393 protein-coding genes, 15 tRNA genes, 3 rRNA genes and 3 pseudogenes (2 of these 414 running past the window's edge) are annotated in these 461373 nt (G+C 57.3%); 241 read left to right on the forward strand and 173 right to left on the reverse strand.

What is annotated here, in order from left to right; translation table 11 throughout:
- Nucleotides 1-555, forward strand: the 3' portion of a protein-coding gene (locus tag FE795_RS04155; protein ID WP_003803379.1) for an SDR family oxidoreductase. Its footprint begins 216 nt before the window's first position; only the last 555 of its 771 coding nucleotides appear in the window; its start codon lies off the left edge, out of view; it ends in the stop codon at nucleotides 553-555.
- Nucleotides 556-603: 48 nt separating this feature from the next.
- Here the strand turns inward: FE795_RS04155 and FE795_RS04160 are convergent, their stop codons facing one another.
- The gene (locus tag FE795_RS04160; RefSeq protein WP_131071351.1) at nucleotides 604-1242 is read right to left on the reverse strand and encodes a histidine phosphatase family protein; all 639 of its coding nucleotides are present in this window, start codon (nucleotides 1240-1242) and stop codon (nucleotides 604-606) included.
- 320 nt (nucleotides 1243-1562) lie between these two features.
- On the opposite strand from FE795_RS04160, the gene FE795_RS04165 reads away from it, so the two are divergent.
- Both FE795_RS04165 and greA read left to right on the forward strand, forming a co-directional pair.
- On the forward strand, nucleotides 1563-2888 hold the full coding sequence (locus tag FE795_RS04165; protein WP_003803372.1) for a solute carrier family 23 protein: 1326 nt from the start codon (nucleotides 1563-1565) through the stop codon (nucleotides 2886-2888).
- A gap of 398 nt (nucleotides 2889-3286) precedes the next feature.
- Complete coding sequence (gene greA, locus FE795_RS04170) at nucleotides 3287-3763, forward strand: transcription elongation factor GreA (protein ID WP_003803370.1); 477 nt, start codon at nucleotides 3287-3289, stop codon at nucleotides 3761-3763.
- Between the two features lie 96 nt (nucleotides 3764-3859).
- Here greA and FE795_RS04175 read toward each other — a convergent pair whose 3' ends face one another.
- Nucleotides 3860-4456, reverse strand: a complete 597-nt coding sequence (locus tag FE795_RS04175; RefSeq protein WP_003803369.1) for a YhbY family RNA-binding protein — start codon at nucleotides 4454-4456, stop codon at nucleotides 3860-3862.
- Between the two features lie 17 nt (nucleotides 4457-4473).
- On the opposite strand from FE795_RS04175, the gene FE795_RS04180 reads away from it, so the two are divergent.
- The 5 genes from FE795_RS04180 (at nucleotide 4474) to FE795_RS04200 (ending at nucleotide 10194) form a co-directional block, all read left to right on the forward strand.
- Nucleotides 4474-5112 (forward strand): RlmE family RNA methyltransferase, encoded by a 639-nt coding sequence (locus FE795_RS04180; RefSeq protein WP_003803365.1) that lies wholly within the window; start codon nucleotides 4474-4476, stop codon nucleotides 5110-5112.
- A 107-nt stretch (nucleotides 5113-5219) separates the two neighbouring features.
- Complete coding sequence (ftsH, locus tag FE795_RS04185; protein WP_003803362.1) at nucleotides 5220-7133, forward strand: ATP-dependent zinc metalloprotease FtsH; 1914 nt, start codon at nucleotides 5220-5222, stop codon at nucleotides 7131-7133.
- Nucleotides 7134-7160: 27 nt separating this feature from the next.
- On the forward strand, nucleotides 7161-8003 hold the full coding sequence (gene folP, locus FE795_RS04190) for a dihydropteroate synthase (protein WP_165477538.1): 843 nt from the start codon (nucleotides 7161-7163) through the stop codon (nucleotides 8001-8003).
- The gene (glmM, locus tag FE795_RS04195; RefSeq protein WP_003803357.1) at nucleotides 8000-9343 is read left to right on the forward strand and encodes a phosphoglucosamine mutase; all 1344 of its coding nucleotides are present in this window, start codon (nucleotides 8000-8002) and stop codon (nucleotides 9341-9343) included. Before folP ends, glmM begins: the two co-directional genes overlap by 4 nt.
- Before the next feature lie 68 nt (nucleotides 9344-9411).
- A complete protein-coding gene (locus FE795_RS04200) occupies nucleotides 9412-10194 on the forward strand; it encodes a GNAT family N-acetyltransferase (RefSeq protein ID WP_003803355.1) in 783 nt (260 codons plus the stop codon).
- A gap of 217 nt (nucleotides 10195-10411) precedes the next feature.
- Here FE795_RS04200 and FE795_RS04205 read toward each other — a convergent pair whose 3' ends face one another.
- Complete coding sequence (locus tag FE795_RS04205; RefSeq protein ID WP_059318721.1) at nucleotides 10412-11902, reverse strand: Ppx/GppA phosphatase family protein; 1491 nt, start codon at nucleotides 11900-11902, stop codon at nucleotides 10412-10414.
- A gap of 238 nt (nucleotides 11903-12140) precedes the next feature.
- On the opposite strand from FE795_RS04205, the gene ppk1 reads away from it, so the two are divergent.
- The 5 genes from ppk1 to pstB all read left to right on the forward strand — a co-directional run bounded on the left by ppk1 (nucleotide 12141) and on the right by pstB (nucleotide 18200).
- A complete protein-coding gene (ppk1, locus tag FE795_RS04210) occupies nucleotides 12141-14213 on the forward strand; it encodes a polyphosphate kinase 1 (RefSeq protein ID WP_131071352.1) in 2073 nt (690 codons plus the stop codon).
- A 96-nt stretch (nucleotides 14214-14309) separates the two neighbouring features.
- Complete coding sequence (pstS, locus tag FE795_RS04215) at nucleotides 14310-15353, forward strand: phosphate ABC transporter substrate-binding protein PstS (RefSeq protein WP_003803350.1); 1044 nt, start codon at nucleotides 14310-14312, stop codon at nucleotides 15351-15353.
- A gap of 219 nt (nucleotides 15354-15572) precedes the next feature.
- Nucleotides 15573-16511 carry a phosphate ABC transporter permease subunit PstC gene (gene pstC / locus FE795_RS04220; protein ID WP_003802770.1) on the forward strand — a complete coding sequence of 313 codons (939 nt, stop codon included), beginning with the start codon at nucleotides 15573-15575 and terminating at the stop codon, nucleotides 16509-16511.
- A 12-nt stretch (nucleotides 16512-16523) separates the two neighbouring features.
- Nucleotides 16524-17387, forward strand: coding sequence for a phosphate ABC transporter permease PstA (pstA, locus tag FE795_RS04225; protein ID WP_003802768.1), 864 nt, complete (start codon nucleotides 16524-16526; stop codon nucleotides 17385-17387).
- 33 nt (nucleotides 17388-17420) lie between these two features.
- Nucleotides 17421-18200, forward strand: coding sequence for a phosphate ABC transporter ATP-binding protein PstB (gene pstB, locus FE795_RS04230; RefSeq protein ID WP_003802766.1), 780 nt, complete (start codon nucleotides 17421-17423; stop codon nucleotides 18198-18200).
- 169 nt (nucleotides 18201-18369) lie between these two features.
- On the opposite strand, the gene FE795_RS04235 is transcribed toward pstB, so the two are convergent.
- Both FE795_RS04235 and FE795_RS04240 read right to left on the reverse strand, forming a co-directional pair.
- Nucleotides 18370-19995 carry an acyl-CoA synthetase gene (locus FE795_RS04235; protein ID WP_219235742.1) on the reverse strand — a complete coding sequence of 542 codons (1626 nt, stop codon included), beginning with the start codon at nucleotides 19993-19995 and terminating at the stop codon, nucleotides 18370-18372.
- A 241-nt stretch (nucleotides 19996-20236) separates the two neighbouring features.
- Nucleotides 20237-20653, reverse strand: a complete 417-nt coding sequence (locus tag FE795_RS04240; RefSeq protein ID WP_219235743.1) for a hypothetical protein — start codon at nucleotides 20651-20653, stop codon at nucleotides 20237-20239.
- Between the two features lie 225 nt (nucleotides 20654-20878).
- Here FE795_RS04240 and FE795_RS04245 point away from each other — a divergent pair, with 225 nt between their 5' ends.
- The 3 genes from FE795_RS04245 to FE795_RS04255 are packed head-to-tail and all read left to right on the forward strand — an operon-like array spanning nucleotide 20879 to nucleotide 23454.
- The gene (locus FE795_RS04245) at nucleotides 20879-21427 is read left to right on the forward strand and encodes a PepSY domain-containing protein (RefSeq protein WP_003802760.1); all 549 of its coding nucleotides are present in this window, start codon (nucleotides 20879-20881) and stop codon (nucleotides 21425-21427) included.
- Between the two features lie 3 nt (nucleotides 21428-21430).
- Nucleotides 21431-22096 carry a response regulator transcription factor gene (locus FE795_RS04250; RefSeq protein ID WP_131071354.1) on the forward strand — a complete coding sequence of 222 codons (666 nt, stop codon included), beginning with the start codon at nucleotides 21431-21433 and terminating at the stop codon, nucleotides 22094-22096.
- Nucleotides 22093-23454: a sensor histidine kinase gene (locus FE795_RS04255; protein WP_003802757.1), complete on the forward strand. Its 1362-nt coding sequence runs from the start codon at nucleotides 22093-22095 to the stop codon at nucleotides 23452-23454. The genes FE795_RS04250 and FE795_RS04255 overlap by 4 nt, the downstream gene beginning before the upstream one ends.
- Nucleotides 23455-23580: 126 nt before the next feature.
- Here FE795_RS04255 and FE795_RS04260 read toward each other — a convergent pair whose 3' ends face one another.
- Nucleotides 23581-23982, reverse strand: a complete 402-nt coding sequence (locus FE795_RS04260) for a DoxX family protein (protein ID WP_131071355.1) — start codon at nucleotides 23980-23982, stop codon at nucleotides 23581-23583.
- Nucleotides 23983-24065: 83 nt separating this feature from the next.
- On the opposite strand from FE795_RS04260, the gene FE795_RS04265 reads away from it, so the two are divergent.
- On the forward strand, nucleotides 24066-24791 hold the full coding sequence (locus FE795_RS04265; RefSeq protein WP_003802752.1) for a transporter substrate-binding domain-containing protein: 726 nt from the start codon (nucleotides 24066-24068) through the stop codon (nucleotides 24789-24791).
- Here FE795_RS04265 and FE795_RS04270 read toward each other — a convergent pair.
- Entirely contained in the window at nucleotides 24775-25680 is a 906-nt protein-coding gene (locus tag FE795_RS04270; protein ID WP_219235745.1) for a LysR family transcriptional regulator, read from the reverse strand. The genes FE795_RS04265 and FE795_RS04270 overlap by 17 nt on opposite strands.
- A gap of 97 nt (nucleotides 25681-25777) precedes the next feature.
- On the opposite strand from FE795_RS04270, the gene FE795_RS04275 reads away from it, so the two are divergent.
- Entirely contained in the window at nucleotides 25778-26218 is a 441-nt protein-coding gene (locus FE795_RS04275; RefSeq protein WP_039943594.1) for a PACE efflux transporter, read from the forward strand.
- A gap of 100 nt (nucleotides 26219-26318) precedes the next feature.
- Here FE795_RS04275 and FE795_RS04280 read toward each other — a convergent pair.
- Nucleotides 26319-26395 (reverse strand) — tRNA-Pro (locus tag FE795_RS04280).
- A 284-nt stretch (nucleotides 26396-26679) separates the two neighbouring features.
- Here FE795_RS04280 and FE795_RS04285 point away from each other — a divergent pair.
- From FE795_RS04285 to FE795_RS04295, 3 genes are read left to right on the forward strand one after another with little or no spacing between them, the layout of a single operon-like run.
- Nucleotides 26680-28308, forward strand: a complete 1629-nt coding sequence (locus tag FE795_RS04285; protein ID WP_131071357.1) for a flavin monoamine oxidase family protein — start codon at nucleotides 26680-26682, stop codon at nucleotides 28306-28308.
- Nucleotides 28305-28721, forward strand: a complete 417-nt coding sequence (locus tag FE795_RS04290; RefSeq protein WP_081050103.1) for a c-type cytochrome — start codon at nucleotides 28305-28307, stop codon at nucleotides 28719-28721. Before FE795_RS04285 ends, FE795_RS04290 begins: the two co-directional genes overlap by 4 nt.
- Before the next feature lie 6 nt (nucleotides 28722-28727).
- Nucleotides 28728-29249 (forward strand): DUF421 domain-containing protein, encoded by a 522-nt coding sequence (locus FE795_RS04295; RefSeq protein ID WP_230406260.1) that lies wholly within the window; start codon nucleotides 28728-28730, stop codon nucleotides 29247-29249.
- A gap of 57 nt (nucleotides 29250-29306) precedes the next feature.
- Here the strand turns inward: FE795_RS04295 and FE795_RS04300 are convergent.
- The 3 genes from FE795_RS04300 to FE795_RS04310 all read right to left on the reverse strand — a co-directional run bounded on the left by FE795_RS04300 (nucleotide 29307) and on the right by FE795_RS04310 (nucleotide 35133).
- A tRNA-Pro gene (locus FE795_RS04300) sits at nucleotides 29307-29383 on the reverse strand.
- Between the two features lie 59 nt (nucleotides 29384-29442).
- Nucleotides 29443-31332 (reverse strand): LTA synthase family protein, encoded by a 1890-nt coding sequence (locus tag FE795_RS04305; RefSeq protein WP_219235747.1) that lies wholly within the window; start codon nucleotides 31330-31332, stop codon nucleotides 29443-29445.
- A gap of 243 nt (nucleotides 31333-31575) precedes the next feature.
- Nucleotides 31576-35133 (reverse strand): indolepyruvate ferredoxin oxidoreductase family protein, encoded by a 3558-nt coding sequence (locus FE795_RS04310; protein WP_219235749.1) that lies wholly within the window; start codon nucleotides 35131-35133, stop codon nucleotides 31576-31578.
- 127 nt (nucleotides 35134-35260) lie between these two features.
- Between FE795_RS04310 and FE795_RS04315 the strand changes: the two genes are divergently transcribed.
- The gene (locus FE795_RS04315; protein ID WP_202801533.1) at nucleotides 35261-36214 is read left to right on the forward strand and encodes a LysR family transcriptional regulator; all 954 of its coding nucleotides are present in this window, start codon (nucleotides 35261-35263) and stop codon (nucleotides 36212-36214) included.
- Nucleotides 36215-36220: 6 nt separating this feature from the next.
- Here the strand turns inward: FE795_RS04315 and FE795_RS04320 are convergent, their stop codons facing one another.
- Nucleotides 36221-37462, reverse strand: a complete 1242-nt coding sequence (locus tag FE795_RS04320; RefSeq protein ID WP_230406261.1) for a phospholipase A — start codon at nucleotides 37460-37462, stop codon at nucleotides 36221-36223.
- A gap of 327 nt (nucleotides 37463-37789) precedes the next feature.
- On the opposite strand from FE795_RS04320, the gene FE795_RS04325 reads away from it, so the two are divergent.
- From FE795_RS04325 to FE795_RS04335, 3 genes are all read left to right on the forward strand, one after another.
- Nucleotides 37790-37866: transfer RNA gene (locus tag FE795_RS04325), tRNA-Arg, on the forward strand.
- A 336-nt stretch (nucleotides 37867-38202) separates the two neighbouring features.
- A complete protein-coding gene (locus FE795_RS04330; protein WP_003802727.1) occupies nucleotides 38203-38511 on the forward strand; it encodes a DUF485 domain-containing protein in 309 nt (102 codons plus the stop codon).
- A complete protein-coding gene (locus tag FE795_RS04335; RefSeq protein ID WP_003802726.1) occupies nucleotides 38508-40226 on the forward strand; it encodes a cation acetate symporter in 1719 nt (572 codons plus the stop codon). Before FE795_RS04330 ends, FE795_RS04335 begins: the two co-directional genes overlap by 4 nt.
- 458 nt (nucleotides 40227-40684) lie before the next feature.
- On the opposite strand, the gene paaX is transcribed toward FE795_RS04335, so the two are convergent.
- The 3 genes from paaX to FE795_RS04350 form a co-directional block, all read right to left on the reverse strand.
- The gene (gene paaX, locus FE795_RS04340) at nucleotides 40685-41644 is read right to left on the reverse strand and encodes a phenylacetic acid degradation operon negative regulatory protein PaaX (protein ID WP_003802725.1); all 960 of its coding nucleotides are present in this window, start codon (nucleotides 41642-41644) and stop codon (nucleotides 40685-40687) included.
- 159 nt (nucleotides 41645-41803) lie between these two features.
- On the reverse strand, nucleotides 41804-43273 hold the full coding sequence (locus FE795_RS04345) for a phospholipase D-like domain-containing protein (RefSeq protein ID WP_003802724.1): 1470 nt from the start codon (nucleotides 43271-43273) through the stop codon (nucleotides 41804-41806).
- Between the two features lie 597 nt (nucleotides 43274-43870).
- A tRNA-His gene (locus FE795_RS04350) sits at nucleotides 43871-43946 on the reverse strand.
- A gap of 239 nt (nucleotides 43947-44185) precedes the next feature.
- Here FE795_RS04350 and FE795_RS04355 point away from each other — a divergent pair.
- The 6 genes from FE795_RS04355 (at nucleotide 44186) to FE795_RS04380 (ending at nucleotide 48808) form a co-directional block, all read left to right on the forward strand.
- Complete coding sequence (locus FE795_RS04355; protein ID WP_131071360.1) at nucleotides 44186-44812, forward strand: L-threonylcarbamoyladenylate synthase; 627 nt, start codon at nucleotides 44186-44188, stop codon at nucleotides 44810-44812.
- 160 nt (nucleotides 44813-44972) lie between these two features.
- Complete coding sequence (locus FE795_RS04360) at nucleotides 44973-45623, forward strand: site-2 protease family protein (protein ID WP_003802722.1); 651 nt, start codon at nucleotides 44973-44975, stop codon at nucleotides 45621-45623.
- Nucleotides 45624-45702: 79 nt separating this feature from the next.
- Nucleotides 45703-46608, forward strand: a complete 906-nt coding sequence (gene dapA / locus FE795_RS04365; protein WP_003802721.1) for a 4-hydroxy-tetrahydrodipicolinate synthase — start codon at nucleotides 45703-45705, stop codon at nucleotides 46606-46608.
- Complete coding sequence (bamC, locus tag FE795_RS04370; protein WP_003802720.1) at nucleotides 46605-47738, forward strand: outer membrane protein assembly factor BamC; 1134 nt, start codon at nucleotides 46605-46607, stop codon at nucleotides 47736-47738. The genes dapA and bamC overlap by 4 nt, the downstream gene beginning before the upstream one ends.
- A 364-nt stretch (nucleotides 47739-48102) precedes the next feature.
- On the forward strand, nucleotides 48103-48423 hold the full coding sequence (locus FE795_RS04375) for a sigma factor-like helix-turn-helix DNA-binding protein (protein ID WP_131071361.1): 321 nt from the start codon (nucleotides 48103-48105) through the stop codon (nucleotides 48421-48423).
- Nucleotides 48416-48808 (forward strand): FecR/PupR family sigma factor regulator, encoded by a 393-nt coding sequence (locus FE795_RS04380; RefSeq protein WP_059318730.1) that lies wholly within the window; start codon nucleotides 48416-48418, stop codon nucleotides 48806-48808. The genes FE795_RS04375 and FE795_RS04380 overlap by 8 nt, the downstream gene beginning before the upstream one ends.
- Here FE795_RS04380 and bioD read toward each other — a convergent pair.
- From bioD to mutS, 7 genes are all read right to left on the reverse strand, one after another.
- Nucleotides 48717-49517, reverse strand: coding sequence for a dethiobiotin synthase (bioD, locus tag FE795_RS04385; RefSeq protein WP_131071362.1), 801 nt, complete (start codon nucleotides 49515-49517; stop codon nucleotides 48717-48719). The two genes, FE795_RS04380 and bioD, sit on opposite strands and share 92 nt — an antisense overlap.
- Nucleotides 49514-50854 carry an adenosylmethionine--8-amino-7-oxononanoate transaminase gene (gene bioA, locus FE795_RS04390; RefSeq protein WP_059318732.1) on the reverse strand — a complete coding sequence of 447 codons (1341 nt, stop codon included), beginning with the start codon at nucleotides 50852-50854 and terminating at the stop codon, nucleotides 49514-49516. The genes bioD and bioA overlap by 4 nt, the downstream gene beginning before the upstream one ends.
- A 6-nt stretch (nucleotides 50855-50860) precedes the next feature.
- A complete protein-coding gene (locus FE795_RS04395; RefSeq protein ID WP_003802715.1) occupies nucleotides 50861-52027 on the reverse strand; it encodes an aminotransferase class I/II-fold pyridoxal phosphate-dependent enzyme in 1167 nt (388 codons plus the stop codon).
- Entirely contained in the window at nucleotides 52024-53262 is a 1239-nt protein-coding gene (locus FE795_RS04400) for a cytochrome P450 (RefSeq protein WP_230406262.1), read from the reverse strand. The genes FE795_RS04395 and FE795_RS04400 overlap by 4 nt, the downstream gene beginning before the upstream one ends.
- 578 nt (nucleotides 53263-53840) lie before the next feature.
- On the reverse strand, nucleotides 53841-55085 hold the full coding sequence (locus FE795_RS04405) for a benzoate/H(+) symporter BenE family transporter (RefSeq protein WP_003802709.1): 1245 nt from the start codon (nucleotides 55083-55085) through the stop codon (nucleotides 53841-53843).
- Between the two features lie 433 nt (nucleotides 55086-55518).
- Nucleotides 55519-56709, reverse strand: a complete 1191-nt coding sequence (locus FE795_RS04410) for a JmjC domain-containing protein (protein ID WP_131071365.1) — start codon at nucleotides 56707-56709, stop codon at nucleotides 55519-55521.
- Nucleotides 56710-56946: 237 nt separating this feature from the next.
- Complete coding sequence (mutS, locus tag FE795_RS04415) at nucleotides 56947-59583, reverse strand: DNA mismatch repair protein MutS (protein WP_131071366.1); 2637 nt, start codon at nucleotides 59581-59583, stop codon at nucleotides 56947-56949.
- Between the two features lie 252 nt (nucleotides 59584-59835).
- Between mutS and FE795_RS04420 the strand changes: the two genes are divergently transcribed.
- The 6 genes from FE795_RS04420 to FE795_RS04445 all read left to right on the forward strand — a co-directional run bounded on the left by FE795_RS04420 (nucleotide 59836) and on the right by FE795_RS04445 (nucleotide 68417).
- Nucleotides 59836-60306, forward strand: a complete 471-nt coding sequence (locus tag FE795_RS04420) for an RNA polymerase sigma factor (RefSeq protein ID WP_003802702.1) — start codon at nucleotides 59836-59838, stop codon at nucleotides 60304-60306.
- 12 nt (nucleotides 60307-60318) lie between these two features.
- Nucleotides 60319-61296, forward strand: a complete 978-nt coding sequence (locus FE795_RS04425) for a FecR family protein (RefSeq protein WP_131071367.1) — start codon at nucleotides 60319-60321, stop codon at nucleotides 61294-61296.
- 62 nt (nucleotides 61297-61358) lie between these two features.
- Nucleotides 61359-63842 (forward strand): TonB-dependent siderophore receptor, encoded by a 2484-nt coding sequence (locus FE795_RS04430; protein WP_219235751.1) that lies wholly within the window; start codon nucleotides 61359-61361, stop codon nucleotides 63840-63842.
- An 11-nt stretch (nucleotides 63843-63853) separates the two neighbouring features.
- Entirely contained in the window at nucleotides 63854-65032 is a 1179-nt protein-coding gene (locus FE795_RS04435; RefSeq protein WP_131071369.1) for an efflux RND transporter periplasmic adaptor subunit, read from the forward strand.
- Complete coding sequence (locus FE795_RS04440; RefSeq protein ID WP_131071370.1) at nucleotides 65026-66984, forward strand: ABC transporter permease; 1959 nt, start codon at nucleotides 65026-65028, stop codon at nucleotides 66982-66984. Before FE795_RS04435 ends, FE795_RS04440 begins: the two co-directional genes overlap by 7 nt.
- A 32-nt stretch (nucleotides 66985-67016) precedes the next feature.
- Nucleotides 67017-68417, forward strand: coding sequence for an efflux transporter outer membrane subunit (locus FE795_RS04445; RefSeq protein WP_003802693.1), 1401 nt, complete (start codon nucleotides 67017-67019; stop codon nucleotides 68415-68417).
- Here the strand turns inward: FE795_RS04445 and FE795_RS04450 are convergent.
- From FE795_RS04450 to FE795_RS04475, 6 genes are all read right to left on the reverse strand, one after another.
- Nucleotides 68370-69134: a glucosamine-6-phosphate deaminase gene (locus FE795_RS04450; protein ID WP_219235752.1), complete on the reverse strand. Its 765-nt coding sequence runs from the start codon at nucleotides 69132-69134 to the stop codon at nucleotides 68370-68372. The two genes, FE795_RS04445 and FE795_RS04450, sit on opposite strands and share 48 nt — an antisense overlap.
- A gap of 132 nt (nucleotides 69135-69266) precedes the next feature.
- A complete protein-coding gene (locus FE795_RS04455; RefSeq protein ID WP_003802689.1) occupies nucleotides 69267-71111 on the reverse strand; it encodes an ABC transporter ATP-binding protein in 1845 nt (614 codons plus the stop codon).
- A 409-nt stretch (nucleotides 71112-71520) separates the two neighbouring features.
- A complete protein-coding gene (locus tag FE795_RS04460; RefSeq protein WP_131071371.1) occupies nucleotides 71521-73128 on the reverse strand; it encodes a gamma-glutamyltransferase family protein in 1608 nt (535 codons plus the stop codon).
- A complete protein-coding gene (locus FE795_RS04465; RefSeq protein WP_059318742.1) occupies nucleotides 73125-74141 on the reverse strand; it encodes a Bug family tripartite tricarboxylate transporter substrate binding protein in 1017 nt (338 codons plus the stop codon). Before FE795_RS04465 ends, FE795_RS04460 begins: the two co-directional genes overlap by 4 nt.
- A gap of 90 nt (nucleotides 74142-74231) precedes the next feature.
- Nucleotides 74232-75143 carry a LysR substrate-binding domain-containing protein gene (locus FE795_RS04470; RefSeq protein WP_131071372.1) on the reverse strand — a complete coding sequence of 304 codons (912 nt, stop codon included), beginning with the start codon at nucleotides 75141-75143 and terminating at the stop codon, nucleotides 74232-74234.
- Complete coding sequence (locus FE795_RS04475) at nucleotides 75140-76138, reverse strand: LLM class flavin-dependent oxidoreductase (RefSeq protein ID WP_219235754.1); 999 nt, start codon at nucleotides 76136-76138, stop codon at nucleotides 75140-75142. Before FE795_RS04475 ends, FE795_RS04470 begins: the two co-directional genes overlap by 4 nt.
- Nucleotides 76139-76226: 88 nt before the next feature.
- On the opposite strand from FE795_RS04475, the gene FE795_RS04480 reads away from it, so the two are divergent.
- The 3 genes from FE795_RS04480 (at nucleotide 76227) to FE795_RS04490 (ending at nucleotide 79318) form a co-directional block, all read left to right on the forward strand.
- Nucleotides 76227-76838, forward strand: a complete 612-nt coding sequence (locus tag FE795_RS04480; RefSeq protein WP_059318745.1) for a class I SAM-dependent methyltransferase — start codon at nucleotides 76227-76229, stop codon at nucleotides 76836-76838.
- Nucleotides 76839-77364: 526 nt separating this feature from the next.
- On the forward strand, nucleotides 77365-78177 hold the full coding sequence (locus tag FE795_RS04485) for a mechanosensitive ion channel family protein (RefSeq protein ID WP_039943581.1): 813 nt from the start codon (nucleotides 77365-77367) through the stop codon (nucleotides 78175-78177).
- 208 nt (nucleotides 78178-78385) lie between these two features.
- A complete protein-coding gene (locus tag FE795_RS04490; protein WP_059318812.1) occupies nucleotides 78386-79318 on the forward strand; it encodes a LysR substrate-binding domain-containing protein in 933 nt (310 codons plus the stop codon).
- Between the two features lie 122 nt (nucleotides 79319-79440).
- Here the strand turns inward: FE795_RS04490 and FE795_RS04495 are convergent, their stop codons facing one another.
- From FE795_RS04495 to FE795_RS04545, 11 genes are all read right to left on the reverse strand, one after another.
- Entirely contained in the window at nucleotides 79441-80367 is a 927-nt protein-coding gene (locus FE795_RS04495; protein WP_003802674.1) for an acyltransferase domain-containing protein, read from the reverse strand.
- Nucleotides 80368-80369: 2 nt separating this feature from the next.
- On the reverse strand, nucleotides 80370-81332 hold the full coding sequence (locus FE795_RS04500) for a triphosphoribosyl-dephospho-CoA synthase (protein WP_131071374.1): 963 nt from the start codon (nucleotides 81330-81332) through the stop codon (nucleotides 80370-80372).
- On the reverse strand, nucleotides 81322-82026 hold the full coding sequence (gene mdcG / locus FE795_RS04505) for a malonate decarboxylase holo-[acyl-carrier-protein] synthase (protein WP_059318747.1): 705 nt from the start codon (nucleotides 82024-82026) through the stop codon (nucleotides 81322-81324). The genes FE795_RS04500 and mdcG overlap by 11 nt, the downstream gene beginning before the upstream one ends.
- Nucleotides 82026-82739 (reverse strand): biotin-independent malonate decarboxylase subunit gamma, encoded by a 714-nt coding sequence (mdcE, locus tag FE795_RS04510; RefSeq protein ID WP_059318748.1) that lies wholly within the window; start codon nucleotides 82737-82739, stop codon nucleotides 82026-82028. Before mdcE ends, mdcG begins: the two co-directional genes overlap by 1 nt.
- Nucleotides 82736-83638 (reverse strand): biotin-independent malonate decarboxylase subunit beta, encoded by a 903-nt coding sequence (locus tag FE795_RS04515; protein WP_131071376.1) that lies wholly within the window; start codon nucleotides 83636-83638, stop codon nucleotides 82736-82738. Before FE795_RS04515 ends, mdcE begins: the two co-directional genes overlap by 4 nt.
- Complete coding sequence (mdcC, locus tag FE795_RS04520; protein ID WP_003802665.1) at nucleotides 83635-83985, reverse strand: malonate decarboxylase acyl carrier protein; 351 nt, start codon at nucleotides 83983-83985, stop codon at nucleotides 83635-83637. The genes FE795_RS04515 and mdcC overlap by 4 nt, the downstream gene beginning before the upstream one ends.
- A 34-nt stretch (nucleotides 83986-84019) precedes the next feature.
- A complete protein-coding gene (gene mdcA / locus FE795_RS04525) occupies nucleotides 84020-85702 on the reverse strand; it encodes a malonate decarboxylase subunit alpha (protein WP_131071377.1) in 1683 nt (560 codons plus the stop codon).
- A 58-nt stretch (nucleotides 85703-85760) separates the two neighbouring features.
- Entirely contained in the window at nucleotides 85761-87041 is a 1281-nt protein-coding gene (locus FE795_RS04530) for an amidase (RefSeq protein ID WP_131071378.1), read from the reverse strand.
- Between the two features lie 9 nt (nucleotides 87042-87050).
- Nucleotides 87051-88460, reverse strand: coding sequence for a short-chain fatty acid transporter (locus FE795_RS04535; protein ID WP_219235756.1), 1410 nt, complete (start codon nucleotides 88458-88460; stop codon nucleotides 87051-87053).
- 510 nt (nucleotides 88461-88970) lie between these two features.
- Nucleotides 88971-89741 (reverse strand): IclR family transcriptional regulator, encoded by a 771-nt coding sequence (locus tag FE795_RS04540; protein WP_059318751.1) that lies wholly within the window; start codon nucleotides 89739-89741, stop codon nucleotides 88971-88973.
- Nucleotides 89742-89885: 144 nt separating this feature from the next.
- A complete protein-coding gene (locus FE795_RS04545; protein ID WP_003802655.1) occupies nucleotides 89886-90734 on the reverse strand; it encodes an RNA methyltransferase in 849 nt (282 codons plus the stop codon).
- Nucleotides 90735-90842: 108 nt separating this feature from the next.
- On the opposite strand from FE795_RS04545, the gene FE795_RS04550 reads away from it, so the two are divergent.
- From FE795_RS04550 to FE795_RS04560, 3 genes and pseudogenes are all read left to right on the forward strand, one after another.
- Complete coding sequence (locus FE795_RS04550) at nucleotides 90843-91634, forward strand: inositol monophosphatase family protein (protein WP_003802652.1); 792 nt, start codon at nucleotides 90843-90845, stop codon at nucleotides 91632-91634.
- A 58-nt stretch (nucleotides 91635-91692) separates the two neighbouring features.
- On the forward strand, nucleotides 91693-93276 hold the full coding sequence (locus tag FE795_RS04555) for a TerC family protein (RefSeq protein ID WP_003802650.1): 1584 nt from the start codon (nucleotides 91693-91695) through the stop codon (nucleotides 93274-93276).
- 26 nt (nucleotides 93277-93302) lie between these two features.
- Nucleotides 93303-94162: pseudogene (locus FE795_RS04560) on the forward strand (undecaprenyl-diphosphate phosphatase).
- A 1080-nt stretch (nucleotides 94163-95242) separates the two neighbouring features.
- Here FE795_RS04560 and FE795_RS04565 read toward each other — a convergent pair.
- The 3 genes from FE795_RS04565 to FE795_RS04575 all read right to left on the reverse strand — a co-directional run bounded on the left by FE795_RS04565 (nucleotide 95243) and on the right by FE795_RS04575 (nucleotide 97320).
- Complete coding sequence (locus tag FE795_RS04565) at nucleotides 95243-96040, reverse strand: UDP-2,3-diacylglucosamine diphosphatase (protein WP_131071379.1); 798 nt, start codon at nucleotides 96038-96040, stop codon at nucleotides 95243-95245.
- Nucleotides 96030-96539: a peptidylprolyl isomerase gene (locus FE795_RS04570; protein ID WP_039943527.1), complete on the reverse strand. Its 510-nt coding sequence runs from the start codon at nucleotides 96537-96539 to the stop codon at nucleotides 96030-96032. The genes FE795_RS04565 and FE795_RS04570 overlap by 11 nt, the downstream gene beginning before the upstream one ends.
- 169 nt (nucleotides 96540-96708) lie before the next feature.
- On the reverse strand, nucleotides 96709-97320 hold the full coding sequence (locus FE795_RS04575; protein ID WP_230406263.1) for a tetratricopeptide repeat protein: 612 nt from the start codon (nucleotides 97318-97320) through the stop codon (nucleotides 96709-96711).
- Nucleotides 97321-97584: 264 nt separating this feature from the next.
- On the opposite strand from FE795_RS04575, the gene cysS reads away from it, so the two are divergent.
- The 10 genes from cysS (at nucleotide 97585) to FE795_RS04625 (ending at nucleotide 105970) form a co-directional block, all read left to right on the forward strand.
- Nucleotides 97585-99036 (forward strand): cysteine--tRNA ligase, encoded by a 1452-nt coding sequence (gene cysS, locus FE795_RS04580; RefSeq protein WP_059318754.1) that lies wholly within the window; start codon nucleotides 97585-97587, stop codon nucleotides 99034-99036.
- Nucleotides 99021-99692 carry a DNA-3-methyladenine glycosylase family protein gene (locus tag FE795_RS04585; RefSeq protein WP_003802640.1) on the forward strand — a complete coding sequence of 224 codons (672 nt, stop codon included), beginning with the start codon at nucleotides 99021-99023 and terminating at the stop codon, nucleotides 99690-99692. Before cysS ends, FE795_RS04585 begins: the two co-directional genes overlap by 16 nt.
- Before the next feature lie 26 nt (nucleotides 99693-99718).
- Complete coding sequence (locus FE795_RS04590; RefSeq protein WP_003802638.1) at nucleotides 99719-100684, forward strand: acetyl-CoA carboxylase carboxyltransferase subunit alpha; 966 nt, start codon at nucleotides 99719-99721, stop codon at nucleotides 100682-100684.
- Nucleotides 100685-100814: 130 nt separating this feature from the next.
- Nucleotides 100815-101762 (forward strand): tRNA lysidine(34) synthetase TilS, encoded by a 948-nt coding sequence (tilS, locus tag FE795_RS04595; protein WP_003802637.1) that lies wholly within the window; start codon nucleotides 100815-100817, stop codon nucleotides 101760-101762.
- Between the two features lie 168 nt (nucleotides 101763-101930).
- Nucleotides 101931-103184 carry an aspartate kinase gene (locus FE795_RS04600; protein ID WP_131071380.1) on the forward strand — a complete coding sequence of 418 codons (1254 nt, stop codon included), beginning with the start codon at nucleotides 101931-101933 and terminating at the stop codon, nucleotides 103182-103184.
- Between the two features lie 60 nt (nucleotides 103185-103244).
- Nucleotides 103245-103337, forward strand: a tRNA-Ser gene (locus FE795_RS04605).
- 409 nt (nucleotides 103338-103746) lie between these two features.
- Entirely contained in the window at nucleotides 103747-104307 is a 561-nt protein-coding gene (locus tag FE795_RS04610) for a hypothetical protein (protein ID WP_230406265.1), read from the forward strand.
- Nucleotides 104308-104476: 169 nt separating this feature from the next.
- Nucleotides 104477-104617, forward strand: coding sequence for a hypothetical protein (locus tag FE795_RS04615; RefSeq protein WP_162829359.1), 141 nt, complete (start codon nucleotides 104477-104479; stop codon nucleotides 104615-104617).
- The gene (locus FE795_RS04620) at nucleotides 104607-105527 is read left to right on the forward strand and encodes a prohibitin family protein (protein WP_131071381.1); all 921 of its coding nucleotides are present in this window, start codon (nucleotides 104607-104609) and stop codon (nucleotides 105525-105527) included. Before FE795_RS04615 ends, FE795_RS04620 begins: the two co-directional genes overlap by 11 nt.
- An 83-nt stretch (nucleotides 105528-105610) precedes the next feature.
- The gene (locus FE795_RS04625; RefSeq protein ID WP_131071382.1) at nucleotides 105611-105970 is read left to right on the forward strand and encodes a DUF4870 family protein; all 360 of its coding nucleotides are present in this window, start codon (nucleotides 105611-105613) and stop codon (nucleotides 105968-105970) included.
- Here the strand turns inward: FE795_RS04625 and FE795_RS04630 are convergent, their stop codons facing one another.
- From FE795_RS04630 to FE795_RS04640, 3 genes are all read right to left on the reverse strand, one after another.
- On the reverse strand, nucleotides 105971-106954 hold the full coding sequence (locus tag FE795_RS04630) for an AraC-like ligand-binding domain-containing protein (RefSeq protein WP_039943525.1): 984 nt from the start codon (nucleotides 106952-106954) through the stop codon (nucleotides 105971-105973).
- 229 nt (nucleotides 106955-107183) lie between these two features.
- Nucleotides 107184-108254, reverse strand: a complete 1071-nt coding sequence (locus FE795_RS04635; RefSeq protein WP_131071383.1) for a nitrilase — start codon at nucleotides 108252-108254, stop codon at nucleotides 107184-107186.
- A gap of 221 nt (nucleotides 108255-108475) precedes the next feature.
- Nucleotides 108476-108733 carry a hypothetical protein gene (locus tag FE795_RS04640; protein WP_131071384.1) on the reverse strand — a complete coding sequence of 86 codons (258 nt, stop codon included), beginning with the start codon at nucleotides 108731-108733 and terminating at the stop codon, nucleotides 108476-108478.
- A gap of 109 nt (nucleotides 108734-108842) precedes the next feature.
- Here FE795_RS04640 and FE795_RS04645 point away from each other — a divergent pair, with 109 nt between their 5' ends.
- Entirely contained in the window at nucleotides 108843-109442 is a 600-nt protein-coding gene (locus tag FE795_RS04645; protein WP_131071385.1) for a phenylacetic acid degradation protein PaaY, read from the forward strand.
- Nucleotides 109443-109690: 248 nt separating this feature from the next.
- On the opposite strand, the gene FE795_RS04650 is transcribed toward FE795_RS04645, so the two are convergent.
- The 3 genes from FE795_RS04650 to FE795_RS04660 are packed head-to-tail and all read right to left on the reverse strand — an operon-like array spanning nucleotide 109691 to nucleotide 113434.
- A complete protein-coding gene (locus tag FE795_RS04650) occupies nucleotides 109691-110695 on the reverse strand; it encodes an extracellular solute-binding protein (protein ID WP_131071386.1) in 1005 nt (334 codons plus the stop codon).
- Between the two features lie 16 nt (nucleotides 110696-110711).
- Entirely contained in the window at nucleotides 110712-112379 is a 1668-nt protein-coding gene (locus tag FE795_RS04655) for an ABC transporter permease (RefSeq protein WP_003802619.1), read from the reverse strand.
- Between the two features lie 5 nt (nucleotides 112380-112384).
- Nucleotides 112385-113434 (reverse strand): ABC transporter ATP-binding protein, encoded by a 1050-nt coding sequence (locus FE795_RS04660; protein WP_003802617.1) that lies wholly within the window; start codon nucleotides 113432-113434, stop codon nucleotides 112385-112387.
- Nucleotides 113435-114089: 655 nt separating this feature from the next.
- On the opposite strand from FE795_RS04660, the gene FE795_RS04665 reads away from it, so the two are divergent.
- Genes FE795_RS04665 through FE795_RS04675 form a run of 3 tightly spaced genes read left to right on the forward strand, consistent with a single transcriptional unit; the run spans nucleotide 114090 to nucleotide 116966 of the window.
- Nucleotides 114090-115208 (forward strand): NAD(P) transhydrogenase subunit alpha, encoded by a 1119-nt coding sequence (locus FE795_RS04665; RefSeq protein ID WP_003802615.1) that lies wholly within the window; start codon nucleotides 114090-114092, stop codon nucleotides 115206-115208.
- A gap of 4 nt (nucleotides 115209-115212) precedes the next feature.
- Nucleotides 115213-115533 carry an NAD(P) transhydrogenase subunit alpha gene (locus FE795_RS04670; protein ID WP_003802613.1) on the forward strand — a complete coding sequence of 107 codons (321 nt, stop codon included), beginning with the start codon at nucleotides 115213-115215 and terminating at the stop codon, nucleotides 115531-115533.
- Nucleotides 115530-116966, forward strand: coding sequence for an NAD(P)(+) transhydrogenase (Re/Si-specific) subunit beta (locus tag FE795_RS04675; RefSeq protein WP_003802611.1), 1437 nt, complete (start codon nucleotides 115530-115532; stop codon nucleotides 116964-116966). The genes FE795_RS04670 and FE795_RS04675 overlap by 4 nt, the downstream gene beginning before the upstream one ends.
- A gap of 85 nt (nucleotides 116967-117051) precedes the next feature.
- Here the strand turns inward: FE795_RS04675 and FE795_RS04680 are convergent, their stop codons facing one another.
- The 4 genes from FE795_RS04680 to FE795_RS04695 all read right to left on the reverse strand — a co-directional run bounded on the left by FE795_RS04680 (nucleotide 117052) and on the right by FE795_RS04695 (nucleotide 118982).
- Entirely contained in the window at nucleotides 117052-117384 is a 333-nt protein-coding gene (locus FE795_RS04680; protein WP_003802608.1) for a hypothetical protein, read from the reverse strand.
- Nucleotides 117385-117469: 85 nt separating this feature from the next.
- Nucleotides 117470-117853, reverse strand: coding sequence for a hypothetical protein (locus tag FE795_RS04685; RefSeq protein ID WP_003802606.1), 384 nt, complete (start codon nucleotides 117851-117853; stop codon nucleotides 117470-117472).
- Between the two features lie 517 nt (nucleotides 117854-118370).
- Nucleotides 118371-118447, reverse strand: a tRNA-Arg gene (locus tag FE795_RS04690).
- Nucleotides 118448-118905: 458 nt separating this feature from the next.
- Nucleotides 118906-118982: transfer RNA gene (locus tag FE795_RS04695), tRNA-Arg, on the reverse strand.
- A 483-nt stretch (nucleotides 118983-119465) separates the two neighbouring features.
- Here FE795_RS04695 and FE795_RS04700 point away from each other — a divergent pair.
- Nucleotides 119466-120635, forward strand: coding sequence for an alpha-hydroxy acid oxidase (locus tag FE795_RS04700; RefSeq protein WP_003802604.1), 1170 nt, complete (start codon nucleotides 119466-119468; stop codon nucleotides 120633-120635).
- Here the strand turns inward: FE795_RS04700 and FE795_RS04705 are convergent.
- The 7 genes from FE795_RS04705 to FE795_RS04735 all read right to left on the reverse strand — a co-directional run bounded on the left by FE795_RS04705 (nucleotide 120629) and on the right by FE795_RS04735 (nucleotide 125301).
- Nucleotides 120629-121642: a glutathione S-transferase family protein gene (locus FE795_RS04705; protein ID WP_059318760.1), complete on the reverse strand. Its 1014-nt coding sequence runs from the start codon at nucleotides 121640-121642 to the stop codon at nucleotides 120629-120631. The genes FE795_RS04700 and FE795_RS04705 overlap by 7 nt on opposite strands.
- Before the next feature lie 14 nt (nucleotides 121643-121656).
- A complete protein-coding gene (wrbA, locus tag FE795_RS04710; RefSeq protein WP_003802600.1) occupies nucleotides 121657-122256 on the reverse strand; it encodes an NAD(P)H:quinone oxidoreductase in 600 nt (199 codons plus the stop codon).
- A 171-nt stretch (nucleotides 122257-122427) separates the two neighbouring features.
- Nucleotides 122428-122835, reverse strand: coding sequence for a PaaI family thioesterase (locus FE795_RS04715; RefSeq protein WP_003802598.1), 408 nt, complete (start codon nucleotides 122833-122835; stop codon nucleotides 122428-122430).
- Between the two features lie 5 nt (nucleotides 122836-122840).
- Nucleotides 122841-123155 carry an I78 family peptidase inhibitor gene (locus FE795_RS04720; protein WP_003802596.1) on the reverse strand — a complete coding sequence of 105 codons (315 nt, stop codon included), beginning with the start codon at nucleotides 123153-123155 and terminating at the stop codon, nucleotides 122841-122843.
- 60 nt (nucleotides 123156-123215) lie between these two features.
- Nucleotides 123216-123833 carry a DNA-3-methyladenine glycosylase gene (locus FE795_RS04725; RefSeq protein WP_081050106.1) on the reverse strand — a complete coding sequence of 206 codons (618 nt, stop codon included), beginning with the start codon at nucleotides 123831-123833 and terminating at the stop codon, nucleotides 123216-123218.
- Nucleotides 123826-124863, reverse strand: coding sequence for an adenosine deaminase (locus FE795_RS04730; protein ID WP_131071387.1), 1038 nt, complete (start codon nucleotides 124861-124863; stop codon nucleotides 123826-123828). The genes FE795_RS04725 and FE795_RS04730 overlap by 8 nt, the downstream gene beginning before the upstream one ends.
- Nucleotides 124864-124920: 57 nt before the next feature.
- The gene (locus tag FE795_RS04735) at nucleotides 124921-125301 is read right to left on the reverse strand and encodes a DUF423 domain-containing protein (RefSeq protein ID WP_059318762.1); all 381 of its coding nucleotides are present in this window, start codon (nucleotides 125299-125301) and stop codon (nucleotides 124921-124923) included.
- Between the two features lie 92 nt (nucleotides 125302-125393).
- Here FE795_RS04735 and FE795_RS04740 point away from each other — a divergent pair, with 92 nt between their 5' ends.
- From FE795_RS04740 to FE795_RS04775, 8 genes are all read left to right on the forward strand, one after another.
- Complete coding sequence (locus tag FE795_RS04740; RefSeq protein WP_059318763.1) at nucleotides 125394-126398, forward strand: magnesium and cobalt transport protein CorA; 1005 nt, start codon at nucleotides 125394-125396, stop codon at nucleotides 126396-126398.
- A 41-nt stretch (nucleotides 126399-126439) separates the two neighbouring features.
- Complete coding sequence (locus FE795_RS04745) at nucleotides 126440-128032, forward strand: acyl-CoA dehydrogenase family protein (protein WP_059318764.1); 1593 nt, start codon at nucleotides 126440-126442, stop codon at nucleotides 128030-128032.
- A gap of 48 nt (nucleotides 128033-128080) precedes the next feature.
- Nucleotides 128081-128716 (forward strand): thermonuclease family protein, encoded by a 636-nt coding sequence (locus FE795_RS04750; protein ID WP_003802584.1) that lies wholly within the window; start codon nucleotides 128081-128083, stop codon nucleotides 128714-128716.
- A complete protein-coding gene (locus FE795_RS04755) occupies nucleotides 128710-130896 on the forward strand; it encodes an ABC transporter substrate-binding protein (protein ID WP_219235758.1) in 2187 nt (728 codons plus the stop codon). The genes FE795_RS04750 and FE795_RS04755 overlap by 7 nt, the downstream gene beginning before the upstream one ends.
- On the forward strand, nucleotides 130896-131873 hold the full coding sequence (locus tag FE795_RS04760; RefSeq protein WP_003802581.1) for an ABC transporter permease: 978 nt from the start codon (nucleotides 130896-130898) through the stop codon (nucleotides 131871-131873). The genes FE795_RS04755 and FE795_RS04760 overlap by 1 nt, the downstream gene beginning before the upstream one ends.
- A 7-nt stretch (nucleotides 131874-131880) precedes the next feature.
- On the forward strand, nucleotides 131881-133335 hold the full coding sequence (locus FE795_RS04765; protein ID WP_003802579.1) for an ABC transporter permease: 1455 nt from the start codon (nucleotides 131881-131883) through the stop codon (nucleotides 133333-133335).
- Complete coding sequence (locus tag FE795_RS04770; RefSeq protein WP_219235761.1) at nucleotides 133332-135017, forward strand: ABC transporter ATP-binding protein; 1686 nt, start codon at nucleotides 133332-133334, stop codon at nucleotides 135015-135017. The genes FE795_RS04765 and FE795_RS04770 overlap by 4 nt, the downstream gene beginning before the upstream one ends.
- 86 nt (nucleotides 135018-135103) lie before the next feature.
- Nucleotides 135104-135568, forward strand: coding sequence for a DUF1178 family protein (locus FE795_RS04775; RefSeq protein ID WP_039943557.1), 465 nt, complete (start codon nucleotides 135104-135106; stop codon nucleotides 135566-135568).
- On the opposite strand, the gene FE795_RS04780 is transcribed toward FE795_RS04775, so the two are convergent.
- Nucleotides 135519-137402 carry a sigma-54-dependent Fis family transcriptional regulator gene (locus FE795_RS04780; protein ID WP_219235763.1) on the reverse strand — a complete coding sequence of 628 codons (1884 nt, stop codon included), beginning with the start codon at nucleotides 137400-137402 and terminating at the stop codon, nucleotides 135519-135521. The two genes, FE795_RS04775 and FE795_RS04780, sit on opposite strands and share 50 nt — an antisense overlap.
- 243 nt (nucleotides 137403-137645) lie before the next feature.
- On the opposite strand from FE795_RS04780, the gene exaC reads away from it, so the two are divergent.
- Complete coding sequence (gene exaC / locus FE795_RS04785; protein ID WP_059318770.1) at nucleotides 137646-139172, forward strand: acetaldehyde dehydrogenase ExaC; 1527 nt, start codon at nucleotides 137646-137648, stop codon at nucleotides 139170-139172.
- A gap of 134 nt (nucleotides 139173-139306) precedes the next feature.
- Nucleotides 139307-140455, forward strand: coding sequence for an iron-containing alcohol dehydrogenase (locus FE795_RS04790; RefSeq protein WP_003802565.1), 1149 nt, complete (start codon nucleotides 139307-139309; stop codon nucleotides 140453-140455).
- 152 nt (nucleotides 140456-140607) lie between these two features.
- Here FE795_RS04790 and efp read toward each other — a convergent pair whose 3' ends face one another.
- From efp to prpB, 9 genes are all read right to left on the reverse strand, one after another.
- Entirely contained in the window at nucleotides 140608-141165 is a 558-nt protein-coding gene (gene efp, locus FE795_RS04795) for an elongation factor P (protein WP_003802564.1), read from the reverse strand.
- A gap of 72 nt (nucleotides 141166-141237) precedes the next feature.
- Nucleotides 141238-142377 (reverse strand): elongation factor P maturation arginine rhamnosyltransferase EarP, encoded by a 1140-nt coding sequence (earP, locus tag FE795_RS04800; RefSeq protein WP_165477539.1) that lies wholly within the window; start codon nucleotides 142375-142377, stop codon nucleotides 141238-141240.
- A 1-nt stretch (nucleotide 142378) separates the two neighbouring features.
- Nucleotides 142379-143590: a DUF2863 family protein gene (locus tag FE795_RS04805; protein ID WP_230406266.1), complete on the reverse strand. Its 1212-nt coding sequence runs from the start codon at nucleotides 143588-143590 to the stop codon at nucleotides 142379-142381.
- Between the two features lie 156 nt (nucleotides 143591-143746).
- On the reverse strand, nucleotides 143747-146332 hold the full coding sequence (gene acnB / locus FE795_RS04810; RefSeq protein ID WP_219235766.1) for a bifunctional aconitate hydratase 2/2-methylisocitrate dehydratase: 2586 nt from the start codon (nucleotides 146330-146332) through the stop codon (nucleotides 143747-143749).
- A 139-nt stretch (nucleotides 146333-146471) separates the two neighbouring features.
- Complete coding sequence (locus FE795_RS04815; protein WP_059318773.1) at nucleotides 146472-146747, reverse strand: GNAT family N-acetyltransferase; 276 nt, start codon at nucleotides 146745-146747, stop codon at nucleotides 146472-146474.
- An 11-nt stretch (nucleotides 146748-146758) separates the two neighbouring features.
- Nucleotides 146759-146953, reverse strand: coding sequence for a hypothetical protein (locus FE795_RS17225; RefSeq protein ID WP_230406267.1), 195 nt, complete (start codon nucleotides 146951-146953; stop codon nucleotides 146759-146761).
- A complete protein-coding gene (locus tag FE795_RS17230; protein ID WP_230406268.1) occupies nucleotides 146944-147159 on the reverse strand; it encodes a hypothetical protein in 216 nt (71 codons plus the stop codon). The genes FE795_RS17225 and FE795_RS17230 overlap by 10 nt, the downstream gene beginning before the upstream one ends.
- 212 nt (nucleotides 147160-147371) lie before the next feature.
- Nucleotides 147372-148535 carry a bifunctional 2-methylcitrate synthase/citrate synthase gene (gene prpC / locus FE795_RS04825; RefSeq protein ID WP_003802550.1) on the reverse strand — a complete coding sequence of 388 codons (1164 nt, stop codon included), beginning with the start codon at nucleotides 148533-148535 and terminating at the stop codon, nucleotides 147372-147374.
- Nucleotides 148536-148640: 105 nt separating this feature from the next.
- A complete protein-coding gene (gene prpB, locus FE795_RS04830; protein WP_003802547.1) occupies nucleotides 148641-149540 on the reverse strand; it encodes a methylisocitrate lyase in 900 nt (299 codons plus the stop codon).
- 254 nt (nucleotides 149541-149794) lie between these two features.
- Here prpB and prpR point away from each other — a divergent pair, with 254 nt between their 5' ends.
- Nucleotides 149795-151708: a propionate catabolism operon regulatory protein PrpR gene (gene prpR, locus FE795_RS04835; RefSeq protein ID WP_003802545.1), complete on the forward strand. Its 1914-nt coding sequence runs from the start codon at nucleotides 149795-149797 to the stop codon at nucleotides 151706-151708.
- Between the two features lie 55 nt (nucleotides 151709-151763).
- On the opposite strand, the gene FE795_RS04840 is transcribed toward prpR, so the two are convergent.
- On the reverse strand, nucleotides 151764-153224 hold the full coding sequence (locus FE795_RS04840) for an MFS transporter (protein ID WP_039943522.1): 1461 nt from the start codon (nucleotides 153222-153224) through the stop codon (nucleotides 151764-151766).
- Nucleotides 153225-153325: 101 nt separating this feature from the next.
- On the opposite strand from FE795_RS04840, the gene FE795_RS04845 reads away from it, so the two are divergent.
- Nucleotides 153326-154150 carry a helix-turn-helix transcriptional regulator gene (locus tag FE795_RS04845; RefSeq protein ID WP_131071394.1) on the forward strand — a complete coding sequence of 275 codons (825 nt, stop codon included), beginning with the start codon at nucleotides 153326-153328 and terminating at the stop codon, nucleotides 154148-154150.
- Nucleotides 154151-154277: 127 nt separating this feature from the next.
- Here FE795_RS04845 and FE795_RS04850 read toward each other — a convergent pair whose 3' ends face one another.
- Nucleotides 154278-155267, reverse strand: coding sequence for a malate dehydrogenase (locus FE795_RS04850; protein ID WP_003802540.1), 990 nt, complete (start codon nucleotides 155265-155267; stop codon nucleotides 154278-154280).
- A gap of 288 nt (nucleotides 155268-155555) precedes the next feature.
- On the opposite strand from FE795_RS04850, the gene FE795_RS04855 reads away from it, so the two are divergent.
- The 7 genes from FE795_RS04855 (at nucleotide 155556) to gltA (ending at nucleotide 161339) form a co-directional block, all read left to right on the forward strand.
- The gene (locus FE795_RS04855) at nucleotides 155556-156326 is read left to right on the forward strand and encodes a GntR family transcriptional regulator (protein ID WP_039943554.1); all 771 of its coding nucleotides are present in this window, start codon (nucleotides 155556-155558) and stop codon (nucleotides 156324-156326) included.
- Nucleotides 156327-156428: 102 nt separating this feature from the next.
- Entirely contained in the window at nucleotides 156429-156842 is a 414-nt protein-coding gene (sdhC, locus tag FE795_RS04860; RefSeq protein WP_003802537.1) for a succinate dehydrogenase, cytochrome b556 subunit, read from the forward strand.
- On the forward strand, nucleotides 156842-157225 hold the full coding sequence (gene sdhD, locus FE795_RS04865) for a succinate dehydrogenase, hydrophobic membrane anchor protein (protein WP_003802535.1): 384 nt from the start codon (nucleotides 156842-156844) through the stop codon (nucleotides 157223-157225). The genes sdhC and sdhD overlap by 1 nt, the downstream gene beginning before the upstream one ends.
- 3 nt (nucleotides 157226-157228) lie before the next feature.
- Complete coding sequence (sdhA, locus tag FE795_RS04870; protein ID WP_003802531.1) at nucleotides 157229-159007, forward strand: succinate dehydrogenase flavoprotein subunit; 1779 nt, start codon at nucleotides 157229-157231, stop codon at nucleotides 159005-159007.
- A gap of 13 nt (nucleotides 159008-159020) precedes the next feature.
- Entirely contained in the window at nucleotides 159021-159737 is a 717-nt protein-coding gene (locus FE795_RS04875) for a succinate dehydrogenase iron-sulfur subunit (protein ID WP_003802530.1), read from the forward strand.
- 18 nt (nucleotides 159738-159755) lie between these two features.
- Nucleotides 159756-160016, forward strand: coding sequence for an FAD assembly factor SdhE (locus tag FE795_RS04880; RefSeq protein ID WP_003802528.1), 261 nt, complete (start codon nucleotides 159756-159758; stop codon nucleotides 160014-160016).
- A gap of 18 nt (nucleotides 160017-160034) precedes the next feature.
- Nucleotides 160035-161339: a citrate synthase gene (gene gltA, locus FE795_RS04885; protein ID WP_039943520.1), complete on the forward strand. Its 1305-nt coding sequence runs from the start codon at nucleotides 160035-160037 to the stop codon at nucleotides 161337-161339.
- Between the two features lie 185 nt (nucleotides 161340-161524).
- Here gltA and lldR read toward each other — a convergent pair whose 3' ends face one another.
- On the reverse strand, nucleotides 161525-162304 hold the full coding sequence (gene lldR / locus FE795_RS04890; RefSeq protein WP_003802524.1) for a transcriptional regulator LldR: 780 nt from the start codon (nucleotides 162302-162304) through the stop codon (nucleotides 161525-161527).
- 243 nt (nucleotides 162305-162547) lie between these two features.
- Here lldR and FE795_RS04895 point away from each other — a divergent pair, with 243 nt between their 5' ends.
- Nucleotides 162548-164311 (forward strand): L-lactate permease, encoded by a 1764-nt coding sequence (locus tag FE795_RS04895; protein ID WP_219235768.1) that lies wholly within the window; start codon nucleotides 162548-162550, stop codon nucleotides 164309-164311.
- A gap of 259 nt (nucleotides 164312-164570) precedes the next feature.
- Here FE795_RS04895 and FE795_RS04900 read toward each other — a convergent pair whose 3' ends face one another.
- The gene (locus FE795_RS04900) at nucleotides 164571-166865 is read right to left on the reverse strand and encodes an NADP-dependent malic enzyme (RefSeq protein ID WP_131071396.1); all 2295 of its coding nucleotides are present in this window, start codon (nucleotides 166863-166865) and stop codon (nucleotides 164571-164573) included.
- A 520-nt stretch (nucleotides 166866-167385) separates the two neighbouring features.
- On the opposite strand from FE795_RS04900, the gene FE795_RS04905 reads away from it, so the two are divergent.
- The 5 genes from FE795_RS04905 (at nucleotide 167386) to FE795_RS04925 (ending at nucleotide 175799) form a co-directional block, all read left to right on the forward strand.
- Nucleotides 167386-170253, forward strand: a complete 2868-nt coding sequence (locus tag FE795_RS04905; protein WP_131071397.1) for a 2-oxoglutarate dehydrogenase E1 component — start codon at nucleotides 167386-167388, stop codon at nucleotides 170251-170253.
- A gap of 34 nt (nucleotides 170254-170287) precedes the next feature.
- Nucleotides 170288-171502 carry a 2-oxoglutarate dehydrogenase complex dihydrolipoyllysine-residue succinyltransferase gene (odhB, locus tag FE795_RS04910; RefSeq protein WP_003802515.1) on the forward strand — a complete coding sequence of 405 codons (1215 nt, stop codon included), beginning with the start codon at nucleotides 170288-170290 and terminating at the stop codon, nucleotides 171500-171502.
- A gap of 163 nt (nucleotides 171503-171665) precedes the next feature.
- Nucleotides 171666-173093 (forward strand): dihydrolipoyl dehydrogenase, encoded by a 1428-nt coding sequence (gene lpdA, locus FE795_RS04915; protein WP_003802513.1) that lies wholly within the window; start codon nucleotides 171666-171668, stop codon nucleotides 173091-173093.
- Between the two features lie 217 nt (nucleotides 173094-173310).
- Nucleotides 173311-174402: a cell division protein ZapE gene (gene zapE, locus FE795_RS04920; protein WP_003802510.1), complete on the forward strand. Its 1092-nt coding sequence runs from the start codon at nucleotides 173311-173313 to the stop codon at nucleotides 174400-174402.
- Nucleotides 174403-174476: 74 nt separating this feature from the next.
- On the forward strand, nucleotides 174477-175799 hold the full coding sequence (locus FE795_RS04925) for a tryptophan--tRNA ligase (RefSeq protein ID WP_003802508.1): 1323 nt from the start codon (nucleotides 174477-174479) through the stop codon (nucleotides 175797-175799).
- A 243-nt stretch (nucleotides 175800-176042) separates the two neighbouring features.
- Here the strand turns inward: FE795_RS04925 and FE795_RS04930 are convergent, their stop codons facing one another.
- Complete coding sequence (locus tag FE795_RS04930; RefSeq protein ID WP_131071398.1) at nucleotides 176043-176555, reverse strand: hypothetical protein; 513 nt, start codon at nucleotides 176553-176555, stop codon at nucleotides 176043-176045.
- Nucleotides 176556-176558: 3 nt separating this feature from the next.
- The gene (locus tag FE795_RS04935; protein WP_003802503.1) at nucleotides 176559-178907 is read right to left on the reverse strand and encodes a Tex family protein; all 2349 of its coding nucleotides are present in this window, start codon (nucleotides 178905-178907) and stop codon (nucleotides 176559-176561) included.
- Between the two features lie 160 nt (nucleotides 178908-179067).
- Here FE795_RS04935 and FE795_RS04940 point away from each other — a divergent pair, with 160 nt between their 5' ends.
- From FE795_RS04940 to FE795_RS04975, 8 genes are all read left to right on the forward strand, one after another.
- Nucleotides 179068-181122: an ATP-dependent DNA helicase gene (locus FE795_RS04940; protein WP_131071399.1), complete on the forward strand. Its 2055-nt coding sequence runs from the start codon at nucleotides 179068-179070 to the stop codon at nucleotides 181120-181122.
- Nucleotides 181123-181529: 407 nt separating this feature from the next.
- Nucleotides 181530-183011, forward strand: coding sequence for a SulP family inorganic anion transporter (locus FE795_RS04945; RefSeq protein WP_003802500.1), 1482 nt, complete (start codon nucleotides 181530-181532; stop codon nucleotides 183009-183011).
- A gap of 263 nt (nucleotides 183012-183274) precedes the next feature.
- Nucleotides 183275-183640, forward strand: a complete 366-nt coding sequence (locus FE795_RS04950; RefSeq protein ID WP_230406269.1) for a cupin domain-containing protein — start codon at nucleotides 183275-183277, stop codon at nucleotides 183638-183640.
- A complete protein-coding gene (locus FE795_RS04955; protein ID WP_059318783.1) occupies nucleotides 183637-184962 on the forward strand; it encodes an NAD(P)/FAD-dependent oxidoreductase in 1326 nt (441 codons plus the stop codon). Before FE795_RS04950 ends, FE795_RS04955 begins: the two co-directional genes overlap by 4 nt.
- A gap of 48 nt (nucleotides 184963-185010) precedes the next feature.
- Entirely contained in the window at nucleotides 185011-186003 is a 993-nt protein-coding gene (dctP, locus tag FE795_RS04960; protein WP_131071400.1) for a TRAP transporter substrate-binding protein DctP, read from the forward strand.
- 20 nt (nucleotides 186004-186023) lie between these two features.
- Nucleotides 186024-186530, forward strand: a complete 507-nt coding sequence (locus tag FE795_RS04965; RefSeq protein ID WP_219235771.1) for a TRAP transporter small permease — start codon at nucleotides 186024-186026, stop codon at nucleotides 186528-186530.
- A 2-nt stretch (nucleotides 186531-186532) separates the two neighbouring features.
- Complete coding sequence (locus FE795_RS04970) at nucleotides 186533-187828, forward strand: TRAP transporter large permease (protein WP_003802490.1); 1296 nt, start codon at nucleotides 186533-186535, stop codon at nucleotides 187826-187828.
- A gap of 51 nt (nucleotides 187829-187879) precedes the next feature.
- Nucleotides 187880-188560, forward strand: a complete 681-nt coding sequence (locus tag FE795_RS04975; protein ID WP_003802488.1) for a TetR/AcrR family transcriptional regulator — start codon at nucleotides 187880-187882, stop codon at nucleotides 188558-188560.
- A gap of 271 nt (nucleotides 188561-188831) precedes the next feature.
- Here the strand turns inward: FE795_RS04975 and FE795_RS04980 are convergent, their stop codons facing one another.
- Nucleotides 188832-189665 carry an outer membrane protein assembly factor BamD gene (locus FE795_RS04980; RefSeq protein WP_080584985.1) on the reverse strand — a complete coding sequence of 278 codons (834 nt, stop codon included), beginning with the start codon at nucleotides 189663-189665 and terminating at the stop codon, nucleotides 188832-188834.
- A 59-nt stretch (nucleotides 189666-189724) separates the two neighbouring features.
- Here FE795_RS04980 and FE795_RS04985 point away from each other — a divergent pair, with 59 nt between their 5' ends.
- From FE795_RS04985 to phaR, 5 genes are all read left to right on the forward strand, one after another.
- Entirely contained in the window at nucleotides 189725-190690 is a 966-nt protein-coding gene (locus FE795_RS04985; RefSeq protein ID WP_059318785.1) for an RluA family pseudouridine synthase, read from the forward strand.
- Nucleotides 190672-191439, forward strand: a complete 768-nt coding sequence (gene pgeF / locus FE795_RS04990; RefSeq protein WP_131071401.1) for a peptidoglycan editing factor PgeF — start codon at nucleotides 190672-190674, stop codon at nucleotides 191437-191439. The genes FE795_RS04985 and pgeF overlap by 19 nt, the downstream gene beginning before the upstream one ends.
- Nucleotides 191440-191581: 142 nt before the next feature.
- Nucleotides 191582-193213: a PHA/PHB synthase family protein gene (locus FE795_RS04995; RefSeq protein WP_059318787.1), complete on the forward strand. Its 1632-nt coding sequence runs from the start codon at nucleotides 191582-191584 to the stop codon at nucleotides 193211-193213.
- A gap of 126 nt (nucleotides 193214-193339) precedes the next feature.
- Nucleotides 193340-194077, forward strand: coding sequence for an acetoacetyl-CoA reductase (phbB, locus tag FE795_RS05000; RefSeq protein WP_003802477.1), 738 nt, complete (start codon nucleotides 193340-193342; stop codon nucleotides 194075-194077).
- A gap of 58 nt (nucleotides 194078-194135) precedes the next feature.
- Nucleotides 194136-194678: a polyhydroxyalkanoate synthesis repressor PhaR gene (phaR, locus tag FE795_RS05005; RefSeq protein ID WP_003802475.1), complete on the forward strand. Its 543-nt coding sequence runs from the start codon at nucleotides 194136-194138 to the stop codon at nucleotides 194676-194678.
- Between the two features lie 4 nt (nucleotides 194679-194682).
- Here the strand turns inward: phaR and FE795_RS05010 are convergent.
- Nucleotides 194683-195824, reverse strand: a pseudogene (locus FE795_RS05010) (GNAT family N-acetyltransferase).
- 139 nt (nucleotides 195825-195963) lie between these two features.
- Here FE795_RS05010 and FE795_RS05015 point away from each other — a divergent pair.
- Both FE795_RS05015 and FE795_RS05020 read left to right on the forward strand, forming a co-directional pair.
- On the forward strand, nucleotides 195964-196926 hold the full coding sequence (locus FE795_RS05015; RefSeq protein ID WP_003802472.1) for a hypothetical protein: 963 nt from the start codon (nucleotides 195964-195966) through the stop codon (nucleotides 196924-196926).
- A gap of 404 nt (nucleotides 196927-197330) precedes the next feature.
- Complete coding sequence (locus FE795_RS05020; protein ID WP_219235773.1) at nucleotides 197331-197720, forward strand: hypothetical protein; 390 nt, start codon at nucleotides 197331-197333, stop codon at nucleotides 197718-197720.
- Between the two features lie 81 nt (nucleotides 197721-197801).
- On the opposite strand, the gene FE795_RS05025 is transcribed toward FE795_RS05020, so the two are convergent.
- From FE795_RS05025 to FE795_RS05045, 5 genes are read right to left on the reverse strand one after another with little or no spacing between them, the layout of a single operon-like run.
- A complete protein-coding gene (locus FE795_RS05025) occupies nucleotides 197802-198281 on the reverse strand; it encodes a DUF2514 family protein (protein WP_219235775.1) in 480 nt (159 codons plus the stop codon).
- Nucleotides 198260-198718, reverse strand: coding sequence for a lysozyme (locus FE795_RS05030; RefSeq protein WP_219235777.1), 459 nt, complete (start codon nucleotides 198716-198718; stop codon nucleotides 198260-198262). The genes FE795_RS05025 and FE795_RS05030 overlap by 22 nt, the downstream gene beginning before the upstream one ends.
- Entirely contained in the window at nucleotides 198702-198926 is a 225-nt protein-coding gene (locus FE795_RS05035; protein ID WP_219235780.1) for a hypothetical protein, read from the reverse strand. The genes FE795_RS05030 and FE795_RS05035 overlap by 17 nt, the downstream gene beginning before the upstream one ends.
- A gap of 41 nt (nucleotides 198927-198967) precedes the next feature.
- Nucleotides 198968-199783 (reverse strand): hypothetical protein, encoded by an 816-nt coding sequence (locus tag FE795_RS05040; RefSeq protein ID WP_219235782.1) that lies wholly within the window; start codon nucleotides 199781-199783, stop codon nucleotides 198968-198970.
- 3 nt (nucleotides 199784-199786) lie between these two features.
- On the reverse strand, nucleotides 199787-202123 hold the full coding sequence (locus FE795_RS05045) for a hypothetical protein (protein WP_219235784.1): 2337 nt from the start codon (nucleotides 202121-202123) through the stop codon (nucleotides 199787-199789).
- A 99-nt stretch (nucleotides 202124-202222) separates the two neighbouring features.
- On the opposite strand from FE795_RS05045, the gene FE795_RS05050 reads away from it, so the two are divergent.
- Nucleotides 202223-202849 (forward strand): hypothetical protein, encoded by a 627-nt coding sequence (locus tag FE795_RS05050; RefSeq protein WP_219235786.1) that lies wholly within the window; start codon nucleotides 202223-202225, stop codon nucleotides 202847-202849.
- 2 nt (nucleotides 202850-202851) lie between these two features.
- Here FE795_RS05050 and FE795_RS05055 read toward each other — a convergent pair whose 3' ends face one another.
- From FE795_RS05055 to FE795_RS05115, 13 genes are read right to left on the reverse strand one after another with little or no spacing between them, the layout of a single operon-like run.
- The gene (locus FE795_RS05055; RefSeq protein ID WP_219235788.1) at nucleotides 202852-205401 is read right to left on the reverse strand and encodes a hypothetical protein; all 2550 of its coding nucleotides are present in this window, start codon (nucleotides 205399-205401) and stop codon (nucleotides 202852-202854) included.
- 2 nt (nucleotides 205402-205403) lie between these two features.
- On the reverse strand, nucleotides 205404-207926 hold the full coding sequence (locus tag FE795_RS05060) for a lytic transglycosylase domain-containing protein (RefSeq protein WP_219235790.1): 2523 nt from the start codon (nucleotides 207924-207926) through the stop codon (nucleotides 205404-205406).
- Complete coding sequence (locus FE795_RS05065; RefSeq protein WP_219235792.1) at nucleotides 207923-210094, reverse strand: hypothetical protein; 2172 nt, start codon at nucleotides 210092-210094, stop codon at nucleotides 207923-207925. The genes FE795_RS05060 and FE795_RS05065 overlap by 4 nt, the downstream gene beginning before the upstream one ends.
- 4 nt (nucleotides 210095-210098) lie before the next feature.
- A complete protein-coding gene (locus FE795_RS05070; RefSeq protein ID WP_219235794.1) occupies nucleotides 210099-210683 on the reverse strand; it encodes a hypothetical protein in 585 nt (194 codons plus the stop codon).
- Nucleotides 210683-211111 carry a GNAT family N-acetyltransferase gene (locus tag FE795_RS05075; protein WP_219235796.1) on the reverse strand — a complete coding sequence of 143 codons (429 nt, stop codon included), beginning with the start codon at nucleotides 211109-211111 and terminating at the stop codon, nucleotides 210683-210685. The genes FE795_RS05070 and FE795_RS05075 overlap by 1 nt, the downstream gene beginning before the upstream one ends.
- Nucleotides 211108-213675: a hypothetical protein gene (locus FE795_RS05080; RefSeq protein ID WP_219235798.1), complete on the reverse strand. Its 2568-nt coding sequence runs from the start codon at nucleotides 213673-213675 to the stop codon at nucleotides 211108-211110. Before FE795_RS05080 ends, FE795_RS05075 begins: the two co-directional genes overlap by 4 nt.
- On the reverse strand, nucleotides 213675-214262 hold the full coding sequence (locus tag FE795_RS05085; protein WP_219235800.1) for a hypothetical protein: 588 nt from the start codon (nucleotides 214260-214262) through the stop codon (nucleotides 213675-213677). Before FE795_RS05085 ends, FE795_RS05080 begins: the two co-directional genes overlap by 1 nt.
- 12 nt (nucleotides 214263-214274) lie before the next feature.
- Entirely contained in the window at nucleotides 214275-214592 is a 318-nt protein-coding gene (locus FE795_RS05090) for a hypothetical protein (protein ID WP_219235803.1), read from the reverse strand.
- 3 nt (nucleotides 214593-214595) lie between these two features.
- Nucleotides 214596-215042 (reverse strand): Bbp16 family capsid cement protein, encoded by a 447-nt coding sequence (locus FE795_RS05095; RefSeq protein ID WP_219235805.1) that lies wholly within the window; start codon nucleotides 215040-215042, stop codon nucleotides 214596-214598.
- A gap of 54 nt (nucleotides 215043-215096) precedes the next feature.
- On the reverse strand, nucleotides 215097-216110 hold the full coding sequence (locus tag FE795_RS05100; RefSeq protein WP_219235807.1) for a major capsid protein: 1014 nt from the start codon (nucleotides 216108-216110) through the stop codon (nucleotides 215097-215099).
- A gap of 18 nt (nucleotides 216111-216128) precedes the next feature.
- Nucleotides 216129-216869, reverse strand: coding sequence for a hypothetical protein (locus tag FE795_RS05105; RefSeq protein ID WP_219235809.1), 741 nt, complete (start codon nucleotides 216867-216869; stop codon nucleotides 216129-216131).
- Nucleotides 216853-217146, reverse strand: coding sequence for a Bbp19 family protein (locus tag FE795_RS05110; protein WP_219235810.1), 294 nt, complete (start codon nucleotides 217144-217146; stop codon nucleotides 216853-216855). The genes FE795_RS05105 and FE795_RS05110 overlap by 17 nt, the downstream gene beginning before the upstream one ends.
- Entirely contained in the window at nucleotides 217143-218792 is a 1650-nt protein-coding gene (locus FE795_RS05115; RefSeq protein ID WP_219235813.1) for a portal protein, read from the reverse strand. The genes FE795_RS05110 and FE795_RS05115 overlap by 4 nt, the downstream gene beginning before the upstream one ends.
- A 303-nt stretch (nucleotides 218793-219095) precedes the next feature.
- On the opposite strand from FE795_RS05115, the gene FE795_RS05120 reads away from it, so the two are divergent.
- Nucleotides 219096-219569, forward strand: a complete 474-nt coding sequence (locus FE795_RS05120) for a hypothetical protein (RefSeq protein ID WP_219235814.1) — start codon at nucleotides 219096-219098, stop codon at nucleotides 219567-219569.
- Between the two features lie 5 nt (nucleotides 219570-219574).
- On the opposite strand, the gene FE795_RS05125 is transcribed toward FE795_RS05120, so the two are convergent.
- The 6 genes from FE795_RS05125 to FE795_RS05150 all read right to left on the reverse strand — a co-directional run bounded on the left by FE795_RS05125 (nucleotide 219575) and on the right by FE795_RS05150 (nucleotide 224196).
- Nucleotides 219575-221005 carry a TerL gene (locus FE795_RS05125; protein ID WP_219235815.1) on the reverse strand — a complete coding sequence of 477 codons (1431 nt, stop codon included), beginning with the start codon at nucleotides 221003-221005 and terminating at the stop codon, nucleotides 219575-219577.
- On the reverse strand, nucleotides 221002-221493 hold the full coding sequence (locus FE795_RS05130) for a terminase small subunit (protein ID WP_219235816.1): 492 nt from the start codon (nucleotides 221491-221493) through the stop codon (nucleotides 221002-221004). Before FE795_RS05130 ends, FE795_RS05125 begins: the two co-directional genes overlap by 4 nt.
- Complete coding sequence (locus tag FE795_RS05135; protein WP_219235818.1) at nucleotides 221490-221915, reverse strand: hypothetical protein; 426 nt, start codon at nucleotides 221913-221915, stop codon at nucleotides 221490-221492. Before FE795_RS05135 ends, FE795_RS05130 begins: the two co-directional genes overlap by 4 nt.
- The gene (locus FE795_RS05140) at nucleotides 221916-222368 is read right to left on the reverse strand and encodes a RusA family crossover junction endodeoxyribonuclease (protein WP_219235819.1); all 453 of its coding nucleotides are present in this window, start codon (nucleotides 222366-222368) and stop codon (nucleotides 221916-221918) included.
- A gap of 223 nt (nucleotides 222369-222591) precedes the next feature.
- On the reverse strand, nucleotides 222592-223671 hold the full coding sequence (locus FE795_RS05145) for a YdaU family protein (RefSeq protein ID WP_219235820.1): 1080 nt from the start codon (nucleotides 223669-223671) through the stop codon (nucleotides 222592-222594).
- A 228-nt stretch (nucleotides 223672-223899) separates the two neighbouring features.
- Nucleotides 223900-224196, reverse strand: coding sequence for a DNA-binding protein (locus tag FE795_RS05150; protein WP_376913186.1), 297 nt, complete (start codon nucleotides 224194-224196; stop codon nucleotides 223900-223902).
- A 192-nt stretch (nucleotides 224197-224388) separates the two neighbouring features.
- On the opposite strand from FE795_RS05150, the gene FE795_RS05155 reads away from it, so the two are divergent.
- Nucleotides 224389-224655: a hypothetical protein gene (locus tag FE795_RS05155; RefSeq protein WP_219235822.1), complete on the forward strand. Its 267-nt coding sequence runs from the start codon at nucleotides 224389-224391 to the stop codon at nucleotides 224653-224655.
- Nucleotides 224656-224726: 71 nt separating this feature from the next.
- On the opposite strand, the gene FE795_RS05160 is transcribed toward FE795_RS05155, so the two are convergent.
- Entirely contained in the window at nucleotides 224727-224966 is a 240-nt protein-coding gene (locus tag FE795_RS05160) for a transcriptional regulator (RefSeq protein WP_219235823.1), read from the reverse strand.
- Nucleotides 224967-225051: 85 nt separating this feature from the next.
- On the opposite strand from FE795_RS05160, the gene FE795_RS05165 reads away from it, so the two are divergent.
- From FE795_RS05165 to FE795_RS05195, 7 genes are all read left to right on the forward strand, one after another.
- Nucleotides 225052-225762, forward strand: coding sequence for a S24 family peptidase (locus FE795_RS05165; RefSeq protein WP_219235824.1), 711 nt, complete (start codon nucleotides 225052-225054; stop codon nucleotides 225760-225762).
- A 1004-nt stretch (nucleotides 225763-226766) separates the two neighbouring features.
- Nucleotides 226767-226991 (forward strand): Acb2/Tad1 domain-containing protein, encoded by a 225-nt coding sequence (locus tag FE795_RS05170; RefSeq protein WP_219235826.1) that lies wholly within the window; start codon nucleotides 226767-226769, stop codon nucleotides 226989-226991.
- A 311-nt stretch (nucleotides 226992-227302) separates the two neighbouring features.
- Nucleotides 227303-227596, forward strand: coding sequence for a hypothetical protein (locus FE795_RS05175; RefSeq protein WP_219235828.1), 294 nt, complete (start codon nucleotides 227303-227305; stop codon nucleotides 227594-227596).
- 13 nt (nucleotides 227597-227609) lie between these two features.
- Complete coding sequence (locus FE795_RS05180; protein WP_219235829.1) at nucleotides 227610-228425, forward strand: RecB family exonuclease; 816 nt, start codon at nucleotides 227610-227612, stop codon at nucleotides 228423-228425.
- A 5-nt stretch (nucleotides 228426-228430) separates the two neighbouring features.
- Entirely contained in the window at nucleotides 228431-229441 is a 1011-nt protein-coding gene (locus FE795_RS05185) for a hypothetical protein (RefSeq protein WP_219235830.1), read from the forward strand.
- 5 nt (nucleotides 229442-229446) lie between these two features.
- Entirely contained in the window at nucleotides 229447-230133 is a 687-nt protein-coding gene (locus FE795_RS05190) for a cell division protein FtsK (protein ID WP_219235831.1), read from the forward strand.
- Nucleotides 230114-231931: an AAA family ATPase gene (locus tag FE795_RS05195; RefSeq protein WP_219235832.1), complete on the forward strand. Its 1818-nt coding sequence runs from the start codon at nucleotides 230114-230116 to the stop codon at nucleotides 231929-231931. The genes FE795_RS05190 and FE795_RS05195 overlap by 20 nt, the downstream gene beginning before the upstream one ends.
- Nucleotides 231932-232010: 79 nt before the next feature.
- Here FE795_RS05195 and FE795_RS05200 read toward each other — a convergent pair whose 3' ends face one another.
- Entirely contained in the window at nucleotides 232011-232688 is a 678-nt protein-coding gene (locus FE795_RS05200) for a hypothetical protein (RefSeq protein ID WP_219235833.1), read from the reverse strand.
- Between the two features lie 167 nt (nucleotides 232689-232855).
- Here FE795_RS05200 and FE795_RS05205 point away from each other — a divergent pair, with 167 nt between their 5' ends.
- From FE795_RS05205 to FE795_RS05220, 4 genes are all read left to right on the forward strand, one after another.
- Nucleotides 232856-234514, forward strand: a complete 1659-nt coding sequence (locus FE795_RS05205) for a DNA cytosine methyltransferase (RefSeq protein ID WP_219235834.1) — start codon at nucleotides 232856-232858, stop codon at nucleotides 234512-234514.
- Nucleotides 234515-234589: 75 nt separating this feature from the next.
- Nucleotides 234590-235069 carry a hypothetical protein gene (locus FE795_RS05210; protein WP_219235835.1) on the forward strand — a complete coding sequence of 160 codons (480 nt, stop codon included), beginning with the start codon at nucleotides 234590-234592 and terminating at the stop codon, nucleotides 235067-235069.
- Nucleotides 235066-235254: a helix-turn-helix domain-containing protein gene (locus FE795_RS05215; protein WP_219235836.1), complete on the forward strand. Its 189-nt coding sequence runs from the start codon at nucleotides 235066-235068 to the stop codon at nucleotides 235252-235254. Before FE795_RS05210 ends, FE795_RS05215 begins: the two co-directional genes overlap by 4 nt.
- A 75-nt stretch (nucleotides 235255-235329) precedes the next feature.
- The gene (locus FE795_RS05220; protein WP_219235837.1) at nucleotides 235330-236910 is read left to right on the forward strand and encodes a recombinase family protein; all 1581 of its coding nucleotides are present in this window, start codon (nucleotides 235330-235332) and stop codon (nucleotides 236908-236910) included.
- Here the strand turns inward: FE795_RS05220 and FE795_RS05225 are convergent.
- Both FE795_RS05225 and FE795_RS05230 read right to left on the reverse strand, forming a co-directional pair.
- Nucleotides 236889-236965, reverse strand: a tRNA-Met gene (locus FE795_RS05225). The genes FE795_RS05220 and FE795_RS05225 overlap by 22 nt on opposite strands.
- An 815-nt stretch (nucleotides 236966-237780) precedes the next feature.
- Nucleotides 237781-237857 (reverse strand) — tRNA-Met (locus tag FE795_RS05230).
- 72 nt (nucleotides 237858-237929) lie between these two features.
- Between FE795_RS05230 and scpB the strand changes: the two genes are divergently transcribed.
- The 10 genes from scpB (at nucleotide 237930) to FE795_RS05280 (ending at nucleotide 251216) form a co-directional block, all read left to right on the forward strand.
- Nucleotides 237930-238925, forward strand: a complete 996-nt coding sequence (gene scpB / locus FE795_RS05235; RefSeq protein WP_080584984.1) for an SMC-Scp complex subunit ScpB — start codon at nucleotides 237930-237932, stop codon at nucleotides 238923-238925.
- Between the two features lie 2 nt (nucleotides 238926-238927).
- Entirely contained in the window at nucleotides 238928-240745 is a 1818-nt protein-coding gene (gene rluB, locus FE795_RS05240; RefSeq protein ID WP_131071403.1) for a 23S rRNA pseudouridine(2605) synthase RluB, read from the forward strand.
- Between the two features lie 324 nt (nucleotides 240746-241069).
- Nucleotides 241070-241561 carry a ribosome maturation factor RimP gene (gene rimP, locus FE795_RS05245; protein WP_003802469.1) on the forward strand — a complete coding sequence of 164 codons (492 nt, stop codon included), beginning with the start codon at nucleotides 241070-241072 and terminating at the stop codon, nucleotides 241559-241561.
- A complete protein-coding gene (gene nusA / locus FE795_RS05250) occupies nucleotides 241558-243042 on the forward strand; it encodes a transcription termination factor NusA (RefSeq protein WP_003802468.1) in 1485 nt (494 codons plus the stop codon). The genes rimP and nusA overlap by 4 nt, the downstream gene beginning before the upstream one ends.
- A 67-nt stretch (nucleotides 243043-243109) precedes the next feature.
- Nucleotides 243110-246163: a translation initiation factor IF-2 gene (infB, locus tag FE795_RS05255; protein WP_003802467.1), complete on the forward strand. Its 3054-nt coding sequence runs from the start codon at nucleotides 243110-243112 to the stop codon at nucleotides 246161-246163.
- Between the two features lie 3 nt (nucleotides 246164-246166).
- On the forward strand, nucleotides 246167-246580 hold the full coding sequence (gene rbfA / locus FE795_RS05260) for a 30S ribosome-binding factor RbfA (protein ID WP_003802466.1): 414 nt from the start codon (nucleotides 246167-246169) through the stop codon (nucleotides 246578-246580).
- Nucleotides 246581-246613: 33 nt separating this feature from the next.
- A complete protein-coding gene (gene truB, locus FE795_RS05265) occupies nucleotides 246614-247366 on the forward strand; it encodes a tRNA pseudouridine(55) synthase TruB (protein WP_003802465.1) in 753 nt (250 codons plus the stop codon).
- 3 nt (nucleotides 247367-247369) lie between these two features.
- The gene (gene typA, locus FE795_RS05270) at nucleotides 247370-249187 is read left to right on the forward strand and encodes a translational GTPase TypA (RefSeq protein ID WP_003802464.1); all 1818 of its coding nucleotides are present in this window, start codon (nucleotides 247370-247372) and stop codon (nucleotides 249185-249187) included.
- A 365-nt stretch (nucleotides 249188-249552) separates the two neighbouring features.
- The gene (locus FE795_RS05275; RefSeq protein WP_003802463.1) at nucleotides 249553-250743 is read left to right on the forward strand and encodes an NAD(P)/FAD-dependent oxidoreductase; all 1191 of its coding nucleotides are present in this window, start codon (nucleotides 249553-249555) and stop codon (nucleotides 250741-250743) included.
- Nucleotides 250744-250757: 14 nt separating this feature from the next.
- On the forward strand, nucleotides 250758-251216 hold the full coding sequence (locus FE795_RS05280) for a DUF1641 domain-containing protein (RefSeq protein WP_003802462.1): 459 nt from the start codon (nucleotides 250758-250760) through the stop codon (nucleotides 251214-251216).
- A 75-nt stretch (nucleotides 251217-251291) separates the two neighbouring features.
- On the opposite strand, the gene hisM is transcribed toward FE795_RS05280, so the two are convergent.
- The 4 genes from hisM to FE795_RS05300 all read right to left on the reverse strand — a co-directional run bounded on the left by hisM (nucleotide 251292) and on the right by FE795_RS05300 (nucleotide 254261).
- Nucleotides 251292-251993, reverse strand: a complete 702-nt coding sequence (gene hisM / locus FE795_RS05285) for a histidine ABC transporter permease HisM (protein ID WP_003802461.1) — start codon at nucleotides 251991-251993, stop codon at nucleotides 251292-251294.
- Nucleotides 251993-252682, reverse strand: coding sequence for an ABC transporter permease (locus tag FE795_RS05290; RefSeq protein WP_003802460.1), 690 nt, complete (start codon nucleotides 252680-252682; stop codon nucleotides 251993-251995). The genes hisM and FE795_RS05290 overlap by 1 nt, the downstream gene beginning before the upstream one ends.
- Before the next feature lie 16 nt (nucleotides 252683-252698).
- Nucleotides 252699-253490, reverse strand: coding sequence for an ABC transporter substrate-binding protein (locus FE795_RS05295; protein ID WP_003802459.1), 792 nt, complete (start codon nucleotides 253488-253490; stop codon nucleotides 252699-252701).
- Nucleotides 253491-253592: 102 nt separating this feature from the next.
- Nucleotides 253593-254261, reverse strand: coding sequence for an LOG family protein (locus tag FE795_RS05300; protein ID WP_003802458.1), 669 nt, complete (start codon nucleotides 254259-254261; stop codon nucleotides 253593-253595).
- On the opposite strand from FE795_RS05300, the gene polA reads away from it, so the two are divergent.
- Nucleotides 254260-256977 carry a DNA polymerase I gene (polA, locus tag FE795_RS05305; RefSeq protein ID WP_219235838.1) on the forward strand — a complete coding sequence of 906 codons (2718 nt, stop codon included), beginning with the start codon at nucleotides 254260-254262 and terminating at the stop codon, nucleotides 256975-256977. The two genes, FE795_RS05300 and polA, sit on opposite strands and share 2 nt — an antisense overlap.
- Nucleotides 256978-257142: 165 nt before the next feature.
- On the opposite strand, the gene FE795_RS05310 is transcribed toward polA, so the two are convergent.
- Nucleotides 257143-258807: a Na/Pi cotransporter family protein gene (locus FE795_RS05310; protein WP_059318791.1), complete on the reverse strand. Its 1665-nt coding sequence runs from the start codon at nucleotides 258805-258807 to the stop codon at nucleotides 257143-257145.
- A 184-nt stretch (nucleotides 258808-258991) separates the two neighbouring features.
- Nucleotides 258992-259873, reverse strand: coding sequence for a protease HtpX (htpX, locus tag FE795_RS05315; protein WP_131071405.1), 882 nt, complete (start codon nucleotides 259871-259873; stop codon nucleotides 258992-258994).
- Between the two features lie 246 nt (nucleotides 259874-260119).
- Between htpX and FE795_RS05320 the strand changes: the two genes are divergently transcribed.
- The 11 genes from FE795_RS05320 to FE795_RS05370 all read left to right on the forward strand — a co-directional run bounded on the left by FE795_RS05320 (nucleotide 260120) and on the right by FE795_RS05370 (nucleotide 269586).
- The gene (locus FE795_RS05320; RefSeq protein ID WP_051010444.1) at nucleotides 260120-261019 is read left to right on the forward strand and encodes a DMT family transporter; all 900 of its coding nucleotides are present in this window, start codon (nucleotides 260120-260122) and stop codon (nucleotides 261017-261019) included.
- Between the two features lies 1 nt (nucleotide 261020).
- Entirely contained in the window at nucleotides 261021-261872 is an 852-nt protein-coding gene (locus FE795_RS05325; RefSeq protein WP_003802452.1) for a sulfurtransferase, read from the forward strand.
- A gap of 250 nt (nucleotides 261873-262122) precedes the next feature.
- On the forward strand, nucleotides 262123-262389 hold the full coding sequence (locus FE795_RS05330; protein ID WP_003802451.1) for an exodeoxyribonuclease VII small subunit: 267 nt from the start codon (nucleotides 262123-262125) through the stop codon (nucleotides 262387-262389).
- 1 nt (nucleotide 262390) lies between these two features.
- On the forward strand, nucleotides 262391-263299 hold the full coding sequence (locus FE795_RS05335; RefSeq protein ID WP_003802450.1) for a polyprenyl synthetase family protein: 909 nt from the start codon (nucleotides 262391-262393) through the stop codon (nucleotides 263297-263299).
- Between the two features lie 115 nt (nucleotides 263300-263414).
- Complete coding sequence (gene dxs / locus FE795_RS05340; RefSeq protein ID WP_131071406.1) at nucleotides 263415-265280, forward strand: 1-deoxy-D-xylulose-5-phosphate synthase; 1866 nt, start codon at nucleotides 263415-263417, stop codon at nucleotides 265278-265280.
- A 149-nt stretch (nucleotides 265281-265429) separates the two neighbouring features.
- On the forward strand, nucleotides 265430-266233 hold the full coding sequence (gene folE2, locus FE795_RS05345; protein WP_003802447.1) for a GTP cyclohydrolase FolE2: 804 nt from the start codon (nucleotides 265430-265432) through the stop codon (nucleotides 266231-266233).
- A 143-nt stretch (nucleotides 266234-266376) separates the two neighbouring features.
- Entirely contained in the window at nucleotides 266377-266775 is a 399-nt protein-coding gene (rpsF, locus tag FE795_RS05350) for a 30S ribosomal protein S6 (protein ID WP_003802446.1), read from the forward strand.
- Between the two features lie 13 nt (nucleotides 266776-266788).
- The gene (gene priB, locus FE795_RS05355; protein ID WP_003802445.1) at nucleotides 266789-267106 is read left to right on the forward strand and encodes a primosomal replication protein N; all 318 of its coding nucleotides are present in this window, start codon (nucleotides 266789-266791) and stop codon (nucleotides 267104-267106) included.
- Between the two features lie 89 nt (nucleotides 267107-267195).
- A complete protein-coding gene (gene rpsR / locus FE795_RS05360) occupies nucleotides 267196-267468 on the forward strand; it encodes a 30S ribosomal protein S18 (protein WP_003802444.1) in 273 nt (90 codons plus the stop codon).
- 18 nt (nucleotides 267469-267486) lie between these two features.
- Nucleotides 267487-267942 carry a 50S ribosomal protein L9 gene (gene rplI / locus FE795_RS05365; RefSeq protein ID WP_003802443.1) on the forward strand — a complete coding sequence of 152 codons (456 nt, stop codon included), beginning with the start codon at nucleotides 267487-267489 and terminating at the stop codon, nucleotides 267940-267942.
- A 273-nt stretch (nucleotides 267943-268215) separates the two neighbouring features.
- Nucleotides 268216-269586 carry a replicative DNA helicase gene (locus tag FE795_RS05370; RefSeq protein WP_003802442.1) on the forward strand — a complete coding sequence of 457 codons (1371 nt, stop codon included), beginning with the start codon at nucleotides 268216-268218 and terminating at the stop codon, nucleotides 269584-269586.
- 165 nt (nucleotides 269587-269751) lie between these two features.
- Here FE795_RS05370 and FE795_RS05375 read toward each other — a convergent pair whose 3' ends face one another.
- The 5 genes from FE795_RS05375 to FE795_RS05395 all read right to left on the reverse strand — a co-directional run bounded on the left by FE795_RS05375 (nucleotide 269752) and on the right by FE795_RS05395 (nucleotide 274599).
- Complete coding sequence (locus FE795_RS05375; RefSeq protein WP_219235839.1) at nucleotides 269752-270723, reverse strand: bile acid:sodium symporter family protein; 972 nt, start codon at nucleotides 270721-270723, stop codon at nucleotides 269752-269754.
- Entirely contained in the window at nucleotides 270720-271712 is a 993-nt protein-coding gene (pdxA, locus tag FE795_RS05380) for a 4-hydroxythreonine-4-phosphate dehydrogenase PdxA (protein ID WP_219235840.1), read from the reverse strand. The genes FE795_RS05375 and pdxA overlap by 4 nt, the downstream gene beginning before the upstream one ends.
- A 202-nt stretch (nucleotides 271713-271914) precedes the next feature.
- The gene (locus tag FE795_RS05385) at nucleotides 271915-273639 is read right to left on the reverse strand and encodes a PhoH family protein (protein ID WP_219235841.1); all 1725 of its coding nucleotides are present in this window, start codon (nucleotides 273637-273639) and stop codon (nucleotides 271915-271917) included.
- Nucleotides 273640-273691: 52 nt separating this feature from the next.
- Complete coding sequence (locus FE795_RS05390) at nucleotides 273692-274159, reverse strand: peroxiredoxin (protein WP_219235842.1); 468 nt, start codon at nucleotides 274157-274159, stop codon at nucleotides 273692-273694.
- The gene (locus FE795_RS05395) at nucleotides 274156-274599 is read right to left on the reverse strand and encodes an Mth938-like domain-containing protein (protein WP_219235843.1); all 444 of its coding nucleotides are present in this window, start codon (nucleotides 274597-274599) and stop codon (nucleotides 274156-274158) included. Before FE795_RS05395 ends, FE795_RS05390 begins: the two co-directional genes overlap by 4 nt.
- 169 nt (nucleotides 274600-274768) lie before the next feature.
- On the opposite strand from FE795_RS05395, the gene alaC reads away from it, so the two are divergent.
- The 4 genes from alaC (at nucleotide 274769) to speG (ending at nucleotide 279522) form a co-directional block, all read left to right on the forward strand.
- Nucleotides 274769-275956, forward strand: coding sequence for an alanine transaminase (gene alaC, locus FE795_RS05400; protein ID WP_131071410.1), 1188 nt, complete (start codon nucleotides 274769-274771; stop codon nucleotides 275954-275956).
- Nucleotides 275953-277251: a homoserine dehydrogenase gene (locus tag FE795_RS05405; protein WP_003802434.1), complete on the forward strand. Its 1299-nt coding sequence runs from the start codon at nucleotides 275953-275955 to the stop codon at nucleotides 277249-277251. Before alaC ends, FE795_RS05405 begins: the two co-directional genes overlap by 4 nt.
- The gene (gene thrC, locus FE795_RS05410) at nucleotides 277251-278660 is read left to right on the forward strand and encodes a threonine synthase (RefSeq protein ID WP_131071411.1); all 1410 of its coding nucleotides are present in this window, start codon (nucleotides 277251-277253) and stop codon (nucleotides 278658-278660) included. Before FE795_RS05405 ends, thrC begins: the two co-directional genes overlap by 1 nt.
- A gap of 304 nt (nucleotides 278661-278964) precedes the next feature.
- The gene (gene speG / locus FE795_RS05415; RefSeq protein ID WP_219235844.1) at nucleotides 278965-279522 is read left to right on the forward strand and encodes a spermidine N1-acetyltransferase; all 558 of its coding nucleotides are present in this window, start codon (nucleotides 278965-278967) and stop codon (nucleotides 279520-279522) included.
- Between the two features lie 223 nt (nucleotides 279523-279745).
- Here speG and hpnE read toward each other — a convergent pair whose 3' ends face one another.
- From hpnE to hpnC, 3 genes are read right to left on the reverse strand one after another with little or no spacing between them, the layout of a single operon-like run.
- The gene (gene hpnE, locus FE795_RS05420) at nucleotides 279746-281032 is read right to left on the reverse strand and encodes a hydroxysqualene dehydroxylase HpnE (RefSeq protein ID WP_059318556.1); all 1287 of its coding nucleotides are present in this window, start codon (nucleotides 281030-281032) and stop codon (nucleotides 279746-279748) included.
- Nucleotides 281029-281892, reverse strand: a complete 864-nt coding sequence (hpnD, locus tag FE795_RS05425) for a presqualene diphosphate synthase HpnD (RefSeq protein ID WP_003802429.1) — start codon at nucleotides 281890-281892, stop codon at nucleotides 281029-281031. The genes hpnE and hpnD overlap by 4 nt, the downstream gene beginning before the upstream one ends.
- A 6-nt stretch (nucleotides 281893-281898) precedes the next feature.
- Entirely contained in the window at nucleotides 281899-282759 is an 861-nt protein-coding gene (gene hpnC, locus FE795_RS05430; protein ID WP_219235845.1) for a squalene synthase HpnC, read from the reverse strand.
- Nucleotides 282760-282829: 70 nt separating this feature from the next.
- Between hpnC and alr the strand changes: the two genes are divergently transcribed.
- The 12 genes and pseudogenes from alr to phoU all read left to right on the forward strand — a co-directional run bounded on the left by alr (nucleotide 282830) and on the right by phoU (nucleotide 293559).
- Nucleotides 282830-283960 carry an alanine racemase gene (alr, locus tag FE795_RS05435; protein WP_003802426.1) on the forward strand — a complete coding sequence of 377 codons (1131 nt, stop codon included), beginning with the start codon at nucleotides 282830-282832 and terminating at the stop codon, nucleotides 283958-283960.
- Nucleotides 283961-283978: 18 nt separating this feature from the next.
- Complete coding sequence (locus FE795_RS05440) at nucleotides 283979-284695, forward strand: SDR family oxidoreductase (RefSeq protein ID WP_003802425.1); 717 nt, start codon at nucleotides 283979-283981, stop codon at nucleotides 284693-284695.
- Between the two features lie 9 nt (nucleotides 284696-284704).
- Nucleotides 284705-286090, forward strand: a complete 1386-nt coding sequence (gene radA, locus FE795_RS05445) for a DNA repair protein RadA (RefSeq protein WP_059318558.1) — start codon at nucleotides 284705-284707, stop codon at nucleotides 286088-286090.
- 5 nt (nucleotides 286091-286095) lie between these two features.
- Nucleotides 286096-286874, forward strand: a pseudogene (locus FE795_RS05450) (sulfite exporter TauE/SafE family protein).
- Between the two features lie 9 nt (nucleotides 286875-286883).
- Nucleotides 286884-287603, forward strand: coding sequence for a 3-deoxy-D-manno-octulosonic acid kinase (locus FE795_RS05455; protein WP_131071413.1), 720 nt, complete (start codon nucleotides 286884-286886; stop codon nucleotides 287601-287603).
- 89 nt (nucleotides 287604-287692) lie between these two features.
- Nucleotides 287693-288787 carry a polyamine ABC transporter substrate-binding protein gene (locus tag FE795_RS05460; RefSeq protein WP_407927738.1) on the forward strand — a complete coding sequence of 365 codons (1095 nt, stop codon included), beginning with the start codon at nucleotides 287693-287695 and terminating at the stop codon, nucleotides 288785-288787.
- A 5-nt stretch (nucleotides 288788-288792) separates the two neighbouring features.
- Nucleotides 288793-289923 (forward strand): ABC transporter ATP-binding protein, encoded by a 1131-nt coding sequence (locus FE795_RS05465; protein ID WP_059318559.1) that lies wholly within the window; start codon nucleotides 288793-288795, stop codon nucleotides 289921-289923.
- Nucleotides 289920-290840, forward strand: a complete 921-nt coding sequence (locus FE795_RS05470; RefSeq protein ID WP_003802419.1) for an ABC transporter permease subunit — start codon at nucleotides 289920-289922, stop codon at nucleotides 290838-290840. The genes FE795_RS05465 and FE795_RS05470 overlap by 4 nt, the downstream gene beginning before the upstream one ends.
- Nucleotides 290837-291643, forward strand: coding sequence for an ABC transporter permease subunit (locus FE795_RS05475; protein WP_003802418.1), 807 nt, complete (start codon nucleotides 290837-290839; stop codon nucleotides 291641-291643). Before FE795_RS05470 ends, FE795_RS05475 begins: the two co-directional genes overlap by 4 nt.
- Before the next feature lie 18 nt (nucleotides 291644-291661).
- On the forward strand, nucleotides 291662-292015 hold the full coding sequence (locus tag FE795_RS05480) for a Spx/MgsR family RNA polymerase-binding regulatory protein (protein ID WP_003802417.1): 354 nt from the start codon (nucleotides 291662-291664) through the stop codon (nucleotides 292013-292015).
- A 38-nt stretch (nucleotides 292016-292053) separates the two neighbouring features.
- Nucleotides 292054-292737 (forward strand): ribose-5-phosphate isomerase RpiA, encoded by a 684-nt coding sequence (gene rpiA / locus FE795_RS05485; protein WP_003802416.1) that lies wholly within the window; start codon nucleotides 292054-292056, stop codon nucleotides 292735-292737.
- A gap of 87 nt (nucleotides 292738-292824) precedes the next feature.
- Nucleotides 292825-293559, forward strand: a complete 735-nt coding sequence (gene phoU, locus FE795_RS05490) for a phosphate signaling complex protein PhoU (protein WP_003802415.1) — start codon at nucleotides 292825-292827, stop codon at nucleotides 293557-293559.
- 107 nt (nucleotides 293560-293666) lie between these two features.
- Here the strand turns inward: phoU and FE795_RS05495 are convergent, their stop codons facing one another.
- The 3 genes from FE795_RS05495 to argA all read right to left on the reverse strand — a co-directional run bounded on the left by FE795_RS05495 (nucleotide 293667) and on the right by argA (nucleotide 297170).
- Entirely contained in the window at nucleotides 293667-294953 is a 1287-nt protein-coding gene (locus tag FE795_RS05495) for an EAL domain-containing protein (protein WP_131071414.1), read from the reverse strand.
- Between the two features lie 495 nt (nucleotides 294954-295448).
- Nucleotides 295449-295721, reverse strand: a complete 273-nt coding sequence (locus FE795_RS05500; protein ID WP_003802413.1) for an oxidative damage protection protein — start codon at nucleotides 295719-295721, stop codon at nucleotides 295449-295451.
- 93 nt (nucleotides 295722-295814) lie between these two features.
- On the reverse strand, nucleotides 295815-297170 hold the full coding sequence (gene argA, locus FE795_RS05505; protein ID WP_003802412.1) for an amino-acid N-acetyltransferase: 1356 nt from the start codon (nucleotides 297168-297170) through the stop codon (nucleotides 295815-295817).
- 72 nt (nucleotides 297171-297242) lie between these two features.
- Between argA and hrpA the strand changes: the two genes are divergently transcribed.
- The 8 genes from hrpA (at nucleotide 297243) to FE795_RS05545 (ending at nucleotide 310603) form a co-directional block, all read left to right on the forward strand.
- On the forward strand, nucleotides 297243-301034 hold the full coding sequence (gene hrpA / locus FE795_RS05510) for an ATP-dependent RNA helicase HrpA (protein WP_131071415.1): 3792 nt from the start codon (nucleotides 297243-297245) through the stop codon (nucleotides 301032-301034).
- A 163-nt stretch (nucleotides 301035-301197) separates the two neighbouring features.
- Complete coding sequence (gene dnaE, locus FE795_RS05515) at nucleotides 301198-304674, forward strand: DNA polymerase III subunit alpha (RefSeq protein WP_131071416.1); 3477 nt, start codon at nucleotides 301198-301200, stop codon at nucleotides 304672-304674.
- On the forward strand, nucleotides 304671-305777 hold the full coding sequence (locus FE795_RS05520; RefSeq protein ID WP_131071417.1) for a glycosyltransferase family 4 protein: 1107 nt from the start codon (nucleotides 304671-304673) through the stop codon (nucleotides 305775-305777). The genes dnaE and FE795_RS05520 overlap by 4 nt, the downstream gene beginning before the upstream one ends.
- The gene (locus tag FE795_RS05525) at nucleotides 305774-306616 is read left to right on the forward strand and encodes a polysaccharide deacetylase family protein (protein WP_003802408.1); all 843 of its coding nucleotides are present in this window, start codon (nucleotides 305774-305776) and stop codon (nucleotides 306614-306616) included. Before FE795_RS05520 ends, FE795_RS05525 begins: the two co-directional genes overlap by 4 nt.
- Nucleotides 306589-307395, forward strand: coding sequence for a glycosyltransferase family 2 protein (locus FE795_RS05530; protein ID WP_051010442.1), 807 nt, complete (start codon nucleotides 306589-306591; stop codon nucleotides 307393-307395). The genes FE795_RS05525 and FE795_RS05530 overlap by 28 nt, the downstream gene beginning before the upstream one ends.
- Before the next feature lie 33 nt (nucleotides 307396-307428).
- Entirely contained in the window at nucleotides 307429-308145 is a 717-nt protein-coding gene (locus tag FE795_RS05535) for a polysaccharide deacetylase family protein (protein ID WP_003802406.1), read from the forward strand.
- On the forward strand, nucleotides 308142-309326 hold the full coding sequence (locus tag FE795_RS05540) for a glycosyltransferase family 4 protein (RefSeq protein WP_219235846.1): 1185 nt from the start codon (nucleotides 308142-308144) through the stop codon (nucleotides 309324-309326). Before FE795_RS05535 ends, FE795_RS05540 begins: the two co-directional genes overlap by 4 nt.
- A gap of 158 nt (nucleotides 309327-309484) precedes the next feature.
- Nucleotides 309485-310603, forward strand: coding sequence for a glycosyltransferase (locus FE795_RS05545; RefSeq protein WP_003802404.1), 1119 nt, complete (start codon nucleotides 309485-309487; stop codon nucleotides 310601-310603).
- Nucleotides 310604-310657: 54 nt separating this feature from the next.
- Here FE795_RS05545 and FE795_RS05550 read toward each other — a convergent pair whose 3' ends face one another.
- Genes FE795_RS05550 through FE795_RS05560 form a run of 3 tightly spaced genes read right to left on the reverse strand, consistent with a single transcriptional unit; the run spans nucleotide 310658 to nucleotide 312590 of the window.
- On the reverse strand, nucleotides 310658-310924 hold the full coding sequence (locus FE795_RS05550; protein WP_003802403.1) for a YkgJ family cysteine cluster protein: 267 nt from the start codon (nucleotides 310922-310924) through the stop codon (nucleotides 310658-310660).
- On the reverse strand, nucleotides 310921-311688 hold the full coding sequence (locus FE795_RS05555; protein ID WP_003802402.1) for a YdcF family protein: 768 nt from the start codon (nucleotides 311686-311688) through the stop codon (nucleotides 310921-310923). Before FE795_RS05555 ends, FE795_RS05550 begins: the two co-directional genes overlap by 4 nt.
- Nucleotides 311685-312590, reverse strand: a complete 906-nt coding sequence (locus FE795_RS05560; protein WP_059318570.1) for a glycosyltransferase family 9 protein — start codon at nucleotides 312588-312590, stop codon at nucleotides 311685-311687. Before FE795_RS05560 ends, FE795_RS05555 begins: the two co-directional genes overlap by 4 nt.
- A 147-nt stretch (nucleotides 312591-312737) precedes the next feature.
- Here FE795_RS05560 and msbA point away from each other — a divergent pair, with 147 nt between their 5' ends.
- Nucleotides 312738-314537, forward strand: a complete 1800-nt coding sequence (gene msbA, locus FE795_RS05565) for a lipid A export permease/ATP-binding protein MsbA (RefSeq protein ID WP_407927739.1) — start codon at nucleotides 312738-312740, stop codon at nucleotides 314535-314537.
- A 30-nt stretch (nucleotides 314538-314567) separates the two neighbouring features.
- Nucleotides 314568-315026 (forward strand): hypothetical protein, encoded by a 459-nt coding sequence (locus FE795_RS05570; protein WP_003802399.1) that lies wholly within the window; start codon nucleotides 314568-314570, stop codon nucleotides 315024-315026.
- Nucleotides 315027-315294: 268 nt separating this feature from the next.
- Here FE795_RS05570 and rng read toward each other — a convergent pair whose 3' ends face one another.
- Nucleotides 315295-316758: a ribonuclease G gene (rng, locus tag FE795_RS05575; RefSeq protein WP_003802398.1), complete on the reverse strand. Its 1464-nt coding sequence runs from the start codon at nucleotides 316756-316758 to the stop codon at nucleotides 315295-315297.
- 1593 nt (nucleotides 316759-318351) lie between these two features.
- Here rng and FE795_RS05580 point away from each other — a divergent pair.
- From FE795_RS05580 to rrf, 5 genes are all read left to right on the forward strand, one after another.
- Nucleotides 318352-319888 (forward strand): 16S ribosomal RNA (locus tag FE795_RS05580).
- A gap of 93 nt (nucleotides 319889-319981) precedes the next feature.
- A tRNA-Ile gene (locus FE795_RS05585) sits at nucleotides 319982-320058 on the forward strand.
- 11 nt (nucleotides 320059-320069) lie between these two features.
- Nucleotides 320070-320145: transfer RNA gene (locus FE795_RS05590), tRNA-Ala, on the forward strand.
- Nucleotides 320146-320523: 378 nt separating this feature from the next.
- Nucleotides 320524-323408 (forward strand): 23S ribosomal RNA (locus tag FE795_RS05595).
- 179 nt (nucleotides 323409-323587) lie between these two features.
- A 5S ribosomal RNA gene (gene rrf / locus FE795_RS05600) occupies nucleotides 323588-323700 on the forward strand.
- The 16S, 23S and 5S rRNA genes sit together here with 2 tRNA genes alongside, the layout of an rRNA operon.
- A 372-nt stretch (nucleotides 323701-324072) precedes the next feature.
- Here the strand turns inward: rrf and FE795_RS05605 are convergent.
- Entirely contained in the window at nucleotides 324073-324303 is a 231-nt protein-coding gene (locus FE795_RS05605; RefSeq protein WP_219235850.1) for a hypothetical protein, read from the reverse strand.
- A 331-nt stretch (nucleotides 324304-324634) separates the two neighbouring features.
- Here FE795_RS05605 and FE795_RS05610 point away from each other — a divergent pair, with 331 nt between their 5' ends.
- Nucleotides 324635-326215, forward strand: a complete 1581-nt coding sequence (locus FE795_RS05610) for a phytoene desaturase family protein (protein WP_131071423.1) — start codon at nucleotides 324635-324637, stop codon at nucleotides 326213-326215.
- A 2-nt stretch (nucleotides 326216-326217) separates the two neighbouring features.
- Here the strand turns inward: FE795_RS05610 and glcC are convergent, their stop codons facing one another.
- On the reverse strand, nucleotides 326218-326982 hold the full coding sequence (glcC, locus tag FE795_RS05615; protein WP_059317925.1) for a transcriptional regulator GlcC: 765 nt from the start codon (nucleotides 326980-326982) through the stop codon (nucleotides 326218-326220).
- Nucleotides 326983-327176: 194 nt separating this feature from the next.
- On the opposite strand from glcC, the gene glcD reads away from it, so the two are divergent.
- From glcD to glcF, 3 genes are read left to right on the forward strand one after another with little or no spacing between them, the layout of a single operon-like run.
- On the forward strand, nucleotides 327177-328676 hold the full coding sequence (gene glcD, locus FE795_RS05620; protein WP_131071424.1) for a glycolate oxidase subunit GlcD: 1500 nt from the start codon (nucleotides 327177-327179) through the stop codon (nucleotides 328674-328676).
- On the forward strand, nucleotides 328676-329761 hold the full coding sequence (gene glcE / locus FE795_RS05625) for a glycolate oxidase subunit GlcE (RefSeq protein ID WP_003804751.1): 1086 nt from the start codon (nucleotides 328676-328678) through the stop codon (nucleotides 329759-329761). The genes glcD and glcE overlap by 1 nt, the downstream gene beginning before the upstream one ends.
- Nucleotides 329746-330969, forward strand: coding sequence for a glycolate oxidase subunit GlcF (glcF, locus tag FE795_RS05630; RefSeq protein WP_003804749.1), 1224 nt, complete (start codon nucleotides 329746-329748; stop codon nucleotides 330967-330969). The genes glcE and glcF overlap by 16 nt, the downstream gene beginning before the upstream one ends.
- A gap of 116 nt (nucleotides 330970-331085) precedes the next feature.
- Here the strand turns inward: glcF and FE795_RS05635 are convergent, their stop codons facing one another.
- On the reverse strand, nucleotides 331086-332537 hold the full coding sequence (locus FE795_RS05635) for an aldehyde dehydrogenase (protein WP_219236101.1): 1452 nt from the start codon (nucleotides 332535-332537) through the stop codon (nucleotides 331086-331088).
- 329 nt (nucleotides 332538-332866) lie between these two features.
- On the opposite strand from FE795_RS05635, the gene FE795_RS05640 reads away from it, so the two are divergent.
- The 7 genes from FE795_RS05640 (at nucleotide 332867) to FE795_RS05665 (ending at nucleotide 342628) form a co-directional block, all read left to right on the forward strand.
- Nucleotides 332867-334402, forward strand: a complete 1536-nt coding sequence (locus FE795_RS05640; protein ID WP_003804745.1) for a sensor histidine kinase — start codon at nucleotides 332867-332869, stop codon at nucleotides 334400-334402.
- The gene (locus tag FE795_RS17235; RefSeq protein WP_230406271.1) at nucleotides 334399-334755 is read left to right on the forward strand and encodes a response regulator transcription factor; all 357 of its coding nucleotides are present in this window, start codon (nucleotides 334399-334401) and stop codon (nucleotides 334753-334755) included. Before FE795_RS05640 ends, FE795_RS17235 begins: the two co-directional genes overlap by 4 nt.
- Nucleotides 334715-335008, forward strand: coding sequence for a response regulator transcription factor (locus FE795_RS17240; RefSeq protein WP_230406272.1), 294 nt, complete (start codon nucleotides 334715-334717; stop codon nucleotides 335006-335008). Before FE795_RS17235 ends, FE795_RS17240 begins: the two co-directional genes overlap by 41 nt.
- 117 nt (nucleotides 335009-335125) lie before the next feature.
- The gene (locus FE795_RS05650) at nucleotides 335126-335614 is read left to right on the forward strand and encodes a GlcG/HbpS family heme-binding protein (protein WP_003804742.1); all 489 of its coding nucleotides are present in this window, start codon (nucleotides 335126-335128) and stop codon (nucleotides 335612-335614) included.
- A gap of 1169 nt (nucleotides 335615-336783) precedes the next feature.
- On the forward strand, nucleotides 336784-339273 hold the full coding sequence (locus FE795_RS05655; RefSeq protein ID WP_230406273.1) for an aminotransferase class I/II-fold pyridoxal phosphate-dependent enzyme: 2490 nt from the start codon (nucleotides 336784-336786) through the stop codon (nucleotides 339271-339273).
- Nucleotides 339274-339348: 75 nt separating this feature from the next.
- Nucleotides 339349-341040, forward strand: a complete 1692-nt coding sequence (gene aspT, locus FE795_RS05660; protein ID WP_131071428.1) for an aspartate-alanine antiporter — start codon at nucleotides 339349-339351, stop codon at nucleotides 341038-341040.
- A gap of 190 nt (nucleotides 341041-341230) precedes the next feature.
- A complete protein-coding gene (locus tag FE795_RS05665; RefSeq protein ID WP_003804739.1) occupies nucleotides 341231-342628 on the forward strand; it encodes a glutamate decarboxylase in 1398 nt (465 codons plus the stop codon).
- Nucleotides 342629-342954: 326 nt separating this feature from the next.
- Here FE795_RS05665 and FE795_RS05670 read toward each other — a convergent pair.
- Nucleotides 342955-343030: transfer RNA gene (locus tag FE795_RS05670), tRNA-Thr, on the reverse strand.
- Between the two features lie 111 nt (nucleotides 343031-343141).
- Here FE795_RS05670 and FE795_RS05675 point away from each other — a divergent pair.
- Nucleotides 343142-343525 (forward strand): MAPEG family protein, encoded by a 384-nt coding sequence (locus FE795_RS05675; RefSeq protein WP_131071891.1) that lies wholly within the window; start codon nucleotides 343142-343144, stop codon nucleotides 343523-343525.
- 106 nt (nucleotides 343526-343631) lie between these two features.
- Here the strand turns inward: FE795_RS05675 and FE795_RS05680 are convergent, their stop codons facing one another.
- The 3 genes from FE795_RS05680 to FE795_RS05690 form a co-directional block, all read right to left on the reverse strand.
- Nucleotides 343632-344720 (reverse strand): AI-2E family transporter, encoded by a 1089-nt coding sequence (locus FE795_RS05680; protein ID WP_003804737.1) that lies wholly within the window; start codon nucleotides 344718-344720, stop codon nucleotides 343632-343634.
- Nucleotides 344721-344891: 171 nt separating this feature from the next.
- Complete coding sequence (locus FE795_RS05685; RefSeq protein WP_207307397.1) at nucleotides 344892-346469, reverse strand: Na/Pi cotransporter family protein; 1578 nt, start codon at nucleotides 346467-346469, stop codon at nucleotides 344892-344894.
- A 747-nt stretch (nucleotides 346470-347216) separates the two neighbouring features.
- Nucleotides 347217-347292: transfer RNA gene (locus FE795_RS05690), tRNA-Asn, on the reverse strand.
- A 547-nt stretch (nucleotides 347293-347839) separates the two neighbouring features.
- On the opposite strand from FE795_RS05690, the gene FE795_RS05695 reads away from it, so the two are divergent.
- Complete coding sequence (locus FE795_RS05695) at nucleotides 347840-348982, forward strand: porin (protein ID WP_003804735.1); 1143 nt, start codon at nucleotides 347840-347842, stop codon at nucleotides 348980-348982.
- A 257-nt stretch (nucleotides 348983-349239) separates the two neighbouring features.
- On the opposite strand, the gene FE795_RS05700 is transcribed toward FE795_RS05695, so the two are convergent.
- A tRNA-Asn gene (locus tag FE795_RS05700) sits at nucleotides 349240-349315 on the reverse strand.
- A gap of 286 nt (nucleotides 349316-349601) precedes the next feature.
- Between FE795_RS05700 and FE795_RS05705 the strand changes: the two genes are divergently transcribed.
- A complete protein-coding gene (locus tag FE795_RS05705) occupies nucleotides 349602-350522 on the forward strand; it encodes a DMT family transporter (RefSeq protein ID WP_003804734.1) in 921 nt (306 codons plus the stop codon).
- A gap of 18 nt (nucleotides 350523-350540) precedes the next feature.
- On the opposite strand, the gene FE795_RS05710 is transcribed toward FE795_RS05705, so the two are convergent.
- Together FE795_RS05710 and FE795_RS05715 are read right to left on the reverse strand one after the other, a co-directional pair.
- A complete protein-coding gene (locus FE795_RS05710; RefSeq protein WP_219235853.1) occupies nucleotides 350541-351761 on the reverse strand; it encodes a DUF3734 domain-containing protein in 1221 nt (406 codons plus the stop codon).
- A gap of 120 nt (nucleotides 351762-351881) precedes the next feature.
- Entirely contained in the window at nucleotides 351882-352787 is a 906-nt protein-coding gene (locus tag FE795_RS05715; protein WP_003804731.1) for a LysR substrate-binding domain-containing protein, read from the reverse strand.
- A gap of 101 nt (nucleotides 352788-352888) precedes the next feature.
- On the opposite strand from FE795_RS05715, the gene FE795_RS05720 reads away from it, so the two are divergent.
- Nucleotides 352889-353944 (forward strand): YeiH family protein, encoded by a 1056-nt coding sequence (locus tag FE795_RS05720; RefSeq protein WP_003804730.1) that lies wholly within the window; start codon nucleotides 352889-352891, stop codon nucleotides 353942-353944.
- A 76-nt stretch (nucleotides 353945-354020) separates the two neighbouring features.
- Here FE795_RS05720 and FE795_RS05725 read toward each other — a convergent pair whose 3' ends face one another.
- Nucleotides 354021-354401, reverse strand: coding sequence for a SirB2 family protein (locus FE795_RS05725; protein WP_003804729.1), 381 nt, complete (start codon nucleotides 354399-354401; stop codon nucleotides 354021-354023).
- 117 nt (nucleotides 354402-354518) lie between these two features.
- A complete protein-coding gene (locus FE795_RS05730) occupies nucleotides 354519-355385 on the reverse strand; it encodes an MBL fold metallo-hydrolase (RefSeq protein WP_003804728.1) in 867 nt (288 codons plus the stop codon).
- 74 nt (nucleotides 355386-355459) lie between these two features.
- Between FE795_RS05730 and FE795_RS05735 the strand changes: the two genes are divergently transcribed.
- From FE795_RS05735 to FE795_RS05745, 3 genes are read left to right on the forward strand one after another with little or no spacing between them, the layout of a single operon-like run.
- Nucleotides 355460-355786: an ArsR/SmtB family transcription factor gene (locus tag FE795_RS05735; RefSeq protein ID WP_003804727.1), complete on the forward strand. Its 327-nt coding sequence runs from the start codon at nucleotides 355460-355462 to the stop codon at nucleotides 355784-355786.
- Nucleotides 355776-356204: a YeeE/YedE family protein gene (locus FE795_RS05740; protein ID WP_059317953.1), complete on the forward strand. Its 429-nt coding sequence runs from the start codon at nucleotides 355776-355778 to the stop codon at nucleotides 356202-356204. The genes FE795_RS05735 and FE795_RS05740 overlap by 11 nt, the downstream gene beginning before the upstream one ends.
- Before the next feature lie 9 nt (nucleotides 356205-356213).
- Nucleotides 356214-356624, forward strand: a complete 411-nt coding sequence (locus FE795_RS05745) for a DUF6691 family protein (RefSeq protein WP_131071431.1) — start codon at nucleotides 356214-356216, stop codon at nucleotides 356622-356624.
- A gap of 31 nt (nucleotides 356625-356655) precedes the next feature.
- Here the strand turns inward: FE795_RS05745 and cadR are convergent, their stop codons facing one another.
- Nucleotides 356656-357087, reverse strand: a complete 432-nt coding sequence (gene cadR / locus FE795_RS05750; protein WP_003804724.1) for a Cd(II)/Pb(II)-responsive transcriptional regulator — start codon at nucleotides 357085-357087, stop codon at nucleotides 356656-356658.
- A gap of 78 nt (nucleotides 357088-357165) precedes the next feature.
- Here cadR and FE795_RS05755 point away from each other — a divergent pair, with 78 nt between their 5' ends.
- Both FE795_RS05755 and FE795_RS05760 read left to right on the forward strand, forming a co-directional pair.
- Nucleotides 357166-359481, forward strand: coding sequence for a heavy metal translocating P-type ATPase (locus FE795_RS05755; protein WP_230406274.1), 2316 nt, complete (start codon nucleotides 357166-357168; stop codon nucleotides 359479-359481).
- A 357-nt stretch (nucleotides 359482-359838) separates the two neighbouring features.
- Complete coding sequence (locus tag FE795_RS05760; protein ID WP_131071432.1) at nucleotides 359839-361539, forward strand: SulP family inorganic anion transporter; 1701 nt, start codon at nucleotides 359839-359841, stop codon at nucleotides 361537-361539.
- Between the two features lie 50 nt (nucleotides 361540-361589).
- Here FE795_RS05760 and FE795_RS05765 read toward each other — a convergent pair whose 3' ends face one another.
- Both FE795_RS05765 and glpK read right to left on the reverse strand, forming a co-directional pair.
- On the reverse strand, nucleotides 361590-362042 hold the full coding sequence (locus tag FE795_RS05765) for a TM2 domain-containing protein (protein ID WP_003804721.1): 453 nt from the start codon (nucleotides 362040-362042) through the stop codon (nucleotides 361590-361592).
- Between the two features lie 27 nt (nucleotides 362043-362069).
- A complete protein-coding gene (gene glpK / locus FE795_RS05770) occupies nucleotides 362070-363563 on the reverse strand; it encodes a glycerol kinase GlpK (protein ID WP_131071433.1) in 1494 nt (497 codons plus the stop codon).
- 185 nt (nucleotides 363564-363748) lie between these two features.
- On the opposite strand from glpK, the gene FE795_RS05775 reads away from it, so the two are divergent.
- Complete coding sequence (locus FE795_RS05775; protein ID WP_131071434.1) at nucleotides 363749-365347, forward strand: glycerol-3-phosphate dehydrogenase/oxidase; 1599 nt, start codon at nucleotides 363749-363751, stop codon at nucleotides 365345-365347.
- A 99-nt stretch (nucleotides 365348-365446) separates the two neighbouring features.
- Here FE795_RS05775 and FE795_RS05780 read toward each other — a convergent pair whose 3' ends face one another.
- Nucleotides 365447-365944 carry a C40 family peptidase gene (locus FE795_RS05780; protein WP_003804718.1) on the reverse strand — a complete coding sequence of 166 codons (498 nt, stop codon included), beginning with the start codon at nucleotides 365942-365944 and terminating at the stop codon, nucleotides 365447-365449.
- Between the two features lie 438 nt (nucleotides 365945-366382).
- Here FE795_RS05780 and flhD point away from each other — a divergent pair, with 438 nt between their 5' ends.
- From flhD to flhF, 14 genes are all read left to right on the forward strand, one after another.
- Entirely contained in the window at nucleotides 366383-366709 is a 327-nt protein-coding gene (gene flhD, locus FE795_RS05785) for a flagellar transcriptional regulator FlhD (protein WP_003804716.1), read from the forward strand.
- 30 nt (nucleotides 366710-366739) lie between these two features.
- Nucleotides 366740-367390, forward strand: a complete 651-nt coding sequence (flhC, locus tag FE795_RS05790) for a flagellar transcriptional regulator FlhC (RefSeq protein WP_003804715.1) — start codon at nucleotides 366740-366742, stop codon at nucleotides 367388-367390.
- 191 nt (nucleotides 367391-367581) lie between these two features.
- A complete protein-coding gene (motA, locus tag FE795_RS05795) occupies nucleotides 367582-368457 on the forward strand; it encodes a flagellar motor stator protein MotA (protein ID WP_003804713.1) in 876 nt (291 codons plus the stop codon).
- A gap of 12 nt (nucleotides 368458-368469) precedes the next feature.
- Nucleotides 368470-369408, forward strand: coding sequence for a flagellar motor protein MotB (gene motB / locus FE795_RS05800; RefSeq protein ID WP_003804712.1), 939 nt, complete (start codon nucleotides 368470-368472; stop codon nucleotides 369406-369408).
- 87 nt (nucleotides 369409-369495) lie between these two features.
- Nucleotides 369496-371598 carry a chemotaxis protein CheA gene (cheA, locus tag FE795_RS05805; protein WP_219235854.1) on the forward strand — a complete coding sequence of 701 codons (2103 nt, stop codon included), beginning with the start codon at nucleotides 369496-369498 and terminating at the stop codon, nucleotides 371596-371598.
- Nucleotides 371599-371614: 16 nt separating this feature from the next.
- Nucleotides 371615-372115 (forward strand): chemotaxis protein CheW, encoded by a 501-nt coding sequence (locus tag FE795_RS05810; protein ID WP_003804708.1) that lies wholly within the window; start codon nucleotides 371615-371617, stop codon nucleotides 372113-372115.
- Between the two features lie 126 nt (nucleotides 372116-372241).
- Entirely contained in the window at nucleotides 372242-373978 is a 1737-nt protein-coding gene (locus FE795_RS05815) for a methyl-accepting chemotaxis protein (protein WP_131071435.1), read from the forward strand.
- 4 nt (nucleotides 373979-373982) lie between these two features.
- Nucleotides 373983-374825, forward strand: coding sequence for a CheR family methyltransferase (locus FE795_RS05820; RefSeq protein WP_230406275.1), 843 nt, complete (start codon nucleotides 373983-373985; stop codon nucleotides 374823-374825).
- A 64-nt stretch (nucleotides 374826-374889) separates the two neighbouring features.
- Entirely contained in the window at nucleotides 374890-375948 is a 1059-nt protein-coding gene (locus tag FE795_RS05825; protein ID WP_003804702.1) for a protein-glutamate methylesterase/protein-glutamine glutaminase, read from the forward strand.
- A gap of 44 nt (nucleotides 375949-375992) precedes the next feature.
- Nucleotides 375993-376382, forward strand: a complete 390-nt coding sequence (cheY, locus tag FE795_RS05830; protein WP_003804700.1) for a chemotaxis response regulator CheY — start codon at nucleotides 375993-375995, stop codon at nucleotides 376380-376382.
- Between the two features lie 13 nt (nucleotides 376383-376395).
- The gene (gene cheZ, locus FE795_RS05835) at nucleotides 376396-377037 is read left to right on the forward strand and encodes a protein phosphatase CheZ (RefSeq protein WP_003804698.1); all 642 of its coding nucleotides are present in this window, start codon (nucleotides 376396-376398) and stop codon (nucleotides 377035-377037) included.
- A gap of 215 nt (nucleotides 377038-377252) precedes the next feature.
- Nucleotides 377253-378404: a flagellar biosynthesis protein FlhB gene (gene flhB / locus FE795_RS05840; RefSeq protein WP_003804696.1), complete on the forward strand. Its 1152-nt coding sequence runs from the start codon at nucleotides 377253-377255 to the stop codon at nucleotides 378402-378404.
- Nucleotides 378405-378409: 5 nt separating this feature from the next.
- Nucleotides 378410-380521, forward strand: coding sequence for a flagellar biosynthesis protein FlhA (gene flhA, locus FE795_RS05845; RefSeq protein ID WP_003804694.1), 2112 nt, complete (start codon nucleotides 378410-378412; stop codon nucleotides 380519-380521).
- The gene (flhF, locus tag FE795_RS05850) at nucleotides 380518-382866 is read left to right on the forward strand and encodes a flagellar biosynthesis protein FlhF (protein ID WP_131071436.1); all 2349 of its coding nucleotides are present in this window, start codon (nucleotides 380518-380520) and stop codon (nucleotides 382864-382866) included. Before flhA ends, flhF begins: the two co-directional genes overlap by 4 nt.
- Nucleotides 382867-383114: 248 nt before the next feature.
- Here flhF and FE795_RS05855 read toward each other — a convergent pair whose 3' ends face one another.
- The 3 genes from FE795_RS05855 to flgA all read right to left on the reverse strand — a co-directional run bounded on the left by FE795_RS05855 (nucleotide 383115) and on the right by flgA (nucleotide 384657).
- Nucleotides 383115-383564, reverse strand: coding sequence for a flagella synthesis protein FlgN (locus tag FE795_RS05855; protein ID WP_003804691.1), 450 nt, complete (start codon nucleotides 383562-383564; stop codon nucleotides 383115-383117).
- A 16-nt stretch (nucleotides 383565-383580) separates the two neighbouring features.
- Nucleotides 383581-383868, reverse strand: coding sequence for a flagellar biosynthesis anti-sigma factor FlgM (flgM, locus tag FE795_RS05860; RefSeq protein ID WP_003804690.1), 288 nt, complete (start codon nucleotides 383866-383868; stop codon nucleotides 383581-383583).
- Nucleotides 383869-383952: 84 nt separating this feature from the next.
- Nucleotides 383953-384657: a flagellar basal body P-ring formation chaperone FlgA gene (gene flgA, locus FE795_RS05865; RefSeq protein WP_039943991.1), complete on the reverse strand. Its 705-nt coding sequence runs from the start codon at nucleotides 384655-384657 to the stop codon at nucleotides 383953-383955.
- Nucleotides 384658-384831: 174 nt separating this feature from the next.
- On the opposite strand from flgA, the gene flgB reads away from it, so the two are divergent.
- The 16 genes from flgB (at nucleotide 384832) to FE795_RS05945 (ending at nucleotide 401543) form a co-directional block, all read left to right on the forward strand.
- Nucleotides 384832-385248: a flagellar basal body rod protein FlgB gene (gene flgB / locus FE795_RS05870; RefSeq protein ID WP_003804685.1), complete on the forward strand. Its 417-nt coding sequence runs from the start codon at nucleotides 384832-384834 to the stop codon at nucleotides 385246-385248.
- 12 nt (nucleotides 385249-385260) lie between these two features.
- Entirely contained in the window at nucleotides 385261-385665 is a 405-nt protein-coding gene (flgC, locus tag FE795_RS05875; RefSeq protein WP_003804683.1) for a flagellar basal body rod protein FlgC, read from the forward strand.
- A gap of 23 nt (nucleotides 385666-385688) precedes the next feature.
- The gene (locus FE795_RS05880; protein ID WP_219235856.1) at nucleotides 385689-386381 is read left to right on the forward strand and encodes a flagellar hook capping FlgD N-terminal domain-containing protein; all 693 of its coding nucleotides are present in this window, start codon (nucleotides 385689-385691) and stop codon (nucleotides 386379-386381) included.
- 54 nt (nucleotides 386382-386435) lie between these two features.
- Nucleotides 386436-387668, forward strand: a complete 1233-nt coding sequence (gene flgE, locus FE795_RS05885; protein ID WP_003804679.1) for a flagellar hook protein FlgE — start codon at nucleotides 386436-386438, stop codon at nucleotides 387666-387668.
- An 8-nt stretch (nucleotides 387669-387676) separates the two neighbouring features.
- Nucleotides 387677-388426, forward strand: coding sequence for a flagellar basal-body rod protein FlgF (gene flgF / locus FE795_RS05890; protein ID WP_131071437.1), 750 nt, complete (start codon nucleotides 387677-387679; stop codon nucleotides 388424-388426).
- A gap of 44 nt (nucleotides 388427-388470) precedes the next feature.
- Nucleotides 388471-389256: a flagellar basal-body rod protein FlgG gene (gene flgG / locus FE795_RS05895; RefSeq protein ID WP_003804676.1), complete on the forward strand. Its 786-nt coding sequence runs from the start codon at nucleotides 388471-388473 to the stop codon at nucleotides 389254-389256.
- 19 nt (nucleotides 389257-389275) lie between these two features.
- Entirely contained in the window at nucleotides 389276-389962 is a 687-nt protein-coding gene (locus FE795_RS05900; protein ID WP_003804673.1) for a flagellar basal body L-ring protein FlgH, read from the forward strand.
- Nucleotides 389963-389988: 26 nt separating this feature from the next.
- The gene (locus tag FE795_RS05905; RefSeq protein ID WP_080585005.1) at nucleotides 389989-391119 is read left to right on the forward strand and encodes a flagellar basal body P-ring protein FlgI; all 1131 of its coding nucleotides are present in this window, start codon (nucleotides 389989-389991) and stop codon (nucleotides 391117-391119) included.
- A complete protein-coding gene (flgJ, locus tag FE795_RS05910; RefSeq protein WP_003804669.1) occupies nucleotides 391119-392084 on the forward strand; it encodes a flagellar assembly peptidoglycan hydrolase FlgJ in 966 nt (321 codons plus the stop codon). Before FE795_RS05905 ends, flgJ begins: the two co-directional genes overlap by 1 nt.
- A 105-nt stretch (nucleotides 392085-392189) precedes the next feature.
- Nucleotides 392190-393905 carry a flagellar hook-associated protein FlgK gene (gene flgK / locus FE795_RS05915; protein ID WP_003804667.1) on the forward strand — a complete coding sequence of 572 codons (1716 nt, stop codon included), beginning with the start codon at nucleotides 392190-392192 and terminating at the stop codon, nucleotides 393903-393905.
- Nucleotides 393906-393940: 35 nt separating this feature from the next.
- On the forward strand, nucleotides 393941-395158 hold the full coding sequence (gene flgL / locus FE795_RS05920) for a flagellar hook-associated protein FlgL (RefSeq protein ID WP_003804665.1): 1218 nt from the start codon (nucleotides 393941-393943) through the stop codon (nucleotides 395156-395158).
- Nucleotides 395159-395282: 124 nt separating this feature from the next.
- On the forward strand, nucleotides 395283-396662 hold the full coding sequence (locus FE795_RS05925; protein WP_329956484.1) for a methyl-accepting chemotaxis protein: 1380 nt from the start codon (nucleotides 395283-395285) through the stop codon (nucleotides 396660-396662).
- Complete coding sequence (locus FE795_RS05930; protein ID WP_219235860.1) at nucleotides 396662-397099, forward strand: hypothetical protein; 438 nt, start codon at nucleotides 396662-396664, stop codon at nucleotides 397097-397099. Before FE795_RS05925 ends, FE795_RS05930 begins: the two co-directional genes overlap by 1 nt.
- Nucleotides 397100-397120: 21 nt before the next feature.
- Nucleotides 397121-398827, forward strand: a complete 1707-nt coding sequence (locus FE795_RS05935) for a methyl-accepting chemotaxis protein (protein ID WP_003804659.1) — start codon at nucleotides 397121-397123, stop codon at nucleotides 398825-398827.
- A gap of 119 nt (nucleotides 398828-398946) precedes the next feature.
- On the forward strand, nucleotides 398947-400857 hold the full coding sequence (locus FE795_RS05940; RefSeq protein ID WP_219235862.1) for a DUF294 nucleotidyltransferase-like domain-containing protein: 1911 nt from the start codon (nucleotides 398947-398949) through the stop codon (nucleotides 400855-400857).
- Nucleotides 400854-401543, forward strand: coding sequence for a 3'-5' exonuclease (locus FE795_RS05945; RefSeq protein WP_059317901.1), 690 nt, complete (start codon nucleotides 400854-400856; stop codon nucleotides 401541-401543). The genes FE795_RS05940 and FE795_RS05945 overlap by 4 nt, the downstream gene beginning before the upstream one ends.
- On the opposite strand, the gene fliR is transcribed toward FE795_RS05945, so the two are convergent.
- From fliR to FE795_RS06045, 20 genes are all read right to left on the reverse strand, one after another.
- Nucleotides 401540-402325: a flagellar biosynthetic protein FliR gene (fliR, locus tag FE795_RS05950; RefSeq protein WP_039943987.1), complete on the reverse strand. Its 786-nt coding sequence runs from the start codon at nucleotides 402323-402325 to the stop codon at nucleotides 401540-401542. The genes FE795_RS05945 and fliR overlap by 4 nt on opposite strands.
- Before the next feature lie 92 nt (nucleotides 402326-402417).
- Nucleotides 402418-402687, reverse strand: a complete 270-nt coding sequence (gene fliQ / locus FE795_RS05955) for a flagellar biosynthesis protein FliQ (RefSeq protein WP_003804652.1) — start codon at nucleotides 402685-402687, stop codon at nucleotides 402418-402420.
- Nucleotides 402688-402696: 9 nt separating this feature from the next.
- A complete protein-coding gene (gene fliP / locus FE795_RS05960; protein WP_131071440.1) occupies nucleotides 402697-403467 on the reverse strand; it encodes a flagellar type III secretion system pore protein FliP in 771 nt (256 codons plus the stop codon).
- 7 nt (nucleotides 403468-403474) lie between these two features.
- Nucleotides 403475-403750 carry a flagellar biosynthetic protein FliO gene (gene fliO / locus FE795_RS05965; protein ID WP_003804646.1) on the reverse strand — a complete coding sequence of 92 codons (276 nt, stop codon included), beginning with the start codon at nucleotides 403748-403750 and terminating at the stop codon, nucleotides 403475-403477.
- Nucleotides 403751-403780: 30 nt separating this feature from the next.
- Complete coding sequence (gene fliN / locus FE795_RS05970; protein ID WP_003804644.1) at nucleotides 403781-404284, reverse strand: flagellar motor switch protein FliN; 504 nt, start codon at nucleotides 404282-404284, stop codon at nucleotides 403781-403783.
- Nucleotides 404281-405288 (reverse strand): flagellar motor switch protein FliM, encoded by a 1008-nt coding sequence (gene fliM, locus FE795_RS05975; RefSeq protein WP_059317899.1) that lies wholly within the window; start codon nucleotides 405286-405288, stop codon nucleotides 404281-404283. The genes fliN and fliM overlap by 4 nt, the downstream gene beginning before the upstream one ends.
- Nucleotides 405289-405774 carry a flagellar basal body-associated FliL family protein gene (locus FE795_RS05980; RefSeq protein WP_230406276.1) on the reverse strand — a complete coding sequence of 162 codons (486 nt, stop codon included), beginning with the start codon at nucleotides 405772-405774 and terminating at the stop codon, nucleotides 405289-405291. It abuts the gene before it with no gap.
- Between the two features lie 212 nt (nucleotides 405775-405986).
- Nucleotides 405987-407339: a flagellar hook-length control protein FliK gene (locus FE795_RS05985; RefSeq protein ID WP_219235864.1), complete on the reverse strand. Its 1353-nt coding sequence runs from the start codon at nucleotides 407337-407339 to the stop codon at nucleotides 405987-405989.
- A gap of 12 nt (nucleotides 407340-407351) precedes the next feature.
- Complete coding sequence (gene fliJ / locus FE795_RS05990) at nucleotides 407352-407801, reverse strand: flagellar export protein FliJ (protein ID WP_003804635.1); 450 nt, start codon at nucleotides 407799-407801, stop codon at nucleotides 407352-407354.
- 2 nt (nucleotides 407802-407803) lie between these two features.
- Nucleotides 407804-409246 carry a flagellar protein export ATPase FliI gene (gene fliI, locus FE795_RS05995; RefSeq protein ID WP_003804631.1) on the reverse strand — a complete coding sequence of 481 codons (1443 nt, stop codon included), beginning with the start codon at nucleotides 409244-409246 and terminating at the stop codon, nucleotides 407804-407806.
- Nucleotides 409247-409987: a flagellar assembly protein FliH gene (fliH, locus tag FE795_RS06000; RefSeq protein WP_219235866.1), complete on the reverse strand. Its 741-nt coding sequence runs from the start codon at nucleotides 409985-409987 to the stop codon at nucleotides 409247-409249.
- 91 nt (nucleotides 409988-410078) lie between these two features.
- Nucleotides 410079-411089, reverse strand: a complete 1011-nt coding sequence (gene fliG / locus FE795_RS06005) for a flagellar motor switch protein FliG (protein WP_039943984.1) — start codon at nucleotides 411087-411089, stop codon at nucleotides 410079-410081.
- Nucleotides 411076-412800 carry a flagellar basal-body MS-ring/collar protein FliF gene (gene fliF, locus FE795_RS06010; protein WP_003804626.1) on the reverse strand — a complete coding sequence of 575 codons (1725 nt, stop codon included), beginning with the start codon at nucleotides 412798-412800 and terminating at the stop codon, nucleotides 411076-411078. Before fliF ends, fliG begins: the two co-directional genes overlap by 14 nt.
- 114 nt (nucleotides 412801-412914) lie before the next feature.
- The gene (fliE, locus tag FE795_RS06015) at nucleotides 412915-413250 is read right to left on the reverse strand and encodes a flagellar hook-basal body complex protein FliE (RefSeq protein WP_003804624.1); all 336 of its coding nucleotides are present in this window, start codon (nucleotides 413248-413250) and stop codon (nucleotides 412915-412917) included.
- Nucleotides 413251-413392: 142 nt separating this feature from the next.
- Nucleotides 413393-413713: an EscU/YscU/HrcU family type III secretion system export apparatus switch protein gene (locus FE795_RS06020; protein WP_219235867.1), complete on the reverse strand. Its 321-nt coding sequence runs from the start codon at nucleotides 413711-413713 to the stop codon at nucleotides 413393-413395.
- Entirely contained in the window at nucleotides 413703-414986 is a 1284-nt protein-coding gene (locus FE795_RS06025; RefSeq protein WP_219235869.1) for a flagellar hook-length control protein FliK, read from the reverse strand. Before FE795_RS06025 ends, FE795_RS06020 begins: the two co-directional genes overlap by 11 nt.
- Entirely contained in the window at nucleotides 414983-415318 is a 336-nt protein-coding gene (locus tag FE795_RS06030; protein WP_003804618.1) for a flagellar protein FliT, read from the reverse strand. Before FE795_RS06030 ends, FE795_RS06025 begins: the two co-directional genes overlap by 4 nt.
- A 78-nt stretch (nucleotides 415319-415396) precedes the next feature.
- Nucleotides 415397-415828 (reverse strand): flagellar export chaperone FliS, encoded by a 432-nt coding sequence (fliS, locus tag FE795_RS06035; RefSeq protein ID WP_003804615.1) that lies wholly within the window; start codon nucleotides 415826-415828, stop codon nucleotides 415397-415399.
- A gap of 6 nt (nucleotides 415829-415834) precedes the next feature.
- The gene (fliD, locus tag FE795_RS06040; protein WP_219235871.1) at nucleotides 415835-417229 is read right to left on the reverse strand and encodes a flagellar filament capping protein FliD; all 1395 of its coding nucleotides are present in this window, start codon (nucleotides 417227-417229) and stop codon (nucleotides 415835-415837) included.
- Nucleotides 417230-417318: 89 nt separating this feature from the next.
- Nucleotides 417319-417720 (reverse strand): flagellar protein FlaG, encoded by a 402-nt coding sequence (locus FE795_RS06045; protein ID WP_230406277.1) that lies wholly within the window; start codon nucleotides 417718-417720, stop codon nucleotides 417319-417321.
- A gap of 237 nt (nucleotides 417721-417957) precedes the next feature.
- On the opposite strand from FE795_RS06045, the gene FE795_RS06050 reads away from it, so the two are divergent.
- Together FE795_RS06050 and FE795_RS06055 are read left to right on the forward strand one after the other, a co-directional pair.
- Nucleotides 417958-418719, forward strand: coding sequence for an RNA polymerase sigma factor FliA (locus FE795_RS06050; protein ID WP_219235873.1), 762 nt, complete (start codon nucleotides 417958-417960; stop codon nucleotides 418717-418719).
- A gap of 55 nt (nucleotides 418720-418774) precedes the next feature.
- On the forward strand, nucleotides 418775-418993 hold the full coding sequence (locus tag FE795_RS06055; RefSeq protein ID WP_219235875.1) for a type II toxin-antitoxin system Phd/YefM family antitoxin: 219 nt from the start codon (nucleotides 418775-418777) through the stop codon (nucleotides 418991-418993).
- A 464-nt stretch (nucleotides 418994-419457) separates the two neighbouring features.
- On the opposite strand, the gene FE795_RS06060 is transcribed toward FE795_RS06055, so the two are convergent.
- Nucleotides 419458-420726 carry a FliC/FljB family flagellin gene (locus tag FE795_RS06060; protein WP_219235877.1) on the reverse strand — a complete coding sequence of 423 codons (1269 nt, stop codon included), beginning with the start codon at nucleotides 420724-420726 and terminating at the stop codon, nucleotides 419458-419460.
- Between the two features lie 462 nt (nucleotides 420727-421188).
- Nucleotides 421189-423285, reverse strand: coding sequence for a PhoX family protein (locus FE795_RS06065; protein ID WP_131071447.1), 2097 nt, complete (start codon nucleotides 423283-423285; stop codon nucleotides 421189-421191).
- 501 nt (nucleotides 423286-423786) lie between these two features.
- Here FE795_RS06065 and FE795_RS06070 point away from each other — a divergent pair.
- The 13 genes from FE795_RS06070 (at nucleotide 423787) to FE795_RS06130 (ending at nucleotide 441849) form a co-directional block, all read left to right on the forward strand.
- Nucleotides 423787-425028 carry an SrfA family protein gene (locus tag FE795_RS06070; RefSeq protein WP_219235879.1) on the forward strand — a complete coding sequence of 414 codons (1242 nt, stop codon included), beginning with the start codon at nucleotides 423787-423789 and terminating at the stop codon, nucleotides 425026-425028.
- Nucleotides 425007-425273, forward strand: coding sequence for a hypothetical protein (locus FE795_RS06075; RefSeq protein ID WP_219235881.1), 267 nt, complete (start codon nucleotides 425007-425009; stop codon nucleotides 425271-425273). Before FE795_RS06070 ends, FE795_RS06075 begins: the two co-directional genes overlap by 22 nt.
- 16 nt (nucleotides 425274-425289) lie before the next feature.
- A complete protein-coding gene (locus FE795_RS06080) occupies nucleotides 425290-428508 on the forward strand; it encodes a virulence factor SrfB (RefSeq protein ID WP_059317891.1) in 3219 nt (1072 codons plus the stop codon).
- A gap of 5 nt (nucleotides 428509-428513) precedes the next feature.
- Nucleotides 428514-431084 (forward strand): virulence factor SrfC family protein, encoded by a 2571-nt coding sequence (locus FE795_RS06085; protein WP_219235883.1) that lies wholly within the window; start codon nucleotides 428514-428516, stop codon nucleotides 431082-431084.
- Nucleotides 431081-432124 (forward strand): hypothetical protein, encoded by a 1044-nt coding sequence (locus FE795_RS06090; RefSeq protein ID WP_059317889.1) that lies wholly within the window; start codon nucleotides 431081-431083, stop codon nucleotides 432122-432124. Before FE795_RS06085 ends, FE795_RS06090 begins: the two co-directional genes overlap by 4 nt.
- Nucleotides 432121-434106, forward strand: a complete 1986-nt coding sequence (locus tag FE795_RS06095) for a vWA domain-containing protein (protein ID WP_153008893.1) — start codon at nucleotides 432121-432123, stop codon at nucleotides 434104-434106. Before FE795_RS06090 ends, FE795_RS06095 begins: the two co-directional genes overlap by 4 nt.
- A gap of 1 nt (nucleotide 434107) precedes the next feature.
- Complete coding sequence (locus tag FE795_RS06100; protein WP_003804594.1) at nucleotides 434108-434821, forward strand: ABC transporter ATP-binding protein; 714 nt, start codon at nucleotides 434108-434110, stop codon at nucleotides 434819-434821.
- On the forward strand, nucleotides 434812-436020 hold the full coding sequence (locus FE795_RS06105; protein WP_003804592.1) for an ABC transporter permease: 1209 nt from the start codon (nucleotides 434812-434814) through the stop codon (nucleotides 436018-436020). The genes FE795_RS06100 and FE795_RS06105 overlap by 10 nt, the downstream gene beginning before the upstream one ends.
- A complete protein-coding gene (locus FE795_RS06110; protein ID WP_003804591.1) occupies nucleotides 436010-437566 on the forward strand; it encodes a formylglycine-generating enzyme family protein in 1557 nt (518 codons plus the stop codon). Before FE795_RS06105 ends, FE795_RS06110 begins: the two co-directional genes overlap by 11 nt.
- A 48-nt stretch (nucleotides 437567-437614) precedes the next feature.
- Complete coding sequence (locus FE795_RS06115; protein ID WP_003804589.1) at nucleotides 437615-438346, forward strand: hypothetical protein; 732 nt, start codon at nucleotides 437615-437617, stop codon at nucleotides 438344-438346.
- Nucleotides 438347-438358: 12 nt separating this feature from the next.
- The gene (locus tag FE795_RS06120; protein WP_003804587.1) at nucleotides 438359-438865 is read left to right on the forward strand and encodes a hypothetical protein; all 507 of its coding nucleotides are present in this window, start codon (nucleotides 438359-438361) and stop codon (nucleotides 438863-438865) included.
- Between the two features lie 6 nt (nucleotides 438866-438871).
- Complete coding sequence (locus FE795_RS06125) at nucleotides 438872-440410, forward strand: vWA domain-containing protein (RefSeq protein ID WP_219235885.1); 1539 nt, start codon at nucleotides 438872-438874, stop codon at nucleotides 440408-440410.
- Between the two features lie 122 nt (nucleotides 440411-440532).
- Nucleotides 440533-441849 carry a DUF445 domain-containing protein gene (locus tag FE795_RS06130; protein ID WP_219235886.1) on the forward strand — a complete coding sequence of 439 codons (1317 nt, stop codon included), beginning with the start codon at nucleotides 440533-440535 and terminating at the stop codon, nucleotides 441847-441849.
- Between the two features lie 165 nt (nucleotides 441850-442014).
- Here the strand turns inward: FE795_RS06130 and FE795_RS06135 are convergent, their stop codons facing one another.
- Complete coding sequence (locus tag FE795_RS06135) at nucleotides 442015-443670, reverse strand: methyl-accepting chemotaxis protein (protein ID WP_059317884.1); 1656 nt, start codon at nucleotides 443668-443670, stop codon at nucleotides 442015-442017.
- Nucleotides 443671-443954: 284 nt separating this feature from the next.
- Entirely contained in the window at nucleotides 443955-445688 is a 1734-nt protein-coding gene (locus FE795_RS06140; protein WP_059317883.1) for a methyl-accepting chemotaxis protein, read from the reverse strand.
- A 408-nt stretch (nucleotides 445689-446096) separates the two neighbouring features.
- On the opposite strand from FE795_RS06140, the gene FE795_RS06145 reads away from it, so the two are divergent.
- The 3 genes from FE795_RS06145 to FE795_RS06155 all read left to right on the forward strand — a co-directional run bounded on the left by FE795_RS06145 (nucleotide 446097) and on the right by FE795_RS06155 (nucleotide 449076).
- Entirely contained in the window at nucleotides 446097-447041 is a 945-nt protein-coding gene (locus FE795_RS06145; RefSeq protein ID WP_003804578.1) for an NUDIX hydrolase, read from the forward strand.
- 95 nt (nucleotides 447042-447136) lie between these two features.
- The gene (nadC, locus tag FE795_RS06150; protein ID WP_059317882.1) at nucleotides 447137-448036 is read left to right on the forward strand and encodes a carboxylating nicotinate-nucleotide diphosphorylase; all 900 of its coding nucleotides are present in this window, start codon (nucleotides 447137-447139) and stop codon (nucleotides 448034-448036) included.
- Between the two features lie 20 nt (nucleotides 448037-448056).
- Complete coding sequence (locus tag FE795_RS06155; RefSeq protein ID WP_059317950.1) at nucleotides 448057-449076, forward strand: tripartite tricarboxylate transporter substrate binding protein; 1020 nt, start codon at nucleotides 448057-448059, stop codon at nucleotides 449074-449076.
- Between the two features lie 199 nt (nucleotides 449077-449275).
- Here the strand turns inward: FE795_RS06155 and FE795_RS06160 are convergent, their stop codons facing one another.
- Nucleotides 449276-449548: a hypothetical protein gene (locus FE795_RS06160; RefSeq protein ID WP_003804572.1), complete on the reverse strand. Its 273-nt coding sequence runs from the start codon at nucleotides 449546-449548 to the stop codon at nucleotides 449276-449278.
- Nucleotides 449549-449711: 163 nt separating this feature from the next.
- The gene (locus FE795_RS06165) at nucleotides 449712-451115 is read right to left on the reverse strand and encodes a GntP family permease (protein WP_003804570.1); all 1404 of its coding nucleotides are present in this window, start codon (nucleotides 451113-451115) and stop codon (nucleotides 449712-449714) included.
- 322 nt (nucleotides 451116-451437) lie between these two features.
- On the opposite strand from FE795_RS06165, the gene FE795_RS06170 reads away from it, so the two are divergent.
- A tRNA-Met gene (locus tag FE795_RS06170) sits at nucleotides 451438-451514 on the forward strand.
- Between the two features lie 1322 nt (nucleotides 451515-452836).
- Here the strand turns inward: FE795_RS06170 and FE795_RS06175 are convergent.
- The gene (locus tag FE795_RS06175; RefSeq protein WP_131071457.1) at nucleotides 452837-453541 is read right to left on the reverse strand and encodes an SDR family oxidoreductase; all 705 of its coding nucleotides are present in this window, start codon (nucleotides 453539-453541) and stop codon (nucleotides 452837-452839) included.
- A gap of 104 nt (nucleotides 453542-453645) precedes the next feature.
- Here FE795_RS06175 and FE795_RS06180 point away from each other — a divergent pair, with 104 nt between their 5' ends.
- The 6 genes from FE795_RS06180 to FE795_RS06205 all read left to right on the forward strand — a co-directional run bounded on the left by FE795_RS06180 (nucleotide 453646) and on the right by FE795_RS06205 (nucleotide 460661).
- Complete coding sequence (locus FE795_RS06180) at nucleotides 453646-454539, forward strand: LysR substrate-binding domain-containing protein (protein WP_131071458.1); 894 nt, start codon at nucleotides 453646-453648, stop codon at nucleotides 454537-454539.
- A gap of 149 nt (nucleotides 454540-454688) precedes the next feature.
- Entirely contained in the window at nucleotides 454689-455033 is a 345-nt protein-coding gene (locus tag FE795_RS06185; protein ID WP_131071459.1) for a zinc ribbon domain-containing protein YjdM, read from the forward strand.
- Nucleotides 455034-455213: 180 nt separating this feature from the next.
- The gene (locus FE795_RS06190; protein WP_131071460.1) at nucleotides 455214-455708 is read left to right on the forward strand and encodes an RNA polymerase sigma factor; all 495 of its coding nucleotides are present in this window, start codon (nucleotides 455214-455216) and stop codon (nucleotides 455706-455708) included.
- A complete protein-coding gene (locus FE795_RS06195) occupies nucleotides 455705-456640 on the forward strand; it encodes a FecR family protein (protein ID WP_131071461.1) in 936 nt (311 codons plus the stop codon). Before FE795_RS06190 ends, FE795_RS06195 begins: the two co-directional genes overlap by 4 nt.
- 101 nt (nucleotides 456641-456741) lie before the next feature.
- The gene (locus tag FE795_RS06200) at nucleotides 456742-459459 is read left to right on the forward strand and encodes a secretin and TonB N-terminal domain-containing protein (protein WP_230406279.1); all 2718 of its coding nucleotides are present in this window, start codon (nucleotides 456742-456744) and stop codon (nucleotides 459457-459459) included.
- Nucleotides 459432-460661 (forward strand): cytochrome-c peroxidase, encoded by a 1230-nt coding sequence (locus FE795_RS06205; protein WP_131071462.1) that lies wholly within the window; start codon nucleotides 459432-459434, stop codon nucleotides 460659-460661. The genes FE795_RS06200 and FE795_RS06205 overlap by 28 nt, the downstream gene beginning before the upstream one ends.
- A 141-nt stretch (nucleotides 460662-460802) precedes the next feature.
- On the opposite strand, the gene dctP (FE795_RS06210) is transcribed toward FE795_RS06205, so the two are convergent.
- Nucleotides 460803-461373, reverse strand: the 3' portion of a protein-coding gene (dctP, locus tag FE795_RS06210) for a TRAP transporter substrate-binding protein DctP (RefSeq protein WP_003804550.1). The gene runs 527 nt beyond the window's last position; the window shows 571 of its 1098 coding nt (coding positions 528-1098); its start codon lies off the right edge, out of view; the stop codon is at nucleotides 460803-460805.

The following is a 461373-nucleotide window of genomic DNA, read 5'->3' on the forward strand; positions in this document are numbered from 1 at the left end:
ACGGGCCAGAGAATTGACGTGGTTATTGCCAGTGCGGGGATCAGTGCGGGGACTTTGACGGAAGAAACGGAAGACTTTGCTGTATTCAAGGCCATTGTGGAGACAAATCTGCTGGCGATGGTGGCAACCTTTGAACCGTTTATCAGCACCATGAAAACGGCAGGCAAGGGCTCATTGGTCGGTATTGCCAGCGTGGCGGGTATTCGTGGGTTGCCCGGTGCGGGTGCGTACAGCAGCTCCAAGGCTGCGGTTATCGCTTATTGCGAAAGCTTGCGTCTGGAGTTGTCGCCTTACGGCGTGTCCGTCGTGACAATTACGCCGGGTTATATCCGCACGGCCATGACGGCCCATAATCCTTACGCCATGCCTTTCTTGATGCCGGCCCAAGACTTTGCCCGCAAAGCCCGCAAGACCATTGAGCAGGGTGTTTCCTACCGGGTTATTCCTTGGCAAATGGGGATTGTGTCGCGGCTGATGCGTCTTTTGCCTGACTGGCTCTACGACCGTCTTGCGCGCGGGGCTCCTCGCAAGCCACGGCTGAACAACAAGGCCTGATCACCTTCCTCTGGCTGCTGCCTGGCGCTACCGAGGCCTGGTGGTGGCTCAGGCTTGCTCGTCCAGCGCCGTATTCAGATGAGGCAGTTGCCCCCATTGCGTGCAGGTCCAGTTCAGGTCCTCATCAATATTGAAGAAGTTCAAACTGGTATTCAGAATGGCATGAGTGCGTTTGGCATTGAGTGCCTGTTGGTTCAGTTTTCGCCAGACCATATCAATGACGCCACCATGGGCGAAGACCAGCAGGTTCTTGCCGGCATGTGTCTGGGACAGCGTCTCAAAGCAGTCCAAAACCCGGGTTTGAAACTGGCGCAGTGATTCGCCGCCTTCTACCGCATAATCAATATCAACCGTGTCGTCGGGCTGGTCGGGACCATGTCGGCCTGCCGCATCCCAGGCCTGACCTTCCAGTTTGCCAAAGCCACGCTCGCGCAATCCGGGCAGCCGCTCAATGGTGATGTCCCAGTGCTGACAGGCTATCTCGGCGGTTTCCCAGGCGCGTTGCAGATCACTGCTGATGACGGCGTCCACGGACTGTTGAAATGCCGGAGAGCTCAGGTAACTGTGCAGGGCCCGGGCCTGCTCCCGCCCGGTCTCGTTCAGGGCGATATCCTGCCAGCCCTGTAAGCGACGTACAGCGTTCCAGGCGGTTTCACCGTGGCGGATCAGACAAATAGACGTACTCATGCTTGCGGCCATTATTCAGGTAGGGAATCTGACTGCCAAAGGCAGGCTGATTCGCTATTGTAACGGGCCGGTCAAGCACAAGCAGATAGAGAGGGTATATACCGCATATAGCCTGAGGACGGAGGCAGAAACCGTGGTGAAACCTGCTTCTGCTTGGTCCAACGTGGTGTTTATCGCGTGCAGCCTTATTTTCAGGTGCCTTGTTGGGTCTTTCACGTTTAAAATCATGCCTCAATGAATCCGCCGGTGCTTCTGGAAGCGCTGGTGCGAGCGTAGGCCGAATTCAGCGGTATTTCTTTATTCCTTTTCTGGAACCCTCTATGTCTCAGTCTTACTTTCCGCGTTGGCGCCGTGTGTCCGGCAGCGAACCGGGTGCGGTTGTGCAACCTGACGAGTGTCTGGCAACGCCGCAAAACATTGCGATGGGCGCCCAGCACGTGGTGGCCATGTTCGGTTCCACCATTCTGGCCCCCTTGTTGATGGGCTTTGATCCCAACTTGGCTATTTTGATGTCGGGTATTGGCACCCTGATCTTTTTCGTGTTTGTAGGTGGCCGCGTCCCCAGTTACCTTGGGTCCAGTTTTGCGTTTATTGGTGGGGTGATTGCGGTGACCGGTTATGCCGGTAGCGGTCCCAATCCCAATATTGGTGTGGCTCTCGGGGCCATTATCATCTGCGGTCTGGTCTATACGCTGATCGGTGCGCTGGTCTGGGTATTTAATGCGCGCACTCACGGTGGCGCGGCACGTCTGATCAACCAGTGGATGCCGCCAGTGGTTACCGGCTCCATTGTGGCCGTGATCGGCCTGAATCTGGCACCCATTGCTGCCAAGGGCGCCATGGGTGCCGGTACTTTTGATTCCCTGATGGCTTTGATGACGGTGCTGTGTGTAGGCGGGATTGCCGTCTATACGCGGGGTGTGGCTCAGCGCCTGTTGATTCTGGTGGGTCTGCTTCTGGCCTGCGTGCTGTATTGGCTGTTCACCAACGTGATGGGCTACGGCACCCCGATCAATTTCGCGCCGGTTGCCCAGGCGGCCTGGTTGGGCCTGCCCACCTTCTCCACGCCCGTATTTCAGGCGCACGCCATGACCGTGATTGTGCCGGTGGCCATTATTCTGGTGGCCGAGAACCTGGGTCACATCAAAGCCGTGAGTGCCATGACGGGCCAGGATCTGGACGGTTATCTGGGGCGAGCTTTTGTGGGAGATGGGGTGGCCACTATGCTGTCCGGCTCGGTAGGGGGAACCGGAGTCACCACGTACGCTGAAAATATTGGTGTCATGGCGGCCACGCGCATTTACTCGACGCTGGTATTTGCCTTTGCCGCGGTGATTGCGATTTTTCTGGGCTTCTCGCCCAAATTCGGTGCTGTCATTCAATCCATTCCCGGTCCGGTGCTGGGGGGCATGTCCATCGTCGTGTTTGGTCTGATTGCGATTGCCGGTGCCCGTATCTGGGTGGTGAACCAGGTGGACTTCAGCGATAACCGCAACCTGCTGGTCGCCGCGGTCACGCTCATCCTGGGGGCCGGTAACTTCTCCTTGCAGTTTGGTGTGATCCGGCTCGATGGGATCGGCTGTGCCACCTTTGGCGCCATTTTGCTCCACGCCTTGTTGCGAGGTTCTGGCCGAAACAAGGGCTAGTCGCCCGTAGAGCCAATCCCTTTTGCTGTGGCCCTCAGCGGCCCGGCAAACTCCCTGACCGGTGAGATGGCCAGCCTTCCCGCTTCTCAGACCTCTGTTTTTTTACACAGGGGTTAGAGGGGCTTGCTATTTTCAGGCAGTTTGCCGACAATAGATCTCACACCCCGGTTCTTCGCGGGGTTTTTTTCTGCCGCGGAAGTTCTCCGTGATGGAAAAGCCTTATTGGGGCAGTCGGCAGCTTAAGGCCTGGGCAGTGTGTTTGATGTACGCTGCACGGTCGGCAGGTCTTTCAGGTCAGCCGATCCGGCCTGTTTGATTGTTTGCCCCATCATCGTTATCCCCCTATCTTCCAGGCGCTCCTGCTACGGAGCGTCTTTTACTTGTTGAGCAGGAATACTATGTCTGCGATCCCATTGACTGCGCAGGGCGCACAACGTTTGCAAGTCGAATTACACCGCCTCAAGACGGTGGAACGTCCGGATGTGATTAACGCCATCGCTGAGGCGCGAGCACAAGGCGATTTGTCCGAGAACGCCGAGTATGATGCCGCGCGTGAGCGCCAGGGCTTTATCGAGGGGCGGATCGCCGAACTGGAAGGCACCTTGTCCAACGCCCAGATTATCGAGCCTGCCGCCCTGGAAGCCGATGGTCGCATCGTGTTTGGCGCCACGGTTGAAATCGAGGACCTGGAGTCAGGCAATACAGTGACTTACCAGATTGTGGGTGATGTTGAAGCGGATATCCGCGCCAACAAAATCTCCATCTCCAGCCCTGTTGCGCGCGCCCTGATCGGCAAGAGCGAGGGCGATGTGGTTGAGGTCAAGGCGCCAGCCGGCATTCGTGAATACGAAATCCTGTCGATCAAATACATTTGATCGGGCGTTGAGCGGCGGGTTTATCCCGCTGCTGCTGACTGCACGCAAAAGAAAGGCCCCTGTACATTCTGCCGGGGCCTTATAATTTACGGGCGCTTAGCGTTTGCCCGAACCGCCCAGTCCACGACGGGCGCCAGCTCGCAAGGACATGGCACTGCCCGGACGACTGGTGCTACGACGTGGCGCAGCAGCCGGTTTGACTGCGGTGAACTTCTGAACGCTGCGCGGGGCGGCCGAGGCTTTTTTCTCCTGGGTGCTGCTGCGTTCAGCCTTCATTTCCGCACGGCGAGCCCGTTCGGTGCTGCGTGTGCGTTGGACGCCGGATGCGGCCAGTTTCTTGGGCGTGTAAGGCTCCGAGGGCTTACGCACCGCGCGAGTAGGTTTTTCGATGGGCGCTCCCAAAACAGGGGGGCGTTCAATATTGGGTCTGTAGATCGTCAGGATTTTGCCCAGATGGTGAATAGGGGCAGCATCGAGCGCATCGCAGATTTGTTCTAACATGGTCAGACGAGCCTGACGGTCATCACCGGCCACGCGAATCTTGATGAGTTGGTGGGCTTGCAGGTGGACGGTGATTTCTTTGAGCACAGCGTCAGTCAGGCCATTGTCTCCAATCAGGACAACTGGGCGCAAAGCGTGAGCAGCAGCACGAAGGTCGCTGCGCTCATGAGGTGTAAGGTTGAGTTTTGGCATAAAGAGATTGTACGGGAATGGCCAAGAAAAAATTCTCTAAAGAGTGGGTTCAGCAGCATATAAATGACCCCTACGTCAAATTGGCGCAACAAAAGGGGTATCGTGCGCGTGCGGCCTTCAAGCTCAGTGAAATATTGGATCTGGAGAAGATTCAGGTTCAGGGCAAGGTCGTGGTGGACCTGGGGTCGACGCCGGGCAGTTGGTCGCAACTGATACGTGAACGCATGGTCGGCCCCGGCGGTGTGCTCAATGGTCGCATTATCGCACTGGATATATTGGAAATGGAACCCATTGCGGGGGTGGAATTCATGCAAGGCGATTTTCGCGAGGACTCGGTGCTGGCGCAGTTGCAGGATTCTTTAAAAGGCGCTGCAGTAGATCTTGTGATTTCGGATATGGCCCCCAACTTGTCTGGTGTGGCATCGGCCGATTCCGCCCGCATCCAGCATTTATGCGAGCTGGCGCAGGAATTTGCCTTGCAGCATCTGACCGATGAGGGTGTCTTGATTGTCAAAGCCTTCCATGGCAGCGGGTTTTCCCAGATCGTGGAATCTTTCAAACAGAATTTTGTCAGAGTCGTCGAGCGTAAACCCAAGGCTTCGCGCGATAAATCCGCCGAGACCTTTCTCGTTGCCCGTGGTGTAAAGCGCAGGTAATTTATGACTTGCCGGTCCTTGAATCGGGTAGAATGAACTATGTATGGCGCTTGTTCAGCTATGTGTAAGCATATCGGACAAGTTATCGCAATCGCAGGAGATTGGCTTTGAACAATTCGTTTTCCAAAGTCGCGATCTGGATGGTTATTGCGCTGGTGCTGTTTACTGTTTTCAAGCAGTTTGACGGCCGGCCGCCAGCCACTGATGGCGTCACTTACACGCAATTCATGAATGATGCCCGTTCCGGACGCATCAGCAAGGTGGATATTCAGGGTGATACCCTGCATGTCACGCCGGATTCCGGTCGCAGCTACACGCTGACGTCCCCCGGTGACCTGTGGATGGTCCCTGAACTGGTGAAATCCGGTGTGCAGGTATCGGGCAAGGCCCGTGAAGAGCCTTCCTTCCTGACCAGCCTGTTCATCTCCTGGTTCCCCATGCTCCTGTTGATTGGTGTGTGGGTGTTCTTCATGCGCCAGATGCAAGGTGGTGGCAAGGGCGGGGCGTTCAGCTTTGGTAAATCGCGTGCCCGTTTGCTGGACGAGAACTCCAATCCTGTGACCTTTGCTGACGTAGCCGGTTGCGACGAAGCCAAGGAAGACGTACAGGAGCTGGTGGACTTTCTGCGCGATCCAAGCCGCTTTCAGCGTCTGGGTGGTCGCATTCCTCGCGGAATCCTGATGGTCGGCTCGCCCGGTACCGGTAAGACCCTGTTGGCCCGTGCCATTGCGGGTGAGGCCAAAGTGCCGTTTTTCAGCATTTCCGGTTCGGACTTCGTGGAAATGTTTGTCGGTGTGGGTGCTTCTCGCGTTCGCGACATGTTCGAAACCGCCAAGAAGCAATCGCCTTGCATTATCTTTATCGACGAAATTGATGCTGTCGGCCGTCAGCGTGGTGCTGGCCTAGGCGGTGGCAACGACGAACGCGAACAGACACTGAACCAGTTGCTGGTTGAGATGGACGGTTTTGAAACGGGCCAGGGTGTGCTGGTGATTGCCGCTACCAACCGTCCTGACGTGCTGGACCCCGCTTTGCTGCGTCCAGGCCGTTTCGACCGCCAGGTCGTTGTCGGTCTGCCTGACATCCGTGGTCGCGAGCAGATTCTGAAAGTTCACATGCGTAAAGTGCCTTTGGCACCCAACGTGGACGCTGTGGTGCTGGCTCGCGGTACGCCCGGTTTCTCCGGCGCCGATCTGGCCAACCTGGTCAACGAAGCCGCCCTGTTTGCAGCGCGCCGTAACGGTCGCACCGTGGATATGCAGGACTTCGAGCGCGCCAAGGACAAGATCATCATGGGTGCAGAACGTCGCACCATGATCATGCCCGAGGAAGAGCGTCGCAATACGGCCTACCACGAAGCGGGTCACGCGCTGGTGGCTTGCATGCTCCCCAAGACAGATCCGGTTCACAAGGTCACGATCATCCCTCGTGGTCGTGCCCTGGGCGTCACCATGCAATTGCCGGAAGGTGATCGTTACAGCATGGACAAAGAGCGCCTGTTGAACATGATTGCCGTGCTGTTTGGGGGACGTATTGCTGAAGAAGTGTTCATGAATCAAATGACCACTGGCGCGTCGAACGACTTTGAGCGGGCTACGCAGATTGCTCGCGACATTGTGACGCGCTACGGTATGACCGACTCCCTGGGCCCGGTTGTCTACGCCGAAAACGAAGGTGAAGTGTTTCTGGGTCGTAGCGTGACCAAGACCACGCACGTATCCGAAGCCACCATGCAGAAAGTGGATTCCGAAATCCGCAAGATCATCGATGAGCAGTACGCTGTTGCGCGCAAGCTGATCGAGGACAATAGCGACAAGATGCATGCCATGGCCAAGGCTTTGCTGGAATGGGAAACCATTGATGCCGATCAGATCGACGACATCATGAAAGGTTTGCCGCCACGGGCGCCACACGTGCCCAACAGCAATGACAACACGCCTTCCGATGGCGCCACGCCTCCCGCAGCGGGTCCCAGCCCAGCGGATGACAAAGGTGCCGCGGCGTCAACGCCTGTTGCTTAACTTACTTACCTAGGCCACGCCTATTTCATGAATTACCCTGAGTGGTCTTGTGGGCGCTTCCAGTTTGGGCTGGAGCGCCCTTTGGTTATGGGGATTGTGAATGTCACCCCAGACTCCTTTTATGATGGCAATACTCACAATGACTTGCCTCGGGCGCTGGACCACGCCCGTCAATTAATCGCCGAAGGCGCAGACATTCTGGATATCGGTGGCGAGTCCACTCGCCCTGGTGCCGAGCCCGTTTCCCTGGAACAAGAACTTGAGCGTGTGATTCCTCTGATCGAGGGCCTGCACGAGAGTGGTGTGGCTTTGTCGGTGGACACCTTCAAGCCAGAGGTCATGCGTGCCAGCCTGGCTGCCGGTGCCGATATGATCAATGACATCTACGCCTTGCGCATGCCCGGCGCCATCGAGGCTGTCCGGGACTCGGGTTGCGGCTTATGCGTCATGCATATGCAGGGTGAACCGAGAACCATGCAAGAGCAGATTCACTATGATGATGTTGTCGTTGATGTACGTCATTTTTTGCAACAACGATGTGACGCCTTAGTAAGCGCAGGCATTGAATCCAAGCGTATCATGCTGGATCCCGGCTTCGGCTTTGGTAAAACAGCAGCCCACAACTATCAGTTGTTACGTGGTTTGCAGCAGGCGGCAGTACCTGGTTACCCCTGGTTGATCGGTTTGTCGCGTAAATCCATGATTGGCCATGTCACGGGAAAACCCGCCAGTGAGCGTTTGATTGGCAGTCTATCGGCAGCCCTTGCCTGCGTGGCGCGGGGCGCAAAAATTGTCCGTGTCCATGATGTAGCCGCCACGCGCGAAGCGTTGGATGTGTGGAATGCGGTTGAATGTGGAGTCTCTGAATGAGCGATCGTAAATATTTCGGCACCGATGGTGTCCGCGGTGAAGTAGGTGGTCCAACCATTAACCCGGAGTTCGCCTTGCGTTTGGGTTACGCAGCTGGACAGGTGCTGGCCGCCCAGTACGAGGGTAGCGGTCGCCCCACTGTTGTAATTGGCAAGGACACGCGGATTTCCGGCTATATGCTGGAATCGGCGCTGGAAGCGGGCTTGTCGGCTGCTGGCATCGACGTCTTGCTGGCAGGGCCTGTGCCTACGCCTGCGGTGGCGTATCTGACACGTACGCTGCGTCTGGCAGCCGGTATCGTAATCTCCGCCTCGCACAATCCGTACTACGACAATGGCATCAAATTTTTCTCCGCTCAAGGCACCAAGTTGCCGGACGAGGTCGAGTTGAAGATTGAGCAGGCCATTGACCAGCCCATGCATTGGGTCAAGTCCGAGTCCTTGGGGCGTGCCCGCCGTCTGGCCGACTCGGCCGGCCGCTATATCGAATTTTGCAAGAGCGCTTTTCCCAATGACCTGAACCTGGATGGGCTGCGGATTGTGGTGGATGCGGCGCACGGTGCGGCTTACAACATTGCTCCGCATGTGTTTCGCGAGCTGGGTGCAGAGGTAATTGCCGTGGGCGTGCAGCCCGATGGCTTTAACATCAACCAGGAAGTGGGCGCTACCTATCCCGAGAAGCTGGCCGAAGAGGTGCGCAAGCATGGCGCTGATCTGGGTATCGCACTGGATGGCGACGCCGACCGTCTGCAGATGGTCGACTCGCAAGGGCGCATCTACAATGGTGACGAACTGTTGTATCTAATTGTTGCGGATCATCTGCAGACTCAGCCCGTTAAAGGGGTCGTGGGTACGCTGATGACCAACCTGGGTTTCGAGAAGAAGATGCAGGAACTGGGTGTGGAATTTGCCCGTGCCAAAGTGGGCGACCGCTATGTGCTGGAACTGATGCAGCAGAAAGGGTGGGTTTTCGGTGGCGAAAGCTCGGGTCATTTGTTGTGTCTGGAATGGCACACAACGGGCGATGGCATCATTGCCGCCCTGCAGGTCCTGACCGCTCTGTGTCACAGCGGCAAGAGCCTGCCTGAATTGACCCAAGGCCTGAAGATGTATCCGCAGATCATGGTTAACGTTCCTTTACAGCCCGGTCAGGACTGGAAGAACCATGCTGGTTTGCAACAAGCTACCCGAGAAGTCGAAGAAATGCTGGGCGATCGCGGTCGTGTGCTGATACGCGCCTCGGGCACCGAACCCAAGCTGCGTCTGATGGTGGAAGCAGAACAAACCGAGCTGGCTCAAGCAGGCATTGATACCTTGCTTGCAGTAGATTTAATGAAATAGTAATGTGGCTATCAAATACCTGAAACATTGTTTGTGCATGATGCACGAAAGTGTTTGGAGTCATCACGATGCTAAATCTTGAGCGCGAACGTACTGAAGTGGATTGGGGAAATACTTGGGCGGGTCATACTGTAGGAGGCTTGGCCTTGCGTCTGGCGCGCACCCAGGCCGAGCTCGAATGCCTTCAGCGCTTGCGTTTTCAGGTTTTCACTCAGGAAATGAACGCAGTCTTTCCAGACCAGCACAATGGTCTGGATATAGATCGCTTTGATCCCTGGTGCGAGCATTTCATGGTTACCGAGCCCGAAGAAAATCGGGTTGTCGGTACTTATCGCTTGCTCACCCCTGAAAATGCCTATAAAGCGGGCGGCTATTACTCAGAGTCCGAATTTGATATCAGTGCCCTGGATGGGCTGCGTCCCAGCCTGGTTGAGGTGGGGCGCTCCTGCATCCACCCCGACTATCGCAACGGGTCGGCCATCATGATGTTGTGGGGTGGTATTGCGGCATTGACACGGGTGGGGGGCTATCGCTATTTGCTGGGCTGCGCCAGCGTCAGCCTGCGCGATGATGGTGTTACGGCAGCCGAAGTTTGGCGTGTGGCCCAAAAGTCCATGCAGGACAATCCGCAGCTCCCTCGTGTGCAACCCTTGAACCGCTACCCGGTCGAGCGTTTGAACAGCGATTTGCCGGCGCGCATCCCCCCGCTGATCAAAGGATATTTGAAGCTGGGTGCCACCATTTGTGGTGAACCGGCCTGGGACCCCGATTTCAATACGGCGGACTTTCCCGTCCTGCTGGATCTGGAGGCCATGGACGAGCGCTACAAACGTCATTTTGGTCTGGTCTAGGCCGGGTCGGCTCCAAGCTGTTTGAGACGGGCCGGGGTTGCTTGCCTGGATTTGAAAAAACCCCCGAAAGTTGGATGACGATCCGACTTTCGGGGGTTTTTTTGAGTGGGCGGGCCGACGGGAGCCCACAGACTTTTGACTTTGTTCCGGGCAGCAATCCCGATCCACCGTGGTGACTGTCTGGCCGTGTCTGGGCAGGGGCCGGGCGGCAAGGTGCTTAGACTAACTCCAGGCTCAGGTCATTGATGTCACTTTGCCAGGCTTGGACTTCAGCCTGCAAGGAGGCCTGCGTCAAAGGGTGATTGGCCATCCAGTCGTGATCGACATGAATCAGGACAGTTTTGCCACGGGCTTCCAGTCTGAGCGGCAACGTCTCTCTGTCCTCCCGGCGACGCATGAGCATGACCGCCAGGCGCAGGCTCAGTAAAGTCAGCCACCAGGCATTGGTGCTTTCAAAACGCTTCAGCTTGCCCAGCTTGCCTTGGTGACCCAAGCTCAGGAAACTGAGCAAGGCCTGGTCATCGTTGGAAAAGCCGGGCATATCGGCATGTTCCAGTACGTAAGCGGTGTGCTTGTGATAATCGGCATGCGCGATGCTCAGACCCACTTCATGCAGATCGGCGGCCCAGCCCAACTGGCGTTGCAGCTCCTGAACTTCGGGCGTATCGGGCAGTTTCAACTGGTCGAAAAACTGCAGGGCGGCATCGTGAACCCGGTGAGACTGGCGCGTATCTACCTGATAACGCTTCATCATCTGCTGAACAGTCTGGTCGCGTTGATCGTGCTCTGATTCGCGCCCGAGCATGTCGTAGAGAACCCCTACTCGCAAGGCTCCTTCGCCGGGCAGCATCTGGCGGATCTTAAGCTCCTGAAAGGCGGCCATCATGATGGCCAGACCTGCTGCCAGTACCGGCGCGCGGTGCGGCTTGATGCCGCTCAGGTTGCGCATGTCCACCTTGCCATCCTGGATCAGGCGTTTGCGCAGCAATTCCATGCCTTCCAGGGTGATGCCCTTTTTGGACATGCCATTTTCCTGCAGGATGGCGATCAGTCCCTTGGCGGTGCCCGAGGAGCCGTAAGCTTCCTGCCAGCCAGTTTTGCGGTACTGACGCGTGATCCCTTCCAGTTCCCGGCGTGCCGCCAGAATGGCATGGTTCATGCGTTCTTCGGTAATGAGGCCGTCCGCAAAGAATTTGTCGGTGTAGCTGACACAGCCCATATAAAGCGACGACAGCAGCAAGGGCTTGAGACCTTTGCCAATAATGACTTCTGTCGAACCGCCACCAATATCAATCATCAGGCGGCGATTGGGGGAAGGGGGCAGCTCGTTGCTGATCCCCGAGAAAATCAGTCGGGCCTCTTCGTGGCCGGAGATGACCTCGATGGGAAAGCCAAAGGCTGCTTCGGCAGCGGGCAGTACTTCGCTCAAATTGCGTGCAACCCGAAAGGTGTTGGTGGCAACGGCACGAACACGATTGGGGTGAAAGCCGGCCAGGCGTTCGTTAAAGCGTTTCAGGATGACTACCGCACGTTCAATGGCATCGGGGCTGATGTACTTGTCGGGGCCCATGCCGGCGGCGAGTCGGACAGATTCGTTAAGGCGGTCAATGGTGTAGATCTGGGCATGACCGTTGTGCTGAACCACACGTCCAATGGATAAACGAAAGCTGTTGGAGCCCAGGTCCACAGCGGCAAGAAGTTGTTCCATGAGGCATCGCTCGGGATGATTACTGTGCGATTATAAGGACATTAATCATGGCTTTTGTTACATAAACAGGAAAATTAAGAAAAGTTAGCTTAAACCTGTGGGGAAGGCGATAGCCGGTCGTCTCTTTTGCTAGGCAGGCGTGAGTGGCACCCGGATGGCATCTGGGTCATAGAGCTGTAACATTCATGTAGTAAAAGTCTGACACTCCCCTCTTTTTTGGCTTTTTAACGACCTCACCATGCTGCCTTCCCCAGATTCAACCTTGCTAAACCGTGAGTTGTCCTTGCTCAAGTTCAATGAGCGAGTGCTGGCCATGGCCGAAAACCCAACTACGCCTTTGCTGGAGCGCTTGCGCTATATCTGTATTGTCAGTTCGAACATTGACGAGTTTTTCGAAATTCGCATCTCCAGCCTGAAAGAGCAGATTTTGCAGAATCCTCATCAAGTGGGGGATGACGGGTTTTTGCCTCAACAGGCGTTTGACAAGGTGCAGGCGGCCGCCCATCAACTGGTTGAGAAGCAAAACGATTTGTTGATGGACGATGTATTGCCAGCACTTATGGAGGAGGGCATTGGCTTACTACTGACCGCGCTATGGACACCGGCCCAGCGCGAGTGGGCTTATCAGACTTTTTTGCGTGATGTCATGCCTTTGCTCACGCCGATTGGCCTGGACCCGGCCCATCCCTTTCCCCGTGTCTATAACAAAAGCCTGAACTACATTGTGGAGCTCAGTGGCGAGGATGCTTTTGCCCGCAGCGGCACCATTGCCATTGTGCAGGCCCCCCGTGCCCTGCCGCGGGTAATCCGGGTCCCCGACGATATAGCGGGGATTCCTCAGGGCTATATGCTCTTGACCTCCCTGATCAGTGTATTTGTGGGGGAGCTGTTTCCCGGTATGGATGTAAAGGGCTGTTATCAGTGGCGGGTTACGCGCAACAGTGATCTGTTTGTGGACGAAGAAGAGGTCACCAATTTGCGCGCCGCCCTGCAAGGCGAGCTGTCGCAACGCAACTTTGGTGCAGCGGTACGCCTGGAAATTGACCGCTCCATGCCCGAGCGCCTGGAGCGCTTTTTGCAAAGCGAGTTTTCGCTGGATGTCCCTGATACCTACCGAGTCAGCGGCCCGGTCAACCTGACCCGTTTGATGCAGCTGTGCAATGTGCCGGATCGCCCTGATCTTCTGTTTCCGGATTACCGCGCTCCGATTCCTGCGCCTTTTGATTCAACGTTTGAGTCTCCGGCCCAGTTTTTCGAGGCGATTTCCCGCAAGGATCAGTTGCTGCACCATCCCTACCAGTCATTTCAGCCTGTCTTGAGCTTTTTGCGGGCTGCCGCAGCGGACCCGGCTGTGGTGGGTATCAAGCAGACCATTTATCGTACCGGTGAAGACTCGGAACTGATGAACATTCTCCTGTCGGCTGCGCGTGCAGGCAAGGAGGTGACGGTGGTGGTCGAGCTCATGGCCCGCTTTGATGAGCAGACCAATATCAATTGGGCGGCCAAGCTGGAAGAGGTGGGCGCGCATGTCAGTTACGGGGTGGTGGGGCACAAAACCCATGCCAAAATGGCGCTGGTCCTGCGTCGTGAAGCAGGAGCCATCCGTCGCTATGGCCATTTGGGGACGGGAAACTATCATCCACGTACCGCTCGCCTGTATACGGACTTCGGTTTGCTGACCGCCAATCAGGAAGTTTGCGAGGACATGGACAAGGTGTTTTCCATGCTGACCGGTCTGGGCGCCTGGCGTCCCTTAAAGCGCTTGCTGCAGTCGCCCTTTACCCTGCACGACAGCATGATGGACCGGATTCAGGCCGAAACCGAGCGCGCGTTGGCAGGCAAGAAAGCCCGTATCATGGCCAAGATGAATTCCTTGCTGGAGCCCAAGATCATTCAGGCGCTCTATGACGCCAGCCAGGCAGGGGTCAAGGTGGATCTGATTGTGCGTGGCGCTTGCGCGCTGCGTGCCGGCGTAAAGGGCTTGTCGGAGAACATCCAGGTGCGTTCGATTATCGGACGCTTTTTGGAGCACTCACGGGTTTTCTATTTCTACAATGGTGGGCAGGAAGAAGTCTTTATTTCTTCGGCCGACTGGATGGACCGAAACTTCTTTCGCCGGGTCGAACTGGGTGTGCCCGTACTGGATCGCAGCCTGAAAAAGCGGGTGATTGCCGAAGCCTTTACCTACGCCTTGCGCGACAATCAATTGTCCTGGAAGGCCAGCCCGGACGGGACGTATAACCGTATTCGCAGCCGTGGGGCGCCATTTAACCTGCACCAGAACCTGATGCAACGACTGGGTGCTGGATGAAATACAGACTGTCATGAACATGTCATATAGCCTGTTTATGATGACGTTACATACAGGGTGGGCCTGTCTTCTGACTATCATCAAGAGGATTTCTCGATGTTAAAACGTGTATTCAACAAGGTAAGTATTGCTCTGGCGTTCAGCGCTTTTGCGGCCACTGCCACAGCTGCAGACGTCACCGGTGCGGGTGCGTCGTTCCCTTACCCAATCTATGCCAAATGGGCGGCTGAATACGCCAAGCAAACCAATAACCGCGTCAACTACCAGTCGATTGGTTCGGGTGGTGGTCAGCAGCAGATTATTGCCAAGACGGTGGATTTCGGTGCTTCGGATGACCCGATGAAGGTCGAGACGCTGGAAAAAGAAAACCTGTTGCAGTTCCCCGCCGTCATCGGTGGTGTGGTGCCTGTGATCAACGTGGAAGGCATCGAGCCTGGCAAGCTGAAACTGTCGGGCAAAGTGCTGGCTGACATCTATCTGGCCAAGATCACCAAGTGGGACGATGCAGCCATCAAAGAGCTGAATCCTGATCTGACTCTGCCTAACAAAGACATCGTGGTGGTTCACCGCTCCGACGGTTCGGGCACCACCTTTGGCTGGACCAACTACCTGTCCAAAGTGTCCCCCGACTGGAAATCCCAGGTTGGTGAAGGCAAGGCTGTGAAGTGGCCTACCGGTCAAGGTGGCAAGGGTAACGAAGGCGTGGCCGCTTACGTGCGTCAGCTGCAGAACTCGATCGGCTACGTGGAATACGCCTACGCCAAGCAGAACAAACTGTCCTGGACCCAGTTGCAGAACAAGGACGGCCAGTTCGTCCAGCCTGGTCAGGAAAGCTTTGCGGCCGCCGCTGCCAATGCAGACTGGGCCGGTACGCCTGGCATGGGTGTGATCCTGACTGAAGAGCCTGGCGCCAAGTCCTGGCCCATCACGTCGGCGACCTTCATCCTGATGCACAAGGTGCAGGACAAGCCTGAAAATGGTAAAGAAGTGTTGAACTTCTTTAACTGGGCCTTCGAGAACGGCGCCAAGTCTGCTGAAGAACTGGATTACGTGGCTCTGCCCAAAGACGTCACCGACAAGATCAAGGCGGCTTGGGCTGCTGAAATCAAGACCAAAGACGGCGCTGCGGTCTGGAAGTAAGATTCGTGTTCAAATATAGGTCAGTTGTAAATTGATCTTGCGAGACGGCCCACCTCTAGGTGGCGCCGTCTTTATTATGTAAAAATTACGGTTTTGTCTTGAACGCACAGCGCGTGACCTTATCGGTTTGCCGGACCTGTCCAGCCCTGGCTGTTACAGAATCCATAAATCGGTTGCAGTGCGTTTGTCCCATTCCGGCCTGACCCTTCATCTGTCTACATGAAATCAAATCAGAACGCCTTTATGGACGGCATTTTCAAGAACATGACGCGCTCGTTTGCGTTTCTCGTGTTCATTTTGCTGGCTGCCATCTCTATTTCCCTGATCTATGGAAGCCGGGAATCCATTGCCGAATACGGTTTCTCTTTTCTCTGGACGAATAATTGGGATCCGGTCAATAACGAATATGGCGCATTGGTACCTATTGCCGGTACCTTGCTGACCTCTTTTATCGCCCTGTGTATTGCCGTGCCAGTCTCGTTCGGGATTGCCATGTTCCTGACGGAACTGTCGCCGGCGTGGTTGCGTCGTCCCTTGGGGACGGCCATTGAAATGCTGGCTGCCATCCCGTCCATTATTTATGGCATGTGGGGCCTGTTTGTCTTTGTGCCCCTGTTTCAGCGCTATGTTCAGCCTGGCCTGATCTCCTTTTTTGAGGGGGTGCCCGTGCTGGGCCAGATCTTTGCGGGTCCTCCCTTCGGCATCGGTGTGTTCACCGCGGGGCTGATTCTGTCCATCATGGTGATCCCCTTCATTACCGCGGTGATGCGTGACGTGTTCGAGCTGGTTCCTCCCATGCTCAAAGAGTCCGCCTATGGCTTGGGCAGCACTACCTGGGAAGTGATGTGGCGGGTGGTTCTGCCATTCACCAAGAACGGGGTGATTGGCGGGATCATGTTGGGTCTGGGGCGCGCACTGGGTGAAACCATGGCCGTCACCTTTGTGATTGGGAACTCCTTTAACTTGCCCAGCTCGCTGTTTTCGCCCTCGAACTCGATTGCATCGGCACTGGCCAACGAGTTTAACGAAGCCGGTGGCATGCAGAAATCCGCCTTGCTGGAGCTGGGTCTGATCCTGTTCCTGATCACCACGGTTGTGTTGGCGATCTCCAAGCTGCTCTTGTTGCGTCTGGCCAAGAACGAAGGCACCTCGCGCTAAGGATCACCTACCATGTTTGATAAAAAATCTGCAATTAGTCTGAGCAACCCGATCTACAAACGCAGGCAGGTATTTAACCGTCTGATGCTGGGTGTGTCTTTTGCTGCCTTGATCTTTGGCCTGTTCTGGTTGTTCTGGATTATCTGGACCCTGATCGAGAAGGGCAGCAGTGCCATGGCCTGGTCCCTCTTGTTTGAAAGCACACCGCCTCCGGGTGGCGAGGGGGGGCTGCTCAACGCCATCGTCGGCAGTGTCATGATGGCTGGCGTCGGTACCCTGATCGGCACGCCGATTGGCATTCTGGCCGGGACCTATCTGGCCGAGTACGGTCAGCGCGGCTGGCTGGCCCCGGCGACCCGCTTTCTGAACGACGTGTTGTTATCGGCACCGTCCATCATTATTGGTTTGTTCATCTACGCCGTGTACGTGGCTCAGGTAGGACACTATTCGGGTTGGGCCGGTTCTTTGGCTCTGGCCATTCTGGTGATCCCCGTAGTAGTGCGCTCTACCGACAATATGCTGATGCTGGTCCCCAATGGCCTGCGTGAAGCGGCCGCGGCACTGGGCTGCCCCAAGTGGAAGATCGTGATGTCCATTTCCTACCGAGCCGCTTTGCCCGGTATCGTGACGGGGGTTCTTCTGGCCGTCGCCCGGATTGCGGGTGAAACGGCTCCCTTGTTGTTCACTGCCTTGAACAACCAGTTCATGTCCATGAATATGAACGCGCCGCTGGCCAACCTGCCAGTGGTCATTTTCCAATATGCTGCCAGCCCCTTTGAGGACTGGAACCGTCTGGCCTGGGCAGGTGCGGTGTTGATTACCTTGCTGGTGTTGGGTATCAATATCCTGGCTCGAAGCCTTTTCCGCCAAAAATAACGTTTTCACGGAGCGCCCTAGTCGGCCAACGCTATGAGTCAAATTATTACCTCCGACGAATCGACCAAGATTGAAATCCGTAATCTGAATTTCTTCTATGGCAAATTCCATGCCCTGCGCAATGTGAACATGTCTATCAAGGAAAAGAAGGTCACGGCCTTTATCGGACCATCCGGTTGCGGTAAATCCACCTTGCTGCGCACGCTGAACCGCATGTACGAGCTGTATCCCGGCCAACGTGCTGAAGGCGAAATCCTGCTGGACAATGAAAACCTTCTGACCTCCAAACAGGACATTTCCCTGATCCGTGCCAAGGTGGGCATGGTGTTTCAGAAGCCGACGCCGTTTCCCATGAGCATTTATGACAACGTGGCCTTTGGCGTGCGTTTGTTCGAGCGCCTGAGCAAAGGTGAAATGGATGAGCGTGTGGAATGGGCCCTGTCCAAAGCCGCATTGTGGAATGAGGTGAAAGACAAGCTGCATCAAAGCGGTAACGGTTTGTCCGGTGGTCAGCAGCAGCGTCTGTGTATCGCTCGCGGTGTGGCGATCAAGCCCGAGGTTCTGTTGCTGGACGAGCCCTGCTCGGCGCTGGACCCTATTTCCACGGCCAAGATTGAAGAGCTGATTGCCGAGCTGAAAACCGATTACACCGTGGTCATTGTGACCCACAATATGCAGCAGGCCGCACGCTGCTCGGATTACACCGCCTACATGTACCTGGGCGAGCTGATGGAATTTGGTGAAACCGACCAGATTTTCGTCAAACCAGCCCGCAAGGAAACCGAAGACTACATCACGGGTCGTTTCGGTTAATCAGACACGGGCAGATCCCCTTGCCTTGGTGGCATGGACGAGCGTCTGTGCCACCGCCCCCTGCCTGTAGATTGCACAAGGGCTTTTTCCGTGCTGACACGGTAGGTAAGCAGCGTCGGGCTCAGGCGAGCGCTCATCGAGGATTGGCGATCGCCCGGCACCCGTGCGGCTATTGGCTTAATTTGCGTAATGCGTGGCGAATGACCTTGCCGGTGGTCGTCATGGGCAGGGCATCCACAAACTCAATCAAGCGGGGATACTCATGCGCTGCGACCCGTCGCTTGATGTGCTCCTGAATTTCCTTGATCAGATTCTGTGATGGTTCGACGTCCTCTTTGAGGACAATAAAGGCCTTTACGACTTCGGTGCGTTCCGGGTCGGGTACTCCGATCACGGCCGCCATCGCCACTGCCGGGTGCCCCATCAGACCATCCTCAATCGGGCCAGGGCCGATTCGGTAGCCGGAGCTGGTAATGACATCGTCGTCCCGGCCCACGAACTGGATATAGCCGTGCTCATCCTGCGTGCCTTTATCGCCGGTCAGTAGCCAGTTTCCTACAAATTTTTCTTTAGTGGCTTCAGGTCGCTGCCAGTAACCCAGAAACATGACTGGGTCAGGAGCCTGGACAGCAATATGGCCTTCGACACCGGCTTTTTGAATTTGCCCCTGGTCATCCACAATCGCCACCCTGTGGCCGGGCACGGGCTTGCCGATTTTACCTGCCTGACCGGGAAACCAGGCCGAGCAGGAGGACACGATCATATTGCACTCGGTCTGCCCGTAGAACTCGTTGATGGTGATACCCAGTTCCTGTTTGGCCCAATCCAGCAGTTGTGCGCCCAGTGACTCTCCGCCGCTGGCAATGGACCGCAGCTTCAAAGGCCATTGTTCGCGCGACCACTGGCTGCGGCGCAGCATTTTTAGGGCAGTAGGCGGCAGGAAGGTATGCGTTACACCCTGTTCGGACATCAACCTCCAGGTCGCCTCGGCATCGAACTTGGGAAAACGGTATGCCAGCACAGGGATACCGTGATGCCAGGCGGGCAGCAGGACATCGAGCAGGCCGCCAATCCAGGCCCAGTCAGCGGGTGTCCACATCAGCCCCTCGCCTGTGGGCAGGAAGTTGTGGGACATTTCCACGCCAGGCAAATGCCCCAGCAGGACCCGGTGGGCATGCAAGGCTCCTTTGGCCGACCCCGTGGTGCCGGAGGTGTAGATCAGCAGCGCCGGGTCGTCGGCGCGAGTAGTCAGTGTGCGCGGTGCTGGCTCAGGATGGGTGTGAATGGCGTGCCACAAGGACAGAGCCTGCTCCTGATCTTGCTGGCTGTCAGTCTGATAAAGATGCTTGAGCTGCGGCAGATGTTCGCGCAAAGGCAGTACCGTCTCCAGGCCCTGTTGATCGGTAATCAACGTGCTGGCGCCCGAGTCATTCAAGCGATAACGCAGGGCCTCGGTGCCGAACAGGGTAAATAAAGGCATGGCGATGGCGCCAATCTTGTAAGTCGCCAAGTGAGCCAGGGCAGTTTCCAGACCTTGAGCCAGGAAAATGGCGATTCTATCGCCGGGCTGAATGCCTTGTGCCTGCCAGGCGGCCGTCAGGGAGTCGGACCAGGCCTTGAGCTGATCGAATGTGTAGCGTTTGACCTGCCCATCGGACAGTTGCTGGATCAGCGCCAGGCGCCCGGAGCCATCGGCCCACTTGTCGCAGGCATCATGGGCAATATTGTAGTGTTCAGGAATGGACCAGTGAAATTCCGAGTAGCTTTGTGAATAGGCAGAATCAGCAGACAGCATGAGAGGCACTTTTCCCGTAGGTAAGACAGACCTTCATCCTAACGTCTTGTGCGGGATGACCCTATCGGTACTAGCCAGTAGACACGAGAAACGGCGCTGGGCAGGCGCCGTTTCTCGTTCCGCTTTTTTTGCGATTAGAGCAATGACAAAGGACAAGCATCGATGGTTGAGGCTAGCCCTGTGTCGCGAGTCGCCCGCGCGGAGGGGGACGTCAGGGGAATCATGCGATTTGCGGGTGGTTTTAGCTCTTTTGCTGCTCGCTGGCAGGGGTTTGAGTTTGTTGACCCTTGCCATCGCGATGGCCGCGGCGGTGCTGGCCATCAGCTTTGCGCTCGACCACGGTGAAAGCACCGTTTTCACCTTCAGAGCGAACCCGGACCACTTTGCCGTCTTTATCCACGACCATGGCCATAATGCGATCGCCCCGCTGATGCAGGCTGCCCACCTTGGTATAGCCGGCCTCTTTCAGACGCTGGTAGGCCGGACCGATATCGGTGACTTCGTCGGCCGTCAGCGGCTTGTGGTCGCGGGCCTGGCGAGTTTGTGTCTGGGTGCTTTGCGTTGGGGCCGCGCCCGTGGTTTCTTGAGCGATGGCAGCGGTGCCGCCCAACAGACTTGCGCTCACTACCAGGGCAGAAAAAAGGGACATACGTTTCATATAAAGCTCCTTCATGTAATCAACAAGTAGTGCTGTCAGATTCCTGGGTAGCTTCCTTTTAAGAGGGAAGATGTGTGTGTCCTGTCAGCTTGGTGCCCATTATGGACAAGGGGCTCTGAATCTAAACTGAAGTTGCTGTTCATGTTATGTTCATCCGCAGCTTGCTATATAAGGGGAGAGTGACTTTGTTGATCCCTCTTTTTTGTTCTGCACGTACCGGTTCGTATGACCTCCATTAAACAGTCCGCACTGCTGATGTGTCTGGCCGCCGTTTGGGCGGCTGTGGCGCCTGGGGCGGCGGCTCACGCTCACGACTCTTCCGCCTGCGACCGTCAGAAACGGCAAGGCGTGCCCGCGTGGGACAGGACGGAGCATTCGGATTGGTCAGGGCATGATTATCTGGGCGATGACGATTGCCTGCGCCGTTTGCCGGCCGCTCCCCCCGCACCCGCAGCACCGCCTCCCAATGAGCGTTTTGGTCCCAGTCCCTACTGGCCACCGGGCCCGGCCTATCGGGGGCATGACCAGGCGCGTGAAGCGGTGCGTCGGGGCGAGGCTTTGCCACTGCGGGAGGTCTTGCGCCGGGTTCGGGAAGATTATCCGGGGCGGGTGCTGCGCGTGCAGTTTGAATATGACGAGCGTCTTGAACTATGGGTGTATGACTTGCGCATGCTGGTCGATGACAACCGCCTGTTGCGCCTGAAAGTGGATGCCTTGAGTGCCGAAGTGCTGCTGGTGCGTGGGGTCAAGCGTTCTCATTCGAAAGGACATTGAATAATGCGGATACTGGTTGTCGAAGATGAACCGACCCTGGCGGGGCAGTTGCAACAGGCTCTGGAGCGGGCGGGCTATGCCGTTCAGGTCGCTCATGATGGCGAGCAGGGTCATTATCAGGGTGAGGTGGAAGCTTTTGATGCGGTGGTGCTGGACCTGGGTCTGCCTGGCATGGATGGCGTGTCGGTGCTGCGGCGTTGGCGCGCCTCGGACCTGACCATGCCCGTGCTTATTTTGACCGCCCGTAATGACTGGCATGACAAAGTCGAGGGAATGGACGCGGGCGCAGACGACTATGTTGCCAAGCCCTTTCACATGGAAGAGCTGTTAGCCCGCATTCGCGCCTTGCTGCGCCGTGCCGCGGGACAGGTGAATCCGCGCTTGCAACTGGGCCAACTGGAGCTGGATGCGCGTTCGTCTTCAATTACCTGTGCAGGCATGGTGCTGTCGCTGACCAGCCATGAATATCGCTTGCTGGCTTTCATGATGCACCATCCTGCCCAAGTCCTGTCGCGTACCCAACTGACCGAGCATATTTATTCGCAGGACTTTGAGCGCGACTCCAACACCATCGAGGTGTTCATTGGCCGTCTACGCAAAAAGCTGCCGCCCGGCTATATCGAAACCGTGCGCGGCATGGGCTACCGTTTGGTAGACCCGCAAGCATGATTGCCGGGCGTGGTCGGGCCACCCTGGGCTCCTTGCGCAGCCGGCTCTTGCTGGGAACCCTGGCCTGGATCTTGCTCAGTATCATTCTGGCCGGGCTGGGGCTGAACCGTTTGTTTCAGGACCATGTGTATCGCCAGTTCGAGCAGCGTTTGCAGACTCATCTGGACCAGATCATGGCAGACGTCAATCTGGACGCGGCCGATGGTGTCACTTTGCAGTCGCGCCTGAGCGATCCCTTGTTTGAGCAACCTTATTCGGGCATGTACTGGCAAATTGCCCGGCGCGAGGCCGGCAGCCCGCAATGGACGGTGGCTTTGCGCTCGACCTCCTTATGGGATGAGGCCCTGGATGTGAACGCGCCCGATGCGCCCGGGGGCGTGTTGTCTTTGCCCGGCCCGGAAAAGCAGCGCTTGGTGGTGTTGCGCCAGGAGCTGGACGAGGTTAACGACAAGGGCCAAAGCCTGCAGATCATGGTGGCAGGCAACCGGGAGCTGCTGGCCGAGCCCTTGGCCCGTTTTGAGCGGATTCTGTTCCTGTCTCTGGGCGGTTTGGCCGTGGGCCTGATTTTGGCGGCCATCTTGCAGGTGGTGCTGGCCTTGTATCCCTTGCATCTGTTGCGACGCCGTTTGCTGGATGTGCAGGAAGGGCGCGAACCGCAAGTCAGCGGCAATTTTCCTAGCGAAATTCAGCCCTTGGTGGACGATTTCAATGCAGTGCTCAGTGCGAATGCAGGCATGGTGGACCGCGCACGGGCTCAGGCTGGCAACCTGGCCCATGCCGTCAAAACCCCGTTGACGATTATGGGCAACGCTGCTCAGGCGCACGATCCGCATCTGGCAGCATTGGTCAGCGAGCAGGTGGCCTTGGCCCAGCGACAGGTGGACCACCACTTGTCGCGGGCAAGGGCCATGGCGGTACGCGCCATTGGTGTGCGTACGGATGTGTCGGCCTGCCTGCAGTCCCTGTGTCGGGTGATGGGGCGTTTGCATAGCGACAAGCAGATCCATCTGAATCTGCCTGATCAGGAACTGCTTTTTAAAGGCGAGGAGCAGGACCTGCAGGAGATGGCCGGGAATTTGCTGGATAACGCCTGCAAGTGGGCGACGCAGAATGTGTGGTGCCAGGTGTGGCAGCAGGACAATGTGCTGCATCTGGTGGTGGAAGATGATGGCCCCGGCCTGGACCCGGAGCAACTGGAGCGTGTGTTTGGCCGTGGTCAGCGCGCAGATGAACGACACCCCGGTTTCGGTTTGGGACTGGATATTGTCCGTGAGCTGGCGCGCAGCTATCAGGGCAAGGTGCAAGCCAGCGCATCGGAGAAGGGGGGGTTGCGGCTGGATTTGACCTTGGCGAGTTAGGGCAGGAAGTGGAGGTGGTTCGCGGATGGAGTGGCGGGTGCGGTCAGGGCTAGGGGCGGTACTAATCACCCATGAAAAACGCCCGGCGAAGCGGGCGTTTTTTAAAGATCTGACCTCAGGCCAGCATTAGTTCCACGGGCCAGCATCGCCGCCCAGGCTGTAGCGTCCGGCACCAATCAAGCCTACGGTCAATGCGCCGATCAAGAACATGCCTTGTAGCTCCAGAACCCAGATGCCTTGGGCGTTAAAGCTGCCGATCTGGGTGCTGTGGGCCAGGAGCAAGGCAATAAGCATGTTCATGGCTACAATCAAACCGCCTGCACGAGCATAAAAACCCAGGATCATCAGGACAGGAGCAATCACTTCGCCTATGTACACGCCCCAGGCCAGAAAGCCGGGCATATTATTGGCGATCAGCATTTTTTCGATGCCTCCAATGCCATAACGTATCTTGGCAACGCCGTGCAGCAGGATCAGTACACCGACCGTGACACGCAGCAAGAGTTTTCCAAGGTCATCGCGAGACATAGAGACGCTCCATTCATGTTGTGGGACAGCAAGGTGCGTTATTGTAGAAGACCGGGTTCTTAAAAGTATGACGGAGCATTTACATGACACAAAAGCAGGCTGTCGCAGCAGAACTGGCCCCCAGCGGGGTTTTGCGTGTTGCCATGAATTACGGCAATCCCGTCCTGGCCCAGCGCGGTGCCCATGAGCAGTCCCCTAAAGGTGTTTCAGCGGATCTGGCTCGCAGTGTGGCTCAGGAGCTGGGCCTGCCGGTGCAGTTCCATGGCTATGATGCAGCCCAGGCCGTGGTTGAGGCGGTGTACCGTGACGAGTGGGATCTGGCCTTTCTGGCGATTGATCCCAAGCGTGCGGAGAAGATCCGCTTTAGCGAGGCTTATGTGCATATTGAAGGCACGTATCTGGTACGCGAGGAGTCTGCCTTTCAGACCGTGGACCAGCTGGATCGGCAGGGCGTGTGCATTGCGGTGGGCAAAGGCGCAGCCTACGACCTGTTTCTGAGCCGACATTTGAACCACGCAGATCTGGTGCGGGCGACAACCTCTGCCGATGCGATTGATCTGTTTGTGGAGCAGGAGCTGGATGCCGCTGCCGGTGTGCGTCAGCCTCTGGAGCGCTATGCGCGTTCCCGCAGCGGTTTGCGTGTATTGCCTGATAGTTTCACCGTGATTCGTCAGGCCATGGCGGTGCCATCGGAACGTACGCTGGCCCATGCCTGGATCGAGGCTTTTATTGCCCGGCAGAAAAAAGAAGGGATGGTGGCGCAGTTTCTGGCGGACAGTGGTCAGGCCAACGTCACCGTGCCGGAGTAGGGTGAAGGCGGGTGTGGAGCGCGTTTTGCAGCGCCTGCCTGAACAGGGCTTGAGCCTTGCCGGCTTCCTGACCCTTGGCTTGCAGCAGATAAATGGGCAAGTCCAGGCCATTGCTGCCCGTTGAAAACTGGATTCGTGCCAAACGCCCAGACTTCAATGAGGGACCCAGGCACGACAAGGGAAGATTAGCCCATCCCAGCCCCCGTTCCACCAGTTCCAGTGTCATGGCCAAACTATCCGTTTTCCATTGACGAAGGCTGAGCATGGATCGGTCTTTGCCGGTGTCGTTCTGCGGGCTGCTGATCACGATTTGTCTGTGGGCTTTCAACTCTTCCAGCGGGCGGGGGCCATTTTGCAGCAGGGGATGGCCGGGCGCAGCCACTGCGCTGATCGTTTCGGTCCACAGGGACTGAACAATTCCCACACTTTCCAGCTCCAGTCCGCCATAGGCAATGCACAAGTCCAGCTCGCGTTTTTTCAAGGCCTCGATCAAGGTGTCTTGCGCTGCCGTTCGCAGTTCGATGTCCAGGCCGGGATAGTGTTGCTCCAGAGCTTGCAGGGCGGTCAACGCGGGCTTGGGGTCGACATCACAGACCAGGCCCAGGCGCAAATAGCTTTCCAGACCTCCCGACAGTTCCTGCAGGTGAAGGCGTAAGGCCTGAAGGCGGCTGGCGATCAGTCTGGCATCGGGCAGCATGGCCAGCAGCTCGGCGGTGGGGACGGGTTCTCGACGGCTGCGATCAAACAGGGTCAGGTCCAGCTCTGCCTCCAGATTGGCGATGGCCATACTGACGGCGGACTGGGTGCGCCGCAACGTCCGTGCCGCTGCGGAGAAAGAACCGTGCTCCACCACGGCTAACAACAGTTCAAGATGGTCACTGGTAAGCATGGCTAAATCATCAGAAAAATTGATGGAATCTGACTTTTTCTAAAAGCTGTACTGCGGATAATCATGCTTTCTACGGTTTTAAGCAAGGATGTGTATCGTGCAGGGATGGAAAAGAAGAGTGGTGTATATCGGCCTGTTTGAATTGCTGGGCATGATGGTAGCGGCGACGGTCCTGGCTCAGTTAAGCGGCGCGGGGCCCATGCAAAGCGGTGTGCTTTCGTTCATGATCAGCACTTGCGCGGTAACGGTAAACCTGTTCTACAACATGATGTTTGAGGCCTGGGAGCGTCGTCGCCATATACAGGCTCGTACGTTCTGGCACCGGGTAGTGCATGTGGCCGGTTTCCAGCTTGTGCTGGTGTCCTTGCTGATCCCCTTAATCGCCTGGTGGCTGGATATCAGCTTGTGGAAGGCGTTTTTAATGGAGGCGGTATTGCTGGCGTTCTTTCCGCTGTTTGCCTTTTTCTATAACTGGGCATTTGATTGTATTTTTGGTCTGCCCGATTCGGTCGGCCTGAGCCCCAGCCAGACCCGCTAAGGACAAAAAGCTCCTATCCCCGTGGTTAAGGTGGGGCAAGGCTTAAGAGAACCAAAACAAAAAGGCCTTGCAGATTGCTCTGCAAGGCCTTTGAATTTTTTGGTCGGGGCGGCGGGATTCGAACTCGCGACCCTCTGGTCCCAAACCAGATGCGCTACCAGGCTGCGCTACGCCCCGACTAAGAAAAAAATTATAGCGTGTGAGAGTGAACTTGGCAAGCAAATGAGTTCTGAGTACGTAAGAAACCAAGGGTGACAGGGGGTCAGTGAACCTTGAGTGCGGTAAACGTATGTTTCTATTGAGGGATTAACTATTTTAGGTGCTTATAGTTAAGTGGCAATTTGATAACAAAGCAAGGTGTTCTTTGTTGTTTTCCATAGGGGCAGCATTCATGCACCGGGGGTAGATAAAAAAGTTGGGGGTGAATGCTGCTCATCATTTTTCCAAGAGGAGAACGCACGATGAGCCAAGTTTCACAGGGTGGGAGACTGACACGACGACACTTTCTGACCATGGTTGGGTACGCTGCGGGTGGCGCAGCGATGTATCAAGCCATGATGCGCCTGGGGCATGCCGCAGAGGGTAGTTATGACGGGCCGATTCGCCTGGAGGGTAAACCCAGGCCCGGGACCTCTGTCGTCATTCTGGGAGCGGGTCTGGCCGGTATGGTGGCCGCGTTAGAGCTGCGCAATGCCGGCTATCAGGTCAAGATTCTGGAATATCGCCACAAGGTCGGGGGACGCAACTGGACCTTGCACGGTGGGGACAGCTATACCGAGTTGGGGGGCGCCAGGCAGGATGTCAAGTTCGACAAGGATCAGTACATCAACCCTGGTCCGTGGCGCATACCCTTCCATCACCGGGCCTTGCTGGACTACTGCAAGCGGCTCAAGGTCAAGCTGGAGCCGTTTATCCAGTACAACTACAACGCTTATCTGCATAGCAAAGACCACTTCAATGGCAAGCCCCAGCGCTTTCGCCACATTCATGCAGATTTTCAGGGGCAGGTCTCCGAGCTTTTGTCCAAAGCCATCCATACCCACTTGCTGGATGCCCCCTTGTCCACAGAGGATCAGGAGAAATTGCTGGAAGCCTTGCGGAGCTGGGGCGCGTTGGACAAGAACATGGCGTATGTGAAAGGCCATACCAGTTCCGAGGTACGTGGTTTCGAGCGTGATCCGGGAGGTGGCCTGCATGCTCAACCCGAGTTTTCCGAACCGTTGAAGCTGGCTGATATTGTGCGCTCCAGCGTTTGGCACAATATGGGTATTCATGATTTGTACGAGTTCCAGCAGACCATGTTTCAGCCGGTCGGCGGCATGGATCAGATTGGCGCTGCGTTTGGTAACGAGCTGGAGGGGCTATTTACGTTTAATGCCAAGGTCACGGCCATCAAACAGAACGATGGCAAGGTGACGGTCGGCTACAAGGATCAAATCACGGGCCGTGAGCACACCGAAATGGCCGACTGGTGTGTCTGCACGATTCCCTTATCCATCCTCAGCCAGATTGATCTGGATGCCAGCAAGGCACTGCATGCTGCCATCGATGCCGTCCCTTATGCCCCTTCAGTCAAGGTCGGACTGCAGTTCAAACGCCGTTTCTGGGAGGATGACGAAGCGATTTATGGAGGTATCAGCTACACCGATTTGCCGATTACACAGATTTCCTACCCGAGCGCGGGCATGATGGCGGGCGGAAAAGGTGTTTTGCTGGGCGGTTACATGTTCGGGCCCAGCGCGGTGGAGTGGACGTCGCTCAGTCCGGAGGATCGGATCAGGAAAGCCGTGGAGTATGGCGCGCAGATTCATCCTCAGTACAAGGACGAGTTCGAGAGCGGGGTGGCCGTAGCCTGGCACCGCGTACCCTGGACACTGGGTTGCTACGGCATGTGGACGGATCAGACACGGGCTGCTCATTACGAGAACCTGTGCCAGATTGATGGTCGCCTGGTCCTGGCCGGTGAGCACGCCTCTTATGTCAACGCCTGGCAGGAAGGGGCCGTGCTGTCGGCCCTCAATGCTATTACCCGCCTGCACAGTCGGATTGTGGGCGAGCAACACGCTGATTCCCAAGGAGGGCAGTCATGATGATACGAGCACTCACGGTTTTTCTGGCTTGGGGGCTGATGAGCGCCAGTCATGCTGATACGGCAGTAGTGGGGGGCGATAAAGTGGTATTTACCCAGACTAGCGGTCAGGAAATTTATGAGCAAGTGTGTGCTTCCTGCCATATGATCGATGGCAAGGGCGCTCAGGGGGCCGGAATTTATCCGTCTTTGTCCCAGAACCCGAAACTGGGCGCACCTGCCTATGTGGTGTTTATGGTGAACCAGGGTAACAAGGGTATGCCTGGTTTTGGTGGTGTGCTCAATGACGAGCAGATAGCCCAGGTCGTCAATTACGTGCGCTCCCATTTGGGTAACGAGTTCAATGACACGGTCACGGCCAAGGAGGTGGCCGCGCAGCGCCCCAAGGAGCATCAGTATTTCGACCTGAACTAAATATGGATGGTTGACGCTATGCAGGCGATGGGTTGGAGCACGGTCTTTGCTGTGGAAATCCCCGTGATGGAGTCGGTGTTGCGGGGCACCGTGGTTTATTTCGTTCTGTTTATTCTGCTGCGCCTGGCGGGGCGGCGTGAGCTGGGGTCGTTAGGCGTTGCCGATCTGCTCATACTTTTGTTGATTGCCGATGCCAGCGGCAATGCCATGACGGGAGGCAGCAACTCCTTGACTGACGGCTTGCTGGTGGCGGCGACGATTGTAGGGTGGGGGTTTGTGGTCGATTGGCTGATGTATCAGTTTCCCGCGCTCAACAAGCTGGTTACACCCCGCAAAGTGTGTGTGGTCAGGGATGGGCAGTACCAGTGGCGGAATATGCGTCGGGAGTTTGTGACCCGCGACGAGATTCTCAGTGAAATGCGGCTGGCTGGCATCAAATCGCTCGATGAGGTCTGCGCCGCGTACATTGAGCCCAATGGCAAACTCAGTTTCTTGAAGGCGGAGCCAACTGAGACGGGTCCAGGGTAAAAGCCAAGGGCCGCAGGCAATAAAAAAGCACCGTTAAACGGTGCTTTTTTAAAATAGTGGTCGGGGCGGCGGGATTCGAACTCGCGACCCTCTGGTCCCAAACCAGATGCGCTACCAGGCTGCGCTACGCCCCGACTAAAGACAAGCATGATAGAACGAATAGCGGAGACGGTCAAGCCCCTGCTGGCAATTTTCAGCGTTTTTGCAGATGGGGCAAGGTGTAGGCTTGGGCGTGATACGCCCAACTGGGCCACAGCACATGGGCCAGGGCTTCTCGGGCCAATGTCTCATCAATCTGTTCCAGCGCTTCGTACTTGTCGGGTGCAGTATAGCGATATTGGCAAGGAGGCAGATGGGGCATCAGCACGGTCAGAATGTCGCCTTTCAGATAGCCGTAGTTCTCGAAGTACTGCATCATGGCCCGGTCGCACTCTTGACGGGTCAGGTCGCGTCCGATCATGGGGTGCTCACTGTCAATACCCATTAAAGACAGCAGGGTGGGAGCCAGATCGATCTGGCTGATAATGCGTTCGTCCTGGCGCTGGGGAACGCCGCCACCCAGAATCAGGGCAGGAATATGAAAATGACGCAAAGGCACCAGGTTGGCGCCGCCTACGCGAGAGTCATGATCGGCAACAATGAGAAATACCGTATTGTCCCAATAGTCTGATTCGCGCGCCTTGTTAAAGAAGTCGCCAATGGCCCAGTCGGCGTACCTTACGGTATTTTCGACGGTCGCGGGATCTCCCTCTACCGGAAAGCGCCCCGCGGGGTATTCCCAAGGTGAGTGGTTGCTGACGGAAAAGGCCAGTGTCAAGGTAGGCTGCTCCTTGTCCTGACTGAGCAGCTCGTGCAGCTTGTTGAACATGTCCTCGTCGCTGGCGCCCCAGGTGCCTACAAACTCAGGAGACTCGAAGCTGGATTGCTCATACAGCTCATCAAAGCCGTTACCCAGAAAAAAGCTCTTCATATTGTCGAAGTGAGCTTCGCCACCATAGATGAAGCGCGAGCGGTAGTTGTGTTCCTTGAGCAATTGGGCCAAGGTAAAAAAGCGGGTTTGCGAGCCGGGCAGGCGTAAGACCGCATCGGCCACCGTAGGGGGGAAACCGGCTGACACGGCTTCCAGGCCGCGTACTGAGCGAGTCCCGGTGGCATAGGCACGTCGAAAGTTCCAGCCCGTTTGTGCCAGCTTGTCCAGTTCGGGCGTCAGATTGGCCCCGCCCAGATTGCCGACATACTGGGCTCCAAGGCTTTCCTCCACAATCAGGACCAGATTAGGTTTGCGTGAGCGGGTTTGGCTGGGCGTTTGACGATGCAGCGTGGGCAGGCTCTCGGGGCCGACCGGCAAGGCAGCCGCATCACACACGATCTGGTTGATTTCTGCTGGGTCCATGCCGCCGTAAATATCCTCGGCAGAACGCTCGTTTTTCATGCTGTAGATAGCGTAGGCCACGTTGTACAGTGAATTGAGTGGCAGCGTGTTGAGCATGCTGTCGCTGCTCCAGGCTACCGAGGAAGGGTTGATGGGGCGGTGCGCTAAGGTACCGCGTATGGCCAGCGCGCACAGGGCGGCTCCCACCAGCATCCAGATGGGGCGCAGCCACCAGCTCATTACCGGATCGGGGGATACCTGCCCGAAGATGGCCCAGCCTGAATACACAATCAGGCCCAGTCCGATCAGGGCGATGCCGATCATCAGTCGGTAGCCTTTCCACAGCATGCCCACCACTTCCTGCGGGTGCTTCAGATAGTCCACATACAGCCGGTTGGGGCGTGTGTCGTACTCAATGATGAACTGGGGCGTGGACACTTCCAGCAAGGTCAACAGGAACCAGGCGAAGGTAAACCAGACGGCGGCGACCGTCGTCATGAGCGGATAGTGTCCCACCCAGGGAGCCAGCAAGACCACGGGGGCGCTCAGGGCGGCAATCATCAGGGCATCAATGCGCAGGCCGCCAATCAGGATAGGCAGCAGGCCACCGGCTTGGCGTACACGTGGCCATTGCCACAATGCGAAGGCCAGCCGAAAGGCGGTCAGCAAGATCAGGGCTGAGGGAACAAATACATAAACTAGATGGCGCATAAGAGTGGGGTCCTGAATCGACCTGAGAGCCACAGGTGGCGGCACGGGCATCGAATTGCACGATTGTATGTCAGTTTGCCAGGCAAGCCATGGGGTGGCGGGGCTTCATACCCTTAACGGCAGGGGACGGTGCCTGTGTGACTGGGGCGTGCCAGACAAAAAAAAGCAGCTCGCCGGAACGGACAAGCTGCTGTCAAGGAGGAGACAAGAGAGCCGGCCCCGCGCTCAGGGCCGGCTGCGGGTTCAGGCGACGCGCTGGCTAGGTTCCGTACGCGCACGGAACTGGCTGCGCTGTTGTTCGCGCAAGGCGTAGGCTTTCACCTGGCCCGCATCCTTGACATGACCATAGCCTCGGATCAGGTCGGGATAGTTGAGCCAGCGCAGAGCCACTTCCAGATTGTCTGCATCCAGGTGCGCACTGACCTCATTCAGGTCGGCCAGATAGTCCTGAATGTTTTGGCGCTCCTGACGACGCTCCTGGGTATAGCCAAATACATCCAGCGCGGTTCCCCGTAAACCTCGCAAACTGGCCAGAATCTTGAACAAGTGGCGGGTTGACGGGCCAAACTTGCTTTTGACGGGCTGGCCCTGATTGTTTTTGCGCCCCAGCAGCGGAGGGGCCAGATGGTACTGAATCTGGTAGTCCTTGCCGGGTTCACCTGCAAATTGCGCTCGCAGCTTGTCCAGAAAGGCCGGGTCGGTGTAGAGACGGGCCACTTCGTACTCGTCCTTGTAGCTCATCAGCTTGGCCAGTTGCGTGGCCGCGATACGCGTCAGCGGCAGTGTCTTGTCCTGGTCCAGACGCGACTCGCGTTCCATGATCGGCTTGATGGCGTCGCGATAACGTTGGGCCCAGGCCGGGTTCTGGTAGGCGCTCAGATGCGCTTCCATGCGCTTGATCAATGCCTGCACGCTCTCGGGAAAGGTGACCGCGCGGGCTTTGGGCGTGGCCCCTTCCATCAAGGTTTCTATGCCTTTTTCTGCAGCAAGACGACCCCATTGGAATGCTTCGCGGTTGGCTTTGACGGCCACTCCGTTCAGTTCGATCGCGCGTAGCAGACTGTCCATGTGTAGTGGAATCCAGCCGCGCTGAAAGGCATAACCCAGCAAGATCGGGTTGGCATACAGGGCGTCTCCCATGACATGTACCGCCAGGGCGTTGGCGTCCAGATAGCGGATGTCTTTGCCTACGGCGTTCTCAATGTCCGTGCAGGCGGTTTGCAATGGAAACTTCCAGTGTGCATTGCCGATCAGATCCGAGGTCGGGCTGGCCGCCGTATTGATAATGGTGTGCGTGCGGTCGCGGCTGACCCGACTCAGGACGTCGGTAGAGGCGCTGACCAGAGCATCACTGCCAATCAGCAAGGACGCCTCGCCGGTTGGAACACGGGTGGCATGCAGTTGATCGGGGCGGCGCGCAATTTGCACATGGCTCAGGACGGCACCGCCTTTTTGCGCCAGACCTGCCATATCCAGAACGCTGACCCCTTTTTGTTCGATATGTGCAGCCATGCCCAGCAAGCCACCGACAGTCACCACCCCGGTGCCGCCAATGCCAGCGATCAAGATGCCGTAGGTTCTGTCCAGGTCAGGCAGTTTGGGTAACGGCAGGTCCGCCAGATTGAAGGACTCCAGGGAGCGACCCTGGGCCTCGGGTTTGCGCACTTGCGCCCCTTTCAGCGTGACAAAGCTGGGGCAAAAACCGTTGACGCACGAAAAGTCCTTGTTGCAGGAAGACTGGTTGATACGACGCTTGGAACCCAGAGGGGTGTCCAGAGGTTCGACAGACAGGCAGTTGGATTTGACCGAGCAGTCACCGCAGCCCTCACAGACCGTGTCATTGATAAAGGCCCGCAAGGCCGGGTCCGGGTACGTTCCCTTTTTGCGGCGACGGCGCTTTTCGGTCGCGCAGGTCTGGTCATAGACCAAAATAGTGGTACCCGGTATTTCGCGCAGTTCGCGTTGGACGCGGTCCAGTTCATCGCGGTGATAAACCGGCGGATTGCCCGCCAGAGTGACGCCCTTGAATTTTTCGGGCTCATCGGTCACCACGACAATTTTGCGCGCGCCCTCGGCATGTACCTGGGCGATGACGTCTGTGACCTTCAAAATGCCATCGACAGGTTGACCGCCCGTCATGGCCACTGCGTCGTTGTACAGAATCTTGTAAGTGATATTGGAGTTGGCGGCGATGGAGGCGCGAATAGCCAGGATGCCGGAATGAAAATAGGTGCCGTCGCCCAGATTGGCGAAAACGTGCTTTTCGTCTGTAAAGGGTTGCTGGCCAATCCACGCGACCCCTTCACCTCCCATATGACTGAAAGTGGACGTGCTGCGATCCATCCAGACGGTCATGTAGTGGCAGCCAATACCGGCCATGGCGCGGGAGCCTTCGGGCACGCGCGTGGAGGTGTTGTGCGGACAACCCGAACAGAACCAGGGTTTGCGCTCGACACTGACGCGGGGCATGCGGGCCTCGCGGTCCTTGGCATCCAGAATCGCCAGGCGGGCCTGAATGCGGGCACGCAATTCCTCGGAAATATCCATGGTGCAGAGCCGACGGGCAATAGCGCGCGCAATAATCGCCGGAGACAGTTCGCCTTGCGGGGGCAGCAGCCAGGGGGAGCGCGATAGCGACCACTCGCCGCCGCCGTGTTCGGTCTCGTCAAACTTGCCGTAGACCTTGGGGCGTACATCATCGCGCCAGTTGTACAGTTCTTCTTTCAGGGCGTATTCCAGGATCTGGCGTTTTTCTTCTACCACCAGAATTTCGGTCAGACCTGTTGCGAACTGGCGAGCATCCTGGCCGTCCAGAGGCCAGATACAGCCTACTTTGAACAGCCGGATACCCAGCTCGGCACACAGCTCGTCAGACAGGCCCAGATCGGCCAGGGCCTGCCGCGTATCCAGGTAAGCCTTGCCGGCAGTCATGATGCCAAAACGGGCGTCGGGCGAATCAATCTCGACGCGGTTCAGCTTGTTGGCGCGCACATACGCCAACGCGGCGTACCACTTGTGATTCATCATGCGGGCTTCTTGTGCCAGCGGTGGGTCTGGCCAGCGGATATTCAGGCCGTCGGCGGGCATGTCCTCGATTTCGGGCAGGATAATGTTCAGGCTGTCCGGGTCCAGATCCACCGAGGCATTGGATTCCACTACTTCGGTGACACACTTCAAGGCAACCCACAGGCCCGAGAAGCGGCTCATGGCCCAGCCGTGCTGGCCAAAATCCAGATATTCCTGCACGTTGGCCGGGTATAGCACCGGGATGCCTGCCGCGGCGAAAACGTGATCGGACTGGTGGGCCACCGTGGAGGATTTGGCGCCGTGGTCATCGCCGGCCAGTACCAGTACTCCGCCGTAGCGTGAGCTGCCTGCCGAATTGGCGTGTTTGAAGACATCCATGGAGCGGTCCACGCCTGGGCCCTTGCCATACCACATGGCAAAGGTGCCATCGAAGCGGGCGCTGGGATACAGATTGGTCTGCTGGCTACCCCAGACAGCGGTAGCGGCCAGATCTTCGTTCAGACCGGGCTTGAACACGATGTCGTGTTCCTTGAGATGTTTGCTGGCCTGCCATAAAGCTTGGTCTACGCTCCCTAATGGGGAGCCCCGGTAACCAGAGATAAAGCCGGCCGTGTTCAGGCCTGCGCGCCGGTCACGCTCTTTTTGCAGCATGGGCAGGCGCACCAGAGCTTGGGTTCCGCTCATATAGGCGCGCCCCTTGGTGACGGTGTATTTGTCATCCAGGGACACGGATTCCAACATGGCCTTGTAAGGTTTGTTGAGAGGGGCATTCATGAGTTTGTCTCCTGCAGGAAGAAAGGTTTTCGTGCAAGTTGTTTTAGTTTGTGCTTTAGTCTAGGGCAGCTTTTTGTTATCGTAAAATCAAATTTACGAGTACCTGATATCTGAAAAACGGATGGCTATGAAACACGAAGTGACCTTGCGGCAGTTTCGTTATTTCATTGCGGCCGCTGTCAGCGGACAGTTCTCCGCGGCCGCTCAGGCCGAGAATGTCTCACAGTCGGCGATCAGCAATGCAGTCCAGAGCCTGGAGCGGCAGTTGAATGTGGCGCTGTTTGAGCGTTTGCCGCACGGTGTGGAGTTGACTCCGCAAGGGCAGGCGTTTTTTCATCATGCCCATCATGTGATTGATGCCGTCAGTGATGCGCTGAATCACGCCGATTTGCGGCGTCAAAATATTGAAGGACAGATTCGGGTGGCGGCTGGCTACACGGTTCTGGGCTATTTTCTGCCTGACCTTATCAGTCGCTTCAAACATAGCTACCCCAATATCGATATCGAGCTGGTGGACATGGAGCGTCCCGAAATGGAAGCGGCCTTGCAAAGCGAGCGCATCGATCTGGGGGTAGCGATCTTGTCCAATATCAGTGATCTGGCCATGTACGGGCATCATCGACTGAGCAGCTCCCGTCGTCGTTTATGGGTGTCGGACCAGCATGCCCTGGCCAATGAGTCCAGTGTGTCCTTGGCGCAAATCAACCACTACCCTTATATTTTTCTGACTGTGGACGATGCGGATGCGGCCGCCAGGCGTCATTGGGGCAGCCCAGGCTTTCCGGAGCGTGTCGCCATGCGCACGCGCTCTTTGGAAGCCGTGCGGGGGCTGGTGGCTTATGGTTTCGGGGTGACGATTTTGTCGGATATGGTCTATCGTCCCTGGTCACTGGAGGGCAAGCGCATCCAGGCCATCGGCATTCACGATCCGGTGGAGTCTGTGGAGGTGGGCTTGTTGTGGCCGAAAGAGCGGGAGCCCGAAGGACTGGTCGCCTTGTTTCAGCGCTTTCTGATTCAGGCCTGTGACCACGATATGGCCCGCGCCGGCATGGGGAGCCGACGCGGTGGGGGACTGCTGTAAGGGATCTTAGGGTACCAGAGCCAGACCGATGCGAAATTGTGAAGAGCGGTCACGGTAGCCCAGCATGGTTTCTGCATAGCCAGAGAAGTATTGGCCGTAGATATAACCGTTCATGTTCAAGGGGGTACGGTTCAGTGGCCAGGCGATCGAGAACTCATGTGTATTGCGGCTGCCAGCCCCTTTGTTGTACATGCCCGACAACACCAGCCCGTTGTCCTGAGCGTAGCGCAGCTTCCAGTCATAGCGACCCCGATAGTGCGCCCAGTCGGCGTTCTCGCCCATGAACACATAGTGTTTGATACGGGGGGCAAACGTCAGGGTGGCACCGTGGTCAAAGCGGTAATTGAACTCAGGCTGGATAAAGACCTCGTTCATGGAGCGGGAATCGTCGCCTGACTTGCCGTTGGAGGAGTGCTCATACCCGCTTGCCAGGCCCATGAACAGGCGTTTTTGCTCGGACTCCCAGATGGAGTCTTTACGCCAGAACAGGCTGGGGCGGTAGGTGGTGTCGACAAAGGGCTTGGAGTCGGCATGCAAATCCCACAACGCGGTTTGGGTATAACCAATATAGAAGTGGTCGTAGAATTTGGGGTTGCTCGGGTCTTGGGGCGAGTGCAGGCGGTATTTGAAGCTTAGCTGGAAGCGGGCATTGTTGCCGCCTTTGTTGCCGACAATAAAATAGGTCGGGTCATGGGCCGAGATGGCATTGCTGAAGTTTTCAAAGCTGGAGTTGGCAGGTTTGAGCCCTTGTCCGCTGATGATGGCGGGCCCTTCGGGCTGAGCGCCCGCAGCGACGGCCTGAGCGTAGGGCAGGGCAGGATCGACGACTCGTGGGTCGTTTCCGGCGCCTGCATTCACGACCGCGCCATTGGCTGGCTGCGAGGTAATCGGGCTGCGGGCCTGCGGATTGGTGTCCAGAGCCAGCATCACGCGCTCACCTTCAATATTCACTGCTTGCAGGCCCGTCAGCCCATTGGGGACCACGGCGCGCCAACTGTAAGCGGTGAAGTTGTTGGTGGGGATGGAGGCTCGGGGGCGGGCATTGACCAGTTCAGCCAGACTGCGGATCACGTTACCCTTACCGTCGCGCCACTGCAAAACCAGGTTGCGTGGGGCGGTCCAGGTCATCAGACTGCCTGTGTCGTTGTAGACGATGGCGTCAATATTGACGCTTTCGCCCGAACTGGCCTGCACTTGGCGCAACTGGTAGGTAATACCTGCCTGTGCGGTATTCAGAATTGCGCTCAAGATAAAAAGAGGGGCCGATAGTATTAAAGAGTGCTTGCTTAGTTTCTTTGTGGTCGGCATGAAAAAGAGTCCAGGAAAACGGGTTAATCCGTACACGACTGTACCATTTAGGATTAAAAATACTACTTATAATTGTTTTTCTTACAGTATTGACACTCTGACGAGCTTGCGGCTTATCTAAAACTGCTTTTCAGGCTAAAATACTTGATTGTCTTTTGTAGCCACTATTTTCTCAACAATAGGGCTGAAATAAATCCTTGTTCATACAGGACTTTTATTTCGAGACAGTGCATCACCTGATCGTGTGGGTGATGTCGCCATCACCTGGCGGGTGTAGCTCAGTTGGATAGAGCACAGGCCTTCTAAGCCTGGGGCCGGGGGTTCGAACCCCTCCACCCGCGCCAACCTTACCCTTTTCCGTGCACAGTTTGTCCCTTTCCGATCTGGATCGGGGGCTTGTGGCTGCTCGTGTCAACGGGGTCGTTATTTTCTCCAACCCCATGTTGCATAAGGAATATGACCGACTTTATGGCGGTTTTTTCTGGAGGGCATTTAGTCTGTCCTAGGCATAACCCTGAGGAGACGCAGTTAGTAAGTATGGTGTAAGTGTCGAGCTCTAATGTTCACCGCATAGACGTCGGCAGGCGTCTTCATAACGCCGTTTTCAGCCTGTGAGGGCTGGGCCGGTTCAATAAGATACGCCAGCGAACAAGGCGTTCAGAACAATGCGGAGACAAACTATGCAAGACCCCCTTGTAGGTCGGATTACGGCCAATCCTCGCTATCAAAAACTGGTCAAGACCCGGCTGCGGCTGGGCTGGATACTCACCATCGTCATGCTGGTGGCTTACTACAGCTATATCGGCATTATTGCGTTCGACAAGGAGCTGTTTGCCACACGCTTGGGTGAGGGCGTCATGACCCTGGGCATTCCTATCGGTTTTGGCGTGATTGTGTTGGCAATTGTGATTACGGGCATTTATGTCTGGCGCGCCAATACCAAATTCGACCAGATGGCCAAGGAAGTGCTTGAGGAGGTGCGTAAATGAAGCGTTCCTATCTTCGTTCCGGCCTGGCTCTGGGGCTGTTGCTGGCCAGTCCTGCCTTGTGGGCAGCGGGTGGCGATCTGGGCGAGCTGCAAAAGCAGGCGACCAACTGGACGGCCATCGGTATGTTCGCCGTCTTTGTGCTGGCGACGCTGTGGATTACCAAATGGGCGGCAGCGCGCACCAAGTCGGTCTCGGACTTTTATACGGCGGGCGGCGGCATCACCGGCTTTCAAAACGGACTGGCCATTGCCGGTGACTATATGTCCGCGGCGTCCTTTCTGGGTATTTCCGCTGCGGTGATGATCAATGGCTATGATGGCCTGATCTATTCCATCGGTTTTCTGGTGGGCTGGCCCATCATCACGTTCCTGCTGGCAGAAAAGCTGCGTAATCTGGGTAAATTCACCTTTGCAGACGTGGCAGCCTATCGTTTCCGCCAAGGCCCCATTCGTGCCTTTGCGGCGTCCGGCACGCTGGTGGTGGTGCTCTTTTACCTGATTGCCCAGATGGTGGGTGCAGGCCAGTTGATCAAACTGCTGTTTGGTCTGGAATATTGGGTTGCCGTGGTGCTGGTGGGTGTGCTGATGATGGTTTACGTGCTGTTTGGCGGCATGACGGCCACCACCTGGGTACAGATCATCAAGGCGGGCCTGCTGCTGTTTGGCGCCTCTTTTATGGCCATCATGGTGCTGGCGCAATATGGTTTCTCGCCAGAAAAGCTGTTTGCCGCGGCGGTTCAGGTCAAGACCGAGGCCGCGCTTGCTGCCGGCAAGGATGCTGCTCAGGCGGCGACCATCGGCCAGGCCATCATGGGCCCGGGCAATTTCATCAAGGACCCGATCAGCGCGATTTCCTTTGGTATGGCCCTGATGTTCGGTACGGCAGGCCTGCCGCACATTCTGATGCGCTTTTTTACGGTGCCTGATGCTAAGGAAGCACGTAAATCCGTGTTCTGGGCAACCACCTGGATCGGTTACTTTTACATCCTGACCTTCATCATTGGCTTTGGCGCAATCGTGCTGGTGTCGACCAACCCCCGTTTCCTGGAAGTGGGCGGCGACCTGATTGGTGGCTCCAATATGGCTGCTGTGCACCTGGCTGATGCGGTCGGTGGCGATGTATTCCTGGGCTTTATGTCTGCCGTCGCCTTTGCCACGATTCTGGCCGTAGTGGCGGGCTTGACCCTGTCGGGTACGTCGGCTGTGTCGCATGATCTGTATTCCACGCTGATCAAGAAAGGCGAAGCCAGTAATGAGGAAGTCATGCGCGTGTCTCGTGCAACCACCCTGGCGCTGGGGGTGATTGCGGTGTTGTTGGGCATTATTTTCGAGAAACAGAACATTGCTTTCATGGTGTCACTGGCCTTTGCGATTGCCGCCTCGGCCAACTTCCCGGTCTTGTTCCTGTCCATTTTGTGGAAAGGATGTACGACACGTGGCGCCACGATAGGTGGGTTCCTGGGCCTGGTCGTGGCTCTAGTGCTGACGTTGCTCTCCCCCTCGGTATGGGAAGCCACTTTGGGCAATCCTGCCGGCTCCGCGCCCTTCCCATACGCGTCGGCAGCGTTGTTCTCCATGCCATTGGCCTTCCTGGCAATCTGGTTCTTCTCGATCACTGATCGTAGTCCGCGTGCCGAGATTGACCGTGCTGGTTTCGAGGGGCAGTCCGTGCGTTCCGAAACGGGTGTGGGAGCAGAAGCGGCTTCTGCGCATTAAACCTTCCTGCCAGACCGGGCTGAATGCCTGTGTCTGGCGGCCTTAGCTGGTTTTGTGGGTGTAAGAAAAACCGGTAGGTGAACGACACCTCAAAGGTTGGCGACCTGTCCAACTTTTGGGGTGTTTTTTTGTTCGATGTGCGATGCACGCGTCAAGTCGGGCGCGGTAAAGCGCTATTGAAGCGACTGGGCGATGACTGAACGCAATGCGGCCCTGGCGATACGATTGCAACCATGCGGGTCCCAAGCTCAAGCCTCGATCCCAAGCCCAACCGACGACACCCAAACCCAGAACCCGACGCAAAGACCTGGGCTGGGCGTCATGTCACGGCAAGGCCCTTGAAGCTGAGTTTGATTTGAGCCGCACAACCTGATGCGGGCTGCTCCGTGATGGCAATCACAGCCGCCCGTTTTTTTCCGCCTCAATGCCTGGGCCGTGCGCCGGACCAAGTCTTGAGTTCAGCTCTGGGTTTCGCAGGGGACAGGCAGGCCGTCAAAGCGTTCGTAGAAGTAGGCGGCGGCCTCGGGCGCCTGCTCATCCTCGGCACGCAAGGTAGACAGGATATAGCGTTCTGCCTTGCCGCAGACCTGACGATATACATCCCGGCACAGCTCGTAAGCCTGTTTTCCTGCCCAGCCCGTCGGCAACAGTTCGATGGGCAACTGGGGGTCGTGCAGTTGGATGCGACGGAACTCGTGAATCAAGAGCGTGCGAATGACAAAAGCCAACTGGTCATCGTAGGGGTGGCCGGCGTCCAGCATGTTCAGGGCAGGCGCGAAACGTTGTATGAACTGCCCATAGCCGCTGGCAACCTGGGCCAGATCCCAGCTGTCTTGAATAAGTTGCGACAGAGGGCGCGTCTGAGGCAGTTGCGAGGGTTCCAACTTGGCCACATAGACTTGCGACTGGGCCTGTGTGGCCTGCAGGATGTAATCCAGAATCGTGTGATCGGGGTTGGGGTGCAGGAAAGCGGTGGGTGACAAGGCGCAAAAACCTTCCCACAGCAGCTCCTTGCGCAGGTCCGCCCGCTGCTTGGAGTTCATCATCAGGCTGGGCATGCTAAAGACCAGCGTCCATTGGCCATCCCACGCCAGATAGGTTGGGGTGTAAATGCGTTGATACGCATGCTCAAAGCGCTGGCTGGCTTCGGGCCGCAAGGTGTACTGGCTGCGCCGCCCTTCACGTTGCGCGCTCAGCCAGCCCTCCTCGGCCAGTCTGTACACGCTGGTGCGTACCAGCCGGTCGCTGATCCCAAAGGGCGCCAGCAACTGGATCAGGCTGCCCAGCCAGAGTTTACCGCCATGCGGGCGAATCACATCGCCAAACAGGGTCATGACCAGGGACTTGGCACGCGGAGGGCGGTTCTCCAGATGGTGGGCGGCCCAGTGGGCCAGGTCGGAATAAGAAAGCTCGGACATTGTTTTTTTAAAGGCGCTCAAGGCTGTGTGAGAGCGGCACGCCTGTCTGTGTTGACCGGTTAAGCGCTTGATTATAAAGGGTGGGTGTACAAGCGCACTGAAAGATTATGCCAGCCAGGGGCTTTCTTGATCTTTGCAGCAGTTTTGCATGCACGTACCCTACAAATAGGGACTGGCTAACCAGATCAGCCGATTGCGCAAGCGCTTGCCAAAGCCAATGGCATTCAGGGATTCCAGGCTGACGGCTTCGGCGTCTTCAATTTCCAGGTCAATCAGGTTCTGGATCTGGCGTGCGGTGTCTCGGCTGTAGATTTCCACGTCCAGCTCAAAGTTCAAGCGCAGGCTACGAGGGTCCAGATTGGATGAGCCGATATAGGACCAGACGCCATCAATGGTCATGAGTTTGGAATGATTGAATGGCCCCCGGGCGCGCCAGACCCGACAGCCCGCGCGTAGCACCTGGTCGAGCTGGGCCGTCATGGCGTAATTGACCAGACGCAGGTTGTTCTGCCCTGGAATCACGATGTCTACCTGTATGCCACGCCGCGCCGCTGTGTTCAGAGCTCCCAATAGAATCTGGTCGGGCAGGAAATAGGGGGACTGGATACGGATATGGCGTTGTGCGATGGCAAACGCACCTTGCAGCATGTGGTGGGTGCTGGCCATGAAGCGGTCAGGGCCGGAAGCAATGCATCGGGCTGGCACATGAGGCCGGGGGGCGGGCGTGGCGCTGGCATGCCAATAGTCCGGCGACAGATCCTCGCGAGTGGTAAATTGCCAGTCGTGTCGAAATGACGCCAGCAATTGCATGACAGCCGGGCCTTCCAGGCGAAAGTGCGTGTCCTGGGACGGTTTGCCGTCGCTATATTGCGCCATAAAGGACTCGCGCAGGTTCATGCCCCCGGTAAAGCCCACAGTGCCATCCACAATCAGGAGTTTGCGGTGACTGCGCAGATTGGCGTAGGGCATGCGCAAAAAGCCCAGGGGGTTGGTCATGAATAGAGCGCAGCGTATGCCCTCACGGCGCAACAGTCGCACAATGGGGGTGCGTGAGTATTTAGCGCCAATGGCATCGACCAGCACCCGAATCTGCACGCCTCGCTGGTGCGCGCGTGACAGGGCGCTGACAAATTCCTGGCCCAGGCGATCGCTATCAAAAATATAGCTTTGCAAGGCAATCGTGTTGCGAGCCTGTTCGATGGCTTCCAGCATGGCGGGGTAGGCCTGATCGCCACCCAGCAAAACCCGCACATTATTGCCGTTGCGTAGTTGACTGCGGCTGACACGGTCTCCCAGGATCTGCAGGGACCGAAACGGGGCGCCCACCAGTGCGCCAATGTCAGAGACTGGGGGGTGTAAATAGGTAACCTGTTCATAAAACACGTCCGCGCTGTGTTCGAGGCGGCTTTGTCTACGTACCCGGTTGATGCCGGCGATCAGGTACAGAAATGGCCCTAACAAGGGCGACATGATGATGACGCCAACCCAACTGATGGCCGCGCGGACATCGTTTTTGGTCATGGCGGCATGAATGGCTGCAGATGCGCCCAGGATCACGCTGAGTGCCAGCGCCAGGTGCGGCCAGTAGTCGTGCAGCAGGGCGCGCAGATGGATCAAGTGCTCTTGCATGGTGTTAGCTGTTCCGCTTCTGGTCGGGCAGGTCCGGGCGTTGGTAAAGGCTGTGCATCCAGGATGGGTTTGGTTTGCCGCGAGCGGCAAACTGTTGCAGACGGGAAGGGGAGCGCCAGACGCCTCCGCCTATTCCAGGACTGGGCTGGACTCCATACCAAAACCATTGGCCGTCTTCATCTTGTGCAAGCCAGTCCCAGTTAGCGGGTGCCTGATCCCAGCAGGGGAAACCGAATGTCATCAGCAAATTTCCAGAAAATGGGACAGATTAGAGTATAAGAAAGCGTGGTTTTGTGCCAGTTTCTATTACAAAGGGCGAGTGCAGAAAAAAAATGAAGAGGTCCGGGCGCCTTGATATGTCGTACTGTCCCTTCTGATAGAGGCGGAGTGAGCCTTGGGTAGGGCGTGTCCGAGGTTCACAATCGAACACAGTTTATTGTCCAGCCTGAACTTGTCGGGAGTGTGCGAAGGTGCCAAACTTGCTACGATGAACCAACGCAAAAAAGCCCGCTACGAGGCGGGCTTTCAAGTATTTTTCCAGTTCCTGATTTTGTCACCCTTTAAGGAGATACGCAAAACCTGGGAAGCGGTAAATTTTGGGGTGACCGATGGGGCTCGAACCCACGACAACCGGAATCACAATCCGGGACTCTACCAACTGAGCTACGGTCACCACTGTTTGGTGCAGTACGTATTAACAGTACATATTAAGTACTTATTAATTTACTGCTTTTACTTGTTGCTTGCCGTTTAAGGCTTGCTGTGAAGTAAAAAATGTATTCTAGCACGCTTTTTTTAAATAGTGCAACACCTGTGCAAGAATACCTCGACCCTGAACCCCGCCCCGGTCTTGCCGGGCAGTGTGTGACTCAGGTTTAATGTTTTTCCCTCGTAATAGCAAGGAAGCGCGATATGTCTCAATTATTCGTCGTTCATCCCGAAAATCCTCAACCCCGCGCATTGGCCCAGGCCGCCGAACTACTGGCTAAGGGAGGGCTGCTGGCCATTCCTACTGACTCCAGCTATGCCGTAGTCGCCCGTCTGGACGACAAGTCCGCCGCTGATAACCTGCGGCGCCTGCGTGGCTTGGACGATCGCCACCATCTGACCTTGCTGTGCCGTGATCTGGCCGAGATCAGCCACTTTGCCAAAGTGGACAACCCGCAGTACCGCCTGCTGAAAATGGCTACCCCCGGTCCGTGGACATTTATTCTGGAAGCGACCAAGGAGGTGCCCCGTCGCGTGTCCCACCCCTCTCGCAAGACGATCGGTATTCGGGTTCCCAATCAGAAAGTGGCTCTGGCTCTGATGGAACAGGTGGGCAGCCCCTTGATTTCCACCACCCTGATTCCCGAGGGCGAGGACGAGCCCTTAAATGATGCCCAGGAAATTCTGGACCGTTATGCGCATCAGTTGGCCGCGGTTGTGGATGGCGGACCGTGCCCCTTGCAGGCAACCACTGTGATTGATCTGACCGGCCCTACGCCGCAAGTGCAGCGTCATGGTTCGGGTGATCCTGCTACCTTGGGCTTGTCCTGAACTCCGGGTTTGCACAAAACTCGCGTCCAGGTGCCTATCCGTGTTTCAATTCTGAACCTTGAGGCAGCACTCGCTGTCTCAATCAGACGGGCTGTTTGCAGGCGACTGATCCGTGTGTATGCACAATCGGATCAGTTGCCGGCCTGGACCAAGGATCACCATGGACTCTTTTATACAGACCTTGACGGTCTATGCTCTGCCAGTCATTTTCGGCATCACCTTGCATGAAGCGGCTCACGGTTATGTCGCCCGCATGTTTGGCGACCCGACCGCCATGCTGGCCGGACGCATCAGTTTGAACCCCTTGCGCCACATCGACCCTATCGGCACGATTGTGGTGCCTGCCGTGCTCTTGCTGTCCAGCGCACTCATGGGAATGGGCGGCATTTTGTTCGGCTGGGCCAAGCCGGTACCGGTCGATTGGGGGCGCTTGCGCAACCCCAAACGTGACATGCTCTGGGTGGCTCTTGCCGGACCGGCTTCCAATATGCTGATGGCGATTCTGTGGGTCTTGTACGCACACTTGATGGTCAAGCTGGGGCAGGGCGACAGCCGCTTCTGGATGGGTATGGCCATTGCAGGCGTACAGGTCAATCTGGTCTTGATGGCCTTGAATCTGTTGCCCCTGCCTCCCTTGGATGGCGGCCGTATCGTATTTAGTCTCTTGCCGGATCGTTTGGCCTATCATTACTCCCGTATTGAGCCTTACGGCATGGTTATTCTGATCTTGCTGATGTTCACTGGCGTGCTTTGGACCCTGATGCGTCCTTTGATTGCCCTGGGCGAAGGCGTATTGAAATGGTTCTTATGATTTAACGGCTTATCCGTTAAACTTGTGAGTCAATATTTTTTTGGGCTGTTGGGCCTTAAACCCGGAGATTCATCTCATCATGGCAAGTTCGGACTCTGCTATTTCCAATTTTCAGGGCAGCATGGTTGCCCTTGTTACACCCATGGATCCCAATGGGGGTCTGGATTTTGCCGCTTACCGAAAGCTGATCGACTGGCACATACAGGAAGGAACACGTGTGCTGGTGGTCGTTGGAACCTCGGGCGAGTCGCCTACGGTGTCGGTCGATGAGCATGCCGAACTGATCAAGGTGGCTGTAGAGCACGCCGCCGGTCGTGTTCCCGTGATTGCCGGAGTCGGTGGCAACTCCACCCGTGAAGCCATCGAGCTGTCGCGTCATGCGCAGGAAGTGGGTGCAGACGCCGGTTTGTCGGTGGTGCCTTATTACAATCGCCCTACCCAGGAAGGGATGTACCAGCATTTCCGCGCTATTGCAGAAGCGGTGGAATTGCCCCAATTCCTGTATAACGTGCCAGGCCGCACGGTCGCAGACCTGCAAAATGACACCGTGCTGCGTCTTGCGCAGATTCCCAACATCATTGGCATCAAGGATGCAACCGGCGATCTGGCGCGCGGTGGACTGCTGCTGCGTGATGCGCCGGAAGATTTTATTGTGGTCAGCGGCGATGATCCTACGGCTGCTTCGTATATCCTGCTGGGCGCCAAGGGCAATATTTCCGTGACGGCCAACGTGGCGCCACGCCTGATGAGCCAGTTGTGTCAGGCCGCTCTGGATATGGATGTACCCACGGTACGCCGTTTGAATGCCTTTTTGGCAGGTTTGAACAAGAACCTGTTTGTCGAGGCTAACCCCATTCCCGTGAAATGGGCCGTTGCAGAAATGGGCCTTACTCAGCTGGGATATCGTTTACCATTGACGCCGTTAAATGCACAGCATCACGAATTGCTGCGTCAATCCTTGAAACTTGCGGATCTTCTTCCATGATTGCTAAGCCAGTTAATAAAAGCCTGATCGGGCTGTCTCTGAGCCTGTTGGTGCTGTCGGGCTGCTCCACGGTGGACCAGATAATGGGCCGGGGCGAGTCGGTGAATTACAAGAGTACGGTTGCGGGCGATCCCTTGAGCATTCCGCCGGATCTGACCCAGGCCAACCGCGATGCCCACTATCGTGCCCCAGAAGGGGTGACCTCCTATTCGGTTTACTCGCAAGGTCAAAATGCGCAGCAAGCCAAAGGCGGAGCCGATCAGATTTTGCCGCAATCCGACGCTATCAAGGTGATGCGTGACGGTGATCTGCGCTGGCTGGTTGTCGACCGCCCCGTGGAGGATCTGTTTCCCCGTATTATTGATTTCTGGGGTGATAACGGGTTCACCATTCAGTCGCAGGACCCCCGTGCCGGCCTGATCCAGACCGACTGGGCAGAGAACCGGGCCAAGATTCCTGAAAGCTGGATTCGCAGCGCCTTGGGTTCCATTATCGATCAGGTCTTTGACAGCGGTGAACGTGACCGCTTCCGTACCCGCTTTGAGCGTGTTGGCGACAAGACCGAAATCTACGTCTCCCATCAACACATGGAAGAGACGCCCACCGCGGATGGCACCGCCTTTAAATGGGTGTTCGCCAAAGAGGATCCGGGTCTGAACGCGGCCATGCTGGCTCGCATGATGGTCTTCCTGGGATCGGATATTGAAACCGCTCGTGAGCAGGTGGCCAACGCCGCCAAGGACCCGTCCAGCGTTCAGGTTCAGGCTTCGGACAAGGGCGATCAGGCAGAGCTGCTGCTGAACGAGTCCTTTGATCGAGCCTGGCGTCGTGTCGGCGTGGCTATCGATTCGGCCGGCTTCTCGGTTGAGGATCGTGACCGCTCAGCGGGTGAGTTCTTTATTCGCTATCTGGATTCGGATACGGGCGAGAAGATTGAACAGCAAAACATTTTTGGCCGCATCTTTGGCAGTCGCAATACGGCCGAAGCCACGCCGTTCCGCATCAAGCTGCGTGCCCAAGGAGCCGGTACCCGCGTGACCGTGCTGGATCAGCAAGGTCAGGAGCAGACGACAGCGACGGCCAAGCGCATTATCAATGTGCTGTCCACCAATCTGCGTCCCGGTAGTTGATTGTCTTGAGTCGGCCTGCGAGCCGTCTGGAAAAAGCCCTGGTTATTGCCAGGGTTTTTTTTTATGTCCGCCATTCGTCCTGACCGGGCTTGATGCTAAGTCATTGAGTCCACAACCAGTCTGTTCACCTCATGAGTCTGCTGCCGCTCAGGTAAAGACCGCTCAATGGCTGCACGGAATGCCGTTGGGTTAGTTGGGAGTGCCGGTGCGTTTCCGGTGAAGTCTATGACTGCTCGTAAGAAGCCTTGCCTTCGTCCGTTTGGGTGGATGAGCGGGGTGGAGCTTTATCGAGGAGGACTGGACTTTCCATAAGACAGTAAAGATAATAGGAACTATTATCGTTTAGTGTATTGAGGAGTCGTCCATGCTGAAATTGTTTTTCCGTCATGGTTTACGCTTGTGTTGGCCTACGCGGCGGGGCCAACAAGCTGATGATTCCGCTTCTTCAGAGCCGCAGGCTCGACTGCTGGCGCTGATTGAGGCGTTGCCTCGTCGTCACCGCGAAGCTTTTGTGCTGCATCGTTTCGAGGGCCTGAGCTATAAAGAGATCGCCACTCGAATGGGCACAAGTTCACGAGTGGTGGAGCACTATATACGCATGACCATGCGGGCGTGTCGTCATGATCCGGCGCGGTTCCATCGGGTAGATGGGGCGATGCCGCGTTCGGCGGGCTCGTATGTGTAAGGAGGGGCACCTGCAGCACATTGATGAGCAGGCCTTGAATTGGCTGCTCAAACAGCACGAGCCCCAGTATCAGAACGATGCCCGCAGCCAGTCTGCCTTTCGCGCCTGGTTGACGATTGATCCCGAGCATCAGGCTGCTTTTCTGCGCTGGAAGTTGGAGTGGGAAGCCATGGATGCAATCAGTGAGGAGCAGGTGAGTCGCCTGCGTACCCGTTTGCAACAAGAGGCAATGAGCCGCGTGCAGAGACCGTGGCCTCTGCGTTTGTTAAATCGCGGTGTGGACGCCTGGTTCATCAATCCTGCCTGGCGCTTTGCGCTGGGGGGAGCGCTGTGCTTGCTGCTGGGCGTGGCGTTGCTGGGAACCGTGGGCAGCTACTTTGTTTAGGCCTTTTTGAATCTGCCTGGTCTTCATTGTGCCAAGGTGACTGAAGATGCTGTGCCGCTTGCTGAATACGGTCATCCAGCCTTGCAGCGCTCAGTCTGGGAATGACGCCCAGGCAAGGGCCGGGTAGATAGTCATGCAGCGTCTGCAGGTTTTCCTTGGCATAAGGGATCTCCGGGTCGATGAGGTTGGCCACCCAGCCCAGCACGCTCAAACCGCTGGTGCGTATGGCCTGAGCCGTCAGTAGCGCGTGATTCAAAGCGCCCAAACGCAGACCCACCACCAGAACGACAGGGAGCTGCAAAGCCTGTGCTAAATCGATACCTGTTCGCCCCTGTCCCAGGGGCAGCATGAAACCGCCCACTCCTTCCACGATGGCATAGTCGGCATGTTCCGTCGCCGCTTGAACCATGTTTTTGATCAACGCTGGGTCTAGTTCGATTCCCGCTTGATCGGCCAGGATGTGGGGAGCCGCAGCGGGCTCAAACAGGTACGGTGTCAAGGTTGCCGGTGCCAGCTTCAGGCTGGAGTGCCGGGCCAGCGCGTCCACATCTTCGTTATGCAGACGGCCTTCTATTTCCTCGGCTCCCGACGCAATAGGCTTGATGCCCAGCGTGCGTGCGCCGCTTTGGCTTAGCAAATGAAGTAAGGCGGAACTGACCAGTGTTTTGCCAATCTCCGTGTCCGTGCCAGTCACAAAGCAGGCTTTCATGCGTATTCCCTCAACAACTGACCCAAGCCATTCAGACAATGCTCCACCTCTTGCGTGCCCCATAAATAGCCGGGCATCAGGTATACCGTATTGCCGATAGGGCGCAGCATGAGTCCTTGCTGCAGGGCAGAGCGGTAAAAGCGTCGGGCAAAGCCCTGGTGATCGTAACGAGCCGGGCCTGTGTCCAGGTCAAAGGCCCAGATCACCCCGCAGCGGCGCAGATGCTGCATCTTAGGAGAGTGCAGTTTCAGCGTGTGCAAGCCTTCATCAAGTGCTTGAGCCAATGTTTTTTGCAGTTCGTAAACGGGGTATTGCTGGAACAGATCCAGGGTTGCCAACGCAGCGCGGCAGGCCAAGGGATTGCCGGTGTAGGAATGGGAGTGTAAAAACCCGCGGCGCAAATCCGAGTCATAAAACCCTTGATAAATCGTGGGGCTGGAGAGCACCACGGACAAGGGCAGCGTGCCGCCGGTAATTCCCTTGGACAAGCACAGCAAATCAGGCCAGATGCCAGCCTGCTCGCAGGCAAAGAAGGTGCCGGTACGCCCGCAACCCACGGCAATCTCGTCCAGAATCAAATGCACCTGATAGCGGTCGCACAGCTCGCGCACCCCGCGCAGATAGTCGGGGGAGTGCATCTGCATGCCAGCCGCGCATTGCACCAGCGGCTCCAGAATCACGGCGGCAATGTCGTGATGACTCTCCAGAATCTGTTCCAACGATTGCAGTGCCTTTGCGGTGACCGGGGGGTGTTCGTCCGGGCTATGGGCCTGGCGCAGATCGGGACTGGCTGCCGTGTAGTGCTGGCCCAGTTGCGCACCGTAATTTTCCCGGAACAAAGGCACATCGGTGACGGCCAGCGCGCCCAGCGTTTCACCGTGGTATCCCTGCGCGATGCCTACAAAACGGTGCTTGTGTTCCTGCCCCTGGTTACGCCAGTAATGCACGCTCAGTTTCAGAGCAATTTCCACGGCAGAAGCGCCGTCGCTGGCATAAAAAGCATGCCCCAGACGATGGCTGCTCAAGGCGGCCAATCGTTCGGAAAGCTGCACAACCGGCTCATGAGTCAGGCCACAGAGCATGATGTGATCCAGTTGCTGAGCCTGATCGCTAATTGCCTGCACCAGATGCGGGTGGCTATGTCCAAACAGATTCACCCACCAGGAGCTGATGGCGTCCAGATAGGCATTGCCGTCGACATCATATAGCCAGGCACCCGAGGCGCGTTTGATTGCCAGCAGCGGCACACCGTGATCGTGATGCTGCATTTGCGTGCAAGGATGCCAGACAGTCTGCAAACTGCGTTGAGCCAAAGGGGGAAAAGAGTTTGAATTCATGACAAATCACCGTAAAGAGTGGGCGGCTTCATGTAATGCCTGAACCAGTTTTTCAATATCGTGCTGCCGGTGGGCAGCAGACAGGGAAATACGTAAGCGGGCTTGATGGCGGGGGACGGTGGGTGGCCGTATGGCCGGTGCCCAAATCCCTTTTTTCAGGAGGCCGTCGGACAGCTGTAAAGCAGGTTCCACCTCGCCCATTAGCAGGCTTTGCACGGGCGTGTCGGACGGCGTCAGACGCCAGGGCAGATCCTGGCTCAAGCTTTGCAGCGTTTGAATGTGTTCTTTCAGCAAAGCCCGCTGGGGCTGGGCTTGTTTGATCAGTTGCAGGCAAGCCAGCAAGGATGCGCAATGTGCCGGAGCTAGCCCGGTGCTGTACACATAGCTGCGGGCGGATTGAGTGAGCCAGTCAGCCACGTTGTGGGAGCAGGCAATAAAAGCGCCGCCTTGCCCGGCTGCCTTGCCAAAAGTCCCCAGATAAATCAGGCGCTGACGTTGCGTGCTATTGAGCAGGAAATGCTCAGGCGCGCCGCGTCCGGTTTCGCCCAATACCCCCAGACCATGCGCATCGTCCAGATACAACAGGGCATCGTGGCGTTCGCATAAGGTGATCAGCTCATCGACCGGGGCAACAGTCCCGTCCATACTGAACAGGCTGTCCGAGATCACCAGCTTGAACCCTGTCCTTGGACGACTGAGCAAATCATCCAGACGTGCCATGTCTCTATGGGGATACACGCGTAAACGGGCGCCGGACAGACGGCTGGCATCAATCAGGCTGGCGTGGTTCAGCCTGTCACAGAAGATGGTGTCGCCCGTGCCGACCAGCGCGGGAATCACGCCCAGGCTGGCTTGATAACCACTGACAAAAAGACGGCTGGCCTCAAAGCCGCTCCAGTCTGCCAGCTCTTGCTCCAGTCGCTGAGCCAGCGCATGATGCCCACAAATCAGTGGGGAGGCCGTGGCTCCGGCTACATCTTGTGCTGCCAGCAGTTTGAGTTGCGGGTGCTGGCTAAGGCCCAGATAGTCATTGCCTGCGAAACTCAGCAAGACCTGACCATTGCGCTCGATATGCGCGTCCGGCAAGGGGTGGCAGATTGCTCTTTGTCGCCACAGCTTCCGGGCCTTCAAGGCCTCTAGTTGCTGATCCAGGTGAGCGATAAAAGCACTCATGACGGCATGGCCCGGTAGTGAACCAGCAGGCGGTTCCAGCCCCTGTAGGCGGGAAGCTGAATACGCTCTCTTTGAGCCAATTGCAGGCGAGGCAGCAAAGGCAGGAACTGCTCAAGTACCAATTTGGCCTCCAACTGCACCAAACCCGCACCCAGGCAATGATGAATCCCGTAACCCATGGACAATTCGGCCTGATTGTTGCGGCTGAAGTCCAGGTCGTCGGGATGGGAAAAAACTTCCGGGTCCCGGTTAGCAGCACCCAAGAGCAACAGCAGTAGTTGACCTTTGCGCAAATGCTGACCGTGCCAGTGTTGGTCCTGCATCAAGCGTCTTGCCGTGTATTGAATCGGGCTGTCGTAACGCAGCAGCTCTTTGATCGCTGCGGGAATTTTCTGCGGATTCAACAGCAGGTCCTGCAGCTTGCTGGCGTCGTCAAGCAGCGTTTGAAACAGGGAGCTCAGCAGATGCCGGGAGGTTTCATAGCCTGCAAAGAGCAACATACAGGACTGTGCCAAACGCTCGCGCCTGCCTTGAAGGGAGAGCTGCTCGTCATGCAAAAGTCGCCAGGCCAGCCCACCTTCTTGCAGCTTGGCGCTGTTCCCCAGAAAGTCAGCCATATCCAGCAAGGCGTCCTGCGTATCCATTAACAAAGGTAGGTCCGGCGTGGCTTGCCCAATGAAACGTGCCAGTTGCTCTGACCAGGATTGAAAAACAGCTAAAGGCAGTTGCTGCAAACCGAGCAGATCTATCATGACCAAGGCCGGAAGCGGTCGGCAGACCTGCTCAACCAGATCTGCTGGGCCGTGGCGCAGCTGGTTTGTAAAAGCGCTATGAAGGTGCGTCACGCGATTTTCAATGCTGCGGTCTATGTCCCGCAACGCCTGCGGGCTGAAGGCAGCATTTACAACCCGCCTGACGCGGGTATGACGGGGGCGATCCAGGAAAACCAGCGTCCTGGCCATCAAACCCTTGAAAGCCTGTAGACGAGGGGAGGGAGGGGCTCCTGCCTGAGATACCCACCCGCCAACACGGCGCACACTGAGATCGGGATGGCGCAGAGCGGCCTGCACATCCTGATGTCTGTGAACCAGCCAGGCTCCGCCACAGAAATTCGCATCCCACACCAAGGGCGGACCCTGGCGAAGGCGGGCATAAGCCGCATAGGGAGACGCAAGATTGAAATCGCCAAACATGACACCGTATTCCTGAATACCAAAGCCAACGCAGGCTAGCATTTGAGCGGGAAAGAGGCAGTCAGGAGATTGTGTCTATTAATTCTTTCAGGGTGTTTTGGGTGAATTAGAAGTCTGTTTGCTGTTGATGGGTGGAATTGCTTTAGCTTGTGTGACTATTTTTTACAATAAACTTGGTCGGTGAGTTCGGGATGATTATCCTCTGCTTGCAGAACCCTTTTTTATTGATTTTGAGATTTTATTTAAAATCAGATGCTTATGAACTGGGCTGGGAAAAGGGTTTCGGTGGCAGAAAAAGCCATAAGGTAGAACCTGTTTGGCGTTTAGGGATAAACGCTCTAGTTTGCTGCCGTGTAGGCAGCTTAGAAAATCAGGTACAGGGCCCGCACGGCACTTGCAATGTTTGCTGCCTAAGCAGCTTTGAAAAGCTTGTGGGTCACTATCATGCACATGCAAGGTTTTCTGCTATATAAGTCGCTGAAAAGTTTTTTAATTTCAGCAGCTTAGCTGGCTTTGAATAATTGGCTATCAAATGTCCAATTGCTAAGCCGTTGCTGGCGGCGGCCCTGTCGCAAATGCAGGTTAAGACCACAGCCCTAGCCTGCATTCATTCCAATTAGTCACCGAGCATCAGAAGCCGCGGGGACTCCTTCAGTAGCCAGCTTTTCCGTTTTACGCTGCGGCAACGTCCCATTCAAAATGAAGTACGCCAGCAGGCCAATCACCAGTCCCCAGAATGCTCCGCCAATCCCGAACAGGGTGATATTGGCCGCTGAAGCTAAAAAGGTGATCAAGGCTGCTTCACGTGATTTGATATCGGCCATGGCCCCCGCCAGGCTGCCACCTATGGTGCCCAACAGCGCTAATCCCGCCAGCGTGGTGATAAAGGTCGCGGGGAAGGTCATGAATACAGCGGCCAGCGTTAGCCCAAACACACCTACCAGAATGTAGAACACTCCGGCTGCCATGCCGGCTACCCAGCGTTTGGATGGGTCCTGGTGTGCTTCCGGGCCCGTGCAGATGGCCGCGGTAATAGCGGCTACGTTCATGGCGTGGGAGCCGAAGGGGGCCATGATGAGCGAGCCTAGGCCGGTGACCCACACAATTGGGTTGGCGCTGGTACGAAAGCCATCGTTGCGCAAGACCAGCATGCCGGGCATGTATTGGCCGGTCAGCGTGATCAGAAACAAGGGTAAGGCTACGCTCAGCAAGGCATTGAGCGTGAACACCGGCATGGTGAACACGGGCGCGGCCAGCTCCAGTTTCAGGCCGCTCAGGTCGACGCGCTGCTCCAGGAGTAGAAATGTCAGGCCCAGAATCAGAATGCCGACCACGGCATAGCGGGCCGAGAATCGCTTGATGACCAGATAGGCCAGAATCAGCAGGCCTGCCAGTGTCGGGTCCAGCGTCATGCTGCCAAATGCCCCTATGCCAAATTGCAACAGAATCCCCGCCAGCAGACCGGCGGCAATACCGTTGGGAATCAGGCGGATCAGGCGCTCGAAGTAGGATGACAGGCCCAGGACGACAAACGCCGCTGCCGAGATCAGGTAGGCGCCGATTGCTTCCTGATACGGCGTGCTGGCCAGCGCCGTGACCAGAAAGGCGGCGGCCGGAGTGGACCAGGCGGTGATGATGGGCTCGCGCGAGACCCAACTCAGGAGCAGACCTGTCACGCCCACACCAATAGAAATTGACCAGACCCAGGAGGCAGTCAGCTCGGGGCTGAGGCCGGCGACTTTGGCGGCCTGGAAAACCAGAATAAAAGTGCCGCCGTAGTTGACGATGACCGAGATCAGACCGGCTACAATGGGCGGGATCAAATCGCTGACTAAATAGGATGAGGATGATCGTGAGGTAGACATAGTGCTCTGCGCTTTCCAAAAGGAGAGATGACAAACGAGCACTATTTATAGCGATTAAATGGACTGTTCAGATAGGACGCTTTTTGGTTGTATGACAGACCACTTTTGAATTAGGTAGGTGCCTGACTATACGGACTGGAGTGGCTACGTGATTTTTGGGTGTGGCCCGAGCTGGATTGAAGCTGGGCTGCAAAGCCACTAATGGTGGCTTTATGACGAGTTGCTCGTCTTGTGAATCGCGTTTTTCATAATAGTACTTTTTCTTGTTGTACGGCGTGAATAATGTTGCCGCAACCGCAACCGCAACCGCAACCGCAACCGCAACCGCAAATAGTGGGCTTTCGATTCTTTGGTGGCTAGAAATAAAAAAGCGAGGCAGCCTGCAAGCTGCCCCGCTTTTTTGCTGAGTTCGCCAGAGCTAGTGGCTCGGTGCTCAGTTTTCCTTGAACTGCAGCCAGCCGTCGTCCAGCCAGGCATTCAGCATTTCCAGTTCGTCCTCATCCAGCTCTGCAAAAGCATCGCCAGAAGTGGGGAGCTCACGCTGATCAGCCAACAATTTCAGCGCCGGGCTGGCAGGGCAGGGGGCGACTTCACCGTTGATATACAGCTCATCGCCGCGGTACATCATGCGCGAGCAGCGGTCCAAAGCCAAGCGGCCTTCAGGCAGCACGGGATCGTGCAGATCCACCGGGTCTTCGGCAATGTCAAACCAGCTATTACTGGGCAATTCGGTCAGCCAGACGCCCAGGAACCGTGAGGCCAGCGCTTCATCAAAACGAATGGCGTTCAATGCATCCAGCGACTTTTGAATCAGGTTTTCCGGCAAGGCGGCAGGGGTGGTGCTGGCCTGTGCATCCGGGTCGGTGTAGCGCTGCTGCATGGCCTCGGGCATGGGCATCGGTGGGTCGGCGTACAGGCCAAAGCCTTCGCCGCTGGCAGCGGCCAGTTGATCCGATGCGGCATCCATCAAGCCACGGGCCAGCGTTGCCTGAGTAGGCGAGCGAAAGCCGATGGAAATCGTCATGCAGTCGCCAATCGCAATCCCGTCATGTGCTACGTGCGGGGGCAGATACAGCATATCGCCGGGTTCCAGGGTGAACTCTTCTTCTACCTGGAAATTGCGCAAAATCTTCAAGGGCAGGTCAGGCACCAGGCTTAGGTCTTTTTGCTGGCTGATGCGCCAGTGACGCTTGCCGTGGGCTTGCAGCAGGAACACGTCGTAGCTGTCGAAATGCGGGCCTACGCCACCGCCATCAGAGGCGATGCTGATCATGGCATCGTCCAGACGAGCATCACCGATGAAGCGGAACTGTCGCATCAGCGCGGCAGTATTGTCATCGTGCAAATCCACGCTTTGGGCCAGCGCAGTCCAGTTGGGTTGGGAGACAGGCGGCAGCTCGTCAAATGGTCCGGTTTCCATTTCCCAGTCCTCACCGTCATGGATAATCAGACGGGACTCGACTTCTTCGCGTGTCACCAGTTCACGGATATTGTCGATGCTCAGCGAGTGCTTGAAATTAGGGATGGCGCCGCGTATCAATAAGGGTTTACGTTGCCAGTAGGTTTGCATGAACTCATGCGCGCTGATGCCGCCCAAAAGGGTCAATGGCTGGTCGATATTCATGGACTGCCCGAACAAGAATTAAGTAAGTCCGTAGCTTAACTGATCCGGTCTGTCCCGGTGTATGGCTAGCCTGCGTATCAGGCGTATCCAGCGCAAAGAATCCAGAGAAATACTCACGAAATAGAGTGATTGATTCACGGTGGGGAGGCTAAGAATGATTGATTGTCGATCTGCTCGCCAACGGCCCTCGGAAAACTGCATAAAAAAGGGAGCTTCTTGGGCTCCCTTCTGGACTGTTTAACCAGCCGCCTTCATCTCTTTTTTCCAGCGATACAGCAGATCCAGGGCATCGCGTGCGCTCAGGTCATCGACATCCAGTTGCTTGAACTGATCGAGCAAGTCCAGTGCTTTTTCTGTAGTCGGGTCAGGCTCGGCGACCGTGGCTTCCGGAGCGCTGCCCGCATTGAACAAATCCAGTTGTGCACTAGGATCGTTTTGCGCTTCCAGGCGGCTTAGCTCGCGGCTGGCCTGGCGTATAACTGCAGAGGGAATGCCAGCACGCTGTGCAACCTGAATCCCGTAGCTGCGGCTGGCCGGTCCTTCCTGGACCTCATGCAAGAACACGATGCCGGAAGCGGATTCCGCGGCGGCCAAGTGCACGTTGGCAGCGGCAGGCAGCTCGTTGGGCAGGCGGGTAATCTCGAAATAGTGCGTGGCAAACAGGGTCAGCGCCTGGTTGTGGCTGAGCAGGCGATGTGCGATGGACCAAGCCAGGGCTAGTCCGTCATAGGTGGAAGTGCCTCGACCAATTTCATCCATCAGCACCAGGCTGTGGGGGGTGGCGCCAGCCAGAATCGCGGCCGCTTCCGTCATCTCCATCATGAAGGTGGAACGGCCGCCGGCCAGATCGTCGGCGGCACCGATACGGGTGAAGATGCGGTCTATCTGGCCGATACGGGCCCGGCTTGCCGGGACAAAGCTGCCGATGCGGGCCAGCAGGGCAATCAGGGCAACCTGACGCATATAGGTGGACTTGCCCCCCATGTTCGGGCCGGTAATCAAAAGCATGCGGCGTTGCGCATGCATTTCGCAATGGTTGGGCGTGAAGCGTTCGATGCTGTGCTCCACCACAGGGTGACGGCCTGCTTCAATCCAGATGCCAGCCTGCTCGGTCAGCTCGGGAGCGACCCAATTATTGTCCAGTGCGTGCAAGGCCAGGGAGGACAGGGTATCCAGTTCGGCCAGGGCGCTGGAGCACAAGGCCAAGGGGCCTGCGTAGCTTTGCAGCTTGTCCAGCAACGCATCGAACAGGAACTTCTCGCGGCTCAGGCTGCGGTCCTTGGCCGACAGGACCTTGTCTTCCCATTCTTTCAGCTCGGGCGTGATGAAACGCTCGGCATTTTTCAGAGTCTGGCGGCGCCGGTAATCATCGGGAACCTTATCGGCCTGACCGCGGCTGACCTCGATAAAGAAGCCATGTACGCGGTTGTACTCAACACGCAGCGTGGCAATCCCGGTACGCTCGCGTTCGCGGGCCTCGATTTTCAAGAGGACATCACCGCTGTCGCTGGCCAGGCTGCGCAGTTCGTCCAGGTCAGGATCATAGCCATCCGCAATGACCCCACCATCGCGTATCAGCAAAGCGGGCTCGGCGGCGATAGCGGCCTGCAGCAGACGGGCCAGTTCCGGGTCCAGGGCCAGGCTGAGCAAATGTCGATGCAAGTGCTCGGACTGGGCAAAATTGTGTTCCAGCTCCTGACGCAGCTCGGGCAGCGTGGCCAGTGCATCCCGCAGGCTGGCCAGTTCTCGGGGACGTACGCTACGTAGCGATATACGGGTCGCAATCCGCTCAAGGTCAGGGAAGCGACGCAGTGCCTGGCGCAAGGCGCCCAAGGGGTCGCCCGCATTCAGACTGGCGCTTTGCTGGGTCTGGAAAAATAGGGACACCACGTCCTGGCGTTGTTGAACCGTCTGGTTCAAACGCAAGGGGTGATGCAGCCAACGGCGCAGCAAGCGACTGCCCATGGGAGTCTGACAATGATCCAGCGTCGAGAAGAGAGTGGGGCTGGTTTCGCCGCTGATGGTTTCGGTGATTTCCAGATTTTTGCGGGTGATCGCGTCCAGTACCAGAAAGTCCGAGCTGTGCTGCACGCGGATAGCCGTGATATGCACCAGGGACTGGGATTGTGTGCTGCCGACATAGCGTAGCAATGCACCGGCGGCAGCTGTCGCCGCAGGCAGATCGTCCAGGCCAAAACTGGCCAGAGAGTCCAGATCAAAATGATCGAGCAAGGTCTCGCGCGAGCCGTCGGCGGCAAAATGCCAGTCGGGCAAAGTATGGCAACTGGCCTGGGGAAGTTCGGGAGCAGGACGCTGGGACTCGGGATAGACCAGCTCAACGGGGCCGATACGGTTGAGCTCGGTGTCCAGCATATCGGGCTCACACTGGCTGACCAGAAATTCGCCGCTGGCCAGATTCATCCAGGCCAGCCCCACCATTTCCTGACGTTGCACCTTCATGCGAGTGCAAGCGGCGATCAGGCGGTCTGCCTTGGGGGGCAGCAAGGCATCGTCCGTCAGTGTTCCGGGCGTGACAACACGCATGATCTTGCGCTCGACGGGGCCTTTGCTGGTGGCCGGATCGCCTACTTGCTCACAAATCGCGACCGACTCACCCAATGCCACCAAACGCGCCAGATAACCTTCCATGGCGTGAAAAGGCACGCCAGCCATGGGAATCGGTTCGCCGTTGGAGGAACCCCGCTTGGTCAGCGTCAGATTCAGCAAACGCGCGCCGCGCTCGGCATCGGCGTAGAACATCTCATAGAAGTCTCCCATCCGGTAGAACAACAGATGTGAACCAGCCTCCGCTTTGAGCTGAAGGTATTGGCGCATCATGGGCGTGTGGGCGGACAGATCGGCAGCAGAAGTCATAGCGCAGTACAGGTCAGGGAATTCAACAACAAGGCCGCCCAGAAGGCGGCTGAGTGGATATTGTAGCGAGGGCGGTCAAGAGGGGGGGAGGGGGCGTGCTGAATTAGTCCCGCGTACTGACACCTACGCTTGCCAATGGTTCGAAAACGGTAATAGAATTCATTCTCATTCAAAATAATAGTCTCCATTTCTGCAGTCAGTGACCGGTCTGTTTGTGTTCGTTGCGTGCTGGGGGATGGTTTTCAACGTTCGATGGACGCACGGCATTATTCCGAGTTGGTCAATTTCTTTGCCCGCTTTCTCAATGACCGGGAGGCGGCACGAGAGGTGGTGCAGGAAAGCTATGCCCGTGTGTTTGCCGGGGTGTCGCCAGCGCGCCCAGCCCGCAATTTGCGTGCTTTGCTGTTTCGTGCTGGCAAGAATATTGTGATTGATGGCGCCAGGCGTCGGCAGGCGGAACAGGTCATGCTCGATACCTTGACCATGATGACGGCCAGGGAGGCTCCCAGCACGGAGTATCTGGTGCAGGTGCGCCAGCAGCTCCAGGCCCTATTGTCTCGATTGGGGGTCATGCCCCGCAAACGGCGCGAGGTATTCGTTCTGGTGCGCATTTATGGTTTTAGCCATCAGGAGGCGGCCAGCCATTTGGGCCTGTCTTTGGCGTCAATTGAAAAACATGTGGTACGGGCGGTGATGGACTGTCTGGACCTGGCCAACGCGTAGTGAGATTTTTTCATGGCGGCACCGGATCGAATTGCGCGAGCGCGCCTGGAGCAAGCCCTGCTATTGCTGGCTCGCCAGCACGGGGGTGATGAGGCCACGGCGCACGCGGCCAAGACGCAGTTTGAGCGGTGGCGTACGCTCAGTGCCGATCATGCAGCCGCTGCAGAGCTGGCGCTGCGAGCGTGGGAGAGCACGCAGGGCCAGGGCCTGCAAGACCGCGTGGCCCTGCCCGGCCCATACCGGGAGAGCAAGCCTGCACGGCGGCGGGTATTGGCCATGCTAGGCGTGCTCGGCATTGGCCTGGCGGCAGGTACAGGAGCCCAGTGGTATTGGCAGCAGGCGTTGCAAGTATTGGCGTTGCAGACCGGCCATGGCGAGCAGCGTGAATACGATCTGCATGATGGCTCCCGCCTGTCTCTGGCTCCCCACACCCGACTGGAAGTGCGCATGATGCGTACAGTACGCCAAGTGCAGTTAATGGAAGGGATGATGTATGTGTCGGTGAGTAAAGACCCCACACGCCCCTTTTGGGTAGAGACCCCTCAAGGGCGGGTACGCGTCGTGGGCACGGCGTTTTCTGTCCGGGTCAGTCCTCATGCGTTGCAGGTGGCCGTGGCACGCGGGCAGGTGACGTTTTTCCCCCATCGTGAGCGTGACCAACGAATCGATCTGCAGGCTGGCCAGGCCTTGCGTCTGGATGCTGATACACCCGCGACAAGAGTGGCAGTCAATCCGGAGCAGGTTGGCGCCTGGCGTCTGGGCTGGCTGGTTTTTGATCAGACCCCACTGGACAAGGTGGCTGCTCAGTGGAACGACTATTTGTCCCCGGCGCTCAATCTGGCTGATGATCCGCGCCTGCATGAACTGCGGGTGACTGGCAGTTTCCGTTTGCGCGATCCGCGGGCTTTTCTGGACAGTTTGCCGGGAATATTGCCGGTGCAGGTCCAGCGTGATGCAAAAGGGGCTTGGCAGGTGTCCCTGAAAAAATAATTGTCCGGTAAAGAGGCTCTCGCTCGTCTACACATGCAAAGCCTCTACAAGGACCTCTTGCCATGAAATCCCTTTTACGCCGTTGCGGCGACTGTGTTCGTTCTGTTTATGTGGCCGCTGGCCTGGCCGGGATGGCCTTAAGTGCTCCGGGGACCCCCGTGTGGGCGCAGGCTCGCGGGGCGGCGGCCATCATGCTGGACAGTCGTACACTAGCCGTGCCTGCCCAGCCCTTGAGCGCCACCATCAATACCCTGGCGCATCAGTGGGACGTGGCGATTTTATTGGATGCCACGTTGGCTGCCGGGCGGGCGGCGCCTGCCTTGCAAGGCAGGGTCTCCTTGAATGAAGCACTGGAGCAAGCGCTGGCAGGCACTGGCCTGCTAGCATCGCCCAGTGGCTCGGCTGTAATTATCAGTGCCACGCCTTTGCCACCGACCACCAGCAACAGTGAACAGGCCCAGGAGCTGGCCGCTATTCGGGTACAGGGCAAACGATTGGCGCCCGGGGTCACTGAAGGTTCTGAATCTTACCTGGCCGATTCCAATAGCACGTCTACCCGCCTGAACCTGTCTTTGCGCGAAACTCCACAGTCCGTCAGTGTGATGACTCGACAGCGCATGGATGATCAAGGGCTTACCCAGTTGGCTGATGTGGCCGCCCAGACCCCGGGGCTGGTTTATGTCGCAGGCGGTAACTCTGGCTCGGACAGCAGCATGATTTACGCGCGTGGCTTTGTGGTTGAGAACTACATGGTCGATGGCATGGGCCAGACCTACAGTGGCTATCGTTCGCTGTTTCAAAGCAATGACATGGTGCTCTATGACCGGGTCGAAGTTCTGCGCGGGGCCAGTGGCTTGATGAATGGTGTGGGTGAGCCGGGCGCTACCCTGAACATGATGCGCAAGCGTCCGACGCAGGATTTTCAGTTCAGGGCCAAACTGGAAGGGGGGGCCTGGGATTACTACCGGGGCGAAGCGGATCTGTCCACTCCCTTAAATGAGTCCGGCAGCATGCGTTTGCGTACCGTGGCTGCCTGGCAGGATAACCATTCCTTTATTGATCGTCTGCACGAAAAAAAGCAGATCTTTTACGGTATTTTTGAGGCGGATCTGACGCCATCGACCTTGTTCAGTCTGGGATACACCTTTCAGAAGCACAAGAGTACGAATCATGCCGGACGAGGCCTGCCTCTTTTCTATTCTGATGGAGGTCTGATCGACTGGGACCGTTCTACATCCGGCGCAGCCAGATGGGCTTATTCGTCGCGTCGCAATCAACGCTTGTTTGCTTCCTTGGAGCATCGTTTTGATAATGACTGGACCTTAAAAGGCGTCCTGGATCGCTCCGAGACGCGCTACGACGAGGTAGTGGGCTATGCCTCGCAGGGCTTTCCAGATCGTTATACGGGAGCGGGTGTTGGCTTGTGGGCGGGGCGCTGGTCGGGTGAACCCGTGCAGACCAGTCTGGATATCAGTGCCAGCGGGCCGTTCCAATTGCTCGGGCGCGAGCATGAGGCCGTGGTCGGGCTGACCAGCTCACGTACCCGGGATCTGGCGCCAAGCTATACCCTGTGGTGGCACAGGGACTGGAATGCCAGCGTTCAGGATATTTTTAACTGGGACGGTCGCTTCCCCTCGGAACCCGCCAATCCCGCCACCGGCCAGACGCGTTCGGTGGAAAAGATCAACAGCGCTTATGCCACCGTCCGTTTCAAGCCCAGCGACAATCTGGCCGTCTTGCTCGGTGGCCGCATGACCAGTTGGTCGCTCTACAAGAACTCCTTGTCTTACGCCAGTGGCAAACGCACCGAGACAGTGCGTACCGCCAACGACCAGTTCACCCCCTACCTTGGGCTGGTCTATGACTTGTCCGATCACTGGTCGGTGTATGGCAGCTACACCAATATTTTCAAGCCCCAGGAGTATCGCGACGCGGATGGCAATTATCTGGACCCGCGCACTGGCAACAGCATGGAAGTAGGGCTTAAGGGAAGTTATCTGGATGAACAACTGAGTCTGGGCCTGGCCTTGTTCCGTACTCGTCAGGAAAACTTTGCCGTGGTGACTCCCGGCGTATATGGGCCCAGTGGAGATGCCGCCTATGAAGCGGTATCGGGCGCTTTGACCCGGGGGGTGGAGTTGGAGGCCACCGGGCAGCTCAGCCCGCAATGGCAAGCATCGGCCAGTTTTACCCGTGTTCTTGCTCAGGACCGCGATGGCAAGGCATTGCTAACCGGTGTGCCGCAAAACACCTTCAAGTTGTACACCACGTATCACCTGCCCTCGGTGGGACAGGGCCTGACGGTAGGGGGCGGACTGCGTTGGCAAAGTGGTGTGTATGAGGAACAGGCAGGTCCCTTGAAGCAACGTCTGGACCTTCCCAGTGTGGCGGTGTTTGACTTGATGGCCCGCTACACGGTGAACAAGCAGGTCAGCGCCTATCTGAATGTGAACAATGTCTTTGACAAGCATTATCTGACGACCGTCAATACCGCTGTTTACGGTTCGCCACGCGCGATTCGGGCCGGTCTGGATCTCCGGTTTTAAAGGGGACGGTGATGAAGTCCAAAGCAGTGAGGCGCCGCTGGGCGTTTGCCCTGGTTGCGCTGCTGGCGCTCGGTGCGCTGGCAGCGCATGCGGGGCGTTCGTCAGCGCGGTTTGATACGGTGTCTGTGAAACAAGGTGATATTCGTGCCACCGTCGCGGCGGTGGGCACCTTAAAGCCCCGTCGCTATGTGGATGTCGGTGCGCAGGTCTCGGGTCAGATTACCGCATTGCCGGTGGCTCCGGGCGATCAGGTTGAGCAGGGCCAGTTGCTGGTGGAAATTGACCCCAGCGTACAGCAGGCCACAGTCGATGCAGGCCGCGCTTCGTTGGCGGCATTTCGCGCCCAGTTGGCTGAGCAACAGGCCCAGCTTTTGTTGGCACGCCAGCAGTTGACACGTCAGCGTCAGCTGGAGCGTCAGCAGGCCAGCCGTCAGGAAGATATACAGATTGCTCAGGCGAACCTGGCAAGCGCGCAGGCCCGTGTGGCTCATGTGCGGGCGCAGATGGAGCAGACCCAGGCCACGCTGAAAGCCGACGAGGCGCGATTGGGCTACACGCGCATTTACGCGCCCATGAGTGGCACCGTGATTGGTGTGCAGGCCCGTGAAGGCCAGACCTTGAACGCCACGTATCAGACTCCCACCATCCTACGCATCGCTGATTTGAGCACGATGACAGTCTGGACCAGCGTGTCTGAGGCGGATATACGCCGTATCAAACCTGGTATGGCGGTTACGTTCACCACCTTGGGCGAACAGAGTGAGCCCCAGGTGCGCCATTGGCAGGCCACTGTGCGCCAGATCATGCCAGCGCCTGAAGGCAGCACCCAGGAAGAAACGACGGCGGCCACGCCTGCCGCGACGCAGGCCATCATGTATACAGTGGTGTTTGATGTGGACAATGCGGACGGCGAATTGATGCCACAGATGACGGCGCAGGTGCTGTTTGAAATTGCTCGTGCCGACCAGGCTTTGCTGGTGCCCGTGGTGGCCTTGCGGCCTGACCTGCAGCGTGGTCCAGACGCCTTTACAGTGCCTGTGCTGGAGCAGGGCAAGCTGCAGGAAAAGCCGGTCAGCCTGGGGGTGCGCAATCGACATCAGGTGCAGGTTCTGGAGGGGCTGGCCCAAGGTGAGCAGATTGTGTTGGCCGTGGTCGCGGCCGAGCATGGCTGGCGGTGGTTGCAATGGTAGAGGCCGCACCTGCCTTGATTGAGTTGTGCGATATCTGCCGTATTTACGGTGGCCCTCCCAGCGCCAAACCGGCTGTGCAGGTTCTGTTCGATGTCAGCTTTCGCATTGAACCAGGCGACTTTGTGGCGATTGTCGGTGCTTCGGGCTCGGGCAAGTCGACCCTGATGAATCTGCTTGGTTGCCTGGACAAACCCAGCAGCGGCACGTATCTGTTTGAGGGCCGGAATGTGGCGCAGCTAGGCCCGGACGAACTGGCCGCCTTGCGACGGGAAACCTTTGGATTTGTGTTTCAGGGCTATCACCTGATCCCGACCGAAACGGCCAGTGAAAATGTGCAGATGCCCGCAATTTATGCGGGTATGGACGAGGCCAGCCGCGCTGAACGTGCCGCGCGTTTGTTGAGCAGTCTGGGCTTGGTGGACAAGCTGGATAACCGGCCTAACCAGTTGTCCGGCGGTCAGCAGCAGCGCGTCTCCATCGCTCGTGCCCTGATGAATGGCGGCCGGGTCATTCTGGCTGACGAGCCTACGGGTGCGCTGGACTCGGCTAGCGGTGCGGAGGTAATGGCACTGTTGCGTGAGCTGTCCGATTCCGGGCATACCATCATTCTGATTACGCACGACCAGAAAGTGGCCGCGATGGCGGACCGGGTCATCGAGATCCGTGATGGTCGTATCCTGTCTGATAGTCGCCCCGATGCAGCGGCCCCCTCGAAGGCCAGGCAGTCTTTAAGGGAGCCGCAACATCGCCGCTCACCCTGGCTCTCGGAAATCAAGGACGCTGCACGCAGTGCCTTGCGTAGCATGTTCCTTAACCGGCATCGCACTGCTCTGACTTTACTGGGTGTGATTATTGGGGTGGCCTCGGTCATTGTCATGCTGGCGGTGGGCGAGGGTGCACGTCAAAGGGTGATGGATCAGATGGGGACGATGGGCACCACCATCATGTACCTGAGCAGTTCCTCTCCACCCCATGGGCTGCCCAAAGGGCAACTGACGCAGGAGGATCTGGAAGCGATTGGAGAGCTGCCTCTGATACGACGCGTGATGCCGGTGATCGGGGACCCGATTACCGTGCGGCGTGGCAGTGTGGACCGGCAAGTGTATGTGTTTGCCGCCAATGAAACCATGCCGGCCATTCACCGTTGGGAACTGGCCCAGGGCCGTTACTACACCGATGCCGAGGACCGTGATCTGGCGCCTCTGGTGGTGTTGGGGCATCGCGCGGCCCAGCAATTTTTTCCCCATGTCAAACACCCTTTAGGTCAGCAGTTGCTGATCGGCAATTCGCCTTTTGAGGTGATCGGTGTGATGCAGGAGCGCGGGGCGGATTCGGGGGCGCAGGACTATGACGATATGGTTTTTGTACCTTATCAGGCGGCCCGGGCACGGGTGTATCAGGCCCAGACGCAGCCTGATTATGTGGTGATTGATGCGCAGGACAGTTCCACTGTTCTGGAAGCGGAACAGAGCATGCGTCAACTGCTGATCCAACGTCATGGCGGGCGAGAAGACTTTTCGATTGGCAATGCAGCTGCGCGGTTGCAGGCCGAGGCTTCCACGCGGCAGGCCATGAGCATGATGCTGGGTTTGATTGCCGCGGTGTCTTTGTTGGTGGGCGGCATTGGTGTCATGAACGTGATGCTGATGACGGTGCGTGAGCGTACGCGGGAAATTGGTATACGTATGGCAACGGGTGCGCGACAAAGCGACATCCTGCGCCAGTTCTTGACCGAGGCGGTTCTGTTGACGATTACAGGCGGTTGCCTGGGCGTGCTGGCAGGTGCAGTTGTGGGCATTGGCTTGATCGTTGGAGGGGTGGATGTGGTGTTTTCCTTGCGGGCGGCCTTGGGCGCCTTTGGCTGCGCCGTGGTGACGGGCATGGTGTTTGGTTATATGCCAGCACGCACGGCGGCAGCGCTGGACCCCGTGCAGGCTTTGGCTGGAGAGTAGACATGGCTCATTACCGATGGATAGCAGGGGTCATGAGCACGCTTGTGCTGCAGGCTTGCAGCTCCTTGTCCTCCGACCTGGACAAAACCCCACCGACGCTGCCCCAGGCGTATCAACAGCAGGCCAAGGCGACACCCAGCCCTGTACCGGCTCAGGTAGAGCTGCAGTGGTGGCGTGCCTATAACAGCCCCGCCTTGAACAGCCTGATGCAGGAAGCCTTGAAGGATGTGGCGCTGCTGCGTCGGGCCCAGGCCCGGATCTTGCAGGCGCAGGCCCAGGCACGCATTACCGGAGCCAGTTTGCTGCCGGAATTGCAGGGCAATCTGTCTGCGCAACGAGAGGCGCCGGTTTCTTCGTCTCATGGTGAGTCCCGCTCGCACTATGTGACTGGTGTATTCATGAGTTATGAGCTCGATGTGTGGGGGCGCCATCGGGCCCAGGCCGACAGCGCTGTATTCCTGGCTCAGGCGGCGAACTACGAGCTGGATGTGCTGCGTGTCAGCGTGCAGGCGCAGGTGGTGCATTTAAGCCTGCAAGCCTTGGGTGATAAACAGCGGGTGGCAATTGCGCGACAAAACCTGGCTGTTGCACAACGCTTGTTGCGTTTGCTGGAAGCCCGTTTGCAGGCAGGGGCGGCATCTCCTTTGGAGCTGGCACAGCAGCGTCAGTTGCTGGCTGTGCAACAGCGCAAATGGTTGGTGATTGAAGAACAGGCGATTCGCACGCGGGTGGAGTTGGCGACTTTGTTGGGTCGTACTGAAATCCTGCCCGAGCCGCAGGAAGACATTGCCAATTTGCAGGTGCCAGAGCTGGAGGCGGGTTTGCCTTCACAGTTGCTATCGCAACGCCCAGATATTGCGCGCATGGAGGCCCAGTTGTCGGCGGCTCATGCCGATGTGCAGGTGGCTCGCGCTGCCATGTTCCCCAGCCTGACCTTGGGGGCCCGGGCAGGAGCATCGGCTAATCATTGGGAAGAAAGCGTGCGCCATCCGGTCTACAGTCTGATCAGCGGGCTGGTGGCTCCCATCTTCAATGCGGGTCGACTGCAGGCAGACAAGGATTTGAACGAGGCCCGTTTACAGGAATGGCTGGCACAGTATCGCCAGACCATTGTGCAGGCCTATATGGAGGTCGAGGGTGTGCTGGCACAGCTGCAGAGCCTGGATGCCCAGGCACAGACCATGGAACGGGAGTGGGAGCAAGCCAAGCTGGCGTTTCAACTGGCCGAAGCACGTTATCGCTCCGGCTCGGAAACCTTGCTGTCTTTACTGGATGCGCAGCGTACCTTGTACGCCGCTCAGGATGTGCGCGTCAGCTTGCTGCAATCGCGTTTGCAGTCCCGCGCCGCGCTCTTTCGAGCGCTGGGCGGGGGTTGGCAAGCTGGCTCAGGCGGCCTGGCTGATCAGGGGACGGTGGCACAGGCTGGGGTCTAACAGGCTGGCTGCCGCCTCGTCGAGCAGGATATGGGTGTTGGCGTGTTGCTTCAAGGCGGTGAAAGGCAGTTCGGGTGTGATGCCGCCTTGCTGGTAATTGAGCATGGTGCGCGCCTTGTGCTCGCCCGTCACTACCAGGGCAATTTCACGGGCGCTCAGAATATCGGCAATCCCCATGGTGATGGCCGAGGCCGGCACTTCGTCCATGGAGTCAAAAAAACGGCTGTTGTCGATACGGGTCCGCTCGGACAGGGCCACCACATGGGTGTGGCTGTCAAACGGCGTGCCCGGTTCATTAAAACCGATATGACCGTTGGTGCCTACGCCCAGCAGTTGCAAGGCGACGCCGCCGCTGGCAGCAATCGCTGCGGAGTATTGCTGGCAGTGCTGTTCCTGTTCGGTGGCCAGGCCATTGGGCAGATGCAGACGTGTCGCATCAAAAGGCAGTTGGTCAAACAGGTGCTGGCGCATGTAGTAAGCGTAGCTTTGCTCGTGCGTCGCAGACAGGCCTACATATTCATCCAGATTGAAGCTGCTGATACCCGACACATCCAGCCCGTTGGTGCGTACATCCTGTACGAAACGTGCATAAATGGGCTCCATCGTTCCCCCGGTGGCCAGACCCAGCGTCGCTTGCGGGTCCTGACGGATAATGTCCTGAAGGCGGGTGCTCAGGTGTGCTGCAATTGCTGCCGAATCGGGGAAGACTAAAAACATAATCTTGTTCTTCGTAGGGGCGGATTAAGTTGAAAAAAAACTTCGCCGCAAGTACGGCGAAGTTTGATATTCCGAAATTCTAATGGGACAACGATGTAACGTCAGTTTTTTTTTGCAAGCAAGTGACACCTTTTAATCATCTTGCTGGCGACTCTCCCCCAGAAACCCTCCGCTTTGATGTGTCCACAAACGAGCGTACAGGCCTCCCTTTTGCAGCAGCTCCTGGTGGCTGCCCTGTTCGATGATGCGACCCTGATCCAGCACGATCAGTCGGTCCAGCGCCGCAATGGTAGACAGGCGGTGGGCAATGGCGATCACCGTCTTGCCGTGCATCAGGGTATTGAGGCTTTCCTGAATCGCCGCTTCTACCTCGGAATCCAGGGCGCTGGTGGCCTCATCCAGTAACAGGATGGGTGCGTCTTTGAGCATGACCCGGGCAATGGCGACGCGCTGCCGCTGGCCACCGGACAGTTTCACACCGCGTTCGCCTACATGGGCGTCCAGACCCTGACGACCTTCACGGTCATGCAGCTGCGAGATGAAGTCGGCCGCGGCTGCACGTTCTACCGCCTTGTGCAGGAGCTCGTCGCTGGCCTCAGGGCGGCCATACAAAATGTTGTCGCGCATGGAACGGTGCAGCAGGGAAGTGTCCTGCGTGACCATGCCAATGGCGGCCCGCAGGCTGTCTTGCGTGACGTGGGCGATGTCCTGGCCGTCAATGCGGATGGTGCCGCTGTCCACATCATGAAACCGTAATAGCAGATTGACCAAGGTGGATTTGCCTGCGCCAGAACGCCCGATCAGGCCTACCCGTTCGCCTGGCTGGATCACCAGATTGAGCTTGTCAATCACCTGGCGGCTTTTATCGCGGTAGGCAAAGCTGACATCCTGAAACTCGATTCGGCCTTGCCCGATCCGCAAGGGCTTGGCATCGGGCGCATCTACCACCGTGGGCTTTTGCGTCAAGGTATTGATGCCGTCCTGAATCGTGCCCACGTTCTCGAACAGGTTGGTCAGCTCCCACATGAGCCAGTGTGAATGCCCCGAAAGGCGCAAAGCCATGGCGATGACAGCCGCCACCACACCCGCGCTGGACTGGTCTATCGACCACAGGTAAAGGGCCAGGCCCGCCGAGCTGATCAGCAAGAGGGTGGCCAGCACATGGTTGCTCACCTCAAACAGGCTGATCAGGCGCATCTGGGCGTGGCCGGTTTCCTGGAAACGACGCATCGCGTTTTTGGCATGGTCCGCTTCGCGGCGCGTATGGGCAAACAGCTTGACGGTGTTGATGTTGGTGTAGGCGTCGGTGATGCGTCCTGTCATCAGCGCTCGGGCATCAGCCTGCTCGGCGCCCACTTTACCCAGGCGGGGTACAAAAAACACACAGGCCAGTGCATAGCCCACCAGCCAGAACAGGAAGGGCAGAATCAGCAGACGGTCAAAACTGCCGGCCAGAATCAAAATGCCGATCAGGTAGGCGCTCATGCCCACGACCACTTCCACAGCCATGAACAGGGTCTCACGCACTGCCAGAGCGGTTTGCATGATTTTGGTCGTGATGCGACCTGCAAATTCGTCCGCGTAAAAGGACATGCTCTGGTTAAGCATCAGCTTATGAAACAGCCAGCGCAGGCGCATGGGAAAGTTGATGGCCAGCACCTGATGCATGACTACGGTATGCAGACTGATCAGGACCACGCTGCTCAGCAGGATGGCGGCAATGCCCAGAAGCGTGCTGCCGTGCTGGTTCCAGAACTGGGCCGGTTCGATGGAGGGCAGCCAGTCCACGATATAGCTGAGCAGGGCAAACAGCATGGCCTCGTAGGCCGATAAGCCGATCGAGGTCAGCGTCATCAAGCCAATCCAGGCGCGGGAATGTTTCGTGCAGGCCCAGATGAAGGGGAAAAATCCTTTTGGGGGCGGGGCGACCTGCTGTTCGGGATAGGGATTTAATCGACGTTCAAAAAATGACAGCACCGAAGGAGCTCCAGCGGACGGCTTCAGGGATGACAAGCCGTTTGGACAGATGAAAAGCCGCCCTTTGGGTAAGAGGGCGGCGATTTTTTGATGGTACAGCAGTCATTCTGTGTCACGGATGAAAACCTGATAAAAACACAGTTTTTGTGTCCGGGGGGTGTCAGATCTTGGCTACGGTGAACGTTTTCTGATGGGTGGTGCGTGAGCCCGCTTGGGTAGTGAGTGGCTGCTTGCCGAGCCTTGCGGGGTGTTGTGGGAGGCCGAAGGGATAGGGTCTTGACGCAGGTAGCCCTGCTCCGGCCTGCGGTTTGACGAATGAGAGACGAAGACCAAGCGGGGTTTGGGGTCTGAATAAGATCATCCAGACCCCAATCATAGAGCGGTTGCGCGCTCTGGCAGGGAGGTGGACTTAGTAGGCCACCACCTGGCCGTCTTTACGGGGGTCGGAGCCGCCCACGTAGTGATTGCCCTGACGCAGAATCAACTGCGCACCGCCAAAGGCAAAGACACCACTGCCTGGTTCGACCAGCACCTCATGACCACGTTCACGCAGAGCCTGAACCAAAGCGGGATCGAATGTGGGTTCCACCGCCACGCCACGCCCACCGGTGACGCGCCAGCGAGGCGCATCGGCTGCGGCTTGCGGATTCTGGCCGTACAGCAAGACCCGTAAGGCCATTTGCATGTGGCCTTGGGACTGGAAGGGGCCGCCCATCACGCCAAAGGACATTTGTGGCGTGCCGTCGGCATTCATGGCAAAGGCTGGAATGATGGTGTGCGAGGGGCGCTTGCCACCGGCAACCTGATTCACGTGTCCAGGGCGCAGGCTAAACCCATGGCCTCGGTTCTGCAGGCTGATGCCGGTACCTGGCACGACTACGCCGGACCCAAAACCCATGTAGTTGGACTGGATCAGGGAGACCATCATGCCGCTGGAGTCCGCGGCGGTGACATAGACTGTGCCAGAGGGCCCGGGCAGGCCATGCTTGGGGTCCCCTGCCCGGTCCATTTGAATCAGGGCAGCACGCTCGCGCAGATAGGCTGGGTCCAGCAAATGCTCTGGATGATGAATCATGTGCTCCAGATCTGCGTGGTGTTCGTATAGATCGGCAAAGGCCAGTTTCATGGCCTCAATGCTCAAATGCACCGTATCAACGTGATCCAGTGGCTGTTGACCGATGCCTGCCTGCTCCATGATGCCCAGCGCCATCAGCGCGGCAAGGCCTTGGCCGTTCGGTGGGATTTCATGAATGACGGATTGCGCAAACGGATGGCTGATGGTGCCGCACCAGTGGGCACAGTGCTCGGCCAGATCCTGTTCGTCCATGGCGCCGCCATGCTGGCGGGAAAAGTCGGCAATGCGTTTGGCCAGCTCGCCGGTATAGAAGTCCCGACCCTGGGTGGCGGCAATACGCTCCAGCGTGTTGGCCTGGTCCGGATTCTGGTACCACTGTCCGGCAACGGGGGCTTTGCCATCGCGTAAAAAAGCCTCGGCAAAACCGGGCTGATCGCCCAGGCGTTGACGGCCCAGTTCCCACAAGCGGGCAATCACGGGTGAGACAGGAAAGCCGTCACGGGCATAATGAATCGCCGGGGCGGCAACCTGCTCCAGGCTCAGGCGCCCCAGCTTGCTGGACAGCTCGGCCCAGGCAGAGACGGCACCGGGCACGGAGACGCTTTCCCAGCCTTTGTCGGGCATGGCCGTGTGGTCTTTGAATCGATCCGGCGACCAGCCTCGGGGCGAACGTCCGGAAGCGTTCAGGCCATGCAGTTCTTTGCCGTCCCAGACGATGGCAAAGGCGTCACTGCCTATGCCACAACCAGTGGGTTCCACCACGGTCAGGGTAATGGCGGCAGCCAGAGCCGCATCGACCGCGTTGCCCCCGGCTTGCAACATGCGCAGTCCTGCTTGCGCAGCCAGGGGATGGGAGGTGCTGACCATGTTCTGGCCAAGTACGGCAGAGCGGGCGGACGGGTAAGGGTTGTGCCAGTCCATGCCTTTGTCAGTGGTATTCATTGAATCTGTATTCCAGTCAATTTAATCAGGCTTTGCCAGCGTGCGCTGTCTTCGCGTACCAGGGCAATAAAATCTTCCCGGCTGGTGCTGCGAGGTTGGTCCACGCCTAGGGTTTGCAGGCGCGAGCGCACGTTGGGGTCCTGAATGGCATGTGCAAAAGCTTGATAGGCTTTATCACGGATGTCGTCGGGCAGGCCTGCCGGTGCATACAGCCCGAACCAGGTTACCGACTCGTAGCCCGGCAGCCCCGACTCCTGAAAGGTGGGTAAATCGGGAGCCAGCGGCGAGCGCTGTGGACCGGTGACGGCCAGAGCGCGCAACTGACCACTTTTCACATAGGGCATCCCCGTGGGGATCGCATCCAGTAAAACATGGATGGAGCCACCCAGCATATCGTTAATGCCCTGACCGGTGCCACGGTAAGGAACGTGGGACATGACGATATTGGCCTGATTCAAGAAGGCTTCGGTGCCCAGATGCACAATCGTGCCGTTGCCGCTGCTGGCGTAGTTCAACTCATCAGGATGGGCGCGGGCGTAATCAATCAGCTCTGGCAGCGTTTGTGCGGGTACGGACGGGTTCACCAATAAGACGCTGGCGGCATCGCCCAAGTGGGCGATGGGCGTGAAGTCTTTCTCTGCATCGTAGGGCAGGGACTTGTACAGGTGCGGAGCAATCGCGTGGGTGCTGCTGGTGGTGAACAAGAGGGTGTAGCCATCGGGCTTGCTGCGGGCTACCTCGCCAGAGCCAATGGTCCCGCCTGCGCCCGTTCGATTGTCCACCACAATGTTGGTGTTCAGCTCTTTGGCGGCGCTCTCGGCAATCAGGCGGCTGATGACATCGGTGGCGCCCCCCGTGGGGAAAGGCACAATCAGGCGAATGGGGCGCTCGGGCCAATCACTGGCGTGCGCGACCAGGGCGCTGCTCGCCAACAGGGCGCCTGCAAAAGACTGGACAAGCCGCCGCCAGGAACGGCGCGGCGCGGGTAAGGGTTCGGTGCTGGGTCGGGTCATGGCTATCTCCTCAATCAAGAGATGATAGGAAAGGCGATGATGCCGAACCAGCAACAAATAAGCAGGCCAGCGTTGCTATTTCGGCAAGCCTTAAGGCGCGATTTCAAGCTGTGGCAGCAACTCATCCAGAAAGCGGCGAACAATAGAGGGCAAGCGGCGGCCAGCCAGGGCCTGCACTTCAATTTGACGGTTCAGCAAGCCGCGTTCATGGATGAAACTGGCTTGCAGCAAACCTTGCTCAATCAGGTGACGCGCCGAGAGCAAAGCCGACACGGTCACGCCTGCGCCGGACAAGGCAAATTGATGCAGAGACTGCATGTGGTTGCTGCTGAATACGGGGTCCAGGCTGAGGTTTTGCGCGCTGCATGCCACGTCCATCATTTGCCGCACTGTGGTGTCGGGCCCGGGCAAGGCCAAAGGGTGGGCCAGAAGGCTTTTCAGACTGATGCGTTCTGTCCGGGTGACCGGGTGCCCGGGAACGGCCAGGGCCATGACAGGGGCATCGCGTCGAAACAGCGTTTTAATATCTTTCTCGGCCGTCTGCGTAAATTTGATGCCGATATCAATTTGCCCGCTCAGGAGCAGCATGGTGATACGTTGTGGGGGCAACACGTCCAGCTGAAAACGTATGCCTTGATGCTTTTCACGGAATTGCGCGATGCATTGAGGCAGGAGCTGAGCGGCCAGTCCTTCAGAGGACGCAATCCGTATCAGGCCGGTTTGCAGGCCTTGCAGGGCGGCAATATCGTGCAGGGTGCGCTCGGCGTCCAGAGCACTGCGGCGGGCATGAGCCAGCAAAAGCTCGCCCGCCGCTGTCAGGCTCATGCCACGGGCATGGCGTTCGAACAGGGCCATGCCCAGGTTTGTTTCCAGCCCGCTGATCTGACGGCTGATGGCCGAGGTGGCGACATACAGATTGCTGGCCGCCTGCGAGATAGAGCCACAGCGCGCCACTTCCTGAAAGTAGCGCAGTGCGGTCTCTTGGAGATGACGTGGGTTCATACCAGACTGCCGCGCAACTGGGCGGCAATCTCGTAGGAGCGCAAGCGCTTGTTGTGGTCAAAGATATTGGCGTTGATCATCAGCTCGTTGGCGCCCGTCAGTTCGATGAAACCTTTCATCTGTTCAAGCACTTGCGCCGGATTGCCAATGGCCGTACAACTGAGCAGGGAGTCCAGAAGATGCTGTGCGGGTGGGCTGCATTGCTCGTAGTAGTCACGCACGGGCGGCGGCAACTGGCCCGGACGACCGCTGCGCAGGTTCACAAAAGACTGCTGCCAGGAGGAGGCCAGCAACTTGGCTTCGTCTTCGGTGTCGGCGGCAAAGACGTTGTAGCCCAGCATGATGTACGGTTTCTCCAGATGGATCGACGGCTGGAACTGACGGCGGTAAACCTCAATAGCATCCATCAACTGGGCAGGCGCAAAATGCGACGCAAAGGCATAGGGCAAACCCAGCGCGGCCGCCAACTGAGCACCAAACAGGCTGGAGCCAAGAATCCAGACCGGCACGTTCAGGCCACGACCTGGCACGGCCATGATGCGGTTGCGGGGCTCGTCAGACATATAGTCCATCAGCTCGAGCACATCGCGAGGGAACTGGTCCGGGTCGCTGCTCAGATTGCGGCGCAAGGCGCGAGCGGTTTCGGGGTCTGAGCCGGGCGCGCGGCCCAGGCCCAGATCAATCCGGCCCGGGTACAGGCTGGCCAAGGTCCCAAACTGTTCGGCGATCACCAGCGGAGAGTGATTGGGCAGCATGATGCCGCCAGCCCCGACCCGAATGCGGCTGGTCTGGCCGGCAATATGGCCGATCAGTACCGCCGTAGCGGCGCTGGCGATACCGGGCATGCCGTGGTGTTCAGCCAGCCAGTAACGGTGATAGCCCCACTGCTCGGCATGGCGGGCAAGATCGGCAGAACTGCGGAAAGACTGCGCTGCAGTGGAGCCCTGCACAATAGGGGACAGGTCTAGGACGGAGAGCGGATAGCTTGGCTTCATGGCATCAGATTCAAATTGGACTCAGGATATAGTCGATCCATCGTTAGGTAGCGTCAAGTAAACCCATAACACAGGCAAGGATGTTCAGATGAAAGAGACCAGTCGTCGCACCGTCAATCATTATCAGGACCATGCGCAGGCGTACCGTGATGGCACCTGGGACCATGATGTCAGCCAGAACCGGGACGCTTTGCTGGCCGCCATCGGCGCAGCCGGGCCGGTGGATATTCTGGATCTGGGTTGTGGACCCGGCCGTGATCTGGTGGCATTTCAGGCCATGGGTCACCGACCTGTGGGACTGGATGGGTGCGCCGCCTTTGTCGAGATGGCGCGCCAGCAAACCGGTCTGACGGTACTGCATCAGGATATCCTGGATTTGAAATTGCCCGCCGCCGCGTTTGACGGCGTGTTTGCCAATGCCGTGTTATTTCACATACCCAGTGCGCAGCTACCGGCTGTGCTGACAAGCTTGCGGCACAGTCTGCGACCCGGTGGCGTGCTGTTTTCTTCCAATCCGCGCGGTCAGGGGCAAGAAGGCTGGAATGGACAGCGCTATGGGTGTTACTACAGTTGGGAGCAGTGGGCGCAGCGCCTGGAGCATGCAGGTTTTGAGTATATCCATCACTTTTACCGCCCCACGGACAAGCCGCCTCAGGAGCAACATTGGCTGGCGTCTTTGTGGCGCGTGCCGGTCTCCTAAGCAGCCAAATGGTGAATCCCTGACCTGGCTACCTATCTTTTTGTTTTGTAATGGGTTTTTTGGTTAATACAGGGGTTTTCCCTATTTTTATGCACATCTTTTGTGGATAAGCCGATCGATAGCATGAAGGACCAGGTCCGGGGAAAAAAATGGTAAAGAATTGTCGATTCTCTGATCGGGTTTGTTAAGTTGTTGAAATTGTTTAGATAAATGCACTGATTCACGGTTTATCCTGTGACTTGTCCACATTTTATGGGGATAAGATTGCGGGTGTTGAGGCATTTGGCCGTTTTCTGCCCGCCCGTTTTAAGTGGCTGATACTACGAACGGTTTTTCTGATTTGCCCAGTTTTTCCTACGAGCTATCCACAGTTTTCGTGGATAAGATCACGCGTTTGAGCAGCTTGGGTTCCCCTCAGTCTCAAGGCTATGATGCACACGAGCAATGTTGACCTTTAGCGGCCAGTCCCTTCGGTTCTTTGCCATTTTCTTCAGGAGAGTGAAACGTGGAAAAATTGCAAGTCTGGATGACAGAATTTCCCGCTGTGGTCGCGATTGGGCTTAACGTCGTGATCGCGTTGTTGATTCTGATTATTGGCTGGTGGCTGTCAGCCGTTGCCGGCCGGGCCATCAAGCGAATGGCAGCCAGCTCCCCCCGTGTGGACCCCACCATCGTGCCTATGGCCCAGTCGGTCACGGTCTGGACGATCCGTATTTTTGTACTGATTGCGGTGCTGGCACGCTTTGGCGTCCAGACAGCCAGCATTATTGCGGTGCTGGGTGCGGCTGGCCTGGCAGTGGGTTTGGCCCTGCAGAACACCCTGCAAAACATTGCCGCTGGCATCATGTTGTTGATGCTGCGCCCTTTGCGTGCGGGTGAGTTCGTGTCGGTTGTGGGCAAAGGGGATGGTACGGTACAGGAAGTGGGCTTGTTCTTGACCCGCTTCGAGCAGGTCGATGGCATTCAGTTTACGTTGCCCAACAGTCTGATCTGGGGCAATCCCATCATCAATTACAGCCGCAATACGACTCGTCGTCTGGATTTTGGTGTGGGTGTCCGGTACGGTGACGACCTGGATCTGGCCTTGAAGTTGCTGCAAAACCTGCTGGACGAAAACGACAAGGTTTTGAAGGACCCGGCCCCTCAAGTGATGGTTATGGAGTACAAGGATAGCGTCATTACGGTCAATCTGCGTGCCTGGATCAGTGCCGCTGACTTCTGGGATACCCGCTTTCACTTGTTCCGTCGCGCGATTCAAGTGCTGAATGAAGCTGGTTTGCAAACCCCGGTTCCCGTACGGGAAATCGTGCAATCGGGCGGCGATAAAAAAGCGGCCTGAGCCGGATGGCCGCCGAGGCCGGATATCGAGCCGTTTCAGTGGTCAGGATAGCCACGTCTAGTGTGGTTGCAGATAGCAGCAAAAATGCCCCAAGCCTTGCGATCAGCAGCTTGGGGTTTTTTTTTCGGGTTAGCCTGCATTGGAGGCAGAGAGCGCTTCCTCCATACTGTACGCTTTGCCTGAACGCCACCCCTATCGCTCCCCCACGATGTTTCTGATCGACGAAAAAATTACGGTACGACGTTTGGAAGTTTTGTTGGCCTTTTTGGAGGCTGGCACGATTTCCCGTGCGGCGGACCAGTTGGGTACCAGTGCGGTCAGTGTTCATCGGGCATTGAAAAGCCTGGAAGAAGGCTTGCGGTGCCCCTTGTTCTTGCAGGAGGGGCGTAATCTGGTACCTCAGGACTCCGCCCGTGAGCTGGCCGAGGCAGCCAAAGAAACCATACGCACCTTGCAGCAGGGTATTGATGCCGCGCGTGAGGCCGGGGGCTACTCCTCGGATCAACTGCGCATTGGCTCCATGTATTCACTGACAATCCGGCTCGTTCCCCGTCTGTTGGTGGAGCTGAAGATACACAAGCCGTTGTTGCAGATCGATCTGGTGCTGGACTCCAATGAAAAGCTGCTGCAAAAGTTGCGCAGTGGTCATATTGATGCCGCCCTGATCGAACTTCCGCAGGCCCAGCCTGATCTGGAGTTGCTGCCAATCTTTGATGACGAGCTGATGTTTGCCGCGCCGCTGGGCTGGCACGGTGCGCAAGGGTCGGTCGTGGATTTGGCGCGGTGTTCCAAAGAGCGTTTTGTATCGTTGAGCGATGATTTTGCCACTGGGCGTGATATGCAGCGCATGATGGCCAAGGCCGGGTTCGAGCCCGAGATTGTGATGCGTACCGGCGACATCTTTTCGTTGATGAGTCTTATCAGCGGCGGGGTGGGATGCTCTCTATTGCCTGCCCGTGCCAAAGAGGTGTTTTCTGACAAGATCCAGTGGTTAAGCCTGGAGTGGCCGTATCGGCATTCGCAGCGGATTGGTCTGGTTTGCATGAAGTCGCGCGAACGCAGCCCCAATGTGTTGAGTGTGCTGCGGGCGTGCCGTATTGTGCGCAATCAACTGGAGAAAGAAGGGCACAAGCCGGTTTGATAGGAACGCGATGGCCTTGCTGGAGCTCGGTCAGGAGGGAGGGGCTGCCGCTTCCAGATGCTCAGCTCAAGCCCCCAGCGAGTCTGCCAGGGCAGGAGTACACCTGGTGCTGCAACTGACAGTCAGGCCCATCTGGACAGCCAGCGTTGCACGCCATCCAGGGTTTGGAATTCATCCACGCAGCGTGCAGGGATATCGGGATAGCGTTGGTTCCACAGGGTCGCCAGGCTGCGCCCTGGGCCGATTTCCAACACCACATCGGGCTGACGTTCTTCAATCTGTTCCATGCAGGCATCCCATTGCACGGTCTGCATCAGTTGCGCTGCCAAGGCGTGGGCCGCACTTGCCGCGCTGTGTACCCACACACCGGCATTGCTTGGCCAAGGCACATTGGGGGCCGCCAGCCCACTTTGGTTTAGCTGCTCGTGAAAGGCGTGAGCGGCGCTGCTCATCCAATGGGTATGGGATGCAATAGTCACGGCCAAGGGCGTGCAACGCGCCCCCTGTTCTTGAGCGAATGTTTCCAGGGCCGAAAGTTTGTCGCGTGGCCCCGCACAGACGGCGCTCTCCGGACCATTGCGTATGGCCAGGGCAGCGCCTTGTGCCTGGCACCATTGTTCAATTGACCGAATGGAAACCCCACTGATCGCCAGCATGCTGCTGTCTTGTCCGGCCCCGGCCTGATCCATGAGGGCGGCTCGTTGTCCGGCCAGTGTGACCGTGTCGCTGCTGGAGAGCACTCCCGCGACGCATGCAGCCGCCAGTTCGCCAATGCTGTAGCCAGCCACGGCAGCCAGACAAGGGCTGGGCGCCTGCAGGGCAGGGACGCGTTCCTGCAATTGCTGCCAGGCGGCCAAGGCGCAGGCTGTCAGGACGACCTGGGCATGGGCGTTGGTGCTCGCCCAATTGGCATCGCGCATGGCGCTGCGCCAATCGGCAACGTGCAACTGATCCTGCATCTGCAGCAGCAAGGGATGGGTTGGCTTGAGCCAGGGCAGCATGTCCGCGTATTGCATGCCTTGCCCGGAAAACAGCAGGGCGATTTTCATGGTCAGACTCCAGTAGGGCGACGTTGGCGTGCACGGCCGGGAGCCGTGGCTTGCAGGCGGTCCAGCCAATAGCAGGCCGACAAGGTATCGGCAGCGCCTCCAGGGGACAGACGGCGCTGCATAAAGGCGTGATGCAAGGTTTGGGCGCGTTGCACCGCATCCGGGGTAAATGCGCTGCCTGCGTGCAAATACTGTGCGGCGCAGCGGCGCGCGTAGTGCAGCCCCTCCAGTCCGCCACGATGGGCCAGATTGCTATCGTCAAGGACCGCCATCACCGAAAAGAAAGTATGCAAACCCACGGTCTGCAATTGCTGATCGGTAATAGGTGCGCTGTGCGGAGACAAGAGGTTGACAGCGGCTTGCCAGGCGGGCCAGGCCGTTTCAAACAAGGTGGGAAATCCTTGGGCGGCTTCCTGGTTCGCGCCCTGTAAACCATAGCGGCGTACCGCTTGTCCACCCGGCAGTGCGGACGAGGTTTGCTGGCTGCGGGCCTGTAAAGCTGCCCCCCATAATGTTTGAAGTTGGTCCCGAATCGTGGCGGGAGTCAGGGCGCGAAAAGGAAGGCAGGCGCCTGCGGCTGCACACAGCAGGCCGAGCATGAAGATGGCTCCACGGTGCGTATTGATGCCGGCGGTTGCCGCCTGCATGCGAGCCTCCGCTGCCATCCCGCAAGTTTGCAGTTGGCAAAAGGGAGCACGCTGTTGGCCCAGGGCTGCCATGTCAGAAAAATAGTGGCGCAGAGCGAACAGACTGCGGTAGAAGGTGCTGGCGTCCATATCGTCATGGCTGCCGCTGTCGAGCAAGGAAACCAGTCCCGGCTTGGGGGCCAGAATCAGCTCGTCATACAGCGCCAGAACAGCCGCCCGGCCTATGTCCGCACAACGCCAGGAAGGGGATGGGTCCATGAGCTCAGGGGGCGTCGGTGGGGGCGCCCATACCCTTGTTTCAATGGCATCAAGCAGCATGAGAAGACTCCAGGGCAGGGGCGTGCTCAGGCCAGTCCGAGTGCGCCTGAATACGTAAACCATGCGTGTGTTTGATCATGACTTTGCTGCTGGCACCACTGCGCCATTGCTGCCATTCACGCCAGGCGATGGCGGCGTCATCCGGAAACAGCAGCTCGCCATCCAGACGGGGCAAACCCGGCCATTCGCTGGCCGCATGCAAGAGCTGCACCAGACGATCGGCCTGCGTGGCGCACTGCACGGGCAGCAGCAAATCCAGGTCCGAGCCTTCACGCACATAACCTTGCCCCGTGATCAGCTCCCAGCCATAACTGCCATAAACCTGAGCTGTGCAGCCGTGTGCCTGCATCTGCTGGCATAAGCTCAGCCAGTCTTGCGCCAAGGAAACCAGCAGCAAGGTTTGGGCTTCATGGGCGGGGGGGAAACAGCCCCAGGCCAGGCTCCGCGCCTGGGGAACAATCAGAGACAGACGTTGCCGTCCCCAATCGGTCGGTAACGGAATGCCCACTTGCAGCTGCCCGTGACGCAGTTCACCTGGCTGACGGCTGACTACCAGCGGCCAGCCTCGGGCCTGCCATTGCTGCAGGCTCAGACTGGCGTGGCTGCTTGGCTCCAGATCCGCCAGCACCTGATCCCAGGCTGGGCTGTCCAGCGTAATCAGATGGTGACGGCGAGCGGGCAGTGGTGCGGTCATCAGGATGCCTGCAAGACTTGGTCAATGATCTGGGCCGCCAGACGGCGACCACCGCGTTGGGCGCCATCACTGGCACGGCGATCCTGGTGATCGGACTGGGCCAGTGCCGCACGCAATGACGCACGCAGATGCTCAGGCGAACGGTTGTCCCAGACAGCCTGAATACCCCCCATGGCCACATAGTTGTCTACGCCGGGCGCAAAAACCGGATTGGACTGTGCCAGTTCTTCCAGCAGGGCTTCGGGCAGCTTGGTGACGCGGGCCATGGCGGGAATGCGCATGACGCGAATCTCGGCCTCGGGTACGGCATAGCAGGCGTCGGCAATCAGCCCGGAGGTGATGAATCCGCCCGAAAGTGCCTGGTCATAGACCAGTCCAATGACTTTGTGACCTTTGCGTCGGGCCAGATCCAGACACATGCCCAAATGGGCCATGGCGCGGTTGATACCCAGCAGCTCATCGCGGCGGCGCAGTTGCTGGCCTTGGGTATCGACCAAGAGCAGCAGACTGCGGCCAGGATGGTGCCTGATGGTGTCCAGCACCGCCTGAGCCTGGGTCAAAGCCAGGGATACGCCAATAGGCGCGTGTTCGGTGGTTCCAATAACGTTCAGTGTTTGACCCTCAAACTCGGCTGTCCCCTGTAAAAATAAATCCTGTTCGGTGATGGTGTGCTGCGTATCGAACAGCGATTTCACCAGTGCTTCCCATTTCATGACAGCGCCTCCTGGCTGCGTAATGCTTTGACGGCCGCGGCATCCATCTGCCCGACTTGATCGCTGTGCTTCAAACCCAGCGCCTGCCATAAGTGGCGAGCCTGGTTCTCCGTGTGCTCCCATTGTTCGACAGGCAGCAAGGCGGCGCGATGGGCCAGCATCCGGTGTTCCTGTTCCAGTTCTTCCACGGTGACGGGGCCACGGGCTGGTTCTTTCAATCCTTGCACGGCGGCAGCACGGAAAGCTGCCACAGTGTCAGGCACAAGGTCGTCGCAATCGGCGGTCAGCCAGCGATGTTTCCCGCCACTGGTCTGCCAGACCAGCGCACGGTCTTTGGAGTCGTATTCCTCCACACCGTGTGAAGCTTCAATGACTTCGGGGCCGGACATAGCCAGACGGCCTACATCACTCATGATGAGGTGATTGGTGCAGCGAGCCACTATGCCCATGCCGCCAAAACAACCGTTTTGCCCGCCTACCAGGGCAATCACCGGCACCCCGGCATTGCGGGTATCCAGCAGGGCGCGCATCACTTCCGACACGGCGATCAAACCCGCATTGGCTTCGTGCAAGCGCACACCGCCGGACTCCAGTAGCAGCACTACGCCAGCAGGGCGGTCGATCATGGCACGACGCAGCAGGCCCACCAGCTTGGCGCCGTGGACTTCGCCCACACCACCGCCCATGAACTCGCCTTCTTGCGCTGCCACATAAACGGTCTGCCCTTCCAGCAAGGCATGGCCGATGGCCACACCATCATCAAAAGAGGAGGGGACGCCCAACTGAGCCAGGTGCGGGCTGCTGATGCGTTGCGCCGGGGGCAACCACTCATGAAAGCTGTTCGCGTCAAACAGAGTCTGGACGCGCTGGCGGGCAGAACATTCCAGATAACTGCTCATGACTGTGTTCCTTGTGCTTGGCTACGTGCCAGCGCTTCGCTGGCGGCCTGGTCCAGACGCAGGCTGACCACGGCCGGGGTGGCTCCCATATCGTTGATGTCAAAGTGAATGCCGGCCAGCGGATGACGCTGGTGAAAGTCTCGTACCACGGCATCCCAGATGGCGGAAAACCCTCGTGCTGAGGTATGAATGTGAATAGTGCAGTCGGGGCTGTCCTTGGGTTCGGCCAGTACTTCCAGATTGCCCGAACCCACGACGCCAATCAGCACGGGCTGGAAGGGGCCAATGGGCTCTTGCCCCTGAAAACGGTAGGCCAGGGTCTCCAGGCCGTGAGGATGCTGAGTCATCGTGATCTCCTAATGCAAATAGCGGTGCGGGCCCTTACCAATTACGAAAGCGCGCCGGGGGCTGATACAGGCCGCCCGAGGCGTCAACCAGATCCCGCATGCTGCGTGCGGCCAATAGATTGCGAGTGGCCTGACGTGGGTCTATGCCTAAATCCTGCGGTCGCCGGATGATGCCGCGGTCGCGCAGGTTTTCCACCATGCGCACATCGCGGCCCAGGCCTACGGGCGTATACCCGGCTACGCCGCGTATGGCCTGCTCGCGTTCTTCGTCGCTCCGGCACAGCAACAGGTTGGCAATGCCTTCTTCGGTCAGGATGTGGGTGACATCCTCGCCATACACCATGATGGGGGGCAGATCCATGCCGGTCTGCTCCTGCAGGGTCCAGGCATCCAGGGTGTCCACAAAGGCCGGCGTCATGTGTTCGCGGAACGTTTCCACAATCTGCACCACCAGCTTTTGGCCTCGCGGCGTACCGGCCGCCCCCTGGCGTCCTGCGCGGGCTTGTTGACCTGCTTTGAGCCAGGCGGGGCTGGCGTGGCGCCGGCCACGGGCATCGGCCCCCATATTCGGTGCGCCACCAAAACCGGCAATGCGGCCCAGCGTGGCGGTGGAGCTATTGCCCTGCAGATCGATCTGCAAGGTGGAGCCGATGAACAGATCGCAGGCATAGTGACCCGCTGCCTGACAAAAAGCACGATTGCTGCGCATGCTGCCATCGGGACCAGTGAAGAACACATCGGAGCGGGCGCGCAAGTAATTTTCCATGCCAAGCTCGGAACCAAAGGAATGCACGGATTGCACCCAGCCAGCCTCAATCGCGGGGATCAGGGCAGGATGCGGATTCAAGGCCCAGTGCTGGCAAATCTTGCCTTTCAGGCCCAGCGATTGACCGTAGGTGGGCAAGAGCAACTCGATGGCGGCGGTATCAAAACCGATGCCGTGGTTCAGGCGCTGCACGCCGTATTCCGCGTAGATGCCCTTGATCGCCATCATGGCCATCAAGACCTGTATTTCGCTGATCTGCGCCGGGTCGCGGGTAAACAGCGGTTCGATAAAGTGGGGGCGCGGGGCCGGGATGACGAAGTTCACCCAATCTGCGGGGATGTCCACGCGAGGCAGGCGCGTGGTCTTGCTATTGACCAGCTCATTGACCTGAGCAATCACAATGCCGCCCGAAAAAGCGGTGGCTTCCACAATGGCGGGGGTGTCCTCGGTATTGGGACCGGTGTATAGATTGCCGTGCTCATCGGCGGCCTGAGCGGCGATGAGCGCCACATTCGGAGTCAAATCGACAAAGTAACGCGCAAACAACTCCAGATAAGTATGAATAGCACCGATGTTCAGTCGCCCTGCCGATGCCAGCCGGGCCAGGCGTGCACCTTGCGGGCCCGAAAAGCTGAAGTCCAGGCGGCTGGCGATGCCTTTTTCAAACACATCCAGATGCTGGGGCAAGGCCAGCACGGATTGCACCATGTGCAGGTCATGAATCTGTGTGGGATCGACCCCCACCAACGCGTCAGCCAGAAAATCGGCTTGTTTCTGGTTGTTGCCTTCCAGACATACACGATCGCCTGCCTGCAAGACGGCTTCCAGCAATAAGCTGGCTTTATCTGTGCTGCACAGTTTGCCTTGCAGCGAGTCTCCCAGTGCTCGGCTGGCGCGTTGCAGTCTTTGCTGGCGCGCTTGATTCTTAAGATTCCAGTTGCTGTCCGTCATTAGGTTTCCCTGTCATACCTCTGTCGATGTGTTTCTTTAAAGCCTGTTGCCTGAAGTGTCACGAACGCAGCTCAGGCAGCGCGATGGAGCGGGTGCCCAGGTGATGGGCGATGCGAGTGGCTGCTTCCAGCAGCAGGTCATCCTGCCCGGGCCGGGCGGCCAGTTGCAGGCCCAAGGGAAGCCCCTGGCGGCCAAAGCCAATGGGCATGTTCAGACATGGAATGCCCAACGCTGTCCAGGCCCGACACAGCACCGGATCGCCCGTCGTCTCACGTGTAGGGGCTTCGCCCAAGGCCGAGGCGCTCAGGATCAAGTCTGCATCGCCGAAGATCAGCTCGGGCTGGCGCTTGAGCTGATTGACCAGGCCTTGGGCCTGAATCAGTTCAGCCGGCCGAGTCTGCGCACACCGGTCCAGATAGGCCTGCAAAGCCGGTGACAGCAGCTCAAGATGGTGCTGGCGCTCATGGCCTAAATGAATCAGCACTTCAGCGCCCATGATGGCCTGTTGTGCATGAGTCAGCTCGCCAAACAGGCTGTCCTTACCGTTACGTTGGATCTCAAACTGGCCGTCGTTGGCGCTCAGATGGGCTATCACCGCCTTGAGTCGGTCCCGCAGATCGTCTGATAGTTCCTCCCACCACGGGGTCTGTAAAAAACTCAGACGCAAGGGGGCTTGCAACAGGCTGGATGTGATTTCCGGGCTGGTGCGCAGCACATTGAACACGCGCTGTATATCTTCCAGGCGCTGGCCCAGGATTCCCACGGTGTCCAACGAGGGACTGATCGTTTTCAGGCCGTTGCTGGGCAGGACCCCAAAGCTGGGCTTGAAGCCGTAGATACCGCAAAAGGCGGCAGGGCGCACGACAGAGCCGGCGGTTTGGGTACCCAAGGCCACAGGCACCACATTGGCCGCTACGGCGGCGGCCGAGCCTGATGATGAGCCGCCGGGCGTGTGATCCGGATTCCAGGGGTTGCGGGTCTTGGGGGGATGGAACAGAGCGAATTCCGTGGTCACGGTTTTCCCAAAGGGCACCGCAGCGGCCGCGCGAAGAGCTTGCACGATGGGCGCGTCCTCACTGGGCCGGTTGTCCCGGTAAATGGGTGACCCGTAAGTGGCCGGCGCATCGGCCGTATTGATCAGGTCCTTGATGCCGATGAGCAGCCCCTTCAAAGGGCCGCTACGGTTTTCCTGCTCCCGGGCCAGGCGCCGTACCTGCTCCTTGTCCAGATGGGCAAAAGCCTGGATCAGATCCTCGGTTTGTTCGTAGCGGGCAAGAGCAGCTTCCGCCGCCTGCTGGCTGGATGTCGTGTTTCGGGTGGCGAACTCATTCACAGACATGGCATGACCTCAGATCGTGAAAGGAGCAATAAGAATAGCAATCGTCAACACGACGGTGCCAATCAGAAAAGCCACGACGGTAAAGCCCATGACCTGCCGCACATTCAAGCGTGCGATGGCCAGCACGGGCAAGAGCCAGAAGGGTTGGATCATATTGGCAACGGCTTCGCCAAACGCCACGGCCATGGACATCAGGCCCAGATAGGCAGGGCTGTCCTGACCGATGGCCAGAGCTGACTGCACGGCGATGGGGCCTTGCACTCCCCAGTGTCCGCCACCGGAAGGGACAAACAGCGAGATGATGATGGAGGCGATAAAGGTCAGGAAGGGCAGGGTGTATTCATTGGCCCCGGTGACCAGCGCGGAGGACAGGATTTCTTCCAGGGCGCGGCCGCCTTCCATGGGGATATAGGCCAGCAAGCCCATAATGCCGCCATACAGCGGGTATTGCAGAATCAGCGGGCCAGCCGTTTTGGCGGACTCGACAAAGGACTTGATAAAGCGGATAGGCGTCCAGTGCAGCAGGGCACCCGTAACGGTAAACAGCATGATCATGGAGGAGATGTTCAACGCAAAACCGCTGCGCACGAAGTAGTACATACCCGCGGCAAAGAACAGCACATTCAGAATCCACAGGTTTTCCAGCTTTTCAGCCGGAGTGCTAGCCTTGGTTTTGGGCAGGTCTTTCTCAATATCGGCAAAGACGGCCGGGTCGGGCGGCAAGGCATGGTCGGGTTCCATGCGCCAGATCGTCAGAAATAGCAGGATGATCAGGGCCAGCACCGGAATCCAGCTGTAGGGCTGAAAGATGGTCAGGCTGAAAGGCACCGTCATGTTGGTCAACTGGTGGATAACATTGATCGGGCTGTTGGGGTCGGTATTGGCCAGCGCAATCGAGCTGGAGAGCCCTTGAGTCCAGAGTAAATAGCCCATATAGCCCGAGGCAATCAGATAGCCAAAGTGCACGTGAGGCAGACGGCGGGCGACCTGACGCGCGACCAGAGCGCCGGCAACCAGGCCCAGGCCCCAGTTCAGCAGGCAAAAGAGGGAACCTACGGCAAAGCACAGCAGCGCACCTTCAACCTGATTGCGGGCACGAGAGGCCAGCCAGATAATGGCGCGTTTTAAGGGCGGCGCTTCGGCAAGCGTATAGCCGGTCACCAAAATCAACACCATTTGCAGGGCAAAGGTGAAAATGCTTTTCGGCCCCCATACTCCACGGTACCAGGCATCCACCATTCCTCCAGGGGTGGCGCCGTCTACAAACAGGGCGATTAAACCGACAACCAGCAAACTCAGAATGACGGCGAACAGATACGGGTCAGGCATCCATTTTTCTACGTAACGCACGCAGATGTTGGTAAAGCGTGTCAGCAAGTTCGGCCTGGCCTTGGCCGTGAGGGTAGCAGTGGTGTTCATGATGAACTTATCCTTGTTTTTGTCTCCCCGACCTGGCTAGTGGGTCGGCTAAGGGGTAGGGTTGCGTGATGCACCGTTTCGCCAGCACGTGCAGCTGGGTCGGGACGGTTGCCTGCATCTCGCTTTCCTCTTTTGGGTGTGCCCTTGGTGGGCTTATCGTTGTGCTGACAAGATAGCGACAGGCTTGGGCGTGGATCAATAAAGCAAATGTCGCTTTATTTACGCAGGGTGAAACGATGCCGCGTTAACCCTAGGGGAAAACAGGGTTAGCGCAGAGCCAAGCAGTTGCTTTAGATATAAAGCGGCTCGGATTTGTGCAGAGAGGATATTTAGCGAAAACGAACGGATCAGACGATCAGATGTCCAGGCCCGCAAGGGGCTGGATGAGTGGATGACCAGGGAGCGCAGGGGCTCAGAGCTTTAAAGGGTCGGAGTCAGCGGGTGGCGAAAAGGGGCGGCTAGGCGGGAAAGCCCGGCGCGAAGGAAAGAAAGCGGTACCCGCTTCTTTCCTTAAAATTTGTCAGCGACTGAATCCAGTGCATCGCGCAACAGACCGGCGATCTCTTTCTGACGCGGTGCGGGCATGCGTTCGGTAATGGCGGTCACGCTCATGGCCAAAATGGGCCGGCCTTTGTGATCGCAGAGCGCGCAACCTACTCCCAGAGCGCCGCGCACGGCGTAATTGCCGACCACCGAGTAGCCGCGAATCCGGGTGTTGGTGACCAGTTGGCGCATCTCCCGTTGGGTCATGCCCCCATACTGATCCAGTTGATTGGCGTTGCGTTCGATGATCTGCTCGATTGCCTCGTCTCCCAGTGTGGCCAGATAGGCCATGCCGCCTGAGCCCACTCCCAGAGGCTGACGTTTGCCCACATAAGTCGCCAGTATCTGCACCGGATAGGGGCCGATTTCACGCCACAAGCTGACCGAATCGTCGCCATCGCGTCCCACCAGAAAAACAGCATCCCCCGTCAGCTGCGCCAGCTCCTGCATGATGGGTTGCATGATGGTGACCCTGGGGTCCATGCCAAACAAGCCCTGGTCCTGACGTGTGGCGCTGTAGCGGCGGCTGTGACTGCTGTTTTGCACCAGCCCGTGATCGATCAGGGCGGCCAATAGGCGGTAGATCGTGGGACGCTGCAATTGGGTGGCACGCGATAGATCGGTGACGCTCATTCCTTTGCCTTGATGGTTCTGCAAAGTCTTGAGCACCAGCAGGCCGCGTTGCAAGGTGCGCGGCCCGGCCTGATCCTGCGGTTCTACGGTCTCTGGAGTATTCATGCTTGAAAACGGCCGATGTTTACCAAAACGTAACCTACTAAGAATATACGCCAGCTCGGAAAGTGTCCACTGTGTGATCGTTCAATAAAGCAAATGCCCGCTGCGTGCAGCGGGCAGGCGGGAGCGACGGCAGCCGTGGCGCAATCAGCGCTGCTCGGGACCGGCGGATTCCTCTTTGCGTTGCTCGGGGATGGGATGCCCCGCTGCTCTGGCGGTCTTGATCATGGCGGTACACAGACCCCGCAACATATCCACCTCGTCCAGGCTCAGTTGCGCGCGTCCAAACAAATGCTGCATGCGGGGGACCAGTTTTTTGGGATGCTTGGGGTCCAGGAATTTGACGCTTTCAATGGCCTGTTCCCAATGCTGCATCAGGGCTTGCACTTTGGCCTGGGTAGCCAGCGCTTTGCCAGGGTCCACCTTGCCCTCGGTGTGGGGCAAGAGGGGGGCGCCGCTTTCGGCCAGCAAGGCGTAACGCAACTCCCAGGCAGCCAGTTGCAGTGCCTGGGCAACATTCAGTGAGCTGTACTGGGGGTTGGCCGGAATGTGGCAGACGTACTGGCACTGGCTGATATGATCGTTGGTCAGTCCGACGCGCTCAGTGCCCAGCACGATGGCCACCGTACCGGCGTGTTGACGCAGGTGTTCGCGGCTCAGTTCGGCGGTCTGGCGAATATCGGCAGCCGGGGGGCCCAGATAGCGGGGGCGGGCGGTCAGGGCAAACGCCAGGGTGACCGGTTCCAGCGCATGAGCCAGGGTGGGAACGATACTTGCTTGTTCCAAAACGTCCAGGGCGCCGCTGGCCAGCGAGATGGCCTGAGGGTTTTGTACAACGTCCGGGTCCAGCGGGTCGACCAGACATAAGTCGCCAAAGCCCATGGTTTTGATCGCACGGGCCGCTGCGCCCACGTTTCCAGGGTGGCTGGGTTGCACCATAATGAAGCGAACCCGGTGAAAATTATCATCAAATGCCGATGCTTGCGTCTGAGTCATTTAAAATAGCTACTTTGAAGCTACGCTTCCTGTGTCTGCCCATGCGATTTTGCCCTGCGACAGGGCACGCCAGGCAGGCTCAATTATTGTTAAAAAAACGGAATTTCCATGCACCCGATGCTCAATACCGCCATCAAGGCGGCTCGCCGTGCCGGCACCATTATCTCTCGCGCCAGTCTGGACCTCCAGCACCTGTCGGTTGCGCGTAAAGGCCCTAAAGATTATGTCACGGAAGTGGATCGCGCAGCAGAGGAAGCCATCATTGAAGTGTTGAGCGAAGCCTATCCCGATCATGGTTTTATCGGTGAGGAAACGGGCGAGCGCCCACCGCTGGAGCCTGCAGGTGAAGGCACTCCCGAGTACCAGTGGATTATTGATCCGCTCGATGGCACCACCAACTTTATCCACGGTTTTCCGTGCTACGCGATATCGATTGCGCTGATGCACCGTGGCCAGGCTGCCCACGCCGTTATTTACGATACCAACCGCAACGAATTGTTTACAGCCAGCCGGGGGGGCGGTGCCTTCCTGAATGATCGTCGTATCCGTGTCTCGGGCCAGACCCGTTATCACGATGCCCTGATCGGTGCGCACGTTCCCGATTCGGGCGCGGGTGTAAAACCCACGTCTCCGTTCGCCGACATGCTGGCCGATTGCGCCGCCGTGCGTCGCATGGGGGCAACGGTTCTGGATCTGGCCTATGTGGCGGCAGGTCGTCTGGATGGTTTTTGTGCCGTCAACCTCAAATCCTGGGACCTGGCTGCGGGCACCTTGCTGGTTACCGAAGCCGGGGGCCTGGTGGGCGACTTTGAGGGCGAACAAACCTGGAAAGAAACAGGAAATGTGATTGCCGCCAGTCCGAAGATCTTTATTCAGATGCTGTCGCACCTGCAAGATTAAGAACCTAGACCCCGGCATCGCCGGGGTGTTCTTTTAATCACAGCGCCAAGGAGCTGAGATGGAGTGGTTGATGGACCCGACCGTCTGGGTTGGGTTGCTCACACTGGTAATTCTGGAAATTGTTCTGGGCATCGATAATCTGGTGTTCATTGCAATTCTGGTGGACAAGCTGCCGCCGGCACAGCGTGACCGGGCGCGTGTGCTGGGTCTGTCATTGGCCTTGCTGATGCGTCTTGGCCTGTTGACCGTGATGTCTCACCTGGTGCAACTGACAGACCCTCTGGTCTCTGTCATGGGTCTGGCTTTTTCAGGTCGAGACCTGATCATGATCGTGGGCGGATTCTTTCTCTTGCTCAAAGGTACGCTGGAACTGCACGAGCGTATCGAAAACCGCAGCGCGCATGCCTCCGGCTCGCGCATGTATGCCAGTTTCTGGGTCATTGTGGCGCAGATCGTGGTGCTCGATGCCGTGTTCTCCCTGGATGCGGTCATTACCGCGGTGGGCATGGTCGAGCATTTGCCCATCATGATGGCTGCTGTGGTCATCGCCATTGGCATCATGCTGGTGGCCTCCAAGCCGCTGACCGCCTATATCAATAGCCGTCCGACGGTGGTGATCCTGTGCCTGGGCTTTTTGCTCATGATTGGTTTTTCGCTGCTGGTCGAAGGTTTTGGCGTACATGTACCCAAGGGTTACCTGTATGCAGCCATTTCCTTTTCCATCCTGATCGAAATGTTCAACCAGTTGGCGCGTCGCAAGCTGCGTCTGTTGCAAGCGGGGCGTCCGATGCGCGAGCGCACGGCCGAGGCGGTGCTACGCATGCTGGGTAAGCGTCCGGACTCGGGCGATGCGGCGATCGGTCCCGATCTGCCGGGTGTGGCAGCGCAGACCGTGTTCGGTCAGGAAGAGCGCAATATGGTCAGTGGCGTGCTCACCTTGTCCGAGCGAACCGTCCATTCGGTCATGACGCCACGCAATGCCATTACCTGGGTCAACATTCAGGACGATGTCCAGGTCCTTCGCGAGAAAATGACACAGGAGCCTCACAGCATGGTGCCTGTGTGCCGTGGTTCGCTCGATGAGGTGATTGGTATCGGTCGAAGCAAAGAGTTACTGGCAGATTTGCTGATTCATGGTCATATCCGTCTGGACCAGTTGCGTCAGCCGGTGTTTGTGTATGAATCCATCGGAATTTTGGATCTGATGGAAACCATCAAGCAAAGCCGTGGCCAACTGGTTATGGTGACCGACGAGTTTGGGACGATTGAAGGATTGGTGACGCCGCTGGATATTTTCGAGGCGATTGCGGGCGACTTTCCCAGCGAAGATGAAAGTCCCGATATTGTTCAGGAGTCCCAGGATCATTGGTTGCTGGATGGCTCGACGGACTTGCATCATCTGGAGCAGATGCTGGGTGTAGACGGCCTGGTCGATGAGCAGGAAGAGTATGCGACCCTGGCGGGCTACCTTCTGACACGTTTCGGACAATTGCCCAAGGTGGGTGATGTCTGTGAGCTTGAGCAACGCGATGCCGTGTATCGCTTCAAGGTTCAAGAGCTGGAAGGGCGTCGCATTTCCCAAGTCAGCCTGGAGCGTCTGCCCTACGATGAAGAACAAATTGATCCGTTCTTGAACACTTAATTTTTATTGGCGTTGATTGACACAACATGACCGAGCAAACTCTCTATTTGTTGAAAGCCCTGTTTCTGGGGATTGTTGAAGGCATAACGGAATTCATTCCTGTCTCCAGTACCGCGCATTTGTTGATTCTGGGGTCCTGGATTGATTTTTCCTCGGGCGATGCCAAGGTGTTCGAGGTCGTGATTCAGTTCGGTTCGATCCTGGCGGTTATCTGGATTTTTCGCGCCCGCCTGATTCAGCTGATTATGGGGACCTTGCGCGGTGATCGCACGGAGCTGATGTTCACGCGCAATCTGCTGATCGCCTTTTTACCTGCCGCTGTTATTGGTGCCTTGACGATTCAGTACGTGAAAGCCTTGTTCCATCACCAGATTGTGTTTGTGTTCACGCTGGTATTGGGGGGTTATTGATGCTGTGGGTCGAGCGCAAGCCGCAGTACGCAAAAAATACCTCTGAGCTGGATCAGGGTGAAACCGCCACCTCGCAAAAGGCCACGGCCTTTGCCCTGGAGGAGATCACCTGGAAGCAGGCTTTGGTGGTGGGTTTCGCTCAGTGTATTGCCATGGTGCCCGGTACTTCGCGTTCGGGGGCGACGATTATTGGTGGCATGCTGGCCGGTATTCAGCGCAAGACGGCCACGGAGTTTTCTTTCTTCCTGGCGATGCCAACCATGTTGGCTGCCACGGTTTATGACTTGTACCGCAACGGCGCGTCTTTAAGTTCGGACCAGAGCACCGCAATTATCGTGGGCTTTGTGGCTGCCTTCTTTAGCGCACTGTTTCTAGTGAAAGCCGTGCTGCGTTTTGTGTCCAGCCGTACTTATCGTCCTTTTGCCTGGTATCGGATTGCGTTGGGCGGGGTATTGTTTGTGTGGCTGATGACGTAGACCTTTGCCGCCTAAGATGTTTTGAAATCCCCGTTTGGCTTGTTGGCCAGCGGGGATTTTTCTTTTCAGGGAGGCTCGGTCAATGTCGTCTTTGCACACACCTACTTTACCTACCTACTTATCTATCTATTTATCGGTCTGTCTGTCTGTCTGTCTGTCTGTCTGTCTGTCTGTCTGTCTGTCTGTCCGCTTATCTAGCGATGTACCAACTTGATAGGCACGTTTTTGGTGACTATTGTGTTCAAGGGTTTGTTGGCAAATAGCGGGTTTGTCGCCCGTTGTTTGGTCTGGCATGACTTGTCTTGGCTTCGATACGCTGCTGCTTATTGAAGGGAGCTTGGTCTCAGCAAGGCGCCTCTCGGTTCGTCTGCCCCGGTATCCGGGCTGACTACTTGCCGGTGCTGTGCACCGGTACCCTTGTCGGTGTTCGGATACAGGCGCGCCCTTAACTTGCGGGGTGTCTTGTCCACCGGACAAGACACAAGCGTCCCGCTCAAACAGAAGGGCGATTGCACCCCGTATCCGAACACCGCCTGCGGCAAGCAGTCTGAACCGCCCCGGATACCGGGGCAGACGAACCGAGAGGCTCACAGTGAGGAGGGGACAAGCAGCCTTGCTGCTCATGGTGCTAAGAGTCGATGTTCGGACACGAGACCAGCTTTCGATGGTTCTCTTCAGTAGCCGCGAGTGAAAGTATCTTGCTGGCAAAAATCACGGTCTCTTTTGCGTTTTTGAGGGGGTAGTTGGGCTCGACGGGCGAGTCAGGGCTCTGGCCGCAGGCTCTTGCCGTATCCAGGATGCAAGCCCTTTGCTGTTTGAGCGGGGTGCTTGTGGTTCGTCCGGGGGACGAAGGACCCCGCGAGTTCACAGGGCGCCTGGATACGGCAAGAGACCAGGGAGCCCGTGCGCAGCACGGGCCGGAGACCCGCCAAGACGAGCCCAACTGCCCGCTCAAAATGCTCATGCAGCCACCTTGATTCCTGCCACCAGCACCGTGTGAAGAAAAACAGGTTTTATCGTAAGAAGGTATAAAAAGACGGGGAGCTTAAACCTGGCTGGCTGTAGGTGAAGTCACTCTTACTAAGGTCCCAGTGTCTGGCACTGATCCTCTTTACCCCATTGGTGCAAGCAAAGCTGTGTGCCTTCAATACTGATATAGCCGCCACGGCGTCCTCCTTGCGAGGAGTCCGCCTCCCAATCCGGTAGTACCCATCGGCGTACCGGCTCAAAGCCGGGAATGTCATGCACTGCAGGGCGATGTGTATGACCATGAATCAGGGCCTGCACAGGATGGGCCTGGCAGGCAGCAATAATCGCTGCAGGCTGCACATCCATAATCTCTTTGGACTTGTATTGCTTGCCGCGCTGGCTACCGGCGCGGGCCGAGTCGGCAATACGTTGGCGCAGGCTTAAAGGGCAGGCCAGATAGAGCTTTTGCAGCCAGGGTTTGCGTACCCAGTAGCGAAAGCGTTGGTAGTCCAGATCATCCAGACAATACTCATCGCCGTGTGACATCAGAATCAAACCGGCCGAGGTGTCCAGGATGACTTGATCCGGCAATAGCGTGGCGTGGACATGGCGGGCGTAGGTGTCACCCAGCAGAAAGTCGCGATTGCCGCGCATTAGATAAAGCGGATGCTGCTGCGCAAACGTGCGCAGCGCCTCACTGACTTGAGCAAGCCAGGGGGCAGGGCGGGAAATTTGATCGTCACCAATCCAGGCATTGAAAATATCACCGCCCAGAATCAAGACCTGTGCCTGATGCTGGGCGGAGTGCAGAAACTGCAGAAAATCCCGGAGGGTGTCTGGATTGTCCGGACCCAGATGCAGGTCCGCGGCAATCCAGATCTTGCCGGTCAGCGTGGGCTTATTCGACAATCGTGGCTTTTTCCAGAATGACGTCATCAACAGGCACGTCTTGGTGAAAGCCTTTGTTGCCGGTGCGCACGCCCTTGATCTGATCGACCACCTCTGTGCCTTCAATCACACGGCCAAACACGGCGTAGCCCCAGCCGTTGGCGGTGGGCGCGGTGAAGTTCAGGAAATCGTTGTCGGCCACGTTGATGAAGAACTGAGCGGTCGCCGAGTGTGGATCGGAAGTGCGAGCCATGGCCAGGGTGTATTTGTCGTTCTTCAAACCGTTGTCGGCTTCGTTCTTGACGGGCGCATTGGTCGCTTTTTGCTTCATGTCGGCCTCAAAGCCGCCGCCTTGGATCATGAAGTTGTTGATCACACGGTGAAACACGGTGCCATCGTAAAAACCGCTGGTAACGTAGTCCACAAAGTTGGCCACGGTATTGGGGGCTTTTTCTGCGTTCAGCTCGACCAGGATGGTGCCGTAATTCGTCTGCAGTTGGACGCGGGGAGAGGTGCTCATAGAAGTGCCTTCAGAAGAAGTGGAAGAATCTGCTGCCATAGCCGGACTGCTCATCATAGGCATAGCCATACAGGCAGCAATAAGCAGGGTGCGCAAGCCGCGAGCCTGATCACACCATTGAAATGTGCTTGCAAACATAAGATAGGGGCAATCCCGTCAAATAAAAATCTTATTGTTGCAGAATTTGGCCAGTTTGTTGTGCGCGTTGGGCTGCTTTGGGCACACCGCTGGCGGCCGCCTGCCGGTAGGTGTCATTGGCCAGCATGAGCTGGACTTCACCCATATTGGCGCGTGCCAGCGCATAAGACGGATCAGCGGTCAGAGCCATCTTCAGGGCCTCCAGAGCCAGCTCCAGCTTGTCTTGCGCAATGTACTCAGCCGCCAGATTATTCCAGGGCTCGGGAAGCTCTGGATAGTAGGTGGTCATGTCCTGATAAATGCGGATGGCGCCATTGTGATCGCCGCTGGCCGACAGGGCACGCGCCTTCAAAAACAGCAACTGCACATTGGCACCCGGTTCACCCCGGTCCTTGCGTTGCTCCAGCTGTTTCTCGATGGCCTGAAGGGCATCGGCATGACGGCCTTGAGCAATCAGGGTGCTGATGCGCTGGCTGATTTGTGCGCCACTCAGAGGCAAAGCGGTATCGACGCTGGGAGCCAGTACGTCCAGCGCGCGGGCCAGACCCTTCCAGCCACGTTCAGGTTCGGGAGCGATATCCAGCAAGGGATCGTTGACCCGCGCACTGGGCGGGGGCAAATCGGGCAGGGATTGGGCGCTCACGGTGTGGCCCAGGGCCAGCAAAAGGGCCAGGGAGCAAGGAGCGAGAAACCGAGTCCGTCTAGATGTACTGAACACAGAGGGGGCGCCTATAAAATCTGGCTTGAAGACCAGGAAGGTTGGTAGATTGCTGCCTTTAACGAGGTCTGCTTGCTATACTTATTGACCATCATTCTAACCTTGCCTCTTGCCGGGCGGGAAATACGGAACCTCATCCAAGGGCAATTGTTCTGGCACAAGGTTCCGATTTTATGACGATTACAGGCCATGTTGCGCATTTATAACTCGTTGTCACGCTCTAAAGAGGTGTTTTCTCCGGTTGAACCGGGCCACGTACGTATGTACGTCTGTGGCATGACGGTCTACGACTTCTGTCACCTGGGGCACGCGCGAATGCTGGTCAGTTTTGACATCGTGCAGCGCTGGTTGCGAGCAAGTGGTTATCGCGTCACCTATGTGCGCAACATTACTGATATCGACGACAAGATCATCCGTCGCGCCGTCGAGCGCAAGCAGCTCATGTCTGAAGTCACGGACTTCTATATTGACGCCATGCACGCTGACGAAAAGGCCCTGGGTGTGCAAAGTCCGGATTCGGAGCCCCGTGCGACCCAGCACGTGCCTGACATGCTGGGCATTATCGCCAAGCTGGAAGAAAACGGCCTGGCCTATCAGTCTGAAGATGGGGACGTGAACTACGCGGTGCGTCAGTTTCCCGGTTATGGCAAATTGTCAGGCCGCTCTTTGGATGATTTGCGGGCGGGCGAGCGCGTTGCCCTGAATTCTGCCAAGCGTGATCCTCTGGATTTCGTACTCTGGAAATCGGCCAAAGACGATGAGCCGGCCGAGTCCAAATGGGAGTCCTCGTACGGTCTGGGTCGACCAGGCTGGCACATCGAGTGTTCGGCCATGAGCAAGGCGCTGCTGGGTCTGCCCCTGGATATTCACGGCGGTGGCCCGGACCTGAAATTTCCGCACCACGAGAACGAAATCGCCCAAACGGAAGGGGCCTTTGGCGGCCAGTTGGCCAATGTCTGGATGCACTGCGGTCCCCTGATGGTGGACTCGGAAAAAATGTCCAAGTCCCTGGGCAACTTCCGTCGCATTCGCGATACCGTGGCTCCCGAGGGCCTGGCCGACGACCAAAGCAGCTATATCGCCAATCCGCGTGAAGCGGAAATGCTGCGCTTCTTTATTGTGCGCAATCATTACCGCAGCCTGCAAAATTACGCGCCGGACAATCTGCGCGATGCCCAGCAGGCTCTGGATCGTCTGTACCAGACCCTGCAACACGTTCCTGCTGCCGACGTTCAGATCGACTGGACGCAAGGCCCCGCCTTGGCGTTTGCCGAAGCCATGAACGACGATTTCAATACGGCTGGCGCTATTGCCGTTCTGTTTGAACTGGCTGGCCAGGCCAACCGCGACAAGGATGCGCAGGCCGCTGGTCTGATGCGCGCCCTGGGGGGCGTGATCGGCCTGTTGCAAGTGGACCCGGCCGTCTACTGGCGCGCCAGCACACGTTTTGGTCAGGCAGCCAGCGTGGCCGGTGCCGATTCCTTGAGCGACACCCAGATTGACGAGCTTCTGGCTGAGCGCAGCCAGGCCAAGCAGAACCGTGATTTTGCGCGTGCCGATGCTATTCGTGAGCAGCTCAAAGAGCAGGGCGTAGAGCTTGAGGACCGGCCAGGTGGAGCAACACAATGGCGCAGGGCCTAAGCGGCGTTCAATCCGGCCCTCAAGTGCGTTTGGTGGGCAAACCTGACTACTGGGACGACGCGTGCGCCCAGTTGATGAAGCGCGATCGTATCTTGCGCAAGCTCATCCCCCAGCATGGCGATTACTGGTTGCAACATCAGGCGCCGGCTTTTACTACATTGGTGCGCTCCATCGTGGGCCAGCAACTGGCCTCGCGTACAGCAGACCAGTTGTGGGCGAAGTTGCTGGAGGGCTGCGGTCAGGCGCTGTCGCCCCAACTGATTTTGGAGCTGGGCTACGAGACCTTGCATGGATTGGGTTTACCCAAACGCAAGGCCGAATATATCGTTGATTTGGCGACGCACTTCGATGCTCGTAAAATCGACCCCCAGGCATGGCAGTCCCTGTCTGACGAAGCCGTTATTGCTGACCTGTGCGCCATTCGTGGCGTCGGTCGCTGGACGGCGGATATGTTTCTGATTTTCAACTTGCACAGACCCGACGTTCTCCCTTTGGACGATGCGGGTCTGCTCAAGGCAATCTCTCAGCACTATTTCAGCGGCGAACCGGTGTCCCGGTTCGAGGCGCGTGAAGTTGCTCAGGCGTGGGCGCCGTGGTGTACGGTGGCTACCTGGCATCTGTGGCGCAGTCTGAACACAGTTGCGGTACGATATTAAATTAGGCCTAAACCTTAAGAACCGACATGCGAAATACATTCCTGGAATTTGAGCAGCCTTTGGCCGAGCTCGAAGGCAAAATCGAAGAGCTCCGCTATGTGCAATCTGATTCCGCTGTGGATATTTCAGAGGAACTCAGCCGTCTGCAGCAAAAAAGCCAGACGCTGGCCAAAAATATTTATGCCAAGCTCACGCCTTGGCAAACGGCCCTGGTTGCTCGCCATCCACAACGTCCATATACCCTGGACTATGTAAACCAGATTTTTTCGGACTTTCACGAGCTGCACGGCGACCGCATGTATGCGGACGACCTGGCGATCGTGGGGGGGCTGGCACGATTCAATGGCACCCCCTGCATGGTCATTGGCCACCAGAAAGGTCGTGACACCAAAGAGCGCGCCCGTCGCAACTTTGGCATGCCTCGTCCGGAAGGGTATCGCAAGGCCCTGCGACTGATGCGCCTTGCCGAGAAATTTGGTATTCCCGTGTTCACCTTCGTGGATACCCCTGGCGCGTATCCTGGCATTGGCGCTGAGGAGCGGGGTCAGTCCGAGGCAATCGGTCACAACCTGTTTGCCATGGCCAAGCTGCGTGTGCCTATCATCTCCACCATTATTGGTGAGGGCGGCTCGGGCGGTGCCCTGGCCATCGCCGTGGGGGATGTGGTCTCCATGCTGCAGTACTCCACGTATGCCGTGATCTCGCCGGAAGGCTGTGCCTCGATTCTCTGGCGTAGCGCCGACAAGGCTCCCGTCGCTGCCGAGGCTCTGGCCATTACGGCGCCCCGTCTGAAAGAGCTGGGTCTGGTCGATCGCGTGATCAATGAACCGATCGGCGGCGCGCATCGCGACCCCACGATGATGGCTCGTCAGTTGGGCCGTGCCCTGGCCGACGCCTTGCGTCAGGTGTCGGGTCTGACTACCGAGCAATTGCTGGCGCAACGCATGGAACGTCTCCTGGCCTATGGCCGCTATCAGGAAGTACGTGCCTGATCCATTGCCTTGCAGTCCGCTGGGGGGCTTTAGCCCCTCGCCTGCGCTGCTAAAAGCGCTTGACCACCACCTGAGTTTTACAAGCAGCGATAGCATCGCTGTCGCCCTGAGTGGTGGCGCGGACTCGGCTATGCTGGCGGTACATGCCCATTTTTGGGCCAGCCGCCGCAAAGTCACACTTCATTTTTTCCATATTCATCACGGCCTGCAAGCCTTTGCCGATCAGTGGCAAGCGCATGTGCATGACTTGGCGGCGCGTTTGCAGCGACCCTGTCACAGTTTGCGGGTCCAGGTGCAGTCCCGCCGTCTCAGCGCGGATGGCATGGAATCCGCCGCACGTGATGCCCGCTATCAAGGTCTGGCTGAACTGGCGCATTTTGTTGGCTTGCAGCATGTGCTGCTGGCCCATCATCAGGACGATCAGGCTGAAACCGTTTTGATGCGTTTGCTGCGAGGCACGGGCACAACCGGCTTGGGTGCGATGGCACCCCATATGCAGCGTGATGATCTGAGTTACTGGCGACCCTGGCTGGAGCAGCCCAGGGCACTCATTCTTCAAGCCAGTGAACATTTTACGGCGGCCACAGGCTGGCACGCAGTACAAGACCCCACCAATACCAATCCTGATTACACCCGTGGCGCGGTGCGTGACTTGCTCACGCCTGTGCTGGATGCACGCTGGCCCGGTTGGCAAAGCCGTTTGCAAAGACAGGCCCACCTGAGCCGTGAAACGCAGGAGGTCCTGGACAGTGTGGCGCGTCAGGATTGGCTGGGTCTGGAGCCGGATGAAACCGGCCGCAGCTTCAGTTTGAGCGCCTGGCGCGGTCTGGAACCGGCCCGGCAAAGCATGGTGATCCGTTATTGGTTGCAGGAGCAGGGCGCCGGTTTGCCCACGCATGCCCGTCTGGCAGAGCTGCTGCGCCAGCTGCGTGGCGTGCATGCCCAGGGTCACGACAGAAATTTGATGTGGAAGCATGGACCAAACCTGATCCGCTGTGTTCGTGGTCGGGTGCTGATCGAATCTGCCGGTTCAGGCGGGCAGCAAGCCGGCCTGAAGGCCGATCAAGCAAGTAAGTAGTTTTGGGGTGGCCTGTGGCAGGAGCGTGGGCTATGGTGTTGAGTCGACAAAGTATGTGTTTTTTTGCGTGCGCATGTGGTAGAGCCTGCGCTTGGGGCACAGAAAGTCGTTAGAATAGTTGGGTTTTGTGTCTATCCCAGACCTTAGCCCTTTGATGCAGAGTAAAAGATGTCCCTGATCGTACATAAATATGGCGGCACGTCGATGGGCTCGATCGAGCGCATCCAGAATGTGGCGCGTCGGGTTGCCAAATGGCATGCCGCCGGGCACCAGGTGGTGGTGGTTCCTTCGGCCATGTCCGGCGAAACTAACCGCCTGCTAGGCCTGGCCAAAGAACTGAGCGTTCAGCCTGATCCGCGTGAGCTGGATATGCTGGCAGCCACGGGCGAACAGGCCAGTAGCGCCCTGTTGGCCATGGCCCTGGCGGCCCAAGGCGTACCTGCCCGCAGCTATACCGGCTGGCAGGTTCCCGTAAAAACTGACAGCGCCTACACCCGTGCTCGCATTCGTTCTATCGACGACACCCGCATCCGCCAGGATCTGGACGCAGGCCGTGTGGTCGTGGTGACCGGTTTCCAGGGTGTGGATGATGAAGGCAATATCACGACCCTGGGTCGTGGTGGCTCGGACACCTCGGCGGTGGCGGTGGCAGCGGCCATGAAGGCCAGCGAGTGCCTGATCTACACCGATGTGGACGGTGTCTACACGACCGACCCGCGCGTCGTGCCGGAAGCCCGTCGCATGAAAGTGCTGTCTTTTGAAGAAATGTTGGAAATGGCCTCTCTGGGCTCCAAGGTTCTTCAAATCCGGTCCGTGGAATTTGCCGGCAAGTACAAGGTGCCCGTACGCGTCTTGTCGTCCCTGACCGACCCCATGATTCCGCTCGAAGAAGAAATGTCTTCGGGCACGCTGATTACTTTCGAGGAAGACCAAAAAATGGAAGCTGCCGTTGTCTCTGGCATCGCCTTCAGCCGTGATGAAGCCAAGTTCACCCTGCGTGCCGTGCCCGACACCCCTGGCGTGGCCTATTCCATTCTGGGCCCCATTGCCGCCGCCAATATTGAAGTCGACATGATTTTGCAGAACCTGTCGGTTCAAGGCACGACCGACTTCTCCTTTACGGTCAGCCGCAATGATGCACTGCGCACCAAGGAATTGCTGACCAATCAGGTTGGCCCTGCCGTGGGCGCTGGTGAAATCGTGTTTGACGAAGCCGTTTGCAAAGTCTCCATCGTGGGCATCGGCATGCGTAACCACGCCGGTATTGCCAGCTCGATGTTCCGTGCCTTGTCCGAAGAGGGCATCAATATCCAGATGATCAGCACCAGCGAGATCAAGACCTCTGTGATTATTGCCGACAAGTACATGGAATTGGCTGTGCGTGCCTTGCACAAGACTTTCGAGCTGGATCAGGAAAAATAATCTCTTTTGCTATTTGCATTGGTTTTTTATAAATGCTATAGTAGCTTCTTTCCTAGAGCTGGAGACGTGGCCGAGAGGTTGAAGGTACTCCCCTGCTAAGGGAGCATACGGCTTATACCCGTATCGAGGGTTCGAATCCCTCCGTCTCCGCCAGCTGGAATTAAATTAAGCCCTTGTTTTCAAGGGCTTTTTTTATTGCCTGCTGTTTTCTGACGATATGTCGGCCCCTTAATGGCCGGCAGTCACCAGATACTTGCACCACTTTTTTTTGCATCCGCCACGCGGATTGCGCTGTGTTCACTCCGTTCCCGTGATACGTAAAAAACAAGAATTGTTACCTTTCCCTTGCTTCATCCGAATCAGTTGCGGATCTGGGAAGGAGGGATGTTTCAAACAACACGGATTGCAAAGAGTGCAAGACTTTTCAAACAAAGACACTTGAAGAATGAAAAGGCTGTGTCGTTTTTGGCACAGGCCAAGTAAAGCAGCGGGTCTCGTGCTTACAATCAAATAAAGTGTTTTGCGTCGTTCAAGACGGCAGTCTTGTTTTTTAGGGCGAGCGATGATTAAACGAGTCCTCTGTATCTGTGGCATAGCCTTGATGGGCTTGCCGTTTTTGGCGTCTTCAACTGAGCTGGCATTAGATGAGCAGGTGGTGACTCGTTACGTGCAAAGCCTGCGCGATATTTTGCCCGTGCTCCAAACGGTGGAGCGCAGCGAGCCCGTGTGGGACGGGGGGCAGCCGGATGGCTTGCCGCCTGTACTGGAACTTGAGCAGGTGGAGCGCGGCTCGGACTTGTACCGCCAGTTAAATAGTCTGACGCAAAAACATGGCTTCTCCGGACTGGAGCAATGGGACGCCGTGGGCCAGCAGATCTGGCTGACCCGTCTCTATATCCAGGAGCGTGAAGATCTGGATTCGGTCTATGAGCAGCTGGATGTACTGGAAGCCGCTTTGCGTGATAACGCCCGCCAGTATTCCACGGCCGAGCTCGAGCAGTTAATGCGCACGTTCCAGGACAGCAAAAATCATATTCTGCGTTTGATCGCAACGCGCAGTGATGTCCCCCCCGTACAGGCACATATGGCTGATCTGGATGCGGCACTGGCTTCGCTGGAGTAACGAGGCGGCTGTCAGGTACGGGGCAGCACGATGCAATGGTGCTCGTTGGGAATGGATTCCCCGCAATTCGGGCTAGTTGTCATATTTTGACGCTTCTTTTCTGAGCATGACAGAAGGAATCGGGGATAATTGCCGTCTTGTTGAAAACTAGTGGGAAGACTGAAGCGTCATGCGTATCATCTTGATTTTGTTGGGGGCTGCGGTATTGGCCTACCTGATTGCCAAAGGCATACGGCAACTGATGGTGGAACGGCGTCAATTAAAAGACCAGACGCGACAGCCACGCCCAGGAAACCGTGATGAGCACTGATAAAAATCCATTTACTAAACTGGCTGCGAAAACAAAGTCTGAAGGTGGCGCCAATTATTCCAAGGGACTCGGTTTCCTGGGGGCTGCGCTGCTTATTTTCCTGATCCTGATTGTGGCCTCCATGGGCTCATTTCTGCAGGTTGACCAGGGGGAGCGGGGTGTGGTGCTGCGCAACGGCAAGCTGGTGCGCGTGGCCGAACCGGGCCTGGACTTCAAGGTACCGTTCTTTGATACGGTGCGCAAAATTTCGGTGCGTGACCACACAGTTCGCATGCAGCTGGAAGCCTATAGTTATGATCAGCAGTCTGCCTCGATGGTCGCATCGGTCACGTATCGCGTGCCAGAAACCGATGTGGCCCAGCTGTATTCCGAATATGGTTCGCTGGAGGCGTTGGAAACGCGCTTGCTCGAACGCAAGGCGCTGGACGTGATCAAGAACGTGTTTGGTAAATACACGGCCGCCCAGTCGATTCAGAATCGTGAAAAGCTCGGGGCCGATATCAACGAAGCCATGCGGGTGACGCTGGAGTCTGCGCCTTTGCAGATGATGGGCGTGCAGGTTGAGGAAGTGTCCTTCTCCAAGGCTTACGAGCAGTCGATCGAAAACCGTATGCTGGCTCAGGTTCAGATCGAAACCACTCGCCAACAGAAGGAAACCGCCTCCATCCAGGCGGAAATCGAGGTGGTTCAGGCTGAGGCTCAAGCTCGTGCTCAGCGTGAACGGTATATGGCCGAAGCCGACGGCATTCGTTTGCGCGGGGAAGCGGAAGCCAAGGCTATTTCGGCCAAGGCACAGGCACTGGCGCAAAATACGAATCTGGTCAATTTGAATGCCGTGGAGAAGTGGGACGGCAAATTGCCAGAGAGTCTGGTGCCTGGTTCGGCCATGCCTTTTATCGGGTTGCGCTAAGGCAGGGGCTGGCCTGAATGGGCTTTCTTCGGTAGCGTTAGGACAAGCATGACGCTACCGATTGTGTTTCCAAGGAGTGATGGATGAATGAAGAAATGAACCCTGTCCCACAAGGTGGGGGTAGCAATCAACTGGTCAGTCTGCGTAATCTGACACTCATCAATTACGCGCTGTATATCTTGTCCATGTTTGGCGGCATTACCGCCCTGGTTGCCATCATCATCAATTACATCAAACGCGATGAAGTGCGCGGCACGTATCTGGAGTCGCACTTTGACTGGCAAATCCGCACCTTTTGGTGGGGCTTGGCTGGTGTGGCCCTGTCTTTCTTGCTGATGGCGATTCTGATCGGTTTTGTGACGATCGTCATCGTGAGCGTCTGGATCTTGTACCGTCTGATCAAAGGCCTGCTGGCCCTGAGTGACGGCAAGGCGATTGCCTGATCAGCCAGTCATCAAGCGTGGTTGAGAAAGGGCTCGCATCGCTTCGCGGGCCTCTTTGGGCGGTACCCCAAAATGCTGTCGAAAGGCACGGCTGAAATGCGCGGAGCTGCTAAATCCCCAGTGGTAGGCAATCTCGGTAATGGTTCGCTTGTGATGAGCCAGGCGGCGCAAGTCTTGCTCAGCCCCTTGCAGGCGCATGGACCAGATCCAGTTTGTCAGTGAAGTCGCCTCGCCGTCCCAGGCGCGGTGAATCGTGCTGGCGGCCAGCCCCAGACGCTGGGCGATCTTGCCAACGCACAGTTCAGGATCGCGCAGGTTTTCCAGCACATAGGCTTTGATTCGCTCGCGTCGCTGCGAGGCCGTGTGGTCTTTCAAGGGCAGTGTGCTCAGATTGTCAGCCAGTGCCGCCACCAAAATACCCACCAGACTGTCCGCCAGCGAGCGGTCTACCAGATCCCCGCGGGACGGCGGGCTGTTCATCAGCTCGGACACCATATGCGAGAGCAGGCGTGCCGTACCGGATTGGGCGCTACTCATCGTGCAGGCGGTCATGTCTTCGGCATGGTGCAAGCGTTTGCGCAAGATGGAACCGGGCAAGGAGAGCACATATTGCTCAAAATCCTGGTCAAACAAAAGCTGGTAAGGGCGGGTGGAGTCGTACAGGGCCAGATCTCCAGGCTTGAGATGGGCCGTTTTTTGGTCCTGAATCAGCTGCCCGGTGCCCGCGACCTGAATGCTGAGCAGAAAAATATCTTCAGAGGCGCGGGAGATTTGCAATGGTGTGCGCAATACGGTTTGCGTGGTCGAGGTGATTCGGGACAGATTGACGGCGGCCAGTTCGCGACGAGTAATGGCGCCAAAGAAGGGAGCCGTGGAGCGGGAGGGAACGGCACATTCCAGTTGCACATAGGCTTTGTTGACGGCTTCCATCCAGTAAGGGGCGCGCCGTGCGGGGGGAATTGTCGTCGTAGACCATTGCTCCATGGAAGACCTCATCGTCTCAGAACCAGAGGCAGATAGCAAACGCTGCCATCAGCCGAACTGGCTAAGTATCCGGTATGTTCCAGGGTTTGGACCAGACCAGAAAGCGTCCCAGGAGGCGATAATTTCAGACCAGCTGGAGCCCCCGGTGCCTGGCTTACCCCTCAATGAGCGAGCAGCAAGCGCACCGGGCCCTTTCTGTGGGGCGTAAAGGTTGATCGACCTGGACCCGTCAGGATGGCTCGTGCAGCAGTACCGTGTCAGTGCTGTAGTTTGGCTGAGTAGGCTCGGCCGGAGCGCTGCTCAGTGGCGATGGGCTAGCCGTGCTCTCTTTAACGACGCTTTTGTGGTGTAGGCGGGTCATAGGCTCACGATGTCCCAAGTCCAGCACCAGGCGAGTGGCTTCGGGTTTGGAATAGTGCCCCACAGGGTCATTGATGGCCTTGGCGTAGGCAATTTCTTCCATGTCCAGATCAGCGATGATCAGGCCTTCGGCATCATGGGGCAGGTAAGGTGCCAAGGTACGGCCATCAGGGGCAAAGATCATGGAGCTGCCTCCGCCTACGGTCAGTAGATGGGCGTTGTGCTCACCGACTTCCAGCATGTCCAGCGTCTCTTGGGTGACGACACTGCTGGCAGCAATCGTAAAGCACTGACCCTCCACCGAGTAAATCTGTGAAGCGGCCATATTCACCTTGGCGCTCAACGCATGTGCCTGTTCGCTGTACAGTGAAAAAGAGGGCCAGGCAGCAATGTGGATTGCCTCATGCTGGGAGTAGAGTGCGTATTTGCTCAAGGGGGAGAGGTGCTCCCAGCAGCACAAGGCTCCGACCCGCCCCAGCTCGGTATCGGAGACGATCAGGTCGCGGGCATACCCTTCACCAAAGACCGTGCGCTCTACATGCGTGGGTTTGAGTTTGCGGCGCGACCACAACATCTCGCCCTTGTCATCAATCAGGCACTGCCCCAGATACAGGCTGCCGCCACTACGCTCGCTGTAGCCCAGGGCAATAAAAATACCCAAGGTACGCGCGGCCTGGGCAATGTGATGAAATTCTGCACTGTCCAGACAGAGCGAGTTGGCCTGATAACGGGCACTGTATTTGAGTGACCAGGCCGGTGCGCCCAGCCAGACATGAAAAGGGTAGCCCGGTAGCCAGGTCTCGCCAAACACGATCAGGTCGCATCCCTCATCGCGCGCCTGACGGGCAAGTTCAATGGTCTTGTCCACGCCGGCTGCCAGATCGTAATTGGGAGAGGCGGCCTGTACGGCGGCGGCCCGAACGATTTTCCTTGTCTGCATACATCCTCCATGTCGCGGTATTCGCGATCTTGATCCCCATGCCGTGCACAATACCGCACCCGGCCATTATGATTTGACTCAGTGTAGGGCCGGGAGCGGGTGAGGAATTGACTGACCGACGCAGCAAACTTGACTGGTAGGCGCAGGCTCAGGGAGGTTCGGATGAGCGCTTGAAACGGATAGCGACGGGTGCAAGGAGGCGGTCGCCGCGTCTCTGTTACTTATGGTGCGAAGCTGTATTGCACCGTCAAGCCCAGACCCAGGACCCAGAGGATCAAGGGGATTGGACGCATCAGCAGGCTGGGAATGGTGCGCAGGATATAGCCGAGCAGACGGGTAAACAGCCAGAGCAGGGAAGGCGATCTATCTGTTTCTTTCATATAAATCATGCCTTGCGCCAGCAAAAAGGACTGCGACAGGTAGGCGGCGTAAAACACCATGCCCAAGCAAAAGGCCAGCCAGTAATACAACATGCTCATAGGATGCAAAAAGAAAGAGGACGGCGCATTATATCGAGCTGTAGAGGCTATGATCTTCTTTTTGGCCGGACCCCGTGCTGGCCAGGTGCAGGCTTTGTACGAGGCAGGTATGCAAAATATTTATTCTATTGATGGTCTGGTGCCCGTCGTTCATCCTACGGCCTTTGTTCATCCTACCGCCGTGTTGATTGGGGACGTGATTATCGGCGAAGGGGTTTATATCGGCCCCCTGGCGAGTTTGCGTGGCGACTTCGGGCGCATCATCATGAAGGCGGGGTCCAACATTCAGGATACCTGTGTGATCCACGGCACGCCTTACCAGGACACCATCGTGCATGAGGACGGTCACGTCGGACATGGTGCGGTGCTGCACGGATGCGTGATTGGACGCAACGTACTGGTGGGCATGAATGCGGTGGTCATGGACGCGGCGGATATTGGCGCGGACAGTATTATTGGCGCCATGGCCTTTGTTAAAAAAGGCATGCAGGTGCCGCCGCGCAGTCTGGTGGCCGGCTCTCCCGCAGTAATCGTCAAAGAGCTGGATCAGAAGGCCATTGATGGGAAATTTTTCGGAACACGCATGTACCAGCGTCTGGCTCAGCGCTCGCTGGCGACCATGCAGCGTGTTGAACCTTTGACCGAAGTAGAGGCCGATCGCCCACGCCTGCGTGAAGACCAGATTTACCCGGTGGATTGCTCCAAGTAGAAGCTTGAGTGGCACTTTGCTTCTCTCAGCCCCAGACGGTATTGCCGATTTATACGCGGGTTTGAATACGCATAGGGCTGTGTATTGGCATCCTGCGAGTCTTGCTTGCCGCCGTGTGTCGGCAGTAATAATGAAAAAACCCTTGGCATGGAGTGATATCCAGAGACCAAGGGTTTTTTGTGCGTTGAGTCTTCAGGCTGCAAGGTCTGAGCTGCCAAGCAGGACGAGGCAGCCCGTGCTTGCCGGACTTATTTGCCTGCCGCCGCCAAAGCCTGTTTCCAGACGTCGAGCACGGTGTTGTATTCAGCCGCCGCTTTCAAGGGATCGAGAGTGGCCACTTTGATCTGATCCAGGTTTGGCAACTGGGTCAGTTCGGCCACATTGATGTCGCTACGGGTGGGGCGACGGAAGTTTTCTACCAGTTCGGCTTCCTGTACTTCCTTGGACAGCAAAACGTCTACCAGTTTGCGAGCTGCCTCCTGACCGTTCTTAGGATTCTTGATCACGGCCACGCCTTCCGGGGCAACAAAAGTGCCGTCTTCAGGGTAGATCAGCTCAATCCCTTTCTGGCCACCGGCGACGTAGGCGTAAGCGGCGTATTCCATGGTCACGCCCAGTGGGTATTCACCGTTAGCCACACTTTTGTAGACCTGGCCAGAACTCTTGGACACGATGACGTTGGCAGCCAGTTTGTTCAGGCCTTCCGCGCCGTACAGTTGGTAAATACCGTAAACCTGATCGTAGGCACTACCCGAGGAGGCGGGATCACCGATGATGATCTTGCCTTTCCACTGAGGGTCGAACAAATCAGACCAGGTCTTGGGAGCGGCCAGGCCTTTCAGCTGGCGCTCGTTGGCCATGATGACCATGACGTGGGCATTGGAGCTGGTCCACAGGCTGTCCTTGCCGTGGAAGGCCTGCGCAATAGCCTTGTTCTCGGGTGATTCGTAGGGCTCAAAGTTTTGCTGGAAAGCAGCCATGGTGCCGTAACCAGCGCCCCAGACCACATCGCCCAACGGGTTTTGTGCTTCGGCTTCGATACGCTTCATCAAGGCGCCCGCGCCTGAGGTTACTTGTTGAATGGACAGGTCCGGCGCGGTTTTTCGGGCGATTTCCAGGGCCGTATCAATGGTTTGCACATTGTTGGGCGTATACATCACGGCATTGGCGGCCAGAGCGGTACTGGACAGGGACAGGGCGCCGACACTGAGCGAGAGTGCCAGACCTGTTTTCAGGAAACGTGTAGTCAGCATAATGAGCCTTTTTAGATTAGCGGCTGGAAAACAGATCCAGCTTGAGGAAACGGATAGCCAGATAAATAGGCACCAGAATCACGACCATCAAGATCACGCCATAGGCCGAGGCGCGGGCCAGAAAACCGGCGTCAATCTGGCGGAACATCTGGATGGGCATGGTTTCCATCCCACCGTAATACAGCACGATCGTGGCGGAAATTTCGGCCAGGGAAGTCACCCACATCAGGATGGCCGCCCCCAAAATGGCTGGCTTCATCAAGGGCAACACCACCTTGAAGAAACTCTGAAAAGGACTGACACCCAGGTTGATGGAGGCTTCTTCGATCGAGTCGGGAATGTTGTAGAGCGAGGCCGACGCGGAGCGAATGGAAAAGGGCACCTTGCGCACAAAGTAGGCGCCGGCCATGATGACCCAGGTGCCGGTGAGCACCAGCATGCCGCTGTTGTAGGTCTGGATCAGGGCGATACCGAGCACAGTGCCTGAAATGGCCAGGGGCAGCATCACCATATAGTCCAGCGCCGTCACCACGAACAGTCGCTTTTTCACGATCAAGTAACTGCAGATCGTGGCAAAGCAGGTGCCTGCAACGGTGGCGACACTGGCCAGCATCAGCGAGTTCAGGATGGGCTCCGGTGCGTAGCGCAGGGCGCGCTCCATATTGTCCAGGGTGAAGGTCCCGTATTGCATGACCGGGCCGCTGGCTTTGGTGAACGCGCCAATCAGCACGATAAAGGCCGGAATCAGCGAGAAGGTCACAAAGAGCACGGCGCCGATGGTCAGCAAGATGCCGGCCAGGCCTTGGGCGCGTACAGGACGCGGCGCACGGCCTTGCTGCATCTGGAAGGTCTTGCGCTCCAGAACCCGTTTCTGGATGAACAGCACGGCACCGACCAGAATTACCGAGACGACGGCCAGCACGCCTTGCATGGTGGGGTTGCCACTCATTTCGGACAGAAAGGTGGTGTAGGTCAGCGAGGACAGTACATCGACCTGACCGCCCAGAATCATGGGGATGGAGAAGTTGTCCACGGCCAGTGTGAACACAATCATGGCATTGACCAGCAAGGCAGGCATCAGCACCGGAAAGGTGACGCTAAGCGCGCGCTTGAAGTTGCTGGCCCCCAGGTTCACAGCCGCTTCTTCCAGCGTACCGTCAATAGCCTTGAGCGCCGCCAGCATGCCGATATACACATAGGTGTAATCGTTCAGGATCAGCACGTAAGACATGCCAAACCAGCCGTAGAAGCTGGGCAGGTCGATGCCGATGTTCTCCAGCGCCAGACGCACCACGCCGTTATTGCCCAGCAGCATCAGCCAGGCCTGCGAGACAATGATGTCCGGCAGCACAATGGTGGTCAGCGGCAAAATGGCGACAATGGCTTTGCCGGGAAAGTCGTAGCGCGCCACCACATAGGCCAGTGGAGCGCCCAGCAGCAAGGTGCCGATGGTGGAAATCAGCCCCAGCTTGATGGTGTTGAAAAAGGCCTCGACGTAGCGGGGGTCACTGAAAAAGGTTTCAAAGCCGTGCAGGCTGGGCAGGCCCGTTGCCGGATCAACGACACTTTGATAGAACAAGGAAGCCAGTGGCCAGACGACCCAGAAAACCAGTACCACCAGACAAACCAGGGCAGGCAGGAACCAGGGAGAACGAAGGGCCAGGGGTCTTGCAGCAATAGCCATGAGTATTACGCCTCGACCAGACGACATTCAGGGCTAAAGCTCAGGTTCACCGAGCGGCCTGCCAAAAGATGGGGGTCCAGGGCGGCCGCAACGTCAGCAATGATCTGTTTGCCGTCATTGAGCTTCAGGCTGTAGGCCGTTTTGGTCCCCAGATACTGGCGAGCCACCACCTGGGCGGGGATGCTGCCAGCCAGCGCTTGCGTATGCAGCGTGATGTGTTCGGGACGTACCGCCAGCAAGACCTGGCCTGCTGGGGGCGGATTGTTCACCATGATATGGCCGCCTGCGATGCTGACGGTGGTGTGGTCGGGCTCCTGATGAACGCCCAGGGTGTCGATCAGGTTGGCCGCCCCAATAAAGTCGGCAGCATACGCTGTACGTGGGCTGGAGTACATCAGTTCAGGTGTATCGAGCTGGTCGATCCGACCTTGGCGCAACAAAGCGATGCGGTCCGACATGGACAGGGCTTCTTCCTGGTCATGTGTCACGAAAATAGCCGTGATGTTCGATTCCTGTTGCAGTTCACGAATGACCTGACGCATCTGAATGCGCAGCTTGGCATCCAGGTTGGACAGGGGCTCGTCCATCAGCAACACCCGGGGTTCGATCACCAGGGCACGGGCCAGGGCCACACGCTGACGTTGACCGCCTGACAGTTCAGCAGGGTAACGCTGGGCCATGCCGCCCAGCTCGACGCGGTCCAGAATGTAGCCGACTTTTTTCTTTATGTCGCTGCTGCTGACTTTACGTACCCGCAAGCCGTAGGCCACGTTGTCAAAGACGCTCTTGTCCGGAAATAGGGCGTAGTCCTGAAATACCATGCCGGTCTCGCGCTTGTGGGCGGGCAGGTAGGTAATATCTTCTTTGTCCAGATACAGACGGCCTTCATCGGGGATGATGAAACCGGCAATCATGCGTAGCAAGGTGGTTTTGCCACAGCCGCTCGGGCCTAATAATGTGAAGAATTCACCGTGCCGGATTTCCAGGCTCAGTTCATTGATGATGGTGTTGCTGCCGTAGCGTTTAACGACGCGATCGATGTGGATGTCTGCCATGGGGATAGATCAGCCTGGGACTGAATAATGCAGGTAAGCCGCGCTGCAAGAAGGCGGTTGCCTAGGCTTTTAAAGGAAGTGGCTCAGGCGCCGCCGGCGATATAAACCGCCCTGGGGCCTTGGCACAAACAATAATTACAAGTTGATGACATGTTTTATACGAAGTTGCTATCTTAGCAGCAGGTCAATGCTTGTAGTTTTAATTATCAGGCAACTAAGTCTTTGGAAATGGCTGGCCTGGCAGGATGTGCGCGATGCGCAGAGAAAAAAAATCTGCCGCTCACGCCCTCTGTTGCGATAATCAGGTGGTAGTAATGTGTCTTGCGTTTTTGTCTAAAGCGGTCTAGTGCGGGTGCAGATTTCTTGTGTCAAATAAAGGCCCTTATAGTGAGTTCCAAAAAGAATGACTGTTTTTGACAGCGCGCAGGAGAGGGAGAGGGAAACAAAAGGATAGCGTTCTATCCTGTTTAAGCAGGCGTGTCAGACGCCTGTACTTGCGCATCCGAATTTATAGAGAGTGTTCCGGTGTGGTGTGGAAGCACACATCGGGCCGGTGTGGTTGCTGAGTCGCGTCTGAAAAGAGGCAGACTCACCCCGCCGGGTACTGCACGTCGTCAGAGATCGTAGAAGTTAGTTAATTAACTGGAGATTGAAGATGCGACTGGGTGTACTAAGCCCCCGGGGGACCGGGGAAAAGAGGGTAGCGGCCACGCCCGATACCGTCAGGGCCTACCGCAAGGCGGGCCATGATGTGATTGTCGAGGCGGGTGCTGGACAGGGTATTGCCAGCTCGGATGCAGACTACGAGGCGGCAGGGGCTACGATAGGCGATCCCTATCAGGCCACCGTACTGCTGCTTGTAGGGCCAGCCGATGTGGATCTGGCCCGTCTACGTGCCGAACATGTGCTCGTCGGTATGCTGGACCCCTATGAGAGCCAGGGTCTGGATGGACTGGCTGCTTCTGGTTGCCAGGCATTTGCCCTGGAGCTGATCCCGCGTACGACGCGGGCGCAAAGCATGGACGTTCTGTCCTCGCAGGCCAATATCGCAGGGTATGCCGCAGTGCTTAAAGCGGCCACTTTGTATCCCCGATTCTTTCCCATGATGATGACCGCGGCGGGTACCGTCAAAGCAGCCCGTGTCGTGGTGCTGGGCGCGGGGGTGGCCGGTTTGCAGGCGATTGCGACGGCCCGTCGTCTGGGGGCGGTGGTCGAGGCCTCTGACGTGCGTCCGGCTGCCCGTGAGCAGATTGAGTCGCTAGGTGGCAAGTTCATTGACGTACCTTACGAGACTGACGAAGAGCGGGAAGCGGCGCAAGGCGTAGGCGGCTATGCGCGTCCCATGCCTGCTTCCTGGTTGCAACGACAGGCGGCGGTGGTGGCGGCACGTTGCGCTCAGGCCGACGTCATCATCACCACGGCCTTGATTCCGGGGCGTCCCGCCCCGCGCCTGATTGCCGAGGAGGTGGTGCAGTCCATGCGGGCGGGTTCGGTCATTGTTGACCTGGCTGCGGCACGCGGTGGCAACTGCGCCTTGACCGAAGCCGATCGGATTGTGGAAAAGCATGGCGTGACCCTGGTGGGCGAGACCAACTTTCCGGCTCGCGTTGCCGCGGATGCGTCTGCCTTGTATGCCCGCAATATTCAACAGTTTCTGGGCTTGATGCTCAAGGATCAGTCTGACGAGCTGCATATCCCTGCGGACGACGACATTGTGAATGCCAGCCGGGTGGTTCAGGGTGGTAAACGACTCTTTCCACAGCAGGGAGCCTGAGATCATGGATATTATTTCTCCCCTGGTCATTAATCTGATCATCTTTGTACTGGCCATTTACGTGGGTTACCACGTGGTCTGGACAGTGACGCCCGCTTTGCACACCCCCTTGATGGCGGTGACCAACGCCATCTCGGCCATCATCATTGTGGGCGGTATGCTGGCGGCAGCCCTAACCGAAAGCACCTGGGCACAGGTGATGGGCATCATCGCCACCGCGCTGGCCTCGGTTAACGTGTTCGGTGGTTTTCTGGTAACCCGCCGCATGTTGGAAATGTTTAAAAAGAAGGGCGCTAAAAATACGCCCAAGGAAGGGCAATCATGATTTCCATGAATACCGTTACCTTGTGCTATTTACTGGCTTCAGTGTGTTTCATTCAGGCCCTGAAAGGCTTGTCGCATCCAGCCAGTTCGCGTCGTGGCAATCTGTTCGGCATGGTGGGGATGGCCTTGGCCATTGCCACCACCGCCGTGCTGATCTACAGCCTGGCTCCTGAAGGCAAAGAGCTTTCTGGCCTGCTGCGGGTTCTGATCGGTCTGGTCATTGGCGGCGTGCTCGGCACCATCATGGCACGCCGTGTCGAGATGACCAAAATGCCGGAGCTGGTGGCCTTCATGCACAGCATGATTGGTCTGGCTGCGGTCGCCATTGCGATTGCCGTGGTGCTGGAGCCGGTGGCCTTCGGGATTGGTTCGGCCGAGGTGGCGCTGCCCATGGGTAACCGTGTGGAGCTGGCCTTGGGCGCGCTGGTCGGTGCCATTACCTTCTCCGGTTCGGTGATTGCATTTGGCAAGCTGTCGGGCAAATACAAATTCCGACTGTTCCAAGGGGCGCCCGTCACTTTTAAAGGTCAGCACATGCTGAACCTGCTGCTCGGGCTCTTGGCCCTGCTCTGCGGTGCGATCTTTGTGATGACCCAGGCATGGTGGGCCTTTGGCGTGCTGCTGGCCTTGTCCTTCCTGCTGGGCGTGATGTTGATCATCCCGATTGGCGGGGCGGACATGCCGGTGGTGGTCTCCATGCTGAACAGCTATTCGGGCTGGGCCGCAGCAGGGATTGGTTTCTCCCTGAACAACTCCATGCTGATCATTGCCGGTTCGCTGGTGGGTTCTTCCGGTGCAATTCTGTCCTACATCATGTGCAAGGCCATGAACCGTGCCTTCTTCAACGTGATACTGGGCGGTTTTGGTGCCAATCCGGAAGCGGCTGCCGGTGGCGCGGATCAGGGCAATCGTTCGGTGAAATCCGGCAGTGCAGAAGATGCCGCTTTCATGATGAGCAATGCCGAGTCCGTGGTGATTGTGCCCGGTTACGGTTTGGCCGTGGCCCGTGCTCAACACGCCTTGAAAGAGTTGTCGGACAAGCTGACCAGCCAGGGTGTGAATGTGCGATACGCGATTCATCCGGTGGCCGGTCGTATGCCTGGCCATATGAACGTCTTGCTGGCTGAGGCCGAAATGCCTTATGAGCAAGTCTTTGAAATGGACGACATCAATAGCGAGTTTGCGCAGACCGATGTGGTGCTGGTGCTGGGGGCCAATGACGTGGTTAACCCGGCCGCCAAGAACGATCCGGCTTCGCCAATTGCGGGCATGCCGATTCTGGAAGCGTACAAGGCCCGAACCGTGATCGTGAACAAGCGGTCCATGGCCGCCGGTTATGCCGGTCTGGATAACGAGCTGTTCTATATGGACAAGACCATGATGGTGTTTGGCGATGCCAAAAAGACCATCGAAGATATGGTCAAAGCGTTGTAAACCTTTTGGGGTTTTGGCGCTGGCAGTAAAAAAGCGCTCTGGTTCCTTGGGGGGCCGGAGCGCTTTCTGGTTGGGAAGAGCGAATTTAAAACTTGGGGCCGGAGCGCAATTGCTCGCACATTTGTTGGCGCTGCGCTTCGCTGATCGTGGCCATGTCCTTGCTGCCGCGTTCCAGACCTGCATTGAACGCTGCTTCAAAGTCGGCTTCGTTCAGGCCCATCTCTTTCATGGACTGCTGTTGCTTTTCCTTCATTTCTTTCAATTGCGCCTCGGAGTAGTCGCCGCAGACTTTTGCGGCGGCGTGCATGGCACCACCCATTTGGGCAAGCTGGGTCGAGGGAGGCGTGTTTTGCGCGAAGGCCAGGCCGCAGGCCAGAAGCAGGCCGGCGGGCAGTAAACGGAAAGTGCGTGAAGTCATGATGAGTCTCGTTGCCTTGCTGTAAAAAAGCCTGGGCTGACCCGCCCAGGCTTTTGAGTATAGCCAGTCTTAAACCAAGCGGTTTTTAGATCTGCGATAAGCTGTAGTCGGAAACCTTATTGTTTTGAAAATGAATGAACAGCGTGTAGGAATCCGCCGGTGCTGCACCCGTAAGGCTGCTGGCGGCCCCCAGTCCGAAGGCACCCATGGCAGAGGACAGCAAGTCAGCGTTTGCGGTGTTACGGGGAGAGTAGGTCCACATCGATGGTCCGTTTGGGCCTTCTTGAGTGGTATCGGGTTTGCCGTAGAGCTGGCGCACTTGCTCAGAGGTGGTGACGCCTGGTTTCAGGTGTGTTTTTAGGTAGGCGGCAGTGAACTTGTCTTCGCCTCCCGTTCCACCACCCTGTAGGGTCTGGCAGGCAGCAAGTGGAATGGACAGTAAAAGCGCAGCGAGCATGCGACGAGTCATGGGTTTCCTCTTTAGATTAATGAACAGATCTGCTTTGTTTGTTTTTCGGGTCTATTCAAAGATGGGAATAGCCCAAGATGTGCCAACGACAGGCTGCACCGGGATATCGGTTTCAGCAGGTACAAGCCGGACGGCTCAATTTTCTCTGTCGTATGTGACTGCGTGTTGTACGCAGCCCGTGGCATAAGCTCTTGGAATGGTATGTCCCCTCTTTTAATTCGTGTTGGCAATAATAGAGAGGTTTTACCCTAATTTTTTGAAATTAAAAGAATGTTTCAATTGTTACATCTGGTTCGTGGCATTTGTGAAGTTCAGTTTATAAACGCCTGGGCAGGGACTTGAGGATGAGTGTTGTGCTTTTCTGCCTGACAAGGCTGATGGGTGGAAACAATTAACTTTGCCCGCTGCATGCAAATCACAGGAAAAAAGCAGAGAAACCGGGAGAGTCAGGTTGGGTAAAAAAGCGGAAAGACAAACGAAAAAAGCCACTTCCGAAGAAGTGGCTTTTTTCTTTATATGGCGCGGCTGGCAAGATTCGAACTCACGACCCCTTGGTTCGTAGCCAAGTACTCTATCCAACTGAGCTACAGCCGCCAAAGAAATGAAACTATAGCAGACTATTTATCTGCATGGCAAGCCTGTAATACTCTTTTTTTAAAATAAATACGAAAATGGTTCGGCTTGACTGAGCAGCGGGCCAGAGGAAGAGGGGGAGTCCATTACGATTGGTGCCTGAGTTGGCCGCTTGTACTGGTTTTCCTGGAGTCGGATGCGTCCAAAACGTCCCGATGTCATGAAGGGAGCTTGCTTCGGACAGGCGGAAAAGGGCATTGGAGTGTGAAGAATGGCGGGCAGGGCGTGAGTCCGCTTTTCAGTCGAGCAGCTCGCAGCGGCAGAATGCATACGAGGCAAGCGCCAGGACCTGAGAGTAAGGGGCGTGCGCAGTGTGTCATTGATGACAGAAACAAAAAAGCCACAATGAAAATTCATTGTGGCTTTACTTGCCAAGACTGAAGTCTTGAAGACTGTTCTATATAGAACACTCTTGAATATGGCGCGGCTGGCAGGATTCGAACCCACGACCCCTTGGTTCGTAGCCAAGTACTCTATCCAACTGAGCTACAGCCGCTAAAGAAGTAAAACTATAGCACGGCTATTTTTACTTGTCACCACAATATCGAATTTTTTTCGATAAAGTTTCGATGAATAGTCGTTTTTCGGTTGGGCATGTGCTTGGCAAGGGCTGGTTTCAAGGCGATGAGATGGCTGGAGAGGCCAAACGGCTCGCAGTGGCTTCTCGTCGGATCGGCCTGGAGAGGCAACGCAGCTCAACAAAGAGCCAGTCAGCCCTGGGGGAGCTGCGTTAAGAAAGGTTTTGTTCGTGTATCGCGAGTAGTTCGCGCGTCAGGGGGCATTGAGCAGCCTCTTGGGGGAGCGTGCTTTAGCAGGAACAGTGAGCCGTCTATCAGGACTGGTGTGCTCGACTGAGGGCCCTAAGCCATCTCTGGGGGGTGACCCCGTCTATGCGGAACAAGAGCCAGCCGGTCGGGGATGACTTGCCCCCAGGGAAACAAAGTCGCATTATTACGCCATTGTTTTGGAGCTGAATGTCATGGATCTGTCGAAAATTACCTGCACTGAAGATTTCCGCCTGGTGGCTAAACGCCGCGTGCCCAAGATGTTTTATGACTACGCCGACTCTGGCTCTTGGACGCAAGGGACGTATCAGGCTAATGAGCAGGATTTTCACAAGCTGAAATTCAGACAGCGTGTGGCAGTGGATATTGGTCATCGCAGTATAAGGACGACGCTGTTGGGGCAGGACGTGGCCATGCCAGTGGCTATTGCCCCCACAGGCCTGACGGGTATGCAGCATGCCGACGGCGAAATGCTGGCCGCTTTGGCTGCTCGGGACTTTGGTATTCCTTTCACACTGTCCACCATGAGTGTGTGCTCGCTCGAGGATGTGGCTCAGGCGACCCGTAGTCCGTTCTGGTTTCAGCTCTACGTCATGCGTGATCGCAGTTTTATTGAAAACCTGATTGCGCGTGCCAAAGCAGCTCATTGCTCGGCGCTGGTTCTGACTCTGGACTTGCAGGTGCTGGGGCAGCGTCACAAAGACATCAAAAACGGTTTGACGACGCCTCCGCGCCTGACGGTGCCCAATCTGCTCAATCTGGCGACCAAACCATATTGGTGTCGCAACATGTTGCGCACCCATCGCCGCAGTTTTGGCAATATTGTCGGCCATGCCAAGGGCGTTTCGGATTTGCGTTCTTTGGCGACCTGGACCGCTGAGCAGTTTGACCCGAGCTTGAGCTGGAAAGATATCGAGTGGATCAAAAATGCCTGGGGCGGCAAACTGATTGTCAAAGGCATTATGGATGCGGACGATGCTCGCCATGCAGTCGACAGCGGCGCCGATGCGCTGATCGTGTCCAATCACGGCGGTCGTCAGCTCGATGGTGCGCCTTCTTCCATTTCCTGCCTGCCGGCTATCAGCAAGGCGGTGGGTGACAAGATCGAGGTGCTCGTCGACGGAGGAGTTCGCAGTGGTCAGGATGTGTTGCGGGCACGGGCCCTGGGCGCCCAGGGAGCGATGATTGGCCGTGCTTTTCTCTACGCTTTGGGAGCGGCCGGTCAGCCCGGCGTGGCTCGCTTGCTCAAATTGATGGCCAATGAACTGGATGTGTCCATGGCTTTTTGCGGGCGCACCGACATTAATCAGGTTGACCGATCTATTTTGCTCAATCCTGATATTTTTGATCGCCCCGGTTACTGAAGACCAATATGCAAGGGGCCTGGCTGGGCAGGTAAATGGCCGCGTCCGTGGGGCCCGTTCAGATCCATGAGTGGGCCAGCGGGCACAATGCCTGTCGGGTTCAAATGGCTGTGACTGCTGTAGTAATGGGTTTTGATGTGATCCAGATTGACGGTATCGGCGATGCCGGGCATCTGGTACAGCTCCAGCATGTAGTTCCACAGATTCGGATAGTCGATCAAACGGCGCAGATTACATTTGAAGTGGCCGACATAGACCGGATCGAAGCGGATCAAGGTAGTGAACAGACGCCAGTCGGCCTCAGTGAGCCGTGTACCAGTCAGATAGCGCTGCTGGGCCAGTCGGGTTTCCAAGCCGTCCAGACTCTGGAACAGCGCATGCACGGCAGTGTTGTAGGCAGACTGTGAGCGGGCAAAGCCGGCTTTGTACACGCCGTTGTTCACCGTGTCGTAGACATGGCCATTGATCTGCTCGATTTGGGTACGCAAGTCGAGCGGAGCCATATCCAGACTGCGTGCCCCCAAGGTATCGAATGCGTTATTGAAAATACGCATGATCTCGGAGGACTCATTGTTGATGATCGTGGCCCGATGCTTGTCCCACAGCACGGGAACCGTAATGCGGCCGGTAAAGTTCGGATCAGCCTTGGCGTAGAGCTGGTGCAGGAACTGGGCATCCATGACTGGATCGGCGATCACACCTTCAGCCGGCTCAAACGTCCAGCCTTGATCGTCCATGACAGGATTCACAACTGAGACGGAAATCAGTTTGTGCAGTCCTTTCAGTTCGCGCATGATCAAGGTGCGATGCGCCCAAGGGCAGGCCAGCGACACATACAGGTGATAGCGGTTGGCCTGAGCGGGCTGTGCCGCCTGCCCCTGGGGACCGGGGCCGCCATCGGCCGTAATCCAGTCCCGGAAGGTGGACTGGGCACGCTGAAATGTATCGGACTCAGTACGGCTGACTGGCTCTTTGCTGTGCCATTGCCCTTCAATCATCATGCCCATTCTTGTCCTCCGTTTTAGCCTTTCAGCTTCATGGCAATTTCAGCGATATGACGGCCCTGGAAGCGGGCCCCGTCCAGCTCGTTCTGGCTTGGTTGGCGCGATCCGTCGCCACCGGCAATGGTAGAGGCTCCGTAGGGGCTGCCACCGGTTACCTCATCGAGCAGGGTTTGACCCGCAAAGCTGTAGGGCAGGCCCACCACAATCATCCCAAAGTGCATCAGGTTGTGAATAATGGACAGCAGCGTGAGCTCCTGCCCGCCGTGCTGGGTAGCAGTGGACGTAAAGGCGCCACCTACCTTGCCATTGAGGGCGCCGCGTGCCCACAGGCCACCGGCCTGGTCCAGAAAACTGGCCATTTGTGAACTGATACGCCCAAATCGGGTGCCGGTGCCCACAATAATGGCGTCATAGTTTTCCAGGTCGGCAATCGAGGCAACCGGAGCGGCCTGATCCAGCTTGAAATTCGCTTTCTGGGCCACCGCTTCCGGGACCAGTTCGGGGACACGTTTGATATCCACCGTCGCACCAGCGCTTTGCGCACCTTCAGCCACCGCTTGGGCCATTTTCTCAATGTGGCCGTAGGCGGAGTAATAGAGAACCAGGACTTTTGCCATTTGAATGTCTCCAGAAAAGCGATCAACAAGGAATCGGACGGGGCAGCGGCCCCTGGACAAGGCCGGGGACGAGCATGCTATGACGATGATAGTCGGGCCTGCCCTGCTATGACAAACCGCCAGGCTATTTGTTTTGTGTCAGAGTCTGTCTTGTTGTCTGCTCGGCCGCGCTCAACCTGGCAACAGGGCGTAGGTGGTGGTGGCGTGGGCGGCCAGGCGGTCCTGTTCATCAAACAGCTTGATGTCGCCAAAGACCATGCTCTTGCCTCGTTTCAGAACCTGGGCATGGACCAGGACATCGCCTTGGGCAACCGGGCGCACAAAACTGGTGTTCAGTGAAACGGTGGTCATGGGACGGAATTCGCCCAGGCTTTGGCTGATGGCCAGCACCATCGCGGTATCGGCTGCCGCCATATAAACCTGACCGCACACCACCCCCGCGACATGGGTCAATTGTTCTGAAAAGGGCAGGCGCAGCACCACGCCGTCCTCCTGCACCTTTTCCACGCGTAGCTTCAAGGCTTGCACCCAGGGCGCGAACAGCGTGTTCAGCAGGTGTTGGCTTTGCTCGTGAGTCATGGGGCTTAGCCGCAGTAGACCGACAAAATGCGGTTTTGCTCATCGACCCGGATGTTCAGGCGAGTAGGGTCGTAGTCGGTGGTGTACATACGATCCGGAGCCAGAATGCGGGCTTGCGAGGCACCGGCCTGTTTGACAAGACGTTCAATCTGGCTTTGGCTGGCTGTTTGTCCGGCCGGGCTCAGGGAGTCGGCATCGCACAGCCCCCCCGAGGTGTTGCGCAACGACGAACTTGAACCGCTTTGGGCGCTATTGCCCGTGGCCGTGCAGGCGACCAGAAAAACGGCGGGAAGGACGCTAAGAAGTACGGAGAGTCGCATGAGAAATCCTTTAAAGCAGCTGGGAAGCATTCAGAGCTTGAAGGACTAATAATACCTGTTCTAGACGGGGCGTTTAAGGCCCTTTGCGCTGCGTTTTGCAGCGGTTTTACCCGGTTTGACCGAGACCTGCGGGTGCTGTGCGATGGCGTAGCGCAGCGGGGCCGTGGCCCAGTCGCCTGCATAGTCCACGCCGATGCGCGGGCCGATGTGGATCTGCTCGGGCGCCAGAGCGGGAGCGTCCAGCAGATGCAAGGTGGGGGAGCAGGCATCGGCACCGTTATAGGCCTTGTCGATATCCAGCCCTTTGCACAGCCGTCCCGGCCCGGACAGGGAAGGCCCTTCCAGGGGAGAGGCCCATTGGGCGGCTCGCAGCAGCACCGCCGTGCCGTCTCCTTCCACGCCACTGACGATATTCATGCAGTGATGCAGGCCGTAGATCAGATAAATGTAGGCATAGCCGGCCGGGCCGAACATCAGTCGGGTGCGATCGGTGATACCTCGCCGGCTGTGGGCGGCCTGGTCCTGGGGGCCGAGATAGGCCTCGGTTTCCACAATGGTGGCGCAGCGTTGGCCGCGTTCGTCATTCAGCACCAGTGTTTTGCCTAACAACTCCAGGGCGACGTAGCGTGGGTCGCGGGCGAAAAACGCCCGCGGCAGATACAGGGAAGGCTTAGCCATGGCCGGGAATAGACTCCAGCTTGTTCAACCAGAACTGCTGCTTTTCCTTGGGCAAAAAGGAGGCGCGCAGACTATTGGCAGCCAGCGTGCGCAAGTCCGCTTCCTGTAAGCCCAGGGCTTGGGCAGTCTGCATATAGTTATCCAGCAGGTAGCCCCCGAAATAGGCCGGGTCGTCCGAGTTCACGCATACATTCAAGCCGCGATCAAGCAAATGCTTCAGGTTGTGTTGGTCAAGACTATCAAACACCTTGAGCTTGATGTTGGACAGAGGGCAGACCGTCAAGGGAATGGCGTGATCGATCAGGTACTGCATCAAGGCCGGATCATCCTGGCTGCGCACACCATGGTCGATGCGTTCCACGTTCAGAAGCTGCAGCGCATCGCGCACATAGCTGGCCGGGCCTTCCTCGCCGGCATGAGCAACTAGACGAAAGCCCAGTTCACGGCCATGAGCATAGACTTTCTCGAATTTGGCGGGTGGGTTGCCTTTTTCTGAGGAGTCCAGACCAATGGCGACCCACAGATCTGCATACTGTTCGCGCAAGGGCAGGGCCGCTTTCAAGGTCTCAAAGGCGTCCGCCTCGCTGAGGTGACGCAGAAAGCTCAGGATCAGATAGCTGCTGATACCCAGTTCGGATCTGGCTTGGCGTGCCGCCCGCGCAATGCCTGCGAATACGGTTTCCATGGCAACGCCGCGGGCCGTATGTGTCTGCGGGTCAAACATGATTTCGGTGTGGACAATGCCATCGGCCTGGGCGCGTAAAAAGTAGGCCCAGCTCATGTCAAAGAAGTCCTGTTCGTGAATCAGGACACCGGCCCCGGCATAGTACAGATCCAGAAAGGACTGCAGATCAGTGAACTGATAGGCAGCCTGCAGGCTGGCCTGGTCGGGGTAGGGCAAGGTGATCTGGTTGCGCTGGGCCAGCTTGAAGATCAAGTCTGGTTCCAGGGTGCCTTCAATATGAAGGTGCAGTTCGGCCTTGGGAAGTTGGCGGGTAAACTCGCGTAAGGACAAAGCGGGATCGGACACGGGGCGCTCCTGTTAGGCAGACTATGCTCCCCATTATACGAAGGCCAGTGTCCCGGGTCAGGCACCCTGGCCGCGCACGGCGGCAAAAGCCAGACAAAGCCAGGCCAGAATCATCGCAACCCCGCCTATCGGGGTAATGGCCCCCAGCCACTTCACACCGCTCAGCACCAGAATGTACAGGCTTCCACTGAAGATCAGGACGCCGACCAGCATCAGGACGGCGCTGCGAGATTGCCAGGCGGGATGAAGCCGGTTACCCAAGGCGGCGATCAGCAACAGGCCCAGTCCATGCAGCAATTGATACAGGACAGCCGTTTGCCAGGTCGCCAGGGCGGAGGCGTCCACCATGGCGCGCAGGGCGTGGGCACCAAAGGCGCCCAGACCGACGCCTACCGCCATTATCAAGGCCCCCAGGCATAGAATGGTTCGTGATTTCATATTGATCCTTGCTAGTGGCCACCGTCGCGGCGCGTAGGCAGGCCAGTGCTATTATCGAACAAAAAAATTGGCTTTGTCTGCAAGGAGGCAGCATGCAAGAAATAGCTCCGGTCACGCCTGATGTACAGGATATGGTGGTGGCCGCGTATCGCTATCAGTCTGGCCAGCCTGCCATGGCTTTGGATATTCATCATCTGCCTGCCCACGATCCCCTGAAGGATGGCTTTATCTGGATTGGCTTGAAAGATCCCAGCGAGGCGATTTTGCGCGAACTGGGGGTTCAACTGGGCCTGCCGGACAATGCGGTCGAGGAACTGATCGCTCCCCATCGCCGTCCCAAGCTGCTGGAGTTTAGCAATTGTCTGATTGTGGTGGCGGTCACCTTGGGTCTGAAAGATTTGCGTCCCTTGCTGGGCACAACGCAGATTCTGATCGCCCACGGCTTGTTGCTGACGGTGCGGCGAGGTTCCAACAGCAGTTATCTGCAGTTGCGTGCCCGCCTGGAGAGTACCCCTGCCTTGCTGGCACGGGGCAGTGATTTTGTCGCCTCAGAACTGCTGGATCTGATTGTGGATCAGTACCAGACTTCCCTGGAGCAGACTGAGAAGGCGGTCGAGGCGATCGAGCAGCAATTTCTGATTCGCGGCTTCAAGGAAAATGATGTGCGGCGGATTTATCGTTTGCGGCGTGATCTGCTGCGAGTCCATACGGCGGTGTCGCCCCTGGCCGAACTGACGCGCCGCTTGTCACGCATTGAACTTGAGTATGTCGATGCGGAAAGCCGGGCTTATTTTGGCGAGGTGTCGGACCGTATTGCCCGTACGGCCGAGTTCATCAATAGCCAGCGACAAGCGCTGGCTTTTGCCTTTGAAGGCGGTTTGATGATCGGACAGATGCAGCAAACCGACACCACCCGAAAGCTGGCGGCCTGGGCGGCCATTCTGGCTGTACCGACTGCAGTTGCGGGGATTTACGGCATGAACTTCAAGCTCATGCCGGAACTGGAGTGGACACTGGGTTATCCCTATGCCTTGGGTTTGATGGGCAGTGTCTGCGGATTCTTGTACTGGAAATTCAAGAAGGCCAAATGGCTCTAGTCTGAATCAGGGAGCGAGAGGGCCGGTATCAAGGAGGCGTGATGGGTCTGGAGCAGCAGTTACAGAATCAAGTGCCGGATTTGATGGATGATGATCTGTTTGGCGAAGATCCGGCCCTACAGTATTGGCAAGCGATGCTGGCGTCTGAGGAGGCCCGGCAGGCGCTGGCGGAATATGGGCGCACGCTCGGTTGCGCCCATTGGCGCGAGCAGGGTGCCCTGGCCAACCGTCAGCCACCGCAATGGCGTGGCTGGTCCGCCCAGGGCCAGCGCGTGGACCAGGTGGACTTTCATCCTGCCTGGCATCATCTGATGCAACTGGGTATGGAGCAGGGACTGCACATCTGGCCGTCTGAGGCTCGGGCCGGACAGCATCTGCAGCGTGCGATGGGCTTTTACATGCAGGGTCAGATCGAGGCGGGTACCTTGTGTCCTTTGACCATGACGCGGGCGGCCGCCCCTTTGTTGCAGACTGAACCGTTTCAGGACTGGGCCGCCAGGTTGCGCCTTAATCATTATGATCCCTCGGCGCAATGGTTCATGCAAAAAAGCAGTGTGCTTGTGGGCATGGGGATGACGGAAATGCAGGGCGGCTCTGATCTGCGCACCTGCATCACCGAGGCGCACCCCGACTCCCAGGCATTTCGTCTGTACGGGCACAAATGGTTTTTTTCCGTGCCACAGGCGGACGGACATCTGGTGCTGGCTCGTGAGCACGAGCAGTTTTCCTGCTTCCTGATGCCGCGCTATACCGAATATGGGCTGAACCGGCGCTATATACGCCGGCTCAAGGACAAGCTGGGCAATCGTTCCAACGCCAGTGCGGAGATTGATCTTGACGGCGCGCTGGCCTGGCGGGTGGGTCAGGCAGGTCGAGGCATTGCCTTGCTGGCGGCAATGGCGGCCCGTACCCGTATTGATTGCGTGTTGGGCAGCGCCGCCCTGATGCGGCAGGCCTTGGTGCAGTCTTTGCATTATTGTCAGCATCGACGCTCTTTTGGCAAAGCATTAATCGATCAGCCCCTGATGCAGGCCGTTTTGCTGGATATGAGTCTGGAAAGCGAAGCTGCCACTCATCTGGCCTTGTTTCTGGTGGACTTGCAGGAGCGGATCGATGACCCAGTGTCGCAGGCGGTACTGCGTGTCCTGGCTCCAGCGGCCAAGTTCTGGGTGTGCCGTCGGGCCATCGCTCTGTGTGCCGAAGCCATGGAAACCTGGGGGGGCAACGGCTATATCGAGGAAGGACCGATGCCGCGCCTGCTACGGGAAGCCCCTGTCAATTCGATTTGGGAAGGCTCTGGTAATGTGATGTGCCTGGACGTGCAGCGCGCCTTGAGTCAGGAGGGCGTAGGGGAGGCCTTGCAGGCCGATTTGCATGTCCGTACGGGGGATGACGCGGAACTGAGGCAGGCGGCCCAGGATTTATTGAATACGGTTTCTCAGGCTGGGGGCCGTGTCTGGGTGCAGAAGTTGGCTGTTTTGTATCAGGCCTGCCTGATGCGGCAGGTGGCCCCCGATGCTGTGGCGGATCTGTTTGTGGCTCATCGAGTACAACAGGACCCTGCAACCGTGTTCGGCCTGGAGGGCGTCGAGCAGGCCTCCTGGTATTTGCAGCGTGCCCGGCCTCGTCGGTAGGGAGCCCGATGCAGGCGGGCCGCCTAGGGACAATGCTCTGGACAGGCGGTGCGCAGTATCTATAATTTGTTGGCTTGGTTTCTGCAATCCGCCTGGAGTGTTGTCCGTATCATGATCGTGTTTCCGCTGTCCGGCTTTTCTTCTTTGACGCGGCGAGCCGCTGTTTGCGCAGGCCTGACCGCCTTGATGACGGCATGGACCGGGCCGGTTCAGGCGCAAGGGTTTGAGCTGACTGGACGAGTGGTGCGCGTGGCCGATGGAGATACACTGACGATTCTGTCTGGCAACAGAAAGCAGGAGCGAGTGCGTCTGGCCAGTATTGATGCGCCCGAGACGACCAAGGACAGCCGTCGTCCTGGCCAGCCTTTTGCCGAGGCCTCGCGGCGTTTTCTGTCGGATCTGGTCTCCGGTCAACATCTGACCTTGTCATGCCATGAACGGGACCGTCACGGTCGTGCCGTTTGTGATGTACCGCTGGCAGGGGGGGAAACGGCTAACCAGAAACTGGTACGGGCGGGAATGGCCATGGCCAATCGTGAAAAAGGCGGCCGTTTTTTGCGTGATCCACGTATCGCAGAGTTGGAGCGTGAAGCCCAGCAGGCCCGTGTCGGCATCTGGTCTGAACCCAATCCTGTTCCGCCATGGAAATGGCGCTATGACTGTTGGCAGCAAGGGCAATGCTAAGTCCTCTGCGTCAGATTGGGCTGGCCGTGATATGCGTCGCCTTGGCGGCCTGCTCCAAGCCGGTCAATAGTCCTTATCACGAAGGCAGTGCAGCCCAGAACACGCTGTACAGTGCGTTTACGACCCGCTCGCCTAATCATCTGGACCCTGCTTTGTCCTATTCCGGGGACGAGACGCCGTTTACCTATTCCATTTACGAGCCCCTGTACGGCTATCACTATCTGGACCGTCCCTACCGCCTGATACCTAAAGTGGCGCAAGCGTTGGTGGAACCGGTCTACCTGGACGCACAGGGTAATCAGCTGCCTGCAGATGCGCCGGGGGAGCAGGTGGCTATCAGCCGTTACGACATTCCCATTAAGAAAGGCATTGCTTTTCAGCCTCATCCGGCGTTTGCGCTGGATGAGCAGGGTGACTATCGCTACTACCCCATGCGGGCTCCGGACCTGAGCGGGGCGTACAGTATTGCTGACTTTGACCATACGGGTTCGCGCGAGCTGACTGCTCACGATTACGTCTATGCCTTCAAGCGTTTGGCCAGCCCGCGGCTGGCCTCGCCCGTTTTGGGCGTGATGGCCGAGCATATCCGGGGCTTTAAGGAGTTTAGCGAGGAGCTGGCCCGTGTCGACAAACAGGAGCCGCGCCCGCAATGGCTGGATTTGCGACCTTATACGCTGTCAGGAGTACGGGCGCTGGACAAACACACGTTGCGCATCGAGGTCAATGGCAAGTATCCGCAGTTCAAATACTGGTTGGCCATGACATTTACGGCTCCGATGGCCTGGGAGGCCGAGCGTTTCTATAGCCAGCCAGGCATGGCGCAGCACAATCTGACGCTGGACAGTTGGCCCGTGGGTACGGGGCCCTTCATGTTGACCGAGTCCTTGACCAATCGTCGTCATGTTCTGAGCCGCAACCCGAATTACCGGGGCGAACCCTACCCTTGTGTCGGTGAGCCGGGCGATCAGGCGGCCGGGCTGCTGGACGATTGCGGCAAGTCCATGCCTTTTCTGGACAAGGTGGTGTTTTCTCTGGAGAAAGAGGGTGTGCCCCTGATGGGCAAGTTTCTGCAGGGCTATTACGACATTCCGCAAGTGGAGCGGGGTGAGTACGGGGTAGCCATGACGGTTGCCGCTCAGGACTCGGTCGAGAAAGCCAATTTGTATCAGGAGCGCGGCCTGCAACTGCGAACGGCCCCCGAAGCACAATTGTTTTACATGGGTTTTAACTGGCACGACCCGGTGGTCGGGCAGGGCGATACGCCGGAGCAGTTCGAGAGAAACCGCAAGCTGCGTCTGGCCATCAGCATTGTGTTCGACTGGGAGCAGTACGTATCGATCTTCATGAATGACCAAGGGCAGGCTGGACATGGCCCCTTGCCGCCTGGGGTTCCGGGCTATCAGCCTTTGCCGCAAGGCGCCAACCCCTATGTCTACACCAAGGATGACGGCGTGGTGAAGCGACGCAGTCTGGATGAGGCGCGCGAGCTGTTGCGGCAGGCCGGTTATCCTGACGGACGCGACAGCCGCACGGGCAAGCCCTTGATTCTGTATTACGACTCCATGGCGGGCATGGGCTCGGACGCCACGGTGGATTGGATGCGCCGCCAGCTGGCTCAGGTGGGCTTGCAGCTGGAGGTACGCGCCACGGATTACAACCGCTTTCAGGACAAGATGAAGCGCGGCGCCGCCCAGATGTTCCTCTGGGGCTGGGTTGCAGATTACCCGGATGCGGAGAATTTCTTTACCTTGCTGTACGGACCTCAGGCCAAGAAGGATTTTGGGGGCGAGAATGCCGCCAATTATCAAAGTGCCGAGTTCGACCGCCTGTATGAACAGATGCGTTTTTTGAATGATGGCCCGGAAAAGGACGCCGTGGTGCAGGAGATGATTCGTCTGGTGCAGCACGACGCCCCCTGGATGTTTGGCTACGTCCCCAATGCGGGTGGCGCCTATCAAAGCTGGGTGCGCAATGCCAAGCCGTCCTTGATGGTGCGCGACAGTCTGCAGTATTACCGTATCGACCCACAACAGCGTGTTGAGCGTATCGATTGGTGGAATCCGCCTGTATGGTGGCCCGCCATCCCGCTGGGTGTGCTGCTGGTGGTGCTCGTATGGGCGGTGCGTTCGCAGGCGCGGGCGCGACGCCGCCATGTGGCTTTGCGTCAGGAGAAAGATTGATGTTTTCCTACATCGTGCGGCGCATTCTGTATGGCGTACTGATTCTGATCGGGGTCAACCTGCTGACCTTTGTGCTGTTTTTTGCCGTCAACACGCCCGACGACATGGCGCGTTTATCCATCGGCGGGCAGCGTGTCAGCCAGACGGCCATTGATAACTGGAAAGCTGAGCGCGGCTATGACAAGCCCCTGTTCTATAACGCGCAGGCCCAGGGGGCCCAGGCTTTTACCGACACCATCTTTTATGAGCGATCTGTTCCCTTGCTGCGTCTGGATTTTGGTCTGTCCGATCAGGGGCAGGATATTGCCTATCAGATCAAGCAGCGCATGGGGCCCAGTCTGGCGCTGGCCCTACCCACCTTCTTTCTGGGTTTGTGGGTGTGCATCAGCATCGCCTTGCTGATGGTGTTTTTTCGTGGGTCCCGGCTGGACTTTTCTGCCGTCGTGCTATGCGTGGTGTTGATGTCCATTTCGGGCCTGTTCTACATTATTGCCGGGCAGTGGCTGTTCGCACGCGTATTGCGCTGGGTGCCATTTTCCGGCTGGGTGGATGGCTTGGATAACTGGCGCTTTCTGGTCTTGCCGGTGCTGGTGGGCATTTTGTCGCGCGTCGGGGCGGAGTCGCGCTTTTACCGCAGTCTGTTTTTGGAAGAGGCCAGCCGCGATTATGTGCGTACGGCACGTTCCAAGGGTTTGACTGACTCGACGGTTCTGTTTCGTCACGTTTTGCCCAACGCACTGTTGCCTATCCTGACGGGCACGGTCTCTGCCTTGCCCTTGCTGTTCATGGGCAGTCTGATTTCCGAGTCTTTTTTTGGTATTCCGGGTCTGGGCAGCTTCACCATTGATGCCATCAATGCCCAGGACTTCTCCATTGTGCGTGCCATGGTGTTTTTAGGATCGATGCTGTATATCGCCGGTTTGATTCTGGCTGATATCTCCTACACCCTGGTTGACCCCCGCATTCGTTTCAGTTGAGCCCGCCATGCCACAGTTCGTCTTTCTCTGGACCGATACCTTTGTGCTGGCGCTGTTCCTGGCGATGGCAGTCTATACCTGGCGAGTGTTCAAACGCCCGGCTTTGCGGTCGGCCTGGGCCAGTGTGGCCCGTACGCCCTCGGCCATGTGTGCCGCGGTTTTCCTCGTTTTTTTCCTGCTGGTGGGTTTGCTGGACTCGATTCACTATCGGCCACTGTTGCCTGCCGCCCCCGGACAGGAAGTCAGTGCACCTAGCTACGCGCCTGTCGCGCGCTCGGCGCTGGACGATATCCTTAACAAAGCCGGTTTGGCAAAGGTGGAGAAAACCTATTCCGCTCCTTTGGCTCGCTTCCAGCTGACCAAGGAGAGCATGCTGATTGACGGCAAACCCGTGCGGGATTTTCCGCGGCTGGTCAATGCTGGAGTGGGGGTGGACACGCCCGCCGAGCACCGGCGCGATATGCTGCAGCTGGGGGCAACAGGTTTGGCGTGGGGGGCGCTGGGCTGTGTGCTGCTGGCCGTTTTGTTGACCGTATGGGGGCGCAGGCAGTCCATGGCGACGGGTTGGGGCGCTGCCTGGCGTTACTGGTGGCAGGGTCAGGGACTGGTTAACTGGCGGTTGATCTGGTTCAGCGCCTGTCTGCTGGTCATCGTGCTTTGTCTGGTCTGGAGTCTGAGCACAAACTATTATGTGCTGGGCACGGACCGCACGGGTAATGACATTATCTGGCAAGCCCTGAAAAGTGTGCGCACTGCATTGGTGATTGGTACCCTGACCACCTTTGCCATGTTGCCGCCGGCCATTATTCTGGGCTTGGCGGCCGGTTACTTCCGGGGCTGGGTGGACGATGTCATTCAATATATTTACACCACCTTGACGTCCATACCGGGGGTGCTGTTGATTGCCGCCTGCGTGCTGATGATGCAGGTCTATATCGACACCCATCCCGAGAGCTTTGACACCGTGGCGGCCCGCGCGGATTTGCGTTTGTTCATGCTCTGTCTGATTCTGGGACTGACAGGCTGGGCCGGTCTTTGCCGCTTGCTGCGTGCCGAGGTGTTGAAACTGCGTGAGCTGGATTATGTTCAGGCGGCCCAGGCGTTCGGTGTCGGTCACTTTCGCATCATGTTCCGCCACCTCTTGCCCAATGTCATGCATATTGTGCTCATTACCTTGATTCTGGAGTTCTCCGGTCTGGTGCTGTATGAGGCCGTGCTGTCCTATCTGGGTATTGGCGTGGACCCCAGCATGCCGTCCTTTGGCCGCATGATTGATGCTGCCCGTAGCGAGTTGTCCCGCGATCCGATTATCTGGTGGGGTCTGGCTGGGGCCTTTGTGATGATGCTGGGGCTGGTTCTGTCCGCGAATATTTTTGCCGATGCGGTGCAAACGGCTTTTGACCCTCGGACCCGTCGTTTCAAGACGTTGCGGGTGCGCCCAGCAGGGGGAGCCAAGGCATGAGTCAGAATGAAAACCTCGCGACCGGGAAGTCTTCTGACGCTCCTGCCGTACTCAGGATTGAAGATCTGGAGCTGCGCGTGCAGTCTGATGCCGGTGTGCAAAGTGTGGTGCGCAATTTGTCGTTGGCCGTTCAGCGGGGCGAAACCTTTGCCTTGGTGGGCGAGTCGGGCTGCGGCAAGAGCATGACTGCCATGGCGATTCTGCGTCTTTTGCCAGAAGCGGCCTGGATGCAGTCCGGGCAAATTGCGCTGGACGGACTGGAGCTGCCGCTTTTGCCCGAGCAACGTATGCAGGATGTACGTGGCAAGCGCGTCAGCGTGATCTTTCAAGAGCCATCCACCAGTTTGAATCCGGTCATGTCCATTGGCCGTCAGATCAGCGAAGTCATCCGACGTCATGCAGTGGTGCCCGCCGGGCAGGAGCGGGCAAGTGCCATCAAGTGGCTGGAGCGCGTCGGCATCCCCGCTGCAGCCCAGCGTTACGACGACTTTCCGTTCCAGTTCTCCGGCGGGCAAAAACAGCGCATCATGATTGCGATTGCCCTGGCGGCAGAACCCGATTTGCTGGTGGCCGATGAGCCGACCACTGCATTGGATGTGACGGTTCAGGCGCAGATTTTGCAGCTGCTGGCGGATATACAGAAAGAGATGGGACTGGCCATCTTGCTGATCACCCACGACTTGCTGCTGGTGAAACAGTATGCCGATTATGTGGCCTTGATGCGGCATGGGCAAATTGTGGAGTCAGGCCTGGCCAGCCAGTTCTTTCTGCGCCCGACTCACCCTTACGCCCGAGAGTTGCTGGGCGCCATCCCCACATTTGAAAAGCGTGGTCGGCCCTTGTCTCGTGCGGCGGCGCCGATTGAAGCCGTCGCTACCCATAAAGGTGACAAAGAGCGGGTCCTGGACATTCAGGACCTGTCTGTGTCGTACAAACAAGCCGGTTCCTGGTGGCGACGCTCGCCTTCCATTCCTGTGGTCAAGGGCCTGAGCCTGCAACTGCACAAGGGTGAGACGCTGGCTCTGGTGGGCGAATCGGGCTGCGGCAAGAGCACTGTGGCGCGTACCTTGATGCGTTTGCTGGATCGGCAGGCCCAGATCAGTGGTCAAGTCTATCTGCAGGAGCAAGACGTCCTGCGAGTGAAAGGCAAGGCGTTGCGACAGTTGCGCTCGCGCTTGCAGATTATCTTTCAGGACCCCTATGGCTCTCTGGACCCACGCATGATGGTGGGCGATATTCTTTTGGAGGGCCTGACTGCTTTGCGTCCCAACCTGGACGCCAAGGCGCGTCGTCAACGCATTGAAACGTTAGTGGATCAGGTAGGTCTGCCCAAGAATGCCCTGGAGCGTTACGCGCATGAGTTTTCCGGCGGCCAACGCCAGCGCATCGCGATTGCGCGGGCCTTGGCGGTGGAGCCCGCAGTTCTGATTTGCGATGAACCGACCTCGGCCCTGGATGTGTCTGTGCAGGCGCAGATTCTGGACTTGATGCGAGAGTTGCAGCTGGAGCTGGGCCTGGCGTACTTGTTCATCACCCATAATTTCGGGGTCGTGGAGTATTTGGCCGACCGCATCGCTATCATGGCCAAAGGACATATTGTGGAACAGGGCAGCGCGCAGCAGGTGTTGTTCCATCCCCAGCAAGCGTTGACTCAGCGCTTATTGGCCGCTGTTCCCCGTTAAGCGATATTCTGTGCGGGATCGGTATCAATCAGTCTGCACTTCTATGTCACAATATGGCGGTCTGTCCGCCCATTGATACACACATCATGAGTTTGAAGGTTTTTGATCTTGAGTGCGAACACGGCCATGTGTTCGAGGGTTGGTTTAGCTCACGCGAAAGTTACGATGAGCAGCTCGGTCGTGGCCTGCTGTGCTGTCCCGTCTGTGACAGCCACGAGGTCAAACGTAAGCTGTCGGCTCCTCGTATCAATGTCGGGGCCCAGGAAAGCGCCAGTGCGCCGGTTCCCGCACCCTTGCCGTCGGCCATGCCCACTGAAGAGCAAATGCGGGCGATTCAGGGCCAGATCTTGCAGGAATTGCGCTCGGTAATCCGCAAGTCGGACAATGTGGGCACCCAGTTTGCGCGGGAGGCGCGCCGCATGCATGAGGGCGATATCGAGCCGCGTGCCATACGCGGTCAGGCCACGGTGCAGGAATACCAGGACTTGGCTGATGATGGCATTATTGCCATGCCGATTCCGGACTTTCTGGACGATGATCGTCTGCAGTAAAGAAGGAGGACATCGTTTTCAAACGGCGGTGCAGGGTGCTGCGATGCAGACCCAAGGCGCGTGCCGCCTTCGATATATTTCCCTGATGCTGTTTTAAGGCCTGCTGAACGGCGGCGTACTCCTGCTCTCGTAGCGTTTTTGGTGTGGGAGCCGCAGACTGGGCAGTGGCTCTGCTTCTGCTGTGGTCGGCTGTTACGGCAAATGCCGGTTCCTGGGGGGCGGGCGATTCCGCATTCAGGCACGGCAAAGCAGGCAGGTCTTGTATCCGCCAGACACGCCCCGGATAGTCTTGCACCATGATTTGCAGCAGCACCGATCGCAACTGGCGATAATTGCCCGGCCAATCGTAGTCCTGCAGCTTTTTCAAGGCATCGGGGTGCAGTTGCGGTGCCACTTGACCGTGTGACAGGGCGACCAGCTCCCTGGAAATGTAGTCGCCCAGGTCGGGACGCTCTTTCAGGCTGGGGACGGTGCAAATGTAATCCTGCAGCCGGAAATACAGGTCCGCGCGAAAACGTCCCTCGCGCACCAGTTTTTCCAGGGGTTGGTGACTGGCACTGATCAACTGGAAGTCCAAACGGTGAGTACGCTCCGATCCCAAGGCTTGCACTTCACGTTCTTGCAACACACGTAGCAAACGACTTTGCAAACCCACAGGCATATCGCCAATTTCATCCAGAAACAGCACCCCGCCATGCGCCTGACGCAGTTTACCGGCGTAGCCTTGACGGCGGGCACCGGTAAACGCCCCGGCCTCATAGCCAAATAGTTCGGCCTCAATCAGGGTTTCGGGCAGGGCAGCACAGTTGATCGCCACAAAAGGGCCGCCGCGTGAGGGATGGCGACGGTGCAGCTCACGAGCCATCCGCTCTTTACCGGAACCGCTGGGGCCGCTCAGCAGGATGGACAAACCCATTTGCATGGCTCGCAAGGCAGGCGCCAACGCCTGCTCCTGTTGCGGGGACAGGGGCTGGGTTTCCGCTGTTTCAGCCTGAGTGGGGACGGGGCGGGCTGGCGGAGCGGGTTTGGTGGTAGAGCTCAGATGCAGGGTGAGCGCCTCGCTGGTGTTTTTCGCTCGTTCCAGCACGGACTGCAGATCCTGCCCCGGCAGTTCCTGCCAGTGCTGACGCAACATACGGGCGGCAAGCTCATCAGCGGCCACAATAATGTCGTCCTCCAGAACCAGCCGTCCGCTAAACGCGCTATTGAGCAGTCCGGGGTCGGTATGCAGATGTAGCAGACGACGGGCAGGTGAGCAAAGTGACTCCAGCATCTGCCGGTTGATCTGGCGGGCGTAGAGCTGGGCCAGATCCAGCGCATAGTGATGCTCCAGCTCCGCCGGCCCGGAAATATCGAGCACGCCGATAATCTGCCCGTAAGGATCGTAGATCGGCGCAGCATGGCAACTCAAAATCCGGTTGTCAGGCAGATAGTGCTGGCTGCCGTGAATCTTGATGGGTTGTGCGCAAAACAAAGCGGTGCCAATGGCATTGGTGCCCCGATGATTTTCTGCCCAGCTGACTCCAGCCCGCAAGGCAACCTGTTCGGCCCGTCGCAGGAAGTTCGGGTCACCGGCTTGCTGCAGCACGGTGCCTTGCGCATCACACAGCAAGACCAGACTGCGGTGTGGGCGTACCAGTGCGGCCAGATCCTGTACGGCGGCGGCAGAGTGATGCAACAGGTGATGCTGCTGTTCCAGCAACTGTCGCAATGCGCCTTGGCTCATGTCCCGCGGTTCTGCGCTTAACTCGGACTGCATGGTCTGACAGCGCTCCCAGGACTGTCGCCACATGGTTTCGTTGGTCTGCGGGCAAAACGTGTGTCGAAAAGTCATGAAGGTGCTCCGAGGGGGGGTGTTGCAGTCTGCGACAGTGTTCGCGTTTTGCGACAGTCGGTGTCGCAGTCTGCGACTGGAGGTCGTTCCATTATGGAGGGGGGCAGGCCCAGGAGCGAGTCGGGACAATCGCTAATTAGCTTGGCACGCTATTTGCTTTAGTAAAAACAAGACAAAGGAGAACCTTGCCTTTTTCTACGGTGCGCCTTCGGTGACACCACACTAACTAATAAAGGAGACATCATGAATCTGTCCGATCTCAAATCCATGGGCCTGGATCTGGAATTCCCGTTCAAATCCCGCTATGACAACTACATCGGTGGCCGTTGGGTACCGCCTGTCGAGGGCGAATATTTCGATAATGTCTCGCCCGTGACCGGGCAGGTCTTTTGCCAGGTGGCCCGTTCCGGTGCGGCGGACATCGAACTGGCGCTGGATGCCGCTCACAAGGTGCGCCATCAGTGGGCGAATACGGCGCCTGCCGAGCGCTCTGCCGTTCTGCTGCGCATTGCCGACCGTATCGAGCAAAACCTGGAGCGTCTGGCGGTGGCAGAAACCATCGACAATGGCAAACCCATTCGTGAAACCCGCGCTGCTGACTTGCCCCTGGCCGTCGATCACTTCCGTTACTTTGCCGGTTGCCTGCGTGCCCAGGAAGGCAGCATCTCGGACGTGGACAGCACCACGGTCGCCTATCACTTCCACGAGCCAATCGGTGTGGTCGGGCAGATCATCCCCTGGAACTTCCCCTTGCTGATGGCGGCCTGGAAGTTGGCGCCCGCCTTGGCGGCTGGTTGTCCCATCGTGCTCAAGCCTGCCGAGCAAACACCTGCTTCCATCTTGTTGCTGATGGAAATCATCGGTGACCTTCTGCCTGCCGGCGTGCTCAACGTGGTCACCGGCTACGGTAAAGAAGCAGGCCATGCCTTGGCCAACTCCAAGCGCATCGCCAAAATCGCCTTCACCGGCTCCACACCCGTTGGCCGAGAAATCCTGCACGCTGCTGCCGATCGCCTGATTCCCGCTACGGTCGAGCTTGGCGGCAAGAGCCCCAACATCTTCTTTGAAGATGTGATGCAAAGCGATGATGCTTTCCTGGATAAGGCTCTGGAAGGCCTGAGCATGTTTGCCTTGAACCAGGGCGAGATTTGCACCTGCCCATCGCGTATTCTGATTCAGGAATCCATTTATGAGCGATTCATTGAGCGCGCTGTAGAACGCGTCAAACGCATTCAGGCAGGCAATCCGTTGCATGCTGGAACGATGGTCGGCGCCCAGGTGTCGGAGAAGCAAATGGAGCGCATCCTCGGTTACATTGATCTGGGCCGCGAAGAGGGCGCGCAACGCCTGATCGGCGGGGAACGCAATCGTTTGGGTCAGGGCCTGGACGACGGTTTTTATATCAGCCCCACCATGCTGCTGGGCAAAAACAGCATGCGTACCTTCCAGGAAGAAATCTTCGGACCGGTGGCCGCTGTGACCACCTTCAAGGACGAGGAAGAAGCCATCGCTATTGCCAATGACACCGAGTTTGGTCTGGGAGCGGGCGTCTGGAGCCGCGACGGCTCACGTGCCTATCGTGTAGGCCGTGGCATTGAGGCAGGTCGCGTGTGGACCAACTGCTATCACCTGTATCCGGCCCATGCGGCTTTTGGTGGCTACAAACAATCCGGCATTGGTCGAGAAACGCACAAGATGGCCCTCAACAACTACCAGCAAACCAAGTGCCTGCTGGTCAGCTACAGCCCGAACGCCCTGGGTTTCTTCTGATTTATTGATCTATTCGTAGTGTGTCCAAACCTCCCCCCATGCAATATGGGGGGATGCCCTTCTTGCGCGCTTTTGATGTGTCTGCACTGAAAGCGGCAAGGGATTTCTTCGATCATCCATAAGGAATACGCACAATGACCGTTTCGGAATTCTTTATCCCCTCGCACAATATTCTGGGTCCTGGTGCCCTGGATCAAGCCATGCCGATTGTCGGGAAGATGGGCTTTAAAAAGGCGCTGATTATCACTGACGCCGATCTGGCCAAGCTAGGCATGGCCAAGATGGTGGCGGACAAGCTGATTGCACAAGGTATCCATACTGCGATCTTTGATCAGGTACAGCCCAATCCTACGGTCGCTAATGTCAATGCGGGCCTGGAGGCCTTGAAGGTGCAGGGCGCTGACCTGATCGTCTCCCTGGGGGGCGGTTCTTCGCACGACTGTGCTAAAGGTGTGGCGCTGGTCGCCAGCAATGGCGGCAAGATTGCCGACTACGAAGGCGTCGATAAATCTGCCAAGCCGCAACTACCACTGCTGGCTATCAATACGACCGCCGGCACGGCGTCGGAAATGACACGCTTTACCATCATCACCGACGAAACCCGTCACGTAAAAATGGCGATCATCGACCGCCACATCACTCCCTTCCTGTCAGTGAACGACTCAGACCTGATGGAGGGCATGCCGGCATCGCTGACCGCTGCCACCGGCATGGATGCCTTGACCCACGCCGTCGAAGCCTATGTCTCCACCATCGCCACCCCGATTACGGACGCCTGCGCGGTGAAGGTGGTCGAGCTGGTTGCCAAGTATCTACCTGTTGCCGTGCGTGAACCCCATAACAAGAAAGCCCGCGAACAAATGGCGTACGCGCAGTTCCTGGCAGGGATGGCATTCAATAACGCCTCACTGGGCTATGTGCATGCCATGGCGCACCAGCTAGGCGGTTTCTACGACCTGCCGCATGGTGTCTGTAATGCCCTGTTGTTGCCGCATGTGCAGGCTTTCAATATGCAGGTGGCCGGAGAGCGCCTCAATGAAATCGGCAAGCTGCTGTCGGATAACAATGCAGATCTGAAAGGGCTGGATGTCATCGCCGCGATTAAAAAACTGGCGGATATGGTGGGGATTCCGAAGTCGTTGGAAGAGCTGGGTGTGAAGCGGGAAGATTTCCCGGTTCTGGCAGATAACGCGCTCAAGGATGTGTGTGGTGCGACTAACCCGATTCAGACGGACAAGAAGACCATTATGGGAATTTTTGAGGAGGCGTTTGGGAAGCGATAAGAGCGGGTCGTGCAGGAGTGGCCAGAGTGCTGCTTCTGCTATGGATCGGACGCCAAATCGTCTCGAGCACCCATGGTGACAGACAGGAAAAAGGGGCTGTAAAAACAGCCCCTTTTTTTGCGCGTACCGCACTGGGCGGCACGACGACTTTCTTACATCACGCGGCTGCGGTATTCGCCAGTGCGGGTGTCGATTTCGATCTTGTCACCGATGTTGCAGAACAAAGGCACGCTGATTTCGGTGCCTGTGTTGATCTTGGCGGGTTTCAGCACTTTACCGGAGGTATCGCCTTTCACGGCAGGTTCGGTGTAGGTGATTTCGCGCACGATGATGGTGGGCAGCTCAACCGAGATGGCACGACCTTCGTAGAAAACGGCCTCAACGGACATGTTTTCTTCCAGGTAGTCCAGGGCGTCGCCCATGCTTTCGGCTTCGATTTCGTACTGGTTGTACTCTTCGTCCATGAAGACGTACATGGGGTCAGCGAAGTAAGAGTACGTGCATTCGCGCTTTTCCAGCTGAACAACTTCAAATTTTTCGTCGGCTTTGTGCACGGCTTCGCTGTTCGAGCCGGTCAGCAAGTTCTTGAACTTCAGTTTGACAACGGCGGAGTTGCGACCGGATTTGTTGTATTCCGTTTTCTGAACGACCAGAGGGTCGCCATTGACCATAGCGACGTTACCAACGCGCAGTTCTTGTGCGGTTTTCATTAAAAAAACTCCGAATGGGACAGGCTCCGCCAAACGCAGTGTCAGGGAGCTTTTAAGAGGTAATCAGTTATTTTAGCGTTTTCGGGCGACTTGGGTGTAAAAACTCAGCAAACTGCTGGCCAAATCGGCTTGTTCAGCCAGTTTTGCACTATATGCGCGGGCTTCTTGGTGCCATAGACGCAACACCTCAGGCTCCAGGCAGCGGCTCAAGGCAGCGGCAGCACCGGGCTGATCTGCGCTGCTCCAGGCCAGATGCAGGGCTTGAACCGGTTCGGGTAGATTGCCGGTATCCAGCCAGGCTTGAAGCTTGTCCAGATGGGCCTGTTCTTCCTGCACGTAGGGCTGCCACAGCATGGGCTGACCGGCCCAGATGGCGCGCACCAGCGAGTCCTCGCCGCGTACGATATTCAGTGCGCTGCGCCAGAGCAAGGCATCAAAGTCGGCCTGGTTCACAGCAGGGATACGCTGTACCAGCAAGTTGCCTTGCTCCAGATCCGGGATGCGTTGGGCAACCGACTCGGGCACCAGCAGCAAGGTTTTCTGCTGTCGCGTGGATAGCACCTCGGGCAGGGCCAGCACGGGTGCATCGGGATAGCAGAACAGGAACATTTGCTGCATCTCGCCCTGGAGCAAGGCTTGAATGTGTTCCTGCGCCACGCCCAGACGGTTCAGCATGGCCTGGTAGGCGGCATCGTCTTGTTGAAAGGCATCGCGGCGGGCCAGAAGATCGCTTTCACGCAGCAGGCCCCCTGTTTGCGGGACAAATCCGGGGAAAAAGAAATACTTGTTGGCCCCGTTTGCTTGCGGGGAGGGCAGACCGTGACAGCCTTGCACCCAGGGTTCTGCGCTCAGGTAATCCAGATTGATCCATAGATGGCTGTCTGCCGTCAGTTGCCTTGTCATGGCGTCGGGCGGCTCGCAGGCAAAGGCTTCGATCACAAAGGGATGTGGCGCAGGGTAGTCCTGGCGCGCATCGTGCCAGTGTTCTATATCTACACCTTGCAGCTGCTGGCTTTGCAGACCGCTTTGGATTTCGGACTGAATGCGGCTGAAGCTGTGCAGATCATCCACCCACAGGCGCAGCTGAGCGACATCGGGGCTGGCAGCCAGCTGACGGGCCAGCCGCCAGCACACGCCTATATCCCCCAGATTGTCGATAACACGGCAAAACAGGTCTATGGATACAGGCTGAGAAACAGGAGCAGTGTTCAATTTAGTGCAGCTGTACGGGGTCCAGGTCGATTTCGTCCGGCAGTTCCGGGTGTTGCATCTCGCCATTGATATCCGGGAAGAAGGGGGCGTTGCAATCGTCGCAGGTCTCGGTGGAGTGCAGGCCGGGCAAACGCTGGATCTGGACCAGGCCCAAGGTGCTCAGCAGCGCTGCAATCACATCCGGAATATCGATGTGGTCCTCGTTGTGGAACGAGGAATCCGCCTCTTCCTGGCTTAGAACAGGCCAGATACAACCATAAATGACGGTGGGCGAGGAAAGGGTGCTAAAGCCTACCCGGTATTCTTCGACCTGTTCATCCCCGCAGGCCACGATCACCGCGCGTAAATGATCGGGCGAGAGCTTGACTGCGGTTTGCAGCCAGGTCACCCCCGCTTTGAGCGCCAAGGGGCGAATTTCCCGATCAGATTCGCGGTTATTGACGTAGTAGGCATTAGGGGCCAGAAACTGCAGCTGGCAGCCTGTAAACAAAGGAGTGACGATAGCCGAGTAACGCTCCACCCATTGCTCGACATAACGCAGATGGTCCGCGTGCAGATTGTCGCTGGCTTGTTGCCAACGAAACAGGGGCTGGCCGACCGGGGCCATGACAACGCCAATCAGAAAGCGGGCATCTGCGAGCAGGCTGCTGGCTTCTTCGGGCTTGTTCAGCGGCGGCAGTTCCTGACTGCGACCCAAGGCTTGCGCGGTCAGGCTGCGAGTCCAGGTGTAAGCCTGCTGGTACGTCTGGGGCATCTCGTCGTAGTTGACCAGATTGGGCAGCAGTGCACACAGCGTGCCTTCAGCCAGAACGGTTGCGCGCAGGGCATCTTCCAGCTCCTTGTGCTGCTGGGGCTTGAGCACGCCCTGGGGCAACTGATAACGCGTCCAGGCAGTGAGGGGGGCCGAGAACAGCAGCGCATCGTAGCGCACGCCCTCATGTTCGATTTGCTGGCATTCCGCGTGGGATTCGGCCAGTTCCATCAGAATTTCGTAATGCTGGTGTTGCTGCTGGCTGCCCAGCAGTTCCAGCGTTTGTTCCACGGCCGTATTGCGTCGTCCGCTATAGAGCTTGTCCAGCAATTGAGCGGTCAGCCCTTGCCAGTAGCGGTCTTCGATCTGCGAGCCGGAACGGACCAGCGCGTCCGTGTAAGTGAGCAGACGCTGGATTTCTTTGGGTTGTTGGGCGAGCAGTTTGGAGTTGAGTTGCGACATGGACATACAAAGCCGATAGAGGGACAGGCTAGTTTACCCTTTGCCACGACTGGGGTGTGCGAATGAGGGAAGCCCCTAGGGGGCCGGATCAAAAGGACAAACAAAAACGCCCTCACCGCATGGGCGGCGAGGGCGTTTTCAGGCAAAAGCCAGGACTTACAGACCTACGGAGTCGGCAATTTCCTTGAACTCTTCGATCTGGTCGAAGTTCATGTAGCGATAGATGTCCTTGCTATTGGCTTGCAGCACACCCATATCGGCCAGATACTCTTCGCGGGTGGGGATGCGACCCAGACGCGAGCAGATCGCCGCCAACTCAGCCGAACCCAGGAACACGTTGGTGTTCTTGCCCAGACGGTTGGGGAAGTTACGGGTGCTGGTGGACATGACGGTGGCGCCCTCACGAACCTGAGCCTGGTTACCCATGCACAGCGAGCAGCCTGGCATTTCCATACGCGCACCGGCTACACCCAGAACGCCGTAGTGGCCTTCTTCGGTCAGCTGTTGCTGGTCCATCTTGGTCGGAGGAGCGACCCACAGACGGGTTGGAATGTCGCGCTTGCCTTCCAGCAGCTTGGAGGCGGCACGGAAGTGGCCGATGTTGGTCATGCAGCTACCGATAAACACTTCGTCGATCACGGTGCCGGACACGTCGGACAGGGTTTTCACATCGTCAGGGTCGTTCGGGCAGGCCACGATAGGCTCGTGGATTTCAGCCAGGTCGATATCGATGACGGCGGCGTATTCTGCGTCTGCATCGGGTTCGAGCAGTTCTGGATTGGCCAACCAGGCTTCCATGGCCTTGATGCGACGCGAGATGGTGCGCTCGTCTTCGTAGCCATTGGCAATCATCCACTTGAGCAGCGTGATGTTGCTGTTCAGGTATTCGATGATGGGTTCCTTGTTCAGACGCACGGTACATGCGGCGGCAGAACGCTCAGCCGAAGCGTCGGACAGCTCGAAAGCCTGTTCGATCTTCAGGTTGGGCAGGCCTTCGATTTCCAGGATGCGGCCGGAGAAGATGTTCTTCTTGCCGGCTTTTTCCACGGTCAGCAAACCTTGCTTGATGGCGTACAGAGGAATGGCGTTAACCAGGTCACGCAGCGTGACGCCGGGCTGCATTTCGCCCTTGAAGCGCACCAGAACGGATTCTGGCATGTCCAGAGGCATCACACCGGTAGCAGCAGCAAAGGCCACCAAACCGGAACCGGCCGGGAAGCTGATGCCAATCGGGAAACGGGTGTGCGAGTCGCCACCGGTACCGACGGTATCGGGCAACAACATGCGGTTCAGCCAGGAGTGGATGATACCGTCGCCTGGGCGCAGGGAAACACCGCCGCGTGTGCTGATGAAAGCAGGCAGCTCGTGGTGAGTCTTGACGTCAACAGGTTTGGGGTAAGCGGCGGTGTGGCAGAAGGACTGCATCACCAGATCGGACGAGAAGCCCAGGCAAGCCAGGTCTTTGAGTTCGTCGCGCGTCATTGGGCCAGTGGTGTCCTGGCTACCAACGGTGGTCATGCGTGGTTCGCAGTACGTACCGGGACGCACGCCTTGGCCTTCGGGCAGACCGCAAGCACGGCCAACCATCTTCTGGGCCAGGGAGAAGCCTTTGCCGGAATCGGCAGGGCTTTGTGGCAGGCGGAACAGGGTGGTCGGAGGCAGGCCCAGTGCTTCGCGAGCACGGGTGGTCAGGCCACGGCCGATAATCAGTGGGATACGGCCGCCGGCGCGCACTTCGTCAAACAGCACGTCGGACTTGACCTGGAACTCAGCGATCAGCTCGCCGTTCTTGAAGGCCTTGCCTTCGTAGGGGCGCAGTTCGATAACGTCGCCCATTTCCATTTTGGACACGTCCAGTTCGATTGGCAACGCGCCGGCATCTTCCATGGTGTTGTAGAAGATGGGGGCAATTTTGCTGCCCAGGCACACGCCACCGAAACGCTTGTTGGGAACGAAGGGGATGTCTTGGCCGGTGAACCACAGCACGGAGTTGGTGGCCGACTTGCGCGAAGAACCGGTACCCACCACGTCACCCACGTAGGCAACCAGATGGCCTTTTTCTTTCAGGGATTCGATGAAGCTGACAGGACCTTTCTTGCCGGGCTCTTCGGGTTCGATACCGGGGCGCGGATTTTTCAGCATGGCCAGCGCGTGCAGCGGAATGTCCGGGCGGCTCCAGGCGTCGGGGGCGGGCGACAGATCGTCCGTGTTGGTCTCGCCAGTGACCTTGAAAACGGTAACGGTCAGGCTTTCGGGAACTTCAGGACGGCTGGTGAACCATTCGCCGTCAGCCCAGCTTTGCAGGACTTCCTTGGCAAATACATTGCCTTTCTCGGCTTTTTCCTGGACGTCATGGAACGAGTCGAACATCAACAGGGTGTTTTTCAGGCCGTTGGCGGCAATCTGGCCCAGCTCGGGGCTGTCCAGCAATTCGATCAGCGGGCTGATGTTGTAGCCACCCAGCATGGTTCCCAGCAGCTCTGTAGCGCGCTCGCGGCTGATCAAAGCACAGGTTTCTGTGCCCAGCGCGATGGCGGCCAGGTAGGAGGCCTTCACTTTGGTCGCATCGTCCACACCGGCGGGGACGCGGTGCGTCAGCAGGTCGACCAGAAATGCTTCCTCACCGGCAGGTGGGTTCTTGATGAGCTCGATCAGCTCGGCGGTCTGCTGAGCCGACAAAGGCAGCGGGGGAATGCCCAGAGCAGCGCGCTCGGCAACATGTTCGCGGTAAGAGTCCAGCATAGTGCGGGTGCCTATCGGTAAATGGTTGATATGAAAATGCAATAAATCGCGTCTCGCCTCAATTGTAATTTGAAGCGCGCAGTGAAGCAATGGTCTTATATCTTATATAAGACTTACTGAAAGCTGAACGTTCTGGGGTTCAGGCCAGCAGATCGGCGTATTCGGGGTGACGGCGCATATAGACCACCGCGTAACTGCATACGGGCCGCACTTTCCACTGTTGGTTTTTTGCCGTTTCCAGTGCAAAGCGAGTCAGTTGCCCGGCAATGCCACGGCCTTCCAGCTCGGGTGGCACACGCGTGTGGGTGATGCTCATGACTGCATCGGCCAGTTCGTATTCGATGACGCTGCGGCGGTTTTCAATGTCGCAGTAAAACAGACGTGCTTGTGGGTCGTGATGGATGGTGGCCGTCATGGCAGGCTCCCTCAGGTAGGGTTGGAGTGCAGGGCGATCAGAACCCAAACGGCCAGCATGCAGATCATGCCCAGAAAGCAGCCGCCCCACAGTCCCATCAGGGGCCATTTGATGCCCATGGGAACATCGTCGGGTTGTACGTGCTGGAGCAGGCGATTGGCATTGCCAAACAGCGAGCCTTGGCGTTTGGGGAAATTCAGGCGCAAAAAATAATCCAGCAGCACACCGGCTTTGAGGGCAGCGTCAGCTTTTCCCAGGGGTACTGATCCAGATAAGGGTGACGCAACACCTGATGGCTGCGACGCAGATTGAAAAGAAGCAAATAAGCGCCGGAAACCAGGCTGGTCAGGGCACAGGCAATCATCAGGGTGCCGGCCAGTGGCAAGGCATAGCGTACAAAATCAGAGAGCATTGAAGTTACCAGCAAGACGGCCCCGCCTGCGTGATGCAGCGGGGCCGAGAGTGAAGAACCCCGGCCAGAGGGCCGGAGCATCTCCGTCACTATATGGAGGCGCCCCTGGCGCCATTTCCACCTTGCCTCGCTCGGGCTCACCGGAAACGGTGAGGCTTGCGCGTTGGCTTGTGGTCAAGATCACAGGCGAATAATAGCCCAGGATCTATGACTTATGGGCGCTCATCCAGGGGTACGAAGCGCTGATTCTCAGGGCCAATGTAGTTGGCGGTAGGACGGATGATCTTGTTGTCCACGCGCTGCTCGATGATGTGAGCGGCCCAGCCTGCGGTACGCGCAATCACAAACAAGGGCGTGAACATGGCGGTGGGCACGCCCATGGTGTGGTAAGACACGGCCGAGAACCAGTCCAGGTTGGGGAACATTTTTTTCACTTCCCACATCACGCTTTCCAGACGCTCGGCAATTTCATACATGCGAGTGTTGCCATCGGCCTGGGCCAGCTCCTTGGCCACCGATTTGATAACTTCATTGCGGGGGTCAGAAATGGTGTAGACGGGGTGGCCAAAGCCAATAATGACTTCCTTGTTCTCCACGCGCTTGCGGATGTCTTCTTCGGCCTGGTCGGCCGTCTCGTAGCGCTTCTGGATTTCAAAAGCCACTTCGTTGGCACCGCCGTGCTTGGGGCCGCGCAGGGCGCCAATGGCGCCGGAGATCGCGGAATAAAAGTCCGAGCCTGTACCGGCAATGACGCGGCTCGTGAAAGTGGAGGCGTTGAATTCGTGTTCGGCGTACAGGTTCAGCGACACGTGCATGGCTTTTTCCCACTCGGCCGAAGGCTTTTCGCCATGCAGCAGGTGCAGGAAGTGCGCGCCGATGCTGTCATCGTCGGTCTGCACGTCGATCATCTCGCCATTGTGGCTGTAGTGATACCAGTACAGCAGGGCAGAGCCCAGGCAGGCCAGCAGGCGGTCCGCGATGTCGCGGGCGTCGGGCAGGTTGTGGTCGTCCTTTTCAGGCAGCACACAACCCAGCACCGATACGGCCGTGCGCATCACGTCCATGGGGTGGCTGTGGGCGGGCAGGGTTTCCAGTGCGCTTTGCAGGGCCAGGGGCAGGCCGCGCAGACGCTTGAGTTTTTGCTTGTAGGCGCGCAATTCATTGCGGTTAGGCAGCTTGCCGTGAATCAGCAAGTAAGCCACTTCCTCAAATTCGCAAGCCTGGGCCAGGTCCAGGATGTCGTAGCCGCGGTAGTGCAGGTCATTGCCGCTGCGACCGACCGTGCACAAGGCGGTATTACCTGCGACAACGCCAGACAAGGCAACAGATTTCTTGGGCTTGAAGCCAGTGCTAGGGGTGTTCTCGGTACTGCTCATAAAGGTCTCCTGGTTGCTGGGCAGCCCGCGCGAGGCTGGCTGCCAAATGGGGTTTTGACCCGCGCGAGGCCCGGTTTGGCGGGGCTGGCGGGAGCCTGTGATGGCTCAGGACTTCTTGTTTTTCTGGAACAGCTTGTCGAGGCTTTGCTCGTAAGCATGGTAGCCGATACGATCGTACAGTTCCTCGCGAGTCTGCATCAAATCGATGACATTTTTTTGATGCCCGTCACGGCGGATCGCCTGATAGACGGTTTCGGCTGCTTTGTTCATGGCGCGGAATGCGGACAGTGGATAGAGAACCATGGCTACATTGACCGAGGCCAGTTCCTGCACGGTAAACAGTGGGGTTTGTCCAAATTCTGTGATATTGGCCAACACGGGCACATTCAGGGTGTCGGTAAAACGCCGATAGGTGTCCAGATCGTAGCAGGCCTCGGCAAAAATGCCGTCAGCACCAGCCTCCACGCAGGCCTGGGCGCGCTCCAGGGCGGCATCCACGCCCTCCACCGCAATCGCGTCCGTGCGGGCCATGATGAAAAAATCCGGGTCGGTGCGAGCATCCACAGCGGCTTTCACGCGGTCAGCCATTTCCTCCGTGCTGACAATTTCCTTGCCGGGGCGGTGACCGCAACGCTTGGCACCTACCTGATCCTCAATGTGGCAGGCAGCCGCGCCAAACTTGATCAGGCTTTTGATGGTGCGAGCGATGTTGAAGGCCGAGGCGCCAAAGCCGGTGTCAATGTCCACCATCAGGGGCAGATCGCACACATCGGTAATACGACGAATGTCGGTCAGGACATCGTCCAGGGTATTGATACCCAGGTCAGGCAGACCCAGGGACCCGGCAGCCACACCGCCGCCCGACAGATAAATGGCACGGTAATTGGCTCGTTGTGCCAACAAGGCGTGATTGGCGTTGATGGCGCCAATGATTTGCAAAGGCTGCTCGTCGCGCAGGGCCTGGCGGAAACGGGCGCCTGCCGATGTCAGTGGGTTTTGGCTCATTTGGGGCTCCAGATCACAAGATAAAAAAATGTCGTCAGCGTGATGCTGCGATGGGTTGATTTCAATAAAGCAAATGCTGTGCCAGGTTCAGGTATGGGGGCGAGGAAACGCCTGAAGCCAGACTAGGCGGGGATTTCTGCCATGGTTTGCACGCGTCAGTTCTTTTCGTGAATACTGCCTTTCACTGTTTTGTGTTTCAATGTTGAAACGTAATTTGAAACAATGTCGCATTGTTGATGCCTGGATGAAACCACATGCCTTATCCGTCTTCCCTTCCTGCTCGTCTGCGTCTGGTGGCGTTCGGTTTGCACGGACTGCGGTCTCTCTTGGAGGAGCTGGTGCCGCAGTTCCGCGCCCAGGCTGAAATTCTGATCGTGGACAAGGCTTATGGCGAGGCCGTGGAAACCGTGCAGGTTTTGCGACAAACAGGTGAAATCGACGTTCTGGTGTCCGCCGGTTCCAACGGCAGTTATTTGCGTGAGCATCTGGACCTGCCCGTGGTGCTGGTACATCCCGGTGGTTTCGACATTATGGGCAGTCTGGCCTCGGCACAGGCCGAGCGCAAAGCCGTGGTGACCTATGGCGAAATACCGCTTGAGTTGATGGAGTTTGTGCAGCGTTTTGATCTGCCCGTGGAGCTACGCAGCTATCGCAGCGAGGCCGATGCACGTAGCTGTGTTCAGGATTTGAAAGAGCTGGGTGTGGAGTGGGTGCTGGCACCCGGGCTGGTCGTGGATCTGGCGCGTGAGAACCAGATGGAAGGCGTGCTCCTGTATTCACAAGGAGCAGTGCGACAGGCTTTGGAGTCCGCTATCGAACTAGCCCGTGTTGCTCGCGCTGAAGCGGCTCGTCGGGATCGCTTGAATACGATTTTGGCGCAGTTGCGTGACGGTGTGGTGTCAGTCGATAGGGATGAGCGTATTGAAACCGTGAACCCGGCCATGGAAGCCTGGTTGGGTCAGCCTGCTCAGGCCATGATCGGGCGCCGCCTGGGGGCCTTGTATCCCGAGCTGGATCTGGCCGGCACACTGCGCAGTGTGGAAGTAGAGCTTGATACGGTGCAGCAGGTGGGAGGGCGCACGGCGATTGTGACCCGTATGCCGATTCTCGAGCAGGGGCGCCTGAGTGGGGCTGTGTTGATTTGTCAGGACCCGGCAGCCATTCAGCGGCTGGATCGCAGTTTGCGCTCACGTAGCCAGCAGACCGCGTCGCGGCATGCCCGTTATCAACTGGCCGACTTGATAGGGCAGAGTTCGGCCATGCGCACATTACGTGCTCAGGCCCAGGCTTGTGCACAAAGCACGGCCACGACCTTGATCATTGGCGAAAGCGGGACGGGCAAGGAGCTGCTGGCTCAGGGCATTCACAGCGCCAGCGCCCGGCGTGGTCAACCGTTTGTGGCAGTCAACTGTGCCGCTTTTCCCGACAGCCTGCTGGAGAGCGAGCTGTTCGGTTATGTGGAAGGGGCATTTACGGGCTCGAGCCGGGGCGGCAAAGTGGGCCTGGTGGAAGCGGCTCATACCGGTACCTTGTTTCTGGATGAGATCGGGGAAATGCCTTTGCCTTTGCAAACTCGCTTGTTGCGTGTGTTGCAGGAGAAGGAAGTCTTGCGTATCGGGGCGATTGAGCCCACGCCGGTCGATGTGCGTGTGATTGCCGCGACGCATCGCGATTTGGCGGCGCAGGTGAAAGAAGGAGTGTTCCGCCAGGATTTGTTTTATCGCCTGAATATTCTGGTGCTGCGCTTGCCGCCTTTGCGGCTGCGCACCGACGATCTGCCGGAGCTGGTGGAGCATCTTTTGGGGAAAGTAGCCCAGCGTTTAGGCGGCGCGCTTACGTTGCAGCCAACGTGGCTGACGCAATTGTTGAAGCGGGGCCCTGATTACGCCTGGCCCGGTAATATCCGTGAGCTGGAAAACTTGATTGAGCGGCTGATGGTGCTTGGCTCTGTCCAGGGGGAGCAGGCGGTACAGCTGGAGGAAATCGCTCCGGAATTGCAGGCGACCGCCACAGAGAAGGCGGTGCCCGCGCTGCGTGAGCGGCAAGAGCGCAATGAACAGGAGCATGTGGCCCAGGTGCTGCAAGCATGCGGCGGTAATCGTGCTCTGGCTGCCCAGCAACTGGGGATCAGTCGCAGCACCTTGTGGCGTAAATTGCGCAAGAAGTGAGGCAGTGGCTGCCCGCCTGCTCAAGCCAGCCCGTGGGGGAAGGGGCTGTTGGTGGTCAGGGCTGCTCCTGATATTGAGCGAGTTTGCTCAACGCCATCAGTAATAGGCAGACCAGGATGCAGGCCAGCAGGTTATAGCTCATGCCTGCTACAAAGGCCGCCACATATTGTTCGGTCTGGGAGGAGGCAAGACCACCTGCGTTTCGGCCCGCAGTAAAGAGCAGGCCAACCACGGCCACCCCTAGCGCTGCCCCAACTTGCTGGATGCTGGAAATCACCCCGGATGCCATGCCTGCCTGAGCCGCTTTGACAAAACCCAGAACCAGATTCAGCAAAGGAGTCATGATCAGGCCTTGGCTGGCGCCCAGAAAAATCAGGACGGGAATCAGGTGAGCGGGTTCCATCCGGGCTCCTGTCCAGGCGACCTGAGCGATCAGCCAGGCAAAGGACAGCGTATAGCCAAGGGCGCCGGCTGTAATCGCACGGGTGCCATAACGGGCGACCAGGCGTGGTGCACCCAGAGACGCAGCCACAAAGCCTGCGCTGGCGGGCGCGAAAATACTGCCCGCCTGAAACGGACTCAGACCCAGGCCGCTTTGCAACAAAAGGGCAAAGCAGAGAAAGAACGAGCTGGCCGTGGAATACACCAGCAGGACCAGTAAAGCGCCTAAGGCAAAGCGTGGCTGGGCCAGCAGTTGCATATCCACCAGGGGCGACTGCCCCGCCTGTCGGCGTTTTTCCTGCTGTTTGTAGAAAGCCAGAAGCAAAAGTCCGGAGGCCGCCAGGGCGGCCAGGCTGGATGGGGGCCAGCCGTGCTCTGAGCTTTGGATAAGGGGGGTCAGCAGCAGGCTCAGGGCAAGACTGATGAGAACCACGCCCGTGCTGTCCAGCCCCTGGCCCTGGGGCGCACGGGTTTCGGGAATGTAGCGAGCCGCCCCAATCGCCAGCAGACCCACAGGCAGGTTGATCAGAAAGATGCTGCGCCAGCCCAGATCAAACAGGTTGAAATGAACCAGCCATCCTCCCAGCACCTGTCCCGCAATCGCGGCCAGACCCAATGTCATTCCCAACAGACCAAAGGCGCGACGGCTGTTATCACCGTCAAAGTTGACCCGGATGGACGCGTAGACCTGGGGAAAAAGTAGAGCAGCGGCCAGACCCTGCAGCACCCTGGCCAGGATCAGCAAGAAAGCGCTGGGTGCCAGCCCGCATAGTGCCGAGGCTAATGTGAAACCGGCCATGCCAATCTGAAAGAGCCTGCGCCGACCCCATAAATCGCCCAGCCGCCCGCCAGTGATCAGCAGCACCCCAAAGGCCAGTTCATAGCCCGCCACAATAAAACCGATCTGACTAAAGCTTGCTCCCAGCCTGCTTTGCATGTCCGGGATAGCCACATTGACCACGAACAGATCAAAAATGGTTACAAAACCAGCTAGAAGTAAAACGGACAAGCCTAGCCAGGGCGGTGTGTCGGGCGTCGGCGGGGGTGGGGTTTGGCAATAAGAGTTCGAGTTCATGATGCTTGTCTGAATGGAAAACCCGTGTATTCTTGAACTCTTTTTAAACAATTACAATTTAACTGTTTATGCTATTACTTAAAGCAATGGGGTGCTGATTGATGAGGACGCTGGAGCGAACACGCCCGGAGCTGTCTGCCTTTTTGCGCGCATGCCGTGAACGTCTTTTGCCGGAGGAGGTGGGCTTGCCCAGTGGCGGACGGCGCCGCACTCCGGGCTTGCGGCGCGAGGAGGTGGCGGCTTTGGCGGGAGTGGGGCTGACCTGGTACACCTGGTTGGAGCAAGGGCGTGATATTGGCGTATCGGCCAGCTTTCTGGACAATTTGGCCCGTGTTCTGAAACTGGATGCGGCCGAACGCAGACACTTGTTCTTGCTGGCGCATGAGCGCCTGCCTGCCGAGCCAGGAATTACCTGGTGTGTCTTGCCGCCCTTGGTGCGACGCTTGATGCACGACTTGCCGCATCCGGCTTTTGTCTTGAATTTACGCTGGGATGTTCTGGGCTTTAATGCCTTGGCGGATGATCTGCTGGGCTTGGGGGCGTATCCAGATGGGCAGCGCAATCTTCTGTGGCAGATGTTTACGAATCCCGCTTTGCACACCCGCTTTGTCCCTTGGGAATCGCAGGCGCTGGAGATGTTGACCAGTTTTCGTCGCGACTTTGCTCGGGCCACAGACGGAACGGATATTCATGAACTGGCCAATGAGCTCAAACGCGTATCACCGGAGTTCAAGCAGTGGTGGGAGCAACATGATGTGCATTCACCTTGCGGCGCGTTACGCACCGTGCTTGTAGATGGGGAGTTGCGCGAGTTTGAGCAGACCTCGCTCATCATTGATGAGAGTCGTCATTTGCGTATGGTGGTGTATGTGCCGTCTGTGCGGGAAGATTCAGACGACGGGAGCGGCCAGCCTAGGGTTGGATAGGCTTGTGCCGTGTTCCAGCGCACTGGTTCCAGGCGCGAAGTATCGAGCAGCAGGCATCAGTGATAAGGCGACAGGCAAAAAAAATCCCCGCCGATACGGGCGGGGATTGCAGACACTGGCGGTTTAATTAACCCAGCAGGTCTTTCACACCGTCACGTTCTTCCAGCAGTTCGTTCAAGGTGTGGTCCATGCGCTCACGCGAGAAGGCGTCAATTTCCAGGCCTTCCACACGTTTGTACTCGCCGTTTTCGGTGGTGACGGGCACGCCGTAAACGATGCCTTCAGGAATGCCGTAGGAGCCGTCCGAAGGAACGCCCATGGTGACCCATTTGCCGTTCGAGCCCAATACCCAGTCACGCACGTGGTCGATGGCGGCATTGGCAGCCGAAGCCGCCGAGGACAGACCACGGGCTTCGATGATGGCGGCGCCACGTTTGCCCACGGTGGGGATGAAGGTGTCGCGGTTCCAGGCCTGATCGTTGATGATGGCGTCGATCTTCTCACCGTTCACCGTCGCGAAACGGGTGTCAGGGTACATCGTGGGCGAGTGGTTGCCCCAGACGATCAGGTTCTCGATGTCAGCAACGGGCTTGCCGGACTTGGCGGCCAGTTGCGACAGGGCGCGGTTGTGGTCCAGGCGCAGCATGGCGGTGAAGTTCTTGGCTGGCAGATCAGGAGCCGATTTCATGGCGATGTAGGCGTTGGTGTTGGCAGGGTTGCCCACCACCAGAACCTTGACGTCACGGCTGGCAACTTTGTTCAGGGCGCGACCTTGTGCGGTGAAGATCTGGGCATTGAAGGCCAGCAGGTCTTTACGCTCCATGCCGGGGCCACGTGGACGGGCGCCGACCAGCAGGGCGATATCAACATCTTTGAATGCGCTTTCAGGGTCGCTGTGGGCGGACATGCCTTGCAGCAGGGGGAACGCGCAGTCGTCCAGTTCCATCATGACGCCCTTCAGGGCCTTTTGGGCTTTCTCGTCGGGTAGCTCCAGCAACTGCAGGATCACAGGCTGGTCTTTGCCCAGCATTTCGCCAGAAGCGATGCGAAACAGCAGGGCGTAGCCAATCTGGCCAGCAGCGCCGGTAACGGCGACGCGCATTGCGGGTTTGGACATGAGAGTATGACTCCGTTTTTGGGTTTGAAGACGGTGACGAAAAACACAGTTTAAATCTTTTGCGAGCCGGCGGCCGGCTTGGGAAACGGTTTTTCGCAAGAGGAATAGTCTCTTTTTTCACTGCGCAGACTAGACCAAAACGATAAGGACGTCAAACGTCTTATATCTTATATAAGACATAAGAGCGTTAGACATTCGAGGCCGGTCATGCGAAAATTAGCGCACTGTCTATTTTATGAACAAATGCGTGTTCCCCGCTGTATTTATCGCGCATTTTTTATGAGCCCCATGTCTGAGAACGTGCCGCCGCTACGCACCCAGGAAATCGAAAAATCCGCTCCTAGCGCGGCCTATAGCCCTCTGTATCAACAGATTAAGGCTTTGCTGCTGCAGGGGCTGGATCGTGGCGAGTGGAAGCCTGGCGAGGCCATTCCCAGTGAGCTGGAACTGGCCGCACGTTTTCAGGTCAGCCAGGGGACGGTGCGCAAGGCTATCGATGAGCTGGCCGCCGACAATCTTCTGATCCGTCGTCAAGGGAAAGGCACGTTTGTAGCCACCCACCACGAGGCGCGGGTGCGTTTTCGGTTTTTGCGTCTGGCCCCCGATGACGGCAAGCCGGTCGCCTCACAAAGTCGAATCATCGATGTTCGTCGCATGAAGGCTCCCACGGATGTCGCGGTGCTGCTCGATTTGCGCACGTCCGACATGGTGGTGAACTTGCGCCGGGTCCTCTCCTTTGATCAGGTTCCCACCATTTATGACGATATCTGGTTGCCCGGCTCGGTGTTCAAGGGCCTGACCCTGGACGCCGTCGAGCAGAACAAGGGCCCGATGTATGCCTGGTTCGAGAGCAAGTTTGGCGTGAGCATGGTGCGTGCCGATGAAAAGATTGGCGCGGTCAGCGCCACCGAAGAGGCTGCCTCGGTTCTGCAGGTGGCCGCCGGCTCCCCGCTTTTGTATGTAGAGCGTGTGTCCTACACCTATGGTGACCGACCGATGGAGTTGCGCCGGGGTTTATACCTGACTGAGCGCTTCCATTACCGAAACACACTCAGCTAGTACGGCGGCATACGGTATTTGATACTGCATCGTCGTGTCAAATAGGTGAAAATACCAAGGTTAAAAATTTTATGACTTTTTTTTATCTACTTCGAGGCCATCATGTCTGATACCGCACCCAAGCAGCGTCCGCAGTATCGCAATATCAGCGTGCCGCAGATATTGAGCTACCGCTTGCCCCTGGCCGCAAAATCGTCGATTTTGCATCGTGTCAGCGGCGCATTGCTGTTTCTTTGCCTGCCGCTCGTTCTATTGCCACTGTTCTCTTTGAGCGTGAGCTCTCCAGAGTCCTTCGAGACCATGCGCAGCTATGTCGACAACCCTGTCTGTAAGCTGATTCTTCTGGTGCTGATCTGGGGCTATCTGCACCACTTCTGTGCCGGCATCCGCTATCTGGCACTGGACCTGCACCTGGGTAATGACAAAGAGTCCGCCAAGAAATCGGCCGGCATGGTGTTTGGGGTCAGCCTGGCGCTGACTGTTGTGTTTGGTTTGAAACTGTTTGGGGTGTGGTAATGGCTAATCGTGAGCGCATTGGCGCAAACCGCCTGGTAGTGGGTGCCCACTACGGTACCTTGGACTTTCTGGCACAGCGGGTGACTGCAGTCATCATGGCCATCTACACCTTGGTCATCATTGGCGGCATCCTGTTTAGCAGCGAACTGAATTTCGAGACCTGGCGCGGCCTGTTCTCGTTCACGGTCGGCTCCCTGCCTCTGGGTCAGTTGCTGGCAACCCTGTTTTTCCTGTCGTTGTCCTGGCACGCCTGGATCGGTGTGCGTGACATCTGGATGGACTACGTCAAGCCCGCTGGCCTGCGCTTGTTCCTGCAAGTGTTGACCTTGCTGTGGCTGGTGGCCAGTGTCGTCTTTTTTGCAAAAATTATCTGGAGTCTCTAAACCGTGGCTTCCATCACAAAATCTTTGCCCCGCCGTCAGTTTGACGTAGTGGTGGTCGGTGCCGGTGGCGCCGGTATGCGTTGTTCCCTGCAATTGGCTCAGGCCGGCTTGTCCGTGGCTGTGCTCAGCAAGGTGTTCCCAACCCGCTCCCACACGGTGGCCGCCCAAGGTGGCGTCAGTGCCTCCCTGGGTAACATGAGCGAGGACCATTGGTACTGGCACATGTACGACACCGTCAAGGGTTCGGACTGGCTGGGTGACCAGGACGCCATCGAATTCATGTGCCGTGAAGCGCCGCACGCAGTGTACGAGCTCGAGCACTTTGGCATGCCTTTTGACCGCAACCAGGACGGTACGATTTACCAGCGTCCATTTGGTGGTCACACCGCCAACTTTGGTGAAAAACCTGTCCAGCGCGCCTGTGCGGCAGCTGACCGTACCGGTCACGCCATGTTGCACACGCTGTACCAGCGTAACGTTGCTGCCCGCACCCAGTTCTTCGTGGAGTGGATGGCACTGGATCTGCTGCGTAACGAAGCGGGCGACGTCCTGGGCGTGACTGCCCTGGAAATGGAAACCGGCGAAATCTACGTTCTGGAAGGCAAGCGCGTGGTGCTGGCTACCGGCGGTGCTGGCCGTATCTGGGCTGCGTCCACCAACGCCTTCATCAACACGGGCGACGGTCTGGGTATGGCCGCTCGTGCAGGTCTGCCTTTGCAGGACATGGAGTTCTGGCAATTCCACCCCACTGGCGTGGCCGGTGCCGGCGTGCTGATTACCGAGGGCGTGCGCGGTGAAGGCGGTATCCTGTTGAACAAGGACGGCGAGCGCTTCATGGAGCGTTACGCTCCTACCCTGAAAGATCTGGCCCCTCGTGACTTCGTGTCCCGTTCCATGGACCAGGAAATCAAGGAAGGTCGCGGTTGTGGCGACGGCAGCTACGTGGTGCTGAAGCTGGATCACCTGGGTGCCGACGTCATCAAGAAACGTCTGCCCTCGATTCGCGAGATCGCCATCAAGTTCGGTAACGTCGACCCGATCAAGGACCCGATCCCCGTGGTTCCCACCATCCACTACCAGATGGGCGGTATCCCCACGAACTACTACGGTCAGGTGGTGACGCAAACCCCGACCGGCGAGAGCAAGATCGTCAACGGTCTGTACGCGATCGGTGAGTGTGCGGCCACGTCCGTACACGGTGCCAACCGTCTGGGTACAAACTCGCTGCTGGACCTGATCGTGTTCGGTCGCGCTGCCGGCAACCACATTGTGGACTCGCACCCCGAGAAAGATCACGCTCACCAGGAAATCAACGAGTCCTCCATCGAGTTCTCGCTGGACCGCGTCAATCGTCTGGAGTCCCGTACCTCGGGCGAAAAGGCTCAGGATGTGGGCAACAAGATTCGCGTGGCCATGCAGGCTCACTGTGGCGTGTTCCGTACCCTGGATCTGCTGCACAAGGGCGTCGACCAGATCGAATCCCTGGTTCCCGAAGTCAAGGATATTTACTTCAAAGACAAGTCCAAAGTCTTCAATACCGCCCGTATTGAGGCGCTGGAAGTGGCCAACATGATCGAAGTGGCTCGTGCCACGACCAAGTCGGCCGCCAATCGTACGGAAAGTCGCGGCGCTCATGCCCTGAACGACCACCCGGAGCGTGACGACGAGAACTGGCTGCGTCACACCCTGTGGTTCTCGGAAGGCAGCCGTCTGGAGTACAAGCCTGTCCAGATGAAACCGCTGACAGCCGAAACGATTCCGCCCAAGGCCCGGACTTTCTAAGCAGGATACTGACATGAGCCAAAAACGTAAGGTCAAATTTGAAATCTACCGCTACGATCCTGACAAGGACGAGCGTCCCTACATGCAAAAGATCGAAGTCGAGTTGGAACCTACCGACAAGATGCTGCTCGATGCGATCTTGCGCATTAAGAACGATATGGACGACAGCCTGGCGTTGCGTCGTTCCTGCCGCGAAGGTGTGTGCGGTTCCGATGCCATGAACATCAATGGCAAGAACGGTCTGGCCTGCACGACCAATATGCGCGACCTGAAAGAACCTGTGGTCCTGCGCCCATTGCCAGGTCTGCCGGTTATCCGTGACCTGATCGTGGACATGACCCACTTCTTCGATCAGTACCATTCGGTCAAGCCCTTCCTGATCAACGATGCGCCTCCTCCTGAGAAAGAGCGTCTGCAAACGCCTGAAGCTCGTGAGGAACTCGATGGTCTGTACGAGTGCATTCTGTGTGCCTGCTGCTCGACCTCTTGCCCCTCGTTCTGGTGGAACCCCGACAAGTTCGTCGGTCCTGCCGGTTTGTTGCAAGCCTATCGTTTCATTGCCGACTCGCGTGACGAGGCTACTGGCGAGCGTCTGGATAATCTGGAAGATCCTTACCGCTTGTTCCGTTGCCACACGATCATGAACTGTACGGATGTCTGTCCAAAAGGACTGAATCCCTCGCATGCCATCGGCAAGATCAAAGAAATGCTGGTGCGTCGCAGTATCTAAAAAGGTGGGTATGTACCGATGAGAACATTGACGGAATTGGAGCGTGCGCGTCTGCGTTGGCGTGCGCGCCGGGGCTTGCTTGAAAACGACTTGATGATCACCCGTTTTCTGGATCAATACGAAAACGAGCTGACTGATCAGGACGTCTCGGCCCTGACCCGTTTGTTCGAAATGGACGATACAGTTTTGCTGGATGTCCTTCTGGCTCGCTCCGAGCCGGAAGGGCAATACGCCACCCCGGACATCCAGCGACTAGTAGACATTATGCGAAAGCTATAACCATTGAGGAAAAAAGTGATGGAATTGTCAGAAAAAAAAGCCACGCTATCCTTCTCCGACGGTAGCCCTTCGGTTGAGTTCCCTGTACACAAGGGCACCGTAGGTCCGGACGTGATCGATATCCGTAAGCTCTACGGTCAGACAGGTATGTTTACCTATGACCCCGGCTTTATGGCGACGGCGGCGTGCGAATCGGGCATCACCTACATCGACGGCGACAAGGGCCAGTTGATGTACCGTGGTTACCCTATCGACCAGTTGGCACAAAAGTGCGATTTCATGGATGTGTGCTACCTGATCCTGAACGGCGAGCTGCCTAACGCCGAGCAGAAACAGGAGTTCGACTCCCTGGTGACGAACCACACCATGGTTCAGGAACAGATGCAGCACTTCCTGCGCGGCTTCCGTCCGGACGCTCACCCCATGGCAATACTGACTGGCCTGGTCGGTGCCTTGTCGGCGTTCTACCATGATTCCACGGACATCACGAATCCTCATCACCGCCATGTGTCGGCTATTCGCTTGATCGCCAAGCTGCCAACGCTGGTTGCGATGGCGTACAAGTATTCTTTGGGACAGCCATTCATCTATCCCAAGAATGATTTGTCCTACACCGGCAACTTCTTGCGCATGATGTTCGCCACCCCTTGCGAAGACTACAAGGTCAACGAAGTGGTTGAGCGCGCTTTGGATCGTATCTTCATCCTGCATGCAGATCACGAGCAGAACGCCTCGACTTCCACCGTTCGTCTGTGCGGCTCGTCGGGTACCAATCCTTTCGCTGCGATCGCTGCGGGCGTTGCCTGCTTGTGGGGTCCTGCTCACGGTGGTGCAAACGAAGCGTGCCTGAACATGCTGGAAGAGTTGCAAGCCAACGGCGGCATCGACAAGGTTGGCGAGTTCATGGAGAAGGTCAAGGACAAGAACTCGGGCGTGCGCCTGATGGGTTTTGGTCACCGTGTCTACAAGAACTACGATCCACGCGCCAAGCTGATGCAGGAAACCTGCAAGGAAGTTCTGGAAGCCCTGGGCCTGGAGAACGATCCTCTGTTCAAACTGGCCATGGAACTGGAGCGCATCGCTCTGGAAGATCCTTACTTTGTCGAGCGCAAACTGTACCCCAACGTGGACTTCTACTCGGGTATCGTTCAGCGTGCTATTGGCATTCCAACCTCCCTGTTTACCGCTATCTTCGCCCTGGCTCGTACCGTAGGCTGGATTGCGCAGTGGAACGAAATGCTGTCCGATCCTGATTACAAGATCGGCCGTCCACGTCAGTTGTATGTGGGCCCAACCCAGCGCGATGTACCTGCTCAGCGTTAATTCTTGCGGGACCGGGTACCTGGGGCTTGCCCCGGGTGTAGATCTGGCCCGCAGCGCTATTGGGCAGTGACCATAGCGAGAACGCTAAGTGCACCACATGGTGCACTTTTTTTTTTGCTTTTTTCCTTTGTAAACAGTCCGATTTCAGACGCGCGAGTGGATACGGGTGCGTGAGTCAGCTGCACTCACGGTGGAGAGAGAGGGTTACTAAAGCGAAAGATGCGTTGCTCACGTGCTTTGTTTTCTTCTGACAGCCGGACTTTTGCCTGGACGTGATCAAGGTGATGGCCAATCAGCTCGCGTGCCCGGTCTGCGTCCCCGTTCAGAATCGCCTTCATCACTCCCTCATGCTGTTCAGTCAGAATCTCGACTTCACGGGCATTGTCGAACTCGAACATGGCCCGTCGGTTCTCTTTCACTGTCGAGAACACCAGCTGGAATAAACCGTTCATCAGTTGCAGCAGTACGACATTATGCGAGGCCATGGCAATGGCCAGATGAAATTGCGCGTCGGCGCGCGCCGAGAGATCTGCATCCTGATTCTGCTGGTGACGGACCATGACCTGAAAACAGTGCTCAATGCGCTTTTTGTCCGTCTCTGTCGCCCGGTGCGCTGCATGCCAGGCCGTGCTGGCCTCCAGGGCGCGGCGCGCCTCCAGGACATCGTAGCGGTACAGCGGGTCTTCATGGATCAACTCTTCCAGGGGCGCAATGCTTTGGGCCGGCCAGTTCATCAGATCGCTATCCTGAACGTAGGTACCGCCGCCGCGGCGGGTCACCAGCAGGCCTTCAGAGCACAGGGAGCGCAAGGCTTCCCGTATGGGCACGCGCGAGACCTCCAGTTGCTCGGCCAATTGACGCTCTGAGGGGATGCGGTCCCCCGGCTGCAAATGTTTCTCCTGAATCAGCTGACGAATTTTCTCTGCAACCTGGTCTGACAGGCGCGAGCGGGATTGCTTGGTCATGGGAGAGGCTTTCTCGGATATTGGTATTACCACTTTATTTAATTTCACAGGATTTTGGTGAGGGTAGGGGCCAAACTAGTCAGGGTTTGTGCTGGTAATACAAAGGTGGTAATACCGCTATGATGCTCAAAAATACAAAACGGGAAGCGGCCTTTCTGCCCGAAGATCTGTTTCATGCTGGTCTTTTGTCCTTTAACAGAAGTGCTTCCTGCGTACATGTAGTCACACAAAGGAGAATCCGGGATGAGTCTTTTATACACCTTGTTGGCCCTGACGCCATTGCTGGTCGTCTTTCTATTGATGGTGGTGATGGGACGATCAGCCAAGTTGTCGATGGGGGCCGCTTATCTGGTGACGGTTCTACTTGCCTTGTTTGTCTGGGGTAGCCAGACCGCGGTGATTGCAGCCGCTACCGTCAACGGGATTGTGACCGCCTTGACCTTGCTGTTCATTGTATTTGGAGCTGTTCTGCTTTTGAATACGCTCAAGGTGGGCGGTGCCTTGAAAGCGATTCGGCAGGGCTTTATGGATGTGTCGCCCGACCGTCGCATTCAGGTCATTATTGTGGCCTGGCTGTTTGGCTCCCTGATCGAAGGCTCCTCTGGGTTTGGCACGCCATCCGCGGTAGGGGCGCCCTTACTGCTGGCGCTGGGCTTTCCGGCCATGGCTGCCGTCATGTCCGTACTCATCATTCAGTCCACGCCGGTGTCCTTTGGCGCAGTCGGCACGCCTATGCTGGTCGGTGTGCGTTCGGGCATTGATAACAAAGCTGACGTGGCCGCTGCTATTGTGCCCATGCAGCCGATGGAGTATTTGCAGCAGATTGTCGAGAATGTGGCTCTGATCCATGCTCTGACCGGTTTTGTGATTCCCTTGTTGCTCTGCGGTCTGCTGACCCGTTTCTTTGGTGAGCGCCGCTCCTTTGCCGAAGGGCTGGGTGCATGGAAGTTTGCTCTGTTTGCGGGTCTGGCCTTCACGGTTCCTTATTATTTGATTGCCGTCATTCTGGGGCCCGAGTTTCCGTCGATGTTGGGCGCGATGGTGGGGCTGGTGCTGAGCGTGACAGCAGCGCGGAAAGGATGGTTTGCGCCACGTAAGACATTTGATTTTCCCGATCGCAGTCAATGGCCTTCTCATTGGCTGGGCACGGTTGCCATGGACAATACGGAGGCGCCGCAACGATTTTCCGTTTTGCGGGCGTTCTCGCCCTATGTGCTGGTGGTCTTGCTGCTGATCGTTACCCGCACTTTTCCTGCCGTTAAGGCCTGGCTTACCGGTCCGTCCGCGACCATCAGAATTGAAGGCATTTTCGGCACGGGTATTTCCACATCGGCGCAATTGTTGTTCTCACCGGGGGCAATCCTGATTGTGGTGTCCTTGGCATGTATCGCCATCTTCCGCATGAGTGGCCAGCAGTACGTGGTGGGGGTCAAAGACTCGCTGCGCACCATGGGTAGTGCAGCGCCTGCCTTGTTGCTGGCCGTGCCTATGGTTCAGGTGTTCATCAACTCGGCTGCGGCAGATGGTTCTATCGCCAGCATGCCTCTGGTGCTGGCGCAAGGAGCGGCCACCGCGGTAGGGCATGCATGGCCCAGTGTTTCGCCCTGGGTGGGCAGCTTGGGCGCATTTATTGCAGGCTCCAATACCGTGAGCAACATGATGTTCTCCTACTTCCAGTTCTCTACGGCACAGCAGATTGGTTTGAATATCGACCAGTCCGCTGTTGTGGTTGCATTGCAGGCAGTCGGTGGGGCCGCCGGGAACATGATTTGTGTTCATAACGTGGTCGCCGCCGGGGCGGTAGTCGGCATGCTGGGCCGTGAGGGGGAAATTGTCCGCAAGACCCTGATCCCCATGGTGTATTACGTCATTCAGGCAGGGCTGATTGGCCAGGCCTTGATTACCGGGGCGATGGGTTGGTGGATTGCCGCTGCCATTTTCCTGGCACTGACCATTGGTGGCTTGAGTTTGTCTCGTGGACGGCAGATGACTCCTGCTATGGCTTGAGAGCTCTGTCCTCCCCCCCCCCCTCTGGGGGGGGCAGCGCGGCAGCACGGTAAGTCCCTTTGAGTGGGGAGCAGCATTTTCTGTTGCGTGCCGTGTCTTTTGAAGCAGTGGATGAATTGCCTGCAGACACGGGTTTCTGGCCCAGCCTGTAGGCCTTGTTGAGGACAACGTCTGTTTTGATCGTTTTCAGTCCAGCAACACTCCAAAAAAACCGGATGCGGCTTAAAGCGGCATCCGGTTTTCAGTTAGCTAAACAGGTTTAGCTGTTTTGCTGAGCTTCTTGCTGAGCATCTACAACAGCCAGAGCGGTCATGTTGATGATGCGACGCACCGTGGCGCTGGTGGTCAGGATGTGGATGGGGCGAGCCGCACCCAGCAGGATGGGGCCCATGGCCACACCGTTGCTGCCTGTCATCTTCAGCATGTTGTACGTGATGTTGCCGGCGTCCAGGTTAGGAGTGATCAGCAAGTTGGCCGAACCGCGCAGCGTGCTGTCGGGGAAGGCTTTCAGGCGGATCTTCTCGGACAGGGCGGAGTCAGCGTGCATTTCGCCGTCCACTTCCAGGTCAGGAGCGCGTTCAGCCAGGATCTGACGAGCCTTGGCCATCTTGCGCGAGGACTCGGTCTGGCGGCTGCCAAAGTTCGAGTGCGACAAGAGGGCAACGCGAGGCACTACGCCAAAACGACGAACTTCCTCGGCGGCCTGGATCGTCATGTCGGCGACCTGTTCGGCGGTGGGGTTCTCGTTGACGTGGGTGTCGCACACAAACAGAGTCTGTGTCGGCAGCATCAGCACATTCATGGCGGCAAAAGTCTGGGCTTCTTTCTTCAGGCCAATGACTTGTTCGACATAATTGAGCTGACTGTCGTAGTTGCTTGCTACACCGCAGATCATGCCGTCCGCGTCGCCCCGTTGCAGCAGCATCACGCCGATCAGCGAGTTGTGCTTGCGGATCATGGCTTTGGCGATGTCCGGCGTGACGCCTTCACGTGCCTTGAGCTTGTAGTAGGCGGTCCAGGTTTCGGTGAAGCGATCGTCGTCTTCAGGATCAACGATTTGCACGTTCTTGCCGGCTTCCAGACGCAGACCCGCTTTCTTGACGCGCATTTCGATGACGCTGGGGCGGCCAACCAGAATAGGCTGAGCCAGCTTTTCGTCCACCACGGTTTGGACAGCACGCAGGACGCGCTCGTCTTCACCGTCAGCGTAAATGATGCGCTTGGGCGCAGCCTTGGCCTGCATGTACAACGGACGCATCAGCGGGCCGGTGTGGTAGGTCATGGCGATCAGCTTCTGACGGTAGGCGTCCATGTCTTCGATGGGGCGGGCGGCAACGCCAGAATCCATCGCAGCCTGGGCCACAGCCGGAGCGATCTGAACAATCAGACGGGAATCAAACGGCTTGGGAATGATGTACTCAGGCCCGAAGCGCAGATCTTCGCCGCCATACGCGGTGGCCATGTCGTCGCTTTGCTCGACCTGGGCCAGTTCGGCAATTGCTTTCACGCAAGCCAGCTTCATCTCTTCGTTGATCACGCTGGCACCAACGTCCAGGGCGCCACGGAAGATGAAGGGGAAGCACAATACGTTGTTGACCTGGTTCGGGTAGTCCGAGCGGCCGGTGGCGATGATGCAGTCAGGGCGGGCAGCCTTGGCCACTTCAGGGCGGATCTCGGGCTCGGGGTTGGCCAGCGCCAGAATCAGGGGCTTGTCGGCCATGGTCTTGACCATGTCGGCAGACAGCACGCCAGGGGCCGAGCAACCCAGGAACACGTCAGCGCCCACCATGGCGTCAGCCAGTGTGCGGGCGTCGGTTTCCTGAGCGTAGCGAGCCTTGTTGGGCTCCATGTTCTCGTCACGACCTTTCCAGATGATGCCGCGCGAGTCAGCTACGAAGATGTTGCTCAGCTTCACGCCCAGGGCAACCAGCAAGTCCAGGCAGGCAATGGCGGCAGCGCCCGCGCCCGAACAAACCAGCTTGATGTCGGCGATGTTCTTGTTGACGACTTTCAGGCCGTTCAGAACAGCGGAGGACGAAATGATGGCAGTGCCGTGCTGGTCATCATGGAACACGGGTATGCTCATGCGCTCGCGCAGCTTCTTTTCAATATAGAAGCACTCGGGGGCCTTGATGTCTTCCAGGTTCACCCCACCCAAAGTGGGTTCCAGCGCAGCAATGATGTCGACCAGCTTGTCGGGATCAGTTTCGTTCAATTCGATATCGAATACATCGATGCCAGCGAATTTCTTGAACAGGCAGCCTTTGCCTTCCATGACGGGCTTGGCGGCCAGAGGGCCGATATTGCCCAGGCCCAGTACCGCTGTCCCATTGGTGACCACGGCGACCAGGTTGGCGCGCGAGGTGTACTTGGCGGCGGCTTCTTCGCCTTCGGCGTGGATGGCCATGCAAGCAGATGCGACGCCGGGGGAGTAGGCTAGCGAGAGGTCATCTTGATTGGCTAGGGTCTTGGTAGGGACCACCGAGATTTTCCCGGGAGTGGGATACGCGTGATAGTCCAGCGCAAGTTTGGCCAGATCGGCGTTGGCATCCATTTTGGTAAAGCTCCTGATAGGATTTTCTAGTGTAAAAGTGAATCTAATTTATAAGAAATACAGACACCAGGTAGGTGCTGATTTGTTATAGGCAGCATATGTCATGGCAACGCTTGTTGCCTGCCTCAAGGTGACCAAGGGCAGGCTGGGCTCGGTTTGGTGGAAAAGAGGCCGGCGACGCGCGTACTTGCTGCACCCGTTTAGCATATCGGAATTTTTCCATCATGTGGGGCAGGCAAGGGGCGTCAATCATGATTTGGCGCGCTTCTTTTGTAAGAATCCGTCCGCGTGATAGATCGATGTGTTTGTTAATGCCAACGGTCTGGTGCAGTCCCCAAGCATTTTAGATGTCATTAATTGCGCCTTTTGTGTGCGGCGTTATACTAGATCAATACGGCTTGTATAAGGCGTCCCACGTTGCCTTCTGCTCCTGCTATCCGCTAACCGGCGAGGTCCGTGTCGCGGAAGGTTTTCCTGCATCTCAACACGAGTGAAACACTCGGATAGGTGAAGCGTAATAATGTCATCGCAAAAAGAACTGCTCAGTAACTCTTATCTGTTCGGGAGCAATGCTCCTTACGTCGAAGAACTCTACGAGTCCTACCTCGACAATCCGGGCTCCGTCGCCGACCAATGGCGCGAGTACTTCGATCAACTGCAGCATCAGCCAGCTACTGACGGCCGCGACAGCACCCGCGATCAAGCGCACGCGCCTATCGTCGAGTCCTTCGCGCAACGTGCCAAAGCCAATGCCTTCCTGACCAGCGCGCAGGCACCGGATCTGACCGTTGCCATGAAGCAAGTGTCCATCCAGTCCATGATCGCGGCTTATCGCTCCCTGGGCGCACGCATTGCTGATCTGGACCCCCTGAAGCGTTCGGAACGTCCCAACATTCCCGAGCTGGACCCCGCTTTTTACGGCTTGACCGAAGCGGATCTGGATCAGGTCTACTCCGCCACCAACACCTACTTCACCAAAGCCGACACCATGACGCTGCGCGACATGCTCAAGGCCTTGCGTGATACGTATTCCCGTTCGGTGGGCGCAGAATTCATGTATATCTCCGACCCGGTCGTCAAGCGCTGGATTCAGCAGCGTCTGGAGTCGGTGCACGGCACAGGTTCTTTCAGCGTTGAGCAAAAACGCAACATCTTGCAGCAGTTGACCGAAGCCGAAGGCCTGGAGCGCTTCCTGCACACCAAATACGTCGGCCAGAAACGCTTCTCCCTGGAAGGTGGCGAGAGCTTCATCGCATGTATGGATGAAGTCATCAATCACGCAGGCGAGAACGGCGTTCAGGAAATCATCGTGGGCATGGCCCACCGTGGTCGTCTGAACATGCTGGTCAACATCATGGGCAAGATGCCCGGCGACCTGTTTGCCGAATTTGAAGGTCGTCACGCTGAAGGTCTGACCGACGGCGACGTGAAATACCACAATGGTTTCTCCAGCGACCTGTCCACCCGCGGCGGTCCAGTACACCTGTCTCTGGCTTTTAACCCCTCTCACCTGGAAATTGTTAATCCCGTGGTCGAGGGCTCGGTGCGCGCACGTCAGGATCGTCGCAGCGACGAGGACGGCAGTCAGGTTCTGCCCGTACTGGTTCACGGTGATGCGGCGTTTGCCGGTCAGGGCGTTGTCATGGAAACACTGAACCTGGCCCAGACCCGTGGTTACGGTACCGGTGGCACCCTGCACATCGTTATTAACAACCAGATTGGTTTCACGACGTCTGACCCACGCGATACACGCTCCACACTGTATTGCACCGACGTGGTCAAGATGATTGAGGCCCCTGTTTTCCACGTTAACGGTGATGACCCCGAAGCCGTGGTGTTCGTCACTCAGCTGGCACTGGATTTCCGTCGCGAGTTCAAGCACGACGTGGTGATTGACATCGTTTGCTTCCGCAAACTGGGCCACAACGAGCAAGATACGCCCTCGATGACCCAGCCGCTGATGTACAAGAAAATTGGTCAGCACAATGGCACGCGCAAGCTGTACGCCGACAAGCTGGTTGCGCAGGGTGTGTTGTCCGAGAACGAGCCCGAAGATCTGGTTAAAGCCTACCGTCAATTGATGGAAGACGGCAAACGGACGGTGGAACCGGTTCTGACCGATTACAAGAACAAGTACGCTACGGACTGGTCTGCATTCTTGGGCGCAAAATGGACAGACCATGCGGATACCGCACTGCCCATGTCCGAGCTGACCCGCATCGGCGAAAAACTGACCACCGTGCCCGAGGGCTTTACCGTTCACCCGCTGGTCAACCGCATGCTTAACGACCGTCGTGCCATGGCACGGGGCGAGGCACAGGTTGACTGGGGCATGGGCGAACACTTGGCCTTTGCCACCCTGGTCAACAATGGCTATGCCATCCGTATCACCGGTCAGGACTCGGGTCGTGGCACGTTCACGCACCGTCACGCCGTGCTGCACGATCAAAAACGTGAGCGCTGGAACGACGGCACCTATATTCCTTTGCAGAATGTCTCCGAGGGCCAGGCGTCCTTTACGGTGATCGACTCGGTTCTGTCCGAAGAAGCCGTGTTGGCGTTTGAGTATGGCTATGCTTCGGCAGAACCCAATATCCTGACCATCTGGGAAGCCCAGTTCGGTGACTTCGCCAACGGCGCTCAGGTAGTGATCGACCAGTTCATTACCTCGGGTGAAGCCAAGTGGGGCCGTCATTGCGGTCTGACCTTGATGTTGCCACACGGTTATGAAGGTCAGGGTCCGGAGCACTCTTCGGCTCGTATCGAGCGCTTCCTGCAACTGTGTGCAGACAACAATATTCAGGTTGTCCAGCCTACCAATGGCGCCCAGATCTTCCACGTTCTGCGTCGTCAGATGATTCGTCCTTTCCGCAAGCCCTTGGTCATCATGACGCCCAAGTCCTTGCTGCGTAACAAAGACGCCACGTCGCCACTGAGTGATCTGGCTGAAGGCCACTTCATGCCTGTGATCGGTGAAACGGATCAGGCCATTGATGCAGCCGCTGTCAAGCGCGTTCTGGTGTGTTCGGGCAAGATCTACTATGACCTGGTCAACACCCGTAAGGAACAAGAGCGCAGCGACATTGCCATTATCCGTGTGGAGCAGTTGTACCCCTTTGCTCACAAGTCCTTCCAGGCAGAGCTGTCCAAGTACAGCAACGCCAAGGAAGTGATCTGGGTTCAGGACGAGCCACAAAACCAGGGTGCCTGGTTCTACGTTCAGCATCACATCTACGAGAACATGAGCGAAGGTCAGAAATTGGGTTACGCCGGCCGCGCCGCGTCCGCTTCGCCCGCCGTAGGCTACCTGGCCAAGCACCAGGAACAGCACAAGGCGCTGCTGGAGCAGGCTTTCGGCGCTCGCAAAGGCTTCATGCTGACCAAATAACGCACCCAAAATTTTAAATACGGAAAATATAATCATGGCACTTACCGACGTTCTGGTTCCCCAACTCTCTGAATCCATCTCCGAAGCCACTTTGCTGGAGTGGAAAAAACAACCTGGTGAAATGGTCCAGGCTGACGAAATCCTGATCGAAGTCGAAACCGACAAAGTCGTGCTGGAAGTTCCCGCCCCTGCCTCGGGCGTGCTGAGCGAGATCGTCAAAGCCAATGGCAGCACCGTGACCTCCGGTGATGTATTGGCTCGTATCGACACCGAAGGCAAGGCCAGCGCTGCCGCTCCAGCCGCTGCCGCTGAAGCCGCTCCTGCGGCTGCACCTGCAGCCGCTCCCGCCGCTCCTGCTGCATCGGTATCGTCCGTAGCATCGCCTGCGGCCGCCAAGATCCTGGCTGAAAAAGGCGTGGAAGCCAGCTCCGTGGAAGGCTCCGGCCGTGGCGGTCGCATCACCAAGGGTGACGCACTGCAAGCCAACACCGCGTCCGCCAGCAAGCCTGCCGCCGCTCCCGTGGCTCCTCCTACCCTGTCCCTGGATGGTCGTCCAGAACAGCGCGTACCGATGAGCCGCCTGCGTGCCCGTATCGCCGAGCGTCTGTTGCAGTCGCAGTCCGAAAACGCCATGTTGACTACGTTTAACGAAGTCAACATGCAGGCGGTGATGGATCTGCGTAAAAAGTACAAAGACCAGTTCGAGAAAGAGCACGGCGTCAAGCTGGGTTTCATGTCCTTCTTCGTGAAAGCCGCAGTGGCTGCTTTGAAGAAGTACCCCGTGTTGAACGCCTCGGTAGATGGCAAAGACATCATCTATCACGGCTACTTTGACATTGGTGTAGCGGTTGGTAGCCCACGCGGTCTGGTGGTGCCTATCCTGCGCAACGCTGACCAGTTGAGCATTGCTGAAATCGAACAGCAGATTGCTGATTTCGGCGCCCGTGCTCGTGACGGCAAGCTGACTCTGGAAGAGATGACAGGCGGCACTTTCTCGATCTCCAACGGTGGCGTGTTCGGCTCCATGCTGTCCACTCCCATCATCAACCCACCACAGTCCGCCATTCTGGGCATTCACGCCACCAAGGATCGCGCCGTTGTGGAAAATGGTCAGATCGTGGTTCGCCCCATGAACTACCTGGCCATGTCCTACGACCACCGCATCATCGACGGCCGCGAAGCCGTTCTGGGTCTGGTGGCCATGAAGGAAGCCCTGGAAGATCCACAGCGTTTGCTGTTGAACGTCTAAGCACGTGGTAGTTCCGGTCTAGTATGTTTACGGCCAAGTGCTTGCTTCTAAGCCTTGGCCGGCTTTGTTTAAGGCCCTGGGGGCTGGTTTTTCCGGCCTGACTGCTTCCCGTCTGACTCGCAGACGGTCCAGTGTGCCTTTTCACATTTATGGGATTTTTTTTATGGCTAAGCAATTTGATGTTGTCGTGATTGGTGCGGGCCCTGGTGGCTACATCGCCGCCATCCGTGCGGCTCAACTGGGTATGAGCGTTGCTTGTGTGGACGCCTGGTCGACCGCTGAAGGCAAGCCCGCTCCTGGCGGCACCTGCACGAACGTGGGTTGCATTCCTTCCAAGGCCTTGCTGCAATCGTCTGAGCATTTCGAGCACGCCAATCTGCACCTGGCCGAGCACGGTGTGGACGTCAAGGGCGTATCGTTGAACCTGGACAAGCTGATCGGTCGCAAAGATGTGGTCGTCAAGCAAAACAACGATGGCATTTTGTACCTGTTCAAAAAGAACAAGGTGACTTTTTTTCACGGCACCGCCTCCTTTGGCGCCAAAGTGGATGGCGGCTGGTCCGTGAACGTAGCCGGTGCCAATGCTGAAGAGCTGGTTGCCAAAAACGTCATCATTGCGACCGGTAGCTCGGCCCGTGCCTTGCCCGGTGCCGAGTTCGACGAAGAACAAATTCTGTCCAACGATGGCGCATTGCGTCTGCCCAAGGTACCCAAGAAGCTGGCCGTGATTGGCGCCGGCGTGATTGGTCTGGAGCTGGGCAGCGTGTGGCGTCGTCTGGGTGCTGAAGTGACCATTCTGGAAGGGGCTCCCGAGTTCTTGTCCGCTGTGGATCGCGACGTTGCCAAGGAAGCATTGAAGGCTTTCACCAAACAAGGTCTGAAGATCAACGTGGGCGTGAAAGTGGGCGAAATCAAAAAGTCCGCCAAACAGGTCACCATCAACTACGTGGATGCAGCTGGCGCCGAGCAAAAACTGGAAGCCGACAAGCTGATCGTCTCCATTGGCCGTGTTCCTAACACCGCCGGCCTGGGCGCGGAAACCATCGGTCTGAAGCTGGACGAGCGTGGCTTTGTGATTGTGGACGAGGATTGCGCGACCAGCCTGCCCGGTATCTGGGCAGTGGGTGACGTGGTTCGTGGTCCTATGCTGGCGCACAAGGCGGAAGAAGAAGGGGTGGCCGTGGCCGAGCGTCTGGCTGGTCAGCAGCCGCATGTCAACTTCGACACCGTGCCTTGGGTTATCTACACCTCGCCCGAGATCGCCTGGGTTGGCAAGACCGAACAGCAACTGAAGACGGACGGCCGTGCTTACCGCGCTGGCAGCTTCCCCTTCCTGGCTAACGGCCGTGCCCGCGCACTGGGTGATACAACCGGCTTTGTGAAGGTTCTGGCGGATGCCAAGACCGATGAGGTCTTGGGTGTCCACTTTGTGGGTCCTGTGGCTTCCGAACTGGTGGCTGAAGCGGTTGCCATCATGGAATTCCGTGGCGCATCCGAAGATATCGCCCGTATTTGCCATGCACACCCAACCCTGTCCGAAGCCCTGAAAGAAGCGGCTCTCGCAGTGGATAAGCGCGCTCTGAACTTCTGATAGACTTTCAGGGTGTTGTGGGAAAAGGGCGGGCACAGTCTCGCCCTTTTTTTCGCCACCAAAGGCTGTTCACGTCAGTCTGGCAGGGCTGGCATGTGTGTGATAGTGACCGCGCTGCAAGGCTCAGGGCCTGCCTTAATAGCCGTGCTGCGGCGGGCCGCAGCGCAGGCTGGCAGATCACTACCTGTCCTGGACAGGTTCTTTTATTTTCAGTGCTATGAATGTTCGCGAGTATTACCATCAGGCCCTAGCAGAAAAAGGCTACCGTGCCGACCAGGCGCAAGAGCAGGCTATTGAGCGGCTGCAACGCTATTACGACGAGTGGGTGGCCTATCGCAAGATGCGATCCAGCGCCTTGCGCCGTATGTTCTCCCGCCCGGAGGTGCCGCGTGGGGTGTACTTATGGGGAGGCGTAGGACGTGGCAAGAGCTTCCTGATGGACGCTTTCTACCTGACAGTGCCGCTCAAGCGTAAAACCCGGATTCACTTTCATGAATTCATGCGCGGCGTGCACAAAGAGCTCAATCAGGTCAAGGGCATGAGCGACCCGCTGGACGAGGTCGCCAAACGTATCGCCAAGCGTTATCGCCTGATCTGTTTTGACGAGTTCCATGTTTCGGACGTGGCTGACGCCATGATTCTGTACAAGCTGCTGCTGGGCTTGTTCGAGCGCGGCACATCCTTTGTGATGACGTCCAACTACGAGCCCTCCACGCTGTATCCGGAAGGTCTGCACCGCGACCGCATTCTGCCCGCCATTGCGCTGATCCAGAAGAACATGGATATCATGAACGTGGATACCGGCGTGGATTACCGTCGTCGTGCGCTGGAACAGGTGAAAACCTATCTGACGCCCTTGGGGCCGGAGACCACCGCAGAGCTGCAATCCATGTTCACCGCCCTGTCTGACACGGCTCCTCAAGAGCCTGTGCTCAGTATCGAAAATCGGGATGTGAAAGCGGTGGCCTTGTCCGGCTCGGCCGTGTGGTTCGATTTCGAAACCCTGTGCGTGAGCCCACGCTCACAGAACGACTATCTGGAACTGGCCAATCGTTTCCAGACTGTGATCCTGTCCGATGTTCCCCGTATGACGGCCCGTGATGCTTCTGCCGCACGGCGTTTCACCTGGCTGGTCGATGTTTTTTACGACCACAAGGTCAAGTTTATTATGTCCGCGGCGGTGCCCGAGGAACAGTTGTATGTGGATGGCCCCATGGCTAATGAATTTCACCGTACTGTCTCGCGGTTGATGGAAATGCAATCGCGCGAGTACCTGGAGTCAGAACGGCGCCAGGCAGTTATTTTGTAGGAATGGGGTGCGGCCCTGGCCCGGGCACCTGATTCCTGACCCTGACACGTAGTTTTATAAGCGTATTTTTTATCATGACGACACGAGTACTGACCGGTGTTACCACAACCGGTATTCCACATCTGGGTAATTATGCTGGCGCGATTCGTCCCGCCATCCGTGCTAGCCAACAAGCCGATGTCGACGCCTTTTTCTTCATGGCCGATTACCATGCCCTGATCAAATGCGACGATCCAGAGCGCGTGGCCATCTCGCGCCGTGCGATTGCCGCGACGTGGCTGGCCTGCGGCCTGGATGTGGAAAAAGTAACGTTCTACCGTCAATCTGATATTCCGGAGATTCCAGAGCTGGCCTGGATGCTGGGGTGTGTGACCGGCAAAGGCCTGATGAACCGTGCCCATGCCTATAAAGCCGCCGTGGACAAGAATGAGCTGGCGGGGGCCGAGCCTGATGATGGCGTGACCATGGGGTTGTTCAGCTACCCCGTGCTGATGGCGGCCGATATTTTGATGTTCAATGCACACAAAGTGCCAGTGGGCCGCGATCAGGTCCAGCATTTGGAAATGGCCCGTGATATCGCTAAGAGCTTCAACCATCTGTATGGTCGTGGCCAAGAGCTGTTTGTGTTGCCCGAAGTGCAGGTCGAAGAAGACGTGGCACTCTTGCCCGGTCTGGACGGGCGCAAGATGTCCAAGAGCTACGACAACACGATCCCGTTGTTCGAAGGTGGCGCCAAGGCATTGAAGGCAGCCATTGCCCGCATTGTGACGGACTCCAAAGGCCCGGGCGAGCCTAAAGATCCGGATGATTCGCACCTGACAGCCTTGTACAAGGCATTTGCGACACCCGAGCAGACTCAAGCCTTCCGGCAGCAGTTGATCGAGGGCATGGCCTGGGGCGAGGCCAAGGATGCCTTGCACCAGTTGCTGGAAGCCATGATTGCTCCCATGAGGGATCGTTACGAAGCCCTGATGGCTCGTCCTCAAGACATTGAAGACCTGTTGCAAGTTGGCGCCCGTAAGGCCCGTGCCTATGCAACGCCTTTTATCCATGAGTTGAAAGCCGCGGTTGGCTTGCGTGACCCATTGAGCGTGACGGCCGTCAAAACGGAATCCAAGGCTCGCAAAGCTCGCTTCGTGAACTTCCGCGATGAGGATGGTACTTTCCGTTTCCGCCTGCAAGACGCTGCGGGTCAAGCCTTGTTTCTGTCCCGCTCCTATGCGGACCCCAAGCAGGCCGGTGTAGCGATCAAGGCCTTGCAGACGGCGGCATTTGATGAGGTGGTCAGGCAAGAGGGCTCGGAACTGCAGATTCATTGCGCAGGGGAAGAAGTCGCGCGGGTATCGGTCGATCAGCGTGACGCCGTCCACGCCGCTTTGGACTCGATGCGGGACTAGCAGGGATGATGCGCTGCAGGGTTGATCCCTCCTTGGGATGGAGTCTGCAGCTGCCCTGATGGTGGGTTTTATGTCCCGTCCTGACGAGCCAACGCCTCAAGCCACTGGTGCATGGTAAAAGCGCTTGACGAGGGTGAGGTTCAGCCAGGGCTGGGAGTGATGTGCGCCTGGCGCAAAACATCGAGCCCTGCATGAATGCTCACGCAGGGCTCGCTACTTTTGTTCAGATTGTGCAGCTAGTCTTTATTCTGCCGCCTGGGCTGGTATGTCCAGCTGCTCGCAGAGCGTCAGAATTTCGTCCAGGTGCTCACGTTTGACGACGATCAGTTGGAACTCCTCGTCATAGCTCTGGGCAAACTCCAGCAGACAGTAGGAGGGGTGAAACTCCTGCAACTGTTCATTCGCCCACTGAAAAAAGCCGTCCACATCCTGGAAAGGCATGTCGTCGTAAGGAAAAGCGGGCAGGTCCCGGCTTTCAAAAGCGGCCAGAATCTCTTCCCACAGCTCATCGACGGTATCGGCTAGTGCCAGATAGTCATCCAGCTCGTAGCTGATGGCCAGGACCAGAGCGCCATCCGGATCATGTTCCATCAGGTTCTGGGCATGCTTGCCATAGGCCTCACCCATCGCCGCTGTACTGGCGCTGGCAGCCAGAATGGTCTGGCTGATGGCTGCAATCTCCTGCTCCTCCTGATCAAATCCGGTCAGCAGATTGAGCAGACGCGTCAGTTGGGAAAGGCGCTCGGTCTCAGTCATGGCTTATCTCCGAAGTTTGCTAAAGGCCGCTGCCATGGCACCTGTTGGTGCCGGTTCAGCTTGCCGGTTGGGGCGATTGTTTCCGGAACGGCGCTGGGGAGCGTTGCTTGTGCTGCTGGAACCACGCACCGGGGCGCTGTCGTCGTTCAGGCGCATGGTCAAACCAATACGCTTGCGGGCTACATCCACTTCCTGGACTTTAACCTTAACCGTCTGACCTACGCGAACCACATCACGTGGATCTTTCACAAAGGTGTCCGACAGGGCGGAGATATGCACCAGGCCATCCTGATGGACACCCACATCCACAAAGGCACCAAAGTTGGCCACATTGGTGACCACGCCTTCCAGAATCAGACCGGGCGTCAGGTCATTCAGGGAGTTGATGCCTTCCTGGAATTTGGCGGTTGTAAATTCAGGGCGTGGGTCACGACCGGGCTTTTCAATTTCGTTAAAAATATCACGCACGGTGGGTAAACCAAAGCGCTCATCCGTAAAGTCCGAGGGAGACAGGCCTTTGAGGGCGCCTGATTTACCCATGACATCGCTGGCCTGGGCCTGTAAGCGCTCCAGAATACGAGCGGCAACCGGGTAGGCTTCGGGGTGAACGGCAGACGCGTCCAGGGGGTTGGCTGCGCCGGGAATACGCAAGAAGCCCGCTGCCTGCTCAAACGCTTTCTCGCCGAATCGGGGTACTTCGCGCAATTGTTTGCGGCTCTGAAAAGCCCCGTTCTCGTCACGCCAGGTCACGATGTTTTTGGCCAGAGTGTTGTTCAGCCCCGAAACCCGAGCGAGCAGGGGAGCAGAAGCAGTGTTCACGTCCACCCCGACTGCGTTCACACAATCCTCGACTACCGCATCCAGACTGCGGGCCAGCTCGCGTTGGTTGACATCGTGCTGGTACTGCCCGACACCAATGGATTTGGGGTCGATCTTGACCAGCTCGGCCAGGGGGTCTTGCAGGCGGCGGGCGATGGAGACGGCACCACGCAGGCTGACGTCCATATCAGGAAATTCCTGGGCAGCCATTTCCGAAGCAGAGTACACCGATGCCCCTGCCTCGGACACGACCACGCGGGTCAGTGGCAGTTGCGGGAAGGCCGACTGAAGGTCGGCCACCAGTTTTTCTGTTTCACGCGACGCTGTGCCGTTGCCAATGGCTACCAGTTCAACCTGGTGACGGGTAGCCAGACCGGCCAGGGTGCGAATTGCCCCTTCGCGGTCGCGACGAGGCTCAAAGGGGTAGACGGTGGCGGTATCCAGTACCTTGCCGGTGGCATCGATCACAGCGGCTTTGACGCCGGTACGAATGCCAGGGTCCAGGCCCAGAACGGCTTTATTGCCCGCGGGGGCGGCCAAGAGTAAATCGCGCAGGTTGGCGGCAAACACGCGGGTGGATTCCTGCTCGGCTTGTTCGCGCAGACGACCAATCAGCTCGGATTCAAACGCCGTCAGCAACTTGACGCGCCAGGTCCAGCGGCAGACCTCGGCCAACCAGTGATCCCGTGGGCTGGCGTCGGCGGAAAAGTCAGCGCCAATATCGGTCAGTTCCGCCACTTTCAGCACACAAGGGTGCGGCAAAAGCTGATCCTGTTCGGGGTTCAGGCCCAGGCGCAGGTCCAGCGCACCTTGCTGACGACCGCGCAACAAAGCCAGTACGCGGTGAGAAGGTAGTTGGCGCAGCGCTTCGTTAAAGTCGAACCAGTCGCGGAATTTGTCACCTTCCTGTTCCTTGCCTTCGGCAACCTTGGAGTACAGGTGGGCGGACTTCCACAGATAGTCGCGCATGGCTTCCAGCAAATCGGCCTGTTCAGCAAAGCGCTCGGCCAAAATGTCGCGGGCGCCGTCCAAAGCGGCCTTGGCTGTGTCGATTTTGGCCTCGGCATTCAGGTAGCCTTCGGCCAGGGCCAGTGGATCGGCCTCTTTTTGGGCCAGAATGGCGTCTGCCAGCGGCTCCAGACCCGCTTCGCGGGCAATTTGGGCACGGGTGCGACGCTTGGGCTTGTAAGGGGCGTACAAGTCTTCCAGACGCTGCTTAGTGTCCGCTGCCAAAATGGCCTGTTCCAGCTCGGGCGTCAGTTTTTCTTGCTGGCGGATCGATTCCAGAATGGCATGACGACGCGATTGCATATCGCGCAAATAGATCAGGCGCACTTCCAGATCGCGCAGGACATTATCGTCCAGGCCACCGGTGGCTTCCTTGCGGTAACGGGCAATAAAAGGGACCGTGGCCCCGTTGTCCAAGAGCTCGACCGTGGCGGCGGCTTGTTGGATGCGGATGTTCAGTTCAGAGGCCAGTAGCGCCAGAATCTGTTGGTGATCCTGTTGCTGGGCGAGGGTTTCCACAGTCATTTCAGTTATGGGTCCATCGTTGTAAAAGGGTCTGCAAGCGCCGCATTTTGCCATAAAGACCGGCAGCGACCCAGAATTGGCAGGTATCATCTTGTATGTATTCCACTGTGATTGTAGACAGTTCTGTCTTTCATCACCTCACCCTTAGCGGTTTTGCCCCATGTTGTTGCAGGATTATTCCGATATATTTTCCCCTCAGGGCCCCCTGGCAGGGTCTGTCTCGCACTATCGTCCGCGGCAGGCTCAGCTGGAGCTGGCCCAAGCCATCAGCGAAACGGTCGCCGACTCCGGCGTGCTGATCGCCGAGGCCGGTACAGGAACGGGCAAGACCTGGGCCTATCTGGTGCCTGTGTTCATGCAAGGGGGCAAAGCGCTGGTCTCGACCGGCACGCGCACCTTGCAGGATCAATTGTTCCGGCGCGACATTCCCCACTTGCGCAAGGCGCTGGCCCTGCCGGTGGATGTGGCCTTGCTCAAGGGGCGCAGCAACTATGTTTGCCATTACCATCTGGAGCGCCTGGGGCAGGACGACCGAGCCCTGAAGTCCCGTGCGGAGATCGCGTATCTGCGAGCCATCCAGCTTTTTACCGAGCGCAGTCGCAGTGGCGACAAAGGCGAACTGGCCGAAGTCCCTGAGGATGCGGACATCTGGCATCGGGTCACGTCCACACGAGATAATTGCCTGGGGCAGGATTGCCCCTTTGTACGTGACTGTTTCGTGATGAAAGCGCGCCGCCATGCTCAGGATGCCGATGTGGTGGTGGTGAATCATGCCTTGTTCATGGCCGACTTGGCCCTGCGCGAAGAGGGTGTGACGGATTTGCTGCCCAGCGTGGATCTGGTGGTGTTTGACGAAGCCCACCAATTGCCCGACGTGGCCACCCGTTTTCTGGGTAGTAGCGTGTCCTTGTACCAATTGACCGATTTGTGTCGGCAGATTGAAGCGGCAGGTCTGGCCCAGGCGCGCGAGACCGTGGACTGGAGTCAGGTCGCCCGCAAGTTGGAGCAAGCCGCTCGGGATTTGCATTTGCGAACCGCGTCGCTGGCGGCTCAAGGTGGCCGTGCAACGTTCCAGGCCTTGCCCGAGCCGGAGCTGTTTGATGAAGCGCTGGAGCATTTGCTGGAAACCTTCGACAAGGTCATCAAGATGCTGGCCATGGTGGCGGAGCGGCATCCTGATCTGGCCGCGGCTCATAAAAGCGCCTTGGACTTGCGGGCGCGTTTGTTCCAGTGGAGCCAGCCGGATCGTCAGGGGCGCCATGCCTACCTGCCTGAAAGTGAAAAAGAGCAGGACCAGCCCGATGAGTTTGTCCGTTGGGTCGAAAGTGGCCAGCACTATTTGCGTTTGCACAGTGCTCCTTTATCGGTGGCCAAGATTTTTTCGCGCTACAGAGGCAAGGAGCAGTCCTGGGTGCTGACCTCGGCCACCTTGTCGGTGCATGGCGATTTCAACCACTTCAAGCGACAGCTCGGTTTGTTTGATGCTCGCACCGAAGCCTGGGCTTCACCGTTCGACTATCCGAATCAGGCACTGTTTTATGTGCCCAGCACCTTGCCGCTTCCCAGTCATCCGAATTTCAATCAGGCTTTCGTGGATGCGCTCATCCCCCTGATCAAGGCCGGGCAGGGCGGGGTGCTGGTGCTGTGCACCACCTTGCGTTCGGTGGAGCGAATCGCTGAGATGTTGCGGGATCGATTCGATCGGGAAGACATTGAGCGTAACGTGCTGCGCCAGGGAGAGCGATCGCGGCAAGTGCTGCTGGATGAGTTCCGGGCGCGTGGCAATGCGGTGCTGGTGGGCAGCGCCAGTTTCTGGGAAGGGATTGACCTGCCCGGTGATGCACTGACTCTGGTGGCAATCGACAAACTGCCCTTTGCGCCACCTGATGATCCCGTGCTGGAAGCGCGTATCAAGGAGTGCAAGGATCGAGGTGGTAATCCCTTTATGGAATACCAACTGCCAGAAGCCGCGATTGCCTTGAAACAAGGAGCAGGGCGCCTGATCCGTACCGAGCGCGACTGGGGCGTGTTGATGGTGGGTGACACCCGTATTGTCGAGAAACCCTACGGCAAATTGCTGTGGCGGGGTTTGCCACCCTTTGCCCGTACTCGTGATCCTGCCCGTGCTCTGGCGTTTCTGCGGGAGCAGAAAGCCCGGCGGCAAAGCGAGGAAGTGACGGATGTCTCGATGCAAGATGGTCCGGATCAGCGCTGACGGCGCCATTAAGGAGCTGCTTCCGTACACCCGTTCATAGATCAAGATAATGCTGGAGGTCGGTTGTTTGGCCGATTTCCAGTTTAGTCGGGTGCTTGTTTCCAGAGGCAAGAAACGCTTTTGTTTTCTGAGTACAATGACGGCTATGGCTACCCTTGCTTACTTCACATTGGAACCGCTGGATTACCGGGGCGCAGCCATGCCTCGCGGACACTTCCACTCCGTTACACCGCCCTAAGTGGCACTAGCGCTGCAAGAGCGCTCTCTTCTTGCCCCCTACCTGTTTGACTGGTCTGTAGCTATCCATCGCTACGGGCTTGCTCTTGTTTGCCTTGCACGTTCTGCCCTTGTTTGTGGAGTAGGGCGTTGTGAGCGCGTCTATCCCTTGTTTGCTAAGGGCAGTGTTCATGTTTATTGAAAAAATGAGAACGGAGTGGTTCTCCAACGTTCGGGGTGATTTGCTGGCTGGCCTGGTGGTGGCCTTGGCCCTTATTCCTGAAGCGATCGCATTTTCCATTATTGCCGGAGTCGATCCTAAAGTCGGTCTGTATGCCTCTTTCTCTATCGCGACGCTTATTGCTTTTGTTGGCGGGCGACCCGGGATGATTTCGGCAGCGACCGGGGCGATGGCCTTAGTGATGGTGACCTTGGTGAAAGAGCACGGGCTCGACTATCTGTTGGCTGCAACCATTCTGGCAGGAGTACTGCAAATGTTGGCTGGGTTTTTACGCCTCGGCCAGCTTATGCAGTTTGTCTCTCGGTCGGTTATCACGGGCTTCGTCAACGCGTTGGCTATCTTGATTTTTATGGCCCAATTGCCAGAGTTAAGCAATGTCGCCTGGCCCGTTTATGCGATGACTGCGGCAGGTCTGCTTATCATTTATGGATTGCCTTATTTCACCAAGGCGGTGCCTTCGCCCTTGGTGGCCATTGTTGTTCTAAGTATTGTGTACATGGTTTTGGAACTGGATATCCGTACCGTCGGCGATATGGGAGCCTTGCCGGACAGTTTGCCCAGTTTTTTGATCCCACAGGTTCCCTGGACGTGGGAGACCGTGCAAATTGTCTTTCCTTATTCTGCCACCCTATGTGTCGTGGGCCTGCTCGAATCATTGATGACGGCCACCATTGTGGACGATATGACCGACACCACGAGTAACAAGGATAGAGAGTGTGTCGGTCAAGGTATTGCCAATATCGCTACGGGTTTTGTGGGAGGCATGGCTGGTTGCGCCATGATTGGTCAGTCAGTGATCAACGTGAAATCCGGTGGCCGCGGTCGCCTGTCCACCTTAACGGCGGGTGTGGTGCTCTTGATACTGGTTGTGTTCCTGGGGGAGTGGGTGAAGCAGATACCTATGGCGGCCCTGGTCGCTGTGATGGTGATGGTTTCTATCAGCACCTTTAATTGGCGCTCGATCAAGGATCTGGTGGTTCACCCCAAAACATCCAGTGTCGTCATGTTGGCCACGGTGGTGGTAACGGTGGCCACGCATGATTTGGCCAAGGGAGTACTGACAGGCGTTTTGTTTTCTGGCGTGTTCTTTGCACATAAAGTTCGCCGTGTTTTGCAAGTTAGCTCCAGCCTTAGCCAGGATGCCCAGACCCGTACGTATGTCGTGTTTGGGCAGGTGTTTTTTGCTTCTGCAGAGAGCTTTGTTGAGAAGTTCGACTACCAGGAGAAAGTGGCGCGCATTTGCATCGATGTAAGCCAGACACGATTCTGGGACTTAAGCTCGGTCGCAGCGCTGGATCGGGTTGTGCTGAAATTGCGCCGTGGTGGAACCTATGTCGAGGTACACGGTTTGGATGCCAGCAGCACGGCGATGGTGGCGCAATTTGCCAGTTATCCCAGAAATAAGGATATGGATTCCGTAAGCGTTCATTAATTGAAACGGCCGGAGCTGGATGCTCCGGCTTTAAGTTTTATGGATTGGCCATTGTTGCTCCTGATTGAAAGTAGTTAGGCCCCGGCTTTCAGTCTTTTACGGCGCTTCATCTACTGAAAATAATCATTCAGGTTTAAACAAAAAACGTAACTGATCGCAGGGTAATCCCCATACTCCATGTCATTGACTCACCAAATCTGACTCATTACCATCTCAACATACAACTATGTATGTTCTAAAACCACTTGTGTTTGGTGATCCGCATGACAAGAGAAAAAGCGTTGCCGCGAGTAATGCGTTTTGACGATTTGGTCTTTCAGCCTCGGCAGGAAAAGCCAGAGATGGCGCAGTTGGCGGAGATTGTGGGCGAGGATGACGGTACGCCTCTGGGGGCGGGGTATGCACGTTTGAATCAGGCCCGTATTGAATGGACCGTGCTGTATGACGAGGTCGTGACGGTGATTGAGGGCAGCATGCGCATTCACACCCCTGAGGGCATTCTGGAGGCGGGGCCGCGCGATTGCATCTGGCTGCCTGCTGGCACCCCCTTGATCTATGAAGCAGACTCCGCGCTGATTCATTACTGTCTGCACCCCAGCAACTGGGCCAGCGCACGGGCGGCGACATGAGCATCCAGAACATTACGTGTCTGCCCGAGAACGACAAGACCAATGGCTGGAGTCGCTTGCTGGCTCCCCGCACACCCAAGCCCGCCTTGGCTAACGACGTGCACGCTGACTGGGTGGTCGTCGGTGGTGGCCTGGCCGGCTTGGCCGCAGCCCGTCGCCTGGCAGAGAATCGCCCCGGCGATCGCATCGTTGTGCTGGAAGCGGATCAGGTGGGCGAGGGCGCGCAAGGTCGAAACTCCGGCTTTGCAATTGATAGCCCTCATAACGTCGGCAGTTCCATGGGCGAGCTGGATGCCGCCCGCTCGCATGTACGCCTGGCGCGTACCGCGATTGCTTACTTGAAAACCCAGGTCGAGCGTTACGGCATCGAGTGCGACTGGAGTCCCATCGGGAAGTTCCACGCCGCGGTTTCCGAGGAAGGCGTACGCACAACCTTGAAGCCTACGCTGCAAGTGCTGGAGTCCTTGAAGGAACCGCATGAGTGGCTGGACGGCAAGGCGCTGCACGACAAGCTGGGATTCAAGCATTTCCGCACAGGCATTTATACCCCCGGCACCGTGTTGTTGAACCCGGCCGGTCTGTCGCGTGGTCTGGCCGACAATATGCCTCCCAACGTCACCGTCTACGAAAAAACACCTGTGCTGTCCTTGCAGCAAGGCGATGGCGTCACGCTGGAAACACCCGGTGGCAAGGTTCGTGCAGGCAAGATGATTCTGGCCGTGAACGTCTTTGCGGAGCAGTTCGGTTTTTATAGCGGCAAGCTGATGCCGATGGCGGCTCATGCCAGCTTGACCCGTTGCCTGACGGAAAGCGAACAGCGCGAACTGGGTGGTTTGCCCAGCTGGGGTTTGACGCCCGCCAACGCCTTTGTGGGCATTACCATGCGTCGCACCAATGACCAGCGCATTCTGATTCGTCAGCACATGACATACGCTCCCAGTTTGCGTAGCGATGACGAGAGCCGTCGCCGCGTGCGCATTGAGCACAAAACCCTGTTTGACGAGCGTTTCCCGAATCTGAAGAACGTGGAAATGGAGCACACCTGGACGGGCTTCATCTGTCTGTCCCGTAACGGCTCGCCCGGCTTTGGTCAGGTGGCCCCGCATGTGTATTCCGCAGTGTGCCAGAACGGGGTGGGGCTGACCAAGGGCACGATCTCGGGCATGTTGGTCGCGGATCTGGCTTGCGGTCTGGACAATCCCTTGATTGCCGATATGCAGGCTTTGGGGCAACCCGATGCCTTGCCGCCACGCCCGTTTCTGGATATCGGCGTCCGGGCCCGTTTGGGCTGGGAGCTGTGGCGAAACCGGGCGGAAGCCTGATACTCAAAGTGTGAACAATAAATTTAAAAGAGATACCCAGGAGGAGTTATGAAGCTGTTGAGCAAGACTTTGCTGACTGTGATGTTCAGCCTGAGCGCGGCCACCGTGTCCGCGCAAACCATGCGCATTGCGACGGACTCGGGCGCGCAAGGTTCACCCAGTGGTGATGCCATCGAGAAATGGGCGGCTCTGATTAAAGAAGGCACGCAAGGCGCTTTGTCGCCGCGCGTGTTTTATCAAAACCAGTTGGGTGGTCAGGAGGAGGTGTTCGACCAGCATGTGGCTGGTGATGTGCAGTTGATGCTGAACTGGCCCATGACCTCTTACGACAAGCGCATCGCGGTGATCTATACGCCCTATATGTTCACCACCTGGGAGGAGGCGCTGGCCGCTTATCAACCGGGTGGCTGGCTGAATCAAACCCTGGATGGTGTGTATAAGGAAAATGGCTTGAAGTTTTTTGGCGCCTGGCCTGAAGGGTTCAATGGAGTGGCCACCAAAGGCAAACATGCGCTGACCGTGCAGGACGCCAAAAATATCAAGGTGCGCGTGCCTCCTATCGCCCTGATGCAGCAGTCCGTGCAGGCCATGGGTTACCAGACGGCCGCCATTGATTGGGGTGAAGTGTTTACCTCGATTCAGACCGGCGTGGTCGATGGCGATGCAGCCAACGTCATTTATTACGACTACGAGTACTTCCGGGACACGCTGGATTACTACGTGCGCAGCAAGCAGCAGTTTATTACCGGTGTGCTGTCCATGAACCTGGAGGCCTGGGAGGCCTTGAAGCCCGAGCAGCAGCAAGTCGTTCAGGCTTCGGCCATCGCCATCATGAAGGATCAGTTCGCCAAGGCTCAAGAGACCGACGCGGCAGTGGTCGAGAAATGGAAAGCCTTGGGCAAACACTATATCGAACTTGACAAGGATCAACTGGCCGCGCTGGGAGAGCATGTCCGCGCGCAGGTCTGGCCGTCCATGAAGTCGCAGGTAGGCGATAGCATCATGGCGCATATCGAGAAAAATGCCTCGGCGCTGAAGTAAGCAGCGGCGTACAAGGGAGTATGACTGTGAGTGAGGACCTTCCGATCAAGCAAGGCCCGGCCCTGATCGCCCTTCAATGGCTGGCCATTGTGTCCAGCATTGTAGTGGCGGCAGGTTTGGCCTACGTGGTGGCTGCGCGTTATTACCTCCACTGGCCAGCAACCGGTGTCCATACCATTGTGATGGTGGCGGCGATTTGGCTGTACATGACAGGGGCGCTGATCGCCAGCCAGTCCCGTCAGCATCTGGTGGTGGATTACCTGTCCCATCGTTTGAAAACGCCGCGTGCGCGAGCGATTCACCGATTCTGTGTGACAGTGCTGGTGCTGCTAATTGTGGTGGCCTTTGCCTATTGGACCTTGCGCATGTTCATGTGGGGATCGCGTTTTTCCACCACGATGGCCGAGCTGTCTATCCCTGTCTGGGTTCCTCAGTCAGCTATCGGTCTCAATGCCCTCGGCAGTCTGGCCTATGGCTTGCGTGATGTCTATGAGTCCTGGATGGCCTTGCAACGGGGAGAATATTAATCATGCATGCTGGTTTTTCTGTTCTCCTGCTTTTGTTCCTGCTGGGCGTGGGAGTGCCGGTGGCCTGGTCTTTTGCCGGTACGCTTTTGCTGCTGACCTGGGTGTATGACGTCAATCTGAATACGTTGATGCTGCAGGGTTTTCGCTCTTTGAACTCCTTGGTTCTTCTGGCTTTGCCTTTATTTATCATGGCGGGGTATTTGATGCAGGCCGGCGGGATCGCCCACCGGCTGGTTGGCTTTGCCGAAATGCTGGTCAAGAACCGCCGCGGGGGGATGGGGGCCAGCATGGTCCTGGCTTCCGGGGTGTTCGGAGCCATTTCGGGTACGGCTTCTGCAGCGGTTGCCTCGATCGGAACGATTCTGGTCGACCCCATGGAGCAGCGTGGTTATCCGCGCCCCTATTCAGCGGCCTTGCTGGGAATTTCTTCTTTGCTGGGGATTCTGATCCCACCATCGATCACCATGATCTTGTTTGCGGTTGTCACCCAGCAGTCCGTGGTGGCCTGTTTTGCGGCAACAATTGGTCCCGGGCTGCTCCTGATGGTGGGTTTGATCCTGTTTAATTACGTGGTCGCAGGACGTTGGTTCAAAGAGCAGCCCACGCCACCAGCCTCCGATACAGGCCGTCGCTCTGCATTGGGAAGCCTGCTTTTGGCGATTCCCGCCTTATGCATCCCCGTGCTGATTCTGGGGGGGATTTACGGGGGCGTATTCACGCCAACCGAGGCAGCGGCGGTGGCGGTTGTGCTCGTGATTGGGATTGGCTGCTTTGTGTATCGTGAGCTGACTTTGCGCAAGTTATGCGACAGCTTTGTACGCACGGCCGAGACCACAGGCACGGTCATTCTGATCTTGCTGTTCTCTTTCCTGATTGGCCGTATCCTGGTGGCGCAGGGCGTGCCGCAGGACCTGACAACTTTTGTGACAGGACTGGTCGATAGTCCCATCGGCATTTTGTTGATGGTCAATGTGTTTTTGATTCTGGTGGGGATGATTATCGACGACGTGTCGCTGACCGTTGTCGTCGCTCCCTTGCTTCTGCCTTTGGTAGGCGTGGCGGACGTCAATCCGATTCAGTTTGCCGCCATCGTGGCGTGTGCTGTGATTGTGGGTTCCAACAGCCCGCCCATGGCGCCGGTGCTGTACATGTCCTGTCGCATCAGTAAGGTGACAGTCCATCGCTCTTTTGGCCCGGCCATCGCCATGATCGTATTCGTCGCCATTCCGGTTCAATTGATCACTACCTTCGTGCCCGCTGTTTCCTTGGCGTTTCCACGAATGCTGGGTCTGTTATAAGAGGAGCGCCGGTATACTTTGGCGACTAAAGCGACTCTACAAGCAGGCGATATGAGTGATAAGGAACTGATTGAACGGGTGGCCCAGGCCGGGGCCCTGACCGAGCCCAACGTGCATCTGACACGGGCGGACTGGCTGGAAGCCGCTATCCGCCTGTTCATGCAGGAAGGGGTGGAGGCCGTGCGTATCACCCGGCTGGCGCAGCTTATGGCCGTCACGCGAGGCAGTTTTTACTGGCATTTCAAGGACAGGGACGACCTGCTGGACGGGCTGGTTGGTTTTTGGGAGCAAAAGAACATGCGTTCCACCATGCTGGCGCTGGAGAACGTGGACAATTTGCAAGATGGCATGTTGTCCCTGTTCTCCACCTGGCTGGACGTGTCCCGTTTTGAGCCGGGTCTGGATATGGCCATGCGGGATTGGGCAAGGCGCTCCGAGCGGGTGCGGCAAGCCGTCGCGCGGGCGGACAAGGCCTGCATGAACGCCTTGGCCAATTTCTTCCAGCGCATGGGTGTGGAAGAGATCGAAGCCCAGACCCGAGCCCGGACCACGTATTTTTGCCAGATAGGCTATTACCTGATTGGTCTGCAGGAGGATCTGGAGGACCGGATGGTGTATTTGAACGACACCATGAAAATCCTCGGAGGCCAAGCCTTAGACCCGGCCAAGGCCGAGGCTTTTGCCGAGCGCATGTATAGCGTGCAAAAGGACAATGCCAGGAAAGAGCGGTGATACTTAGGATGCTCTGGAGCCAGTGGGGGGATGGGCGGACTCGGATGGCCGCCAGGGCACGGAGCTATCTGATGGATAGTCTTATTGATAGTCCTTGCTCGGATGATTAGGACAACACAAGCTGGCAGGGAACATCAGTTTGAAGGTAGAAAAAAACTAAAAGGGCCGAATCCTGGATGGGATTTGGCCCTTTTTTGGGTTGCGTTCTGCGAGACGTTTTATTGTCGCCTCACAAAGGCAGCGCGTATTGTGCGCTGCTTTGCTTCAAGGCTTAGAACCAGTTGATCGGGTTCCAGTAATTCACCTTGGAATCCAGCCCTTCCTTGAAGTACTTCGAGTCAGGGAAGTTTTCGTCCATCACCCGCTTGGTGGTGTCGCGCAGTTCGGTCTGACCCAACTTGTCGTAGGACAGGTACATCAAGTACAGCGCACGTTCAGCAATGGGCACGCCTTTGAAGTCGGTAATGACGGTCTGCGCACGGTTTACGGCCGCCACGTACGCCCCACGCTTGTAGTAGTACTCGGCCACGTGTACTTCGTTCTGTGCGATGGTGCTGACCAGCCAGGTCAGCCGCTTGGCTGCATCGGGCGCGTAACGGCTGTTAGGGTAGCGTTGCAGCAGATCGTTAAAGGCTTCGTAGGACTCACGCAGACCTTTGGGGTCACGCTCGCTGGGGTCCTGCTGGGTGATATTGGACAGGGCCGCACTGGGAGGCGTAAAAGAAATCAGCCCTTTCAGGTACAACATGTAATCGGTGCCAGGGTGGCTGGGGTATTGCTTCTGAAAGCGGTCAATTGCCGCCAGGGCCTTGGCAGGCTCGTCGTCCTTCCAGTTGATGTAGGCTTGGTCGATCAGCGATTGCTGTGCATAGGTGCCAAAGGGATAGCGGGACTCGACGGCTTCCAGGCGGGTACGCGCGTCTTTCCAGTTGCCGGCCGCCATCTCTTCACGGGCGTCTTTATACAAGCGCTCGGCGGTCCAGCCCGAGGTAGGGTCAACTTCTTTTTTGGTAGTGCCGCAGCCAGCAAGCAATGTGGCAGCCAGCATTAATGCGGCTACGTGGGCCAGCTTGGTACCACGAATACGTGGCAAGTTCAGGTTCATGCGAGTCACAAAAGCGTCCTTGGTGTTAGCATTGCTGCTCAATTATATGATTTGTCGCCATGCCTGACACAGATACTGAAAAAGATAGTGTTGTTTCTTCCGACGCACTGCGTTTTATCCTTCCCATCTCCGCGTCTCCCGATCGTCTGGACAAGACTTTAGCGCGTTTGCTGCCGCAGCATTCGCGCAGCCGTCTGCAGTCCTGGGTCGAGAGCGGGCATGTGCTTGTCAACGGCCAGGTGGTCAAGGTCAAGCATACGGTTTATCCCGGTGACATTGTTCAGGTCTGGGAGCAACAGGCACCCGAAGACATGGCGTTCGAGCCCGATGACGTGGACTTTGAAATTGTGGCTCAAAGCGATTCCTGGCTGGTGGTTAACAAGCCGGTAGGTCTGGTCACGCACCCGGGCGCGGGTAACTGGCGCGGCACCTTGCTCAATGGTCTGCTGTTTCGCTTTCCCGCTTTGCGTCAGGTGCCCCGTGCCGGTGTCGTACACCGGCTGGACAAAGATACGTCCGGCTTGCTGGTTGTCGCTCGCACGGAAGTTGCTCAAACCCACTTTGTCCGACAATTGCAAGAGCGTAGCATGGGACGCCAGTATCTGGCCCTGGTTCATGGCGTATTGCCGGGTCAAGGTTCGGTCGAGGAGCCCATCGGGCGTGACTTGCGCGTTCCCGTACGCATGAGTATCGGGCCCTCTGTCGCTCCCAAGCCGGCAGTAACGCATTATCAGATGCTGCGTCAGGGCTATGCCGGTGACGAGGCGGTGACCGAGGTGGCGTGTCGCTTGGAGACAGGGCGTACCCATCAGATCCGGGTCCACCTGAGTTCGATCAAGCACCCCTTGCTGGCCGATACGCTTTATGGCGGTCGGGCCGTGGCGGGCGCGCAGCGTCAAATGTTGCACGCTCATGTGCTGGAGTTTGAGGACCCCGATACCGGCGAGCGTCGTCGCTTTTCGGCCGAGCCACCGGCTGATTATCAATCTGTTGCAGAGACGATTGAATGGCACACGCACAGCTGATTCCTACGGTTGGCGGCCCCGAACAAGCGGGACTGCTTTATTTCTGTACGACTCGTGCCGGTGGTGTCAGCCAGGGCGAGCGGGAAAGCCTGAACCTGGGGCTGAATACGGGTGATGATCCGCAGCGGGTGCAGGCCAATCGTCAGCGTATGGTGGACTTTTTGGGCGTAGAGCCGATCTGGCTGGCGCAAGTTCATGGCACGGATGTGCTGGATGCCGATCAGGATCTTTTACCCGCCGAGCCTCGGCAGTTTGACGCCGCCGTCACTACCCGTAGCGACCGCACGCTGGCTATCTTGACGGCCGACTGCCTGCCCGTCGTGATCTGGGACGAGCAAGCCCGGGTCGTGGGGGTTGCTCATGCCGGTTGGCGTGGCTTGCAGGCCGGGGTGCTGGAGCGAACCTGGCAGGCGATGGTAAGGCGCTGCCCGCAAGCGGGTTCCTGGCAGGCCTGGATTGGGCCGGCCATCAGCCAGAAGCACTTTGAGGTGGGGCAGGAGGTGTTTGATGTCTATGTCCGGGCGGAACCTGAATTGGCTACTTTTTTTAATGCGGGAAAGCATCCCGGCAAATGGCAGGCAGATTTGCCCGCCATTGCGCGCCATCGCTTGGAACAATTGAGTCCGGGCGCCATGAAGGTGCATCTAAGTGGCTTGTGCACGTTCGAGGATGATGCGCGGTTTTACTCCTATCGCCGTTCGCCGCAAACGGGCCGACAAGTCACCATTGCGCGTCTGGCCCATCGCTAGCCGTTTTTTGTTCCTACGCACTATGAAAAGCAGGCTTTGGTTTCAGTTGATGGTGTGTCAGCCTAATTAATTACCCCAATTGACTGGGTTTGCGACGAACGTCATGCTCTAAGCGTATTTGCAATTCGTTTACAGGTGGCAGATGTCGAGTAACAACCGTGCTTTTCAAGGTTTTGGCAAACCGATCGATGCCGCCCGCTGTGCTGAATTGCAAGCCCATTACCTGCAGCAGTGGCAGAATTTGTGGGAACAGGCCCAGCGTGGCGACTTGCCCCCGGCGAAAGACAGACGGTTTGCCGATGCCGCTTGGCAGAACAATCCTACCGCCCTGTTCAATGCCCATGTCTGGCAACTGAGTGTTCAGGCCATGAACGATATGCTCGGTCTGATGGAGCTGGATGAGGCCCAGCACGAGCGTCTGAGCTTTTCCACCATGCAGTGGGCCGAGGCCATGTCGCCCAGCAACTACCTGATGCTCAATCCCCAGGCCCTGCAGACCATGATGGATACTGGCGGCCAGTCGGTCCTGGAGGGCATGTCCAATTTTATGGAGGACTGGCAAAAAGGACGTTTGACGCAAACGGATGAAAGCCAGTTTCAGCTTGGGGTTAACGTGGGCACCACGCCTGGTGCTGTGGTGTTTCAGAACGATATCTTTCAGTTGATCCAGTACGCGCCCACCACCGCGATGGTGCATGCCGTGCCGTTGCTGATCGTGCCACCGTGCATCAACAAATTCTATATTCTGGATTTGCAGCCTGAGAATTCCTTTGTGCGTCACGCCCTGGATCAGGGCTTGACCGTATATCTGATGTCCTGGCGAAATCCTCAGCCTACCGATGAGCCCCATATTCATGCCCTGAGCTGGCAGGATTATCTGGAGCAAGGCGTGCTCGAGGCGGTTCGTGTCAGTCAGGAGCTATCGGGGCAGGACAAGATCAATACACTGGGTTTTTGCATCGGAGGCACCTTGCTGGCCAGCGCGTTGGCGCTGGCGCGTGCCAAAGGGCAGGAGCCAGCCGCGTCCATGACCCTGCTGACCACCATGCTGGACTTTAGCGATGTCGGCATGCTCAACGTCTTTATCGACGAGGCGCAGGTTGCCTTTCGGGAGTGGCAGTTGGGGCAGGGGGGACTGCTCAATGCCCGTGAACTGGCCAGTACCTTTTCGTTTTTGCGTCCCGCCGAACTGGTTTGGAATTATGTGAGTAGTAATTATTTGCAGGGCAAGAAGCCGCCTGCGTTTGATTTGCTGTATTGGAACTCTGATGGCACGCATCTGCCCGGTCCTTTTTTTACCTGGTATCTGCGTAACACCTACTTGGAAAACCGTCTGATTCAGGATGGGGGAGTGCCGGTCGGTCAGTATCGTGCTGACCTGAGCAGCCTGGCTTTGCCGGTTTATGTGTACGGTTCCAAAGAAGACCATATTGTGCCGTGGCAATCGGCCTATGCTTCTTTGCGGGCGTTGCCTGCTGCCCAAGCTCGTTTTGTGCTGGGAGCATCGGGCCACATCGCTGGCGTCATTAATCCCCCTGCCAAGCAGCGCCGTAACTACTGGGTGCTGCAGGAAGATGAGCCCCTTGCCAGCCTGCAGGCTCAGCAGTACCTGGAGCGGGCCCAGTCTGTTCCCGGCAGTTGGTGGACGGATTGGATTGCCTGGCTTGCGCCCTTGTCGGGATCGCGGCGTCGCGCCAAACGGCGCTTGGGCAATGCGCGCTATCCCGTTCTGGAAGAGGCGCCTGGCAGTTATGTAAAAGTGCGTGCCAGTTAATTTTTCCGTTTTTCAGATTTTGGGAGCAGGGCCGCTGGCCTGCTTCCTTCATCCCGATGTCAGGCTTTCTCATTGCCCGGACTGGCGCAGGGATATGAGCTTTGTCACCCCTTTCTGGAGATGTCTATGAGCAGCAAAGTAGCTTACGTAACTGGTGGTATGGGAGGGATAGGGACAGTCATTTGCCAGCGCCTGGCCAAGGACGGTTTCACCGTGATTGCAGGCTGCGGCCCCAATCGTGATTTTCAGAAATGGTTGGGCGAACAGGCCGAATTGGGTTACGCCTTTCATGCGTCGGTGGGCAACGTAGCAGACTGGGACTCCACTGTCGAGACGTTCAAGAAAGTGTTTGCCGAGTTTGGCCGTGTGGATGTGCTGGTCAACAATGCAGGGATCACGCGCGATGGCACCTTTCGTAAAATGAGTCAGGAAGACTGGCGTGCCGTGATCGACACCAATTTGAACAGCCTGTTCAACGTGACCAAGCAAGTGATCGATGGCATGGTGGAGCGTCAATGGGGGCGTATCATCAATATCAGTTCGGTCAATGGGCAAAAAGGTCAGTTTGGCCAGACCAACTACTCGACAGCCAAAGCCGGTATTCATGGCTTTACGATGGCCTTGGCTCAAGAAGTTGCCAATAAAGGGGTGACAGTCAATACTATTTCCCCCGGATATATTGGCACCGACATGGTCCGGGCGATTCGTCCTGACGTTCTGGAGAAAATCGTCGCTACCATTCCGGTGGGCCGCTTGGGCACCCCCGATGAAATCGGGTCCATGGTTGCCTGGCTGGCGTCGGGTGATTCGGGTTTTGCCACTGGCGCGGATTTCTCCCTGAATGGCGGTCTGCACATGAGCTAAGGCTTGCAGACGTACACAGTGCATGTTTTGTTTTATTGATTAGGAAGTAAGCACCAGCATGGGATCTCCTCGACTCATCAAGAAATACCCCAATCGTCGCTTGTACGACACACAGGCCAGCGCTTACATCACCATGGTTGATGTCAAGCAGCTGGTGCTGTCCGGGGAGGAGTTCGCGGTCGTCGATGCCAAAAGCGGCGAGGACCTGACGCGCAGCATTTTGCTGCAGATCATTCTTGAGGAGGAAAGCGGGGGTATCCCCATGTTCTCCACTCCAGTGCTGATGCAGATCATCCGCTTTTATGGCAATGCCATGCAAGGGGTGATGGGCTCGTATCTGGAAAAGAATATTCAGGCATTCATGGAGATTCAGGAACGCATGACCGAGCAGTCCAAGGGGATGTATGGTGGCCAGTTTGGCCCCGAGGCTTGGGCGCAGTTCATGAGTGTGCAGGCCCCGATCATGCAAACTGTCATGAACAGCTATATTGATCAAAGCAAGAATCTGTTTGTTCAAATGCAGGACCAGATGCAAGATCAGACCCGGCAAATGTTTTCGGTCTTTCCTTTTGCGCCACCGGGCAAAGACAAGAAAGACTGATTGTTCAGTCCACCCGTGTTTTAAACGGGGTGTGTTGGCTGAGCACTTCCTCATAGCGGGCCACATGGCCCGCTTCTTCGTGCAAAAACGCATCAATTGCTTGAGCAAAGCGAGGGTCTGCGATCCAGTGAGCGGAGCAGGTCGGTGTGGGCAACAGGCCGCGCGAGAGTTTGTGTTCCCCTTGTGCGCCGCCTTCAAAAAAGCGCAGTTGCTGCGCAATGCAAAACTGAATCGCCTGGGTATAGCAGGTCTCAAAATGCAGGCCGGGTACGTAGGCAGTACAGCCCCAATAACGTCCGTACAGGGTGTCCTTGTCGCGTAGCGACAGGGCGCAGGCAATATATGCTCCCTGTTGGCGTGCCAGAATCAGTACCAGGGACTCGGGGATCTGGTCGCGCAGGCGGGCAAAGAAGTCTCGGTTCAGATAGGGATGCTGGCCACGCTCCTGGTAGGTATTGGCGTAGCAGCGGTAAAAAAAATCCAGATCCCGCTCGCTGATATCCAGGCCCTGTTTGTGCTCAAACGATAGACCTTGCTCGTAAACCTTGCGGCTGTCCTGCCGCATTTTCTTGCGTTTCTGTTGGGTTAGCGAGGCCAGAAAGTCCTCGTAGCTGGCGTAATCGCGGTTCTGCCAGTGAAACTGCACATCCTGGCGCATCATGAAGCCCGCTTGTTCCAGAGCCCACCGGTCGTCTGCGTGAGGGAACAGCACATGGACAGAGGACAGTTGATTGCTGCGCGTCAGTTCAATGAGCTGCCGTGCCAGCAAGACGCGATCTTCTGGTGTACCGGCCAGCAGACGTGGGCCGCTGACAGGCGTAAACGGAACCGAACACAAGAGCTTGGGGTAGTAGTCCAGACCATGACGTTGATAGGCCTGAGCCCAGCCCTGATCAAACACGTATTCCCCCGGGAGTGATGCTTCAGATACAGCGGCACGGCGCCGCACAGAGTCGCACCACGATGCATCAAGAGGTAATGCGGCGACCAGCCTGTCTGAGGGGTGACGCAACCGCTTTCATGCAAACTCGTTAAAAAAGCATGGCTGACCAGCAGATGATGGCCCGACAAGGTGTCCCAGCCTGCCGCATCGAGCTGGTTCAGTTGCGTGCAAAGGGAAAATTGGAGTGATTCTGTGCTGTCCATGGCAATCGGGGCGGTGGTGAGCCTATTGTGAAACAGAGCAGGGCATACGTCCTGAGGGCTTTGTATACTAGCCAGCGTTTTATGCAAAGGGAAGGCTTGTTTGGCATCGGTGCCCAAACGGGTTCAATTAGAGACATTCATGAAGAAAATTGCCGGTGCGTTGGGCCTTGCGATCATGCTGGCGACCTCAGCTCAAGCAGGCCCGGCCTGTGAGTATCTGCGTCATTACGTGGCTTTGGAGCCGCAGTCGGGTGCCGAGCTGCAGATGCAAGATGAGCAGGGAGCTTGTCGTGTTCACAATGCCCAATGGTCAACAGGGTATTCGTCGATGCTGCTGGCCTTTGATGAGCTGGTTTTGCAAGATAAGGGATTGGCCGATTTTTCGGGGCAGCAAGATATGCCTCAAGCCATAGAAATGGCGATCAGCGGTATTTATGTTTTGACGGGGCGGCTGCCGGGGCAGGACTACATTATGCGCCTGCAAGCCAAGCCGATGGATTTTTCGCTTAAATACCAATGGGACCCAGCCTCGGCCCATCTGTATCTGGAGCAGCTTCGGTTGCGCAGCCAGTCCCTGCGAGAATTTCGGGTTCAGGCGCAGTTTGGCATTGAGTCCGCAGCGGGACGCGCCTTGAGCCAGAGCGAGCTTGAGCAGGCGCAACTGAAAAGCCTGAGGCTGTATCTGGACAATCAGAATCTGATTCAATCCATGGTCATGCCAGTTGTGGTGATGAGCATGAGCATGGATGAGGACCCGCGCCCCTCTATTGATAAGGCTTTGCTGGCGGCACGCACCGCCGTGCGACTTATGCCTGACTCAGTGGCTGATCGGGACAGCCGCCATGCCTTGCTGGCATTTATTGGGCAGTTGCCCGCTCCGCAAGGGCGATTGTCCTTGGATGTCAAGATGGACCCGCCGTGGTCCATGGTGCATCTGGAGCCAGGAGTGTCTGTTGACGGGGTGCGGCAAATGCTTTCTGGTCTGAGACTGCACGCGAAGTTCGAGACGGGGCAGACCCCGGCTGTGTATGCCTGGCTGCGCGATCATGTGCGGTCCGGTTTGCAGTGGTTTGCGCAGCGCAAGACGGCGGTAGCGCCGTAGTGGTCGCTGAACGTGCTGGTTCGTCAAGGCTTTGGGGACGGCCAGGGGGCAGGCCATACGACAAGCCATACGCTTGTCAGGTGATAGGCAGCAGATGATTGCCGGAAAATAAGGACAAAAAAACCGCCGCATAAGCGACGGTTTTTTAAATTTGGTTGCGGGGGCGCGATACAGAACCCGGAACGAAAGTATAGAGTTACATAAAAGTTACAACCCGCCTAGAGCGGGTTTTTTTTGTGTCCACAGCCTGTAACGCATTTGAGTGGCATGAACTTAGTAGATATAAGCTGGTTACTGTGACACTACGTCTGGTTGAACGCATATTGATGGCTTAACTTGGCATAGAATCATGTCTAGTCATTAACTTAATCACCAATACACACTCAGCTAGCGAGAACTTAAAAGTGTCTGATCAAAAAAAACCACCTAGCCACCAGCGTCCGGCTGTGCTTCATATAGAGAACAGTTTAGGCACCCGAGCTTCTATTCGAGTGTTTGGAGACTCTCCTGCTGCAACAGTGATCAATTCGTGGGATACAGATATAAATGCTGTTGTTATCTATCCCGAGGCAATAGAGCAATTTGTTAAAATAGATCAAGCTATCACGCAACTTGCTGTGCCTTCTGATACAAAAGAGGAACTGCTCCGACAAACTGACGATTTGAAAAATAACTTTGGGAAGCCAACTTTTTCTGAAAAATACATGAAACTCATTAGTGCTGTTGGGGCTCATGCAGATGTTCTCAGCTTGCTTGCCGGTTTGGCATCAATAGCGTCCTCGGTCGCTAGCTGAAAAGCAAACTTGTAAAATCATTATGGCTTGGCAAAAATTGGTGGAGTGAGAAATTAATGGCTGCATGATGTTTTGCAATTGCTATCGTACGCCTATATTTTTATATGCTATCTCACAAGCTAATCCAGCTACTCGGCGTCGGTCAGCCTCCGCTGCGTAGACTTCCGCCATTCCATCAAGCCCTCCAAGCAGCTCGGCAAACATTCTGATGGCGGTATCTGCTGCCTGGCGCTCTGCGGCAGCGCTGGCAAGCGCGGTGTCCCGACGATAGCGGTCGGCGTATTTTTCGGCGGACTTGCGCACGCGCTCATCAGCAGTGCGGCGCTCAGCAATAGCAACTTGCTCCAACTGTTCTTGAGTCTCACGGTCTCGAGCCTCCATTTCTTCGGTTAATTTATGTTCGATCTGCCGCGCTCTACTCTCTGCATGGGCGACAGCGACCATGTATTCGGCCTGCGCCTGGCTGTAGCCCTTCTTGTACTGGGCTGAGCTATAGAGCTGCAGCCCAGTAAAAAGGACTGCGAGTGCAGCAGCCCCTGTTACTGCAGATCGGATAGACATATCTTCCTCTCCGCTTCACGCCGCAATTCCAACCCGCGCAGTTTCTTGCCACCGGCATACACCCAACGCGGGAGTTGGTTGCAGGCCCCGGACAAATCACCAGCCTGCAGCTTGCGCACTAGCGTAGATCCGCCATAAGATCCAGGGCCCACGTTGTAGACAAAGCTGGCCAGCGACACACGCACGCTATCGGGCAATGGCTGCGGTACAGAACGATCCACAACAGCCAAGGCCTTGCGCACCTCCTGCTCAGTCAAAGCATCGCATCGCTCAGGGGTGGCCACATCGCCCAGCTTCACGCCATGGGTAAAGCCGTCGCAGATAGTCGGGATGCCCACCGGGTCCACATAGGCAACCAGTGAACGGCCTTCCCAGGCAGCGACCAGACCAATGGCCGCTGCAGTTACCCCAGTACCTACCTTAGTTTTTAGATCCACGTTTCCACTCCTTGAGTCGTTCCCAGCGTTTACCCAGAAACGTGAAAATCTGAACTGACGAGCGCGTGAACTCGGGAAGCTTCGCGACAATCAGCATGAACACATAAGCCCCCCACATAAAGAGAATGATTTCTTGCGCTGTCCATCCGTAAATGACCAGCGCAGAGCCCGTGCTTATCGGAAGATGAGCTGCGTCGTTATCAAACATTCGTAAATTCCTTTGGGGCATAGCGGCCTCCGATGTAGCCGTTAGACGATGCCGTACTTTGCCATTAGGCCGCCCAGGAGAATGTCGGCAGCGCCTTTGTATTCAGGCTTGGAAATGTCTTCTCGTAAAATGAATGACATTCCAAAGTTGCCAAGGGCGGGCGACTGTGCATTCCTGTTGCCCCACAGGGCAAACGTCGTGGCGGTAAGCTGGCGCTTGTCGCTTTCGTTGCGGGCATAGCTTGCAAAGTTGTTCACGAAAGCGGAAATACCTAACTCGACAGAAAAGCACACGCCGGTGATGACCGTTGCCCCGAAGATGGGAACAGTAGAATCGAAAGAGATGCGCGGTGTCGTGACTCCGCCTTGTCGGGAAATTAGTCGCGGCGTGCCACTGGTAGTGGTTTCGGCTGACATTCCCGCGAACACGACGTTTTCTCCAAGACTGCCGGCCCCAATGCCGAAGATGTCTTGCCTGGTGTTGGCGGCAGGCAACGACATTCTCTGGACAGAAATCAGGCTCCAGGCGTTGGCATTGATGCCCGGGGAGCTAAGTATCTGCAGCGATGCCGGATCAGCCACGGTGAACGTGGGCTGACTGTTCAGTGCATTCGTGTGCGCTGGGCGGCCAGCATTGCCACTTTGGATCAACACCCCGTCATGGGCGGCATCACGAAGGCGGAATTGGCCCTCTATCACTGTGCTCAGCGCGGGAGATGGGTCAAACCAGTGCGATATCAGGGGTTGACCGCTTGCCGTCTTGAGCGATGCGGCAGCCGCCAAGAACGGGTCAAATTTGATGGTACCAAGCGCTCCAGCACCAGGGACCGCAATATCCAAAAACTCTACATAGCGCATGATTTACTCCTTGATTTCGTTGAATGATGCTGAATAGCTGGTCGCTGTGACTGGAAGACCGTTGATGCCGATGACCCCCACGCCAAGAACCTCCTTGCCAACCGCCCAGGGAGGGGCCATCAGCCGCCCATCCCCCGCTTGCAACTGAGAAAACCCTAGTTGAGGTATGCCTCGACGGTGAAACGTAATCGCGCAATCCACATCGAAAGCCACCGCGTCAGGGGGGGCCCAGAAGTACCCGCCGTGCCATTCGTATGATTCTCCCGGGGCAAATATTGCGTTCGCGGATAATCCGCTCACAACGCAGGAGTAGAACTTTCCCCCGTCGCCCTTGCGAAAAGCTCCCACTGTGCCTCGGATAAATCTGCCGTCACCCGCCTCGAAGCCTCTATCCATCCAAACCCCGTGGAAGCCATTCTGATCACTACCGAGCACCGTCGCCCAGGATGGATAGGCGCTGAACACGCCAGACGTGAGCGTGCTTCCGTCGGTAGGAATGGGTAGCCGAGCCTCTTGCTCCCCATCCAAAAAGTGATAGGTGTCGTATCCCGACCAAAAAAACTGCGGGCCATTGTCGCGTTCGACATGCACCTCTTCCAACGCGGTTGTGCAAACAAACCCCGATACGTCACCGGGCTTAAAGCTCGCTCTGATTTTCTGCTCGAGCACGTATCGACCCAACGTTATCGTGTTGTACGCCATGATCTCGTTGACCCACTGCACATCAACACAATTTGCATACCCCTCAAATTTCTCTCCAGGAAGTAACCTGCGTCCATCCACCCAAAAAGCAATTGAAGTCATGCGAGCGGTTTTCAGACCGCTTGCGTCACTATTGGAGCCGTGGTTGCCACCGGTATAGATTACAAATGTCGAGCCATCCCCGTTTTGCAGGGCTCGCACAACATAAGGCGGCCAGCAATCCGACGTAGCGGCGTGGATAGTCTGCCAAACGCTATTTGCGGGATCACCCAGTGGCGCCACCTCGGTAGATCGCCAGTTGAAAAGACTGTTGTGCCCATTGGGTAGGTAACGCACCCGTAGCATTTGGTCCTCGCCGTGTTGCCACACGCAGCGAAGATCGGACCCGGACAGTCGCACATACATAGGGCCAGCACCGACCCACTCAGACGGCGTCGGACCGTCTGAGGTCGGCAAAATGCCGCCCTCTACATCAACCGTCACAGCATCGAAGTCATCTGCGAAGAAACGGTAAGGGTAAGCAATGAAGCGGCTGTAGCCGTCGAGTCGGGCGACAATAGCGCCGCGCACGTCTACCTTGTAGCTGTGGAAATCATCACCGAACGCGCAAAATGGGTAGAGCGTATGCCCTACTTCTCCCGAGTAAAGCGAGCTGCTTGAGCCATTGACGTACTTGGCGCGGATAATGCGATACTGTCGATCAGCCACAACCTCGGTCGGCAGGGTCAGGTAATAGTCTGCGTTCGGAAGCGCCCAGACTTGCTGTGCGGCATACGCACGAGCAATGGCGTAATTAGATTTTTTTTCAACCGCCTCACGGTTCGGGTAGGTGTCGATGTAAACGGCAGTACCAGAGACAACACGGTATAGGTCTAAAAACCCATCTTGAAACTGCGACGGGGTTGTCGCGTAATGCCCCTCAGGCACGGGGGGGAAGTCACCGCCACCGTTAATAATTGTGTTGGTGTCTGGGTACAGGCCTGATGCGAGAGTTGCAGCATCGGCGGCCGCTTCTGCTCTGTCGGCATCAATTGCCGCTGTGGCCGCGTCCTGGGACGCTGATAAGGCATCTTCCTCAGCAGACTCGGCGGCTGCCTCGGCTCGCTCCAGGGCATCAACAAGTTGCGGAAGGTCGGACGGAATGGCGACAGGATCGCCATTAGCATCAAACCCAAGTGCATGATTAGCGCGTTGACGACGTAAGGGTAAAAAACCAATGCCACCATCTGAGTCACGGACCATCAGCACGCGACGACCACCCAAAGACGTCATACCGAATATGCTGGCCAGCTGCTGGCAGATCATCGTCAGCTTATCCAGGGCGCGTTCGTGCGCACGCTCTGGAAACGGGTCGTTGCGCTGGTAAGCGGTCTCTTGGGTGATCGAGACGATGCGGTCAATCAGTAGCGTTTGATCTGCAGGATAAGCGGCAGCAGTGGTAAGAGTCCCGCCAGACTGCTGGCCTGCGCCAGTAACGCTATAGTCTGCGTCGAGCGAAAGCTCCTGTTCGTTGCCCTCGCTGTCCACGAGAGTGACCCGCAGATCTCGATTCTGAAGAAACCTGAACGGGACGGGAAAGGACGTAGCCACACCATCGGTGGCGTACTGAACACGGGACTGTTCTGAGGAAACTGTCATGGCAGGCACAATCTGGGGAGATAATGCCGTCCATGGTCTACGCGCGCGCGCGTAGTTTGATGCGAATTACAAGAAGTTAATTACTACAGGAGGAGGGTCATGGATATGAATGAACTTGCAACTCTTCTTTCATCTGCGGCAACGCTTTTAGGTACTGGTATTGCAGGTGTTGCTCTTTACATTTCGGTCAAGGCAAGAAAGGACCAAAAGGTCAGGGACTCTGATGCGCTTTTGATAGAGCAGAGTGAAAATTACTTATCAAGAGCCTTCGCTATTTTAGCAAGCGGTGAAGGTGGCACGACTTTGCCCAGTGCCCCCTCACGGCTCGAATGGGTGTCGGCCGCAAGAATGATTGAAGAGCATAAGAAGATCGTTCCAAAGATTATTTTGGCGCCAAATAAACTAAGGATAGAGGCGCTACAAGAATATTGGCGCACAAGGCTAACACACTTGTTTTTAGAGTTTAATTTCGATGTAACCTACTTCGATCAAACAGAGCTAAATGGTCAATCAATAATGCCAATCTCCCCTTTATCGGCAAGAATAATATTTGACTTTTTGAGCTGGCCAGACACAAAACTTGATGTTCTCGACCAAGTGAATGGTGAAAGTCTGAAGATCCCTGCTGGCTATGGATGGATGATGAATGCCATCGACGCGAATGCCAATCGAACGGTTACACGAGTTATTCGGGGGGCGCGTTTGCCCCCAGACACTTCCAACTGATTTTAATTCCCGAGCGATCTTGCTAGATCCGGCGCACGCAGCCTACGCCCATCTGGTGAAGCAAAGTACTCCTGCTTGAACTCCTTCCGGGCGCGGCGCTCCATGCGACGTAGGTAACCTGGTGACGCCATCTCCTGCAACTGGTTGAAGATCATCCGATCAGTTGCAGCCTTTGTGTACCAGAGGTTGGCGAAGGGGACCTTGCCTTTAAGAAACTGAACTGCAGCACTTCCTTTCAGCTCTTTGCCCTCCGATAGAAGCCATGCATTACCCATGGTTGCACGCATCAAAGTGTCAACATCAGAAAGAATCGGGCCGCCCAGCACGCCAGCTACAGAGGTGCCAAACTGTGTGTAATCGGCAAAAAGAAAGTCGCCATAAAGACCCAGCGCACCACCTTTTAGAAAAGCCTTTGCCCAGAACTTTGGATCGCTCATATTTAATGGATCGCGTCCGGATGCTATCTCATTGGCCTGAACAGCCAGGCCGCCGAATACGGTTGTCAAAGCAACCATCCCCGCTATATAGGATGCTTTGCCTACGCCCGTACTTTGCCCCATAGCTCGTTGGCCATGTCGCATGATTATTGATATAGGGAAGCTTTTGAACTGCATGGCAGAGCGGTACAGCTCTGTGGGTATAGACCCCCGTTGCTGTCCAAAGCTACCGTACATTGCGACTCGCTCTCTCGCCGTTGGGGTTTCCAGTACAGCCATGTTTGTTTCTGAGCTGACAAATGCCATCAATCTGGTTGAGGCCTGATCGCGCAGCGACTGCGTTGAGATGCCTAGTTGTTTGGCTATAGGCTGAAGGGCATCGTCAGATACTCGGTAAATGCTTTGAGCTGTCAGCACCGTATCACCCATGCCGCGCCAGTCCTCTGGCTGAGCTAGTTTCCATACGGCAAAGTCTGTATCGGTGATCCCATATTCTTTGGCTCGCTCAGCCAGCTTTCGGAACGGTCCAGTTTTTGCGTCACCAATCTGGCCCAAGGTGCGGGACATTTCCCCCAGGCTATCCATCATTACCGAGGCATAAGCCTGCTGACCTGCGCGAGACAACGCATTTAGCCCGGATATTTTCATCAATCCAGAAGCTGCCCCTTGTGACCAACGGGACAGGCGATTAGCAACATACGCATCTTGTTGTAGACCATCGGTACCCCAACGACCAATAGAGCCAAGCAGTTGCTGTAAGCCAATCCCAGATCGGTGAGCTGCACGCCTGTCGGCTGCGTTAAGAGGATTTAGGCTCCGCAGCTCATTCATATACACGCGCACCAAAGGAATGCCGTTATAGATCGAGGTCAGTGCCTGTGTGCCTATATCAGAAATGGCAGTCAACGCCGCAGATCCAAGCCGAGCTGCCACATTCAAAAATCGGTAGGTGTCGAATGTCGATGCTACGGCCTCGGATATAACGGTTCGTCTTGCCCCTGCTACTTCGTTATATAGTGTGTTCAGCTTATCTGCCCGGTTGGCAATTTTGTCTGCTGATACGGCGTCCAGGTCCGTCATGTTTTTTTGTGCAATATCCGTCCAGTAACGCATCATTGCGTTTGGATTGGGGCCAAGTGCTTCGACCAATGCGATGTCGCGCGACATCATATCTATGTGGTTGAGCATGGTTTGCAGCATGGGAGTTTCGCTGTACTGCCGTTGATACTCAATAAAGGACTCCGCGTCTTTGAAATGTATCTGGCGCTCAGCGCTACCACGGTTCCCGCGCATGCCGTTCCCTGTCGGCTTACCAGGTTCAATTTTGTTTGCGCCATTTTTAGCAATCGTGTTCCAGGCCTCTTTCAGAAACTCTGTCAGCTGAGCGTCATCCATTAAAGTGCCGTTTGGGTTTGTGTAGCGTTCTCGGTCAATTTTTCCAAGCATGTCCGCGACCCAACGATCTTCACCGGCTTTGGCTACCAGACGCTGGCTATGGGATTGAGGCATACCCCAATCTTCCAGTCTCCCGATGTTGCCACCAGCTCGGTTGAATCGTTGCCGTAAGCGTTCGGTCGTTTCTGCATACTGTTTGGCCCCAGCCTTGGCCAATGGGTTGCCAGAATCACCGCCGCGCAACTCAGTTACCAGATCCAGCACACCCTGCTTATTTGTAAACAGTCCAATTAGCTTTCCTTTGGTCGCGTCAATGGCGTCGAGCACTGAGCCTAGGGCATCATCGCGGATGGCACTGGCCATACTTTCAATAGAAATGGTTCCACTTTGTCCGTCGCTGTGGAACGCAAGCATTCTCTCCAGTGCGCTCAACTCATCATGTTTAGAGTTCTGTAAGTAGCTTTGGACAGCGTCATGCCGTAGAGCTTGTAATGCGACTCGACGCCGCTTTAGTGCCGCATCGGCCGCAACGTCTCGTGCGGCCATGTCAGCGGCAGCCATAAAACGGTCGCCTTCTGTCATACCCAACCAGTTAGCCCGGTCCTGGCTGGCCAGCTTGCGCATGGCCTGCAGAATACGGGCTTCAATATTCGTCGCCTCGGCCTGGGTGATCTGGCGGCCCAGGGCACGGGAAACAGCATCAATACATTCAGCGCGCATTGTTATTCACCTTTGGTCATTGCACACACCACGGCAGCATTGAATGCTTCGGGTGTGCTGTATTTCAGTTCGGCATCTGCTTCGGCAAGGGCGTGGCGCAGGGACACATTTACGACTTCACCGTTTTCCAGCTCCATCGGAACAACGATGTCGCCCTGCTCGTCCAGCAGAGCAAGCCCGGCCTGAGTCTCGGCGTCATCAGCTGCATTGATGATGCGGCTGCCGCTCTGTGTCTGCTGGCGTGCAGGTGGGGTTCCATCTGTCGGGCCGGTGGCATCGACTGCTTGGGTAGACTCTTGTGGAAACGTGGGGGCACGGGTCTGGCCTAGCTGGGCCTGTCCTGCACCCGGTTGACCAGCAGTAGGAGGCCGGGGAGCGCCTGGGGCCTGACCTGCTGGAGTTGGCGCAACGCCGGATTCAGCAGAACCCATTTCAGACAAAGCGCTCCGCACAGCGCCAGGTAACTGCTGCTCAACCAATGGCGGCGTTTCAATCATGGCCCGGTTGTCGCGCAATACGGCGGCCTGCTCATCGATACGGGCTAATTGCTGCGCGGCTTGGTTTGCCTGGGCATTCTCACGCAGCACGCCTTCCAGCCTATTTATGCGTGATTCCAGCTCCATTGCCTCAGATGCCCGTTGGCGACGGGCCATACTCAAAGCTTCCTTGTAGCTGGTACGTGGATTGCTGGCTTGAATCTCCTTTGCAAGGGGCCGCACGTCGGTTTCATCCAAAGTGCTGCGCTGTGCCTGCAGGTCCAGCAGCTCCGAGCGGATCTGCACTATCTGGCCAAGTTCTGCTTCGTTCCCGGCGGTAGCCAGAACTTGTGCACGTTCAGTGTCCAGGGCGGCCAACTCGACATCGATGGCGCGGGCCGCTCTGGCCTGTTCTGGCTGGATAACAGGCATGCGTTCAACGATGGCGCCAGGCTCGACAACTTGCCTGAGCGCTACCGGATCTTGTCCACGCCCAGAACCTTCCCGACCAAGCCACTGGCGGACCCGTCGCAGATAGTCCTGCGTCTCTTTTGCCTTTGGCTGCCGTCCTGCTAGAACTTCTTTGGCTTGCCGTGGCCCGCCGTTGTAGTCGGCAATCACTGCGTCAACGTGGCCACCGTACTGGCGCATGGTGTCACGCAGGTAACGCCCGGCGGCGTCGATCATCTGAACAGGATCTGAGGCGTCAGTAACCCCATACTTGCGCAGGTTCTCCGGCATAAACTGCATTACGCCACGGGCACCGCGCGGGCTTACCTGATAGCTGTTGCTGCGCTCCCCTACGTTTTTCAGCGCATTAATCAGGCCGGGCGGTAGGTTGTATTGCTGTTCGACCTGGGCTGCGTACTCATTGAGCTCAGGGGCATCAAACCGTAAACGTGTACGGCTGACCACAGGCATAGCCGTGAGGCGGTCGCTGGGTAAGTATCGGGCGGCTGGCGGCAGATCCATCAGATACTCAGTGCGTGCCGCATCCGAGATCTCAGGGGATCGTGGGCGGGTGACAAAGGAGCCATCCTCAACGCCAGTCTGCCCAACATCGACACGCTGGCCACTCAATAGCTGCTGTGTGGCGGTTCCCATTGAGCGACTGTGTGCCGCAGCCGATGCTGGGTCAGACGGTACGCCTGGGGCGGTGTCGATGGCTGCGTGCTTGGCATCACGAGCAGTCAGGGCGGCATCAATGGCGGCCTGCTCTCCGGCGTTGGGCAGCCCAGCCCGTGCGCCGACTGCACCAAATGCAGCACCCAGAATCGCCTCGGCAGCCACTGATGCTGTATCCAGTGGCGAGTACTGCTGGGCCATAGTCGTGTAACCGCCTGCTTGCAGGAGCTCATGCGTAGCGCCACGCTGTGCAGCTCCCATTGCGACGTTGGCAGCAGCGCCATAGGCCACGTTCGCGCCGTAATATGTGCCGCGACTTAACCCCACCCCGGCCTGACTCAAAGGCGTGGCTAGTGCCCCAAATCCAATTGAGGCTGGCATAGCAACACCAGCGCCAACAGTAAGGGCGTCAATGAACCCGATGTTCGCGGCGGTACCAGGATCGACGCCTTTTCCCGTCATGTCTTGGAAGGTGGCTCGGCCTGTAGCCGTGCCGGTTGTTGCGGCCCCCGTCAGCATTGCGGTCGTAGCTGTACCTCCTGTAGCCACGCTGGCAGCAGTACCCACGCCCACTTGAGTTAAGACGCGGGACACATCAAACATGATCTGGCCGACCATGCCAGTGGTCATTGGATCTGGCTTGTACTGCTGTGCCCATACATCAGCTTGGCCGCGCAAACTTGTGAATGGGTTCCAAGGCTCAATGCCCGTGGCGCTTTCAAGAGCGTTCAGCACCGGTTGATACGCACGCTCAGCCACCCCAGCAACAAGCCCCTCTACCTGCGCAACGCCGGTCACAACCCCTTGTGGAATTGCCGAAGCCGCGCCGGAGAACACCCCAGGCTCAGACCTGCCCAGGATCTCAGACGGAGTTTTGGCCGCGTCACGAAGGGCTTGCAGTCGCTTCTGATCAGCTCGCATCATTCTGTCGTCCCCGTAATGTTGCTCGGTTGGCGTGGGATCAGATCCGAGGCGGATACGCCAAACGAATCACGCCCAGAGTCTGCATCCGGAGACATCTCAATGATGATTAGGTCGCCAGTGGCTGGATCCATCAGGGGTTGATCCCCTAAGGTAGCTGCGTAAACTCCAGATCCAACGGCGATCAGGCCGATGTTATCTGCTGATTGGGCCAGGTCAGAGCCCAACTGTCGCTCTTTAATTTGGCGATTGATAGCAGAGTTGGCTCTGGCGGTGAATGAATCAGAGTCCATACCCCAGGGGGCCAGGACTCGGCCTTGGCCATTGAAATCGACCGGGGCACCAATCACGGCTGTAATCGCTTGGTCTAACCGATCTGTATCAACATCAGGAGATAGGCTGCCATCCTGCGCGGCCTTGCCCACGTAGTAGGCCTTGATAGCATAGGCGTCCTGCATGAAGTCGGTTGCGGCGCTACTACCAGCACCCAAGCCCCGATAGAGATCCTGTACCTTTTCTTCTAGGGCCTGCACAAACTCGTTATCTTTCGGGACTGGATAGCTGATTGTTCCAGCCTTCCCACCGGCGCGCAGGATCTCATCTCCATGGATTGCGGTAGCTGCCGCATCCCCGGCAGACTGCACCACGTCCTCACTGAACCAATAGTTTGTCAGCTTGGATTGCTCAAAACTGCTGGCCAGCCGTCCCATGCGGGCCATAAAGGCACCAGACTCCCCTAGGGAGTCAATTTGCTCGATGGCTCCTTGGAATGTGTCTGGCTCAGCAGCGACCCAATACAGTGATCCGAGTAACTCCCGCTTCTGCCTAGCGTTTCCTTCTTTGAATGCATTTGATAACGCTTGAGCCTCAGAGGGCTCAAGGGGGCGCATTAATACCGAGCCAGGAGGATTGCGCGCTTGAACTCCCCGGATTAGGTCAGAGCGATCACGCATTTGCTGCCCGAGTACTGCAATACCTTCTTGATTAGCGAGTAAAGACAAATCCAATGGAGCAATCTGTTGTGCGGCTCGTTGTTCAATCCATTTCAAGGGGTTTTCTTGAAGCAGTTTGCTGTTCGATTCGATTGCACGCTCTACTCGGTCCAGGTTAGCAATGGCAGTAGGATTTGCGCCGGCAGTTTGTTGCTGCATTCGGCGCTGCAGTACATATGACTTCTGCTCGGCAATGGGCATGCGTAAAACGTCCTGCACTTCCTGCTGACCTTTGAGCATGTCTCGGTATGATTGCTCGTAGTCGGTGCCAGCAACCATGCTCGACCAGCGGAGCATGTCATCAGCGGTAGCAGGCACACCAGTCGAGATCTGGCGATCAATTTCACCAATGGCACGCTGGCCCCGAGCATCCGCCTTGTCTTGCTCAATCCGGGCTTTATTGTCGATGCGGTCGGCCTGGGTCTGGGCGCGGGTGCGTAGTTGCTGGATTCGGTCAGAGTCCAAACGGTTAATCCAGCGAAACCCGTTTACGGCCTCGCCACGGGAAGCGGCTTCCATTGCTGCCACGGCCCCATGCGGGTCCCGGTCGATCATTGCTGCGCCAGCGGCATAGGCCATGGTAGCTTCAGCATCCCCGATCAGCTTTGTTTTGACTGATGCAGGCAGAGTAGATTCATTCAGCGCTGCCAGTCGTAATGCCCGGCGCTCGTCATATAGAGACGGCTCCAGCGCAATGGAGCGTGCGTCAGAGTCCAGGCCGGTACCGTACTGAGACACAATGTGCTCACTGCGCTTCGTTGCCTCAAAGCTGATGGCGTTGCCACCGAACTGTGTGCGTTGTCGGGTAAGACTTTCACGATAAGCGGCACGCGCAAACTCGGGCGCGTTCTCTACAGCCTGGGCGGCGTAGTCATCAAATTCTTTGATAAAGCGCGGCGTGAAGTCAGGAGCACCGGCTTCTGCTGTTTCTTGCAGCTCGACCATGCGCTGCATCCATTTGATCTGGTCGTCACTGCTGGCCTTGGAAACCCAAGCGATTGCGTCTTCTTTCTGTTGTCGTTTAACTGCATCGCCGATCTGGCCAATTGCTTGGCCGAGCCCAGCAACAGCTCGGCCCGTCTGATCCTCAACAGCCACCATCGGTGCACGGGCGGCAGGCATACCCAGCGGCGTAGACTGACGTTGCTGGCCAAGAGGGATTGGAATACGAGTTGCCATTGTCTTACCCCCAGTATTGATTCACGTTGCCGACGCGCAGCCCGACGCCGCCACCAGCCGCGAGGCCGCCACCGCGTGTGGCCGCACTCGCCGCACCTGCCTTTGTGGCCAGACCATACCCAGCCGCACCAGAAAGTACGCTTGTTGCCGCACTGAGGTATCCGGCTCGGCGGGCATTCTTGCCTGACTGGCGCAGTGTTTTGGCGGCATAGCGATCCATCACCGCCTGTTGTTCAAAGCCTTGCCCCTGTAGCAGCGCCTGGTAACGCGTCTGCAGGGCATCCATTTCCAAGTCACGGGCAGACTGCTCTTGTATCGCCATGGCTGTTCCGCTGCCGGACTCAAAGCCGGATTCGGCGACCGAGGCGCGGACATCTGCTTGTTGTTTGGAGGCGCTACGGCGCTGGGCCAACTCGTTCTGTAGCCCGGCATCGTAGGCTTGGCGGGCTTGGATATCGGACATCTTGGCATTGCGCTCAGCAGCGTTCGCTTGTTGTCCATAGGCTGCGGCCTGCTGGTTGCCCTGCATGATGGCCCCACCAGCCTGCAGCGCTGTAGAGCCAATGATGGCGGCGGTAAATGGATCCATTACTTCACCTTTGCGTAGAGAAAGCAGTCCCGGCCATCCGGGGTATAAGCGGCCATGAGGCCTTCGCATGTAAAGCCCAGTCGTTCAGCCCAAGCGATTCCAGCTGTGTGCCGGCTATCAACCGTCATTTCCAGCCGACGCCAGGGCGCAGATTCGACAACGCGAGACACCACCCGATGAATGGTTTTGAACTGACTGAGTGCTGCATCAGAGAGTAAAGCCCAGGCCATACCGCGCTGAGGGTGCATTTCAACAATCCCCGCGCAGGCTATAGCGGTGCCGCCGTCGTCCAGTGCTGCCCAGCCCACGCCATTCGCTGATACCAAGGCTTGGGCGTGTTCTGGTGTCACAGTCTGGATGGCATAGGCCTGGGCCTGTTGCAGTTGCACAGACAGCAGGTGCTCAGAGGTAAGGGTTACGATTTTCATCGGTCGTCACTTGTAGAAACGACCGGCATCAAAGCCAGCAACGTGACCGGCAACGGCTGGTCGTTCGTGTACCAAATCTTGGCCGAACGCTCGTAACCGCCACGCCATGGAATTGGCTCACTGTCACCGGAGTAAAGAGGCGGCGGATTATTCATGCGCTGGCTGGGCCTACGGAAGTTCAACGTCTCAAGATTGTCAGGAGACGGGCCGAGGTTGCCGCCCAGGCTGCGGTGCATGCGAACAATGACATTGGTTAAGCGTTTGGTCTTTCCCTGCGCGGTACCGTTTGTAGCGCCTGCCTCAACTCCCATGGTCGCCATCGCGCACGGCGCTGGAAGCCCAACATGGACAACCTCGCCGGCGTACTGAAGCTCTATGGCACCATTAGTGACGACACGATCAGGCGAAGCCGCGCCGTCCACTAGCGCCTGCACGGTTTGCCCCTCAAGGTGATCAAGACCTGAAATGACCGTCACCTCAGGGCCGCGATACGTCAGCCCACAATCGACATAAAAGGCTTCGCTAGGGTTCTCAGTGCTTCCCAGTGGATTGCGCAGGAGTTCCACATACCTGACGGTCTGGCCGTTGATCTCGCGCCGTACAATCAGCCACAGATCGCTGCCTTCACCATTGGGGGCGGGCATAGTCTCAATCGACTCCACCCAGCCATTGATCATTGGGTGTGGATGCCAGGCATATACGTCACTGCGGCCAGGCTCTTGGTCATATGTGCAGCCAACAAGCACGCCATCAGCTCGGGCTACCCAGATAATTGAATCCGGCTCCTGCTGGTAGGTCAGATCAATGGCACCCGCACGTAGCACGTGCTCTGCCAGTTTGGTCGTGTCGTTCGAGGCGTAGTTGTTGGTGTCGTAGTTGAAGACGTAATCACGCAGCTTTTGACCAGAAGCCTGGACGAACAGCACGCGGCCGCCCACTTCGACCGGAACGATGGCACGCGATCCGTAGGCGGTACGGCGCTCAGCTCGCACGTTTGCCGGCCCCACGGCTTGGTTTGGTTGAATCGGCCCGATCAGCCACTCGTCGCCGTCGGTACCGATAATGAGCTCGTCCGACTCAGCAACCCACACTGCTCGGTTAATTTGGCGAGCATTCAACGTCTGAACGATTGCCGAATCGGTTTCGACTTCCCCACCGATTTTGGATGCAAAGTTTTCAAAGTCACCTGTGACTGACATGGCGACCTTCCGACCACGTACCAGCACCAGGCGCTGCCGCCAGAAGGCTCCGTGCTCAGGCCACCCATCATCTTGGTTGTAGAGGCTCTTGGCCCATTTATATGTCGCGCCCCCAGCAGGGACTGTTACGACATGCTCAACCTTGGCAATCGAGCCAGGAGAGTATGAAAGTGCAGGCTGGCTGAGCAAGAGCGTTACTCGGAACGTCGTGGGTGTGACTTGGTGCACCTCATAGGTGCCATCAATTGTTGACATGACCGGGGGCGGACCAGCATTCGCCACCACGACTGTTCCGAGCAAGCGCACAGTGTCACCGTTTGACAGGAAGTGTGGGCCATCTGTCGTGAACTCGGCGTAACGCTCAAACATGCTCGAAACAATCTGGCCAGACGCAATGCGTACCTCCCGAGTGATTATCTCGGAGACAGGGACAAGGTCATTGGGCAGCCGCCGAATGACATCGGCAGTTGCTTGCGTGCTGCTTTGCACAGAGGTAATCCGAACTTCGCCTGAACTGTCATGTAGATACTCCCACTCCACGCCAATGGGGCCGCGCTGGTCGTCAGGTACATCAATGCCGTCCCCATCCCAGGCCTTGCCTTCGGTATGAATCGGAGTGTTGTTTCCCGTGACTGGTTCGTTTCCTTCGCCAACAGCGGTGCATTGATACACACGCATATCGACTCGGCGTAGCTCACCAATGTTCACGCGCTGGTATACCGCCCATGGCCTGACTGCAGAGAAGTCCATGGATTCAAGGTAGAAGATATTGCCCACCATGGATTGCGTGAAAATCCCCCAAGAAGAGGTCAGCGTGACTGTTCCAGTCGTGCCGCTGGCCAAAACAGTGGAAGCTTTCTCAGTGTTCAAGTCTTGGTACGGCCCGCCTTGAAAGTCCACGTCTTGTAGCTGAAACTGCTCAGACGTGGTGCGCAGCAATTTACGCGGCCGGTGTCGAGGGTGAAACAGGTACATCGTGTCAGCAGATTGCACAGCACGCAGAGTAAACAGGCCATTCCCGTCTGTCAGATCCTCGGCAGAGTACGGCGTGGCCACCTCTACCGGCACGCCACCAGGCGCAAGCAGACCCCGTCCTGTATAGAAACGGATGTAATACGGGCCAATTTCCAGCATGTAGGAGACACGCTCTGACACTTGGAACCGCAGCAGCCAAGCCCGGCCAGCCTTTACTGGGTTGATGAACTGGGTACCGCCACGGCGCACAAGCGGCCCCTGCACGAGCGGCAGAAAGTTTTGCAGCACGCTGCAGCTATTGAAGTACTTGGCCAAGTCGGTGCGGCCACCCATCAACGGGGACATTTCGCCCCCATCGAAGGTTTGCAGGATCGGAGTTTCTTTCGCCATCAGTTACGAGCCTCCAGCCAGGTGTCATCAGAGATGGCCAGTGCGGGGCGCTCGATGGCATTGGCGCGTCGTGCTGCCTGCAGAGCTTGCTCATATTCTGCCCACATGGCTTGTTTCTTTGTGTTCGATTGCGTCAGTGTCTCGCAAGCTTCGGCTGCAAGGCGGCAGGCCAGCGCTTCGACAAACAGGGCATCAAACAAGGTAGGGTCATCGACCCGTTTGATGTACCTGATTCTCAGGGGGCCTGGATGATCAATCAGGATCCTGTTCCCCTCGATGCTGTACCAGCCGCCAACAGTGGGTCGTGGTGTAGCACGTACATCACTGATCTTGACCAAGCGCAGATAGTCCGAAGGCAACTGAAACTGATGGGTGTAGCCGAAGGCTGGGTGCTCAGATAGAGCGGGCAACTCTGCCCGCGCTTTGGCGAAGTGCCAGAGGTTTGCCCGCAGCTCTGCTTCGCACACGATGTCAAACATGGAGTCCATGGTGTTTGACGATTGGGAGTCATCATCCAGCGCAATAATGCGCGCTTCACCGAGTTTGGTGAGCGCGCGGTTTGCGATGGCTACTTTGGAAACAGCCATGGCGTTACTCCATCACTGCGAGTTGGGGGCGGCGGTTCCGTTGTCGCCCTGTGTCGACTGCGACTCGTCCTGGTTCGTCTGGGAGTTCTCTGGCTTGCCCCCAGATTTTGGGGAGGTCTCGTTTCCCTGGTCACCTTTACTCTTGGCCGTAGACTCTTTCTTGTTGGAAACGAGCTCCATCCATTTCCCAGGTTTGCCATGGAACTCAAACTCTTCACCGGCTTCGACGATACGCATGACGCGTCGATTAGGGGAGGAGTCTGCGCGTTTGACCGGTTTATATGCATCAGCTGGGATTTGACCACGTTGTTTGGCGATGTATCGGGCCATGGTTTACTCCACGATGTAGCCAGATGCATAGGCGCGATTGGCTTGGGCATCTTTAACAATGAAAGCCGAGAACGAACCTGCCGTCAGTGGCCCGGTATCGACCGTGTAACGGATTCCTAGGTATCGCTTGTAGTCGCCACCAGGCAAACGAACTCGTACCAACTCTGCACCTGCAGTGATGTTTGCCAGAGCTTTAGGGCCAGAGTTGTAGTGCACCGTAGGAGAGGACATCCCAGGTGCAGCACTGGACTCCAAGGTAATTGCCACGGTCGCTGCACCTGCCGCAGTAGCTGCTTTGTCGACTTGCACCACCAGCCATACAGGCTCACCTGCACCGATGTCCTGAACAGGATTTTTACCGGACGGGTTCAGGTCGATCACGTTCGTGGAAAGGGCCGAGGCTGTGATTGCTTGGCTGTCCGAGAACTCATTGGATTTATCGAGAATCATGATGTATTGCTCCAAATTGAGGAAAGAGGGCAGGGGCCCAGAGGCCCCGGCCAATTACGCCGTGACTCGCGCCTCGGTGTTCAGCAGTTGGTCCACCGTGCGGATGGGAATGCCGAGGAAGTTGGTTTCGAACTGGTCAGCAGCTTCACGGATGGACAGTGCGTTGTGCGACTTGTTGAGCGCCATCTTGTCCAGAGCTGCGCGTATGGTGCGATTGACGTAGATGCGCGGCTGCACATTGCCGGACAGGCGCGGCAGGCGGTGCTTAAGATCGATTAGCAGCTCAATCAGTTTCTGATCGGCCATGGTGCCAGTGCCCGAGCTGGCGTCGGAGACGTCCACGTTTGCCAGGCGTGCCACATAGCGCCAGTCTTTCACTACCAACCCGCAATCCCACTTGAACAGGTCGCCGTAAGCTCGGTAGCGGTTATTGTTGGTGTCGAACGCGTCGATCTCACCCAGGTCCTGGTGGACGATGCCGGCCTTGGAGTTCTTCGGATAGATGCCGAAAGCCGTGGTTTTGCCCCAGCCGATCAGGTAAATCGAGGTGTTGTCACTGCCGGTGCCACGACCGTCTACCACGTTCTGAGCACTGGACGAATTGCTCGGGTCGGCCAACTCGTTGTATCGAGGTTGCAGGCCGTAGAATTGCTCGGGGTTGATCGAGGTATCGCCGTAGAGCAAGGCAGTGCAGAAGCCCTGGCCCATCGCTTCGATGTGTGTAGAGGCTTCATCCATGCGGAACGTGGCCGGGTTGTTCGCCATGCGTACGGAATCCACATCCGGCTCGCTGCGGGATGTGAGTTGCCCAGTGGTGTCATCGACTTGCGCAGTAGTACTCTTGGACACCGGCACGCCGCCGTACATTTTGCGCCAGGTTGGGGTGGGCAGGCCGGTTCGGATCGTGGTGCGGTTACCGGTCGGCAGGTTACCTTCTACCCAAGGGATGTCTTGAATGATTTCGTTGGTCTGAGCCAAGAGCTCAGCCACGTCGGCTGTGTCGCCATTCGGATCCAGCCGTTTTGCGACATCGATGATGCTGAGGGATTGATTTCCAATGGTGGGCATTTCGGCCTCCTTTGATGATTAACGATTCATGCTCGGAAACATCCGAGCGGCTCGGGCGGCTTCAGGATCAGCCGGAGAGGCTGCGCCGCCACGGTCGCCTCCCTCCGGAGTAAGAGTTCCTTCGCCCAGGTGCTTACCGATTCGGGAGAACAAGCGCAGCGTTTCGGCATCGCCCAGGGCACTGGAGATTTTCTCGATGGCGTCGGCCTCCACTCCGAAGGTGCGAACAGCGCGGCGGCCCAGCTCGGCATTGGCGTCAAACTGTTGGCCCCACTCTTTACGGAGCGTGGCAAGATCGGCCTCGCCCTGTTGCTCACGAGCCAGGTCAGCGGCTTGCTGTTGGGCTGCGGCGTACTCGTTCCACTTGGTAGCCAGGGCCTGGGCCTGTTCGGCTGGCACACCGGCTTCGTGCATCCATTTGGCTGCTTCGGTCGCAAAGGCAGCGTCCTGGCCTTCGGGTATAGGCAACTGGTAGGCTTCGGGCGATTCGGGAACAGCCGTTTTGCCTTCCAGATCCTGCAGCGCCTTGGCGGCTTCGCCTGGATCCTTGAAGCCTTTGCCGGAGATAAAGGCTTTTAGGCCCTCGTCCTGGATGCTGTCGTGCCATGCGGGTTGCGTGCCAGTTTCTTGGCCAGCTGGTGTTGGTGGGGCGGCAGGGGGCGGCGTCTGCTCGCCACCGGAACCACCTTCTGCACCGCCTTCACCTACTTGTTGACGCAGCAAACGAGCAAAAAGCCCACGTTTATTCAGTACGTTCATTCTCACGCTCCATGATTTGATTGATCTGCTCGTCGGTCATGCGTAAGACCTTGGCAATGTGAAAGAAGGCTTCCCGGCGTCCCTCGGCCAGCATGGTGGCGTGGGTATCAACTGAGCCGGTAATTCGGGAGGTGGCAACCGATGAACTGCCCACCTTGCAGAACTTGGCTAGGTCGGCCATCACGGTCTCACCATCTCGACCGGAGAACGTGCGGCGGTAGGCGTTGCGTAGGCCCGTCAACAGGCGCACGCGGCGTGCGATTCGGTCCAGGCTCATATCTGTGCACTCCCTGCTATTTGTTGAGCTTGTGCAATATCTTTGGCGGCACCAGCAGCCACGGGGGCGGCCTCAAGGATCTGTGCGGCCTGCTCTTGCTGTGCCGCCGCTTCATCCGCTGCTTGCACATCTTCTTCGTCCACCATGTATTTCTCGGGGACGCTGAATACACGTCCAAGACCGCGGACAATGGCCGGGGAGTTCATGACGCGTGCTGCGTTCGGGTCGGCCTGAATGAAGGGAGAGGCGGCTTCGGCCCAGCGCAAAACATTTGCGCCTTCTTCGGCGCGCATTGCCTGGTTGAGCGGGCTGTCATATTCAATCTCAATGGCCCCGCCAATTTCCTCCAGCTCCGGTGGCATAGGAGGCAAGGCACCGGCATTTGAAAGAATGTCGATCTCACGGGTGATCTGTGGCCCCAACTGCTCAGACTGGACACGGCCCATGGTGGGGCCCAGCAAGATCCCTTTTTCTTGGGCGCGTTGCAGCACCTCTGTGGCGGTCATCTGGTGGTTGTCGACCAGGATTTGGAAGAGGGTCACGTAGAACGCTAGGTTGATGGCCTCGCGTTTCTGGTCCGCGTAATTGATACCCATGGGCACGTTCTTGCCCAAATCGAGAGGCTTGATAAGCTGCTCACCGCGCTCGTTCAAATACCCGAAGTTCAAAGCGCCAGAGCGCAGATCAAACGACTCAAGGGCACCGTCATCAGCAAGAATCAGTGGTGGGTCAACTGCCTTCTGGGCCGACTTGATGTTGGTCTTCTCGATACGGTTGAGCATGCGCACATCGGGCAATGCTTCCATCGCAGGAGAGTAGCCATAGGCAGAGTCGTCGGCAGCGTAGAAGCGACCAATGGCAAGCGGAAACACGCGGTATCCGCTGTGCTCGACAATCTCACTACCAGCATCCAACGCAATCCAGACGGATTGAATCGGCATGTTCCGGCTACCAACAAGGCCAGATTCACGATCGCGCCGTGGACGAATGGCGTGCAAGAACTCGAACTTGCGCTCCATGTCATTGCGATCAATTGCATTGCGGATTGCCAACGGCAGATCTTCTGCCCCCCAGCGTTGAGCGGCCTGCCGGGCGGTTAACGTCCAGGCAATGTGAGCCTTATCCACGACCCCATAGGCATCCTCGGAGAACCAGAGCCGGTTCAGGCGCAGATTGCGGTACCGGATACCCTGACCAAGAACGTCATCAATCATCAGACCACCGGCACCAAACGAGCCATGGCTGATGTAGGACTCACCAGATTGAGACGCGAAGTTCGCCCGCCACTGGTAGCGCTGGGCAAACAGAATATTGGTTACCTGTTCCAGATACTGGCGCACGGCAGGAGACTCACGCAGGTTCTCATCAGAGACGGTGAGCTTGTGCCAGCGTTGTGTGCGAGGCGTGATCATCGAGTCCATAGCGGCCGCAAAGTGGCGCAACGCCAGCATTGGCGTGGAGTCGTAGATTTCTTGAGTGCGCTTTTCGCCAGGATTGATATTGCTGTCCTGCTTAAACTTGCGATAGCGCGGCAGGACGGTGGAGATCACCTCGTCCCATTGAGACTCAAAGGACCGACGCGCCTGTTTCATAGCTTCGTGATCAGCCAGAATCTCGCGTACCAGATCGACGTCGGCGTTCTGCATTACGAGCCCAGCAGAGTTTTAGTCGCCACAGAGCCGGGCGTGGCAGTAGCGTCACCGGCCAGGACCGTACTTGCAGTCCCACGACGACGGCGCAGGCGTTCAGCCTCTGCAGAGCCTGCGGCAGCCGCGTCCGTAGTGCTAGGCGGCGCAGCTGGTGCTGGTGGGTCAGGGATCTTTGGAGTGCTGGGTTTACTGAAGAAGCTGGACATAACGACATCCGTTAGGGAAGATGCCGTCAGTTTGTGTGCGCGCGCGCGTAGTAATCTACGAGATTTTTAAGGATTAATAAAAAGGCCTGGAAATATGAGCGGAACAGATAGGTTTATGGAGCTACAAAAAACGCTCACTGAAATAAACCAAAAATACACATACTTTTTAATGGCCGCTGTAGGCGCAGCTGTAGGTTTTTCAATTACACAAACCAGTAAAGCTCCGCTTTCTTGGTGGTTTTTGCCTTTAGCATTCGCTCTGTTTCTGTGGGGCACGAGCTTTGTATTTGGGTGTGTGACTTTACAGTTAGTGGTGAGAATGTTTAATTTGAGTATCGCTGGCCTTGATATGAGTGCGGGTAGAAATCCTATATGTAAACATGACCCAGCTGCCATTGAGATTGGCGTGGCTACTCTAAAAAAGGAATTTGATAAGGAGAATGCAAGAGCTACACTTTTTCAACGTTGGCAGTTCTACCTATTTATCTTAGGGGTTGCATTTTTCATAATGTGGCACATCATTGAAATGTGGCGTCGCATTCCAGAGAACATGTGCCTCTGGGTTTGAGGCCATTAGTCCATCCTCGCAAACCGCTGTCTAGGTGCTGCTCCCGCAGGTCTCTTTATCCTAACGAGAGGACGATGCTCACCACCACCGACCAGCAGATATTGAGCAGCTTCCGCAACGTGGGAGTATTCATTTTTCAAGGGTTTGTCTGCAAACCGTTCACCGGACACAGCCAGGCGGCGGTAGCAGTAGCCCCCAGACAGTGCCTTACGCAATGACTTACAGTCAGGGTGCACCACGAGGCCGGGTTCACCGTCAATAATCCTTGTCAGGGCACCGTCAACAGCACCGCAGCGTAGCAGCGGATCGTTTGTTGGTGCCGGTACCGCAGGCAATCCCGCTGCTTTGAGGATCTGGAACGCTGTGCTTTCGTCGCTCTGGGCCCGGTTATCTCCAGAAGGGTCCCCCCAGAATCCGCCAATATGAAACCCTTGGTACTGCTGTGCCAGGTGTAGATGAATTTCATGGGCGAATTTCTCAGCCCCCATGTTGGTGGCCACCAGCTCAGTGCGAATACGCCAGCCCCCCATTTGTCTACGCTGGCCAAACACAGCGGCAGGAGTAAGACCGAAGTCCATGCCCACTAACAGCGGCTCGCGTGGATCCAGCTCAAATGCACGGCAGTGCATGGAATCTTGGTAGTCGGGGTGAATCGGACGGCCATCAACCACAAAGCCGTATTCATTGGCCAGGTTGACCTTGATCCAGTCCAGCTTCTTTCCCTGCATGCCGCGCTCGTAGTAGCCGGGCGGCAGGTTGTGTAGGTTCTCAGCGTTTGGATTGATGGCATAGGAGTCGCCTTGCTTGATAACGCCCCCAGGCTGTCGTAAGAACAACCAACCTTCTGGCTTTTCTTCCTCTGCCAAGCGGTAGTACCAATGGTCGCTATCCGGCGCGTTGGTATCTCCGAATATGCCGAACCATGTGGGGCGTACGTCTTTTGGAAAACGCCCCACGCGCAGGTCCAGCATGTCGATAATCGCCTTGGCCAGTTCCTTGACCTCGTTGACCCATGCAAATGTGAGCTGCAGCCCGCGTAGCTTGCGCTCATGCTCGGGCCGGTCCAGGGCAATGAATACCAACTCGGCTTCTACGCTGGTGCCGTCGTCCAGGTCGAACGAGAGATAGTGTGTTGGTGGTTCCAGACCGCCAGCTACCCAACGCCCCAAGTCTCCGAACATTTCCAGCCAATCCTTGGATGTAGTGCTGATCAGATCCGGGTAGGTGTTTCGCACTGCAGCGCCACGGGTACGCCTTACTCCATCAGCATCTGGCTCCTGTTCACACATGATGTCCATAGCCCGCCAGCAACTGGCGTTGGTCTTACCGCTACCTAGCGGTCCCATGATCATCGTACGAGGTGCACGGGAGGCGATGTATTGAGCCAAGGTCTCGCCTTGGGCGGCATAGTCGTAGTGGATCTCTGGCTGACTCATTTTGTGCCGTTTTCCTTCTTTCTCCCCGTCAGGTCGCGCCGGACAACACGAGGCCGCTGCAGGGTGAGTTTGTCATTGAACAGGCCAAGGTGACGCATGGCCATACCGCTGGCATTGAGTTTGTCTGCAAGCTTGAGAGTGAAGTTACCGGCCTTGTCCCATGACCACCCGACTACGCAACGTCGTAGCTCTTCCGGCAGTTTTTCGATGTCGCTCGGTTGATTAATTTCGTAGCGCCCAATTTCGCCAGCGTCATAGAACGTCATGGCCGCCAGCTCGCGCAACACATTGTCGGCGGTAATCTTTGTACGCTCAGAGCGTTGCTTCATGGCTTCCTGTAATGCAGCCTGGACATCAACATCTCTCAACAGGCGCTCACCTTGGGAGGCTGCTGTTCTTGCGCTGTATCCAGCTCGTATAGCGGCTTGTGTGGCGTTCAAGTCCTTGATGTATTCCTCGACAAATCGCCACTTCTTCGCGGTCATCATTCTTCAAATCCAGGCAAAGAGAGGTTACGGCCCGCATCGGCACGTCCAGCTGGTTTTTGCTTGGCCAGCATCTGGAGTAGGGCGGGCACTGTTATTCCGTAGGCTTGAGCGACGGCCGGCAGGTGCTCGGTAGGCATCAGTGCTGCTGGGCGTTGTCGTGGACGACGAGCTGTTGTTGCTCTGTGCATTTCGGCAGGACGACGCGGGGCCTTGTCGCGTGGCTGTCCTGTCCTTCGTTCCCATATTTTCAGCAGCATTTCTCCACGCCAGTGAGCAGGTGAGGCGCCAGCCAGGTACTGACGTACCATTGCTTCCCCAACGGCGTGGCCCATTTCTCGGGCGATCTCGTTCTGGCCCATCCCTGCTCGGCGCAGGTCCAGGATGATTTCAGACCAATCGAAATCGACCAGAACTCCCCGCATTTAACCCCCACGGTCCAAAGGTGTGATGATGGTTTGCACGCCTGGCATTGCCCCGTAGCGTTTGCGTACGTGCATGTCCACCACCTGGGTATCGTCGTTCCAGACAACACCGTTGATGGCATCGAAAACAGCTTTGACGACGTTGTCCGAATCGGGCTTGCCAATGGGCAGTACAGTGCCATCTAGGGCCTGGGCTTGTTTCCGTTTCGACCAGGACGCTGCGATAGGCAGCACAATCCGCATGGTGACTTCGACCGGGCCCGCGAGAAGGGGCTGTCCTGCCATCGCCTGTTGCGCAGCCAGGGCTACGGTCGATTCATAGGCGACGGTTTCTTTAGGCGTGTACAGCGTGATGTGCTTGCCGCGCTTTGCTGCTCGGGGACGGCCTTTCCCTCGTGGAGGGCCTGGAACGAAGAACGCCACACCGGCGCTTTGATCGGCATGAACTGTCATAGCCCTATCTCCAATCGAAATTTTTGACGCTGGGTTTCCAGCCAGTCCTGACGTGCTTGGACGGTCACACCATCGCTGGCCAGGAACGCCGAGCAATTTCGGCCTGCATCTGCTCCGTAAAACGTGTGGGGGCGCTGGACGCGCTGGCAGTGTCCGAACCCGTGTCGTGCCATGTGGCGAGCGTCACGCAGAGAAAAGTGGGTGCATTCCACGCATTGAACGGTCACAGCGATACCCCCCAGTCCACGCGCAGGGCAGATTTTTCTGCTTCGCTCAGTCCTGCCGCAGAAATCACCCTGGCTTTGAATGCCGGGGCCTGCTCCCCATCGTGCTGCGTGATTCCCAACTCTTCGCCTTTGGCAACGATTCCCGACCAGGAACATGGCCAGGGTTTTGCTGCCAGTCCGGACTTGGCCAGTGCGCTTTCAGAGCCGGAGGCCGCAAGCACTTTGGCCAGCATGGTGTCAACGAATCCGGCATTGACGGCAGAGTTGTCCCCGCTATTGATGCGGTCAGTCACGGCGAGGTCATAGGCGGCACGCAGTTGGGTTTCACTGATTCCCCGTTCTGCCCACGTGGCAAGTCGAGCATCGTTTGCAGCAGCTTTGCACACCTTCCCCCGCACCAGCTCCCAGCTACGCAGTAGCTCCGCAAAGCGGGCTTGTTGTGTCGTTTGATCGGAAGCAGGCAAATCCGGCGGCAGCGCGATGTCGTCCTCGCGCACGTGTGTATGTGCGTGCGTATGCGGGGGAGGTGCTGCCGCTGCTGTTTCTTTATTTATTGGTTCTTGGTTATTGGGATTGGTTATTGGGATAGCCGTTGCAGGGGGTGTGACAGAGACGTTGCAGTCACCGCCTGTCACGCGTGACTGGTACCGTGACAGGAGCGTTTCAAGGTCGGCTGTTTTGGTGTCCCAGGCAGGCACCACATCATGCTCACGTAACGCTGCAAACAACTCTTTGCGACGCTGTCGGTGACGTCTTTGGCGTTCTTTTTCGTTTTCCTTGCGAGCCTCGTCATCGTCACTCTTGTCTTGGTATGACTCAATCTCTTCATCACAGCGCGTGTGGCGAAAGCCTTCCGGCGTGGCCGTAAAGTATTCGTCCAGAATGATGTCGATTGCTTTACGCTCAGCGGTGGCACTAGCACGGGCGAGCCTGTACACCTGTCGCTTATCAGAAGGCAGTGGCTTCTCATGCAGGTAATAGAGGTCGATCAGACGACGGTAGGCCCCGTCCTCAATCATCGAGAGATGCGCTGTGTCTTTGAGGTAATCGCCAATATGGTGCGGATAATAATTCATGGCAGGAAACCCTTGCTGGTTCCAACTTCCTTTCCATAGGCAAACTGCCGCCGCAGCTCATGGAACCTTGCAGCGGCTGCGCTATTGCAATCCAATTCCCGACGGGAGCTAACTCTACAGCGGGTACGGATGTGCATAGCGGCGTCCTCGGCGCTGGTAACGCCCAGGTAAGCCTGGAATCGTGGGTTCTGGCAGAGAATGGCGGAAGCAGTGGAGATCTTCATGGGGTCACCGTGTGGAGCAGTCGCCCAGCCCTTCGCGTGCACACCAACATTTCACGCCGGTACCGGCCAGCTCAGTAATTGCTTCAAGATAGCGACGGGTCACCGGGCGCAGACTCAGAGCAGATACAGCTGCATCCAGTTTGTCGATGGTGATTCCGGTATGCCCGGACAAGAAGCGGCTGGCCTGGCTGTCGTCCCAGCCTAGAGCCTCACGCACTTTATGACGCTCGTCTGGGTCGGTCAGGGCCTCACGAAAAGCACGCTCCATGCTTGGGCGACGTATTGCTGTTTGAACATTCATTGCTATACAACCTTCAACAAAAAGACCTGAATGTCATTGCAGGTCGAGTGCCGCACACTGGCGGTATGGAAAAAATCTCAAATATCAGTCGGGCCAATCGGGATCTTGTTGTCCTGGTTGGGAAGGGTGCCCGGCTCCTTTTCGGTAGACTGGTGGCTCTGACCCCTACCAACTGCCAAAAAGGAGCGTTTTATGGGCATGGAAAAGAAAAAGTGGCAAGTAACCAAAGTCCGGCATTTGATGACCAGAAGCGGCCAGATGCTTGGCCACTGCAATTCAGATATGGTTTTCATCGAGGGTGCCCCTTTCGTCGTTTTGGAGTGGGGCGACTATCCAGATGGAGAGTCTGTTCCGCTGGTAACCGTGCAGTTGGATCCAAAACAGCTAGATCGCCTGGATTGGGACGAAGCGGAGTACATGTATCAGTCGCCGATAGAGGATCCAGTACGCCACAACTGATAAATGGAGCATCAAGGGCTGGGTTGCCTACCGGCCCCAAGAAAACGGTTCCTGATCGGCGCTGTTGTGACTCAGCCATCAGCCTCCTCCTTCTCAGCCAGCTCGGGCCAGATGTGTTGCCAGTCGTCAGGGCGTAGGTCGCGGCGAGTTACTGCGCCATTGGTGGCGCGTTCAATTGCGGCGCATCGTTCCACCGGAACTGGGCGCATACCATTCGCCCAGTGATAGACCGATACCGGCGGCACCCCTATTGCACGAGCAATACGAGACTGCGATCCGCGTTCGAGTTGGGTGTATTGATATAGATTCATGATTTCATATTAGCGTTTCGCTAATAGTAAGTCAATCGCGTTTCGCGTATATAAAGTCTTAGCGTTTTGCTATCAAATTAAACACATGAAAGACATTGATGAAATCCGACGCGTCAACCTCCGTCGCCTTGAAGAAGAGTCTGGGAGCCCTTCTGCTGCCGCACGTCTGCTTGGCATGTCACCGGCTCAATTCATGAACCTGAGAGATGGGGCAAAGGATTCCAGGACAGGAAAAAGACGTGGCATGCGCAAAGAGACTGCGCGCCGGATTGAGGAAAACTCCGGTAAACCCTTCGGATGGCTTGATATTGACCATGAGGCCGACGGAGATGCAATGGGGGTTAGCTCCCTAACAGAATCCACATCAGGATCCGTTACCATCAGCCAATACCAGACAGGAGGGCGAATGGGTGCGGCAGGGATAGAATTACGTGACCAGCCCGGAGTAATAGAAAGCTGGCGCGTCAGCCGAGAATGGCTAGAAAAAAACGTGAAGGGCTACTCACGCGTAGATAGCCTTTGCATTGTGACTGGCTTCGGGGATTCAATGCGCCCGATGTTCAACTCTGGCGATCCACTTATATTGGACTCCAGCATCAAGACCGTGGAATTTGACGCCGTCTACTTTTTCCGTGTAGGTACTGAAGGATTTATTAAGCGCCTGCAACGAGTTCCGGGGAAAGGATTGCTGGCCATCTCAGAGAATCCAGCCTATAGGGACTGGGTGATAGATCAAAGCATGGACTTTGAAGTGTTTGGGCGTGTCCTAAAGGTTTGGCGCAGTGAAGACTTCTAGCACTTACATCTTCCTGAGGGCTAAGCTGCTCTTCAGTAAAATAGTGCCCGGCATCAATCAGAGACTTAATTCCCCAGTAAAAAGAGTGGGTGGGTTGCTACTTTTTGTAGGGTTAATACTGTTATTTATTGGCCTGATACAAATCCTTGGCTACCTAGGTAGATCAGCGTCCCTCTTCAATTTCTTAGAGTATTGGTTTCGTGCGGTCACCTTTGACAAGTATGTGACCCGCAGGGCCCCTCTTGTAAGCACTGGGACATATCTAACCCTCGGAGGGCTGTTGCTCTCGTTTGCGTACGACAAAACCTTGGGGCGCATTTTGACCTGGATTGTTAATGGAAGATAACCCCCTCCAATCATCTCGCAGCACGACTTACCCCTTGCTGTAAAGAAAATAAGATCAGCATTGTCACCGCCTCACGGCGGTTTTTTTTCGTCTAGCGCAAACTTGATTAGCGTTTCGCTATTGACTTTCAAGTTAGCGTTACGCTAACATTCATTCCAACGCTTCACCAACCGCAGAACACCTTTAGGCAAAGCCACGGTAAGTAACGGTCCATAGAGCGCCAGCAGCAAAGGCTGCGCCCGCTACGGCGGAGGCTCTTTAAAAATCAGCAGTGTGGTCCACACCAGTCCTACGGATTGGTGAATAACGGCACACGAAAGACGCTGCGCACTGCCGTGAGGTGTAGGTGCGCCTGGTGAACAGAGGGAGACGCGCTGCGTATGCCCTGGCAAAAAGATGGCAGAAAAAACCGGATAGATACATTCCCACGATTGGTGTGAGACGCCTACAGGCGTGGGGTCCGGCGCTCCCCTGATGTAGTTGGTAGGGGACGGTAAGGAAACCGTACCGCAGTACTTACGGAACCGAGCAGCTTTCCCGGTCCAACCGGGAAACGCCGTGCAAGTCGGCAGCCTGCGCCAGCCATCGCGGTATCTTGGCGGCGCAGGGCGTATCTAAAACCGTCCTGTGGTAGGTCGGTTTTTCATGCGAGAGGTATATGGACAATCAACATAAACACATCAAGGGCTATCGAGATTTGTCGGAGTCCGAGATTGCAGCAATGAACGAAGGCAAGGAACTGGCCGAGAAGGTCGGTGCTTGGATAGAAAAGCTGCAGGCTGATAGCTCTTTGGATCAGCGTGCTGTGGCCTTGGGAAAAACCAACCTGCAGCAAGGCTTCATGTGGGCTATTCGCGGTATTGCCCAGCCCACTACTTTTTAAATAAAGCTGACTCCCGACCAGGCGGGCCGCTTCGGCGGATCTCCTCAGGCTCGCGGCGGGCCACCTGGTAAAGCCGAAGCGGCACTGATACTGATCAGCTCCCTCTGCCAGATGAGGGCCTTCCAGCCGCAGCATTCCCATTCCCCTCACTTTTTCGATATCAGTACCGCCCATGCCTGGGCGGCGGGAGTGCTGCGCCTGGAGGGTTTTGAAGAACTCCGGAAAACACCAACACCGCGCCGGTGCGCAACGGCCGTGACGGTGTGGCCTGCAAGCTTTTCCCCTCCTGTTCTTTCTATTAGGAGCGTTACATGCAAGTTCATTCACCTAACTTTCTGCTGGCGCGTCGTCGTCGGCAATTGCGTGACGCGGCGATTACTGACTCTCCTGCAATCGCCCGTCGCACCTATGGCGCCAAACGGCCCAAAGTAGTCATTGGCCGTCAGTGGCGTGGTGGTGCCATCCAGATCCAGCCTGCAGTATTTCTGCCCGCCCCGGCTGAGCGCTGGAGCTCGCTTCGCAAAGCAGCACGGTTTGCTGCTTGCGCATTCATTCCTGTTGTTGCCACTGTCGGCGGCTGGTTGTCGGCCGGCGGCTCGTTCTGATTCGAGAACCCCTATGCAAAACATCACTATCCGGGCCAGCTCGCTGAGCGACTTGTTTGACTGCCCGCAGCGCTGGTACGCCCGCAACATCCTCAAAATGTGGATGCCAACCAATTTCAAGGCTCGTCTGGGTACGGCCATCCATGCAGGTGCTGCGGCATTCGACCAGGCGCGGCTGGATGGAGCGCCTATCACTGCTGACGATGCTGCTGGCGTCTTGGTGGATACGCTCTACCGCAAAACTGACGAAAGCGGTGAAGACGAGCAGGTGGAATGGGAAGGTGAAGATCCCAGCCGTTACGAGCAAATCGGGTTGGCTCTGCACACCACCTACTGCAATGGCCTGGCACTGGAGCAGGACTATGTGGCGGTGGAGCTTCGCTGCGAAAACCTGCATTTTCAGGATCTGGGCCTGACGCTTACCGGTACCACGGACCGTGTCTATCGTGACGCCGACGGCAAGCTGGGCATTGCGGACATTAAGTCTGGCGGTACCGCAGTCGCTGCTGATGGCACGGTCAATACAGGCGGGCATAAAGCACAGCTGGGGGTTTACACCGTGCTTGCTGAATATGCCATCGGCCATCCGCTTGACGCCCAGGCCAAGATCATCGGCATGCAAACCGGCAAAACACCAAAGGCCCAGCGCGTAGCCGAAGGGTATATCGACGGCGTCCGCCAAGCCTTGGTGGGCGATGACGATGATCCCGGCCTGTTGGAGCATGCCTCCAATCTTCTTCATGCGGGCAAGTTTTACGGAAATCCCCGCTCCATGCTGTGTAGCGAGAAATTCTGCCCAGCATTCGCAACCTGCAAATTCCGAGGATAAATCCCATGGCAACACAACAATCAGCCTCCACCAGCTTGGCTCAGGCTCGTCAAGGCGCTCAAGCAGCGCCACCAGTCGTTGCAGGTTTCTTTGACCTGCAGGGATTTGAGTTGATGCAGCGCACGGCTAAAGCTTTTGCATCCTCCAGCTTGGTCCCGCAGCAATATCAAGGGAATCTGGCTAACTGCATGATCGCCATGGATATGGCTCAACGTATCGGCGCGAACCCGCTGATGGTCATGCAGAACCTCTATATCGTGCATGGCAACCCCGGCTGGTCCAGCAAGTTCTTGATTGCCACCATCAACGTGTGTGGCCGGTACAGTTCCTTGCGCTACGAGTGGAAAGGAAAGCCTGGGAGTGATGATTTCGGCTGCCGTGCTTGGGCGATTGAGAAAGCAACGGACGAGCGCCTGGATGGAATCTGGGTTACTTGGGAAATGGTGAAAGCCGAAGGCTGGCACAGCAAGAAAGGCTCCAAGTGGGCAACGATGCCCGATCAGATGTTTGTGTATCGGGCGGCAGCATTCTGGCAACGTGCCTATGCCCCGGAATTGGGTATGGGTCTAAGCACTGCAGAGGAATTGGCAGATGTGATCGACGCCAAGACGGGGTTGGACGGCTCCATTCAGGTGGATGTGGATGCGTTACGCGCTCAGGGCGAAACACAACAAGCCGCGAAAGCGGGCGATGCCCCTAACGAGAACGTCACAGACGTTGAACTGACCGAAGCCAAGGGTCAGAAGGCTCAGGAAGATAACTCGCAGCCGCCAGCGCAGGACTATCTGGATGCTGAAAAGGTGTTGGCCAACATTCAAGGCTCCAAGGATCACGAAATTCTTAGTCTGGCAGCCGACAACATTCAAGACTGCCATCCGGACGAGCAAGAACGTCTGAGCGCCGCATACCGCCAACGCCTGGACGAGCTGGACGGCGTTGTTCACGTGACAGCGGATCAACCAACCCAAGCCCCCGAACAAACTCGCACCCGCCGGGCTGCAGCTGATATGGAGTAACCCCGATGACAACAGAGAGCAATATTTTGGAAATGACGGCTGACAGTGTTGGCCGAGATCTGCTGCAGGCCCTGGTGACAGAGTTGAAGCTACTGCCAAAACCGTGGGTAGCTCTGACGAAGGCCAAGCAGGACGATGTGATCGACCGCTTGCGTTCCCGTGTTGAATACCAGATCAATATGGCGGTCCACGTGCTGGCCAGCGATGGCCGTACCACTATCGCTGCTGACCTGGAGCAAGTCACTGCCAAGGATGGGATTAAAGCGCAGTTCAAGATTAGCCAGGCCAGCCAAGGCCGTCATGACTTGTTCGATAGTGTGGGACGAGCTTGCTTGATTGTTCTCGCCAATGCCGAAGATCACACCGGTGGCATGAGCGAAATTCAGGGTGAGCATGATCAGCGTGCCATGGATCTGGGGCGTGAGTACACAGACGACGATGGTGACGGCATGCCTGATAGCAATGTGGTGGATGCTGAAATCCGTGAAGTCCCTGCGATTGAACAGCAGCCTTTGCAGGCCGATCTGAATCAAGCATATCTGGATGGCCGTATTGCAGCCGAGGAGGGCAGAGCACAGGCTGATTGCCCTGTAATGGCAGGTCCTCTGTGCATCCAGTGGGTCAAGGGCTGGAAGGATTGGCATGCGGAACAACGAGAGCCGGAGGCAAGTGATGAAGATCAGCAAGATTGATGTCCAGGGCCTGCTGGGAGCTCAGCAGGTTACCTTGTCCCTGACCAGCCCCGTGGTGCTGGTCGCTGGAGACAATGCAGCAGGGAAGTCCAGCGTGCGTGAAGCTGTACGGGCAGCGTTCCTCGGTATGCCTGAGCGCGTTCTGAAAAAGAAAGACCTTGGCCAGCTTGTGCATGAAGGGATGGCGGCGGGGGCGATTACCGTAGAGTTTGATTCTGGTACCGCTCAGTTCACCGCCCCCGGTGGTGACCAGGAGGTGCAGCATGATTTCAAGCAGCGGCAATGGGAGCAGATCAGTGCCGCGCTACCTTATTGCATGGATCCTGCATTGTTTGCGGCCAGTGCATCTGATGATCGCCGCAAACTGCTGTTCGGAATTACGGGGGCATCCAGCTCCCGTGAGGAGGTTCAAGCTTTGCTCCAGCAGCGGAATCTGGACCAGGACGTTATCAATGCGGTCATGCCCATGTTGCGTTCCGGTTTCCCCGCTGCGGCTAAGTTTGCCGAGGAGCGTTGCCGAGATGCCAAAGCATCCTGGAAGGTAACCACAGGCGAAACTTACGGCCATGTGAAGGCTCAGGCTTGGCAGGCCCAGTTGCCTGCTGATGTAGATTTAATCGGTCTGCAAGACCTTGAATCCAAGCGCTCGGCCGTTTCCGGCAAGATTGATTCAACTCGCACTCGTTTGGGCGCGGCAGAGCAGAAGCTAAAAGCTTGGTTGGCCTATCAAGAGAGCCGTCAGAATGATCAGGCTATTTTTGATCGCCTACCTAGCTTGGAAAAGAAGCTGGCTTTTGATGAAGCAGAGCTTGAAAAGTGGAAGGCGGAGCTTGAGCGTCTATCCGGCAAAGACGGTGCGAGGAACCGCAAGGGGCTGGTGCATGAATTGGCTCTTGCTTTGTTTGATGCGCTTGAGTTCATTGACGCGAACGGTGGGCAGTTCGAGGGTAAGGATAAAGCGGACGCGCTTCTGTACACATATCAAAGTGAACACGGAGCATTGCTTGCGTCGGAGCCTACGGAGCCAGAGGATCAGCAGAAACTGCCGCAGGCCATTAAAGCCCATGGCTTGATGGTGACCAGTGTGGCAGCTGACAAGCGGGCTATTGAGGTGGCTAAAGCCGCAGGCTCACGCTTGGAAAGCCTAGCGACGGTGGAGCAGGGCAGTGAACGTGAAGTTGAGGCTGTGCAAGCTGAGCTGGCCGGGCTTCAGCAGGAGTTTGCCGCGATCAATGATCAGCTGAAAGCTTTGACCGCAGCGAAAGATGCTCGGGAAGGTGCTGAGCGAAAAACTCAGCAGGCACAATCCCATCACCAGTTGGCACAGCAATGGCAGGCCGCTATTGATGCGCTGTCGCCTGACGGTATCCCGGCCGAGATCCTGGCAAAAGCCATCGGGCCAGTCAATGAGCAGCTTCAACAGGTGTCTGAAACATTCGACTGGCCATGTGTCTACATTGACGAGGACATGATGGTAAGCGCGGGTGGCCGGGCGTACGTGTTGCTGTCCGAGTCTGAGCGTTGGCGTACCAACACCATCCTTGCTCTGGTGCTGGCCAATCTGTCCGGTGCTCGCTTTGTGACTCTGGATCAGGTGGATGTTCTCAGCTTGTCTGGGCGTTCAGAGCTGATTGATGGGATGGACCATCTTGCGGAAGCCAGCTATCTGGACACTGCCCTCCTATTTGGCACATTCAAGAAACTGCCGAATTTCGCCCAGTTCCCGCAATGCAGCGGGCACTGGCTTGAAAACGGTCAGGTAATCGCCGAAGCCGAGGCGCTACGCGCTCTCGCGTAGCCGCCTATTCCAATAGACTAAATGGTGCCGCCCGGTCAATAACCAAGGTGGTGGTAATACTCGCCACCTTTTCAATTAATCAATCCCCACCCGCTTGCTTATCCGGCGATGACCGATGCCTAAATCGCCATAACTCGCCATTTACCGAATTCCAGTTATTTTTATATATCCCATATGACTCCCTCGCTTTGCCACTTAACTTCTCTAATTTCATACGCAAAGAATTTGCTTCATCTTTTATCAAACAAGCAGCCACGGCATCTGATTTTCTCAAAACATCTAACGCCTGATATTGCATTGAACGCAATTCAAAAGAAAAAGCCATAAATCTCTCTGGCATAAGCTCTGGAGAAAACTTGCTCGTCGATAGAATCAATCCTCGAATTCGTTCAGCATCTATCAAATAATCAGCCCCTTCAGAACTTTTTCTTATTTTCTTACAGACTGATCTTAGGGTTCTTAAGGTTTCAAATATCGCGATCAGCAATGCATACATTTCCCTAAGCCTAAACTCAGTCCCCTCTCGCCTCGCTATCTCTCGATCTATTTTTCTTTGTTTATATGGAAGATAAATAGCAATACCAATTGCCCCAATAGAACCGACCGCCTGAACCCAAGCAGCTACCTCAGTCGCACTCTCGACAGGATACGTTCGAAACAACCATATAAATAGGCGCATACACTCAAAGGAAACCGCCGCCACCAGCATAAAGACCATAGCGTTTCCCAGCCATAACGATCGTATACCTTTATTCACCCCATGACCTCCAAACAATTTCTGTTACCGATAGCCTGGGAGATCATAGTCGATCCTCTGTGGCTAAAACATAGGATGCCTCCCCTATGAAGCATCGCGACTACAGCAACACCCCATAACCCCGCTTGATTTACTCAATCGGGGTTTTTCTTTTCTAGGATCAACCCATGACCACCAAGCAGTTTTTGTTGCCCATCGCCTCGGAGATCACGGTCGATCTTTTCGCTGGCGGTGGTGGCGCTTCCACCGGCCTGGAACAAGCCCTGGGGCGGCACGTTGATATTGCCGTCAACCACGACCCAGAGGCCATTGCCCTGCACACCATCAACCATCCTCAGACTGAGCACTATGTCAGTGATGTGTTTGAGATCAATCCACACGTTGCTACACGCGGTCGGCCAGTCGGGCTGCTGTGGGCCAGCCCAGACTGCAAGCACTTCAGCAAGGCCAAAGGCGGTAAGCCGGTATCCAAACACATCCGTGGCCTGGCCTGGGTCGTCGTCAAATGGGCCAAAGCCGTGCGCCCCCGCGTAATCATTCTTGAGAACGTGGAGGAGTTTCAGACCTGGGGGCCGTTGACTGATGAGGGCATGCCCTGCCCTGAGCGTAAGGGAGAGACGTTTCAGCTATGGAAAGAGCAGCTTCGCGCCCTTGGGTACCGCCTGGAATACAAGGAGCTGCGGGCCTGCGATTACGGCGCTCCCACCATCCGCAAGCGGTTCTTTATGGTTGCTCGGTGCGATCGCCTGCCTATCGTGTGGCCGCAGCAAACTCACTTTGCCAAACCAGCCAAGGGCCAACAAGCCTGGCGCCCTGCATCGGACATTATTGACTGGTCCATCCCCTGCCCATCTATATTCGAACGCAAGCGCCCCTTGGCTGATGCGACATGCCGGCGCATTGCAAAGGGTGTGATGCGTTATGTAGTGGAAGCTACCAATCCATTTATCGTCAGTATTGCGAACTGGTCTGGCGAAAGCATGCGCTCCACGGAAGATCCTCTTTCCACTGTCACAGCCAATCCCAAAGGTGGCCATCATGCTGTGGTCGTGCCTACCCTGATCCAAACTGGCTACGGGGAACGGCCAGGGCAAGCGCCGCGTGTTCCAGGCTTGGAAAAGCCGCTGGGCACCATCGTCGCCTCGCAGAAGCATGCCGTTGTGGCCGCATTCTTGGCCAAGCACTACACCGGCGTGGTGGGCAGCGACCTGCAGGACCCTATTGGCACAGTTACTAGCGTGGATCACCACAGCCTGATTACCGCTCACATCACAAAGTTCCGGGTCGGAAGTGTGGGCACATCACTGGATGAACCACTGCACACGGTTACGGCCGGTGGCACACCCAAACGCGCCTCTACGGGTAACACCATGGGCTTGGTGACCAGCCACCTAGTGAAGCTGCGAAACAACCAGTTCGGCCAGAGCCATGGTGAACCCATGCCGACGCTGACAGCGGGTGGCGGGCATGTGGGTGAAGTTCGCTCGTTCCTGGTGAAGTACTACGGGAATGAGCAGGACGGAGTGAGCTTGCGAGAGCCTCTGCACACAATCCCCACCCGTGACCGCTTCGGGCTGGTGACTGTCCATGGCATCGATTATCAGATCGTGGACATTGGCCTGCGCATGCTGACACCTCGCGAGCTTTACCGAGCCCAGGGCTTTCCTGACTCGTACATCATCGACCGCAAATCTGACGGCAGCCCACTCACCAAAACGGCTCAGGTTCGCATGTGCGGTAACAGCGTCTGCCCGCCGTTGGCCCATGCCTTGGTCCAGGCCAACTACTCCGATCAGCAGATCTCCCCTCGGGAGAAAGTCGCATGACACAAAGCACCTACAGCAATATCCATAACCCCATTTGTTTTACTCAACTGGGGTTTTCTTTTTTTGGACAGCCCCATGAACCGTGAACAACGACGCCAAGCTGAACGCATGCAGGCCAGACATAGGGCCACGAGACGGGTTCAGCGTCTTTTGCCAATACCCATGATCGTCAAAGCTGCAACTGTGTTGGGGCCTCTGGAAGAGATTCTCGACCAGTTGGAGATGCACGGCACTGTCCATGTGGATGAACGTGGCCGCCCAATTTTCCTGGCACCGCTTGAGAATGAGTGGTTTGCCATGGTGCCAGCGCTGCAGGGCATGGTCGATTTGTTTGAGATGTGGGCGATCCGGCATAACCGGGCCATCGATATGAGTGCGCTGACCCAGTTGGCCAACAAGCTGCACTACAGCATGCCCATTACAGAGTCCGACATCAGTAGCGTTAGGGCTCTGCTTCCCGGAATGCGGAGGGTCGCTGGTCTTCTTCCGCATGACGAAGCTCGTGATCTGGTTTTGCAAACACAAATTAAAGAATGCCTGGAGGCCACACCATGACCGCGATTCAGCATATGGCCGCGCAGCTAGCGCGTCTGCAACGCACGCCAGACCGTAAGACTCGCGTGCTGCAGCTGTCTGCCTCTGGGTTCAGCCAGCGACAGATAGCGTTGGAGGTTGGCGTTTCCAGATCCACGGTATTCAACATCATGAAAGCCAATCACAAGGGGGTAGCCCATGAATAAGCCATTGAAACCAGCGCACCGAGCCCTCGTACACTGGCTTGCCCACCAACTTGTTCAAGAGGAACAGAACAGCAAATGGAAATCACAGCAGCCTTCTATGGCCGTTTCTCTACCGACCGCCAACGTGAGACGAGTATTGCCGACCAGGAGCGTGTCTGCGATGTACGCGCCACCGCAATAGGCTTCCGGATCGTGGTCCGACACACCGATGAAGGTGTGTCCGGTTCCACGCCGGTGGCCGCTCGCCCAGGTGGAAAGCAACTGCTGGCAGACGCATTGGCTGGGCGGTTTGAGGTTCTTCTTGTTGAAGGGCTGGACCGTTTGTCGCGGGATATGGTGGAGCAGGAGCGTGTCATTCGCCGATTGGAGCACCGGGGAATCCGTATCGTAGGCGTTCTGGACGGCTACGACTCGGACTCGTCGGCCCGCAAGCTGCATCGCGGTATGCGCGGCTTGATTAATGAGGTCTATCTTGACGATTTGCGAGCAAAGACACATCGAGGCCTAGCTGGCCAAGTCAGTCGTGGTATGCATGCTGGTGGCCTAAGCTTTGGTTACCGGACTGTTCCCGTTGAGGGTGGTAATCGGCTGGAAGTGAACCAAGAGCAAGCTGGTTGGGTACGTTGGATTTTTGAGAAGTACGCCAATCATGGATGGTCTGTCCAACGGATCGCCCACGAGCTGAACCGGCTCAAGGTTCCGGCGTTGCGCGGCGGTACCTGGTCGGTATCTGTTGTATATGGGCATCCACAGCGTGGGTCCGGGATTCTTAACAACACTCTATATATAGGGAAGTACATTTGGAACCGCTCACAATGGATGAAGGATCCTGACACGGGAAAACGTGTCCGTATCGATCGTCCAGTTGAGGAGTGGATTACTCAGGATCTTCCAGAGCTACAGATCGTGTCTGACGAGGCGTGGGAGCGGGCAAAGGAGCGCATGACAAGAACACGTGCGCAGGGTGGGCCTGGCCGGGCACCTATTACGCGCACCTTAATGAGTGGTGTTTTGAAGTGTGGCGTTTGTGGTGGCCCTATCATCGCCTGGAACAAGGTGATGTACGGCTGCTCGATTCGGAAGGACCGGGGCAGGGCAGTCTGTACAGGTGTGAGTGTAAACCGAGACAAGGTGGATGATCTGGTGCTGGGGATTGTGCGTGACGAGATCCTTACTCCGGAAGCAATTGACGAGCTGGAGCAAGAGGTGCGGCGGCTGATGTCTGTCCAGCGGCGCGAGTCAGTGCAAGCACAGGCGGACGCGCAGCGGAAGATCGAAGCCAGTCAGGCAGAGATAGATCGTTTGATCGATGCTATTGCCCAGGTCGGGATATCTCCGGCGCTGGCCAGTCGTCTGCAGGCTGCTGAGTCAGAGTTGGCAGTTCTACAGGCACCATCGCAGGAACGGAAACAGCCCGAACTCAAAATGCGCAGCATGGCGAACATAGTCGCCCGGTATCGCACGATGCTGGAAAACCTGGACGAGATTCTGGCCACAGATCTTGATCGTGCAAAGGAGCTTTTAAGGGAGATACTGGGACAGCCAGTAATAGAAAAGGATGCCGAGGGCCACGTTTGGGTAACCCTGGATAAAGAAAAAGCCTCAATGCTTTCGCATGAGGCTGATTCTACGTTTGGTTGCGGGGGCAGGATTTGAACCTACGACCTTCGGGTTATGAGCCCGACGAGCTACCATGCTGCTCCACCCCGCGTCAGAGAAGTAACTATAACATAGTTTTTGATTATGTACATAGCATGGCGTGTTTATTTCATTTTTATGCCTGAGGCGCCCTGCACGGGGAGGTGTGGATAAAAGGGTCTTTCAATTTTCTTGCGTCTTGCCGGTCGCAATGGTGTAATACATAGTGTGCTTACAGGTTCAGTCGGTCTGGCATTTCTAAAAGCTCAAACGCGCAAGCGGCTTCCTGTATAGCGACCAGCTCTTGATAGCTGGCATCTGGCTGTAATGGCAGTCGGCTCCCCTACTAGGCGGGATGTACCGGCAAAACGAATTTCTCTGTTTCTGGCTTTGTTTCAGGTGTAGGCAATCGATAAGCCTTGTGGTGCTTGCTAGGTGTAGCGCTGCAGGTGTTTGATTGTGCCGACCTGAATTGTGCCCCGATCAGTTATTGCCCCAAACGTTGTTGTGCTGTTTTCGCGGTCCTGAATGTGGATCGCCAATTCAAATCCAGTCCGATAGGGCTTGCGGACGTACTCATCATCAGCATGTGTGCTTACACAAAATTGTTTATCGCTTGTAATGCGGCCGTGTCGGGTTTGAACCGGGGGCGTGTATGGGCGCGCGCGTCTTTAGCGGTATCCGCCTGTTTGGCAGCGATGGCGGTTGGTGGGACACGGCTGGCAAGCATGACAGTTCGCCTGCGTGTTGCAACAGGGATCGCGCCTGCTGCTTTGTGCCAGCGCGCGCAGGCTGCGGTGCATCACAAGGCGGACCCAAACGGCGGGCAACAAAAAAGCCAGCACAAATTGGCTGGCTTGATTGATTCTGCTAAGCAGTTCCGGGTGATGGTTGCGGGGGCAGGATTTGAACCTACGACCTTCGGGTTATGAGCCCGACGAGCTACCATGCTGCTCCACCCCGCGCCGGAAAAAATAGATATTAACATGGAATTTTTGCTTTATGCAAGTATCGCCAGAAAGTGAGGCTTCCCAGCAGTGACCGAAAGTGAAATAATCCGAGTCCTGGAGACGGCTTTGCTGTGTGCGCAGCAGCCCATGAACAGCGCCGAGTTGCGCAAGATGTTCGTCTCCCCGCCGCTGAGCGCAGATGATCTGCGTCGTTATCTGGCCATCTTGCAATTGGATTGGAAGGAGCGTGGCCTGGAACTGGTTCAGGTTGCCTCGGGTTGGCGCTTTCAAAGTCGCCCGGCCATGCAAGTGTTTTTGTCCCGCCTGAGTCTGGAGCGCGCGCCCAAGTATTCGCGGGCCGTGCTGGAAACCTTGGCGATCATTGCTTGGCGGCAACCCGTTACCCGCGGCGATATCGAGGATATACGTGGCGTTAGCGTATCGACTCAGATTGTGCGGACGCTGGAAGATCGGGGTTGGATTGAAGTGCTGGGCTATCGTGATGCGCCCGGTCGCCCTGCATTGCTGGGCACGACCCGTCAGTTTCTGAATGATTTGGGTTTGCGCTCTTTGGATGAGTTGCCCTCGGTTGAGACCTTGGATTCTCTGGATGCATTGGCCTCCTTGCCCAATGGTCAGCCGTTGGTGTCGGCTGACCCGCCACAGGAGCAGGGGGCGGATCAAGAGCAGAGCCAGCCCCTGGGTCCTCAGCAAGAGGCGGATCTTCGGGACCAAAGTCAGGAACAAGTGGCAGGGCAGGCGCCCGCACCCGCTGGGGTGCAGCCGGCTGGCTCCCAGGCAGAGCAGGGCATAGAACAAGAAGCAGAGCAGAGCGCTGCTTTGGAAGAGGGTACGGAGCCGCTACAGGTCTGTGCTGCTCAGCTTGAGCTGGAATCCGAACCGGGTTCCGAGTCAGGCAATCAGGACAATTGGCTTGGGGTGGCCTCAGAAGCGGGGTCGCCACAAACGGAACAAGCTGAAGTGAATATGACACCGGACTCCTTGGATGAGGCCCAGGCTGCGGCTGGCCTATCGGATACACAGGTACCGGACGAAATAAAAAACTCTGGAGTAAATGATTAAAAATGACTGATTCGCACGAGACGAACACAGCCTCCACGTCGGATACCGCTGGCGCGGCCGACCCCAAGAATCCCCGCGCGAAAGGCCAGGGGCGCAAATTGCGTACTCCGTTTCGTCGCCGTCGTGGTGACGCGACCCAAGAGTCTGCTCCACGCCAGAATGACGAGGCTCAGACGAGCGCTGCCGGTGAGGTCAAGGCGCGTCCGGCCCGCCCACAAAACAATCGCCGCAAACCTGCGCCTGTTGGCCGTCGTCAGGACGCGCGCGGCGGCCCCGGCAAGCGTTCTGGCACTGCCCAGCCGGCCCGTTACTCGAACCCGGCTGATGATGCGCCAGTCGTGATTCTGGACGGTGATGATGACATCGCATTCAGTCATCTGGACAAGCAAAATCGCCTCTCGCAGCGTCTGGGCAAGTACATGGGCAGCGAGCTGGTGCAACCAAAATTGCACAAAGTGCTGGCTGAAGCCGGTATTGGCTCACGCCGCGACATGGAGGAGTTGATCGTTGCGGGACGGGTTTCGGTAAACGGCGAGCCCGCTCATATCGGGCAGCGCGTGAGTGCAGATGACAAAGTGCGTATCAACGGTCAGTTGATCAATCGTGCCAATACCAAGCGCCCTCCGCGTGTGATTCTCTATCACAAGCCAGCGGGTGAAATTGTGACGCATGATGACCCCGAAGGCCGTGCCACGGTGTTCGGTCGCCTGCCTTCGCTGAAAGTGGGTAAGTGGCTGTCGGTCGGTCGTCTGGACTTGAACACGGAAGGTTTGCTGATCTTCACCACGTCCGGTGATATTGCCAACCGCATGATGCATCCTCGCTACGGCGCCGAGCGTGAGTATGCTGTCCGGGTCTTGGGTGAGCTGAGCGAAGAGCAGATGCAGTCCATGCGTGATGGTGTTCAGCTTGAGGATGGTTTGGCCAAGTTTGGCATGATCGAGTTTCTGGGTGGCGAGGGCAGCAATCGCTGGTATCGCGTCACCATTCACGAAGGGCGCAACCGCGAGGTGCGTCGCATGTTTGAAGCCATGGGCGTGACGGTGAGTCGTTTGATTCGGACCCGTTTCGGTGACGTGAGTCTGCCCAAGAGCCTGCGTCGCGGTCGCTGGGAAGAGCTGGATGCGGACGTTGTGATGGCATTCATGTTGCGCCTGGGTCTGATGAAAGAGGTGGATGAAGATGGCTCGCATCAGCGTCGTGAGCGTCAGCCGCTGTCGCATGACAGCGCTTTGCCCCCTGGTTTCGGTACGCTGGAACACAATGGGCTGAGCGGTGCGCGGATTGGGCGTGGCGGTCGACTGGCCAGCGGGCGTGGTCGTTCTTCCAACAATGTGCGCGTTAACGAGTCCGTCAGCGGTGCGCTGTTTATCAGTGGTGGTCTGGCTAACGGCCATCCTGATGGTGGGCGTCGTGAGCAAGGCGGCCGTGAGCGTACCGGAAACGGACGGGGTGCGCCCCGCGCCACCCAAGGTGGTCGCGGTCCGCAGCGTGGTCGTACGACAGAAGGACGTTCCCTGGAAGGTCGTGCCCCGGACAATCGTTCACAAGAGGGGGCGCGCGCTCATGCTGGCCGCCGTCCGGCGCGTGGCGAGCTGCCTCGCGGTGAATCTGCTCGTGGCGGTCATGCCCGCGGCGCACAGGAGGGGCGGGCGCCTTCGGCTCGTCGCGGCACTTCGGAACGTGCTGCTGCCGGGCAAACAGCCAAGGTTCATGTGAAGAAAACAACAGTCGTGCGCCGTGTCAGCCGTCGTGATGATGACTGGCAACCGGCCGGCTCGGCTGCTCACGAGTCCCACTTGGGGCGCGGGCGCCGGTAAAGCCGGATCTCGCGGTCCTTGAGTTTGTGGCCCGAACCCTGCGGTTTGGGCCTGTAAGGCCGTGTGAATGCACGTATTTTCCGGTTTTCTGGTAGAATATGGAACTTGGCTCAGAGACATTTGTGTCGGCTGGGTCTTTTTTGATGCTGCGCGCCAGCGAATAGGGCGGCCTTTCAAGGCAAAGGCCGCATAAATCATCCGGTTCGGTTGCGCCTGCAACCATTCCGAGTTTGACGTTGGCAATGCGCAAGACCAGGGCCCGCTTGACCCTCAAGTGAGCATGGTTACCATGGGCTGGCGTACAGCCCATTTTTTTTGGATTTTATGGCAGACATTCTAGCTTTGGCACAAGAGACCCTAGCGGGTACTGAGTACGAACTGGTGGACGTTGAGCGTGCGCCGCTTGGCTTGTTACGCATCGTCATCGATCACCCTGAAGGGGTACGTATCGAGCACTGTGAATGGGTGTCTAAACAATTATCGCGCGTTTTCGAAGTGGAAAACGTGGACTACAAACGCATGGAAGTGACCTCTCCGGGGGTGGATCGTCCCCTGTTGCGGATTGGCGATTACGTGCGTTTTGCCGGCAGTCGGGTGCAGGTGCGCCTGCACGAGGCTATCGACAATCGGAAAGTGTTTGTGGGTACGCTCCACGCTCCCGAAGGGGCGCTACCGGCTAGTGTTCCGCTGGATACCGTTTTTAGGCTGGAACTGGACGAAGCATCGGGCAAGCTGACGCAGGTCGAATTCACCTATGACCAGGTGGATCGTGCCAAATTGGATCCCGTTCTTGATTTCAAGGGTAAGAAGCGATGAGTCGCGAAATTCTATTGCTGGTCGATGCGCTGGCGCGTGAAAAATCTGTAGCGCGTGAAGTCGTGTTCACCGCGCTTGAAAGCGCTTTGGCCTCGGCCATGAAAAAGCGCTTCAAAGAAGATGTTGATATCCGAGTGGAAATCGACAGGGAAACCGGCGCCCATGAAGGGTTCCGGCGCTGGCTGGTCGTGCCCGACGAGGCTGGCCTGCAAGAGCCCGACAAGCAGGAAATGCTGTCGGATGCCCAGGAAATCGACCCCGATCTGCAAGTGGACGATTACATCGAAGAGCCGCTCGAGCCTATCGAGTTTGGTCGTATCGGTGCCCAGGCGGCCAAACAGGCCATCTTGCAAAAAATCCGTGACGCCGAGCGCGAACAGGTCCTGAACGACTTTCTGGAGCGTGGTGAAACCATTGTCTCTGGCACGGTCAAACGTATGGACAAGGGCGACGCCATTATTGAAATGGGCAAGATCGAGGCGCGTTTGCCTCGCTCGGAAATGATCCCCAAGGAAAATATCCGTGTGGGCGATCGAGTTCGAGCCTGGGTGCAGAAAGTGGATTACGCCGCGCGTGGCCAACAGGTCATCTTGTCGCGTACCGCTCCTGAATTTATCAAGGAACTGTTCGAGAACGAGGTTCCCGAGATCGAACAGGGTCTGCTGGAGATCAAAGCAGCTGCCCGTGATGCGGGTGTGCGCGCCAAGATTGCCGTGATTGCTTACGACAAGCGTATCGATCCTATCGGTACGTGTGTGGGGATGCGTGGTTCGCGGGTGACCGCCGTGCGCAATGAGCTGGGCGGCGAGCAGGTCGATATCGTGTTGTGGGCGGATGATCCGGCCGAGTTTGTGATCGGCGCTCTGGCTCCGGCACACGTCGAGTCCATTCTGGTTGACGAAGACAAGCACGCCATGGACGTGGTGGTCGATGAGGAAAACCTGCCCAAGGCCATTGGTTCGCGAGGTCAGAACGTGCGTCTGGCATCGGAGCTGACCGGCTGGCAGATCAACATCATGACACCGGAAGAAAGTCGCAACCGTCAGGACGAAGAGCGCGAGGAACTGCGTGCCACCTTCATGTCCCGTCTGGATGTGGACGAAGCTGTGGCCGATATTCTGATCGACGAAGGATTTACTGGTCTGGAAGAAATCGCTTATGTGCCGTTGCAGGAGTTGCAGGAAATCGAAGCCTTTGACGAGGAAACCGTCAACGAGCTGCGTGCCCGCGCCCGTAATGCACTGCTGAGCGAGGCCATTGCCAAGGAAGAGCTGGTACAGACCGCGGTCAAGGAGCTGGCAGGAGTCGAGGGCATGACGCCCGAGCTGATCGCTGTCCTGGCCGAAAACGAGATTACAACGCTGGATGAACTGGCGGAACTGGCAACGGACGAATTGTCCGAGATGACCGGCCTGGCGCAAGATGCGGCCAGCGAGCTGATCATGCGTGCCCGTGCCCACTGGTTTGACGACGAGGCCTGATATGTCTAGCTAGGTCCCGCGCGTTGTATTCATTAAGAATAGTTGTAGTAAAGCAAGAGAGAGTCGAATGTCGAGTAACACTGTCGCCCAGTTCGCTCAAGAACTGAAAATGCCTGCGAATGTTCTGCTGGAGCAGTTGCGTAGCGCAGGTATTGAGCTCAAATCAGTGGATGATGCCATCACTGATTCGGATAAGGCGAAGCTGCTTGAATCGTTGCGCCGCTCGCACGGCAGTCAGGAAGGCAACAAGATCACCCTGACTCGCCGTCAAACATCGGAGATCCGTCAGGATGACGGGTCGGGTCGCTCCCGCACCATTCAAGTGGAAACACGCAAAAAACGTGTGTTTGTAAAGCGTGATCCGTCCGAGCTGGTGGCAGAGGCCAATGCGGCATTGGCGCAGGAAAATGCGAAAGAGCAGGCCGCCCAGGTGGCCAGTCAGGAAAAACCGGCTGTTCAAGCGGCGCCTGCCGCTCCTGCCAGTCAGCCTGCTGCGCCTGTCGCTGCGGCCCCCGAAGCGCCTGTGAAGGAGCCCGCCGCGCCTGTCGAGTCCAAGCCAGAGCCCAAGCCTGAGCCTGAACCCGAAGTGCGCACCGCGCCTGAACCGACCCCTGTTGCTGAGCCCGCGCCTGAACCGGCTGCTCCTGTGGAGCCCGTTGCGGCTGCCCCGGAAAGTCCAACCCAACCCGAGCCCAAGCCTCAGGAACCCGCGCCTGCCGCCAAGGCAACCGCCCCGGCGGCGGCCACCCCTGTTCAGCAAAAGACTGAATCGGCTCCCTCTCCTACGGCACAAGAAAAGCCGGTGGAACCTACTAAATCTGTAAACGACGCCCGTCAAGCTAACTCTGTGAATAAAACTCAGCACCCTCAAGGGACTAAAACGCCCACATCGACTGCAAAACCACGGGATGTGGCTGCCACCAGCCCGCGCCGTGCCGCGCGTGGCCCGGTGATTCCTCCTGTTGCCGCCGATGTGGAGCAAGACCAGGATCGTGATCGCGCCCGTAAGGCCGCAGAGGCAGAAGCCGCTGCTTTGCGCGATATGTTGAATCGTCCTCGTAAGGTCTTGCGCGCACCCGAGCCGGAAGCTGACACCAAGACAGCGGCCAAGGGCGCTCAAAAGAAAGACGTTAAAGGTTCCAAGGTCGAAAAAGTCCCGGGTAAACCCGTCAAGACGGACAGCACGCCAGGCTGGACCAGCGATGCCAGCCGCAAGAAGCAGCCTTCCAAGGCGGATGTGGCGTCGGCCGGTGCCGGTGGTGGTCGCGAAGGCTGGAAAGCCAATGCCAAGGCCGGTCGAGGCAAAGGTGGCCGTGGTGGCCGCAACGCTCAGGCCGAGCGTCGCGAACCACAAGTGGCAGAATTCATTGCCCGTGAAGTGCACGTGCCTGAAACCATTTCGGTCAGCGATCTGGCTCACCGTATGGCGGTGAAAGCTGCCGAGGTGATCAAACACCTGATGAAGCTCGGTCAGATGGTCACCATCAACCAGGTGCTGGATCAGGAAACGGCCATGATTCTGGTCGAAGAGCTGGGTCACAAGGCCATTGCTGCCAAGCTGGACGATCCAGAAGCCTTCCTGGTTGATACGGACGCGCAAAACGATGCTGAACTCAAGCCCCGTGCGCCTGTCGTAACGGTGATGGGTCACGTTGACCACGGTAAGACATCGTTGCTGGACTACATCCGTCGCGCCAAGATTGCCTCGGGCGAAGCCGGTGGTATTACGCAGCACATTGGTGCCTACAACGTCAAGACAGCACGTGGTACAGCCACATTCCTGGATACTCCCGGTCACGAGGCCTTTACAGCCATGCGTGCCCGCGGTACTAAAGCCACTGACGTGGTGATTCTGGTGGTGGCCGCCGATGACGGCGTGATGCCTCAGACGCGTGAAGCGATTCACCATGCTCGCGCCGCCGGCGTGCCGCTGGTGGTGGCGATCAACAAGATCGACAAGCCCGAAGCCAACCCAGAGCGCGTCAAGCAAGAGCTGGTGGCCGAGGAAGTGGTGCCCGAAGAATACGGTGGCGATGTGCCCTTTATTCCTGTGTCGGCCAAAACCGGCCAGGGTATCGACGAATTGCTGGAAAACGTGCTGCTGCAAGCTGAAATGCTGGAGCTCAAGGCACCCGTTGACGCTCCTGCCAAGGGAACGGTTATTGAAGCGCGCCTGGACAAGGGTCGCGGTCCTGTCGCCACCATTCTGGTGCAAAGCGGCACCCTGAACCGTGGCGACAGCGTGCTGGTTGGCGCGTCTTTCGGTCGCGTACGTGCCATGCTGAATGAAACGGGCAAATCGCTGACGTCGGCTGGTCCTTCGATTCCGGTGGAAATTCAAGGTTTGACCGAAGTGCCTGCCGCTGGTGATGAACTGGTGGTGATGGCTGACGAGCGCAAAGCCCGTGAGATCGCTCTGTTCCGCCAAGGCAAGTTCCGTGATGTGAAACTGTCGCGTCAACAGGCCGCCAAGCTGGAGTCCATGTTCGACAACCTGGGCGAGGGCATGCAGACCCTGTCGCTGATCATCAAGACCGACGTACAGGGCTCGCAAGAGGCGCTGGTGCAGTCGCTGGTCAAGCTCTCTACCGACGAAGTGCGTGTGGTGGTAGTACACGCTGCCGTGGGTGGCATCTCCGAGAGCGACGTCAACCTGGCGATTGCCTCCAACGCGGTGGTGATCGGCTTTAACGTCCGTGCCGAGCAAAGCGCCAAGAAGCTGGCCGAAGCCAACGGCATTGATCTGCGTTACTACAACATCATTTACGATGCGGTCGACGAGGTCAAAGCAGCCCTGTCTGGCATGCTGGCTCCTGAGCAGCGTGAAGAAATCATCGGCATGGTTGAAATCCGCGAAGTCTACAACGTGTCACGTATTGGTAACATCGCCGGGTGTATGGTTACCGAAGGCGTGGTACGTCGTGATTCGCAGGTTCGCCTGCTGCGCAACAACGTTGTGCATTGGACCGGCTACCTGGACTCCCTGCGCCGCTTCAAGGACGATGCCAAGGAAGTACGTTCCGGCTTCGATTGCGGTATTACGCTGCGCGGCAACAACGACATCCAAGTGGGCGACCAGCTTGAGATCTTCGAGATCAAAGAGATCGCCCGGACACTGTAATTTATGGCACGACACAAGTCCAAACCAAACCCAGGGCGCAATCTGCGCCTGGCCGACCAGATCCAGAAGGATCTGGCGGTCTTGATCCAGCGCGAGATCGACATGAGCCGCGCTGGTCTGATTACTCTGACCGGCGTGGAGCTGTCTCCGGACTACGCGCACGCCAAAGTGTTTTACTCGGTGCTGGGCGCCGAGCCTGAGGTCGCCCAGGCGGCCCTGACCGAGAAAGCCGGTTGGTTGCATTCCCTGCTGTTCAAGCTGCTGCATATCCATACCGTTCCTACTCTGCATTTTCATCACGACCGGCAGTTGGAGCGGGGCATGGAGCTCTCCAAGCTTATCGACAGCGCCAACCAGGCCGATAGCGAATTGACTGGCTCTGCGTCCAAATCGGACGAGCCGGACGAGCAGCCCTGACGCGGCTGTTGTTTCTTCACGGATTGACACACAATGGCTACGCGAAAACGCGGGCAGTTGATTGATGGTGTGCTGCTGCTGGACAAGTCCGACGGGATGTCCAGCAACCACGCTTTGCAGCGTGCCCGCCGCACTCTGGATGCCCGCAAAGCTGGCCATACTGGAACCCTGGACCCGTTTGCAACGGGCCTGCTGGTTTGCTGTTTTGGCCGGGCTACCAAAATTTCCGCCACGATGCTGGAAGCAGACAAAGCCTATGAAGCTACCTTGCAGTTTGGACAAGAAACCGATTCAGGTGACTTGACCGGCAATGTGGTGTCCCAGGCTCCGGCAGAGTTTGCCGGCGTCACCCTCGAGGCGCTGGAGGCAGTATTGCCTGCCTTTCGAGGACCCATTACGCAGGTGCCGCCCATGTATTCCGCGCTCAAGCGCGATGGCAAGCCCCTGTATGAATATGCCCGTCAGGGTATAGAGCTGGAACGTGAGGCACGACATCTCGTGATTCACGATTTGCAGGTGCAAGACTTTACGCCGCTGTCGGCACGTTTGTTTGTACGTTGCAGCAAGGGAACCTATATCCGGACCCTGGCGCAAGATATCGGACGTGCTCTGGGGTGTTTTGCCCATCTGACGGCCTTGCGCCGGACAGAATTAGGACCTTTTCATATCGACGATGCCTACACCCTGGACGGGTTGCAGGCGATGGAAGACCCGATGTCGGCCTTGCTGGCCATCGAGAGCTTGCCTACCGAGATTTTGCCCAAAAAACTTCAATCAGAAGGATGAGTTATGAGACGCGCATTGCGCAATGTGGCCATTATTGCCCACGTTGACCATGGTAAGACCACCTTGGTCGATCAATTGTTGAGACAGGCAGGTACGTTCCGTGACAACGAACATATCTCCGAACGTGTCATGGACTCGGGCGATATCGAGAAAGAACGCGGCATTACGATTCTGGCCAAGAACTGTGCCGTTGAGTACGAAGGCACTCACATCAACATTATTGACACCCCCGGTCACGCTGACTTTGGCGGCGAGGTCGAGCGTGTGTTGTCCATGGTCGATGGCGTGTTGCTGTTGGTGGACGCGGTCGAGGGCCCGATGCCCCAAACCCGTTTTGTGACCCGCAAGGCGCTGGAATTGGGTTTGCGTCCAATTGTGGTGGTCAACAAGGTGGATCGTCCTGGCGCTCGTCCAGACTACGCGATCAACGCGACTTTTGATTTGTTCGACAAACTGGGCGCGACTGACGAACAACTGGACTTTCCCATCATTTACGCATCGGGCCTGTCGGGCTACGCCGGTTTGACCGAAGATGTGCGCGAAGGCGATATGCGTCCTTTGTTCGACGCAATCTTGCAGCACGTTCCTCAGCGTGAAGATGATGTCAACGCTCCTTTGCAGTTGCAAATCTGTTCCCTGGACTACAGCTCCTACGTGGGCAAGATTGGTGTCGGCCGTGTAAACCGTGGTCGTGTCCGCGCTGCTCAGGATGTCGTTGTGAAATTTGGTCCTGATGGCGAAGTCATCAAGGGCCGTATCAACCAGGTTCTGAAGTTCAAGGGTCTGGAGCGTGTCTCGGTGGACGAGGCTGAAGCAGGCGACATCGTTCTGATCAACGGGATTGAAGAGCTGGGCATTGGTTGCACCGTCACGGACCCCGCCCATCCGGAAGCCTTGCCCTTGCTGCGCATTGACGAGCCTACACTGACCATGAACTTCATGGTGAATACCTCGCCCTTGGCCGGTCGTGAAGGCAAGTTTGTGACCAGCCGTCAATTGCGTGATCGTCTGGACCGAGAGCTGAAGTCCAACGTGGCTCTGCGCGTGAATGAAACCGACGACGATACCGTGTTTGAGGTATGCGGTCGTGGCGAGTTGCACCTGACCATTCTGATCGAGAACATGCGTCGTGAAGGCTATGAAATGGCCGTGTCACGTCCTCGCGTGCTGATCCGTGAAGAGAACGGTGTCAAGATGGAGCCCTACGAGCAACTGACGGTGGACGTCGAAGACGGCCACCAAGGCGGCGTGATGGAAGAGCTGGGTCGACGTCGTGGTGACTTGCAGGATATGGTTGCCGATGGCCGTGGTCGTACCCGTCTGGAATACCGGATTCCCGCTCGTGGCCTGATTGGCTTTCAGGGCGAGTTCATGACGCTGACACGCGGTACCGGTTTGATGAGCCATACCTTTGATGAGTTCCGTCCGATGCGTGAAGGTACGGTTGGCGAGCGCCGTAATGGTGTGCTCATCAGCCAGGATGATGGGGACGCCGTAGCCTACGCTTTGTGGAAGCTGCAAGATCGTGGTCGCATGTTTGTGTCGCCGGGTGATGCGCTCTACGAGGGCATGATCATCGGTATTCACAGCCGTGACAACGATTTGGTGGTCAACCCCATCAAGGAAAAGAAGCTGACCAACGTGCGAGCTTCCGGCAAGGACGAGCATATTGATCTGGTTCCACCTATTCGCCTGACCCTGGAGTATGCGGTGGACTTCCTGGATGATGATGAGCTGGTCGAAGTGACGCCTAAGTCGATTCGTCTGCGCAAACGTTACCTCAAGGAACACGAGCGCCGTCGCAGCCAACGCGAAAGTTAATCTTTCGGGTTTAGCGATACGAGAAAACGCCTGCTTGATGCAGGCGTTTTTTTTATCCTATCGTGCTTGAGTCCAAGCCTATTTCCAAAAGTATTAAGAAGCTGGAGTGCTCATTTAGACACTCCGGCTTGATTTTTTTAAACATCAATGGCTAAGGCGTTACCTATAGGAGTGAAGCAGTACCTACAAAAGGGGTAGCTTTTTTAATGCTCGCTTAATCTCTCTTTGATACGAATTGCTTGGGTGGATTACCAGGTTGGCGTTGCCCAGTCTCATTTATGACTGTGCAGCTACTTGTTTTCACTAGGTTTGTTGAGCACAGGCGGCAACGTTTGGTTTTACCTCTTTTTTTTAGGAGAAGACTGATGGTGCAGCATATCTTGATTGTCGGTGGTGGAATTGGCGGTACGATGACCGCCAATCATCTGGTGACCAAGCTCTATCCGGAAATTCGCACGGGCAAAGTTCGTATTACCCTCTTGTCCAATTCTCCCTGGCATTATTACAAGCCCGCTTTCATGTATGTGGCGTTTGATGCTTTTTTTCGGGACGAATTGCGACGACCGCAACTCTCCCTTTTACGTCCTGAAATTGATTTTCAGCTGGAAGAAGTCAGTGGTTTTGATTTTGCGGCCAGCCGTCTGCACTGCGCCAGCGGCAAGAAAGTAGATTACGACTATCTCGTGCTGTCGACGGGCTGCGTACCGGCTCCGGAAAAAATAGAAGGTTTGAAAGAGGGGGGAGATCACTTCTATCAGCATGCCCCCGCACGCCAACTGGCTGAGCGCCTGAGCAAGCTGGAAAAAGGCCGTGTGCTGGTCACAGTAACGTTCCCCAAAACTCATAACGTCCCCCATCAGTGCGGAATTGCACCGGTGGAAACCACGTTGATGCTGGACGATTACCTGCGCCGTCGCGGGGTGCGCGACAAGGTGGAGATTGCCTACACGTATCCCACCACCTCCCAGCTTCTGCGCAACTGCCTGTTCATGCAGAACGAGGTGTGTCAGGTCTTGCCGCCCATTTTTGAAGATAGGGATATCAAACATCAACGGGGCTTCACGTTGAGCCGGGTGGACCCTGAACGCAAGATTGCCTATTCCGAGGAAGGCGGGCAGGAGCCATTTGACCTCTTGATGGCCACGCCGCCGATTACCGCTGTGGCAGCCGTGCGGGATTCAGGGATCTCGCAAGCCGCTGATGATGAAGGCTGGGTGCCTACCGATCATCAAACCTTGAAGGTGCTGGGCCTGGACAATGTCTATGTGCTGGGCGACACGGTGGACTTGCCTATCAGCAAAGCCGGCGGCTCTTGCCATAATCAGTCACCCGTTGTGGTCAACAATCTGGCCTCGGAGCTGCGATTCGGGCGTACCAGTGACGAATACGACGGACGGGTGGTGGCGGTCGCTCAAATGGGGCTGGAGGGCGGCATGCCGCTCTGGTACGACTATAAGGAGGATGTGCATCCTACCCCGCCCACCAAGTTGGGGGGCCTGTTACGCAAGGGCTTTAATCGGGGTATTTACTGGGCTGTGGCCCGTGGCTTGGTTTAAGTCAGGAGAGACAGATGAATTCGGTATCGGATAAATCCTCGAACCCCGAAGATGCGGGTGCGGCTCAGAAAAAACCAACAGCCCTGGAAAGTTTGCTGGGAGAAGACCCTGGCATCAAGGGCCTGGACGAACTGATCGGCAAGATCGAGCCATTGCTGGCCGGTGGTCGCCTGAATCGGGTAGTGGATGCGGTGTCCCTGCTGGCCGATCTGGTGGATATGACGGACGACTACATGCTTGAAAAGCTCATGAAGGGCTTTGAGGAGGGCATAGGAGCCGCCTGGTCGGTTGGAAATGCGGCACGTATGGCTTCGGACCAGGTGCGGGCTACGGAGACCACACCGACCCTGATGGGGCTTATACGCCTGGCCAAGGAGCCGGAAGTGCGTCGTGGTCTGACTTTCTTTCTGATGATGGCCGGTGTGATGGGACGCCAGATGCGTTATCAGAATCTGGATCACACGGGGGACTGATGCGATAGCTGTATCGTTAAAGAAAAATGGGCCGCTTTTGCAAGCGGCCCATTTTTTTGCTCAGCATCTCAGCGGTCAGTGATTCAAAAACGCCATTTGGCGCTTTTCCACAATCCGGAAAATACCGACCAGAATGAAGGACACGCACAGGTAAATCAGGGCGGCGATCCCATAGGAGGTAAAAGTCTGGTACGTGGCCGCATTGGCATCACGCGCGATCTTGAGCAGGTCAGGAACCGTGGCGGTAAAGGCCAGCGAGGTGGCGTGCAGCATCAAGACAACCTCGTTGCTGTAGGCAGGCAGAACGCGGCGCAAGGCTTGCGGCAAAATCACCCGGCGGTATAGTGTCCAGCCCGACATGCCATAGGCACGGGCGGACTCGATCTCACCGGGCGGCATGGAGCGGATGGCCCCCGCAAAAATCTCGGTGGTGTAGCCGACAGTATTGAGGGTCAGGGCCAAAATCATGCAATTGAAGCCGCTCATGAAAAAAGCTTCCAGTGCCGGCACGGATTTGACGATGGCCAGCTTGTACATGGCGGTATAGATCAGCAGGATCTGTACGTACAGCGGCGTACCCCGGAAAAAGTAGGTGAAGGCGCCGATGGGACGCGACAGCCAGGCTTTGCCCGACACCCGGCCAATGGCCATGAAGATCGACAGGAAAAAACCGATGGTGACCGAGATTACCAACAGCCACAGCGTCATGGCCAGGCCCGAGAGCTGCCCGTTGCTTTGATAAAGGTAGGCGCGCCAGAATTCGTTCAGGACATCCATTAGAACTGCGCTCCTTTTACGCCGATGTTATAGCGTCGCTCCAGGTAGCTCAGCCCGATGTTGCTGACTGCGGTCAGGCCCAGATAGATCAGGGCGGTCAGGCCCACAAACAAGAAAGAGTTGAAGGTGGCGTTGCCGGCATTCTGGGCAATCTTGACCACGTCGCTCAGGCCGATCAGCGATACCAGGGCAGTGGATTTAAGCAGAATCTGCCAGTTGTTGCCCAGTCCGGGCAGAGCGTAGCGCATCATTTGAGGGATCTGTATGCGGTGCAATATTTGCCAGGCGCTCCAGCCACAGGCTTTGCCAGCTTCCATCTGGCCTTTGGGGATGGCCATCAGGGCGCCCCGGAAGGTCTCGGCAAAATAGGCGCCATAAATAAAGCCCAGAGTGACCACTCCGGCGCCGAAGGGATCGATCTCGATCATGTCCCATTCCAGCCAGTCGGTCAGCTCGTTCAGCCAGATTTGCAGGCTGAAAAAGAACAACATCAAAAGCACCAGATCCGGGACACCCCGGATCAGGGTGGTGTACAAACCGCCCAGCCCTCTTAGCAGCGAGGTGCGGGACAGTTTCATCAGGGCAGCCACCAGGCCAAGCAGCAGGGAAACCAGCAGCGAGAGTACCGCCAGCTTGATGGTTTCCCAGGTGCCCGCCAGCAACTGCGGCCCATAACCGTAAAGCAGCATGGTTCAGATATCCAGGTCAGGGCGCAATGCGAATGTTGTCTTTTTGGAAGTATTTGTCGGCAAAGGCCTGCATGGTGCCATCGGCTTTCATTTCGCGCAGAACTTCATCAACGGTTTTCTTGAGTTTTTTGTTGCCTTTGCGAATGCCCATGGCAATCGGTTCGTTCAAAATAGGGCTGTCATCGACGGTACTGCCGGTCAGTTCAAAGTCGGCGCCGGCCGGTTTGTTCAAAAAGCCTTCGATGGCGTTCTGGGCTTCCTGGAAGGTGGCGTCAACGCGGCCACCGGCCAGGTCATTGAAGGCGTCGGTGTAGCTGGGGTAGGCCACAATGGTGACGCCGTTATTGGCCCAGTTCTGGCGCGCATACGTTTCCATGGTGGTGCCTTGCTGCACGCCCACACGTTTACCTTTCAGTGATTCGGCGGTGGGCTCCAGGCCGCTGCCCTTGCGGGCGGCCAGGCGAACCGGCACGATGTACATGGGTTCGCTAAAGTCGATGACCTTGGCCCGCGCTTCGGTGGCCGTCATGGTGGAGTTGGCCAGATCGAATTTGCGGGCCTGCAGGCCGGGGATCAGGCTGTCAAAAGACTGATCGATCCACACGCACTTGGCTTGCAAGCGTTTACAGATCTCGTTGCCGATATCGATGTCAAACCCCTGCAATTGGCCGCTGGGGTCCAGGTATTCGAAGGGGGGGTAGCCTGCTTCAGTGGCAAAACGGATTTCGGATGGCCCGTCAGCATGGGCAACGGGCGCCAAGGCGGTGCAAAAAGCCACCATCAAAAGGCGGGCAAGGATTTTGTTCATGTGAAGGACTCCGGCAAATATCGACTAGCTTGTGGCATTCAATACAAATTCGGCCCTGCTGATGGAGGGCCGAAGAAAGACTGCAAATTTAACCCGGACGCCTTACTGGGGCAATGCGGGTTCCGCCCTAGGCAGCACGCAGCACTGGTTGATGTAGCCCATAACCTCGTCCAGATCATCGGTCAGGACCAGCAAATTCAGGTCTTTGGGGCCAATCAGGCCCAACTCCATCAATTGGTCACCAATCCATTCGATCAGGCCGGACCAAAAGGAAGTGCCGATCAGTACAATGGGTGCAGGTGGGACTTTGCCGGTTTGGACCAGCGTCATGACTTCAAACAGCTCATCCAGTGTGCCGAAACCGCCGGGCAGGGCAATGTAGGCCCAGCTATGCATGAAAAAGGTGGCTTTGCGCGAGTAGAAATACTCGAATTGCAAACTGTGCGTCTGGTAGGGATTGTTGGTCGTTTCGTGAGGCAAGCGTATATTCAGGCCAACACTTTGCCCGCCTGCTTCGTACGCGCCTTTGTTGGCGGCTTCCATCAGCCCGGGGCCGCCGCCTGCAATCAGGGTGACGCCCGCTTCGGCCAGACGACGGCCCAGCTCCTGGGCCAGTTCGTAGTAAGGATGACCGGGTTTGATGCGTGCGCTGCCAAAAACACTGACGCCAGCACCCATTTCTTTTAATGTATCGACCGCAGTTTGCAGTTCCTTCATGATGGTAGGAATCTGCTCAGAGGCCGGTAAACGGACGATTTTATTGTTAGACATGAAAAAAACCTTGTTGCTCGTTGATGGTTCCAGCTATCTGTATCGAGCGTACCATGCGATGCCCGATCTGCGAAACGCGCAAGGCCAGCCTACAGGCGCTTTGTACGGGGTCATCAATATGCTTCGTCGCCTGCTGCAGGATTATCAGGCGGACTATATGGTATGCGTGTTTGATGCCAAGGGCCGCACCTTCCGGGACGATCTGTACGATCAATACAAGGCAAACCGGCCTTCCATGCCCGATGACATGGCGGTGCAAATAGAACCGCTTCACAGAGCCGTGCGGGCCATGGGCTGGCATCTGATTTGCCAGTCCGGCGTAGAGGCTGACGACATCATCGGCACGCTGTCTCGCCTGGCCGCTGAAAACGGCATTGAGACGGTGGTCTCGACCGGGGACAAGGACCTGGCCCAGTTGGTCAATGAGCATGTCCGGCTGGTCAACACCATGAGTAACGAGAAGCTGGATGTTGACGGGGTGATCAGCAAGTATGGGGTGCGTCCCGATCAGATCGTCGACTATTTGATGTTGATTGGCGACACCTCGGATAATGTCCCCGGTGTTCCCAAAGTAGGCCCCAAGACCGCCGCCAAATGGCTGGGGGAGTACGGCAGTCTGGACGAACTGTTGCGTCACGCCGACAAAATCAAAGGTGTGGCGGGGCAGAACCTGCGCGACTTCAGTGCCAACTTTGAAATGACGCGCCAACTGGTGACCGTCAAGCTCGATTGCGAGGTACCTGGTTTTACGGGGGATTTCGAAGCTCTGGAACCGGAACCGCGTGACAAGGCCACTTTGCAGGACATTTACGAGACTTATGGTTTTCGGACCTGGCTGCGCGAGTTGACGCAGGACCCGGATCGTGTGCCTGCACAGGACAGCCGCGTCGAAGCGCAAACGCCGCAGGCGCCGACGGAGCTGGATTACCAGACCGTCACCACCAAGGAGCAATTGAGTTCCTTGTTAAGCCTGCTTGAAAAGGCGCAACTGGTGGCACTGGATACCGAAACTACTTCCCTGGACCCCTTGATGGCGCGACTGGTGGGTCTGTCGGTCTCAGTCAAGGCAGGCCAGGCTTTCTATGTTCCCGTCGCACACCGGGGTTCGCTGGACCTGGAGCAACTGGACAAAGACTATGTATTGCAGACCTTGCGGCCCTGGCTGGAGAATGCGCAGGCGGCCAAGGTCTTGCACAACGCCAAATACGATACTCACGTCCTGCTCAATGAGAAGGTCCATTTGCGCGGTATTCAGGACGACACCATGTTGCAAGCCTATGTCCTGCAGTCGCACAAGCGCGTCAGCATGGACGAGCTGGCCCTGCAATGGTTGGGGCTGAAAGGCACCTCGTATGAGGACATTTGCGGCAAGGGCGCCAAGCAGATTGGCTTTGATGAAGTCGAGATCTCAGTGGCTTCCCACTATGCCTGCGAAGATGCAGATTACACCTTGCGACTGCATCAGTGTCTGCGTCCTCAGCTCGCCCAGGAGACAGGGCTGGAGCGCATTTATCGGCTGGAGGTGCAGGCCTCGGAAGTGCTGACCATTGTGGAGCGCAACGGCGTCAAAATCGATGTGTCCACCCTGGCGCGTCAAAGTCACGAGCTGGGGCAGAAAATGCTGGAGCTGGAGAACAAGGCCTACGAGCTGGCTGATCAGCCCTTTAATATGAATTCACCCAAGCAAGTCGGTGAGATCCTGTTTGGCAAGCTGGGTATTCCCGTCGTGCGTAAAACGGCCAGCGGCGCGCCGTCCACCGATGAGGATGTATTGACCCGTCTGGCCCAGGACTACCCCTTGCCCCAGGTGTTGCTGGAGTACCGGGGCTTGGCCAAACTCAAGTCCACGTATACCGACAAATTGCCCAAAATGGTGAATCCGGACAGCGGGCGGGTGCATACGCGTTATTCACAGGCCGCCGTTATTACAGGGCGTCTGGCCTCCTCGGATCCGAATCTGCAAAATATTCCTGTACGTACGGCAGAGGGTCGTCGTGTCCGGGCTGCGTTTGTCTCCGAGTTGGGCAAGGTGGTGTCTGCTGACTATTCCCAGATTGAATTGCGCGTGATGGCTCATGTTTCAGGGGACGCCAATTTGCAGCAGGTGTTCGAGCAGGGCGGTGATGTACACACTGCCACGGCCGCCGAGATTTTCGGTATTCAGACCCAGGACGTCAGTTCCGATCAGCGTCGTGCCGCCAAGGCCATCAATTTTGGCTTGATTTACGGCATGGGGGAATTTGGTCTGGCCAGCAATCTGGGCATCACCCGTGATGCCGCTCGCGCTTACATCGACCGCTACTTTGCGCGTTATCCGGGTGTGGCCAGCTACATGACTCGTATCAAGGCCCAGGCTCACGAGCAGGGTTATGTGGAAACTGTGTTTGGCCGACGCTTGTGGCTGCCAGAGTTAAAGGGAGCAAAAGGGCCTCGCATGGCGGGCGCAGAGCGTGCTGCCATTAACGCGCCCATGCAAGGCACCTCGGCTGATCTGATCAAGATGGCGATGGTCGCGGTGCAACGCTGGCTGGAAGACAATAAGCTGCGTACACAAATGGTGATGCAGGTGCACGACGAACTGGTGTTTGATGTGCCCGAAGACGAGTTGGACACCTTGCGTGAGCATCTGCCGGGGCTGATGTGCAATGTGGCCAAGCTGGATATTCCACTGGTGGCGGAGGTAGGGGTGGGCGACAACTGGGAGCAGGCCCACTAAACGCGCACGCCTTAAGGCCAGGGCAGGCGGGTTGGCGCGTCTGCCTGTGCAAGCTTGAGGTCAGTAAAAAGGGCGACCTGGAAACAGGTCGCCCTTTTGTGTGCTCACGAGGCTATTTTGCGCTTGTCTGGCGCTGTGTTCCTGGTCACCTAAGGACTGGAGCGTTCAGTCGTCGTTGGAGCGTACCCGATTGGGAAGCAACTCATCGTGCTTGGCCAAAATGGGATAGGCGGCGGCACTGACCAGATACGAGTTGATTGTGCGCACGTCGCGCAAGATTTCCAGATACAGGGAGCCTTGCTCGGCCGAATCCAGTTGGCCGGCTTTGATCTTGCGAATATGGCGGTCGGCGGCGGCCACTTCCAGTTCGCGGAAAAAATCTTTCTCAAAAGCCAGGAAGCGGGCGGTTTTGACGTCTTCGGCCACAAACAGCGCGGCTGCCTGACGCTGATTGCGAATCAGCCTGTCCATGACCTTGCCAATTTCCGTCTGTTCTTCCGCTTGCAATATCCAGCCCTGTTTGCGCAACTTGGCGGTATGGCTGAGCAAGCCGTTCACGCTGATGGTGGCGGCATGCGAGATATTGGTCGAGAAAGTCAGAATATCGTTAAGGCGGCGGGTATCTTTCTTGTTCAGATTCTCCTGGTCCAGGCGGGCCAGATACGTGGTAATCAAAGGCTCCAGGCGATTGACGGCATTGCTGATATAGCGTGCGTGGTTAATGCTGTGGGTGCTGTTGTTAAGCATGTTCTGGCGTGCCGTATCCAGGATTTCCTGCAGCATGTCGGACAGGCGCAGGGCTTCCCTAGCTGCATTGCCCAGGGCCACGGCAGGGACTTCCAGAGCCGACTGATCGAGGTATAAGGGCAGGCCGGGATCGTCCGGGTCTGTGCGACGGGGCAGATAGCGACTCAGCAAGCGCGAATAGGGTTTGAGCAAAGGCAGGAACAAGGCGGCCACTGCCAGATTGAAGAAGGTATGGAAGTTGGCAACGGCGCGGGCCGGGTCATGGGTGAACCAGCTCATCAGATCGGGAATCCAGGGCAGCAGAATCATGCCTATCAGACAGCCGAACAGCCGGGTGCCCAGGTTGCCAATCGGCAGACGTTTGTTGGCGGGGTCTTTGGTGCTGCCGGCGCCTTCCAGAATCGGGTTGATGGCAGTGCCCACATTGGCACCCAGGACCAGGGCGTAGGTCAGTTGCGGGTCCATATGCTGGTGGCTGGCCAGGGAAATGATCAACACCACGATGGCAACGCTGGAGTGAGCGGCCCAGGTCAGCAGGGCGGCCAGCAACATGCCGGTCATGGGGCTGCCGGCCAGGGCTTCCAGGATGGTCTGCAGCAAGGGAGCATCCTGAATGGGCGAGAAAAGTCCCACCAGTTCATGCAAAGACAGCAGCAGCAGGCCCAGGCCGATAAAGACCCGTCCCAGATCACGGCGTCGTCCCGGCTCTTGCGAGCGGAACAGCCAAACACCCAGAAGAATCAGGGCAGGGGCCAGCGCGGTCATCTTGAAGGACAGCAATTGCACGATCAGCGTCGTGCCCACATTGGCGCCCAGCATGGCGGCCAGGGCTGGCACCAGGGCGACCATCCCGGTAGCGGCAAAGCTGGTAATCATCAAGCCAGTGGCGGTACTGCTCTGAATGGCTGCGGTAATCGCGGCGCCGGCAAAGAACGCGCGTCGTGGCCGTCCCAGTGCGTGGCCCATCCAGATGCCCAGCTCGGCACCGAATGCGCGCTGAACCCCGCTTTGCACCATGTGGATACCCCACAGGAGCAAAGCGATATAACCCCCGAAATCGAGAAGTGCGAAGATTTCTTTCATGGCTAAATAATAGCCCAGCGCCTCTTACAAGCGTGAGTCCCAGATTACGGACACACCGATTCGCTTGGTAGAGGGCTGACGCGCAGGCGGATGACGACGGGCAGGCAGGCAGAAAGCCTGCAAAAAACGCTCCGAAAGCACCTAGGCTTGCGGAGCGTTTTGTCTGGCTTGAGTGCCGGGGTGCTTACACGGACTGGGCGCTTTGCAGTGCCTGGATGCGTGCGGCAATCGGCGGGTGCGAGGCGAAGATGGCGCTGATGGAGCGACCGCCCGAAATGCCTGCAGCTTCAAAGTTCTTGGGCAGCTCGCCCGGCGCCATGCCACCCAGACGGGCCAGGGCGTGAATCATGGGCTGGCGCGAACCGAGCAGTTGGGCAGAGCCGGCATCGGCGCGGTATTCCCGTTGACGTGAGAACCAGGCCACGATGATGGAGGCCAGTACGCCAAAAATCAGCTCAAACACAAAAACCGAGGCGTAGTAACCCATGCCCACATCACGATCATTACGCAGCAGTACGCGGTCCACAAAGTAGCCGGCCAGACGGGCCAGGAAGATCACGAAGGTGTTCACCACACCCTGGATCAAGGTCAGGGTCACCATATCGCCATTGGCGATGTGAGCGACCTCGTGGCCCAGCACGGCCATGACTTCTTCTTCGGTCATGCCGCGCAGCAAACCGGTGGACACGGCGACCAGCGCATCATTCTTGAACGCACCGGTGGCAAAGGCATTGGGTTCGCCTTCGTAAATGGCTACTTCCGGGCGGCCAATACCGGCACGGTCAGCCAACTGATGCACGGTGTCGACCAGCCAGGCCTCTTCGGCGTTGGCAGGGGCGTTCGGGTCGATGACGCGGGCGTTCACGCTTTGCTTGGCCATCCACTTGCTCATCAGCAGGGAAATGATGGCGCCGGTAAAACCGACCAGGGCCGAGAAGATCAACAGTTGCGTCAGGTCCAGACCCTGCGCGTTCAGGTAACGTCCCACACCCAAAATATTCATGGAGGCGCTGAGCACCAGCATGACGGCCAAGTTGGTTATTAAGAAAAGGACAATTCGTTTCATGAATGCGGATTCCGGTGTGACAGAAAAAAGCGTGACCGTGAGTACACGATCTGCGCGAATTTTAGCCTTGATTCCAGGCGTGAAAATAAAATAGTCAGCTTTTAGTCAGCTTTTGGACAAGATAGCTTCGTGGGCTGTCTTGCCTGCTGTTGTGTAAGTGGTCTGGATATGGGGTTGGCGGACCACTTTTACAAGGTGGGGAGTATAGTAATGGCTTTCCCTTATCACTGAATCTGGTCTGATCACATGCAGTCATTGTGGATGCTGGTAGCCTGCGCCATGTTTGCCATTATGGGGGCCTGCGTCAAAGTGTCCGCCGATGCGGGGGCCTCGATGGCACAAATCGTTTTGTTCCGGGGTGTACCGTCGGTTCTGCTATTGGTGTTCTGGGCCAAGAGTCGCGGTTTGAGGCTGGCCCCGCAAAGCTGGAAGCTGCATATCCGACGCAATGTGTCGGGGGTCAGCTCCATGTGGCTGGGCTTTCTGGCCCTGGCCAATCTGCCTTTATCCACGGCGGTTAGCCTTAACTACACTGCTCCCCTGTTTATTGCCTGCTGGATGCTCGCCTGGGGCGGTACCCAGCGCGATCCTGTGCGTCTGATCGCGGTGCTGCTGGGTTTCATGGGGGTGATCGGCGTACTGCGCCCCAGTATTACTCCCGACCAGTGGTGGGCGGCCATGCTGGGCCTGTGTGCCGGCGCGCTAAGCGCCGTCGCCATGATGCAGGTGCGGGCTTTGGGGCGTTCTGGCGAACCCGAATGGCGCACGGTGCTTCTGTTTTCCTGTTTTGTCGTCTGTTCCAGCCTGCTTGGCCTGCTGTGGGAAGGTTGGCGGGAGCTGAGCTGGCGCGCCTGGCTGGCTTTGCTGGGCGTGGGCCTGTCGGGCTTGTTCGGGCAGTTGACCATGACACGGGCATTCGGGCTGGGCTCGGCCTTGTTGACCGCGGCCCTGCAATACACCACCATTATTTTTGCTGCCCTGATTGGCATAGCGTTCTGGGGCGATGTGCCCGACTGGCTGGCATGGGCGGGCATGGGATTGATTATTGGGTCTGGCCTGTTGTCGGCCTGGCGTACCTACAGCGAGGATCGTATTTTGCGAGGTCAGGCCGCGGCGCAGGAGCAGGCTTCTGTCAAGGAGGCATGAGGTGTTTGAATTTCTGGTTAGCGCCGAGCAGGTCCAGGCCGAGCTGAACAATCCGCAGTGGTTGATTCTGGACGTACGCCATGATCTGGCCGATCATCAGGCCGGGCGGCGCGCTTATGAGCAAGGACATATTCCCGGGGCAGTTTTTCTGGATCATGAATTGGATCTGGCCGCGCCCAAGACGGGTTTCAATGGCCGCCATCCTTTGCCCAGCCGTCAGGAGCTGGTCCAGCTTTTGCAGGGAAAAGGGTTGAGCGATGACACGCAGGTGGTGGTGTATGACGCCCAGGGGGCGCTGTTTGCCAGCCATATGTGGTGGATGCTGCGCTGGTTGGGGCACTCCCGGGTCGCTATTTTGAACGGCGGCTGGCAAGCCTGGCAACAGGTGGGGGGAGCCGAGCAGCAAGGGGCCGCCACGCCGGTTCAGTCCACTGGCACGGTAAGCCTGCCTGAGCACGCTGCCATGCCTACGGTCAGCACTCAGGAAGTGCTCAAAAACCTGACGACGCCTGTTTTCACGGTACTGGATGCGCGCGCTGCGGAGCGTTATCGGGGAGATGTGGAGCCGATGGACCCCGTGGCCGGCCATATCCCCGACGCCTTGAATCGTTCCCATCTGAATAATCTGGATGAACAGGGGCGTTTCAAGCCGGCAGCGCAGTTACGTCAGGAGTTTCAGGATTTGCTGGGTGCCACTCCTGCCCATCAGGTCGTACATCAGTGTGGTTCAGGTATTACCGCTTGTCACAATCTTTTTGCGATGGAGTTGGCAGGCCTGACGGGTTCCGGTCTTTATCCGGGCTCCTGGAGTGAATGGGTGAGTGATGCGAGCCGCCCCGTAGCGCGCAGTTAGGCTTGCCCTGCCACCCTGGCAGAATTGAAAAGGCCGCCCACGGGCGGCCTTTTTACCGCCGGGCCTCCTCAAGGTAAAAGAGTCCCCTTGGGGAGTTGCAAGCCGCAGGCGCGGCGTGGGGGGCATTTTTCTTTTTTGTACCGGCTCTCTATCCGGATTGTAGACTTCCCTCCCGCGCCAGCTCCCGTACAATGCCACTTCCAATTGGGTGTCGGCTTGTCCGGACCGCCCTCATTGATCAGGAATAATTATGGTTAAATCTCGCGATGATAATCAAAGCGCCCAGGCGCCAGCCCAGCAGGATTTCGAGTCCGCTCTGGCGCAACTGGAGGCGCTGGTCGCTCGTATGGAAAGTGGGGCGTTGCCACTGGAGCAAGCCTTGCAGGCGTACGAGCAGGGCGTGGAGTTAGCCCAATTGTGTCAACGCAAGCTGGACCTTGCCCAAGAACAGGTCAGCGTATTGCAAGGCAATCTGTTGCGTCCCCTGTCCGGGGATGAGGCCGTTGGAGATAGTTAAGATGAGTTCTACCAGTTTTTCTGATTGGCTTCAGGCTCGGGTTGAGCAAACTGAACATGTACTGGATCAGTCCTTGCCCCCAGTCAGTCAGGAGCCTGCTCGTTTGCACGAGGCCATGCGTTATTCCGTGCTCGGGGGGGGCAAGCGTGTGCGTGCCGCCCTGGTGTATGCTGCCGGTGAGGCTGCCTTGCAAGGCAAGCCGATGGCCGCTGCGCAACAAAAAGCTCTGGAGTTGGCGGCTGCAGCCGTGGAGCTGATTCACGCCTATTCTTTGGTACACGATGATTTGCCTTGCATGGACGATGACAAGCTGCGTCGCGGCCGTCCGACCACGCATGTGCAGTTTGACGAAGCCTGCGCCATGCTGGCTGGCGATGCTTTGCAGCCCTTGGCCTTCGAGCTGTTGGCGCAAATGCCAATTGCGCCCGCTCTCATCGTGCAGGCGATCACCCAGTTGGCTCAGGCTGCGGGCAGTGCCGGTATGGCGGGCGGTCAGGCCATTGACTGCGATAGTGTGGGTATTGCCCTGGATCGCGATCAACTGCAGGAAATGCACAGCATGAAGACCGGTGCCATGCTGCAGGCCAGTGTATTGCTGGGCGGTATTGTGGCAGGCGCCTCGTCTACCGTGCGCAATGGCCTGGAGGAATATGCCCAGGCTGTGGGTCTGGCTTTTCAGGTTGTGGACGACATTTTGGATGTCACCGCGGATACGGAGACCTTGGGCAAGACGGCGGGCAAGGATGCCGCTGATAACAAGCCCACCTATGTGTCCATTCTGGGTATGGAAGGATCGCGAGAGTTGCTGGGGGCGCTCAATGAGCAGGCCCAACTGGCGTTGCGACCTTTGGGGCCTGCCGCGACACGCCTGACGCAATTGGCCGATTACATCGTGGGCCGCGATCATTAGACCGTTGCCGGTCTGTGTGACTTTGGCACAGGCCGCGAAGCGTTTTACAATAGCCGATTGGCGATTGTTCTTGGACAGTCGTTTCACTTATTTGCCCGGATAGACGTCTTTTAGTATGACAACCGTTTCCCTAGAGCAGATCCACTCTCCCGCCGACTTGCGCCAGCTTGATCAACGCGATCTTCCCGAGCTGGCCCGTCAGTTGCGCGAGTTTGTTCTGCAGTCTGTATCCAAAACCGGTGGGCACTTGTCGTCCAATCTGGGCACGGTTGAATTGACCACGGCCTTGCACTATGTGTTTGAGACGCCGCACGACCGTATCGTGTGGGATGTGGGTCATCAGTCCTATCCGCACAAGATTCTGACTGGCCGGCGCGAACAAATGGCCGGCTTGCGTCAGCAAGATGGTATTTCGGGCTTTCCCAAGCGCTCCGAGTCCGAATACGACGATTTTGGCACCGCGCATTCCTCCACCTCCATCTCGGCGGTGCTGGGTATGGCCGTGGCCTCGCGCAATGCCGGTATCGAACGTCAGCATATCGCCGTGATCGGCGATGGAGCCATGACGGCCGGTATGGCCTTCGAGGCCCTGAACAATGCAGGCGTGACTCCCGATGTGAATGTGCTGGTGATCCTGAACGACAACGACATGTCGATCTCGCCACCCGTGGGTGCCCTGAATCACTATTTGGCGCGCCTGATGTCGGGCCGTTTCTATGCCGCTGCCAAGAATGTAGGTCGTGCTGTTTTGCAGCATGTACCGCCCGTACTGGATCTGGCGCGCAAGTTTGAAGGCCATGCCAAGGGGATTCTGACGCCCGCTACCTTATTTGAAGAGCTGGGTTTCAATTATGTCGGTCCGATCGACGGCCATGATCTGGATGCCTTGGTCTCTACCCTGAGCAATCTGCGCGATCTGGGCGGCTTGCAGTTTTTGCACGTCGTCACCCGCAAAGGGCAGGGCTACAAGCTGGCAGAGGCTGACCCTGTGCTCTATCACGGCCCTGGCAAATTTGATCCCTCCGTGGGTTTGGTCAAACCTGCCACCAAGCCGCGTCCGACCTTTACCCAGATTTTTGGTCAGTGGCTGTGTGACATGGCCAGACACGACCAACGCTTGTACGGTATCACCCCCGCCATGCGTGAGGGCAGTGGGATGGTGGAGTTCGAGCAGCAGTTTCCACGCCGGTATTTCGATGTGGGCATTGCCGAGCAGCACGCTGTCACCTTTGCGGCCGGGTTGGCCTGTGAGGGGCAAAAACCCGTTGTGGCTATTTATTCGACCTTTCTGCAGCGTGGCTACGATCAGTTGATTCACGATGTGGCCTTGCAGAATCTAGACGTGACCTTTGCGTTGGATCGTGCCGGAATCGTGGGGGCCGACGGGGCGACCCACGCGGGCAATTACGACATCGCTTTTTTGCGTTGCATTCCGAACATGGTCGTTGCCACGCCGTCGGATGAAAATGAAACTCGCTTGCTGTTGACCTGTTGCTACCAGCATCCCGGGCCCAGCTCGGTGCGTTATCCGCGGGGTGCCGGCATTGGGGCGCCGGTCAGTCAGGAACTCAACACCGTGCCGCTGGGCAAGGCGAATTTGCGTCGTCAGGGCAAAAATCTGGCGATTCTGGCTTTTGGCCCAGTGTTGCACGAAGCCCTGAAAGCGGCCGAGGCACTGGATGCCACCGTGGTGGATATGCGTTTTGTCAAACCCATGGACGAGGCCCTGCTGCAAGAGCTGGCGCAAAGCCATCAGGCTTTTGTCACAGTGGAAGAGGGGTGTCTGATGGGTGGCGCAGGCAGTGCCGTGCTGGAATTTATCAGCCGTGAAGCGCTGGTCATGCCCGTTTTGCAGCTGGCTTACCCCGACGAGTTCATCGATCACGGCGACCAAAAGAAAATTGCTCAGGATTTGGGTCTGGATGCGGTTGGCATCGAACGCTCCATTCGTGCGCGTTTCTCAAGTCTGCTCGAGGAATGAGGCAATTTCTGCACAGTTTAGGGTTTAAATACCCCAATATGCGCGTTCTTGTTAAGGTTATCGAAGCTCGCTTGCGATAAGCGTAAGATAATCATCAATTATTCTTTTTATTTACAGTGGCGGCTCTGCCGTCGCTGAAGCTGATGGATATGAATACAGTGTCGGAATCGCCCTTGGCCATGCCAGATGTGCAAAGCAGCATGGATACACGCCGTGTTGCAATTCAGCGCGTGGGTGTGCGCGGGGTGCGGCATCCGATGATGCTGGATCTGCAGGGGCAGGCTGTGCCCACCGTGGCGCAATGGGAGTTGACGGTGGCTTTGCCGCCGGAAGAAAAAGGCACCCATATGTCGCGCTTTGTGGCCTTGCTGGAAGAGTATCGCCGTCAAGCCCTGACCCCAGCCGGTTTTGTACAGATGGCCCAGGCCATGCTGCCTTTGCTGAACGCCGGTCGTGGCGATATGACAGCGACTTTTCCCGTATTTCTTGAAAAAGTCGCGCCTGTCTCGGGAGTGGCCAGCCTGATGGATTACACCGTCAGCTGGACGGCACGTGTTGGCGTGGATGACCAGCCCGAGTTCGAGCTGTCCGTGCTGGTTCCCGTGACCAGTCTGTGCCCCTGCTCGAAAGCAATTTCCGAATACGGTGCGCATAATCAGCGCTCGCATGTGACCGTGCAAGCCGTTTTTTCCCATCCGGACGCTCTGGATCTGCCCGCCTTGATCCGGTCGGTGGAGGAGCAGGCTTCGTGTCAGCTTTGGGGCCTGTTAAAGCGCACTGATGAAAAATACGTGACCGAGTACGCCTACGACAATCCCAAATTTGTCGAAGATCTGGTTCGGGATGTGGCTGTCAGCGTGCGCAGTCTGCCCGGAGTGTTGCGTTATAGCATCGAAGCCGAGAATTTCGAGTCGATTCATAATCACTCTGCCTACGCAAGCGTGCAGGGCTAAGGCTTTTGGCTTGTCAGCCAGGCTTTTTTGGTGCTAGTATCTATGGTTTCTTGCTCGACCCGGATTGAATGGGCGGGCTGTCGCGCTTGGTGCCTGACTGTTTTAGCAGCGGGTAGTAGGCGATATCCACAAGGAGTTGTTCCATGCGTCACTACGAAGTAGTGTTCATTGTGCATCCCGATCAAAGCGAGCAAGTGCCCGCCATGATCGAGCGCTATTCGGCGATTGTTACTTCCGAAGGCGGTGCTATTCATCGTCTGGAAGACTGGGGCCGCCGTCAACTGGCTTACCCCATCCAGAAACTGGTCAAGGCTCACTACGTGTGCCTGAACATCGAATGCGGTCAGTCCACCTTGGACGAGCTGGAGCATTCCTTCCGCTACAACGACGCCATCTTGCGTTACCTCGTCGCTGGCACGAAGAAAGCCCCTGAAGGCGCTTCGGTCATGATGAAGTCCGTCGAACGCGAAGAAGCACGTAAAGCAAGCACCGAAGCCAGCGCTCCTGCAGCGGCTGACGCTGAAGCTCAAGCTGAAGAGTAATAGCTCCGACTGCGTGAACCAGTTCTCTCTTGCCGGCCAGCTTATCGACATCAAGCCTTTGCGTTATACGCCGGCTGGTGTCCCTGCTCTGGAATTGGTCCTGGAACACGAATCTTCCGTAATGGAAGCCGGTCACTCCCGGCAAATCGCATTGACGATGCAGGTAGTGGCATTAGGCAATAACGCCTTGGGTCTGGCAGACACTCCTTTGGGAGCCCATTTGCAGCTACAAGGTTTTATAGCCCCGGCCCGTAAAGGTTCGACGCGTCTGGTGCTGCATGTACAGCAGTATCAGCGTCACTTTCCGGGACAAGGCTCTGTTACGGTCTGACTGGTCTGGCTCGATCGTCGCGAAGTGTTCAACACCTCGCTTCACACTGAATTCTCCCGGGTATAGCCCGGTTACTAACGAGGCACAAAATGGCTTTCCGTAGAGGCAAAGACAAAAAACGCAAATTTGCACAACAGAACCCACTGTTCAAGCGCCGCAAATTCTGCCGCTTCACCGTCGCTGGCGTTGAAGAAATTGATTACAAAGATCTGGACACCCTGCGTGATTTCATCCAGGAAAATGGCAAGATCATCCCTGCACGTTTGACGGGCACCAAAGCTCACTACCAGCGTCAGCTGGACACCGCCGTCAAGCGCGCTCGTTTCCTGGCTCTGTTGCCGTACACCGACAACCACAAATAATCCAGAGGAACCTTAGTCATGCAAGTTATTTTGCTCGAAAAAGTCGCCAACCTGGGTAATCTGGGTGATGTCGTGCGCGTACGTGATGGTTACGCCCGTAACTTCCTGCTGCCACGTAAAGTTGCTCGCCGTGCAACGGCTGCTGCTTTGCAAGAGTTCGAAGCACGTCGTGCCGAACTGGAAAAGCTGCAGGCTGAAAAGCTGGCCGCTGCTCAGGCTCAGAACGAAAAGCTGAACGGTCAGACGTTCACGCTGGTTCAGAAAGCCGGTGTGGATGGTCGTCTGTTTGGTTCCGTGACCACCATGGATATCGCCAATGCACTGAAAGCAGCAGGCTTTGAAGATCTGGTCAAGACCCAGGTTCGTTTGATCGACGGTCACCTGAAAGCTGTGGGCGAGTACCCTGTCCAGGTTGCTCTGCACCCTGACGTGATCGCTGAAATCAACGTTGTGGTTCAAGGCGACGTCGCCTAAGACTAGTGCGTTGACGCATGGTACATTCTTCTTTGGAGTGTATCTGCCAAGCTAGAAAAAGCCGGTGCAAGCCGGCTTTTTTGTTTTCTCTCCAGCCTGCCCGGGCAATGCGATCGCGCCCGAGCCTGTTTGTACTGCCGCATCCGGTCCTGTTGGCTCAGTGTCTTATTGAGTCTGACTGTTCTGACCCCAGATACATCTCCTGCTTAAGACCGCGCAACGCATTTTGCGGGCTGCGGCGTCGATTTTTTTCCTTGATTTGAAGGTATATGCATGGAAAGCAAGTCAGCCAAATCCGATTCAACGCTGGATTACCTTCGGGTCCCGCCTCATTCAATCGAGGCGGAGCAGTCGGTGCTCGGTGGCTTGTTGCTCGATAATGCCGCGTTTGACCGGGTGGCCGACATTGTCACCGACGAGGATTTTTATCGTTTTGATCATAAGCTGATCTGGCAACACATTACCCGTTTGATCGGACTGGCCCGGCCTGCCGACGTCGTCACCGTATTTGAGTCTCTGTCCGTGGCGGGCAAGCAGGAGGAGGTGGGGGGGCTGGCCTATTTGAATGCCCTGGCGCATAACACGCCTTCGGCGGCCAACATTCGTCGGTATGCCGAGATCGTGCGTGAACGCTCCACGCTGCGCAAGCTGGTGACCGTGGCCGACGAGATATCCTCTGCTGCCTTCAATCCACAAGGTAAAGAAGCCCGTCAGATTTTGGATGAGGCCGAAACGCGGGTGTTTCAGATCGCCCAGGAAGGAGCGCGTGGTTCGCAGGGTTTTCTGGAAATTCAGCCCTTGCTCAGTCAGGTGGTGGAGCGCATTGACGAGCTGTACCACCGTGAGGGCGACTCGGAAGTGACGGGCGTGCCGACGGGTTTTGTCGACCTGGACAAGATGACCTCCGGTTTGCAGCCAGGGGACCTGGTGATTGTGGCCGGACGTCCGTCCATGGGTAAAACCTCCTTTTCCATGAACATTGGCGAGCATGTGGCGATTGCTCAGGGCCTGCCCGTCGCCGTGTTCTCCATGGAAATGGGCGCGGTGCAGTTGGCCATGCGTATGGTGGGTTCGGTAGGGTTGCTGGACCAGCACCGCATGCGTACCGGCAAGTTGACGGCAGATGACTGGCCGCGCCTGACGCATGCTGTTCAGCAAGTGCAGGAAGCCCAGATCTATATTGATGAAACCCCCGGCTTGTCGTCCATGGAGGTGCGGGCACGCGCACGGCGGCTGGCTCGTCAGTGTGGGCAGCTCGGCCTGATTATTATCGACTACCTGCAACTGATGTCCTCTAGTGGTGGTGAGAACCGGGCGACGGAAATTTCCGAGATCAGTCGTTCCTTGAAGGGTCTGGCTAAAGAGCTTAACTGTCCCTTGATTGCTTTGTCGCAGTTGAACCGCAGTCTGGAGCAACGTCCTAACAAACGCCCGGTGATGAGTGACTTGCGAGAATCAGGCGCTATTGAGCAGGATGCTGACTTGATCTTGTTTATTTACCGTGACGAGGTCTACAACCCAGACTCGCCCGATAAAGGCACGGCTGAAATCATTATCGGTAAGCAGCGTAACGGCCCGATTGGTTCGGTGCGCCTGACCTTTGCGGGAGCCAGTACGCGCTTTCTGGATTACATGCCTACATGACGACGGGCGCCGCAGTGTGCAATGGGCTGCCCAAGTAGCGCTTTGTAGCGGATACGGAAGGAAAACAATAGGAGGGGCCTGTGCACATTGTCGGGCCCCTCTTTTTTATCGTCTTGCCCGCCTGATTCCCGGCTCAGTCAATCGTTCCCAAGGGCCCTCGTCTTTTTAGTCTCCGCGGCCGGCCGCCAGTCGCTTGGCCAACCACGCACAGACCAGAAGCTGCCACTGGTGAAACAGCATGATGGGCAAGATGACAGGCCCCACCATGACGCTGGGGAAAATCACGTTGGCAATCGGGATGCCGCTGCTCAGGCTTTTATTGGAACCGCACATCAGCAAGCTGACTCGGTCTTCAAAGGAAAAACCCAGCCAGCGTCCCAGATTCCAGGCCAGCACCTGCGCCAAGGTCAACAGAATGGCGTTGGACAGCACAATCAGTCCCAAGGCACTGAGCGGCGTAGAGGTCCAGAGTCCGCCTACTACAGCGCCTGAAAAAGCCGTATACACCACCAGCAGAATTGAGCCCTGATCCACGACTTTGAGCAGTTGCTGGCGTTTCATGACCCAGGCTCCGATCAAGGGGCGCAGCAGATGCCCGAAGACAAAGGGGAAAAACAGTTGCAGCATGATTTTTCCCACCGCCTCCAGGGATACCGTTGCCTGGGCACTGGTCGCTCCGGCCAACATGATGCCGACCAGCAGGGGAGTGATGAATACGCCAAGCAGCGTAGAGGCAGAGGCGCTGCAAATCGACACCGGCACATTCCCCCTAGCCATGGCGGTCAGAGCCACTGCAGATTGCACGGTGCTGGGCAGGCAAGCCAGAAACAGAATCCCCAAGTACAGATTGTCGGTTAGCCAGGGGCGCAGCACGGCTGCCACGCCACTGCCCAGAACCGGGAAGAGCAAAAAGGTAACGGACAGAATCAGCAGGTGCAAACGCCAGTGGGACAGGCCGCCCCAGATAGCCTCGCGTGACAGGCGGGCGCCATGCAGAAAGAACAACAGTGCAATGGCAATCTGCGTGATGTGTTGAAACAGTGGCACGCCCCAGCCTTGGGCGGGCAGCAGACTGGCCAGTGCAACGGTAGCAAACAGTTTCAGCAAGAACGGGTCAATCGGTAAACGCTTGATCATGCCTGGTAAGCGCTCATGGAAAGGGCCATACGGTAGGCATAGCGCAGTGATGAGGCATCGGCCTTGCCTTGTCCGGCGATGTCGTACGCGGTTCCATGGTCCACGCTGGTGCGGATAAAGGGCAGGCCCACCGTCACGTTCACCCCTTCGTCCAGGCCCAGCAGCTTGATGGGAATCAGTCCCTGGTCATGATATTGGGCCACCACAATATCGAACGCCCCCTGACGGGCACGCATGAAAATCGTGTCACCGGGCCAGGGGCCGCTGGCTTGTATGCCTTCGGCGCAGGCTTGTTCAATAGCCGGGGTGATCTGTTCTATGTCTTCCAGGCCGAACTTTCCGCCTTCACCGGCGTGGGGGTTCAAACCGGCCACCGCCACGCGTGGCTTGGCGATCCCCGCTTGGGTGCAGGCCAGTTGTGCCAATCGTATGGTTTGCAGCACGCGCTCTTTCGTAATCAGGGAAGGGACGCGTGCCAGCGGTTCGTGAATGGTGACCAGAATGGAGCGCAAGTGCTCGTTGGCCAGCATCATGGCGTAGTGCTCTGTGTGACTGCGTTCGGCCAGAATTTCAGTATGCCCAGGGGCATCAATACCGCCTTTTTGCATGGCCAGCTTGTTGAGTGGTGCGGTGACAATAGCGCGTATCAGTCCGGCCTGGGCATCATCAATAGCGTGACACAAATACTCATACGCGCCGCGTCCGGCTTGGGCGCTGACCTGCCCATAAGGGAGATCAGCGGGCAGAGCCTGCCAACGGTTGAGAACGGCAATGACGCCAGCAGGAGGGCAAATCGCTTGCGTCATTTCCTGGACACGCCAGTGCGGGTCAGCGCCGATCACGGACAAGGCGCGGCGCAGGACACCAGCATCGCCATAGACGACTGCCGGGTGGGGCAGACCCTCAACAATCAGACGGGCGATGATTTCCGGGCCTATGCCGGCAGCATCGCCCATGGTGATCCCAATGGGTTGTTCGGTTCGGTTCATGATAATGGCTATAAAAAAACTTCTGCGCTACGCCTTTGGCTGGTTCCCCTGCGGGGAGCATTTTGCCGGGGGCTGGACTGACGGTAAAAACACTTCACGCCGCGCCTATGGCTTGCTGCCCCGAGGGAGCTGTTTACCTTAGGGCAGCCTGGCTAAAAAAAAACCGGGTTCATGACCCGGTTTGAGTGAGCAGGGATGCCGTTTAGAGCGCGTCGCTGGCGTAATCGGCCAAGCGGGAGCGTTCCCCACGCTGCAGGGTGATGTGACCGGCATGTGGCCAGCCTTTAAATCGGTCTACCACATAGGTCAGCCCTGAACTGCCCTCGGTCAGATAGGGTGTGTCGATCTGGGCAATATTGCCCAGACAGACGATTTTAGTGCCTGGGCCAGCGCGCGTCACCAGTGTTTTCATCTGTTTGGGCGTGAGGTTCTGTGCCTCGTCGATGATCAGAAACTTGTTCATGAACGTGCGGCCGCGCATAAAGCTCAGGGATTTGACCTTGATCTTGGAACGTACCAGCTCCATGGTGGAGTTGCGCGGCGCCTCCGAGCCTTGTGGGTTGCTCAGGTTACTGGACGATTTGCCGGTACCCAGATGCAGTACCTCCAGGTTGTCTTCCAGAGCGCCCATCCAGGGCTGCATTTTCTCTTCTTCAGTGCCGGGCAGAAAGCCGATGTCGTCTCCCACCGGCACGGTGGCACGGGTGATGATGATCTCGTTGTAGCGCTTGGTCTCCAGCGTCTGGGTGAGCGCGCTGGCCAGTGCCAGCAGCGTTTTACCCGTACCGGCATGGCCCAGCAGCGAGACGAAATCAAAATCGGGGTTCATCAACAGGTTCAGGGCAAAATTCTGCTCGCGGTTGCGAGCCGTAATGCCCCAGACATTGTTCTTGCCATGGCTGTAGTCGCGCAAGGTGGCCAGCACCGCGGTGTTGCCGGCGGTCTCGCGTACCTGGGCGTACAGGGGATCGTCGCCTTCGGTAAACACGAACTGGTTGACCATGAACTGGCTGCATAGCGGCCCGCTGATGCGGTAGAAGGTGGTGCCACCTTGTTGCCAGGATTCCATGTTTTTGCCGTGCTTGGTCCAGAAATTGTCCGGCAAAGGCATGACACCGTCATAGAGCAGGTCGGAGTCATCCAGCACGTGGTCGTGGCGGTAGTCCTCGGCCAGCAGGCCCAGGGCCTTGGCCTTCAGGCGCATATTGATGTCTTTGGACACCAGAACCACTTCGCGCTTGGGCATGCTTTTGGTCAGGGCGTTGACCACGGCCAAAATGGCGTTGTCCGCCTTGCCCAGCGGTAGCTGGATGGGCAGGCTGGTATCGAGCGCGCTGGTCTGGAAGGTGACGGCGCCACGCGCTTCGGTATTGCCGATGCCATCCAGATTAATGGGCTTGTCCAGGCCATGATCGCCTACCAAGCCTTCCAAGGAACGGCTGACCTGACGCGCATTGCGAGCCACTTCGGACAGGCCTTTTTTCTGGTGATCCAGCTCTTCGAGCACCATCATGGGCAGGAAGATGTCGTGTTCCTCAAACTTGAACAGCGAATTGGAGTCGTGTAGCAAGACGTTGGTATCGAGCACAAACAGTTTGCGCTGAGTGGGAGCCAGACGGGTGCGCTTGCTGGCCGTCCCGGCTGCAGGCCTGGGGGCCTGAGCCGGATTGGCTGCCGCACTTTTGGCGGGAGCGGTCTTGGCGGCGGTGGCAGGCGCAGGCACTGCTGTCGGGGCTGCGGGCGCTGTTTTTACGGGCGCTGGTTTTTTGGCGCGGGGCGTGGCAGCTGCCTTGTTGCTGGCAGTGGCAGGACGGGCAGGGGGCGTGTCGGGTTCGTCTGGTTGTACGGGTGGATCGGCAAGGATGACACTGTCATCTTTTTCGCTAAGCAGGGTTCCCAGCTTGGTGGGCAACGTTGGTAGCGGCATATAACACGTACTCCTGGTTGTGTGTCGGCCCGCGGGCCGACACGGTAAGGTTTCAGGCGGTTTGCTGGACAGCCTGTAATACAGCCTGGACGTGGCCTGGCACTTTGATGCCACGCCATTCCTGAATCAAGACCCCGTGGGCGTCGATCAAGAAGGTGCTGCGCTCAATGCCACGTACCTGTTTACCGTACATGTTTTTCATTTTCATGACCCCAAACAGTTCGCACAAGCGCTCCTCGGTGTCGGCCAGCAAGGGGAAGGTCAGACCTTGCTTGTTGATAAAGCGCTCATGTGAACCTAGCGAGTCGCGCGAAACACCAATGATCTGCGCGCCTGCGGCCTCAAATTCGGCCTGGGCATCACGGAAATTCTGGGATTCGGTGGTGCAGCCCGGGGTGTTGTCTTTAGGGTAAAAGTACAACACTGTCATTTTTCCTTTAAGATCAGCCGCGCTGAACTCGCCCTGCGTGGAGGGCACGGAAAAGTCGGGAATGGGGGCACCTATTTTTACGGCTGTCATGCTTTTTCCTGTATGAGTAAGGCGGCAACGACTTTGCGGCCTTCGGACATGAGGATATTGTAGGTTCTGGCAGCGGCCTGGGTATCCATGATTTCCACCCCTATGCCCCACTGCAGCATTTCCTGGGTGACGGCAGGGCGCAAAAAATGCTGACGCTGTCCGGTCCCAATCAAAATCAGTTCCGGCGCATTGTCCGGGCGTGCGGGCGGGGCGTCATCCAGAAAGGCCATGGGGTCTTGCTTGAGCGATTCCAGTCCCGCAATTTGTCGCAGCAAGGCAGCGGTCAGCTCGGAAGCGCTTTGAATAGCCAGGGTCTGCACCGGTCCTTCAGGGCTAAAGAAGATGGAATGATCGTGGTTTTGAAAGTTGATCGCCACGTAGTCCTCACCGTAGGCGGTGATGGCATTTAGGGCGGGGTTATGTTCGCGTTGCAGTTGCACGATGGGTCTCTCCGGTTTTCAGCTATCGATGATAGCGCAAAGCGTCAGCGACGATGCGGCAGCTGATCTGTTTGCAGTGATTCTCAGTCAGTCAATCATGGATTAAACTCTTTGATTTACTTCGCGCCTTCTGGTTGGGGTCTTCGCTTTTCTCTCATCAAGGAATGTCATGATTCGCTTTCCGCGCATCGAGCGTTTGCCGCCTTACGTGTTTAACATTACAGGCGAGCTGAAAATGGCTGCCCGCCGTCGTGGCGAGGACATCATTGATATGTCCATGGGAAACCCGGACGGTGCGACACCAGCGCATATTGTGGAAAAGCTGGTCGAGGCCGCTACCCGTCCGGACACACATGGCTATTCTGTCTCAAAAGGCATCCCGCGTTTGCGTCGAGCCGTGACCAATTGGTACGAGCGCCGCTACAATGTGCATCTGGACCCGGATCGCGAGGCGATTGTTACCATCGGCTCCAAGGAAGGTCTGGCCCATTTGATGCTGGCGACCCTGGATAAAGGCGACACCGTACTGGTGCCCAACCCCAGCTACCCCATTCATATTTATGGTGCCGTCATTGCCGGTGCCAATATCCGTTCGGTACCGATGGTTCCCGGAGTGGACTTTTTTGATGAGATCGAAAAAGCCGTTCGCGAGTCTATTCCCAAACCCAAAATGATGATTCTGGGTTTCCCCAGCAATCCGACGGCCCAGTGCGTGGACCTGTCCTTTTTTGAGCGTATTGTGGCGCTGGCTCGTGAGCACGGTATTTTGGTGGTACACGATCTGGCCTATGCCGACATTACCTTTGACGGCTACGTGGCCCCCTCCATCATGCAGGTGGAAGGCGCGCGTGAGGTAGCCGTCGAGTTTTTTACCATGAGCAAAAGCTACAATATGGCCGGTTGGCGTATTGGTTTCATGGTGGGTAACGAGTCCCTGGTCAATGCGCTGGCACGGATCAAGAGCTATCACGACTACGGCACCTTCACACCGATTCAGGTGGCTGCCATTGCGGCGCTGGAAGGGCCACAAGATTGTGTCAAGGAGGTGGTGGAGCAATACCGCCGCCGTCGCGACGTACTGGCCAAGGGCCTGCATGAGGCAGGCTGGATGGTCGATGTTCCCAAGGCATCAATGTATATCTGGGCCAAGATTCCCGAGTTCTACAAGGACATCGGTTCGCTGGAGTTTGCCAAGCGCTTACTGAGCGATGCCAAAGTAGCCGTATCCCCCGGCATCGGCTTTGGTGAGTATGGCGACAACTATGTGCGCTTTGCGCTGATCGAAAACGAGCAACGTACCCGTCAGGCGGTACGCGGCATCAAAGAAATGTTCCGTAAGGACGGATTTGTTCAATGAGTCCTATCAAAGTAGGTTTGCTGGGTTTGGGTGTGGTTGGCAGCGGCACCTGGAACGTATTGAAACGCAACGCAGATGAAATCGCTCGCCGCGCCGGTCGCCGTATCGAGGTGGTCGCCATTGCTGTGCGGGACCTGGAAAAGGCACGCGCGCTGGTGGGGGACGAAGTCACCCTGACCACGGACGGCATGGACGTGGTGCGCAACCCCGAGATCGACATTGTGGTCGAGCTGGTGGGGGGCGACACCGTGGCACGCGAATGGGTGATGGAAGCGATTGCCCAGGGCAAGCACGTGGTTACCGCCAACAAGGCGCTGCTGGCCAAGCATGGCAACAAGATTTTTGCTGCTGCTCACGAGCGCAGTGTCATGGTGGCGTTTGAAGCCGCTGTGGCCGGTGGTATTCCGATCATCAAGGCGATTCGCGAAGGCCTGACGGCCAACCGTATTCAGTGGCTGGCCGGCATTATCAACGGCACCACCAACTACATCCTGTCCGAAATGCGCAATCGTGGCGTCAGCTTTGCTGAAGCCCTGGCCGATGCCCAGCGTTTGGGTTACGCCGAAGCGGATCCTACTTTCGATATTGAAGGTGTGGACGCGGCGCACAAGCTGAGCCTGCTGGCCTCTCTGGCCTTCGGTATTCCGGTGCAGTTCAGCAAGGCCCACGTGGAAGGTATTACCAGCCTGGCACTGGAAGACCTGCAACACGCACAACGCCTGGGCTACAACATCAAGCTGCTGGGTATTACCCGCGCTCGTGAAGAAGGCATTGAGCTGCGCGTCCACCCCACACTGGTTCCGCTGCAAAGCATGCTGGCCAATGTGCAAGGTGCCATGAATGCGGTGCTGGTGCACGGCGACGCCGTGGGCCAGACCGTGTACTACGGCGCCGGTGCCGGCGCCTTGCCCACGGCCTCGGCCGTGGTGGCCGACCTGGTGGACGTCACCCGTCTGCAAACGGCAGAACCCGAGCACCGTGTCCCTTATTTGGCCTTCCAGCATAACGCCATGTCCGATACGCCCATCCTGCCTATGGATGAAGTGGTGTCCTCGTACTACCTGCGTTTGCGTGTGGACGACCGTCCAGGTGTGCTGGCGGATGTGGCCCGTATTCTGGCTCAAGCCTCGATCTCGATTGGTTCCATGTTCCAGGAACCGGCCGGCGAGCAGGCCGACATCATTTTCCTGACGCACGAAGCGCGTGAAGGTGCCATCAATGGCGCAATCAGCCAGATTCAGAATCTGCCCTTTGTACAGTCTGCCGTGACCCGTTTGCGCGTGGAGAACCTGTAATGAATTACATATCCACGCGTGGCGGCATGAAGGCCCAACCATTTTCGGACATCTTGCTGGAAGGTCTGGCTCCCGATGGTGGTCTGGCCATGCCGGAAAGCTACCCGCAGGTCAGCGCCCAGATGCTGGAATCCTGGCGCGCGCTGAGTTATCCCGAACTGGCCGCCAAGGTGTTGGGGCTGTTTGTCACGGACATTCCCGCTGACGAACTGGCTACCTTGACTGCCCGCGCTTACGCACCCGGTGTGTTCGACAGCGAGCAGGTGGTGCCTGTCAAGGAGCTGGAGCCCGGTTTTGCTTTGCTGGGTTTGTCCCAAGGTCCGACCCTGGCTTTTAAAGACATGGCCATGCAGTTCCTGGGCCAGGTTTTTGAATACGTACTCACAAAGCGCAACAGCACGTTGAACATTCTGGGCGCCACATCCGGTGATACGGGTTCGGCGGCTGAATATGCCTTGCGCGGCAAGCGTGGCGTCAGCGTGTTCATGCTCTCGCCTTACGGTCGCATGAGTGCGTTCCAGCGCGCCCAGATGTACTCCCTGCAGGATGAAAACATCCACAACCTGTCGGTGAAGGGGGTGTTCGATGATTGCCAGGACATCGTCAAGGCCCTGGCAGGCGACCTGGAGTTCAAGTCCCAATGGCATTTGGGTGCCGTGAACTCCATTAACTGGGCGCGTATTTCTGCTCAGGTGGTGTACTACTTCTGGGGCTGGCTGCGCAGCACCACAGCGGCCGGTCAGAAAGTTTCTTTTGCTGTTCCTTCGGGCAACTTTGGCAATATTCTGTCGGGTCACATTGCCCGCCAGATGGGTCTGCCGATCGCCAAGCTGGTTCTGGCCACCAACGAAAACAATGTGCTGGAAGAGTTCTTCCGCACCGGTATTTATCGTCCCCGTGGTTCCGAGCAGACATACGCCACGTCCAGCCCGTCCATGGACATCTCCCGCGCTTCCAACTTCGAACGCTTTGTGTTTGATCTGCTGGGCCGCGATGGCAGCAAGGTCAAGGCATTGTGGGAACAATTGGCCAAAGAAGGTCAGTTCGATCTGAGCGAGCATCTGCCACGCTTCCAGGAAGAGTTCGGCTTTGTGGCTGGTGCCAGCTCGCACCAGGACCGGTTGAACACGATCGCCCAGGTGAACGAGCAGTATCAGACGCTGATCGATCCGCACACGGCCGATGGCGTCAAAGTGGCCCAGGCCTACCGTGAAGATGGCATTCCCATGCTGGTATTGGAAACCGCCTTGCCCGCTAAGTTCTCCGAGACCATTGAAGAGGCCATTAGTCAGCCCGCTCCCGTGCCAGCGCACCTGGCCGGTCTGGCTGATTTGCCACAGAAAGTGGTGGTGATGGATGCGGACGTGGCCCAAGTGCGTCGCTATATCGAGGCACATGCCCCGCGCTGATACTCGTCACTGCGCTTGTGATGAGCAGGCGCCGGTCTAAGACTGGTTTAAAACCCCGATTTTGCTGTTCCCGCTGCTCTGATCCTTGTTCAGTCGGCGAATCAGGAAAGCATCAATCGGGGTTTTTTGCCTCTTGTCTGTGCCTGGCGTTCAGACAGACAAGGCGAGCTTTGCGAGGCGCGCTGAACCTTTGCTATCTTCTCTTCATCAAAAGAACACGATATGCAGGCATGATGACGATGGCCTGTGATATCGGCAGATAGGCGGTTCGTCTATTGAACATAGAAGAAAGGATAGAAAAATCATGAGTAAAACGACTCACGTGAAATTACGTCCCCTCGAGCGCGAGGACTTGCGCTTTGTGCACCTGCTGGACAATAACGCCAGCGTGATGCGTTACTGGTTTGAAGAGCCTTACGAAACCTACGGGGAGCTGGCAGCGCTGTACGATGAGCACATTCATGATCAGCGTGAACGTCGTTTTGTGGTGGAGTGGGAGGGGCAGCCCTCCGGTGTGGTGGAACTGGTGGAAATTGATTATGTGCACCGCCGGGCAGAGTTCCAGATCATTATTGCGCCCGAGTTTCAGGGCAAGGGCATTGCCTCACGGGCAACCAAACTGGCTATCGAGTACGGATTTGGGGTGTTGAATCTGTACAAGATCGTGCTGATTGTGGATAAGGAAAACCACAAAGCGATTCACATCTATCAGAAGTTTGGCTTTCAGGTGGAAGGCGAACTCAAACACGAGTTTTTCATCAACGGCCAATATCGGGATGTGGTGCGTATGCGTTTGTTCCAGGCCGATTTTCTGGCCGCTCACAAACCGGCGCAGACTTTGCTGACACCGTCGGCGCAATAGTGTCTTGCCCCAATGGCCCCTGTTTGAAGAGCGTCTTACGCGGGGTCTTGGTTGATGGCTGGGTTTCTTGGCATGACTTCGTGTGACTACCTGGATGCGTAGGGTGCATGTGCCAGTTTATGCAGGGTCGTTTTCAAAGAGCGGATGTCGTCATGCTCAGAGCAGCAGGAAAGACAGGGGTTCGGCACCCTCGTTTCGGCTGTGCTCTGCTTGAATCCAGGACTTACAGATGCGCCGCTGTCAGACCGCTGCGTACCGCGCCTTCCAGCACACCGGGATAGCCGGTATCAGTCCAGTCGCCTGCCAAACGAATGGCAGTCCAAGGTGTCGTCACGGAAGGTCGACGCAAGCCGGGCACGGCCGCAAAAGTGGCCCGTTTTTCGATAATCAGCTCGCTGGCCCGCACCGCAGGCATGGTTTTCAGGTGCCGGGTTTGGCTGCGTACCTGGGCGATAATCGTGGCAATCGCTTGCTCCCGGTCCAGCGCCTGCAGGCGTACCGCATCGCTGATGACAATCCCCACCAGCGTTTCGCCGCTACCCGGTTTCAAGGCGCTGTGATCAAACAGCCATTGCCCGCCGCTGCCACTGCTATCGTCCAGCATCAACATGGAGTGGGGCAGATTCCAGGGCTGTTCCAGTTCCAGATAGAGGGTGGCGATAGGGATATAGCTGAACGCCTCCAGATCTGCCAGCAATTGTTCGCTGGCCGGGCTGCTAGGTAGGTTGTGGAGTAAACGTGCTGCCTGAACCGGCGGGCAAGCCACAATGGCGGCATCAAAGTGCAGCCCATCAATCTGAACTCCGGCTGCGTTCAGTTCCAGTCGCTGCACCCGGTGTCCCAATTGAAGTTGAATGTCGCGCAGCGCTGGCTCACACCAAAGCTGGCTTAAGTCGGTTAGCGGGATCAGGGTTTGGCTGGCTTGACGGGGACCGCCCAGGCTGTCGCGCAGGACATGGGCAAAGAGTTGGGCGCAGGCCTGCTCAATGGGCGTATTCATGGCGGCCACACACAGCGGTTGCCAGAATAGACGGATGACATGGCTGTCTTGCTGGTGTTGCTCCAGCAACTGCAATACCGTCAGGCCTTCAGGAGTGCGCCAGTGCTGTTTCATCAGCCAACGGCAAAAACGGGCCAGCTTGATTTTTTGTGACCAGCTCAAGCCTTGAGCACCCAGCAGGCCCGTCAATAGATGCAAGGGGGCGGGCAGGGGACGGTTGCGCAGACGAAAGTGGCCGTCAGCAGCAAGGACATCCAGATCCCGGCGTTGCAAACGGGCAGATTCATCCAGGCCCACTTCCCTCATCAAGCCCAGTGTGACGGAGTAGGCCCCCAGCAGGATGTGCTGGCCATTGTCGGTGTCGCGCCCCAGATTGGGGCTGTGGATGCGGCGTGCGCGTCCGCCTATGTGACGTGAGGCCTCAAAGACACTGACCTGATGGCCCTGCGTCTTTAAGCGCCAGGCAGCGGCACAGCCTGCCCAGCCCGCCCCGATCACCGCGACTTTCATCGGCCCAGTTTGCGTTGCAGGCTACGCCCGCCCGACACCCAGGTTTTCCAGGCCAGCCAGAACTTGCGGATGGGGGTCAGGGAGATGCGTTGTTCCAGTACATGCCAGCGTTCGTCAACAATTTCGAGCAGCAAGGCATGGTAGATGGCGGCCATCAACAGGCCTGGGCGTTGTGCCCGGCGATCTGCATCGGGCAGGGCGCGCATGGCCTGGCGGTACAAGTCCTGGGCGCGTTCAGTTTGAAAGGCCATCAAGGCCTCGAAGCGTTCCGAGTGCTGCTGATCCAGAATTTCATGGGGGGCTACGCCAAACCTATCCAGATCGTCCTGAGGCAGGTAGATACGACCACGTCGAGCATCATCGCCCACGTCACGGATGATGTTGGTCAGTTGAAAAGCCAGTCCCAGTTTTTGTGCGTAATCGCTGGTCTGTTCCTGGGTCTGACCGAAAATACGTGCCGACAGCAGGCCGACCACACCGGCCGCGTGCCAGCAGTAGCGCTCCAGCTCGTTCCAGCTTTGGTAGCGTACCTGATCCAGGTCCATTTCCATTCCGTCGATCACGGCCAGCAACTCGTCCTGTGGCAGCTCAAAGGCGTGGATATGCGGAGCCAGAGCCTGCATGACCGGATGCTGGGTGCGGCCTTCATACAGGTCGGCGACCTGCGTGCGCCACCATACCAGCTTCATGCGGGCAACCGACTCCTCGTGAACCTCGTCCACTACATCGTCGACTTCGCGACAAAAGGCATACAGGGCCGTGATGGCGCGTCGACGTTCGGGCGGCAGAAACAAAAAGGCGTAGTAAAAACTGGAGCCGCTTTGGGCCGCCTTGTTTTGACAATACTCGTCTGGGCTCATGGACGTTCAGGGTCGGTAAGAGGTACGGCTCAAGCCGCGGGTGATCAGGCGCAGCCAGTCCAGGCGGGACAGGGTGGGGCGGTGACTGAAGACATCAAACTCTACCGCTTCCAGTCGTTCCAGAATGCGCAGTCCGCCCAAGACCATCATTTTCAATTCCAGGCTGATTCGTCCGGACAGATGTGCGGACAAGATCAGGCCCGCTTGCAGACGCTGACGGGCATCGGTGACCAGCAACTGCATCATGTCCTGCCAGCGTGCATCGGCCTGGGGTTGCCGCAGCAGTTGAGTGCGAGCCTGGATGTAGTCGTCATCCAGATCATGCTGCGCCAGTAGAACCTGCGGAATATAGACACGGTTTTTGTGCCAGTCCACCGCCACGTCCTGCCAGAAGTTGACCAGTTGCAAGCCTGTACAGGTGGAGTCGGCCATCTCGACCCATTCTGGCTGGTGGGCCTGATACAAATGCAGCATCAGCCGACCGACCGGGTTGGCCGAGCGCGTACAGTAATCCAGTACCTGCGCCATATCGCTGTAGCGATGCGTGGTGACGTCCTGGCGGAAGGCGGACAACAGATCCAGAAAGGGCTTGAGCGGCAATTGAAAATTGCGGATGCTGGCCGCCAATGGGACAAAAATCTCGCTGTGGGGCGAATCGGGCAGAACGGGCTGATGGTACTGCAGTTGCTCGATACTGGCTTCAAACTGCGCAAGCAGCTCCAGACGTTGGGCAGCGCTTAAGTCGCCTTCATCGGCAATGTCGTCGGCGCTGCGGGCAAAACGATAAATATCGGTGACGGGTCGGCGCAGGCGACGCGGCAGCAGCACAGAGGCGACAGGGAAGTTTTCATAGTGCTCGATAGACATAGTCCGCCAGTATACGGCTTTCGTTTCCACTAGGGCTGGTTTAGACTTTCGTATTGCTTCGGGGAGAACCATGCCACGTCCAATCTCGGCCACCATTCATATTGCGTCACTGCGTCACAATCTCGATATGGTTATTCAGAGCCTGAATAATGCCACGGCTCCATCTGGTGTAAAACGGCCCCATATCTGGGCCGTCATGAAGGCCAATGCTTACGGCCATGACATCGAAAATGCCGTGCGGGCATTCAGTGCCGCCGAAGGTATGGCGATGCTGGACCTGAAAGAAGCCATACGCTGCCGGGCTGCCGGCTGGACCGGTCCCATCATGTTGCTGGAAGGTTTTTTCCAGCCTGAAGATCTGGATGTACTGGCTGAGTTTGGCCTGACCACCGTGATTCATTGCCACGAGCAGCTCAAGATGCTGGAGCAGTGGAAAGGCGGAGCGGCCCTGAACGCCATGGTCAAGCTCAACAGTGGCATGAACCGCCTGGGTTTCAGTGTGGATGATTACCCTGCTGCCTTTGAGCGCGCCCAACGGCTGCAAAAAGCGGGCAAGTTGGGTTCGGTGGGGCGCATGACGCACTTTGCGCGCGCGGACGACAATATTGATGCCACGTTGGAGCAGATTCGCTGCTTTAACCGGATTACCGATGGTTTGCCGGGCCCGGTCAGTGTTTGCAATTCGGCCGCTACCCTCAGCCCCGATCTGGGGGTTTACATGCCCTCTGGCCCGGATCATTGGGTGCGCCCCGGAATCTGTCTGTATGGCAGCTCGCCGTTTGCATCAATCAGCGCTGAAGATTTCGGTTTGCAGCCGGGCATGACCTTGGCTGCTGAAATCATCAGCGTGCGCGGCGTCAAGCAAGGAGAGGGTATCGGCTACGGCCATACCTATGTGGCAGAGCAGGCGATGCGAATTGGCGTGGTGGCCTGTGGTTACGCCGATGGTTATCCGCGTCATGCAGGAACCGGTACTCCGGTCACCGTCAACGGTGTCCGTACCCGTTTGCTCGGTCGTGTCTCCATGGATATGCTGGCCGTAGACCTCACCCCGGTGCCCGCCGCCGGTGTAGGCAGTCAGGCGGTGTTGTTCGGTCAAGGCGGGCCCAGTGTGGACGAGGTTGCAGCGGCTGCCGGAACCCTGGGCTACGAATTGATTTGTGCGGTGGCGCCCCGCGTGCCGCGCGTCGTCCAGAATTAACACCAACAAGGCATAGCCATGAAAAATAAATGCGTACTCGTTACCGGCGCTACCAAAGGAATCGGTTGGGCCATCAGCCAAAGGCTGGCTGATGCCGGCGCTCATGTGGTGGGACTGGCCCGCCACACGGAAAATATTGATTTCCCCGGCTATTTGTATTCCTGCGATTTGAGCAATGCAGGAGAAACCGAGGAAATGCTGCGCGTCATCCGCGAAAAATACCCGGTGGATGCGGTAGTGAACAATGTAGGAATGGTCGCGCCTGAGCCTATTGGTCAGGTGGATCTGGGCAATCTCTATCAGGTGTTTGACCTGAATGTGCGCGTGGCGGTGCAGGTGGCCCAGGCTTTCATCCCGTCGATGAAGGCGCGCAAGGAAGGCCGTATCGTCAATATCTGCAGTCGTGTCGTGCACGGCGGTTTCGACCGTACCAGCTATGCCGCCGCCAAAAGTGCCTTGCTGGGATGTACCCGCACCTGGGCGCTGGAACTGGCTCCTTATGGCATTACCGTCAACGCGGTGTCTCCTGGTCCGATCGAAACCGAATTGTTCCGTGCCAACCATCCTGTCGGCAGTGAAGCCGAGCAACGCAGTCTGTCCTCCATTCCTTTGGGGCGTTTTGGACAGGCCGCGGAAGTGGCCGCGGCTGTCACCTTCCTGCTCAGCGATGAAGCGGCCTATATCACCGGCCAGAATCTGGGCGTGGATGGCGGCGGCAGCCTGGCCGGACGTTAAGGAATTATTATGGCCACCAGTACTCGTGCGGCCCGCAAGGCCAAAGTGGTATTTGTTTGCACAGAGTGCGGGGCAGATACACCCAAGTGGGCGGGAAAATGCCCTGCCTGTGGAGCCTGGAACAGTCTGCAGGAAACCGTGGAGAGTCCGGCCGCCGCCAGCGCCCACCGTTTTGCCTCTTTGGCAGGCTCCAGTCCGGTTCAAAGTCTTTCCGATGTGCAGGCGCGAGAGCTCCCGCGGGTGCCAACCGGCATTGGCGAGTTTGATCGCGTTCTGGGCGGCGGGCTGGTGGAAGGGGGCGTGATTCTGATCGGGGGTGATCCCGGTGTGGGCAAGTCCACGTTATTGTTGCAGGCCATGGCCGCTTTGGCCCAGCAAACCAAGGTTCTGTACGTCACTGGTGAGGAGTCCGCCGAGCAAGTTGCCTTGCGTGCCCGTCGTTTGGGCGTGCCAACGGAAGGGGTAGACCTGCTGGCCGAAATTCGCTTGGAATCCATCAGTCAGGCCTTGCAGTCTCATCAACCCAGCGTGGTGGTGATCGATTCGATCCAGACCCTGTATTCGGATCAGCTCAGCGCCGCTCCCGGCTCGGTCTCGCAGGTGCGAGAATGTGCGGCTCAACTGACGCGTCTGGCCAAGCAAAGCGGCACCTCCATGATTTTCATCGGTCACGTCACCAAGGACGGGACCTTGGCCGGTCCCCGTGTGCTGGAGCACATTGTGGACACGGTACTGTATTTCGAAGGCGATACCCATTCGTCTTTCCGCATGGTGCGCGCGTTCAAGAACCGCTTTGGGGCGGTCAATGAATTAGGCGTGTTTGCCATGACGGAAAAAGGCCTGAAGGGAGTCAGTAATCCCTCGGCCCTGTTTTTGTCGCAGCATTCCCAAACCGTGGCCGGTTCCTGCGTCATGGCCACTCAGGAAGGCACACGGCCCTTGCTGGTCGAGATTCAGGCCTTGGTGGATTCGGCGCATGTGCCAAACCCGCGTCGCCTGTCGGTGGGGCTGGAAAGCTCGCGTCTGGCCATGTTGCTGGCGGTGATGCATCGCCATGCAGGCGTGGTTACTTACGATCAGGACGTGTTCGTCAATGCCGTAGGGGGTGTCAAGATTACCGAGCCGGCGGCTGACTTGGCCGTACTTCTGGCCATATTGTCCTCGCTGAATAATCGTCCCTTGCCGCGTGGCCTGGTGGTGTTCGGGGAAATCGGCCTGGCCGGCGAAATCCGTCCTGCTCCTCGCGGCCAGGAGCGTTTGCGTGAAGCGGCCAAGCTCGGGTTCAGCATTGCCCTGATTCCCAAGAGCAATGCGCCGCGTCAGCCGGTTGAAGGCCTTGAAATTTGGGCGGTAGATCGGGTCGAGGACGCTGTCGATCGACTGCGCAACCTGTAATAGCCATGATAAGCCTTGAATTGATCCTGGCCTGCTTGCTGGGAGGCGCGCTTATTGGCTACACGGGTGGTGTTCTGGGCATTGGGGGCGGTTTGCTGGCTATCCCCTTGCTTGGCCTGGTGTTGGGCATGGACCAGCAAACAGCTCAAGGTACGGCGCTGATTATGGTGGTGCCCGCCGTGCTCATGACCGTGCGTCAGTACCATCGTCACAATCATATCGATTTTCGCCGGGCCGCCTTGGGGGCCATGTCTTCCATGCTCTTTACCTGGCTGGGCGCACGTCTGGCGCTGGGCATGGATGCCATCTTGCTGCGCCGTATCTACTCGTTATTTGTGATGGCGATCGCCTTGTATTATTTTGATCAGAGTTTGGGCTTTTCGCGGCGGCGCCGTCGCACTGGGACACCGCGGCCAGACCCGCAATCTTTTGGTCAAGCCTGGTATGTTGCCGTTGGCATGATGGCCGGTTTGGCGGGGGAGTATTCGGGGTGGGGGGCGCAGTCCTGGTGGTGCCGTTTCTGACCAGTCGCATGGGCTACAGCCAGACCGGCGCACAAGGGTTGGCGCTGTCCATGATTATTCCGGGCACCCTGGTTGCATTGGCAACCTACGCATTTCATGGTCAGGCCGCCTGGCAGGTCGGTATTCCCCTGGCGGTGGGCAGTTTGATGCTGGTACCTTTCGGTGTACGGCTGGCCCACCGGCTGCCCGAGAACCGCCTGAAGTTTATTTTTGCCTGCATGTTGGTACTGATCATGGCCTTGTTGCTGGTCCGAGCCTGAGGAGCCGTTGTGAGCGCCCAATCCGAAATTGTCTATTCTTTGCCGGGGGGCGGTGCCCTGCTGGCACCGGAGCTGGCCAAGCAGCTGGATCTGGAACCCCAGGCCTTGCAGCGCTGGTTCGAGGCCGCCTCCTACGGTGATCAGGCCAGCAAAGTAGGCCAGGGTGGCCGACAGGCCGCCTGGTTTGTGAACGGGCCCTTTGGCCAGGCTGTGCTGCGTCACTATCGCCGTGGTGGTCTGGTGGCCCGCTTCAATGAATCGGCCTACCTGTGGCAAGGGGCCTCGCGCACTCGCAGTTGGCGAGAATTTCAGGTGATGTCTTATTTGCACAACAAGGGTTTGGCCGTTCCCAAAGTGCTGGCCGGGGCATGGTGGCAACACGGTTTTTGCTACCGTGCGGCCTTGATAAGCCAGCGGGTGCCCGATGTGCAGCCTTTGAGTATGTGTCTGGACCGAGCCCCCCCCGAAGCGGTGGCGCACGAGATTGTCCGCATGCATCAATTCGAGGTTTGGCACGCTGACCTTAACGCCTACAATATTTTGCTGGATGCGAATGACAAAGTCTGGCTGATCGATTTTGACCGAGCACGACAGGGGCCTGTCAGCCCCGCCCAGGCGCTGGGCAATGTGCAACGTCTCAGGCGATCCTTGCTCAAAGTGTGTGGGTCGCAGGGCGACAGGTGGTGGCAGCAGATGTTTTCAGCTTACCGTCACGAAACGCAGCGTTAATTACGACTACGGGCTTTAAAAAAGCTTTATCATCTCGCCTTTTGGGTTTTTCGCTTTCGATAGGAAGGGGACTCGCGATGTCTTTTGGGATGAACACACCACAGGTGCTCGCTGGCCTGCTGGCCGCTGCCGCCATCATGCCTGTTGCACAGGCGCAGAATCAGGTTGTTAACGTTTATAACTGGGCTGAATATACAGCTCCCGACACCTTGTCCGGCTTTCAGAAAGCCACTGGGATTACCGTGCGGTATGACGTTTATGACAATAACGACACCTTGCAGGCCAAGCTGTTGACGGGTAAGTCGGGCTATGACGTCGTGGTCCCGTCCACCCATTACGCAGCCCGTCAGATCGAAGGTGGTTTGTTCCAGAAGCTGGATAAAAGTCAGATCCCCAACTGGTCTCACCTGGACCCGGACATCATGGCCCTGCTCTCGGATGTGGACCCGGGAAATGAGTATCTGATTCCCTGGGGTTACGGCACCAATGGCCTTGGCTACAACGTTACCAAGGTCAAGGAAATCATGGGCGAGCAAGTCGACCTGGGGAACTGGGACATGCTGTTCAAGCCTGAAAATGCCGAAAAACTGAAAGGCTGTGGCATTTCCATTCTGGATGAGGCCGCGCAGGTTTTTCCGGCCGTCCTGCACTACATCGGCAAAGACCCCAACAGCAGCAACGAGGCCGATTATCGTGAGGCTCTGGATCTGCTCAAACAGATTCGTCCATACGTGCGTCAGTTCAGCTCTTCGGGTTATATCGATGAGCTTGCCGCGGGCGATCTGTGCATGGTCTACGGTTTTTCCGGCGATGTCATGATCTCTGCCGACCGTGCGCGTCAGGCCAACAAACCCTACGCCATTGACTACTACATACCCAAAGGCGGGGCGCCGGTCTGGTTTGACACCATGGCCATTCCCAAGAGCGCGACCAATGTGAAAGAGGCGCATGCCTTTATCAACTACATTGAAACGCCGGAAGTACACGCCGCCATTACCAACACCATGTTCTACCCGAACGCCAATAAAGATGCGCGCGAGTTCGTGGTCAAGGAAGTGGCCGACAACCCCATGATTTACCCATCGCCCGAAGTCTCCAAGACTTTGTTCGTAATCAAACCGCAGCCATTGAAGGTGCAGCGTTTGCAAACGCGCCTGTGGGCTGAACTCAAGTCTGGACGTTAGGCATCATGCAAGATATCCGTACCGGAACCTCGCCCTGGATGGATGGCGAGGACGCTTTCGTGCGTGTGGACGAAGTCGTCAAGATTTTTGGCGACACCGTGGCTGTCCAGTCCGTGAGTCTGGACGTGGCCCGTCACGAGATTTTTGCCCTGCTGGGCAGTTCGGGCAGTGGCAAGTCGACCTTGTTGCGTATGCTGGCTGGATTCGAGGAGCCGACTTCCGGTCGGATTTATCTGGATAATGAGGACATTACCGACCTGCCGCCCTACCGGCGGCCGGTCAATATGATGTTCCAGTCCTATGCGCTGTTCCCGCATATGTCGGTCGAGGCCAATGTGGCCTTTGGCCTGAAGCAGGAAGGCGTGCCCCGCAACGAAATCCATGAGCGTGTCTTTGAGGCGCTGGATCTGGTGCAGATGGCTGGCTTTTCACGCCGCAAACCCAACCAGTTGTCAGGCGGGCAGCAACAGCGTGTCGCTCTGGCGCGTAGCCTGGTCAAGCGTCCCAAGCTGCTTTTGCTGGACGAACCCATGTCCGCCCTGGACAAGCAGATTCGTCAGAAGACGCAGATTGAACTGGTCAAAATCCTGGAACGCGTGGGCGTGACCTGCATTATGGTGACCCACGATCAGGAAGAGGCCATGACCATGGCCAGTCGTCTGGCAGTCATGTCGGATGGCCAGATCATCCAGTCGGGTACACCGTACGATGTGTATTCCTTTCCGAACTCGCGCTTTGTGGCGGGCTTTATCGGTTCCACCAATCTGTTTACCGGTGTGGTGACGGTGGACGAGCCCGATCATGTGCATATCGAGTGCGAGGAGTTAAGCCGTCCGCTGTACGTTAGCCACGGGATCAGCGAGCCGCTGGGCATGGACGTGTACGTGTCCATCCGCCCTGAGCAGATCAAGGTCAGCCGCGAGCTGCCCTCCGAAGATACCAACTGGGGCCACGGCATCGTGACCCACGTGTCCTGGATGGGCAGCTACACTCGCTACCAGATCCGTCTGGATGCCGGCATGCTGATCGAAGCGCAAATGCCCAGTGGCACTTTGGCTCAACCCGACGCACCTGGCGTGGACGAAGAGGTCTACGTGTCTTGGTCTGATGACAGCGTAGCGGTGCTGAGCACATGAAAAATCTGTCCTGGCGCAAACTGCTGCCCACCAGTCGTACGCTGGTGGTGGCGCCCACGTTTTTGTGGATGATCCTGTTTCTGCTGGTGCCCTTTTTACTCGTGCTCAAGATCAGCTTTGCCGATCTTGATTTTGGGGTGCCGCCTTACACACCGTTGGCCCAGATTGCCGATGAAAGCATTTCCTTCGTGCTGAACCTGCGCGGGTATATTTTGCTGTTCAGCGACAATCTGTATCTGGCTACCTATTTCAGCTCCCTGAAGATGGCTGCGGTTACCACGATCTTCTGTGTGCTGATCGGCTATCCGGTGGCCTACTATATCGCCCGCTCGTCGCCGGCCGTTCGCAGCCTGCTGTTGCTGGCTGTGATTTTGCCCTTCTGGACATCCATGCTCTTGCGCGTGTATGCCTGGGTGGGCATTTTGCGTGGTGATGGTTTGCTTAATCAGGCATTGATGGGACTGGGGCTGATTGATGCTCCCTTGGAAATCTACCGTACCGATCTGGCGGTGTATATCGGTCTGATCTACGCGTATCTGCCGTTTTTTATCCTGCCCTTGTATGCCAATCTGGTCAAACTGGATATGCGCCTGCTTGAGGCGGCCTACGACTTGGGTGCCCGACCCTGGTCGGCTTTCTGGAACGTCACCTTGCCCATGTCCATGTCGGGTGTGGTGGCCGGTGCCATGCTGGTGTTTATCCCGGCGGTTGGCGAATACGTGATTCCGGAAATGCTGGGGGGTGCCGATACCTTGATGATGGGCCGGGTCATGTGGACGGAGTTTTTCAATAATGCCGATTGGCCGATGGCTGCGGCGGTAACCTGCGTGATGGTCTTGCTGCTCATCATTCCCTTGATCCTTTTCCAGTACAGCCAGATGCGACAAATGGAAGCACAGCGGGGAGGCCGTCGATGACCAAACCCAATCCCTGGTTGCGTGCCCTGGTCCTGACATTGGGCTTTGGCTTTCTCTACATTCCGATTCTGTTCCTGATCGTCTTTTCATTTAATGATTCGGCCATCATGACCTCCTGGTCGGGTTTTTCTTTTCGCTGGTACGAGTCCCTGTTTCAGGACAGGGCTTTGCTCAGTGCTGCCAAGCTGTCTTTTCTGATTGCGGTACTGACAGCGAGCATGGCCACGATTCTGGGTACCTGGGCTGCCTATGTGCTCGCGCGCATGGGGCGTTTTAAGGGCTTTGCCCTGTACATTGGCCTTGTCAGTGCTCCGCTGGTCATTCCGGAGGTGGTGCTGGGCATATCCCTGCTGCTGATGTTTGTGGAGCTGAATGCTTTGTTTGGCTGGCCGGAGCAAAACGGTATCTTCACCATCTGGATCGGGCACGTGGTGCTGTGTACCGCGTATGCCACGGTGATTTTGCAGTCGCGTATGCGTGAGCTGGATCGCTCGCAGGAAGAGGCGGCGCTGGACTTGGGCGCCACGCCCTTGAAAGCATTTTTCCAGGTTGTTCTGCCCTCGATTGTGCCGGCCTTGATGGCCGCCTGGTTGCTGGCCTTTACCCTGTCGCTCGACGATGTGGTGATTGCCTCTTTCCTGTCTGGCCCGGGCTTTACTACCTTGCCTGTGGAGGTGTTTTCGCGCGTACGTCTGGGCCTCAAGCCCGAGATTAACGCCCTGGCAACGTTGCTGATTTTGGTCATTGGTATTTTTGTCGTGTTCGCCAATCGCCTGCAGGCACGCCGCGAGCGCCGCGCTTGATTGATAAGGAGTTCTGCCATGTTCACCATGTACGGTTTGAAAAATTGCAGTACCTGCCAAAAGGCCATCGCCTGGTTTGAGCAAAACGGCCTGTCGCTCAGTTTTGTGGATTACCGCGAGCATCCTTTGGAAGCGGCTCGTTTGCAGCAATGGGCGCACGAGCTGGGTGGCTGGCCCAAGCTGGTCAACCGGGCTTCCATGACCTGGCGCAATCTGCCTGCGCAACGCAAAGAGCCGCAGGACGATGCCCAATGGCTGGCTTTGATTGCCGAGTTTCCCGCCTTGGTACGCCGCCCCTTGCTGATTACACCTGACGGTGAGGTCAGCGTGGGTTTCAATGAAGGCAAGTTTGCCGCTCGTTTTCTTAAATAAACCATGGGGGGCCAAGCCCCCCGATTTTTATATCTGCCATGTACACACAGTCCGAACTCAAACAACAGGTGGCGCAGGCCGCAGTTGAATACGTCCTTCCTTTCCTGACGCCTGATTCCATCTTGGGTGTGGGTACCGGTTCCACGGTCGATTTGTTTATTGATGCGTTGGCGATCCACAAGCATGCCTTCAAAGCCGCAGCGTCCAGCTCGGAGCGCTCGACGGCTCGTCTGCAAAGCCTGGGTATTGCGGTGCAAGACCTCAACACCATCGAACGCATGGACTGGTATGTGGATGGTGCAGACGAAATCGATGCGGCGCTGAACATGACCAAGGGAGGCGGCGGCGCCTTGACCCGCGAAAAAATCGTGGCTTCAGTGTCGGACAAGTTCCTGTGCATCGTGGACGAGAGCAAGCTGGTGGAGCGCCTGGGCGCGTTTCCCTTGCCGGTGGAAGTCATCCCCATGGCTAAAAACGCTGTCGCCCGTCAGCTGCGTGCCCTGGGTGGCACTCCTGTCGAGCGTGCGGGCTTTGTCACCGATAACGGTGGCCTGATTCTGGACGTGTCCGGTCTGTCCATTGAGGACCCGGCAGCCTTGGAGGCACGCATCAATAATATGCCTGGGGTGGTGTGTTGCGGCCTGTTCGCGATTGCGCCTGCCAGCGTGGCCTTGATTGCCGGTCAGCAAGGGGTGCGTACGCTCTTGGCTGACGGTTTCTGAATTTTAATGTCTCTGTCATAATCGGTGCTTAATCTATGAATGGATTAAGCGCTGGCGCGAGCCATTTTGCTGTTACAGAAGGCCACTATGAACGAACATACCAATAAGCAGTTTCACTCCGATCTGGAGGCTACCCGTTCACTGTTTTTGCAGATGGGCGGCATCGTTGAATCGATGGTCCGGAGTGCGACCGAAGCCTTGCAGACAGGGGATATGTCGCTGGTCGATCAGGTTCGCGAGCGTGAGAAAGAAATCAATCGCCTCGAGGTGGAGATTGACGAGCGCATCACCAACCTGATTGCCCGCAATCAGCCAACTGCCATTGACCTGCGCATGTTGCTGTCCATCTCCAAGATGCTGACCGATATGGAACGCTGCGGGGACGAAGCCGAGCGCATCGCCAAGATGGCGCGCCGTCTGCACGAAGGCACGGCAGGCTACGAGCCCGTTGTGGAGCTGCGCCACATGAGCGCCTCGGTCGCTGGCATGATCAACGATGTCCTCGATGCCTTTGCGCGTCAGGATGCGGTGCATGCGGCACAGATTGTGCGCAGTGACAAGGAAGTGGATCGTGAGTGGAAAGGTTCGTTGCGCCACATCATTACCTACATGATCGAGGACCCGCGCACGATCTCGCACTCCATCGACCTGATCTTTATTGCCCGTGCGCTGGAGCGCATTGGCGATCACGCCAAGAACATGGCGGAACGGGTGATCTACATGGTTCGCGGCGATGATGTGCGTCACACGGGTGTGAAAAACACCGAACGTACAGCGCGTGGTGAGCCGTTGCCAGAGCCGGAATCTGAAGACAAAGTCTGATTCTGATTTGGTGGGCCTGTGTGTTTCAAGCCTTGCATGCATCCATGCAAGGCTTGATTGCTTTCAGCACGTAGGGCGGCATCTGACTGCCGTGCCAGGACGGTAGGTTAAAAGCCCAGGCGATGGCCCAATGGTGCGCAGCCTGGGTAGAACCGGGTTCGAACGAGTACCGCGTCTTGCACGGTAATGAATGAGGGGTGCTCCCACCAGGTAGGGGTCAGGGTAGGACGTGCCAGCAGGTAGCCTTGTGCCCCCTGTGCACCGGAATGGCGCACAAGGTCCAGATCCGCCTCATTCTCCACGCCCTCAATGATGACATAGGCGCTGTAGTCGGCGCAGACATTGACCAAATTGCGCAGCAAGTGCGTGGGTTGGCCGGGGCGTCGTGCTCGAAGCAAAATCGAGCGATCAATTTTCACAATATCCGCGTGGGTCTGTACCAGAAAGGCCAGGGTGCTGTTGCCTGAGCCGGTATCGTCCAGAGCAATGCGCGCCCCCAGGTTTTGCAGTTGGGCGATAAGACGCAAGGCTGTGGGTTTGTGGGCAATGGAGCCTGTCTCTGTTATCTCCAGAATAAGGCGTTGAGCGACATCCGGCCGGCTGTCCAGGTAGCTGAAGAAATCCTGCCACCATAAATCATCCTGCAAAGAGCCGGCAGACAGGTTGGCCCCCAGACACAGGGCAGGGTTGGCATTGAGTAGCCCCACCACACTTCCGAGCACGCTGCGATCCAGGCGTGAAATCAGCCCCAGCCGCTCCATGGCAGCTATTGCGTCGGGTAAGGAATAGTCCGCGCCGCGCGAGTGACGAATCAGGGCTTCCTCATAGAAGGCGGCACCCTGATGTTTTGCGTCCAGGTGATAAATGGGTTGAAAGGCCAACGCTAACAAGCCGTCTTGCAGGTCGTCCAGCATCCGGACCGCCAGGTTCATATCGTTCCGATAGGTCCTGGCCCAGACCTTGTGCCAGACAGCCAGTGTGGCGGGGTGATGGTGAGAGCTGGGGTTAGGAACCGGTGGATGGAGCAGGTCCGTATCGTACTGGCGACTGTCGTAGTGATAGGCCACTTGAGTATGCAGATAAATGCGCTTGTCGCCCTGGCTGATGGGGTCGCACTCCAGAGCAGCGCCCAGCAACTGGGCCAGGGCATTGGGGTGGGCACGTTGAAAGCGCGCCTGACTGCTCAGGCGGTGCAAGGTGATCAGAACATAGTCTCCCTGGATAAGCACCTCTCCAGCGTTCAGACCGCAGTCCAGTAGTCGCTGCTGCACCGTATCCAGCACAAAGCGATGAAACTCAGAACCATACAAGGCCTGCAGATAACTGAGATTGACCAGCCATAAACGCAAGTGGGTGGAGTAGGGGGCAATCTCGGGTAAGTCTAGGCGGCACATGAACTTCTTTTCCTGTGGGTAAAGCAGTAAGCGGCTGTGCGGTTCAGTGGCTCGGCGTTTGGCGCGTGCTTGACTGCGCAGACATGAACACGTGAGGGGCCTGTTTGGCTTGAGGGTCGGCAAACCGGTTATGGCTTGGCGTAGAAGTGGACCAAGGTAGGGGGCGGCTCTGGACAGGGTGTTCCTTAGCCCGTTATTCCTGTGTTTGTACTGCGTCCGCTACCTGGCTTGGACTCCCTGAGCGTGTATCAAGGCCAGCCGTGATTTTGTGCCTTGGGGCTCTGAGTAGCTTTTAAAAATGCTTTTTTATTTTGATTTTTGACCAGTCTGAAACGTAATTGTGGCGGAGGGTTTCATTTATTTACGTTCCTCTCGGGGGGGAAGTGCTGGGCGGAGGCGTGCGCAAAGAGGGAGGGCGGTGAGTGGAGAGCAATAAATAACCCCCGGAGCACGATGAACATGCTCCGGGGGCGGGTGTGTGGCCTGCTGGTACGTTTAGGCCTGGGGGGCGGTAAAGCCGTCGGCTTCCACGTCCTTGTCTTCAAACAGATATTGTTCCATCTGCTCTTTCAGGTAGCTGCGGGCACGGGCGTCAGCCAGATTCAGGCGGTTTTCATTGACCAGCCGGGTTTGCACTTCCATCCAGTTGGCCCAGGCCTGTTTGGAGATCGAGCGCCAGATTTTGGTGCCCAACTCGCCCGGATAAGGGGGGAACTCCAGGCCCTCGGCTTCCTGCTTGAGCTTCACACAGTGAATCATGCGTGCCATACGTATTCCTTTTTAATCAAATGCTTGAATGCGCGTATTGTACTGAGGGCATGGAGGCCGTCAAACCGGCCTGGAGTCGCTCAGCACGCCAGCTTATAGCTTCTTGATGAAAACCATGCTGTTGCGCGAACGGTTGTAATGCGATTGCTTGCCTTTGGGCAGATCCGACACACCGCCTTGGACAAACCCCCGTTTGATAAACCAGTGAGAGGTGCGGGTAGTGAGCACAAACAGGCGCTTGAAGCCCGCTGCACGAGCCTTGGCCTCGGTGTGACGCAAGAGGATTTCGCCTTCGCCCGAGCCCTGCCATTCCGGGTGGACGATCAGGCAGGCCATCTCGGCCATGCGTTCTTCTTCGTAGGGAATCAGGGCGACACAGCCATAGATAATGCCGTCATGCTCCAGAACGGTGAAGCGTTCCACTTCACGCTCAATGACCGAACGGCCCCGAGGCACCAGGGTGCCGTCAATTTCCAGGGGTTCGATCAACTGCACAATCGCGCCCACATCGTCCAGATTGGCCGGGCGCAAATCGTCCAGCGTGTCTTCCACCACCATGGTTCCCACCCCGTCGTGGGTGAAGATCTCCAGCAAGATGCTGCCGTCTTGCTTGTAGGGCACCAGATGCGCACGGGCAATGCCGCGTTTGACGGCCTGGGAGGCATAGCGCAGGAACGTGGAGCAGTCCTGGTCAAGTTTGCCTGACGCCAGCAGGGCATCGGCATCGGCGCGGGCCAGTTCCGAATCAATATCCAGATTGTTGGAATGACCGATATGCTCGGGTGTCAGGAAAATCAGTTTTTCCGCACGCAGCGCAATAGCTGTGCTGGTAGCCAGATCTTCCATGTCCAGGGTGAAGGCCTCGCCGGTTGGGGAAAAACCCAGTGGGGAGAGTAGAATAAGCGCTCCTTGATTCAGGATGACGCGCATGGCGTCCACATCAAGTTTGCGCACCGCACCCGAATGCTTGAAATCCAGGCCGTCAATCACACCGACAGGACGTGCGGTTACAAAGTTGCCCGAAATAATGCGGATCTGGGCATGGGACATGGGGGTGTTGGGCAAACCCTGGCTGAAAGCAGCTTCAATATCCAGGCGAATTTCACCCGCAGCTTCTTTGGCACACTCCAGAGCGACGGCGCTGGTCGGTTCCGTTCCTCGTCCAAACTGGGTGGTTTCGCCTTTCAGGCGTAGCTGTTCATTGACCTGGGGGCGTGAGCCGTGCACCAGTACCAGCTTGATGCCCAGGGCCGACAGCAGCGACAAGTCCGGAATCAGGGTGTAGAGCAGTCCATCATTGATGAGCTCGCCCCCAAAGGCCACCACGAACGTCTTGCCACGAAAGTCGTGCACATAAGGCGCCACCTCTCTGAACCAGCGCACAAATTGTGCTTGGGATTCATCAGGTGTGTCGATGGCGTTGTACGAGTCGGGGATGTCTGTGTTCATTGCGGGGGATCTTTGCGTCCAAATGGTTTCAAGCCAAAATTATAATGATGTCTGTACCAGAAACTACCTTTCATGCACGAGTCCGACGAATTGACTGAAAACCCACACTCTTTACCAACAATTTCTTATCCTGATGACCTGCCCGTCAGCGCCCGTCGGGCCGAAATTGCCCAGGCAATCAAAGACCATCAGGTGGTCATTGTGTGTGGTGAAACCGGCTCGGGTAAAACCACCCAGTTACCCAAAATCTGCCTGGAGCTGGGCCGCGGCCTGCAAGGCAAGATGATTGGCCACACCCAGCCGCGTCGTCTGGCCGCCACCTCGGTGGCCAAGCGTATTGCCCAGGAGCTGCAATCCGAGATTGGTGACTGGGTAGGGTATCAGATCCGCTTTAACGACAAGACTGGACCGCGTTCTGCCATCAAATTGATGACAGATGGGATCTTGCTGGCTGAGTCCCAGCGCGATCCCTTGTTAAGCCGTTACGACACCATCATTATTGACGAGGCCCATGAACGCAGTCTGAACATCGACTTTCTGCTGGGTTTTTTAAAGCAGTTGCTGCCACGGCGTCCGGATCTGAAACTGATCATTACCTCGGCCACGATTGATGCCGAGCGCTTTGCACAGCATTTTGGTCAACAGGGCAAGAATGCGCCTGTGATCGAAGTATCAGGCCGCCTGTATCCCGTCGATATTGTGTATCGCCCGATTCTGGACCCGTCTTTAGTCGATGCCGAGGAACGTCGTTCTGCCTCCGAGGAAGAACGGGATCTGATGCAAGGCATCGTGGATGCGGTGCAGGAATGCGCCCGACACGGTACTGGCGATATTCTGGTGTTCCTGCCCGGCGAGCGCGAAATCCGTGAAGCCACCGAGGCGCTGGAAAAAGACAAACCCAGCAACACCGTGATCCTGCCCCTGTTTGCGCGTCTGTCTCAGGCCGATCAGGAGCGTATTTTCCGCCCCAAAGGCAATGCCCGCCGGGTGGTGCTGGCGACCAACGTGGCAGAAACCTCGCTGACTGTGCCCGGCATTCGCTTTGTGGTCGATAGTGGTCTGGCTCGCATCAAGCGCTACTCCTGGCGCAACAAGGTCGAGCAATTGCGTATCGAGGCGATCAGTCAGGCCTCGGCCAGTCAGCGGGCGGGGCGTTGCGGCCGTATTGGCCCCGGTATCTGTATTCGCCTCTACGACGAGCAGGATTTCAACAGTCGTCCTCCTTTTACCGATCCCGAGATTTTGCGTTCCTCGCTGGCGTCGGTAATTTTGCGCATGAAGGCCCTGCATCTGGACGATGTGGAAACCTTCCCCTTTGTAGAGCCGCCCACTGGCCGCGCGATTGCCGATGGGTATCAAATTCTGCAAGAGTTGGGCGCACTGGACGAGCAACAGCGCCTGACCAAGGTAGGCCGGTCGCTGGCCAAACTGCCCGTGGATCCGCGTGTGGCCCGCATGATTCTGGCCGGACACGAGCATCATTGTTTGACGGAAATGCTGATTGTGGCTTCGGCCATGTCCGTTCAAGATCCGCGTGATCGTCCTGTTCATGAGCGTGAAGCAGCCAACCAGGCTCACGCCCGTTTCAATGACGACAAGTCCGAGTTTCTGTCCTATGTGAAGCTGTGGAACTGGCTGGAAGAACTGTCGCAGGAACAAAGCTCGCAGCGCAAGTTTGCCAATAGCGTCAAACAGGCCTTGCTGTCGCCGCTGCGCATTCGAGAGTGGCGGGATGTCCACACCCAATTGCGCAGTCTGGTGCAGGAACAGCGCTGGGTCGCCAATCCCTCGCCGGCGACCTATGAGCAGGTGCATCTGGCCTTGTTGACCGGCTTGATCGGCAATATTGGCTACAAGAGCGAAGAAACCGGCGTCTATCAAGGCACGCGTGAATTGCGCTTTGTGATTCACCCCGGTTCCAAGCTGGTCAAAAAAGCGGGCCGCTGGATTCTGGCGGGCGAGCTGATGGAGACCACACGGCTGTTTGCTCGCTGTGTGGCCCGGATCGAGCCGCAATGGATTGAAAAAGTCGGTGCCCATTTGCTGCGCAAAACTTGGAGTGATCCGCGCTGGGAGAAGAAAGCCGGCCAGGTGGTTGCGAACGAGCGGGCGACCTTATATGGCTTATTGATTTACAGTGGCCGTCGCATTCACTTTGGCCGGATTGATCCGGTGCAGGCCCGCGAACTGTTTTTGCGTCAGGCCCTGGTACCGGGCGAAATAGATTCCAACCTGCCTTTCCTGCGCCATAACCGTCAGCAGATTCAGGCAGTGGAACGCCTGGAGCATCAATCGCGCCGTCCTGATATTTTGGTGGACGAGGAACTGATCTACGCTTTTTACGACCAGCGTATTCCCAAGGACGTGTATCAGACAGCCACGCTGGAAAAGTGGTTCAAGGGCCTGACCAAAGAACAGGCCAAGGGCCTGGAGCTAAACCGCGACGAGCTGATGCAGCATGACGCTGCCGGTATTACGACGGAAGTGTTTCCGCGTTCGGTCCAGTGGCAGGGCGTGAAAATGGCGCTCGACTACCACTTCGAGCCTGGTTCAGTGCGCGATGGAGTAACGCTCAGTGTGCCTTTGTTCGCCTTGAACCAGATCGATGCGGCCCGCTGCGAGTGGCTGGTGCCGGGCATGCTCAAGGAGAAGGTGTTGGCCTTGTTGAAGTCCTTGCCACAGCGTATCCGTCGTCACTGCGTGCCGCTGCCCGAATATGCGGCTGCTTTTCACCAACGCTGGTTCGACAAGGCATCCGATCCGGGCATGAGTTTGCTGGATGCGATATCCCAGGATATGTGGGAGCAGGTCAAGCAGCGGCCACAACGCAGTGACTTCAAGCCCGAGACGCTCGCCACCCACCTGTTCATGAACTTTCGGGTGATCGACGAGCATGGACGCATGTTGTCGGGCGGTCGTAATCTGGATCAGCTCAAAGCTGAGCACGGACGTCAGGCCCAGGCCTCGTTCCAGCAACTGGCGGCCAGTGATGAGCAGGTGGCGCAGGTGTTGGAGCATGAGCAACTGAACAGCTGGAGTTTTGGTGAACTACCCGAGCTCATGGAAATCAAGCGCAAGGGACGCAGCTTCATCGGGTACCCGGCCTTGATCGACAAAAAGACCCATTGCGATTTGGACGTATTTGACGATCCGGCCCAGGCCCAGCGTCATCATCGCCAGGGATTGCGACGCTTGTTCCGCTTGGCCTTGCGTGAGCAGGTGCGCTTTCTGGAGAAGAACATAACAGACCTGACGCGGATCAGCATGCTCTATATCAATCTGGGTACGCAGGAGCAGTTACGTGATCAGATTATTGATGTTGCCCTGGAACAGTCCTGCATGATGGAGCCCTGGCCCAAGAATCAGGCCGAGTTTGAAGCGCGTGTGCAAGATGGGCGCAGCCGTCTGGGGCTGGTAGCCCAGGAAGTGGCGCGTCTGGCGGGCCAGATCCTGAATGAGTGGAGTGCGGCGCAAAAAAAACTGGCGCAGATTAAAGCACACCCCGAGGCATTGAAAGACATTCAACAGCAATTGAATGTCCTGATGCCCACCTTGTTTCTGGAAAGTAATGAGTATGCCCAGTTGGCACATATGCCGCGTTATTTGAAAGCCATCCAGACGCGGGTGGACAAGTTGCGCGCCGACCCGGCCCGCGATCAGCGTCTGATGCAGGACATGGCGCCCTTGCTGATGAAGTATCAACGTGCTGTTGCCGCCCTCAAAGGGGCCTCTGACCGCGGACTACGCGATTTTCGCTGGATGCTGGAGGAGCTGCGCGTATCGTTGTTTGCCCAGGAGCTGCGCACACCCATGCCGGTGTCGGTCAAGCGTCTGGAGAAAGCCTGGGCTGCGCTGCAGCGTTAGGCCCTTGGCGCTTCGGTGTTCCCACCAGGCCCGCCTTCGGGCTGGCGACGCCCGGGCCGCTAGCCCCTCTCTGCGTCGATGAGCCTGCTTTTTAAGGCAGGCTCATCGGCTGCAGTCTTATTTCAGAGCCACCAATGTCGATCGGCTTAAGTACAATTCCATCATGAGCGAAATCACCCCTTCCTTTGTCCATTTGCGATCCCACTCGGAATTTTCCGTGGTGGACGGCATCGCCCGTATCCCCGAAATGATTAAAAAAGCGCAGGCCTATGGTCAGCCCGCGCTGGCCTTGACGGACCTGTCCAATTTGTTCGGGCAGATCAAGTTCTATACCTCGGCACGCAAAGCCGGGCTGAAAGCCATCATGGGATGTGATATCTGGCTGCAGAACGAGGAAGACCGTGAAAAACCGGCGCGCTTGCTGCTGCTGGTGCAAAACGAGGCGGGTTATTTAAGTCTGTGTGATATTTTGACTCGAGCCTGGCTGGGCAACCAGTACAAGGGGCGCGCCGAAGTGCAGCGTGCCTGGCTTAAGGAGTGCAGCGGTTTGATTGCGCTGTCCGGTGGCCGCATGGGGGATGTCGGCCAGGCCCTGGGCGATGGCAATCTGGAGTTGGCTCGTGAGTGTGCCCATCACTGGGAGTCCTTGTTCCCCGGCGCTTTTTATATCGAATTGCAGCGCAGTGGCGCGGACGGTGATGAGCTATACGTGCAGGCCGCCATGCGTCTGGCTGCGGAGCTGGACTTGCCGGTCGTGGCCACGCACCCGATTCAGTTCATTGCGCCAGAGGACTTTCGGGCTCACGAAGTGCGGGTGTGTATCGCCGAAGGCGAGCAGTTGGCCAATCCCAAGCGGGTCAAGCGTTTTACGCCGGAGCAGTACTTTCTGAGTACGGATGAAATGCAGCAGCGTTTTGCCGATGTTCCCGCTGCACTGGAGAACACGCTGGAGATTGCCAAGCGTTGCAATCTGGAACTGGAATTGGGCAAGCCTTATCTGCCCGATTTCCCAACGCCTGAGGGTATGTCGCTGGGCGACTTTCTGATTCAACAGGCCCAGCAAGGGCTGGAAAAGCGTTTGCTGCAGCTCTATCCCGATCCGGCCGAACGCGAAAAACAGCGTCCCACTTACGAGGAGCGCCTCTCTTGGGAATGCAACACCATCATTTCCATGGGTTTTCCGGGCTACTTCCTGATCGTGGCGGACTTTATCAACTGGGGCAAGCACAATGGCGTGCCCGTGGGGCCGGGTCGGGGATCGGGGGCGGGCTCCCTGGTAGCGTACAGCATGGGGATTACCGATCTGGACCCCTTGCGCTATGACTTGCTGTTCGAACGTTTCCTGAACCCTGAACGGGTCTCCATGCCTGACTTTGACGTGGACTTTTGTCAGGACAATCGCGAGCGCGTCATTGATTACGTCAAACAAAAATACGGTCGGCAGGCCGTCAGCCAGATCGCGACTTTTGGCACCTTGGGTGCGAAAGCGGTGGTGCGTGACGTGGGCCGGGTGCTGGAGCTGCCCTACAGCCTGTGTGATGGCTTGTCCAAGCTGATCCCGTTCAACCCTGCCGATCCGTGGACGCTGGAGCGGGCGCTGGCCGACGAGCCCGCCTTTCGCGAGCGTTACGAAAATGACGAGGAAGTCAAAGCGCTGATCGATCTGGCCCGTCCGCTGGAGGGGCTGACGCGCAGTGTGGGGATGCACGCCGGGGGCGTTTTGATTGCGCCGGGCAAGTTGATCGACTTTTGCCCCCTGTACGCGCAGCCAGGCCCGGACGCCAACGCCGTATCGCAATATGACAAGGACGATGTGGAGGCTGCCGGTCTGGTCAAGTTCGACTTTTTGGGCTTGCGCAACCTGACCATTCTGGATTGGGCGGTGCGCTATGTGCGCCAGTTCAACGCAGACAAGCGCGACTTTGACATCATGGCGCTGCCATTGGATGACGAGGCTTCCTACAAGCTCTTGTGCGAAGGAAATACCACGGCGGTGTTCCAGCTGGAATCGCGGGGCATGAAAGAGCTGCTGCGCAGTTTGCGGCCCTCCACCTTTGAAGACATCATCGCCATGCTGGCTTTGTATCGCCCGGGTCCACTGGAGTCGGGCATGGTGGTGGATTTCGTGAACCGTAAACACGGTCGCGCCGAGGTCGATTATTTCCACCCTGATCTGGAAAGCACCCTGAGCAGCACTTACGGGGTCATTGTTTACCAGGAACAGGTGATGCTGATCTCGCAGATCATCGGTGGCTACTCATTGGGGGGCGCCGACTTGCTGCGCCGCGCCATGGGCAAGAAAAAGCCCGAGGAGATGGCCAAGCATCGTGTGCTGTTCCAGGAAGGGGCCGTCAAAAAAGGACACGACCCGGAACTGGCGGTCAAGCTGTTTGACCTGATGGAAAAGTTTGCAGGCTACGGCTTTAACAAGAGTCACTCTGCCGCCTATGCGCTGATCGCCTATCAGACGGCGTGGCTCAAGGCCCACCATCCCGCCGAGTTTCTGGCCGCCACCTTGTTGTCCGATATGGACGATACGGACAAGGTACAGATTTTCTGGAAAGACGCCCTGGCCAATGGCGTGGAAGTACTGCCACCCGATATCAATGCCTCCAATTACCGGTTTGAGCCGGTCAAGGATAGTTATACCGAAAAAGGCCTGCCGCCCCGCACCATGCGCTATGGTCTGGGGGCGGTTAAGGGAACCGGCCAGGCGGCAGTTGAGGCCATTGTGGAGGCTCGCAAACAAGGCGGTCCTTTTACCAGCCTGTTTGATTTCTGCCGTCGGGTGGATCGTCATCAGGTCAACAAGCGCACGATTGAGGCGCTGGTGCGGGCAGGCGCCTTTGACTCGATCGACGACAATCGGGCCGCCTTGCTGGCCAGTATTGGTGCCGCCACCGAGGCCGCGGAGCAGGCTGAACGCAGTGCCAATCAGTCCTCTTTGTTTGACGACGATTCCAACGATATTGTGGAAGGCGAAGTGGCCAAAGTGGCCCCGTGGAGTCTGCAGGATCGCTTGCGCCAGGAAAAGACGGCACTGGGTTTTTACTTCAGCGGTCACTTGTTTGATGCCTGGCGCGATGAAGTGCGCCGTTTTGCGCCCACACCACTGGCCCGTCTGGAGGCATCACGCAGTGCGCAGTGGTTTGCAGGAGTGCTCTCGGCCGTGCGTGTGCGCATGACCCGTCGTGGCAAGATGCTGTATGCCATGCTCGATGATGGCTCGGCCCAGTTGGAAGTCGCCATTTTCAATGAGCTGTTTGAAGAGCATCGTCAGCGTTTGAAAGAGGATCAGTTGGTCATCATTCAAGGCAAGGTCAGCAATGACGACTATACCGGCGGCCTGCGTATCAATGCAGATGCCATTTTTGATTTGCAACTGGCTCGCGAAGCGCGCGCCAGTTGTTTGAGCATCGGGTTGAATCATCATGCTGACGCGCAGCGTCTGCACAGTCTTCTGGCCCCGCACCGTGCTCAGGAGCAGGGCGGCGTGCCGGTTGAAGTGCAGTTACAGCGCCCCGATTATGAGTGTGTGGTTCAGTTGGGAGCCCAATGGCGCGTACGTCTGGCCGACTCCCTGCTGGAGCAACTGGAAGCATGGGACGCGACCACGGATGTGGAGATCAGCTACCGATGAAGCCGTTGCGCATTCTGCATTCGGAAGCCGCCACCAGCTTTGGCGGTCAGGAAAATTACATCCTGCATGCCATGCGCATTCTGCGAGAACGCGGGCATCAGGTAGAGGCGGCGTGTCAGCCGCATGCACAATTGACCGAACGGTTGCGTGATGAGGGCTTTGTTGTTCATACCTTGCTGATGGATGGTACGGCCAATTATCTGCGTGGCGTACGCCACTTGCGCCGCGTGTTGCGCCAGGGGCGGTTTGATGTCTTGAACAGTCACAGCCGTCGCGACACCATGTTGGCCGGCGTGGCAGCTCGTCTTGCGGGCACTCCCTTGATCGTGCGCACGCGCCATCTGGCCAAGAAGGTGGGCTCTTTGATGTCTTACACCATCGTGCCCAAGCGAGTGATTGCACCCAGCGCCTACGTGCGAGATCACCTGATCGAGCGGGGGGTGAAACCCGGGCAGGTGCAAGTGGTCTACCCCAGTGTCGACCCGGCGCGCATAGACCGTGCACCTGTGCTCGATTTGCGTGCGCAATTGGGGCTGGCCTCCGATACCTTGCTGGTGGGCTGTGTTGCCGTGTTGCGGCGCGATAAAGGGCATCATGAGTTGATTGTTGCCATGCAGACCTTGTTTGCCCGTTATCCCAAACTGCATCTGGTGCTGGTGGGAGGGGGGTCGCCGGGCTATGAGCAATTGCAAGCCCTGATTGCCAGTCTGGGCTTGCAGAGCCGTGTGCATTTGTTGGGAGCCCGTACCGACGTGCCGTCGATTCTTCCCAATCTGGATGTGTTCGCCCTGGCTACCCACATGGAAGCCTCGGGGACGGTCTTTGCGGAGGCAGGGTGTGCAGGCATTCCTGTTGTGGGAAGCCGCGTGGGCGGTGTGCCGGAAATGATGCAGGAGGGCCGTAGCGGTTTTCTGGTGGACCTGCATGATCAGCAGGCGTGGGGGGAGGCGTTGGAGCAATTGATTCAGAACCCCAGATTGCGGCAGGAGATGGGCGCCGCTGGCCGCCTGTTCTGTCGTAGTGACGAGCGTTTTACGCCAGTTGCCATGGGCGATCGGCTGGAGGGCGCTTATTATCGCTGGCTAAAGGAGCTTCAGGGATGAAAGTGGCCCATACCGTGCCCGTGATGATGTATCACCATGTCACCCCGCAAGGGGGCATGATCAATGCCAGTCCCGAGCATTTCGAGCAGCATTTGCAATGGTTGAAGAAAAACGGCTGGACCAGCCTGACAAGCGCGCAGTTTGCTGGCCATTTGCAAGGTCAGGGCGTACCACCCAAATCGGTGTTGATTACCTTTGATGATGGTTACCTGGATAACTGGGTCTACGCCTATCCCTTGCTGAAAAAGTATGGCTTTAATGCCGTGATCTTCCTGGTGACAAGCTGGATCAACGAGGGGCCTGTGCGTCCTTGTCTGGGCCAGGGCCAGGAGTTGCCTGTATGCCCGGACCATCGGGAATGCGAAGCACGGATTGCCCAAGGCCGGAGCGATGAAGTGATTTTGCGCTGGAGTGAAATTCACGCTATGCAGGCCGATGGGGTGTTTGAGTTCCATAGCCATACCCATACCCATACTCGCTGGGATCTGAGTGAGCAGCGCGATCAAAAGAATGACAAGATGCGCTGGGAGCTGGAGCAGTCCCGCAAAACTCTGATCGCCAACATGGGAATGGTCTCAGACCAGTTGTGCTGGCCTCAAGGTTATTTTGATCCGGACTATGTGCAGCTCGCCCAGCAGGCGGGCTTTCGCTATTTGTACACAACGCGAGCCTTTGGCTCCAACCAGCCCGGCAGTGATCCTTTGCATATTTATCGTTTTGCCGTGCGCGATACCACGGGCGTGTCCGTCGGGCGCAGGCTGAACGTGGCGGTCCATCCCGTGATCGGGCCGATTTTCAACAGGTGGAAAGCATGGCGCCGTCGTCAACGACAGAAGTAACAGCAGTCGCCCCCTTGGGCAGCGGGGCGCGCCTGTCCGTTATCGTGATCACCAAAAATGAACAGACACACATTCGTGCCTGTCTGGAGTCGGTCGCGTTTGCGCACGAGATCATCGTGGTGGACTCCGGCAGCACGGATGAGACGGTGGAGATTGCTCGCGCCATGGGGGCGAAGGTTACGGTCACTTCAGACTGGCCTGGGTTTGGACCGCAGAAAAACCGGGCATTGGATCAGGCTACGGGCGACTGGGTGTTGTCCATTGATGCGGATGAGCGCGTCACCCCTGAGCTGGCGCAGTTGATTCAGCAGGAAATCGCCCAGCCTCAAGGCACGGCGTACCGGATCGCACGCCTGTCTGAGTTTGCCGGGCGCTGGATGCGTCATAGTGGTTGGTGGCCGGATCGGGTCTTGCGCTTATTCAAGCGCGGTACGGCTCGTTTTAATGAGGCCAAAGTCCATGAAAGCGTACAGACTACCGCGCCCGTGCTCACTTTAGAAGGCCATTTTCTGCATTACCCCTACGCCAGTCTGGAAGTGTTTATTGACAAGATCAACCGCTATTCCTCGGATGCGGCGCGCCAGATGCAGGCCAAGGGCAAGACGACTAGCCTGCCCGCTATTGCAGGCCACGCCAGTTGGACGTTTGTGCGTCACTATGTCGTTCGGCGGGGTTTTCTGGACGGACCGCAGGGCTTTATCCTGGCCTGCATGGCCGCTTCGGGCAGTTTGTTTCGATATAGTAAGCTCTGGTATTACACCCGCCAGAAGTCTGATTAGCCCCTTATAATGCCGCCTATGATTCCGATACTTATGTACCATCAGGTCGGCGTGCCCGCGCCCAAAGGCTCGCCGTATCGTGGTTTGACCGTGCATCCCACCGACTTCCGGCGCCAGATGACCTGGCTCAAGCGCTTGGGTTACCGGGGCCTTTCCATGGCCCAGTTGATGCCGTACCTGCGCGGTGAAAAGCAGGGCAAGGTGGTGGGGATCAGCTTTGATGATGGCTATCGAAACGTCTTTCAGAACGCCATGCCGGTGCTGGACGAGTTGGGTTTTACCGCGACCAATTACATTGTTGCCCGTCATCTGGATGGCTCCAATTTCTGGGATCAGCCCAAAGGCGTACCGCATTCCGGTCTGATGTCTTTGCCCGAATTGCGGGCCTGGGTGAATGCTGGGCACGAAGCGGGTTCGCATACGCTCGATCATGTACATTTGACTGATGTCTCTTCGGAAATTGCGCATTACCAGATTGCGCAATCCAAGGCAGAGCTGCAAGAGGCGTTGCAAGTAGAGGTCAGCGCCTTTTGTTATCCCTATGGGGATCAGAATCAGGGGATTCGCGAGCAGGTGCGTCAAGCGGGCTACCTGAATGCCACCACCACCAACCGGGGGCTGGCCCGTCTCGATGATGATCTGTTTGACCTGCCACGTGTCACTGTCTCGCGTTCCACGAATATTTTGCGTTTCCTCCAAAAATGCGTGACGCGGCTGGAAGACAAGCGCCGGACGGTATCCCGCTCATGAGCTCAGGGCAAGCCCAGGATACTGACGTGGCGATTCCCGAGCGCCTGCGCATTGCGTTTGTGGTCGACCGCTTTGGCAACCGCTTCGGGGGCGCCGAGGCCTATGGCGTTGAACTGATGCGCGAGTTGGCGCAGCACCATGAAATCACTGTCTTTGCACGCGAATATGACAGCCGCTGCGACCTGAAGCTGGCCTATGTCCCTATCCGTCATTGGGCACGCTGGCCGGGCTGGATACGCGGTATTCTCTTTGCGCGCCAGGCGGCCAAGGCCACTGCCCAGGGCTTTGATATTGTTCATTCGCATATGAATGGTTGGTGTGGTGATGTGGAGGTCGTTCATGTGACCCCCGTTCGTTTTAACTGGCGGGTGCGGCCTTTGCCCTGGCTGAAAAAGCTGGGCTCGTATTTCAGCCCTCGGGTCTGGGGTTATCTGGGTTTGGAAAAGCGTCGTTTGCGTCCTGGGCCGCATGCTGTTGTTGCGGTATCGGGATTGATTGCCGAGCAATTGCAGCAATCGTATGGCAATGTGCATGATTATCCGGTGATTGCTCCCGGTGTGCTTATGCCCAAAGCGGACCCTCAGGGAGTCGAGCGTGCCCGTGTTCGCGAGTCCCTGGGTTTTAACAAGGAACAGGTGGTGTGCCTGCTGGTGGCACGCAATCCGCTGCGCAAGGGCTTAAATACCGTCTTGCACGCCCTGGCGACACTACCCGATCATTACCGTCTGCTGGTTGTAGGAGGGAAACCAGGGCTGCGGGATCAAATACGACAGCAGTTGCAGGCCTTGAACATGCAGGATCGCGTGATCTTGCAGGGGGAAACGTCCAACGTCGAACCGTTTTATCGTGCTGCCGATATTTACGTACACCCCACCCTGAATGACAGCTTTGGCATGGCGCCTTTAGAGGCTATGTCTTATGGCTTGCCCGTGGTCTTGAGTCCGGCCCCCTGGTGTGGCTTTGCCCAGTATGTGCAGGGTGGCTATCATGCGCTGTTGCTCAGCCATCCCGAAGATGCCCGGGAATTGGCCCAAGGTATCGAGGCAATCAGCAAAAATCCGGTGATGGCACGCAATCTGGTCGAAAATTCTCGTGAACTGCTTGTCCAGTTCAGTTGGCCGGCCGTGGCAGCGCGGTATCAAGACCTGTATCAAAAAGTGTTGCGTCGCCGCCAAGCATAAGGCTGCCCAAGACCCGTTTTTCTCTTTTACTGATATAAAAACGCCCGAGCTGGCGTTCAGTCATTGTTCAGCTTGTGAAATAGCGAATACACTTTGTGGCCGGTAGATGCTTGACCTGAGCATTTACTTGTCATCCACAGCCGCTGATGGAGCGAGTTTTGAAGGTCCTGATCACGGATATACACCACGGTAATGGCGGCGGCCATGTCACCTATATTTTGGGGTTGTTGCGCGGACTGTCGCATCGGTGTGACTTTACGCTGGCGGCGCCGACAACGGGTCGTTTATATCGCGAAGCCTCCCAGATCCCGGGGGTCAGGGTGCTGCCGGGCTTTTACACAGCCCGAGTAGGGGCCGCTTTGTCTGAAATGTGGCGTCTGCGCCATTTTTTGCGGCGCGAGAGCTTTGATATCGTGCATTGCAACGGCAGTACCGATCATCGTCATGTCATGATCGCCAGCAAGATGCTGCCCAAGCCCCCCGTCATTATCTGGACCAAACACAATACCAATCGCGTTCATAGTCTTGGCAATCGCTTGCGAGCACGCTTTGGAACCGATCTGTGTATTGCTGTTAGCGATTATGTGGCACAACAACTGGCCCATTCGGATTATCGACGTTGCACGGTTGAGCGGATTTACCATGGTTTGGACCTGGAACACTATCGTCCGGTCAGTCGGCAGGAAAAACAGGCGGCCCGTTTGGCGCTGTTTGGTCCGGGCGTGACAGAGGACTGTCTGGTTCTGGGCTCGGTAGGGGGAACGGATCTGGAAAAGGGCTGGCTGCTACTGGTGCAGGCCGTGGCCCGTCTGGAGCCCGCGCTGAAACAGCGCGTGCGGATTCTGGTGGCTGGCGATCCGCCTGCCCCTGCGGTCTGCGAACAGGTACAGGCCTTGGGGTGTGCGCAACAAGTGGTGTTTCCCGGATTGGTCAAAGACGTTCGTTCGGTATTGGCAGCGTGTGATGTCGGTTTTGTCTTGTCGTATAAAGAGTCGGCATCTTATGCGTGCTACGAGTCGTTGGCATTGGGGCTGCCGGTGCTGATCTCCAACGCGGGCGGTTTGCCAGAGAGCATAGAGCATCAGCATGAGGGCTGGGTGGTGCCATGTGGTGACGTGGCGGCCATTGAAACTCACGTACGGGACATGTTGTGTCAGAAATACTGTCTGCATACGGTGGGTAAACGGGCCAGAGTCAGAGCAGAAAAACGGTTTGATGCACAGCGTTTTTCATTAGATACCTATCAGGCCTATCTGAAAGCGAAAACCGGCAGCTAAGCGTCCCTGGTAAAAAAAGAGACATTCTGGACTTGAGCCTGAATGTCTCTTTGTTTAAGACTTCAAGCCAGGAGCGGTCAGCGTTTCCAAGGTGCTTAACCAGATCAACGCATCCTGCCGCTTTTCCCCGCACATTTCCCGACTAGCTTGCAAGCCAGAGCAACAGGCCGGCCGCTCTGGCTGACCAAAAATTCGGCATCGCTGTTGTTCATCAAGCTGGATACAGGGCACACCAGCGGGTTTGCCGTCGGGCATACCGGGGATGGGGCTGGAGATCGAGGGGGCGATACAGCAGGCCCCGCAGTCGGAACGACAGATCATGCGGCCCATCCTCGGGACCAGTACACCAGAATTCCAACGTATTCCTTGATGATGGAACGGCTCGATTGCAAGGCCATCAGACTGGGCTTCCACAGGGAAAAGCCGGGACTGTTCGGTACCGTCAACTGTGGAGCGGCGCCTGCCGCAATCACATTGACCCCTTGCTTGCGAAAAATGGCCATGGCTCGAGGCATGTGCAGGGCAGAGGTGACCAGCAGAACCCGTCTGGCTTGCTTTTCCTGCAGCAACTGGGCCGTGTACTCGCCGTTTTGCTGGGTGGTCAGACTATTGTTTTCCATCAGTGTGGCGGAAGCGGGAACATCCAGATTGATCAGGGTGTTAGCCATGACCTGGGCTTCACTCACCCCGCCGTCCAGGGCCGCGCCGGACAGGACGATATAGGGGGCCCGGCCCGCCTTATAGAGTTCTGCAGCCCGCTCTACCCGTGCCGAGGTTCTTTGCGCCGTCTGTGGCAAAAACCAGTTGCTGCGGTTTTGGGCTGTATGCCCTCCCAACACCACGATGGCATCGGCTTGTTCCACCTGGGCGGCAGGCTGGTAAGGATACATCTTCTCCAGATAGCCACCGGCATACAGGCTGGTGGCGGGCAAGGACCAGGCGCCTGTCCAGAGTAAGCCGGCCAAGGCCAGCGCAGCGGCAGTTTTTCGCAGACGCACGATAAACAGCAGGACCGCCACTAGCAGCAGAGCGGCAAACAAATTCAGTGGAATGACCAGGCTGGTCAGAATGCTCGATAGGCTCATGGATGTTCCCGCTTGGACTCCAGGACATGTACCACCTCGTCCAACGTCGGCCATTGACCATCCCTACCCAGGCAGATCGCCCGTGGAGACCAGGGGCCGGTATCTTCGGGGTTGGTGACGCCACAGAGGGTCAGTTGCTGGGCCTTGATGGCGGCGGCGACGTGAGACACGCCGGAGTCATTGCAAATAACCCACTGCGCCTGCTGGCAAAGTCGTGCAAACGCGCCCAGGGGCAAAGGCGGCAAACAGCGTGCGCTAGGCGCATTTTGCAGGGCGGCCTCATACTCGTTGGGCGGGGGGCACATAATGACGGTTTTGCCTTGGGCTTGCAGATGGCGGGTCAGTTGGTCGAAATAAGGCCAGACTTTGACACGGCCTTTATGCAGTCCCGTTGCCGTCGGGGCGATCAGAATATAGTCACCGGGGCGCAGGGCGGCTTGGCGCAGACTGTTGTCGCCTTCTTGCCGTTGCAGGGGGCTGAGCGTCAAGTCCAGGGTGGCTGGGGCTTGTTCAGGAACCGGGCCTAGATGCCACAGTGCCAAAGCCTGCTGAACAATATAGAACCAGGATTGCACTGCATGCAACTGCTTTTGCGGTTTATTGATCGGCCAACGTAATAAAAGGCTACGACCATCGTCCCGGTAGCCGCAGGCTGGCAGGCCGGCCAGTTTGAAACTGAGAGCGCTGCTTAGCGAGTCGGGCAGCAGCAGGCCGTACGCATTGTGATGGCCATGCTGGCGGCGATAGCGACGTATGGCTTTGGCGTCCTGATGCCAGTGGCTGGTCATGGGAATGAAACCGTGCAAGGGGTAAGCCGAAAGCAGTTCGCGGGCCCAGGGACGGGCGCACACGACAACCGGCAAACCGGTATCCAGCAGAGCCTGTAGACACGGCAGGCTCATGCATACATCGCCTAGCCAATTAGGCAATCGCAGGTAAAGGGCAGAGGGATCAGACATGAACAGGACAACGAGACAGAGCGTACAAGAGCCGGGACGCTCGATTCAGGCAATGAGCGTTAGAATAAACACAATTAGATAGTATATAGGGTGTCCTCGTTGTCCAACGCCATACAATCCAAAATCAAGCCTGCTGGGCACGATCCCGTCAAATCCGATCTCTGGAAGCGCATTTACAGCCGTTTGCTTCCGTATTGGAAGGTTGTTGTGGTCGCGCTGATCTTGGTCAGCATTTCCTCGGCCACCCAGCCGGTCCTGGCGGTCATTATGAAGCCTTTGCTGGACGGGGGCTTTACCGGCGCCAATCCCGACTATATGTGGACCATCCCCTTGTCGGTGATCGGGTTGATGTTTGTACGGGGAATCACCACCTACGGCAGCTCTTATTTGTTTGCCTGGATCGCCAACAAAATGTTGCTGACGTTACGGGCAGACATGTTCTCGCGCCTGCTGGGATTGTCCGATTCGGAGTTCAAACAAGGCGACACGGGTCGCTTGCTGAACCGTTTCACGATTGATGCGGGCACCATGACAGGGGTGGCCACAGAAGTGGTCACGGTTGTGGTGCGTGAAACCCTGACGGTCATCGCCTTGCTGGGCGTGCTGCTTTACATGTCGTGGCAACTGACCGTCATCGTGTTTCTGGTCATGCCTGCCTCGGTCTTCGTGGCCAAAATGGTGTCGCGCCGACTGCGACGCATCAACCGCGATACCGTCAACATGAATGCCGAATTGACCCGGGTCGTCAGCGAAGCCATTGATGCCCAGCGCGTCATTAAGCTGTTTGATGGTTATGAGCGTGAAAACACCCGTTTCAGGTATGTGAACGCCCGCTTGCGTCGTTTTGCCATGCGTGCAGCCTCGGCTGATGCCGCCTTGTCGCCCATTACTCAGTTGTTTGTGTCCATTGCAGTGGCCGGGGTCATTTTTGTAGCCCTGTATCAGGCCAATACCGGCACATTGACCATAGGCAGCTTTGCGGCATTCATGGCTGCTCTGGGGCAGATTTTTGACCCGATCAAGCGCCTGACCAATATCACGGGCACCATGCAACGCATGTTGGTGGCCGCAGAAAGCGTGTTCAAGCTGGTCGATCAGGAGCCAGAGCCGGACACGGGCACCCGCGAACTCAAGCAGCCTGTGTACGGCCATATTGAATTCGATGCCGTGTCGCATCGTTTCCCCAATTCCCATCGCAACACCTTGTCAGAGGTCAGCTTTGCCGTCCAGCCGGGACAGACCATTGCGCTGGTGGGGCGCTCGGGCAGTGGGAAGACGACACTGGCCAATATGGTCCCACGCTTTCTGCTTCCGACTAGCGGACAAGTTCGAATCGATGGTATTGCGTCGGAAGAGCTGACCTTGCGCAGCTTGCGTAGCCACATTTCTCTGGTCAGCCAGGATGTCGTGCTGTTTGAGGCGACGATTGGCCAGAACGTGGCGTACGGCGCCGGCGTCGATGCCGATGTTTCTGTACAGCGTATCTGGGAAGCGCTGGAAGCGGCTAATTTGCGTGAGTTCGTGGAAAGTCTGCCGCAGGGGCTCGATACGATGGTGGGCGAAAATGCCAACTCCTTGTCTGGCGGTCAGCGCCAGCGTCTGGCTATTGCTCGTGCCCTGATCAAAAATGCGCCGATCCTGATTCTGGATGAGGCCACCTCGGCGCTGGATAATGAGTCCGAACGCCAGGTTCAGATGTCGCTTGAGACCCTGATGAAGGGGCGCAGCACCTTGGTGATCGCGCATCGCTTGTCCACGGTTCAAAATGCCGATCAAATTCTGGTGCTGGATGAGGGGCGGATTATTGAGCAGGGTCGTCACGATGAACTGTTGGCCCGCAACGGTGTATACGCCGGTTTTTACCAAATGCAATTTCAGTTCAACGAGTAAGCAGCCGGGGGCTGCACCATAAGGAACATCATGAAGAAAATCATTCTTGCGCTGGCTGGTTTGGCTGTGTTGGCAGGGTGCGCCAAGCAGAATGCAGAATTGCGGGAGCAGGATTTGCGTCGCTCCAGCTATTTCAAGACCGAGCGGCGCATCAATATGGATTTTGTAGCCATTCAGCGCGCCTTGTTCAAACATCAGGCAGAGTGCGGTAAAGCGGCCGTATTCAAGATGGACGAGCGTCAAGCCAGCTATGGGACCTTGCGTTACGAACTGGAGCCGGGGGCGGGTTGGGAAAAAAGTATTCTGGTGGACCTGACCCTGATGCAAAAAGGCTGGGTAGATGCCAAGGTTTATAGCTACTCGGGCAACGTCAAAAAGGAAATCAATGAAATATTTACCTCTTTGCGTGCTCCCGGCGTATGTAACCCCGAGGATGCGCCTAAAGAGGTGGTGCCCGAGGATGACTTTGTGCCCGTTACGCCGCTTTAAGCATCACGGTTTTCTGGGCGTGAAGAGCACCGCGTCCGGCTCTGCTCAGACGCCACGCAGATGACAGGTAACCCCCCTGAGTCACACTTGACCCGCCTTTTTGGCGGGTTGATCGTTTCTGCAAGGGCTTTTCTTGACAAGGGTGAACCCGTGTTTTGTCCCGGAGCCCAAGACCGAGTCCCCGCCTGCTCAAGTTCTGGCGTGTGGGGCAGGGCGAGCCAGAGCGTTGCCCACAGTGTCCGCGCTGCTCGTCCCGGGCACCGTGGATTTACAGCAAAATAATGTCGTACTGTTCCTGGGAGTAATGGGGGTCTACCTCCAAAGAAATAGGCTTGCCAATAAAGTCTCCCGCCACCGCCAGATGCTGGCTTTCTTCTTCCAGAAACAGATCCACCACTTCCTGCGATGCCAGGATGCGGAACTCTTTGGGATTGAACTGCTTGGCCTCGCGCAGCACCTCACGCAAAATTTCATAGCAGACGGTGCGAGCCGTCCGTACTGAGCCGCGCGACTGGCAGGTTGGGCAGGGCTCGCAAAGTTGATGTGCCAGAGAGTCGCGCGTGCGTTTGCGCGTCATTTCCACTAAGCCTAACTGACTAAAACCGTTAATCGTCACACGCGTGCGGTCTTTGGCCAGTGCTTTTTGCAGCTCCTGCAATACCGACTCCCGGTGAGCGGGGTCGTCCATGTCAATGAAATCCAAAATAATGATGCCGCCAAGATTGCGCAAGCGCAGCTGGCGAGCCAGGGCAATGGCCGCTTCCAGATTGGTCTTGAAAATGGTGTCGTCAAAGTTGCGCCCGCCCACAAAGCCGCCGGTATTCACATCTACGGTTGTCAGGGCTTCGGTCTGATCGATAATCAAATAACCGCCAGATTTCAAATCCACCCGGCGCGACAAGGCGCGGTTGATTTCCTCATCGACGTGGGCCGTGTCAAACAAGGCGCGGCTGCCTTTGTGATGGCTGATGCGCTCCAGTACGGACGGCGTGTAAATCTGGGCCCATTCCTTCATTTCTTGTACAACCGTACGCGAATCCACGATGATGGATTGAGTGTTGGGGGTGACCATATCGCGCAACACACGTTGCGCCAGGCTCAGGTCTGTATATAACACCGAGGGGGCGCCTTGTTCGCGGATGCGTTGCTGAATGCGCGTCCAGAGTGTACGCAGATACTGTTGGTCGGCGCTGATTTCTTCGTCTGTGGCACATTCAGCCTGAGTGCGGACGATAAACCCCCCCTTTTCATCCTTGGGCATCAGACGGCTGACACGTTCTCGCAGCTCGATTCGGTCCGCATCCGAGCCAATGCGTTGTGATACCCCGATATGAGGGTCAAAAGGCAGATACACCAACATGCGACCTGCGATGCTGATTTGCGTGGAAACACGGGCACCTTTGGTGCCCAAGGGGTCTTTGATGACCTGTACTAAGAGTGACTGGCCTTCGAACAGGAGCTTTTCAATGGGTGTAGTCGCACTACCTTGATTGCGTTCGGTACGGTTCTGGCGCAAGTCCGCAACATGGATAAATGCCGCGCGCTCTAGGCCAATATCAATAAAGGCACTTTGCATGCCGGGCAGAACCCGCGCCACCTTTCCTAGATAGACGTTCCCTACATAGCCGCGTTGGATGCTGCGCTCGATATGAATTTCCTGGACAGCACCTTGCTCGACCAGGGCAACACGGGTTTCGAAAGGAGTTACGTTAATCAGGATGTCTTCATGCATGGTTAGTTTCGCTAAAGGAATATCTGTTCCGGGCTAGTGTAGGGCCAAGTCAGTGAGGCTGCTATGCCTTTATGACTATATAGAGTGTTTAGGGATGATGAATGCCTCGCTTGCCTTTGTTCTGGGGGCTGCTTGTGGGCGCTTGTGGTTCAAGCCGCTCTATATAGGACGCCGCTCGGGGGCCCGGGACAGGGGGGGCGGACTACTTGCCGGTGCCCCGCGCCTGTCCCCTTGTCCGAGCCACCATCGGGGCGCAGTCTGAACTCGCCTAGTGATTGGTCCCCCGGACCAAGCACAAACCTTGGGCTCAAACAGCAGACTGCTTGCATCCCCGATGGTGACTACACCTGCGGTAAGTCGTCTGACTCGCCCCAACCCCTGTCCCGGGGCCCCGAGCGGCTGATAGCACTGCATAATGCTTGATCTGGGTGGCTACTCAAACACCTCCTATCTATATAGAGACACTCTTGATTTGGGGCGAGGACCTGATGATGTGTGTTCTCCGTCGCCATCTGGTTTGTCAACCAACCCACAGGACGGTCAGTTAGTTAGTTAGTTAGTTAGTTAGTTAGTTAGGTAGGTAGGTAGGTAGGTAGGTAGGTAGCCCATCGACTGGCGACTGTTTTTTGGCGCGTGTTTTTCCCTCTTATCTATATAGTGGGGTGAACAGGCAGAGGACGGAGGGAGGTTTTTGCGATTCTTGTGTGCAGAAAACAGTGCTTAGCTCGTGTTTTGCTCTATAGATCGCTGAGTCCTCCTGCCAGCAGGCAAAAACCGGAACTTAATCTAAAAATATTTTTAGGGTGATTCTTCATAGTTATCAATTAACTACCTCGTTTTGCAGGGTTTGCTCTCTTCAAATATCCAGAAAAATGCCAAAGAAAGCTTGCAAAGCCAAATTTCATCGTGCTATAGTTCTTTTCTCGCTGCGGCACACACAGGGTTTTCCCTCAAAGCGCCGCAGAGAGCAGTTAGACAAGATTCACCGCCTTGGCCAAGAGGCCCGCACCGAAACTTGCATGACTGAGTCAGGTAACTGACACGGTGTAAAACCCGGAGCTTGACAAATCAGAAAATTCTGTGTTAAAGTTCTAGGTTCTGCTCCAGAGAACGCAACGTTAAGTTTTTAGCTGGTTGTAAACAGCGCTGAAAATTTACCCTTGTTTGTGAAGTTGAATGGTTGGCCTCACGGTTGATTGTTCGCCAGGCAGTTCGGAACGAAAGTTCTGGTTTAAGCGGGACGAGTTGGACGGTTTTAAAACTTTCTAACTTCTTCAAAAAAAACGCTTGACACACTGCCTGATCTGCTTCATAATCTCGTTTCTCTGCTGCTAACACAGCAAGGCACGAAGCGCCAAGCGCGACGAGCCAGCCGGGTTAGTCAGTGGAACGACAGGTAACTGTCACTGCTCTTTAACAATTAACAGCCGATAAGTGTGGGCGCTTGGAATGAGCGAGTCGAACCCTTCGGGGATCGCCACAAGTTTGTATCAAGTGCTCACAAACGAAAGATGAAGAATTACCTTGTGTAACTCTGAATTTTTCTTTGAGACACAATCGGTCTCGTCGCAAGACGGGACAACCACAGAGATTAAACTGAAGAGTTTGATCCTGGCTCAGATTGAACGCTAGCGGGATGCTTTACACATGCAAGTCGAACGGCAGCACGAGAGAGCTTGCTCTCTTGGTGGCGAGTGGCGGACGGGTGAGTAATATATCGGAACGTGCCCAGTAGCGGGGGATAACTACTCGAAAGAGTGGCTAATACCGCATACGCCCTACGGGGGAAAGGGGGGGATCGCAAGACCTCTCACTATTGGAGCGGCCGATATCGGATTAGCTAGTTGGTGGGGTAAAGGCTCACCAAGGCAACGATCCGTAGCTGGTTTGAGAGGACGACCAGCCACACTGGGACTGAGACACGGCCCAGACTCCTACGGGAGGCAGCAGTGGGGAATTTTGGACAATGGGGGAAACCCTGATCCAGCCATCCCGCGTGTATGATGAAGGCCTTCGGGTTGTAAAGTACTTTTGGCAGAGAAGAAAAGGCATCCCCTAATACGGGATGCTGCTGACGGTATCTGCAGAATAAGCACCGGCTAACTACGTGCCAGCAGCCGCGGTAATACGTAGGGTGCAAGCGTTAATCGGAATTACTGGGCGTAAAGCGTGTGTAGGCGGTTCGGAAAGAAAGATGTGAAATCCCAGGGCTCAACCTTGGAACTGCATTTTTAACTGCCGAGCTAGAGTATGTCAGAGGGGGGTAGAATTCCACGTGTAGCAGTGAAATGCGTAGATATGTGGAGGAATACCGATGGCGAAGGCAGCCCCCTGGGATAATACTGACGCTCAGACACGAAAGCGTGGGGAGCAAACAGGATTAGATACCCTGGTAGTCCACGCCCTAAACGATGTCAACTAGCTGTTGGGGCCGTTAGGCCTTAGTAGCGCAGCTAACGCGTGAAGTTGACCGCCTGGGGAGTACGGTCGCAAGATTAAAACTCAAAGGAATTGACGGGGACCCGCACAAGCGGTGGATGATGTGGATTAATTCGATGCAACGCGAAAAACCTTACCTACCCTTGACATGTCTGGAATGCCGAAGAGATTTGGCAGTGCTCGCAAGAGAACCGGAACACAGGTGCTGCATGGCTGTCGTCAGCTCGTGTCGTGAGATGTTGGGTTAAGTCCCGCAACGAGCGCAACCCTTGTCATTAGTTGCTACGCAAGAGCACTCTAATGAGACTGCCGGTGACAAACCGGAGGAAGGTGGGGATGACGTCAAGTCCTCATGGCCCTTATGGGTAGGGCTTCACACGTCATACAATGGTCGGGACAGAGGGTCGCCAACCCGCGAGGGGGAGCCAATCTCAGAAACCCGATCGTAGTCCGGATCGCAGTCTGCAACTCGACTGCGTGAAGTCGGAATCGCTAGTAATCGCGGATCAGAATGTCGCGGTGAATACGTTCCCGGGTCTTGTACACACCGCCCGTCACACCATGGGAGTGGGTTTCACCAGAAGTAGGTAGCCTAACCGCAAGGAGGGCGCTTACCACGGTGGGATTCATGACTGGGGTGAAGTCGTAACAAGGTAGCCGTATCGGAAGGTGCGGCTGGATCACCTCCTTTTAGAGCGAATGGCTCGCAAAGCGAAAGCGTCCACACTTATTGGCTGTTAGTTTATGTCATGACCATTGAAGGTATCGCCCACTGGTGATAGATGGGTCAGTAGCTCAGTCGGTTAGAGCACCGTCTTGATAAGGCGGGGGTCGTTGGTTCGATTCCAACTTGACCCACCAACGATTACCTCGGGGGATTAGCTCAGCTGGGAGAGCACCTGCTTTGCAAGCAGGGGGTCGTCGGTTCGATCCCGTCATCCTCCACCACCGCTTTTATAGGTGGTTGTCGATACAGCAAGGTCCATGACAGAGTATCGGGCACAGACAAACAACGGTTTGCCTGGCGCTAGATTCAACGAAGAGTGTTCTTTTTAAAGAATACTGCTCGTTGGGTTATGCAACCCACGAATTGCTCTTTAACAATTAGGAAGAAGCACAACGAAGGTGTGTTGTCTAATAAACGCAAGACGATTAGTCGACTTGTGATGACAATACACGGGTTGTGATTGCAACAGAACAAATTATGTTCAACGAAAGTTCTCAAAAATATAGACGTTGTCTGATCTTCGGATTGGATAACAGCTAAGGATTGATGAACGGCAACAACGTATACTCATATTCCTATAACAGCACCAAGCGTTATAGGATCAAGCGAATAAGTGCATATGATGGATGCCTTGGCGATCACAGGCGATGAAGGACGCGGTAGCCTGCGAAAAGCTACGGGGAGCTGGCAAACAAGCTTTGATCCGTAGATGTCCGAATGGGGAAACCCACCGTAGCAATACGGTATCCCATGCTGAATACATAGGCATGTGGAGGCGAACCGAGTGAACTGAACCATCTCAGTAACTCGAGGAAAAGAAATCAACCGAGATTCCGGAAGTAGTGGCGAGCGAAACCGGACCAGCCTGGATGTTTTAGCGTATTGAATAGTCGAATGGAATGGAAAGTCCAGCCGTAGCAGGTGATAGCCCTGTAGGCGAAATTCAGTACGTGGAACTAAGCATCGAACAAGTAGGGCGGGACACGTGAAATCCTGTCTGAATATGGGGGGACCATCCTCCAAGGCTAAATACTCGTGATCGACCGATAGTGAACCAGTACCGTGAGGGAAAGGCGAAAAGAACCCCGGAAGGGGAGTGAAATAGATCCTGAAATCGTATGCATACAAACAGTAGGAGCACCCTCGTGGTGTGACTGCGTACCTTTTGTATAATGGGTCAGCGACTTACATTCAGTGGCAAGCTTAACCGAATAGGGGAGGCGTAGCGAAAGCGAGTCCGAATAGGGCGATTCAGTCGCTGGGTGTAGACCCGAAACCAGGCGATCTATCCATGGCCAGGTTGAAGGCACGGTAACACGTGCTGGAGGACCGAACCCACTAATGTTGAAAAATTAGGGGATGAGCTGTGGATCGGAGTGAAAGGCTAAACAAGCCTGGAGATAGCTGGTTCTCTCCGAAAACTATTTAGGTAGTGCCTCGTATATTACTGCCGGGGGTAGAGCACTGTTATGGCTAGGGGGTCACAGCGACTTACCAACCCATGGCAAACTCCGAATACCGGCAAGTACAGTACGGGAGACAGAGCACCGGGTGCTAACGTCCGGACTCAAGAGGGAAACAACCCAGACCGCCAGCTAAGGTCCCTAACTATGGCTAAGTGGGAAACGAAGTGGGAAGGCATAGACAGTCAGGAGGTTGGCTTAGAAGCAGCCATCCTTTAAAGAAAGCGTAATAGCTCACTGATCGAGTCGTCCTGCGCGGAAGATGTAACGGGGCTAAGCCATAGACCGAAGCTGCGGATGTGTACTTTTAGTACACATGGTAGGAGAGCGTTCCGTAAGCCTGTGAAGGTGTTCCGTGAGGAATGCTGGAGGTATCGGAAGTGAGAATGCTGACATGAGTAGCGATAAAGGGGGTGAAAAGCCCCCTCGCCGTAAGTCCAAGGTTTCCTGCGCAACGTTCATCGGCGCAGGGTGAGTCGGCCCCTAAGGCGAGGCAGAGATGCGTAGCTGATGGGAAGCGGGTTAATATTCCCGCACCGTCGTAGAGTGCGATGGGGGGACGGATTGCAGAATGTTATCGGGGTGTTGGATGTCCCCGTTGGCGCATCATAGAAGGCACTTAGGCAAATCCGGGTGCGTAATTCAAGGGTGTGACTGGATAGAGCTTCGGCTCTAAACTAACTGGAAGCAGTTCCAAGAAAAGCCTCTAAGCTTCAGCTCTACGAGACCGTACCGCAAACCGACACAGGTGGACGGGATGAATATTCCAAGGCGCTTGAGAGAACTCAGGAGAAGGAACTCGGCAAATTAATACCGTAACTTCGGGAGAAGGTATGCCTCATTAGTGTGATGTGCCTGCGCACAAAGCATGAAGAGGCCGCAGTGAATCGGTGGCTGCGACTGTTTACTAAAAACACAGCACTCTGCAAACACGAAAGTGGACGTATAGGGTGTGACGCCTGCCCGGTGCCGGAAGGTTAAGTGATGGGGTGCAAGCTCTTGATCGAAGCCCCGGTAAACGGCGGCCGTAACTATAACGGTCCTAAGGTAGCGAAATTCCTTGTCGGGTAAGTTCCGACCTGCACGAATGGCGTAACGATGGCCACACTGTCTCCTCCTGAGACTCAGCGAAGTTGACATGGTTGTGATGATGCAATCTCCCCGCGGCTAGACGGAAAGACCCCATGAACCTTTACTGTAGCTTTGCATTGGATTGTGAACCGGCCTGTGTAGGATAGGTGGGAGACGTTGAAGCGTGGTCGCCAGATCGCGTGGAGTCATCCTTGAAATACCACCCTGGTCTGTTTGCGGTTCTAACCTAGGTCCCTTATCGGGATCGGGGACCGTGCATGGTGGGCAGTTTGACTGGGGCGGTCTCCTCCTAAAGTGTAACGGAGGAGTTCGAAGGTACGCTAGAGACGGTCGGAAATCGTCTTGATAGTGCAATGGCATAAGCGTGCTTGACTGTGAGACTGACAAGTCGAACAGGTACGAAAGTAGGACATAGTGATCCGGTGGTTCTGTATGGAAGGGCCATCGCTCAACGGATAAAAGGTACTCTGGGGATAACAGGCTGATACCGCCCAAGAGTTCATATCGACGGCGGTGTTTGGCACCTCGATGTCGGCTCATCTCATCCTGGGGCTGTAGCCGGTCCCAAGGGTATGGCTGTTCGCCATTTAAAGAGGTACGTGAGCTGGGTTTAAAACGTCGTGAGACAGTTTGGTCCCTATCTGCCGTGGGCGTTGGATACTTGACGGAGCCTGCTCCTAGTACGAGAGGACCGGAGTGGACGTACCACTGGTGTATCGGTTGTCATGCCAATGGCATTGCCGAGTAGCTACGTACGGAAGAGATAACCGCTGAAGGCATCTAAGCGGGAAACTCGTCTGAAGATTAGGTATCCCGGGGGCTTGACCCCCCTGTAGGGTCGTCCGAGACCAGGACGTTGATAGGCTGGGTGTGGAAGTGCAGTAATGCATGTAGCTAACCAGTACTAATTGCCCGTGTGGCTTGATCCTATAACCCTTGAGGTTGTAGTGAGTTAAGTTGTTGACCACAGAACGTAATATTGAAGTGCAGCGCAACCCGCGCTTGACACCTTCGTAACCGCTGCTAGCTGATCCGTACTGATCGCTGGCAGTGTGCTTCTTCCAATTGGCTGGGACGTCCCCTAAAGACGGCCTGGCAACCAGTTACGCTTGACGACCATAGCAAGGTGGTCCCACACCTTCCCATCCCGAACAGGACTGTGAAACGCCTTTGCGCCGATGATAGTGGACGGACGTCTGTGAAAGTAGGTCATCGTCAAGCTCTTATTGCTCAAAACCCCCGCAAGTATCCCTTGCGGGGGTTTTGTTTTATGGGTCGCCAACGCATCGGCGACGGATACACCGGAACGATGCTGATCGTCTGGCCCCTGGGCTACGACTTCAGGCGTACCCCTCCCCAAACCCGTTCTGGGCACTGCCTATCCCTTCTTGTTGCAGACTACGTCTCTTGGCCTAAGCCGAGGGGGTCGGTCATTGCGTATGCTTCCTGTCCTTGAGGGTTGATGTTGAGTCCTCTGCGGGTGCTACCTGCACGATGGCAGCCCTACGAGGGGCGTGCTCAGCCTTAGCGGCTTGCTGAACCTCAGCCTCTCGCATCAAGCCGCTGTCTATCCGCTGGGTGATCGCGCTACGCTTAGTGCTTTTTCCTCTTAGCGTGCGTTGCGAGTAACTGGTGTTCCCCTTTTGTGCGGCTGTTGCCTTCTTCTTCTTCTTCTTCTTCTTCTTCTTCTTCTTCTTCTTCTTCTTCTTCTGCTGCTGCTGCTGCTGCCCACCTCGGGTAGTGACGATGTTTGGCGTTCTGTGATCCAAACACGCCTTGAGCCGTTGGCTTCATCGAGTTGTTGACTGCTAGCAGCTTATTCACAATTCCGTAGTCGTTCTATCTATCTATCTATCTATCTGTCTGTCTGTCTGTCTGTCTGTCTGGCTATTGACCACGAGCTACTGCTCCGGCGCTCCGCGAGGCTTAGTCTCAGCCTCAGTCTTAGTTGCTGAGCTGCTTACCAGCGTCAGCTCAGACCAAGGCAGCGCCTCCCAGCTGCAGGCTCTGGCGCCCGTCTGTCTGTAGAAGGTGCCCAGACCACTGTCTAAGTTCGTTCTGCCGATCCACCCTTGATGCGCTCTGAAATTCCTACTCAGTTTCCCCGTTGCACCGTAGAATACGGATAAATACTTTAGAGCTAAAGGAGTTGCCCGTGGGTGGAGAGACAGCAGTAGACGCGATCATAATTGGCGCGGGGCATAATGGATTGGCGGCTGCCGTGGAGTTGGCCAGCAAAGGCTGGAAGGTTCTGGTCGTGGAGGCCAAAAGCTCGGCAGGTGGTGCGGTTAGCACCCAGGAACTGACTTTGCCAGGCTTCAAGCATGATGTGTGCGCCATGAACCTGTCCTCCTTTGCTGGTTCTGCATTTTTTCAACGTCATAAGGATGCGTTGGTCCGCCATGGCTTGGCGTTCGTCCCCGCAGAACACTGCTTTGCCAGTGTGTTCCGGGATCAACGCTATTTGGGCGTCAGCACGGATCTGGAAACGACTTTACAGCGGATTCGAGCCGTCTCTGAAAAAGACGCGCAGGCCTGGCAGAGCATGCTGGAGGACTTTCAGCGCAAAGCTCCTCATCTGTTTGCGGTCTTGGGTAGTCCTATGCCTTCCTTGGCGTTGTTCAAAAGCGCGTGGAAAAGCTGGCGTGAGCTGGGTAAGGATGGCGTTGCGGAGCTGATGCAATTGCTGCTGGCGACACCCCGTGACTTTTTGGACCGCCATTTCGAGAGCGACTCATTAAAAGCCATGATGGCAGCTTGGGGGCTGCATGTGGATTTCACCCCAGACACCGCCGGCGGTGCCTTGTTCCCTTATCTGGAATCCATGGCTAATCAAGCCTTCGGTATGGTAATCGGGCAGGGCGGTGCTGATACGATAATCCGCGCCATGACGAGCTTGTTGCAGGAGCTGGGTGGGGAGTTGCTGTTGAATGCCCCTGTGCAAACAATTGAGCAAGAGAATGGTCGTGCTAGGGCCGTTGTTCTGGCCGATGGGCGTCATCTGAAAGCAGACAAGGCAGTGATCGCGAATCTGAATCCTCAGCTGGTCTTTGGTCGCCTGGTGCAATCTGCTGCTGTTCCCAAGGAATATCAGAAGAAAGTGGATGCGTTCCGGCCGGGGCTGGGGACCATGATGATCCATTTGGCACTGGATGGCCTGCCCGACTGGAAAGCTGGTGCCGAGTTGCAGCGTTTCTCCTACGTGCATCTGGCACCCGATCTGGCCATGATGAGTCGTGTCTATGCCGAAGCAGCCGCCGGTTTGTTGCCTGCCGAGCCTGTGTTGGTGGTTGGACAAGGTACGGCTCTTGATCCTTCTCGTGCTCCAGAGGGTAAACACACCTTGTGGATTCAAGTGCGAGTGCTGCCTGCTCAGGTCAAGGGCGACGCTGCCGGCAAGATGGCTGCAGGTGACTGGGCACAGCTGAAAGACGCATACGCCGAACGGGTTCTGGATCTGCTTGAAAGCTATGCGCCTGGTTTGCGTAGCCAGATTCTGGCCCGCCATGTCATGTCCCCCCAGGATCTGGAGCAGTTCAATGCGAATCTGATTGGGGGTGATAATCTCTCGGGTAGCCATCACCTGGATCAGAACTTCTTCTTCCGCCCGGTCGCCGGTTACTCCAAATACAAAACGCCGATCAAGGATCTGTATTTGTGCGGAGCTTCGACCTGGCCCGGTGCGGGGACTGGGGCTGGATCGGGCTATATGCTGGCCAATCTATTGGCGAAATAAACCTAGAGGCCATTCAGACGTTGCCGGGCATGCTCCAGGCGCACCTGTTTGGCTTCCATCTCCTGTAGTTGCCGCCGTATCCCATCTATATGTTCTTTAGCCGCTCGCCGGGCCAAGTCCGCTTGACCTTGCGTGACGGCATTGCATAACCGGGCATGCTGTCTGTCCAGCCTGCGTTTGGAGTCATGATCAGGATAGAGGTGCTGCACGGATACGCGTACCGTGGACAGCATCAGTTCATTGAACAGGCTGATCATGTGTACCAGCACCGGGTTGTGTGACGCCTCACAGATCGCTGAATGAAAAGCATGGTCAGCCCGAGCAATTTGTTCCGGCGCAGCATCCTGCATTTGCAGATCTTCCAGTTCCTGAAAGCGCCTCCGAATCATGATGTGATCGGCTTCCGTACCTCGGGCAGCAGCCAGTTGCGCTGCTTCGCTCTCCAGTAGTTCGCGTACTTCCAGTAGATCGTACAGCGTGCGTCCCTGTGCTTGCAGCAGGTGTTCCAACGGCGTGCTGACGCTGGAGTCGATCAGATTGGCGACGAAAGAGCCTTTGCCATGCTGCGTTTCAATCAGCCCCCGTGCTCGTAGTACTTGCAGCCCTTCACGCAGGGCAGAGCGAGATACCGTGAGTCTCTGCGTCAGTTGTCGCTCGGAAGGCAGTGCTTGCCCCGGTTTGAGGACGCCGTCCATGATCAAGGTTTCAATACGTTGGGCAACCAGTTCCGCGGTTGCCTCCAGACGTCGGGATTCCTGCATTTTCATACGTGGTCAGACCAGTTGTGTACCTGAGTCAATGATAGCAAGCTGATTATCTATCTGTCTGATTTTTAAGTGTAAAGATAAACCCTGGGAGCTGCTTAGGGTAAAAACTGGTCGGACCAGTAGGCAAGTGGCTGGACAAGCTCGTCGTCATCAAAGACCATCGGCTTTAGGAGACTTTAAAGACAGGAGGCGTCATGAGTTTGCGCTACGACGAAAAACTGGACGGCGTGTTGCCCCGCGTGGACAAGATGCAGCTGCTTAGCCGTTTACGTGATGATATTCCCGGCCTGGAGGTACTGCATACCGACGAGCAACTGCACCCTTACGAATGTGACGGCTTGAGCGTCTATCGCAGTAAACCCTTGCTGGTGGTGCTGCCCCGTAATGTGGAGCAGGTGCAGGCGGTGATGCGTCTGGCCCATGAGCTTGGCGTGCCCGTAGTGGCTCGCGGTGCGGGTACGGGCTTGTCCGGTGGTGCCATGCCGCTGGAGCAGGGTATTTTGCTGGTGATGGCCCGGCTGAACCAGATTCTGGACCTGGACCCGGTGGCCGGAATTGCCCGTGTACAGCCCGGCGTGCGCAATATCGCGATTTCTCAGGCCGCGCAGCCTTTTGGACTGTATTATGCGCCGGACCCCTCTTCGCAGATTGCCTGTTCAATTGGCGGCAATGTGGCGGAGAATGCCGGCGGCGTTCACTGCCTGAAATACGGCCTGACTGTACACAATATCTTGCGGCTGGAAGTCATTACCGTTACGGGCGAACGACTGATTCTGGGCTCGGAAGCCTTGGATAGCCCCGGCTTTGACTTGATGGCCCTGTTCACCGGCTCTGAAGGCATGCTGGGTATTGTGACGGAAATCACGGTCAAGCTGCTGGCGCGCCCACCGTGTACGGTGGTGCTGCTGGCCAGTTTCGACGATGTGGAAAAAGCCGCTGACGCGGTGGCACAGATCATCGCTCAAGGCATTGTGCCAGCAGGACTGGAAATGATGGATCAAATGTCCATTCGCGCTGCCGAAGACTTTATCCACGCTGGCTACCCTGTCGATGCCCAGGCGATTTTGCTGTGTGAAATCGATGGTGCAGTCGAGGATGTGCAGGACGATGTGACCCGGGTTGAACAGGTGTTGTTCAAAGCCGGTGCGCAAGAAGTGCGGGTAGCACGCGATGAGCAGGAACGACAGCGTTTCTGGGCCGGACGCAAGAATGCCTTTCCCGCCGTGGGGCGCATCTCACCGGACTATTACTGCATGGACGGCACGATTCCGCGTCGCCAGCTAGCGTATGTGCTGAAAAAAACGGCCGAGTTGTCCGAGGAATATGGCTTGCGCGTCGCCAACGTTTTTCATGCGGGCGATGGCAATATGCACCCGCTGATCCTGTTTGATGCCAACCAGCCAGGCGAGCTGGAGCGGGCTGAAGCTTTGGGCGGCAAGATTCTTGAACTATGCGTGGAAGTGGGCGGCACCATTACCGGCGAGCATGGCGTGGGTCGAGAAAAAATCAATCAGATGTGCGTGCAGTTCAATGAGGATGAGCTGCAATTCTTTCATGCCATTAAAGCGGCATTTGATCCCAAGACCATGCTCAATCCCGGTAAGAACATCCCCACCTTGCATCGCTGCGCGGAAATGGGCGGCATGCATATTCACCACGGACAAGTGCCCTTTCCTGAGCTGGAGCGTTTCTGATGAATACCGTAGAACAGAACAATCAGGATCGCAGTGCCGAGCTGCTCGATCAGGTCAAGCAGGCGCTGGCAGATCGCACGGCCTTGCGTATCGTGGGCGGAGATTCCAAAGCCTTTTTGGGCAAAGCAGTACAGGGTCAAGCCTTGAGCCTGGCTGGCCATGAGGGCGTGGTCGATTACGACCCGGCCGAGCTGGTCGTGACGGTGCGTGCGGGAACGTCCTTGAAGACTCTGGAGGCCGTCCTGAATGAACAGGGGCAGTGTCTGCCCTTTGAGCCCCCCGTGTTTGACGGTCGTGCGACAGTGGGAGGAGCAACGGCTTGCGGCTTGTCAGGACCGCGCCGTCCCTGGGTGGGAGCCTTGCGTGATTATGTGCTGGGCTGTCGTCTGATTAGTGGAATGGGCACTCACATGCGCTTTGGCGGTCAGGTGATGAAGAACGTGGCTGGCTACGACGTGTCACGTTTGATGGTGGGCGCTCAGGGTTGTCTGGGAGTGATTACGGAAGTTTCCTTCAAGGTGTTGCCACGTCCACGACGCCGAGCGGCACGGGTCTTGGAGGTGGCACAGCAGGATGTGGCGGGTTTGCTGCGTCAATGGCGCGATCAAAGCCGTCCTGTCACGGGAGCGGCCTGGCAGGATGGCCGTCTGCATCTGCGCCTGGAAGGCGGAGACAGTTCCGTACAGTTGGCCCAGGAGCAAATAGGGGGCGAGGAACTCGACCTGACGTACTGGGATGATTTATGTGAACAGCGCCTGGATTTCTTTAAGCAGGCAGGGAATTTGTGGCGTATTGCCGTACCGGTGGATGCGCCCGTGCAAAGCTGGCCGGGTGAGGTACTGCTCGATTGGGGTGGAACTCAGCTCTGGCTCAAGTCTGAGGCTCCAGCCGAGCTGATTCACGAACAGGCGCGGGCCCTGCAGGGGTACGCGCGATGCTGGAGCGGGCCTGATGCCGGGAATGATGAGCTGCCCGCTGCGTTGTTGCAGTGGCATCAGCGCTTAAAACAGCAACTAGATCCCGCTCATATATTCAATCCAGGCCGTTTATTTCGCTCTGCGGAGTCCACATGCAAACACAACTGACACCATGGGCTCAGCAACTGCCGCAAGCCGAGCAGGCTGAAGCCATTTTGCGCTCCTGCGTGCATTGCGGGTTTTGCAATGCCACTTGTCCGACCTACTTGGATCAAGGCAACGAGCTCGATGGTCCGCGAGGCCGCATTTATCTGATCAAAATGTTCCTGGAAGGCAATGCCACCTCGGAACTGACCCAGCACCATCTGGATCGTTGTCTGAGTTGTCGCAACTGTGAAACCACCTGTCCGTCGGGTGTGAAGTATCACAACCTGCTGGACATAGGGCGAGCGGCATTGGAACCCAAAGTAAAGCGTTCTTTAAAAGCACGTGCCATGCGTGTGGCCCTGACGCAAATTCTGCCCGAGCCGGGCCGGGTGGGGGCCCTGCTCGGGGTGGCGCGAGCCATGCGCCCCTTGCTGCCCTCATCCTTGCAGGAAAAAATTCCACCCAAGCAAACGGCGGATCTGACGCGCCCCGCACCCCGGCATAGCCAACGTGTTCTGATGCTGGAGGGCTGTGTGCAGCCAGCCATGGCTCCTTCCATTAATGCGGCGACCGCCCGGGTGCTGGATCGCTTGGGCATCAGTGTGACACCGATTGCTCAGGCAGGCTGTTGCGGTGCTTCCTCCTTTCATCTGGGTGCGCAAGAGCAGGGTTTGCAGCAGGCACGTCGCAATATCGACGCCTGGTGGCCCCAGATCCAGCAGGGGGCTTTGGCAATCGTGCAGACCTCCAGCGGCTGCGGTGCTTTTGTGAAAGAGTACGTAGACCTCTTCAAGCATGATCCGGTCTATGCGGAACGGGCCCGCCGCGTCAGTGAGCTGGCCAAGGATCTGGTTGAAGTGCTCGACGAGTTGCCCCTGGAGCAGTGCTTGAATACGCAAACCCGTCCGCGTCTGGCCTTTCATTGTCCGTGTACCTTGCAGCATGCGCAGAAACTGGGCGGGCGAGTCGAAGCGGTGTTGACCCGCTTGGGCTTTGATCTGGGGGCAGTGCCCGATAGCCACTTATGTTGTGGTTCGGCAGGCACGTATTCCCTGACGCAGCCCGAGATTGCGGGACGCCTGCGTGAGCGCAAAATGGATGCCTTGGAGAGCAGCAAACCAGATCTGATCGTTACGGCCAATATGGCCTGTGGGAATCATTTGAATGGAGCAGGGCGCACGCCGGTCAAGCATTGGATAGAACTGGTGGATCAGTATCTGTGTGCGTAACCGCAGGACCGGGGGCCGTAGTAGCCCTCGGTCCTGCGCTGGTATCGGTTCAAAGCCAAGGGCCAGCCAAGCGTCGTAGCGCGCTCAGGGGGAGGCGCGAGCCTGCGGGGCCAGACTTACAGCGGGTATTGGCGAGGTGTGGTCTGGACGGTAATCCAGCGCAGTTCGGTGAACTCATTGATGGCGGATTTACTGCCAAAACGGCCATAGCCGCTGGCTTTCATGCCCCCAAAGGGAGCCTGGGCCTCATCATGGACGGTGGGGCCATTGATATGACAGATGCCGCTTTGGATCTGTCTGGCGATGGTCAGACCCCGGTTCACGTCCTGCGTAAATACGGCAGCAGCCAAGCCGTATTCATTGTCGTTGGCCAATCGGATGGCCTCGCTGTCCTCGCGGTAGCGGGTCATGGTGACGACCGGGCCAAAGGACTCCGTGGCATAGAGCTGCATCTCGGGGGTAACGTCATTGACGATCAGCGGATGCATCAGAGCACCCTCGATTTTCAGGGGCAAGGGCAGGGTGGCCCCCTTGGCAAGCGCGTCCTCTACCAAGGACTTGATGCGCTGTGCTGACTCGGCACTTTCCAGATAGGCAAAGCGTGTGTCTGTCTGGTCGGGCGAACCCACGGCGATGGTCTTGATTTTGGCCACCAGTTTGTCCAGAAAAGAAGAAGCAATCGCTTCATGCACAATAAGGCGTTCGGTGGACATGCAAATCTGCCCTTGGTTGAAGTAAGCGCCAAAGGCGACGCCGGCGACGGCCTGCTCCAGATCGGCGTCTTCGCACACAATGACCGGTGCTTTGCCTCCCAGCTCCAGCAGGACGGGTTTGAGGTAATGGGCGGCGGTGGCGGCGATGATCCTGCCAACTTTGGTGGAGCCGGTGAAGTTGATGCGTTTGACGGCCGGGTGGGCGATGAGCTGCTCGACCACCGCCGCCGCATCGTCGGGAGCGTGAGTAATGACGTTGATCACGCCCGCTCCCACACCGGCGTCATTGAGCACTTGTCCCAGCAAGACATGCGTGGCCGGGCATCGTTCGGAGGCTTTGAGAATGACGGTGTTTCCGCAAGCCAGGGGCATGGCTATGGCCCGGGTGGCCAGGATCACGGGTGCATTCCACGGGGCGATACTCACCACCACGCCGCAGGGGACGCGATAGCCCATCGACAGGCTACCGGGCAGATCCGAGGGGATGACGGCCCCGTCAATCTGCGTGGTCATGGCCGCAGCCTCACGCAAGATGTTGGCCGACAACTGCACGTTGAAACCGTACCAAGAGTCTGTAGAGCCTGTTTCCTGGCGTACGGTGGCGATGAGTTCGGCGGCACGTTCGTTCAGCAGCTCCGCTGCTTTGAGCAGGCGCAAGCGGCGCTCGGTCGGACCCAGGGCTGACCAATGCACAAAGGCCTGTTCGGCCGCTTGCAGGGCAGCCTGCACATCTTCAGGCTGAGCGGCTGCGGCCACCGTTGCGGTCTGCCCAGTAACGGGGTTCTGACGTGTAAAAGTCTGGTGACCGCTGGCGTCACGAAGCTGGCCATTGATCAGTAGTTGACAGGTGTTCATCATGTCTCCTGCAATGCTGCGGATAAATAGGAAAAGTTCAAACGGGATTGTTCAAGTCCATACGGTTTCGAGCCCAGATTGGCCCCAGCTGCAAACCGGCTGGATTCTTTCTGTTCTTCGCCACCCGAGTTCGGATTTTTCTCCACCAATATAGTGCGGTATGAGATTGCCCCGGTACTAGCAGCCATGCATTTTCATGCAAAATGCAATGTAGCCGCCTGACCGTGCCGTTTTAAGGTATTTTGTAGGCTCGCTTCCAAAGGGGCCGTGTCTCACTTTGCTTTTCTGATGCTCTACAGACTGCTCTCCAGAACAACTGAACTTCGTTTATGGCATTGCTGCGCCCTTTAAACTCCCGATTTGCGATTCGCGCTCTGCTTGTCTGGGGCTTGTTAGTGGTGCTCGCGGCGGGTGCCCTGGCGAGCTGGCGCTATCAATCCTTGCTCAGTACTCTGGAGACCGAAAGCAATGTTCTCTACAGGCTGGCTTCACAACGGGCAGATCAGCATGATGCCCATTTAACTGCTTTATCCGCTGTTGCCAACGCCACGGATGATCCGGGGCACTCCTTGTTCCTGGATGTTGCCGCAACGATTGCGCATTTTTACCCGCGTATCGTCGACATACAGCTGATCCCGTTGGCAGTGGGCAAGAAGCCCGTCGGGCTTGGCGCTTTGTCGCCCGAGACGACGGCCTTGTTGCGTGAGTCGGTGTTGAGGTCACAGGGACAGATGGTGCTGATGGCGGACCCTGAGCGTCACGGCTTTTATATATTGGGCAAACGAAGCCCGAACACTGCTGATGCGCGCTATGGCCTGATGCTGGTGATTGACGCTAGACAACTGCTGGCCGATGCCAGTCATTTCTGGTCGGAGCCGGGCGTGTTTCTACGACTGTCACTGCCCAAGGGCCCTTTGCTTGTGGGCCAGGCCGGATCAGACGCTGAGCTGTACTTTTCCAAGGCGCTGGCCAGTCCCTCCCAGCCCTTGATTCTTGCGACGGGGATGGCACTGGGTCCCGCTGATCTTTTTCCTATGGCGGAAACGACACTGGTGTTGTTGCTGCTAAGTGCGGCATATCTTGTTGTCTTGGCCGCCTGGCGTCAGCGCGTGCGCACCCGGCTGGCGCTTGAGCAGGCGCGATTAAGCGCCCTGGAGTCTCGTCTGGCCCACGCATCACGAGTCAATGCACTGGGAGAGATGGCCAGTGGCCTGGCCCATGAACTGACCCAGCCCCTGACAGCTATTTTGGCGCAGACTCAAGCCAGTCGACGGATTGTTGCTCAGTCAAGCAGCACGCCCTTGTTGCCGGTGCTCGATGAGACGGTTGCACAAGCGAAGCGAGCATCGGCCATTCTGGAGCGGTTTCGCAACTGGTCGCGTCCCCAGGCGCTGAGTGTAGGCTGCTTTGATATTCGCGACGCCTTGCATAATGTACGCGCCTTACTGGCATCTCAGGCAGCCCTGAGCAAGACACGGCTGATGTTTGAGTTGCCCTCCTATCCGGTGCTGGTTGAGGCGGACCCTGTGGAAATGGAACAAGTCATTTTCAATCTTGTACGTAATGGTCTGGACGCCGTGACCGGGCAAGAAGCAGGCCAGGTGACCGTAAGCCTTAATCAAACAGATACGCAGCTGATTATTGATGTTGCTGATAACGGCCCCGGTGTTCTGCCGGCACTCAGGGACAGCCTGTTTACGCCCTTTACGACCAGTCGGCCCGATGGGACTGGGCTTGGTTTGGCATTGAGCCAGCGGCTGATAGAGCGTGCTCATGGTGAGGTGTTTTTGCTCGAGGATGCGCCCGAGACGACATTCCGGATTATCCTGCCGGTAAAACATGAGCCTATGGAGTCTGCTGGATGAGGTATCCCGTTTATTTGCTTGACGATGATGAGGCCGTGCGTCGCGCCTTGAGCCTGCTTTTGTCTACCGTCGATATTCACGTTACGGAGTTTGCAGACCCCCAGGGATTTCTGGCGCAGGTAGCCAAACTGGCCCCCGGATGTTTGATTCTTGACATCCGTATGCCGGTCATCTCGGGCTTGAAACTGCAGGAGCAATTGCGTGACAGGGGTATCGATTGGCCAACGATTGTCATCTCGGGCCATGGCGATATCGACGCCTGTCGTCGTGCTTTTCGAAATGGGGCCGTCGATTTTTTATCCAAGCCTATTGATGAGCAGGGATCTGATCGACGCCATACAAAAAGGGCATGATGTGCTCGATCGCCATTTGCGAGAACAGGCACAGCAAGCGGAAACATTGCAGTTGTTGGCTTCACTTACTCCGCGCGAGCGCCAAATACTGGAGTTGGTGGCCCAAGGCTTTACGACCCGGCAGATTGCAGAGGCCTTGTGCCTTTCACCGCGTACGATCGATACCCACCGTGTTTCTATTGGCGCCAAACTGGGCACCACATCACAGGCGGAGCTCACTCGTCTATGGTTGGAAGGAAGCGCTAAAGGATAAGGGCGAAAAAAAACCACTCGGTATAACTACGTAGAGGAGTGTGAGGTCTACGAATAGGTTTCTTCTTTTTTGAGCGGTAAGCTTTGCTTGTTCGTTCTAACCAGGAAAGGAAATCACATGATTCGTACATTCTCTGTCGCCGCTCTGTTGTTTGCTCCTATCATGGCCTCTGCCGCCCCAGCGCTGCCCAGCGCGCCATACCTGCCACTGGAACTGGCCACCCAGGCCGCGCAGGCCGCCTTGAAGACCTGCGCAGCACAAGGTCATCAGGTCAGCGTGGCGGTTGTCGCCCGAGACGGGGCGACCAAAGTGTTGTTGAAAGCCGATAACTCGGGCCCACACACGGTCAGCAGCGCGCAAGGTAAAGCATTTACCTCTGCGGCTATGGGCCGCAGCACAGCGGGTCTGGCCGAGTTTATCGCCAGCAAACCGGCCAACGATGGTTTGCGGGATATGGACTCGCGTATGGTTATTCAGGGTGGCGGGTTGCCCATCAAGGTGGATCAGGTGCTGGTGGGTGGTATCGGTGTAGGCGGAGCGCCTTCTGGTGATATTGATGCTGCCTGCGCAGCCGAAGGCCTCAAAGCCATTGGCGCTACCGAATAAGCCGGCCAGTGTATTGCTCGCGTCAGCAAGGTGACCTTGACAAGCTCAGGGCAGCATTCAGGGCGCGGGTGAACCTTTTTTCTTCTTAAAGCCAGGTGCCGTTCCCCCCGTTAAGGGGGCGAACGGCAAAACTGCGTGTTGTTGTAGACACTGGTGTGTAAGACCGTTGGGCTGCAGATCTGCCGCCACCATAAGGTGGACTTGCTCGTTTAGGTGGCGGGCGTTGCATTTCAACATCGCCGGGACGTCCTGGTCGGTGAGCGAGACAGAGCGCGCCATTTGAACGGTCATCCTCACAGGCGGGGCATTGGCGTAGTTCATTTCGCGCCCCAAAGGTAAGGTCGGCGTAACGGCTCCCTGAGCGACTGAAGCGATGCACAAATGGGGGGCGTGACGCTTGGATTTCCCAAGCAGATTCCCCCAGCGAGAGCTAGCGAGTTGCGTTCTGCGACCTGTGAGATTCAGTCCACTTTCGATTCAATATCCCACCGCAGGCCTCAGGTTCCTGAAACAGGCCGGAGCCACCATTGTGCTTGATGGGAGGGCGACGTGCTCACCGGGTCTGCCTGTTTCACCAAAAAAACTTTCGTCCATTTGATGAGTGTTGTGCCGATATCTGCGCAACGCCCGTAAATAGGCGTGTTCTAGGGCTTTAAGGTGTTTGTCTTGTCCACCCGAGTCTTGTGTTCTGAGGTCAGGCTCTCAGGATGAGAACACGAACGAGCATCAGCCAGCTTTCAGCATCAGGTTCGAATGGTTCTCATTGCTCATACTCGGAGGTGCTGGGTAATGGTTTTCACCTAAATAATTGATTTTTTGTTTTGTATTTATAAATTTTTTTGGCTCTCAGATATAGTGATCACACTCCTTTAACAACCGGGTTTTTTAATAAGAATCTGACAATAGTATTCAAGCGTCTTTGGTCACATTTATCTCATCTACCTGCTAGTAACCACGGCACAGGAGCCAACACATGAAGTTAGATGTCACACCAGCCCATCCTCGATTGACCAGATTTTTTCCTTTGCGCCCCGATCTATGGCGTGAACTCTTGTTTTGCTGCTACTAAAAGATGGTCGCGTAAGGAAGTCGACGGACAAGAAGTTCGTGAAAAGTTTCTTCATTTGCGAAATCTGGAAGTGCTGCATGCTTATCCGGGGCGTCATCTTATGGACACCCTGTCTGGCCATCTTGAATTCGAACGTTTGGATGCTTTTCTGGAGTTGGCGACCCGAATCTCATTCGCCATCCTGGCGCGCTATTACAAAGATGATGCGCGCGAGTGGGAGGCCACGCCTGATGGGGACCACTTTAGGGATATTCGTCAGGACGTAGACGGTTTGGGCGGTGGGCGTCCTTACTTTGAAGTGTTGATTGTGGCACCAGCCAATAGTGCTCGCGTCGAGCGCAATGTTCAGCTTTTGCGTGCGCAGCGTCGTAAAGAAGACGACTTTGTGTATGAGCCTGTGGTCGTCGACAATTTCCAGGACGCATTTTGTGCTATTGCGGTAAACAGTAATATTTGTGCGGTTGCCATTTTTGAAGGCATTGGCTTTAAGAGCAAACAGCCAGTTCCTATCCTGGATCAAGCCATGAAAGAGCTTGATGTTCATTTCGACGACAGTCGTTTGGCCTTGCAACTGGCGGTCACCTTGGCGGGCTACCGTCCGGAGCTCGATATTTATTTGCTCTCCGATTTGCGTCCCGAGGAGGTGGCAAGTGATGAGCGTGCCAAGTGTCTGCGCCGCGTACTCTATGCGGTCGAGGAGCCCATGGAGCTGCATTTGTCAATTTTAGAGGGGGTTCGTGATCGGTACGAAACCCCTTTTTTTGACAATCTCAAGCGATATGCCAGCAAGCCTGTCAGCACTTTTCATGCCTTGCCCATTGCCCGCGGTAAATCCGTCTTCAAATCGGACTGGATACGCGATATGGGCGAATTCTATGGCCTGAATCTGTTCTTGGCCGAGTCCTCTGCCACGACTGGCGGCCTGGACAGCCTTCTGGAACCTACGGGCAATATCAAAAAAGCCCAGGAGCGCGCTGCCAAGGCGTTTGGCGCTGAGCATTGTTTTTTCGTTACCAATGGAACCAGCACGTCCAACAAGATGGTATTGATGGCGATTGCGCGGCCCGGCGACATCATTATCGTTGATCGAAACTGCCACAAATCGCACCACTACGGCATGGTTCTGGGCGGGTTGTTGCCCTACTATGTCGAAGCGTTCCCGATGCGGGAGTACTCCATGTATGGTGCGGTTCCGCTCAAGAACATCAAGCGCGCCTTACTGAAGCTGAAAAAAGAGGGCAAGCTGGACAGGGTGCGTGCTGTTGATCTGACCAACTGCACCTTTGATGGTCATGTGTACAACACCCGGCGCGTCATGATGGAATGTTTGGCGATCAAGCCTGATCTTGTCTTTCTTTGGGACGAGGCCTGGTTTGGATTTGCGCACTGGTCGCCGTTCCTGCGTCCCAGAACGGCCATGGGGGCGGCGGCTTACATTGAAAATTGGTTGGAAGATCCGGCGTCGCTGCAGCACTACGAGCGTCAGCAGCAAGAGCTGGGCGAGACTCCAAGCGATGATGAGCTGATGCAGGCCAATCTGGTTCCGGATCCTCGACTGGTTCGCCTGCGGGTATATCAAACTAATTCCACACACAAGTCGATGTCGGCCATTCGCCAAGGTTCCATGGTGCTGGTCAAGGATGTGGACTTTTATCGCATTGAGCCGCAACTGCACGAGGCGATATTCACGCACGCTACAACAAGCCCCAATCAGCAACTTATCGCCTCTATTGATGTCGCTCGCCGCCAGATGGAGCTGGAAGGCTATGGCTTGGTGAACAATGCCATTCAAATTGCCTTGGACATTCGCAGCCAGGTGAACAAGCACCCGATGATTTCGCGTTATTTTCGAGTGCTGGGCGCAGACGACATGATTCCGCCCGAGTACCGCCAGAGCAATTTCAAGGACTTTTTAGCGCCGGGCACGAACTGGGACGATGCCGTCACCAGTATCCGGGACGATGAGTTTTTCCTTGACCCCACCCGCATCACCTTGGTGTGTGGAACGGCGGGTTTTGATGGCACTCAACTGAAGCAGTTATTGGCGGATCGTTTTGATATCCAGCTGAACAAGACATCCCGCAATTCGGTCTTGCTGCAGTCCAACATCAACAATACGCGCAGTGACGTCGCGCATTTAATTCGTGTTTTGTTGGAAATTACCTGCGAAGTGGATCATCAATTACACAAAACCGGAGACGTGGGGCGTCAGCACTTTCAAGAGCGTGTCGATAGCCTCATGAACGATGTTCCTGACCTGCCAAACTTCAGTCACTTTCATGAAAGTTTTCGTCAAGACAGCAATGGCGATGTAGCCGTTGAAGGCAGGATTCGTGATGCATTCTTCCTGAGCTGGGAAGAGAGCAATTGCGAGTACGTGGGTTTGAATAGTCCGGAGTGCGATCGTCGGCTGCGCGAGGGGCCTCCTATGGTGTCAGCCAAGATGGTGATTCCTTATCCTCCCGGTTTTCCTATTCTGGTGCCTGGGCAAGTCATCAGTGCCGAAACCATTGAGTTCATGCGTAAGCTCGATGTGAAGGAAGTGCACGGCTATGAAGCGAGTCGTGGCCTGCAGTTATTGAAAGTTTAACGACTTAAACCGGGCAGAAGGTCAGCACCGGCTATGGCCGGTCTGACCTGAATTCGTGCACTTAAGGGGCTCAATATGTTGATTTGGAACTGGGTAGAGCAAACCTTGCGTAGCTACCCTGAGTTGGCCATTTTTTTGGCATTGGCAGCTGGGTATTGGGTAGGCGGAAGAAAACTAGGCAGTTTTAGTCTGGGCTCGGTCACTGGAACCTTGCTGGCGGGCGTGCTGATTGGACAGCTCGACATCGAGATCTCATCGCAGATCAAATCCGTCTTTTTCATTATGTTTTTGTTTTCGGTGGGCTTTGGCGTCGGGCCGCAGTTTGTGCGGGGGGTGGCCAACGATGGTCTGCCTCAGGCAGTGTTTGCCGTTGTCGTGTCGTGCTTGTGTTTATTGTTCGTCTATCTGGCCGCGGTGCTGTCGGGCTATGGCCCCGGCCTGGCAGCCGGTTTACTGGCCGGCTCACAAACGATCTCCGCTTCCATCGGTTTGGCCACCAACGCGATCAATCGACTGGAGTTGTCGCCAACGGAGATACAGGCCCAACTGGATGCCATCCCAGTAGCCTATGCGGTCACCTACTTGTTCGGCACGTTGGGCACCGGCTGGGTCATTGCTTACCTTGGGCCCAAGTTGCTTGGCATTGACCTGCAAAAAGAGTGTGCTCGTTATGAGAAAGAAATGTCGGCCGGAGCCCCCGAGGGTGGCATTCAATCGGCATGGCATCAGCACATTGTTCGTGCTTACGAGCTGAGCACACCGAACTTTATTGCTGGCAAGACGGTTAAACAAGCTGAAGCCATGGCGGGTGAGCGACTTTTCCTGGAGAATCTTCGCCGCGATGGAAAGATAATTCCGTTTGACGACAATACCTTATTGCAAGTGGGCGATATCGTTGCAGTTTCAGGGCGTCATGAGGCCTTGGTTGACTGGTCCAACCGCGCCGAGGAAGTGGCCGATAGGGAGTTGCTGCAAATTCCTATTGAGTCGATTGATATGGTCGTCACGAGCAAGGCGGCAAACAATCAAACATTACTGGAGCTCTCCAAGCGACCCGAGGCACGGGGTGTGTATGTGACGCGTATTCGTCGAGGCTCTATGGGCGTTGATATTCCCGTACAGGCGCAAACCAAGCTGCACCGGGGCGATATTGTCAGCATCAGTGGTAGCCGCAAGCACGTGGAGGCGGTTATTGACGCTTTTGGCTTTGCGGATCGCCCGACCAGTGTGACTGACATGGTGTTTGTTGGCTTTGGCATCGTCATTGGTGGTCTTGTGGGCGCCATTGTGGTGCCGGTGGCAGGGGTGCCCATCACACTGTCCACCTCGGGCGGGGCGCTTATTGCCGGTTTGGTGTTTGGCTGGCTGCGCAGCTTTAAGCCCAAATTAGGCAGCGTCCCCAGCGCCACGCTCTGGTTTATGAACTCCGTAGGGCTGAATGTATTTATCGCTGTCGTGGGGATCACAGCTGGCCCGACGTTTATTCACGGCGTAAAGCAGGTGGGCATAGAGCTGTTCTTCTGGGGCATATTCGCGACAGCAACCCCGATGATTCTTGCTCCTTTTATCGGTAAATATATTTTTCGCTTTGATCCTGCGATTAATTTGGGGTGTTGCGGCGGTGCGCGCACAAGCACTGCCTCGGTGGCGATGGTTGCCGATGTCGCAAAAAGCAATGTGCCGATGCTCGGTTATACGGTGCCGTATGCGATCAGCAATACCTTACTGACCCTTTGGGGCATGGTGATCGTGCTGTTGATGAAATAAGACCCTTGTACTTATCGATCGCCATGCGGCTTTGATAGATCAGTGCGGCATGTGATGAATGCGCTGGCCGGTGACCGGGACTCAGGTCATTGGCCAGCCGTGCGAATGTCATGCCGGTAGTGTTCGCGACCGTTGCTGTATCTATTTTTTATAAATAGCTTTTGTTTCAACCGACTACTAAAGGGAATCCATGCCTCTACACGCCAAGGATGATATCCGCAATGACCTTCTCGATGACGTTTACGCGTCCACCGATTTGTCGGTCTCCATGCCCAAGTACAAAATGCCCGAACATGAGCACGCTCCCAGGCACGCGTACCAGGTAGTCCACGATGAGCTGATGCTCGACGGTAACTCCCGTCAGAATCTGGCGACGTTTTGCCAGACCTGGGTTGAGGAGGAAGTCCACAAGCTGATGGACGAGTCAATCGACAAAAACATGATTGACAAAGATGAGTATCCCCAGACGGCCGAAATCGAGTCACGCTGCGTGCACATGCTTGCTGACTTGTGGAACTCTCCGGACGCGAAGAACACCTTGGGTTGCTCGACCACGGGCTCCTCCGAGGCCGCCATGCTCGGGGGGCTGGCACTTAAGTGGGCATGGCGCAAGAAGCGCAGCGCGGCAGGACTTTCGACCGATAAGCCCAATCTGGTTTGCGGTCCTGTGCAAATTTGTTGGCATAAATTTGCGCGTTATTTCGATGTGGAATTGCGTGAAATTCCCATGGAAGAGGGTCGGCTCATTATGAGTGCCGAAGAAGTATTAAAACGCGTCGATGAAAACACCATTGGTGTGGTGCCCACCTTGGGTGTCACCTTCACCTGCGAGTACGAGCCGGTCAAGCAGGTTCATGATGCCTTGGATAAATTGCAGCAAGACACGGGGCTGGATATCCCGATTCACGTTGACGGTGCCAGTGGCGGGTTTCTGGCTCCCTTTTGTGCCCCTCAATTGCAGTGGGATTTTCGTCTTCCTCGTGTGGTGTCGATAAACACCTCGGGTCATAAGTTTGGGCTTGCCCCCCTGGGGGTAGGTTGGGTGCTCTGGCGTGATGCCGCCCATCTTCCTGAAGAGTTGATATTCAATGTGAACTATTTGGGTGGCAACATGCCGACCTTTGCATTGAATTTTTCCAGGCCTGGCGGCCAGATCGTGGCCCAGTACTACAACTTTTTGCGTCTTGGCAAAGCGGGCTATCGTCGTATTCAGAACGCTTGCTATGACACGGCACGTTATCTTGCGAGCGAGATTGGCAAGTTGGGTCCGTTTGAGATCTTGTTTGACGGTGACCCTGATAAAGGTATTCCAGCCTTGTGCTGGAAGATCAAGGACGGCGCGAACCCGGGTTTCAATCTGTATGACTTGGCCGATCGCTTACGTTCGCGCGGTTGGCAAGTACCTGCGTACTCCATGCCGGCCAATCGCCAGGACCTGGTGATCCAACGCATCCTGGTGCGCCATGGTGTGACGCGTGACCTGGCTTCCCTATTGCTGGATGACTTCCGTCGTTGCCTGGATTATTTCTCCTCCCATCCCGTTGCCGTACAGGGGCAGCAGGACGAGTCTGGCGGTTTTCATCACTAACTTGACGCGGTGAACCCTCTGTAAAAACGATGAGCTCAGACGTGGAATCTTCTTTTTGAGAGGCTCCACCGCATGAACGTGTCGAAATTTACGGGGGGTAGCCAGGTTCTGGAGGCCATCTAGCATCTGCTAGCCGTTTGGGCACGATGCAGGGTGCACGCAGGCTTGGTTGCAACCCCAGGCATGTATGGCGGATATATCGAGAACTTAATCTGAGTAGCGCAAGCGGCTTCATAAAGTGCGCCTATCAGTTGCTTTCGGTATGGGAAAGCGAAACCATTGATTTTATGAGTATGATTGTTGGGTTTCAATGGTTTTAGATTAGCTGGTGCCGATGAAAGGAATCGAACCCTCGACCTTCTCATTACGAATGAGCTGCTCTACCGACTGAGCTACATCGGCTAACCTAAGACGATAAGTATATCCTGTTTTTTTCTGGTTTGTAAATTCTCTGTGCGCATGAAAGGTGCAACATGCTATGTTGAGCGTTTTCAGCCTGTTAAGGGGATGATGATGCTAGGGATCAAGATTGGTTTGGTGGTAGCGGCTTTCTTGCCTTGGTTGGCCGCCATTTGTGCCAAGGCGGGGGGTTCAGGTTTTGATAATCATGACCCGCGGCCCTGGCTGGCGGGGTTGACAGGCTGGCGGGCGCGCGCCAATGCGGCTCAGGCTAATGCGTTTGAGGCCTTGCCTTTCTTTTTTGCGGCGGTGTTGTTGGCGTTGTGGTCAGGAGCCGATCCTCTGCGTGTGCAAAGTCTGATGATTTCCTGGATTGTGCTGCGTGTTTTGTATTTGCTGATGTACATCATGAACAAGGCAGCCTTGCGCTCCTTGGTCTGGTTCCTGGCCGTCGTGGTCAATATCTGGATTGTATTTTTGCCCGTATTGCGGACTTGAGATACGGCGCTGGGCATGCTGGGCACCTTATGAAACCGGTGTTCAGCACGCCCTTGAGATGCTTGATGGTGAAGACGAGCAGGCCAGCCATAAGGCCGGCCTGTTTTTATTTGTTGGTGCTTTCCTGGTCTTCTGCTTCAATCCGGGCGCTGATGGCCGAGGGAAACAGATCCCAGCATGCGATGAACATGGCGGCGATCAGCGGGCCGATCACAAAGCCGTTCAGGCCGAAAATCGACAAACCGCCCAGGGTGGAGATCAAGATCACGTAGTCCGGGATCTTGGTGTCTTTGCCGACCAGCAAAGGGCGCAGCAGGTTGTCGACCAGCCCAATGACCATAATGCCAAAAGTAGTCAGGATAATCCCGGGGACGTAGTGCCCCGAGACGAAAAAGTAGATGGCAACGGGAGCCCAGATCAGCGATGCGCCCACGGCGGGCAGCAAGGAAAGCACAGCCATCAGGACACCCCAGAACAGAGCGCCCTGAATATCCAGGAACCAGAACATGACGCCGCCCAGCGCACCTTGCGTGGCGGCCACCGCAATATTGCCTTTGACGGTGGCGCGTACCACGGTGGTGAACTTGCGGAAAAGATGAGTCTTTTGGTTCTCGCTCAGTGGAATCAACTGACGGTAGTGACGGCCTAGCTCTACCCCGTCGCGCAGCAGGAAAAACAGCATGTACAGCATGATGCCCAGGCTGACCAGGAACTGGAAGGTGTTCTGGCCGACATTGAGCGCCTGTTTGGTCAGGAACTGGCCACCCTGAACGGCGAACTGCGAAAACTTTTCTTGCAGGGAAGCGGTGTCATGCAGGCCAAAGCGGGCGGCAAAGTCAAGGACGCTGGGGGGGAGGGCACTGAGGATCTTTTGTAGATAGGCTCCGGGATTTAACTGGCCACTGTTCATCAGATCGTATAAGGAGGCGATCTGCTGCACCAGGGATATAGAGATCAGGATGACCGGAATAATGACAATCAGGATAATGATCAGCAGACTGATCAGGGCTGACAGGGAACGGCGGCCTTTGGTTTTGGCCAGGAGTTTGCGCTGCAGGGGGGCAAACAAAATGGCCAGCACCGCTCCCCAGAATACCGCGCCATAAAAAGGAAGAAGTATCCAGACAAAGGCGGCGGAGACTGCGGCCAGCAAAAGCAAAAAAGTATGGAATTGTAGATTTGGCCGGGTGGACATGGAAGTTTTCCATTAGCGTGAATTTGAGGCGATTGTAAGGGGGAATCCTTACTGCCGGAGTGAATCTTGGTATCTGTTTATTGGGTTTCTGCTGGCGTTAAAACACGCCTGCGCCCTTCTTGTTTGTCACGGCGGGGGGAAAATCGGCGTGCAGGGGCTGGGCCCCTGAGGTCAGCGCTTGGCCTGACGGGCCAGTTCCAGGTAATGGCTGGCGCGCCAGATGTGCTGGCTGCTGCGCTCAAACCAGCGGTGAGTATCTGTGATTCGCAACGTGCGCGAGACATCATCCTGTCCTTGGGGGGCAGCCAGAAGCTGGCCGCGTACCGTATCCAGCAATTGGGCCTGAGACTGAGCCCGGACCTGCATTTGTTCCTGCCAGTCAACGGGGGCTTGTGCATGCAGGCTTTGCTGAGCCAGTGTAGTCAGTTCTGACGCCAGGCTCCGGGCGTGCTGGTAGCGTTGGTCCAGCAGATCCGTGCCCGGCTGGTACTGTAAGCGGCCACGCAGGCGCTGCATATGATCGATGGCATGCAAAAGCGCGCTGATGTGGGCGGCCACTGCTGGATCATCCGCCGCGCTGGGAATGCGCAAGACAAACTCGTAAGCCTGATCGAGTACAGTCCCGATCTGCTGCAGATCGGTTGCTGCCGTATCGGGGCGGCTCATGGCCAGACTGTGCTGATACAGGTTCAGCAAACGTTGTGCCTGCTCTTGCAAGGTGCGTTGTGTGGTCTCCAGTGCCAGGGCAGGCACTTGCAGCAGGCTGTCGTCCAGATGATGCGGGGGGCGAGCAGCCCGGTCAGGCACCAGCTTTTGTACCCAGCGGGCAAAAGGCTGGGTAAAGGGCAGGCACAAGGCGGCGCCCAAGCCAATGAACAGGCTGTGAAAGGCCGCCAGGCCCAGGGCTCCGGGAGGGGTATTGATATAAGAGCCGGTGGCGTACATGGCTTTGAGAAACAGCGGCAGAATCAGCAGGCCCAGCAAACCGGCAATGACGTTGAACAGGATATAGGCAATGGCTGTGCGTTTGGCATAGATTGTGCCGCCAATAGCGACCAGAACGCCAGTCAGGGTGGTGCCGATGGAGGCTCCCACGACGATGGCTGCCGCTTGGTCAAAGCTGATGGCTCCTGCATCCAGCGCGGTCAAGGTCATGGCGATGGCCGCTGTCGAGGACTGCAGCACCGCGGTCAGGGCCAGCCCGGTCAACATGATCAACAAGTGAGCGCCATAACCGCCGGCAGGCAAGTGGGCCAGGCTGAAGTTGGCCGCCAGACCTTGCATGCCATCCTGCAACATGCTCAAGCCCAGAAATAGGGTGCCGAAGCCGGCCAGGGCACGGCCCAGTTCCTTGTGACGACCGGGAGCCAGCAGTTTGAGCAAAGCCCCCAGACCGATTAATGGCAGGGTGTAAAAACCCAGATTCACTTTCAGCCCCAGGCCAGAAATGATCCAGCCGGTAGCGGTATTGCCAAGGCTGGCACCAATAACCACGCCAATGGCTTGTGTAAAGGAAATCAGCCCGGCACTGACAAACCCGATCAAGGTGACGGTCGTGGCTGTCGATGACTGGGCCAGTGCCGTAATCAGCGCCCCAGAGGCAAAGGCTTTGATGGGGCGACCGGTAAAGGCCAGCAGTATCTGTTTGAGGGAGCCGCCTGCAAACGCGACCAGTCCTTCGGACAGAAGCATCATGCCAATCAGGAACAGGCCAAGTCCCCCTAAAAAGGGGAAAAGAGTATCGAGCATAGAAGCGTGCGAACAACGGAATAATCGATAGGCCCAGGTGTGACAAACCCGGACAAAAGGTTGGATGCTGCATTATCGCCAGTTACGCTAGCAGATGGCGTGAAATTCTCCAGTGATGAACACGGCTTGTTCCTGACGACGAAGAGGGCATACGCAGTGCAGGCTCTTTGTATTGAATAAGAGCGTTGACGTTTTTAGTGCTTAGGAAAGAGCGCAGGTTCGAACACGTTGGGGAGCCAGCTTGCAGGGGCAAACGGCAGGGCGCTTTGAGGGCTGAGCAGGTATAGGGAGTTCATAGGTGGCATGTCTATGCCGTCCTGGCGCATCAGCGCTTGCGCACGACGAGTTTTATCCTTGATGCCTAACTGGAACGAGTTCAGGACTTAACAGTGCATACGCCGGTGCTGATCAGGAAAGATTATAAAGAGTGGCTGGGTACGCGATTGAGGTAGAGGATGGAGGGGGAGCCGAGCGTTTTACTCCTGATAACTGACAAAAGGAGAGCGCCTGCGCTCAAGAGCTGCGGGTCCTGGCATGGGGTAAACACCGCGTTGCGGGATGGCCGGTGCGTCAATCCACGGGTTGCGCAGCGTCGATAAAGCGGGATCTGTGGGAGTCGGTCTATCACCCGCACGAGTAGGCACGGCTGATGATGGTTGTGATTGGCCCTATTGAATGAACGAGGAACTTGGTTCAGGCCAGACGTAGAAAAGCCCAGCTGCTTGCGTAGCTGGGCTTTGGTATTTTTGGCTCCCCGACCAGGGCTCGAACCTGGGACCTGCGGATTAACAGTCCGTCGCTCTACCGACTGAGCTATCGGGGACCAGCAAAGAAAATAATTATAGAGTGAAGGTTGCGGGTTTGTAAAGCGTTATTTTTAGAAAAAGTGAATTTCATCGACGCAAACTGGGGAGCAGGCTTGGCAATAGGCGTAAATCCTGAGTTTTTCGGCAGGAACATACCGTCCGGTCAATAAATCAGTCAAGCCGATTTGTAGCATATGGTTGCAAGCCGTTTGTTTAAAGGCTTTGCGGCTTGCTGGCTGGCTTTTGAAAAATTCTCGACAGATGAGAAAACTAGGGAAAATGCGGATAAAACCCCGCAAATATGCGAGTTCCAGTTGATTGACATCAATATTGTTTATGTCTGAAATATAAATGCTTGCAGTATATGGGTCTCAACTATCCAGCCTGTTTTGAGCCGCGTCTCAAGATGTGCCGGTTGGGGGGTTTTGCTGTCAAGACAGAGGAGGGAGTGCAGTGAGCTCGTGCCGGGACTTTTTGTCGGCAGGCTGGCTCAGCACTTGAACAACAAGGCCGGAAAAAATCATAAGTCCTCCGGCATTCAGACGTTTACAGAGAACAGAGAACATGAAAAAAACTATCTTGGCAGCTTTGCTGATGCCTGCACTGGCAGTTCCCGCTTTCGCTGCATCGAATGTGACCTTGTATGGCGTGGTCGATACGGGCCTGGGGTATGAACAATGGAAAGGGGACGACATGAAGGGAGGGGCAGGCAAACGCAGTCGTTTTGGCTTGTATGACCAGGGTTGGATGGGTAACCGCTGGGGGCTGATGGGCAGCGAGGATCTGGGCGGCGGGCTCAAGGCCAACTTCATGCTGGAAAGCGGCTTTGATCTGGGCACTGGCAATCTGCGCCAAGGCCGCTTGTTCGGCCGTCAGGCAAGTCTGGGTTTGAGCGGTGAGTCCTGGGGGCGTGTTGACCTGGGTCGTCAGACGACGGTCACTTCCCTGTATGTGGCGGGGGTAGCCAGCCCGTTTGGTGGCAATGGCTATCAGTACGGCGTGGGGGCGGCATTTGATTCGGCCAATACGGTTCGCTATGACAATATGGTGGCTTATCAGAGCCCCGAGTTCTCCGGTTTTCAGTTCGGTGCGGGTTACTCGTTCAACACCAATGGACCTCAGCAGTGGGATCGCAGTGGTTTGAGTGGCAATGCCATCAACAGCGATGAGGCAAACGTGAAAGCCGTCAGCGTGGCCATGCGCTATACCAATGGTCCCTTGAAAGCCGCGCTGAGCTTTGACCAGGCCCGTTATGGTTCTGCTCGCGAGCGTGGCGGCAATCTGGTGGCGGCCCAAAGCGGGAATGTGAGTGCCTGGAACCTGGCTGCCAGCTACAAGTTCAGCTTTGCGACGCTGCATGCCGCTTTTGGTCAGAGCCGCAATGGGTATATTGGCGGCTCCTTGCAAACCGAGCAGTTTGGTCCCGGCTTGCATAAAGACCTCAAGGTCAACTCCTATGCGTTGGGCGTGACGGTACCGGCAGGCAAGGCAGGTTCTGTGCTGGCTTCCTGGACGATGGCTGATCCACGTTCGACACCGCGCAGCACGGATGATGCCAAGACCCAGCATGTGTTCAGCGCGGGCTATTTGCACAATTTGTCCAAGCGCACCAGCCTGTATGCAATTGGCTCTTACGCTCGCAACATCGGCTACTACAGCGACCTCAAGAGCACGGTTGCCACGGTGGGTGTGACGCACCGGTTCTGATCTTTCCGACTGATTCGGTCAATTTTGAGCCGGGGTAGTGCGTTAGCAGCGGCGGCGCCGGCTCAAGCAGGAGCGAAGTCAGGGGAAAGAGCCACAGCGGGCCTGCATGAGATGCAGGCCCGCTGTCTTTTTTGGGATCGGGTTTTGTTTGTCCAAATGTTAATGACGCGGTCTACGCGTGCCGCGTAACGGACAAAGACATGCACAAAAAAAATCAGCCCAACGCAAACGCGATGGGCTGATTTTGACGGTTTTCTTGGCTCCCCGACCAGGGCTCGAACCTGGGACCTGCGGATTAACAGTCCGTCGCTCTACCGACTGAGCTATCGGGGACCAGAGAAAAAGAATATAGCATGTATTTTGGAAAGTGTGCAAGTTTTCAGAGGGAAAAATGGCAAGGATCTGGGCGGGATGGCGGGTGGTCTGTTTTTTTGCTGCTCGCAGGCCGCCGTGGGGCGACTCTCAGCCCTCTGAACGCGCGTGCGCTTTGTGGGGCAGCATGGTCGCTGCACAGGGCAAAGGGTAGAATCGAATTCTTCTTGCTTTTATTGACTCTTTTTTCTGTCGGGGCCAGCGGCTGTTTTGCTGACAGTGTCGCCCTGCAAAGTGATGAATCTCCATGCAAGCTCGTCAAGGCCCCAGTGCGCAGCGCAGTTCCTTTTTGATTGGACTGGCGCTCTCAGGGGGCGGCTCTATCCTTTTCTCGGCCAAAGCGGTGGTGGCCAAGCTGACGTATCAATATGATGTCACTGCGCTGACCGTCATTGGGTTTCGGATGCTCCTGTCCTTGCCTTTTTTCCTGGCCATTGCCGTTTGGCAAATCCGCAAAGTGCGACAGGGCAAGCTGGCGGCGTTAACCGGCCGGCAGAAGCTGGAACTGGTGGTGCTGGGTTTTCTGGGCTATTACCTGGCCAGTCTGCTGGATTTTATCGGGCTTGAGTACATTTCGGCAGGACTGGAGCGGCTGATTCTGTTTTTGTCGCCGACCTTTGTGCTGATGTTCTCGGCCATTTTCCTCAAGCGCCGTATTCTGCCCAAGCAATGGTTGGCCTTGGCGCTGGCTTATCTAGGGGTAGGGCTGGTCTTTATACAGGATCTGAGCCTGACAGGTGACGACGTTCTGCTGGGTGCATTGTGTGTGCTGGGCTCGGCTATTTCCTATGCCATCTATCTGATTGGCTCGGGTGAGTTGCTCAAATCCATTGGCTCCACGCGTCTGGTGGCGTACGCCATGTCATTTTCGGCGGTCTACACCCTGATTCACTTTTTCGCCGTGTTGGGCTGGCAGGGGCTGGTGCAGCCTGCGCCGGTCTATGGCCTGTCCATGATTCATGCGGTCTGCAATACGGTCTTGCCCACCTTCATGACCATGTGGGCCGTGGAGCGCATTGGCGCACCGATGAGTGCGCAGATGGGCTTGATCGGGCCGGTCTCGGTACTGTTTCTGGCCAACTGGTTTTTGGGGGAACCCATTACGCTCATGCAATTGCTGGGCACGGCCTTTGTGTTGAGCGGCGCGATGGTTTTGAGCCGCCGCTAGGCGCAGGCCGGGGCGGGCTTATTTCCCGCCTGCCAACCTTTTTTCAATGTCTTCGCGGTGCACGTCATACGTAGTGAAGCCGGCCAGGTTTTGCGGCATATTCAGCTTGTCCCGATGCTGCAGGGTTTGACGGATATCCTCCAGGCCACTGCGCCAGTGCTCGCGCATGGTTGTGCGGCCAAACTGATAGTCCTTGTAATGCTGCTCGTAGGGCTGGTTGCGGTAAATCAGGTGCACTACGTTGTAGCGCTTGTTGCTGGCCAGTTCTTCCGCCAGGCGGCAGGGTAGCCGCTCTTTGCGCTGGTCCTCGGGGATCAGCGCCAGCAGTTCGGTCAGGATATGACGCATGTACTGCGAGTGGCGCATGTCCTCGGTCACCATACGTGTCCGGCTGGAGTAGCGGATTTCGTTCAAGCGGTCGCTGACCTCACCCATATTGGTTGGGACCGGTCCTCGAGCACTCCATAAATCCACTTGAAAGACCAGGGTGTCACGGCGGGGCGACTGATCCAGCACATAAGACAGTGGGGTATTGGAGACCAGACCCCCATCCCAGTAGTACTGGCCGTCAATTTCCACCGGGGCAAAGGCGGGGGGCAGAGCGCCCGAGGCCATGAAGTGCTCGGCCCGCAAGACGGTGCGATGGTTGTCAAAATAGACAAAGTTGCCCGTGCCCACATTGACCGCGCCCACTGAAATACGCTGACGCTTGTCGTTGATGCGATCAAAGTCGCATAGACGCTCCAGCGTGTCTTTCAGGGCACTGGTGTCATAGTAACTGGCTCCTTCGGGTACGCCCGGCGTGGCCTGCATAGGCGGGGGGAAGCGGGGACGGAAGAACCCGCGCTGGCCCAGAACGAGCGCATTGCTGGCATTGAAGGCGCTGATCGCCTCACGCATCATGTCGTTAATCCCAAAGAGCGCACGCTCCAGACAGGCAGGGCCAGACCAGCCGAAATAAGGTTCGCAAATGGTGTTCCAGAACTCGCGCAGACGCTCTACCTGGCGCTCGGGGGGATTGCCCGCAATAATCGCCGTGTTCAAGGCGCCAATCGAAATGCCGGACAGACAGTCGGGCTCGATTCCGGCCTCCAGCAATCCCTCGTACACACCGGCCTGATAGGCTCCCAAGGCGCCGCCTCCTTGCAGTACCAAGGCGACAGTCTCGTAAGGGGGGAGATAGGATGGGCGGGCAAAATCGGGGGTATCTTGCGCTTGCGGCATGGGGGCAAGGTTCATGACAGGGCTCGGTTCAAGAGGGGCAAAAGATCGGGACTGGTGATCCCATCTGTTTGTGCTGCACTGCAGCAAGAATACCATTGCTGTGTGTCAGAACGCGGACCAGAATGCAAACTAGCGTCAATTTTCAGGAGACGAGGAGCCGGCTGGCGGGTTGTGCAGGTGTTGTGCAAAGGCGCTTAACACCTGACTGCGGTAGCGCTCTTTATGCAGCACCAGCGACAGACGACGTTTCAGATCCAGAAAGGGGGTATCCAGAATACGAAGTCGCTGATTGGCCACCGCATCCAGGGTGGCCGCCTGGGGAAGGCAGGCCAAGCCCAGTCCGGCGATGACCGCCTGTTTGATGGCCTCCACCTGGCCCAGCTCCATCAATACATGTCCACCGGGTAATGTATTCAAGGCTTGTTCGGTTAGTGCCCGCGAGGCTGAGCCCCGTTCGCGCATGATCCAGTTCATGCCTGCAAAGTCCTGTTTGTGCAGGGTGGTCCGGGTTGCCAGTGGGTGATCGGGGGCGGCGCAGACGACCAGAGCGTCCTCGCGCCAGATCCAGGTCTCCAGTTGGGGGTGGTTGACCGGCCCCTCTACGCAGGCAATATCGCAGCGGTGTTCCAGTAACTGGCTGATGATATTGGCCGTATTGTCGACCGATACATGTAAAGACACGCGCGGGTGCTGGCGTACAAACGACCCCACCAGATCGCCAATCAGGTAATTGCCCACGGTATTGCTGGCTCCGATGCGGATTTCACCGCGCAATTCACGTTCTTCCTGCTGGCTTTGCATCTCGCGCAAGCGCTCCAGAATTTCACGTGCATGCGGTAGCAATTGTTTGCCGCGACTGGTCAGTTGCATACGTCCGGGCGTGCGCTCGAACAAAGGGCTGTCCAGTTGCTTTTCCAGTTCGGCCAGCGCCATGCTGGCCGCCGGTTGGGACAGGTGAATCTGGGCCGCGCAGGCGCGCACGGTGCCTAAGGTGGCTATACCGACAAACACTTCCAGTTGTCTGATGCTGATCGCGTTCATGATAAATAAAATTGATACTTACGATAAGTAATAATGAATTTTTTAATACTCGGGGTCAACCTAAAATTACTTTTACTTATTACCCTATCTGGAATGACACGATGAGCAGTGTGACCGATTTACCCGCCGCACCTACCGCCTTGAAGGCGCCGGACACATCGGGTTTCTCTCTGAAGCCGTCGCGTTGGTGGGGGTTTTTGTTGGCGGTGGCGGTGGGTGTCGCCGCCATGGGCCTGGGCAAGCTTTGGCCTTTGATTGGCGGCCCCGTCTTTGCCATTGTGCTCGGTATGGTGCTGCGTAACACGATGGGCGTGGCGACGCTGTTTCAGCCCGGCTTGCGCTTTTCGTCCAAAGTGTTGTTGCAGTGGTCAATTATCGGCCTGGGCTTTGGACTGAGCCTGCCGCAAGTAATGCGTACCGGTTTGGATTCTCTGGCGGTGACTTTGGTGACATTGACAGTGGCCTTTGTGACGGCTTTGCTGCTGGGCCGCGCTCTGGGGATTGCGTCCAAGCTGCGTACCCTGATCGGGGTGGGCACCGCGATTTGTGGCGGCTCGGCGATTGCGGCGGTCACTCCAATTCTCAAGCCTGAAGAGCATGAAACGGCGCTGGCGATCTCGACCATTTTTATTTTCAATATTGTGGCAGTGCTGGTGTTCCCTTTGGCCGGTCACATGATGAATATGTCGGATGCGGGCTTTGGGGTATGGGCTGGCACGGCGATCAACGATACCTCCTCGGTGGTGGCAGCTGGTTACAGTTACAGCCGTCAGGCAGGCGACCATGCCACGATCGTCAAGCTCACTCGCGCGACTCTGATCATTCCGATCTGTCTGATTCTGGCCGGGCTGGAAGTATGGCGCTCGCGTCAGGCCGGTCGGGATTTTGATCTGATGCGGGTGTTCCCCTGGTTCATTGTCTGGTTCATGGTGGCTTCAGCTGTGCGCTCGATGGGCTGGGTGCCCGTGCAATGGTTGGAACCGCTGCGTTTTATGGCTGAGTTCCTGATGGTGCTGGCATTGGCCGCTATTGGACTGTGTTCAGACCTGCGTGTGATGGCCCGAGCCGGTGTGCGACCTGCCTTGCTGGGACTGGGGGTGTGGATAGCGGTGGCCGTCAGCAGTTTGCTGGTTCAGCGCTGGATTGGCGTCTGGTAAAAAGCAACCGGAAAAAAACCTGGCCGTGGCTTAATCTGCCACGACCAGGTTTTTTTTGTGAGCAGCCGGCTGGTGCTCAGACGAACCAGGAAGCAGGGCTGCGGTAAATGGCCACGCCCACGATGTAGGCAAAGATCGCAATCGCGATCAGTGCCGCAACCCCCCGGCTGAAAGCCGTCTTGCCACGCTTGATGGCATAGCTGCCCACCACGATATACACGATCAGCAGCACGATTTTGGTAATGAGCCAAGGCTGATTGGCCGCGGCACCCAGCATGCCCGCCAATGCCAGGCCACAGACCAGCAAAACGGTGTCGATCACATGGGGGGCGATTCGTACAAAACGATGTTGCAGACAGGCAGAGCCACTGACTGACCAATAGGCCCGGATGATGAAAAACAAAATACTCAGCCCGGCGGCTGTCATGTGCAGGTGTTTGAGGACCATGTATGTCATGCCTGTTGTTTCCTTCTGAAGTTCAGGGTGCAGAAAAAGGCAGTATACGCAGGCTGGGCCTCAAAAGTTTTTCTGTGTCGGGGCTCACACTTGCCCCGACGCAAAAGTCCGCCGTACTTAGAGCAGATTGACAGGCAGTTTCAGATAGACCTGACCGTTGCTTTCGGGCTCGGGGAAGTGCCCCGCCCGGATATTGACCTGGATGGAGGGCAGGATCAGGCGCGGCATGCCCAGCGTTTTGTCCCGTGCCGTGCGCCGCTCGCAGAACTGCTCTTGGCTGATGCCGTCACGCACATGGATATTGCCTTCTTTTTGCGCTTGCACCGTGCAATGGGATTGAGGTTCGCGCCCTTCTGGCGGGTAGTCGTGACACATGAACAGGACGGTCTGTGCTGGCAGTGCCAGCAGGCGTTGAATGGATTGGTAAAGCTGACTGGCGCTGCCACCCGGAAAGTCACAACGGGCGGTGCCGACATCGGGCAAGAACAAGGTATCGCCCACAAATACACCCAGTCCCTGGACGTGATAGGCCATGTCCGCGGGCGTGTGACCAGGGACATGCAGGGCCTGAACCTGGAGGGCACCGATCTGGAAATACTCCTGGTCGCGAAACAAAGTATCAAACGGCGTGCCGTTGGCCTGAATTTCGGCCTCTATATTAAAGATACGGCTGAAGGTGGCCTGCACTTGCTTGATATGTTCACCAATCGCAATTTTCCCTCCGGTTCGCTCCTGAAGCCAGACCGCGGCAGATAAATGGTCGGCATGGGCATGGGTTTCCAGAATCCATTGCACCTGAAGTTGATGCTGCTGCACAAAGTCCAGCACCTGTTGAGCGGTGGCGGTGTGGCTGCGGCCCGAGGCCGCGTCATAGTCCAGCACCGAATCGATGATGGCGCATTCACGTTGGCCGGGCGCATAAACCACATAGGTGAAAGTGGCCGTATCGGTATGAAAGAAGCTGGCGACCTGGGGTTGGAGCATGTCAGACCTCGTGGTGCTTATAAAATATTAAAAGATATTATATAATAATATATATTGTGTTTTTGTAGAATGATATGAATCAAACTGAACTGGAAGCCTTGCGGCAGGTGGCTGGCCGTGCCAGCAGTCTGCTGGCTAGCCTGGCCAACCCCGACCGTCTGATGATTCTCTGCACCTTGGTGCAGGGGGAATGCAATGTGGGGGAGCTGGCTCAGCGTAGCGGTATTGCACAGCCTACCTTATCCCAGCAATTGACGGTATTGCGGCGGGAAAATCTCATTGCCAGCCGTAAAGAAGGCAAATACGTGTATTACCGCCTGGAAGATCCGGCGGTACTGGCTGTCATGCAGACGTTGTATGGAATTTTTTGCGCCCCGGGAGGCACTGATGATCACCATTGATTGGACTTCGTTTACCCCATGGAGCGCCCTGCTCGGGGGCGCCCTGATCGGTTTGGCAGCGGCCATTCTGGTGCTTTTTAATGGCCGTGTGTTCGGCATCTCCGGGCTGCTGTCGGGCACCTGGACCGGGCAGGCTGGTGACCGGGCCTGGCGTTGGATGGCGCTGCTGGGCATGGCGGCGGCCCCTTGGCTGTATCGCCTGATCGGCGAGACCGTACCCCCAGTACAAGCCCAGCCTTGGATGTGGGTCGTGGTGGCAGGCTTGCTGGTGGGGTTTGGCACCCGTTTGGGCTCGGGTTGCACCAGCGGGCATGGCGTGTGCGGTTTGTCACGCCTGTCACCGCGCTCATTGGTGGCGACCCTGGCTTTCATGGCCAGCGGTTTTTTGACTGTGTTTGTGTTGCGTCACGTGCTTTAAGGAGCCGCCATGCATTACTTCATCGCGTTGATTTCCGGCCTCATTTTTGGCTTGGGCTTATTGATTTCCGGCTTGGCGAACCCCAGCAAGGTTCTGGCGTTTCTGGACCTGGCGGGAGCCTGGGACCCGTCTTTGGCGTTGGTGATGGCAGCCGCTATTGCCGTGGCCATTATTCCTTTCAGCGTGGCGCGTCGTCGTCCTTGCGCGTTCGTGACGGGTCAGCCCATGAGCCTGCCCAAGCAACGGCAGATCGATCGTCCACTGGTATTGGGCTCCTTGATCTTTGGGGCAGGGTGGGGGATAGCCGGCTTTTGCCCAGGGCCGGCGGTGGTGTTGGCAGCCTCCGGTGCTCCCTTGGCGCTTGTCTTTCTGGTCGCGATGCTGATCGGTATGGGGGTGGCAGGCCGGATGCGCACTTAATTGCCGGGCTCACATGTGCGGCCCACGCGGGTTAACCCAAGTGGGTGCTGGGAGCCGGAACGTGATCCGGCTCCATATTGACCAGGCCTTGCAAAATACCGCAGTGCTCCAGGCCCCCGGCTTGTCCGCAACGGTGACGCAGTTCGGTCAATTGCTGTTGCAGATGCTCCAGCTCGGCAATTCGCACCGCCACATGTTCAATGTGCTCATCCAGCAGTTCGTTGACGGGGGCACAGTCCTGGGCTGGACCATCCATAAAGGCCAGCAGGCTGCGGATTTCCTCATGGGTCATATCCAGGCTGCGGCAATTGCGGATAAACCGCAGCCGCTCCAGATGAACCGGACGATACAAGCGGTAATTGCCTTCGCTGCGCTCAGGTTCGGGCAGTAGTCCGACCTTCTCGTAATAGCGGATTGTTTCCGTGTTGCAGTGGCTTTTTTCTGCCAGTTCACCAATTTTCATTGCTCTGCCTCCAGGGGGCTTGACCTTGTAGTTACTTTAGGCTTTCTACTGGGCTCATGCAAGCAGCGAGGAATTGCGATGACATCCGCTAACAAGACATCAAGGTTCGACAAAGGGCAGGGCGCAGCCAATGTTCGTCCGGCTGAGCACGACCATGCGCATAGCCACGATCATGAACACGCCGTGGGCGATCACAGTCATGACCATAGTCATGAGCATGATCAGGTTCGTCCAGACTCCCAGGCCCATGAAGGAGCGTGCTGCTCGAGCCCGGCTGTTGGCCCTACGGTGGCGCTGGCGGCCAGCACCGACACGCGGCTGGTGGTTCATATTGCCGATATGGACTGCCCGGCCGAAGAGAATATGATCCGTTCGGGTCTGAAACGTCTGGACCAGGTACAGAGTCTGGGCTTTGACCTGATGCAGCGTGTCCTGACCGTGGAGCATGCAGAAGGGGCACGCGACAAGGTATTGAATGCATTGCGCGGTTTGGGCTTTGAGCCTCGCATGGCTGACGAGGCGCCGGTGCCAGCAGCCTCGCCCCGCCAGGGACTGGTTCGCATTGTCGCTGCGGTGGTGCTGGCCTTGGGCGCCGAGATTAGCCATTGGCTGGCGGCCCCGGAGTGGCTGATTGTGGTTCTGGCTGGGGCGGCGATCCTGTCCGGCGGCGTGCAGGTGTACAAAAAGGGCTGGATTGCCTTGCGTAATGGTCAGCTCAATATCAATGCCTTGATGAGTATTGCCGTAACCGGCGCGGTGATTCTGGCACAGTGGCCGGAAGCAGCCATGGTTATGTCTTTGTTCAGTCTGGCAGAATGGATTGAGGCCCGCTCTCTGGATCGTGCTCGTAGTGCGGTCGACAGCTTGCTCAAGCTGGTACCCGATGAGGTGCTGGTCAGTACGGATGGTAGCCAATGGCAACGGATGCCGGCCAATCAGGTTCAGGCGGGTTTGCAGGTGCGCGTGGCGCCCGGGGAGCGTTTCGGCCTGGATGGCAAGGTCTTGCAAGGTGTAAGCACGGTTAATCAGGCTCCGATCACGGGCGAGAGTGCGCCCGTGGACAAGGCCCCCGGCGACGAGGTGTTTGCCGGGACGATTAATGGCATGGGCGAGCTGGTGTATCAGGTGCAGTCCGCGCACGATGAAACCTTGCTGGCTCGTATCACGCGCTCGGTTCAGGAAGCCCAAGCCAATAAGGCGCCCATTCAGCGTTTTGTGGATCAATTCTCGCGTGTCTACACCCCATTGGTGGTGCTTGCCGCGGTGGTGATGGCCTTGGCCTTGCCCCTGATGGGGGGGGTGAGCTGGACGGAGTCTGTGTATCGGGCTCTGGTCTTGCTGGTGATTGCCTGCCCTTGCGCTCTGGTGATTTCCACCCCGGTGGCGGTGGTCAGTGCTTTGGCGAGCGCCGCACGCGCCGGTATTTTGATCAAGGGGGGCGTGTATCTGGAGCGTGCCCGACAGTTGCGGTATCTGGCTGTGGACAAGACGGGCACATTGACCCTGGGCGAGCCTTCCTTGAGCGAATATGGCAGCCTGCGTCAGAGCCTGTCGGATGGTGATGTGCTGGACATGGCGCTTGCGTTGGCCGAGCGTTCTGACCACCCGGCCTCTCAGGCGATTGCACGAGGCCGTGTCAGTTCGGGCTCATTAAGCCTGGATCAGTTCGAGGCGATAGCGGGTAACGGTGTGCAGGCGCAAGGTGTGACGGGTCAATTGCGTTTGGGCAAGCGCAGTTGGGTGCTGGGCTCCCATCAGGCCCAGACCAGCCCGGCCGAGCTGCAGGCCGTGCAAAGTGGTGCCACCATGGTGTATCTGGGGGACGAGCAAGGTTTGCTGGCCTGGTTCGCGATGAGCGATACGCTGCGTCCCACCACCACACAGGCGATCCGTGACTTGCAGGCGCTGGGTGTGCAGGTGGAGGTGCTCTCTGGTGACCATGAGCAAGCCGTGCGCCATGTGGCCCAGCAAGCCGGAATCCAGGATTTTCGAGGTGGTTTGCTGCCACAAGACAAGTTGGATCGGATCGAGGAAAAACTGGGTAAAGGCCTGGTAGCCATGGTGGGCGATGGCATCAACGATGCCCCCGCCCTAGCTCGTGCGGATGTGGGTATCGCCATGGGTGCTTTGGGTTCGGACATTGCGATCGAGACGGCCGATGTGGCTTTGATGGACGATGATCTGGGCAAGATTGCCGTGTTGATGCGTCAGTCCCGGGCTTTACACCTTGTGCTGTGGCAGAACATCAGCCTGGCCTTGGGCATCAAGGCTGTGTTCCTGGTGATGGCTCTGACCGGTCAGGCCACCATGTGGATGGCTGTGTTTGCCGACGTGGGGGCCAGCCTGCTGGTGGTATTGAACAGTTTGCGTCTGCTGCGTGCCCGGAACGCGTAACCCTCATGTTTGCTAAAAAAAACTCCACCTGATTGAGGTGGAGTTTTTTTATTGCCGGGCTGCCCCCCAACTCGGCTCCCCCTCTCGGTCAAAATGGGCTCCTTGGGGATGAGCTCTAACCCCCAGTAATGCATCACAGACTGCTGTGTGCCAGGCCAGTTTGAACGGCCTGCAGGTCGCGAGCTGGAGCGCAAGCCGCGGGCGCAGCATGGGGTTTCTTTTAAGCGTCATCAAATAAGGCCATCACTAACGTGAAGGTTGCGGCGTGCGCGGTAGTATCATTAAGACTCCATTTGAGTGTAGGCCCCGCTTGTTTCTTATCTGTGTCGAGCAGGCTGGGCATGATAAGGACGCGCGATGATTGCACTGCTGGAGGCGGGTCGAGCCGGATTTCTAGGGCGAAAATATTGGCTGAATAATGTGCTGGCCGGTTTGGTGGTGGGCGTGGTGGCCTTGCCGCTGGCCATGGCCTTTGCCATTGCCTCCGGGGTCAAGCCGGAGCAGGGTTTGTATACCGCCATTGTTGCCGGTCTGGCGGTTTCATTATTTGGCGGGAGTCGGGTTCAGATTGCAGGGCCTACGGGCGCTTTTATTGTGATCTTGTCCGGCGTGGTGGCGCAGCATGGCGTGGCCGGGCTGCAGATTGCCACCTTGATGGCCGGGGTGATTTTGCTGCTGCTGGGCCTGTTGCGCCTGGGGGCGGTGATCCGCTTCATCCCCGATCCGGTCATTGTGGGGTTTACGGCCGGTATAGGCGTGATTATCTGGGTAGGGCAGTGGCGGGATTTCTTCGGTCTGCCCGCCGTTCAAGGCCAGCACTTTCACGAAAAACTCTGGTTCCTGCTGCATAATCTGCCGTCTCTGGACTGGGCAACCACGCTGCTGGGGATGTTGTCCCTGGCTATTTTGATCGTTGTGCCCAAGATTCCGTCCCTGGCGCGCTTGCCTGGGCCCTTGGTGGCTTTGGTCTTCATCACCCTGCTGCAGGCCGTGCTTCGGTTTGAGTCTGTAGCGACCATCGGTTCCAGCTTTGGCGCCTTGCCCAGTGGCTTGCCCGCTTTCCAATGGCCGCAGATTACGCTGACCCGTGTGGTGGAGTTGATCGGGCCAGCTTTTGCTATCGCCATGTTGGGGGCGATCGAGTCTCTCCTGTCCGCAGTGGTGGCCGATTCGATGACAGGCTCACGCCACGACTCCAATCAGGAGCTGGTCGGCCAGGGGATTGCCAACGTGCTCTCACCCTTGTTTGGCGGGATTGCCGCCACGGGGGCGATAGCCCGTACCGCCACCAATATTCGCAATGGCGGTAACAGTCCCATTGCTGGTGTGGTGCATGCGATTTTTCTGGTGCTGGTCCTGCTGCTCTTGGCGCCCTTGGCCGCGTATATTCCTTTGACGGTACTGGCTGCCATTTTGTTCATGGTGGCCTGGAATATGAGTCAGGCCAAGTTGCTGCTGCGTTTGCAGCGGCGCATGCCCCGGGCTGACCTGTTCATTTTGTGGGTGACATTTGCCCTGACCGTGTTCGCGGATCTGGTGGTGGCCGTCAATATCGGGGTGATCCTGGCCATGTTGTACGTGCTCAAACGCACCTCTGACGGGGTGCAGGTACGGGCGCTGGAAGGCCGTCGTTTGCAGCGGGCACTGGATGTGTCTTTTAGCCAGGAGCTGCGTCAGGATATCTCGGTGCTGACCCTGGAAGGTCCTTACTTTTTTGCCAGTGTTGAAGCAGTCAATCGCGCACTGCTGTCCGTGCCAGACCCAATTCGAGCGGTGGTCGTGCGCCTGAATTATGTGCCTTTTGTGGACGCCACTGCCATGCAGGCCCTGGAGTCTGCTCTGACAGAGCTGGAGCAGCGCAATGTCATGGTCGCCTTGTGCGAGGCTAATGAGAAAGTGACTCGCAAGCTGATTCGCATGGGCTTGTTCAAACAAATCCATGCCCAGCGTGTTTTCGATAGTTTGCAGACGGCCTGGGACAGTGTCAGCGCGACACTGGACCATCGGTCCGGTCAGGACAACGGGGCGGCAAGCTTGGACGTGCAAGCGGCCCCGTAGGCCTGGAGAGCGGGTTCGGTCACCGCTGGCTGTGGGCAATGACAGAAGGCTTAACGGAGCAGTTTGAACTCATCGTCACCCATAAAGGCATAGCGCAGGGCGTCGATCAAGGCCAGAAAGTAGGCCAGCGGGGACCAGATGGCAAATAAAACCAGGAACAGTAGGCCCATGCCGATCTGACCCAGGTAAAAACGGTGTACGCCCAGCCAGCCCAGGAAAATTGCCAGAACAATGGCAATCTTGCGATGGCTGTTGGGTTTGGTCAGCTCGTCTTTCTTGCTGGTTGAGATCCAGATGACCAGCGGGATGGTGATCAGAAGGGCGATCAATGCCTTGCCCCAGTGGACTGTCAGGTATTGCTGGACTTCACGCATCAGGTCGACGAAGTCATGAAACAGAAACCCCAGGTAGGACGCGAGGTAGCGGAGAATGGCTTCGCCAAAAGTCAGGCCCAGCATGACGATCAAAAAGATGGCAATGCCCAGAATGATTTTTTGCAGCATGGTGTTTCCGTCAAAAAAACAGCAGGTTCAATAAGTGCGGGCCTGACGCACGGCGTGCTCCCAACTGAGCATCAGGTTTTGCGCTTCATCGCGCGACATGGTCGGTTCAAAGATCCGGTCACACTGCCACAGCGATGCGATATCGGCTGGACCAGCGTACAGCCCGCTGCCCAGGCCCGCCAGGTAAGCGGCGCCCAAGGCCGTGGTTTCAATAGTAACGGGGCGCACGACGGGCAGACCTAACAAGTCTGCCTGAAATTGCATCAGAAGATTATTCGCGCACGCGCCGCCATCTACGCGCAGCTCGTGCAGGGCCGGGCCGCCATTGGCTTGGACGTCACGATTCATGGCCTGCAATACCGCAGCGCTTTGATAGGCGATGCTGTCCAGGGCCGCGCGTGCAATGTGTGCCATGGTCGAGGCTCGTGTCAAACCGGTTATGGTCCCACGCGCCTGCGCATCCCAATAAGGCGCTCCCAGGCCGGTAAAGGCAGGCACCAGTCGCACACCCTGGGCATCGGGAACGCTGCGCGCCAGCGCTTCCACCTGAGCGCTGTGCTCCAGAGCACCCAGACCGTCGCGTAGCCACTGGACAACCGCGCCGCCGATGAACACGCTGCCTTCCAGCGCATAGGCGGGTGCGTCTTCATACTGGGCCGCGCTGGTGGCGATCAGCCCGTTCCGGGAATGGGGCACTTGCGAGCCACAGTGCATCAACAAAAAGCAGCCTGTTCCATAGGTGTTCTTCGCCATGCCTGGTGTGGTGCAGGCCTGGCCGAACAGGGCGCTTTGTTGGTCGCCCGCCACACCGCAGATAGGAATGGGGCTGCCCAGGACATCCGGGCTGCAGCGGGCAAACTCCGAGGCGGAGCGCTGGACCTGGGGCAGGACGCTGGCAGGAATGTTGAACAGCTCCAGCAGCTCCTGATCCCACTGATGACGATGAATGTTGTAGAGCAGCGTGCGTGAGGCGTTGCTGACATCGGTGGCATGCACCTTGCCGCCGCTCAAGTGCCAGATCAGCCAGCTGTCGATGGTTCCAAAGGCCAGTTCGCCACGCTGTGCCCGTTCTCGGGCGCCGGGCACGGTGTCCAGCAGCCAGCGCAGTTTGGAAGCGGAAAAATAGGCATCAATCGGCAGGCCAGTTTTTCCGGTAATGCGGGCCTCGTGCCCTTGCTCGCGCAACTGGGCGCAGAAGTCCTCGGCGCGCCTGTCTTGCCAGACGATGGCCTTGTGCAGGGCCTGTCCGGTTTGCCGGTCCCATAGCACGGTGGTTTCACGCTGATTGGTAATGCCGATGGCGTGAATGTCCTGGGGGCGTAGACCTGCCTGCTCGATTGCTTGTCGGGCGGTCCGAAACTGAGTGTCCAGAATTTCCTGGGGGTCGTGTTCCACCCAGTCTGTGCGCGGATAGTATTGTTGAGTTTCCTGCTGCGCCTTGGCCAGAATGCGGCCATCTGCCGCTACAACAAGGCTGCGCGAGCTGGAGGTTCCCTGATCGAGAGCAAGTAGGAATGTCATGCGAATGAGGCGGTAAAAGCGGAGCAGTCCACAGTGTACTGGCTCTGTGTGCTACTCGGGGGGTGAGCACAGGAGGCGTACAAGTTTCACTGGACGGTAAAAGATCAGGGGCTAAAATCAGGGTAAATCCCGAGCCAGTCAGTGTTTTTTCGGGTGTCTGCTAATTTCAGGTCCAACTTTTATTTATGACTACATTAAGTTCCCCCTTATTGACCGATAGAGCCCAGATGCTGGGTGCCCTGGCGCGCACCACGCAGGTGGATATGGTCGTGATAGGGGGTGGCGCGACAGGACTGGGCGTGGCCCTGGATGCCGCCCTGCGCGGTTTGAGTGTGGTGGTGCTGGAAGCCTGGGATTTTGCCAAGGGCACGTCTTCGCGGGCCACCAAGCTGGTACACGGTGGGGTGCGTTATCTGGCCCAGGGCAATGTCAGTCTGGTGCGGGAGGCCTTGCGCGAACGCATGCATTTGCTGAGCAATGCGCCGCATCTGGCACAGCGCCTGCCTTTTGTCATGCCCAGCTACAAGTGCTGGGAAACCCCATTCTATGGGGTGGGCTTGATGGCATACGACGGTTTGGCGGGACGCGAGGGATTGGGGCATACCCAGTTTCTGAGTGCATCCAAAATCCGGCAGCTTTTGCCCGGAGCCCGGCAAAGTGGCTTGAAAGGGGGTGTCAAATATTGGGATGGTCAGTTTGACGATGCCCGTCTGGCCTTGGCGCTGGCTCGTACGGCAGCCTTAAGGGGGGCTTTGCTGATTAATTATTGCCCGGTGGTGGAGGTGATGCACCGGGAGGGCAAGGTCTCTGGCGTGCGTTGCCAGGACAAGGAAAGCGGTCAGATTTATGAGATCCAGAGCTCTTGTGTCGTCAATGCCACTGGAGTGTGGGTCGACCAGATTCGGCAGCTGGATGCGCAGGAAGCTGGGCGCGAACTGCGGCCCATGGTCTCACCTAGTCAGGGCGTACACCTGGTCGTCGACCAGGAATTCTTGCCGGGTGAGCATGCATTGCTGGTGCCACGCACCCAGGATGGGCGGGTCTTGTTTGCTGTGCCCTGGCTGGGCAAACTGATTCTGGGCACAACCGATACGCCTCGAGACGATATCCCGTTGGAGCCGCGTCCTTTGGCTCAGGAAGTGGATTTTATTTTGAAGGAATCCGCGAACTATCTGCAAAAAGCGCCCACCGTACAGGATGTCCGCAGTATCTGGGTGGGGCTACGACCCTTGGTGCGTCCGGCTGCTGAGTCGGCCGCGGGACAGACGCAGTCCATCAGCCGCGAACATAGTATTACGGTGAGCGCCAATGGCCTGTTGACAGTGACGGGGGGGAAGTGGACAACCTACCGGGCCATGGCTGAAGACGTGCTGGAACGCTGTCAGCAGTCCGGCCTGCTGGGGCCCTTGCCGGCCTGTCGAACGCAGGACCAGCGTCTGGTGGGCGCTTCCTATGTGGGGGATCGGCGCGTTTTGGGCCGTACGCCCGGCTTGGATGCCTATGGCAGCGAGGCCGATTGGGTGCAGACGCTGCCGGGAGCCGATCAGGAGCTGGCTCCTGGTTTGAGCGTCGCCATGGTGCGCTTTGCCTGTCGCTTTGAATATGCCCGGACGGTTGAGGATGTGCTGGCCCGTCGTTCGCGTCTTTTGTTTCTGGACGCACGTCTGGCGCAGTCGATCGCCCCGGCGGTGGCGGCGATTATGCTGGAAGAAACAGGGCGTTCGCCGGAATTGGATGCCTTTTTGCAGTTGGCCGAGCAATACGCCACGGTGCCCACGTCATAAGCGCCTGTTCTGCTGCTGACAGGCCTTTGCCTGAGAGAACGTCAATGAAAAAAGAGCCTTGCTGACCAAGGCTCTTTTTTATGCCGGCTTGCCGGGGCATCAATCAAAAAAGGTGCGGGCGGTTTCAAAGCGTTTGGCGAAATAGGGATTATCAAGCGAATCAATCCGTACCCGCCCCCCACTGGAGGGGGCGTTGATGAACTGTTGCTTGCCGATATAAATGCCTACATGTGAGTTGGGTGTGCCCAGCGTGTTGAAAAACACCAGATCACCGGGGCGCAGTTGTGCCCGGCTGACGCGACGGGCAACGCTGGCCTGATCGCGGGTGCGGCGCGGAATGGGGGAGCTCGATTCCTGGCTAAAGACATAGTGCACCAGTCCGCTGCAATCAAAACCGGTGGAGGGTTCACGGCCTCCGTAACGGTAGGGCGTCTCCAGCAGGGTCAGCGCCGACAGGACGACGGCCGAGCGACGCTGATTATCCAGGCTGATGGATTGCCCCGTAGGGAGACGGGACGAGGGGCTATGGGCGCATGCCGCCAGCACCAAACTCAGGCATAAGGCGAACAGACGTTGCGTAAAAGCAGCAGGAACCATGGGCTGTTACAAAACGGATGAGCGCGCAGCGGGCAGGGGGGGGTACTCGCAGATTATCCGATATTTCGTCGCTTTTTAGGCCAAGCCTGAGAGGGATCGTCGAAATATGCATTAATTAATGACCAATATCTGCAACAAAACATATTTTTGATACAAGCGTTTTGATTTTTGTCATGTTACATCTAGTTTATATCTACAACATTAAGTGAGCATCTGATAATATTCTGCTGTGCCTTGATGCATTTATTGCATATATACGACGTTTTTTATGTTTTAAGAGCATTTATAGACAGTGTGTGTCAGAAGCGTCGATAATGTAAAAAATATATTCACGCAATAGATTGCCAGGCATGATACATATTTATGTAACTTTATATGTTTTAAATGTGTTTTGTTACAAGAAACTAGCTGATTAACAGATTTACAAGGATGGCTGACATGCCCGTATCGGAAAATTCGCTGCTGAATGATATTCAGGAAGTCAATTTGTCGTACTTGTTACTCGCGCAGCGTCTGCTGCGGGAGAATTTTTCGGCAGGTATGTTCCGTTTGGGCTTCGACACCGATGTGGCAGAGACTTTGTTGCGTCTGTCACCGGCCCAACTGGTCAAGCTGGCCAGCTCCAGCTCGTTGATTTGCGGCTTTCGCTTCAACGACTACGACCTGCTCACCACGTTGACGCAGAATGTGCTGGGAGGGGTATTGCAGCAGGCTCACTCCACCATTCTCCTGTCCCAGCGGGCGACGGCAGAACAGGCTGGCTGAGCCAGTCCCGAACTTATTACATCAAGAACTATGGCTATAAAAAGCGTCGCCAAAGAGGCCCAGGAAATTGGGCTTGCTTCCGACATGATTGAGCTGGGGGCGCGCTTGCAGGTTCTGCAAGCAGAAACATCGTTAAGTTACGACCGGCTGGCCCGTTTGTACCGCGAAGTCAAAGGCTGCTCGCCGCCTAAAGGCATGCTGCCTTTTTCGGTTGACTGGTTCATGACCTGGCTGCCCAATATTCATTCCAGTCTGTTCTACAGCATTTACCAGTTCATGGCCTTGCATACGCCTTGCGACAAAAGCCGTGCGCTGGTCGAGGCGTATCGCCTGTATCTGGAGCAGTCTTCGGCAGGTCGTCTGGATGTGGGGCCAGATGAAGAACCGGTGCTGAGCTTCACCCGCGCCTGGATGCTGTTGCGCTTTTTTGATAGTGGCCTGTTGCAGTTGTCCCAATGCGAGCGCTGCAAGGGGGGGTTTGTGGCCCATGCGCACGATCCCGAAGCCGGCTTTATTTGCGCTATTTGTCGCCCGCCTCCGCGAGCTGGCAAGACGCGTGCCAGCAAGGCGCGCAGCACAGCGAAATCGCCTGCCGGCAAAAGTCGAAAATCCGACTCGACCAGAGAGCCGCAAGCCGGGGTCTCGGGGCACGTCGCCGTTCAGGCAGACGTGCCCGTTTAGCAATAGCTTTTGTCGTCAGTATGCAGCAAAGCCGGATGGATGCTGGTTTTTGATGTGGATCTGATACCAATCTGAATGTGTCAAGGCAACCGGAAGCGTTGATCTAGGCTGGAAAAAGGCCGTTAACGTGTCGTTTTAGCCCGGTTGCTTGCCGCCATCATTAGCAGCGTGTATTTGAAGAAGGCGTATCCGTGCTTATTATCCTTGGATATATCATTGTTTTCGTCTCCGTTTTCGGGAGCTTTGTAGGGCTGGGCGGGCATTTGGGTGCGCTCTACCAGCCTTTTGAATTACTGCTGATTGGTGGCGCGGCCCTGGGGGCCTATTTTGCGTCCAACAGTGGCAAGTCCATCAAGCTGCTGGCCAAAGCCTTGCCGATTGCCTTTCGCAGCAGCCCCTACAACAAGCAGTTGTACATGCAGTTGATGGGCATGCTGTCCGTACTGCTGAACAAGGCTCGTCGCGATGGCATGATGTCCATCGAGGCCGATATCGAAAACCCTGAACAAAGTCCCATCTTCGCCGATTACCCCAATGTGGTGAAAGATCCGGCCTTGATGAACTTTGTGTCCGATTACTTGCGTTTGATGATCAGCGGCAATATGAGCTCGTTTGAGATCGAAACCCTGATGGATCAGGATATTGAAACCCACCAGCACGAGCGCAATGTGCCCGCGCGCGCCTTGCGAGAGGTCTCCGATGCCTTGCCCGCCTTCGGGATTGTGGCGGCAGTGCTTGGCGTGGTGAAAGCCCTGGCATCGGTGGATCAGCCGCCTGCTGTGTTGGCCGATCTGATCTCCAAGGCTATGGTCGGGACGTTTCTGGGTATTTTGCTCGCTTATGGTTTTGTGGCTCCTTTGGCCGCGACCATCGAACGCCGCACTTCGGATTCGGTCAAGGTGCTTGAATGCATCAAGGTGACCTTGCTGGCCAACCTGAACGGCTACCCTCCCCAGTTGGCGGTGGAGTTTGGTCGCAAGGTGCTGTTTTCCTCCGATCGCCCTTCGTTCCAGGAACTGGAAGAGCATGTCCGTCAGGCCCGTTCGGGTGGCGGTCGCAAAGCCTAAGCGGATGCGTTCATGAGCAATCACAAGGATCGCGTGGTCATCCGTCGCAAGAAGATGGCCCATGCCGAACACCATGGCGGCAGCTGGAAAATTGCCTATGCCGACTTCATGACGGCGATGATGGCCTTTTTCCTGGTGATGTGGATTCTTTCGCTGGTTCCCAAGCAGGACTTGAAGGAAATCGCCGATTATTTTCGCATGCCCTTGATGGATGCGATCTCCGGCGGTTATCAGGCCGACTATTCACGCAGTGTGATTCCAGGCGGTCAGCCCAGTCTGGTTCCCAACCCCCATTCTGGAGTCAACTCCAGCCAGGCGGCAGACGACCGTCAGGATGTCGAGCGTCTGGAAGATTTGAAGTCCGCTCTGGAGGAGTTGATCCGCATCGATCCGGTCTTGAGCGAGTTTCGTCCGCAATTGCTGCTGGACATGACTCAGGACGGTTTGCGCATTCAGATCATTGACCGCCAAAGCCGCCCCATGTTTTCCACAGGCAGTGCGCATGTGCAGATCTATATGCGGGCGATTTTGCGCTCGCTTAGCGCCCCGCTCAACGAAATGCCCAACCGCATTCTGATTTCCGGTCATACCGATTCGCTGCCTTACGCCAGTGGCGAGCGCCTCTACAGCAACTGGGAACTGTCCGCTGATCGGGCCAATGCGGCTCGCCAGGAGCTGGTGGCCGGCGGTCTGGCCGAGGCCAAGGTCAAGCAGGTGCTGGGTTTGGCCGATACTGTCAGCCTGGTTAAAGATAACCCCGCCGCAGCCGTAAATCGGCGTATCAGCCTGCTCGTGCTCAATAGCCGGGCGGAACGACGCATGGACGAGCAGGCGGCAAGTGGTTCGCAAGAGTTTGATTTGCGCGAAGCCATGCAGGAGACCGACGGGCCAATCAGTATTCATATTCCCGGTTTGCCTGCCATGCCTTCTGCTTTGCCGGTAGTGCCTTAGGACCTGTTTTCAGGCCCGGATGGCCCACGGGTTTGGGCTGTGCTTTTTGTTTTGTTGTTCTAAGCCATAACCAAGAAGGAAGTGTTCATGAGCTCCGGCGTGGATCTGAGTCAGTTTTACGAAACCTTTTTCGATGAAGCCGATGAGTTGCTGGCGGACATGGAGCGCTTGCTGCTGGAGCTGGATCTGGATGAGCCAGATCGTGACCAGCTCAATGCCATCTTTCGGGCCGCGCACTCCATCAAGGGTGGGGCGGGCACGTTTGGCTGTTTCGGTCAGTTGGCTGAGACGACTCATTTACTCGAAAATCTGCTCGATCTGGTCCGTAATGGCGAGATGCAATTGCGCAAGGACATGATTGACCTCTTTCTGGAAACCAAGGACGTGCTAACCGGACAAGTCAATGCCTACCGCGAGGAACAGGAGCCTGACGAGGAAGCCTACACTCGCATCTGCGCGCAGTTAAGGCAACTGGCCCTGGAACAAAAGGGCATTCTGGCAACGGACACGAAAGGCGCAGAAGCGATTTTGCAAGCTGAAGCCGAAGCAGAGCCCGAGCCGGAACCGGCCGCCAATACGGAAGGCTTGCCGCTGTGGGTGTCCATGGGGCCGGTCTCGGATAAGGATGCCGAGGCCTTGCAACAGGAAATGGAGTTGATGGGCACCATCGTCCATCAAACTCGCGAAGGTGATCGCCTGGATATCTGGGTGGAAACCACGGGTTCGGCTGACGATATCCTGGCCGTGTGCTGCTTCATTCTGAATGCCGATCAGGTGTCGGTAAAACCGGCCGCCGCGCCTGGGCAAGCGGTGACGTCTGCGTCCACTGCGGCACCCGCCGTGGCTCCCGCGGCTGCGGTGGTTGTCGAGCCTGCTGCCCCCGCTGTCGCGTCGGCCGCTCCGGCGCCCGCAGCGGCTCCGGTTGCCGCTGAGCCTGAGAAAACGGCAACGACGGTTCCTGCTGCTCCCAAAGCGGCCGACAAACCCGCCAAGGCGGCAGCACCCAAGGAGTCCGGCACCATTCGTGTGGGCGTGGAGAAGGTTGACCAGATCATCAATCTGGTTGGCGAACTGGTCATCACGCAAGCCATGTTGGTGCAGACGGCCTCTACGCTGGACCCGGTGGTGCACGACCGCTTGCTCAACGGCATCGAGCAGCTCGAGCGCAATGCGCGTGATCTGCAAGAGTCGGTCATGTCCATTCGCATGATGCCCATGGACTATGTGTTCAGCCGCTTTCCGCGCGTGGTGCGTGAAAGTGCTGCACGCATGAACAAGAAGATTCGTCTGGTCACCAAGGGGCAGGCCACCGAGCTGGACAAGAGCCTGATCGAACGCATTATCGACCCGCTGACTCACCTGGTGCGCAATAGTATCGACCACGGCATTGAAATGCCCGAGGATCGGCTGGCAGCGGGCAAGGAAGAAGAGGGCGTGCTGACCTTGTCAGCCCAGCATCAGGGTGGCCACATCATTATTGAAGTGGTGGATGATGGTGCCGGCCTGAACCGCGAACGTATTCTGAAGAAAGCCATGTCCTCGGGCCTGCCGGTAACCGAGAGCATGCCGGACGACGAAGTCTGGCAACTGATCTTTGCCCCCGGTTTTTCCACCGCCGACAAGGTTACGGAAATTTCCGGGCGTGGCGTAGGCATGGACGTGGTGCGACGCAATATTCAAAGCATGGGTGGCCATGTGCAGCTGTACTCGCGTGCGGGCAAGGGAACGACCACCCGTATTGTTCTGCCGCTGACGCTGGCGATTCTGGACGGCATGTCGGTACAGGTGGGCAATGAAGTGTTCATCCTGCCGCTGGCTCATGTAACCGAATCCATGCAGCCTACTGAAGAGCAGTTGCGCCGCGTAACCGATACCGATCACGTCATGTTTGTGCGTGGCGAGTATCTGCCCCTGATTTCCTTGCGTGACATCTTCTCGGTTGAGGGGGCCGAGACCGATGTGACGCGCGCGATTGCCGTTATCTTGCAGGCTGAAGACATGCGCTTTGCCTTGCTGGTCGATCACCTGATCGGGCAGCATCAAGTCGTGGTCAAGAACCTGGAAGCCAACTATAGAAAAATTCCGGGTATTTCCGCTGCCACCATTTTGGGCGATGGCAGCGTAGCCCTGATTGTTGATGTTTTTGCCTTGCAACGTCTGGCGCGGGACCCCGCCTCGACGTGGGCCTGATTATTCGGAGATCTTTATGTCCAACGACTTTACTTCCCACTCCGAAGCTGCCGAGGCTGGCGGCAAGGAGTATCTGGTATTTACTCTGGGCGACCAGGAATACGGCATCGATATTCTGAAAGTTCAGGAAATACGCGGCTACGACTCTCAGACCGTAACGCGTATTGCCAACGTGCCCAACTTCATCAAGGGTGTCACCAATCTGCGCGGTGTGATTGTGCCTATCGCCGACTTGCGGGTGCGCTTTAACATGGAGCGGGTGGAGTACGACCACCAGACCGTGGTGGTGATTCTGAATCTGCACGACCGCGTAGCAGGTGTGGTGGTGGATGGGGTCTCGGACGTGCTGGTTTTGCAGTCGTCCCAGATCAGTGCCGCCCCCAGCTTTGGCACAGCTTTCTCGACCGAGTACCTGACCGGGATCGGCACGCTGGGTGAACGCATGCTGATTTTGGTGGATATTGAAAAACTCATGACCAGCGAAGAGATGGCACTGGTCGATAGCGCGGTGGCCTGATCACCCGAGTCTGCAAAGACTTGCAAAGCGGGGCCTGTTGAGCAGGTCCTTCAAGGATTGTTCGGGTCGGGGGAGGCGTCACAAGCGCCTCTGATGTTCTGATCTACTCTAGACAAGGTGCTTGCGATGCTGGATGGATTACGTTTGGCCAATCTGAAGGTGCGGACCAGTCTGATTCTGGTACTGGTGTTTTTTCTGGCAATGCTGGTGGCGGGCGCGGCTTTGGGGATTTTGTCCCTGCGTGCCAATAACGGTGCGCTGCAAAGCATCGTGGTCAACCAGCGGGTAGGCTCGGCCATGTATCAGGCGATCGAGCACTACAAAGAGACCCAAACCCTGATTGGACGAGCGGCCATCAGCTATGTGGTCAGCAACGATCTGCAAAACCAGGACCTGATGGCCGAGTGGAGCGATGCGGCGCCTGAAACCTCAGCGATCAGTTCGGCAACCCGCGATGCGCTGGAGGCGACGCGCAAGCAGTTCGAGCGTGCCCAGGAAGCGTTTTTTGAGTATCAGGGCGTGGCCACGCAGCTGGAAGGCACCAATGACTATTATCAGCGTGTAGATGCGGCATTCATGTCGCTGATGCAAGGCGGGGTGCTGCCTTTGATTGCCTATCTGGAGCAGGGCGATATTGCAGGTTTTCGCAGTTATGTCGCCACGACCACCAAGTTCCTGGAAGAAGATCTGTACAGCGCCTTGAACTCCTTGCAAGAGGCTCAGCAGCGCTCGATTGATACCCAGTACCAGAAAGAGAACGAGCAATACAACCTGGTAATCCGTCTGGTCGGACTGGCCATGGTGCTGTGTCTGTTTATTTCCCTGGCGGTGTATGTGTTCTTGAATCGCATGGTGCTGCGTCCCCTGCGTCAGGCTGGAGAACATTTTGACCGGATTGCCAGTGGTGACCTGACCCAGCGTGTAGAGGTCAAGTCCACCAATGAGATCGGCGTGCTCTACGATGCGGTCCGCCGTATGCAAAACAGCCTGCAGTCGATGGTGCAGACCGTGCGCCAGGGGGTGGAGGAGATTACCTTTGGCTCACATGAGATTTATGTGGGCAATACGGATCTGAGCAGTCGCACGGAAGAGCAGGCTGCCTCCTTGCAGGAGACGGCGGCCAGCATGGAGCAATTGGCCAGTACGGTTCGCCAGAACTCCGATAATGCCCAGCAGGCCGACAAGGTTGCCAAGAACGCATCGGAAGTGGCGCTGCGTGGCGGTCAGGCGGTCTCTACCGTGGTGCAGACCATGGAGGATCTGTCTGCCAGTTCGGGGCAGATCGCGCAGATTGTGAACGTGATTGACGGCATTGCTTTCCAGACCAATATCCTAGCCTTGAACGCTGCCGTGGAAGCAGCGCGCGCTGGCGAGCAGGGCAAGGGTTTTGCCGTGGTGGCCGGGGAAGTGCGTAGCTTGGCGCAGCGCAGTGCGCAGGCCGCCCGCGAGATCAAGGGTTTGATCGAGCAGTCGCTGGCCAAGGTCAAGGAAGGGACCCGCCAGGTGGACGAGGCGGGCAAGGTGGTGATGGAAGTGGTCAGTTCGGTACAGAGCGTGACCACCATCATGGCAGAAATTTCTTCCGCCTCGAACGAGCAGTCCGAGGGGATTGAGCAGGTAAACCGGGCGGTTGCACAAATGGATGTGGTTGTGCAGCAAAATGCGGCTCTGGTGGAGCAGGCGAGCGCAGCGGCCGGGTCTTTGCAGGATCAGGCCACCCGTCTGTCCGATGCGGTGTCGGCGTTCAAGGTGAGCGCGCACGACATTATTGATGATCCGTTTGAGTCGTCCGGACCGGAGCGTTCGCGTTCCACCGAGCGTCTGTCGACGGGGCCTTTTAGCGGGACCTTGGCCAGCCTGTAGCGATATGAGCACATCTGTGGAACCTTTTGTTTATACATTGCCCTCGATCCCGCAAGCCTCGAGGGCCGACTGTGAGCGAGCCGCGCGCTTGCTCAAGTCGTATGCGGGCATCATCTTAGGTACCCACAAAGAAGACATGGTGGCCCGCACGTTGGGCATGCGCAGCCAAGGTGCGGGGTTGCGGGAAGTGCGTCAGTACCTGGACGTTCTGGAGCAGGACACGCACAGCCAGGAATGGCAGGATTTTGTTAACGCTTTCACCATCAATCACACTGCGTTTTTTCGCGAGCAGCATCACTTCGATATTCTGGGCAAATTTGTCAGCACACGCGGCAAGCCGCTGGATATCTGGTGCAGTGCGGCCTCGACCGGCGAGGAGGCATATTCGATTGCCATGACTGTGCGCGAGCACTGCCCCTCGCCTGATGTCAACGTGTCCATCCTGGCCAGCGATATTGACTCGGCTGCCCTGGACAAGGCCCGGCAGGGGGTCTACACCCTGGAGCGCATCCAGCCTGTGCCCGATCTCTGGTTGCCCCGCTATTTTCAGCGCGGCGTGGGCGCGCGCAAAGGGCTGGCACGGGTTAAGCCCGTGTTGCGCAACATGGTGGAGTTCGAGGAGTTCAACCTGGTGGGGCCAACCTGGCCCTCGTCCAGTCGTTTTGATGTGATCTTCTGTCGAAACACCATGATTTATTTTGATCGGGATGACCAGACGCGCATTCTGGAGCGATTTGCCGCCGTGACCAAACCGGGCGGCCTGCTGTTTGTCGGGCATTCGGAGAATTTCTCTTACCTGACCAAGGCATTTCGCCTGCTTGGTCAGACGGTATATGTCCGCAATTAGGGCCTGACCGCCTCTTGCCAAGCGCCAGGCTCTGTCGGCGCTTGAAATCGGGATTATGAGTAGCATGAAGAAAATTCGAGTTTTGTGTGTAGACGATTCCGCCCTGGTGCGCAGCCTGATGGTGGAAATTATCAACAGTCATGCGGATATGGAAGTGGTGGCGGTAGCCCCGGACCCGCTGGTGGCGCGCGAGCTGATCAAAGAACACAATCCAGATGTCCTGACGCTGGATGTGGAGATGCCTCGCATGGACGGCCTGGATTTTCTGGAGCGCCTGATGCGCTTGCGTCCGATGCCGGTCGTGATGGTCTCTTCGCTGACCGAGCGCAATTCGGATGTCACCTTGCGTGCACTGGAGCTGGGCGCCGTGGACTTTGTGACCAAGCCCAAGCTGGGCCTGCGCGATGGCCTGCTCGATTACTCGGACCTGATTGCCGACAAGATCCGTGCGGCCTCCATTGCCCGTCCGCGCCGTGCTGTTCCGGCCGTGCCAGGCGCGGCCCCGGCGCGCCGCCTGACGCATAATTTTTCAACGACTGAAAAACTGATCATGATTGGCGCCTCCACGGGTGGCACGGAAGCCATCCGCCAAGTGCTTGAGCCCTTGCCGGCCAATTGTCCGGCCATCATGATTACCCAACATATGCCTGCCGGTTTCACACGCTCGTTTGTGAACCGACTCGATGGCTTGTGCTCCATGCAGGTACATGAGGCTGAGGACGGTCAACGCGTGCTGCCCGGCCACGTGTATCTGGCGCCAGGCGGGGTCGCTCACATGAAGCTGGCCCGTTCAGGGGCCAATTATGTGGTCAAGCTGGTCGATAGCGAACCGGTCAATCGTCATCGGCCTTCAGTCGATGTCCTGTTTCACTCTGCCGCCGAGCTGGCCGGACGCAATGCCGTGGGGGTGATTCTGACCGGCATGGGCAAGGATGGCGCACAAGGCCTGCTGGCCATGAGACAGGCAGGAGCCTTGACCTTTGCCCAGGATGAGGCAACCAGTGTGGTCTTTGGCATGCCGCGTGAAGCCTTGCAAATTGGCGCAACGGATATCGCCTTGCCGTTGGGGCAGATCAGCGAACGAATTCTAGCCAGTGTGGGGGCCTTTGGGCACCGTGTATAAACGGGCCTGAACGCACTGGCATGCTACTCATTTGGAGAATGTAAATGGTACAAAAAAATATAAAGATTCTCGTCGTCGATGACTTTCCTACCATGCGCCGGATCATCAAGAACCTGCTCAAGGATCTGGGATACGAGAATGTGGATGAAGCTGAAGATGGCCAGATGGGCCTGGAGAAATTGCGTAATGGCAATTTTGAGTTTGTGGTCTCGGACTGGAACATGCCCAATCTGGACGGGCTGGAGATGCTCAAACAGATTCGCGCCGATGCGAACCTGGCTTCGTTGCCGGTGCTCATGGTGACGGCTGAAGCCAAGAAAGAAAACATTATTGCCGCCGCCCAGGCAGGGGCCAATGGCTATGTGGTCAAACCCTTTACCGCCGCAACGCTGGAAGAAAAGCTGAACAAGATCTTCGAGAAAATGGGCGGTTAATACGGAGTACGTCATGGACCCACAGCAAACACCGACTCATCCTGATTCCCAAAGCGTACCGGTTGATCTGGTCTACCGCATCGCCAATCTGACCCGCCTGCTGCGGGAAAGCATGCGCGAACTGGGTCTGGATCAAGCCATCAAAGATGCCGCGCACGCGATTCCGGATGCCCGCGATCGTCTGCACTATGTGGCTCGCATGACCGAGCAAGCCGCCAACCGGGTGCTCAATGCTGCCGAGCAGGTGCGTCCTTTGCAAGAGTCTTTGCAAGCCGACGCCCAGGCGCTCGATGTGGAATGGGAGCAATGGTTTGAGCAGCCCCTGGACCAGGATCAGGCCCGCGAGCTGGTCAAGCGCACGCGTGGCTTTTTGCGCGATGTGCCCGTCAAGGCCCAGCAGACCCAGGACAACCTGCTGGAGATCATCATGGCCCAGGATTTTCAGGATCTGACCGGGCAGGTGATCACGCGCATGCTGGGCGTGGTCGGCACCATTGAGACCGAGCTGGTCCAGGTGCTGGTCGACAATGTGCCCACGGAAAAACGCGAAGAAACTCAAAGCCTTATCAATGGTCCAGTGGTCTCGCCGGTGGCCTCGGAAGTGGTCACCAGCCAGGATCAGGTGGACGATTTGCTGGCCAATCTGGGCTTTTGAACCTGTCCCTTCGAGACGGCTTGTGTCGACATTAAAAAGGCGCTGCGCACTGCAGCGCCTTTTTGCTTGTGGGGAACAGCCTGCTTTTATCGGGCTTTCTCCGCGCTATCAGAGCGGCGGTGCTCTTTTAGAATGACCCCGCGACCTGTAGTGCGAGCGCGACATTTGTGCTGGGCGCCTGATTCATTCCTTCAATTCCTGCGTCTTGGCAGTCCATGGCAGAAGACAGCGATCTCGAAAAAACAGAACCGGCCTCGCCCCGGCGCCTGGAAAAGGCGCGGGAAGAAGGGCAGGTGGCCCGTTCCAGAGAGCTGACCACGTTTTTGATGCTGCTGGCCGGCATTGGTGGAATCTGGGTCGGGGCTGCGTATCTGTATGAAACCTTCGGCGGTATCGTGCGGCGCAGCGTCTGGTTCGATCCCCGTGTCGCCCATGACCCCAATGCCATGGTGGTCCAGGCGGCGGGGCTGGCTGGCGAAGCACTCAAGGGGCTGGCGCCCTTGTTTGCACTGCTGGTGCTTGTCGCGATACTGGCCTCCATTGCACTGGGTGGGATGAGTTTTAGCGGCAAGGCGCTGCAACCCAAGTTCGAACGCATGAATCCGGCCAAGGGCATCAAGCGCATGTTTTCCATGCAAACGGTGATTGAACTGATCAAGACCCTGGCCAAAGCGGGTCTGGTCGGCTCCGTGGCGGTCTATGTCATCTGGACCGAGCGCGAGCAGATGACAGCACTGATGTATGTGCATCCCACAGCGGCCATCGCCACGGGAATGACCTTGATCATCAAGTGTTGCGCCCTGATTGCCGCCAGCCTGCTGGTGATTGTGTTGATTGACGCGCCCTGGCAGCTGTGGAGCTTTTATAAGAAGCTGCGCATGTCGCGTCAGGACGTAAAGGAAGAACATAAGGAAAGTGAGGGCGATCCGCATGTCAAAGGGCGCATCCGGCAGCAGCAGCGGTCCATGGCGCGTTCGCGCATGATGTCCCAGGTGCCGGGCGCCGATGTGGTGGTCACCAACCCCACGCATTATGCGGTCGCGCTGAAGTACCAGGATGGCAAAGGTGGCGCGCCACGCGTGGTGGCCAAAGGAACGGGCCTGATCGCCGCCAAGATTCGCGGGCTGGCGGCAGAGCATAAGGTGGCGATGCTGGAAGCACCCGCGCTGGCGCGAGCCTTGTATTTCAATGTTGAGCTGGAGCGTGAGATTCCTGTGGACCTGTACTCGGCGGTGGCCGAGGTGCTGGCCTGGGTCTATCAGCTTCGTAACTGGAACAAGGGGCAGGGCGAACGTCCGATCATGCCCACCCGACTGAACGTGCCCACGGGCATGGATGAAGGTCCACTGCGTTCGCGCAAACATTAAAAGCAATGAACAATTTTTTTGCCTTACTGAAACAAAACGGGGGACAACACGCCCGGCTTCTCGCCGGCCCGGTGCTGATTCTCATGGTGATGGCCATGATGATTCTGCCCTTGCCGCCGTTTCTGCTGGACCTGCTGTTTACCTTTAATATCGCCCTGGCCGTCATGATTTTGCTGGTGGCCATGTTCACCAAAAAGCCCTTGGATTTTGCGGCTTTTCCGGCGGTGCTGCTGTTTGCCACCTTGTTGCGTCTGGCCCTGAACGTGGCCTCCACGCGGGTGGTGCTGATGAACGGTCATAAAGGACCGGATGCGGCGGGGCAGGTGATTGAGGCCTTTGGTCACTTTCTGGTCGGCGGCAATTTTGCCGTGGGTCTGATCGTGTTCGTGATTCTGGTCATCATCAACTTTGTGGTGATTACCAAGGGTGCGGGCCGTATTGCCGAAGTGGGAGCCCGCTTTACCCTGGATGCCCTGCCGGGCAAGCAAATGGCCATTGATGCGGATCTGAATGCCGGTCTGATTGGCGAGGAAGATGCGCGACGTCGCCGGGCGGAAGTCTCGCAGGAGGCCGAGTTCTACGGTTCCATGGATGGTGCCAGCAAGTTTGTGCGCGGTGATGCGGTGGCCGGTCTGCTGATCATGGTCATCAACGTCATCGGCGGACTGGTTATCGGCGTGCTGCAGCACGGCCTGTCTTTCTCGGAAGCCGGCCATGTGTATACCTTGCTCACCATTGGTGACGGGCTGGTCGCGCAGATTCCCGCCCTGATTATCTCCACGGCGGCCGGGGTCGTGGTCTCGCGGGTGGCCACTGATGAGGATGTGGGCCAGCAGATGGTCAACCAGCTTTTCCGCAATCCCATGGTGCTGTATATCACTGCCGGGATTCTGGGCTTGATGGGTTTGATTCCCGGCATGCCCAATCTGGTGTTTCTGTTGTTGGCGGCCATTCTGGGAGCGGGGGCCTGGCTGATGCAGAAACATCAGGCAGAACAGGCACAGCAGACCAGTGAACCCAATGATGAGGTCTTGGCGGCAGCCGATTCAGCGGCCAGCGAAGCCAGCTGGAATGATGTGTCCATGGTCGACCCCTTGGGGCTGGAAGTGGGCTATCGCCTGATCTCGCTGGTGGACCACGCTCAAAACGGTGAGTTGCTGCACCGTATCCGCAGTTTGCGTAAGAAGTTTGCGCAGGAAGTGGGCTTTTTGCCGCCCGTCGTTCATATCCGGGACAACCTTGAACTCAAGCCCAATGATTACCGCATTTTGTTGGCCGGTGTGGAGATCGGGCGCGGTACCGCCACGCCGGGCCAGTGGCTGGCCATCGATCCTGGCGGTGTCACCATGAAGCTGCCGGGCACCCCGACCAGCGATCCGGCCTTTGGTCTGCCCGCTGTGTGGGTTGACGTGAGTATGCGTGAACAGGCCCAGATTGCGGGCTATACCGTGGTCGATGCCAGCACGGTGATTGCCACGCACATCAATCATTTACTGCATCGCCACGGGGCTGAATTGCTGGGCCGTCAGGAAGTGCAGCAACTGCTCGACCATGTGGGGCGCGAGGCTCCCAAGCTGGTCGAGGATTTTGTGCCCCAGACCCTGTCTCTTAGCCTTTTGCTCAAGGTCTTGCGAGGTCTGCTGGCGGAAGATGTGCCGATTCGCGATATGCGCAGCATTGTGGAGACCTTGGCCGAACATGCGCCGCGCATTCTGGCTCCCGGTGCCGTCCAGCCCGGGCAAGAGGCAGGCGAGCTTCTGGCCGTTTTGCGGGTGGCGCTGGGCCGGGCCATCGTACAACAGTGGTTCCCCGGCGAGGGCGAACTGCGCGTGATTGGCTTGGATGCGCGTCTGGAGCGTGTCATGACGCAGGCCTTGACCAGCAGCGGCGCTCTGGAGCCCGGTCTGGCCGAGTCGGTGCTGACCGATACCATGCGGGCCGCCCAGTTCCAGGAAGAGCATGGCGACCCACCCGTGCTGGTTGTGCCGCCCATTTTGCGGGCGACCCTGTCTCGTTTCCTGCGTCACCACATTCCCCAGTTGGGTGTCTTGTCTAACGCTGAAATTCCTGAAGAACGCATTCTTCGGGTCACCACCATTATTGGTCAGTCTGAATGAATATAAGTCGCTTTTTTGGCAGTACCAGTCGTGAGGCCATGCGTCAGGTGCGCCTTGCTTTAGGCCCGGATGCATTGATTGTGTCCAACCGTCGAGTCAATGGCGGGGTGGAAATTCTGGCCACGGATTCCAGCTCGGTTCCCGGTGCTACGGCCGAGCGTGCGCCCATGCCCACGGGCACAGCGCATCAGGCAGCGGGCATACGTCAGCAGGACATGGCTGCGCCACCGGCTGCCGACAATGTGATGGGGGCAATCGGTGCGTTGCGCGGTGCCTTGGAAGGCCGGATGGATGATCTGGTCTGGAGCCATCAGATGCGCCGCTCTCCGGTTGCGGTCAATCTGTTCCAGAGCCTGTTGTCGCAGGGTTTTAGCACCGCGTTATTGCGTGCGCTGCTCAAGCGCCTGCCGCCCGAGCTGGGCGCGCGTGCTGCCTTGCAGTGGGTGCGTACCGAACTGGAAACCCATTTGCCCGTGTTGCGGGCTGAGGATTCCCTGTGGCAGCCGGGGCTGGCCCTGGCGCTGGTCGGTCCTACGGGGGTGGGCAAGACCACCACGCTGGCAAAGCTGGCGGCCCGCGCCGTACGTCGTTTCGGCCCGGATAAAGTGGTTTTGCTGACCACGGACACCTATCGGATTGGTGCTCATGAACAATTAAAGATTTATGGCGACCTCATGCGAGTGGCCGTACATATTGTTCAGGATGTGGCGCAGTTGCGCAGCGTGATGCTGGGCGTGCGGCCCGATCAGGTGATCCTGATCGACAATATGGGGATCAGCCAGCGGGATCGCTATGTGCGCGAACAGGCCGCTTTGCTGGCAGGTGCCGGTCGCCGCGTACAGCGCCTGCTGGTGCTTAACGCCGCCAGCCAGGGGGATACCTTGGATGAGGTGGCCCGCAGCTATACCCAGGACGGCGGCACGCCGTTGAGCGGCTGCATCATCTCCAAAGTGGATGAGGCCATCAAGCTGGGTGCTCCCCTGGATACAGCCATTCGTTTCAAATTGCCAATCCATTATGTGTCCAACGGCCAGAAAGTGCCCGAGGACTTGCGCTTTATGAGTGCGGGTGAACTGGTCGATTCTGCCTTGCAGGTTCGCGAGAGTCAGCGCCCTCTGTATGCGGCCAGCTCTGGCGACCTGGCCGCCTTGCTGGAAAGTGGCGGGCAGTCCGCTCAGGAACATCAGGCCGAGGAAGAGCGCCGGGCGCGTGTCTTGCCGCGTCTTTTGTCTGCTGCCTCGGCGGGTGGCCCCGTCGGCCTGGAGCAGGCACGGCGTGCCGCCGCTGATCTGGACGAGCGATTGGCCTGCGCCGAAGCTTATGACTTTTGGCGTGACTTGCACGCCCCTCATGCTGCTGTGCAGGATGGGGCGGCTGCACAACGAGCCGAAGGCTTGATGCGCGCCGCGTGTCAGGAAGTGAGCGAAGGCGATGTGTCTCGTTTGCTGGTGATCCACGCAGATCATCAGCCTGCAGGCAGTCAGGAGCAGTGTTCGTTCAGTTTCCTGTTCAGCCCCAAAGGTCAGGCTCTCAGCGTTCCCTACTATCAGCGTCAGACACCGTCACAGTGGTCGGATGTACGTGGGGTGCGCAGCATGGAACGGCCCAGTCCCACACAAGCGCTTAACCAGGCCATGCAGGTTTTGAACACCCAGGCCCAGCCGGTGAATCTGCTGCATATTTTTGAAGGCGGATCGCCCACCATGTGGCGTCAGTGGGCCGACATGCCTGCAGACTGGCTGGCGCTGATCCCCGGCGCGACCTCCCTGTGGCACAAGGACGGTAAAACCACGCCGAATGCCCTGAGCAAACAGTTGGCCTTTCATGCCATTCCCGATCTGGCTGCTCGCCTGCACCTTGAAACACTGGGCCGGGTCAGGCTCAGTGAAATCGCGCTGTGGTATGCCGTTGAGCCGGTGCAGTTGCGCCAGCGTCAGGGCGAGCCTGTTCATCTGGATCTGATTGTGCTGCGTACCGTACGTCGGCATGATGGCAAGGTGTTGAAGACCCGTTTTGCGTTCATGCATCAACATGCAGGTGCCGAGCCGATCGCTCCGGCCAGTCTGGCCTGCTACATGATGCTGCGTAGCGAAGTGCAGGAAATGGCACGCTTGTTCAACACCGTGCGCGGCATTTTGCCAGCCAGCCACTCTGAGTTTGAAGAAGAACTTCATCTGCTGGCAGCCGCCCAGTTAACGCTGGCCTGCTGGGACTTGCTGCAGGCCCCCGACAATCGTGGTGTGCGGCAACTGAGTGCCCGCCTGCTGGGCAAACCGGGCCTGAAGTCCAGTCAGTCGGTCGATGCGCTGGTGAAGATGCTGGTGTTGAAAGAAGCGATGAGTTAAGCCCAGCCGTCCAGCCCTGTGTAAAAGCCTGCCAAACGGCAGGCTTTTTTTGTCCAGCGTCGTCGCAGATGGCCGGGCGCTCAGTGAGATGCGTTGTGCTGATGCTCGGGCAGCTCGTTGCGCCGCCAGAGCGCATGATGCATGAGCAGTTCCTGCCTTGTGCAGGAAGCGCCGGCACACCGTAGCTTGTCTTGGGTGGAGGTGGAGTTTGCCCTGACCGGACGTTCGCAGGCTGTCAGGGCGAGGTGTCAGACTTTCAGACTTAAAGAGGACTGCGTATTTTGCGTCTTGCCCGACGCATCGTAGAACGTATTGCGGCCCGTGAAGGCTTCTAGCGCATCCAGATTTTGCTGGGTGTCGGCCAGAAAAGTATCAACCAAAATGCGATTGTTGTCGCTGGCGTTGCGCACTTTTTGGCTCAGCTCGATCAGTTGCTCCAGCTCGTGTTCCAGCTCATCCTGTTCGGCAGCGTAGCGCAGGCCCTGATTGCTGTTTTCCAGTCCGCGTGCTTGCAGCAGTTGGGCGCGGGTCTGCTCCAGTTGCTCAATGCGTTCGAGCACCTGGTACTTGCTCAGGGTGATCTGGGCCAGTTCCTGAGGCTCAAAGCGACGCAGCAGCAAGGTATTTTCTTCGACCAGCAACTGCTCGAAATCCAGCAGGGCTTGGTGTTGATCGGCAAGGCAGGTTTGCAAAGGCATGGCCGTTTGGGGTGAGTTACTTGAGAAGATCGCGCACGGAGGCGATCAGGGAGTCGGCAATCCGGCTGGTGTCAATTTTGAGCTCGCCGGCGGCAATAGCCTGGCGCAAGGCCTCGACTTTTTTCATGTCCACATCGGCGCTGCTGTCTTGCAGCGAATTGAGCTGGCGGGCTGCGGCGCTGAAATCCACTTCGTTGGTGCTGGTGCTGTTGTATGCCTGGCGTGCACGACTGGGAGCCGTGCTGCGTTCTGCGGCAGAGGTTTCAGCAAGAGGTGTCTTGAGGGAGGAGGGGCTGATCTTCACGTTTTTCTCCGTGCGGCCTGTTCTTTGCGTTGATCTTGTAACGGCGCTCTGGACGCAAACTTTAGCATGCTCATCGGATTTCGTTCAGAGAATGACCTGGACCGTGGAGGCATCCAGGACAGTGGCCGAAATGATTTGCCCTGAACTGGCCTTGATCTGAATTTGGGTGCCCGGTGCTCCGCTTTGCAGAGCCTGACCCTCTCCACTGGCGACAAAGCCCATGCCGCGTGCAATGGTGCGAACCATTTGGCCGCGTGTTACCGATTGTGGATCGCGCAGCGCCGAGGCTCGTATCGCATTGCCCAACGGGATGCGCTGGCTGGCGACATAGCCGATGATCCGCTCCGGATCAATGACCACGCCATTGGCCAGCGCCAGCAAGTCCCCCTCGCGCTCGACCAGATCATCTTGCTGAATGGTCTCGCCTGGGTTGATACGCCGGCTGCTCACGTAATAGCTGCCCTGGATCGATAGCGTAGCGCCTATCGACGTGCTCCAGCTGTGCGGGCTCAGGCAGCGCACGCCCACGCTCATGCGCGAGCGCAGGCGTTGGCCGCTGGGCAGGAAGATCTGGTTTTGGGCGCAGGCCGGCATAGTGTCAAGGCGCGAGGTATCCAGCGTGATCGTGGCGACACCAGGATACATCTGCGCCTGTTTATGTAAAAACTCCTGCGCCTGCTCCTGCATGGCTTGCACACTGAGTACGTTGGCCGGCTCCTGGGCGCGCGCAGTGACGCTCGCCCCCAGGGCGAACAGACATACGCAAAGCAGGAGTCTATACAAGGTCATGGCTGAATTTTACGGGCTCAGTCGCTGGGTCAAGAGCTGAACTGGCCGATAAATTGCGTTTTGTTCCCGGGTTTGTGATGCCGTGCCTCTGGCTACCATTCTGTCATGTCGGTGAAAAGGCGTGCGCGCGTTCACTGTATTTTGAACTTGAACACAGAATATTGGCTTGACTCCATGATTGATCGCATCGGTGAGCACCTGAAGTTTTACCAGACGGCACTGGCTGTGCGCCAACAGCGCCAAGAGGTTCTGGCCTCCAATATTGCCAACGCCGACACGCCCAACTACAAGGCACGGGATATGGACTTTACGGCCACCCTGAAAGCTGCTTTAGGGGGGCAGGGCCAGATGGCATTGCCCAATACCAGCCTGTCCCTGACATCGGTCCGTCACATACCCGCCCAGGCCAGCCGTCCGCCCAGCACGGACGAGCTGCTCTACCGCGTCCCCGTACAACCATCTTTGGATGGCAATACGGTTGAGATGGACGTCGAGCGCATGCAGTTTGCCGATAACACCTTGCACTATCAAAGCACCATCAACCTGGCGTCCCAGCGTTTGAAAGGCTTGATGGCAGCCTTGCAACAGTAATAGCGAGTCTTCATGTCCAGTTTCAGTATTTTCCAGATTGCCGGCTCTGCCCTGACAGCGCAGTCCCAACGCATGAACGTGTCGGCCAGCAACCTGGCTAACGCCGACAGCGTGGTCGGGCCCGATGGTCAGCCATACAAGGCTCGCCAGGTCGTGTTTCAGATGACTCCGCAGGGCAACAGTCCTGTCGGTGGCGTGCAGGTGCTGGGGGTGCAGGAAAGCAATGCGCCGGGTCGATTGCAGTACGACCCCGGCAATCCCTATGCCGATGCCCAAGGTTATGTGACCTTGCCCAATGTGGATGTGGTGGCCGAGACCGTCAATATGCTGGCCGCGTCGCGCTCCTATCAGGCCAATGTAGAGGTGGTGAACACCTCCAAAAACCTGATGTTGCGCACCCTGACCATTGGCCAGTAAACCGGTTTACGCAAAGAGAGAGCATGAGCACAGTCACCAACGATCGCAGTGCCCTGGATCCCACCGCCGGGGCGATGGCCGGGATGGATGCCCGTAACAAAAGCGCCATGGCCGAAACGGAAGACCGTTTCCTGACCATGCTGATTACACAGCTGCGCAATCAGGACCCACTTAACCCCATGGACAATGCCCAGGTCACCAGCCAGATGGCACAAATGTCCACGGTGGCCGGGATTCAGCAATTGAACAATACCTTGCTGGCCGTGGCCGGACAGATGGATGTCAGCCAGTCCATGCAGGCTGCCAACCTGATTGGCAAGCAGGTGCTGGTGCCAGGTGCGAAAGTGTCCCTGGGCACGAGTCCGGACGGCGAGAAAGTTGCCATGCCTTTTGGGATTGACCTGGTCAGTGGCAGCAGTACCACCTTGGTGCATATCAAAGACAGCAGTGGCAAGGTGGTGCGCGAGTACGAGCTGGGGCCCAAAGAGGCCGGGGTGTATTCGCTGAGCTGGGATGGCCTGGACAACCAGGGCTCCCCGCTGGCCGACGGTTCCTACACCGTCAGTGTGTTGGCCAGCAATGATGGCACGGCTGTGACAGCCAGTCCATTGACGCACGGCAAGGTCGATAGTGTGGCTTATACCTCCAGCGGCCTGATGCTGGATCTGGGTCTGGCAGGTTCATTCTCCCTGCTGGATATACGCAAAATTATGTAAGCGTTGCTGGCCTCTTGAGCGCGCTGGGCCAACACGACATTAAAAGGAAATTTCATGAGCTTCGGACAAGGATTGAGCGGCCTGAACGCCGCCTCCCAGAACCTGGATTCTATCGGTAACAATATCGCCAACTCGGGAACGGTTGGCTATAAAGCGTCGAGTGTGCAGTTCGCGGACGTTTACGCGAACTCGCGCGTCGGTCTGGGCGTGCAAGTATCGCGCGTCAGCCAGCGCTTTTCGGTGGGTAACATCAGCTCCTCGGGCAATATGTTTGACATGGCCATTGACGGGGCCAATGGCCTGTTCCGTCTGGAGCAAAGCAACGGTGCCGTGCTGTTTTCGCGCAATGGCCAGTTCTATCCCGACAAGGCAGGCTATTTGGTGAATGCCCAGGGCCACTACCTGACCGGCTATGGCGTGGGCAGCAGCCAGCTTGAGCGCTTGCAGGTGCCATCGGCAAACGTGCCGCCCAAAGCCACGACGTCCCTGGATTTCAAGCCCAACCTGCCCGGTGGTGCCGAAGCAATTCCAGCCCAGGATGCCAATGGCAATCCCATCAATATCTTTGACCCCAAAGACAGCACCACTTACAGCGAATCGTTTAGCTACTCCGTTTACGACTCTCTGGGCAACAGTCACGAAATCTCTCAATACTTTGTCAAGCGGCCTGCCAATGCGGGCGGTGAAAGTGTATGGGACGTGTACTACATGGAAGGCAGCACGCCTTTGTCGCCCGCCAAAGCGACACTGACTTTTAACGGTGCCGGGGTGCTGACCAGCCCGACCCCTGCAACGGTCAACCTGACCTTGGCCAACCCCGGCGGCAATGCCTCCCCGGCCGACGACCTGGTCTTTGATGTGCGCTATACCGGCACGACCCAGTTCGGTGGCGAGTTTGCCAAAGGCAAGCCTTACCAGGATGGCTACGCCACCGGTGAATACGCTGGCATGAACATCGACAAGGACGGCACCATGGTGGCGTCCTACACCAACGGCGTCACTCAACGTCTGGGTTCGCTGGTTCTGGCCGACTTTAGCAACTTGCAAGGCCTTAGCCCCGTGGGCGGCAACGCCTGGGCAGAGACCGGCGCGTCGGGTCAACCCATTCTGGGCCGTCCTGGCGAGAACGGGCTGGCCACGATCAAGGGTCAGGCCGTGGAAGACTCCAATGTGGACATGGGTCAGGAACTGGTCAATATGATCATTGCCCAGCGCACCTATCAGGCCAATGCCCAGACCATCAAGACACAGGATCAGGTTCTGCAAACCCTGGTCAACCTGCGTTAAGAGCTGTCATGGATCGCCTGATTTATACCGCCATGAATGGCGCTCAGCGCACGCTGGAGCAGCAAGACGTCATCACCAACAATCTGGCCAATGTGAACACGTCCGGTTTTCGCGAACAGCTCGCGTATTACCGCTCGGTGCCCGTTACTAGTGAGGACGGTGCGCAGACCCGTGTGGGCACCGCCACGGTGACGCCGGGCAGTCGTTTTCAACCGGGCACAATGGCCGAAACCGGTAATGCACTGGATGTGGCGATTGCAGGTCAGGGCTGGTTTGCCGTTCGTGCGCTCGATGGCCAGGAGGCCTATACCCGGGCAGGCGATCTGGTCGTCAATGCCCAGAACCAGTTGGTGACGCAGTCCGGTTTGCCCGTGCTGAGCGCCGACGGTCAGGCGATCGAGATTCCCGATCGGGGAACCGTCACTTTTTCCAGCGACGGTCAGTTGACTGCCCTGGGAGCTGGCGACAATCCGCGCGACATTCAGGTGATGGGGCAGTTGAAAATGGTCAACCCACCCGCCGCCGACCTGTTGCGGGGTCAGGATGGTTTGTTTCGTATGAGCAGCGGTGCACCGGCTCCCGCGGACCCGTCGGTGCGGATGGTGTCGGGCTTTATTGAAAAAAGCAACGTGAACCCGGCTGAAGCGATGGTGGCCATGATTGCCAATGCCCGTCGTTTTGAAACCCAGATGAAGGTCATCCAGGACGCCGGCGTACGCGAGGACCGGGCCAACTCTCTACTTTCATTTAATGGCTAAGCCTCGCGCATGACGCGAGCGCTAGCTTCAAGGATTACACACACATGATTCGCTCTCTGTGGATTGCCAAGACCGGTCTGGAAGCCCAGCAGACCAATATGGATGTCATTTCCAATAACTTGGCCAACGTCAATACCACCGGTTTCAAACGTACCCGTGCGGTGTTTGAAGACCTGATGTACCAAACCCTTCGTCAGCCTGGTGCTCAGGTCGGCGCTGCCAACCAGTTGCCTACGGGTCTGCAGATCGGTACGGGCGTGCGCACGGTGGCCACGGAGCGTATCCATAGTCAGGGCGATATGAAGCACACCGGCCACAATATGGACATCGCCATTCAGGGCAGTGGGTTTTTGCAAGTGGAAATGCCGGATGGCACCTTCGCCTATACGCGTGACGGCAGTTTGCAACGCGATCAGAATGGTCAACTGGTGACAGCCGGCGGCTACCCCATTCAGCCTCCCATCAATATCCCGGATAACGCCCTGGAACTGACCATTGGGCGCGACGGGACCGTGTCGGTTACTCAGCCCGGTGCCGCGGGCGCCAGTGTGGAGGTGGGGCAACTGCAACTGAGCACCTTCGTCAACCCGGCCGGTTTGCAAAGCATGGGCGAGAACTTGTACATCGAAACCGATGCGTCGGGGGCCGCAAACTTTCTGCAGCCAGGTATGGATGGCGCAGGGCTGGTCATGCACAAGTACAACGAAACGTCCAACGTCAACGTGGCCGAGGAGCTGGTCAATATGATCAGTGCCCAGCGTGCCTACGAAATCAATAGCAAGGCCGTGTCCACCGCTGACCAGATGCTGGCTCGTCTGACGCAGCTGTAAACCTGAAGAGATCGTGACAATGTTCCAAGCTCTGTTGAGCCGTCTTGCCCTGTGTGCGCTGCTTGTCTTGTCCGGTTGCGCGCTGGTGCCCCCTGAAGATGTAGTCACCGGCCCCTTGACCGCGGCTCCGCCTCCCGCCATTCCAGCGGCTGTGGTGGCAAATGGCTCCATCTATCAGCCCTCGGCGTATGGCAACTATCCGCTGTTTGAGGACAGACGGCCCCGCAATGTGGGCGATATTGTCACCATCATGATTCAGGAGCGCACCAACGCTGCCAAGAATGTGTCGACCAACACGGACCGGACCGGTAGCGGCGGCTTGGACTTTACGGGTGTCCCGGCTTTCCTGCCCAATGAAATAGGCAGCAAGCAGAACTTTGAGGTGTCCGGCTCGAACAAGGCACAAGGCAAGGGCTCCAGCCGCGCCGACAATACGTTCAGCGGCACCTTGACCACGACGGTGGTGGGCGTGCTGCCCAACGGCAACCTGCAGGTCGCCGGGGAGAAGCAGATCGCCATCAACCGGGGCAGTGAACACATCCGCTTTTCCGGCGTTGTGGACCCGCGCTCCATTACCGGCAGCAATACGGTGTCGTCCACGCAGGTGGCCGATGCCCGTATCGAGTTTCGTAGCAAAGGGGTGATGGACGAAGTCCAGACCATGGGTTGGCTACAGCGTTTTTTCCTGAATATTTCCCCGTTCTGAGCCTTTTGCTTGCTATGGCATTTTCCATGAGTCGTACTCCTTTCTCTTCTTACCGCGACATGCTGCGGGCAGCCATGCTGGCAGCAGGCCTGTTGCTGGCTCCGCTCAGTCAGGCCGAGCGAATCAAGGATCTGGCGTCCATCCAGGGGGTGCGCGACAATCCGCTGATCGGTTACGGTCTGGTGGTGGGTCTGGACGGCAGTGGCGACCAGGTTCGCCAAGCGCCGTTTACGCAGCAAAGTCTGACCAATATGCTGTCGCAACTGGGGGTGACTATTCCCCAGGGCAGCAATATGCAGCTCAAGAACGTGGCGGCTGTGATGGTGACAGCCCGCCTGCCCGCCTTTGCCCGTCCTGGCCAGTCTGTGGACGTGGTGGTGTCCTCCATGGGGAACGCCAAGAGTCTGCGCGGCGGCACCTTGCTGATGACGCCCTTGAAAGGTGCGAACGGTCAGGTGTACGCGATCGCACAGGGTAACTTGCTGGTAGGCGGCGCCGGTGCCGAAGCCGGCGGTTCCAGTGTCCAGGTCAACCAGTTAAATGGCGGCACGATTCCTGGCGGTGCCACGGTCGAGCAAAGCGTGCCCACAACGTATGCGCGGGACGGGGTGATCAATCTGGAGATGAACACCTCGGACTTTGGGACCGCCCAGAACGTGGTGGCTGCCCTGAACAAACAGTTCGGTCCGTCCACGGCCACGGCGCTGGATGGGCGCCTGATTCAGGTACGGGGTCCATTGGACCCCCAGGCCCAGACTGCTTTTATTTCCCATGTGGAAAACCTGCAAGTAAATCTGCCGCCAGCGCGCGCACGGGTGGTTATCAATGCGCGTACGGGTTCGGTGGTCATGAATCGTACCGTCACCATTGATGAGGCCGCGATTGCCTATGGCAACTTGTCGGTGGTCATCAGCCGTCAACCGCAGGTCAGCCAGCCCGATACCCCGTTCGGTGGCGGCCAGACGGTCGTGGCTGACAGCACGCAGATTGAAATGCGCAGTGACAGTGGTTCGCTGCAACGCGTAAAGACCAGTGCCAATCTGGCCGATGTGGTGCGGGCGCTCAATGCCTTGGGCGCTACCCCTCAAGATTTGTTGTCCATTTTGCAGAACCTGAAAAGCGCGGGCGCTTTGCGGGCAGATCTGGAGATCATCTAATGACGGTGCAGTACTTTCCTCGTCCAGGAACGGGAACGCAGGTTTCAATTTTTGACCCGCAACAGTTGGCTCAGCTGCGTCGGCAAGCCGGGCAGGACGATCAGAATCAAGCGACTCAACTGCAAGTGGCCCGTCAGTTCGAGTCCCTGTTTATCCAGAATATTTTGAAGCAGGCGCGAGCCGCCAATCCTGAAGGCGGCATGTTTGATACCCAGTCCGTGCGCATGGCGCAAAGCCTGGGCGATGAGCAGTTGGCCCTGCAGTTGGCTGACCCGGGCATCGGATTGGCCAAGGCCTTGCAGGCTCAGATGAGCGGGCAAGACAGCGAGCCCTTTGGCGCTGCGTCCTATGACCCGGAAACCGCGTCTTCGCGTCGTGCGGATTTGCGCTCGCGCATGCCCAATGACCGCTCCATTGATGCGGCCTCCATTGCCGAACTGATCGACAAGCTCAGCAATAACAGCACGGTGCAGCGCGTGTACTCTTCGATTCAGGGGGCGCCCAACCACATCCGTCAGTTTGTAGACCGCATGAATACCGCAGCCAAAGTGGCCGCAGAAGACAGTGGTGTCCCCGCCAAGCTGATCTTGAGTCAGGCGGCCTTGGAGTCGGGCTGGGGCAAACGTGAAATCATGCATGCCGACGGTTCCACCAGCCACAATTTGTTTGGGATCAAGGCCACCCCCTCCTGGAAAGGAAAAACGGTAGAGGTCATGACCACCGAATACCAAAACGGTGTGGCCCGGAAGATGACGCAAACCTTTCGTGCCTATGACTCTTATGCCGAGTCCTTTGCCGACTACGCGCGTCTGATCGGCAATAACAAGCGCTATGAAAGTGTCAAGCACGCCGCAACGCCGCAAGAGGCTGCGCAGCGTATTCAGGATGCAGGCTACGCCACGGATCCTTCTTACGCCAAAAAACTGATTGCCATCATGGCCTACTTTGATGGCGGCAAGTCTTAATTATTGTTACAGGTCTAAATAATGCACCAAGGTGGTCGTTAAAAAGCAGCATGTTCATTTTTCGCCTTGGACACAACGGGCCGGGCAGGACAGAAAGGATTTGATATGAATCTCGCCAACCTTGGTATTACCGGCTTGTATGCCGCTCAAAAGCGCATGCAGGTGACGGGCCACAATATTAATAATATCGATACCCCTGGCTATAACCGCCAATCGGTTCTGGTTGAGACGGCTGGTTCGGTAGGAGGCAGTGCCGGTTATTACGGCCGCGGTGTGCAGGTCGTGACGGTGCAGCGCTCCTACGACAATTTTCTGTATCAACAGCTGGTGCGTTCCCAGACCGCCGGAGCGGCTCTGGTCAGCTACGGCACCGAAATTGCCCAGCTGGACAATTTGTTCTCGGATCGTACGGTCGGTGTCAGCCCCGCCTTGCAGAATTTCTTTGACGGGCTGGAAGCGGTTGCCTCGCAGCCTGCCGATCCTTCGGCACGCCAGGAACTGTTGGGCCGCGCCGAAAGTCTGGCCACCCAGATTCGTGACGCCACCTCCTACATGAACCGCGTGAACGAGAACATCAACACGCAGGTTGGAACCACGGTTACCCAGATCAACAGCTATCTGGAGCGGATCGACAACGTCAATAAGCAGATTGTGGCTGCCAAGGGAACCACGCCCGGGCACGAGCCCAATGATCTGCTGGACCAGCGCGAACAGTTGGTGGCCGAACTGGGACAACTGATTGACGTTCGCACCGTCGAGCAGGACGGGCGCTTGAGCGTGACCACCGCAGGTGGCCAGATGTTGTTGGGTGGCGAGCGGGTCTATCCCTTGCATGCGGTGCGTTCCGCAGAAAACCCTGAGCGGTTTGTGGTCGGGTTTACGTCTGCCCTGAACGTGGACGGCAAGATGGTGGTGACCGAGTTTCGTGAAGGCGCGATCAAAGGCGGCACGCTCGGTGGCCTGCTGCAGTTCCGTCAGGAAAGTCTGGAGCCCGCCATCAGCGCCCTGGGGCGTCTGGCCGTGGGCCTGGCCCACACCGTGAACGATATTCACCGTCAAGGCATTGACTTGAAGGGGGAGGCGGGCAAAGACATATTCAGCGTCAGTGGCCCCAAAGTCGTGGCCAATGGCACCAATCCCGTCAGCAGTGGCGTACCCGGTGTGTCCTTCTACAAGGACCCGATTGATCCGGCTGATCCCAGCAAGGGTTACACCCAACCCGTGGACAAGCTGACCGGCGATAACTACCGGATCGAGCGTGTGGACGGACGCTTTCAGTTGCGCAATCTGAGCAGCAACGACATTACGCCCCTCAATGGACCGGACCAGGACGGCGGCATTACGCGGGTGGATGGCCTGGAAATCGACGTGTCCAGCCTGAAGACCCAGTCGCAGGATGGGGATTCCTGGCTGGTTCAGCCTACCGCCACCGCTGGCAGCAATTTACAGGTGGAGATCAAGCGTCCCCAGGATATTGCCGCGGCCAACCCGGATACCGGCTCGGCCAATGGCACGATCGCTCAGAAACTGGCGGATCTGCGCAATACCAAAGTGTTGGCGGACGGCTCCCTGAGCCTGAATGACTCCTTTGGCCAGATCGTGAACCGGATTGCGGTGCAAACGCAGCAAAACGGCACCGCGGCCAAGGCGCAACTCAAGCTGATCGAGCAGAACTATGCCGCTCAGCAAGCCTTGTCGGGCGTTAACAAGGATGAGGAATACATCATGCTCCAGCGTTTTCAGGAACAGTATCAGGCGGCCGCCCGTTTGATTGATGTCAGCTCCCAGATGTTTGACACCCTGTTGGGCCTGCGTACGTAAGTACGGCGATTCAGTCTTGAAATTGGAACCTTGCTATGCGTATTAGTTCTTCTCTTTTTTTTCAGACAGGCCTGAACTCGATCAACAAGCAGCAGTCCGATCTGATGCGTGTTTTTCAGCAGATGGGCTCGCAAAAGCGGATGATCACCCCCTCGGATGATCCTTTGGCGTCGGCCCAGACCATTAATCTGGCGCAGTCGCAGGCCATGGACAAGCGCTATGGTGAAAACCGCGAAGTGGCCATGCGTTCGCTGGGTGAGGAAGAAAACCTGCTCAATGCCGTCAACCTGCAGTTGCAGGGCGTGCAAACCCGTTTGGTGGAAGCTTCCACGGGCACCATGTCGGATGCCGATCGCAGCACCTTGGCTACCGTGATCGAAAGTGCGCTGGATACCCTGTTTGGCTTTGCCAACACCAAGGATGGTTCGGGCCAGTATCTGTTCTCCGGGGCTAAAGGGACGACTCAGGCGTTTGAGCGGACGGGAAACACCTTTACCTACACGGGTGACACCAACAGCCGTGATATTCAGGTTGAGCAAACCCGCCAGATGGACTCGGCCGATCATGGTCGCACCATCTTCGAGCGGGCCAACCCCGGATCGACAGCCTACTTCACCCAGGCCAACGCCAACAGTGGCTCGGCTGTGCTGAGCGCCCCCAACGGCAACTCGTCCTTGCCTGGCGCGCAGGCCAATTACACCATCCGATTTACCTCGGAAACGGATTACGACATCGAGGTGAACGGGGCGGTGGTCAGTCAAGGTGTGCTGGATGAGAACGAGCGTCAGCGCATCAGCCTGCCTGGCGGGGTCAGCGTGCAGATCGAAGGCAAGCCCGCCGTAGGCGACAGCTTTGCCATCAGTTCGGTGGACAGCACCAGCCCGGCTGACATGAATATGTTCAACACCTTGCAGTCGGTGGTGGACGCCTTGCGCAAGCCTGTCAGTGGGGACCCGGTTGCCCAGGCCGAGTTTCGCAACGCGATGAACTCAGCCATACAGCGTATCGGGGAGAACTTCGACAATGTGCAGACCGTAATTTCGTCGGTCGGTACGCGCATGAATGAAATTGATGCGCTCAGCGCCAATGGGGCTGCCCGAGCCCTCAATTACACCAATGAGCTCTCGCGTCTGGAAGATCTGAATATTTTTGATGCGTCCACTCAGTTGGAGCTGCGCAAGGCTGCGCTGGAAATGTCGGCGATGGCATTTCAGACGATCCAGAGCATGAGCCTGTTCAATTTGAATCGCTAGGACGCTGTTCCTTTTTTGGGTGGTTTTTCCTTAACCGGCAGTCAAGCACCACGTGCGGGAATCTTCTATGCTTTTTAAGAATTTGAGTCTAAGGGTCGGCATGACCTTTTGTATTGCTGCTCTGATGGCATTGACAGTGGCCATGGCAGCCTGGGCGCTGTATTACTTTCATGGTCTGTTGGCCCTGGGCTCCGGTGACGCGGTGTTGCGCACCTTGCAGGAGCAGCAGAGCACCTTCAACATTGTCTTGACCGTCGTGCTGGTGCTGGCCGTGTTGTTGGGGCTGGCGGCCATCAGCTACTTTCTCCGTCGGGTGGTGCGTCCCTTGGGTGACTTTGCGGCGTACTTTGATGCCATTGCCAAAGGCGACCTGACCCAACGTATCCATGTTCTGACCTCCAACGAAATCGGTGACTTGTTCGAGTCGCTGGGTCGCATGCAGGAGTCCCTGGTCAAGACCACCACGGCGGTGCGTCTGGGACTGGAGGAGATTCATGCCGGCGCACAGGAAATTGCCCAGGGCAACACCAATATCAGCAGTCGTACCGAAGAGCAGGCTGCTTCCTTGCAGCAGACGGCTGCCAGCATGGAACAATTGGCTGGGACCGTTCGCCAAAATGCCGATAACGCCCAGCAAGCCAATCAGTTGGCCGCGACCGCCTCGGATGTAGCACATCGTGGGGGGAGCGCCGTCAATGAAGTGGTAGCCACCATGCAGGGGATTTCGGCCAGTTCCAACAAGATCTCCGATATTGTGGGCGTGATTGACAGCATTGCTTTCCAGACCAATATTCTGGCCCTGAACGCGGCGGTTGAAGCGGCTCGTGCGGGTGAGCAGGGCAAGGGTTTTGCCGTGGTGGCCGCTGAAGTCCGCGCTCTGGCACAACGCAGTGCGCAGGCCGCGCGTGAAATCACGGCCCTGATCGAGGATTCGGTGCGTAAGGTCACGGAAGGTTCCTCGCAGGTGGAACGCGCGGGCGCCACTATGCAGGAAATTGTGGATTCCGTGCGTCGTGTCACCGACATCATGGGTGAGATCACGGCCGCAACGATTGAGCAGTCCTCCGGTATCGATCAGGTGAATCGCGCTGTCTCGCAGATGGATGAGACGACGCAGTACAACGCCCGTCTGGTGGAGCAGGCCGCTCTGGCTTCCTCGGGGCTGAGCGAGCAGGTCACCAAGGTCAACCAGGCGATCGCGTTCTTTCGCTCGCCGGGCACGGAAGTGATCGACGTCAGCGCCCGCCGCGTCGCTAACCGCCGCAGTGCCAGTGCATCCTCATCGGACGCCGAGACACGTCGCACGCCATCCTTGAAAGGTGTGGCGAACGCTGCCAAACCTGCTGTGGGCGTGAGCAGGGGGCTGTCGGCTCCCGCCAAGACCTCGCCGCCTGCTGCCAAGGCCACCGCCGCTACTCAGGAAGATAGTCAGCGTCTGTTGCGTCCCGACTTGAGCGGCAAGCCTCACAGTGCCTCTTCGGACGATGATTGGGAGGAGTTCTAATGCCTTGCTCCCGACTGGGTATCTGGGTCGGGCGGGGCCGTAAGACGCTGATCGGTTTGTGCTTGCTGACCCTGGCTGCTTGCGCCACCCAGGGCTCGTCTTTCAAGGCGTCGGGGCTGAATGATCTGGTCCCGGGCCAAAGCACGCGTGCTGACGCTGAGCAGTCCTTGCAAGGCCGTCCACACCAGGTCTACCGACAGCTCGACGGCAGTGAAATGGCCGTGTGGTTCCAGGGGACAACCCTGGCAACGGACGCGGTCTATTTTCGCCAGGAGTTGTGGCTTCAGTTTGATGCCCAGGGGCGTTTCCAGCATGTGGTCAAACGCAGCCATATTCCTTCCATGTACCGCGAGCAAGCGCGTAGCGCTACTACAGGCTCGGTCACGATTGAGCACCCTGGCACGGAGATGATTACCATCTTGCCGGTCAGCCACTAGAGTTTTCTTTGGATTTAGCAAATGCTGGGTATTGAAAGCAGTCTTCCGTCCGCGTCCCGCGCATCTAAACGTCGTTCCTCCAAATCGTTTCGTCCCAGCCTGAAGTCGGCGTCGGGCTTGAAGATCAGCACCATGCTGATGATTTGCATGGGATTGTTTTTGGTCCTGATTGTGGCGGTAGGGGGGCTGGCCGCCTATTACCTGCAGCAAAGTGGCGAGGCCTTGCGTACGATCAATCGTCAGGATCAGCGTGCCATGCAGATCCTGCAGTTGAACAACAATATGATGGAAGCCCGTGTCAGCTTGATGAGCGCGGCGCGCTTCTATCAGGAAGCCGGTATTGATGATGATCAGAACCTGCTGCAAAGTGCCGAGAACTCTGTCACGTTGGCCACGCAAAAGCTGGATGAGGTGCGCAAGGCCTTTGCCGATATTCGTGCCAATATGCCGACCGAGCCTGAGCTGCGCCGTTTGGCCATGGGACTGGTTGCGTCCTATCAGGCTTATCTGGATGACGGGATTGAACCCATGGTTCAGGCACTGGAAACCCGTGATTACAGTACCTTTTACTTTGTCAGCGAAGGTTTTGGCGTTTTGCGCGCTGCCACTTTCCAGTTCCGCATTGAGGAGCTGAGCAAGTTCTACAACGAGCAGACTGACGTGTTGCTGGAGCAGGCAGAACTGCAAACCCGTGTGGCCAATATCGTCATCGCCCTGGCCTTGTTGCTGGGTCTGGCCATTATTGTGGCCTTGCGACTGGTGCTGGGCCGCACCGCGTTGACCCCCTTGCGTGAAGCCGGTATGCATTTTGACCATATTGCCAACGGCGATCTGACCAAGAAAATTACCTACCGCTCGGCCAATGAGGTCGGGGTGTTGTATGACGCCATGCGTCGCATGCAACAAAGCCTGCAGGGGATCGTGCTGACCGTGCGCCAAGGTGTGGACGAGATCGCCTCGGGTTCTTCGCAGATTTTTGCCGGTAATACCGACTTGAGTTCCCGCACCGAGCAGCAAGCTGCCGCTTTGCAGGAAACGGCGGCCAGTCTTGAAGAATTGGCCAGTACGGTGCGTCAGAATGCCGACAATGCCCATCAGGCCGATCAGTTGGCGCATAACGCCGCCAAAGTGGCACAGCAGGGTGGTGAGTCGGTCGGCGCGGTCGTTCACACGATGAACCAGATTTCCGCTCGTTCCGGACAGGTAGCCGACATTGTTAACGTGATTGACGGTATTGCCTTCCAGACCAATATTCTGGCCTTGAACGCCGCGGTGGAAGCGGCTCGCGCGGGAGAGCAGGGCAAGGGCTTTGCCGTGGTGGCCGGAGAGGTGCGTAGCCTGGCACAGCGCAGCGCCCAGGCCGCCAAGGAAATCAAAGGTCTGATCGAAGCCTCGCAAAACGAAGTCCAGACCGGAACGCAGCAGGTGGCCAGTGCGGGCGACATCATTCAAGAGGTGGTGCGTGCGGTCAATAGCGTCACTACCTTGATGAGCGAGATTTCCTCGGCCTCGCAGGAGCAGACGGCCGGTATTGAGCAGATCAACACGGCAGTGGCTCAAATGGATGCTGTGGTGCAGCAAAACGCCTCGCTGGTCGAGGAGGCGGCGGCTGCGGCAGGCTCCTTGCAGGCACAATCCGAGACCCTGGCAGAGGCCGTGTCCCAGTTCAAGGTTCAGGAAGGGGATGTGATTGATATGGCCGAACGCGATTACGACCGGTTGCGCTAAGCCTTTTGGGGGAAAAAACGGGCGGGTGCCTATAGTTGAAATCCCCTAGAAAATCAGGGTCCGCGAGGGCGATGCTGCATGGCACAATAATTCTTTGTCCCTAGCCAGCAGAGACGCCCATGTCCTTCGCGATTCCCGGTGAATCCGTGGCCAAGACGGCGGTGCGCCAGAAAGCGCCCGGCATCTTGGCCTGGTTGATTGCTTACCCACCTTTTGATCAGATGCAGGCACAGCACTGCGATTACCTGATCGAACATAGTGAGCTCCGGTTTTTCTCGGCCGGGCAGGTGCTGTTGGAGCAGGGCGCGCGCGTCGATCAGCTCTATCTTGTTCGCCAGGGACAGATCGGCACCCAGGCGCACGGCGAAACCCAGGAGTATGTGGAAGGAGACCTGCTGCCAGTGCGTGAGCTGGTGTCCGGGCAAGCGCTGGAGAGCGCCTACCAGGTACAGGAAGACTGTTTCACCTTGTGTGTGGCCGGTGAGGCCGTTGCGCATCTGTTGAGCATCAGCGAACCGTTTCGGGATTATTGTCTCCGCGGCACCAGCAGTTTGCTGGCTTCGGTCTGGCGCAGCGCTCAGAAAAGCGCCAGTGCCGAACTGGGGGCCAGTTATACCTTGGACATGAGTCTGCAGTCCCTGACAGAACGGGGGCTGCTCAGTTGTCTGCCTGATTGTCCGGTCGAGCAGGCCGTCAAAGACATGCACGAGCGGCAGGTCAGCAGCATGGTCGTGGTCAATGCCGATCAGCATCTGTTGGGGATCTTCACCTTGCGCGATCTGCGCCGTCTGGTGGCTGGAGGCCAATACGATCCAGGTCAGGCCATGTCGGAAATCATGACGCCGGACCCGGTCTGGCTTGCGCCTCAGGCTTCGGCGTTTGATGCGGCGCTGTTGATGGTCGAGCATCAGATCGGTCATGTCTGCCTGGTTCAGGATCATAAAGTGGTGGGCATGGTGTCCGAGCGCGATGTGTTCTCCTTGCAGCGCGTCGATCTGGTCCACCTGTCGCGTGCCTTGCGTTGCGCCCAGGATGTGTCCGGGCTGGTGCGCTTGCAAGCCGATATTGGCCGACTGGTCGATGCCATGCTGGCCCACGGTGCGCGCTCTGAGCAACTGACAGCCGTAATTACGCGTTTGAATGACCATACGGTTCAGCGCACGATCGAACTGTCTTTGCCCGGCTCGGGGCTGGATGGCATCGAGTTTTGCTGGCTGGCCTTTGGCAGCCAGGCCCGGGGTGAGCAGACCCGCCACACCGACCAGGATAATGGCATTTTATTTAGCGCCAGCTCGCCGGAGCAGGCCAACGCCTACCGGGCCTTGCTCCTGCCGTTTGCGCGTCGGGTCAACGAGGCTCTGGACCGTTGCGGCATGGCCTGGTGTACGGGCAATATCATGGCCAGCAACCCTGAGCTATGTCTTTCCGAAGCGGAATGGTTACATCGTTTTCAGATCATGATCGAGCGGCCGGCACCCGAGCAGTTGCTTGAGTCCACGATTTATTTTGACTGCCGGAGCATCTGGGGGCAGACCAGCCTGTTGCAACGTCTGCAGCGGCGCGTGCTGGGCATGGTGAACGATAATCCGGTGTTTCAGCGCATGCTGGCTCAAAGCACCTGTCAAACCCGCATTCCCAGTGGCAAAAAGCGCAGTCGTTTGGAGGCCTTGATGGGGCAGGGCGATGACAAGCTGGATATCAAGAAGCAGGCATTGGCCCCGATGGTGGATGTGTTGCGCGTGCTGGCGCTGGCCCACGGCTGTGAGTTGCCTTCGTCCATGGACCGGTTGGCGGTGTTGACCCAGCGTGGCGTCTTTAGCGCAGAGGAGTCGGAGGGCCTGCGCGAGGCCTACCGTTATTTGCAGTTGCTGCGTTTGCAACATCATCAGACGCAGTTGCAACAAGGCCAGGAGCCGGACAATCTGGTGCGTCTGGGCAGCTTGGGCGCACTGGATGCCCGTGTCTTGCGCGAGGCCTTGTCACAAGTGCGTCGTGCCCAGCGTATTCTGGCGTTCCGGTACCGCTTATGAAATTGCTCTCTTGGCTCCCCTGGCGACGCGCTTCCTTCGCCGCCCGTAGCCCCTCCCTGTCCTGGAGCGGGGTGGATGAGCTCACATGGGACGAAGCGGCATTTACCGTGTTGGACCTGGAAACCAGCGGGCTGGAACCCAAACGCCACCATATTGTGCAAATGGGCGCAGTACGACTGGAGCGGGGCTCGATTGCCCTGGGCAATGTGTGGGCCGGTCTGGTGCGCGCACACGGCGAACGCAGTCCAGAGAGTCTGCTGATTCATGAGATCAGTCCGCAGCTGCAGGAAAAAGGTGAACCCTTGCCGCAGCTCATGCGTGACTTTGCCCGTTATTCGGAAAACTCGGTCTGGGTCGCCTGGGATGCCGATTTTGATCTGGCATTTCTGGACCGTGCCTGGCCTCAGGCCGGTGTGCAACAGGCCCGGCCTCTGGCCCTGGATCTGGCTGAACTGGCAGCGTGTCTGCTGCCCGAATGGCGTGGTCGTCGACTGGGCCTGGATGATTGTCTGCGGTATTGTGGTCTGCCGGTCAGTGAGCGGCATGATGCCCTGGGAGACGCGTTGATCAGCGCCCAGTTGATGCAGTTGTTGATTGGACGTGCCAAACAAAAAGGTGTCCTGACGCTGGGCCAGGCCCGGCGTCTGATGCAGGCGCACAAGCAGCGCCAGGCCCATGCCTTTTAAGGGCCAGCCAGCCCGAGGGCAACCCGCATCATGGCTTCGTAGCCGGAGTTGAACAACTGGGCGAGAAAGGGCGTGGTTTGCGGGATCACCACGACCAGCAAGGTCAGGCCGATGGTCAGCGTAATCGGAAAACCCACCGCAAAAATCGTCAGCTGTTGGGCGGTACGGTTCAAGATGCCGAAGGCCAGGTTAATGGTCAGAAGCACAATAATCAGCGGCAGGGCCAGCAGCATGCCTGACACCCACAACTCGCTGCTCCAATCCAGCAATGCCCCCCAGCCATTGATGTTCAGGTCTGCACCGATGGGCAATACGTGGAACGTGCGCACCAGCACACCCAGCAAAAGCAGATGACCGTTCAGGGCCAGAAAAGTCAGCACCGCAATCACGTTCAGCAGCCGCGACAGCACGGCGGTATTGGCGCCCGTGGCCGGATCAAAGAAGGAGGCGAAGGACAGGCCCATCTGCAGCCCGATGAACTCGCCCGCTGTCTGTACCGCTGCGAATACGATACGCATGGTGAGCCCCAGCGCGACGCCGATAAACACTTGTTGCGCCGCAATCAGCAAAGCCTCGTACGAGGCGGTGGGCAGATCAGGCAGTGGGGGCAGCGAGGGCGCTACGATCAGAGCGAGGATAAAACCCAGCCCGATCTTGGCGCGTTTGGGAATGGCGGATTCACTGAAAAAAGGAACTGTCGCCAGTGTGGCCAGAATGCGGATGAACGGCCACAGAAAGGCGTTCAGCCAGGCATGGAGCTGGGCGGAGTTCAGGTCAAGCACGGTGCGCCTGGGGCCTGCGGGTCTGACAAGGCCGTGCGCCTTGCCAGACACATGGTGGTGGGCTCACGGCAGCCTCCTCGCTCCGGCCTGTCCTAATTGACCAGGCCGGGAATGCCGCGTAGCAGGCCCTGCATATAGTCGACCATATTGTTGATCAACCATGGGCCCAGCAGCACTACGGTAATGCCCATGGCCAGCAGCTTGGGGATGAACGACAACGTCATTTCATTGATCTGGGTGGCCGCCTGGAAGATACTGATGCCCAGACCCACGACCAGCACCACGATCAGCATGGGGCCGGCCATGGACAGAGCCAGTTTCAAGGCGGTATAGGTCATGGACATGACGGTCTCGGGAGTCATGGCGGTCCTTTATTGATAGAAGCTGCGGGCCAGCGAACCCAGCAGTAAATGCCAGCCGTCGGCCAGTACAAACAGCATGAGCTTAAAGGGCAGCGAAATGGTCACGGGCGGGACCATCATCATCCCTAAGGACATCAGCACGCTGGCAATGACCAGGTCGATGATCAGAAAGGGAATGAAGATCGTAAAACCGATCTGGAAAGCGGTTTTCAGTTCGCTGGTGACAAAGGCGGGCACCAGCACACGCAAGGGAACTTCTTCGGGCGTTTGCAGCTCGCCCACGCCCGCCATATCGCCAAACAATTTCAAGTCGGCTTCGCGGGTCTGATGCAGCATAAAGGTTTTCAGGGGCTGAGCGCCTTGCTCCAGGGCCGCCTCAAAGCTGATCTTGTTTTCCGACAGCGGCTTGTAGGCGTCCCGATACACCTGGTCAAACACCGGCGACATCACGAAGAAGGTCAGAAACAGAGCCAGACCCACCAGCACCGTATTGGGTGGCGCTGTCCCCGTGCCCATGGCATTGCGCAGCAGGCCCAACACGATAATGACACGGGTAAAGCCGGTCATCATCAGCAGGGCCGCCGGCAGAAAGGACATCATGGTCAGCATGGCCAGGGTCTGGATGCTGAGCGACCAGGTTTGCGAACCGTTCGGGCCCGCGGTGCTGGTGATGGCCGGAATGGCCTGCCCCACGGCCTGGGAAGGCAGGAACAGGCAGATCAGAGCCAGAAGCAGAGCGATACTGACGTGTGCTCGGGCAGGGGATGAAAATGCAGTCATGATGCGTTCAGCGGGGCGCACGGTGCTGGTCCAGATGGGTCTGGAAATCTGCCTCGGGGCTGGCAGACGCCTGTGTGTGCAACAGGCTGATCTGCTGGGGAGTGATGCCAATCAGAATTTCGCGCTCGTCAATCCGGATCAGGGCGACGCTGCTGCGCGGGCCCAGACGCCGGTTGTCCAGAATCTTGATGCGTTGCTGATTCTGATTCCTGAGCAGTCCGCCGCGGCGGGCCACCCAGGCTGCTGCCAGAATCAGGCCCACAACCAGCAGCAGGCTAAGCATGATTCTGACGAGCTGGGCTTGTTCCATGTTCTAGCGACGACCGTTCAGTCGCTGGATACGGTCCGAGGGCGTCACAATATCGGTGACGCGAATCCCGTACTTGTCGTCTACGACCACCACTTCACCCTGGGCGATAAGGTAGCCGTTCACATAAATATCCAGGGGCTCGCCGGCCAGGCCGTCCAGCTCCACGACCGAGCCCTGGCCCAGTTGCAGAATGTTCTTGATGGTCAGGCGGGTGCGACCCAGCTCTACCGACAGCTGGACGGGGATGTCCATAATCATGTCGATATCGGTGGTTGCCGTGTTCTGGGCCGGTTCCATGGGGGGGAACAGATTGCTGGCCGGGCTGGGTTCGTGCACCGGCGTAGCCGCGCTTTGCTCGGCCAGGGCCGAGGCCCAGTCATCTTCCAGGGGCTGTTCCAGACCTTGGGCCTGGGTGCTGCTTTGGGTGCCGGCCTGTTGCTCAGCCATCGCGGCTGCCCAGTCGTCCTCGGGCGCAGACCGGTCGTTAGGGTTGTGAGGGTCGCTCATAGGGACTTACCTTTAGTCAAATCGCTGTCGTTGGTGGCCAGGATGTTTTCTACCCGCAGGGAGTAACGGCCGCCGGAAGTGCCATACTGGCATTCCAGAACCGGCACCCCATCCACGTGGGCTTCAATTAGAGTGGGGATGTCAATGGGCAACACATCATTGACCTTGAGCTGAGTGAGCTCGGCAATGGTCATGTCGATATTGACAAAGTTGGCAATCAGCTCGACTTCGGCGCTGCGCACCTGGCGCGAGAGCTGCTGGGTCCAGCGCTGGTCGATGGCATCGGTGCCCTTGTCTTGCAAGGGGCGCGTCAACAGGTCGCGCACCGGCTCGATCATGGAGTAGGGCAGGCAGATGTTCAGATTGCCGCCTTGGGCGCCGAATTCAATATTGAACGAGGTCACCACCACGATATCGTTGCTGCTGCTGATGCTGGCAAACTTGGTGTGCATTTCCGAGCGCATGTACTCCGCCTCAAGCGGGTAGATCGACTCCCAGGCGCCGCAATAGCTCTCCAGGGTCAGGGTCAGCAAACGCTGGATAATGCGTTGTTCTGTGGTGGTGAAGTCGCGACCTTCCACACGCGTGTTGTAGCGGCCATGGCCACCAAACAGGCTGTCGATAATCAGAAAGACCAGGTTTGGGTCGTAGGTGAACAGCGACACGCCACGCAGAGGCTTTAAGGCAACCATGTTCAGGTTGCTGGGCACGGGCAGGTTGCGCTCGAAGTCCGAGTACTTCTGAATGCGAATGGAGCCGACGGTAATGTCGGCGTTACGGCGCATGAAGCTGAGCATGGTCGAGCGCAGCCGACGGGCAAAGCGCTCGTTGATCAGCTCCAGCGTCTGCATGCGGTGGCGCACCACCCGATCTGGCGAGGTCAGGTCATAGGCCCGCACGCCAGAGAGGTTTTCATTCAGGGGCTTGGTGTCAGCGCCTTCGCCGGTAACACCGGCCAGCAGTGCATCGACTTCGTCTTGGGATAAGAAGCTCTGATACGACATTTATTGGATGACAAAGGCGGTGAACAGGACATCATTGATGTGCGGAACAGCAGGATTGGGCGGGTAGGGCTCTTTCAGGCCCGCGCTCAGCTGTGCAACCAAGGCTTGACGCCCTTCGGAAGTCTGGATGTAGGTGGGACGCTGTTCAGCCAGGATCTTGAGCACCCGGTCACGAACCATGGGCATGTACTCCACCAACATGGCGCGCGAACCATCATCCTGAACGCGCAAGGTGATGCCCACATACAGAATGCGCGAGCGGCCATTCTCGTTCAGGGTGACGGTGAACGGGTCCAGCGGCGCAAAAATGGGCTTGGCGTTGATCTTGACGGCGGCAGGCTCGTCAGGGGCAGGAGCGGCTTCAACCGACTGGCCTTTTTCTGCCCAGGCCAACCACGCAGGCGGGCTGCTTTGTTGCCAGGAGTAGTACAGGGTTGCGCCCACGCTAGCGGCGATAATAAACAGAACCAGCAGACCGGTTTTCATCAGGCGTGCAAGTTTGGTGGGTGCTTTTCGGGCCATGTGATGTGAGCGATGTATTTTCTAGCGTATGACAAACAGACAAACGCATGTCTGGCCTGAGCCTGACTGCATGCCTGAGCTATTGTGCCGGAGGTCAGACAGGACAGGCCCGGCGAATAGACGCTGCTTTTCGAGCTTAATCATGCTTTTTGCCGGGCGGTCCGTGGGGCTGGGAGTCAGGCGAAGGTATCAACCAGCGCATCCGGGTTCAGCGAGCGGGTAGCGCTGCGGTTCACCAAGAGGTCGGTCTCCTCTGGGGATGCCACCGTGTTCAGGCTGAAGGCGGCCTGTTCGCCCTGGCTGCCTTGGGCTACCAATTGCTCGCGAAAGGCCTCATGCGAGGCGTGCTGGTCACCCACGTCCGCCTGGCCCAGAGTCAGGCCGTTTTCCGCGAACTGCTGTTGCAGTTGTTGCAGGGACTGCTCCAGGGCCTGACGCACTTGGGCGTGGGGTGAGGTAATCATGGCGTGGGCCATGCCGTCCTGCATCTGCAAAGTAATGCGCAGGGGGCCCAGTTCAGGCGGGTCCAGGCGGATATCAGCACTCTGAATGCTGCCTTGGGCTTGCTGGGCCAGTGTAATCATCTGGCGTCCCATGGCAGCGCCCCATTCAGGGGATTGAACCGGTGTGGCAATGGCCAGCGTCATTGCGCTGGGTAAGGCGGCGGGACTGTTAGCCGGGAGCGTGCCGGGCGTGGCGCTCAGTTGGGCCAGCAAGGACGCATCCAGAGCGGGCAGATTCAGGTTCACGCCTGCACGAGCATCCTCCGCCATGTGTCGACCCAGGGCCGCCAGAGACGCTGAAGCGTCATCCATCAGATGAGCTTGAGACGACGCTGTGCTCGCGACGAGCTTGGTGTTAAAGGCGGTGTCGTTTACGACGTGGGCCGCATTGACAGCCGCTTTGCGGACGGGGGTGGCAGCTAGCGGATTACTGTTCTCAAGGGATTTGGGCAAGGCCAGTTCAGCACTCAGGTCAACATCTGCTTGCGCCGCAGTGGTTTCCAAGGGGGTCGCCACGGCTGCGGCGCGGGTACTGCTCAGCTCGGCGGCCAGAGTCTGGCGCGTGTGGGCGGCGGTCACAGGTAGCGTGCGCTCTGTCTGCGCTGCTTTGATCTCGGTTTTGCTGTTCTTGATGGCTTGCACTTGCGACAGAATGGACAAGGCCATTGCGGGCAGGCCGCTATCGGCCGGTGCCTCGGTGTCCAGCTCCAGGTCGCTCTGATCGGCGATCATCAAGGCCGGGTCTGTGTTCAGGGTGTCCAGCTCACTGGCCCCCGCTGGCCCGGCTACTGTCTCAGCCTGTTTGGGGCTGCGTGCGAGAGCCTGGGTGTGAGTGTGGTCCTGTCTGGCAGCGGTCCCTGTCTTGCCAGCCCCTTTGCCTTGCACGTGTTGCTGTTGCGTTTGCAGATGCTGGGCAAAGCCTTCGTCCTTGGGCGCGTGCGCAGCCGCAGGCCCGGCCGTAGGGGCGACGGGGGCCGAGGGTGCGGCAGGAGCCGCAGGTAAAACCGAAAGAGTGGGCGAAGTCATGGCGGCGCTTGTTTAATAGGCGGTCTGGCTGCGGGTAAAGAGACGAGCAGCGATTTCGTCGCTGTTTCGTTGTTCCATTCTTTGCTGCTGGACGTGTTGAGTCTGGAGACGACGATCGATCAGGGTTTCATAGGCTTTCAGGCGTTGCTGGTGGCCATACCAGATCTGTCGTCCCTGTTCCATCTTCTCTTCCAGCGCATGGATAACACTATTTTGCTGGGAAATGGCCTGGTCCAATGTCACGATAAAGCGGCGGAAATTGTGATAGTTCGCCATGGTTACCCCCGCCTGACCCACATTGAGCAGGCGCTGGGCATAGTCCTGTCGATAGGTTTGCAGCATTTCCAGTTGCGATTGGGCCGCATCGCGCTGCGTGCGCAGTTCCTGCAACTGACGGGCGGCGTCGTCAACCTGATTCTGACTGAGATCGACCAGCGTATGTAAGGAGGCGTTGGCTTTCATGCTTATTGCTCGCTATTTAAAACGGCATTCAACTCATCAAAGGCGCGTGGCATATCCACACGTTGCTGCATGCCCTGGCGCAGGTAGGCTTCTAGCCAAGGGTAGCGATCAATGGCCTGGTCAATGGCCGGGTCGTTGCCCCGGGTGTAGGCGCCCACCGCAATCAGGTCGCGGTTGCGTTGATAGCTGGAGAGCAGACCCTTGAAACGGTGCACCATCTTGACTTGCTCAGGGTCCACGATGCTGGGCATGACCCGCGAAATGGAGGCTTCAATATCAATGGCAGGGTAGTGGCCGGTTTCGGCCAGACTGCGCGACAGCACAATATGGCCGTCCAGGATTGCTCGGGCCGAGTCGGCAATCGGGTCCTGCTGGTCGTCGCCCTCGGTCAGCACGGTGTAAAACGCTGTGATTGAGCCGCAACGGCCCTGCGCATTCGGTTCGCCATTACCGGCGCGTTCCACCAGTGCGGGCAGTTTGGCAAATACCGAAGGGGGGTAGCCTTTGGTAGCGGGCGGCTCGCCGATCGCCAAGGCGATCTCGCGCTGCGCCATCGCATAGCGCGTCAGCGAGTCCATGATCAACAGGACATTTTTGCCCTCATCGCGAAAAAACTCGGCCAGACGGGTGGCATAGACCGCGCCTTGTAAACGTAGCAGGGGAGAGACGTCAGCCGGGGCAGCGACCACTACCGAGCGTTGCAGACCTTCCTCGCCCAGGTTGTGCTCAATGAATTCCTTGACTTCTCGGCCCCGTTCGCCAATCAGGCCGACGACAATAATGTCGGCCTGGGTGTAGCGCGCCATCATGCCCAGGAGCACACTCTTGCCTACACCGGAGCCGGCAAACAGCCCCATGCGCTGACCACGACCGACGGTGAGCAGACCATTGATGGCGCGCACGCCGACATCCAGCACCGTGTCGATCGGGCTGCGCTTGAGCGGGTTGGGTGTGGTGTGGCTGAGCGGGACGCAGGATTGGGCGTCGATCGGACCCAGGCCGTCCAGCGGGTTGCCGCTGCCGTCCACGACCCGGCCCAGCAGCCCCGGGCCAACCGGAACGTGGCGAGAGCGGGCCTGGGCAGGCAGCCTGTCGGGTTGATCGGAGTCGGGCAGGGGAACGGGGGGCTGCAGTTGGGCCTCGACGGGCACCACGCGTGCCCCTGGCGGCAGGCCTGAAATTTCGCTCAGGGGCATCAGGTACAGGGACCGGCCCTCAAAGCCCACAACCTCGGCTTCTGCCCAGATATTCTGGGCGGCAGACAGCTCCACTTTACAGGCGGCACCTACTGCCAGTTTCAAACCTGTGGCTTCCAGCACCAGACCGGTGGCGCGCACGACACGGCCGCTGCGCAAACTGGGCTCGATCGCTTGTACCCGTTGTTGCGCCGATAGCAGTTGGGCACGCCAGCGTTCGGGGGTGGGGGCCAGCTTGGCAGGGACCATTCAGGGCTCCGAGGGGACCGCTAAGCCCAGGCTGGCCAGTGCCCGTTTCCAGCGGGTTGCAAAGGTCGCGTCGATATCGCCGTAGCTGGAGCGCACTCGGCATTCGCCACGTTGCAGCTGGGCATCTTCCTGCAGGCGCCAGGCGCGGGGCTCGCCCTGTTCAATCAGAAATTCACGCACCAGACTGATGTCGTCCGGGTGCAGGCTCAGTTCCAGGGCGCTGGTATCACCGGGATCGCTGCGCAGCACCTCGGCGACCAGATCGCGGATGCGGCCGGGCTCGGAGGTGATGGTGCTTTGCAAGACATGCTCGGCAATGCGGGTGGCCAGCTGAATCAGCGCCTGCCCCATTTCCTGATTCATCATTTCGATGGATTGGGCGCAGTTCTGGTTCAGGGCAACAAATTCCTTGATGTACTGATCGATTTGTTCTTGCGCCTTGGCCATGCCGGCGCTGATGCCGGCCTCATAACCCAGGGCATGGCCGCTTTCCTGGCCCGCAGCCAGTCCTGCTGCGTGACCTTGATCGAAACCGGCCTGATAGCCTTGCTGATGGCCTTCTTCCTGTGCCTGACTGCGCTGCTCGTCCAGTTCGCGTTGCAGCTCTTCCTGGGTGGGAGGCACAAATTCTGGTTCTTGCGGCTCGTTGGCAGGGGTCGGGTCATCGAGCCCATGCATCTGCCAGCGGGTCCAGCTGTCCTGCAGCTCTGAGTACGCCGAGGCTTTGCGATGGCTGGGCATCTATAGGCCCCCTTGACCAGCGCCGTGCGCCAAGGCCGGACGCAAAAAACAAACGGCCCACGCCAGCCGGGCCTGTTCAGACACGACCATCCTAGACATACTCGTCCCCGCTCAGGCCACCCAGTGTGATCTGGCCGGCTTCGGCCAGACGGCGTGCCACCTGCACAATGGCTTTTTGCTCCTGCTCCACCTTGGACATGCGGATCGGGCCCTGGGCGTCGATATCCTCGCGCAACATTTCGGCGGCACGGTTGGACATGTTGCGAAAGAACTTGTCGCGCAGCTCTTCGGGCGCGCCTTTGAGGGCGATGGTCAGTGCAGAAGTTTCGATTTCCTTGAGCAGCAACTGGATAGCGATGTCTTCCACATCGGCCAGGTTCTCGAACACGAACATCTCGTCCACGATGCGCTGGGTCAGGTCGGCATCCATGCCGCGCAGGCTGGTCAGTACGGACTCTTCCAGGCTGGCGTTCATGTAGTTCAGCATCTCTGCTGCCGTGCGCGGCCCGCCCATCTTGCTGCGTTTGGCGCCCTGGCCGGACAAGATGCCGTTCAACACTTCGGTCAGCTCGTTCAGCGCGGTAGGCTGTACGCCGCCAAAGGTGGCAATGCGCAAGACCACATCGTCACGCAGGCGATCCGGGATGTGTCCCAGAATATCGGCGGCACGGTCACGTTCCAGGTGTACCAGAATGGTGGCGATAATTTGCGGGTGCTCGTCGGCAATCAGCTCGGCCACGCTGGAGGCGTCCAGCCAGTTCAGGGCGTCAATACCGCTGCTGGCGCCTTCGCCGTTCTCCAGCAAGTCCTCGATCAGGCCAGCGGCACGGTCCGAGCCCAGCGCTTTGGTCAATACCGAGCGGATATAGGCGTTTGAATCCAGCGCCACGGCCATGAACTGGTCGGCTTCCTGACGAAAACTCTCCAGCGCCTCGTCCATGTCGGCACGGGTCAGCTGCTTCAAGGAGGCCATTGCCGTACTGAGCTGCTGCACTTCACGGGGCGAGAGGTGACGAAACACTTCGGCAGCGGCATCTTCCCCCAAGGACATCATCAAAATCGCACTGCGTTCGATGGAGTCGTCCGGTTTAGCCGTTTTCATTTTTTTCATCTTTGTTTAACCAGGAGCGCAACACCATAGCCACGGCGCGTGGATCGTCGTGAGCCAGCTTGCGGGCGGTGTTCAGATTCTCTTCGTAACGGCTCATTTCAGCAGCGCGCTGTTCAGCGGCATGCTCACGAGCGGCATCCTCTTTCTGACGCTCGACGCGGGCATCCGCCACCGCCTTGGCCTGAATCAGGCCCTGGACGATGGGGTTGATGACGATGCGCCACGCCATGAACAGAATGAATGCAAAGACCACATACTTGATCAATTCCATGGCCAGCTCTCGGTACTCCGGATTTTTCCAGAAGGGGGTATCAATATCGCCTTGCTCGTTGAACTGACCGTTCACCACGCTTAGGCTGTCGCCTCGCTCAGCCGAGTAGCCTACGGCCTGTTTGACCAGATCTCGGATTTTGTCCAGTTCTTCCTGGTCCAGCGGCTGGTTGTCCTTGTCGGTGTTGCGATAGTTCACCACCACGGCCACCGACAGGCGGCTTAGCTGGCCCATGGGCCCTTTGACGTGGCTGATCGTGCGGTCCACTTCATAGTTGACGGTGGAGTCGTTGCGCGCATTACCGGTGTTTTGCAAAAGACGGGCCTGCTCGGCCAGGGAAACCAGTGAAGGGTCCGTGCTGGCAGCGGCATCGGCCGTCTGTGTCGTGTTAGTTGCGGCCGTGTCATTACCGGCGGCAGCGGGCGCTTGTGGCTGAGTGGGAGCGGCTGGCGGGTTGACCAGATTGGCCGTGGCATTGTTGGGGGCCTGATTGCTCAGGGCACCGGGAACGCCCTGGGGCTGTTGCGGATTGCGTTGCAGGGAGGAACTGGTCTGCTGGCTGCGTACCGCTGCCTGGCCAGGTTGCTGATTGGGCTTGTAGACCTCGGAGGTCTGTTCGCGCCGTGAGAAGTCCACCTCGGCGGTCACTTGTGCACGCACATTGCCCGGGCCCACCAGCGGGTTCAGCAAGGTCAGAATACGTTGTACGGCGCGGTACTCGATGTCGTTGACAAAGTTGCGCTGCTGATTGTCCGCGCCCATCTCTCCCGCGGGTGCGGTGAGCAAACGACCATTCTGGTCGATGATGGAGACCTTGTCGGCTTGCAGATTGGGCACGCTGGAGGAGATCAGCCAACTGATGGCCGAGACCTGACCCTCACTCAGATCGCGGCCGGGGTAGAGCGACAGCACCACCGAGGCGGTGGGCGACTGGCGATCGCGTACAAACAAGGTCTCACGTGGCATGGCCAGGTGAACCCGGGCCTCCTTGACGGCATGCACGGCCTTGATGGAGTTGGCCAGTTCGCCTTCCAGCGCCCGCTGATACGTGACTTGCTCCGTGAACTGGCTGGCCCCAAAGCGGCTTTGATCCAGCAGCTCGAAACCGGCATTGCCGCTGCGCGGCAAACCTTGCGAGGCCATTTGCATGCGCACATCGTGGACCCGATCCTCAGGAACCAGAATCGCAGTGCCGTTCGTGTTGAATTGGTAAGGCACATTCATCTGGCCCAGGGCCGAGACGATGGCGCCGCCATCACGGTCGTCCAGATTGGAGAACAGAACCTGGTAGGTTGGGCCACGGCTCCACATCAGGATGGCGACAATCAGGGCGATCAGAGCCGCGCCCAGCCCGATCAATGCCGTCTTGGGCAGGGTGCGCAGCGTGTCGTAGCCAGGAATTTTATTCAGCATCTGTGCTGTCTGACTCATGGATGACCTTGGTGAGGCAGAGGCAGGGTTCTGCATGGAATCAGGGGAGTTCAAATCAGGACGTGCTCAGGCAGCATTAAGGGAAAGGGCGGCGGGCATGAAAGGATCAGGCGCTTACACCGGCATACTGGCAATTTCTTGGTAGGCGGCCACTAAGCGGTTGCGTACCTGGACGGTGGCCTGAAAGCCAACGCTGGCTTTTTGCAGGTCAATCATCACGTCATTCAAGGAGATTCCGGGCTCGCCCATTTCAAAGGCCTGGGCCTGAGCGCTGGCCTCGTTTTGCGCCTGTGACACCCGGTTCAAGGAGCGTGCCAGCTCGGCGGCAAAGCCCCCAGGCGCAGCGCTGCTGGCCGGGGAGGACACAGAACTGGAAGCCCCGGCAGCCTGCGCGACAGCGCGCATCTGGGCCAAAAGGTTTTCAATGCTGGAGAGATTGGAAATCGACATGTTCGCTTGCCAGAAAGTCAGGATGGGCTGCACGCACAGGTGCGGGCAGCTTGCCGTGCTTAATGTAACGTTTTGAACGCGAGGCTAAGCAGGGTATCTAAGCCCAAAAACAGGGGCTTTTCAGCCCTTCTAAACGAGGGCATCAAGGTTTTGAGGCATCGTGCAAGGCCTGCAAGGCTTGTGTGGCTTGGGGATGGCCTTGTTCCAGCGCATACAGCCAGGCCAGCAATTCGGCGACGGCCTGATAGAGCTGGGGAGGAATATGACGGTCCAGGTCCACTTGCATCAGCAGGCCCACCAGCTCGGGGGACTCGTGGACGTACAGGTTATGCTCCCGGGCCGTTTCGATGATTTTTTCAGCCAGGGTGCCGTAGCCTTTGGCGACTACGCGCGGAGCCCCATCCTTGGGGTCGTAGCGCAAGGCCAGGGCCTGCGGACGATGGGTCGGTGATTCAGGCTTCATCGGGCAGGTCCTGCGGCAGGGTCGGGTCAGCCTCGATCTGCAACTGGCTCAGAATCAGGCCCTGGCCCTGCAGGCGTTCACGCAAGGGCAGGCTGTGCTCGTCCAGGTAGGGAGCGGACTGCTCGGCCTGGATATGGACCAGCAACTGCTGATTCAAAAGATTCAGGCGCAGGGTGATCGGGCCCAGGGTGGGCAGGTCCAGTCGCACGGTGCTGGACCAGTGCTCTGTCTCTTCGTCTGATTGGGCTTCGTGACGCTGAACGCTCCAATCCATCTCCGCCTCTGGCCAGGCCTGGCCCTGCCATTGCAGACTCTGGTGGGCCAGTGTGTCCAGTTGCTGGCGCAGCAGCAGGCTGTTGGCCGGGTCCGGGGCAGAGGGGGGCGTTTGACTGGCAGGGCTGTGGGCGGATGCCGGTTCGGCCGAAGGGCGGTGCTGGTTTTGTGGTTCCAGCTGCAGTTCGCTGACGCTACGTTGACCAAAGTGCAAATCACTGAGGTGAGACTCGTAAAACAAGCCGCTGTGTTGCAGGGCCTGGGGTAACGCCTGGGCGAAGTGTTGCGCCAGTGCAGCCGTGCTGCCGATGGGCAGGGCTCCGGTGGCCGTCGTGCCCGTGGCCGCCGTCCCGGTGCCGGACAGGCCTGCGGGGTTTGCGGGTGTGCCGGCCGTGCCGCCAGCCGTCGCGCCTGGCCCCGCGTGGGCACCTCCCGTTGCGCTGCTGCCGGGCAAGGGCAGCCCTTGCTGAGTCAGGGTGGCCATGGTGCTGGCGGCCGTTTGTGCCATGCCGGCGCGTCCACCTGCCTGACCATCGGTGCCGGGGCGGGCGGCTTCGCTGGCGTCTGCTTGCAGTGTAGGGTGGCTGGACAATAAGGCCTGTCTGCCCTGAATGGCGGGCGTTCGATCCGGAAAGCGCTCCAGCAGGGAAAGAATCAGTTGAGCGGTGCGTCCCAACGTTGTCGGGGCTGAACTGGTGGTGCTCGTATTGGGGCCGCGTGCAGTCAGGGCCGGATCGGTCAGGCTTTGACCGGTTTGTGTACGCAGGTTCCGGCTGTCGCGACCCTGGGTGTGGGCACGAGCCTGATCTACGCTTTGGCGTTGATCTCGCGCGGTCTGATTTTCAAGGCGCTCGGCGCGTTGACTGCCCGGTGTCTGGCTGATCGCATCCGGTCGGGCGCCCGTGGCGATATTGCTTTGCTGTCCTGTGCTGATACCCAGAACGGCATCCAGCCGCTGAATAAGCAGCGTCCCCAAGGGGGAGGGGCCGCCAATGCTCATGGATGAACGCTAGGGCTGTAGTACGCTTGCAATACCGTTTGCTGGCGTTTCATATTGCCCAGCAGGGCGCCCAGCCGGCTCAGTTCCGGGGTGGCCAGGTGACGGATCTGGGCGTCATCGGCCAGAATCTGCGTCAGCAGCTGACGACGTGCCTGCTTTTCGGTTGCAGACAGATCTTCCATGTTTTTGAGTTTTTCCACGGCGAGTTGATAGTGTTCGGATTGCTCAAACACATCCTCCCAGCGTGCTGATTGGGCAAGCTCCAGCATGTGACGGGTGATGCCGGCGATTATTTGATATTGGTCGACGATCGGGTTAGAGGTATCGCTCATGTTCGTACCAGGCGCAAAAGGCGCAAAGGAGGTTGGAGGTGCGGATCAGAGACGCGCTCTGGTCTGCGAGCCCCGGAGTCAAGCTGGCTGCTTGGCACGTTGGGTGTCAACATTGCTGCGCCAGGCATCGGCAATATCGGTCAGCATACGTTCGGCCAGCGTCAGCTTTTCCGCGTCATTGCGAAGATTGGCCAGCATCAGGTTGTGCAGGATCAAGTCATAGGTTGCGACCAGATTGCGAGCCAGCTCTCCGCCCTTTTCGGTATCGACAGCCATTTTCAGCCCGCTATCGACGATATCGATGGCCTTCGATAAGGATTGCCCCCGCCCGGCAATATTGCCTTGTTCCATGTGTAGACGGGCTTGCAACATGGCTGTGCGCGCGCCGTTGAACAACAGGGTAATCAGATGTTCGGGACTGGCGCTCAGGACCTCGGTTTCCAGGCCTACCTGGGCGTAGGTGCGAACCGATTGTTGGCCAAAGCGACGGGAAGGGGCAGGATAGCTCATAGGGGTTTATTTATTGCTGTTCATATTGCCCAGCATGGACAACTGCTGGGTGAGGTAATCGCTGGTGCCTTTCATTTGGTTCACCATTCTGTCTAACTGAATAAATTGCTTACGATAAGCCTCAATCTTGTTGTCTATGCGTTCGACAGTTGCAAGGGCTTGTTTTTCAAGGGTTTTCCCAATTTTGTCAGCGCCGTCGGTTGCATTGTCGATAAAACCGCCTTTTTTGACGTATTCATCCGCTGCTTTGTTAATACGGTTTCCAAGAGCATCCTCACCAACAAACAGGCGTTGGACATCGGCCATATTATCTTTCAGCGCAGTTGCCAGTTTTTTGTCATCAACAACTAAGTCTCCTGTTTTTGGGTCGGCTGTGATGCCCATGGAGGCTAGGGAGCGTAAATTTCCTTCAGTAGTTGGAATATTCAATGTGGAACGTAAACTGGACTGAATCCGGCGGGGCATGGAGTCGCCCGTTAAGGCAGAGCCTTTTTTGTTTTCGACATCGTAGGAGGTCAGTGAGCGAATCGTACTATTTAAGGCGTTATAAGCTCCAACGAAGTCTGAAATAGCCTTGCTTGGGATGCTGTCGTCTCGTGTCACATCCAGGCTGATCGCGTCTGAACTGGCTTTGTTGAGAGTGATCTCCAGACCTTCTACAGTGTCTTTCAGGGTATTGCTTTGACTGATGATGTCAATGCCATTAATAGTGGCTTTGGCGTTGACGGCTTCACTCAGTTGTTTCATCCCTTGAGCAGGGCTGCTTTCAGTCGCTGCTGTAAAAGAAAGCAGACCGTCCAGATTAGCATTTTCGTCTACAGAAATAGACTGGATAGAAGCCTGCTCTCCGGTTTCGGAGGCGGTTAAAACTAATTGATAGGGGCGATCGGGATCACCGTTATTAATGATAGTCGCCGTAACGCCTAGTTTAGGGTCAGCATTGATCGCTTGCATGACTCCCTGCAAAGAGGTGTCCTTGCCAGTCAAATCCAAGGTATGTGCTGTTCCATTTTGCAGGGTAATGGTTACTTTTCCATCAACACCGAGTGGGGTTGTGCGATCACTTAGTTTGCCAGTGCTCAGTGAGTGTTTGCTGGCAAGCTGTTCGACCACAATACTGTACTGGCCAGGGGTCGCCTTGTTGTTTCCTGTGACAGAGATACCGTCGCCTGCGGCCTTGACTTTGACTGCCCCGTATAGACTTGGGTCATTGAGTGTTCTTCCTGCGCTTTGCAGGGCAGTAATAGACGCCTTGAGTTTGCCGTAAGCGGAGATCCGACTCACATTTTCGATTTGGCGATTCTGAATAGCGGTCAGGGAGACATTCTCTGCTTTTCGCAGGTCTTCCAGTAACTCATCCAGCTTCAGGCCTGAGCCAATACCGATTGAAGAAATAGCCATATCAAATACTCCTGTAGTGTCCTATTTTGTCGCGAATATGCCGCGCGCAAAGCCCATGTCAATGGGACGTTTCGATGCCAGTTTGGTTTTTAAACCTTCACGCTGACGGCGTTGCCCTGCAACTGAACGATCATTTTGGCAATCTGGATAACCGCGTCGGACGGCACGGTGCGCAGTACCTCGCCGGTCGTGTTGTCCACGATCGAAACTACCAGTCGCTGCGCCTCGTCATCCATATCAAAGCGAATGCCCGTGGACCAGGCCTGCAGGGAGTTGTTGATCTGGTTCAGCGTATCGTCCAGCGAGTTGACCATGCCAGGCACGGGTTCCTGTTTATCGGGCCAGCGCTGCTGCAACTGGGTATCGGTACTGCTTTCCTTGATGGGGGTCACCGTGGTGGCCGCCGAAGGCATAGGGGTGCCGGGGTTTTGCTCTACAGGAGAAACCGGGGGCACCAAGGCCGTCGTTTGAGATGAAACTGAGTTGATCATGACATCACTCCAAAAGGGGCTTGGTGGCAGGCCAGCAAAAAGGGCAGAGCTTGGCACCTGTAACGCTCCAATTACGGCACCCACGCGCGTATCTTTAGGAGGTATTTTGGCTTTTGGCCCGGTCAGGCCCGTTTAAAGCCTGAACAAGATGGCGAAAGACTGTTTGATTTAGGGACTGTCGGGCAGGGCGGGCAGGCAAAATAGCTCAATCTTTATTGTCCGGATTCGTGCCCGTCCATGCCTCGTTCAGAAGACGTCCTGGTTGAGCAGTACGCCCCACTGGTGCGCCGCCAGGCGCTTCAGCTTGTGTCGCGCCTGCCTCCCAGTGTCGAGCTGGATGATCTGATGCAAGCGGGCATGATGGGCCTGCTCGATGCCGTACGCCGCTACCAGGTGGTGGCCGAGGCCCAATTTGAAACCTACGCCGTGACCCGTATCCGCGGGGCCATGCTGGACGAATTACGCAGTCAGGACTGGTTGCCGCGCAGTGTGCGCACCAAAGCTCGTCAGATTGAAGTAGCCGTCAGCACCTTGCGTCAGGAACTGTTGCGTGAGCCCACCGAGTCGGAAATTGCCCAAGCCCTGTCCATGAGCATGGACGATTACTACGAGCTGCTGGACGAGGCAGTGGGGGTTCAGGTGATTCACTACGAAGACCTGAAACGCCACGCTGACCCATCAGCCGATGCGCTGGAGTTTCTGGAGGACAATTCGCGGGAGCAGGCATACTTTGACAACCCCTTGAACCTGTTGACCTCCCAGGGACTACGACAAGCCTTGATTACCGCCATCGATCAACTGCCCGAGCGTGAAAAACTGCTTTTTGCGCTGCAATTTGAGCAAGACTTGAACCAGAAAGAAATTGCATTGGTGCTGGGGGTGACCGAAGGTCGGGTGTCTCAACTTCGTAGCCAGGCCGTAGCCCGTATCCGTGCCTGCCTGGCAAAAGACAAGTGGGACGCTATTTCTGACAGTGCTGAGTTTCAGGTACTTTTGTAAGCCTGCGCCTACCGGCTGCTAATCTTCCACTTTCTTGACTGATTATTCTATTAGCATGTCCGAGTTCAAGAAGAACCCGGCACAGGTATTGCGTACGGCTGGAGAAAAGCCTGTTGCCGTATTGAGCCATAACCGACCCGCCTTTTATATGGTGACGCCTCGCTTGTGTGAGTCGTTGGTCGAGGAAATGGCTAACCGGGATTTGGATGAGTTGGTGCGTCGACGGTTGGCGGTTAAAGATACGGCGGTCGGGGTTGATCTTGAGCAGTTCTGAGCGACAGCCCACAAAATACAAATTAAAGTTCGTACCCGAAGCCTTGCAGGAGTGGGGGCGGCTGGATGGAAGTGTTAAAACCACCTTCAAAAATCTGCTTCGCAAAAGACTGGATACAGTGCATGTGTCGGGTCCGCCTTGCGAGGCGATTTGTTGAACTGCTACAAAATCAAGCTGCCTCAAGCAGGGCTATCGTCTTGTTTATACCGTTGAGGATGATGTTCTAGTGGTTCTGTTCTTGGCGGTAAACAGGAGGGAGGGCATGGCAGTGTACTGCGCTGCTATTCAGCGATAAAGTGAGGATTTGGACTAAGTGTCGAGCAGGCGGCAATTGCAGTCTGACTTCTCGGTGATGTCCTGTCGTGTTGATTCAGATGGAAAAAAGCCAGCCCGTTATTGGGCTGGCTTTTTGTCGTGCATTCACTTCGCTTGTTAATTCAAAGTGAATGGTTCGGCAGCGTCAATTAACGCAGCAGCGACAGTACAGTTTGTGGCACTTGGTTAGCCTGTGCCAGTACCGACGTGCCAGCCTGTTGCAGGATCTGAGCGCGAGTCATGTTGGAGACTTCGACTGCGTAGTCCGCGTCTTCAATACGCGAACGAGCTGCAGACAGGTTAGTGACAGTGTTGCTCAGGTTGGCAATAGTCGACTGGAAACGGTTCTGAACGGCACCGAGTTCACTCCGCAGAGAGTCAACTTGAGCAAGAGCTTTGTCGATTTTTGCGAGAGGATCGGCGGTTTGGGCGGTGGTGACGACCTTATCAGACACCTTTGTCGCAACTGTTGCAACTCCGCCTGTAGTAAACGACAGGTCATAGTACTTGCCGTTCGCTTCTTTACTAACGTAATCGCCTGTGGCGACTCCGTTATCGTCCAAAATCGCTTCATAGGTTGTGGCACCGGAGAGCGTAGTGGCCGTGTTTTTGCCTGCGGATACCATTCCACCTGCAACATTCACGTCAGCTGCAGCAGTAGCACCACCATCACTATTCCAGGCGGCACTAGCCACCCCATTCGTGATGGTGAGGGTCGCGGCATAGTAATTGGCATCGTCGCCTTTAACTACGTAGCCCGAACCGTCTTTAAGTGCATACAGCCCTTCCGCGGTAATACCTGAGCCAACTTCTGTGTCGGCTGCTAGCGTCACAGACGTGAATTCCGCACCAATGTTAGCGGATGTAACTGTTTTAACGGTCGTAGTCTTTTCTACCTGAAAACCTGACATTTCCAGGGTGCTCGAGTCGATCCGTTTTAGGTTGATCGAAATAGACTCGTTGTCATTGGCACCTACTTGCACCTTCAGGGTGTTGTTGTCCTTCCCCAAAACCTGTACGCCATTAAACTGCGTTTGCTGAGACACGCGATCAATCTCTTGCAGACGCTGGTTAATTTCGTCCTGAATGGAACTAAGGTCCGAAGAAGAATTTGTACTATTAGCTGCCTGAACAGTCAGCTCACGCACGCGCTGCAGGTTGTTGTTGATCTCGTTCAACGCACCTTCAGTCGTTTGAGCGATGGAGATACCATCGTTGGCGTTACGCGTAGCTTGGGTCAGGCCTTTGATGTTCGCCGTAAAGCGGTTAGCAATAGCTTGACCAGCAGCGTCGTCCTTGGCGCTGTTGATGCGCAGGCCGGAGGACAGACGCTCAATGGCTTGACCCAGTGCGCCTTGCGATTTGCTCAGATTGCCTTGGGCAACGAGGGAAAGCGAGTTCGTATTGATAACAGACATGGTAACTCCCAATGTTGAGTAGAGCGGCGAAACGGTTTCGCCCTTTGCCCAGGAAAGCGTTGGCGTTCTGCTAGGCCCCAGGGGGCTGATCGCGCATTCGACACACTGCGTTCTTCCTGTACAGCAACATTAACGGAAGGGGTGAAAAACTCTTTAGGGGCCTGTTGAGAAAATTTTCTTCACGTGGCCTTCACGCCTTGATTGCCGCGGCTTCAAGCAGGGTGCTCCGGTGTGCTGAGCAGTCGGCTTGCTGTCGTGCTCTGGCCCTCAAGCCCGATTTTTCCCTGGTCGCTGCTCGAAAATGGAGCAACTGGCTCCGTGCCCCAGCATCCAAACCCGTGGTTTTGTCTGAATGGCGTCGTGCTAAAAAGCAGACGGGGCCATCGATTGACGGCCCCGCATGGAAAAAATTGAGCATGACACTCAATCAGGCGGATTCAAACCCCTGATCCGCCCTGGTGCTTACACGGCAATGGGCTTGCCGTCCGTACGCTGGATCACCACGGTCGAAGAACGTGGACGTACCGTGTTCATGCTGACGACGGTGGCGTCCTGCGTGTCATAAGCGGGCCAGTTCGAGGGGTGCTGAATGTTCAGGAACAGGCTGGTGTGATCCGGGGTCATGGCAAAACCGGTGATCTCGGCTTCATTGGGCCCCACGAAGAAGCGGCGCAGCTCGGCCTGATTGGCCGCGTTGATGGCCGGGCCGGTACCTGTGCTGTCAGCCAGGGCGCCGGGGATAACGGCCAGCATCTGGTCGTTGGTGGCGCGGGCGACATTGTTTTTACGTCCACCATCGATGCCATTGTCCGTCTGGATCCAGAGGATGCCCCGGCTGTCAAAAGCCAGGCCGTCCGGGCTGGCCAGTTGGTTCAGATCCGTCAGGCCAGAAAGGTTGGTGTCCGCATCCGCACCGGCATCCGAGCCGAACACAAAAATGTCCCACTTGAATTTGTTCGAGTCTGCCTCGTCGTGCCAGCGAATCACGTGGCCGTTTACGTTGTTCAGACGTGGGTTGGCCGGGTTGGTGCCCGTAGAGGCATTACGGCTGGTGTTGTTGGTCAGCGTCAGATAGATGTCGCCGTTGCTTGGGTGGGTGGCGGTCCACTCGGGGCGATCCATCGGGGTGGCACCCACAAAGTCAGCGGCACCGCGTGTGTTGATCAGGATGGCATCGAGGCTGCCAAACTCTTGAGCCAGCGTGCGCCCATTTTTGCCAACCGTTGTTCCTGTCAGGGCTAGCCATTCGCCCGAGCCGTCTTCGTTGAAGCGGGCGACATACAAGGTTCCCTTGTCCAGATACTTGGCGCCAACGGCCAGACGGTCGGTGCGCTGTGCGTCTTTCGGGTCCCAGTTGGCCTCGGAGACAAAGCGGTAGACATACTCAAAACGCGAGTCGTCACCACTATAGAAAGCCAGTGGCTTGCCAGCCTCAGGTTTGCTGTAGGCGCATCCTTCATGCGCGAAGCGACCCATGGAGGTGCGTTTGGTGGCGATGCTGGTGGGGTCGTACGGGTCGATCTCGACCAGATAGCCAAAGCCGTTGACCTCGTTGCGCCAGTCTTCGGTGGGGCCTGCGCCGGTTTCAGTTACGTTAAAGCGCGCGAACTCGCCCAGAACTTCCGATGGGTCTTGGGCGGCAGTTTCCCACTGGTAACGGCCGGTAGGGCCGGACGAGACGCCCACACGCTGCTGGTGTGCGGGACGATTGCCGGTATTGACAAAGCAGGCGGCCCAGTTCTCTTCGGCGGTGATGTAAGTGCCCCAGGGGGTCGTGCCGTTACCGCAGTTATTGTTGGTGCCACGCACTTGCGTGCCGTTGGGCGAAAAAGGCGTTTTGGTCCAGTCCGTGCCGCCGATGGGGCCGGCCAGCTTCATGGGGGTGGCGGAGGTGAAGCGACGGTTGTAACGCGAGTTCTGGACGATGTCCCAGCGGCCCTGGTCGCGACGAATGTGGATGATCGCTACGCCATGGGCATTGATTTCCTTGCGCACTTCCTCGGCAGGCCGTTTGCCATCGACCAGGGTCGGGCCATTGGGGTGGAGGGCATTGGCGTCAATATATTCGTGGTTGACGGCCAGCAAGCCCTCAGTGGAGCTGCCTTCCAGTGGGAAAAAGTGCATGCCGTCATGGTGCATGCCCATGGAGTTGAGCAGATCACTGGAGCTGTTGTTGCCGTTTTGGTCCCAGGGCAAGGCGTTGTCGTTAATGGGCGTTCCCCACGGGGCCAGCACATGGGCGGTATAGCCGGGAGGCACAACACAGCCATCTGTCATGGAAGTGGGCAGGGACTCAAACCCCAGTTTGAGCTTTGCCGGTGGTTCTGGATCAGGATTGGGGCTTGGGGTAGGGGTCTGGCCACTGCCGCTATCGGACGAGCTGCTGCCGGTGCTGTTGCTGTCACAGCCAGCCAGGCCAAAGCCGGTCATGGTGGCCAGCGCAGCGGCCAGGCCTCCGCGCATGACGGCACGGCGAGACAGGCTTCGTTCCAGAATTTCGCTAAAAGGGGTGTTCTGACTGGCGTTACGTACAGTCTTGTCGGAGATATGTTTGCTCATAGTGATGAATAGCGCCAAGGCTGAGTTAGGGGGTAGCGCTCATCCTAGTCGGTCAACGTGAAAGGTCTATGACAAAGGCCGGAATGTTGCCGGGGTCTGGCCGGCAAACGTGCCGCAGATCGGGTCATAGCGCGGGTTGGCGGGCTGGATGCGCGTGACCAGTCCTTTTTTTTGGCCTTTTTCCACGGACTGAAACTGGGGGCGGCAGGGTCTAATTCTGATTAGTAAGTCAAGGCGGCGCTTATTTCTGCAGGGTCAATGTTGATTTGCGTACGACGGCGTACATTTTTATCAGCAGGGCCGAAAGGTAGGCGGTTTTATTACCCTCTTTAATTGGTCGCTCAGTATCAAAACGACTTTCCGTTCTTTTTGGTTCCGGTTTTTTCAAAACCCTTAAAGGGGTTTTTTCTCCCTGGGCACGCCCTATGACTGGGCATTTTCCTGAGGCGGTGGAAGTAGCTATTTGTTGTACTATGTTTCTTTTTTTTATTCGGGAACTCAATGAAGCAAGGGGTTTTACTGCGCAGTGGCCGTGCCGATGCTTTCATGGCTTTAGGTGAGGGCGGCCGACCGGTATTTCGCTCCGCTTTACAGTTACGAGAAGCTTTGCGCCGTCGGGCCGGCCATGTTGCCGATCATATGGCGATTCCGCAAAGCAATGAAACAGGCTCCACACTGGACTGGTACAGCCCGATCCCAGGTCAGGTGGTGCCTTGGACGGCAGCAACGGCGCAGGAACGTGAGGAAGGCCTGAAACAATTAACGGCTTTTCAGGCCAGGCTGGACGAGATGACGCCTGCTGTGGACGCCGATGAGCAGGAAAAGAACGCCTTGGGCGACAAGGCCCTGTTCTCCAGTCTGCTGCGCCGTGTTCTGTATTTCCCGGATGAAAACTTTGTCTATCTGGTCAACGGCAAGCCCGTTCTGACCTTCTGGGGCTTTTTGCACCACGGAGCGGACCAAACCCAAGATCCCTTGCTACCCTTGAGACCCGCTCCTCAGGTGGCGCCTGCCGTCGTGCCTGCCCCGCTGCCGCCAGTCGAGCCCGCCGTGCCTCCGGTGGTGGCTCCCGTGGCTGCAAGCTGGTGGTCCCGCTGGTGGTGGCGTTTGCTGGCCTTATTGCTGCTGCTGGCCTTGCTCCTGTTTGGCTTGCGCTGGTGTTCGACGCCCCTTGTACCCAATACCCCTGTGGCGTCGTTGAGTTCCAGTGTCGGCAGCTACCTGCCCGAGAAAGTGCGTAACTGGCTGGGTTGGTCCTTGCCCACGCTGGATACGGGCGTTCCGCTGCCCAATGCTCGTGTCGATGCGACGGGGCGTGTTACGGCAGGCTCGGTGCCCGTGGTACCGGGCGCGCCAGGCTCGGGTATGGCCCCAGGGGTAAGGGCGCCTGACGCTGTTGCTCCGGGAACGGGCGTTCCTGTCGTGCCGGGTGCTCCAGCGGGAGGCCAGGCTCTGGATGCCGCGCCGCCAGCTGATCCGGCAGCGAACGCGCATGCCCATTCCCAGCCGCCGCAGTTGCCGGACGGGCTTGCCAACCCGCCTGCCGATCCTGCCGCGCCTCCGACTCTGGATGCCAATCCGACTAGCCCTGCAACGTCTGCGGCAGTTCCCCCGGTTCCCTGGTGGTGCCGCCCGATGCCTTGCAAACGGGCAAGATGGATTTCCTTAACGGCCAATGGGCCGCCCGCATGGGAGTGCAGGACAGTCAGACCGGTAAACCCGTGCAACTGCAATATCAATTGAAAGACGGTGCAGGCCATGTGCAGATCAAGCGCGGGGACGGCGTGCAGTGCGAGGCTCCTGTGTCGGCCTCGGCCGATCAGGGCCGTCTGATCTTGAATGCTAATTCCGCCGCCAAATGTACTGACAATGCGGCCTACGATATGCCCAAGATTGTGTGTGATCCCGGTGCCGCAGGAGCTGCCGCCCAGTGCGCGGGCATGTACGGCTCCAATGCCTTTCCTCTGATCTTGCAGCAATCCGAATGATGAGTGCCTGAATCTTATGTTGCCTGAATTACTCAAACACGATGGCTTGGTTACTTTGATTGAAAATACCGGAGTCCAGTTCATGGACTTCGGTTTTGACATCAACGCTCCCACTTTGGGTAGCAAGAAGCTGGGCACCTTGAACCATTCTTTTTTCAGCACAAATGGCCAGAACTGGCGTTTGCTGTTTGAAGGTCTGCAGTTTGGCCAGGAGCAGACCCTCTTTCACCAGCCCGAAGGCGAGGTGGGGGTCTATCAGGGGGGGGGGCGCAATGATCAGGAATGCGATGTGTCCCTGAGTCGTACCCTGGACCTGTTCGATGGCCTGTGGCTACCGGTACCCTATGTGCGTTTTGTCGCCCCCCATCGTTTCGATCATGGGCCAGCCAGTTGGAGCCGCCTGCGGGTGGTGCGTCTGGAAACACCCGATCGGGACGGCAACACGCACCGTATTACGCTTGCCTGCGACACCAGCGTGGTGGACCTGACTGAAGGCGCGGCCTATCTGGCCCCCTTGCGAGAGGATATCAACGCCGGCGCCCTGTTTCGCCTTGCTTGCGATAGCGCCCATATGGACTGGTTCCTGAACCGCGACTGGGTGCAGGAATGGCTGCTGGAAGTTTATAAAGACAACGTCAACAAAACGCGCAACATCGACTTTGGCGAAGAGGTCAGCGCCTTGCGCTCGGCTCAGTTGCACTTTTTGAACCTGCTCAGTCTGTTCGCGCCCCCGCATGAGAGTGTGGAAGAGCGTACGGAAGCCTGGGTACGCTTGCCGGACATCAAGGTGTTGGCGGCCAACTGGCAAAGCGAGCAGATCATTCCGGTAGATCTGGTGCTGGATGTAGGGAACTCGCGTACTTGCGGGATTCTGATTGAAAACCATGGCCAGGACGATTCGGGGCTGCGGCAAAATTACGTGCTGCAGTTGCGCGATTTGTCCCACCCGCATCAGGTGTACAGCAAGCCATTTGAAAGTCGTGTCGAGTTTGCGCAGACGGACTTTGGCAAGAATCATCTGTCCCTTAAAAGTGGCCGTCCCACCGCTTTTTCCTGGCCTACGCTGGTGCGTGTTGGCGATGAGGCTGCGCGTTTGGCTGCGCGCCGTCGTGGCACCGAAGGCACCACCGGTCTGTCCAGTCCTAAACGCTACTTGTGGGACGAAAACGAATACAAGCACGGCTGGCGTTTCAGTCAGCAGTACGACCGTTCCGATGCAGAGCCGCGTGCCCTGGCAGCACCGTTCTCCCTGCACATTGACGAGCGGGGCGAAGCGCTGTTCACCTTGGAAGAAGACGACCGCCTGCCGGTGTTTGAGCCGTTCTATTCGCGCAGTTCGGTCATGACATTCATGCTGACCGAAGTGCTGGCCCAGGCGCTGTTGCAAATCAACAGTCCGGCCCAACGGGTGCGTCAGGGGCATTCCAACAAGCCGCGTCGCCTGAGCAACATCGTGTTGACGGTACCGCCCGGCATGCCTTTGGTAGAGCGCAGCCTCCTGTCTGAGCGTTTGCGTCAGGCCATTGGTCTGCTGTGGACCAGCCTGGACTGGTATCAGGGTGAAGAAGATCCTTATGCGCTCGAGCCTGTCGAATCGGGTCGCATGCCAGAGAGCCTGCGTGTGCCTCTGCCCGAATTTCGGGTGGAATGGGACGAGGCAACCAGTTCGCAGTTGGTCTATCTGTTTACCGAAATTACCCAGAACTTTGCCGGCCATGCCGATGAGTTCTTTGATGCCGTTGCGGCCCCCTACAAGGAAGATCGGGAAACGCTGACCTTGGGCATTATTGACATTGGTGGGGGCACCACCGATATCGTGATCAGCGACTACACCTTGCGTCGCCCGGCAGGAGCGGGCGGTGGCAGCAACCTGACCATCTCGCCCAAACAGCGTTTTCGCGACAGCTTCCGCGTGGCCGGTGACGATATCTTGCTCGATGTGATTCAGCGTTATGTCCTGCCCGCGTTTGAACACGCCCTGAGTCATGCCGGTGTGCAGGATACGGACGTCTTCCTGTCGCGTCTATGCGGCAATGAAAAAGCCGATGCCAATAAAGCCGTCTTGCGCCAGCAACTGGCCCTGCAGGTCTTTGTGCCGCTGGGGCTGGAGTTTCTGAAACGCTATGAAGCCTACGATCCGCACGAGGACCCGCGCGCTGTTCAGTCGGTGCCCTGGGGCCAGTTGCTGGACTTTGAACATGTGCATGGCGATCAGGGCAATGTTCCCCTGTCCCATGCCTCGGCGGGGGCGGCCGATGCCCTGCCACGCGTTTCCGGCAAAGTGGTGCAGTATGTGCTGGACGAACTGCACAAGCATGTCGGTCAGCGCGTGGAGCTGGAGCTGGCCCATGTTGAGCAGTCCTTTGATCTGGCCCATTTGCACCAGGGTTTGGTCACGGGTTCGCTGAACATTAACGACCCTTTGCGCGCTTTTTGCGAAGTGTTGAACTATTACGACTGCGACATTGTGCTCATGGCCGGGCGTCCTTCGCGCCTGCCGGGCGTGCAGGCCTATGTGCGCTCACAGATGCCTGTCTCGCCTGCGCGATTGTTGCCTTTGCACAATTACCGCACCGGCAGTTGGTATCCCTTCCACACCAATGGCCGGATCGATGATCCCAAGAGTACGGCCTCGGTGGGCGCCATGCTGTGCCTGCTTTGCTACAACATGAATATTGACCAGTTCAATTTCAAAGTATCGAATCTGCGGCCGCGCTCCACCCTGCGCCATATCGGGATTATCGATTCCAATAATCAGATCAAGGATCAGGATCTGGTCTACAAGGATGTGCTCCAGATTGACCCGGATACCCGCGAGGAAATGGTGACGCTGGAAAGCGTCAGCAGCGAGGACTCGGACGGCTATCACCTGTTGATGCAGGGCAGTTACCTGCGTCTGGGCTATCGACAGCTGGATGTCGAACGCTGGCCCGCCTCGCCCTTGTATTACCTGCATTTGAACGAGAAGGTGCGTCGCCAGATGGCGGATGCGCCTGACGATGATGGGCAACTGCCTTCCATGGAAGTGAGTTTGCAGGTCAACCAGAAAGTGCGTGACAAGCAAGGTCGCCGCATGATCAGCGACCGCCTGGAAGTGCGTCGCTCCAATCCGCGCGACTTCAAATTGTCCAGCCCTGTGCCCAAGGCCGTGCGTATCCAGCTCAACACCATGCTGGAAGCAGGTCTGGGTGATTCTCCATATTGGCTCGATAGCGGGAGCGTAGTGCTCAAATGACGGACATGACAACCTTACAGAAGGATTTGTGCCAGGACTGGCAGAACGTATATCACGGTGCAGGACAGGCGATTGAGTGGGTCATGCAGGCGCGTGGCTCGTCGCAACGCCTGAATGCGCAAGCCGACAGTCTGGTGCTGGAGCTGCGCCGTGCCCGTAATACAGCCCGCAGTCTGAGCGTGGTGTCGGGGCGCCCCATGACGATTGGGTTTTTTGGTCTGTCGCAAGCGGGCAAATCCTATCTGATTTCCAGCCTTGCCGCGGGGGGCAACGGACGCCTGGAAACCCGTTACGGTGGTGAAACCATCGACTTCTTGCGCCACGTGAACCCACCGGGAGGCGGTAAAGAAGCCACGGGTCTGGTGACGCGTTTCAGCCGTAATGCGAGCCCAGGTCCCGAGGCCTACCCTGTCGAACTGCAGATTTTTTCTGAGGTCGATATGGTGAAAATCCTGGTCAACAGTTATTTCAATGACTTTGACAAGGAGCAGGTCGGTTATACCTTTGCTCCTGATCGTATCAAGGCCTTGATCGACTCGCTCAAAGGCCGCGCGGGCCTCACCGATACCGGCTTTAGCGCCGATGATGCCGTGTCCTTGTGGGATTACGTGCGCGGCAGTTTTGGCAATTCCACCCGCTTGCTCGATAGTGTTTATTGGCCCGAGCTCATTAATCTGGCCCCCGCTTTGCGTCTGGAAGATCGGGCACAGCTGTTCTCCATCTTGTGGGGTGAACAGGCTGAGTTGAGTGAACTTTATATCGGCCTGGCTAAAGTGCTGCAGGCCCTGGGCCATCCCAGCAAGGTGTATGCACCCTTGACCGCCCTGATCCGTCGCGAAGGCGATGGCTTTGTGCAGCAGGACAGCATCATGAACGTGGATGTGCTCGAATCCTTGGGCAGTCCCGCCGAGAAAAGCCTGAGCGTTTTGCCCGTGCGCGAGCACGATGGCCAGACCGTTGTTGCTGCCCAGGCGGTGGACGTGCCCTTGGCCCATCTGGCCGCGCTGACCGTTGAGCTGACCTTTCCCTTGATCGGTGAAACCCAGGCCAGCGGTGTGGACAAGGTAGACCTGCTGGATTTTCCGGGTTACCGCGGTCGCCTGAACATTCGCTCGGTGCAGGAGGCCGGTGCCGCGTCGGAGAGCAGCGGTGGCAATCCTGCCTCGCAGCTGATTCTGCGCGGCAAGGTGGCCTATCTGTTTGAGCGCTATACCGACCAGCAGGAGATGAATGGCCTTGTCATGTGTACGGCCTCGGACAAGCAAAGTGATGTCAAGGACGTGGAACCCGTGCTGACACGGTGGGTGCATCGCACTCAGGGGGCCACACCGCAGGAGCGCCAGAACCGCAAAGTAGGCCTGATGTGGGCCATTACCATGTTTGACAAACGTATTGGCGCCTCCCTGATTCAGGATGATGCTCAGGTGCGTGACAGCTGGGATGGCTTGATGAAGATGAGCTTCAAGGAGCGTTTTGGCCACTGCGAATGGTTGCAGCAATGGCGTCCCGATCAGCCGTTTTCCAACACCTTCCTGGTGCGCAAGCCCGGCATGCCCACGCCGTTTATCGATCTGGATACAGAGAGCCGGGAGCTCTCCATTACCGCCTCTGTGGCCGAGAAAATGGGGCGCATGCGCGGCAGCTTTATTGAGAACCCGCTGCTGGCGCAGCAACTGAGTGATCCAGCCCAGGCCTGGGATGCCATGCTCGCCTTGAACGATGGCGGTATGCAGCGTTTGCGCGCTTATGTGGCCCAGATCGGCGGCCTGGATTTCAAGCTGATGCGCCTGCAAGAGCAGTTTCGCAGTTTGCATGACAGCTTGGTCAAGAAGTCCCTGTATTCCTGGTACAGCCAGGATGGCGATCAGCAATCGGTAGTCAAAGAGGCGCTGGCCAAACAGTTCCGTGAAGAATTGCCTGCCTATCGTGCCCTTGTGGGCGAACTGCTGGCGGCCTTGCACCTGTCGCAAGACACCTTGCGAGATCTGTTCTTGAGCCTGGGTTCCAGCAAGAGTGAGCCCGATGAACCGGGCGTGTTGGTTCAGGAGCAGCCTTTCGAGCAGCAGTATGCCGATCTGGTTTATCGCAGTTGGGTCAGTCAGTTGCGTGACCTTCCTGCCAGCCGCACCAATCAGAATGTGTTGCGCATGCCGGTCGATTTGCTCGCCAGCCTGGTGGAGGAGTTGATTGTGGCCTCGGATCGTTGGGCCTTGCGCGACAAGCTGCTGGCCGCGCTGACCAAGCGTCGTCAAAGCGGTGTGCGGCGCGAGCGCCTGGCTGATCGTCAGGTCTGCAATGTGTCCATGACGATCAGCGAGTTTGTGACCTGGTTCTACCTGAAAGGCGGCACCGAGGATTTCTTCAAGACCCCCAGGACGTTTGCCCCCGATGGCATGCCGGCACTGCCCGCCCAGCCCCAGGATCACGGTGCTCTCTTTTTTGAGCAATGGCTGGCCGCTTTGGCGCACACCACCTTGCATAACGCGGGTTATGAGGGCGGGCGCGAACTGAGCCTGGAGCAAAATCAGGCCTTGGGCCGCATTTTGGACTGTTTTACCGATAAGAGCGTGGCATGAAATTAAGATTTAGTTTGCAGGCGTTGGAGCCTGCTGTTCCGGGCCGCGCTCGTTTGTATGTGCGTGATCTGGATGATGAGCTGGAGCTGGGGGACTATGCGATCGCCATTCAGCGCAGCCAAAACAGTTATTACCTGCATTCGGCACAAAGCTGGGATGCTTCTTTGCGTTGGTTGCCGCAACAAGGCTGGACCGAGCATGAAGAGGGTATCGCGGTTCTGCTGAACGCCGACATTGTGGATTCGCTGCTGGCCAATGCCAGCGATGCGTATCAGATCACCTTGGCGGATAGCGGTGGTGAAGAGTTGGGTCGCAGCCCGCTGAAACTGGACAAGGCCATCTTGCCTTCTACTGCGGGTGGCCATGCCCAGGCAATGGAACTGACCATGCCGGTAGCCGCTGCACCCGAAACACCCGCGCCCGAGCCTGTTGTGGAAACGCCTCCTGTGGTTGAGACGGTGGCTCCTCCAGCGCCGGAACCCGTCAAGGTAGAGATGCCCGCCCCCAACGTGGACACGGTGGCTCCTGTCGAGCCTCCCGCCAAAAAAGGTGGCATGGCCAAATGGATTGTTTTGCTTGTCCTTTTGCTGACTTTGCTGGGCGCAGCCGCCTACTGGTTCTACAGCCAATCCGCCAAGGACGACAGCCCGGCGGCCCCCGAGGCACCCGAGCCCAAGCCCGCCGTGGTGGAGACTGACAACTGCACCATGGACAAGCTGGCAGATCGGCCTGGGCTGCAGTTCGTGCAAGAGTGTGTCAAGGAAAGCAAAACGTCCGAGCAGTGGCTGGCTGTGATTGAGGAAGTCAAAAAGGCGGGGCAATGCGACGTCGCCCAACGCCTGTATGTGAACAAGGCACAGTCTGGTGATGTGAAGATTGCCCTGGCCTATGCCCGTGAATATGATCCCCAGGATCACCCGGCGCATGCCTGCTTTAGCAAGCCCAATCCGGCTACCGCTGCGTACTGGTATGAAACCGTCTTGCTGTCCGATCCCGATAATGCGCACGCCAAGGCCCGCTTTCAGGAGCTGAGCCAATGATGATCCGTCCGCTGGTTCGATTCAGTTTGCTTGCTGCGCTCTTGTTGGGGGCAGGCCAGGCACAGGCGGCCGCCCCCTTGCTGCAAGAGGGTAAAAAGACGCTTTATCAACGCGTCCTGACCACGCCTTCCTGCCGTCTGTTTTCTTCGGCAACGGATCAACAGGGCAAGCCAGTTCCCGCCTTTAGCCGTTTTTATATTTATCAGCGCATCGAGCAGGCCGGGGCAGAGCGCTTGCAGGTGGGCCCGGACAGCCAGGGCAAAACCGTGGGCTGGCTGGACAAGGCCTGCACGGTGGACTGGAAAATGCAGTTGACCCTGGCCTTTACCAACCCGGCCAACCGTGACCGCATGTTGTTTTTCCAGGAGCGCACCTTGCTGGAAAAAGTCCTGGACACGCCTGACCCGGCAACCCTGGTGGCTCCTATCCGTCAGGCGCTGCGTAAAGACGCGCAGGCCGAGGGTGTGCTGGCCCAGGAACCTGAGTATTTTGTGGATGTGCAAGAGCAGTTCTACCTGTTGCCCGTTTTGAGTGGCGAAGAGGTGATGACTGAAAACGGTTTCCGTACGCGTTTGCTCAATGTGGCCTCGGTCAGCAAACAGACAGCCGATCAGAACGAGCCGGACGCCGCCAAGAACGAGCCGCAGCCGGATCAGGATGCCCTTCGCACGTCCCAGATCAAGGGCTTTAGTGCGGCAGTCGTTTTTGTGATTGACTCCACCATTTCCATGGACCCCTACATTGAACGTACCCGCGAGGCGGTACGCAAGGTCTATAGCAAGGTGGAAGAGCAGGGCCTGTCAGAGCAGGTCAAGTTCGGGTTGATCGCGTTTCGCTCCAATCTGGACGCGGCACCGGGCATTGAGTATCTGACGCGCATGTATGCAGATCCCAATACCGTCACCAGCAGTGAAGACTTCCTGGCTAAAGTGGCCGATCTGAAGCAGGCCAAGGTCTCGACGGTTGCCTATGACGAAGACGCCTACGCCGGGGTGCTCGAAGCCCTGGACAAGGTGAACTGGAATGATTTTGGCGCGCGCTACGTGGTGCTGATTACCGACGCCGGGGCGCTGGAAGGCAATAACACGTATTCCTCGACCGGCCTGGATGCGCCGCAACTGCGTATTGAAGCGGCCAAGCCGGGGGTGGCGATCTACACCCTGCATCTGAAGACGCCCTCGGGCAAGAACAACCACGCCAAAGCCGAAGACCAGTACCGCGAGCTGTCCACGTATGGGGGCACGCAGACTTCGCTGTACTACCCCGTCAATGCCGGTGATGTGAACCAGTTTGGCAAGATGGTCGATAACCTGGCCACGGCGCTGACGGAGCAGGTCAAAGTGGCCTATCAGGGCGGAGATGCCATTGGCAGCGCGGCCCGCGCCGAGGAAACGGGCGATAGCACGACTGACCAGATGCTCTCGGACGCCGAGTTGATCGGCCATGCCATGCGCCTGGCCTATCTGGGTAAGACAACCGGCACCACCGCGCCCGAGGTATTTCATGCCTGGATCAGCGATCGGGACCTGGTGCGCCAGAACATTCCCACAACGGATGTCCGTGTTCTGTTGACCAAAGCCCAGTTGAGTGATCTGAGCGCTGTGGTTAAACAGATTCTGGAGGCGGCCAACGAAGGCATGATTTCGCCTACCGACATGTTTAACCGCTTGCGTTCCGTGGCCGCCGCCATGGGGGCGGACCCCAGCACCTTGAAGCAGGAAAAGGGCACCAAGCTCGCCGAGCTGGGCCTGATGAGCGAGTATCTGGACGACTTGCCCTACCAAAGTGCGGTACTGAGTCTGGACGAAGATACCTGGAGCAGTTGGGATGCCCTGAGCCAGGAGAAATTCATTCGTGATCTGGGCATCAAGTTGCGCCATTACGAGCGTTACAACGCGGATGCGGATCGCTGGGTGTCATTGGCCGAAGGGGCGGATGCGCGGGATGACGTGTATCCCGTGCCGTTGGAGATGATGCCCTGACATGCTCCGCATTCAGCAGTTAGAGGTTTCCCGGGGGCAAGGCCCCCGGGCTTTTCGTGTGCAATTGCCTGCGCTCGCTCTGGAAGCGGGGCAGATCGTGGCCGTGACCGGCGTCAGCGGATGCGGCAAAAGCACCTTGCTGGAGACCCTGGGACTGTTGCTCAAGCCCAAACAGGTCAAAGCGTTTCGTTTGGGCAGGCAGGCCATGGATATCAAGGCCTTGTATGCCGATGGTCGTGAATCCGAGTTGGCGCAATGGCGTGCCAGGAACCTGGGCTTTGTGCTGCAAAATGGTGGTCTGCTGCCCTACCTGTCGGTCTGGGAAAACATGGTTCTGCCACGGCGCTTGTTAGGCATGCCGATCAAGGCCGATCATCTGGATGCCGCGATTGCCACCCTGAAGCTGGAGCGGCTGCTGAATCTGTACCCCTCTGCCTTATCGATTGGAGAGCGCCAGCGAGTTGCTTTTTCGCGCGCGATTGCCCACGCTCCCGGCCTGGTGCTGGCCGATGAGCCTACCGCAGCCCTGGACCCCGAAACCGCTCATGATGTGTTCCAGCTGTTTTTCAGCCTGGCTAGGGAGCTGGATCTGGCGGTTTTGCTGGTCTCGCATGATTGGGACAGTCTGAGCCAGTTCGCCATTCCGCGCCTGCAAGCCAGATTGGAGCCCGGTTTGAGTGTTTTCCTTCCTCAGGGGGATGCGACATGCTGCTAAGCGTGTGTCGACTGGCCTGGGCTGACTTGCGCTTTGACTGGCGCATCTCTTTTTGCATGGTTGCGGCCATGGTCGCCGTGGTCGCGCCTTTGCTGCTGCTCTTCGGTCTGAAGCACGGAGTTGTCACTCAATTGCAGCAAGCGTTGCTGCATGATCCGCGCAATCTGGAAGTAAAGATGCTGAGCAGCGGCAGCTTTGATCAGGCCTGGCTGGACCGGCTGCGACAGATGCCCGGTGTGGCATACGCCGTGGGCATGACGCGTTCGCTGAACACGCAGGCGGATCTGCGCCTGGACCGACGTCGTTTTCTGGAAAACGTTGAAGTGCTGGCCAGTGCGCAGGGCGATCCTTTGTTGCAGACCCAGGCTCGTGATCTGTCCCCCCAGGAAATCATTCTGACGCAGGAGGCTGCGCGCCGATTGAACTGGCAGGCGGGCGAGTTGGTTCATATTCGTGTTGACCGTCGTCTGGACGGGCAGCGCGAGCAGGGCGATAAAGCCATGACCGTGGTGGATGTGCTGGCTGAACATCGCTATTCGCGTCCTGCCGTGTTCGTGGCCCCGGAAACCCTGCTGGCCCTGGAATACGCTCGCGATGGTTTTCAAGTGCCCGATTTTGCCCTGTTCAGCGGCAAACCCCTGGCCGCTGATATGCCCGTGCTGTATGCCCGCGCCCGGGTCTATGCCAGCACGATCGATCAGGTCGGGGCGGTGGCCAAGGGGCTGGAACAGCAGGGTATTCCGGTGGCCAGCCGGTATGCCGACATTGAAAACGTTCGTGCCATCAATCGTGTGCTGAGCCTGATTTTTGGCGTGATTGCTCTGACGGCCATGGTGGGCTGCGCGGCCTCGTTGGGCGGTGCCTTTCTGGCTAATGTGGATCGCAAACGTAAAGATCTGGCGGTTCTGCGGCTGCTGGGTATTGATAGTGGCGGTGTCATTCGTTATGTGCTGATTCAGGCACTGGTACTGAGCCTGATCGCCTATGCCCTGGGGCTGGGCCTCTATGGCCTGGGCAGTGCTTTATTTAATCAATTACTAGTGGGAGATGGCCTCCAGACGGACTTCGTATGTCGTATCACCCCGGCCCATGCCTTGTACGCCTTATTGATGGTGGCGAGCCTGGCCTGTGTGGTGGCGGCGATCGGAGCCTGGCGTGCCGTTCGCGTTCAACCTGCGGAGAGTCTGCGTGAAATGTAAATTGTGGTTCAGTGCGGCGACGGCGCTGCTGGGTATGAGCGCGCTTGCTCAGGCGGCACCTTGGGAGGAGAAGTACTACAACCCCAAACCTGCCGAAGGCGATGTGGTGTTGCCCATGCCCTGTGAGGGTGCCATGGTGTTTCGCCGTGTCGCGGTGCCGGTGGCCGGCCCTCTGGATGATATGCGTGTGGTGGTGGGGCAGGAAGCGCAAGAATGGGGTTATATCGAACACAAACGCCCTGACTTTATTGCGGGCAGTTTTACCGATGGCAAGGCCGGTTCATCGCGCTACTACCTGATGGCCAAGTATGAGCTGAACAAATTGCAGTACCAGGCCCTGACTGAAGCCACCTGCCCGACACCCAAAAATACCTTGGTGGTGCCGCAGACCGAAATCAGCTGGATGGACGCGATCCGTGTGTCCGACCTGTACAACCAGTGGTTGCGCGACAATGCCGCCGACAAGCTGCCCAAAGAAGACGGCTTGGCTGGGTTTGTGCGTCTGCCAACGGAAATCGAGTGGGAATACGCGGCCCGTGGTGGCTCGTCCTTGTCTTCGGCCGAGTTCCGTGACGTGCGCTATCCCATGCCTGAAGGCATGAACGACTACGAGTGGTATGCCGGGTCGCAGTCGTCCAATGGGGCGGTTCAGCTAATGGGGCGGCTCAAGCCCAATCCGCTGGGGCTGCACGACATCTTGGGTAATGTGGACGAGATGATTCTGGAGCCGTTTCGCTTGAACAAGCTGGATCGTCAGCATGGTCAGGCTGGCGGCTTTGTGGTGCGGGGCGGCAATTTCCTGTCCAAGCCCGAAGCCTTGCGCGCTTCGGCGCGCAAGGAATTAGCCTATTACGGCTCCAAAGGGCCTACCCAGGCCAAAACGACGGGTATGCGGCTGGCTCTGGTGTCAATTGCCCTGACTTCGCGCGACCGGGTGCAGGCCATTGAAAAGAGCTGGCAGGCCTTGGGGACCGAGCAAGGCGCTGTCAACCCGGATGCGCCGGCACAAGAGTCCGCCGTGCAGCGTTTGGGCTCCCTGGCCAGCAGTCTGGAGGACGACACGCTCAAGACGCAGCTCAAGCAGCTGGAAGGGGATTTGCGCGCTGCCAATTTGCGACAGGAGGAAATGCGCGACCAAGCCATTCGCGCCAATCTGGAGCTGGGCTCTTTTCTGTGCACCAAACTTAAAGACGACGTCTTGTTCGTGGAGCTGCTGCAACGAAATTACGAGGCGCTGTGTCAGGCCAGCCCGGACGACAAACAGTGTGTCAGCCGCAAATTGAAGCTGGATGAACAGCACGATCGTGTTGCGAAACTGGCGCGTTATTACGCCAGCAACTTGATTGACGCCTCGTCCCTGTACGGGCTCACCTTGCTGGAAAAACAGGTGCCGGTCGCACGCCAGATGATGGAACAGAACAAGAGCCTCAGCGCCCTGAAACCTTATCTGGACGTGCACTGGAAGAATCAAAAAGACTATTTGAAAACAGATTCGATTGATATCAGTGCCTGGAAGAACAACTGCAAATCGATTCCCAACTCGTAAAGAGCGGGTCAATAAAAAATAGACGTACTTCAATTGGAAGAGGAAGTTATGCAACACGTGCGCCGTTTTACCCCTAGAACCTTACTGGGCAGTCTGATGCTGGGTGTGGCTTTGCTTTCGGGCTGTGCCAGCACGGGCAGTAGTTTGCTCAGTGGTGCTCAGGCCGATGATCGTCTCACCAGTGGTCAGGATGCCAAATTCTTCAGCCGCTCTGGCTTTCAGGCCTGCGCCGGCGCGGCGGCGGTGGGCGTGCTGGCTTGCATGCTGTCGAACTCCAGCAACAAGGCGGCTTGCGCGATTATCGCGGGCGTGGCGGCCTGCGGGGTCGCCATGGGGACCAACTACTATCTGGATCAGCGTCGCACCGAATACGCCAATACCACGGAGCGTCTGGCCGCCATGCAACGTGACGTCGAGGCCGATACTGCCAATATTCTTGAGCGAACCCGTACGGCCCAGCAGGTGATTGCTGACGATAAAAGGCAGATTGCCGACATTGAAAAGCACATGAAGGCCAAGACGATGGAGAAAAAACAGGCTGAAAAGCAACTGGCCCGTATTGATAAGAATATCGAGGTTCTCAATCGCGATCTGAAAAACATGACTGAAAAAGTCAGCCTATATCGGGATGTGGCCGATGCGGAGCGCAAGGACGGAGGCAAGAAGGCGGAAGTCCAGCGTCTGGATCGTCAGATTGACGAGATGAATGTCAAAGTGGCCGTGCTGCAAAAAGAAGTGGACGACCTGTATTCCATGCGTTCTGCAGTGACCTTGGGTTAAAAGGGATTTTTCATGCGAGTATTTCTACGTTGGTCACCCGTTGCGGCCAGTCTTGTGCTGGCAGGTTGCGCCACCACCATGAGCGAGTGTGATCCGTCGGATCAAAACGCCGGTTTCCTGACCAAGATCAGTTGCGACACCTCGGGCGCCTATCGCCAGCACATTGACACGCGCGAGCAAAGTTTGCTGAGCGCGCAGCAAGCCAATGCGCTGTTTCATCAGGTCTACAAGGATATTCAGGCTCAGCAAAGCTTGAGCAACGCCAGTCTGGCCCGGCAGCGTCAGGCCCAGACTGCGCTGAACCGTTCCATGGGGCAGTTGTTGCGTAGTTTGCAGGCCAGTAAAGGTCAGCAAGCCGGCTTGCAGAATCAGCTCAAGGATCTGGATAAAGGGCTCAAGGACGTAAACCGTTCCACCGAAGACAACAGCCCGGCCGCGATAGCCCAAAAGCAGCAGCAGTTGCAACAGCTGCAAAAAGATGTCAGCCGCCTGCAGTCCAGTTTGGGATACGACGAGTAAAGGCCTATGCAGCGCGTCATACTTGATTCGGTGGGGCCCTCCGGGGCCTATCGTCAGCATCAGCTTGCGCTGGATATCCTGAAGCGTCAGGATGAACCCCTGACGCATCTGTTTTCCATTTATCAGGCCGATGGTTCGCAGACGACGGCCTGGTGGACGGGCCTGCAGGGCCAGGCTGTGGCCAAAAGCAGTTTGCCGGCTGCTCAGCAACAGGCACTGGACGCGCGTTATCAGCAAGCGTTGGACCGGATTGAGCTGTTGATTCGCCAGTTGCACGATCAGGGGGCGAGCCAAGATGCGCAGGCGCTACAAGCCCTGCTGCAAGACGGGGCGGCCCAAGGGGCGATCTACAGCGTAGGCGGCAAGCCGTTGCTGGTGATGAGCGAGAATCCGGCGCTGTCGCCCGAACCTTTGTTCGCGTCTGCCCGACGTCGGATGGCCGGAGCAGCGGCCGTGCCGCCGGGTCCACCGGCGACAGCGGCTCTTGGGGCTGGCGCGGCTGTCATGGGGGAGCCTGCTGCCAAGGCTCGCCCGCTTCTGTGGTTTCTGTTGGCCGCGCTACTGGCCCTCCTGCTGGCGCTGCTCTTGTCCTGGTGGTTCAAGTGGCCTGCCAGCTGGTGGGACAGGAGTGGGATGCCCGTGGCCCCGCCCGCAGTGGTCAAGCCAGCGCCTGCGGTGCAGGAGCCTGTCCTGCCCCCGGTTGTGCCTGCTCAAGAGCCGTTGGCGCCGGTCCCCGAACCGCCCAAGGTCGAGCCCGTGGTACCGGAGGCGCCCGTGCCTGAGCCATCGCCTGCGCCCAAACCCCAGCCCGATCCCAAGCCTGTCCCCAAGGTGTCATCAGACCCTAATTTTGTGTGTGCGCACGATGATAAGGGCCAGGTGCTCAAACCCGAGGTCTACCTTATTTTTGATACGTCCATGTCCATGCTGTTGAGCGTGGATGCCAAGATTCAGGACGAGGAGTGGTTTTTCAGCCAGGACTTGAGCGATATGGGTTCCTGGAGCGATTACGCGACCCAACGGGCTAAAACCCTGTTTGAAGGGACGTCGCGCATCAAGGCGGCGCGCAGCGCTTTCTCCAGCATGGTGGACAGTTTGCCCGCGGGGCAGGACCTGCATTTGATAACCTTTGCGCAGCAGTGCGCCGCACCCAATTACCAGGGCCGCTTTACGACGGCTCAGCGGGGACGGTTGAAAAACCTGATTCAGACTATCGAGGCCAAGGACAGCACCAATCTGGTTCATTCCCTGAATCTGGCGGCCAGTCGGGTGGATGGCGTCAAACGGAATGCTTTGATTGTCTTGTTTGTTGATGGCAATGACGGTTGCGAGCAGGATATTTGCGCTGTGTCCCGCAGTATTGCACGCGCCAAGCCGCGCTTGCGGATCAATGTGGTGGATATCACCGGTCAAGGCCTGTCCGCCTGTGCGGCTACGGCGACGGGCGGTGTCACGCTGGCTCCTAAGCAAGCGGGTCAGATTGCCCAGGCCTTGCGCGATGCTACAACCGACTTTGTGAAGCGTGCCGAACAGGCTTGCCAGTAAACCCCCGGCATGTGGCTGGGCCTGAATCAGCCTGGATTGCCCCAGGCTGATTTGCTTCTGGACAGCCAGAAAAAGACAGGGTGACAATAAGGGGGTCGCTAAACGACGCATAGACTGTGCACATGCCTGTATCTCCCTCTCGCCCCGATTCGCCTGAACGTCGTCTGCGTCGCATGAAACGCGGCGCCCTGGCTTTGCTGGGCCTGACGATCAGCCTGTTCCTGCTCAGTCACGCCATGATTGGCCGGGGTGAGGCTGCGCCGGTTGCTGGACTGTGGCCTTGGCTGCGTGCCTTTAGTGAAGCGGCCACGGTGGGCGCGCTGGCTGACTGGTTTGCCGTCGTGGCCTTGTTCCGGCATCCCCTGGGCCTGCCTTTTCCGCATACGGCCATTATTCCCAATAAGAAAAACAGTCTGGGGGAAAGTCTGGGCGTATTTGTGCGCGACCACTTTCTGGATTCGGCGATGTTGTTGGAGAAACTGCGCAGTCTGGACCCGGCGGCTCGCCTGGGGCAGTGGCTGTCGCAACCTGAGCAAAGCGAACGTGTGAGCCGTGCTTTGCAAACGGCCCTGGGCGAGGCCCTGCGTTTACTGGACGAGCGTAGCGTCAAACAGGCCCTGACCGATGGGGTGCGCAGCTATCTGATGCGGGTGGATATGGCGGGGACCAGCTCCCAGATTCTGGGCTTGCTGACGCGTAATGCCCGGCATCAGCGCCTGCTCGATGAGGTCTTGCAGCAATTGGGTACTTATTTGTCCAATGAAGCCGTCAAGCAACGCGTGGCGGCTGTGCTTGTGCGTTACGCTCAGCGCGAATGGCCCAAACTGTTGGCGATGGTGGGCGTGGTGACCTCCGTGGACGAATTGTCAGGCAAGATGGCCGACCGTTTGGCGCGTGCGCTGGTGGACGAGGTACACACAATTTTGAGTGAACCCGAGCATCCCTTGCGTAAGGATTATGAGCAGTGGGTGCTCGATTATATTCAGCGCCTGGGCCAGGACCCTGAGCTCAGAGAACAGGTCGAAGCCATCAAGCAGCGGTTTTTGCATCACAAAGAGGTGGGCGAGTACATCGATGGCATCTGGACTGATGTCATGCGTGTGCTGCGCAGCGATCTTGCCAGACCGGACTCCTCGGTTGCCGCCCATTTGCGGCGGGTGGCTCAGGACCTTGGCGCCCGCCTGAATACCGACGCCACGTTGCGGGCCACCTTGAATGAGCATATGTTGTCGGCGGCGGCCGGGCTGGCCGAGCAGTTGCGCGAAGGGGCCAAGGATCATATTTCGCGCACCGTTCGTCAGTGGGATGACAGGCAACTGGTGCGCGAGCTGGAACTGACGGTGGGTACCGATCTGCAATACATCCGCTTTAACGGCACGGTCGTAGGTGGCCTGGTGGGCGTGGGCCTGCACGCCATCCTGCTGTTGGGGCTGGTCTGACAATAGCAGTCAGAGTGGTGCCCGGCGAAGATGCAAACCGTGCCCGGCGAACGAACATGTTCGTCGCTGCCAGTCAGAATGTGTTCAGATCTCAGGTCGGAGCGGGCCAGGGCGTAAGCGGGTGGGGCAGCGAGCCGCTGGGGCCTTTGCCACCCAGCCCTTCACTCAGGCCACTTTCAGCAAGGGGACGGGCTTCTGGGTAGCATTTGGGTCGGGCACGTAAGTCGAGCGGTTCGTCGTGCCGGTATTGAGCAATTGAATCGACAGTTTCAGCTCCTTGGCCTGGCGGCTCAGTTCGTTGACGGTCTCGCCCAGGTTGCGAGCCAGATCCGCGTTGTCGTTGATGTCGCTGTCCATGGTGGATACGGCATCGTTGATTTGCGCTAAACCGTTGGCTTGCTCGTTGGAGGCGGTGGAGATTTCGCTGATCAGATGGGTGACATCTGAGACGGATTGCATGATCTCGTCCATGGTGGAACCTGCCCGCTTGGCGTGATGCGCCCCGGTCGCCATGCGTTTGAGCGAATCCTCCACCAGGTTTTTGATTTCCCCGGCGGCTTGGGCACTTTTTTGCGCCAGACTGCGCACTTCACCGGCCACCACGGCAAAGCCCTTGCCTGCTTCACCCGCGCGGGCCGATTCTACAGCGGCATTCAGGGCCAGGATATTCGTTTGGAAGGCCAGTCCTTCAATAATCGACACAATATCGCCAATACGCTCAGAGCTGTTGTGTATGTCCTGCATGGTGCTGACCATGTCCTGAACCACTTCACCACCTCGCCGTGCGGTAGACAGGCTCTGGTCGGCCAATTGATTGGCCAGACGGGCATTGTCCGCGGTCTGCTGCACATTCATGGTCAACTGCTCCATATTGGCGGCGGTGCGCTGTAAGGAGCCCGACTGAGCGGCGGTACGATGGGAAAGCTGGCGATTGCCCTCTTCAATCTGTGTGGACACATCCAAAGAGGCCTGGATGCCTTGATGCACGTCGCAAGCCAGACCCAGCAGGCTTTTGCGCATCATGTCCATGTAGAAATAGAGCTGTGCGATTTCCTGGCTGCGGGTGTGCTGGGGGTTCAGATCGATCAACAGGTTGCCGGTGGCAATTTGCTGGGCGATATGGGTGGCGCTGTGCAGGGGCTGCATCATGCGCTGGGTGACCATCCAGCCGTAGGCCAAGGTTACCAGGCTGACCAGCCCCAGACTGCTCAGCCCGACAGTCAGATACGTGCCGGACGCGCCACTGCCCACCAGCAAGCCGGCGCTCAAACTTACAAGTGCCGTGGTCAGAAACCCAAATCGCAACAAGCTGGCACGCAGGCTGCGATTCAAGGGTTGGAGCAGGGTGTTCAGAACCGAGCGCCAGCCTCTGGCCTGCAATTGACCTTCGTGTAAACGAAAACCGCGCAATCCTTGTTGCTGGATGGAGTGGTACAGATACTCCGCTTCTTTGATGTCCTTGGCTTGGGCACGTACCCGAACCGAGGCGTAGCCGCTGACGCGGCCGTTTTCAAATAAAGGAATGACGCGGGCTTTGACCCAGTAAAAGCCGCCGTCTTTGCGGCGGTTCTTGATCAGCCCTGACCAGGATCGTTGTTGTTTGAGTGTCTGCCATAAATCCTGAAAAATAACGGCCGGCATGTGGGGGTGGCGCACAATATTGTGGTGTGCTCCGATCAGCTCGTCGTGGCTGTAGCCGCTCACCTCGATAAAGGCGGGATTGGCATAGACGATGCGCCCTTTCAGGTCGGTCTTGGAGATTAAATAGGTTTTTTCGGGTACCTGTGTTTCATGAGAGGTAATGGCTTGTTTTTCACGCATGATCTGGCCCTGTTAAAGACGTAGGCGGAAAAGGACAGATCATTATGTTGCATATCGACTTAATTTTGTTACTTAGTATTTGTATTAAAGTCTAAATGTGTCACCGTGATGACGGAGAAAAACCGGTTCAAAAAGCGTGATCTGATCTCTATAAGCAGTTGATTTTATTAATTATTGTTTTTTTGCTGGTCTGGCGGTAAAAAACCGACCCCAGATTAAATGTTTTGTCTAGCTGTCAGTAGTATCAGGATCGGCAAGGGGGCTGCCGATCCTGAAGGGCCTGCTTAGCGACGAATCGCTTCCAGTCTGGCGTTCGCCGTTTTGGCGCTGTGAGCCTGGAAGGCCGGTGTGTTCTGGTAGGACAGCACCTGCACGGTAGAGGCTTGACTCAACTGAGCCAGGGCCGCCGGGGCACCCTGGGCCGATTCCACCGAGCCCGTATTCAAAGCCTTGATTGCATCGGCCAGCTCGGACGCTTCCGAGGCCAGATCGCTCATGGTATTGCCCAGATCCTGCACCAGGGCGGCGTTTTGCTGGGTGACACCATCCATTTTGGCCATGGCCTCATTGATCTGGTCCAGGCCACTGGCCTGCTCGATCGAGGCGGTCGAGATTTCGCCAATGATGTCCGTGACACGTTTGACCGAATCGACGACCTCGCCCATGGTGGCGCCGGCGCGGGCCGCCTGTTCGGCCCCGATGGCCATGCGGCTGACAGAGGCGTCGATCAGGTTCTTGATTTCTCCGGCAGCTTGCGAGCTCTTTTGCGCCAGGCTACGTACCTCACCGGCCACGACCGCAAACCCGCGTCCCGCTTCGCCGGCGCGAGCCGATTCCACCGCTGCGTTCAACGCCAGGATATTGGTCTGAAAGGCAATGCCTTCAATAACAGTGACGATATCGCCAATGCGACGTGAACTGTCGTGAATGCCTTGCATGGTTTGCACCACTTCGTTCACCACAGCGCCGCCACGTTGGGCAATCTGCATACTGGCATCGGCCAGTTGGCTGGCTTGATTGGCATTGTCGGCGTTCTGGCGCACCGTCACGGTCAGCTCTTCCATGCTGGCGGCGGTTTCCTGCAAGGAGGCGGCCTGATCTTCAGTGCGGGAGGCCAGATTGGTATTGTTCACCTCTAGGATGCGGGCGGCATGAATCGAGGCGTCAATTCCCGCTCGGGCATCGCTGGCAATGCCCACCAGACTTTTGCGCATCAGGTCCAGGCAGAAGTAGAGCTGACCAATTTCCGAATTGCTTTCGCTGGAGCTGACATCAATGTCCAGTTGCAGATTGCCGGTGGCAATTTGCTGGGCGATCAGCGAGGCCTGATCCAGGGGGCGGATGACGCGCTGGGCAATCAGCCAGCCGTAGCCCATCATGACCGCACTGGCCAGACACAAGCCACCGGTCAGCCACAGGCCCGAGCCCTGGGGAACCCCTCCCGTCAGGGCGAAGTACAGCGCAGTTCCGGTGGTAGCCAGCGCCAATGTGCCCATACGGAACAGGCTGGCCCGCAGGGAGTTGCTGAATGGGCGGCGCAACTGGCTCAAGGCCTTTCGCCAGCCGGTCGGCACAGCACGACCTTCATGCAAGCGCACGCCGTGGGCACGTCCCTCATTGATGGCGGTGTACAGGCGCTCAGCCTCGTCAATCTGTTCCTGGCTGGGTTTGACCCGGACCGAGGCATAGCCGGCTACCGTGCCATTTTCATAAATGGGCACCGCCATGGCGTAGACCCAGTAAAAGCCACCATCCTTGCGTCGGTTCTTGACCACCCCCATCCAGGGGCGCTTGTTTTGCAAGGTGTCCCAGAAATCCTGAAACGCCTCGGGCGGCATGTCGGGGTGGCGGACAAGATTGTGCGCCTTGCCGATCAGCTCTTCCCGGGTGAAGCCGCTGATGGCGATAAAGGCCGCGTTCGCGTAGGTGATCCGTCCTTTCAGATCGGTTTTTGAAATAAGGTACTGATCGGCCCGGACGCGAACCTCGTCCTGGGTAATGGGGAAATTCTTACGCATTCATCATCCTGGAGGGGAGCAACAAAGGGGACGCGAGGGGCCGTCAAGCCCGCAGGGGCCATGCAAAAAAAGCAAAGGTTTCTACGCCCGGTTACTGACTGCTCTGAACTGTCAGAAACCTTCTATTTTTGCGAATGGCGGAGCAGAACAAAGCGTGAAACTGTTGACTGATCCGGCCTTTGACTGAGCGCTTGCTTGTCATTTATGGCAAACACATACAGTTCAAATGCTTAACGGCTGTCAAACAAAATTCTTTAGGCTTAGATGTTCATGGATCATAATTTGATCATCTGAAAATAATGTACGGACTGTATTGCGTGGCGTACGTGCTCGCTCCGGGGTGGGGGCGGCTCAGGGCTCGCTTATAATCGGCCACACGCTCATGGGCGAGATTCAGAAGGAGAATATGTGATCGATACGCAGGAACCTGTAGTCAGCGCTGAGCTGGTCGCTGTGTTAGTCGCTGTCAGCGACGGCGAGCCCCGTGTCTTGACCACGGATGGCGGGCAGGCCTTGCCCGCCGGGCCGTTTCAGCATACGCATCGCTCTTTGCAAACGGGGCTGCGCGATTGGGTGGAAACGCAAACCCATCACCCGGTAGGGTATGTGGAGCAGCTTTATACCTTTGCAGATCGCGATCGTTTTGACGCTCAGGGAACGCGTATCGTGTCAGTCAGCTATGTGGGGCTGACGCGGGAAGTGGGTCAGCCGGATGTGGCTCAGGTGATCTGGCAGGATTGTTATCGTTACTTTCCGTGGGAGGACTGGCGTGAGGGTACTCCTTCGATCATTCAGCAGACCATCGTGCCGGCCTTGTTGACGTGGTGCGAGCAGGACGAGTCCTTGCGTGCATTACGACGTCAGCGCGTCAATTACAGCTTTGGGCTGGAGGGCGCCATCTGGAACGAAGATTTTGTCTTGCAGCGCTACGAGCTGCTGTACGAAGCGGGCCTGTTACCCGAATCCTGTCGCCGTCGCCAGCAGGAGCAGCAAGCGCAGGGCAAGCAGGATGCCTTGGGACTGGGCATGCGCCACGACCATCGCCGGATTCTGGCTACGGGTCTGGCGCGCCTACGCGCCAAAATCAAATATCGCCCCGTGGTGTTTGAGCTGATGCCCCCGGAGTTCACCTTGCTGCAATTGCAGCAGGCGGTCGAAGCGCTGGCTGGCCGTGGCCTGCACAAGCAGAATTTCCGCCGCTTGATTGAGCAGCAGGCATTGGTCGAGGAAACCGGCGCGATGAGCATGGGCGGCTCGGGGCGGCCTGCCAAGCTGTTCCGCTTTCGGGGTGACGTGTTGTTTGAGCGGGCTATCTCGGGTAGCAAGTTGCCCTTGGCGAAACAGGCGCGTTAAAAACTGGGCCTATGGCTTGACAGTGCTTATGCTCAGGAATAGCATAAATGCACCGTGCCATTAGGCCTTATTTTTTAGCGATTTAAATACTCATAATGAGCATAATTAATGCCCCTGCGCCGGCAGCGCAAGCTGCGCAGACACGCGCGCACCGTATTCCTTCCCTGCCCGACGTGATGCTTGAGCCTCTGGTGCGCGCCACCTTGCAGGAAGATCTGGGTCGTGCGGGTGATCTGACAACGGACGCCATTGTGCCTGCCGACTCTCGTACGCAAATGCGCCTGGTAGCCCGCGAACAAGGCGTGTTGACTGGTCTGGACCTGGCTCGTCTGGCGTTTACCTTGCTGGACCCTACGCTGCGCTTTGAGGCCCAGCTTCAAGATGGGGATGACCTGATGCCGGGTGCCCAGATCGCCGTCATCAGTGGCTCGGCCCGCTCCATGCTGACGGCAGAGCGTAGCGCATTGAATTTTCTGGGGCATTTAAGTGGCGTGGCATCGGCAACGGCCTCCATCGCCCGGGCCATTGCGCCTTACGGCACCCAGGTTACCTGCACCCGCAAAACCATGCCCGGCCTGCGCGCAGTGCAGAAATATGCGGTGCGCGTGGGCGGTGGCAGCAACCATCGCTTTGGTCTGGATGATGCGGTGCTGATCAAAGACAACCACATCGCTGTGGCCGGGGGCGTGAAAGCGGCCGTGGAAGCGGTTCGCGCCTATATCGGCCATCTGGTGTGCATCGAGGTGGAAGTCGATACCCTGGAGCAGCTCGATGAAGTGCTGGAGCTAGGGGTGGACAGCATTCTTTTGGACAATATGGATATTGCGACCTTAAGCGAGGCTGTGGCCCGCGTTGGTGGCCGCGCCAAGACCGAAGCCTCGGGTCGTATCACGCCCGAGACCGCGGTGGAAATTGCCCGCTGTGGCGTGGATCGGATCGCGGTGGGTTGGATTACACACAGCGCCCGTGTGCTCGATATTGGTCTGGATGCTTGAGTAACAAGGTGCTGGCGGTCATGGCGGGTTTTCAGGTGAGCAAGCGGGTGGCAGCGGCCGCCTTGCTGGGGGTGGTGGCGTGGGGCGCAAGCCCCTTGACGGGGCGGGCCAGCGAGGTAGCAGTCGCCCAGACTGCAAAGTATCCCCTCAGACCCATTACCGTGATCGTGACCTTTCCGCCGGGTGGGGGAACCGATTTGCTGGCTCGCAAGTTGGGCCCCCGTCTGGAAAAAGCCCTGGGCCAGCCGGTCATCATCGACAATCGGCCCGGGGCCAGTGGCAATATTGGTGCGCGTGCCGTGGCTTATGCCCGTGCCGATGGGCATACCTTGCTGATGGCCAACAGTTCCTTTGCCATCAATCCAGGTGTGTTCCGCAACCTGGGTTTCAAGCCTAAAGAAGACTTCGCACCCATTGCCAATATAGGCTTTGTGCCCTCCGTCATTGTGACCGGGAGCGGCTCGGATATTCAGAGTCTGCAGCAAGTCCTGCTGCAGCAGTCCGAACCGGCGTTGGCCTATGCGTCATGTGGCAATGGCACCCCGCAGCACCTGGCCGGAGAAATGCTCTACGATCTGCGTGGTGCGGCCTTATTGCATATCCCTTACCGAGGCTGCGGCCCGGCCTTGAACGATGTGGTCGCCGGGCAGGTGCCGATTGGCATCGTCACCTTGTCCAGCGCAGCTACCTTGATCGAATCCGGACATCTGCGCGCTCTGGCGGTCACCTCTGCCCAGCGCAGTCCGGTACTGCCTGATGTGCCGACGGTGGCTGAAGTGAGCAAGACAGGGTTTGAACTGGATCAGTGGCATGGCTTGCTGGCTCCTTCCCACACCCCCGAACCCATCATCACTACGCTGAATCGTGTCGTGCAAAAAGCCTTGACGGACCCCGCCCTGCAGGCGGAATTGCTGGCATTGGGTTATACGCCGCAAGAAGGAAACGAGTCTGCCCGGCCCAGCGGCTTCAAGGCCATGATCTGGAACGATATCGACCGGTTCGGGGCCCTGTCGTCCAAAATAGGCTTGCAGGTGGATTGATGCGGCAGCGGTGTGGCCTTGAGTGCGAGGCCGTTTTTTCAGGTGCGGATCGCCCCTTGCCCGCGCATGCACGCAGAGTCAGAATCAGGCAGCCGTTTCAGGCTGCCTGGCTGAGGCTAAACATCGTCGGGGCACAGAAAGAGGGCTCGAGCAGCGTGTCAGCGACGTAGACGGAACGCGGAAAACGGCCTGCAGGTGGTTAAAAGAAGCTGTCTTCCTCAGGCGTTTCAGGAACAGGCTGGGTGGCAAACCAGTGTTTCTCCAACAGCAGCGTATGCGTCAAACCGTCCTTGCTGCAGTGAGAGTCAATCTCGATCTGGCCGCGCTGGCTGCCACCTTCATTGAAGTTGTCGGCCTCGACTTCGGCAGCGGCCATATACGCCTGTAGGTTCAGCTCAGGCTGACCACGATCCAGCACAAACTGACGAATGGCTTCCGCGCCTAACTCATTGAGGGTATAGGTGTAGTTCATGGCGTGCTCCTGATTATGGCTAATGATAATACGGGCCCCTACGCGTGAATCCTAGCATGCTCAGTCTCAACAACGGATAGCAAAGCGTTACCGGTTTTGGATAAAAAAACAGCGATGTGCGAGGGGCACACCGCTGTGGACAAGGCCATTTTAGGCAGACGGTTTAAAAGCTGCCAAAAATCGTACCCAGCGTAATCACGGTGATCAGCGCCACAATAGGGGCTGCCATCGTCACCATGGCGATATTGCCGTAGGACTGGCGGTGGTTCAGCTTGCAGATGGACAGCAAGGTGATGATGGCCCCGCAATGGGGCAGGGTGTCCAGGCCACCTGCGGCCATCACGGCGACACGGTGCAGCAATTCGGGGCTGATGCCGGCTTGTTGAGCCATGGCCAGATAGTCCGGGCCCAGGGTCTGCAAGGCAATGCTCAAGCCGCCCGAGGATGAGCCGGTAATACCGGCCAGCGTGGTCATGGCGACTGCCTCGGAAATCAGTGGATTGCCCGGTGCCACGTTCAGTACAAAGTCCCGAATAATCGCAAAGCCTGCCAGGCTGGCAATGACCGCACCGTAACCAACTTCAGAGGCGGTATTGAACAAGGGCAGCATAAAACCGAATACCCCTTTGTTGATGCTTTCGCGCAGGTTTTTCCAATGCCCCAGACGGCTGATGATCAAGACCAGAATGGCCGTGATCAACGCAATAATCAGCGCCCACAGACCGGTAATTTTGGCCGGGTCCAGCTGAGGGAAGCGCTCGGCCATGAACCCGAAGTTTGTGTCGGGGAAAATGCCATAGGTGAACAGGGCATTGACGCCGATCACCAGAATCAAAGGCAGCAAAGCCAGGAAGATGGGCATGGGTTTCTCACCTTCCGTGCTATCGGGGGTGCTGGCGTCGAACTTATCCTGCCCATGATCCCCGTAGGTCTCGCCTTGGGCAATGGCCTTGCGAGCCCGTGACTGCAGCCACCACAAGCCACCGAAGGCCATGATCAAGGCACCAATAATTCCCAGTCCGGGCGCTGCAAACACGTTGGTGCCGTAGTAAGGGATAGGTATGGCGTTCTGGATGGCGGGCGTGCCGGGCAGGGCGGTCATGGTAAAGGTAAAGGAGCCCAGGGCAATGGAGGCGGGAATCAGACGCTTGGGAATGCCCGCGGCACGAAACAGATCCTTGGCAATGGGATAGATAGCAAAGGCCACGACAAACAAGGACACGCCGCCATAGGTCAGCACAGCACACACCATCACAATAGTGGCAATCGCGTGGCGATGCCCCAGCTTATGGGTGATCCACTTGGCAATGGCCTGCGCCGCTCCGGAGTCCGCCATCAACTGACCAAACAGGGCGCCCAGCAAGAAGATGGGCAGGAACTGCAGCACATAGCCGCTCAGTGCGCTCATGAAGGTGGAGGTATAGATGGGCAGCAAAAACCCGGAATCCCCCGAAAGCAGCACGGCCAAAGCGGCCATCAAGGGAGCCAGCAACAGAACCGTCACCCCCCGATAAGCAAAAAACATCAGCAGTAAAAGCGAGACAACGATAGCAAGCGTACTGGCCATAAACAAAGTTCCTGTGCAAGGTCCGGATCACGGACGTCAGTAAATGAGGTGGGGTCGAACGCCAAGCAGGCAGTGTAGCAACAGGCAATGACAAAACGGCTTGATAGCGCGCAAGACGGGGACCGGGCCCCAAAGACGGAGTTGCATCGGGTTTCTTACATCTTGTTTCTTGATGATGAGAACGGGCTAGGGTTACGGGAAATGGGTAAAGCTAGTAAATACAAGGGCTTAGCGGTTTTATGGGTGGAAGACATCAAAAAAAGTAAAAAATTTCGAGAGAAGTGCTTGCCAAAAGAAGAAACCTTGCTATAATTTCTTCTTCGGCGCATTAGCTCAGCAGGTTAGAGCGACGGAATCATAATCCGCAGGTCCCCTGTTCGAATCAGGGATGCGCCACCAAAATTTAAGCGGCTCACAGCAATGTGAGCCGCTTTTTCTTTGCTCCGCCGTTTTGGTCGTGCTGCGCGCAATCTATTTGGTAGGGCTTGCCTTGCCGCCGCCACGGTTTTGGGCCTAGTGCGCCATTCTGCTTGCCGACTAGTGCCCAGGCTGATGCTGTGTCTGGTGGATGTGACCGATACTCTTTGCTTGGTCTGTGTCCGCTTTGGCGGGTAAGTCACGGTGTTGCAATTTGCTGTTCGGGGCGCTGGCAGCGTCGCGTGCTCTGACAAATCTAACGCTTAAGCTACCGTCCCTAATGGATGACCACTCGCGTCAGCGATGAGCGGGAGACTCGTGGTCTTGGGGTTGTCCGTATTGCTCATTCGATTACATGTGCAGATGCGATGCGGCTGTGTTGCACTGCGTATTTCATCGCTGTAGTTATGTCTCTTTCTGGGTCAAAGAATGAGCAGGGAAGGCTGCCCCCTTTGAGAAACGGCTCTCGCCGTGTGGGACGTATGGTTTTAGTGGCCCGCCCAGCAGTGGCCTTGTTGTGGGGTAGGCATGGGTGCTTGCCTGGGTGTCTGCTCGGGGCCTATTCGAGCCGGTTTGCTCAATCCCTGCTATGCTCAACTTGGCTGAGGGCTTGTTCGTGATGATTTGACCCATCAGTTGTGCCTTTATACCTTAAGGCACTGCCGAATATCCTCTTGTCTGTTTCCTGTTGCCACGCATAAACCGGGCACATGGGAAACAAGTGCGAATTTAATCAAACTGGAGAGAGAGACATGGGTACTAAAATTGTGACTGAAGCTGATCGTAAGCGTACTCCGGCCCCCGCCGCTCCCAAGGGTGTCACCCTTAGCACAAAGTGCCGGGGTCAACGTGTTAGTCAGGAGCGTGGTGCGCATACTCGCAACAAGAAAAATCCTGGCAAGCGCGCACATTCGGGGTAATGTCCTGGGGGGCGTCACTGGTGTTCTTATGCCTTCTTGGTGATGCCACTGGCCCCTGTTTTTTACGCTTGTCCGCCCGCCGTTCCAGACGACGCTATAGTGCGGCAAGGTGAATCAGTAATGCGGCATTCAGATAAAGAAAACGGCCACCCAGCAAGGGTGGCCGTTTTTTTTTTGGTGTTCAAACCGTCGGTGATGGACTCTGGGCTCATAGAGTTTGGGTGGTGCGGAGAGAGGGCGATTAGCTCTGTTTTTTGCCGCACAGTGTCTGGCCCCTAATCCCTCAATGCCAATGCGCATGGCCTTTCCTGCTGCGCATGAGCGCCTTTCTTGTCAGGATAAGCCCTCTATAAGACGGGTCCAGTGGGCTGCACGGCTTGCGGTTTACACCGAACGTGTCAGCCCTCCATCCACTTTGATGTTCTGACCCGTAATGTAAGCGGCGCCGTCTGACAGCAGGAACGAAATGGTCGCCGCAATTTCCTCGGCCTTGCCATAGCGCCCCATCGGTACGCTGTCGCGCCGCTCGTCGGTCGCTGGCAGGCTGTCAATCCAGCCAGGCAGCACGTTGTTCATGCGCACATTTTGGGCTGCATAGCTATCCGCAAAAATCTTGGTGAAGCTTGCCAATCCGGCGCGGAATACCGCCGAAGTGGGGAACATTTCCGCAGGCTCAAACGCCCAGGCGGTCGAGATGTTCACGATAGCGCCGCCGCCTTGCGCTGCCATGATGGGGGCCACCAGTCGGGCGGGGCGCACAGCATTCAAGAAGTAGATGTCCATGCCTGTGTGCCAGTCTTCGTCGCTGATGTCCAGGATGGGGCCGCGTGGGCCGTGCCCGGCCGAGCTGACCAGTGCGTCAATGCGTCCCCATCGGTGCATGGCCATGTCGACCAGTCGTTTCAAGTCCTCGTTGCACTGGTTGGATCCCGTCAGTCCGATGCCGCCTAGTTCCTTGGCCAGTGCCTCCCCTTTGCCGGATGAGGACAGGATGGCGACCTGATAGCCATCTTGAGCCAGTCGACGTGCGGCCGCGGCCCCCATGCCGGATCCCCCAGCGCTGATAAGAGCAACTTTTTCTATAGTCATATAAGGCTCCTTGTTAAGTGATTAACGTTATTATTTCAGTCTGATGGGAAAAAATCAGGCGTTAAATAAACGTCTTAGACTGTAGAAAAACTATTGCCTATACCATGAGCTCCTCACGTCGTTCCCTGCCTTCCTTAAATGCCTTGCGCGCCTTCGAAGTGTCGGGGCGCAGGCTCAGTTTCCGAGCAGCGGCTCAGGAGCTGGGGGTGACGCAGGGGGCGGTGGCGCAGCAAGTCAGGGCCTTGGAAGAGCATTTAGGTGTGGTGTTGTTTCAACGTCGGCCGCGTGGACTGCACTTGACGGGGCGGGGGGCGGCGTATCTGGCCGATGTCACCCGTGCTTTTGATACGCTAAGCGAGGCGACAGGGCGTTTACTAACGCGCCCGGATACCGTCACCATCAGTGTCACGCCCACCGTTGCGGCCAAGCTATTGATTCCACGGCTGGGAGATTTGCAAACTCTGCTGCCGGATGTGGAGTTGCGCACCGTGGCAACGGAAGCCTTGTCGGATTTTGAACGCGACCAGGTCGATATTGCGGTGCGTCTGACTCGTCCTCCCTTTGCGGCGGATCTAGAGGCACAGTTGTTGTTTCGTCAAGATGTGGTCGCGGTAGCCAGCCCTGGACTGGTAGGGAATGCCGCACTGCCTTTGTCCATGGAGCAGTTGCATGCCTTGCCGCTGTTGCATGATGCGCAGAATCATTGGGCTGCTTTCTTGAAAACCCCTAGAAAACTGCCCGGTGCGGTGTTCAATCAGACCACTCTGGCACTGGATGCCGCATTAGCCGGCCAAGGGGTGGCATTGGCTTGCAAGGCGTTTGTAGCCAGGGATCTGGCGGCCGGCCGTTTGGTGCAGGTGGCGCATGCGGGGACCGTGGGCGCGGACTTTTATTTGCTGCGCAAGCGTTCGACCCCCGCCCGAAAGTCGGTCGAGGCGGTATGGGACTGGTGTTTGCATAGGCTATTAATTGACTTGCCTGACGCGCCGCTCATTTGACCGGTTCTTGGCCGGACTGTGCCTTGGCGACGAGGCTGGCGCAGTATCGCGCTGGTCTTGCGTGGGGTGTTTTTGGTGTTCCTGATGCGAGGGGCTACACTGGCCGCACTTCTGGTGCGGTAGCACCCAGCTTTTTACAGGAAAAAAATATGAGCACACCGCTTCCCTGTCCTCAGTGCACCTTGGAAAATACTTACCATGACACCGAGCAATGGGTCTGTGCCGATTGTGGCTATGAATGGCAAGATAATCATCAAACGACGGATGTCGAAATGGACGAGGACGAGCTGATTGTCAAAGACAGCAACGGCAATGTGCTGCTTGCGGGCGACGATGTGATTCTGATCCGGGATTTGAAGGTCAAAGGTTCCAATACCCTGAAAAAGGGTGCCAAGGCCAAAGGCATTCGTCTGGTTCGAGGTGACCATGAGGTCGATTGCAAAATTGATGGCATCAGCTACTTGCTGAAAGCCATGTATTTGAAGAAAGCCTGAGCATTCAGGCTGGGTTTCGCCAGGCGCCGCATTGTAATGCGGCGCTTTTTTTTATGCCTGATCGCCAAGGGAGTGACAGCGATCAGCACATTCAAGGAGTTCTGACAGCGGTAAATCAGATGCCTGGCGCGTATATAATAATGAGAATGATTATTGATTATATAAATTGATCGCCTTTTCATGTCCAAGCTGACGGCGGCCTTTCTGGCCCATTATCCGGATCTGATCCGCTATTTGCGCAGGCGCACGCATTGTCCTGAACTGGCACAGGACTGCGCGCATGACACCTGGTTGCGCTTGCTGGAAAAGGGCAAGCAGGTGCAGGCCGATAACCATCGCGCGTATGTATTCAAAGTGGCGGCCAATATCGCTGCAGACTGGTATCGACGCCATACGCGTGAGCAGCGTGCTGTCGACGGGTACGCTTTGAGCATCGCCCATCACCATGCCCCTGATACCTATGAGGAAGTGCTGGCCAAAGAGATCTTGCAGCGTTTAGAGCACGCTTTGATGGCCCAATCCCCCCGCAGCGTGCGTATCTTCATGATGCATCGTTGCGAGGAGCTGAGTTATGCCCAGATTGCCCAAAAGCTGGGTGTCTCCGAAAGTACGATTGAGAAGCATATGATGCGCATCTTGCTGGTGGCCCATCATGTTCTGATGACGACGGCATGAGCGCGCTGCCTGATCCGACCTGGAGCCCAGTCGATGAGGACGCGGCCCGTTGGGTATTGCGCAACGCCCAGGGCAGGCTGCCGCCAGGGGGCAGGGCCGAGTTTGAGGCCTGGTACGCGGCCGATCCCTTGCACGCGCGAACCTACGATGCCCTGGCGGCAAGTTGGCGACGACTGGGGCAGTTGAGGGTGTTGCCGGTCGCGCGCAAGAGAGGCAAGCCTGGTTTCAAGGCCTTGTTGGGGGCCTGTGCAATGGTGGCTGCGTCTTTGCTTGCCTGGCAAACCTGGCAGCAACACGGAACGATCAGCAGCGGGATAGCGTTGACCCGGCTGACTTTGCCAGATGGTTCCTTAGCGATTCTGGACGCGCACACGCGTGTACGTTTGCACTTTGAAAAGGGGCAGCGACACGTTCAGCTGGAGGCGGGCCGGGCCTTTTTCCAGGTAGTGCCGAGCAATGACAAGACAGGTCCCTTTACGGTGGTGGCGGGCCCGGCGCAGGCGACGGCCTTGGGTACACAGTATGAGGTCAGTCTGAACGGCCAGCTCAGCCGCGTTGCGGTTTACGAACACACGGTACGTGTGCAGTGCCACGTTTGCGACACCGCCCAAGCTGTGATCCTGCAGCCCGGTGAGCGTGCCACCGTGACCGGCAGACGGCTGCAGACGCTGAGTTCACCGCCGGGAGAGGCGGACACAGCCCCGGCCTGGACACGCGGCTTGCTCAGTGTTGATGATATGAGTGTGCATGAGTTGGCCCGTCAGTTGGGCCAGTACACGAAGCGCCTTATCTGGGTGGTGAATGAGCGGGCAGGTTCCACCCGTGTGTCCGGGGTGGTGCGAGCTGCTCAACCTGCCGCCGCCTTGAGTCTGTTGCTTGCCGGCAGTGACGTGAGTATCAGGGAATTGCCGGGAGTCATAGTTATTTACTAATGATAGTTATTATCAATTAAAAAATACGATGGCAACCCGGGGTGAGGGGAGACGGATAGCACAGCGTCCTGATAGTAGTTGTTTAAATAGGATGCTCAATCATGAAGTGCGCTTTGCAGTACACGCCGTCTGTTCTTGCCCTGCGCAGGCAAACGCTTGCTGAGATGGCGGCCGACCTCGGTCCCTCGCATCGGCCAGGACGTCTGAAACCGGGACCATTGGTGTTATGGATTGCCAGCATGCTGCTGGTTTTTCCACCTGCACAGGTGCGGGCTGACGACGCTTTGGTGTTGAACATGAGCCCTCAAGCGCTGGCAGACGCGCTTTTGCAGATAGGGCGTCAGGCTCAGGTGGAAATCGCATTCTCACCTGGGCAGGTTCGGGAGAAACAGGCCGTGGCCCTGCAGGGTGAGCTGACGGTCGAGCAGGCACTGGACGATTTGCTGGCCCCCTGGGGGCTGGCCGCGCGTCAGCAGGGGGCGCGTCGTTATACGGTAGTGACGGCGACGGTGCCCAAGGGCTTGTCGGTGCTGGAACCTGTGCGTGTTCAGGGCCAGCGCATCGGCGAACGTGTTTACTCCCGAGGGGATATGGATCAGCGGCCCGCCGGCAATCGGGACGTGTCCAGTTTGCTGGCCGATCACCCCGCGGTGCGTCAGGATGATGCCGCGCAAAGCGGTGTGAATCGAGGTTCCCTGGCGCTGCAAGATATCAGTTTCTACGGGGCCAGCCCTTTTCAGAACCAGTTCCAGATTGACGGCATTAGCGCCACCAACCAGATCGACCCTGCCAGCCGCAATTTGAATCTGCAGGTGGGCAATGTACCGGCCTATGCCCAGGCTTACAACCTGGATACGCACCTGCTGGAAAGCGTGACGGTACTCGATAGTAGTATCCCTGTGGACTATGGTCGTTTCACGGGGGGTGTGGTCGATGCCAGGGTACGTAATCCCCAAGGCGACAACAGTGTCCGGTTTGATTTCAGCTACAACTCCTCGGGGCTGACTGCGCAGAAGATTGCGCCCGAACAAAAGAAGAATTTTGAGGCGGGCAAACCCGGTTTTTCTCCGGTCTGGACCAAACGGTTCACCTCGGCAATGCTTGACGTGGGATGGACACAGGATACGGCAGCCCTGATCCACCTCTCCCGACGTCAGTCCACGATTGATCGGTCCATGCGTGTGCGCCACGATACGGTCTTCACGGATTTGAAGACGCGCTCCATAGACCGGGTCGATAATGGGTTTGTCAAAATTCATACTCGCTGGAGTGCCGACACCGACTCCGCCTTGACCCTCAAGTATGCGGATCGTCGTGAGGATCTGGTGGACTCGGGCAGTTTGGCCGACCAGATTCAGTGGCAGCACCAGCAACAATCCTACGGTCTGGGGTTTGATCTGAACCATGATCTGCGCTGGGGGCAGGCGCGTGTGCAACTGGGTTATGACCAGATGAACAGTTACCGCCATTCTGACGGTACCGACTATATGGTCCACATGATGTATCAGCCCACGGGTCGCCTGGATTACACCTATATCACCGGTGGCTTTGGACAGGAATCGACCGAACAGCGCAATCTGACCTTGAAGTCCCGACTGGAGTTCAAGCCGGTTCAGACCGGGGCAATTGAACATGCCACGTATGCCGGTGTTGAGCTGGCCCATACCCAGGGCGAATTCGTGCGTCAGAAGGATGCTTACGGCGGTAATACTCGCCATTTCAGCAATGGTCAGCCCGATAAGCTGCAGACCTTGAACTACTACCAGGCCGGCAATGTGGGGGTCAGCTATACCGCTGCGTCGGTTTACCTGTCTGATCGTTTGTCATGGCAGCGGCTGGCCCTGACCGGCGGTTTGCGTGTGGACAGGGACAATTATTTCGGCAACACCAATGTGGCGCCACGTACCTTGTTGGAGTGGGATGTGCTCGGGACAGGGGAAACGCGTTTGTCGGGCGGCTGGTCCCGTTATTACGGCATGGACATTCTTGGGACCGCCATGCGTGAGCGCAAGAGCCAATTGCACACCTTGTTAATCACCGGAGGTAATCGGGTAGATCGACCTTCCCATACCGCCTATACGCTTGACGGCTTGCGCACGCCCTATGACGACGAGTGGGCTCTGCGTGTGCAGCAACAGTTGTCAAGCACGGTGGTCGCCGAGTTGGGCTATGTGCGTCGTTATGGCCGCCAACAGGTCTCTATCGAAGGCACGAGCAAAACTGGCTACCTCTACACCAATAAGGGACACGCCAAAACCGATGCCTTCACCTTGAGTGTAAAGAGCATTGCACCCTGGGCGGTGGGGCCGAGTCGATGGACGGCGCATCTGGATATCACCCATCAGCGCAGCAAGCGCAATACCAAACTGGCCGATGGTTATGAGGGCGCCGCCGAGGAGATGGACGACGACATTTACTACAATGGCGACCTGATCCGTCGAGGTGACCGTCCCGTAGGAGATTACAACCTGCCGTGGCGTGTCAGTGCGGGTCTTACAGGAAGGTGGGCATCGTATGGTCTGCAACTTAGTAACCGCATTCATTGGAATGGCGCCCGTAAGGATGTGCATTATCTGGGCCTGAATCGGAGTGACGGGCGGGAAAAATACGAGTCTGGCCGGGTAGGTTCTTACTGGACCTGGGATATGCGTCTGGACTGGGAGCCGACGATGTTCAAAGGCTTGGGCGTGGGGCTGGATGTGCTGAATGTGCTGGACAAGCAAGCGCCTTTGGTGATCAGCACGCCGAACTCGGCAAGCAGCCAGAACCTTTATCGGACAGGAAGAGAGCTGTGGTTGCGCGCTTCGTACCGTTATTGAAGATCAAACGGCGCGGCGTCGTCTGGCTGAGGGTGGCGCTGGGAACCCTGTTGTCCGGTGCGGCCTGCGCGGCCTCTGTGACGACTACGTCCAATGCAGGGGGCGATGATCCCGAGGTGGAGCTTGCCCGCTGGTCGCCCGGTCTGGAAGCGACGTCCCCATCTTGCTGGCAGGAGGGCGAACTTGATGCCGCTTGCCTGCGCACACGCTATGAGCATGTTCCGCGTCAATGGCCGGCCCCTGATATGGATGAGGCAGAGCGGTGGCTGGAGTGGGGGCCGATACCAGGCCCAGGCTCGGACGCACAGCATGAGGCAGCCCAGGATGCCAGTAACAAGCAGATTGTGGCCTTGGGCGCGCGCCTGTTTTTTGATAAGCGGCTCTCGCGTCGGCAACAGATCTCCTGCGCATCCTGTCATCAGCCCGACAAATCATTTAGCGATGGCAAGGCATTGGCGATTGGGGAGGACGGTCTGATGGGCAAGCGTCGTACGCCACCCTTATTCGCTGCGCCATTTGCCAAAGACTTGTTCTGGGATGGTCGGGTGCAGACTTTGCAGGATCAGGTGCTCGGTCCGATTGAAAACCCGGTGGAAATGAATCATGCCTTGCGCGATCTGATTGTGCGCCTGCGCACCTTGGACGATTATCCCCAGGCGTTTCAACAGGCCTTTGGACCGGCCTGGAACGCTGGGGTGGATGCCCAAGGACTGGCACGGGCGCTGGCCGCCTATGTGGTCACCCTTCGACCGGCCGCAACGCGTTTTGACGATTTTCTCGCGGGTAATGTGGCTGCCTTGAATGATCAGGAGCTCACTGGCCTGCACTTGTTTCGCACCAAGGCGCGCTGCATGAACTGCCATAACGGCCCCTTGCTGACGGATAACCGCTTTCACAATATAGGCCTGTCTTTCTATGGACGTCGCTTGCAGGACCTGGGCCGGTTTGAGTGGTCTCGCGACCCGGCCGACCTGGGGCTGTTTCGTACCCCCAGCTTGCGCAACGTCGCGCGGGCGGGGCCCTGGATGCACAATGGCTTGTTCCCGAGTCTGGAGGGTGTCGTACGCATGTACGATGCGGGCATGATCCCTGACGCTGGGCAAGCCGGTCCGTTGATACCACGTAAGTCACCACGCATACGAAAGCTGAATTTGAGTGAGGCGGAAATCCAGGCTTTGTTGGCGTTTTTACAGGTGCTGTGACACGTGTGGCTCAAGAAGCGAGCCGTGGGCCCATAAAAAAACGATAGTGGCAGACCACTATCGTTTGGAGGTAGTTGCCGCGGCGAGGGGTTCCGATTGATCTCAGGACCGGGTTCCTCTGCCACGGCAAGGACGTCGGCTTTATTTCAGGCAGGCTTTGATTTTGTCCAGATCGGGCCCCTCGATGGGACGGCCAAGATTGAACGGCATAGAGGTTTCGCGCCAGTCTTTGTAGTCGTGCAGGTACTCCATCTGGCTGGCATACACCTTGGCGGCATCCGGGTTGCTGCAAGCCATGGCAATCATGACTTCATTGGTGACTTGCTGAATGGTTTTCAGGCTCTCATCGTCCATGCGGTGGATTTCCACCCCGGCTTTCTGAAAGGTGCGCAAGCCTTCGGTCGCTTTCTTTTCAGTAAAAGCGATGGACCACATCATGGTGGCATCGGCTGCGATTTTCAGTTTTTCCTTGGCCGAGTCGCTCAGGGCATCCCAGGCGGCTTTGTTGATCATGACGCCAAAGACGGATGCAGACTGGTGCCAGCCGGGCGTTGTCCAGTGCTTGGTGACTTGATGAAGGCCGGCAGACACATCCACGTTAGGAGTGGAGAATTCGGCGCCTTCGATCACCCCCCGCTCCAGTGACTGATACAGCTCTTGCCCAGCCATGGAAACCTGAGTGCCGCCAATTTTTTCCAGTACCTTGCCTTGC

It is taken from the genome of Alcaligenes ammonioxydans, from assembly GCF_019343455.1.
In the GTDB taxonomy this organism is placed as follows: domain Bacteria; phylum Pseudomonadota; class Gammaproteobacteria; order Burkholderiales; family Burkholderiaceae_B; genus Alcaligenes; species Alcaligenes ammonioxydans.

Coding starts and splice junctions, on each gene's coding strand:
- FE795_RS04160 (WP_131071351.1), bottom strand. CDS start 1,242: ATGAGTACGTCTATTTGTCTGATCCGCCACGGTGAAACCGCCTGGAAC.
- FE795_RS04165 (WP_003803372.1), top strand. CDS start 1,563: ATGTCTCAGTCTTACTTTCCGCGTTGGCGCCGTGTGTCCGGCAGCGAA.
- greA (WP_003803370.1), top strand. CDS start 3,287: ATGTCTGCGATCCCATTGACTGCGCAGGGCGCACAACGTTTGCAAGTC.
- FE795_RS04175 (WP_003803369.1), bottom strand. CDS start 4,456: ATGCCAAAACTCAACCTTACACCTCATGAGCGCAGCGACCTTCGTGCT.
- FE795_RS04180 (WP_003803365.1), top strand. CDS start 4,474: ATGGCCAAGAAAAAATTCTCTAAAGAGTGGGTTCAGCAGCATATAAAT.
- folP (WP_165477538.1), top strand. CDS start 7,161: ATGAATTACCCTGAGTGGTCTTGTGGGCGCTTCCAGTTTGGGCTGGAG.
- glmM (WP_003803357.1), top strand. CDS start 8,000: ATGAGCGATCGTAAATATTTCGGCACCGATGGTGTCCGCGGTGAAGTA.
- FE795_RS04200 (WP_003803355.1), top strand. CDS start 9,412: ATGCTAAATCTTGAGCGCGAACGTACTGAAGTGGATTGGGGAAATACT.
- FE795_RS04205 (WP_059318721.1), bottom strand. CDS start 11,902: ATGGAACAACTTCTTGCCGCTGTGGACCTGGGCTCCAACAGCTTTCGT.
- ppk1 (WP_131071352.1), top strand. CDS start 12,141: ATGCTGCCTTCCCCAGATTCAACCTTGCTAAACCGTGAGTTGTCCTTG.
- pstS (WP_003803350.1), top strand. CDS start 14,310: ATGTTAAAACGTGTATTCAACAAGGTAAGTATTGCTCTGGCGTTCAGC.
- pstC (WP_003802770.1), top strand. CDS start 15,573: ATGAAATCAAATCAGAACGCCTTTATGGACGGCATTTTCAAGAACATG.
- pstA (WP_003802768.1), top strand. CDS start 16,524: ATGTTTGATAAAAAATCTGCAATTAGTCTGAGCAACCCGATCTACAAA.
- pstB (WP_003802766.1), top strand. CDS start 17,421: ATGAGTCAAATTATTACCTCCGACGAATCGACCAAGATTGAAATCCGT.
- FE795_RS04235 (WP_219235742.1), bottom strand. CDS start 19,995: ATGCTGTCTGCTGATTCTGCCTATTCACAAAGCTACTCGGAATTTCAC.
- FE795_RS04240 (WP_219235743.1), bottom strand. CDS start 20,653: ATGAAACGTATGTCCCTTTTTTCTGCCCTGGTAGTGAGCGCAAGTCTG.
- FE795_RS04245 (WP_003802760.1), top strand. CDS start 20,879: ATGACCTCCATTAAACAGTCCGCACTGCTGATGTGTCTGGCCGCCGTT.
- FE795_RS04250 (WP_131071354.1), top strand. CDS start 21,431: ATGCGGATACTGGTTGTCGAAGATGAACCGACCCTGGCGGGGCAGTTG.
- FE795_RS04255 (WP_003802757.1), top strand. CDS start 22,093: ATGATTGCCGGGCGTGGTCGGGCCACCCTGGGCTCCTTGCGCAGCCGG.
- FE795_RS04260 (WP_131071355.1), bottom strand. CDS start 23,982: ATGTCTCGCGATGACCTTGGAAAACTCTTGCTGCGTGTCACGGTCGGT.
- FE795_RS04265 (WP_003802752.1), top strand. CDS start 24,066: ATGACACAAAAGCAGGCTGTCGCAGCAGAACTGGCCCCCAGCGGGGTT.
- FE795_RS04270 (WP_219235745.1), bottom strand. CDS start 25,680: ATGCTTACCAGTGACCATCTTGAACTGTTGTTAGCCGTGGTGGAGCAC.
- FE795_RS04285 (WP_131071357.1), top strand. CDS start 26,680: ATGAGCCAAGTTTCACAGGGTGGGAGACTGACACGACGACACTTTCTG.
- FE795_RS04290 (WP_081050103.1), top strand. CDS start 28,305: ATGATGATACGAGCACTCACGGTTTTTCTGGCTTGGGGGCTGATGAGC.
- FE795_RS04295 (WP_230406260.1), top strand. CDS start 28,728: ATGGTTGACGCTATGCAGGCGATGGGTTGGAGCACGGTCTTTGCTGTG.
- FE795_RS04305 (WP_219235747.1), bottom strand. CDS start 31,332: ATGCGCCATCTAGTTTATGTATTTGTTCCCTCAGCCCTGATCTTGCTG.
- FE795_RS04310 (WP_219235749.1), bottom strand. CDS start 35,133: ATGAATGCCCCTCTCAACAAACCTTACAAGGCCATGTTGGAATCCGTG.
- FE795_RS04315 (WP_202801533.1), top strand. CDS start 35,261: ATGAAACACGAAGTGACCTTGCGGCAGTTTCGTTATTTCATTGCGGCC.
- FE795_RS04330 (WP_003802727.1), top strand. CDS start 38,203: ATGCAAGACCCCCTTGTAGGTCGGATTACGGCCAATCCTCGCTATCAA.
- FE795_RS04335 (WP_003802726.1), top strand. CDS start 38,508: ATGAAGCGTTCCTATCTTCGTTCCGGCCTGGCTCTGGGGCTGTTGCTG.
- paaX (WP_003802725.1), bottom strand. CDS start 41,644: ATGTCCGAGCTTTCTTATTCCGACCTGGCCCACTGGGCCGCCCACCAT.
- FE795_RS04345 (WP_003802724.1), bottom strand. CDS start 43,273: ATGCAAGAGCACTTGATCCATCTGCGCGCCCTGCTGCACGACTACTGG.
- FE795_RS04355 (WP_131071360.1), top strand. CDS start 44,186: ATGTCTCAATTATTCGTCGTTCATCCCGAAAATCCTCAACCCCGCGCA.
- FE795_RS04360 (WP_003802722.1), top strand. CDS start 44,973: ATGGACTCTTTTATACAGACCTTGACGGTCTATGCTCTGCCAGTCATT.
- dapA (WP_003802721.1), top strand. CDS start 45,703: ATGGCAAGTTCGGACTCTGCTATTTCCAATTTTCAGGGCAGCATGGTT.
- bamC (WP_003802720.1), top strand. CDS start 46,605: ATGATTGCTAAGCCAGTTAATAAAAGCCTGATCGGGCTGTCTCTGAGC.
- FE795_RS04375 (WP_131071361.1), top strand. CDS start 48,103: ATGCTGAAATTGTTTTTCCGTCATGGTTTACGCTTGTGTTGGCCTACG.
- FE795_RS04380 (WP_059318730.1), top strand. CDS start 48,416: ATGTGTAAGGAGGGGCACCTGCAGCACATTGATGAGCAGGCCTTGAAT.
- bioD (WP_131071362.1), bottom strand. CDS start 49,517: ATGAAAGCCTGCTTTGTGACTGGCACGGACACGGAGATTGGCAAAACA.
- bioA (WP_059318732.1), bottom strand. CDS start 50,854: ATGAATTCAAACTCTTTTCCCCCTTTGGCTCAACGCAGTTTGCAGACT.
- FE795_RS04395 (WP_003802715.1), bottom strand. CDS start 52,027: ATGAGTGCTTTTATCGCTCACCTGGATCAGCAACTAGAGGCCTTGAAG.
- FE795_RS04400 (WP_230406262.1), bottom strand. CDS start 53,262: ATGCTAGCCTGCGTTGGCTTTGGTATTCAGGAATACGGTGTCATGTTT.
- FE795_RS04405 (WP_003802709.1), bottom strand. CDS start 55,085: ATGTCTACCTCACGATCATCCTCATCCTATTTAGTCAGCGATTTGATC.
- FE795_RS04410 (WP_131071365.1), bottom strand. CDS start 56,709: ATGAATATCGACCAGCCATTGACCCTTTTGGGCGGCATCAGCGCGCAT.
- mutS (WP_131071366.1), bottom strand. CDS start 59,583: ATGACTTCTGCTGCCGATCTGTCCGCCCACACGCCCATGATGCGCCAA.
- FE795_RS04420 (WP_003802702.1), top strand. CDS start 59,836: ATGGACGCACGGCATTATTCCGAGTTGGTCAATTTCTTTGCCCGCTTT.
- FE795_RS04425 (WP_131071367.1), top strand. CDS start 60,319: ATGGCGGCACCGGATCGAATTGCGCGAGCGCGCCTGGAGCAAGCCCTG.
- FE795_RS04430 (WP_219235751.1), top strand. CDS start 61,359: ATGAAATCCCTTTTACGCCGTTGCGGCGACTGTGTTCGTTCTGTTTAT.
- FE795_RS04435 (WP_131071369.1), top strand. CDS start 63,854: ATGAAGTCCAAAGCAGTGAGGCGCCGCTGGGCGTTTGCCCTGGTTGCG.
- FE795_RS04440 (WP_131071370.1), top strand. CDS start 65,026: ATGGTAGAGGCCGCACCTGCCTTGATTGAGTTGTGCGATATCTGCCGT.
- FE795_RS04445 (WP_003802693.1), top strand. CDS start 67,017: ATGAGCACGCTTGTGCTGCAGGCTTGCAGCTCCTTGTCCTCCGACCTG.
- FE795_RS04450 (WP_219235752.1), bottom strand. CDS start 69,134: ATGTTTTTAGTCTTCCCCGATTCGGCAGCAATTGCAGCACACCTGAGC.
- FE795_RS04460 (WP_131071371.1), bottom strand. CDS start 73,128: ATGAATACCACTGACAAAGGCATGGACTGGCACAACCCTTACCCGTCC.
- FE795_RS04465 (WP_059318742.1), bottom strand. CDS start 74,141: ATGACCCGACCCAGCACCGAACCCTTACCCGCGCCGCGCCGTTCCTGG.
- FE795_RS04470 (WP_131071372.1), bottom strand. CDS start 75,143: ATGAACCCACGTCATCTCCAAGAGACCGCACTGCGCTACTTTCAGGAA.
- FE795_RS04475 (WP_219235754.1), bottom strand. CDS start 76,138: ATGAAGCCAAGCTATCCGCTCTCCGTCCTAGACCTGTCCCCTATTGTG.
- FE795_RS04480 (WP_059318745.1), top strand. CDS start 76,227: ATGAAAGAGACCAGTCGTCGCACCGTCAATCATTATCAGGACCATGCG.
- FE795_RS04485 (WP_039943581.1), top strand. CDS start 77,365: ATGACAGAATTTCCCGCTGTGGTCGCGATTGGGCTTAACGTCGTGATC.
- FE795_RS04490 (WP_059318812.1), top strand. CDS start 78,386: ATGTTTCTGATCGACGAAAAAATTACGGTACGACGTTTGGAAGTTTTG.
- FE795_RS04495 (WP_003802674.1), bottom strand. CDS start 80,367: ATGAAAATCGCCCTGCTGTTTTCCGGGCAAGGCATGCAATACGCGGAC.
- FE795_RS04500 (WP_131071374.1), bottom strand. CDS start 81,332: ATGCTGCTTGATGCCATTGAAACAAGGGTATGGGCGCCCCCACCGACG.
- mdcG (WP_059318747.1), bottom strand. CDS start 82,026: ATGACCGCACCACTGCCCGCTCGCCGTCACCATCTGATTACGCTGGAC.
- mdcE (WP_059318748.1), bottom strand. CDS start 82,739: ATGAAATGGGAAGCACTGGTGAAATCGCTGTTCGATACGCAGCACACC.
- FE795_RS04515 (WP_131071376.1), bottom strand. CDS start 83,638: ATGAGCAGTTATCTGGAATGTTCTGCCCGCCAGCGCGTCCAGACTCTG.
- mdcC (WP_003802665.1), bottom strand. CDS start 83,985: ATGACTCAGCATCCTCACGGCCTGGAGACCCTGGCCTACCGTTTTCAG.
- mdcA (WP_131071377.1), bottom strand. CDS start 85,702: ATGACGGACAGCAACTGGAATCTTAAGAATCAAGCGCGCCAGCAAAGA.
- FE795_RS04530 (WP_131071378.1), bottom strand. CDS start 87,041: ATGTCTGTGAATGAGTTCGCCACCCGAAACACGACATCCAGCCAGCAG.
- FE795_RS04535 (WP_219235756.1), bottom strand. CDS start 88,460: ATGAACACCACTGCTACCCTCACGGCCAAGGCCAGGCCGAACTTGCTG.
- FE795_RS04540 (WP_059318751.1), bottom strand. CDS start 89,741: ATGAATACTCCAGAGACCGTAGAACCGCAGGATCAGGCCGGGCCGCGC.
- FE795_RS04545 (WP_003802655.1), bottom strand. CDS start 90,734: ATGACTCAGACGCAAGCATCGGCATTTGATGATAATTTTCACCGGGTT.
- FE795_RS04550 (WP_003802652.1), top strand. CDS start 90,843: ATGCACCCGATGCTCAATACCGCCATCAAGGCGGCTCGCCGTGCCGGC.
- FE795_RS04555 (WP_003802650.1), top strand. CDS start 91,693: ATGGAGTGGTTGATGGACCCGACCGTCTGGGTTGGGTTGCTCACACTG.
- FE795_RS04570 (WP_039943527.1), bottom strand. CDS start 96,539: ATGAGCACCTCTCCCCGCGTCCAACTGCAGACGAATTACGGCACCATC.
- cysS (WP_059318754.1), top strand. CDS start 97,585: ATGTTGCGCATTTATAACTCGTTGTCACGCTCTAAAGAGGTGTTTTCT.
- FE795_RS04585 (WP_003802640.1), top strand. CDS start 99,021: ATGGCGCAGGGCCTAAGCGGCGTTCAATCCGGCCCTCAAGTGCGTTTG.
- FE795_RS04590 (WP_003802638.1), top strand. CDS start 99,719: ATGCGAAATACATTCCTGGAATTTGAGCAGCCTTTGGCCGAGCTCGAA.
- tilS (WP_003802637.1), top strand. CDS start 100,815: ATGCTGGCGGTACATGCCCATTTTTGGGCCAGCCGCCGCAAAGTCACA.
- FE795_RS04600 (WP_131071380.1), top strand. CDS start 101,931: ATGTCCCTGATCGTACATAAATATGGCGGCACGTCGATGGGCTCGATC.
- FE795_RS04610 (WP_230406265.1), top strand. CDS start 103,747: ATGATTAAACGAGTCCTCTGTATCTGTGGCATAGCCTTGATGGGCTTG.
- FE795_RS04615 (WP_162829359.1), top strand. CDS start 104,477: ATGCGTATCATCTTGATTTTGTTGGGGGCTGCGGTATTGGCCTACCTG.
- FE795_RS04620 (WP_131071381.1), top strand. CDS start 104,607: ATGAGCACTGATAAAAATCCATTTACTAAACTGGCTGCGAAAACAAAG.
- FE795_RS04625 (WP_131071382.1), top strand. CDS start 105,611: ATGAATGAAGAAATGAACCCTGTCCCACAAGGTGGGGGTAGCAATCAA.
- FE795_RS04630 (WP_039943525.1), bottom strand. CDS start 106,954: ATGGAGCAATGGTCTACGACGACAATTCCCCCCGCACGGCGCGCCCCT.
- FE795_RS04635 (WP_131071383.1), bottom strand. CDS start 108,254: ATGCAGACAAGGAAAATCGTTCGGGCCGCCGCCGTACAGGCCGCCTCT.
- FE795_RS04640 (WP_131071384.1), bottom strand. CDS start 108,733: ATGAGCATGTTGTATTACTGGCTGGCCTTTTGCTTGGGCATGGTGTTT.
- FE795_RS04645 (WP_131071385.1), top strand. CDS start 108,843: ATGCAAAATATTTATTCTATTGATGGTCTGGTGCCCGTCGTTCATCCT.
- FE795_RS04650 (WP_131071386.1), bottom strand. CDS start 110,695: ATGCTGACTACACGTTTCCTGAAAACAGGTCTGGCACTCTCGCTCAGT.
- FE795_RS04655 (WP_003802619.1), bottom strand. CDS start 112,379: ATGGCTATTGCTGCAAGACCCCTGGCCCTTCGTTCTCCCTGGTTCCTG.
- FE795_RS04660 (WP_003802617.1), bottom strand. CDS start 113,434: ATGGCAGACATCCACATCGATCGCGTCGTTAAACGCTACGGCAGCAAC.
- FE795_RS04665 (WP_003802615.1), top strand. CDS start 114,090: ATGCGACTGGGTGTACTAAGCCCCCGGGGGACCGGGGAAAAGAGGGTA.
- FE795_RS04670 (WP_003802613.1), top strand. CDS start 115,213: ATGGATATTATTTCTCCCCTGGTCATTAATCTGATCATCTTTGTACTG.
- FE795_RS04675 (WP_003802611.1), top strand. CDS start 115,530: ATGATTTCCATGAATACCGTTACCTTGTGCTATTTACTGGCTTCAGTG.
- FE795_RS04680 (WP_003802608.1), bottom strand. CDS start 117,384: ATGACTTCACGCACTTTCCGTTTACTGCCCGCCGGCCTGCTTCTGGCC.
- FE795_RS04685 (WP_003802606.1), bottom strand. CDS start 117,853: ATGACTCGTCGCATGCTCGCTGCGCTTTTACTGTCCATTCCACTTGCT.
- FE795_RS04700 (WP_003802604.1), top strand. CDS start 119,466: ATGGATCTGTCGAAAATTACCTGCACTGAAGATTTCCGCCTGGTGGCT.
- FE795_RS04705 (WP_059318760.1), bottom strand. CDS start 121,642: ATGGGCATGATGATTGAAGGGCAATGGCACAGCAAAGAGCCAGTCAGC.
- wrbA (WP_003802600.1), bottom strand. CDS start 122,256: ATGGCAAAAGTCCTGGTTCTCTATTACTCCGCCTACGGCCACATTGAG.
- FE795_RS04715 (WP_003802598.1), bottom strand. CDS start 122,835: ATGACTCACGAGCAAAGCCAACACCTGCTGAACACGCTGTTCGCGCCC.
- FE795_RS04720 (WP_003802596.1), bottom strand. CDS start 123,155: ATGCGACTCTCCGTACTTCTTAGCGTCCTTCCCGCCGTTTTTCTGGTC.
- FE795_RS04725 (WP_081050106.1), bottom strand. CDS start 123,833: ATGGCTAAGCCTTCCCTGTATCTGCCGCGGGCGTTTTTCGCCCGCGAC.
- FE795_RS04735 (WP_059318762.1), bottom strand. CDS start 125,301: ATGAAATCACGAACCATTCTATGCCTGGGGGCCTTGATAATGGCGGTA.
- FE795_RS04740 (WP_059318763.1), top strand. CDS start 125,394: ATGCAAGAAATAGCTCCGGTCACGCCTGATGTACAGGATATGGTGGTG.
- FE795_RS04745 (WP_059318764.1), top strand. CDS start 126,440: ATGGGTCTGGAGCAGCAGTTACAGAATCAAGTGCCGGATTTGATGGAT.
- FE795_RS04755 (WP_219235758.1), top strand. CDS start 128,710: ATGCTAAGTCCTCTGCGTCAGATTGGGCTGGCCGTGATATGCGTCGCC.
- FE795_RS04760 (WP_003802581.1), top strand. CDS start 130,896: ATGTTTTCCTACATCGTGCGGCGCATTCTGTATGGCGTACTGATTCTG.
- FE795_RS04765 (WP_003802579.1), top strand. CDS start 131,881: ATGCCACAGTTCGTCTTTCTCTGGACCGATACCTTTGTGCTGGCGCTG.
- FE795_RS04770 (WP_219235761.1), top strand. CDS start 133,332: ATGAGTCAGAATGAAAACCTCGCGACCGGGAAGTCTTCTGACGCTCCT.
- FE795_RS04775 (WP_039943557.1), top strand. CDS start 135,104: ATGAGTTTGAAGGTTTTTGATCTTGAGTGCGAACACGGCCATGTGTTC.
- FE795_RS04780 (WP_219235763.1), bottom strand. CDS start 137,402: ATGACTTTTCGACACACGTTTTGCCCGCAGACCAACGAAACCATGTGG.
- exaC (WP_059318770.1), top strand. CDS start 137,646: ATGAATCTGTCCGATCTCAAATCCATGGGCCTGGATCTGGAATTCCCG.
- FE795_RS04790 (WP_003802565.1), top strand. CDS start 139,307: ATGACCGTTTCGGAATTCTTTATCCCCTCGCACAATATTCTGGGTCCT.
- efp (WP_003802564.1), bottom strand. CDS start 141,165: ATGAAAACCGCACAAGAACTGCGCGTTGGTAACGTCGCTATGGTCAAT.
- FE795_RS04805 (WP_230406266.1), bottom strand. CDS start 143,590: ATGTCGCAACTCAACTCCAAACTGCTCGCCCAACAACCCAAAGAAATC.
- acnB (WP_219235766.1), bottom strand. CDS start 146,332: ATGCTGGACTCTTACCGCGAACATGTTGCCGAGCGCGCTGCTCTGGGC.
- FE795_RS04815 (WP_059318773.1), bottom strand. CDS start 146,747: ATGACGGCCACCATCCATCACGACCCACAAGCACGTCTGTTTTACTGC.
- FE795_RS17230 (WP_230406268.1), bottom strand. CDS start 147,159: ATGCTCTCTGATTTTGTACGCTATGCCTTGCCACTGGCCGGCACCCTG.
- prpC (WP_003802550.1), bottom strand. CDS start 148,535: ATGAGCAGTACCGAGAACACCCCTAGCACTGGCTTCAAGCCCAAGAAA.
- prpB (WP_003802547.1), bottom strand. CDS start 149,540: ATGAGCCAAAACCCACTGACATCGGCAGGCGCCCGTTTCCGCCAGGCC.
- prpR (WP_003802545.1), top strand. CDS start 149,795: ATGCCTTATCCGTCTTCCCTTCCTGCTCGTCTGCGTCTGGTGGCGTTC.
- FE795_RS04840 (WP_039943522.1), bottom strand. CDS start 153,224: ATGAACTCGAACTCTTATTGCCAAACCCCACCCCCGCCGACGCCCGAC.
- FE795_RS04845 (WP_131071394.1), top strand. CDS start 153,326: ATGAGGACGCTGGAGCGAACACGCCCGGAGCTGTCTGCCTTTTTGCGC.
- FE795_RS04850 (WP_003802540.1), bottom strand. CDS start 155,267: ATGTCCAAACCCGCAATGCGCGTCGCCGTTACCGGCGCTGCTGGCCAG.
- FE795_RS04855 (WP_039943554.1), top strand. CDS start 155,556: ATGTCTGAGAACGTGCCGCCGCTACGCACCCAGGAAATCGAAAAATCC.
- sdhC (WP_003802537.1), top strand. CDS start 156,429: ATGTCTGATACCGCACCCAAGCAGCGTCCGCAGTATCGCAATATCAGC.
- sdhD (WP_003802535.1), top strand. CDS start 156,842: ATGGCTAATCGTGAGCGCATTGGCGCAAACCGCCTGGTAGTGGGTGCC.
- FE795_RS04875 (WP_003802530.1), top strand. CDS start 159,021: ATGAGCCAAAAACGTAAGGTCAAATTTGAAATCTACCGCTACGATCCT.
- FE795_RS04880 (WP_003802528.1), top strand. CDS start 159,756: ATGAGAACATTGACGGAATTGGAGCGTGCGCGTCTGCGTTGGCGTGCG.
- gltA (WP_039943520.1), top strand. CDS start 160,035: ATGGAATTGTCAGAAAAAAAAGCCACGCTATCCTTCTCCGACGGTAGC.
- lldR (WP_003802524.1), bottom strand. CDS start 162,304: ATGACCAAGCAATCCCGCTCGCGCCTGTCAGACCAGGTTGCAGAGAAA.
- FE795_RS04895 (WP_219235768.1), top strand. CDS start 162,548: ATGAGTCTTTTATACACCTTGTTGGCCCTGACGCCATTGCTGGTCGTC.
- FE795_RS04900 (WP_131071396.1), bottom strand. CDS start 166,865: ATGGATGCCAACGCCGATCTGGCCAAACTTGCGCTGGACTATCACGCG.
- FE795_RS04905 (WP_131071397.1), top strand. CDS start 167,386: ATGTCATCGCAAAAAGAACTGCTCAGTAACTCTTATCTGTTCGGGAGC.
- odhB (WP_003802515.1), top strand. CDS start 170,288: ATGGCACTTACCGACGTTCTGGTTCCCCAACTCTCTGAATCCATCTCC.
- lpdA (WP_003802513.1), top strand. CDS start 171,666: ATGGCTAAGCAATTTGATGTTGTCGTGATTGGTGCGGGCCCTGGTGGC.
- zapE (WP_003802510.1), top strand. CDS start 173,311: ATGAATGTTCGCGAGTATTACCATCAGGCCCTAGCAGAAAAAGGCTAC.
- FE795_RS04925 (WP_003802508.1), top strand. CDS start 174,477: ATGACGACACGAGTACTGACCGGTGTTACCACAACCGGTATTCCACAT.
- FE795_RS04930 (WP_131071398.1), bottom strand. CDS start 176,555: ATGACTGAGACCGAGCGCCTTTCCCAACTGACGCGTCTGCTCAATCTG.
- FE795_RS04935 (WP_003802503.1), bottom strand. CDS start 178,907: ATGACTGTGGAAACCCTCGCCCAGCAACAGGATCACCAACAGATTCTG.
- FE795_RS04940 (WP_131071399.1), top strand. CDS start 179,068: ATGTTGTTGCAGGATTATTCCGATATATTTTCCCCTCAGGGCCCCCTG.
- FE795_RS04945 (WP_003802500.1), top strand. CDS start 181,530: ATGTTTATTGAAAAAATGAGAACGGAGTGGTTCTCCAACGTTCGGGGT.
- FE795_RS04950 (WP_230406269.1), top strand. CDS start 183,275: ATGACAAGAGAAAAAGCGTTGCCGCGAGTAATGCGTTTTGACGATTTG.
- FE795_RS04955 (WP_059318783.1), top strand. CDS start 183,637: ATGAGCATCCAGAACATTACGTGTCTGCCCGAGAACGACAAGACCAAT.
- dctP (WP_131071400.1), top strand. CDS start 185,011: ATGAAGCTGTTGAGCAAGACTTTGCTGACTGTGATGTTCAGCCTGAGC.
- FE795_RS04965 (WP_219235771.1), top strand. CDS start 186,024: ATGACTGTGAGTGAGGACCTTCCGATCAAGCAAGGCCCGGCCCTGATC.
- FE795_RS04970 (WP_003802490.1), top strand. CDS start 186,533: ATGCATGCTGGTTTTTCTGTTCTCCTGCTTTTGTTCCTGCTGGGCGTG.
- FE795_RS04975 (WP_003802488.1), top strand. CDS start 187,880: ATGAGTGATAAGGAACTGATTGAACGGGTGGCCCAGGCCGGGGCCCTG.
- FE795_RS04980 (WP_080584985.1), bottom strand. CDS start 189,665: ATGAACCTGAACTTGCCACGTATTCGTGGTACCAAGCTGGCCCACGTA.
- FE795_RS04985 (WP_059318785.1), top strand. CDS start 189,725: ATGCCTGACACAGATACTGAAAAAGATAGTGTTGTTTCTTCCGACGCA.
- pgeF (WP_131071401.1), top strand. CDS start 190,672: ATGGCACACGCACAGCTGATTCCTACGGTTGGCGGCCCCGAACAAGCG.
- FE795_RS04995 (WP_059318787.1), top strand. CDS start 191,582: ATGTCGAGTAACAACCGTGCTTTTCAAGGTTTTGGCAAACCGATCGAT.
- phbB (WP_003802477.1), top strand. CDS start 193,340: ATGAGCAGCAAAGTAGCTTACGTAACTGGTGGTATGGGAGGGATAGGG.
- phaR (WP_003802475.1), top strand. CDS start 194,136: ATGGGATCTCCTCGACTCATCAAGAAATACCCCAATCGTCGCTTGTAC.
- FE795_RS05015 (WP_003802472.1), top strand. CDS start 195,964: ATGAAGAAAATTGCCGGTGCGTTGGGCCTTGCGATCATGCTGGCGACC.
- FE795_RS05025 (WP_219235775.1), bottom strand. CDS start 198,281: ATGTCTATCCGATCTGCAGTAACAGGGGCTGCTGCACTCGCAGTCCTT.
- FE795_RS05035 (WP_219235780.1), bottom strand. CDS start 198,926: ATGTTTGATAACGACGCAGCTCATCTTCCGATAAGCACGGGCTCTGCG.
- FE795_RS05040 (WP_219235782.1), bottom strand. CDS start 199,783: ATGCGCTATGTAGAGTTTTTGGATATTGCGGTCCCTGGTGCTGGAGCG.
- FE795_RS05045 (WP_219235784.1), bottom strand. CDS start 202,123: ATGACAGTTTCCTCAGAACAGTCCCGTGTTCAGTACGCCACCGATGGT.
- FE795_RS05050 (WP_219235786.1), top strand. CDS start 202,223: ATGGATATGAATGAACTTGCAACTCTTCTTTCATCTGCGGCAACGCTT.
- FE795_RS05055 (WP_219235788.1), bottom strand. CDS start 205,401: ATGCGCGCTGAATGTATTGATGCTGTTTCCCGTGCCCTGGGCCGCCAG.
- FE795_RS05060 (WP_219235790.1), bottom strand. CDS start 207,926: ATGATGCGAGCTGATCAGAAGCGACTGCAAGCCCTTCGTGACGCGGCC.
- FE795_RS05065 (WP_219235792.1), bottom strand. CDS start 210,094: ATGGCAACTCGTATTCCAATCCCTCTTGGCCAGCAACGTCAGTCTACG.
- FE795_RS05070 (WP_219235794.1), bottom strand. CDS start 210,683: ATGGATCCATTTACCGCCGCCATCATTGGCTCTACAGCGCTGCAGGCT.
- FE795_RS05075 (WP_219235796.1), bottom strand. CDS start 211,111: ATGAAAATCGTAACCCTTACCTCTGAGCACCTGCTGTCTGTGCAACTG.
- FE795_RS05080 (WP_219235798.1), bottom strand. CDS start 213,675: ATGGCGAAAGAAACTCCGATCCTGCAAACCTTCGATGGGGGCGAAATG.
- FE795_RS05085 (WP_219235800.1), bottom strand. CDS start 214,262: ATGGCTGTTTCCAAAGTAGCCATCGCAAACCGCGCGCTCACCAAACTC.
- FE795_RS05090 (WP_219235803.1), bottom strand. CDS start 214,592: ATGGCCCGATACATCGCCAAACAACGTGGTCAAATCCCAGCTGATGCA.
- FE795_RS05095 (WP_219235805.1), bottom strand. CDS start 215,042: ATGATTCTCGATAAATCCAATGAGTTCTCGGACAGCCAAGCAATCACA.
- FE795_RS05100 (WP_219235807.1), bottom strand. CDS start 216,110: ATGCCCACCATTGGAAATCAATCCCTCAGCATCATCGATGTCGCAAAA.
- FE795_RS05105 (WP_219235809.1), bottom strand. CDS start 216,869: ATGAACGTACTGAATAAACGTGGGCTTTTTGCTCGTTTGCTGCGTCAA.
- FE795_RS05110 (WP_219235810.1), bottom strand. CDS start 217,146: ATGAGCCTGGACCGAATCGCACGCCGCGTGCGCCTGTTGACGGGCCTA.
- FE795_RS05115 (WP_219235813.1), bottom strand. CDS start 218,792: ATGCAGAACGCCGACGTCGATCTGGTACGCGAGATTCTGGCTGATCAC.
- FE795_RS05120 (WP_219235814.1), top strand. CDS start 219,096: ATGAGCGGAACAGATAGGTTTATGGAGCTACAAAAAACGCTCACTGAA.
- FE795_RS05125 (WP_219235815.1), bottom strand. CDS start 221,005: ATGAGTCAGCCAGAGATCCACTACGACTATGCCGCCCAAGGCGAGACC.
- FE795_RS05130 (WP_219235816.1), bottom strand. CDS start 221,493: ATGATGACCGCGAAGAAGTGGCGATTTGTCGAGGAATACATCAAGGAC.
- FE795_RS05135 (WP_219235818.1), bottom strand. CDS start 221,915: ATGCGGGGAGTTCTGGTCGATTTCGATTGGTCTGAAATCATCCTGGAC.
- FE795_RS05140 (WP_219235819.1), bottom strand. CDS start 222,368: ATGACAGTTCATGCCGATCAAAGCGCCGGTGTGGCGTTCTTCGTTCCA.
- FE795_RS05145 (WP_219235820.1), bottom strand. CDS start 223,671: ATGAATTATTATCCGCACCATATTGGCGATTACCTCAAAGACACAGCG.
- FE795_RS05150 (WP_376913186.1), bottom strand. CDS start 224,196: ATGAATGTTCAAACAGCAATACGTCGCCCAAGCATGGAGCGTGCTTTT.
- FE795_RS05155 (WP_219235822.1), top strand. CDS start 224,389: ATGGGCATGGAAAAGAAAAAGTGGCAAGTAACCAAAGTCCGGCATTTG.
- FE795_RS05160 (WP_219235823.1), bottom strand. CDS start 224,966: ATGAATCTATATCAATACACCCAACTCGAACGCGGATCGCAGTCTCGT.
- FE795_RS05165 (WP_219235824.1), top strand. CDS start 225,052: ATGAAAGACATTGATGAAATCCGACGCGTCAACCTCCGTCGCCTTGAA.
- FE795_RS05170 (WP_219235826.1), top strand. CDS start 226,767: ATGGACAATCAACATAAACACATCAAGGGCTATCGAGATTTGTCGGAG.
- FE795_RS05175 (WP_219235828.1), top strand. CDS start 227,303: ATGCAAGTTCATTCACCTAACTTTCTGCTGGCGCGTCGTCGTCGGCAA.
- FE795_RS05180 (WP_219235829.1), top strand. CDS start 227,610: ATGCAAAACATCACTATCCGGGCCAGCTCGCTGAGCGACTTGTTTGAC.
- FE795_RS05185 (WP_219235830.1), top strand. CDS start 228,431: ATGGCAACACAACAATCAGCCTCCACCAGCTTGGCTCAGGCTCGTCAA.
- FE795_RS05190 (WP_219235831.1), top strand. CDS start 229,447: ATGACAACAGAGAGCAATATTTTGGAAATGACGGCTGACAGTGTTGGC.
- FE795_RS05195 (WP_219235832.1), top strand. CDS start 230,114: ATGAAGATCAGCAAGATTGATGTCCAGGGCCTGCTGGGAGCTCAGCAG.
- FE795_RS05205 (WP_219235834.1), top strand. CDS start 232,856: ATGACCACCAAGCAGTTTTTGTTGCCCATCGCCTCGGAGATCACGGTC.
- FE795_RS05210 (WP_219235835.1), top strand. CDS start 234,590: ATGAACCGTGAACAACGACGCCAAGCTGAACGCATGCAGGCCAGACAT.
- FE795_RS05215 (WP_219235836.1), top strand. CDS start 235,066: ATGACCGCGATTCAGCATATGGCCGCGCAGCTAGCGCGTCTGCAACGC.
- FE795_RS05220 (WP_219235837.1), top strand. CDS start 235,330: ATGGAAATCACAGCAGCCTTCTATGGCCGTTTCTCTACCGACCGCCAA.
- rluB (WP_131071403.1), top strand. CDS start 238,928: ATGACTGATTCGCACGAGACGAACACAGCCTCCACGTCGGATACCGCT.
- rimP (WP_003802469.1), top strand. CDS start 241,070: ATGGCAGACATTCTAGCTTTGGCACAAGAGACCCTAGCGGGTACTGAG.
- nusA (WP_003802468.1), top strand. CDS start 241,558: ATGAGTCGCGAAATTCTATTGCTGGTCGATGCGCTGGCGCGTGAAAAA.
- infB (WP_003802467.1), top strand. CDS start 243,110: ATGTCGAGTAACACTGTCGCCCAGTTCGCTCAAGAACTGAAAATGCCT.
- rbfA (WP_003802466.1), top strand. CDS start 246,167: ATGGCACGACACAAGTCCAAACCAAACCCAGGGCGCAATCTGCGCCTG.
- truB (WP_003802465.1), top strand. CDS start 246,614: ATGGCTACGCGAAAACGCGGGCAGTTGATTGATGGTGTGCTGCTGCTG.
- typA (WP_003802464.1), top strand. CDS start 247,370: ATGAGACGCGCATTGCGCAATGTGGCCATTATTGCCCACGTTGACCAT.
- FE795_RS05275 (WP_003802463.1), top strand. CDS start 249,553: ATGGTGCAGCATATCTTGATTGTCGGTGGTGGAATTGGCGGTACGATG.
- FE795_RS05280 (WP_003802462.1), top strand. CDS start 250,758: ATGAATTCGGTATCGGATAAATCCTCGAACCCCGAAGATGCGGGTGCG.
- hisM (WP_003802461.1), bottom strand. CDS start 251,993: ATGGATGTCCTGAACGAATTCTGGCGCGCCTACCTTTATCAAAGCAAC.
- FE795_RS05290 (WP_003802460.1), bottom strand. CDS start 252,682: ATGCTGCTTTACGGTTATGGGCCGCAGTTGCTGGCGGGCACCTGGGAA.
- FE795_RS05295 (WP_003802459.1), bottom strand. CDS start 253,490: ATGAACAAAATCCTTGCCCGCCTTTTGATGGTGGCTTTTTGCACCGCC.
- polA (WP_219235838.1), top strand. CDS start 254,260: ATGAAAAAAACCTTGTTGCTCGTTGATGGTTCCAGCTATCTGTATCGA.
- FE795_RS05300 (WP_003802458.1), bottom strand. CDS start 254,261: ATGTCTAACAATAAAATCGTCCGTTTACCGGCCTCTGAGCAGATTCCT.
- FE795_RS05310 (WP_059318791.1), bottom strand. CDS start 258,807: ATGAAAGAAATCTTCGCACTTCTCGATTTCGGGGGTTATATCGCTTTG.
- htpX (WP_131071405.1), bottom strand. CDS start 259,873: ATGAAACGAATTGTCCTTTTCTTAATAACCAACTTGGCCGTCATGCTG.
- FE795_RS05320 (WP_051010444.1), top strand. CDS start 260,120: ATGCAGTCATTGTGGATGCTGGTAGCCTGCGCCATGTTTGCCATTATG.
- FE795_RS05330 (WP_003802451.1), top strand. CDS start 262,123: ATGGTTAAATCTCGCGATGATAATCAAAGCGCCCAGGCGCCAGCCCAG.
- FE795_RS05335 (WP_003802450.1), top strand. CDS start 262,391: ATGAGTTCTACCAGTTTTTCTGATTGGCTTCAGGCTCGGGTTGAGCAA.
- dxs (WP_131071406.1), top strand. CDS start 263,415: ATGACAACCGTTTCCCTAGAGCAGATCCACTCTCCCGCCGACTTGCGC.
- folE2 (WP_003802447.1), top strand. CDS start 265,430: ATGAATACAGTGTCGGAATCGCCCTTGGCCATGCCAGATGTGCAAAGC.
- rpsF (WP_003802446.1), top strand. CDS start 266,377: ATGCGTCACTACGAAGTAGTGTTCATTGTGCATCCCGATCAAAGCGAG.
- rpsR (WP_003802444.1), top strand. CDS start 267,196: ATGGCTTTCCGTAGAGGCAAAGACAAAAAACGCAAATTTGCACAACAG.
- rplI (WP_003802443.1), top strand. CDS start 267,487: ATGCAAGTTATTTTGCTCGAAAAAGTCGCCAACCTGGGTAATCTGGGT.
- FE795_RS05370 (WP_003802442.1), top strand. CDS start 268,216: ATGGAAAGCAAGTCAGCCAAATCCGATTCAACGCTGGATTACCTTCGG.
- FE795_RS05375 (WP_219235839.1), bottom strand. CDS start 270,723: ATGATCAAGCGTTTACCGATTGACCCGTTCTTGCTGAAACTGTTTGCT.
- pdxA (WP_219235840.1), bottom strand. CDS start 271,712: ATGAACCGAACCGAACAACCCATTGGGATCACCATGGGCGATGCTGCC.
- FE795_RS05385 (WP_219235841.1), bottom strand. CDS start 273,639: ATGCCGCTACCAACGTTGCCCACCAAGCTGGGAACCCTGCTTAGCGAA.
- FE795_RS05390 (WP_219235842.1), bottom strand. CDS start 274,159: ATGACAGCCGTAAAAATAGGTGCCCCCATTCCCGACTTTTCCGTGCCC.
- alaC (WP_131071410.1), top strand. CDS start 274,769: ATGATTCGCTTTCCGCGCATCGAGCGTTTGCCGCCTTACGTGTTTAAC.
- FE795_RS05405 (WP_003802434.1), top strand. CDS start 275,953: ATGAGTCCTATCAAAGTAGGTTTGCTGGGTTTGGGTGTGGTTGGCAGC.
- thrC (WP_131071411.1), top strand. CDS start 277,251: ATGAATTACATATCCACGCGTGGCGGCATGAAGGCCCAACCATTTTCG.
- speG (WP_219235844.1), top strand. CDS start 278,965: ATGAGTAAAACGACTCACGTGAAATTACGTCCCCTCGAGCGCGAGGAC.
- hpnE (WP_059318556.1), bottom strand. CDS start 281,032: ATGAAAGTCGCGGTGATCGGGGCGGGCTGGGCAGGCTGTGCCGCTGCC.
- hpnD (WP_003802429.1), bottom strand. CDS start 281,892: ATGAGCCCAGACGAGTATTGTCAAAACAAGGCGGCCCAAAGCGGCTCC.
- hpnC (WP_219235845.1), bottom strand. CDS start 282,759: ATGTCTATCGAGCACTATGAAAACTTCCCTGTCGCCTCTGTGCTGCTG.
- alr (WP_003802426.1), top strand. CDS start 282,830: ATGCCACGTCCAATCTCGGCCACCATTCATATTGCGTCACTGCGTCAC.
- FE795_RS05440 (WP_003802425.1), top strand. CDS start 283,979: ATGAAAAATAAATGCGTACTCGTTACCGGCGCTACCAAAGGAATCGGT.
- radA (WP_059318558.1), top strand. CDS start 284,705: ATGGCCACCAGTACTCGTGCGGCCCGCAAGGCCAAAGTGGTATTTGTT.
- FE795_RS05460 (WP_407927738.1), top strand. CDS start 287,693: ATGAACACACCACAGGTGCTCGCTGGCCTGCTGGCCGCTGCCGCCATC.
- FE795_RS05465 (WP_059318559.1), top strand. CDS start 288,793: ATGCAAGATATCCGTACCGGAACCTCGCCCTGGATGGATGGCGAGGAC.
- FE795_RS05470 (WP_003802419.1), top strand. CDS start 289,920: ATGAAAAATCTGTCCTGGCGCAAACTGCTGCCCACCAGTCGTACGCTG.
- FE795_RS05475 (WP_003802418.1), top strand. CDS start 290,837: ATGACCAAACCCAATCCCTGGTTGCGTGCCCTGGTCCTGACATTGGGC.
- FE795_RS05480 (WP_003802417.1), top strand. CDS start 291,662: ATGTTCACCATGTACGGTTTGAAAAATTGCAGTACCTGCCAAAAGGCC.
- rpiA (WP_003802416.1), top strand. CDS start 292,054: ATGTACACACAGTCCGAACTCAAACAACAGGTGGCGCAGGCCGCAGTT.
- phoU (WP_003802415.1), top strand. CDS start 292,825: ATGAACGAACATACCAATAAGCAGTTTCACTCCGATCTGGAGGCTACC.
- FE795_RS05495 (WP_131071414.1), bottom strand. CDS start 294,953: ATGTGCCGCCTAGACTTACCCGAGATTGCCCCCTACTCCACCCACTTG.
- FE795_RS05500 (WP_003802413.1), bottom strand. CDS start 295,721: ATGGCACGCATGATTCACTGTGTGAAGCTCAAGCAGGAAGCCGAGGGC.
- argA (WP_003802412.1), bottom strand. CDS start 297,170: ATGAACACAGACATCCCCGACTCGTACAACGCCATCGACACACCTGAT.
- hrpA (WP_131071415.1), top strand. CDS start 297,243: ATGCACGAGTCCGACGAATTGACTGAAAACCCACACTCTTTACCAACA.
- dnaE (WP_131071416.1), top strand. CDS start 301,198: ATGAGCGAAATCACCCCTTCCTTTGTCCATTTGCGATCCCACTCGGAA.
- FE795_RS05520 (WP_131071417.1), top strand. CDS start 304,671: ATGAAGCCGTTGCGCATTCTGCATTCGGAAGCCGCCACCAGCTTTGGC.
- FE795_RS05525 (WP_003802408.1), top strand. CDS start 305,774: ATGAAAGTGGCCCATACCGTGCCCGTGATGATGTATCACCATGTCACC.
- FE795_RS05530 (WP_051010442.1), top strand. CDS start 306,589: ATGGCGCCGTCGTCAACGACAGAAGTAACAGCAGTCGCCCCCTTGGGC.
- FE795_RS05535 (WP_003802406.1), top strand. CDS start 307,429: ATGTACCATCAGGTCGGCGTGCCCGCGCCCAAAGGCTCGCCGTATCGT.
- FE795_RS05540 (WP_219235846.1), top strand. CDS start 308,142: ATGAGCTCAGGGCAAGCCCAGGATACTGACGTGGCGATTCCCGAGCGC.
- FE795_RS05550 (WP_003802403.1), bottom strand. CDS start 310,924: ATGATCTGTCGTTCCGACTGCGGGGCCTGCTGTATCGCCCCCTCGATC.
- FE795_RS05555 (WP_003802402.1), bottom strand. CDS start 311,688: ATGAGCCTATCGAGCATTCTGACCAGCCTGGTCATTCCACTGAATTTG.
- FE795_RS05560 (WP_059318570.1), bottom strand. CDS start 312,590: ATGAGCCTGCCGTGTCTACAGGCTCTGCTGGATACCGGTTTGCCGGTT.
- FE795_RS05570 (WP_003802399.1), top strand. CDS start 314,568: ATGAAGAAAATCATTCTTGCGCTGGCTGGTTTGGCTGTGTTGGCAGGG.
- rng (WP_003802398.1), bottom strand. CDS start 316,758: ATGCATGAAGACATCCTGATTAACGTAACTCCTTTCGAAACCCGTGTT.
- glcC (WP_059317925.1), bottom strand. CDS start 326,982: ATGAAAATGCAGGAATCCCGACGTCTGGAGGCAACCGCGGAACTGGTT.
- glcD (WP_131071424.1), top strand. CDS start 327,177: ATGAGTTTGCGCTACGACGAAAAACTGGACGGCGTGTTGCCCCGCGTG.
- glcE (WP_003804751.1), top strand. CDS start 328,676: ATGAATACCGTAGAACAGAACAATCAGGATCGCAGTGCCGAGCTGCTC.
- glcF (WP_003804749.1), top strand. CDS start 329,746: ATGCAAACACAACTGACACCATGGGCTCAGCAACTGCCGCAAGCCGAG.
- FE795_RS05635 (WP_219236101.1), bottom strand. CDS start 332,537: ATGAACACCTGTCAACTACTGATCAATGGCCAGCTTCGTGACGCCAGC.
- FE795_RS05640 (WP_003804745.1), top strand. CDS start 332,867: ATGGCATTGCTGCGCCCTTTAAACTCCCGATTTGCGATTCGCGCTCTG.
- FE795_RS17235 (WP_230406271.1), top strand. CDS start 334,399: ATGAGGTATCCCGTTTATTTGCTTGACGATGATGAGGCCGTGCGTCGC.
- FE795_RS17240 (WP_230406272.1), top strand. CDS start 334,715: ATGAGCAGGGATCTGATCGACGCCATACAAAAAGGGCATGATGTGCTC.
- FE795_RS05650 (WP_003804742.1), top strand. CDS start 335,126: ATGATTCGTACATTCTCTGTCGCCGCTCTGTTGTTTGCTCCTATCATG.
- FE795_RS05655 (WP_230406273.1), top strand. CDS start 336,784: ATGGACACCCTGTCTGGCCATCTTGAATTCGAACGTTTGGATGCTTTT.
- aspT (WP_131071428.1), top strand. CDS start 339,349: ATGTTGATTTGGAACTGGGTAGAGCAAACCTTGCGTAGCTACCCTGAG.
- FE795_RS05665 (WP_003804739.1), top strand. CDS start 341,231: ATGCCTCTACACGCCAAGGATGATATCCGCAATGACCTTCTCGATGAC.
- FE795_RS05675 (WP_131071891.1), top strand. CDS start 343,142: ATGCTAGGGATCAAGATTGGTTTGGTGGTAGCGGCTTTCTTGCCTTGG.
- FE795_RS05680 (WP_003804737.1), bottom strand. CDS start 344,720: ATGTCCACCCGGCCAAATCTACAATTCCATACTTTTTTGCTTTTGCTG.
- FE795_RS05685 (WP_207307397.1), bottom strand. CDS start 346,469: ATGCTCGATACTCTTTTCCCCTTTTTAGGGGGACTTGGCCTGTTCCTG.
- FE795_RS05695 (WP_003804735.1), top strand. CDS start 347,840: ATGAAAAAAACTATCTTGGCAGCTTTGCTGATGCCTGCACTGGCAGTT.
- FE795_RS05705 (WP_003804734.1), top strand. CDS start 349,602: ATGCAAGCTCGTCAAGGCCCCAGTGCGCAGCGCAGTTCCTTTTTGATT.
- FE795_RS05710 (WP_219235853.1), bottom strand. CDS start 351,761: ATGAACCTTGCCCCCATGCCGCAAGCGCAAGATACCCCCGATTTTGCC.
- FE795_RS05715 (WP_003804731.1), bottom strand. CDS start 352,787: ATGAACGCGATCAGCATCAGACAACTGGAAGTGTTTGTCGGTATAGCC.
- FE795_RS05720 (WP_003804730.1), top strand. CDS start 352,889: ATGAGCAGTGTGACCGATTTACCCGCCGCACCTACCGCCTTGAAGGCG.
- FE795_RS05725 (WP_003804729.1), bottom strand. CDS start 354,401: ATGACATACATGGTCCTCAAACACCTGCACATGACAGCCGCCGGGCTG.
- FE795_RS05730 (WP_003804728.1), bottom strand. CDS start 355,385: ATGCTCCAACCCCAGGTCGCCAGCTTCTTTCATACCGATACGGCCACT.
- FE795_RS05735 (WP_003804727.1), top strand. CDS start 355,460: ATGAATCAAACTGAACTGGAAGCCTTGCGGCAGGTGGCTGGCCGTGCC.
- FE795_RS05745 (WP_131071431.1), top strand. CDS start 356,214: ATGCATTACTTCATCGCGTTGATTTCCGGCCTCATTTTTGGCTTGGGC.
- cadR (WP_003804724.1), bottom strand. CDS start 357,087: ATGAAAATTGGTGAACTGGCAGAAAAAAGCCACTGCAACACGGAAACA.
- FE795_RS05755 (WP_230406274.1), top strand. CDS start 357,166: ATGACATCCGCTAACAAGACATCAAGGTTCGACAAAGGGCAGGGCGCA.
- FE795_RS05760 (WP_131071432.1), top strand. CDS start 359,839: ATGATTGCACTGCTGGAGGCGGGTCGAGCCGGATTTCTAGGGCGAAAA.
- FE795_RS05765 (WP_003804721.1), bottom strand. CDS start 362,042: ATGCTGCAAAAAATCATTCTGGGCATTGCCATCTTTTTGATCGTCATG.
- glpK (WP_131071433.1), bottom strand. CDS start 363,563: ATGACATTCCTACTTGCTCTCGATCAGGGAACCTCCAGCTCGCGCAGC.
- FE795_RS05775 (WP_131071434.1), top strand. CDS start 363,749: ATGACTACATTAAGTTCCCCCTTATTGACCGATAGAGCCCAGATGCTG.
- FE795_RS05780 (WP_003804718.1), bottom strand. CDS start 365,944: ATGGTTCCTGCTGCTTTTACGCAACGTCTGTTCGCCTTATGCCTGAGT.
- flhD (WP_003804716.1), top strand. CDS start 366,383: ATGCCCGTATCGGAAAATTCGCTGCTGAATGATATTCAGGAAGTCAAT.
- flhC (WP_003804715.1), top strand. CDS start 366,740: ATGGCTATAAAAAGCGTCGCCAAAGAGGCCCAGGAAATTGGGCTTGCT.
- motB (WP_003804712.1), top strand. CDS start 368,470: ATGAGCAATCACAAGGATCGCGTGGTCATCCGTCGCAAGAAGATGGCC.
- cheA (WP_219235854.1), top strand. CDS start 369,496: ATGAGCTCCGGCGTGGATCTGAGTCAGTTTTACGAAACCTTTTTCGAT.
- FE795_RS05810 (WP_003804708.1), top strand. CDS start 371,615: ATGTCCAACGACTTTACTTCCCACTCCGAAGCTGCCGAGGCTGGCGGC.
- FE795_RS05815 (WP_131071435.1), top strand. CDS start 372,242: ATGCTGGATGGATTACGTTTGGCCAATCTGAAGGTGCGGACCAGTCTG.
- FE795_RS05820 (WP_230406275.1), top strand. CDS start 373,983: ATGAGCACATCTGTGGAACCTTTTGTTTATACATTGCCCTCGATCCCG.
- FE795_RS05825 (WP_003804702.1), top strand. CDS start 374,890: ATGAAGAAAATTCGAGTTTTGTGTGTAGACGATTCCGCCCTGGTGCGC.
- cheY (WP_003804700.1), top strand. CDS start 375,993: ATGGTACAAAAAAATATAAAGATTCTCGTCGTCGATGACTTTCCTACC.
- cheZ (WP_003804698.1), top strand. CDS start 376,396: ATGGACCCACAGCAAACACCGACTCATCCTGATTCCCAAAGCGTACCG.
- flhB (WP_003804696.1), top strand. CDS start 377,253: ATGGCAGAAGACAGCGATCTCGAAAAAACAGAACCGGCCTCGCCCCGG.
- flhA (WP_003804694.1), top strand. CDS start 378,410: ATGAACAATTTTTTTGCCTTACTGAAACAAAACGGGGGACAACACGCC.
- flhF (WP_131071436.1), top strand. CDS start 380,518: ATGAATATAAGTCGCTTTTTTGGCAGTACCAGTCGTGAGGCCATGCGT.
- FE795_RS05855 (WP_003804691.1), bottom strand. CDS start 383,564: ATGCCTTTGCAAACCTGCCTTGCCGATCAACACCAAGCCCTGCTGGAT.
- flgA (WP_039943991.1), bottom strand. CDS start 384,657: ATGACCTTGTATAGACTCCTGCTTTGCGTATGTCTGTTCGCCCTGGGG.
- flgB (WP_003804685.1), top strand. CDS start 384,832: ATGATTGATCGCATCGGTGAGCACCTGAAGTTTTACCAGACGGCACTG.
- flgC (WP_003804683.1), top strand. CDS start 385,261: ATGTCCAGTTTCAGTATTTTCCAGATTGCCGGCTCTGCCCTGACAGCG.
- FE795_RS05880 (WP_219235856.1), top strand. CDS start 385,689: ATGAGCACAGTCACCAACGATCGCAGTGCCCTGGATCCCACCGCCGGG.
- flgE (WP_003804679.1), top strand. CDS start 386,436: ATGAGCTTCGGACAAGGATTGAGCGGCCTGAACGCCGCCTCCCAGAAC.
- flgF (WP_131071437.1), top strand. CDS start 387,677: ATGGATCGCCTGATTTATACCGCCATGAATGGCGCTCAGCGCACGCTG.
- flgG (WP_003804676.1), top strand. CDS start 388,471: ATGATTCGCTCTCTGTGGATTGCCAAGACCGGTCTGGAAGCCCAGCAG.
- FE795_RS05900 (WP_003804673.1), top strand. CDS start 389,276: ATGTTCCAAGCTCTGTTGAGCCGTCTTGCCCTGTGTGCGCTGCTTGTC.
- FE795_RS05905 (WP_080585005.1), top strand. CDS start 389,989: ATGAGTCGTACTCCTTTCTCTTCTTACCGCGACATGCTGCGGGCAGCC.
- flgJ (WP_003804669.1), top strand. CDS start 391,119: ATGACGGTGCAGTACTTTCCTCGTCCAGGAACGGGAACGCAGGTTTCA.
- flgK (WP_003804667.1), top strand. CDS start 392,190: ATGAATCTCGCCAACCTTGGTATTACCGGCTTGTATGCCGCTCAAAAG.
- flgL (WP_003804665.1), top strand. CDS start 393,941: ATGCGTATTAGTTCTTCTCTTTTTTTTCAGACAGGCCTGAACTCGATC.
- FE795_RS05925 (WP_329956484.1), top strand. CDS start 395,283: ATGGCATTGACAGTGGCCATGGCAGCCTGGGCGCTGTATTACTTTCAT.
- FE795_RS05930 (WP_219235860.1), top strand. CDS start 396,662: ATGCCTTGCTCCCGACTGGGTATCTGGGTCGGGCGGGGCCGTAAGACG.
- FE795_RS05935 (WP_003804659.1), top strand. CDS start 397,121: ATGCTGGGTATTGAAAGCAGTCTTCCGTCCGCGTCCCGCGCATCTAAA.
- FE795_RS05940 (WP_219235862.1), top strand. CDS start 398,947: ATGTCCTTCGCGATTCCCGGTGAATCCGTGGCCAAGACGGCGGTGCGC.
- FE795_RS05945 (WP_059317901.1), top strand. CDS start 400,854: ATGAAATTGCTCTCTTGGCTCCCCTGGCGACGCGCTTCCTTCGCCGCC.
- fliQ (WP_003804652.1), bottom strand. CDS start 402,687: ATGACTCCCGAGACCGTCATGTCCATGACCTATACCGCCTTGAAACTG.
- fliP (WP_131071440.1), bottom strand. CDS start 403,467: ATGACTGCATTTTCATCCCCTGCCCGAGCACACGTCAGTATCGCTCTG.
- fliO (WP_003804646.1), bottom strand. CDS start 403,750: ATGCTTAGCCTGCTGCTGGTTGTGGGCCTGATTCTGGCAGCAGCCTGG.
- fliN (WP_003804644.1), bottom strand. CDS start 404,284: ATGAGCGACCCTCACAACCCTAACGACCGGTCTGCGCCCGAGGACGAC.
- fliM (WP_059317899.1), bottom strand. CDS start 405,288: ATGTCGTATCAGAGCTTCTTATCCCAAGACGAAGTCGATGCACTGCTG.
- FE795_RS05980 (WP_230406276.1), bottom strand. CDS start 405,774: ATGAAAACCGGTCTGCTGGTTCTGTTTATTATCGCCGCTAGCGTGGGC.
- FE795_RS05985 (WP_219235864.1), bottom strand. CDS start 407,339: ATGACTTCGCCCACTCTTTCGGTTTTACCTGCGGCTCCTGCCGCACCC.
- fliJ (WP_003804635.1), bottom strand. CDS start 407,801: ATGAAAGCCAACGCCTCCTTACATACGCTGGTCGATCTCAGTCAGAAT.
- fliI (WP_003804631.1), bottom strand. CDS start 409,246: ATGGTCCCTGCCAAGCTGGCCCCCACCCCCGAACGCTGGCGTGCCCAA.
- fliH (WP_219235866.1), bottom strand. CDS start 409,987: ATGCCCAGCCATCGCAAAGCCTCGGCGTACTCAGAGCTGCAGGACAGC.
- fliG (WP_039943984.1), bottom strand. CDS start 411,089: ATGAAAACGGCTAAACCGGACGACTCCATCGAACGCAGTGCGATTTTG.
- fliF (WP_003804626.1), bottom strand. CDS start 412,800: ATGAGTCAGACAGCACAGATGCTGAATAAAATTCCTGGCTACGACACG.
- fliE (WP_003804624.1), bottom strand. CDS start 413,250: ATGTCGATTTCCAATCTCTCCAGCATTGAAAACCTTTTGGCCCAGATG.
- FE795_RS06020 (WP_219235867.1), bottom strand. CDS start 413,713: ATGAAGCCTGAATCACCGACCCATCGTCCGCAGGCCCTGGCCTTGCGC.
- FE795_RS06025 (WP_219235869.1), bottom strand. CDS start 414,986: ATGAGCATTGGCGGCCCCTCCCCCTTGGGGACGCTGCTTATTCAGCGG.
- FE795_RS06030 (WP_003804618.1), bottom strand. CDS start 415,318: ATGAGCGATACCTCTAACCCGATCGTCGACCAATATCAAATAATCGCC.
- fliS (WP_003804615.1), bottom strand. CDS start 415,828: ATGAGCTATCCTGCCCCTTCCCGTCGCTTTGGCCAACAATCGGTTCGC.
- fliD (WP_219235871.1), bottom strand. CDS start 417,229: ATGGCTATTTCTTCAATCGGTATTGGCTCAGGCCTGAAGCTGGATGAG.
- FE795_RS06045 (WP_230406277.1), bottom strand. CDS start 417,720: ATGATCAACTCAGTTTCATCTCAAACGACGGCCTTGGTGCCCCCGGTT.
- FE795_RS06050 (WP_219235873.1), top strand. CDS start 417,958: ATGCCTCGTTCAGAAGACGTCCTGGTTGAGCAGTACGCCCCACTGGTG.
- FE795_RS06055 (WP_219235875.1), top strand. CDS start 418,775: ATGTCCGAGTTCAAGAAGAACCCGGCACAGGTATTGCGTACGGCTGGA.
- FE795_RS06060 (WP_219235877.1), bottom strand. CDS start 420,726: ATGTCTGTTATCAATACGAACTCGCTTTCCCTCGTTGCCCAAGGCAAT.
- FE795_RS06065 (WP_131071447.1), bottom strand. CDS start 423,285: ATGAGCAAACATATCTCCGACAAGACTGTACGTAACGCCAGTCAGAAC.
- FE795_RS06070 (WP_219235879.1), top strand. CDS start 423,787: ATGAAGCAAGGGGTTTTACTGCGCAGTGGCCGTGCCGATGCTTTCATG.
- FE795_RS06080 (WP_059317891.1), top strand. CDS start 425,290: ATGTTGCCTGAATTACTCAAACACGATGGCTTGGTTACTTTGATTGAA.
- FE795_RS06085 (WP_219235883.1), top strand. CDS start 428,514: ATGACAACCTTACAGAAGGATTTGTGCCAGGACTGGCAGAACGTATAT.
- FE795_RS06090 (WP_059317889.1), top strand. CDS start 431,081: ATGAAATTAAGATTTAGTTTGCAGGCGTTGGAGCCTGCTGTTCCGGGC.
- FE795_RS06095 (WP_153008893.1), top strand. CDS start 432,121: ATGATGATCCGTCCGCTGGTTCGATTCAGTTTGCTTGCTGCGCTCTTG.
- FE795_RS06100 (WP_003804594.1), top strand. CDS start 434,108: ATGCTCCGCATTCAGCAGTTAGAGGTTTCCCGGGGGCAAGGCCCCCGG.
- FE795_RS06105 (WP_003804592.1), top strand. CDS start 434,812: ATGCTGCTAAGCGTGTGTCGACTGGCCTGGGCTGACTTGCGCTTTGAC.
- FE795_RS06115 (WP_003804589.1), top strand. CDS start 437,615: ATGCAACACGTGCGCCGTTTTACCCCTAGAACCTTACTGGGCAGTCTG.
- FE795_RS06120 (WP_003804587.1), top strand. CDS start 438,359: ATGCGAGTATTTCTACGTTGGTCACCCGTTGCGGCCAGTCTTGTGCTG.
- FE795_RS06125 (WP_219235885.1), top strand. CDS start 438,872: ATGCAGCGCGTCATACTTGATTCGGTGGGGCCCTCCGGGGCCTATCGT.
- FE795_RS06130 (WP_219235886.1), top strand. CDS start 440,533: ATGCCTGTATCTCCCTCTCGCCCCGATTCGCCTGAACGTCGTCTGCGT.
- FE795_RS06135 (WP_059317884.1), bottom strand. CDS start 443,670: ATGCGTGAAAAACAAGCCATTACCTCTCATGAAACACAGGTACCCGAA.
- FE795_RS06140 (WP_059317883.1), bottom strand. CDS start 445,688: ATGCGTAAGAATTTCCCCATTACCCAGGACGAGGTTCGCGTCCGGGCC.
- nadC (WP_059317882.1), top strand. CDS start 447,137: ATGAGCATAATTAATGCCCCTGCGCCGGCAGCGCAAGCTGCGCAGACA.
- FE795_RS06155 (WP_059317950.1), top strand. CDS start 448,057: ATGGCGGGTTTTCAGGTGAGCAAGCGGGTGGCAGCGGCCGCCTTGCTG.
- FE795_RS06160 (WP_003804572.1), bottom strand. CDS start 449,548: ATGAACTACACCTATACCCTCAATGAGTTAGGCGCGGAAGCCATTCGT.
- FE795_RS06165 (WP_003804570.1), bottom strand. CDS start 451,115: ATGGCCAGTACGCTTGCTATCGTTGTCTCGCTTTTACTGCTGATGTTT.
- FE795_RS06175 (WP_131071457.1), bottom strand. CDS start 453,541: ATGACTATAGAAAAAGTTGCTCTTATCAGCGCTGGGGGATCCGGCATG.
- FE795_RS06180 (WP_131071458.1), top strand. CDS start 453,646: ATGAGCTCCTCACGTCGTTCCCTGCCTTCCTTAAATGCCTTGCGCGCC.
- FE795_RS06185 (WP_131071459.1), top strand. CDS start 454,689: ATGAGCACACCGCTTCCCTGTCCTCAGTGCACCTTGGAAAATACTTAC.
- FE795_RS06190 (WP_131071460.1), top strand. CDS start 455,214: ATGTCCAAGCTGACGGCGGCCTTTCTGGCCCATTATCCGGATCTGATC.
- FE795_RS06195 (WP_131071461.1), top strand. CDS start 455,705: ATGAGCGCGCTGCCTGATCCGACCTGGAGCCCAGTCGATGAGGACGCG.
- FE795_RS06200 (WP_230406279.1), top strand. CDS start 456,742: ATGAAGTGCGCTTTGCAGTACACGCCGTCTGTTCTTGCCCTGCGCAGG.